Below are 461,373 nucleotides of genomic sequence, written 5' to 3'. Positions count from 1 at the left end.
GCTTCTGATGTTTGCGCAAAATTTTATGCCAAAGACATGCACTCAGGAATGAGAGCCAATATTGAAAAAGAAATTCTAGAAAAAATGAAATTAAATCTTGAAAAACAAGCAGATGGCATTGAGTTAATTGCTGTTTTAATGAAACAGATTCAATTACCACAAGGTCTTGCAAGTTCTGTAGAACGAAAATTACAAGCCGAACAAGATGCTATGAGAATGGAGTTTGTTTTAACACAAGAAAAATTAGAAGCTGAAAGAAAAATCATCAATGCAAAAGGAGAAAGAGATGCTCAAATTATTCTAACTGAAGGTTTAACAGATGGCATTATAAGAATCAAAGCCATTGAAGCATTTAGAGAATTATCAAAATCTATGAATTCAAAAATAATCATTACCGATGGAAAAACTCCATTATTTATTGGTAATGAAGATAAAACATCAAACAAAGAAGTTGATAAGAAAGAAAAAAAATAACTCTAAATCTTATTTCTTTACAAAGAAGCTTACCTAACTTTAATAGGTAAGCTTTTTTAATTTAAAAAAAGAAGTTAAAAAGAGTTATTATTTTTTAAATCAATAAAAAAATAGCGCATTTTAAAGTGCAATGTTAAAGAGAGCGCTATTTTTTGACAATAATTTCGTAAACTTGGCAAACTTTTACAAAACTTACAAATTTTATGAAAAACGTATTGATGCTCGTTAGCTTTTTGTTACTCACTTTTGAAACTACAAAAGCACAAACCAATCAAACAGCTACTAAAAATGCAAAGGAAATTAGCTTGACAGAAATTTGGAATGGCACTTTTTCACCTGAAAGAATGAATGCGCTGAATTCAATGAATGGAAATTTTTATTCGTTATTGAATTACAACCCACAAACCAAAGAATCAACAGTTGATAAATACAGTTATGAAACTTTAGAGAAAGTTGAAACAATTGTTTCTAGCAAAAATATATCTGAAATGAGTTCCTTTTCATCTTATAGTTTTAATGATGATGAAACAAAATTGATTCTGGGCACTGATTTTAATCAAATTTTTAGACGTTCATATAGTGGTACTTTTTATGCGTATGATATTGCATCAAAAAAAGTAACTTTAATTGGAGAAAATATTCAAGAACCTATTTTTTCTCCTGATAATCAAAAAGTTGCTTACGCAAAAGGAAACAATATTTTTATCAAAGATTTTTCAAAAAATACTACTATTCAAGTAACTAATGATGGATTGAAAAACAGTATTATTAACGGAATTACAGATTGGGTGTATGAAGAAGAATTTGGATTTGTAAGAGCTTTTGAATGGAGTGCTGATAGCAAACATTTGGCTTTTTTACGGTTCGATGAAACAGCAGTTCCAACGTTTTCAATGGATATTGTTGGGAATGATTTATACCCAACTCAGCAAGTTTTTAAATATCCAAAAGCGGGTGAAAAAAATGCAATTGTAACCTTACATTTATTCAATGTTTCATCTAGCAAAACTCAAAAAGTTGATTTGGGTGATTATGAATATATCCCAAGAATAAAATGGTCAAATGACGCTAATTTCTTGGTTGCAACTACCTTAAATCGTCATCAAAATGATTTAAAATTACATAAAATAGATGCTCAAAAAAGTAGCTCAACTTTGTTGCTAAATGAAACTGACAAAGCCTATGTTGATATTCATGACAACTTAACTTTTTTAACCGACAATAGTTTTATTTGGACAAGTGAAAAAGATGGATTCAATCATATTTATCATTATGATTTCAATGGAAAATTGATCAATCAAGTAACCAAAGGAAATTGGGAAGTAACCAATTATTATGGTTTTAATGCTGCCAAAAAAACGATTTATTATCAATCTGTAGAAAATGGTTCTATAAATAGAGGTGTTTATTCAATTGGTTTGAATGGAAAAAACAAAAAATTATTGAGTGAAAAAGACGGACAAAATAATGCTGCTTTCAGCAAAAACTTGCAGTTTTTTATCAATACTTATCAATCAGCAACAAATCCTCCTGTATATTCTCTTTTCTCATCTGATGGAAAAAAAATAAAAGTGATTGTAGACAATGCTGATTTGCAATCGAAAATCGCCCAATATAAAATGAGTCCAAAAGAATTTTCTACCATAGAAATCAACGGAAATCAGTTGAATATGTGGATGATAAAACCATTGGATTTTGATGCTACTAAAAAATACCCTCTATTTATGTTTCAATATTCAGGTCCAGGTTCGCAACAAGTTGGTAATTCTTGGAATGCTACCAATGATTATTGGCACAATATGTTATCTCAAAAAGGGATTATTGTGGTTTGTGTTGACGGACGTGGAACAGGCTATAAAGGAGCAGATTTTAAAAAATCAACTTATTTAAATTTAGTGAAATACGAAACAGAAGATCAAATTGCAGCTGCCAAAAAATTGGCTGAATTACCTTTTATAAACAAAGAAAAAATAGGAATTTGGGGTTGGTCTTTTGGAGGACACATGAGTACAAATTCGTTGTTAAAAGGAAGTGACATTTTTTCTATGGCTATTGCAGTTGCTCCAGTTACATCTTGGCGCTTTTACGATTCTGTTTATACAGAGCGTTTTTTAAGAACTCCGCAAGAAAATCCTGCTGGTTATGATGAAAATTCACCCATCAATTATGCTGAAAAATTAAAAGGAAAATTCTTATTGGTTCATGGTACAGGAGATGATAATGTACATGTACAAAATTCATTCAGAATGATCAATGCTTTGATTGAAAAGAACAAACAATTTGATATGTTTATTGTTCCTGACAGAGCACATGGAATTTATGAAGGACGAAATATGCGTTTGAATTTGTACACCAAAATGACAAATTTTATAGAAGCAAACTTGTTAAAATAATTTTAAATCAACTTAAAAAAGAACTATTATGTTAGACAAAGAAGTCACAATTCCATCTCAAGAGCCAGAAATGTTTGGACATCCAAAAGGTTTATTTTACCTGTTTTTTGCTGAATTATGGGAACGTTTCAGTTTCTACGGAATGAGAGCGTTGTTAACGCTTTATATGGTGCAAGAAATATTCAAAGCTATTGCTGAACGAGATGTTGCTACAGCAGTTGTTTATGCTTCTTATGGATCATTAGTATATGCATCAACCGTTATTGGAGGTCAAATTTCTGATAAAATTTTAGGGATGAGAGCCTCTATTTTTTTAGGCGGAATTTTAATGGCTTTGGGGCACTTTGTTTTGGCAATACAAAATGATATTGCCTTCTTTTTAGCCTTAGCTTTTATAGTAGTTGGAAATGGATTTTTTAAACCTAATATTTCAACTTTTGTAGGCTCTTTATACAAAGCTGGAGACGTAAGAAAAGATTCAGGATTTACCATTTTCTACATGGGAATTAATATTGGAGGTTTTGTAGCACCGCTTTTATGTGGATGGTTAGCAGCTGAATATGGATGGCATTATGGTTTTGGTTTGGCTGGAATTGGAATGTTAACAGGTTTACTTTTCTTTTGGAGTGGAATAAAAAATAATGTTTTTGGAGATAGAGGAATGCCTTTAAATAGGGAAGTTTACGAAAAGAAAGTGTTAGGAATTCCACAAAAAACATTAATTCCAATTATTGCATTTTTATCAGCTCCTGGAATTGCATATTTATTAGCTTCTTGGCAACAAAATTACGTAAGTGGAATTTTTAAATTTATAGGTTTTGCAGTCTTAGGATATTTAATTTTTATCATGGCAAAATTAGAATCAGAAGCAAGAAAAAAATTAATAATGGCTGTTCTAATCACTTTTTTTATGACACTTTTTTGGGGTTTTCATGAATTATCAGGAAGTGTAATTACTTTATTCGCATCAAGAAATGTTGCTTTAGATGGCATCATGTCAGCCAGTCAAACCAATGCTTTAAACTCAATGTTTATCATTATTTTGGCAATTCCAATTTCACTACTTTGGGGATTTTTAGCTAAAAAAGGATTGAATCCAAGAACACCTTATAAATTTGGTTTTGGCTTACTTTTAGCGGGTTTGTGTTTCTATATTTTATCAATAAGTGGTGCAAGTGCAGATGAAAATGGCATGGTACCTTTTGCATATTTATTGGTTATGTATTTTATCATTTCTATTGGTGAATTGTTTATGTCTCCTGTTGGATTGTCAAAAATTACAGATTTATCTCCAAAAAATATTGTTTCATTTATGATGGGAGTTTGGTTTTTATCATCGGCTTTTGCATTTCAAATTGTAGGATTTATTGGTGAACAATTAGCTGTTGAAAGTACTGACATCAATGTTGGTGGATTAGAAACGTTATCGATTTACACTGATGGATTTCATTTAATAGCATTATACTCTATGGGTGCAGGAGCTGTTGTTTTATTGATGTCTCCAGTGATGAAAAAATTATTAGGAAACGTACATTAATCTAATTTATAAAACTCAAAACCTCATAAGTGAATTCTTATGAGGTTTTTTTGTGTAAAATATTCTAGAAGAATTTTGAATAGATTAACTACTAAAACTCCCCTAAATTATTAATTAATTGTAAATTTGCAATTGATTTATCGATAATCTGTACATGAAAAAAATCCTCCTCATTTTTGTTTTCTTTTGCACCTCATTTTCAATGAATGCACAAGAAAAAATCAATTGGCTTTCATTTGAAAAAGCTATTGAATTGAACAAAACTAATCCAAAACCTATTTTAATTAATGTTTATACAGATTGGTGTGGATTTTGTAAAAAAATGACCAAAGAAACCTATGAAAATGAAGTAATTGCAAAATATATCAATACACATTTTTATGCCATAAAATTGAATGGAGAGGGCAAAGAAGATATCAAATATAAAGGCCACACTTTCAAATTTAAACAACAAGGAAGAACACAATATCATGAGCTTGCAGTAGCTTTTTTAGATGGAAAATTATCGTATCCAAGCACAATTTTCTTAACCAAAAACGAAGAATTGTTGCAAGTAATTCCAGGGTATTTACCAAAAGAACATTTTGAAAAAGTATTGGCTTTTTTCAATACAGAAGCCTACAATGATATCACTTGGGAAGAGTTTGAAAAGAAATTTAAAAGCAAATTGAATCCTTAATTTTTCATACGAAAAGCGCCTTTTTCTCCTGTATAATAAAATGGAATTTTCATTTTTTGAGAGGTTATTTTCCAACGATTGATATACGATTTAAAATTACTTCCGTCAGCAATAATTATTTTAGGTTGAATTGCTGTAATCATTCGCTCTAAATTTATTTTAGGTGAATTTTGTAAAATAACCACTGAATTTTTTAGATTTTCTAACTGATAAACTCCTAGACTATCAATTATTAATATTGGCTGATTTTCAAACATATATACATTTGAAATCATTTTTTTAAAAGAAACTTCAACATTTTCACCAATTTTATAAGGATTTATGACGGAATTTAGCTGTTGTAAACTATCAACATTATGATGAATTTCAATAGTATTTGAATTTCGAAATCCAATAACGGCTTGTTTGGTTTTATGAAAAACAATAAACTCTTTTGTTTGATGTTTCTCAAATTTTTCAAATAAAATGACACTCTGTAAAACAACAATACTTCCTAAAAATAACAACATTTTTTTGGTTGATGTATTTTGTAAAAAACGAACTCCGAAAAATATCAATACATAACTTGCCAAAAGCAACCAAAAAGAAAGAGAAATATCTTTCCATAAAAAAGCTTCTTGATTTGAAATCCAATTGACAAATCCATTCATCAATGAAATTATAAATCCGTATAAATCAGCTAAAAAAGGTGGCAAAATTTTACAAATTGAAAGAAAAGAAACAACAATTCCCATCATTAAAACAAAACCCAAAACAGGAATAATGACCATGTTTGACAGGAAAAATAATCCTGGAAATTGATGAAAATAATACAAACTTAATGGTAAAACTCCTATTTGAGCGGCAATAGATACTGAGGAAATTTGCCAGAAAAAATCAATAATTTTTGATTTAAATCGAAAAAAATGATACACTTTTTGTTGCATCGTTATGATTCCTAAAACGGCTAAATAACTCAGTTGAAAACCAAAATCAAACAGAAAAAGTGGATTAAAAATGAGCAATATAAACAATGAAGAAAACAATGAAAAAAGGTTGATTCTTTTGCTCCCAAACTGTTGCCCAATTGCTAAAAATGAAAACATAGTTACCGCTCTAACTACTGAAGCTGACAAGCCTGCAATGAAAGCAAACATCCATAAAATTATTAAAATCAAAATTGTTTGAACTATTTTTCCGTTTTTAAAATAGGTTAAAAAACTGAAAATTTTTACCAATAAAATCAAGATAATTCCAACGTGCAAACCTGAAACAGCCAAAATATGAATGGCTCCTGCATTGGAATAATCAGTCAATAACTCTTTAGAAATCTCTTTTCTTTCACCTAATAACAAGGCATTCATAACCACAATTTCATCAACTTTAAAATCATGAGTATTTAAAGAAAATTGAACAAAATTTCGGAATTGCTCAGCCCAACCTTTCAAGGTTCTTGAACCAAATCCAAGGCGTAAAAAATCAGATTTACCGATGAATATTTGTTGACGAATTCCTTGATTTTTTAAATATTTTTGATAATCAAATTGATGTGGATTTAAAGGAGAATTGATCTCACTAAAAGTGGAATTTACAAGAATCAATTCATCCACTTTTAACGTCTTTTGAAAAGAATCTTTTGCTATGTTTAACAGGGCTAAACCTCTGGTTTTTTGATGATCAACTTCTATAACTTTTACTTGATATTTTTGATGAAAACTACTTGGTTTTAAAACTTTATCAACTTTTAAAACTACCCTTGAATCATTATTTGAAAATCTGTCAAAATAATTGGAATAATTGGCATCATCATTAATAAAAACACTGGAAATACCTACAAAGAAAAAATATCCAAAAGTTAAAAAAGTTCGTATTTTTTTATGATGAACTAATCCTAAAATTAGTAGAAAAAGAAAATGAATACTGAAAAAAATATAAAAATCAAATCGCCAAATTTCTAGGTACAATTGGACGTAAATTCCAAAAATTAGGAATACACAAAAGTGAAAGGGTAAAAATCGAAGTAACTTTCTCATAGCGAGTGAAAGTTACTATTTTTTTTGAAGAAATTTTAAAATAATGTAACTGCTTTTACAAAAGTTCTTTGCCAATATTCTTCAGAAAATGAAGAGATAATAACACCTCTTTGAGTAGTAGAGTGAATGAATTGAATTTTGCCGTTTTTGTTCTCTGTAACTAAACCAACATGATCTATGTTTTTTTTCCTATTTCTAGCGGCAAAGAATACTAAATCACCTTTTTTTACACTTTCTAAAGGAATTTCTTTTCCTTCTTTTGACATATCTCCAGAACTTCGTGGTAAGGTAATGTTGGCTTCTTTAAAAGATGTGGTTACCAAGCCTGAACAATCCATTCCTTTGTTTGTTGTTCCTCCATACCTATATTTTACACCTTCGTGTTTCAGTGCAAAATCAACAACATTATTGATTTTTACATTTGAACTTGATTTTATAGAATATATATCTTGTGTTGATGAGCAAGCACTTAAAAGAACTAAAATTACTAGTAGTGAAAAATAAATTTTGCTCATTAACAATTTGTTTTTAAACAATTTACAATAAGATTGGCTGTTTTTTTGGAAGCTCCTTTTCCTCCTAATTTTATTTCTAAATCATAATAGTCCAAAAATAGTTTTTTTCTTTGATTTGACTCTAAAATTTTTGAAAGTTCTTTTATTAAATTCGATTTTGTAAAATCATTTTGGATTAGTTCGGTTACGACTTCTTTATCCATAATTAAATTTACAAGCGAAATAAATTTTAAGGTAATGATTCTTTTTGCAATTTGATACGAAATAAAGCCGCCTTTATAACAAACCACTTGAGGCACTTTAAATAATGCTGTTTCTAAAGTTGCAGTTCCTGAAGCAACCAAAGCAGCATGAGAAACACTTAATAAATCGTAAGTTTTATTATTGATGTAGGCCACATTTTTATCCCCAATAATTTGCTTGTAAAAAGAAAAATCTTGACTTGGAGCGCCTGCAATTACAAATTGATATTCTTTAAAATCATCAATAATTGACAACATTACACTCAACATTTTTGTGATTTCTTGCTTTCTACTTCCGGGTAAAATAGCGATGATTGGTCGTTCATCAAGATTATATTCATTGCGAAAACCCCAAATATCTACTTGATTTCTATCAGCAATTGCATCAATTAATGGATGACCAACAAAAGTAACTTCGTAATTAAATTGTTTGTAAAACTCTTTTTCAAAAGGTAAAATCACAAACATGTTATCAATATCTCTTTTGATGTCTTCAACTCTACCTGCTCTACTTGCCCAAACTTGAGGAGAAATGTAATAGTTGGTTTTAAAGCCTTGCTGTTTCGCCCATTTTGCAATGCGTAAATTGAATCCTGAATTGTCTATAAAAACAATAACATCTGGCTGAAATTTTGCAATATCTTCTTTACAAAATTTGATGAATTGTAGGACTTTCGTTAAGTTTTTAATCACTTCAAAAAAGCCCATAAACGCTCGTTCTTTGTAATGACTTACTAAAGTTCCTCCCACATTTTGCATTAAATCTCCACCCCAAAAACGAATATCAGCTGTTGCATCTTCTTCGAAAAGGGCTTTCATCAAGTTTGATCCATGCAAATCTCCTGAAGCTTCACCTGCAATAATGTAGTATTTCATTTAGAAAAACTTTAAAATTAATGTTGTAAAAGCAATTAAAATAGTGGCTAAAACAACGCCTTTCGCTTTATTATCTTGATTTTTTTTCAGGAAAATAAAAAACACAAAAAGATTCGGAATTGCAGCAATTGATAATACCTTTCCATATAAATTTCCATCGGAAATCATTTGTAAAGTTTCCTCAAAAGAATATTTAGAAAAATATTCAATGTAAAAAAATATACCTCCAAAAGTGGCAAAAAGTGCCACTAAAAATCCTATTAATATGTCTTTTTTTACAGTTCCCAAGAATTTAATTTTTGAATCATATGATGTGCTGTCAAATCAAATTGAACAGGAACCACTGAAATATAATTATTTTCTAAAGCATAAACATCCGTATCTTGACCTTTATCTTTATTAACAAATTCGCCTGAAAGCCAATAATATTCTTTGCCAAATGGACTTTTTCGTTTATCAAAAGTTTCTTTCCAAAAACCCATGGCTTGTCTGCAAATTTTTACGCCTTTTAGTTCTTCTTTTTTAACACTTGGGATGTTTACATTCAACACAATTCCTTCTGGCAAACCATTTAAAAGTGTGTTTAAAGTAATGTTTTTTACAAAATCTTCGCAAGCTCTAAAATCGGCATGCCATTTAAAATCTAATAACGAAAATCCGATGGCAGGAATTCCTTCAATTCCTGCTTCAATTGCTGCACTCATTGTTCCAGAATAAATAACATTAATGGATGAATTTGAACCATGATTGATGCCAGAAACACACAAATCAGGCTTTTTATTTAAAATTTCACTAACTGCCATTTTTACACAATCTGCAGGAGTTCCTGAGCAAGTATATTCTAATTGAGGACCATCATCAATAGTTATTGGATTGCAAGTCAACACATTATCAACTGTAATTGCATGTCCCATTCCACTTTGCGGACTATCAGGAGCAACCACAACAACATCACCAATTGTATTCATTATTTTGATTAATGCTCTGATTCCTGGTGCTGTAATACCATCATCATTTGTAACTAAAATTAAAGGTTTTTCTTGCATAATTGTGATTTTGAATGCAAATGTAATTTATTTTATACGAATTTCTTTTTAACATTTCCTAAAGAGTAAAGCTATATAAAATTATATAATATTGTATTGAAAGTAACTTGTAAGCTATGGACTCATTAAAAACCGAATTAATTATTATAATTTTCATTCTTATTTCATCAATTTTAGTGGCTCAAAATCAAAATGAAGTTCCTTGTTCTGGAGAAAAATATGAACAATTTGATTTTTGGGAAGGAAATTGGAAAGTTTACGACAAAGAAGGAGATTTAGTGGGTACAAACAAAGTAATTAAACTACAAAATGATTGTGTATTGCAAGAAAATTGGGTTTCTAAACTTAGCAAAAATACAGGCACAAGTTACAATTATTACAATCCAAAAGATGACACTTGGAACCAAATTTGGATTGATAATTCTGGATTTATTATGAATCTTAAAGGTCATTTTAAAGATGGAAAAATGATTTTGAAAAGTGATCTTGTTGAAGCAAATCCTAGAAGTTTTGCTAATCAAATAACATGGAAAAAGAATAAAGACAATACAGTTACCCAAATATGGACAACTGTTGATGAAAAAGGAAAAGTAATTTATGAAATTTTCTATGGAATTTATAAAAAACAAGGAAATATTTAATAATTGGTACTATTTTAGTACTTTCAAACAAAGAAATTAAAAACTAATAAGCAGATTTATGAAGTCGAATTTTAAATTGAGTTTTACACTACTTGCATTCCTTTTTTTAATCAAGAGTTCAGGAATAATTGCCAATGAAAAAGTTGCTAAAAATGAAGATCCTGAAAAAGATAAAGTATTGATTTTTGTTTTAAAAAATATTTTAACTCGTGGTCATTATGTTGTTAAAGATTTAAACGATTCTTTTTCAGAACATGTTTTCAAAACTTTTATTGATGGTTTAGATCCTAGTAAAAGGTATTTTACACAAGATGACATTAAAGAGTTTTCTAGATACAAATACCAGATTGACAATCAGTTACTAAAAGATGATTTGAGTTTTTACAATTTAGTTTACAATTGTTTTTTAGAAAGAGTTAAAAAAGCAAAAAGTTATTATGGAGGAATTTTAGACAAACCTTTTGATTACACAAAAGAAGAAACTATCGATTTAGATTATGAAAAACTTCCCTTTGCAAAAAACTACAACGAATTGATTGATTATTGGAGAAAGCAACTAAAATTACAAACCTTAGATAAAATTCAAGAATTAACTGCCCTTGAAAAAGACAAACTAAAAAAAGACAAAAACTATACTGTAAAATCATTTGAAACTCTTGAAAAAGAATCAAGAGCAGAAGTGCTAAAAAGTATGGACGAATTGTACTTACGAATTGAAGAATTAGAACACGAAGATTGGTTTTCAACTTATTTAAATGCAATTGTTAGCGGTTTTGATCCACATACAACCTATATGCAACCCAATGTTAAAGAGGTTTTTGACCAAAATATTTCTGGAAAACTAGAAGGAATTGGTGCTCGTTTGCAAAAAAAAGGAATTTATACACAAATTTTCGAGTTAGTTTCAGGTGGCCCAGCTTGGAAACAAGGTGATTTAGAAGAAGGAGACATCATTTTAAAAGTTGCACAGGGAAATAAAGAACCCTTGGATATTGTTGGAATGCGTTTGGATGATGCCATAAAATTTATCAAAGGTCCAAAAGGAACAGAAGTGCGTTTGACTGTTAAGAAAAAAATTGATGGAACAATTCAAGAAATTTCTATCATTAGAGATGTTGTTGAATTGGGTGAAACTTTTGTGAAATCAAGTATTGTGATGAAAAACAATAAGAAATATGCCATTATTGATTTACCAAGTTTTTACATTGATTTTTCGGATGAAAATTATAGAGATTCAGCCAAAGACATGGAAAAAGAAATTGAACGCTTAAAATCAGAAGGTGTTGAAGGATTGATTATCGATTTAAGAAATAATGGTGGAGGATCTTTAAAAACGGCCATAGAAATCTCAGGATTATTTATTGATGAAGGTCCAATTGTTCAAGTTAAATATCGTGGAGAAAATCCTGTAGTAAAAAGAGATACAGATCCAAAAACACAATGGGACAAAGCAGTTGTAGTGTTGGTAAATGAGTTTTCTGCATCAGCATCTGAAATTTTTGCAGCTGCTATGCAAGATTACAAGCGTGCTGTGATTTTGGGCGGAAATCAAACGTATGGTAAAGGAACCGTTCAAAATATTTTGCCTATCAATCAGTTTTATCCGAAATATGAAAAAGATTTGGGCTTTTTAAAAATGACCATTCAAAAATTTTATAGAATTAATGGAGGTTCTACTCAAAAAGAGGGCGTTTATTCTGATATTGCGATGCCAACAAGATTGAGTTATTTAAAAAATGGTGAAAGAGATTTAGAAGGCGCTTTGAGCTGGGATAAAGTAGTACAAGCAGATTACAAACAAGCAAATTCTTACTCTAATTTTGCTGATGTTGTGTATAACAGCAAGCAAAGAATTGCTTCAAATGAGAAATTTATCAAAATAAATGAATATGCAAAATGGCTAAAAGAAAATCAAGATAACGCCTCATTCTCATTGAATTATGAAAAATTTGTAAAAGAAAATGAAGCAAAAGAAAAAGAAGCTAAAAAATTTACATCTGTTTTTGAATTTAAATCTGATGTTACATTTACATCTCCGAAATACGAAGTAGCTTTGATGAAAGAAAACAAAGATTTAGAATCTAAAAGAGTAGCTTGGCATAAAAATTTAACTAAAGATATTTACATTTCTGAAGCATTAAATGTGTTGAGCGAACTAAAACTTAGCAAAAAAACTGCAATAGTAAAAAACTAATAAAAGTATTATAAACCCTTTAACCTGGTGAAAATTCATCAGGTTTTTTTATTAAGAAAAAAAATGAATTTTCAAGTAACATTTGCCACAAAATGGTCAGATTTTGATCCAAATAGACACATGCGTCACACAGCTTACAACGATTATGCTGCTGAAGTAAGAGTTCGCTATTTTGCAGCTCAGCAGTTTTCAATCGATGATTTTACAAAACACAATATTGGCCCAATTTTGTTTACTGAAGAAACCTCTTTTAGAAAAGAAATATTGATGGGAGAAAATATTACTGTGAATATTAAATTGGCAGGCGTTTCTAAAAACTATGAGCGATGGAAAATTGTGCACGAGGTTTTCAATGAAGCTGGAAAATTAGCAGCAGTCATTAAAGTATATGGAGCTTGGATTGATTTATCGAAAAGAAAATTAACAATTCCACCCAAAGAAACAATCGTGATTTTTTCTAATGCTGAAAAAACGGTTGATTTTGAGGAAATCTCTATTAAAAATGTTTAATTATTGATAACCTATTTTAATAAAACAAAAAAAGCTTCTTTTAAAAGAAGCTTTTTGTACGAGCGGAGAGACTCGAACTCTCACACCTTTCGGCACTAGATCCTAAGTCTAGCGTGTCTACCAATTCCACCACGCTCGCTTTTTTTCAATCTCAATTGCTCGAAATCGGGATGCAAATATAATCAATCATCACAAACTACAAAGCAGATTCCTATAATTTTTCTATTTTTGAATTGAATTAAAACGAACATATGAATAGCATAAAAACATATATCAATGAACATAAAAATAGGTTTGTTGATGAATTAATTGAGTTGTTAAAAATACCTTCTGTAAGTGCAGATTCTGCTTATAAAAATGATGTTTTACAAACTGCAAATTTCGTTTCTGAAAGTTTAAAAAAAGCAGGTTGTGACAAAGTAGAAATTTGTGAAACTCCAGGATATCCTATTGTTTACGGAGAAAAGATTATCGATAAAAATTTACCAACCGTTTTGGTATATGGCCATTATGATGTGCAGCCTGCTGACCCAATCAATTTATGGGAATCTCCTCCATTTAAGCCTGTTGTTAAAAAAACTGAAATCCATCCTGAAGGTGCCATTTTTGCAAGAGGAGCCTGTGATGACAAAGGTCAAATGTTCATGCATATTAAGGCATTAGAATATATGACATCCACTGGAAATTTACCTTGCAATGTAAAATTTATGATTGAGGGTGAAGAAGAAGTTGGTTCTAAAAATTTATCTTGGTTTGTACCTAGAAATAAAGAAAAATTAGCAAATGATGTCATTTTAATTTCGGATACAGGAATGATTGCAAATGATATTCCTTCTATCACAACTGGTTTGCGTGGTTTGAGTTACGTAGAAGTTGAAGTTACTGGACCAAATAGAGATTTACATTCAGGTTTGTATGGTGGTGCAGTTGCAAATCCCATCAATATTTTAACCAAAATGATTGCTTCTTTGCACGATGAAAATAATCGAATTACCATTCCCGGTTTTTACGATGCTGTCGAAGAACTTTCCACATTAGAAAGAACTGAAATGGCTAAAGCACCATTTTCACTAGAAAACTATAAAAATGCGCTAGATATTGATGATGTTCATGGCGAAAAAGGCTACACAACTAACGAAAGAAATTCTATAAGACCAACTTTGGATGTAAATGGAATTTGGGGAGGTTATACAGGTGAAGGAGCAAAAACAGTAATTGCTAGCAAAGCTTTTGCAAAAATTTCAATGCGTTTGGTACCAAATCAAAACTGGGAAAAAATCACAACATTATTCAAAAATCATTTCGAAAGTATCGCTCCAAAATCAGTAAAAGTAAATGTAAAACCACATCATGGTGGTCAAGGTTATGTGACTCCAATTGATACAATTGAGTATCAAGCAGCAAGTAAAGCTTATGAAAAAAGTTTTGGGAAAACTCCAATTCCTCAAAGAAGTGGAGGAAGTATACCTATTGTAGCTCTATTTGAACAAGAATTAAAAAGCAAAACAATTTTGATGGGTTTTGGACTAGATTCTGATGCAATTCACTCGCCAAACGAACATTTTGGAATTTGGAATTACTTAAAAGGCATAGAAACGATTCCGTATTTTTATCAATATTTTACAGAGCTATTTAAAAAGTAAATCCATAAAAATCATTATGATTTTAAAGATTAAAGTTTAAAATTATTGTAAATTCATGAGAGAAATATTGTTAAATTTGTGGCAATTAAAAATAAAGGGGATGAAATTTTTAAAAATTATTTTTTTTGGAGTATTGTTGGTTTCTTTAAATCAAAATACAAATGCACAAGAAGACTATAACAAATGGTCAATTGATTTAGGTGCTGGAATGCATACAATTGGAGTACCTTTAACACCTGGCTTCAGTGCAAGTCCTTTAGGACAAGGTAATTTAGGTGTTCGTTACATGTTAAATAATCGCTTTGGATTGCGTTTTGATTTAGGATTTAGTAAATTTTCAGAAACAAAAGGTACACCTGCTTTTGATGCAAATTATTACAGAGCTTCATTAGAAGGTGTTGTAAATATTGGAAATGTTTTAAATTTCAATTCTTGGTCAAAAAGAATTAATTTATTATTGCATGCAGGTGGAGGTTTTTCTAGTTTAAATACAATTAGTCCGACTGTAAATGGTGGTGATGGTATGGTAAACTTACTTTTAGGATTAACACCGCAATTTAAAATTTCTGATAAAATTTCAGTTTTTGCTGATTTTTCTTCAATCGTCCATTTTGGTCAAGAAAACAGTATTGATGGTGGCTCAAACCCAACTGCAAGAGAGACAAATGTAAGTATGTTTAATACTTCAATAGGTGTAAATATTGCCTTAGGAAACAAAAAACAACATGCAGATTTTACAGTCGAAAAAACTACAGCAAATAATAACAATCTAAATTCTGAATTAGAATCACTAAAAAAGCGTTTAGACAGTGCTGAAGTAGAAATTGCTAATTTAAAAAATAAAGGAGTAGTTGTTACCAATGAGTTAATTATCACTGAATTAGATAATAGATATGTAAAAAGAGGTGAAAAAACATTAGAGGATGGTACTGTTGTTGATTCGAATGTTGATTTTATAAAAGAATTATTAAACAAAGGATATGTTAATGTATTTTTTGATGTAAATAAAGCAGAAATTCAAGATGGTTCTTTAAATTCTGTAAATTATTTAAAACAATTTATGATGGATAATCCTCACATAAAAGCAACAATCATTGGATACGCAGACGAAACAGGAACTGAAAGTCGTAACCAAACTCTTTCAACAAACAGAGCAAAAAATGTATATAGCATGCTTGTTGCGGCAGGAATCGATTCTACAAGAATGACTTATGTTGGAGGTGGAATTGATGCAAGTGTAGGAAAAGATGCTAGACAATTAGCAAGAAAAGTAATTTTTAAAATTCAGTAATCTTACTTTTTATAATAAAAAAACCACTGATTTCTCAGTGGTTTTTTTGTTTACTGTTGTTATTTTAAAATTGTTGCTTTGTAGATAAAGTCAACTTCTGGATAGTTTTTTTTGATGAATTTATTTCCATATTTCTGAATAGAATCTTGGCGAAAACCTAATTTATCTCCGTATTTATCATAAAATTTCAAAACATTTTCTGATCCTTTTATCACTTTTGCTACCACAGGAAAACCTTTCACTCCACTATACTCTAACTCATCCAAACGATTATTATCTTTCAAATTAATAAAAATTTGAGTAGTTCTGGTTTTTACACCACCTCTAGCAAAAGCAATAGTCATAGAGTCGTTTTTAACGATTACAGGTTCATCATCCAACCCAAATTTACTCCATCTATTATTTAGGATTGAATCATTATGAATCCCGAATTGAGCCACAAAATTAGGAACCACTCTAAAAATTGGCATGTCTGTATAAAAACCATTTTTTATCAAAGAATACAACCTATCAACACCTTTTGGAGACCATTCTCTTTTGGCATAAATCTCAAAATTTCCTTTGGTAGTTTCAAAAACTGCTTTGAATTCTGATGGTGCTTTTTCTTTTGTCCATTTTTCATTGAATAATTTTTTACTGCAAGAAAACAAGAGTAAAAACGCAAAAAATAAGGTTATTTTTTTCATTTTGATAAATATTTCTGACAACAAATATAAAGATGAAAAAAGAATAAAATGAAGATAATTTGATTAAAAAGGAACTCTTTAAAACAAAAAAAGCGTCCCAAATTAGGGAAGCTTTCCATTGGCTAACAAAACCAAGACACTTTTTACGAAAGTGCCAAAACAACACAACTTGTTGATTTTTTACAAACAACATGCAAATATAAATTCTTTTTGACTATTTACCAACTTCAAACGTATTTTTAATCCTTTTCTTGATTGTAAATTAGTGCTTTAGATTGTATCTTTGCAACCTTTATAAAACATCAGAAAATTTACAAACCCAATGCAATTATCAGAACAAGAAGTTGTACGTAGAGAAAAGTTAGCAAAATTGCGCACTTTAGGCATCAATCCTTATCCAGCAGATTTATTTCCACTAGATTCAAATTCAAAGGAAATTAAATCTAATTTTTCAGAAGGTAAAAAGGTAGTAATTGCTGGTAGATTAATGTCTAGAAGAATTCAAGGAAATGCTTCATTTGCTGAGCTTCAAGATGGAGAAGGAAGAATACAGGTATATTTTAATCGTGATGAAATTTGTGCTGGCGAAGACAAAACCATGTACAATGAAGTGTATAAAAAATTACTGGATATTGGTGATTTTATAGGAATTACTGGAACTTTATTTACCACAAAAGTGGGTGAAAAAACAGTAATGGTCAAAGAATTTAAATTATTGAGTAAAGCTTTAAAACCTTTGCCTTTACCAAAAACAGATGCTGAAGGAAATACTTATGATGAATTTAATGACCCAGAATTGCGTTACAGACAACGTTATGCTGATTTGGTTGTAAATCCTCATGTAAAAGAAGTGTTTGTAAAACGTACCAAATTATTCAATGCCATGCGTTCTTTTTTCAATGAAGCTGGATATTTTGAAGTAGAAACACCTGTTTTACAACCCATTCCTGGAGGTGCAGCTGCAAGACCTTTTATAACGCATCACAATTCGTTAGACATTCCTTTGTATATGCGAATTGCAAATGAATTGTACTTAAAAAGATTGATTGTTGGCGGTTTTGATGGAGTGTATGAATTCTCGAAAAACTTCAGAAATGAAGGAATGGACAGAACGCACAACCCCGAATTTACAGCGATGGAAATCTACGTTTCATACAAAGATTACAATTGGATGATGGATTTCTGCGAACAATTGTTAGAACAATGTGCAATCGCCGTAAATGGAACAACCAAAGCTACTTTTGGCAATCATGAAATTGATTTTAAAGCGCCTTATGCAAGAGTTACAATGGCTGATTCCATCAAACATTTTACAAGTTTTGATATTGCTGGTAAAACAGAAGATGAAATTAGAATCGCCGCAAAATCAATGGGAATTGCTGTGGATGAAACAATGGGGAAAGGCAAATTGATTGATGAAATTTTTGGTGAAAAATGCGAAGGAAATTATATTCAGCCAACGTTTATTACTGATTATCCAAAAGAAATGTCGCCTTTATGTAAAGAGCACAGAAAAAATCCTGAGTTGACAGAGCGTTTTGAATTGATGGTTTGTGGAAAAGAAATTGCAAACGCATATTCTGAATTGAATGATCCAATTGATCAACGCGAACGCTTTGAACATCAATTAAAATTGGCAGAAAAAGGCGATGATGAAGCTACTCAATTTATTGACTATGATTTTTTACGTTCTTTAGAATACGGAATGCCTCCAACAGCAGGAATGGGAATTGGTATGGACAGATTGATCATGTTTTTAACAAACAACCAATCCATTCAAGAAGTGTTATTTTTCCCTCAAATGCGTCCAGAAAAAAGAGCTATTGCAGTTGAATTGGATGCTGAAGAAAAAGCTGTTTTAGAAATGATAACCAAAGCAACAAAAATTGATTTGAATGATTTAAAAATTCAATCAGGATTATCTAATAAAAAGTGGGACAAAACTTTGAAACATCTTACAAAAAATAAATTAGCTACTGTTACAAAAACTGATGAAGGTTTATTTGTAGAAATCGTATAATTGTATGATTTAAAATACTTTACAAAAGAATCACAGAAATGTGGTTCTTTTTTTTATTTTTGTTTTCATGAACTGTAAAAACTGTCAAGAACCTTTAAATGAAAACTCGCAATTCTGTAATAATTGTGGTGGAAAAGTAGTTGCTCAAAGAATTACGTTTAAAAAACTATTTGTAGACTTTTTTATCAATGTTTTTGGAGTTGATAATAAATTTTTCTTGACATTACGAAAAATACTTACTAATCCAGAAAATGTAATTAATGAATATTTGGATGGAGTTAGAAATCGTTATATAAATCCGTTTGCATTTTTAGCAATTGGTGCTGGTTTGTCTTTGTTAGTTTTTAATTATTTTGCTGATGATTTTATTGAAGTAAATAACGCTATTCAATCAGACCAAATTAATGAACTGAAACAAAAAGCCACATTAGATCTCAGTACTGTAAAAAACATTGACGCAAAACAGTTTCAAAAACTAGAAATAGAAAAGAAAACGGCTCAAATGCAGTTAAAATTTATGAGTGGTTGGATGCAATTTACTTTGCGATATTACAACTTACTAACCTTTGTTTTTCTTTTAATTTATGCAGTTTTGAGTAAATGGACTTATAGAAAGCCACATAATTTTGGAGAACATGTAGTTATAAATGCCTTCATTTATGGATTTCTGACTTATGTTACTCTTTTATTTTTCATTTTTGCTGTCTTTATAAATCCATCTATTTACAGTTATAGTATTGTTGCTTACATACTTTTTTATATGTATGCCTTTGGAAGAATTTATAAGCTTTCTATTGGAAAAAATATTTTAAAATTATTTCGTTTCATATTTGGATTAGTTATTTTTTTCATAAGCCTCATGATAGTTGGAGTTATTGCAGGTATTGCATTAAAATACTTTGATTTAATATAAAAACCATTAAACTTTATATCTCAATCTTGATAAAAACCTTGCAACTGTTACAAAAACTGATGAGAGTTTATTTGTAGGAATTGTATAAAATATTTGGTTTTAAAAGTTTTAATATAGAAACAAGTATGAATTCAACTTTTTTATGAATGCTACAACTGTAGAATTCATCAATAAAATTAAAAGCAAAAACCCATTAAATCTCTGAATTTAATGGGTTTTATTTGTTTTTGTGGAAACTTGCAGAGAGGAAGGGATTCGAACCCTCGATACCGTTTCCAGTATACTACCTTTCCAGGGTAGCCAAATCAACCACTCTTGCACCTCTCTAGTTTTCTTGAACAATTTTCAAGATAAATAAAGTTCAATCAATCCGTTAGGCGTTTGAACTTCGATAGTTTTGTTTGCTCTGTCAACTTTTTTGATAAACTCATCAACCATAGGAATAAAAATTTCTTTTCCATCTCTATCAATCTCAAAAAGTGGCTGAGCCGAAGTTTCGTTAACATTTATAATGATACCAACCTCTCCAAAAGAAGCATCAATTACTTTAAATCCAATAATTTCATGGAAATAAAATTGATTTCCAGAAAGTTTAGGCAATAAAGATAATGGCAAATAAATATCTGATTTTAAAATTGCATCTGCATCAGCTTCAGAATATACATCTTCAAACTGAACTCGAAGTTGATTTCCTTTATGCAAAGAACTTTTTTCAATAAAAAATGGAACCAGATTATTGCCAAAATCGACATAAACGGATTCCATTTCTTGATACAATTCAGGTTCGTCTGTATCTAATTTGATAACAACTTCCCCTTTAAAACTATGCTTTCTAACGATTTTGCCTAAATAAAAACAGTCTTCTTTACGCATTATCGTTGTAAAGTTTTATTCTGCTGAATTTTCTTCAGTAGTTTCTTCGGCAGCTGCTTCAACTTCAGCAACTTCCTCTACTTTTGCAGTTGCTGCAGCAATTCTTGCTTCGTTTACTGCTTTCTCAGCTGCTAAGGCTTTTGCTTTTGCATCTGCTTGAGCTTTAGTCAATCCTTCTGATTTTGAAGTTACTTTAGCTGCTTTTTCCTCTAACCAAGCATTGAATTTTTCAGCCGCTTGCTCTTCTGTTAAGGCACCTTTACGAACTCCACCAGCTAAATGATTTTTCAATAATGCACCTTTGTACGACAAAATTGCTTTTGCAGTATCAGTAGGCTGTGCACCATTTTGTAACCATTTTACAGCTCCATCAACATCTAAATCAATAGTTGCAGGATTTGTGTTTGGATTATACGTTCCTAATTTTTCTAAGTAACGTCCATCTCTTGTTGCACGTGCATCAGCAGCTACAATCCAAAAGAAAGGTTTGTTCTTTTTTCCGTGTCTTTGTAATCTGATTTTTACAGACATAATGTATTGATTTTGTGAGGTTCTCGACCTCGGTTTATACTAATTTTTACCAACTCGTGATAAGTGGGCGCAAATATACAACTATTTTTATTTCTATCAAGGTAAAATTTAGGTTTTCAAATTGAATTGTAAAAAGAAAAATTTGTTGATAAATCCCTAAGAAAGTAGGTGTGTTTTTCTTACATGATTTTGTATTTTTAAAATCCCAAAATCATCAAAAAATCTCAAAAACATGTATTTAATTTTTGACACCGAAACTACTGGATTGCCAAAGAGTTGGAATGCTCCTATTACTGATACCGACAATTGGCCAAGGTGTATACAAATTGCATGGCAATTGCATGATGCTTTTGGAAATCTGATAGAACATCGTGATTTTTTGGTGCAACCTGATGGATTTAACATCCCATTTGATGCAGAGAGAATTCACGGAATTTCAACAGAATTGGCTCAAGAACAAGGAATCTCTTTAGAAGAAGGACTTGCCTTATTTAATGAAGTTTTGAAAAAAACAACTTTTGTAGTAGGACAAAATGTAGGCTTTGATATCAATATCATGGGTTGTGAATTTCACAGGCTTGGTATTGAAAACAATCTTACAAAGCTTCCTATTTTAGATACTTGTACTGAAAAAACAGCTTCTTTGTGCAAACTTCCTGGAGGTCGTGGAGGAAAATTCAAACTTCCAACGTTAACAGAATTACACAAACATCTTTTTACTATAGATTTTGATGAAGCGCATAATGCAACTGCGGATGTTGAAGCAACTACTCGTTGTTTTTTCGAGTTGATTCGAATTGGTGAATTCAGTAAAGAAGAATTGAAAGTTGAAGGAAACTACTTTCAAGAATTCAATGAAAAGAATCCAAAAACCATACAAGTTATTGGTTTACAGCACGTAAACTTAAAAAAAGAAAGTGATAAGATTCGAAAAAAGCTCGAGAAACTCAAAGAAGATGTTACATCAAAAACTACCACTGAAGGGTTACACGAACTAACAAATTTTGCTTTCAGTCATTTACACAACCATACACAATTTTCGGTGTTGCAATCTACCATTCAAATTGATGCTTTGGTAAAAGCGGCTGCAGCTGATAAAATGCCTGCAGTTGCCATGACAGATACCGGAAATATGATGGCAGCTTTTCATTTTGTAAGCGCAATTTTAAATCATAATAAAGTTGCTGAACATCAAATAAAGCCTATTATTGGTTGCGAATTTAATATTTGCGAAGACCATAAAAATAAATCCATCAAAGACAATGGCTTTCAAGTTGTTATGCTTGCAAAAAACAAAAATGGATATCATAATTTGGCAAAAATGTCATCCATCGCATTTATTGATGGATTTTATTATGTACCAAGAATAGACAAAGAAATCGTCAAAAAATATAAGGAAGATATTATTGTATTGTCTGGAAATTTATATGGCGAAATTCCGAATAAAATTTTAAATCTGGGCGAATCACAAGCTGAAGAAGCTTTACTTTGGTGGAAACAAGAATTTCAAGACGATTTTTATTTGGAATTGATGCGTCACAATCAACAAGATGAAAATATTGTAAATGAAACTTTGTTGAAGTTTTCTAAAAAACATGACATCAAAATTGTTGCCACTAACAACACTTTTTATTTAGATAAAAAAGATGCAAATGCGCACGACATTTTATTGTGTGTAAAAGATGGAGAAAAACAAGCCACTCCTATTGGAAAAGGACGTGGTTACAGATATGGTTTGCCAAATCAAGAATATTATTTTAAATCAACTGAAGAAATGAAAAAACTTTTTGCGGATATTCCTGAAGCAATTAGTAATGTACAAGAAGTCGTTGATAAAGTTGAAATTTATTCTTTATCAAGAGAGGTTTTGTTGCCCGCCTTTGATATTCCAAAAGAATTTCACTCTCAAGAAGATTTGATAGATGGAGGAAAAAGAGGTGAAAATAATTATTTGAGACATTTAACTTATCAAGGTGCAAAAAAAAGATATGGCGAATTGACGGATTCACTAAAAGAACGTCTTGATTTTGAGTTAGAAGTTATTGAAAAAACAGGATATCCAGGTTATTTTTTAATTGTTGAAGATTTCATTAGAGAAGCTCGAAATATGGGAGTTGCTGTTGGTCCAGGACGTGGTTCTGCAGCAGGTTCAGTAGTTGCCTATTGTTTATGGATTACCAATATTGATCCTATCAAATACGATTTGCTTTTTGAGCGTTTCTTAAATCCTGAACGTGTTTCGATGCCCGATATTGATATCGATTTTGATGATGAAGGACGCAGCAAAGTCATGGATTACGTGATTCAAAAATATGGTTCTAATCAAGTTGCGCAGATTATTACTTATGGAACAATGGCTGCAAAATCATCCATCAGAGATACTGCAAGAGTGCTGGATTTACCGCTTTTTGAAGCAGACAGAATTGCAAAATTGATTCCAAATGTCATCAAATTACAACATATTTTTAGTGATGACGAACGAAATAAATCAAAAATTGATAGTCTAAGAGCTGAAGATAAACTTTTAGTTGAGGAATTAAGACAACTTTCCGAAGGTGCAAATTTAGCTTCAGAAACTGTAAATAAAGCCACTATTTTAGAGGGTTCTGTAAGAAATACTGGAACGCATGCTTGTGGAGTAATCATTACTCCTGGAGATATTACCAATTATGTTCCTGTGGCTTTAGCGAAAGATTCTGATATGTATGTGACACAATTCGACAATGCTGTTGTGGAATCTGCAGGTTTGTTGAAAATGGATTTTTTAGGATTAAAAACACTAACATTAATTAAAGATACTGTTAAAATTGTCAAAGCCAGACATGGTGTTGATTTGGATCCTGATTCATTTCCTTTGGATGATGAAAAAACCTATGAATTATTCCAAAAAGGAGAAACCGTTGGTATTTTTCAATACGAATCTCCCGGAATGCAAAAACACATGCGTACTTTAAAACCAACAGTTTTTGGAGATTTAATTGCCATGAATGCGCTATACAGACCAGGACCAATGGAATATATTCCTTCATTCATCAACCGTAAACATGGCTATGAAGAAATTCAATATGATTTGCCTGATATGGAAGAGTATTTGGCGGAAACTTACGGAATTACAGTGTATCAAGAGCAAGTGATGTTGCTTTCGCAAAAATTGGCAAATTTCTCGAAAGGTGAAGCTGACGTTTTACGAAAAGCCATGGGAAAAAAACAAGCAGCTGTTTTAGATAAAATGAAACCAAAATTCATTGAACAAGCAGTTGCAAATGGCCATGATGCGCAAAAATTAGAAAAAATTTGGAAAGATTGGGAAGCTTTTGCGAGTTATGCTTTCAACAAAAGTCACTCAACTTGTTATGCTTTTATTGCTTATCAAACTGCTTATTTAAAGGCGCATTATCCTGCTGAATACATGGCTTCTGTGTTGTCAAATAATATGAATGACATCAAACAAGTGTCATTTTTTATGGAAGAATGCAAACGAATGGGATTGCAAGTTTTAGGACCTGATATCAACGAATCGTACTTGAAATTCTCCGTAAACAAACAAGGTGCTGTACGTTTTGGAATGGCAGCCATCAAAGGTGTTGGAGCGCATGCAGTAAAATCGATTATTGATGAACGTAAAGAAAATGGCAATTACTCATCCATTTTCGATTTGGCAAAACGTGCAGATTTGCGAGTTGCCAACAAAAAAGCCTTTGACAGTTTGGTAAAAGCAGGCGCTTTTGATTCGTTTACAGATACTCACAGAGCGCAATATTTTGCGTTAGATGAAAAGGGAATTACCTTTTTAGAGCGTGCCATGAAATACGGTAGTAAATTTCAAGAAAATAAAAATTCAACTCAGGTTTCTTTGTTTGGAGAAGCATCAACCATTCAATTCCCTGAACCTGAAATTCCGAATTGCGAAACTTGGGGAACTATGGAATTATTATCCCAAGAAAAAGAAGTCATTGGCATGTATATTTCTGCACATCCTTTAGATGATTTTAAAAATGAAATGGCTTTTTGCAACACAAATCTGTCTATTTTCAAAGAAGATATCAAAGAATTTGCCGGAAGAAATATATCCTTTGCAGGAATCATTACAGATGTGCAACATCGTGTTTCTAAAACTGGAAATCCTTGGGCTTCTTTTGTTTTGGAGGATTATAATGACAATTATGAATTTAGGATTTTTAAAGAAGATTACTTAAAGTTCAAACATTTTTTGTCTTTGAATAATTTTGTGTATGTCAAAGCAACATTTAAAAAGAATTTTTACAATGATGAAGTAAGTATTTCTTTCAATGATTTTAAACTTTTGACAGAAGTTTTAGACACCTATTGTGAAAAACTTACGATTAATATTCCCATTGAAAACTTAAAAGAAGACACGATTTTAAACTTAGAGAGTATTTTAAAAAATAACCTTGGGAAAAAATCTTTAAAGTTTACAATTTGGGATGAAATCGAAAATATCGAAGTAAATCTACCAAGTAGAAATACAAAAATAAATGTTTCAAGTTCGTTGTTAGATATTTTGCAAAAACAGCAAATCAATTATAAGTTGAATTGATTTTAAGCAAACTAAACTGTTGTTGTTTCTCTAAAAATAGCTTCTAAACTCTTGCCTTTTAGGTTTTTTATAGGTTCATTTAACAGTAAAGTTCCTTTATTGATAATCAACACGCGATCACAAACTGCCTCTACTTCTTGTAAAATATGAGTAGAAAATAATACTGTTTTATCTTTTCTTAATTCTTTAATCAAGGTTCTGATTTCTACTAACTGATTTGGGTCTAAACCTGTTGTTGGTTCGTCTAAAATTAATACTGATGGATTGTGTAAAATAGCAGCAGCTATGCCCACTCTTTGTTGATATCCTTTAGATAATTGATGAATTTTTTTATGAGCCTCAACTTGTAAACCAACTTTCTCTAAACAAGTTTCAATTTGCTCTTTTACAGAACCGTTTTTAAAATCAATAATTTTGTAAATAGTTGCACAAAAATGCAAGTATTCTCTAACATACATATCAGTATACAAAGCATTGTGTTCAGGCAAATACCCTATTGTTTTTTGAGCTTGCAATGGGTTTTTCAAAACATCAATATCATTGATTAAAACTTCGCCTTCATCAGGTTTTAAATAGCCTGTTAAAATTTTCATCATGGTTGATTTTCCTGCACCATTTGGACCTAAAAAACCAATGATTTCTCCATTTTTAGCATCAAATGAAATGTCATTCAACACTTTTTGAGTGCCATATTTTTTTGAAACGGAAGTTACTTTTATAGACATTTATTTGTTTTAATTTGAAGATTGTAATCTGATTTTTCGAATGTTTTTCATGCGTTTCCAAGCCAATTGATGTCGCTTTTTATACAACCAAAGTGTGCCCAAATCTAATAAAAAATAAAAGAAACTGATACCACTTGGCGGATTATAACTGGGTAAAAAATCAAAAATTCCCCAAGCTGTAGTTGGCCAATACCAGCATTTATAATAAGTTCCAACCAATTCTAAAACCACCACAGTAATATACATAGTTAAATAAAAAAGACGCTCTCTAGGTTTGTTTCTTAAAATCAATAAAGTGGCAACTGTCATGACAAATCCAAAAACATCATTTTCAAAAATTAAAAAAACAGTGGCATATATAGATATAAAAATGGTAAAGAATCTTTCTAAAGATAGATGATGCACTTTTATGGAAGCTGCTTTTGAAAAACACAAAACTGCGATATATACAAAAGCATGACCAAAAGGAATATAATGAGGCACGTTTTCCAATCTGTAAGTGTACATTCCCATCAAAATGGAGAATAAATATTCGCCAAAATAAGCAATCAAAACAGCTGCTAACATTTGTTCTTTGAGTCGTTTATTCACTCTAAAAAAAGTGATGATAAACATGATAATCATCAAAGTGTTGGCATAAAGTTGCGCATTTTCAGTAATTTTTACCATGTAAAAACTATCCAAAAACAAGCCAACAATAAAAAATAAATACAACAAACCAAGTGTTTTGTATGTTGTATAGAAAGATGATTTTGAAGCAACTACACTCATGCCACGAAAATAAGGAAACTAAACAAAAATGGCTCAAAAAAATTGAGCCATTTGTTTAAAATTTTTAAAGTGAAATTATAATTGATAACGAAGACTTAGGCTTACAATAATAAAATTTTTTAATATTAAATATTTTTTAATATATTTAGAAAATTAAAAACAAAAAATTATGAAAAGAGTTATTTTATTATTTGGTATTATTTTTATTTGTTCATCTGCAACTTTAAAAAAAGAAGAAGTTATTACACAATCTGTACAGTTAACTGATCCTTATGATTGTTTAATTGAAAAGATGCTTATTAGGAGTTTTTATGATGGAATGATAGAAAGTATTCTTGTCGGAAATTATCCTGGCACGCCACTATTAGTTGCTGAACTTGAACAATTGAAAAGAATTGAGCTAAGTTGGGCATGTCAAAATTAAATATTATAACTAAAAGAGGCTAAATTTAGCCTCTTTTAGTTATAACTGATAACGTATTCTCAAACTTATAAATCTAGGTAAAACAAATGTTTCATTAATACTGAACGAAATTATGTTTTGATTTACATTTACACTTGAGCCAGTAGCTAATAAATTGCTTCCCACCAATTCATATTCCCATTTCGCATCTTTGTCTTTTCTATATGCAAAAGATGCGTTCCAAATTTTATATGAATTTATAAAATTTCCATCTTGTCTAGTTTCGTTATAAGAAAAATCAGTTTTTACAGTTAAAGAATTCCAAATATATGCATCAAAATCTATTGATGGGATATGTCTTACTGTTTTTATATCAGTATTTCTTGAACTATTTTTTTGGTCAGAAAAATTTACATTATAACTCAAATTAACATTTGGAGCTTTTGTGAAATTAGTACCAATTCTTGTATTGAAACCTCTTGAAATATTTTCGTTAGTATTTTCCAAAGAGTTGATGAATTGATAACTTTTGTTGTAATTGAAATTACCTCCTAATCTTCCCGTGATTTTTTTGATGGTTTTACTTACACTTCCAAAAGCTGAAAAGTTTTCATTATCTAGAGGTGAATTGATGGTTGTACTACTAGAAACTACAGATCCTGGTTCAAAAATGGTATTTCTATTTACCTGATTCATTGTTTTTCTGTAGTCCAATCTTGCAAATACGTTACTATTATTAAATAAGTTAAAACTTCTATAATTTAGCGTAAAGTTGTGAAAACTTGCGTTGATCAAATCAGCATTACCAGCAAAAAATGCATTATAACTATTTGCTACAATTCCCCTTGCAATTTGGTTCACATCTGTAAAATTTACTTGTTGTCTATAATTAAAATTCAAACTTTCGCTTCTTTTAAATTGCGCAATAATATTGAATTCCGGTAACACTTGGAAAAATTTATCTTGGAAGAATTCAGTACCATATTGGGTATTTTGCGAATTGTATGAATGAACTGTAAAACCAGGAGTTATGGTGAAAATTCCTTTTTTCAAACGATATCTTACACCTGCATAAATATCTGCAAACTTGTATTCAGTATCATTGGTGGTCTGTGGATCAACGATTCCTGGAATTGTAGGATTTGGTGTTACCTCATTTCCATTATCTAAAATTTGGAAAAAACGTGAATTGTATTTTTGATTGCTCAAAATAGTCCCAGCTACAAAATTCAGATTACTTACCGAATTTAATATGTAGTAATAATCCAATTTTGCATCCAATTGATTGGTTTTTACACGTCTGTCTTGCTCTAAATTGTAAAATTGGTTGCTTCTGTCCAATCCTAATGTTTCTGCTGCATCATCAAAACCATCATTGTTTGCGTCATCATTATTATTTGGATTATTTTCTAAAGATGCAATATAAAACGGATCTTCATCTTGTAATAAGTGTTTGATTTCTATAGCAAAAATACTTTTTTCACTTGCTGTGTGGAAGTAACTTAAATCTTGATTGATAGTAAAAGGTGTTGCATTTTCTCTTTCTGTAATATCACTCAAAACACGTGAATTTATATTGTCAGTTTTAAATTCGTTTGAAAAACGACCTGCAATATTATAATTCATTTGATTGTTGATGTCTTTTTTGTAGATAGACGTAAATCGGAATAATCCAGTATTACTTGTTTGATCTGTAGTATTATCAACAACATCATCAGGAGTATTTGGGTCTACATAATCAATAGTATTGATGTTTCTTTGACCATTGGTATTGCTCGAAAAAATTAAAAATCCACCCAAACTCAACTTTTTATTTGGCGAATAACTAAAGTTGAAAGCAGATAATTTGGTTTCGATTTTATTCGCATTTCTTGCATTTGCTGTTAAAAAACCAATTCCAGCATCTGCAATATTGATATTTGTTCCGTTTGAAGGACTTTGACTTTGAAAATTGGCACCAAAACTTCTTAAATCTCCTCTATCTAACACAACTTCTCCAATATTATTGACATCTCCAATAACGTTAAGCGTATATTTTGGTGTGTAATAAAATAATTTTGGTTGAAAAAGATACAAAGATTCATTGGGAGCATCTCCAATTCCTGCAGTAACATCACCAAACCAAAAGTTCTTTTTCCCTTCTTTTAATTTGATGTTGATGGCAACTCTGTCTTCATTATTTTGAACGCCACTCAATTGACCAACATCAGAAAAGTTTCTTAAAACCTGAATTTTATCAATCGCATTTGATGGAATGTTTTTAGAGGCTAATTTGGTATCACCACTAAAAAAATCTTTTCCGTCAATGGTTATTTTTTCAACTGCCTTCCCTTCTACTTCAATTTGACCAGCTGCATTGATTTCTACTCCTGGTAATTTTTTCAGGACATCTTCTAGCTTTCTCTCTGTTCCATTTTTAAAAGAATCTGCATTGTACGAAATGGTATCTCCACTTATTGTTACTGGCATTTTTGTAACAATGTTGATACCATCCAACATATTGTCTTCTTTCATGGTGAAGTTTTTCACAATATCAGTTGTTGTAGTTTTGATGGCTGTAGAAATTTCTTTAAACCCAATGTAACTTATTTTAACTGTGTAAGACGTATTATTTTTTAAATCGAGTCTGTAAAATCCTTTGGCATCAGAAAAACCATAGGAGGCTATTGCTTTAGAAACATCGTCAATTGCAATTACATTTGCCATTTCTAAAGGCGTTCCAATTGAATCTTTTACAACTCCTGTTAGTTTTACTTGGGCAGTTGAAATATAAGTCACCATAAAAATGGCGATTACTAAAATTTTTTTCATTTGTTTGATTTGATTATTTTTTTTGGGGTTGTTTGCTTAGAATCTTCCTCTTCCACCACCATTTCCTCTTCCTTGAAAACGCTCTTTCAATTCGTCGGTTTTTTCTTTGATGATTTTGTTATATTCTTCTCTTTCAACTTTTGAACCTTTGTTTGGTTTTTGAATTTCGATTTTTTCTTCTGGATTCAACACAATTTCTGTACATAACATCGTTGTTCTTCCAGCGTTCAGTTCTAAAATTAATCCAGGCAAACCCCAATATCTATCAGGACCTGCACTTACTGGAATTTGCGGAGAATACCATGCAACTACATCAATCATTCTTGGCTCATTTTTTTTATCATCATTTTGATTATTGTTTCCTCTTCTACTAAAAATACTTCCAAAATCAATGGTTTTATCTTCTATAGTCATAGTCGCTTTGTACACAGTGTAGTTACCAATTTGTTTGGTTTCAGAGGTCAGTTGCCATTGTGGCTGATCCATTTTTTCAACGATTAAAAAACGCTTGCTAAATTGCTCAACGTCTTCAATCATTTCTTTGTCCTTTAAACTTTTATAAATAGAACCTTGTCCATTGCTTCTTCCCCACATTGGACCATTTGTTCCTGGAGTTTCTAATTTTACATCTTCTTTAAAAGAACTTTCTGTTTTTGTGAATGTAAGCGTATACGTTTTTTCTAGAAAACTTCTCATACGATTCATCATTTGTTGTTTTTGCACTTCAGTCATCTCGTTTCCAAATCTGCTCATATCCATTGTAGTTTTAGACATGTACATGGCTTTTCCTTGAAAATCTTTTTGTGCAAAAGTGGCAACTGAAAAGAACGCTAAAAAGAGAATTGTTATTGATTTCATAATGTTTGATTAATTTTTTATCAAAAGTATTTTAAATACCTCCAATTTAGACTTAAAAAAAACTTAAAAGTTTAATGGGTTCAAAAAATAATTAAACAAAAACGAATATTAACCTCCAATTCTAATTTCTATGCCTTTACCATCTCTGCTTTGAAAACGCTCCATCAATTCTTTATTCTTTTCATCACGAATCTTATCAAACTCTGCCTGAGTTACAATTTTACCTTTGTCAGGTTCAGAAATTGTAATTTTTTCTGACGGATTTAACACAATTTCCGTGCAAACAATCGTGGTTTTTCCGTCATTAATTTCTAAAATCAAACCAGGTAAACCATGATAAATTGTTGGTCCATTACTAATAGGAATTTGAGGTGTGTACCAAGCAGTCGTAATAATGGTTTCTGTTTTTTTGGTTTGCTTTGTTTCTCCATTTTCAACAGTCATCGAAATATTTTCAACTTCTTGTGAAAAAGTTGCTTTATAACATGTGTAATTGCCAATATTTTTTGTTTCTGATGTCAATTGCCATTCATAATTTGGAATGGAATCTTTGATCAAAAAAGTTTTTCCCATGATCTCGGTTTTATTTACGAAACGTTTTTCTTTCAAATTTTTGAAATACAAACTTCCTGAACCTCCACCTCCAAAAACTGATATTACTTGCATTCCTCCCATATTTGCTTTCGGATTTGGTGCATTCAGTTTTTCTTCTTCTTTATAACTAGACGTTGATTTATCAAACTCTAAAATGAAGGTTTTTTGATTCATTTTTTGAAATCTTTCTTCCAATTCTTGTTTTTGAGCTTCTGACAAATTAGAATCTCCTCCTATTTTAAAACCTGTTTTTCTGTTGGTTTTATAAATGGCTTTTCCAGTAAAATCTTGAGCAACTGAGTTCAATATAAAACCCAAAAGTGCGATTGCGATTAGATGTGCTTTCATCATTTTTTATTTTTTTCGTTTAAATTTATGATTAATTGTTTCATTTTTAAGACTCCTTTTTTCAATTGATTTACTAAGCTATCAATTTGTTCAGATTTTCCATTGACACCAATGCTAAAATTGGAGAGAAGATTTTCCTTCTTAATATTCTTAACAGTAACTTTCATAGAAATCATACTTTCAGGTTTGTTTTCTTTAAAGACATCTTTAAAATCATCCCATTTAATAGTGTCAATTTCTTCTAAAGAATCAACTGTAATTTCAATAGATTCAAAATTTGTTTCTAGAGATATTTTTTTCTCTTGAGAAAAAGTAATATTCGCTAAAAGTAATAAAGAAACGATGAGTAATTTTTTCATAATGTTATTTTTTAAATTCTTGACAAAGATCTCTCAAATGAAATTTAGATTGCGTTAATGAGTGTTAACGATTGTTAACAGGCTATTTTTTTAACCGTAAGTAATTATCTTTGAGGCATGAATACCAAAAAATACCAACTTATTTTCTATTTTATTACAGCAACAATTGTGGCTACAATTGCTGTTCAATTCTTTTGGAATTTTAAAAATTACGAAGAAAATAAAGTGCGAGTTACCAATGAAATTCAACTGAGTTTAGACAATGCCATTGAAGAATATTATGCAAAATTGGCAAAAACGGAATATACTACTATTTTGAATTTGAATAACTCATCAAAAAAATCAACTATCAAAAATTTTCCAAAATTTGATACTCTTTTTAAACATTCAAGCGCTTTTAAAAAGTTTAAAAAAGGAATTAAAAAAGATACTGGAAAAATAAAAACAAGTTTTGAAGTTACCAGTATTTCTTTTAAAAGTGATGGTGGTTCTTTTGAGAAAGAAAAAGATTCTATCGTAAAATATTTAAAAGAAATAAATAAACCAATTGATGATATTTCTCCAGAACAAATCAAGGAAATAAAAATTGGAAAAAAGAATGATTTGCAAATTTTTTCTGGTAAAAAAGTGGCTGATAGTTTAAAACTAATCAAAAGTTTACAACCCATTTTTATTTCTTTTTCAACTAATGAAATTGATTATAAACAATTGGATTCTTTACTGAAAAATCAATTGACTTTGAAAAAAATTCCGATTGATTTTACGTTCAATCATTACAAAAAAGACACTATTTTTTATACTACAAAAGACAGTATTTTGAATACTACTTTTGAAAAAAGTGTCTATTCAAAATCGACCTTTTTAAAAGACAACGAAGATTTTGAATTGCAATATAACAACATCGATTTTGAAGCTTTAAAACGCAGTTCTTCAGGCATTTTTTTATCACTTGTTTTGTCATTATTAATCATTTCTTGTTTGTTTTATTTGCTAAAAATCATCAATCAACAAAAAGAATTGGCAAGCATCAAAAACGATTTAATCAGCAATATTACCCACGAATTTAAAACCCCAATTGCAACAATTTCAACTGCCATTGAAGCCATCGAAAATTTTAATGTGTTGAATGACAAAGAAAAAACCAAAAAATACCTTTCCATGTCATCCATTCAATTGAAAAAATTACATCAAATGGTTGAAAAATTACTAGAAACTGCCACGTTAGATAGTGAACAATTGTATTTGAAAAAAGAATCTGTTGATGTTATTGAACTCATCAAAAAGATTGTAGCAAAACATCAATTATTGTGTTCTTCAAAAGAAATTAGTTTTCAATCAAATACTGAAAATATTTTGATGCATGTAGATGCTTTTCATTTTGAAAATGTGATTTCAAATTTGATTGATAACGCTGTAAAATATGGAGGAAATTCTATAGAAATTCAATTAAATACTGATAAAAAAATTACAGAAATTAGCATTTCTGATAATGGTGAAGGCATAGAAAAATCGCATCAAGACAAGATTTTTGAGCAATTCTACAGGGTTCCAAAAGGAAACACACATGATGTAAAAGGATTTGGAATTGGCTTGTATTATTGCAAAAAAATCATTGAAAAACACCAAGGAACGATTGTTGTAAAATCGACCAAAAATCAAACTATTTTTAAAATTCAACTTCCCAATGACTAAAATAAAAATTCTGCTAGCAGAAGACGAAGCAAGTTTAGGAATGATTGTAAAAGAGAGTTTAGAATCGAGAGATTTTACTGTTTTTTTAGCATCAAATGGCGAAGAAGCTTTTAAAATCTATCAAAAAGAAACGCCTGAAATTTTGGTATTGGATGTCATGATGCCCAAAAAAGATGGTTTTACTTTGGCAAAAGAAATTCGACAAGAAAACAAACGAATTCCGATTATTTTTTTAACTGCAAAATCGCAAACTTCAGATGTTTTAGAAGGGTTTCAATTGGGAGGAAATGACTATCTAAAAAAACCTTTTTCCATGGAAGAATTGATTGTTAGAATCAAATCTTTGCTTAACAGAATTGAATTTCAAACCAATTTAGAGGCCATCGAAATTGGAAAATATCACTTTAATTTTACGAAACAAACCTTATCATTCAACGAAAAAACCTTTCAATTGACATCAAGAGAGGCTGAATTGCTTTTTCAATTGTCAGAAAAGAAAAATGAATTGTTAGATAGAACTTTCATCCTGAATAAATTATGGGGGAATGATGATTTTTTCAATGCCAGAAGTATGGATGTTTTTATCAGTAAACTTCGAAAAAAACTACAATACGACCCAACTATTCAAATCATCAATGTTCGTGGTTTCGGGTACAAATTAATTTATTAATCACAATACTATCTTTTTTTATTACTTTAGCAACTCGTTTTTTACTAACATAGAATTTACAATATGCACGTTGCAATTGCAGGAAATATTGGTGCTGGGAAAACCACACTTACCCAACTTTTAGCCAAACATTATAAATGGAAACCACATTTTGAGTCTGTTGATGAAAATCCGTATTTAGACGATTTTTATGGAGAAATGGAACGTTGGTCTTTCAATTTGCAAGTTTATTTTTTAAACAGTCGTTTTCGTCAGATTTTAGAATTGAGAGAATCTGGAAAAAATATCATTCAAGACAGAACCATTTATGAAGATGCGCATATTTTCGCGCCCAACTTACATGCAATGGGTTTGATGACTAACAGAGATTTTCACAATTACAGCTCCTTATTCGAATTGATGGAAAATTTAATTACTCCACCAGATTTATTGATTTATTTGCGAGCCAATATTGCTACATTAGTTGGTCAAATTCACAAACGTGGTAGAGAATATGAAAACAGCATCAGTATTGATTATTTGAGCAGATTGAATGAACGATATGAAGCTTGGATTTCTACATACACCAAAGGAAAATTACTGATTATTGATGTTGACAATCTCGATTTTGTTAGCAATCAAGAAGATTTGGGTTATATAATCGATAGAATTGATGCTCAAATCAATGGGTTATTTTAAAAAATTCTCTTTTATTTTTCTTTGTATTTTTTGTGACTTCTCTGTGACTTTTGTGTAAAAGTTATTCCACAAAGTCACACAAAGTAATCACCTAGTTTCACAAAGAGCTTCATCATTTTTGACGTTTAAAATTTATTTAAAAATATTTTTTACTTTTTTGTAACAAAATGTTGTTTTGATACGTATAATGAATTGTAGTCAAAATTTTACGAACTAAAAATCTATCAAATCATTAGATGAGACAACTTAAAATTACAAAACAGGTTACCAACAGAGAAACTGCATCATTAGACAAATACTTACAAGAAATTGGAAAAGTAGATCTAATTACTGCAGATGAAGAAGTAGAATTAGCGCAGCTAATCAAAGCAGGTGACCAAAGATCCTTAGAAAAATTGACCAAAGCCAATTTAAGATTCGTGGTTTCTGTAGCAAAACAATACCAAAACCAAGGATTGACTTTGCCAGATTTAATCAACGAAGGAAACTTAGGATTGATTAAAGCTGCAAAACGTTTTGATGAAACAAGAGGTTTTAAATTTATTTCCTACGCTGTTTGGTGGATTCGTCAATCAATTTTACAGGCATTGGCTGAGCAATCAAGAATTGTGCGTTTACCATTGAATAAAATTGGTTCGATTAACAAAATCAACAAAATGTATGCGTTTTTAGAGCAAGAAAATGAGCGCCCACCAAGTGCTGAAGAAATTGCTAAAAAACTAGATATGACTGTAAATGATGTAAAAGAATCTATGAAAAATTCTGGACGTCACGTTTCTATGGATGCTCCATTGATTGAAGGTGAAGATTCTAATTTATACGACGTTTTAAACTCTGGTGAATCTCCAAATCCTGATAAAGAATTGATTCACGAATCATTGAGAATCGAAATTAACAGAGCTTTAGAAACATTAACTCCACGTGAGGCAGATGTTGTAAAATTGTATTTTGGTTTGGGAGAACACCAACCAATGACTTTAGAAGAAATTGGAGAAACCTTTGATTTAACTCGCGAACGTGTGCGTCAAATCAAAGAAAAAGCGATTAGACGTTTGAAACATACCTCAAGAAGTAAAATTTTGATGACGTATTTAGGATAAAATTGAAAATAAAAAAGCAAAAACTCTCGAATAATTTTCGGGAGTTTTTTGTTTTAATATGATTATTTTTACAACATCAAAAAAAACTTACAAATGAGTAATTTAATAGCTCCTTCAATCTTAGCTGCTGACTTCGCAAACTTACAACGTGATATAGAAATGGTGAATAATAGTGATGCAGATTGGTTTCACATTGACATTATGGATGGCGTTTTTGTACCCAATATTTCGTTTGGAATGCCTGTTTTGAAATCAATTTCAAAACACGCCAAAAAAACCATTGATGTCCATTTGATGATTGTAGATCCAGACAGATACATCCAAACATTTGCAGATTTGGGTTCGAATATCTTAACAGTTCATTATGAAGCTTGTACGCATTTGCATAGAACAATTCAAGCTATTAAAGCTGCTGGAATGAAAGCTGGAGTTGCGATAAATCCACATACACCAATTGCGGTTTTAGAAGACATCATTATTGATTTGGATTTGGTGTGTTTAATGAGTGTAAATCCTGGTTTTGGCGGACAATCGTTTATTGAAAATACCTACAAAAAAATTCAACAGCTAAAAAACTTGATTGATTTTACGAAGTCTTCTTGTTTGATAGAAATTGATGGAGGCGTTACCAATCAAAATGCCAATAAGTTGATTGAAGTTGGTGCCAATGTTTTAGTTGCTGGAAGTTATGTTTTTAGTGCTAAAAATCCTACAGAAACCATTGCTGAATTAAAGAAATTGATCAATTAATTGTTTTCAGTAGTTGACATAGAAACCACAGGAAATGGCTATAAAGGTCAAAAAATAACCGAGATTTCTATCTTTCTTTTTGATGGAAAACAAGTTATTGATGAGTTTACAACACTCGTAAATCCTGAGCAAAATATTCCTCCTTTTATTACAAATCTGACAGGAATTGACAATGCTATGGTTCGAAATGCGCCAAAGTTTTATGAAATTGCCAAAAAAGTTGCCGAATTTACACAAGACACCATTTTTGTAGCACACAACGTAAATTTCGATTACAACATCATTCAAGATGAATTCAAAAGTTTGGGATTTGACTTCAAGCGAAAAAAATTGTGTACAGTTCGTTTGTCACGAAAAATAATTCCCGGGTTAAAATCTTACAGTTTAGGAGCCATTTGCAGTGCTGAAAACATTCCAATTCACGGACGACACAGAGCCAAAGGCGATGCTGAAGCCACCACAGAATTATTCAGAAGATTGATTGAAAGAGATGATCAATTCATCATCAATAGTTTTTTGAATTCAAAATCCAGACAAGCCACTTTGCCTCCCTTATTGGATAAAATTGTAGTGGATAATTTGCCTGAAACTTTTGGAGTCTATTATTTTAAAAACGCTGCAAAAGAGGTGATTTACGTTGGTAAAGCGAATAATATCAAGCAACGAGTGATTAGTCATTTTTATGACAAAAAGAAAAAAGAGCAAAATATGTGTTTGGAAATCGCAGATATTTCATTCACAATCACTGGTAGTGAATTACTAGCGTTGTTATTAGAATCCTCAGAAATCAAACATATTTATCCAAAATACAACAGAGCGCAAAGAAAAGCGGGAGAAGCTGTAGGATTATTTTCATACGAAGATCAAAAAGGGATTTTGCATTTGGCTTACAATCGATTAAAATTAGTACCCAATCCAATTACCAAATATTACACGGTTTCAGAATGCAGAAGTCATTTAGAATATTTGTGCACAGAGTTTGAATTGTGCCCAAAATATTGTCATTTACAAACCAATGTTTCGAGCTGTTTTCACTATCAAATCAAAGAATGTAAAGGAATTTGTTGTGATGAAGAAAGTGTGGAAAACTACAATTTTAGAGTAAAAGAAGCCATCAAATCTGTTGGAATTGGAGCAAAAAACTTAGTCATTAAAGAAACAGGAAGAACTGAAGATGAAATTGGTTTTGCCTTAATTCTAGACGGAATTTACAAAGGTTTTGGTTTTGTAGAAAGACAACAATCAGTACTTTTAGAAAAGCCTGAAGATTATCAGTTTTTTGTCAATCCACAAAAAGATAATAGAGATATTCAGCGTATTTTAGCATCGTATTTGAGGAAAGAAAAAAAATAATCTGCATTATGGAACATTCTAATTCAAAGGTAAGCACTAACTATTTCAGTGAAAAAATATATGTAAAATGTCCTAAATGTTTGCAATTAGGCATCATAACAGCTTCATTAAAAAACAAAAATTTAGCGATTCCATTAGAATATAAAGCGCAATATAACTGTACAAATTGTCAGTACTCATTAAAAGAAACTAATGTTTGGTTTGGATTGTATGTTGGAAAAATACTGAGAACTTGCAAGTCTTGTGGAAGTAATTTACATTTTTTAACCAAGCCTACAAAAGAAACAAAACAGCAGCTACTTGGAACATGCGAAACTTGTAAAAAAGAGAATGAATATGAAATTACCTGGAAAAAATACTTGAAAAACCATCCAAATGACCCTTATTTTGGGATGGATTTATGGTTACAAACAGCTATAAAATCGAATGTACTTTGGGCTTACAATCTAGAGCATTTAGATTTTTTAAAAGAGTATGTTGGTGCTAAAATTAGAGATGGTAAAAACAGACATAAATATTCTTTGATAACCAATTTGCCAAATTGGATTAAATCTGCAAAAAACAGAGATTTGATTATAAAAAAATTATCTATTTTAGAAAGTGATTTACTTAAAAATTATTCAAATAAATAAGTTACATCAATTTTTATTTACCAATTTTTTGTTCATATACTTGCGGACTATCTCCTAAATATTCATTGTAATTAACTTCGTTTACATACGTAAAATGGGCTGGAATATTTAATTGACTAAAACCATTTAGACAAACTAAAAGGAAGATTAGAATACTATCCTTTTTCATAATTATATTTTTGTTTTAGCATCGTTAATAGCATTGTAGATATATAAAATTGCCGGTGAATTATTTTTTTTCTCACTAAACTTTTTAACAATATTCTCTAAAATTTCATAACCATAAACTCCATCCTTTTGGGAGGAAGCAAATGCTGCCAAATCTTTTTGAATGTAAAAAGTAATTTGAGTTCCTTTTTCTATTTCTTTATTGTCTTGATCAAAAATTAAATAAAAGTGCCCGGTTTTATTTAGCATTATAAGATTTATTAACAACAAAGCATATTTTTCATCGGAAGTATCTCTAATAGAACTTTCTCTTGTTTGATATTTCTTACGATAAAGAGAATAATGCGCAAAAGTTAAACCAGTTTCAAAATTTCCATTAAAAATTGCAGATCTTATTGCCAAATTAATTTCGTCTGGATAATTAGAGGGAGAAATAGAGTTATTCAATATAAATTCTTTTCCTAATTTTTCTGTTAACTCATAATCTTTATTATTATAAGAGTTTCTAATTAAGGTAATTAGATCTTCATTTTTTTTATAATTAGGTAAAATTCTTTTTTCACTAAATTCAGTCAAATATTTTTTATAGAAATTTTCTTCCCTATACTTTAAATACCCTACTAAATCACCAATAACATTTCCTAATTCATATATATTGTCAGTCTTTTTTATCATACTCTTTGCTTCATTTAATATGCTATTATGACTTATTTTATGCTTTGTTTTTACCATGGAATTCCATCCTTCCAAACTCTGGTAACCGTGTGCTAAAACCCTGAAATATGATTGCTGTAGGTTTTTATCAACACTAATATTATTTGATTTAATATTTATTTTATCAAGTTTATTTATATTAAATGATTTTTTTAATCTTTTTTCAAAATTTTCAATATCTACGATAAATTCTTTTGGATAATCTTTCTTAGTATAAGCAGAAATAAGATGAGAGTAGGCTTCAAAATATTCAGGAGAATATATTTTATTTTTTTCGTAATATTCTAGCCCTTTTTTTAAATATGCTTTTGCATAATCTAAATTTCCATTATAATACAATATGTAGCCAAAATTTATGTGATGTCTAAAATTTTCTAGATTTGGTTTATTATAAGATTCTAAAAAATCATTGGAATTTATAATTGCAGAAATATATTCAAAAAGAGCTACTTTAATGTCACCATCTTTAAAAGCTTTTTTTGCTATACTCGTTTTTCTAATTAATATATCGTTAATTCTATCAGACTTGTTTTTTGATTTATTATGAGTAAAAATTTGTTGATATTGTGTAGCTGGATGATATCCATAATGGGATTTTGCATAGAGATAAACTTTCTCTAAATTATTTTTTATCTCTTCTGGAATAAAATTTCGATAATTGTATTTTGAGTATATATTTTGATAACCTTTTGTTTTATTGATAATATCATCTATAAAAATAGACTTATCCAGCACTGGAATATTTGGAGCAATTATTATGTTATCTAAAGTTTGAATAAGTTTATCAAAATACTCTATATTATTTTCTGCTTTTCCAATACTATAAGTTTTATCTACTTTATTGATAAAAGCTAAAACATTGTTATTCCAGTTTGTTAATTGATTATCTAGTCGTGCTTTTTCATTTCTAAGCCAATTATTGAATCTTTTTTCTTCTTCAATTTTAGCAATTCTTTCTCTTTCTTTTTGTTCTTTTATATATTTTTGATAATTAGCTTCTTGAATAGCTGCTTCACGTATTCTTTTTCTTTCTTTTCTTTGTTCTGCTTGCCATTTTCTTTCCTCTTCTAATTGTTCTTTTCTTCTTTGTTCATACAATCGATCTTGTTCTCTTAATTTACGCTGTAAATTAAGCTCATAATTAGATATAGCATAATCAATAGCAGCATTTTGAGTGTTCGTTAATTTAGTATTGTATGTACGTTTAGAATTTGTAGTTGTATTTGTAGTCGTTCTTTTAGGATTACTTTTTTTTGAATAAGTAGTATTATTAGATATATTCGAATTATTTTTTATTGTAGTATCTGAAGTGGTATTATTTTTTTTCTCTTCTATTTTTTTAGTGATATACTCAATTTGTTGCTTTATAGTTTCTGTTGGATGGACCGCATAAACCTCTTTAAATTTGGAAAGAGCCAATTCGAAGTTGTTACTATTTAATAAATTATATGCTTCATTTAATTTTGCTTGTATTTTGTCTTCTTTATCTTTTTTAAGCAGTAAATTATTTGCTTTTTCAATTTCTGCTTTAAGTTTGTCTGATGGTTGCAATTTATAAGCCTCTTCAAACTTAAGTTTTGCATTCTTAAAATTACCTAATGCAATTTGCAAATTCGCATCTTTCTCTAGCTGAAAAACCTTGGCATTAATTTTTTCTTCTTCCTTCTGTTTTTGAAGTAAATTAAGTTTATCATTTATTTTAGGCTCTCTCCATAATCCTATTGCTCTTGCAGCTATAACTTGAATGTTTTGTAAACTTAAATCATTTATATTGTCTTTGTATTCTTTTGATGTTGAGTTTTTTCCAACTTGTTTTAAAACATCATGTGTTTCTCCAAAACAGCCTGCAAAATTTCCTACAATGTAATTTAGTTTAACACTGCCTAAATTTTGGTTTTTAAAATACAAATCTGCTTTCACAGTATTAATTTCAACTTCATTTGGTTTTGGCCACAATTCAGCACCTATTGCTTGTTTATTGTATGATTTTCCATTATACCAATAAGTTGTAAAATTTGCATTTTTAGAGTAGTTAACACCCATTACTACATTACCACCACAATTCACAAATTGATATCCAAATTTAACTCCCGAAAAATCAAATCCATTTTGGTTATTATTGGCTCTATTACCAAAGGAGACAGTAGTACTTTTTTCCACTCCTTTTTGAGCAAATATTGATTGAATTGAAGCAGGTAATAAAAATAAAATAAGCAGAATATGTTTTATAAGTTTCATAAATTATTCAAATATGGTTAAATCTCTATTATTAATTATTATTTTTAATTCTTTAACAAGTTTTCTATCTTCTTTAGCAAAATAAAATTCTATATTATTGTTAGAGTTAGTATCATCTTCTAAGCAACAAAAGGTTAATTTCATTTCTTTGTAATCAATTTTCACAATGTCTAGCTTTTGTTTCCATGAAATTTCTCCATCATTTAGATAAAGTGCATCAGGTTCAACTCGTATATTGGTATATTCTGGAAATAATTTTTGGATTAAATTTTCAACTTTAGTGGCAAACTGATATTTCTTCATTTCTTTAGCATCCATTGCCAACCTAAAACCAACATCTGTTAATTTTAATGATGCATGAATTGCTGAAGTTTTATTTACATTTAAAGAATCTGGGTGCATAGATTCCATATAACTCCCTCCTCTTATAATATTATACTCATTATCTTTTAAGGTAGATGTCCATTCCCAAACATTGCCATTCATGCCAGAAATACCATATTTATTTGGTCTAATAAAATCAACTTCAGCTGGTTGAGAAAGGGATAGTTTTTGTAAATGGTTTTCTTGATTTGCAGCAGCAATGACCCATTCTTCGTTTGTTAATGCTCTAAACTTTACGTTATAAAAATCTGTTAACCAATTGATATAGGCTAAAAAATCATTATATGATATTGAAACCATTGGTAAATTGGTATTATACCAGCCATAATCTGGAGGTGGTTCTGGTAATTTAAGTCCTAAAAAATTGAGATAATCTTGATAATCATGAACGCTAACAGCAGATTTAGATATATAAAAATGATGCTTGTTGCCCAAAGTATCTTTTTTAATTTCAACAAAGTTATTTATGATATTTGATTTTTGTGCTGAACATATATTGATAAAAAAAACAGATGTTATTAAAATTAAACAAGCTAATAATTTACGATTCATAAGATTTTTTTGTTTATTAATTTAATTTATTGATGATGTAATTTTCTGTTTATTGTTTTGTCTGCGAATAAGATGTATGTAAAAACATGAACATAAAAAATAAAAGTAATTTTTTCATTAAATTTGATTTAAAATTAGATGAATAGTAAATAAATAACAAAGGTTTAAATTTAATAAAAAAAAAGAAGTTATGCTATTTGAATATTTTTTTCTTTAAAAAGTAAAAAAATCACAAATGTAATTGCTATAAAGTATCTTTGTAATTCTTATTTATTTTACAATATTTTATGAAAAAATCCGAATATAAAATTCATATTATTGGCGCAGGAATTAGTGGCTTGATTGCCGCAAAAGTATTGGAAGAAAGTGGGTATCACCCTACGATTTTAGAAGCTTCTGACTCAGTTGGCGGTCGTGTAAAATCGGATATTGTTGAAGGGTATTCACTCGATCATGGTTTTCAAGTTTTATTGACTTCTTATCCTGCTGCAAAAAAATACTTGGATTTTAAAACATTAGATTTGCAAGAATTATTGCCTGGAGCGATTATTTTTAAAGATGGAAAATCGCAATCTATTGGTGATCCTCTCAGAAATATATCATTTCTTTTTCCAACAATTTTTTCATCAATAGGAAATATTTCTGATAAAATTAAAATCCTGCAACTAAATTCATCACTACAAAAAAAAGATTTGAAAAAAATCTTTACCTCTACTGAAAAAACAACTTTACAGTATTTGCAAGATTTTGGATTTTCAAATAAAATTATTCAACAGTTTTTCAAACCATTTTTTAGCGGAATTTTCTTAGAACCGAATTTGGAAACATCTTCAAGAATGTTTGAATTTGTGTATAAAATGTTTGGAAACGGTTTTGCTGCCATTCCCAAAAACGGCATGCAAGCAATTCCGAATCAAATATATAATTCTTTAGAAAACACCAAAATTCAGTTCGAAACTCGCGTTAAAGAAGTAAAAAATAATCGTATTATTTTGGTAGATGGAACTGAAATTGAAACCAATTTTACGATTATTGCCACAGAAGCAAGTTCGTTGATTTCCAATCTAAACAACCAAGAAATTGCATGGAAAAGTTGTGATACGTTGTATTTTGAAACTGAAAACCGTATATTAAAAAACCCAATTATTGGTTTGATTGCTGATGAAAACGCATTGATAAATAATATTTTTTATCATACTAGTGTTACAACATCTACTAAAAACAAAAAGGAATTATTATCTGTAACTGTGGTAAAAAAGCATCAGTTATCAGAAGAAAATTTGATTGAAAAAGTTAAAAATGATTTACAAAATTTCTGTGGAATTAAGAATGTAACTTTCTTAAAAAGATATGAAATTAAAAAAGCGTTACCCAAACTTTCAAATCTACAATACAAACTCTCTCATACAGAAACTCAATTGAATTCATCTGTTTTTTTAGCTGGTGATGTTTTGTTGAATGGCTCCTTAAATGCTGCAATGATCGCTGGAGAAAAAGCGGCTTTTGGTGTCATAAAAACCTTGGAAGATGGCTTAATTGTTGAAGAATTAACATCAGAATATCAATAAAAAAGAGGCTGATTTTTAAAAAATTCAGCCTCTTTTTTTTCAAATAATTAATCCATATGCTTTACTAAAAATTTAATCAAATCTGTTGTTGTTACAATGCCAACCAATTCATCATCTTCAACTACAGGCAATGCATGAAATGCTTTTTCTGCCAATAACATTCCGACTTCTTTGATGGTTGAATTTGGTGGTACCATAAACAAATTTTTCGTCATTACCTGCTCTATAGAAAACATATCATATACATAGGTTTCAATATTTTTTTCATCCAAAGTGACATCAGGAAAACTTACTTTTAGAAAATCTACGTAACTCAGCATCCCAATAATTGCTTTTCCAGAAACGATAGGAATATGCCGAATTAATTTTTCTTCAAATATCTTTTTGGCATCACCTAATTGATCATTGATATTGAGGGTAATTAGATTTCTGGTCATAATTTCAGAAACAAAGTATTCTCTTTTCATTATTTAAAATTTTATGAATCTGGTTCAAAGATGATGATAAAAAGTGTTGTATTAAATGATAAATATCACTTTGTAGAAGATTAAAAATTAAAAAGTCCAAAACTAAAATTTTGGACTTTTTTGTGACCCAAACATTCCAAAGTTCAAATATTTTAAATGATTTTAAAATAATTTTGGAATGTAAAATCTCTTTTAAAAGAAGTAATGGTTCAATTATTTTTTAAAAGCAAATCTTAAATAACTTCAATTAAAAAGATTGGATAAAAATAATTACAGCATTTTTATCAATTAATAATTTATTAATCATTCATTAAGATTCAATCCTTTATTTGCAAATAATTTAAACAAAAAAAATGAAGAGACTAATTTTACTAGCAATAGTTATGATTTCTACTGTAACTTTTGGACAAGTTGACAAAGCAGCAGAAAATGTAACCAACAGAATGGCTTCAGCCATGGAATTGAATGATGAAGAAAAATCAGAAGTACTAAAACTAGTTACAGAAAGAAATATACAGAGAAAATCATTAAAAGAAAAGTTCGGTGATGACGAAGCTGGTTTTAAAATCGCTGTAAAAGAAATAGAAGTGGGTTTTAATAAAAAATTAAGAGAATATGTTGGAAACAAAAAAATGAAATTATGGGCTGAATTTAATTCAGCTTCAAAAGAAAAAGAACTACAAAATAATAATCAAGATATTCTTTTAATAAACCTTTCAAATAAAATGCAAGAGGTTATGGGGCTGAATAATGATGAAAAAGAAAAAGCATTTGAATTGTTGAGCAAGAGAAAACAACAAAAAATGGCTCTCAAAAAAGTTTATGAAGATGATGAAAATGGATTAAAAGAAGCAATAAAAAATATTGAGATTAAGTTTAATCAAGATTTAACAGAACTTGTTGGAAAAGAGAGAAGAAAAAAATGGAATGATTACAACAAGGATAAAAACTAATTTTAATTCCCCCAAAAAAGAAAAAAACCATCATCTCGATGGTTTTTTTCGATTTCAGAGAGTTGATTAATTAAAAATTAAGTAAATATTAATAGATGATTTTTTCTTTGCCATCATTAATAATTAATTACAATTACATAGATGAAAAAAATAGTATACCTAGTCCTTTTTCTACTCATAATCAATAAAACATCATCCCAAGAAGATAATACAAAATACATTGATCCCACAATAGGTAATGTAGCACAATTTTTAGTACCTACTTATCCAACATTTCATTTACCAAATGAGATGTTAAGAATGTTCCCTATAAAATCTGATTATTTAAAGGATCAAGTTGATGGTTTTCCATTACAAGTAGTTACACACAGAATTAAGGGCTTGTTACCATTTAAACCTGTAAAAGGCAACTTAAAGAGTAGCTCATGGAAATCATCAGTTACAATTGACCATGATTTAGAAATAATGCATCCTTGGTTTTATAAAACATTTTTGATTGATGATGATATTAGCGTAAGCTTTACGCCAAATAAAAAATCGGCAATTTATAAAATTGATTTTCCAAATGGTTTTGAGAAAAACCTATTATTCACTGGTACATCAAAAATGACATTTACTTCTTTAAAGAATTCATTTACAGCGAGTGATACATACACAAGATCAACTAGAGGAGATTACGCAATTGACAACAATATAACTACTTACTTTTACGCTGAAATCACAGACCAAAATGGTTTACCTATTAAAGATTTAACTTTTGAATTTTTAAAGTCAACCCTTAAAATATCTTCAAAATCATCAGCATCAAAATCAATGATTTTAAAATATGCTGTTTCATACATAAGTTTTGATCAAGCAAAACAAAATTTCGAAAAAGAAATTAAAGGAAAAACTTTTGAAGTAGTTTCTAAAGAAGGAAAGAAAAGTTGGGAAAAAGTTATCAATCAAATTCAAGTTGAAGGAGGAACCATTGCCCAAAAAAGGACTTTTTACACTTCTCTTTATAGAACCTATGAACGTATGATTAATATAAATGAATATGGAAAATATTACAGCGGATATGATAAAAAAGTACATAATAGCAATCGAAATTTTTACACAGACGATTGGGTTTGGGACACCTATTTAGCACAACATCCACTGAGAACTATATTGAATCCTACAATGGAAAGTGACATGTTAAATTCTTATACGCTGATGTTTGAACAAAGTGGATGGATGCCAACATTTCCACAAATTTTTGGAAATCATTTATGCATGAATGCATATCATTCAAGTGCAATCTTCATAGATGGATTTAGGAAAGGAATAAGAAACTACAATATAGAAAGTGCTTATAAAGGAATTAAAAAAAATTTAATGGAAGGAAGTTATATTCCTTGGAGACAAGGAAACCCACGTTCTGTATTAGAAGATTTTTATCATAAAAATGGGTATTTCCCCTCTTTGAAAATTGGTCAAAAAGAAACAATAAGCAATGTAGATGATTTTGAAAAAAGACAACCGGTTGCAGTCTCATTAGGAATAAACTATGATTTTTGGGCATTATCAGAATTGGCAAAAGAATTAAATAAAACGAAAGACTTTCAAGAGTTCTTACCAAAATCAAAAGATTATAAGAAGTTATGGAATCCCAATTATCGACTATTCATGCCAAAAGATGAAGATGGAAATTGGTTGTCAATTAATCCAAAATTAGATGGGGGATTAGGATATAGAGACTACTATGATGAAAATAATGGTTGGACATATGCTTGGTCTGTTCAACACGATATTAATGGTTTGATTGATTTACTTGGAGGGAAAAAAGCAGCAGAGAATAGACTTGATCAATTATTTAGAGAACCCTTAGGAACACAAAAAAATCTTTTTTATGTAAACGGCTCAAATTCAACAGGAATGGTTGGGCAATTTTCTATGGGTAATGAGCCCTCTTTTCATATACCATTTTTATACAACTATTTTGGCGCACCATGGAAAACACAAAAAAGAACACGATTTTTATTAGATGTTTGGTTCAAGGACAATATTTTTGGTATTCCGGGAGATGAAGATGGTGGAGGAATGACTGCTTTCGTAGTTTTTACTTCTATGGGAATTTATCCTGTTACTCCAGGATTACCTTTCTACACCATTACAAGTCCAATTTTTGAAAAAACAAGTATCAAACTTCAAAATGGAAAAACTTTCACAGTAGAAGCTAAAGGTGCTAGTAAAAAAAATAAATACATTCAAAAAGCATTTATTAACGGAAAAGAAATCAACAGTCCATTTATTTCACATGAGCAAATTATGAATGGTGCTACTTTGACATTGAAATTAGTCGAGTTGCCAAATAAAGAATGGGGACTAAATGTACAATTTCCAGAATAAAACAGCGACAAATGAAAATCTTAAAAATTAAAAAAGCACCTCTTTATTTTTTATCAACTTTACTATTATTTGGTTGTAAAACTATTCAAAAAGAAAAGGAGCAACAAAAACCAAACATCCTTTTTATAATGACTGATGATCATGCTTTGGCTGCTATAAGTGCTTATAACGGATTCTTAGCAAAAGTTGCCCCTACTCCAAATATCGATAAACTGGCAAAAGAAGGAATGCTATTTAACAACATGCTTTGTACAAATTCAATATGTGGTCCTTCACGCGCAGCAATCTTAACGGGAAAATATCCACATGTAAATGGATTTTATAAAAATGAAGGTGGAGGAGATTTTGATGAAACTCAACAAACATTTCCAAAAATCTTACAAAATAATGGATATGAAACTGCTGTTTTTGGTAAATGGCATTTAGGCACAGCCCCAACAGGATTTGATTATTATAAAGTGCTATTTAATAAAGAAGGACAAGGCTCTTATTATGACCCAGTATTTGAAGTAACAGGAAATCGTATTGTTGAGGAAAAAGGGAAATATTCTACAAATGTTATTAAAGAAGATGCTATTAATTGGCTTAAAAAAAGGAAAGATAAAAGCAAACCTTTTATGCTAATGTATCAATTTAAAGCACCACACAGACCTTGGGAACCTGGACCTGGATATGAAAATTATTTAAGTGATATAACTATTCCGTACCCAGCTACTTTTAATGATGAATATAAGGGTAGAAAAGCTGCCAAGGATGCTTGGATGCGAATTGATGGTCATATGAATAGAAAAGATGTAAAAATAAGTCCACCACAAGGGTTAACAGAAGAAGAATTAATAGCTTGGAATAGCTTTGGCAATAATGATGGGGAATTTTGGACGCCAAACGAAAAAATGACAGAACAAGAAAGAAAGAATTGGAAATACCAACGTTACATAAAAGACTATTTAAGAGTAGTAAAAGGAGTTGATGATGCTATTGGAGCTATGTTGGCAGCCATAGAAAAAAGTGGACTTGCTGATAATACTATTATTATTTACACTTCTGATCAAGGGTTTTATTTAGGGGAACACGGTTGGTTTGACAAACGATTTATGTATGAAGAATCTTTGCATATGCCATTTATTATAAAATATCCTAAAAAAATTAAACCAGGCTCAGTTGCGAATCAATTGGCATTAAATATTGATTATGCTCCCACACTATTACAATTAGCAGGCATTCCAATTCCTAAAGATATTCAAGGAAATAGTTTTTTACCTGTTTTAGAAAACAAAACTAAAAAGGCTTTTAGAGATGCTGTTTATTATCATTATTATGAGTTTCCCTATTGGCATCATGTACAACCTCATTATGGGATTAGAACAGAAAGGTATAAACTCATACACTACTATTATGATATGGATGAATGGGAATTATTTGATTTAGAAAATGATCCTAATGAACTGAATAACATATACGCAGAGGCAAAAAACAAAGAATTAATTAGCAAATTGAAAACACGATTAAGTGAGCTAAAAAAAGAATATAAAATGGATTTATCTCTAGATGAAATGCGTAAAATGACAGATGTTAGAATAGAAAGACGCTATAGAGTTGAGCCAGCAAACTAACTTTAAAAAACTTACTTCAAAAAAATATGATATATTTTTGTTTTAAAAATTTATAATTTTAATCAATAATAAACCTCTAAAACTTTAGCAAAGCTAGATTTTAGTGAAATATTCTTTAAAGAGGCAGGTAACAAAAGGGTTTCTCCAATTTTTAGAGTATAAATTTCATCAGTATGAATTAAATCTAATGAACCCTCTACACACATAAAAATTACAAAAGAATCAATATTCGCATAGTCTTTTTTGACAGTCGTATTGATTTCTAAGATATTAGTAGTAAAATAGGGAGAATGAACTAACTTACTAGATTGGTTTTTAAGTAATTCGTATGGAGTTTTATAATTGTCATATACTTCATAATCAATTACATCAATCGCTAAATCATTATGTAGCTCTCGTTTTTCTCCTGTTTTAGAATCTACTCTATCATAATCATAAATACGATAAGTGATGTTAGACGTTTGTTGAATTTCTGCTAATAATACTCCTGCTCCAATAGCATGTACTCTTCCTGTTGGAATATAAAAAGTATCTCCTTTTGAGACTTTCTCATGATGCATAACATCTAGTATAGTATTGTTATGTATATGTTTTGTATAAGTTTCTTTGTTTATTTTTTGATCAAAACCTACAATTAATTCAGCCCCTTCATCAGCTTGCATTACATACCACATTTCGTTTTTACCAAAAGAATTGTGTCGTTGTTTTGCAATTTCATCACTTGGATGAACTTGAATTGATAAGGGAGTTTCTGCATCAATAAACTTAATTAAAAGAGGAAACTCCTCACCAAATTTATCATATACAGTATTTCCAACAAAATCTCCTTTAAATTGTTTAATTAAATCCCTGAGTGTTTTACCTTTAAATAAACCCAAGCTTACTTGGGTTTCATCGCCAGAAACATCAGAAATTTCCCAGGACTCACCAATATTCTTTTCATTATAATCTTTTTGCAAAATTGTTTTTAACTTTTCTCCACCCCAAATTCTGTATTTATAAAGTGGTGTAAATTTTAATGGCTGTAAGTTCATTTATAAGTTATATTAGTTTTCTTTTTAAAACACCTTGATAGTGTTTAGAATTATTTTTTTGAAGCCAAAGTAACAAATCATTTTTTAAGTCAGCTACTATGTCTGCATAACGATTTTTATTGGGATTTTTTCCTAACAAATTATTCATTTCAAAAGGGTCATCTTTTAAATTATATAACGCATCTAATACTTTTGAATCTTCAGTATAGGGTATCATCATTTTCCAACCATCTTTAACAATCATGTAATTGGGTGCTGTAGGCCCTCTATAATCCCATTCTGTTACGACATACTTACCATGATTTGTTTCTTTGTTTTCGATTAAATCTCGTAAACTTTGTCCATCAGATTTGTAATTCCCCACCTTTAAATAATCTATGATTGTCGCAAACAGGTCAACATTTGAAACATACCCATCAACTTTAGTATTTCCAGGGATTTCGCTAGGCATTGAAATAAGTAACGGAACATGTGATGATTCTTCATAGAAAACATTTTTTTCGCGCATTCCGTGAGCGCCTAACATTTCTCCATGATCGCTTGTAAAAATGATTAAGGTATTTTCTGTAAGATTAGTTTCTTCTAATTTATCTAAAATTTTACCAACCCAAAAATCAATTTCAGAAATTAATCCGTAATAATTGGCAATCATATATTTGATTTTTTCTTTATCAGCAAATTGGGTTAACTTTTCTCGATTATTTGCATTTTTATATGGTGAGTTTTCCATTTGATCATTAATGCTCTTAGGAACAATCATTTTGTTTGGATTGTACATAGAGTGATATGGTTCTGAAGGAATCATAGGTGCATGCGGGAAGTGAAATGAAGTTGTAATGCTAAAAGGTTTGTCTTTTATTTTCTCAATTGCATCTATTGTTTTTTTTGCATAAAATGCTGTGATAGTGTGTTCTGTTGGGATGGAAGATTTTCCATGATAATTGGGTTGTGATTCAGGTTTTTTATTTTTTAAATCTTTATAGGTTAATCCAAAATTAACATCTATTGGATCTGGCACATATGGCCTGTTTGAAAAATAATCCAATAGTTCACCTCTTTCAAGATTTCTTTTCGGAAAAACACTGTCTAAATAGTCCTGATATAGGTAGTTTTGTCCACCATGATCAAATATATACTTTCCATTTTTTGCATATTTTTTATTGTTTTTATAAACCTTGGCATGATTAGTCAATACGTGCCATTTGCCAAAATAGAATGTATGATACCCTTTTTCAGATAAAATTTCATCAAAAGTTTTCATGGTCATTACAGGCTCAGTATTGTAATAATAGGTTTTATCATTAGTTGTTACACCATTGGTGTTTATAGTTGTCCCTGTTAAAATACTTGCTCTTGCTGGGCCACAAACTGCTACTGGAGTATAAGCGTTTTTAAAATAAGCACCACTTTTTGCCAATCTATCTAAATTGGGTGTTTTTATTATGAAATTACCAGCTATTGTCAACGCATCATACCTTTGTTGGTCTGTAATTATAAATAGTAAGTTTTTTTGTGTTTTGTTTTGAGACACTAAATTTTCAATGGAGTAAAGACAAAGTATCAAAGAAAAACATAAAAATAGCCTTTTCATTTTTAATTTAAGTTTTAGTATAATTAAATGCTCTATATTTTAAATCTCTATCTACAAGATTTATCTCATAAATCATTTTATTATTTTCACGCATGAAAAAGCTTCTAGTTTCACCATTAAAATCACAAAGAATTGTGTCTTGTTCTAAAGAAAATAAAAATTCTTTTACAATATTATTTTTAGAATTTACAAAAGTACCTTTTCCATCTTCATAAAAATTTATTGTAATATTATTTAACTTCCAAGAACCTAAAATATCTACTTGATTGATAGTGTTTTTCTTTGTCATTCCATGTAACTTTTGATTCAAAAGAGATTCTATGGCATTTAAATCAGTGTTTTTTAATTGAAATTCTTCAATAAATAAATTGGCTATTTCCAAAACACTTTTTTTCATTACCTCTGGATAAGACGGATTTAAACAAGTGTGATTAATATTTTCATATAGAATAATTTTTACTTTACCTCCAGAAGTTTTAATTTTATTAGCAAAATTTTCTGTCTGAGAAAAATGGCATAAAGCATCTTCTTTACCATTGAATAATAAAGTAGTTGGTGGCTTTTTTCTTAAATTATAGAATGCAGAAGCTCTTTTGCTTTGTTTTTTTGTAGATAAACCATATAATTCCCTACCTTCTTTATTAGGAAATGATGATTTTTCGGGATCATGATCTACTAAATTATACATCCCTTCCAAACCAACAAAAAGTCTAGAATTTTGGTATTTTTGAGCCATTATTGCTGCTAAAGTTGATCCTGCTGATGCGCCACCAAAACCTATTCTAGTGACATCTGCATTAAACATTTCTGAATTATCCATAAACCATTTTACGGATGCTTTTAAATCATTTATAGCATCTGCAAAAGTTGCAATATTTCCTTTACATCTGTATGCTAAACCAACATAAATAACTCCTAATTGATTTGAAATAAAAGGTGCATCAGATGGAAGAGTTGCTGGAGGAACTTTATCTTGTGTTCCGCCATTCCAACCACCACCGTGAACAAAAAAATATACCGGCATTTTACTTTTTGTCATATTTTTTGGAAGCAAAATTTTTATAGGAATATCAAAAACCCCTGATTTTACAGCTATAGTATCAATTAATTTTTGAGCATTACTATTTGCTACATAGAAAAAAGCAAGCAATAAGAATATCTTAATTTTCATATACATATCTTAATTTATAAATTCACCAAAAGGTCTTTCTTTAAAAGATTTTAAAAACTGAGTTAATACATTTTTCATTTCTTTAGCTTTAGTACTATCTACAGAAAATAAATTTGTTTTTTCATAAGGGTCATTTTCAAGGTTAAATAGTTGATTGGGCTCAAAATAAAGCTCATTATTTTGGGATGCAGAATTCCCTAAATGTCCATTTCTAACATAGTATGGATATTTTAATGAAACGCCTTTCCAACCTTTAAATTCAATACCTTTCTCTATGTTTCTTTGTGTTTGTTGGTCATACCTCACAGCAATATATTTCCAATTCTTGGTCATTACACCACGAGCGAAACCCAATTCAAAAAATAAATATTCGTGAACTGGATGCTTACTTCCATTTAAAACATTTTTAAGACTAACTCCATCAAAATTTAATTCATTTTTAGATTTTTTAAAATTCACTCCTGCTAAATCTAAAAATGTTGGTGCAAAATCAATGTTTTGAACAAGTTCATCATAAGTTTGATTTGGTTTTATGCCATTTGGCCAATGCATCATAAGAGGTATTTTAGTTCCACCCTCATATAATGTAGTTTTACCTCCATTGTAATCTCCATGATCTGAAGCAATAACAATCAATGTATTTTCATAAATTCCTTCATCTTTTAATTTTTTAACAATTGCACCAACTGCATAATCAAACCAACGTAGCCAAGCATGAGCCACATCTTTGTCTAATTTTTTTACTTCTTCCAAAATTTGAGCTCTTGTTGGAAGATAAGAATAAGACATATCTTTATAACCTTCTCCAGTGAATTTAGGATTTGCATCTAAACCAAAAACATACATTCCATCATTTTTAATCCAAGGTGCAGGTCCATGTGGAATGGTTTCACTGTAATAAAGATAAAAGGGACTGTTTTTATTTTTATCAATAAAATCTAGTGCTGCTTTATTTTTCCACTCTACATTATGCACATTTATGGAATCATTATGTAACTCTTTAAGGTTTGCTGCATAAATTGCATTTGCATAATCAAATCCATATTTTTTAATAATTTCTGTCCACTTTTGATGATTAAAAGCCATTGCTTCAGAGACAATTTTATGATTAGGGTCTGCATCTTTATCATATTCTTTAAAACCATTTTTAACCCAGTTTTTTCTTTGATTTACAAGGTCATGTTCAATAACATGAGATTTTCCTACAAAACCTGTTTTATACCCAGCTTTTTGAAGTAATCTTGGTAAATTATCCCTATCCATCTCTAATTCCACATTATTCTCTACACGAGTCATACTTCCAATAGGATGTTGTTTCAAAAATACTTTCCCTTCTGATCTTCCTGCATAACGTCCAGTTAAAGCTGTATATCTACTTGGTGAACAAACAGAGCTAGATACATAAGCTCTTGTAAAAATCATACCGTTTTTAGCTAAATCATCAATTATTGGTGTATGCACTTTTGTTTCACCATTAAAACCAAATGGTCGTGATTGATTTTTTATATCATTCTGCTTTGGTACAATAGGACTGTGATCATCTGTCATTATAAAGATGATATTAGGTTTTGAATTGTTTTGAGCTGATAAATTGTGATATATAAAAAAAAGTAAAACGAAGATTTTACCTAGGATTTTCATTTTTTGTATTTCCATTTTTTAGTTTATTATTGATTTCTTTGAATCCCAAACCTGAAACTTTATTTTTAAAATCATTAAAATAACCTTTTAATATTTCGATGTCTTTTTTATTTTTTGGATCATTGATACCATTTTTAATTTCTAACGGATCTGTAATTCTATCAAAAAACATATCCCCAAAATCCCTATAATCTTGTTTTGGATTGACAAGATTTTCTTGCATGATGCCTAATTTTTTACTTTTAGTAATTACTGTTGATTGAAACCAACTTTCAGATACAATATACTCCCTCTCTATTGATTTCCCTTTTAGAATAAGTTTTTCGAGAGAGAGTCCTTCTAACTTATTATTTAATTTAGGTGTCTTTAAATCTAAAATATCAATCAATGTTGGCATAATATCTGTAAGTGTCACTAGCTCTGCAGTGTGTTTGCCTCGAACTGTTTTTCCAGGAATTCTAATCATTAAAGGGATGTTTAATATATCTTCATAAACATTGTGCCCTGCAGCTGCCTTCTCTACCATTCCATGATTCCCAGCAAAATCTCCATGATCTGTTGTATAAATAATGATGGTTTCTTCTTTTATGTTAGCTTTATCTAAAGCTATTAAAATTTCACCAACATAATAATCAATCTCTGTAATTAATGCATAATATGCTCCAATAAAATCTCTCCAAAGTTGTTCATTTTTAAAAGCTTTATCCATATTCCATACTTTGTTTCCTCCATTTCTTTGAAATTGAAGTAATGGAGGCAAATCTTTGGTTGGTTGATAAAAACTTGCTGGAATTTTAATAGCACTTTTTAATTTAGTTCCTTCACCCCATTTACTTACATCATACATATCCATAAACTTTTTAATTGGATTGTAGGGTTGATGAGGTCTGTAAAAGGAAGAAAAGCAGAAGAATGGTTGATCACTATTTTTTTGTTGATCAATCATTTTAATGGTTTCAAGAGCGGTATATGCTTCCATTGAATACCCAAAAGGTAATTTAGAAATACGAGTACCTAAATCGGCTATAGGTATTTTAACGTTTTCATCTTTACTGCCTTTTGGGCCTCTCCCAAATTCTGCAGCCCAATCATAAGAAAATTCACTCTGATACCCTTGTTCTGTAATCCAACTAAGATAGTTCCCATGATCACCCTCTTCAGCATGTACCTCTTTTCTTATATCCCAACCTTTATCACCACCACCTTTTAAATGTCTCTTGCCAAAAGCAAATGTTTTATATCCATTGTATTGAAAAATACTTGCTAAAGAAGTTGCTTCATCTGTAACAGAAGTTTCTTCATTGTTATCCATTAAACCCAATGTTCTTGGATACAAACCTGTCATTAATGACATTCTAGAGGGTACACAAATACCTCTAGTGGCATAAGCTCTATCAAAAACAATAGACTCTTTTGATAGTTTATCTAAATTTGGAGTGATAACATCTGGATGGTTTTCAAAACCCATTGTTTTTTTATTATGTTGATCAGAAAAAAGAATTAAAACATTAGGTTTCTTTTTAATGTTAGGTATTTCATTTTTATTTGTTGAAACCAACAAGGTCATCATAATAAAAACATAAAATAGTTTATTATATACAAACATAATTTATAATTTAAAGATAAAAGATTTTAATTAAAAGCAATAGATTCATATTTTTTTAAAAACAAAAAGACCATACCATGAAATAAACATAAAACAAACAAATGGTAATATAAATGAGAAATTGACCTCATAAACCCCAAAAATCTGGAGGTCCGCTACGCCATTTCCTCCAGCATCAATAATCATACCTTGCAACTTTGGCATCAAAGCACCACCTACAATAGCCATAACTAGTCCTGCTGAACCTACTTTTGATTGCTCTTCTGAGAGATCATTCAAGGCAATTCCATAAATTGTTGGAAACATTGCTGACATAAAGAATGATATTCCTACGAGGCAATACAAACCAACAATTCCTTGAATAAAAATTGTGCCCAATGCAAAAACTCCAGCAAATAAAGCAAAATACATTAACATTTTTCCTGCGCTCATGAAACGAAGTAAATAAGTACCTATTGCTCTTCCTATTGTAAAAATGATAAATGCTGCCATTTGATAATAACCTGCTGTAACACTATCAATATCTATTGCTTCAGCATATTGGTAAATGTACGTCCAACACATTATTTGGCCACCAACATATAAAATTTGTGCTACCACACCCAGCGTATATTTTGTATTGGATGCTAATACTTTAAATGTATCAATAATATCTGGCATTTCACCATCAGCTTTAGATTGAGGCATTTTACTAATTAAAAAAACTACAAAAACTAACGAAATAAATAAACCTAACATTACATAAGGGTCTCTGATGACCATTAAATCAGAAGTTTTCATCAAAATTTTAGAAGCCTCTTCTAATGAACTAAAATCTTCAACATCATCAGATTTAAGATTTTTTAACACAAATTGTTGTGCAACAAATAATCCTGCAATTAAACCTAAAGGATTAAAAGCTTGGGCTAAATTTAACCTTTGTGTTGCTGTTTCTTTTGGTCCAAGTGCCAATGCATAAGGATTTGCCGCTGTTTCTAAAAAAGCAAGACCGAAAGTTAAAATATACAATCCTAGGCAAAAGAATAAAAAACTTTCTGATTGTGCAGCTGGATAAAATAATAAAGCCCCTGTTGCATACAAAGCTAATCCAATTAAAATTCCTACTTTATAGGAATATTTTCTCATAAACATTGCAGCAGGAAGTGCCATGCAAAAATAACCTCCATAAAAGGCCATTTGAACCCAAGCAGCCTCTGAATTAGAAAGCTCTAAGACTTTTTTAAAAGCTTGTACCATAGGATCTGTTACTGCATTTGCAAATCCCCATAATGCAAAAAGAGACGTAACAAGTATAAAAGGAAGTAATACTTTTTTATCAATTACAGGTGTTTTTGTATTGTTCATCATAAAATAGTTGAATAAATTGATTTTGTTATTTGTGTTACTATGAAATGGTTGTTATTTTGGTAAATTGCCCATAGTAAATTCTAAAACGCCTCCATTTAGAATATCTTCATGTTTGAAAAATGGTTTTTGAAGAACTTTATTATTTAAGGTCATTTTTTGAATGTATTTATTTGTTTTACTATTGTGAATTACTTTTATTGTAAACTTTTTTCCTGACTCAAGATTGATGGTTACTTTGTCAAAAATTGGTCTACCTATGGAATAAGTTGGGTCTCCAGGATTAAAAGAGTAAAATCCCATTGCATTTAAAACGTACCAAGCAGACATTTGACCACAATCTTCATTACCAGCAAGACCATTTGGATTATCGAAATACAATTCAGACATAATTTTGTCTGCTAACTCTTGCGTTTTCCATGGCTGATCAACAAAATTGTAAAAATGAGTTATATGATGGCTTGGTTCATTGCCATGTGCATATTGGCCAATTAATCCTGAAATATCATTTGAAACCTCATCACCAACTAATTCAGAACTAGTTGAAAATAACTCGTCTAATTTTTTAATAAATGCATCTTTTCCGCCAACCAACTTTACTAAACCATCTACATCATGAGGCACAAACCATGACCATTGAAAAGCATTTCCTTCTGTATAATCATCTTTACGATGCCTAGAAAAACGAGGATCAAAAGGCTCTCTCCATTTTCCATCTGAATTTTTTCCTCGCATAAATCCAGTTTCTGAGTCATAGTATTCAACATATTTTTTTGATCGACTCATAAAATAATTATAATCATCAATTTTATCTAGTTGTTTTGCCATTTGTGCAATACACCAATCATTATAAGCATATTCCAATGCTTTTGAAACTGATTCGTTTTCTAAATCTGCAGGAATGTAAGGTTGATTTTGATGATACCATTTTCCTTTTGGCATCAATAACTTTTGAACTTGCTTCGAGGGAAATTTTACATTAATTGTATCGTATTTACTTGCATGAACAATTGCTTGGTATGCTTTCTCTATATCAAATCCTCTAATTCCTTTTTGATAAGCGTCAACAATTACAGGCACTGAATGGTAACCAATCATACACCCTGTATAATTTGCGTGTAATTCCCACATTGGCAAAACGCCTCCTTGATCATATTTAGTGAGTAAAGTACTGATGAACTCACTAGTTCTAGTAGGATCTGTGATTGTTTTTAAAGGATTGAAAGCCCTAAATGTATCCCAAAGTGAAAAAACAGTATACGTGTTTTTTGAGGTAGATTTATAAATTTTTTGATCCATTCCTCTATACCTATTGTCAACATCAGAGAATATATTTGGTGCAATACTTGTGTGATATAGTGATGTGTAAAAAATTTTCTTTTCAGTTTCTGTACCACCACTTACTTCGATTTTAGAGAGCTCTTTTTTCCATTTTTCATGTGCTTCTGTGGTAACTTTATCAAAATTCCAGTGTTTAATTTCTGCATCTAGGTTTTTTTTAGCTCCTTGATAATCTACAGAAGAAATTCCAACTTTCACCAACACTTCCTCATTTGGTTTCGTATCAAAACTTAATACCGCAACTAATTTTTTTGAGTAATAATTTGGTAATTTTTCAATTTTTTTTCCATCCTCATAAAAACTACAAGAAAATGGTTTATTGAATTTTGCATTAAAAAATATATTTTGATTGGTTGCCCATCCACCTGAACCTTTGTAACCTGCAATTTCAGTATCAGAAATTAATTTAAATTCATGTCTTGGTTTATTATCTGGATAAATATTGTGAGAAAGATCGATGATAATTCCCGATTTTCCTCCATCCTTAAAAACATACTTATGGAAACCTGCTCTTGTTGTGGCTGTTAAAGAAGCTTGTATATTGTAATCTTTTAATAAAACACTGTAAAAACCTGGGGAGCATTTTTCGTCTTTATGATAAAATCTAGAACGATAACCACTATCAGGATTTTCTGGTGTTCCTGGATTGATTTTAGCTTCTCCTTTAAAAGGCATGAATAAAAAATCTCCTAAATCACTGATTCCTGTTCCGCTTAAATGTGTGTGAGAAAATCCTAAAATTGAATTATCTGAATAATGATAACCACCACATGCATCCCAACCCAAAGTTCTCGTATCTGGACTTAATTGTACCATTCCATAAGGAGTTGTTGCTCCAGGAAAAGTATGACCATGACCTCCAGTACCAATAAAAGTATTGACGTATTTAGTATTATCAGTGCTTGATTTTAGATCCTTTTCGGTTTTGTACCCAAAGGAATAAATGAGCAATAGACCTAATCCAATTAAAACGATATAACCCTTAATATTCTTCATTTCTTTTTATTTTATATTGAAAACTTTAAAAATTGAGGAATCTTTATTTGCTAACTGTTTATTTGGATATTTTCCCATTTCAAGTGTTATGATCCCTCCATTTATGATATCATTATGTGTAAACCAAAGTCTGTCAATTTCTTTTCCATTTATAAATACTTTTTGAACATACTTGTTTGTTTCACTACAATTTGGTGCGTTTACAATGAATTTCTTACCATTAGGTAAATTAATAGTTACCTTTGAAAACAAGGGACTTCCTATAGTATATGCAGGAATACCTGGCGTAATTGGATAAAAACCCATTGCTGAAAACACGACAAAGGCTGACATCCCTCCACCATCTTCATCACCTGGAATTCCGAAAATATTGTCTTTAAACCAAGTATTTAAAAGCATTCTTATTTTTTTCTGTGTTTTCCATGGAGAGTTTGTAAAATTGTATAAATAAGGGATGTGAAACGAAGGTTCATTACCCATAGAAAACTGACCAACAATACCAGTGAAATCTGGGAAACGTGCATTTAATTCATAGGTAGTTCTTCCTAGATCTTCTCTAAATAATTGATCTAATCTTTCTTCAAAATTTTTTTTACCACCCATTAATTCTTGTAAACCCAAAATATCTTGTTGTACATTCCATAAATAAGTCCATCCATTATTTTCATCATAGTAATCTCTTCCTCCCATTCCTCCATCAAATTTCGGATCAATATCAATCCAAGAACCATCCTCATGTTTAGGCATAAAGAATCCTTTTTCATGCCAATAGAGATTTTTATAGTTTTGAGATTTTTCTAAGAAAAATTTATAATCATCCATTTTGCCTAGTTCTTTCGCAAACTGAGCCAATGCCCAATCGTCATAACTTTGTGCAAGTGTTACTGCTACAGCCTGCCTTTTTTCAAAATCATGCACTTGAAGTTCTGTTTCTTTTTCACCTATTCTTAAAGCAGGAAAATATCCTAATTGATGAGCTTTTTTATCTAAGGGTGCTAAACCACCCATTTTCCATGGAATCATAGTGCCTTCTAATGCATTTTTTTTCATGCCTTCAAATGCTTTTTCTGCATCAAAATTTCTAATTCCTTTTTTGTAAGCATCTAGTAACATGATTGTAGAATGAAAACCATTCATTGGAGGAGCATCTCCATGAATTTGAGGAAACTGAGGTAACCAACCAGATTGTTCATACATTCTTACATAGGAAGCCATCATGTTTGATTGCATTTCAGGATGTAAAATAAATCGCAAGGGATGTAGCGCTAAATAAGTATCCCAAACCCAATCATCTGCATAAAAGTCTTGCTCATCTTCGTGAATTTTTTGGTCGTAATTACTGTAGTATTTGCCATCTTCAGTAATATTTATCATTCTTTCATAAGATCGATATAAAGCAGTATAAAATGTTCTTTTATAAGCATCTGTCCCTCCTTCTACCTCAATTTGATTCATCACTTTTGACCACGCTTGATGTGCTCTACTTTTTAATCCTTCAAAATCAAAATCAGGAATTTCTCTATGTAAATTTTTCTTTGCTTGATCTACACTAATAAAAGACAATCCGTATTTGAAATTTATTTTTTTTGATTTGTTATCGTTCCATGAAATCCAAGAATTTAAGGAATCTCTCTGTATCAAAACTTTAGTTGCATCTGTTAAAGAATCAATTTTTGCATAGACAAAAGCTTCCATTCCTTCAAATACCTCAGATCCTGTCAATGATCCATCAATATGTAAAGTCCAATTTTCACCACTCAAGTTTTTTAAATACAATTTTCTTGATTTATCATTTTGATAATTGAATCTGAAATAACCGGCTTGAGCTGCAGGTGTAAACTCAACAGTAATATCATAATCTTCTAGCCAAGTACTATAATAATATGGATGAGCAATTTCCAATTCTTGATCCCAAGCAGAAATTGGCGCTTCATTTTTTGGCAAGTCTCCTGAAACAGGCATGATATTAAATAGTAAATCTGACCGATGTTTCCTTGTAGTTAAAGGAAAAGATGTTATTTGATCGTCTCTATAATCATCTCTTTCTGGATACATACGAACCATTGAATTAGGAAGATGAATACGTGTTCTTGTTGGTTGTAAAAATGGTGCTACTCCACCAATTTGAGGATCAACAAATTTTACATTATCAACTAAAACAATTGCCTCTTTTTTACAAGATAAAACAGTAATTATTAGAAAAAAAACATAAAAAATGCTCTTTGATGAATGTGAATTCATCATTATAAATTTAATAAAGCTCATTTTGGGGATTTATTTTTTAAAAGGATACAATGGTTTTTCTTCTCTTAAAAGTATTTCTTTCTTTAACATTTTTGAGGCTTGTCCTGTGAGCCATAAATAATAATCTGATGGGAGACCTTCATAGGTTAAAAATTTATTTTCTCCTATAGGAGGATTATCAGTTACTTTAAAAATACAGGTTCCTTCATCCATCTCATCAAACATAGCTACATATATAGTTTTTGCATTAGATGAAATAGCATTGTAATATTGACGCCATAAAAAGTCGCCTTTTAATCTTGGGATATCATCTATTAATGAAGGATCTTGTTTTAAATTACTCCAGCTAAACCCAGGAAAAACAACTGGCATGTACAATAATTTTTGTGCTTCACACCACTCAATATCTTTACTAGTTTTTTGTATTTTATGGTTATCCACTCCCTTTAAATTTTTATATCTTCCTGGAGTCCAAGGATGTACAATATCAGCCATTTTAATTACTTCATGTAATTTAGGATCACTAACTGCATCATTTATGAGTTCTCTCCAATGTGTTGGCACGCCTAAAAGGACAGTACAATTACCATAAATTGGATCATTTTTAAAGAAATTTATAATTGCTATTACATTATCTAAAGTATAGTTTCTATTTTTAAAACCTACTCCCCAAATTGCAACAACTGCTTTTGATTTATAGGTTAATATATTTGGGTTATTGGGGTTATTTAGTTTGTAAGTATCTACCAATTGTTTCCAATCATTTTTGGTGTTTTCAACTACATCTAATTGCTTACTTCCAGATAAATCATACATTACACTTAAAACGCGATCGTTATTTTTTGCGCCATTAAAACAATTATCAAAAACAACATTAAGATTATTTTTTAATTTTTGATTTTTAAAATTAGCTGTAAAGCGTTGTACAAAAACTCCATCAATGCTGTAATCTTTCATCCATTTAAAATGACGATTCACTGTTTTGGGATTGGCAGAACTGAAAAGATATGCTGTATATCCGTCTTTATGAACAAAATCTGTTGCCTCCAATTCATCTTTAGAAAATTCCGAAAGATCTGGCCAAAAATCAATAGAAACATTTCCTGGTTTAAATGAACCTTTATTACCATAATGTTTCCAATCTAACTGGGCTCCATCATTTTTTGTATTGAACCATCCCTGATAACCTGCAATTACTTTTCCAATAATTGTTGTTTTTTTTATCTCAATAGTAGTATTTTCAATCTTTGAAGATTGACCATTTATTGAAGATATTATTGAAAAAACAAAGACTAAAACAAATTTTATTTTACTCATTTTTAAAATTTAATTTGTTTTAAATTCTTCACGGACAATTTTTAAATAATCTTCTCCATAACTTTCTGCTGCTTCAACTTGAGTATCATTATTCCAATTATTAAAAGAATCTAGAATAATTAATTTACTATTACCTGTTGCTCTTCTTGCAATATTGCAGAAATCTCTGAACCATTGTGCATTTTTTTCAATTATAAATGTTGGACTTCCTGGATTTTGAAGACGAATATTTATTGATGGAGAAATTGTTGGCACATATTCAATGTTATACTTATTCCAAGTATTCTTATGGTAGTTAAATGCAATATCTGTGAATTTGTGAAAAGTATTTAAAACATCGTATTGGTTTACATTTATCAAAGCATAGGTTTTATGAGTTACTGCATCAACTGCATTTATAAACCTAAAATCAAACCTTAAAGTTGGGGTCCATTCTTGTTGATCTCCAATAATAAATAATTCAAATCCTTGATTGCTAAGTTCAGCTCTCATTTGTTGATATAAGGCTGCATTATCATCTGAAAATAAATTAAATGCATTGAAGATGTAAACTACTTTTTTACCATTGATACTCATATAATTTGATTTTTGAAAATAAGGTATCATTTTTGTAAAATCATCTATAAATTTGGTAACTAAATTTCTTGCTTCAATCCTATTATTGTTGTTTAGGTTCATATTTGCAAAATTATAGCTAATGGCAAATTTGATGTCGTTTGCATTTGGAGCTGTTAGTAATCCATCTATGAATGAAATATCTTGATTGTACTGAGAAATATTATTTGATGATCTCATTTCAAAAATAAAGAAATCAATTCCTGCTGTCTGCGCTTGTTTTACATGCGCTTCATAAATTAAAGGATCTCCTAAATTTCCATTATAAACCCCTATTGTTGGTGTTTCTACAACAGTACCTAACCTTCCAAAACGAAGATATCTTGAACCAACTATATAATCAGATGTAACAGGAACCTGAGGAATATCATAATCTAATATTGTATTTCCACCCTCTGTGATATCATCTTCTGTGCATGAAAAAATAGATAATATGACTAGTAATGTTAAGAATTTATTTATTAAAGCTTTCATTATTTTCAATTTAAAGTTTAGTATAAGGAATTCCTGCTGCAATTAAGTTATCTTCTGAAGGACCATAAAAATTAGTTGCAAAATCTTGGTTTAATTGTACAATTAAACTTGGATAATTTATTGGAATATATGATTTATTCATTTGTAAAGGACTTGTTAATGAGTTTCCATTTGCAAGTCTTGCTGAGGCAGCTACAAACCCAGCATTATTAAATCCACTTTCAGATAAAGGAGGATAAACCATTCTTTCTGGAACTTCTGACCAATCTAGACCCGTAGAACCATCTGGATTAAAATGAGCGATTATAGGTAATAATCTAGTTCTTTTTTGTAAACACCAAATATCATGACCTTGATTGAAACTAGCTAACCAACGTTGTCTAACAATTTTATCCATAGGATCATCTGAAATACCACTTGTTTTAATTCCAAACAAATCTCTATCACCAATACTAGAACTACCCCATCTAATACCATCTAGCTGTTTGTATTGACTCGAACCAGAAACACCATATTGTTGGAATGAAGCATCAATACCTTGATAATAATATTGTTCTACGGTTTTAGTACCTCCCCAACCTTTCAGCTTAGCTTCAGCTTTTATAAAATTCATTTCTGAATTTGTAATAATATTAAAACCCATATCTTGAGTCATAAAAATTTCTTTTTTAGGTCTGCAAAATCTTTGATTAGCAACACCATTTAAAATATTTAAATTTTGATCAAGGTTCCAGCCTTCAACAATCCCATTGCCACCAAGCAATCTTCCAAAGTAGGGTAATTTGTATCTAACTCTTATTTTTTCAGTAGTAGAACCTGATTTATATACTTCATCTACAATATCAATAGGATTATTTGAAGGTTCTGCAATTGCAAAAAGTCTTGGATCACTATATGTTTTTAAATTTAACATAAAATGAAAATTTATGTTTGGTAAAACATCCAATTGTGGCTCAACAAAAATATATCTACTATAGTTGTATGACCAGTTTTGCTGCTCAGTTCCCCATTTCATGGTTGCGTTTTCTGAGTTTGAGTTTATTAAGTTATTTTCATTTCTCATGACATCAGAGCCATGTTGTTGGGCTAGAGCAGGAAAACCCTCTGAAATTCGTAAAGCAATTTTTAGTCTTAAACTATTTGCAAATTTTATCCATAAATCAATATTCCCATTAAAAATTGGATCTGGCAAAAGTTGATCTCCATTGATATTTAATTTTTCTCCAGCTTCTTTTAACAAATCAAGAATAGCGATATAAATCTCTTCTTCAGTAGAATAATTTGTTGCATTTAACCCTTTTGAAGCTTCTTCGAAAGGCACACCTCCAAAGGTAGAAACGAGAATAGAATATTGATAACTTTTCCATATTTTAGCGATTAAGACCCTATTTTGATAATCTGGATTACCTTCAAACTTGTCAATAATTTCCTGATTATTCTTAATACAATCAACATAAAATTGTCTCCACCAAGTATCTAATGCATTCTCTGTGTAAAAGAAATTACTAAACTGACCTCCTTTACCACCGTAGTAACTAGCATACATCATGAACATTTGATCATTCATAGTTCCTCCCACTAAATCAAGAGTACTTTTTACAGATCCTGCAAATAAATTTTCAGGAGCTATGATATTAAAAGCATTTGGATCAGTATTTAAATCCTCAAAATGTTTCGTACAAGAACTTACTACAGAAATAGTAAAAAGTATGTACATTATTTTTAATATAAATTTACTTTTATTCATTTTTTTTATTTTTAAAAATCAAATTTCAAATTAAGACCAACTGTTCTCGTAGGTAAAAAAGCCCCATATTCAATTCCTTGTCCATTTCCTGAAGTAGTATTTGATTCTGGATCAATTCCTTGAGGTGTATTTCTATATATTGTCCACAAGTCCCTTCCAACAAGGGCAATTTTCATAGATTTAAATGGAGTTTTGCCCAATCTTTTTGGTGGTATTGTGTAAGCAAAAACTACTTCTCTTAATTTTACATACGAGGCATCATAAATCCATCTTGTTTGATCTTGCAAACCATCAAAACCGTATTGCATTGGATCAATCCAAATTGTTTGATAAATGACATCTCCATTTGCATCTCTCTGTGCAATCCAATTTCCGTTTGCATCTTGAACCCCTAATGCAGCATTTTCATAGGCTCTTCCTTTGGCTCTTTCAGTATCAATATAAGGATTTCCAAACAAGCCAATTCCTCTTCTTTCATTATTATTTTCGCCTAAAATTACACTAGATAACAACCAATCTTCTCTTCCTGCTATAGATTCTGAATGAATTCCGTGATTTACTACCTTTGACATTGTTCCAGAATATAGATCACCTCCCATTTTTATATCGATTAAAAAATTCAAACTAAATCCTTTATATGAAAAAGAGTTTCTGATACTTCCAATCCAATCTGCTTGCGCATTTCCAAGATATTGATCTGTTTCCCACATTATTCTTCCATTAGGAGAAAGTAATGTTGCGCCTGATTCAGGATCTTTAGCAGGAGCGTTTCCTCTTATAGTTCCAAAAGGTTGTCCCACTTCTGCATATACTCCAACATTAAACCAATTTCTTAATAAAAATCGATCTACACCGTTAACTAAAGACACTACATTTGATCTATTTTTTGACCAATTGATATCAGTATTCCATTTGAATTTTTTATCAAATAATTTTATAGATGTAAATATTTCCCAACCCTTATTTGATATTTCTCCAGCATTGATAATATTTGATGAAAAACCAGAGGTAGGAGTTACTTGTACTGGAATAATTTGATTATTAGTTGTTGATTGATAATAAGACATGTTCAACGAAACTTTATTATTGAATAGTTTTGTCTCTAATCCAAATTCAGCTGAAGATGTTAGTTCAGGTTTTAAGTTTTCATTATTTTTTTGTGTTTGAATTAGAAACCAAGGAATTCCATTATAATTACCTCCAAACTCATAGGTATTTAAAACTCTAAATGATCTTGTATCATTACCTACTTGAGCATATGATGCTCTTATTTTTCCAAAATTTAAGAGTTTATTTTTTGGAATAAAATCAGAAAATAAAACTGACCCACCAACAGAAGGATAAAAATAGGAGTTGTTTCCTGAAGGAAGTGCTGAAGACCAATCGTTTCTCGCAGTAACATCTAAATAATAGGTGTCTTTATATCCAACAGATAACGATCCAAAAACAGAATTAATTCTTTTATTATCTGCTACATCTCTTATGATTGGAATATCTTCGGTATTAAATAAACTAATAACATCTCTAACAGCTAATGAATTGACTTGATTTATCTGGTTCGAAAATCTTAAATCAAACCTATTTACTCCTGCTAGTGAAACAATTGAAAAATCTCTAAATTTTTTATTATAATTTAAAATTGCTTCATAATTCCAATTTTGTCTATTAGAATTTGTTTTAATAAGCAATCCATCAGGATCAAATGCAGCTCCTTTATTATTAAATTGAAAATCTTGTCTATTATTTATAGCTCCATTAATTTTGGTTGAAAGGCTCAATCCTTTTAAAATGTCCCAGCTTACACTTACATTGGCAACTAAATTATTAGACTCATCTCCATTACTATTTTCATACAAATTCCAGTAAGGATTAGTAAAAGGCCCATTAAAAACGATTGCGTTATTGTTTAAATCTTTATAAGGCAATAAATTTTCTTGAGACATATCAGGTCTCATATACATATAGTTATTTGCAGGATTTCTTTCACTCCCGTTTTGATACATTCTGTTTTCTACTTTTAAATTTGTGTATAAAACAGTCATATTTGTTTTTACTTTTTTGGAGAGATTTTGAGAAATTCTTAGTGAGAAATTATTTCTCAATTGTTTTTCCATACCACTCATTACATGGTCTCCAATAGTGTTGTTAAAAGAAAAACGAACTGAACCCATGTCATTTCCCCTTGATACGGCAATGGTATTTGTACTAACAGACCCAACTCTATATAACTCTTTCACATTGTTTGTATAGGCTTTATAAGTAGTTGGTTCTCCATTATAACCAACCACTTGCTGCCCTAAAAATGGCATTCCATAAGCTCTAGTTTGAAAAGCAATAAAAGGCAATCCTGTGACAGGATCAATACTCCCCGCATTTATTGCAATTTTACCAGAAGCACCACTTCCATAAGCATATTGGTAGTCAGGATACTCTCTATTTGAGATAATAGAATAATTTGAGTTTACATTTATAGTTACTTTACTGTCGTCTGTAACACCCTTTTTTGTAGTAATTAAAACGACTCCATTAGAAGCTCTAGAACCGTACAACGCTGCAGCATTAGCCCCTTTTAAAATTTGAATTGACTCAATATCTTCTGGGTTAATATTTGATAATGGACTTCCATAATCGACATCATTTCCTTCATTCCAAACACTAACACCACCATCACCCTGACCACTATCAAGTGCAACTCCATCAATGATATACAGAGGCTGATTATCTCCACTAATTGAAGTTAAGCCTCTAATTACAACTCTAGTTGATCCTGTTGGTGTTGATGAGTTTACAATTTGAACTCCAGCTGCTTTCCCTGAAAGTGCATTTAAAAAATTTGAAGTTTGCGCTTCTTTAAAATCGTCAGTTTCTATCTTTTGTGTAGAATAGGTTAGCGACTTTTGTTCACGCTTAACACCAAGTGCTGTAATTACAATCTCATCTAGCTGTTCTGAGACAGTTTCAAGAGTTATATTCAAGTCTAAAGTTTTTTCGGTAAATGATATTTCTTTGGTTTGGTATCCCAAATAACTAATTACTAAAACTCCTGATTGATTTGTTTTTACATCTAGCTCAAAGTTACCATCAAAATCAGTATATATTCCGATTTTAGTCTGTTTTAAAATTATTGAAGCAACAGGTATTGCTTCTCCTGTTTTAGCATCAGTAACTTTTCCTTTAATGATTCTTGATTGAGAAAAGACAATAAAAGGAAAGAGTAGTAACAATAAACTCCATTTCTTTTTTTTCATTATTATTTGATTATTATGGTTAATTAAGTTTAAGTTGATTTAAATTTTGTGTAAAAGAAAATTAAGTGATTAATAAATTATTAATTTTATGTTAATTAATACAATTAATTGTAAAAAATAGACTTTTCAGGTTAGCTATTTAATTATTAATTTTAATTTTTTGAACTATTTACAGCTTTGTATTGTATATTTAACGGAACACCGAAAATTGATTCAAGTTCTTTTTTATTTTTTATGTAAAATTTTGAATCTGGTGGCATACTTAGATGATTCCAAAACATCTCGTTATAAGGCAAATTATAATCTCCCATATCTAACTGATTACCTTTTATATTGGATTTTATATTGATATTTTTCCAATCTTTTTCTACACCTAGCACAATAGCTTCATGTCTATATGAGAGGTCAATGGTGTTTGATTTTAATTTTAATAGGTTTTTTAAATGAGGTGTAATTGGTTCCTTTGATTTAAATTCTCGGTTATGATAACTTAAATACAATTTACCTTCTTTATCTTTTTTATAAATATAAGTTGCATTGTTATGAGATTTTTCTAGTTTGTAAATACCAAAAGTTACTACTCCAATATATAACCTTACCCAATTTCCTGGTTTTACTTTTTCATTTCCTTGAACAATTATAATTTCTTCGCCATCATATGAAGAATCTCCAGTAACTTTCCAATTATAATCATTAGCATAAAAATCTCCTCTAAGGGGATTTTGTTTTGCAATCATCTCAGCTGCATGAAAATTTTGTTTAAACTTCACATATCTATAATCTACTGATTTTCTTATTTCTAAAACCGATGCTTCTTGAAATTCATTAATAGTCAAGCTTCTATCTAAAACATGCATATAATGTTCCACTAAAAATCTTGGAGTATTATTTTCGGTAGAGAATCTTCTGTAAAGGATAGTAAGTTGATGTAGTGAGCTTAGGGTAGTATTCTTAATATTTTTAAGCGCTTTTTTTACATAATAATCCGGTTTTATTAGTGTTATTTCACCCAAAGAAACTACTTCCTCCTCTAATACAATTATTTTTTCTGTTTGATTTATGAAATCTTGAACTTTAATTTTAAAAGTTTTATAACCTATACTTGATACTGTTAAAGTATCAGAAAGATTTTCTCTAGTTAACTTTAAAAAGAATTCTCCATCATCATTACTTGATGTTCCCATAGCTTTTGATAAAATACCAATTGCAGCATAAGGAACCGTATTCTTATTAGAATCAATTATTACTCCGTTAAGAGTAATATTAGAATGTTGAGAAAAAAAGTTTATTGTAAATATGAAAAAGAAAAAAAGAAATTTGTTTTCCATGATTATTATTTAATGAATAATTGAGGGATTTTAAAATGTAATTTTAGTAGATAACAAATTTTATTGATGTCCATTTACTCGCAAATTTTACCCTGCATATATATATCCCTTTTTTAAAACTAGCAGCATCTATTACTGAATTGGTTGTGAATTTTTTATTAGAAAATAAATTCATACCCAAAATATTAAAGATTTCAACACTTAATTGTTCATTAGAATTATTAATTAAAGTTATAGTTTTATCATTTGTATTGTAGGTTATTTTAAATATTTCTTTTAAAAAATCTTGGTCATCTGTAGATAACACAAAACCTGAATTCCAAGCACCTACATCATTACCATCACTTCCATAACCTATTGGTGATTGATCTCCTTCTGATACTAAAATATATGCTACTTTTCCTGTTGATTCATTAAAAAATAAACTAGAAGATGTCAAATTAGCGTTTAAAATTGAGTTCATATTTAAATCATTTTGAATAGGGTTATTTATTTGTGGTGACACAACTTTCAATAAACTATGTTTTAAAATTAATGATACATTTGCAGATACTTCTGCTCCATTGGCATGTCCCAAATCAGAAATTTTTGTACTACTGTTCAAAACATCAATCTTATTATTATAGATTAAAGAATTTTCAATTTCAAAATTTCTTCCTCCTTCAATACGAACTCCTCCTGCTCGATCTAGATTGTCAGTCTCAATAGTATTTTCAAAAACGGTAACATTTCTTAATTTTGAATCATTATTTAAACCTGAAAAATAAAGAGCTCCTCCCTGAAAAACAGCATTGTTATTGTAAAAGGTTGAAGTTGTAATTAGTGAAGTTCTTCCGTCTCCAGAAATTGAAATAGCTCCACCATTTCCACTATCAAGTTTTGTAGATGAATTTCCAACAAATAGTGACTCAGAAAGGGTAAAAACCCCTGTACCTGTTCCAAAAATAGCTCCTCCAATTCCATTAGATGTATTGTTTTTAAAAATTGATTGTGTTATTGTCACTGTTCCTTCTGTAAATTGTATGGCTCCTCCATTATTTGTAGAGCCTATTGTGGAATTCCCATCAAAAATTGAATTTGTAATATTCAATATTGAATTTGCATTCATATTGATAACTGCTCCAGATACTGTTGTTTCTTTATTATTTAAAAAGGAAATATCTTTAAACGAAACTGTTAAATTTGGGGCACTAATATGAAACATTCTTGCAGTTCCAAGTCTGTTTTGATTTGGTCTAAGTGTTGCATTTGAAATTCCTTCGAAATGTATATTTTTGGTAATTTGTGTTTGGGAGTTATGAATTACATCTCCAGAAATAATTACTTTATTCCCAGAATCGGCTGCAGTATATCCTTTTTGAACGGTTTTAAATGAGGTTCCTAAATTTGTTCCTGTATTATTATCATCTCCATCTGCTGATACATAATAGGTATTTGGCAATACTAAATTTGGATAAGAAGGTTTGGTTTTCGACAATGGTAATTCGCCTCTTAAAGTTTCTCCTGCTTTGCCTGTCAACCATAAATAATAATCATTAGGTAACCCCTCGTAGTTGGTAAACTGAGTAAGTGAACTTGAGGGTGGGTTATCATCTACTTTAAAAATACACGTGCCTTCATCCATTTCATCAAACATCGCTACATAAATAGTTGATACATTTGATGAAATAGCATTGTAAAATTGTCGCCATAAAAATTCTCCTTTTAAACGTGGAATACTATTCAATGCGGATATTTGTCCTTGGTCCTTTTTTAAATTTTGCCAACTAAAGCCAGGGAAAACCACAGGCATGTATAATAAGTTTTCTGCATCACACCATGCTTTATCTAATGCGATAATATTTTTATGTGTATCTGCTGATGATAAACTGCCATACCTTCCAACTGTCCATGGATGTACAATATCCGCTGATTTTATAACATCATGCAATTGTGTATTTGAAGTTGCATCGTTATTTAAGGTACGCCAACTTGTTGGGACGCCTAATAATACAGCACAACCTCCGTAAACTGGATCATTTTTAAAAAAGTTGATCAGTTCTTGAATATCATTCAAAGTGTAATTGTCCGTTCTATTAAATCCTACTCCCCAAATAGCAACTACAGGTTTATTTTTGTACGTTAATAAATGACTTTGGGTATTGGTGTTTAAACCATGCTCTGTGACCAATTGTTGCCAATAAGTTTTAATATCAGTAACCATGGTGCCTGTTGCGTTGGAATTAGACAAATCGAACATTACACTTACCAATCTATTGTTGTTTGTCTTGGCTGATGCAATGATATTGTCTAATACCAATTTATCATTGGCTTTAAGATTTGGCGTATTTGATCTTAAATTCGAAGCAAATTGCTGAAAAAATACACCATCTATTCCGTAATCATTCATCCACTTAAAATGACGATTGATGGTTTTTGCATTTCTAGATGAAAATACAGTTGCAACAGTACCATCTTTTTTTGTAAAAGATGTTGCATATTTTTCGTCTGCAGCTGCCTCACTCATATCTGGCCAAAAATCAATCGTAGCAAATCCAGGCTCAAATTTTCCATTAGCTGCTCTGTAATGATTCCATCCTCGATTTCCACCATCTGTGGGTGTATTAAACCATCCTTGATAACCTGCTAATACCTTCCCTATGATTGAGGTAGTTTCGTTTGCAGTTCCAGTAACAGTCAAATCAAAACTTGTATTTGTAAATTCTTGATAAGGCCTATTAGTGAAAGTAAGCAACTTTTCTCTCAGTAAATTTCTCATCTCTGTTGACTTTACTGGATGCAGGTCAAATAAATTTTTGGTTTCAAAAGGATCATTTGTTAAATCAAATAACTGATCTTTTTGATGATACAATGGATAAGATGCCGCTCCTAAGCTTCCTAGAGAAACATTTGGAATGTAATACGGCAATGGAACTAGGGTTCCATTTGGTCCGGCAAAAGTTCCCCCATTGGCAATTTTAGTATTTGTTGCGTCGTCGTAACGAACTGTAATATATTTCCAGTCTTTGGTTCTTATTGCTCTAGAATATCCAATTTCAAAGAAAAGGTAGTCATGAATTGGATCATTAGTATTTGTTGTAATTATATTTTTTAAACTTTTCCCATCTAAAGAAACACCAGTTGAAGTAACACCCGCAAAGTCTAAAAAAGTAGGAGTAAAATCGATGTTTTGAACCAATTCACCGTAAGTTCTAGGATGTTTAATTCCATTGGGCCAGTAAACCATCAAAGGAACTTTTATACCTCCTTCGTAGTTAGTTGCTTTCGCATGATTAAAATCTCCGTGATCAGAGGTAATTATAATAATTGTATTGTCTAATTTCCCTTTTGCTTTCAACTTTTCTACAACAGCTCCAACAGCATGATCAAACCAACGTAACCAAGCATGCCTTGGATCCTTACCTGACAATCCATTTATCTCATTTTTAATTTGGTTTCTTGAGGGTAAATACGAATAATCTTGATTCAAAACCCCTTCTGCTGTAAGATTAACATCAGAATCTAAACCTGCATAATATCCATTATTATTTGTCCAATAAGGAGCTGGCCCATGTGGAATGGTTTCACTGTAATAGATAAAAAATGGTTCATCTCCAGTATTTTCTATAAAATCTAAAACTGCTTTATTCTTATACTCAACATTATGAATATTTAAACCATCATTAAATAATTCTCTTAAATTTCCAGGATAAAAGGCATTTACAAAATCAAACCCAAATTCTTTCATGCGATTTGACCATTTTTCATGATTAAATTTTACAGCATTTGACACAGACGTATTATAGGGATCAGCTGTTTTAGAATATGCCATAAAACCATTTTTACCTTGAGTGTATGTCTCCAAAATATCATGATCAATAAGATGAGATTTACCAATAAAAGCCGTTTTATAACCCACAGATTGTAATAATTTGGGAAGATTGGTAATATTTTCTTCCAACTCTATATTATTTGCCACCCTACTTAACTTTCCCAAAGGAAAATTACTCATAAAGCTTTTTCCTTGTGATCTTCCTGCATACTTTCCTGTTAATATTGAATATCTACTTGGGGTACAAATAGATGTCGATACAAATGCATTGTTAAAAACAATCCCTTTTGAAGCCAAATTATCGATAATTGGAGTATAAACTTTAGGATCTCCGTTAAAACCAAAAGGTCTTGATTGGTTTTGATTATCTGATTCTCTTAAAGTAATTGCACTCTGATCGTCCGTTATAATGAATACAATATTGGGACGTTGAGATTGGCTAAATGAAATAACTGAATTTAAAAGAAAAATTAAATAAAGTAATATGGTCTTCATTTTAGTTTTATATGTTTTTGATATGTATATATTATTAAAAAAGGGATTTTTATTAAATCCCTTTTTACGCATATCCAATTCACTCTCCTTTTTCATTAATAAATTACAAACTTCTTAGAAATAGATTTTCCATTAAATTTTGCAACCAATATATAGACTCCATTTCTTAAAGTTGATACATTTATAATGGAATTTTGAGTTTCAATAGGCTTGATATCAATTACTTTACTACCTAAAATTGTATATACCTCAGTTGTAAATGGCTCTGTAAAGGAATTGAATAATTGAATACTTTTTAAGTTACTGTCATAAAATACAGACAATTGGTTATTTAAAAGTATTGAATCTTCTAAAGAAAGTGTATAGCCAGAATTCCATGCACCAGCATCATTGCCATCAGACCCAAAATCAATTGGGCTATCTATACCTGAATCTACTGCATCATAAATAACCTTACCCAAAGTAGCTTCAAAACGTAAATTAGAAGCTGTTAAATCTGCTGCTTTTTCACTTGGATCAACAGTTGCTTTTACAAAAGAAATAAAATTAGATCTTGTATCAACATTGTTACTTATCCACTCACCAATAGAGTAAGTGAACGATTGTGTTCCCGCAGGAGCAGAGCCAAAATCACTAGAAGCTCCGGCTCCACCATTAATTTTATTATTATAAAACAAACTATTAGTTACAGTTACAGAAAAGGTTGTAGATCTAATTGCACCTGCATAATCTATATTATCTCTTGTAATTTTATTTTCAAAAAAAGTACAGTTTGAAATTGAAACTGTTCCATTGGCATTTCCTTCAGCAAAAATAGCTCCTCCTCCATCAGAATTTCCCGTTCCTTGTGCTAAGTTGTTATAAAAAGTAGTTCCTGTGATAGTAACTTGAGGTTGAACTGCAACGCTTGCAAATACACTTATAGCACCTCCACTTCTACCTGCAGTATTATTTTTAAATAAAGAATTTGCAATAGTTACTCTACCACTGCTAATTGAAATTGCACCTCCAGAATAATAGCCTGAAATAGAATTTCCATCAAAAACACACTCTGTAAAAGTAATATCTGAATCACCAGTAACCGAAAAGACTCCTCCATGACTTATGTTTTTATTAATACTTCCTGTAAAAGTTATGTTTGAAAAAGATGCGGTTATTGCAGCAGCATTTACTACATACATTTTTGCAATACCACCATCATCAATACCCGTAATAACTGCATTATTTTGACCAACAAAAGAAACAGATTTAGAAATAGCAACTTGCCCAGATTGGTTAATTGAACCTATTATGATAATTCTATCTCCATCAATTGCTTTATTCATTGCTTCAGAGATTGTTGAAAGCGCATTCTGTTCATCTAAACCTGAATTAGTGTTTAAACCACCAGCCTTTACATAATAATCAGTTGCAAAAATTTGATAATTAATTAGCATTAAAATGCTTACAAATAGAAAAGTAATTTTTTTCATGTATTAAATATTTTAAGTTGATTTTGAAATTTAATGTTATAAAAATAGGAACACAACATTAATTTTTGATTAATTTTTAATTAATAACTATTAAAGGTTTTTTTTAATTTTTAACTTTTATGGTAATTTCCCTTAGCTAGTAGTTACTAACTAAGGGAATATTAATTAAGTTATTAAAATTATCTAAAAGCCATCACCTGGCGCAGTAGGACTTTGTGCCTGTGCCTTTTTAGGATTTAAAATCAAATAGGTGCCTAATGCTGTTAATGCAGCATATTTGCCATAAGTTCCTATTTTTTTGATGGCCTCTTTACGTGTGATTTCTTCTGTGTTTTTATCTTGATTTTTCATGTGATATAGTTTTTTAAGTGATTGAAATTATTCTAAAACGATTTTTTTATTCAATTTACCAGCAGCAGTTTCTAATTGAACAATGTACATTCCTGTTGCTAATTTTGGCAATGAAATTTCTTTCACTCCTGTTGAACTAAAAGAAGTTTGCATCACTTGTTTTCCAAGAATGTTGTACATTTTTACATTCGCATTTCCTGATGGTAAACCAACCACTCTCAAAGTATTGTTGTTGATTGCATAGATACTTGTGTTTTGTAAAACAACCTCATCAGTACTTAATACTCCAGATGATTTTGTGTGTAAATAGAAACGTCCTGTTCCGTTTAAAGCATCGTTTAAAGTTACTTTATATGATGAATTTGCTTCATCTAAACGAGTAATGGTATTTGTCAATCTGTCTTCTAAAAATACTTTGGTATCTCCAGGTAAATTCATAGCATCAGCAGTAAAGGTGATTTCTTTACCAGCAGCAGCTTTTACACCAACAGGAACAATCATAGTTTCCATTTCTGCAATTGGTAATGATTGTACTTGGAATTTTTTACCTTCGTTGTTTTCTACTAAGTTTGTAAATACATCCACTGAATTTTCTATACCTCCAAACGTTTCTCCGTCAAAACCATTGTCAAAATCTTTGGTTGCGTTGTCTAAGTAATACATTTTTACAAATCTATTATTTGAGCCATCGTTCATCATCAATTTTACTTCTGTTCTTGTAGTTGATGATTTTTGGAAAGTTCCACCTGTTAAAGCTTGATAAGATTCAGCAATGTTGATGTTTGTTCCGTTTGATGATCTTACAAAAAATCCTTGAGCTGGAGCTAAAACAAAAGAATCTCGAGTTACATAAGTATCATAACTGCTAGTTGCTTGATTCCAAACCCAAAGAGTTTGTGATACCAAGTTAGCTGAATTATCGCCTAATAAAGAAGCACTATTTACATGTGAAGTAAATGGATTTCCAATCAAGTTAAAACCTGTTCCTGCATTTGAAACAGCTACAGAAACATCAGCTGTGTTGATTGTTCCTGTAAAAGAAAGGTTTCCTGTGCTTCCTAGTTTAGCTGAAAAACCTTTTCCTGCTGCCAATGCATCTGTTGATGCAGTAGTAAAATAACTCCATTGATTTGTAGTTGGCGTATATGATGCAAAACCAATATTTGAACCTGTTCCAGTTGCAAAACTATTATTTGCTCTCATGTCTGTCATGTCTTCACCATTTAATGGAGCAGAAACCAAATACCAGTTTGTAGATGGTAAATTTCTGTTGTAAGTTACATTTCCTGTTGAAGTTCCATTTACAATTAACACACCTCCTGAATTGATGGTCAATGAACTTGAAGCATCTACAGATAAATTGTTAATAGTTGCATTTGTAGAGCCACCTATTACTAATGCAGGAGAATCAGACAATAAGGTTACATTTTCTAAAGAAGTTGGTGCAGCTGTTGATGACCAGTTGCTTCCTGTTGCCCAATCTGAATCTGTTGTTCCTTTGAATAAATTGATTTTTGAATCCCATGAACCTACGTCATTATTATCATTACCAAAATCGATTGGGGTTACATCTGTTATTGAACTTGGATTAATGTAATTAACCTTACCATCTAAATCTTCATAAATCAAGCTAGACGAGAAAAGTGTATTAAGAATATTTATATTTGAACTTGTATTAGTCACATTACCATTAATCCATTGACCAACACAATTAGTAATAGTAGAGCTTAAACTAGCCGCAGAACCCCAGTCGCCAGGCCCACCAGTACCATTATTCACTTTATTTTCATTGAATAACGAATTGTATACTTTTGTTATTCCACCTTCTGTTCTAATTGTTGAATAAGCTTGGTTTGTGTGTCCTATAGTATTTTGAAAAAATGTGCAATTATAGGCATTTACAGTAGGACCATTAGGACTAGCACCAGTAACATACAAAGCAGCTCCACCAAATGCAGTATTTGTATCTGTTGTTTTATTTTTATAAAAAGTACATCTGGTAATTGTTGCAGTAGTTTTAATACCAATATAAATAGCACCACCACTTCGAAGGGCAGTGTTTTCTTTAAAAAGACAATCAGTAATATTTAACGTAGAATTAGTAACCCAAAGAGCGCCACCCCCCGCTGTAGTAGCTAATGCTAAAGAATTTCCATTAAATCTACAATTTTCAAAATTTAAAGTAACACTTGGCTGATTACTATAGAAAACACCACCACCAGCTCCTGTGGAATTTATTGAACCTGTAAAAGTAATGTTTTTAAAAGTTACGTTTTGACCAACAGATGTAGAGCTAATTGTAAACATTCTAGTAGCTGCATCCGTTCCTGTAAGTGTAGACCCGTTGGTATCACCTTCTATAGTATATTGAAAATTTTTGGCACTTAAATTTTGAGATCCAGCAGCTATGGTACCTACAACCCTCAAAACATCACCATTAGAGTTGATATCAGCTAAAGCAGCTGTAAAAGTAGTGTAAGCATCCGCTTCACTTGTACCATCATTAGCACCTGTAGCACTTGCATTAACCCAAACTGTTTGTTGGGCAAATATGCTCCCCAATATAAAGGAAAAGCATAATGTAAAAAAAGTATTTTTTTTCATAATTAATTGTTTTTGTTAGTTTTATAAATTATGCCATAAATCTGCATTTCAATGCTTAATAAATTCTTAATAATATCTTAACAGAATGAATTTTCGAAAAAAAAATTAAAATTTTATTTTTAAACTAATTACCATTCACTTTTTGGGGCATTAAAATTTGGAGAGGAATTTCTTTACGAAGCATTTTTGCACCCAAGCCAGTTAACCATAAATAATGGTCTGAAGGCACACCATCATTATTAACAAAAAAAGCTTTATCGCTATTAGGTGGATTATCAGATACTTTCATAATAGCTGTACCTTCATCTATTTCATCAAACATGGCAACATATATCATTTCACTTCCTGCAAGTATGGCATTTGACATTTGCTCCCAGTAAAATTTACCCCCCAATCTGGGTATGGCTCCATAAGCAGTATATCTATCTGTTTTTTTAGTACTCATAGACAGATTTCTCCAACTAAAACCTGGGGTTACCACAGGTACATAGTCTAGGTTGTTAGTTTTTGTCCAAGCGATATCTGCTATGATGTGATCTCGCAAATGTGAACCAATATTGTGCACTAAAGGTGTAAAACGTTGCACCATCCAAGGCATTAAAATATCTACGGATTTTATAATTTCGTGTAAATATGGATCGGGTAAACAATCCTTATCTAATTCTCTAAAATAAGTTGGTACGCCTAACATAATGGAACATCCTCCATATTCAGGATCGTTTTTTAAAAAATCTATAAGGCGATTAATTCCTATTTTTCGAGTATCATAGGGCCTGTCAGGAAAACCAACTCCCCATATAGCTATTAAGGGTTTGTTGTTATGATATAAATACGGTTGGTTTTCTCCTTGATTAGTTATTTTTAATTGGTTGACAAGCATTTTCCAATCTTCGATAATCGCCGAACAATCTTCATCAGTTGCTTTTAAACCAGACAAATCATACATTACAGCAATAGCTCTGTTATTTTCTTTGGCCGCTTGTAATGCATTTTTTAAAATGATATCTTGTGGTTTATTTGTCTCTATGTGATTCCTAGCTACTCCGAAAAAGCGCTGCATAAAAACACCATCTACGCCATATTGTTTCATCCAAGAAAAATGGAGTTCAGTAGTGCTTTTATCTAGTGAGCTAAAAACTGCTGCATACTCACCATTTGGGTATTTGAATGATGTTTTATAGGTCTTTTTATATTCAGTTACATCAGGCCAAAAATCGATGGTATTGTTTTCATAATCGAATTTTTGACCCACGCCATAATGCCCCCAGCCTTTCTTTGCCCCATCATCTGGAGTTCTAAACCAACCTTGATAACCTGCCATAACCAATCCTTTATAACTAGAAAAGTTACTTGATTTTCCATGCTTTGATTGTGCTTGGAGATTGATATGAGTACAAAAGACTAGTATTAATAGATAAAATTGTTTTCTCATGATATTTATTTTTGAGAAAACAAAGAAAAAAGTAACTATTAATTTAAACTTAAAAAAAGATTAATGGAAATTTAAAATATATAAAATTAGCTTTCTAATATTTTATTAAACCCTAGTGGATAGTCTTGAGCGTATAAATATTTATATTCTTTCTGAAATTTTTTAAAGGTACTCAAAGCCAAACTATGATTGCCTTTATAACTATATGCTTTGCATTTAAATTTAACAGCCTCTTCATTGATAGTATCAAAATTCAATACACAATCTGCTAAATTTAAAATAAAATCAGGGTCGCTTTTGATATCAAAAGATTCAGCAAAAGTCACTAATGTATTTATAATTTTATCTGTAGTTGCTTCTTTAAATGGTTCTAACCAATCAACATTTACATTCAATAAAAATTGTCCTTTTGTTGCTATTTCAATCAATCTTTTTATGCGCTTATAATTGATTTCTTTTTTATTTTCAGTGATTTTGTAAAACTCAAAATAATCGGTTTTTAATAACTCATGATCATGTTCAATTTTCCAGTAACCAGTTTCTTTACTAAGACTACAACCACCTATCTGATTAAGTAACCCTTTTAATTTAGTTAAGTTTACGGATCTATTGTTTTGTGCTCTTCTTGATGATTTATCAAACCATAAAATTTCAATTAATTTTTCTGATGAAATTCCTTTATTATTTTTAAAAGTGTACAACCATATTAACAGAAACATTTCTTTTAATAGTGGTGAAAACTTACTGGTTATATCGACCTGATTTGAATCAAAAACTTGAAATCCTCCAAAGAAAATAATTTGATAATTTGGCTTTTTAGTAGAAGTATTGAATTCAATAACCTCCTCTTCTTCTTCCTCAACATCATTGGTTTTTGTTTCGATAAATGGACTATTTGAGTTTTGACTTTTAGTTTTTCTAATTATTTTGAAATATATAAATGATCCTATTCCAAGAATTCCAATGATTCCAAAAATTGACACATACCAAAATAATAAATTTACGGGTTTTGTGTTGTTTTTTGTTATTGGAATTACAGGGAAAGAAATCGAATAAATAGTAAATTCTGATATTTCCTTTTTATTGAAATAAGAATTATAAACTACCAATTTTTTTGATTTTGGCATATAATACATATTTGAAAAAGACTTAATATCTAAGAATTTGTATGGGATAGAATCACCAACATAGGATGATTCTTTAGAATTTAAATTTCCTTTCAATAATTTTAAGTAGCCTTCAAATTTTATTTTATCGTAAGTTAGTGCGTAGTAGTCTTTATTGTTTTTATTGATCCAAATTCTATTGGCAACTACCATGTCATGAACATGTTTTTTTATTTCAAACTTTATCTTGAAAGCATTGGTTTTTATATTATATGCTACAAAATCAAAATAACTTTTAGGGCTCATTAATTGACTACCTGTTGGACTGCCATATCCACCTAATATGTAAATAGTATCACCTAATATATCACTTCCTGCTAAATATCTTGGTTTAAAAGTACTATCTTTTAATATGCGTTTTTCCCATTTTTGTGTATGTAAATCGAGTTTAAATACATCATCAAAATATTTAAACTGACCATAACCACCGATCATATAAATGGCATTTTCATCTTTAGTAAAAATGCTATTGTGCATGGTATAAATTTTTTTACTAGGTCCAATATCAAAAATACCATCATTAGTCCATTCTCCAGAAATTGGGTCTAAAACTGCCAAAAGTTGTTTTTCACTCAGGTAACAATATATTTTTTGGTCATTGGTATTGTAAACTAATCGATAATCCGAAGTTAAATTTATTGGTTTTTTAAAGAGTATTTTTTTAATTGTCTGGTTTTCTATGGAATATATTAATAAGGAAGTATTATTAACTAAATATAGTAATTCTTCTTTTTCATTGGCAGTAACTAATTGTGTACCATCAGTTTCTGAAGAAAAATCTAAATTCCATTTTTGATGTTTACATAATAACCATTCTGGATTGATAACTTGAGCCTCTCCATTACCTACAATATCAATAGTAGTTTTACTACCACATTGTTTTAGAGGAAAATGATTGTTTAGTTTGTTGTTTTTATAAATTTTAATATCTCTAATTTGCATTTCTGGAACGTCCTTATTTGCAAATTCTTTATAGGTATTAGCACCAAAAAATAATTTAAACTGATCCGTTTTTTTAAAAGAAAGTTTCTTTTGAATAGGGGCTAAATCATCTAACTTAAAAATTATTTTATTTTCAGAAAACAAAAAACTAATCTCTATCTTAGCCCAACTATCATTGGTAAGTTTTGATTTATCAAGAGAAATGAGTGTCTTTATATTGTCAACTAAAAGTGTAAATTCTTTTTTAAAAGGAAAATTACTTAATAGAAGATCAATATTTTTATTGTCTTTACTTATAATTCTAAACACATAACCAAAAGATCCAATATTTTTACTGTTATCAATTTTAATTTCAAATGAAATTTTAAAATTAGTGTTTGGTGTAAAAAAATCGTTTGGTGTTAAATTTAGTTCTGTTCTTTCGTCTAATAAAAAGGATTGCCCCTTAAATTTTAGCCCATATTCTTGAGCAAAAAAAGGAAGTTGAAAAAAAAAGAAAAGAATTAATAAACTAAAGTATTTTTTATTCAATTTAAATGAAAATTAAGCATAATTATTAAATAACTTTTTAAATTTTCAAATAGCTATTTTAAGATAATTTTAGCAAATATATAAAGAAATAGGGTAGCATAAAATATTTAAATTTTGAAAACTAAAGAGAACTTTTAAAAAAAGTATTTATTCAATATTCAAGAGTAAATATATTTTTTGTTTTGTTGCTTCTTTTAATTTTTGAAATTTATATGTTTTATTAATTATGCTTTTAAAGGATAATTTACGCCTTAAATAAGAAATTACATACGTATTTTATATTATCTGTTTTGAGTTTTAGACCTTAATTGAAATAAGATAATTTAAAGACTAAATGGTTTTAATTTTTTGATATTAATTATTAATTAAGGTAAAATTAATAATTGAGTATTTATTTGCTATTTGAAAGGTTAAAAGAATTACTAAACCAATAAAGTTTAATTATATTATAATTTGTAATTTATGAAAAGAGTGAATTATGTAAATACTTTTTCAATTTATTTACTTTTGTTAGTTTCTAATTTAATACAGGCTCAATATGAGTCTTCAATTCTATTTCACAACAATGCGAATCAATTGGTATATGTCTCTGACAAAGACGGCAACCATATTCCTGACTTTAGTTTTGCAGGCTATAAAAATGGGGAAGCAGCATTACCCAATGTAGCAGTTGTTAAACAAATAAGCCCAATTGCTGGCGATAATACAGCGCATATTCAGGCTGCAATTAATGAGGTAGGAGCATTGCCATTAAATGCTAACGGACATAGAGGTACTTTGCTTTTATTACCCGGAGAATATAGGATTAATGGAGTATTAACCATAAATAAAAGTGGAGTGGTTCTTCGTGGTTCTGGAGATGGGCAAGACCCATCATCAAACACAATTCTTATTGGCGTTGGAAATACACCTTCTGAAAGAACATTAATAACCATAGGAACTAATAATAAAAGTGGTTTTAGAGCAGAAGTTGCTGGAACTAGAAAAGATATTACAAGCCCATACATACCTGCAGGAAGTAGAACTTTTGAAGTTACTGACGCATCTGTATTCAATGTTGGAGACAATATCATAATTAAACACCCAAGCACAACAAAATGGTTAGAAGTAATTGAAAATGGGGGAGTTGGTTCAGACAGTCCTTGGATGCCTGGTGAAATAGATTTGGTTTTTAATAGGCATATCACAAAAATTGATGGAAATAAAATTCAAGTAGCAACTCCAATTTATGACGTATTAGATAGATCGCTATCTCAATCTTATGTTTATAAATTTCAAGGAACTAGTCAAATTAAAGAATGTGGAATAGAAAACTTACGAATTTTTGTCGAATCATCAGGAGTTACAAGTAGAAATCATATTAAAATATGCATTAATATGGTAGGTGTAGATAATTCTTGGGTAAAAAATGTTACTGCGCTAAGAATGAGTTTTTCTGGAGTTAAATTTGATGAGGCAACTCGTTGTTCAGTAGTAAATACGAAAGTTTTAGAAGTGCATGGCCCAATTTCTGGAGGGTGGAGATATAATTTTAATGTTGAAGATCACTGTAATAATATTCTTTTTGATAATTGTACAGCATCAGATGGCAGACATTCATTTGTGGCGAATGGAGCAAGTGATGTAAATGGCATCGTTTTTACAAATTGTTCTTCTACAGGAGACTATACTAGTTCTGAGTCTCATAGACGATGGGGTCAAGGAATGCTTTTTGATAATATTTCTTGGAGAAACACAAGAGCCGGTTTTATTTTAGGTTTACACAATAGAGGTGATTATGGAACTGGTCATGGCTGGACATTAACTAATGGTGTTGCTTGGAATATTGATGCACCTGCAAATAAAATTGTAGTTCAAAAACCACCGATTGGACAGAATTATGCTATTGGCTGTATAGCTGCTTATGTAAATGCAAATGGTCCTTTTTTAAAACCTGCAGGCTATATTGAAGGAACTGGAAGAAATTTAAAAATAACCTCTCTCTACAAGGCTCAATTAAACGATAGAAAAACATTTGGCATACTGCCTGATTCTCCTGGGAAATTAGTTGTAAATAATTATAAATTTTCCGAAACAGAAAAATTTGTAGAGCTTACTTGGCATGATATTTCTATTGAAGAAACCAATTACATTTTAGAACGATCATTAGATGGAGTTAATTTTCAAACAATAGCAACACTGCCAGCAAATACTGAAACGTACACAGATACAAATTTGCAACAAGGCAACTATTATTACAGAGTAAAAGCTAAAAATTCAATTGGTACCTCTCCTGCATCAAATACTGTTCAAACAAGCGATTTCAAATTACAAACAACATATTTTGTTAAAGCTACTGGATTAAATACCAATAGTGGATTAAGTGAAGACAATGCTTTTTTCACAATTAGTCATGCAGTAAGTGCTGCATCAGAAGGTGATAAAATTGTAATTATTGGATCCGTTAATCAATATAATGAAGTTATTTTAGACAAATCACTTTCGATAGAAGGAAGAGCTGATGCTGTTCTAAAGCCAGTTGGTATTAAAAGAATGTATAACATTTCAACTAGTGGAAAAACAATTACATTTACCAATATTACATTTAAAGATATAGTGTCTGATATTCAAGGAGCTATTGTAAACGTAACTGTTGATGCTAATTTATTTTTTGATAAATGCAGCTTTTTAAACAATACAACTTCTAATAATGGCGGTGCAATTTATGCTTCTGGTACAGGAGATTTAACCATTATAAATTCCTTGTTTAAAGGAAACAAGGCCACTGAAGGTGGCGCTATTTTCACAACTACAAATGGAAGAAAAATCACACTAAGCCAATCAACTTTTGTAGAAAATTCTGCAACATCAAAAGGTGGTGCTTTATGTTTGCTTGGTAATAATGCAGAAAGTAGCATTACAAATTCAACTTTTTTTAAAAATAGTTTTACAGGAGGAGTTAATCAATCAAAAGGTGGTGGTATTTTAATTGAGGGAACAAGGCCATTAACAATTGAGAATTGTTTAATTTATGGCAATACTGCTACTACTGCAAATTCTGATATAGGGTTATCTGCAAGTGTTGAATTAAATTTAGTAAATTCATTGACAAGAAAAATTGTGCCTTTACTAGGTTCAAATGATACTTTCTCTACATCAAAAATTGAAGCAGATTTAAATGCTTCTAATTTACGTTTCGATAGTTCAATAGGAAAAGTAATTTATGATGTTGTCGAAACAGGTGTTGATAGTCCTATTGATTTTGGCTCAGACGGAAATGACGCAGGCTCTTGGGACTCAGAATATACATTAAATATTCAAGAAATGAATACCAAAGATTTTAAAATTTTTTACGACAAAGCCAATAAAAAATTAAAGATAGATTTTTCTGATTTTGAAAATCTAAATATTGAAATTTATAATATACTAGGAACTAAAGTTATAAATTTAAAAAACTTTCTTAATGGTAATTCAATAAATGTTGATCATCTTTCTCATGGTTTATATATCTTAATTGAAAAATCATCAGGTAAATATTTTTCAAAGAAGTTTCTAATTCATTGATAATACTTAAAAAAAATTACAATACAATATCCTCTTTTAAAATAAAAGCCCGCAACTTTTTAAATTGCGGGCTTTTTTGTGACCCCAGAAGGATTCGAACCTTCAACAGTCAGAGCCGAAATCTGATATTCTATCCAGTTGAACTATGGGGCCAAAATTAATGATTACAATAAGTGCTTTTTAACCAAATCAGCAATCATTTTTCCATCTGCCTGCCCTGCTAATTTTTTGGATACTACACCCATCACTTTACCCATATCTTGCATTCCTGAGGCTCCAAGACTTGTAATTGTTTCTATGACAACAGCTGCTACTTCATCTTCTGAAAGTGCTTTTGGTAAAAATTGCTCTAAAATGGCTATTTCTTGTAATTCAGGAGTAGCTAAATCCTCTCTTCCTTGTTGTAAAAAAATGGCAACACTATCTTTACGTTGTTTTACTTGTTTTTGGATGATTTTTATTTCTTGTTCTTCTGTCAAATCTGATTGAGCTCCTGCCTCTGTTTTCGCCAATAAAAATGCCGATTTTACCGCTCTTAAAGCTTGTAAAGCAACAGTGTCTTTTGCTTTCATTGCTTCTTTCATTTTGTCCATAACTTGTACTTGCAAACTCATATTCAATCGTTTTTATGTTTATTTTTTTTTATTTTTTTTAGATACAACATATTTTTGTTATAGTCTATAAATGCTTTTCCTTGGCGTAAAATATCTGCCCCAATAATTCCGTGAACTTCATTCGCATTGTGTTGTACAAGTGCCGTATTTACATGCGATAAATTGAACAATACCAAATGACAGTTATTGGTTTTCCAATCACCAATTTTTAGGAAATTATTTTTTGATTCTTGTGTTTCCATATCAATAGCTCCTGCTCCAGCAGCTTTGGTATCACTTTGAGTAGCATCCAATTTAAAGAATTCAATAAAATTAACTCCTACACAAGAGTTTGAAGCACCCGTATCTAAAATAAATCGTCCTTTAATATCATTGATTTTCGCCTTCAATTCTAGATGATTGGTAGCGATATTCTTCAATTTTACTTTGATATATTTTTGCTTCTCTAATATTTTTTGAATCTTCTTCATTCTGATGATTTCGAGTTTCAAAAATACAATTTAATCAATTCACAAAAAAATGTAGTGAACTCTTAATTTAATATAATTCTAAATATGATGATTCCAATTTCAAGATTTGATTTTTGAATCGTTTTTAGTAATTTAGAGAAAAATATATAGGAGATGAAAACAACGAAAAGATTAGAGCAAGCACTTATGAAATTATACAATGCATATCATCAAAATTTATTGAATCCTGAGGATTGTAAAGCGTGTGCTGTTGGCAATATTTTAGACAATCATGACAGTTGGAAACATCTTACAAATGGGCATGGTTCCTTACAATTGAGTTATGTTGGTAGAGTTCATGAAAATCTAGGAAGAAAATTTAATGGCTATGCTCCTTCTGAAATCTTACAGATTGAAAAGGTTTTCTTAGAAGCTTGCGGGTTTAAAACGCCTTTGTGTCATTACAATAAAAGACCTTCTAACCCTACTTCAAAAGAGGTTTTGTTTGATGGATTAGTGGCAGTAGTTGCCTTGCTTTGTAAACTTGATAATATTGATAATGTTATGGATTATTCAAAACTTTTTGAACAAGAAAACGGGCAACCTGTGTATCATTTAGATACATTTTTAGCATAAAAAAAGCGGTTTAAGAAATTCTTAAACCGCTTTTTTTAAATATATTTTGGATACATTATTATCCTCCAAAATCGTCGAAACGAATATTTTCATCTGGAATTCCAAAGTCTTCACCCATTTTTTGAACAGCTTTGTTCATCAATGGTGGACCACAGAAATACAATTCAATATCTTCTGGAGAATCGTGTTTACTCAAATAATTGTCAATTACACAATTATGAATAAATCCAACAAATCCATCTCCTTCATCATTAATGTCTTTTTTAACTTTCCAATTATCTTCTGGTAAAGGCTCAGACAACGCTAAATAGAATTTGAAATTTGGAAAATCTCTTTCTAAAGATTTAAAATGGTCTATATAAAACAATTCTCTTTTAGAACGACCTCCATACCAATAAGTTACTTTTCTACCTGTTTTTAAGGTTTTAAATAAATGATATAAATGAGAACGCATTGGAGCCATACCTGCACCACCACCAACGTATAACATTTCAGCATCTGATTCATTAATGAAAAACTCTCCATAAGGTCCTGAGATCGTAACTTTATCGCCTTTCTTTCTTGAAAAAATGTATGATGATGCTACTCCTGGATTTACATCCATCCAACCGTTTTTAGCTCTATCCCAAGGCGGAGTTGCAATACGAACATTCAACATGATTTCTCTTCCTTCAGCAGGGAAAGAAGCCATAGAATAAGCACGTTCTACAGTTTCATTATTTTTCATAACTAATGACCACAAACCAAATTTATCCCATTCTGCTTGGAATTTATCAGGAGTTTCATGCTCTTCTGGGTGTGCAGTAATATCAATATCTGAATATTTTATTTCACATTGTGGAATTTCAATTTGAATGTAACCTCCTGCTTTGTACCCCATATCTTCAGGAATTTCTACCACAAATTCTTTGATGAATGAAGCTACGTTATAATTTCTAACAACAGTTCCTTCCCATTTTTTAATTCCAAATACTTCTTCCGGAATTGAAATGTTCATGTCTTGTTTTACTTTTACTTGACATGCCAAACGTGCTCCTGCTTTCAATTCTTTTTTGGTAAAATGCGGAATCTCAGTAGGCAGAGCTTCACCTCCACCTTCTAAAACGTGGCACTCACATTGAATGCAAGATCCACCTCCACCACAAGCAGATGGTAAAAATATTTTTTCGTTTCCTAAAGTTGTTAAAAGAGTACTTCCTGATGCAACTTCAATTTTTTTCTCACCATTAATGGTTATCGTTACTGGACCTGAAGGTGATAATTTTTGTTTTACAAACAATAACAATGCAATTAAAATCAATGATATGATTAAAAAAGCTGCTACTGTCGCAAAAATAGTTCCTGTGATGCCTGTTGCTAATATCATGCTACTATTCGTTTAAAGTTGTGTTTTTAGCTACGATTTCTTTCGTGTCTTCTTTTTTAATTTCTTGCTTTTTAATAACTGCTTCTACAGCTGGTTTTTCTGCTGGTTTTTCATCACCTCCTGTCAACATTCCTCCAAAACTCATAAAACCGATAGCCATTAATCCAGTTATGATAAATGTAATTCCTAATCCTCGCAAAGCAGGTGGAACACTTGAATATCTTATTTTTTCACGAATAGCTGCAATCGCTAAAATGGCTAAAAACCAACCAATTCCTGAACCAACTCCATACGTCAACGCCAATCCTAAAGTAGGAATTTCACGAGATTGCATGAATAAACTTCCTCCTAAAATGGCACAGTTTACTGCAATTAACGGTAAGAAAATACCTAATGAATTGTATAATGCTGGTGAAAATTTCTCTACAATAATTTCTACCAATTGAACCATGGTTGCAATGGTTGCAATAAACATGATAAATGACAAGAAACTCAAATCATAGCTAGCAAACTCAGGTCCTAACCAAACCAAAGCTCCTTCTTTTAAAATGTACTGATCTAACAACCAGTTTAAAGGAACTGTTACTGCTAATACGAAAATTACAGCAGCTCCTAATCCTACAGCTGTAGATACCTTTTTAGAAACAGCTAGGTATGAACACATTCCTAAGAACGTGGCAAAAACCATGTTGTCTATAAATATCGATTTAAAAAATAATTCTACGTGTTCCATAATTTTTAGTTTTCAGTTTTCGGTTTTCAGTTTTCAGTAAAATGGACTGTAAACTGAAACTGATTACTGTATGTATTATTTAATGTTCTTCAATTAATGCTTTGTTTCTTGAACGTTGAATCCAGATAATTACTCCTAAAACAATTAATGCCATTGGTGATAGCAACATAAATCCGTTGTTTTCATAACCAATTGCATACAATCCTGTTTTTTCGATAGGATCTCCTAAAACTTTAAAACCTAACAACGTTCCAGAGCCTAATAATTCTCTAAAAAATCCAACAATTATAAGGATAACTCCATAACCTGCTGCATTTCCAATTCCGTCTAAAAAAGATCTCCAAGGACTGTTTCCTAAAGCAAAAGCTTCAAAACGTCCCATAATGATACAGTTTGTAATGATCAAACCAACAAATACAGAAAGTGTTTTACTCAATTCGTATGCGAATGCTTTTAGCACCAAATCCACTATAATTACCAAAGCAGCTACTACAACTAATTGTACAATAATTCTGATTTTTGATGGAATGATGTTTCTCATTAAAGAAATCACTACGTTTCCTAGAGCTAATACAAACATTACAGAAACCGCCATTACAATAGATGCTTTTAGTTCTGCTGTAATTGCCAACGCCGAACAAATTCCTAAAACCTGAATGGTAATTGGGTTGTTATCTGCTAATGGATCTGTTAGTAAAGCTGCGTCTTTTTTTGATAAAAGTCCCATAAGTTAATTTTTTAGTGATTGAAAGTAAGGTACATACAATTTTAAATCCGATTTAATCATCGCAGAAACTCCATCTCCTGTAATGGTTGCTCCAGCTATTGCGTCTACTTCATAATCTGATTTTTCTTCGTTTTTTGGATCATTATTTCCTTTGGCAACAGTAACTCCTTTAAATTCTCCTGAATCAGTAAGTAAATGTTCTCCAATAAAATCATCCATAAAAAACCGTTGTTTGATGTTTGCTCCCAAACCTGGAGTTTCACCTTTGTGATCAAAATACGCACCTTGAATAACCATATTTTCATCCATAGCTACATATCCCCAAATGGCATCCCACAATCCTTTTCCGTAAATAGGAGCAACATAAAACGTTTTACCGTCTTTTTCTCCTACAAATAATGGCAATTTGCGTTGTTTTCCTTCTTTTGCCAAAGATTGTTGTTGTTTTACATCAATCAAGTATGCATTTTCATCTTCGGTAATATTATCTCCTTGGATGACCAATTGTTTTTTGATGTACTTGTTAAACTCTTGTCCTGCAACGGCTGTAGAAACAAAATTGGCATTAGTGTCATCATTTTCATTAACACCCATTGCATATAAGATGTTTTGTTGTTTTTCAATTCGCTTGTTTTCGTCGATATTTGGTTTTAAAGACGTAGCAAAATAAGCCAATACTGATCCCACAATGACCACCATTATTACAGCGAAAATTATGGTATATAAATTACTATCTGTTCTCTTACTCATGATTAGGCAGTTTTAACTTTAGCACGTTTCAATCTGTTTTTTACGTTTCCTTGCACTACATAATGATCGATTGTCGGAGCAAAAACGTTCATTAATAAAATGGCTAAGAATACTCCTTCTGGATAAGCTGGGTTAAATACACGAATCATTATTGAAATAAATCCGATTAAAAATCCATAAATCCATTTTCCTTTGTTTGTTTGTGAGGCAGTTACTGGATCAGTTGCCATATAAACGGCTCCAAAAGCCAAACCACCTATCATTAAATGTTCCCACCAAGCAGTGCTCATCAATCCGTAAAATTTACTAGAAGAAGTAATGATATCTGCTGCAACTACTTGATTAAAAATCATACCCATTACTGCAGCTCCTAAAAAGGTAGATACAATAATTCTCCAACTTCCAATTTTTGTGAAAATTAAGAACGCGGCTCCTAAAAGGATTAAAAAAGTTGATGTTTCTCCAACAGAACCAGGAATGAATCCCATGAATTTATCCCAATTAGAGTAGATAACTTCTTGATTTTGAGCATAACTACCCAAGATAGTTTCTCCTGAAATAGCATCTGCAGTTCCTGCTCTATTTACAGCATCATAAACCCAAACTTTATCTCCTGACATCCAAGTTGGATACGCAAAAAACAAAAAGGCTCTAATGGTTAAGGCAGGATTTAAAATGTTCATTCCTGTTCCTCCAAAAACTTCTTTTCCAATTACAACTCCAAATACTACTGCTACTGCTAACATCCAAAGTGGTGTATCAACAGGTACAATTAATGGCACTAACATTCCTGTTACCAAGTATCCTTCTTCAACTTCATGTCCTTTAATGATAGCGAAAATAAATTCCACTCCCAATCCAACTCCGTAAGAAACAATAACTAATGGCAATACTTTGATAATTCCAATCCAAAGATTGTCAAACGTAAAAAAGTTTGCCAATACATTATCTCTTAATGATGGATCTATGGCTGCATAATGTTGGTATCCTGCATTGAACATACCAAATAACAAACACGGAATCAATGAAATAATCACCATATTCATGGTACGTTTTAAATCATCTGCAGCTTTTATATGAGTTCCTCCGTGAGTAACTTCATTCGGCATGTATAAAAACGTGTGAATGGCGTTAAAAGCAGGGGCCATTTTTGTGCCCTTATACTTTTCTTTTAAATTGTGTAAATTTTGTTTTAAGCTCATAATCTTATCCTAATTCTTGTCTCATTAAATCTAAACCTTCACGAATTATTTTTTGATGCGGCTGTTTAGACACACAAATAAATTCGGTCAATGCAAAATCTTCAGGAGCCACTTCATAACCGCCTAAAGCTTCCATTTCATCTAAATCTTTATACATAAATGCTTTTAATAATTGCATTGGATATATATCTAAAGGAAAAACGGCTTCATAAGCACCCGTAACCACGAAGGCTCTGTGCTCTCCATTGGTATTGGTAGTTAAATCGTATTTTTTATTTGGATTTAACCATGAAAACGTAAATGCTCTTGTAGTTGAAACCTTGTCAAAGACTGGTTTATTCCAACCAAAAAACTCATAATCATCTCCTTCTGGAATGGCAGTGATTTGATTGTCATAATATCTTAAAAAACCCGTTTCTTTTATTTTTGTTCCTGATAAAACATTTCCAGAGATGATTCTTGTGTTGTCAGTATTCAAATTACCCGAAGTAAACTGACTCACCTGAGCACCAATAATTGCAGTAACGTATTGAGGTTTCTCAAACCTTGATCCTGTTAAGGCAACTACTCTTGTTGCATTGAATTTACCTGTCAATAACAACTCACCCATAATCACCAAATCTTGCGGAGTTACTACCCAAACAACTTCTCCTTTATTAATTGGATCAATTTTAGCGATTTGAGTTCCTACATTTCCTGAAGGATGTGGTCCTGAAACTTTGTGTAATTCAATTCCTGATAATTTTTCAAAAGGTGAATTACTTTTAGCCCCAACAGAGATGTGTACTTTTCCAGAAGTTAATTTTGATATTGCTGTAATTGCTGCTTGCAATTCCACTTCTTTTCCTGCTAAAGTATAATCTAAATCAGCAGCTAAAGGCGCACTTGCGTATGCAGAAATAAAAATCGCTTTCGGAGCTTGATTTGGATTTGCCACAACATCATAAGGACGCTGTTTGATAAATGGCCAACAACCCGCTGTAAAAAGATGGTTTTTCACTTCTTCTCCAGACATTTTTGAGGCATCTTTTACACCAAAATCTTTATAATCTTGTTGTGTATCTGCAGCAATTTTAACTGTCAATACTTTTCTTCTTTCTCCGCGAATTACCTCAGTTATTGTTCCAGAAACAGGACTTGGAAATAAAATGCGTTCATCACTTTTTGAATGAAAAAGTGCTTCTCCAGCTTTTACTTTTGCGCCTTCTCTGGCAATTAATTTGGGTGTAATTCCGTGAAAATCTTCTGGTTTTATTGCATAAACACTACTTAAAGAAGATTGAGTAGTTGTCTTTTCTGCAACACCAACAAGCTTAATGTCTAAGCCTTTTTTAATACGAATGTCTTTTGACATAGTAAATTGGAATTTTAGTTATCTAAAAAAATCATGCAAATTTAAGGCTTTACACATCATATTTTAAATAATTTATTGCATAAATTTTCTTAAAATTATTATTTATAATAAATCTAAATTAGAGTCTTTTGTGTTTTTTTAATTGTAACAATTTTGGTTCAAAATTTGATATCAATAACTTATGAATCTTATATTTGTGCTATGAAACATACAATCATTGCAAGTTTTTTATTGGCATTTTGCGGAACATTTTTTTCACAAAATATCAAATCCATTCAATTAAGGCCTTTGGGTGAAAACAATTTTTCGGCAATTGTTCCTTTAGGTACTGTATTAGAATTGTCATTTGATGATTTAGATAACGACAACAAAGAGTATCAATATAAAATTCAACACATGACTCATGATTGGCAACCAAGCAGATTGCTTTCTAGTCAATATATTGATGGCTTTGATCAAAATAACATCAATACAATTACCAATTCTTTTAATACGTTTCAAAATTACACGCATTATGCAGTACAAATTCCGAATAGAAATTCAATCATTACCAAAAGCGGCAATTATTTGTTATCGGTTTTAAATGATGATGATGAAGTTGTTTTTACAAGACGATTTGTGTTGTATGAAAATGAAGTTACGGTTGGTGTAAATGTATCAAGAAGTAGAAATGCAAAAGCATTGCAAACGCAGCAAACAGTTGAATTTGTGGTAAGTCATCCAAAGTTACGCATCAACAATCCTTCTCAAGAAGTACATGTGGTCATCCTAAAAAACGAAAATTGGAACGAAACAATTACTGGTTTGCAACCTACTTTTTTTCAACAAAATGTATTGCGCTATTCCTATAATAACAATACGAATTTTTGGGGCGGAAATGAATATTTAAATTTCGACACTAAAATCATCCGAAATAATAGTTTGAATGTGGTGAAAGTTGAAAGAAAAGATATTTTTCATCATTATTTATATCCAAATGATGTAAAAACTTTTAAAACCTACAGGTACAATCCTGATATCAATGGTCAATTTGCGATTAGAACTCTAGAAGGTAGTGATGCAGCAACTGAGGCAGATTATGCCATGATGCACTTTACATTACTGTCCGAAGAACCATTTGCAGATAAAGACATCTATGTTTATGGTGCGTTTAATAATTTTGAAATAGAAGAAGAAAACAAATTATTTTACAATCCGAATACCAATAGTTATGTTGGCAATATCCTTCTAAAACAAGGGTTTTACAATTACTCTTTTGTAACGGTTGACAAAAATAATGTCATTGATAAAAATGAAATTATGGGATCGTTTTTTGAAACTGAAAATGAATACAAAGTGTTGTTTTATTTCAAAGCTTTTGGGGCATTGTATGACAGAGTTGTTGGTGTGGGCATGAGTAGTTTCAGTCAAAACAGGTAACGAAAAAAAACTTGTTTTTTGCGATAAAAAAACTATATTTACTGTTATGGTAGAGCAAATTACAAAAGGAATTAAAATTTCTGTAAGTACCGATTACAATGGTGCTAGTTACAGAAATAACCGCTTGTATTACATTTTTGCTTATCATATAACCATTCAAAATAATTCTACTCAAACTGTTCAACTCAAAGAACGCTATTGGAACATTTATGATTCTTTACAAAAAATTGAAATTGTAACTGGCGAGGGCGTAATTGGTCAAACACCAATTCTAAATCCAGGTGAGTCTTATGCATACAGTTCGGGTTGTTTTTTAGAATCAACAATTGGGGCAATGAATGGTTACTATACCATGATTGATTTACATACACTAGAATTGTTTAAAGTGTATATTCCAACATTTCAACTTATAATTCCAACGTTATCAAACTAGTAAAAAGAAAAAATACGGCAGTAAAAATTCATGATGCTGCTTGTTTAAATTGTGGACATCCATTTAGTGGACACGAAAATTTTTGCCCTGAATGTGGACAGGCGAATAAAGGAACACGAATTACTTTTAAAAGTTTCATTCATGAAATTTTCAATGGATTTTTCAATTTTGATGCTACTTTTTGGAGAACACTCATTCCGCTTTTAACAAGCCCTGGAAAAGTATCAAGAGATTATATTGATGGAAAAAGACAGCGTTACACAAATCCTTTTCGTTTTTATTTAGCGGTCTCCATTATCTTTTTCTTGTTGGTTGGATTGTCTATGACCAAAGCAAAATATGAGGAATTATCAAAAGGAACTTCAACTGAAATTGTTGATTTAACTATTGATGATGAAAAAAACACCAATGAAAATCTTTCAAAAAAAGAAATTGATTCTGTTAAAAAAATAGTGTCTGATAAAATGGACAAAGCAATAATTCCAATTCCCGAAAACACTAAAAAAGAAGTTTTAAATGAAATAGAAAAAAACAAGAATAAACCAACAAATGAAGCTGCGATTAGATTAAATCTTAACGGAATTGAAAAAATTGAAAGGATCAATTTATTTTTAGAAAAACATCCAGATATCAAAATGGATGCTGCTTTAGATTCCTTGAAATTAGAAAAAAATTTCACAAATAGATTTTTATATACTCGTGCAGAAACCTTACTAAAAATAAGTAAAAACAAGGATAGTCAAAGGCAATTTGTAAGTCAATTATTATCTTATGGTTCCATTGCTTTGTTTATCATGTTACCATTTTTCACATTATTCTTGAAGTTTTTTTACATCCGAAGAAGATTTACCTATGTTGATCATTTAATATTTGTCTTTCATTCACAAACAGTTTTCTTCATGATTTTTTCTATTGTTTTTATATTGAAACTATTCAATTTTCAACCTCAAGTATGGATTTTTTTAGTCCTCTTTTTAATCTATTTGTTAATTGCAATGAAAAAATTTTACCAGCAAAGCAATTCCAAAACTTTTCTTAAATTTTTATTGGTAAATCTTTCATTTTCAGTGGTAGCCTCTATAGGAATGGTTATTTTGTCAATAGTGTCATTTGCTTTAGCGTAACTGTATTTTGCAAAAAATCTTCATATAAAATCTCAACATTTTCGGTTGTTTTTTTGATGGAAGTAATACTCACAGTTTCCACAAAAGTTCGTTTCATTTTTATGGCAGTTTCTTTAGTTCCTTTAGATGCATCTTTATGAAATGCCAAAATTTTATCTTGCGAAAAAACCTTGTTTTCTTGTAACCAATCTGCAAACCAAGACTGCCTTTCTAGTTTCATATCTTCATTATACAAAGTAGCTGAAGACCAAATTTTAGGTGTATTTTCTAATTGCTGAAAATGTTTTTCTTCACCATCCCAAACCAATTCATATATTTTTAATCCATTTTTAAAGTCAATTAAAACTAATGTAAAAGGCTCAATATCTATAAAATTAGTTTGCTGAATTTCTGAAACTGCATCTTCAACAGCCAACAATTCTGTAACAATAATTCCCCTACTTTTTCTATAAAATGCTTTTCGTTGGTGTTTTTCAAAAGCACCATTCAAAAGGCAAATCAATCTTTTTTGATTGCTTGCACCAATCCAAGTTCCACCTGCAAAAGCATCTTTTGGATATAATAAAGTTGCATTATTTTCTATATAAAAATCAGGAGCAATTGTTTTTCGCAACGGTGTTTCATCACGATTGGATGTCAAAATAAAATCGTTAGTATCCAAAGGCAAAAAACTTACTGTGCACATAAAATCAATATAATTTGGCTTGGAAAAGTACAAAAATGCTTGATAAAAATTGTACCTTTACCACATCAATATTTGTCGAATAAAACTTAAAAACATACAAAATGACAAGAGGATTTTTTAATGTTCCAAAAGCTGTAAACGAACCTGTAAAAAGCTATGCTCCTGGTTCAAAAGAAAGAGAAGATTTACTAGCTACTTACAAAAAAATGTTTGCAACCACGATTGATGTGCCTATGCATATCAATGGAAAAGAAGTAAGAACAGGAAATACAAAAAAAATAAGACCTCCTCATGATCATCAGCATGTTGTAGGACAATTTCATTTGGCTGAAAAAAGCCATGTTGATGAAGCTATTGCAACAGCTTTGGCTGCAAGACAAGCTTGGTCATCAGTTTCTTGGATGGAGCGCGCTGCTATTTTCTTAAAAGCCGCTGAATTGTTAGCAGGACCTTATAGAAACAAAATGAATGCGGCAACTATGATTGCGCAATCTAAAAATGTACATCAAGCAGAAATTGATGCAGCTTGCGAAATGATTGACTTTTTCCGTTTCAATGTAGAATATATGATTGATATTTTCAAAGATCAACCAGCTTCTGCACCAGGAATTTGGAACCGAGTTGAATACAGACCTTTAGAAGGTTTTGTATATGCAATTACACCTTTTAACTTTACGTCTATTGCTGCAAATTTACCAGCATCAGCAGCCTTGATGGGAAATGTGGTTGTTTGGAAACCTTCTGATCATCAAGCATATTCAGCGCAAGTAATTGTAGATTTATTCAAAGAAGCTGGTTTGCCTGATGGCGTTATCAATGTGATTTATGGTGATCCTGAGATGATTACAGATACTATTTTGGCTTCTCCAGATTTTGCAGGATTGCATTTTACAGGTTCTACAACAGTTTTCAAAAACTTATGGAAACAAATAGGAAACAACATTCATACTTATAAAACCTATCCAAGAATTGTGGGCGAAACTGGAGGAAAAGATTTTATTTGGGCGCATAATTCTGCAAATCCATTGCAAGTGGCAACTGCCATTACAAGAGGTGCTTTTGAATACCAAGGTCAAAAATGTTCTGCTGCATCAAGAGCCTACATTCCAAGTTCTCTTTGGAGTGATGTAAAAAAACACTTGATAGCGCAAACCAACGAATTAAAAATGGGTTCTCCTGAAGATCCATCAAACTTTGTAAATGCGGTAATTCACGAAGGTTCTTTTGATAAAATTGCAAGTTATATTGACGCAGCTAAAACAGCTTCTGATGCTGAAATTATCATTGGTGGAAATTACGACAAATCAAAAGGGTATTTTATTCAACCTACTGTAATTGTTGCAAAATCTCCCACATATCCAACCATGACAACCGAACTTTTTGGACCTGTAATGACTGTTTATATATATGAAGATGCGGAATGGGAGCATTCTTTAAAATTGGTAGATGAATCTACAGAATATGCCTTAACAGGAGCCATTTTTTCAACAGACAGATACATTGTTGAAAAAGCATCCAAAGCATTAGAAAATGCTGCTGGGAATTTTTACATCAATGACAAACCAACAGGTGCTGTTGTAGGCCAACAACCTTTTGGTGGCGCAAGAGCTTCAGGAACCAATGACAAAGCTGGTTCAGCACAAAACTTATTACGTTGGACGTCTGTTAGATTGATCAAAGAAACCTTTGTAACGCCCGAAGATTATAAATATCCATTTTTGGGATAATTGAAATGAACATAAAAAAAGCCTGATAAATAATTTATAAGGCTTTTTTTATGTTTGATTTTGACACTATTCCACCATCAACTTTTTAGTAGTTTGCTTAGTGCCATTTTTAATTATCACCAAATACAATCCTGAGGAAAGATTCTCAAACTGAATATTTTTTGAAAAATAGCTGCTAGCATTTTCAAAACTCTTTTCCCCTATAAATCGTCCTCTAATATCAAATAATTGAATAAATACTTTGTTCGATGCTAAAGCATCAAACTGAACTTGAAATGCGCCTTTTGTAGGATTTGGATATAAATTGAAATTCGAAAATGCCACAACTTGAATAGAAGCTGTATTGTCAACAACCACGGTATAATCCTCAGTTTCTCCCCATTCTGTTAAATGATCAGCATCACAAGCGCCTTCTCCATGACCATCATCTGGATCATCATACTCAATGATTACACGCATTCTTGTTGCTCCAAAACGAGCATCATTTGGCACTGTAATAGATCCTGTTGCTGTACCAATTGCACCAACAATCGTACCTAAAGAATACCTTTCTGTGGCGTTGTCAAACACAAAGTCTTGATTCCAATCTATAAAAACATACACATGGTCTTGAAATCCATCAGGATCTAAGGTTACTGAAATTGGATGTGTATCTCCTCTTTTTACATTAGTAGAAATTGCCGTAAAATTTTCATAACCACCAGAAGTATTATTACCTGAATTGTTGTTGATGGTATTGAAAGTTACATTAGAAATAAATTCTTTTCCTCCAACTTCATCCGTAAAAGTAGAAGTGCAATACGCTGGATTGATGGTAGTAAAAGAAAATGAATTCGAAAAAGTTCCTTCTCCGCAACTATTTTTTGGTTTAATTCTCCAAAAATAAGTTGTTATTCCTGACAAATTTGTGGATGTATACGAATTTGTTGTCACATTTCCTGAAGAAACAATATTAGTAAAAGTAACATCCGTAGCAATTTGTACGTCATAAGAAGTTGCGTTTGTATCTGCAACCCACTGCAATTGTTGACTCAATGGAACTTCAGTAGCATTATTTTGTGGAACACTTAAGGTAGTTTTTCCAAAAATAGCGGAAGTAATTTTAAGAGTTACTTCTAAGGTTTTATTGATGGTATTACTATTTCCTGAAATTGTAATCGTATAATCTTGTGCAGGAACTCCATTTAAATTAGTAACGGTCATCACCAAATTGCCATCTGCATTGATAGTAGTTGGATTAAAACTTACGGTAGAACCTGAAGGTTGACCTGTAGCCGAAAGCGAAACTGTTTCAGAAAATCCATTTACAAAATCAATATTTAGGGTAAAATTCACAGATGGATTTCCAGTATTACAAGCTGATTGGGTTCCATTACCAGCTGTCATTACAAAAGTGGGAACTGTAGATATGATCTCGAAATTTGTAGTATTTATATTATAAAAAATATTATCTGCTGCCTCAACCATAATTCTGGCGGATCTTGTTGCATTGTCTGGGATTGTAATTATTTCTGATCCATCATTAGGAGTGTTTGATTTTAAAACAATAGGGAAAGTCAAACCACCATCAGTAGATAACTTGATATTTACAGTTTGACAATTGATACTTGGTCCATCAGTAGTTCCTTTATTCCAAGTAATTGTTTGATTTGTTCCGGTGTTATAAGACACAAATGCATTTTGAGAAGTTACAGAAAAAGGAGTGGCATCTACAACCGTAACTTTTACATCATCTCTTGCCAAACCAGCTCCACCTGCATTATTATCTCTCACTGTAAATGAAAAATTCAATTCTCTTGCTACAGAGGGAATTCGTTCCCAAGTGCTTCCTGTGCTTCCATTTCCTGCAATTACGGTTGATATGTCTGGGAAAAATCTGATAGGTGAAGTTTTCGATGGCAAAGATCGAAACATAGGCCCAACAGCATTTGTATCTGATGGTGGCATAAAACCAACTTCATTGTCTAATTGCTCCCAATTATAAGTTAGCGATTGCAGTCCGTTTGCATCCGTTGCAATTCCTGTCAATTTAAATGGGGTTGATTTTGGAATGGAATAATCAGCTCCTGCATTTGCTGTGGGTGCAGCATTATTGGTATTGGTTAAAACTGCACAATTACCAGTGGTCGAAATGATATTCCACATTTCTGCAATGCTTACTGCATGAAAATAATCATCACTTTGGTTTTGTACGTTTGGAGCACAAATACCTGCATAACCCATAATGGTTGAGGCACTTCCTGGTTCTACAGAAGCGGAATTAACTCTATTGCAATTGTTATTTTGGGTATGATTAGCCCCAAATTGATGTCCCATTTCATGAATTACAAAATCAATATCATACGCATCTCCAACTGGCGAAGCTCTTCCTGTAACTCCTCTTCCTTTTTGTCCTGTTCTACAAACAACTCCCAATCCAGCCAAACCATCTCCTCCAACACTAAAAATGTGTCCTATGTCATAATTGGCATTTCCAATGATATTATCGCATTTAGTCTGTACTTCATTGATCATGGTATTTGGATTTCCGTCTGTGATTCCATCCGTGTCTTTATCTAAAAAAATAAGTTGATCATTATTGGCTACCAACACCATTTTTACTGATAAATCTTTTTCAAAAATTCCATTAACTCTCGTCATAGAAGTATTCATTGCTGATAAAACTGCTGCTTTTTTAACTTGATCTGTAGCAGTGCTTGGAATATTTTGTTGACTTGCACTCAAATGAAAATCAGCATATTCGCCACTGCAAACCAACGCCAATCTATAGGTTCGTAATTTTCCGTCATTAGGAGTTTTAGCGGATGTAGCATAAGAAAATGGTGTTTTTGAAACCGTTTCTTCTACCAAACATGTAAAATTTTCATCCTCAGGAGATAAGCTGCTTCTTTTGTAAACCAAATACGATTTGTTATCCTTTGTATAAGGATCAATATAAAGGGTTTCTTGTGTTGCTGAGAAAATCACGGCATGAAATCCATCTGTTCCTAAGCTGATTTTAGCTACAGATGTTTTATCATCAATTCCTTGAGCAGAAAACGATTTGATTTCTGGAAATTTTTGTTGCAATGCAGGTTCAAAATTAGAAGTTTCTATAATTGAAAACCGTTTCATTTTTCCAGTTGCATCTGGTAATTCAATAATTTGTTGTGCTGATTTAGCTTTTACACCAATTGATTTTTTAAAAAAATCAATATCAAATTGTACTATTTTATAAGCTTTTGGAAAATTATCTTTTTGATAAACTTGTTGACTACTGGGAACATATTCAAGTTTTTGAAGTGCATTCCAAAATTTTTGGGAATGAATAGAATGTGCAAAAAATAATGTAATTGCAAGGGGAAAATAGGAGTGCTTAAATCTCATAAAAACAAATTAAAATTTTGTAAAACATTTCAAATATAAGGAATTCTTTACCTTTGTAGTCGCAAATTATGAACAGAACTATCAACCTTATTGATCTCGGATTTAAAGACTACCAAGAAGTGTGGGATTTTCAATCAGAGTTGTTGCAAGAAATTGTAAACATAAAGACAGAAAACCGAAAAAATCAACTTCAAAAAAGTACTCAAAATCACTTTTTATTTGTAGAGCATCCTCATGTGTACACCCTTGGAAAAAGTGGTGATATGAGCAATTTGTTGTTAAATGAGCAACAATTGGCAGCAAAAGGAGCTACTTTTTACAAAATAAACAGAGGTGGAGATATTACGTATCATGGTCCTGGACAAATTGTAGGCTATCCTATTTTAGATCTAGAAAATTTTTTTACGGACATTCATAAATACTTGCGTTTGCTAGAAGAAACCATCATTTTAACCATCGCTGAATACGGATTAAAAGGCGAAAGAAGTTCGGGTGAAACCGGAGTTTGGTTGGATGTAGGTACGCCTTTTGCTCGAAAAATTTGCGCCATGGGAATTCGTTCTTCACGTTGGGTAACCATGCATGGTTTTGCCTTGAATGTCAATGTAGATTTAGGCTATTTTGACAATATCATTCCTTGTGGAATTCGCGGAAAAGCAGTTACTTCTATGGAAGCTGAATTGAGAAAAAAAATTGATCAAGAGCAAGTAAAATCAAAAATATTGAAACATTTTAAAAACCTTTTTGAGGTGGAGGAGTTTGTGGCAAAAAAAAACTCAAACAAAATTGTTTGAGTTTTTCAAAACGAACTAAAAAATAAGGTTATTTGTTTAATTATTTTAACCTTATTAAAAATTCAATTCTTCTGTTTTTTTCATAATCTACATTAGTGCATTTTTTTGATAGCAAACAATCATTTATTGGCTTCTCTTCTCCGAATCCTAATGCATTTAATCTATCTTCTGAAATTCCTTTACCTACCAACCATTGCTTTGTTGCATTGGCTCTTTTAATAGATAATTTTTCGTTATAAGAAGATGCTCCTATACTATCTGTGTGCCCTATAATATCAATTTTAATTTCTGGGTACTTAATTAAAATATCAACAACCTTTTGAAGTTCTAGCAAGGCATCTTCTCTAACATTTGATTTATCAAAATCAAAATAAATATTATTTAATTTTAAAATATTTCTTAAATCTAATTGAGCATTCTCTGGTTCCTTTTCTTGTAAGGTAATTGACAATGTACCTGAATCATCAATTTTTAGCGGAAGATGAATTGGTTGATACTGGTCATTAATAATTTGTAGATGATATTTTTTTGATAAATCAACACCTGAAATTGTAACTACATTGTTCAAAGATTTTAGGGTTCCTATTAAGTTGTTATTACCATCAAATACAGAAACAGCAGTACTACCAATCAAATCAGTATTATTACTAGATTTTATAGTTAAATTGTAGTCTGATACTGTTGGTATAGAAAATCCAGTAAATTCATAAATATCATCTGAACTTGCGTTGTCTTGAATTCGGTTAGATGTTAAAAAGCCTTTACCATTAGATTGCTTGTATATCAAGCCAAAATCATCATAAGAACTGTTTATTGGTTTACTAAAAGTATATACTTTTTTAGAATTATCATTTAGATTTACATAATACAAATCCAATCCTCCTAAACCTTTTCTATAATCTGAAGAAAAAATTAATATATTATTAGAGGTTACAAAAGGAAATGTATCTCTCCCTTTGGTATTTATAGTAGAACCTAAATTTTCAGGTTCTCCATAAGTATTGTTTTTAATTGAAACTCTATACAAATCAGAATCACCAAAAGAACCCGGCATATCTGATGAAAAGTACAAATAATCTTCATCTGCACTCAATGCGGGATGAGCACAATTAAACTGATTACTGTTAAAGGGTAATTCCTCAATTTTACCCCATCTTTTCCCATCAAAAGTGGCTTTATAAATCTTTAGTAATACATTTTTTAAAGAGTCTGTTTCAAACTTAGATTTTAATTGATTGTTTCGAGTAAAATACATTGTTCTACCATCTTTAGTAAATACTGCTGATGACTCATTGTAAAGTTTGTTTACACTTCCTTTCAATTTAGTTGAGATCCCAGTTAAACTATCTGATACAAGAGAAGATTCATATAAATTTGTGTATGCCTCGTTATTCCATATTGATTTTATAGAATTAAACTTTTTAGTTTCTTTACTACTTGAAAAAACAATTTTATCATCTCCTAAATAAGATACCTTATAATCAGAATAAGGGGAATTAATATTAGATTTTTTTAAATTAATTGATTCAACAAGCAACACCTCAGGGCTTAAAAAAATAGTGTTTTTTACATTATTTTCAATCTTTTCTTGAGGAAATTTTAGTAACAATTTTGAATACATTATATCAGCTTCTCCATACTTTTTTGTACTTCTTAATACATTGATATATCTATAATATGTAGACAAAGAAACAGCATCTGTTTTCTTAAATAAAGAATCGTAGCTTTCTTTCGCTAACTGATAATTAGATTGTAAATAATATGAGTTGCCTAAGTTTTCAAAAATTTCTGCTGAACCAAGACCATCATTAACCAATCCATTATATAGTTTAATAGCATCAGCATATGACATACTATTATATTTAATGTTAGCTCTTGTTAATTTATCATCTTGACTGTATAAACAACTACTGATTGTTAAAAAACAAACGGCTATGTAATTAAAATGTATTTTCATGATTTAAATTGAGTTTTAATATTTAAAAAAATCTTGGAGATTTAAGTTTATCTGTTCTAAATACTTCATAGCGCAAAAACACTTCATGAGAACCAGAATTGAAACTTGATAAAGAATTTGTATCTAAATCATATCCATAACCCACAAACCAACTAGGATTTAATTGCAAACCTCCAAGAAAGCTAACTGCTGCATCTAAACGATAAGAAGCACCAATAGTAAACTTCTCATAAATTTGAAAATTTGTAGAAAGATCTATCTGTAAGGGTGCACCAGAAACAAACTTTGTTAATAATGCAGGTTTAAATACAATATCTTGGCTTAAGTCGAATAAATATCCAGCTATAAAATGATAGTGTAAACGTTCTTTAGACACTGAACTTACTGATGAATTTAAGTTTCTATTAATATGTCTAGTTTCTAATAAGTTGGGAATTGATAAACCTAAATAACTTTTATCTGAATACCAAAATAAACCAACTCCTATGTTAGGCGAAACTCGATTATTGATGTTATTCTGAGCTAAAACATCATCAGGGTTAAATATATTTAATCTCATAAAATCAACATTCAGCATATGTGCACTCGCCCTTAAACCAAACGCTAATTTGTAATCATAAGAAGTATTTATACTATATGAAATATCTAATGAAACTAGATTTTCTTCAACGGGACCAATAGCATCGTTCATAAAGCTCAAACCAAACCCTAAATTTGTTGAGCCTATTGGCGAATGATAAGAAAGCGCATTGGTGGTTGGTGCTCCTTCCAAACCCACCCACTGTGAACGTTGAGACAAATAGATACTTTTTGTACCTCTTGAACCGGCATATGCTGGATTAAAACTCAACGTGTTATACATATAATTACTAAATTGAGCATCTTGTTGTCCATAACTCAATCCAATAGACGTAAAAATTATGATAATAATTAATATTTTTTTCATTTCTTTTTAATTTAAACTATTGCTTTTATATTGCTAATTTGATGTATTATCTCGTTAAGTATAAATATCCTTTACGATCTTTCCACACACCTGATTCTGATTTATATCGTAAAATATAAAAGTATGTACCTGAAGGTAATAATGATGATCTTCCTACTGTAACTCTTCCATCCGATAATCCAATAAAATATCTTCCACTTTGACCATATCCGTTAACATCATAAACTTTTACTCCCCATCGATTATAAATCTCTAAAGTATTCTCAGGATACAACTCTATGTTTCGAATAACAAAAACATCATTGTCTCCATCTCCATTTGGTGTAAGCAAATTGAATATTTCTAAATCATCTGTAGAATTAGAATGATTATTGAATTCTAAATAATCTGCAATGCCATCTCCATCTGAATCAATTGGATTTATTGGATTTGGTCCAATTTCCTCTCTGTTACTCAAACCATCTCCATCACAATCAGCATCTAAATAATCATTACGAACATCCATTGTTATACTTGTAGGAATTGATGAACATGAATCTTGTGGGTTTGTACCGTCGATCTTTTCTTGAGCATTAGTAACTCCATCTCCATCACAATCTAATTGAGCTGAATCTACAATCACTAACATATTTATGATTGTTTGGTTTCCATGAATATCAGTGAAAGTATAAGTAACAGTGGTTTCACCTTCTTGAAAGAAATCACCACTCTCATGAGTTTTTGTAATACTCGAAATACTACAATTATCTGAAACCACAGGCTCACTCCAAAATACAGTAGCGCCACATTGAATTGTATTACTTATATAATTAATAGTATTAATTGCAGGTATACTCTCAACTACAGGCTTCTCTGTATCATTGATAGTTACTGTAAAACTACTGGTAATTACATTTCCATGAATATCAGTTGCTGTGTAAGTTACTGTTGTAGTACCTACTGGGAAAACGTCTCCTGATTGGTGTGAACTTACAAATGTTGCTATACCTGAATTATCTGTGGCTGTTGGTAACGTCCATGTCACTGTAGCTCCACATACTCCCAAATCATTATTTTGGGTAATATTAGATGGCATACCTGAGATAACTGGCTTCTCTGTATCATTGATAGTTACTGTAAAACTACTAGTAATTACATTACCATGAATATCAGTTGCTGTATAAGTTACTGTTGTAGTACCTACTGGGAAGAAATCTCCCGGTTGATGTGAACTTACAAATGTACTTACTGAACAATTGTCTGTTACTGTTGGTGCAGTCCATGTTACTACAGCTCCATTCAACCCTGCATCATTACTTTGGGTAATGTTCGATGGTGTACCTGAAACTACAGGCTTCTCTGTATCATTGATAGTTACTGTAAAACTACTGGTAATTACATTTCCATGAATATCAGTTGCTGTGTAAGTTACTGTTGTAGTACCTACTGGGAAAACATCTCCTGGTTGGTGTGAACTTACAAATGTTGCTATACCTGAATTATCTGTGGCTGTTGGTAACGTCCATGTCACTGTAGCTCCACATACTCCCAAATCATTATTTTGGGTAATATTAGATGGCATACCTGAGATAACTGGCTTCTCTGTATCATTGATAGTTACTGTAAAACTACTAGTAATTACATTTCCATGAATATCAGTTGCTGTATAAGTTACTGTTGTAGTACCTACTGGGAAGAAATCTCCCGGTTGATGTGAACTTACAAATGTACTTACTGAACAATTGTCTGTTACTGTTGGTGCAGTCCATGTTACTACAGCTCCATTCAACCCTGCATCATTACTTTGGGTAATATTCGATGGTGTACCTGAAACTACAGGCTTCTCTGTATCATTGATAGTTACTGTAAAACTACTGGTAATTACATTTCCATGAATATCAGTTGCTGTGTAAGTTACTGTTGTAGTACCTACTGGGAAAACGTCTCCTGATTGGTGTGAACTTACAAATGTTGCTATACCTGAATTATCTGTGGCTGTTGGTAACGTCCATGTCACTGTAGCTCCACATACTCCCAAATCATTATTTTGGGTAATATTAGATGGCATACCTGAGATAACTGGCTTCTCTGTATCATTGATAGTTACTGTAAAACTACTAGTAATTACATTACCATGAATATCAGTTGCTGTATAAGTTACTGTTGTAGTACCTACTGGGAAGAAATCTCCCGGTTGATGTGAACTTACAAATGTACTTACTGAACAATTGTCTGTTACTGTTGGTGCAGTCCATGTTACTACAGCTCCATTCAACCCTGCATCATTACTTTGGGTAATGTTCGATGGTGTACCTGAAACTACAGGCTTCTCTGTATCATTGATAGTTACTGTAAAACTACTGGTAATTACATTTCCATGAATATCAGTTGCTGTGTAAGTTACTGTTGTAGTACCTACTGGGAAAACATCTCCTGGTTGGTGTGAACTTACAAATGTTGCTATACCTGAATTATCTGTGGCTGTTGGTAACGTCCATGTCACTGTAGCTCCACATACTCCCAAATCATTATTTTGGGTAATATTAGATGGCATACCTGAGATAACTGGCTTCTCTGTATCATTGATAGTTACTGTAAAACTACTAGCAATTACATTTCCATGAATATCAGTTGCTGTATAAGTTACTGTTGTAGTACCTACTGGGAAGAAATCTCCCGGTTGATGTGAACTTACAAATGTACTTACTGAACAATTATCTGTCACTGTTGGTGCAGTCCATGTTACTACAGCTCCATTCAACCCTGCATCATTACTTTGGGTAATGTTCGACGGTGTACCTGAAACTACAGGCTTCTCTGTATCATTGATAGTTACTGTAAAACTACTGGTAATTACATTTCCATGAATATCAGTTGCTGTGTAAGTTACTGTTGTAGTACCTACTGGGAAAACATCTCCTGGTTGGTGTGAACTTACAAATGTTGCTATACCTGAATTATCTGTGGCTGTTGGTAACGTCCATGTCACTGTAGCTCCACATGCTCCCAAATCATTATTTTGGGTAATATTCGATGGCATACCTGAGATAACTGGCTTCTCTGTATCATTGATAGTTACTGTAAAACTACTAGCAATTACATTTCCATGAATATCAGTTGCTGTATAAGTTACTGTTGTAGTACCTACTGGGAAGAAATCTCCCGGTTGATGTGAACTTACAAATGTACTTACTGAACAATTGTCTGTCACTGTTGGTGCAGTCCATGTTACTACAGCTCCATTCAACCCTGCATCATTACTTTGGGTAATATTCGATGGTGTACCTGAAACTACAGGCTTCTCTGTATCATTGATAGTTACTGTAAAACTACTAGTAATTACATTTCCATGAATATCAGTTGCTGTGTAAGTTACTGTTGTAGTACCTACTGGGAAAACGTCTCCTGGTTGGTGTGAACTTACAAATGTTGCTATACCTGAATTATCTGTGGCTGTTGGTAACGTCCATGTCACTGTAGCTCCACATACTCCCAAATCATTATTTTGGGTAATATTCGATGGCATACCTGAGATAACTGGCTTCTCTGTATCATTGATAGTTACTGTAAAACTACTAGTAATTACATTTCCATGAATATCAGTTGCTGTATAAGTTACTGTTGTAGTACCTACTGGGAAGAAATCTCCCGGTTGATGTGAACTTACAAATGTACTTACTGAACAATTGTCCGTTACTGTTGGTGCAGTCCATGTTACTACAGCTCCATTCAACCCTGCATCATTACTTTGGGTAATGTTCGACGGTGTACCTGAAACTACAGGCTTCTCTGTATCATTTACAGTTACATTATAGGAACATTGAATAGTATTTCCAGAGGCATCTGAAACTGTATAAACTATATTTGTAATTCCTACATTTAAAGTTAAAACATTTGGAAAATCATTACCATTCAAAATAGTAGCACCAGATGTTTGATAAGTTACAGAAGATACTGTACAATTATCTCCAGCAGTAGGAGTGATAAGATTTACTAATGTACTGCAAGATCCTGGCTGATTATTAACTGTAATATCAGTTGGACAATTTGTAATGACAGGTAACTGTGTATCAGTTACTACAATAGTAACATTACAAGAAGTTGTATTTCCACTAGAATCTGTAGCCGTAAATGTAACAACTGTAGTACCAACAGGGAAATTACCAAGAATAATATCTCCTAAATTGGTGAGTGCTACATTATTGTTTGCAGATTGTGTTCTACTTACAATCCCTACATTGTCTGACCAAATAGGTTTTGCTATCGAAACTAGTGCCACACATGAACTAGGACCTGCAATAAAGTTATGAACTGAATCACAAGCATAATTATCTACTGAAGGATCGTTTGGAGAATCCGTACTCGAAACTACTGGAAAAATAAGATCTTCAATAGTAACAACTGCATTTGCTGTCGCAATGTTGCCTCCTTTGTCTTCAACTGTTAACACCACAGTATTCAAACCTCCATTTGCCAAGTTAGTACCATTAAAAGTATTAGGTGAAACAGATATTGACTTAATTTCACAATTATCAGTAGATCCGTTATCAATTTGTGAGGGTAAAATGGTAGCAACTCCGTTACCGTCAAGTTGAATGGTAATGTCTTTTGCTAATGCTACCGGAGCTATAATATCAAATACAACCTCAAAAGTAGTAGTCGAAGTTTGATTTAATTCATCTGTCACAGAAATTGTAATTGTAACTGTTCCGGATGAACCTGTAACAGGTGTAAAAGATATATTTTTTGTACCTCCTGTTCCTGTAATATTGATGGAATTATTTGTTACAATATTTTGATTGTTAGATACAGCTGTGATAACTAGATTATCAGCAGTAGTAATGTCATCACTAATTGTAAAACTCACGTTTGAAATAGACTGATCTGCACAAGCAACTATATTTGTTATTGCTGTTATCGTTGGATCTAAATCATTTAAAATGGTAATTGTAAGTGTTTGAGAGGTTGGTGCTCCTTGCTCATCAGTAGCTGTAATAGTAACCTCATATGTATTATTCTCTCCAAATACTGGTGCAGTAATAAAAGTTAAAGCCCCTGTAGATGCATCAATAGAAAATAATGCTTGATTTGCACCACCTGTAATTGACCATGTTACAATTTCATTCGCAGTATAATTATGAACTGAAGTTAAACCTTCAAACATACTTAAAGTTGCAGTTGCACCAGTATTTGATGATGGGCCTGTAATTACAGGAGCCACATTTGTTTGTAATGGTGGTTCATCAGTTCCAACATTACTACTTCCTGTAAAGGTACATCTACCTAGTACAGTACCAGTTTGAGGATCAACAAATTCAAGAGTATAATTCCCTCTACTTGGCAAGTTTACACCATAAAAACAATAGGTTGCTAAGGTACTTTGACCAGAAATGCTATAGGGTGATGCAGGACCAACCTGAGTGTTTGTTGAAAAACCATCAATCCAAACATTACTAATAGCTGGTGGGTTTAATGGCTCAGTACCTGTAGCCCACTTAAAAGTAATATTTCCAGTTTTAGGTGTGGTAGGAATTACTGCATACGGTGTATTCACAAAATTAGGTGCAACAGGATTTCCTCCTACACCCGCACAAACACCTGTATTATTCCCGTTATTTCTATTTTGAATCTCAGCACAAACTAATGGTGCAAACGGAGTAGTAAATGTTCCATCTGAAGTAAGGGTCGTGCCATTAGAATTGGTTGCAAAAGCGTTATAATAATATTGTGTGTTTTGAGCCAAACCGGTGATACTAGCATTCATGATACCAGTAGTCCCAACAACTGTGGTTAAATTGGTTGATGGATTGGGCGATGTACCATAATAAAAACCTCTTGAGGTTACAGTAGCTCCACCATCACTAGTAACATTTGCAGATAAGCTAACAGTAGTTGAAGTTAAATTATTGTGGGTTAATGTGGTAATAGTCGGATTAGAAACATCGGGTACTTGATAGCTAAAAACCGCATCAATGTATTGCTCATCACAATCGTTGGTTACCAATTGCATGGATGATTGATATGTACCTGATTTTGTTGGTATAATATTTAACGTAATTTCTACTGATTGCCCTTGAGGAATATCTATTGGAAATGTTGTATTAGGAATGCTTAAAAATTCCGCGCCAGTTCCAGAAAATGTAGCTCCACTAACTCTTAAGCTATTCAAACCTGTATTTGATATTGTATAACTAAAGGTTGAAGTTGAGCTTTTTGAAATAGTACCTACTTGTTTTGTGGTACCAGAAACAAAATTATTGGATTCATGCACCACTCCAACTTCTGGAGCCGTATCATTTGAAACTACAATAATATCGGAAATAGCACTACACCCAAATAAATCTGTAATTCTAACTTGATAATTACCAACGGTCGTTGGTTTGAAAGTTCTAAGTGTAGCATCTGGTATATCAGTACCATCTTTTATCCACTGATACAACGAAGACTCTGCAGCTTTCAATTCAACAGTACCACTACACAAATAAGCGGTACCATTTGGCAATACTTCAATACTTGGGTTTTCATTTACAGTAACTTGAGTTTCTAACGAAGTTCCAGAACATCCCCCTGAGTTGGTAACCTGAACAGAATATGCACCAGTAACTGAAGCAATATAAACCCTATTAACAGCACCATCAATTGCAATACCGTTTTTAAACCATTGATAACTATCCCCTTCATTAGCATTTAATTCAACAGTACCACCGGAACAAACAGTCGATTGACCTTGGGTTATAATAGCCGCCTGTTTAATAGTTACTATTGCAGTAGCGGTACTTATATTGCCTGCTCTGTCTCTAACTGTTAAGGTAACGGTATTGTCACCCACATCATTACAGGTAAATACCGTTTTATCTAAAACTAGCGTATCTAGACCACAAGCATCACTTGACCCATTGTCTACCATTTGGGGGGTGATAGTTACTGTACCATCAGTTCCTAATCCAACTATGATATCTCTTGTAATTGCATTAGGAGGAGTATTATCAGTGCCTACACTTTTATTCACAAAAATTCTTATACTTCGAGACGAAGTTCCTGAAAGTGCAATGTCTGGTATAAAATCCCCATCCATATCCCCAACAACAATTCCAGAAATTTCTCCACCTCTATTATCCGTATAATCGATTCGATCATCAAACTTTACTGAGTTTTGAACATCCTTACTTCTATTAATATAGACAGAAAATGCAGACGATCCTGAAGATCTAGTAATGATATCTGGATAACCATCACCATTAGCATCTCCAAAACCTATTCTATAATTTGATGCAGGACTTAATTTATTATAAACCAAATCAAAGGAAACATTTCCTGGAACCGAACTGTTTCTCCATACTGCAATAGAAGTATTTCCGTTAAAATTGGGAGAAGCAAAATCCATTTTCCCATCTTTATCGAAATCTGTCATCACCAAACGGTAAGGGTAAGTACCAACTCCTGCCTCGTTTGGATTGTCAGAACCCCAAGTCTCCATTGTTTCAAACTGTGGTGTAGAAGAGCCAGCTGGTGTGATATTACGAAAAGAAACTCCTTGATTTGAATTTCCAACAGAACCAAAAAAATCGGCCTTACCATCACCATCAATATCAGATGCACGAGCACCCGTAACATTTCCTGTTTGATAACCTGTTGTTCCAACTTGCGATGTTGAAATTCCAAAATTTCCAGGACCAGTTGATGTATTCAATCCAACTTTTAAATAATTGGATGAACCAATAATATCAACTTTACCATCTTGATTGATATCTGCTACTGTAATTTGATAACTAGATACTTGAGTATATGTGATACTTGGCCCAAAAGTCAATGTACCTCCAGGGGTGGCTGTGGTATTGGGGTAAATCCTAGTGTTGGTTACAATATCTAAAAATCCATCACCATCCATATCAGCTATTGCAACTGAACTCCCTCCGCCTGCAATATTTAAAGCGGTGAAATTCAAGTTGCCAGGGGTACTATTATTCACAGCTATAGAAACACCTCCAGTACCCATACTAATAACCTCTGCTTTTCCATCTAGATTTAAATCGGCATACTCCATATTATATGCACCATAAGAAATTGGTAATGTATACGGAGTTGAATCTTGATAAGTAGTTGCATCTACAACACTTTCACAGAAAATTCCGTTAAAAGTTTGTTTAGAATATGCAGTAAGATTATTGTCTAAATTTGTAATAGAAATAGGACTGTTTGTTGCGCCCACAGGAACCTTTACTGTAAGTTTACCAAAAGAAGCAGTCATAACTTCTCCTTTAGTTGCCCCAAAAAAGACACTATTTTTTTGCGCATTTTGATTGAAATTTGCACCCGTAATTTCAATAATGTCACCTATGAAAGTTGTTTTAGGATTAAAATCATTAATACTAGGTCTACTCGTTTGACCTAGTATGGATAAAAACATGAAATGTATAGCTATAAAAAATATTTTTTTGCCAACTGTATTCGAATGTATTTTAATTTTCATAATCAAATTTTAATTTAATTGTTTTAGTACTATTATCTCTCGTCCAATCTAAAATTGATGAAGCATTGTATGTTACATTAGAGCAATCAGATATTTGCATTTTACCATACTCATATGACTTTTTGGGAAAATTAAAAACCTCTGATTTTCCATTATTATCGGTAATAGTAATTTGAAAGCTGATTTCTAAATTTTTTCCATCATGATTTTCATTAAATGTAGTTACCAATACAGTAGGAGTTCCTTTACAGTTAACAACTTTAACTGTTACATCAAAGTGTGAAGGATGCTCAAATCCAACTGGAGGATACAGAATTTCATCATTTGCATTGTTTTCTTGAGAATAAATCATTAATGATGATAAGACTAATAATAAAGTAAATACTTGTTTCATTTGTTGTTGTTTAAATAGAGTTTTTAATTGATAATTTTTAATTGTTGAAATTGTTTTAATTTGTTTTTTCACAAAAAAAAACACCTTCTAACGTTACATTCAGAGAGTGTTTTTTTTGAAAATATTTTACGTTTAATACCCGTCTACTGATTTTATTTTTTTAGATGGTGACTTTAAGGTAATCACTTGTTTTAAACTCGTGGGGGAATTATACACTTAAAGTCACACCCCTAAAAAAAAATTTATGAAATACTTGTTAATCGTTTTGGGGAAACTTGAAATAAAATTTAAAATATTATAAATACGTAACTACTAATTTGAATATACCAAAGGTGATCTCTTTGTAATCACATAATTTATTTTGTGAGGCGTAGCTAAAAGAAATAAAATATCGTATTTAGTATCGCAACAAGAACATTTTAATCCAGAGCTAAAAGGAAACATTTTAAAAACGTATTTTTTGTTTTCTATGGATTCTAATATATTTTGATTATCACAAACTAAGCACTTCATAATTTCATTTATTACTGCAATTCAATTAATTCTGCAATTTTATTATGAGACAAAAGTAGACCTAGTTTAAAGTGAAATAGTTTACAAAGTAATAAATGGGCATTTAGAAGGATATTCGAAGAAAAATTGAAATTATGAAGTAATCAATATATATTAAGGATATTTTATATACAAAAAAGCGAAATATTCGTAGGGATAAAACAACTACTAAATTTGTGAAATGTAATAAATGGAAGTTCCTAAAACAAAAATTTTCTGTTTGAAAGCGTATCAATAAAAAGCACTTTACAAAATAACATGAAATTTCCCTACAACAAAACAACTACAATAAATAGTTTCCATTTTTACATTGCATCATTTCAAGGTATTTTTTCTTTAGAAACCGTTAGTATTTCTTAAATTGAAATCACTTAAAATTATCATAATTTCAGATTAAAAAAGAAATCAAAAAAATTCATCACTTAGATAAGTTCAAAATTCTAATGATTATTTTTAAAAGTTATTCGATTCAAGAATAAATGGTAATAAAAGAAGGAAGTAAAGGAGTCATTATAGTAAAGATAAACAAACTATCTATAATAAAAACTTAATAGATAAAGATTGAAAAAAGATTACATTTCGATAATTATAATTATTAGTAAAATAGTAATTATAATTATCGAAATGTTAACTTAATTTAGAATTTTAGTGAAATTTAAATTCTTATTGAAAAATTTAAAGTTTATCAAGTACAAGTATAAATTAAAACAATTTAAACAAAGATATTTTTCACTTAATGGATTCATCTTTTGTTTTAAAGATTTATTTAACTTTATTTGATTTTGGTCTTGACTTTTACAACTAGGACAGCACATATTTTTTTTGTAAAATTGGCTAAAACTCAAACAAAACAAGTACAGGAATAATTAATCGATTGAAATGAATAATAAATGGTAAAATAAAGGAATAAATGATAAAATTGTGATTTAAGTTATGACTTTAAGTAATAAAAAAACAAACCAACATTAAACAACAACTTAAACCAAACCGACTAAAATCTAAAAATAGAAAACTAAAAAACTATTTTTTTTTTGATGGTTCCATTTTCACCAATTCTCCATTAAATTCACATTTTTTAAATTCTTTATAGGTAACCTCTCTCCAGAAACTGACAACCCCTTTAGAATAATCATAATATCCTGGTACAGAAACAAAATATTTACTCTCCTCCATTATTATGCACTCATTGAAACAAACAAATTATATTAAGTATGATGCTGTTAATAGTTTACCTAACACCTCAATCTAAAAACCGATACAATAGAATAAAGATCCGTTAAAAATAAAATTGTAGCTTCAAGAATTTTTATATTTAGAAATGAAAAAAAAACTTAAAGCTACTTTACTAAAAAAATTAATGAAAAAAACGCTACAAATGTATAGGTACCTTGTTACTAAAAATATACTTATAAAATATAATTAGTTGATACATACATTATTTTTAATAAAACTTACTGAAAAAATTATCAAAAGCTATTTTCTAAAACAAAAATAATGAACCAACATGATAAACAGAATTAACAAGTAACAGTAGGTGAATTTTAAGAATAAATGACTTGTAATAAGAATAAGTAAACTAAGTAGAAGTATTTCAAATACTTAGCATTTTTCAATGATTTCATAGAAAAATAAACAAAAGAAAAAAATAGTTAAATAGTCAATAAACAATGTACCAATACAAATGATATGACTAGTTTTTTAAAGCTTCAATTAGAATTATATGTTTTATATAACAATTTAAACATACATACTTATGAGTAAAACGAATCAATTTGTCAATTTTACTCTTATGTATTTTGGTCTTATTAGTAATATCTGATTTACACTTAGCACAATACATATTTTTATTTTAATGATATTTGCGTTTAATGTAATGCTTATATATTACATAAATCAAAACCAATTAATATCTGCTGTTCATATGTAATAAGCGACTGTAAATCAGTATAAATACTTTTATAGCTATCGATTTAATTGAGAAAATTCACTGTTGATAATCTCTCATTATTTTAAGTATAAAAACTTACGCAATTCTTCAATACGTCTTTTAGCAATTGGTAAATTTTTGCCATTTTTAAGAACACAATAATGCCCATCTGTTCTGTATATACTATCTGTCTTACTGATATTTAAAATGTATTTATGGTGAATTCTAAAAAAAATATTTTTGGGTAATAGCAATTCATAGCTACCAATGTTTTTTGATACAACTTTTGAAGTGCCGTCTTCTAAGTGAAATTTAGTATATTTTCCGTCTGCCTCTAAAAACAATATATCGGTAAGTTTCACAATTTCAATAGTTGTCAAACCAGGAATAGCTATAACTTCTCCACTCATATTTTCTTGAGTTTCAATTAATTTAGTTTCTGTCTTAAGCTCAAGCTTTTTCAGCAATTTTAAAATGGTTTTGTGAAGACTTAATATATCTAGAGGTTTTAATAAATAAGAAGTAATTGTATGTTCGTTTAACGCTTTTAAAGCATATTCTTTGCTAGAACTTGTTATGACAACCTCAGCTTGTATATTTTCAAACTCTTTTAAAATATCTAAAGATGTTTTTTCTTCTTCAAGCTCAATATCAAGAAAAATAATATCAGCCATATTTTCGAGAAGTAGTTCAATGAATTGTTCAGTATTCGTAGCCTCTCCAATAATTGAAATATTTGGGAAGTGCTTTGCCAAAAGTTCCTTTAATATTTCAATATTCATCGTATTGTCTTCTACAATATAAGCTTTTAATTTTTGTGTCATGATTTTTTATTTTACTACAATGCTTTCCTAACAGTATTATTTATATGTACAGAATTTATGATTTTAAATGATGTTCTTTCAAAGAGGCACTTACCTCAATTAAAATTTCAATAATTTTTAGAGTATTAGATCTAAACTGCGGCGTAATAGCAGACTCTAAATCAAAGGCAATAATTTCATGAACACTTTTTTCTAGAGAATTTATACCCATTTGAGTGATATTCGGCTTAATTTTGTGTATGATTTTTTTAACTGCAACCACATTGTTATCTTGAAGTGCTTCTTCGAGCAAAGTGACATTGCTTTCTACTAGATCAATAAATAAAGTAATCATTTTTTTTACAAAATCAATATTTGACCTTCCTAACTTCTCAAATTCACTCAAATCGTACAAAGTGCTCTTTGTGATTTTACTTTTATTTTCAAATTCATTTAAAACAGTTTCTATTTTTCTAAAAAAATCTTCTTCATTAAATGGTTTCGTAACAAAATCATTCATGCCATTTTTCAAATACAATTCAATATCATGCTTAAACGCATTGGCTGTCAATGCAATGATAGGTGTTTGATTTTGTAAGTTCTTTCTTATAAATAGGGTAGCTTCTACGCCATCCATTACCGGCATTTGAATATCCATAAGAACAAGATCAAAGTGTTGTTTTTGAATTTGTTTAGTAGCAATCAATCCGTTTTCAGCTTCTACAATATCAAAACCGAGATACTGTAAACTCTGACTTGCAATAAATCTATTCATTTCATTATCTTCAACCAACAACACTTTTTTACCTGTAAAGGCCCCTTTTTCAATTTCTTTAGAATGCGACTGCAAACTATTGAGATCCCCTTTTTGAAAATCAATGACAAAAAGGAAACTAGTCCCTTTATTTTTAATACTTTTTACAGACATTTTACCACCCATAAGTTTTACCAAATCATTTGAAATGGCCATGCCCAATCCACTCCCCTCATAATTCCTGTTGGATGTATTTTGTTCTTGAGAAAATTTATCAAAAATTTTAGAGATAAATTCTTCTGACATTCCAATTCCTGTATCAGAAACTTCAAATAGTAAAGTTTGACTTTCTTCGGCATCTTGAATCAGGCTAATGTTTAGTTGAATACTTCCTTCGTCTGTAAACTTTATAGAATTTCCTAAAAGATTAAATAAAACTTGTTTTAGTCTTGTTTCATCACCAATCAAAACGGGTGCTATCTTCGCGGAGACATCTACTTTAAATTCAATGTTTTTTTCTTTTGCTTGCGAATATAAAATGGAATGCACATTGTATGCCAAAGCACTCAAACTAAATGGTTTGTATTCAAGCTCCATTTCACCCGATTCTATTTTAGCAATATCAAGAATATTATTTAAAATAGTTAACAAATGTTTGGCAGAACTCTCAGACTGAGCTACATAAAATTGTTGATTAACATTCAAATTTTCTTTATTCAATTGTCGAATCATTCCAATAATTACATTCAAAGGGGTCCTTATTTCATGACTCATATTCGCTAAAAAAAGTTCTTTGGCTTTCGAGGCAGATTCTGCAGTGGTAATGGCTTTTGCCAATTGTTTTTCTAGTTGTTTTTGCTTCGTAATATCCAAATGAATACTAATGCGTCCAATCAATTTTCCTTTATCATTATAATTAGGAGCACTGCTTACAAACCACCATTTTTTATTTCCTTGACGATCTTTGATACTAATTTCATAACTATCGGATATACTATGATTATCTCTAAATGAGAGATAAGTTGCTTCAGTTTGATGTAAAAATAGTTCAGCTGCTTTCTCACCCTTTAATTGCTCAAGCTCAAAGCCTGACATGTCACAAAAACTCTGATTTGCAAAAATAATTTCATCGTTCAAATCTACCTCCAACAATCCTAGATTCATATTTGCAATGATATTCTGAAACTTTTCTACCTGAACAAAAAGTTGGTTATTTAATTTTTGCCTATTTCGAATGTTGATAAGCATCATTCCAAAAAGAGACAATAGTTTCATTTCTTTTTCACTGTAATGATGATGTTTTTTAACGGAGTCAAAACCCACAAAACCGATGAGATCTTCGTTATTCAATATGGGAATCGTCAATAAACTTTTAATTCCCTGAGGGTCTAAAATTTCTTTCAAGGCATTTTCGCCAGGATCTTCAATATTTAAAGCAGAAACATCGGGTATGTAAAAGGGCTCTCCTTTTTGATGTTTTTCTATCCATTGAGGTATGTATTCTATGGGCACCTGCTGTAGATTATCTATTTCAGGGGCTATACCCTCTCTACACCATTCATACGTATTAGAAGTCGTATTTACATTAAAATCATAATCAAAAATATAAGCCCTATCAGCTTTTACAAAACGCCCCATTTTCTCTAAAGAACTATTAATGATGCTTTCTAATTCTTTGGGCTCTAGATTGATATAAGTAGTGGCAATATCAATCAATGCATCTTGCAATTTTATTTCATTATCTAAGAATTTTTTAGCCAAATATTCTTCCGTCCTATCGGTAATTACCCCATCCAGTCTTATGGGATTATGGTTTTCATCATAAATATATTTTCCTTTATTACGTATCCATTTAATTTTTCCTGAACGAGTTTTTATACTATATTTAATATTAAAATGCCCATCATTTGCTAAGTTCTCTTTGATTTTATATAGTATTTGTTTTTCATCTTGCTCCACAACTAAATTCCATAAACCAATATGATCCAAATCTTCAGATGCTTCTATTTCATAGATAGTCTTCAAACTAGGCGTTACAAATAAAATTTCTTTTTCTGGTAATTTTATAGAGTAAACAACATCAGTCATTTCATTAAAAATACTCTCTAATTTTTGTGTTGTACTCTCTAATTTTAGTTCTTGTTTTTTTCGCTCACTAATATCTTTAGTGATAGCAATGATAAAATTTTTATCATTATATGAGGTCATTGTCACAGTAACCTCAACAGGTATTTTTTTACCTGTGATTTGATTTACATGCCCCCCCTCCATTACAATTGGACCATTCTTTTTAAGGTCTTCAACATGTTGTTTCCAAGAAGCGGGATTTTCCATAAAGTTTTTCTCAAAATCTGAAACAAAATAATTATTTACCTCATTTTGAGGGATTCCCAATCGCAATGAAGCTTGCTCATTAACATGATACAATCTTCCTGATTCATCGGATATTTGAACAGCATCTGAATGCTTATTAAAAAGCTCACTTAAAATAGTAAATTTTTGTTGTTCTCGCTCTTGGCATAATTCTCTTCCCAACTGATTTACTACTTTTTTAAGCTCAAAAAACATGGTATCAGTAAACCTATTTTTTCTAACCAAAATGAGCGAGCCACAACCATATAAAGGAAAAGAATAAATACATTTATCATCATTCACCTCATAAAAAGCCTCATTGTGTTTCTCTTTTATTTTTTGTGGAAATTGAATGACAATGTCATTCCATTCTTTAGAAAAACGGATTGCTTTTGGAAGTAAATAAGTCCATTTATTTTGGTCATAAATAGCAATAGCAAAACAACTCAGTTTCCGCAAATAAGTATTTAGTATCTTAGGGAGATTTTTTTCAGAATCGTTATTAATTCGTTGATTCAGCAAAATTTCAAGCAATACTTGCCCTTCTAACAGTTCTCTTTCCATTGAGCTACAACAATTGTTTTATTAAACACCTCCAATACTGAATTTCCTAAGTTAGCAATCTCACCAATAGCTAAAACACCATTTATTGGTTGATATGCATTTAAATGAGCTAGTTCTTTGTCAAATTCAGTTTCCATAAACAAAACCCTTGAAATACAATCTACACAAAACTGAGTAAATTCTGAAAAACCTGATTGTGAAGAAATTTCAACAGCATTTTTTGCACTATATAAAAGAGATGAGATATCTCCATGCATAATACTAACATATTCTCCCTCTGGCACTTCATCCAAAATTTGTAATGAATTATTTTTTGCAGCAAAAGGATCTCTAACAATCATTTCACCCTCTAATTTCACCAATCCTAGCGGGTATGATTTTGATATTTCAAAAAAATTATTTTTAGTAAAAAGTTTGTTCGAATGTTTTTCTACATGTGATTTATAAACATCAAAAGCGGGCTTCCAATCTAAAGAAACAATGGTATTTCCGCTTGATGCCGTAACTTTAATTGGATCTGAGATTTTTTTCCAACCATGAGCAACCCCCATAGAAATATCGTTTTTAAAAAAACCAAGCACAGCCGCATTTTCATAAACATGCTGATTGGCAAATACACAGGGAAATGATTCAAAATTCAAAGAGCCTGCACTACCACCAAGATAGGTAACAAACGGTCCCAACTCATTATACAATTCTTGAATGAAAATAGTCTTTTCTCTCCATAAAGAATTTAAAAAACAAAAAACACTCTGAAAGTCTTTAGAAATAGTATTTAATTGTGTTGAAAGTTGATGGCTAACTGTTTCATGATCTTTAGCTTCAACAACCAACACCTCCAATTCTTGAAACAAAGGCACGAGTAAAAATCCACTTTCTTTTCGCTGACCATCTGCAAGAATTTCTGGAAAAATACCCCCAATCAAGGGCTTTGTATTGAATTTTAAAACTTCTTCTATCTCAAAAACATCAGGTCTGTTTTTATCAGCACAAAATAAAAGTATTGCTTTTACAGCAGCTTCTGCTTGCAACTCAACGAGTCCTTTTGTTAAAAATTCTAAATCTTCGTAATACATTAGCAAATTTTTACAACTTAAATAAATTTATACAGAATTCTAAAAATCAAATAATTTCACCCTTAAATTTACAAAAAATCATTCAATTTCTAACCAACAAATCTATTATTTAACTTCTTAGAACCTAGTTAAAAATAGCTAAAAGTAACTAATGTGATTTATTAAGTAATAAATGGCTTATATACCATATAAGTGAATGTTTTTTAAGATATATGACTAAAATATTTTGGTGTAAAATAACAATTCACAAAGTACAAAAGGCAATTTTCAGGTAATAATTGTAAAGTTTATAGTGATATTCGGTAATTTTTTTCAACTTCTGTAATAGTATAAAATAGTTAGGAGTACTAAATATTGCAACCATGAAAAAACAGCTGTATAGTTCATTTAGGAGTATGAAGTATAGTTGTATAACTATAATAGGATTTATGTATTAACCTGTATAGTTATTTTAGGACGGGTCATAATAACTTGTATAGTTATTTTAAGACGAGTCAAAGCCAATCTAAAGCCATATCAAAGTATTAGATCAAAAGAGGTTATAGCGTAGGTATAGCGTACTTATAGCGTACTTTACCAGGGGTTATAGCGTACATTACTCAGTGATACTCCATACATACTGCTGTAATCACTCATGTAAAATACTTTTTAAAACCAAATCAAACAGGAAAATAAGTGATTGGCAATTTAGAATACTTTGATAGCAATATCCTTCAAACAACAGAAACCCTTAAACAATAAAAACTTCAACAATCCAACTCCTACCTCTCCTCATTAAAATACACCTTGTAATATTTCATTTTTTTCTCCTCATCATAGCCTCTTTCTAAATATTCTGAAGCGGCATCAGGAGCATCAACATCCAGTTTGATGATAAAATGGGTATCTAGTTTGATTTCAGTTTTGAGTTTGTTTTTTTCCTTTTTCAACACTACATCCGAAATATTGAAATTGTTTCGAATCAACACATCATTCAACGTTTCGAAATGCTTTTTATATTCTTCAAACAGTTCTTTGTGTTTGTCATCCTGAAAAAGTTCGTCTTTAAATTGTTCATAATCTACTGATTCATGTTCTTTAAAATAATCAACAGTATTGGCTAAAAATGCCCCTTGTTCGTGTTTTCCAAATTCGGGTTTGATAACTTCTTCCGAAAACTCTTTACACAATTCTAAATAATTTTGGGTGTGCGAATTAAAATCATCTGCCAATTTTACACCCAAAAAGTTTTTAATCCAATATTGGGCATCGTAATTATTGTTATCAACAGAAAAAACAATGGTTCCTTGTGCATCTGAAGTATTTAAAATCAAACATCCTTTATCAATCTTTTTGGTTGAAATTCCTTTTTGAACAATTACATCATAACTGTTAGCATCATCCAAATACGTTTGAAAAAAATCGACTTTGTTTTCAATTTTAAAAATTCCGATAGCTTCCGTCAAAACATTATTGAATTCAATGCCTTCAATAAAAGCGACAATTACATCCCCAGTTTTTATTTGAGCAGAATTGGATTGTTCATACAAATGATTCACAATATTTTTAGAAAACTCAACAAATACAGATTCATCTTTAAAAATGGCAGTACTGTAATTGTTCAACTCGTTCAAACGCACATCTGCATGATGCGAAAACCGGTAACTTTGCGTAATGGAACCGAAAGGTTTTAACAAAAAACTTTTCATCAAATCATAGCTTTCTTGGTCAAAACGAATCGTGTTTTCTGAAAAAACATTGTGACCACTATTGAATTTATTCGCTACTTTATGAAGAATGCATTTGGTAATTTCTGCACGTGTTTTTTGAATCATTTTCTGGAAATTTAAGTGCGTAAAAGTACTAGAAGTTTTGTGAATTTGAATAAAAAACATGAGGCATTTCCAGTTGATGATAATTATTTTATTTAACGTGTAGAACAAACAAAAAGTAAAACTTTGTGTATTTTGTGCCTTCTTTGAGCCTTTTGTGAAATAGCTATTACACAGAGTTTCACAAAGAATCCACAGAGCTTCACAAAAAAATTTGTTTTCTAAATAAAGTATTTTAAAAGCAACATAAAAGGCTTGTTATCTTTTCATTTACAATTCCAATTTTAATTGCTCAGGCAATAATGTAAACGTTTTTCTGTGATGCATTGTGGCACCAAATTCACGTATGGCATTTCTGTGATCAACTGTTGGATATCCTTTGTTTTTGCTCCAAAAATAAGCAGGAAACTCTTGATGAATTTTTTCCATATAAGCATCTCTATAAGTTTTTGCCAAAACAGATGCAGCTGCAATACTTTGAAATTTTGAATCGCCTTTTACAATGGTTTGATGCGGAATTTGTTGGTATTTTCGGAATTTATTACCATCAACAATTATAAATTCTGGAGTAATTTTTAACGCATCTATGGCACGATGCATTCCTGTGATAGAAGCTTGCAACACATTGAGTTCATCAACCTCATCTTGCATCACAAAAGAAACACCAAAAGCAATGGCATTTTCTTCAATTATGGGTCGCAATTCGTGTCGCTTTTTTTCTGAAAGTTGCTTGGAATCGTTTAAAAAAGGATGCGAAAAATCAGCAGGCAAAATTACAGCTGCAGCCACAACAGGACCTGCCAAACAGCCTCTTCCAGCTTCGTCTGTACCAACTTCTAAAGTAAATCCGCTAAAATTTGAATGTAACATTTTACAAATTAACCAATTTCGCCATAATTAAACACATTAATTTTCGTTTAATTATTTTACATTTGTCGCTGTTGAATTTCGCCATGAACAAAAAAATAGTTTATCCTTTTTTACTACTTATTTTCACAATACATACCCTGTATTCTCAGCGAAAATTAGGAGGTAATGAAAAGCGTGACAATATCTCAATTGGTATGGATGGTAGAATTGATACCCTATCAAATACAGGTTCTACCAAAGTCATTTTATCAGGAAAAACAAAATATACAGATTACAAAATTTTCTCTCACAAACGAGATACTTCCTACATTGATACTACATTAACCATCAAAAAAGAATATATTTTTAATTATTTGAGAAAAGACAATTTTGAATTGCTACCCTTTCATAACCAAGGGCAAACGTTCAATAATCTAGGCTATAATTTTAGCAATATCAACCATTTTCCTGATATTGGTTTTCGTGCAAAACAAGTAAGTTATCTTGAAATTGAAGATATTAAATATTACGAAGTTCCTACACCAACAACCGAAATCACTTATAAAACTGGAATGCAACAAGGGCAAGTTGTAGATGCTATTTTTACCTTAAATTTTTCGGAAAGATTCAATGTTTCTATGTCTTACAAAGGTTTGCGTTCTTTGGGAGCTTACAGAAGAGCGCTTGTGAGTAATGGAAATTTTAGAGGTGCTTTTCATTACCGAACAAAAGAAAATCAATACGAAATTCGAGGTCATATTGCTTCGCAAGATTTTTTTCATCAAGAAAATGGTGGATTGACAGCAAATGCACTACAAAATTTCATCAATGAAGATCCAAATTTTGAACAACGCCAACGTTTGGATGTGAATTTGAATGATGCTGAAAGTCAGTTTGACGGCTCAAGAGTATATATAAATCATAGCTACAAATTGCTTTCTAGTAAAGACAGCCTAAAAAATAGAGAATTTGGAAATCTGAAAATTGGGCATGTATTAACTAGTGAAAACAAAAGCTATCGTTTTAATCAAGCCACCAATACAACTGCCATTTTTGGGAATGCAAATGCAACAAGTGCAACTAATAATGAGGCTCTAAGTAAAATTACAGACAACGAATTCAATTTAGAATTTAATTCGAAATATGTTTTAGGACAATTCAAAGCCAAGTTGCATCTCACTCAATATGCGTATGGTTATGATACTATTTTAAACGCTGCAAATTCGGTTTCTAATTTTAAATTTGATGGAAGTGCGCTGTCATTTGGTGCAGATTGGAATGCAAAAGTCAAAAATTTCGGATTGTTTGCAGAGGGAAGAATTACTCCAGGAAGTTCAAGAATTTCAGGAAATTTTTTAAGAGGTGTAGCCAACTTTAAAAAAGATAGTCTTTTTTCGATTACAGGAAGTCTTTTGTTAAGTTCAAAATCTCCGAATTTCAATACGATTTTACATCAAAGTAAATACGACAATTACAATTGGGAAAACAATTTTAGCAACGTAAATACCAGAGATCTTGGGTTTGCAATCGATTCAAAATGGTTAAATGCAAGTTTGAATTTTACCAATATTGACAACTTTACCTATTTTGATGAAAACAGCAAAGCCCAACAATTTGATAGTCAAATTACCTATTTGAAAGTAAAAGTAAATCGTGAATTTAAATATTGGAAATTAGCTTTAGACAACACTGTAATGTATCAAAATGTAAGCAGTGGAAGTTCGGTTTTTAGAGTGCCAGAATTCGTTACAAGAAACACTTTTTACTACACAGATTACTGGTTTAAAGGAAAACCCATGTTGGTAAATATTGGGGCTACTTTTAAGTATTTTACCAAATACAACATGAATGCTTACAATCCATTATTAGCCGAATTTACACTTCAAAATGATGAGGAAATTGGTTTTCCAACTGTGGATGTTTTTTTCAATGCGCAAGTACGAAGAACTCGAATTTATTTTAAGATTGATAATGTAACCTCAGGATTTTCATCAAAAAACTACTTTTCAGCACCAAATTATCCATATCGTGACATGACCATTCGTTTTGGATTGGTTTGGAATTGGTTTATTTAGCCCATCCTAAATCCTTCCCAAAGGGAAGGACTTTTAGATTCCTATCGCTTAAAACTGCAAAACTAAACTTTTAAATCTGAAACTTTTAAACCCTTAAACCTTCTTATGATAGAACAACTTAGAAAAAATTGGTCGCTTTTTTTAATCGCAAGTCTAACTTTAGGGTTAGCTCCTTTCAATCCTCCACACATTGTTGGTAAAATACAATGGATTTTAGGCGGAAATGCTTTTTCGGGTGAATTCGCAATGCAATCTCAAGATTGGTTTGATGTTTTGTTGCATGGTTCGCCTTGGGTTTTGCTAATCATTTCTGTTACATTGAATCTTTTTAAGAAAAAATAACCACTATTTAGATTCTTTTTAAGTAATCAGATTACGCTTAAACTTGTATTGAATTCCAACTAATTTCCAAAATTACATAGTTGATTATACTTAAATTTGTAAGTAACAAATTGAGCAAACTATCTTCGGAAAACTAGAAGTAATTTTGTTTAAAAGAATCTCAAATACAAAAATGAGCACATCAAAAAAAATCCCTGAAGTTTCCTTTTTCAAATTTCTGAATCATGCACGTGGAATTTTACACAATCCTTTGCCTTTTCATGCAAAAAACTTTGACACTTTAGGAGATATTTTTCGATTAAACATTGGTTTGGGAAATTCGGTGTTGTTTTGTAGGGATGCAGGATTGTTGCAACATGCGCTTCAAAAAAATCAGAAAAATTACACCAAATCTTACATTCAAACAAAAGATGTAGCAAAATATGTAGGGAAAGGACTGTTAACTGCAGAAGGCGAGCATTGGCAAAAACAGCGAAAGTTTATTCAACCTGCATTTCATAAAAGTCAACTGAAGCTGTTAGTTGATACCATTCAAAAAACCATTTTATCAGAATTAAAAAACATAAAAACTGGAAATCCAATTGATATTTTTCCGGTTTTTAATGATTTGGCTTTTCAAACAGTCATCAAATCTATTTTCAATATCAATATTTCTGATGAAGATGTTGATTCGTTACAACATACTACAGAAGCTACTCAAAAAATGTTGGTGCAAGAACTGAGACAACCTTTTTTGGTTTGGTGGTTCAATCTTTCTGGAAAAACTAAAAAGCACTTAGATTTAACTAAAAACTCGAGAACTATTCTAAAAAGATTGGTCGAAGAACGAAAGCAAAGCAACAGCAAGCATCATGATTTATTAGACATGCTTTTGAGCGCAAGGTATGAAGATGGCACCAATATTGATGAAAATCAATTGGTGGATGAAATCCTGATTTTGTTTGCTGCAGGTCATGAAACTACTTCAAACGCACTTACTTTTACCTGCGAATTATTGGCTAGAAATCCTGAAGCACAATCAAAAATTCATTCTGAAATTAAAAGAATAAAAAGCGAATCTTCAGATTGTATGGATTGGATAAAAAATGCCACCTACACCAAATTGGTTATTGAAGAATCTATGCGTTTGTATCCTCCAGCCTATTTTATTGATCGTGTAAATATTGAAGAAGAAACTTACAACGGATTTAACTTGCCAAAAGGCTCTAATTTATTGTTTTCTGTGTATGAAATTCATCGTCATTCCGATTTCTGGAAACAGCCAAATGAATTTATTCCTGAACGATTTTTAGAGGAAAATATCAAGTTTTCAAAAAATTATTTCCCTTTTGGAGCAGGTCCAAGAATGTGTATCGGAAATAATTTTGCGATGTACGAAATGATTTTAACCATTATTGCTTTGGTAGAACAATTCGAAATTGTTGAAAAGAAAACCCCAATTCAAATAAAACCTTTGATAACTCTAAAACCTCACAATGCCGTTTTAGAGTTTAAGAACAGGAAATAATAGTCAGAAAAATTAACGAATTATTCCTGAGCAAGCCACTCTTCCACCAGCATTTCCTGTAGGTTGTGTTACAAAATCATCAGGATTAGCATGTACAATGATGCTTTTATTTAAGATGTTTTTGGTTTCATCTTCACAACCAATGCACCATTCATCGGTTTTTAAAGTAATGCTTCCTTTGCCATTTTCATCGGCAGTAAAATTGCCAATATCACCTTTGTGGTATTCAGCTTCACCCCATTTTCCATGTTTTTTAAATTCAGGATTCCAATGACCACCTGCAGAAGTTCCATCTGGAGAAGAACAATCTGATTTTTCATGAATATGAATTGCATGAACACCTGGCGTAAGACCAGTAATCATAGCTTCAAAAGTTACTACACCATTTTTTTCTGAAAAAGTTGCAGTTCCAGAAACAGAACTATTGCTTTTTGGTTCTAGATTAATTTTAAGAACCGTTGATTTTGAATCCATGGCAGATTTACAAGCCACTACAATACCAACAGAAAGAGAAAAGAGTAATAAAAATTTTTTCATGGATACTTATTTTTATGTTTTTCAAAGATATGGATAAAAATCTCGCCATTTTTTTCAAGATGTTACTTTAACATTTGATAAACAATTGATAAAATTTAAAATTGAAAATAAATAAACGGTTGAAAATCAGATGAAAATGCCTGATAACAAATCATTCCAATCATAGCTCCCAACATAATTTTTATCAAAACTGGACTTTTAGCATATAGATTTTCAATAAAATTCTTTGTGGTTTTTGGCAACCAATGTGAAATGTAACCTATCAACATCACCCAAAAAACTGCCTGATAATGAGTTATGATTTCTAGGGCTGTTTTCAAATCAAAATGATTCCAAACTTGAAAATACCATTTAGAAATATGCTCCATACTTTCGCCTCTAAAATAAATTCGGGTAAATGTGATAAACAAAAAGGTGATTCCTATTTTCCAAAAGCGCACATACCATTGATTTTTTTGTTCATACGGACTTATTTTTCGCCAGTATTTGTAAACAACAATTCCTAAACCATTCAAACCTCCCCAAATGACGAACTTCCAAGAAGCACCATGCCAAAGACCGCCAATCAACATGGTTAACATCAAATTGATATTGGTATTGATATGATTTTTAATGGATGACTTATAATATCCTGCAATAAAAATTCCAATAGAAACCATCAGAATCAAACCAATCAACAAAAGATTTGATTTAAATGCAATCAGTAAAATCAGTAACATGATTCCTAAAATAATGTAAGAGCCAACCGTTCCTTTTCTATTTCCTCCTAAAGGAATGTATAAATAATCGCGCAACCACGTAGAAAGTGACATATGCCAACGTTTCCAAAAATCGCCTGCATTGGTTGCTTTATAGGGTGAATTGAAATTGACAGGCAATTGAAAACCCATCAATAATGCCAAACCTATGGCAATATCTGTATAGCCCGAAAAATCACCATAAATTTGAAGTGAATAGCCAATCATTGCCATGAAATTTGCAAAACCAGAATACATTTCTGGAGCATCAAAAACACGATCTAAAAAGTGCATGGCAATAAAATCTGCAAAGAGCATTTTTTTTATCAATCCTTTTAAAATCAAATAAGTACCCGCATCAAAATCGGTTTTTGTTAAGATTGTTGGCTTGGATATTTGAGGTACAAAACTTTCTGCTCTTACAATAGGACCAGCCACCAATTGAGGGAAAAAACTTACGTAAAATCCAAAATCTAAAATGGAATCTAAAGGTTTTAATTTACGTCTGTAAATATCTACACTATAACTGATGGTTTGAAAGGTATAAAATGAAATTCCAACAGGAAGAATGATTTTGTCTACTGTAAAATAGTTTTGATCACTAAAACTATTTCCCCATTTTGCAAGCCAATTTACTACTTCGTGATTGGTATTGAACAGTAAATTGAAGGAATCTGTAAAAAAATACGCATATTTAAAATAGCAAAGCACCAATAAATTGATACAAACACTGAGTGTTACTAAAAAATAGCGCTTTTTTTGATGCTCAGTTTTGTAAATTTTTTTCCCGATAATGAAATCTACAAGTGTGCTAAACAATAAAATTCCTACAAATAATCCACTTGTTTTGTAATAAAAAAACAGTGAAATAAAGAATAAATACGAATTTCTAAGCGAGATTTTTTTATAAACAATGGCAAAAATAAAATATATGATTGCGAAGAAAATCCAGAAATTTACTTGGGTAAAAATCAAAGGATATGACTCCGAAAATGAAAATATTTCTTCTAGCCTATTCATATAAATTTTTATAATGATTTAGCAATTTTTCTTTATCTCGATTTGTGGCTTTTGACCAAGCATCAATAAAGGCATTTAACAATAAATCCGCTTTAATTTGATATCCTAAATAAGTAAAATGAACACGATCACGTGGCATTAATTTTCTTTGATACCATTTGTTTGATGAGCCAAAACCGCCCATAATTTTATAAAAATCCCACACTGCCATTTGATATTTTTGAGCTATTTCATAAATGATTTTTTGTTGAGTGGCTGTATTTGGATTTGGAATTTTTCGACGGTAATAACTGTCATTGGGAACCGTTAATAAAATAGCACAATTTGGATTTACACGTTGAATCATTTGAATAAAAGACTCATAATAACTCTTAAATTTTTCGCCATCAAATTGCGATTTTGGCATGTAAGCATCATTGGTTCCTATAGAAATAATGAACAAATCTGGTTTGTATAATTGAAGTTGTTTTTCGAAATAAGCGCTTCTGTTATAAAAGGCAAAACTTGCCCCATTTACGCCAATACTTGTGTATTCAATCCCTGGATTGCTATTCATCAATTCAGCTCCCATAAACAAAAACTCAGGATTCACAATTGTTGAATCTTTCAATTGTATTGCAATAGCAATCGAATCAACTTCTGATGAAAATTGATATTCTTTATAAAAAACATCAGCATTAACAGTATCAGAAATTACTAAAGTGCTGTCTAAAAAACGGATGTCATAATCGTTTTTCCACGTATTGTAAAACAATCGAAACTTATCAAATTTATACGAATTTTTAGTATGATTTTTATGATTTGCTTTGATGTAAATAGTATCCGATTTTTCTCTAAAAGCAGCAGAAATTCCTGATAATCCCCAAGCAACACTATCCGTTACTGAACAACGATAACCTTTCCATTTATCTCTAGTTCCTGATATTTTATAGTTGCTTGGATTGTTGGTTTTTGCTAAATGAAAAGGAAAAATAAAACCACGTTGCGCCATAGAAACATCATTCGTGTTTTGAAGATACGTGCGCAATTTATTTGAATAAATATCGGCTTGTATATGTGAGCCTCCAATATGAAAAATATGAAGTTTGTCTTTTTTACCTTCAAAAATGCTATCCATTCTTTTGAAAAAAGAATTGAAATAAGGAGATTCTAAAGCAAACTGCAGTTGATTTTCTTCTTGGTGAATTACCCTTCCATGAATGGGTAAAATGCTATCTAAAATATAGCGTTGTGCGCTAAAATTTAGTGCCCAAAATAAGGCTATTATCAATAGTTTACTTTTCATCATTCCCGAATCAAATCTAAATACAAAGCCACAAAAAACAGCTCTGAAGCCACCTTTGTTCCACTTGGCGAAAAGTGGGTATAATCACTTGCTGCCAATTTTTGATCAACCCAATGTTTCATGGAATTGATACCTCCCATTGCTTCAAACATACTCCAATAAGCAATGCCGTTTTCAAAGCAAGTATCTTTTAAAACCTTGTTGAGATAAGGCAATAATTTATAGGTTACTAACTCGCCATTATCAGTAGTGGTCATATCAGAAGGACCAATAAAAATTACACTTGCATTGTTTGTTTTACTACGAGTCCAGTTCAAGTGATTTTGCAAATTTGCAGCATAATTTCTAACTGAGGATGAATCTTTTAAATACGGAACTGTATTTCCGCCAAACTGAAAAATTAGCACTTTAGGCTGCAATTGTTGATACATTTGCGCAAAATTTTCGCTATCCATGGCTGCAAAAACAGTTCCTGATGCACCACGCATTGCTACATTATCCATAGAAATTCCTTTGCTACCATCTAATGTCAGGCCATAAAAATCGGGGCTGATTTTAGATTCCATTTCAATTCTTAAATTGCTAGGTGCCACTGAAAGTTTGATGGAGTATTTATGATATTTTCCATCAACAATTAACGAATCACTTTTTATCAATTCACCATCATTATACACCTGAATACTTGTAGGTGAAATTGCATTTCCATAATGCAAACCAATGGAAGTTACGTTTTTTAAAAGTGCATATGAACGTTGAGAAACGCTAATGTCAATGGTTCCTTTACTAACCTCCAAAGTCTCTAAAACTGTACTGTCTTTTTCCAAATCATATACAGGAGTAAAACGAGAAATAGAGGTGTAAGCACCATATTTTTTATGAGAAAACCGTTTGTGGGTTGGATCAAAAGCAGCATAACGTTTCCAGTTGGTTGATGGTGTTACATTAGCACTAATTTGTTGATATGCTTGCACAATTGGAATAAATCCAGGGCCACTTCCGCCATAATATCCTTGCAATCTGTTTCTGATATACGCAGTCATTCTATCGCCTTCAATTTGTGAATCACCATAATGAATAATGCGACATTTGGCACTTTGAAGATTCACTTTCAATTGATTTAAAAATGCTTTACTATCTTTTGGATAATATAAACGCTGAATTTTAGAAGTATCAATATGTGAAAAATCAGGTTTTATTTGCGCCTGAAATTCGTCTTCACCAACAGGAGTTCCCACATTTTCAACAATACTATCTAGAGCTTTGATTTGATTGACATCTTTCTTTTTTTCTGCAAAAAAAGTAGTTGTTTTAGGATATTTAAAAAACCACTTATTGATAAATATTCCTTCTTCTACCTTATTATCTTCTAAATAACGATACTTGCTTCGAAAAGTCATTGCATACATTACCAATAAAGTTGCACAGATGTAAAGGCAAATTTTTAGTGGAGTATATTTCATGAAAAATTAAAGTATGCTTTTTAAAGCCGCAAAAGTAACTATAAATCAAATATATTTTAGAAAATCAAATCAATTTAACAATGAAATTTTGACGAACAAAATTCATTGAAAAACATAATTATTTAACAACCAACTGACGGATTTTAATTTTAAATGCCGCAAAAATCAATGTCATAAATGGACTCAACCAATTGAAAATGGCATACAGTCCAAAATCAAAAACACCAACGCCTAAAACGCCTGAATGATATGCACCACAAGTATTCCAAGGAATTAAAACGGATGTTACAGTTCCTGAATCCTCCAAAGTTCTACTTAAATTTTCAGGTGCTAAACCTTTGTCTTGATATGCTTTTGCATACATTTTACCTGGAACAACAATGGCTAAATATTGATCGGAAGCTGTAAAATTCAATCCAATACATGTGAAAACGGTACTTGCAAATAACCCAAAAACAGAATCAAACAAACTCAACATAAAACTGCTAATTCTTGCCAAAGCGCCAATAGCATCCATAATTCCTCCAAAAACCATGGCACATAAAATCAACCAAATAGTTCCCATCATTTTAGACATTCCTCCTGCTGTGAATAAATCAGCCAAGGCTTTATTTTCAGTTGCGACAGATGTTTCAACTGTGATGGCTTTCATCACACCTTTATAGGCTGAGCTAAAATCAAGTTCTTTAACCTCAGCAATTTGAGCAACCACTTCAGGTTGAAAAATCAATGCAAAAATTGCCGCTAAAATAGTTCCTGCCAACAAAGCAATCAACGGAGATGTTTTTTTAACAATCAATCCAATTACAATAATTGGGACTAAAAATAACCAAGGTGAAATATGAAAAGCCTTCTCAATATCAATCAATAATGCATTCGAATCAACTTCTCCAGAAATATCTTGCGTAAAACCCAAAACTATAAAGAATAATAATGAAATTACAAAAGTAGGCACTGTTGTATACGTCATGTATTTGATATGTGTAAACAAATCTGTTCCTGCCATTGCTGGTGCCAAATTCGTAGTATCAGACATTGGTGACATTTTATCTCCAAAATAAGCGCCTGATAATACTGCTCCTGCAGTCATTCCCATTGAAATTCCGAGTGCATCACCAATACCAATTAATGCAATTCCTACAGTGGCTGAAGTGGTCCAAGAACTTCCTGTAGCGATAGAAATAACCGCACAAATGATCAAACAAGCTGCTAAAAAAATTGTTGGATTCAACACTTGCAATCCATAATAAATCATTGCTGGAATCACACCACTAATCAACCAAGTTCCTGCTAAAGCACCAACCATCAACAAAATAAGAATAGCTCCCGAAGTTGATTTGATGTTTTCTGCGACTTCTTCCATCATCATTCCAAAAGAAATTTTATTTCTAAAACCCACAAAAGCAGCAACTGCACCACCTAACAAAAGAATAAATTGATTGCTGCCACTCAATGCATCATCACCAAAAACAAACACATTATAAGCCAACATCGCAACCAACGCCAAAACAGGAAACAAGGCTTCCCAAATTGACAATTCCTTGTTTTCTATAATTTTTTGATCTTGAATATGAATTTCTGAAGTGTTTTTTTCTTGCTGCATCGTTTGAATTTTAGATTTGTAATGTTACGATTTTACAGAAAAGTATGCAAATCAAAAATTATCTAAAAAAAACAGTAAAAAAATAAGATTTATACCTACAAGGTTTTGAAAACCTTGCAGTCCCGAAATTTCGGGATTGGAAAACTAAAGTAATTATTTTTTTAAAACACCCACTTCAATCATGCAGTTTTTCATGCTGTTGTATGTACGCTCAATGTCATTGTCTAATCCAATTGAAAAACGAATCAACCCTTCAGAAAGTCCCATTGCTATTTGTTCTTCTTTCGGAATTTCTGATGAAGTGGAACTTCCAGGTGCAGAAAATAAGGTTTTGTAAAATCCTAAACTTACTGCCAAATAACCTATTTTTTTAAGTTGCATTAATTCCATCAATTCATTGGCTTTTTCTAATGAACCAACATCAATTGTTAACAATCCTCCAAAACCATAATCAGTATTCATCATCGATTTAAAAATTTCGTGTGATGGATGAGAAACCAATCCCGGATAAACCGTTTTTAATCCATCAGCCTCAAATTTTTCTGCTAAAAATTGAGCATTTTTGCTGTGTTGCGTCATTCTGATATGCAACGTTCTCAGATTTTTAAGGATGGATGCTGCTCGCAAACTATCCATAGTTGAGCCCAATAACATACTTGCGCCATCATTCACATTTCGTAAATTATTGATGAATTCTTGAGTACCACAAACCACTCCACCCAACGTATCAGAAGAACCATTGATGAATTTCGTTAAACTGTGAATCACAACATGAGCACCTAATTTTGCTGGAGAAATTAACAATGGAGAAAAGGTATTATCCACCACTAATTGCAAATTGTATTTTTTTGCCAAATCAGCCAAAGCTTTTATATCAGCCACTTCCAACAAAGGATTGCTCACAGATTCACAATATAAAACTTTGGTATTTTTGGTGATTGCAGCTTCTACAATATCCAATTTTGTGATGTCAACGAAAGTAGTTTCAATATTGAGTTTTGGTGTGAAATTTTTCAAAAATGCATAGGTTCCACCATAAATAGTTCTGCTAGAAACAATGTGATCACCTCCTTTGCACAATTGCAATAACACTTGCGTAATGGCTCCCATTCCTGATGCAGCAACATTGGCAGTTTCTGTTCCTTCTAAAGCAGCTAAAGCTTCTCCTAAATACAAATTAGAAGGCGAAGAATGGCGTGAATATAAATAACAACCATCTGCATTTCCTTCGAAAGTATCGAACATGGTTTTTGCGGATAAAAATGTGTACGTTGAAGAATCTGAGATGGAAGGGTTTACACCTCCAAATTCGCCAAAATATTGTAAGTCTTGAATGTTTTCTGCTGGATTGAATTTCATGATTAGATGGATTATTTGATTTCAAAATAACAACATTTAAGAAAATTTGTCAATTATTATGATATATTATAGATTATTTATCTATTTTTATAATATTATTTAGTTTTAAAAACTATATTAATAAATATCAAACTGATTTAATAGAAAATTTTTTGAATATGATTTTAGATGAAACAGATAAAAAACTACTGAATTTACTACAACAAAATGCCAAACAAACTACAAAACAGTTGTCATTACAACTGAACTTATCTGTAACTGCTGTATATGAACGCATCAAAAAATTAGAGAAAGAACACGTGATTGAAAAGTATGTTTCAATCATCAATAAACAAAAAATAGAGAAAAACTTTTTGGTTTTTTGTCACATTAAATTAATGCAACACACCAAAGAATATGTAACCACTTTTGAAAAAGAAATTTTAAAATTAGAAGAAGTTTCTGAATGTTTTCATGTAAGTGGAGATTATGATTACATCCTAAAGATTTATGTAAAAGACATGGAATCTTTTCGTGATTTTATGTTAACGAAATTGACAGCCATCAAATACATTGGCAGTACACATAGTAGTTTTGCCATTGAACAATTGAAAAATACAACTGCAATTCGTTTGTAATAAAAAACCCAAAACAGTTTGTTTTGGGTTTTTTATTTATTGTTTTACCAATACAACTTTCTCAGCTTCTTTAAGCACTAATTTGCTATAAAAATCTTTCAAAAATTGATAATTATCTGGCAAAATCATCGGTTCATTGAATTCTAAAATAGCTACTGTACTTATCTTATTAGCATTTTGGGTTACTTGATATTTAAAAACACCAATATTATCAGGAAGCGCAATAGCCAATGGCTCAGGAAGTTTTTCAACTGTATAACCTGCAGGAATTTCGATATTTACTCTATGTACATCTCTCCAAGCAGTTGCAAAATCTACAGGATATTTACGCTCTTCTAATTTAAAAGGATTGTTTCTAGCCGTTAAAAATAACAATGGCTCTACATACACTTTATCATTGATTTGCTCCACTAAATCTTCGCTAGAAAACTTTATGGTTCTTGTCAATGCTAAACTTACATCGTCTTTATTTCCAATTTTATACTCTTCAATTTCAATTTTATATGCTTCTTCTAGCTTTGCTTTTAAGTCTTCATCTTTTAAATGATTTTGATTTCTTCGAATTGTTAAGGCATTTAAGTTTTCGTTTTTAGTTCTTAACAAACCTTCGATTGACAAATCATCTGTCATTTTTACCATCATGAAGTTTTCTTCAAGGGCATGTTTAGAAGCGGTTAAATTAACCCAAGCTGATGTTCCGTCTTTTTGTACAATTCTGCCTTGCCAATTTAACGCTCTTACTGGCAATAAATTCGGAGAACTGTAAGGTTCAGTTGCATCTAATAAAACATATGAATTATCTGGAAATTGAACAATTCCAATCACATAATCAAAACCATTTAGCGTTGGAAAAAGCGGAACTCCATTGCCTCTTGAGCTTATCAAAACAGGGTTTGCATTCAGCCCAGCTTCACGCAACATTGCAATTAAAATTAGGTTAATATCTGCTACATTTCCAACGTTTTCTTTGTATGCTTTTCTAACTCCGTTATCAGCATATTTACTGTAAAATCCATTCCATTTCATTTTATTTTTTACGAAATGAAAGATGGCTCCTACCTTTTCTGGATCTGATTTTGCAGTTTCAAGAATTTTACTCAAATCATCACTATAATATCCTGACTTGTTCAATTCAGAACCAAAAGATTCATATTCAAAAATTTGTTTACTTACTTGTTCCCAAGTTCGTGTGTATGACTTGAATTCTCCACCAACACTCATAAAATTGGTTTGGGCAAGTTCAAACATTGCTGCTCCTCTATAATTATCAATATTCGCAACATAAGATTCATTGTTTTTCAATGCAGGAATATTTTCAGCTTCATAGTTATATGTATTGCTAATGTAAGTTGAACTACCCACTAAAAATGTTTTACTTGCTTTTTTTAATGGCACTGTATAATATCCTTTGTTGAGAATATTAAATGCATAAAATTCGGGTATTTCTAATTTAGCTTCCATTTTTTTAACTGGAACTCCTAATTGAAAGCGAACATCATCAATAGACGTTGCGTATGGTGAAGATAAAGTGTATTTGAACTCTATAATACAACCTTCACTAATTTTGGGTAATGTTATTTTAAATACTGCATTGTATTTGTTTTTCTTTTCTTTAAACATGCCGTCTTTAGACAGTTTTTCTTTTTCAACTTTTCCGTTTTCAAGGTAATATGTATAGCCACTTACATTGTAAACTGATTCTGAGTCACCAGAATCAGGACTGTAATAATTGATTGTTTTATTTGCATAATCAAATCCTTCTTTAGTGTAAATTTTTATTCTTTGATGCACCTCAGTTATCAAGTCAAAACCACCTTTGGTTTGATTAAAATCGAAATACGAGCGTCTGTAATTGTATAAATATGCAGCTTCTGCAGTAGAATCAATAGGATGAAATTTTTCTTCTAACTCTTCTTTTGAAACTTTTCCGAATTTATAATCTTGAGAAAATGTGATTGTTTGGATTAACACAACCAGTAAAAAGGCGATTTTTTTAATCATGATTTATTTTTTTATTATGGCGATTCGTAGGTTTTCTAATTTGGCTATACTTCTTCTAAAATTGCGGTATTCTTCATAATCTTCTTTTGGATATACTCCGTCTTTTATGAAAAGTTCTCTCGAATATGAAAATGAAGTTTCATCAATTTGTTGAAATTTTAATTTATACTCACCAAATTTTGTGATTATTTCTGTTGCTGCTGGCAAACTTTCAAATTTGTAATTTGTTGGAATTGTAAAAATATATTCGTCAGTATCTTTGTAGCCTCTTTCAATCTTGAGAGGTAATTTTCTGTCTTTATATTTGTTAGGAACAAAACTGTTTCTATTAAAAACATTTACCCTAAATAAATAATCAGATTCATTTATGGTTGCAAAATTCTGAATAGAAACCTCAACGTCTTCTGTAAATTGAATGGCGTTTTTATCATTATCAAGAACAGCTTTGTTGATTTCAAGATTATTAATATAACTCCAAATGCCTGTTTTATAGCCTTTTATAAGTTCATCTTGCGTTAACCTTTCTAAACCAACACTACTATCGTATTGAATACCTGTAGAAACTTTTTTGATAGTTGCTGTCAAATTTCCACTTTCTAATAATTGAATAGTAGCTTTGGTGGCTTGTAAATTTTGCTCGTTTTTATAAGAAGCTGTGCGCTTGATAAAACCTCCTTCAGGAGTTACAACTAAGACGTCTCTATCATCTGTAAAATCTCCCAAAAATCCAAAAGGCATAGTTTGACTCGTGCATTCTAACCAAATATCTTTGCCGTTATTGGGTATGTTTAAAATAACATGATTTCCTTGTAATGAAGAGAAATCTTTATCAATATCTATTTTATCATCTGCGTAAACTACAGTATAATAAGACGTTACACCTACAGCATCCAACAAAGCTTTGGTATAATTTGTTAAGCCTTTACAATCTCCGTAACCAACATTATCTACTAAATTAGCGGCAATGGGCTCCCAACCTCCAATACCAACTTGAACACTGATATACCTAGTTTTTTGTTGCATGTATTGATATACCAATTTTGCTTTTTCAATAGGATCAGTAACACCTTCAACCATTTTATTTACAATTGCAATGGTTTCAGGACTCAATTCATCTCTACCTTTCAATAACTTTTCATGCATCCATAATCCAAAATCTTTCCAATTTGGATTATTTCCTAAGGTACCTTTTAATGAAAAAGATTCTAAAGCAAAAATAGTTCTTGGAACAAATTCTCGGAAATCAATTGACACATTTTCAGGCTCAAAAGCAGGTTGATTTTGTATTGAATAAGTAATATTATTTTCTAATTCATCAATTTTGATATCGAAATTGGTAAAGTTTAAATTTTTCTTTCTCCAAGGAATGTTGGGTGAATTTACAATAGTGTATTTACTACTTTCCACAGCCACAAAATATCGACTTACAGGAACCCAACTTGGAATAAAACCTGTAGAAGATGTTTTGTATTCTGATTCAAAAACCAAGGTATATGGATAAGTAGTGGGCGTATAATCTAAGTATTTTACACGATCGTCTGAATACAAAGTTCCACCATCAACAGCACTTACATCTAAAAATTTTCCTTTTGAATATTTTTGGATTTCCTTGCCAAAAGCGTCATAAATTACTGCAGAAAGTTTTGTGATTTTTGTATCATTATCATAATGCTCATACATCTCAGCACTAGTATTTCCTGATTTGTTTAAAACTGTTACCGTTCTTTTTTGAGTAACAATCATCTCATCAACTGCTAAAATATTGATATTGATTTGCTCATTTCTAATAACGGCATTGGCATTTTCTTTTAATTCTTTAGGAATAGAAAGTGCAGAAAGTGAGAGATCTTGAGCTTTACAAAAAATACTAAAGAGAAAAATAATTAGGATGAGGGTTGACTTTATCAAAGCAATTTTTTAAAAAACCAAACATATAAAATTAAAAAACCCAAAACAAACTGTTTTGGGTTTTTTTTAAAAAAAAGTATTTTAATTTTTTATGATTTATTTGTTCAAATGCGAACCATCACAATATCCTTCTGAATTTGATGTATTTCCACATCCGCATTTTGGTCTATCTGCTTTCATTTTCTGATGCTTTTATGATTACTGATTATGCTTTTGTTTTTACAACAAACGACATTTCGATAATATCATCAATAAACTTGTCTTTCAAATTGTCAAAAAATGATTTTGAACCATATTTTACATTGAAATCAGCTCTATTTATTTTGAAAACTTCACTTGTAAATACTGTTACACCATTTTCAGTTGATAAAACTGCAGGAATTGTGATGGTTTTAGTAACATCTTTAATTTGTAATTTACCTGTCACATCAATTTTTGCACCATTATTTTTTGTGCTTGTAATGGTAAAAGTAGATGTTGGATATTTTGCTACATCAAAGAAATCTTCTCCTTTTAAATGTCCTTCTAAGTTTGCAGCACCATCTGTACCTGCTAAATCTAAGTTTTTAATAGTATTTAAATCAACCACAAAAACTCCTGATTTAATCTTTCCTTTTACAACTTCTAAATTTCCGCTTTTTAAAGCCACAGTTCCATTGTGAGAACCTGTTGGTTTTGATCCTTTCCATGTCAATACCGATGTTAAGATATCAACATTGTTTTCTACATAATTGTTCACTTCCATTTTTGTCTCTTCGTTTAAAGCCATTGTTTCTTTTTTTTCTGATTTGCATGCAGTAAATACTGATGCTACTATTGCTACTAATACTATTGATTTTTTCATTTTGATTGTTTTTAAATTGATGTTATTTATTTTCCATGGCAAATATATAAATTTATTTTCCATGGAAATTATTTTTTATCATTTTTTAACAAATAATTAATAACATAAGCAGCTGCATGCAACCCAAAAGCTGCTGGCATAAAACTGATAGTACCGTAAAATGACTTTTTATATTGTGCATTTTCTACCAATCGTAAACTTGATTCTTGTTGCATTTCTTCAGAAAAAACAACTTTAATTCCTTTTTGAATTCCTTCTTTTTTTAATCTTCTTCTAATCACTCTTGCCATTGAGCAATTGTTTGTTTTACTGATTTCTGCTACCTTAACTTTTGATACATCCATTTTACCTCCTGCACCCATTGAACTAATTACTTTTACTTTTTTTCGTTTTGCAGCTATCAATAAATTAAGTTTTGGCGAAATGCTATCTATACAGTCCATCACAAAATCAAATTTTTCTGTAACTATTACAAAGGCTTTTTCGGGAGTTAAAAAATCTTGAATGGTTTCAATGTGCATTGTTGGATTGATGTCTAACAATCGTTCTTTTAAAACTAGTGCTTTTGATTTTCCAACGGTTGATTGTAAGGCAGTCAATTGCCTGTTAATGTTTGTTATATCAAAAACATCACCATCAACTAAAGTTACATTTTGTACTCCTGCTCTGGCAATAAATTCGGCAGCAAAAGAGCCAACTCCACCCAAACCAACAATTAAAATATGGGCGTTTTTAAGTGTTTCAATACCTTCTTTTTGTATCAATAATTCTGTGCGTTCTAACCAACTCATGATGTAAAAATATATTTGAAATTTATGTGAATTTGTTCTTTTAGTTTCTCTAATGGAACTTTTTTAATGTTTGAAATTTTCTGATAAATTTCTTGAATTGAAACCTCTGAATTGTCGGTTTCAATAAAAATTTTATCGATTGAAATTGCTGAAATTGCTTCTTGAACTTTTGTACTTTCTAAAACAGCTGCTCCAAATGAAAGTAAAAATCCATTTTCTATCAAAGTAAAAGCCAATTGTTTATCTTTTTGAAAACCATGAATAATCCAAGGTTGTGAAGGTTTTTGTACTTTTTTGATTTCAATAATTTCTTGAAAAGCACGCACACAATGAATGATGATGGGTTTTTGATACTTTTCAGAAAGATGAATTTGTTTGATGAAAATTGCTTTTTGAAAATCGAAATTGGTTTCAATCGCTTTATCCAAGCCACATTCACCAAGTGCAAAACATTTGGAATGTTGCAATTTTTCCTCCAACAAACTTAGTTCTATTTCAGCAGTCTCTTTTTTCAAAAACCAAGGGTGCAATCCTATTGAAAAAGGTCTTGAAAAATCATCCGAAGTTGGATACCTATTTTGAATCGTAAAAACCTGATTTGAGCTTAACGTTGAATGTGTATGAATATCGAAATACAATAAATATGAGTTTTTAGTGCTTAGTTTTCGGTGTTTAGAAATGATAGTTTTTAAGATTCACTTTTGAAAATTCTTAATTCCCAATTCTTAATTATTAATTAAAATTTACTCTTTATTTTTAGAATCCATGATAATAGTTACAGGACCATCATTCAATAATTTCACTTTCATATCTGCACCAAATTCTCCTGTTTGTATCTTTTTTTCGAGTTCATTTTCCAATGAAACTATAAAATTCTCATACAATGGAATGGCAATTTCGGGTTTTGCAGCTTTGATATAACTTGGTCTGTTTCCTTTTTTGGTGGATGCATGCAAGGTAAATTGACTTACCAAAATCAAATCGCCTTTAACATCTTTTAGTGAAAGATTCATTACCTCATTTTCATCATTAAAAATGCGCAAATTGACGATTTTTTTTACTAACCAATTGATGTCTTCTAGAGAATCTTCATCAATAATACCCAACAAAACTAGCAATCCATGTTGAATGTCAGCTACTTTTTGTTGAGCAATTGTAACGCTAGCTTTTGATACTCTTTGAATAACAACTTTCATAGTTTCATATTTTTTTTAATTTAAGAAACCTTTTATTAATGATTATGATGTTAACTTTTACATAATTAAAATCGGAATTTTACAATTCGATTTTCCCCTTTGGGGAAATGTCTGAAAGACAAAGGGGACTTAATCCTCTTCTTCTTCATCCCAATTATCCGTTCTGTAATGCTCACCATCTTCTTCGCCATTAAAAATTTGCAAATAACTTTTGTAACGAGACCAAGAAATTTTATCTTCTTCCAAAGCTTCTTTTACGGCACAATTGGGCTCTTTTAAATGCAAACAATTATTGAATTTACAGTGTTGTTTCAGCTCAAAAAACTCAGGAAAATAATCATTTAATTCGTATTTATCAATATCAACAATGCCAAAACCTTTGATTCCTGGCGTATCTATTATTCGAGCATCAAAACTCAAATCGAACATTTCTGCAAAAGTTGTAGTATGTTGTCCTTGTTTATGTTGCTCAGAAATTTGTTTTGTTTTCAGGTTTAATGTTGGTTCAATCGCATTTACCAAAGTTGATTTTCCAACACCAGAATGCCCAACAAACATGGATGTTTTTTGAAGCATCATGTCTTTTAAAACATCGATGTTTTTACCTTGAGTTGCAGAAACTTCTATACATTGATACCCAATGGCTTCATAAATATCTTTCAGATATAAAACCTCAGCTTTTTGTTCAATTTCGTATGCATCCATCTTATTAAAAACCAATACTGTATCAATTCTGTAAGCTCTTGTGGTTACTAAAAATCGATCAATAAAAGTGGTAAAAGTGGGTGGATTATCAATGGTAATTAATAAAAAAACGACATCAATATTGGCTGCAATAATTTGGGTTTGTTTAGAGAGATTTACTGATTTTCGAGCGATAAAATTTTGACGATCGTGAATGTTTTTGATGATGCCAATTTCTTCATCTCCAATTTTTTCCAAAAAAAAGGAAACCTTGTCACCAACCGCAATTGGATTGGTACTTTTGATACCTTTAATTCTGAATTTTCCCTGAATTCTACATTTATGAAAAGTATTATTTTCGGATTTTACCCAATACCAACTTCCAGTAGATTTATATACAATTCCTGTCATAAAACAAAGATGAGAATAAAAATGATTTTATAAAAATTGCATATAAATAAAACACCCCACTTTCCAATGATTTGGAATTGTGAGGTGTTTTTATAAATAGCTTTATAAAATTTTATCCGTTGATAATTTTTTCTTGATGATTGATAGATTCTTGGTGAATTGCTTTAAACATTCTCAAGATAAACTCTTCACTTAAACCTCTTTGTTCACCTTCTAAAACCATATTTCCTAAAATTTCATTCCAACGTTTTGATTGTAAAACTGCCACGTTTTTCTCTTTTTTCAACAATCCAATTTGATCTGCAACTTTCATACGTTTTCCTAAAATTTCAATCAATTGATCATCAATAACATTGATTTGTGCACGTAAATTTTCTAATGAATCTCTGAATTTTGAATCGTTTTCTGTTTCTTTTCTGATTTTTAAATCTTCCATGATTTGTTTCAATCTGGTTGGTGTAACTTGTTGCGCAGCATCACTCCAAGCATTGTCTGGATCAATATGCGTTTCAATCATTAAACCATCAAAATTCAAATCTAAGGCAGTTTGAGACACATCAAAAATCATATTTCTATTTCCTGTAATGTGTGATGGATCGCAAATCAAAGGCAAATCTGGAAATTTATTTTGAAATTCAATCGCCAATTGCCATTCAGGAATATTACGATATTTTGATTTTTCGTAGGTAGAAAATCCTCTGTGAATGGCTCCTAAATTTTTAATTCCTGCTGTGTACAAACGCTCAATTCCTCCTAACCACAAAGCCAAATCAGGATTTACAGGATTTTTAACCAACACAATTTTGTCTGTTCCTTGCAATGCATCAGCAATTTCTTGCATGATGAAAGGTGAAACTGTAGAACGTGCACCAATCCAAAGTAAATCAACATCATTGTCCATTGCCAACTTTACATGAGCTGCATTTGCCACTTCTGTACAAGTTTTCATGCCAGTTTCTTCTTTTACTTTTTTCAACCAACGCAAACCAATTTCTCCAACACCTTCAAACATTCCTGGTCTTGTTCTTGGTTTCCAAATGCCTGCTCTATAATAATTTACATCAGAATCTTTTAGTTCGTGTGCAATTTTTAGCACTTGCTCTTCAGTTTCTGCGCTACAAGGCCCTGCTATTACTAGTGGATGTGTTAAATTCATTTCATCCAACCATGTTCTTAATGCTGCTGTATTTTTCATTTTTTTGGTGTTTTTGGCGTTTATTTGATGCCGTTTAATATTTGTTTTATGTAATTGGTATTTTCCATTTCGTTGTAAATTTCATCGAAATTTTCTTGCTGCATCAATTCTTTAAAATGCTGCAAATTATGGATATATTCTTCTAATGTTTCAATAACATTTTCCTTATTTTGTTTAAAAATGGGTGTCCACATTGCTGGTGAACTTTTTGCCAAACGTACTGTTGATGCAAATCCTGAACCTGCCATATCAAAAATATCGCGTTCATTCTTTTCTTTTTCCAAGACAGTTTTTCCTAACATGAATGAACTAATGTGCGAAAGATGAGATACATACGCAATGTGTTTGTCGTGCGCAACAGGATCCATATAGCGAATTCGCATGCCTATTGCTGTGAACAATTGCAATGCTTTTTCTTGCAATTTGAACGTTGTTTTTTCTACTTCGCAAATGATGTTGGTTTTACCTACATACAAATTTGGAATGGCTGCTGATGGTCCTGAATTTTCTGTTCCTGCAATGGGATGACAGGCCAAAAAATTTCGTCTTTTGGGATGATTTTCAACCACTTTGCAAATCGCTTCTTTGGTTGAACCTGCATCAATCACTAAAGTATGATCGGCAATATTGTCTAAAATAGTAGGTAATAATTTTACAGTTGCATCTACAGGTATAGAAATAATCACCAAATCAGCATTTTGCAAATCGGCAATTGTGGCTTTTTTATCAATTAAATTCAAAGACAAAGCTTCATCTAAAGTAGTCTCTTTTCTGCTGATTCCATACATAATAGTATCTGAAAAGTGTTTTTTGATGTCAATCGCAAAACTACCTCCTATCAAACCAACTCCTATTAAATATATGTTTTTCATATTCTTGCAATCGCTTCTTTTATAACTTCGGATGAAACACATAATGAAAATCGGATAAATCCTTCTCCCTGAGATCCAAAAACCGTTCCTGGAGTGATAAAAATATCTTTGTCATACAAGATATCATCTGTAACTTCTTCTGATTTTTTTCCTTCTGGAATTTTCGCCCACACAAATAATCCTGTGGAATCTTTTTGACAGGTACACTCTAATTTATCAGCCAATTCCCAAATCAATTTTCGACGTTCTTCATACACTTTATTTTGTGATTCAAACCAATCATTACCTAGTTCTAATGCTTTAATGGCTCCTTTTTGAATGCCATAAAACATGCCTGAATCCATATTGCTTTTTACTTTCAAAACTTCGTTGATATAGCTTGCTTTTCCTAAAACCATTCCAACTCTCCAGCCAGCCATATTGAAAGTTTTGCTAAGAGAATTCAATTCTAAAGCTACCTCTTTTGCACCATCAACTCGTAAAATACTAACCGGATTTTTACTCAAAACAAAACTGTAAGGATTGTCATTGATGATGAGAATTTGATGTTTTTTTCCAAAAGCAACCAACTTTTCTAAGGTTTCAAAAGTGGCATTGGTTCCTGTTGGCATGTGTGGATAATTTACCCACATGATTTTGATATTAGATAAATCCAATTTTTCTAGTTCATCAAAATTGGGTTGCCAATCATTTTGTTCATCCAAATTGTAAAAAACAGGAGTTGCTCCTACCAAATTTGTAACAGAAGTGTACGTTGGATACCCAGGATTTGGAATCAAAACGCCATCACCTTCGTTTAAAAAAGCCATGGAAATGTGCATAATTCCCTCTTTGCTTCCCATCAAAGGCAAGATTTCATTTTCTGGATTTAAATCAACTTGATACTTATTTTTATAAAAATCTGCCATTGCTTTTCGCAACTCTGGCAAACCTTGATATGATTGATATTTATGTGCTCCTGCATCAAACAAACTATTTTGAATTGCTTCTAAAACAGCAGTTGGAGGTTGCAAATCCGGACTTCCAATTCCCATATTGATGATAGGTTTTCCTGCCATTTGCAAATTGCGTACTTCCCTCAATTTTTGTGAGAAATAGTATTCTTGAACAGTATCTAATCTTTTGGCTGCTGCAATCATATAGTTTCTTGTTTTTCTTGAAATGGATTCAAGTTCGGTTGTGGTCTTCCGTTTTTATACACTCCCAATACTTTAAAATTTTCAGCCATAATCGCAATTAAGGAGATGGCTTTTTGATAATCTTTGTAATCTTCAAAAGTAACATCAACAAAAAAAGAATATTTCCACGGAGTTTCAATAACTGGTAAAGACTGAATTTTAGTCAAGTTCATTTTGCAATCGCTCATAGCGTTTAAAATCGCAGCCAAACTTCCTCTTTTATGACTCAATTGAAATTTGATAGACGCTTTATTATGTGATTCATCAACTGGCAATTCATTGGTTTGCACAATCACAAAACGTGTTGCATTGTCTTTAATCGTTTGAATATCATCTGCTAAAACATCCAAACCAAAGATTTCAGCAGCAATTTTTGGTGCAATTGCAGCAATGCCTTTGAGTTGTTTTTGTGCAATTCGTTTGGCAACTTCTGCTGTATCAACATCTTCAATCATCCTGATATTTGGATATTTTTTAAAAAACTCCTTACATTGTAATAATGCCATTGGATGTGACCAAACTTCTTGAATATCATCTATTTGTTGTCCTTTCAAGGCCATCAAATGATGGTGAATATTCAAATATTCTTCACCAACAATATGCAAATTGTTTTTATCAATCAATGCGTAATTCGGAATGATAGAACCTGCAATTGTATTTTCTAAAGCCATGATGCCAATATGAGCAGTTTTATCTAACAAGCTATCCACCAAAATATCAAAAGACATGCATTCCTTTAAAGGAATATCTTCTCCATAAAAGTCCTGTGCAACTTTGTGATGATTGGAACCTTTTGCTCCTTGTATGGCTATAATTTTGTTCATATAAATTCTAAAAAAAAAGCCTCGAAAACTTCGAGACTTTATATTTTATGTATTTTTAGTTTTAACAACACACAAAGTCTCTGCTTTTATTGTAAAAATAAAAGTAAAAGTAGAAACCTGTCCAAGTGTTATGTAACATCTCTTTTCGTTTTTTTGCGCAACAAATCTAACTATTAAATTCAAAATTGCAAATAATAAGCAAAAACTTTCAAAACTTTTATCAAATAGTTACTTTTCATTTATTTGAATACTTAAAAATCAAGAAATGAATTGTTTTATTGCAAATAATTAAATTTTCATTGAAAAAAATATTGCTCAATTTTGTTATTAAATCAAATCTCGCAATCTTTTTGCAGCAATTTCGGCTGTAATATCTCTTTGTGGCGAGCCAAACATCTCATAACCAACCATAAATTTCTTTACAGTAGCACTTCGTAACAAAGGTGGGTAAAAACTCATGTGCCAATGCCAATGTTCATTTTCCTCTCCATTTGTTGGTGCTTGATGAATTCCACTTGAATATGGAAAAGACGTATTGAACAATTTGTCATAAGTACTTGTAATGACAGCTATGGCTTCTGCAAAATTGGTTGCTCCAGAATCTGATAATTGGGTGATATTTTTTTGTGCTTTTTTAGGCGCAATCATTGCTTCAAAAGGCCAAACTGCCCAAAAAGGAATCAATACCACAAATTCATCATTTTCAAAAATGATACGTTCTTTCGCTTCCAATTCTTGCTTCAAATAGGTTTCCAATAAACTTTTTTGATGCGATGCAAAATAAATTCGTTGTTGTATATCTTTCTTTTCAACTTCGTTTGGTAAGGTAGATTGACTCCAAATTTGTCCATGAGGATGAGGATTGCTGCAGCCCATTACAGCGCCTTTGTTTTCAAAAATTTGTACATAATTAATCATTTCGTGAGCTCCTAATTCCACATATTCTTTTTGCCAAGCGTGCACAACTTTTTTGATTTCAGCAACCGACATTTCAGCCAAACTTTTGGAATGATCAGGACTAAAACAAATCACTTTACAAATCCCAGTTTCGCTTTGTGCTTTGAACAATCCATCATTGACTTCAAAAGTGGGAGAATCACTTTGCAAGGCAGCAAAATCATTATCAAAAACAAATACATCTTGATAATCAGGATTTTGTTCGCCATTTGCACGTGTATTTGTTGCGCATAAATAACAACTTGGGTCGTATACAGGTCTTTTTTCCTTAGATATTTCTTCGTTTTGACCTTGCCAAGGTCTTTTGGCTCTGTGAGGCGAAACCAACACCCATTCTCCTGTAAGAATGTTAAGTCTTTTATGAGAGTAATCTTGTAAATGTGTATTTTCCATAATTTTGATGTGATTGATTTTTATTTTACAATATGAGTCCCGTCTGAAAGTGTCACAAAATAGACAGAACATTCTTTGTTAAATTTATTTTTATATGCTTTTGAAGCTATTTCTGCAAAGTTTGTAGCTTCCGATTTTGCCACCAAATTGATGGTACAACCTCCAAAACCTCCACCCATCATTCTTGCTCCCAATACTTTTTTATTCTTTTTTGCTTGTGCAACTAAAAAATCCAACTCCTCACAACTTACTTTGTATTGATGTTGCAATCCGCTGTGAGATGCATAAATCAAAGCCCCTAAAGTTTCCAAATCATTTTTTTCAATGGCTCTTGCAGCTTTTTGAGTACGTTCTATTTCTTGAATCACATACAGTGCTTTTTGGTAATTTTCGGGCGTAATTTTATCCATTACTTTTTCTAAATCTTCTTCTGTTGCTTCACGTAAAGTGTCCACTTTTAATAAGGCTGCTACACTTTCGCAAGCAGAGCGTCTGTCATTATAAGCACTATCAGACAAGCTATGTTTTACGTTGGTGTTGATCAACATCAATTGATGGTCTTTAAAATCAATTTCATAAGGTTTAGATTCAACAGTCCTACAATCTAACAACAAAGCGTTGTTTTGAATACCAAACATACTAGCATATTGATCCATAATACCGCATTTTACACCTACGTAATTGTGTTCTGCTTTTTGGGATATCAGAATCATTTCTTTTTTGGTTAAGCCTAAATCAAACAATTCATTCAAACCAAAAACAACACTGTTTTCTAAAGCTGCTGAAGATGACATGCCTGCTCCTGCTGGAATATTTCCTTTAAAAACGATGTTGAAATCGCCAATTACTTTATTTCTATTCTGAATTTCAGCAACGACTCCAAATACATAATTTTCCCAACTTCCTTCTTTGGATGGTTTTAATTTATCCAACTCAAATTCGATTGTACTGTCTAAATCCAACGCAATTGCAGTAGAATTTCCTGAATTACTTTTTTGAATGGCAGCTGCAATGCCTTTATCAACTGCTGCAGGAAAAACAAATCCGCCATTATAATCAGTATGCTCTCCAATAATATTGATTCTTCCTGGTGAAAAAATTGCAATCGGTTCTGATTTAAAAATCGATTTGAATTTTAAAGTTACTTCATTGATTAATTCCTTACTCATGATGATTATTTTTTAAATGATTGATAAATTCCAAGTGATTTCGTAGGTTTCTGATGGTGCTAAAACCTGTAATCCTATTTGATTGTTAAAACTATTAGAAATCCCAGTCATAGGCTCAATAGCAATCAATGTTTTGTGAGGTGGTGTGTACATTTGTAGATAATTCTGAGCAACATCCGAAGTGATTTTTAGCTGATATTCTGGTGTAATAAATTCAATAGTATCATCATTCATCACAAAACAATCATCTAATTGTTTGTTTTTGATGGTAAAATCTCCTTCGTTTTTAAACGGAATCAATTCTTTCGTAATCAATTTTTCATCAAAAGCCACTTGTTGATGACTATTGAATTTCACAACAGCATCTTGCAAATGATTCGTATAAAAATACGGATGCCAACCAACTGTAAACGGAAATGAAACCTCATCTAAATTGGTTGCTTTGATATGAATTGACAAGCCTTTTTCGGAAAGTGTATAAGTCAATTGTAACTCGTATGTAAAAGGAAATCCTTTTGGTGGATTGTTTTCTTTGTAAGACATTGTTACTGCAGCATTTTCATCAGTAATTTCTTGATTTACAATTGAAAAAGTTTTGTTATAAACCAATCCATGCAAAGCATTAATACCTGCTTGATTGCAATCTAATTGATAATTTTTGCCATCAAATTGATACTTGCCATTTTCAATTCTGCTTACAAAAGGAAATAAAATAGAAGCTGCATACGAATCAGCATATGAAAAATCGTGTACTTCTTTTATGATGGTTTTACCTTCAAAAATTAAGGATGCTATTCTTGCTCCTTCTTGCAAAGAAATGATGACTTTGCTTGTTTTTGAGGCATTTTCTAGAATCAAATGCTCATTATTCTCTACTTTTTGCGAATGAATTGTGTACACGTTAAACTGATTTTCGGATAATTAATTTACTTGGATTTTCTATTTTTTCTTGAGAATTTTCTAAAATCATACTTGCTAATTTTGCGCCCATAAAGCTAAAATCAGTAGAAATAGTAGTGATTCCATCTGCAACTACTTCCTTTAAAAGAGTGTCATTATAAGAAATAATGCCTACATCTTTGGCGATTTCAAGTGATGCTTCTTTGATTTTTTTGATGATTCGAATCAAGTTTTTATCATCCAAAATCACATAGACTTCTCCAATTCTTGGCATGCATTCTTTGAGGCTTGGCAACACAATATAAGACAACTCAAATGCATTGCAAAAAGCCGTAAAACCCTTTAAAATTCCAACTGGCTGACTGTTTTCATCAAACATCAAGACCAATTTCTTATATTTTTTAATGAGAGATAAACCTTCTTGCAAACCTTCATACACATTCTTTTCAAAATTTTGATAAATGGCAGGATATTGCGACAATTGCTCATTGGTTTGATCTAAAATATACACCTTATCAGCTGGCAAACTGCTGATGGCTTTGTGTGTATCATTTAGATTTGCTGGCATTATTACATAATACGTATAATTACCTACATTATTCAAAATCAGATTATTGAACGTATGAATATTAAAATGATGAAAATAAATTTCAACTTGAATATTACTGCTTAATTGCTCTAAAAATGCATTGTACAAATCCTCTTTAAACGAATTTAATTCATCAAACAATACAAAAACTTTTTGCTGAATAAAAACATTTTCGGAAGCCACATAATAGCCTTTTCCTACTACAGAATTGATAATTCCTCTATTTTTCAATTCATTGAAGGCTGTCAAAACTGTATCTCTAGACACGTTGAATCTGTCCTTAATTACATTCAATGAAGGCAATTGATCGTCTTTTTTCAAAGAACCATCTGCAATGGATGATTCTATAGAAGCTACCAATTGTTTGTATTTCGGAATTTTTGATTCGCTATGAAAAGATTGTAAATTCATAAGGCAAATATAAAAATAAATTTGAAATAACCAACTAGTACCCACCAGTTTGTTTTTGATGAAATTTAACTATCCTGTTAAGGATTCATTATTTAACAAAGTCATTGTTTCATTTACAAAGCATTCCTATCTTTACCATCAATGAAAGCAAAATATTCCCAATTTATCAAACAAGAAGCCAAACGTTTGGGTTTTTTAGCTTGCGGAATTGCCAAAGCCGAATTTTTAGAAGCTGAAGCACCTCGTTTGGAAAACTGGTTGCAAAAAGGTTTTCAGGGTGAAATGAAATATATGGAAAATCATTTTGACAAGCGTTTAGACCCACGTTTGTTAGTAGATGATGCAAAATCTGTCATTTCACTTTCCTATAATTACTATCCTGAAAAACAGCAAACTAACGATTCTTATAAAATTGCCAAATATGCATATGGTGAAGATTATCATTTTGTCATCAAAGAAAAATTACGAGAATTGTTAGCAAGCATTCAGCAAGAAATTGGCGAAGTTTCAGGTCGTTGTTTTGTAGATTCAGCCCCAATTTTAGAGCGTGCTTGGGCAGAAAAAGCAGGTTTGGGTTGGAACGGAAAACACAGTTTACTGATTCAAAAACAGCAAGGTTCGTTCTTTTTTTTAGCAGAATTGATTGTTGATTTGGAGTTGGAATACGATCAACCAACCAACACCAATCATTGTGGTTCTTGTACAAAATGTATTGATGCTTGCCCAACTGAGGCTATTTTGCCCAACAATACTATAGATGGCAGTAAATGCATTTCGTACTTTACTATTGAATTGAAAGATAACATTCCAACTGATTTTAAAAATAAAATGGATGATTGGATGTTTGGCTGTGACATTTGCCAAGATGTATGTCCTTGGAATCGATTTTCAACACCACATCAAGAGCCTTTATTTCATCCAAAAGAAGAAATTTTGCAATTCACCAAAAGAGATTGGGAAGAAATTACCGAAGAAACTTTTCAAAAAGTATTTCAAAAATCGGCTGTCAAAAGAACAAAATTTTCAGGTTTGCAGCGAAATATTCAGTTTTTAAAAGATTAATTCTTAGTAGATTCTCTGAGTACTAAATCGGTTTCTAAAATTTCGTCTCTATAAACAATGCTCTTTTTTTCTTTTTTATCTTTTATTTCTTTGTATAAAATTTTAAATGCTTTTTTTCCCATATCAAATCCAGGTTGATTGATGGTTGTAAGTGATGGTGAAATTACTGATGCCATGAACCAATTGCTAAACCCAACTATATTTATTTGCTCAGGAATTTTGATGCCTTGCTTATTGAATTCGGTTATGGCACCAATTGCTACCAAATCAGTGTTGATAAAAATTCCGTCAACATCTTTATGGTCTTGCAACAATTGATTTGCATAAAATTTTCCTTCCTCAAAACTCATGTCATTTAACAAATACACTAAAGAGGAATCATATGAAATATTGTTATCCAACAACGCTTGTTTGTAACCTAAAAAACGGTCAATAGAATTTTGAGGCAATAAAGGCCCTCTAAAATGTGCGATTCTTTTGCAACCGATATCAATCAAATGTTGAGTTGCTTTGTATGCAGCTTTTCGATCATCAATAATTACTTTTGAGCATTTTACCACTTTTGCAATTTTATCAAACATTACCAAAGGCGTATCATTTTCTATAATTTCTGAAAGATGTTTGTAATCTGCAGTGCCATTAGCTAATGAAATTAAGATACCATCCACTCTTTTATTTAAAAGCAATTCTATTTGTTGTTTTTCCAATTCATACGATTCGTTTGATTGCAGCGTAATGACCAAATATCCCTTTTTTTCTGCCTGAGAAATAATACCTTTGATAACGCTCGAAAAAAAATGATGCACAATTTCAGGGATGATTAATCCAATAGTTTTTGATTCTTTTGTTCTTAAATTTACAGCAAATGAATTGGGTTTATAATGCAACATAGAAGCTGTTTCTCTGACTAGTTTTCGAGTTTTTTTACTCACATCAGGATAATCTTTCAATGCTTTTGAAACTGTCGTAATAGAAATATTTAGTTTTTCTGCTATTTGCTTGAGAGTTACCATACTTACCTATAAAATTGAAAATGAATGTGTCCTAAATTATCTGACAAATATAGAAAATTATCTAAATCGAAAACGTTTTCGGCAAATCGAAAACGTTTTCGATTTGACTATTTGTAAAATTAATTATGTTAAAATTTACTTTTACTCAAAATAACACTCAAATAATTATCTAATTTACAATTTAACATGAAAAAACATTTACAAGTAAGGTTTACTGTTTTGATGCTACTACTGCTATCATCAACAGTATTTTTTGCACAATCTACCATCACAGGGATTGTGAAAGACAATAACAATCAGGCAATCCCTGGTGTTAATATTATTTTAAAAGGCACAACTTTGGGAACAACTTCCGATTTTGACGGAAATTACAGCATCCAAAATGTGCCAAATGGCGAGTACACATTGATTGCCTCTTACGTTGGTTATGATAATTTTAAAAAACAAATCAACGTTAACGCAAAAAATATTACAGTTGATATCATCATTAAAGAAAACGCAGAATCTTTGGATGAAATTGTAATTACAGGAGTTGCAAATCCGAAATCAAAAATTGCATCAAGTATTTCTATCACTACAATCAAACCCAGTGTTATTGCGCAATCTGCACCAAGAACTACTGCCGAAATTTTTAGAACTATTCCTGGTATTCGTTCAGAATCATCAGGTGGTGAAGGAAACTCGAACATTGCAGTAAGAGGTGTGCCAGTTTCATCTGGTGGATCAAAATATGTTCAGTTACAAGAAGATGGTTTGCCCGTTTTATTATTTGGTGATATGTCTTTTGCAACTGCCGATATTTTTACAAGATTCGATAATAGTATTGGTCGTATTGAGGCTATTAGAGGTGGTTCTGCTTCTACACTTTCATCAAATTCTCCTGGTGCAATTATCAATTTAATCAGCAAAACTGGAAAACAAGAAGGTGGAACTTTAGGTACTACTTTTGGATTGGATTATGATTCTTTTAGAACTGATTTTGATTATGGAGCTCCTATTGCTGAAGGTTTGTATTTTCATGTTGGTGGTTTTTATAGAGTGGGTGAAGGCATCAGACAAACTGGTTTTACAGCTGACAATGGAGGACAATTTAAATTCAATTTAACCAAAGAATTTAAAAATGGTTATGTAAGATTGTACACGAAATTTTTAAATGACAGAGCAGTTGCGTATTTGCCAATGCCAATTTCAGTTTCTGGCACCAATAGCAATCCCTCTTGGAATAGTTTGCAAAACTTTAGCGCAACAAGAGGTACCTCTCACACACCATTTTTAACTCAAAATGTGGGTCTTGGAGCTAATGGAGCTTTGCGTAGATCAGATGTTTCTGACGGAATGAATCCTATCTCAAAATCGATTGGAATGGAAGCTTCTTTTGATTTGGCTGAAGGATGGAAAATCAATAATAATGGTCGTTTTTCTTTAAATAGCGGAAACTTTGTTTCTCCATTCCCTGCACAAGTTGCAACTGCATCAACCATTGCAAATTCATTTGGAGCGGGTTCTACTTTGCAATTTGCAAATAACGGAGCTGCAGTTTCTGCAAATAGTTTGGTATCAAGAATTCACATGTTTGATGTGGAGTTGAACAACTTCAATAATTTTATGAATGACTTTAAATTGACCAAATCTTTTGATAAAGTTGATCTTACTTTAGGATATTTTAAATCTACACAAAACATTTCTATGTCTTGGTTATGGAATTCTTATTTGCAAGAAGTTAGTGATAGCAATGCACGATTAATCAACGTGTTTGATGCTGCTAACAATCCATTAAGTGAAAACGGATTGTATGCTTATGGCACACCATTTTGGGGGAATTTACATAGAAATTACGACACCAAATACAATGTTTCTGCACCTTATGCAAATGTTTCTATTGAGGCATCAGACAAATTTAATATTGATGCTAGTATTCGTTTTGATAACGGAAAAGTGGATGGTTCGTTTACAGGAGGTTCATCTAGAGAGTTTGATGTAAACAATGATGGCGTAATTTCTGTTCCTGAGCAAAATGTTTTTGCAGTTGACAACGCAAATGTAACTGCTGTAAATTACAATTATAACTATGTTTCTTATTCTTTGGGTTTGAACTATAAATTACAAGACAATCAAGCTATTTTTGGACGTTTGAGTAGAGGTGCTGCTGCAAAAGGAGATCGTATTTTATTCTCAGGATTGGAATACACAAATAGCGACAGAATCAACGCACTCGATTTTATCACACAAGCTGAATTAGGTTACAAAAGAGGTTTCGAAAAAGGAACTTTATATGCTACCTTGTTTTTTGCAAATACCAAAGAAGAAGGTGGTTTTGAAGCAACATCAAACAGTATCATAGAAAATGATTACAAATCTATGGGTGTTGAATTGGAAGGAACATATAAATTTTCTGAAAGATTTGATGTTAGAGGTGGTATAACATACACAAATGCATCAATAGAATCAGGAGCTAACAATGGAAACAAACCAAGAAGACAGCCTGATTTTATCTATAGTTTTATCCCAACTTATGCCTTTGGAAAAACAAATCAAAACACCTTTGGATTGAGTGTAATTGGACAAAGCAAAGCTTTTGCTCAAGACAATAATGAATTGATTATGCCTGGTTTTGCCATCGTAAATAGTTTTGTAAACGTTGGGATTACTAAAAATTTAAACGCAAATCTTTCAATAAACAACTTGTTTGATAGTATTGGAATAACAGAATCTGAAGAAGGAAGCATTGTTGAAAATCAAGTAAACATCATCAGAGCAAGAGCATTGCCTGGACGTTCTATGTCATTAGGTTTAACATACAGTTTTTAAGTAACAAAAAGTCAGTTTTTAAATGTAGTTTTGAATGAAAGTAAGAGTCAGTGAAACTTTTTCACTGACTCACTTTTAAAAAAAACAAAAACTTACAAAACCATGGATACAAAACCAAGACTTTCTTTCTGGCAAATTTTCAACATGAATGTGGGATTCTTGGGAATTCAATTCAGTTTTGGTTTACAGCAAACAGCCATCAATCCTATCTTTTCTTTTTTAGGAGCACATCCTGAAGATTTACCACTATTGAATCTTGCAGGTCCAGTAACAGGATTAATTATTCAACCAATTATTGGTGCCATTTCCGACAAAACTTGGTCACCACGTTTTGGCAGAAGAAAACCGTTCTTTTTGATTGGCGCACTTTTAGGTAGTTTATGCTTATTTGCCTTTCCTTACAGCCCAACTTTATGGTTTGCAGTAGGATTATTATGGATTTTGGATGTTGGAAACAACATGGCAATGGAACCTTATCGTGCATTTGTGGGCGATAAATTACCCAATAACCAATTGAGTTTTGGATATCAAATGCAAAGCTTGTTTGTAGGTGCAGGAATTGTATTGGCAAATGCCTCTATTTTCATTTTTCAAGATTGGTTTTCAACGCCAAATACTATTGATGATTCTCTGAATACCATTCCAACTTGGTTGTATTATTCCTTTTTTTTAGGTGCAATTTTGTCGATTGCAACCATTGCTTGGTCTGTTTTAAAAACTCCAGAAATTCCACCATCAACTGAAGAATTGGAAGAAATCAACCATCATAAATCATTGCCACTTTTTGATCGCATAAAAAAACCTTTTCAAGAAATTACAAAAGCCATCAAAGACATGCCAAAATTTATGTGGAAATTGGCAAGTGTGTATCTTTTTCAATGGTATGCATTGTTTATTTATTGGCAATTTATTTCGCCAATGTTTCAAGAAAGTTTAGGTTTTGACAAATCAGAAGCTTTAAGTCAAGCTGCAAAAATGAATACTACTTATAACATTTCAACCATTTTATTTGCATTGGCTTTGGTTCCTTTAGCACTCAAATGGGGAGGAAAAAAAGTGTACATCATTAGTTTGTTTTTAACAGCTTTTGCTATACTTTCTATTCCTTTTATCAAAGATCCAATCTTAGTTTTAGTGACCATGATTTTATTCGGAATTGGCTGGGCAGCAATGATGGGAATTCCATATTCTATGGTTTCGAAAATTGTTCCTCAAAAAAGAAGAGGCGTTTATATGGGAATTTTAAACATGATGATTGTTATTCCTATGGGAATTCAAACTATAACTTTTGGACCAATTGTAAAAAATATATTAAACAATAGCGCTGTAAATGCCATTTTATTAGGGGGCGTATTTTTCGTAATTGCAGGTCTTTTAGCCTTGCGTTTGAAAGAACCTGTTGCCGAAAATTAAAAAAATAATTACATTGATTAGTACTACAAAACAAATTGACATTCTTTGTGTTGGTGAAATCTTAATCGATTTTATTGGACATCAACAGGATGTTTTGATCAATAACACAAGAGACTATCACCGATATTTAGGTGGTTCACCAACCAATGTTGCCATCAATACTGCCAGACTTGGTTTACATCCAATGCTAATTTCAACCATTGGAAATGATGGTTTTGGTGAATATGTTATCAAAAAACTTAGGGAAGTAAATGTTTCCGTTGACGGAATTAAAAAAATAAACCATCAACCAACAAGTGTAATTTTTGTATCAAAATCAAAAGGAACTCCAGATTTTATTCCTTTTCGTGCAGCAGATTTTTGCATCACAGAAAACCAAATTCCGACTGAAATCCTTCAAAAATCAAAAATATTTCATACTACTTGCTTTGCATTGAGTAAAAAACCTGCACAAACAACCATTCTAAAAAAAGCCAAAGAAGCCTTTGAAATTGGCTGCAAACTGAGCATTGACATCAATTATTCAGAAAAATTATGGGAAAGTCAAGCTGAAGCACTGAGCATTATTGAGTCGTATTGTAAATATAATCCCCTTATTAAAATTAGCGAAGATGATATGTTTCGTTTGTTTGAAAAACAATTGCCACATGAAACTATTTTCAAGTATTTTCATGATTTAAATGTGGAAACTGTTTGTTTAACTTTAGGTCAAAATGGCGTTAAATTATCGCAAAAAAACAAACCAATCATCTCATTACCCGCTATAAAAGTCGAAAAAGTATTAGATACAACTGGTGCAGGTGATGCTTTTTGGTCAGGATTTTTATTTGCTTACATCAACCAAAAACCCATTGAAGAATGTCTTCAAGTTGCTTTAAAATTAGCAGCTTTAAAATTGCAAAATGTAGGGAGATTGCCAGACAATATCAATATTCTTTCAAAACTTTTATAACTATATTTCTAAAATATGATACACCAACATCACATAGAATCCATTCCAAATGGTGTCATGTTCAATGCATATCCTGATAGTATTGGTCATAGATTAAGCGATACTATTAAAATGTTTCAACTGCCAGATTTCAAAGAGGTGTTTTCTTTATTTTACATTTTGCCCACATTTTTTAACAGTGATTTGGATAGGGGTTTTTCAATTATTGATTACAATTTGAATCCTGATTTGGTTTCTGAACAAGATTTAAAAGCCCTGCAAGAACTGAATATCATGCTAAAGTTTGATATTGTTTTAAATCATTTGTCTGTTGCCTCGCCTCAATTTCAAGACTTATTACAAAATGGTGAACACTCTAAATTCAAAGATTTTTTCATCAATTGGAATAGCTTTTGGGAAGGAAAAGGAATTAAAAATGAAGATGGAATTATTGTTCCAGAAGAAAGCTATCTCAAAAAATTATTCATGAGAAAATCGGGTCTTCCCATTTTAAAAGTCCCATTTCCTGATGGATCTGAACAACCATATTGGAATACTTTTTACCAAGAAATTCAATACCAAAAAATTACTATTGACGATTTAAAACATCTTAAAGAATTGGATGTTAAAAATGCAGTATCACTCTGTGTAAAAGTGAATCAACTTATTGAAAATAAGCAAGATATAACTACTTTTGATTTCAACGAATTTAATGATTACAAGACCCAAATTTTACAAATCATTCATCAAAAAAGAACCTTTTTAGGGCAAATGGATGTCAATGCAAAATCCGAATTGGTTTGGGATTTTTACGAAAAAACTTTAGCAAAAGTTGCCAACTTTGGATGCAAAATTTTACGTTTAGATGCTTTTGCTTATTTGCACAAAGAAATAGGACAATCAAACTTTTTCAATAAACCTGGCACTTGGAATTATCTTGAGAGAATAAAAAAGATTGCTGCCAAAAACAATCTGACTGTTTTACCAGAAATTCATGCAGAATATGGATTGAATTTGCATGATGAAGTTGCCAAAGAAGGATATCAAATTTACGATTTCTTTTTACCTGGTTTAATGATTCATACTTTAGAAAAAGGATCAAATAAAGCTCTTTTAAAATGGGCTGCAGAAATTATTGAAAAAGGCTATAAAACAGTAAACATGCTGGGTTGTCATGACGGAATTCCTGTGCTAGATTTAAAAGGAAAAGAGGCAAATGGCAAGTATAATAAGGGTTTGTTGGCAGATGAAGAAATTGAATTTGTAATGGAAACGATCTTACAAAGAGGTGGAAAAGTCAAAAATTTATACGACGCAGCTGGAAATAAAATTTCATATTATCAAATAAATGCTACTTTTTTCAGTGCACTTGGCGAAAATGAAGACAAATTAGTGTTGGCAAGAGCCTTGCAACTCTTTATGCCTGGCATTCCACAAGTCTGGTATTTGGATTTGTTTGCAGGAAAAAACAACTACGAAGCTGCTAATAAAGGCGGATCAAGTTCTCACAAAGAAATTAACAGAACTACACTTAGTTTATCAGAAATTGAAAACGGATTGAAAAGAGAAGTGGTCACAAAACAGCTTCAATTAATGCGATTGCGAAATACTTCCAAAGCGTTTTCAGGAAAAATGACCGTTCATAATTCAAAAGAAAATGAAATTTACATTTCTTGGACAAATGAAAATTGTATTGCAAAACTCCAGGCAAACCTTAGTGATTTTTCATTTAGAATTTCACATTCTGAAAATAATATTTCTACAGAGTTGATTTTTTAAATCTAAAATATTCCTTAATAAAACCCTTTAAAAGAATACCAACTTCGCTTTGCTCTTTCGTTGAAAACCCTATATTTGTAAGCCTAAATAAGCAAACAACGATTTTATGAGCGATTCAAGAAAAAGACACGAAGCGTTATTGTATCATGCAAAACCAAAACCAGGAAAAATTGAAGTAGTTCCTACTAAAAAATATGCTACACAACACGATTTGGCTTTGGCATATTCTCCAGGTGTTGCTGAGCCGTGTTTAGAAATTGCCAAAGACAAAAACAATTCTTACAAATATACTTCCAAAGGAAATTTGGTTGCCGTAATTTCTAATGGTACAGCTGTTTTAGGTTTGGGTGATATTGGTCCTGATGCTTCAAAACCTGTGATGGAAGGAAAAGGAGTTTTATTCAAGATTTTTGCTGACATTGATGTGTTTGATATCGAAGTAAATGAAACTGATGTTGATAAATTTATTCAAATTGTTAAGGCAATTGCACCAACTTTTGGGGGTATCAATTTAGAAGACATCAAAGCACCAGAAGCTTTTGAAATTGAGCGTAGATTGAAAGCAGAATTAGACATTCCTGTGATGCATGATGATCAACACGGAACTGCCATTATCTCAGCAGCAGCTTTAAAGAATGCCATCGAAATTGCCAATAAAGATTTTTCAAAAGTAAAAATTGTAGTAAATGGTGCTGGAGCTGCAGCCATTTCTTGTACACGTTTGTATTTGAGATTGGGAGCAAAAACCGAAAATATTGTAATGTGTGATAGCAAAGGAGTTATCAGAAAAGACCGTGAGAATTTAACTTTAGAAAAAGCAGAATTTGCTACTTCACAAGATTTACATACTTTAGAAGAGGCCATGCAGAATGCCGATGTTTTTATAGGCCTTTCGCAAGGAAATGTAGTGACTCCAGAAATGTTGCTTTCCATGGCAAAAAATCCGATTGTATTTGCAATGGCAAATCCAGTTCCAGAGATTAATTACGATTTGGCGATTGCTACCAGAAAAGACATCATCATGGCTACAGGTCGTTCTGACCATCCTAACCAAGTAAATAATGTATTGGGTTTTCCATTTATTTTTAGAGGTGCTTTGGATGTGAGAGCAACCAAAATCAACGAAGAAATGAAAATGGCAGCTGTGCATGCTTTGGCAGATTTGGCTAAAAAATCGGTTCCAGAGCAAGTAAATATTGTGTATGATGAAGTGAGTTTATCTTTCGGGAAAGAATACATCATTCCAAAACCTTTTGACCCACGTTTGATTTACGAAATTCCACCAGCAATTGCCAAAGCAGCCATTGAATCAGGAGTTGCGTTAGAACCAATTACAGATTGGGAAAAATATCGCGAAGAATTAATGGAACGTTCTGGATCAGGAAGAAAAGAAATCAGAATGATTCACAACCGTGCAAAAAGCAATATCAAACGTATTGTTTTTGCAGAAGCTGATTATTTAGATGTACTAAAAGCTGCGCAAAGAGTTCATGATGAAAAAATTGGATTGCCAATTTTATTAGGAAGAAAAGAAGTGATTTTGGCATTGAAAGAAGAAATTGGTTTTACTGCTGATGTGCCAATTCTAGATCCGAAAACAGATGAAGAAGATGACCGCAGAAATCGTTATGGAGAAGCATATTGGAAAAGTCGTCAACGAAAAGGAAGAACCTTAACAGAAGCTAAAAAATTAATGCGCGAACGCAATTATTTTGCTGCAATGATGGTGAACGAAAACGAAGCTGATGCACTAATTACTGGATATTCAAGACCTTACCCAAGTGTTGTAAGACCCATTTTAGAGTTGATTGAAAAAGACAGAGGTATATCAAGAGTCGCTGCTTGTAATTTGATGATAACCAAACAAGGTCCGTTGTTTTTGGCTGATACAACCATCAACATCAACCCAACTGCGAAAGATTTGATAAAAATTACGCAAATGACATCCAATTTGGTAAAAATGTTTGGTATGAAACCTAATGTTGCTATGGTGTCATTCTCAAACTTTGGTTCTTCGAAATCAGAGAGTTCTCAAAAAATTAGTGAAGCAGTTGCTTACATTCACAGAAATTATCCTAATGCGGTAGTTGACGGTGAAATTCAATCAGATTTTGCATTGAATCCTGAATTATTAGCCAAAGAATTTCCGTTTTCTAAATTGAATGGTAAAAAAGTAAATGTGTTGATTTTTCCAAATTTAGAAGCTGCAAATATTACCTACAAATTGTTCAAAGAAGTGCATGGTGCAGATTCTATTGGACCTGTTATTTTAGGATTGAGCAAACCTGTACACGTTTTACAATTAGGTGCAAGCGTAGATGAAATGGTAAATATGGCAGCTTTAGCAGCTGTTGATGCACAACAACGCGAAAAGAACAAATAATTTACTACATTAGGCGCTGAAAAAGAAAGTATGATAACACAAATTAGGGGACGTTTAGTTGAAAAAAATCCAACAGAAGTAGTGGTGGATTGTAATGGTGTTGGCTATTTGTTACACATTTCGTTGAATACTTTTGCAGCTTTACCTTCAGATGAAAATATAACGCTATATGCGCATTTGGTAGTTAGAGAAGATGCCCATATTTTGTATGGATTTGCTACCAAAACAGAAAGAGAAGTGTTTAAATTATTGATATCTGTTTCTGGTGTAGGACCAAGCATTGCAAGGACTATGTTATCATCAATGACTGCAGATGAAATTCAACATGCTATTGCCTCTGGACAAGTGCAAATCATACAATCTGTAAAAGGAATTGGCGCTAAAACAGCCCAAAGAGTTTTGGTAGATTTGAAAGATAAAATCCTGAAAACCTTTGATATGGATCAAGTTTCTTCCCCTACAAACAATACCAACAAAGATGAAGCGTTATCTGCTTTAGAAGTTTTAGGATTCCAAAGAAAGCAATCCGAAAAAATTGTCAATAGCATTGCAAAAGAACATCCTGATGCAAGCATCGAAAAAATCATTAAACTCGCTTTAAAAAATCTATAATCAATTGATTAAAGTTTTGAAAAAAATATTTTTAACCACTCTTTTTACTTTTTTAGTAAGCAATCTTGCACACGCTCAAACGAGTTCAACTAAGGATTCTACGAATGTTAAAAAAGATACCATTCCATTAAAATACGATTTCAAATACACCCAAAAAGGCGGACTTTTCTTAGATGATTTAGCAAAAAAAGTAGTCATTTTTGACAAAGCATTGGATAAATATGTAATCGTTGAAAAAATAGGAGATTATTATACAAAAACTCCCATTTTCTTAACAAGAAAAGAATACGAACAATATCGCTTAAAACGAGATATGTTGCAGTATTTCAAAGACAAAGTGGGCGCAACAAATAGCAAACGAAAAGGTGCTTTAGAGGCTCAAAAAGATTTATTGCCAGATTATTATGTAAATTCGAAATTCTTTGAAACGATTTTTGGAGGAAATACCATCAAATTTACACCTTCAGGAAACTTGAATTTGAAACTGGGTTTTATCTATCAAAATACCGAAAATCCTCAAATTTCAGAAGAAAACAGACGTAGTTTTACCTTCGATTTTGATCAACAAATCAATGCAAGTTTGCGTGCAAAAGTTGGTGAACGTTTAGAGTTTACAGCCAATTATGACACACAAGCTACGTTTGATTTTCAAAATTTAATCAAATTAGATTACACACCAACTGAAGACGATATCATTCAAGGTATTGAAATCGGAAACGTTTCTATGACTATCAAAAACTCATTGATCAATGGCGCTCAAACCTTGTTTGGAGTAAAAACCAAATTGCAATTTGGAAAAACTACAGTTACTGGTGTTTTTTCTCAACAAAACTCAGAAAGTAGAAATATCATTGCAGAAGCTGGAGCTTCTATTCAACCTTTTGAGTTGAGAGCAACAGATTATGACAACGATCGTCACTTTTTCTTATCGCAGTTTTTTATTGATAATTACGAAAATTCGTTGAAAAATTATCCTTTAGTAAGCAGTCAAGTAAACATCACTCGAATTGAAGTTTGGATTACCAACAGAAATGCTGCCACAGATGATTTTAGAAGTATAGTTGCCTTTGCTGACATGGGTGAATTAAACAATCCAAATTCTAATTACCGAAATTTAGTAGATGATTCAGGCACTGTATTACCTGCAAATGCTGTGAGTATAAATTCAAACGGACAAGTACTTTACATCCCTCAAAACGAAGCAAATAATATTTATGATCCAACAGTTTTAGCAGGCATTAGAGATATTTCTTCTGTTGATAATACGTTGATTTCTAGGTTTCAAATGGATCAAGGAACAGATTATTCCATTTTAGAAAATGCCAGAAGATTGACCGCAAATGAATATACATTGCATCCGCAATTGGGTTATATTTCATTGAACAGACGTTTGAATGATGGTGAAGTTTTAGCAGTTGCTTACGAATATACTGTAGCTGGAAGTGTGAATGGAAGTACAAAAAGATCTTTTAAAGTAGGAGAATTTTCGAATGACGGAATTCAAGCTCCTCAAAATTTAGCAGTAAAATTATTACGTTCAGAAATCTTACAAACCTTTCGCAGAAATACAATTACCAATCAAGATGAATCTTTCCCAACATGGCGTTTGATGATGAAAAATATCTATGCTTTGGGCGCATTTCCGCTGACACAAGATGGCTTCAGATTTGAAATTCAATATAGAGATGATGATACCGGAATTCCGTCAAACACATTGCAAAATGCACAAACAGCAGGCATTCCAAATCTTCCATTAATTCAATTATTAGATTTGGATCAATTAGATCAAAGTCAGTTTAGAACTGCTGACGGATTTTTTGATTATGTTGAAGGAATTACTGTAAATTCACAAAATGGCTACGTGATTTTCCCAACAGCAGAACCTTTTGGAAATGGTTTAGAAAACGATTTGACAAATCCTGCTGATGCTCGATTTTTATTCAAAGAATTGTATTTGAATACCAAAATAAACATCCAAAATAATTTTCAAAATAAGGACAAATATTTCTTAAAAGGATATTTTAAATCAGACAATGCAGGAGGTATTCCAATTGGTGCTTTCAACGTTCCTCAAGGTTCTGTAAAAGTAACTGCTGGTGGAAGGCAATTAGTGGAAGGTGTTGATTTTGTGGTAGATTATCAATTAGGAAGAGTGCAGATTTTAGATCCAGGATTGCAAGCCTCTGGAACACCCATCAACATTTCCACAGAAAATAATGCAGTGTTCAATCAACAACGAAAAACCTTTATGGGAATTGATGTTGAACATCGTTTTTCTGAAAATTTTACTCTTGGAGGAACCATCTTAAATGTGATGGAAAGACCGCTCACACCAAAAATAAATTTTGGTTCAGAACCTATAGACAATACCATGTTTGGTTTGAATGTTGATTTTTCAACAGAAGTTCCGTATTTCACAAAATTGGCAAACAAATTACCTTTTGTAGATACTGATGCGCCATCAAACTTATCTGTAAGAGCAGATTTTGCCTATTTATTGCCTGGATCACCCAAAGGAATTGATGTTACTGGAGCTGCAACAACCTATATTGATGATTTTGAAGCTTCTCAAATTCCTATCAGTTTGATTTCTCCTTTAGATTGGTATGAAGCAAGTACACCTCGTTTTTTTAACGGATTTAATGGCGATCAAAGTGATTTATCTTACAATTACAAACGTGGAAAGTTGGCTTGGTATAGTATTGATCAAATTTTTTATGGAATTGGACAAACACCTGCAAGTGTTGATGCTGACGAACTTTCGAGAGCAGAAACTAGACAAATCAATTTCAGAGAATTATTCCCAAATCAACAGTTAGATATTACTCAAAATGCACAAATCAGAACCTTAGATTTGGCATATTTTCCCGAAGAAAGAGGTTCTTATAACTTTAATCCAAATGCAACTATTGTAAACGGAGTTGCCAAATTGCCAAATCCTGAAACGAATTGGGGTGGAATTATGCGTGCCTTGAACACCAATAATTTTGATCAAGCAAACGTAGAATACATTCAATTTTGGGTGATGGATCCATATCAAAATTATTCTATTACCACTGAAGAAGGTTTACCAGTTGATGTTAATCCGAATGATATTTCAAATCAAGTTGGAGATTTGTATATCAATTTAGGTAATATTTCTGAAGACATTTTAAGAGACAATCGCAAAATGTTTGAGAACGGTTTGCCTGCTGACGGATTGAAAATTGATGGCAACAACATCAACAAAACAACTTGGGGTGATGTGCCAAGAAATCCATCCATCATTTATGCTTTTAACGAAGAAGATATTGCCAGAACAAATCAAGATTTAGGTTTTGACGGATTGAATGACACTGAAGAAAAAGCGTTACCGGGAATTGGCATTTACAGTTCTTTAGACGATCCTGCAGCAGATAATTTTTCATTTTTTAGAGGAACGCAGTTGGATGCTTTGAATGCTTCCATCATCAGACGTTACAAAGATTTTAACAATACACAAGGAAATTCACCAACGTTAAATCAGTCTACTGAACCCTTCCCTACTTCATCAACAACCTATCCTGATGTAGAAGACATCAACAGAGATCAAACCATGAATACTGTTGAAAGTTATTTTGAATACAAAATTTCGATGAACAGAAATGATTTGGTAAAAGGAAGAAATTTTATTGTTGATGAAAAAACAACTTCAGTTACCCTTGAAAATGGAAACAGACAAGAAACAAAATGGTATCAATTTCGAGTGCCAATCAGAAGTGGAACACCTGTAAATGGTATCACTGATTTCAATAGTATTCGATTCATCAGAATGTTCTTAACCAATTTTAAAATGCCTGTTGTATTGCGTTTTGGAGAATTGGATTTGGTTCGTGGTGATTGGAGACGTTATGTTAGAACCCTCAATCCAACCATCAATCCTGATAGAGATTTGAATCAAACAGAATTGGAAGGTTTTGAAGTGGGTGTTGTAAGTATTGAACAAAATAATGGAAGTTACATTCAACCTCCAGGAATTGAAAGAGAACGTTTGCAAGGAACAACTACTGTTCAGTTACAAAACGAACAATCTGTAACGCTAAAAGTTACCAATTTAGAGCCTAACAATACAAGAGCAATTTATAAAAATATCAGTGTTGATTTGCGTCGTTTTAAAAACCTACAAATGTTTATGCACTTGCAAGGTGATGAAGGTTTTGCGGCTGTAATTCGTTTAGGAACAGATTTAGCAGAAAACTTTTATGAACTAGAATTGCCCTTAACTGTCAGTAGTGGAGGCAATAGCCAATTAGATATTTGGCCCGAAGAAAATAATTTAGATGCCTTTTTAGAAACCTTTGGAAAGGTAAAATTAGAAAGAGATGCCATTGGAGCTCCTATAAACGAAGTATATACGTCTTCAACGCAAAGTGCCAATCTTCCCTATAAAATCAGTGTGAAAGGAAATCCGACGTTAGCACAATTAAGAACGATTATGTTGGGTTTAAAAAACACTGGTGTTACTAATAAAACAGGAGAAGTTTGGTTCAACGAATTGCGTTCTTCTGGTTTTGACAACAAAGCAGGTTGGGCTGCAGTCATCAATGCTGATGCAAATTTTGCTGATGTTGCGAATGTTTCTGTATCTGGAAGTATCAAAACAATTGGTTTTGGAAATGTAGAAGATCGCATCAATCAACGAAGTTTAGATGAAACAAAACAATATGATGTTGCAACGACCATCAACCTTGGAAAAGTGTTAACTCCCGAAAAATGGGGCATTCAATTGCCAATGAGTTACAGTGTTGGCGAGCGCTTTATTGATCCAAAATTTGATCCTCAATACCAAGATGTGTTATTAGCTGACGCTATTGACCAAAATCCAAATAGTGAATTTTCGAGAGATTATACCAAAAGAACCAGCATCAGTTTTATCAATGTAAAGAAGAATCGAAATCCGAATTCAACCAAAAAACCAAAGTTTTATGATGTGGAGAATTTGGCAGTTTCATATTCACAAAACAGTGAATTTCACAGAGATTATAATGTGCAAAAATATGTCAATGAAAATGTGGCAGCTTCAGCAGCATATAATTTTAATTTCGATTCAAAACCGATTGAATTTTTCAAAAATAATGACTCCATTTTTAGAAGTAAATATCTAAAGTTTTTGAAAGATTTAAATTTTAATCCAATTCCTAAAACAATTGCTATCAACTCTAGAATCAATAGAAGTTATAACGAACAGCAATCACGAAATTTAGTTCCAGGATTGTCTGAACAACCAGAATTAATCCAACGTAGATTTTTGTTTGATTGGGATTATACCATTGGTTTTGATTTGACAAAATCATTACAATTGAATTTCAATGCGACCAATAATTACATTTACGATGCTTTTGGAAGTGGTGAACAATTGCAAATTTTCGATAATTTCTTCAACACAGGAAGACCAAATCATTATCATCAAAAGTTGAATGCGACTTATAATATTCCTTTAGATAAATTCCCGTTTTTAGATTTTATAAAAGCTGATTATGGCTATTCAGCTGATTTTGATTGGCAAGTTTCTTCGCAAGATCAAACGATTTTAGAACAAGTTGGAAATGTAATTCAAAATGCAAACACGCATAATATCAATACCGATTTTTCATTTGATAAAATATACAAAAGCCTAAACTTTGAAAGATTGTTATTGACAAAAGCGCAACGTAAAAATGCCAAAGACAAAAATATTCGCATCAATCCTCCAAAAAAACTCTCATTCGGAAAACAGTTTTTAAAAGGAACGTTTGATGTGTTAACTTCTGTGAAGAAAGCAACCATCAGTTATACCGAAAATAACGGACAATTTTTACAAGGATATAACCAACCTATAGGATTTTTAGGTGGAGCACCAACAGCATTTGCTTTCGGAAGTCAAGTAGATATTAGAAACAAAGCCCTAGAAAATGGTTGGTTAGTAACTAGAGTTGATGGTGCAGAATATTTTAATAAAACCTACAGCAGAACGCAATACAACAAATTAGATTATACATTCATTGTAAAACCTTTCAATGATTTGGATATTGATGTACGTGGAAATAAAATTCAAACTACAGATATTTCTCAGCAAATCGATTTGATTGAAGGAAGAAATACTTTTGAAGATACGCCAATTTTTGAAAATGGAAATTTCAGCACCAGTTTCTCTATGTTATCAACCGCATTTTCTAATGGAGATGCTCTATTTCAAAGAATGAAAGATTACAGAAGTATCATTGCAAATAGATTGGCATCAGAGACTGGCGCACCAATTGCAGGTTTTGGAGCAAATAGTCAACAAGTAATGCTTCCTGCATTTATTGCAGCGTATTCTGGAAAAAGTCCCACAAAAGTAAACACAGGATTGTTTAAAAATATTCCCATTCCTAATTGGACATTGCGTTACAATGGATTGATGAAAATGAACTGGTTTAAAAAGAATTTTTCATCATTTGTAGTTTCACATGGTTACAAATCCTCTTATACAATTTCAAGTTTTACAAACAATTTACAATTTGATGCAAATAATCCGTATGCAACTACAAACGCTGCAGGAAATTATGAATCACAAAGATTGGTGGCAAGTGCAACTTTGGTTGATGAATTTTCGCCATTGGTAAGAATTGATATGAAAATGAAAAACTCTTTTTCGTTTAGAGGTGAAGTTAAAAGCGACAGAACTTTAACCATGAATTTTAATAATAGTACCCTCACTGATATTGACGGAATTGAATATGTAATAGGATTGGGTTATGTGTTTAAAGACGTTAAAATGAATTCGCGTTTTACAGGGAAAAAAGTAGAAATGAAAGGAGATATCAATGTAAGGGCAGATATTTCTTTGAGAGATAATTTAACCCAAATTCGTTATGTTGATGAAGATAATACACAAATTAGTGGTGGTCAAAGATTATTTTCTATTAAATTTACAGCCGATTACAGACTGAGTGCAAACCTGACTGCTTCATTCTATTACAATCATCAATCTTCAAGATATGCTATCTCAACAACTTTTCCGAGACAAGCTATCAATGCAGGATTTAATATTATTTATAACTTAGGAGGAAATTAAAAATTAATTTAGTTAGTAAAAATGAATATACCAAGTAACTTAAAGTACACAAAAGATCACGAGTGGATTAAAATTGATGGCGAAACTGCAACTGTAGGAATTACTGATTTTGCACAAGGAGAATTAGGAGACATCGTTTATGTTGATGTAGATACCTTAGATGATACCGTTGAAGAAGGTGCCGTTTTTGGATCTGTTGAAGCTGTAAAAACAGTTTCTGATTTATTTATGCCATTAACAGGAGAAGTAATTGAATTTAATGAAGCATTAGAAGACGAGCCAGAATTGGTAAATTCAGACCCATATGGAAAAGGATGGATGATAAAAGTTGCCATTGCTGATAGCTCACAAATAGAAAATTTATTAGATGCTGAGGCGTATCAAAAACTTATTAAAGGATAAATTACTTTTAATTGCAATTGTAATTACAATTGTTGTTTTAGGATTAAGTCTCATAAAAATGCCAGAAACTGGAGTGACAGTTGCAAATATTGATAAAGTATATCATAGTTTTGCATACTTTACATTAACCATAGTTTGGCTACTGAGTTTTTATAAAACTCCACAAAAAAAACACCTAGTTACGCTGAGTTGTATTTTTTTTGGCATTATTATTGAAGTTTTACAAACAGTGTTAACTAATTACAGAACTGGTGATATTTTAGATGTTTTCGCAAATTCACTAGGAAGTTTGTTAGCTCTTTTTGTATTTAGCATGATTTTTAAAAAAAAACAGATTAATTAACAATTGGGCTTGTAATTAACACAATAATTTAATTAAATTAGCAACCTATTAAAAACGTTTAACCATGGAAATCAAAAAAAGTCCAAAATCGAATTTAGAAAATTTCAGCAAAATTTTTATGCAGATTGGTTTGGTGCTGGCATTATTTGTTACCTACGTAGCAATTGAACAAAAAACATATGACAAAGTCTATGGTGATTTAGGGACTGTCAATATGAATGCAGAAATGGAAGAAGAAATTCCAATTACAGAAAGAGTTGAACCAGATCAACCAAAAACTCCACCACCACCAACTCCAGATAAAATCGAAATTGTTGAGGATAAAAAGGAAATTGAAGAAACAGTAATTGAATCAACAGAAACTGATGAGACAAAGAAAGTAGTAGTTTCAGAAATCGTTGAAGTTAAAGAAGTTGAGGAAGTAGTAGAAGACGTAAACTTCATGATTATAGAAGATGTACCTACTTTTCCAGGTTGTTCAGGAAATAACGAAGAAAGAAAAGCTTGTTTTAGCCAAATGGTACAAAAACACTTTGTTAGAAAATTCAATGCTGATTTACCCAATGAGTTAGGTTTATCTCCAGGTAAGAAAAAAGTATTTATTGGATTTAAAATTGACAAAAACGGAAATATTGTTGATATTCAAGTGAAAGCTCCGCATCCAAAAATTAAGGATGAAGTTGATAAAGTAATGGAGCAATTGCCTAAAATGAAACCAGGAAAACAACGTGGAAAACCAGTAGGTGTTAAATATAGTATCCCATTTACTTTGGTTGTAGAATAAAACCTAATTAAAGAAGAAATAAATAAAAACCGTTAAGATTATTTTTAACGGTTTTTTTTAGTAGTATTATTAAGATAATTAGGAAACTTTATAAACTAATGATAAATTGAGTTCTTAATAAATTTAAATTTCTTCTAAAATAAAGCTAATTATTGAAAGTAATTCTCATCAAAAGGAAATCTAATACTGAAAATTAAACACCTCAAAAAATCTATAAAAAAACCTTTTAAATGAAGATTTACACGATCTAATGTTCGTAGTTTTCCTTACAATAAAAAAACTTATTAAATGAAGATAAAGGCAATAAAAAAACCTCTAAGATTTTTACTTAGAGGTTTTTCGAATGCTAGAAAATTTTTTTTAATTATTCTATTACTTATTACTGAAAGCAACTTTAGATTCATTTTTCCAAACATTCACTGATGCAATTGCATTGTCTTGGTAGTTAATTTCTTTAAGAGATTCATCTGCCCAAACAAACCATTTACCTACTTTTTTTCCTTCTTTGTAGTATGCTAACTGAACTTTGTTTCCGGATTTATCGAAACGAACCCACTCTCCAGTTAATTTTTTATCCTTGAAAAAACCTTGTGTTTTAATAGAACCATCTTCGTAATAATAAGTCGCTTTCACTAAGTCTCCTTCAGCACTAAAAGTTGGTTGTTTTTCTTGAGAAAATCCTAAAGTTACCAAACCTAGCATACAAATTGTGATCATTGTTTTCATATCGAATAAATTTAAGATTAACATTACATTTACAAATGTACATAATTTGTAACATTTAAACAACATTTTGATAACATTAAATTAACATTGGAGTAAAATTTAACATACAATATCATTTATCAATTGAACAAATCATCACGAAATAAATAGATAAATGATTTATAATCTGATTTTTATTGTAATAAATCCGTACTTATTTACGAAATTCGCTTTTACAAAAATCAATCAATTTCAACCAACAAATTAAAATTAAAACCATGAATACCTATCATTTTTTATCAATCGGACTTGTTGCCATCATACATTCTTATATTATGCACATAGAAATGGTATTGTGGACAACAGAAAAAGGAATAAAAATATTTGGTTTAAAAAGTAAACAATTTGCTGAAGAAACTAAGGTTTTAGCTGCAAATCAAGGCTTATATAATGGTTTTTTGGCTGTAGGGTTATTTTGGTCTGTGTTACTAAAAAATAAAGAAATTGCACTCTTCTTTTTGAGTTGTGTTTTAATAGCAGGAATTTACGGAGCCTTTTCCACAAAAAAAATCAAAATCTTTTACATTCAGTCTATTCCTGCAATTATTGCAATCTTAATTTGCGTATTTTTATAAATAAAGATTTTATAAAAGTAAAAATTTTAGTAATTTACAAATTCACTGAAAATTATTAAAAATGGTAGATTATTTACAAAAAACAAAAGACTTACTTTTCGAATTTGCACCAAGTGTTATCACTGCATTGTTAATTTTAATTATAGGGTTATTCCTAATAAAATTAGTACTTAATTCGACAAAAAAAGTAATGAAAAAAAGAAATGTGGATGTCACATTGCAAAAATTTTCCTTAAACTTAGTCAGTTGGATATTAAAAATACTTTTATTCATTACTGTCATCTCTAAATTAGGAATTGCTACAACTTCATTTGCAGCAATTATTGCAGCTGCTGGTTTGGCAATAGGCTTAGCATTGCAGGGTTCACTAGGAAATTTTGCAGGAGGAGTTTTAATTATGATTTTTAAACCCTTTAAAATTGGAGATTTGATTGAAGCGCAAGGCGAAATGGGTGTTGTGAAAGAAATAGAAATATTCACCACTAAATTAACTGGACTATCAAATAAAGAAATTATCATTCCAAATGGTTCATTATCCAATGGAAATATTGTCAATTATTCAACAGAAGGCACAAGACGTGTTGATTTGGTTATTGGAGTTTCATATGATGCTGACATTAAAAAAACAAAAGAAATTTTAATGGATGTAGTAACATCACATCCAAAGGTTTTGCAAGATCCTGCGCCATTAGTTGCTGTTTTAGCGTTGGCAGATAGTTCTGTAAATTTTGCTGTAAGGCCTTGGTGCAATTCTGAAGATTATTGGACAGTTTATTTTGATATTACTGAAAAAGCAAAATTAGCGCTAGATGAAGCTGGTATTGAAATTCCATATCCTCACAGAGTGGTTGTCACGAAATAAAATTCTTTTTCTTTTCAGGAATAACAATAAAATCTTTCAGGTAAAAAGGTTCAAAATAAGCGACATTTTCAAAGTCGCTTTTTTGGTATTTTTCAAATGCCAATTTTCCTATCTCTTTTGATGAAGGATCAACAGCATCAATAAAAAAGGCATTTTCATGTTTAATGATTTCTTTACACTTCAAAGCACCATCACCCAAAAAATAAACTTTTTGATGATTTAGATATTCAGAAAAAGAACTTTCATCAATAATTTCAGCACTAATCTCTCTTATTTGTTGATACTTATTATCAAAAATAGCTGCATAAACTTCCATTCTTCTAGCATCTAATAATGGGATAATAATTCCCTCTTCAATCGAAATTGCATGAGCTAATGAAGTTAATGTGTCAACAGCAATTAAAGGTTTTTCTAAAGCAAAACAAAACCCTTTTGCAGCTGAAACTCCAATTCGTAATCCTGTGTAGGAACCTGGACCTTTACTCACTGCTATTGCGTCTAAATCATTTAATCTGATGTTGGCTTCCTTCACAATGTCAATAATAAATGAATGCAATACTTCTGCATGAGAATAATTCCCGTCATTAAATTCTTTTAATGCAATAATTTCTCCGTCTATTGAGATGCTAACAGAGCAGTTTTTAGTTGCTGTTTCAATATTTAATATCGTTGCCAAAAAGTAGTTTTTAGTTTTAAATAAAAAGCAAAGATAGTATTTCAAAAAAAAGAAACCTCAACTAAAAAGAAGAGGTTTCAAAAAATATTTTTAAAAAATAAATTATTAATCTAACGTTAAATCGCCTGAATAAAATTGTAACACTTTTGTTTTAAAAACATAATCGTATTTAGAACGAATTAGAGTTGCCTCAGCATTTACTAAACGTGTTCTAACCTGATCAAAATCAAACAATGTCATTGATCCAAAGTTGTATCTTTCTTGGGCATTTTTAAATGCTTCTTGTTGCGATGCAAGAGAAATTTTTGCAGCTTCATAGGTTTTTAAAGCAGTTTTTACATCCAAAAAGGCTTGTTCAATAGTTTGTTGTAATGCTAATTTTTCACTTTCTAAACGTGTTTCAAAAATTTCTTTATTGATAACAGACTGAGAAACTCTATTTTTAGTTTGAAAACGGTTGAAAATTGGAATATTCATATTAACGCCAAAACCGTATCCAAAGTTATCACCAAGCTGATCTGCTAGTGGTGTGTTTGAAAATCCGGCTGGTAAATTTAAATTAAAACCATAATTGGTTGACAATCCTATTTGAGCAGAAATGGAAGGTAAAAAAGCAGCTTTCGAAATTTCAATAGTTAATGCGGCATTATCTATCGCTAATTTTGCTCTTGCAATTTCGGGCATTCTATCTAAAGATTTCTCATAAACTGAAGTAGAAGTTTTGTAAAGTAACTCAGCAGAAGGTGTGCCAACATCAACTGGAGAAACATCAAACCCTTCAGCAGGAATTTGCAATAATTGAGCTAAATTTAAGAGTGCTAAGTCTAAAGCATTTTCTTGAGCAATTAAGGTTTGTAAATTTGTAGCAGCAGTAGATTCAACATTTAACAAATCTCCTTTAGGAATTACGCCAGATTTAAAACGACTCTCAGCAGCCTCAATTTGAGTTTTACTAATTTCGTACTGCACCTTAGCAACTGTTAAATTCTCTTTTGCAAATAAAACATTTAAGTACCCATTTACAACAAATAGTGAAATATCGTTTTCAATTTTTTGTAAATCTAATTTGCTTGATTCTAATCCTAATTGTGCTTGCTTGTAGGTATTTGTATTTCTAAAACCATTAAAAATGGTAATTCCAGAACTCATATTTATAGAACCTCCAAAGAAACTTGTAGCAACACGAGTATTTGTAACAGGACTAAAACCAGTTCCGAAGTTAAAATTACCACCTGTACTTGCATTTAAATTAGGTAGAAAATTTCCTTTGGCAATATCAACATCTTTTTTGGCAGATTCAAGGTTTAATTTGTTTTGCTGAATAGTGATGTTTTTTTCTAAAGCACGATCTACGCACTCTCTTAATGTCCATAATTTTTGGGAAAATGTAGTTGCTACCGATAAAATAGCAATACAAAAAGTGAGTTTTAATTTCAAAACTTGATATTTTTTTTGGTTGATTAACAGCGTATTTCCAAAATAATTATTTGGAAATGTACAGATAAGACGAACAATTGAAAAAATTGTTACAAAATTTAAGCGTTAATTAAATGCTATTTTTGAAGTTTCTTGTTATATCTATACAATGAATAAAGCAAAACGCCTACTAATAAATACGGAAAAATCATCAAATAAGTAATTCCGTCATTTACTCCTTCTGCCATTTTGTTATCTCCACTTTCCACAACTGCTTTACACATAGCACATTGTGAGTATGAAAATTGAAAATAAAAAAACAATAAAATACTTATTCCTAAATTTTTAGTGAACATAATACGGAGAAATCATAACATAAATAACAACACCTGTAATTGCCACATATAACCATAATGGAAATGTTTTTTTTGCAATTTTCTTATGCCTTTTAAAATCACCCAATTTAGCATACATATAAGTGGTAAGCACCAAAGGAATAATAATGATAGACAACAAAATATGTGATATTAAAATAAAATAATAGACATATTTGATTACACCTTCACCCCCAAATTTTGTAGAATCAGAAGTGATGTGATACGCAATGTACATCAATAAAAAGGCTAGTGAACAAGCAATAGCAAATGTATTTAATTGTTCATGTAATTTTCTATTGCCCTTTTTGATAGCCATAACTGCAGCAATTAATGTGATGGCAGTAATGCCATTTATAGTTGCATAAATAGGTGGTAAAAAAGATAAAGACGCTACATTAAAGCCCAATCTTTTTAAATTGATACTAAACAAAGCAGCAACTGCAATCGGAATTACAATTGATAATGCTGTAATCAGTTTCTTGTATTTTTGTTCTTGTGCTAAATTACTCATTTAATAATTTTTTAATATCTTCTGTTAATTCTTTAATTTGATTCGGAAAACCGTGTTCTTCAAGGGCTCTATAGTACATTAATGGATTGCCAAATTCATCTTTTCTAGAGCGAATAAATCCGTTTTTATCTACTAAAGCAAATAATCCTGAATGTTCAAAACCTCCATGATCTTCTTCTCCTTTTCCGGCGTATAATTTAAACCCATTATTGGATAAAGCATACACCACCTCTTCTGATTTTCCTGTGAGTAAATGCCAATTTTTGTGTGTTATTCCGTTGTTTTTTGCATACTCTTTCAATATTTCTGGAGTATCAATTTCTGGAGTTATAGATATAGATGCAATTCCGAACTCTGGATTTCCAAAAAAAGCATCTTGTAAAACCAACATTTTTTGGTTCATGATTGGACAAATTGTAGGACAAGTAGAAAAGAAAAATTCCACAACATACACTTTTCCATCATAGGTTTTATTGGAAATTGTATTTCCTTCTTGATTGATAAAACTAAAATCGGGTACTTTTCCAAACTTTTCTAAATCCGATTTTTGAAAACGCTGTACAATTTTTGGAATCGCATAAATGCCAAATAATAAAATGATGAATGAAATGCCAATGTAAGAATAGTTTCTTTTACTCATAATCCTACTTCTTTTCTATCCGCTTTATTTTTGTTTTTATCCTTGAAAGCAGCATAATATTCATAATACAACACGTTGATATCGTCTTTCAGTTTGTCTTTCAATTCAGCTACTGCATTCAAATTATACCCAAATAATTTTCCATCAATAGCATCTTTGTCATCCGTTCTTCCTCGTAAATTTCCGTCTTTATCAATGATAAAAGCTTTGTTTGAACCATAATTTTTAAGTGGTTCATTTACAGAAAGACTTTCATAAAAAACAGGAATCAATTCTTTTTGAACGGGAATAAATTTCCAATTTTTCATATCTGTAAATGCGGAAATTTGTTTTTTTAACTCAGCAACTGCTATTTCCTTTTCTGATGGATAGATTGCAATAATTTGAAACTGTTTAAAATCGATAAACTTTTTGTAAATCTTTTCATTTAAGTTTAATAATCCAGATTTACTAGCTTCAACATCATTTCCAATAAAACAAACCACAGAAACATTGCCTTTTAATGTGGTTGTATTGGTGGTATCAATCTCAGAAATTTCGACAATATTTTTTGTCAATACTGGTAATTTTGTGAAGTTATTTTTCCCAGTTGAAAGAATAAGAAAACAAATTAATGGAAAAATAAACAACAAAAACAGTACAACTCTTTTTTTTGTAAGGAATTTCATTTTGTATAAAATGTAATGTTATCAGTAAAAAAAAGGTGGTTTTGAAACCACCTAATTTAATATGTTATTACCATTGAACCAATGGCCCAAGTGTATCAAATAAATAACCACCTTCTATTAAAAGTAAGGTTACTAAATAGCAGATTAAGAAAACTGCTGTCCAAACAATCGATCTTCTAAACCATTTTTTTTCACCTTCCATGTGCATAAAAGCCCAAGTAATTCCGTAAGCTTTTGCCAAAGTTAAAATGATGAAAATCCAGTTTAATGGGCTAGTACCTAAAAAATTAGTTAGGTGAAGAACTGCTGGCTTATATATACCTAAAAAAACTTCAACAATTGTGATAACAGACAATATAAAGAATACATTCCATATTCTTTTTACATTTGATTCGTGTGCGTGTGCCATTTTATGCTATTCTTTTTAAATTATACCAAGTAGAAGAATGTGAATACAAAAACCCAAACTAAATCTACGAAGTGCCAATACAATCCTACTTTTTCAACCATTTCATAACTTCCTCTTTTCTCGTAAGTACCTAAAATTACGTTGAAGAAAATGATAATATTGATTAAGATTCCCGAAAAAACGTGGAATCCGTGGAAACCTGTAATGAAGAAAAAGAAGTTGGCAAAAATCGTATTTCCGTATTCATTAACTTCTAGGTTTGCTCCTTCTACAATTTTAGTACCTTTTAACAATTCTTCTAACCCTTTTTCGCGAGATAAAACTACTTTTTGTTTTTTATCTGCATCAATCAATTCACTTTTAATTTGAACTGATGGATCTGCTTTGTAAGATGCGATAACTTGATTTACAGAATACTCAGGTACTGCTTGTCCACTTACAAACCACAAACCGTTTTTCTTAGTATGAGTTACTCTTTCATCACCTCTATCACCTACTACAAAATCAGCAAAACCTACTTGTTTGCCATCTTTTACAAATTGTAAAATTTTATCATCTGAAGTTTTTATTGCTCCGTAAGTACCATTGATAAAGGTATTCCATTCCCATGCTTGTGATCCAACGAAAATTAAACCTCCAATGATTGTTGCAAATAAATACCAAGTTACTTTATTCTTTTTCATTTGATGACCTGCATCAACAGCCAATACCATTGTTACTGATGAAAAAATCAGTACAAATGTCATAAAAGCTACATAATACATTGGATAATCACCGTGAATAAAAGGAATGTGTGTAAAAACCTCATCAGCAATTGGCCAAGAATCAATAAACTTGAAACGTGTTAAACCGTATGCAGCTAAGAATCCTGAGAATGTCAATGCATCTGAAAGGATAAAAAACCACATCATCATTTTACCATAACTTGCGCCAAATGGTCTAACTCCACCACCACTCCAAGTTTCTTTACTGTCAGAAGGTATAGCAATATTTGCTTCCATAAATTATGAGTCTGTTAATTTTATATTTGATTTTTGTTTGCCAAAATTAAACTTTTTTTGTCATCTAATAAAATAGAAAAACAAAATTAAATAAATCCACAATACATCTACAAAATGCCAAAAGATAGCACCAAGCTCAAAACCTAGTAAATCATTTGGTTTGTATTTGTATTTAAAATGATTATAAATAACAACAAAAAGCACTACAATCCCAGCAAGCAAGTGCAAAACATGCATAAATGTAATACCAATAATGAAAGATGTTGAAACGGTACTTTCTGGACCTGTAAAAAACAACCCAACACTTTTCAGCTCATTAAAGCCAACATATTGCTGCCAAACGAATCCAATTCCTAATAATAATGTTGCTACAGCAAGCATTAAAGACATTTGTCTTTTGTCATTTTTTAAAAAATACTGTGACAACATCAATGATACACTACTCAATACAATCAACAAAGTGCTGATATAAAATGCATTTGGTAAATCAAAAGAAACCCAATCTTCGCGTTTCATACTAATTACATACGCGCTCGTCAATCCAGCAAAAAACATCACCATACTAATCATGGAAATCCACAACATTGGTTTGGCAGATTTCTGTTTTGCTGCTACATACTCATTTTGTAATACTTGTTCTTGAACCATATTTTAATGTAAAAATTTATCTACTACATAAACAACTTGAACCAAAGTGATGTATAAAACACTTGCCAACATCAATTTTCTTGCATCTGAATTTTCTTCAGATTTGTGCAATTTTACGGCATAAAAAAGCATGATAAATCCTAAAAATGCAACAATAATAGCAGTTATTGAATGAATATAAAAAGCACCTGTTAATTTTAAAACCGGAATTACCGAAACCAAAATCATAATGGTTGTGTATAAAATAATTTGTTTTACTGCACCTTTATCTTTGGTATTCATAGGAAGCATATTGAAACCTGCTTTTTTATATTCTTCAAATTGCAACCAACCAATTGCCCAAAAATGTGGGAATTGCCAAAAAAACTGAATCATAAATAACATTCCTGCTTCAATTCCGAAATGATTTGTGGCTGCAACCCAACCCAACATAAAAGGAATAGCTCCAGGAATTGCACCTACAAACACAGATAAAGGTGTTACTGGTTTTAAAGGTGTATAAACACTTGTATATAAAAAAATAGATATCGCTCCAAAAAGTGCCGTTTTTGGATTGATACTGTACAAAATTGCAATTCCGAAAAGTGTAAAAACAATGGCAATTGTCATGGCAACATTTACACTCATTCTTTGTGTTGGAAGTGGTCTGTTTTTAGTACGCTTCATTAACGCATCAGGTTCTTTTTCAATCACTTGATTGAATGCATTAGAAGCACCAACCATAAAATATCCACCCAAAGCAAGCAATAAAACCGTAGGAATATGAACTGTTTCAACTGCTAAAAAATAGCCTGCAATAGAAGAAAAAACGACACTTAAAGACAAACCCATTTTTGTGAGCTGCTTAAGATCTGTTAATAGGGTGTTTTTTATGATTTTAGTTTCTGTTATTACAGTAGAATCCATACGTTTTCAAATCGATTGCAAAGATATTTGATAAATATGAAAATACCATAGATTTTAACCTATAATAATAAAAAAACCCACTCAATAAATTGAGTGGGAAAATTGCTATGAAAAAGAAAAAGTGTGATTTACTTAAAAACCACATGCAAATATACTTATTATTTAAAAAGTAAAACTATCAAAAATCAATTATTTTTTAAAAAGTTTAATTTTTAACATTATTTTAAATATTGTAAATATTTTTAATTTCAATGGTTAGTTTGATCTAAAAACAGGAAGCTTTTGCGATTTTGGAATCAACTTTTGTTGATTTTTATTAAAAAAATATACTGAATCAAAAATCTCTGAGTTTTTTAATGGATGTTTTAGTTTTAAAAATAAAGAATCATTTTTAAAAATGTAATTTCCATTCTGCGTGCACGATTCTGTAGTTATTTTTGTTTTAATAATAAAGGAATTATCATTGTATAAAATGATATTTGCTGCATATTTTGAATTTTTTTTGTGAGAAAATTTATAATCAAGACTTTTAAATGGTTTGTAATCTGGATAATTGATTCCAAAATACAATGCAATAGCAAAAACTACAAAAATCAATAAGGGTCTATAATTGAACAATTCTCTATGGATGGAAATTAAATACAAATTGTAAAATAAAATTGCCAAAAAAGTAACCAAAACAATTATCGACAAAAAAGCAATCAACAAATAGTCAACATCATTGATGCAATAATCATCAAAATGAATGATTTTATAAAATGGTAAAATCGAAAGAATTATTAATAAAATATATCGTTTTCTAATTTTCATATTTATAAGTCTTTTACTAATTTTTCTTTTTGATACAAATCTGCAATTGTTGGATTTTGTTTGCTTGATTGTAACAAATGAAATTCATCACCTGTTTTTACAAAACCAGTTTGAATTACCTTAAAATACACGCCACAAAAAGTAGTATTCCAAAATTGTTTTACAATTTTCATATCATTGAAACGAACGCCTAATTTATAACATGGATTTCTTTGCAAAGTAGCTTCTAAAATGGCTTCTCCAACTTTAAATGTATCACCAACATGAATGGTAGTTTCGTCCAAATCATCAATTGTAAGATTTTCACCAAACATGCCAAATTGCCAATCCAAATCAGGGAATTTTGGTTTGAAAAAATGATAATGTTTTGCTGAATATGCATACACTGCTTGCAAAATTCCTCCATGCCATTTGGTATCACAAATAGCATCATTGGTAACTTTTTCAGCTTCTAAGAAAATAGGAGTTTGTACTGGAAATTTAAAAATTCCTGTCCTTACTTTTTTTTTCTTGTAAATAATTTCTTTGGGTTCACCCAAATTAGTTGCAATGATTTTCATGATTTATGTTTTAGAAAATTTTGCAAAGCATTTTTTGTAAATTCTGACAACACCAATTCTCCTGTAATTGAGGCTCTTTCTGATAATAATTCATTCCAATGATTGGTGTTTTGCCAAAACACTTTTTTGATTTCCTTTAATGAATCTGGATTGTAAGATGCAAATTTTAAAGCTAATAATTGAACCTCATCATCCAACTCTTTGATAGTTTCAAAAACATTCGCATATAAGCCTTTTTCTTTTGCCCAATAAGCATTTTTCCATGAAGTAGCCTCTAAAGTCATTTCAGATAAAGCTGCCAAACCCATTTTTCTTTCAATTGCTGGCGCAATCACAAATGGTCCAATTCCAATACTAATTTCTGATAATTTAATAGCTGCTTGTTCAGTTGCCAAAGCATAATCACAAGCCGCAATTAAGCCAACTCCACCTCCAACAGTTTTTCCTTGAACACGACCAATAATCAACTTTTCGCAAGTTCGCATAGCATTGATGACATTAGCAAAACCTGAGAAAAATTGTTTTCCTTCTTCCAAATTTTTGATAGCCACTAATTCATCAAAAGATGCACCCGCACAAAAGGCTTTTTCTCCTTCTGATTTTAAAATGATGATGGAAACTTCGTCGTTTTTTGAGAGTAAATTTAGTTCATTTGTCAAGCGCACTAACAATTCGCTTGGAAAAGAATTGCTTGCAGGATGTCCAAATTCTACAGTAGCAATCCTATTTTGAATATGAGTGTATAGACTTCCGTTTTGTCTAGTAGTATTCATTGGAGATTAATTTTACCAAAAATAAGTCTTTATTCTTAAAATTTCAGTCAAAAAAATCCTAAAAGAAATAAAAAACCTGCAAATCCAATTCATTTGAAATTTGCAGGTAAAGGTTATTTTTAGTTCAATTGAAAAATTATCCTACGATATTTACAATTTTACCAGGCACAATAATTACTTTTTTAGGTGATTTACCTTCTAATTGTGCTATTGTTTTTTCGTGATTCAAAACGGCTGTTTCAATTTCTGATACGGATAAATCTAACGAAAGTTCGAGTGTAAAACGCATTTTTCCATTGAAAGAAATGGGATAATTTTTTGTGCTTTCTATCAAGTATTTTTCTTCAAAAACTGGAAATTCAGCTGTTGAAATACTATTTTGATGACCTAATTGATGCCATAATTCTTCAGCAATATGCGGTGCATAAGGTGAAATCAAAATCAATAAAGGCTCTAAAATTGCACGTTTGTTGCATTGCAAAGCTGTCAATTCATTTACGGCAATCATAAAAGTTGATACTGAAGTATTGAACGAAAAATTCTCAATATCTTCTGTTACTTTTTTGATGGTTTTGTGAAGCGTTTTCAATTCTTCTGAAGTTGGATTTTCATCAGAAATCACCAACAAATCTTCTTTATAAAACAGTTTCCACAATTTTTTCAAAAACGAATACACTCCCGAAATTCCTGAAGTTTTCCAAGGTTTTGTTTGTTCTAAAGGACCTAAAAACATTTCGAACAAACGCAACGCATCTGCACCATATTCTTCACAAATATCATCAGGATTTACAACATTGTATTTGGATTTGGACATTTTTTCTACTTCGCGTCCAACAATATACTTATGACCTTTATCACATAATCCATGTTGATTTGAAAGAAAAATTCCATTTCTAAAATCAGGTCTCCACTTTTTAAAACCTTCAACATCTAATTCATTTGAAGAATTTATGAGAGATACATCAATATGAATATTTTGAATATTGTCAAAATCAAAATTAATTGATTGTAAAAATTTGTTTTCCAAACCTAAAACTTCAGTTAAAGAAATTAAAATTTGATTTTTTATTTCTTCAAAACCCGCTTTTGTAATCTTCCTAACCTCGTCATCTATCCAAGTTGAGTTTTCAACTTCAATCATTTTCTTTATCCAAGCATATGTTCCATTAGAAATAAAAACTTCCTTTTTGTCAATTCCTTTATTATAAATACAATCAACAATCAACCTATATGCAAAAGCACTCTCCCCCAAAATCATTCCTTGATTGATGAGTTTTTTCGCAAATTCATCCACAGGAACAAATCCTTTGTCAAATAAGAATTTTTGCCAAAAACGTGCATACAATAAATGTCCTGTTGCATGTTCTGAGCCACCAATATATAAATCAACTTCTTTCCAATAATTTAAGGATTCTTTGCTTACAAATTCATTGGCATTTTTAGAATCCATATAACGATTAAAATACCAAGAACTGCCTGCCCAACCTGGCATAGTATTCAGTTCTAAAGGAAAAACAGTTTCATTATCAATCAACTTATTGCTAACAACTGAACAGTTTTTGGTATCCCAAGCCCAAACTTCAGCATTTCCTAAAGGCGGTTTTCCATCTTCTGTTGGTAAATATTTTTCAACTTCTGGCAAAACAATTGGCAGGTGTTTTTTATCAATCATTTGTGGCATTCCATCTTTGTAATACAAAGGAAAAGGTTCGCCCCAATAACGTTGTCTGCTAAAAACTGCATCTCGCAAACGATAATTGACTTTTCCATAGCCAAATCCATTTTCCTCTAAAGCTTCAATCGCTTTTTGCAAAGCTTTTTTATATGGCAAGCCAGATAAAAAATCGGAATTTGCTATGACAGTTCCTTCTTTATCTGCATGAGCAGCTTCTGAAATATCTACGTTTTCAAAAATATTTGGAATTTCAATTCCGAAATGTTTTGCAAAATCATAATCACGTTGATCACCACAAGGAACAGCCATTACAGCTCCAGTTCCATAACCTGCTAAAACGTAATCGCCAATCCAAATTGGAATTGGTTTTTTGGTAAAAGGATGCTCAGCATACGCACCTGTAAATGCCCCAGAAATGGTTTTTACATCTGCCATTCTATCGCGTTCAGAACGTTTTGCAGTACTTTCAATATAAGCTTCAACTACCGCTTTTTGTTCGGGAGTTGTTATTTGTGAAACTAATTCGTGCTCAGGAGCTAAGGTCATAAAACTAACTCCAAAAATGGTATCAGGTCTAGTTGTGAAAACTTGAATCCTATCCCCCAACCCCTTTCCAAAGGAAAGGGGAGCTTGGTTTAGGTTTACTTTGATGGTTTCTACCACTTGGTCAAGATTACCAATAACCTCCTCATTTGTAAAACGAATTACTTTATAACCCAAATTCTCTAAAATTTGAGTTCTTTCAGCAACTTTTTCCTGTTGAAAATAATGAATTTTTCCGTCAACTTCAACAATTAGTTTTTTTGAAAGACAAACAAAATCAACTATAAATTCATCAATCACATGTTGTTGTCTGAATTTATCATCTAAGCTTTTTCCTTTTAATTGTTGCCATAATATTGCTTCAGCTTGAGTTGGATTTGCTCTCATTTCTTTTGCCTTTTCAAGCAGAAGACTCGCATTATTTCCTCCTGTCAAATACCCTTTTGAAGTGTTCTCTTCCCCTTTGGGGAAGGAAAGGATGGGGAATTCAACCATGGCACCTCGACTTCTTCCAATCCAATTGGTTTGTGAATCTTTTAGAGGTTGAGGCCAATCAATAGTTGTTAATCCATCTAATAAACGCTGTGCATAAGCCGAAATTCGCATAGACCATTGTGTCATTTTTTTGCGAATTACAGGATGCCCTCCACGTTCTGATACGCCATTTACAATTTCATCATTTGCTAAAACTGTTCCTAAAGCTGGACACCAATTTACTTCGGTATCTGACAAGTAAGTCAAACGATATTTCAACAAGATTTCTTGTTGTTTTGTTGATGAAAAATGTTTCCAATCTTCGGATGTAAATTCAGGAATTTCTGAATCACAAACTGCGTTTACATTCCCATTTCCTTCTTTTTCAAAAATTGAAATTAAGGTTGAAATGTCTTCAGCTTTATCTGTATTTTTATTGTACCAAGAATTGAATAATTCGATGAAAATCCATTGTGTCCATTTGTAATACTCAGGATTTGAAGTACGCACTTCTCTGTCCCAATCAAAAGAAAATCCGATTTTATCTAACTGCCTTCTATATGTTTTGATATTTTCTTCGGTAGTTTTTGCAGGATGTTGACCAGTTTGAATTGCATATTGTTCAGCAGGCAAACCAAAAGAATCATAACCTTGTGGATGCAACACATTAAAGCCTTTATGACGTTTAAAACGCGCATAAATGTCAGATGCAATATACCCTAAAGGATGTCCCACATGTAAACCAGCTCCAGAAGGATAAGGAAACATGTCTAACACATAATATTTGGGTAAATGAGAAGAATTACTGGCTTTAAAAGTTTGATTTTTCGCCCAATATTCTTGCCATTTTTTTTCTATTTGTTTGTGATTGTATTGCATCTTTTTTACTTTTAAAAGTTGCAAATTTACGTTTAATCTTTGTAAGCAAAAAGAGTATCTATTTTAAATTAAAAAGGCTTTCAAAAAATAGATTTGAAAGCCTTTTTACTAAATTATTTTTTTATTACAAACATTGTTGGAAATTAGACCCTCGTTTGTATAACGTTTTTACTACTGCTCCGTTTTGAGAAAACTCAACAATCGAATTATTACATGAAAAAGTTAGCTCATAAGAATTGATATTTCCAAAATTATAATCTATAGTTATTAGATTTCCTTCAATAGTAAAATTTAAAGCACCTGGAATTGGATTCTCTTCAAAGACATTATTGGTACCATAATAAGTAAATTGTTTACTATCTTTAAAAGTATGCATTACTCGATCTTCAAATCCTTTTAAAAGCCATTGACTTTCCTCTAATAAGGCAACTTTTTGTTGAATGGTAAGTTCTGAAGAGACAACTTCATTTGAGTCTTCACAGTTTGTAAAAGAAATTACAGTTACTAAAAGTAAGAAAAGTCGAAATTTTTTAAAGAAGTTTTTCATTGTTGTTTGATTTTAGTTAATATTAATTTTTCAGCAAATTAAAGGCTAATCATCTTTTTGATTGCTGAAAAATCTTCTTAAAAGGAAAATATGACCTTAAAAGGGAAAAAATCTACTTTAAATAAGTACTGAATTTTAAAAAATTGCACTACTTGTAACAGCAGCTCTATCAATCTTTTTTACCAAACCTTGCAACACATTTCCAGGACCAACTTCAATAAATTCTGTGGCACCATCAGCAATCATTTGTTGCACAGATTGTGTCCATTTTACTGGCGCAGTCAATTGAATCATTAAATTTTTCTTGATTTCAGCAGGATTTGTAATTGCTGTTGCAGTTACGTTTTGATAAACAGGACAACTTGGTGTGCTAAATTGAGTTGCTTCAATTGCAGCAGCCAATTCTTCTCTTGCTGGCTCCATCATTGGCGAATGAAATGCGCCACCAACTGGCAATAATAATGCTCTTTTTGCACCTTTTGCAGTCAAAGCTGCACACGCTTTTTCAACAGCTGAAGTTTCTCCAGAAATAACCAATTGCCCTGGACAATTGTAATTTGCAGCCACTACAACTCCGTCAATTTCAGCACAGGTTTCTTCAACAATTGTATCCTCTAAACCCAACACTGCAGCCATAGTTGATGGTGCAATTTCACAAGCTTTTTGCATTGCCAAAGCACGTTTTGAAACCAATGTTAATCCGTCTTCAAAAGATAAAACTCCGTTTGCAACCAAAGCAGAAAGTTCTCCTAAAGAATGCCCTGCAACCATTTCTGGTTGAAAAGAATCGCCCAAAACTTTTGCTAAAATTACCGAATGTAAAAAAATAGCAGGTTGTGTTACTTTGGTTTCTTTGAGTTGCTCAGCAGTTCCTTGAAACATGATATCTGTAATGGAAAATCCTAGAATGCTATTGGCTTTTTCAAAATATTCTTTTGCTAACGGAGATTTTTCATATAAATCCAATCCCATTCCTGTAAATTGTGCTCCTTGACCCGGAAAAACGTATGCTTTCATGTAAAATTTGTTAGTATTTGAGTGGCAAAAATAAGGAAATTTATGAGATGTAAGGATTTTTAGCCCTGATGGAAGTGGAAAGCCCGTAAAAGAAAAACAGTAAATTTTTGTTGGCTTTTTTGGGCGACTGAAAGAAGCCACAAAAATGACTTACAAAAATGCTGTTTTTGTTGCGGACTTGAAACGAACAGCAGGAAATTGCTATAAATAAACCTACTTTTTTACAAGCGGATACAATTCTTGTTTGATAAAATCTTTGGGAAATTGTTCATCACCTTCAAAACCCAATTCAATGTCTCTTCCTGAATGTGGAATGTAATTGGTTTTGAAAATATAGTCCCAAATGCTTAATGTGATTCCGAAATTTACACCATTTTTTCTGCCTTCAGGCAATTCTTTGGCATGGTGCCAAATATGCATTTTTGGATTATTGAAAATGTATTTTAGGTAGCCATAATCCAAATTGATATTGGCGTGATTGAGGTGCCCAACTGCAATATTAAAAAAGTGAACGATGGCAACATCTTGCGCTGAAAATCCGCCCATAATTGCCAAAGGAATGTATTTCATTGAATTGTACAACACAGGTTCCATCCAATGATAACGAAGATGTGCAGCAAAACCCATTTGTTTTACAGAGTGATGCACTTTGTGGAAATTCCAAAGAAACTCGTATTTGTGGAGTAAGGTGTGTGTGAACCATTGTACAAAATCGATGACAATAAAAAACACCAACAAACGCGCCCAATATGGAAATGTGTTAATATCAAACAACTGAAAATCAGCAATTGAAAGATTGACAATTGCTAAAATATCATTGAAAAAAAGTGCAGCTGTATTGGAAAGTGCAATCAATACAATGAGATTCAATAAAAAGAAATTGAAAAACATATAAAAAGTATCTAACCAAAAATCTTTGCGAATAATTGGTTGATTTTTGCGCCATGGAAACATAATTTCTAAACCCCAAACCACCAATGAAATCAATATCAAACCATAAAAATAGTTTTCCCAATTGAGTTCCATCAACACTGATTTTTGGATGTAATTCCAATAACCAAAATATGAGTTTTTAATAATGTCTAGGTATTTTTCCATGAAGTTGAAAACACATTTTGTTATTGCAAAAATACGTGATTTTAAAGATTTTGAATTTTAAGAAATGTTAATTTATTAGCAATCAACTAAAAGCAAAATATTTTTTTATTAATTACAAAACCTCAATAACTCCCTTAAATAATTCAATCATTTTTGGTTCAGCTTCGCCAGCAATGGCAATAATTTCGGCAATATTTACAGGTTGTAAATTTTTTGGATCACATTCGTCTGTCAATACTGAAATTGCAGCACAAGGTAAATTCAATTGTTTTGCTACAATCACTTCAGGAACTGTACTCATGCCAACTGCATCTGTTTCTAAAATTTGCAACATTCTGTATTCTGCTCTTGTTTCTAATTGAGGGCCTAAAACACTTGCGTAAATTCCTTCGTGCAATAAAATGTTTTTTTCTTTAGCTATTTTTTTGATTTTTTGATTGATTTCTTTTGAATAGGGCTCTAACATATCTGCAAAAATATTTCCAAAAGTATTGGCTCCTGCAAATGCCAAAGGCGATGTTCCTTGCAAATTGATATGATCTTCAATCAACATCAAATCTCCTTTTTTATAGTTCAGATTAATAGCTCCTGCAGCATTTGAAATTAGCAACTGTTGAATTCCTAAAGCGTGCATGGTTCTGATTCCATAGGTAACTTCCCAAGCATTGTAACCTTCGTACAAATGAAATCTGCCTGACATCACTATCACTTTTTTTCCTGATAAGGTTCCATAAATCAATTTCCCTGAATGAAACTCGACAGTTGCTACCGGAAAATTCGGAATTTCTGAATAGGCAATTTCTTTTTCGATATCAATTTCATGAACTAATTTTCCCAAACCTGTACCTAAAACAATGCCAACTTGAGCCCCGAAGTTTCGGGGTGTAATTCCTGCTTTTGTTAAAAAATCGATGGTTTCTTGTAGTTGATTTTGCTTGTCCATGTTTATATGTCTTTTAAAAAATGCTGAAATGCAGGATGATGTTCAATGTCTTCAAAAACATCTACATCATTCAATTCTTCTAACAAAAATACTTCTTTATCTTTTAAATCGGTCAAAGTATCTTTTCTTACGGATTCAGTTCCCCAATTTTTATTTTGAAAAATAGTTTGATGAAGTTTTTTCATTCCCAACAAATAATAACCTCCATCAATTGCGGGCCCAATTACAACATCATTTTTGTCTAATTGCTGAAAAGCTGTTGAAATTATTTCTGGAGTCAAATCATACAAATCACTTCCAATAATGATGACTTTTTCAAATCCTGATTGAAAAGCTTCTGAAAAAGCATGTTGCATTCTACTGCCTAAATCTGTTCCTTTTTGTATAAATTTTTGAAAAGTTTGTGAATTCCAAAGATCGTTTTCATCTATAAAAAAATCATAATAAACTCTTTTTTCAGCCTGAATTTGTTGTGTAACTTGTTTGGTTTTTTCTAGTAAAAAATAATAGATTTCCAACGCTTTTTCATCACCAATGGTTTTTGCCAAACGTGTTTTTACTTTTCCCAATTCAGGATTTCTAGTAAAAATTAGCAAACAGTTTTTATTCATAAACCTTTACTCCTTTTTGCAACCATTTACTCCAACTTTTGTTGAAAGCGTGAACTTTTTCAGTTTCATTTCCAGTAGCATCAACTACTTGAAAATCCTTGTTTTTCCATTCGAAAATGCCTCCATACAAATTAAACACATTTGTATAACCAGCTTGAATTAATTTATGAGCAATGGTTTCTGAACGAATTCCTAAAGAACAATACACCACAATTTTTTCAGTTTTATCTTTGGGAAGTTTTGCAATGGTTTCTTTCAAATCAAAATTATTATAGCCAACACAAATGGCGTTTTTTAAATGACTAACATTGAATTCACTTTCCTCTCTTGCATCCAAAATAATGGTTTTTTCTTTGGTCGTTTTTAGAGTTTCCACTGAAATATAAGGGACATTTCTGGTGTTCCATTTATTCAATAATTTGTCTAATTTTTCTTGTCCGAAAAAAGAAATTGAACTTATTAAAAGAAAAAGTAGCAAATTATATTTCATTGAAAATCAGACTAAAAACTTTTTTTTAACAACAACCTCCACCATCATAATGAAACGTAGAAGGAGAAATAAAAATATCATTTCTTCCCAAGTTTTGCAATGCATTTGCAGTTTTATCACAAATTGCCAATGGCTGATTTTTCATCAAAACATGTCCTGCATTGTCATCAAAATAAGCTTCATCACCATAATAAATAGCTGCTTTTCCTGTAAAAATGCAAGGTCCATCTTTAGGCATTGGATCTTTGATGGCTGCAACTTCAATAGATTCAATATAAATCAATTCGTTTGTTGGATAGTTTTTGGGGTCTAAAATTCGATACGGTTTTCTAGCCCTGATTTCAATGGTTCCAAAACCAGCATCTGTCAAGGCTTTTACATAATTGGCAATTGACAAACTTCCACTCAAACACAAAGCCCGTAAACGCTCATCATTTCTGAGTTCGTCATTCATTTCTTGCTCGCAAGTTGGATCGCTCATTACCAAACGTCCATGTGGTTTTAGCACTCTGTACATTTCTGAAATGGCTTGTTGTAAATCGTCTTCTTTAAAAATATTGAACAAACAATTTTGTGCAGCCACATCAATCGAATTGTCATCAACTGGTAATTTCATGGCATCTCCTTTTCTTAAATCCACAAAATCCGATTCAAACCAAGGATTCAATTTTTCAGCTTCTGTAAAATTTTTGCGAGAAGCTTCCAACATTTCATCAACCACATCAATTCCAATGACACCATTTTTTTGTCGAGAAAAATAGGCGAATTGTAATAATTCCATTCCTCCTCCAACACCAACATATAATATTTTTGGATTGTTGGTTAAATCTCTTGCGTGCACTGTTGAGCCACATCCATAGTTCATTTCTTGCATGATTCTAGGAATTTTTAATCCTGGTAATTCCCAAATTGGATTTGTAGTGCAACACAAACCAACATCTGGCGTTAATGCTGCTTCTTTATATACATTCTTGGTTGTTTCTAAATAACTCATATTTTTAATTTTTAATACCAACAAGGAGCCCTCATTCTTAGGAAACACCTTGCAGAAAACTTACTTTTTTCATCTTACCCAATTTTCCCCTTTGGGGAAATGTCTGAAAGACAATGGGGATTTACGCTACTACTCCTTGACAACTGCTTCCTGCACCTGCTGTGCATCCAAAACAATGTTGATTGATGACAATATTTCTGTTTTGCAATAATTCCTCGTTATAAGCTGAAATATGCTGCACTTTACTCGCAACTTTCAAATTCAACATTTGATTGAAATCGCAATCGTATAAAAATCCATCCCAACTTACAGAAATGGTATTGGTACACATTACATTCGCAACTGCTGATGGATTAAACGCATCCACCAAAGCTGTCATGTAATCTTCATAATTTTCTGATGCGATTAAATAATCTAAAAATCGACTGATGGGTAAATTGGTAATTGCAAATAAATTATGAAAATTGATGTCAAAATCGGCTTTCAACGCTTTTTTAAAATCTTGCTCTAAGGCTTGTTGATTTCCAGGTAAAAATGCGCCTGAAGGATTGTACACCAAATCTAATTTTAAATCAGAATTTGGCATTCCATAACCAACTTCATTTAACGATTTTAATGCTTCAATGGATTTATCAAAAACACCATCACCTCTTTGTTTATCTGTTTTTCCTTTGGTATAATGAGGCAAAGAAGACACTACATGAACTCCGTGTTTTTTGAAAAAATCGGGCAAATCATGGTATTTTTTATTGGCTTTGATAATTGTCAAATTCGATCGCACAATAAAATCTTTGATACCAGCTTTGGATGCTTCCTCTACAAACCATCTAAAATTTGGATTCATTTCTGGTGCTCCACCTGTTAAATCTAACGTATGAGCACCTGTTTTTTTGATGACTTCCAAACATTGATTCATAGTTTCAATCGTCATGATTTCCTTGCGATCTGGACCTGCATCTACATGACAATGATCACAAACTTGGTTGCACATATAGCCCAAATTGATTTGTAAAATCTCTAATTTTTTAGGACGTAATGGAAACTGATTTGTCTCTTTTATTTTTGTAGCAAAAGTGGGCAATTCTCCATTTGCAAAAATTCCGTTTGATAAAATTTCGAGTTGTCTCTGTGTATTTGCGATGTCGTTATTGCGAGCTTTTAATGATTTTGTAGCCATTTATTTTATTTCGAAATCAGCAAAATGTAGGTTAGAAAACCACTGCTGAATCCTATTTTTAAGAATCTAATTTATTAACAATATTCATCATTTGAACACCATGAACCAAAGTTGCGCCACTTTTAATGGCTGCTCCAACATGCACAGCTTCCATCATTTCTTCTTTGGTAATGCCTTTTTGCAAACTGTCTTTTGTGTAAGCGTCAATACAATACGGACATTGTTCAGTATGAGCAACAGCCAACGCAATTAACGATTTTTCGCGAGCAGAAAGTGCACCATCTTCAAAAACTTTTCCATAATAATCGAAAAATTTCGTTCCTAATTCTTCATTCCATTCTATGATTTTTCCGAATTTTCTCAAATCGGCTGCATCGTAATAATTTTTTGACATCTGTAAATTTTTTTATTGTTTGTTGATATTCCAATCATATTCCAAAAACTGAATAGTAGCATTTGGATTGATTTTGACTTTTGAATACTGATTTAAAAAAGCAATTAACGAACTATTTTTGGTAAAATCAGTTTTAAACCAATCAAAAATAGCAGAGATTTTTACAATATCACTTGAAATATTATTTTTTGACGAATCATTAACAAACTCATGCATCAATCTTTCTAATTCTGTCTCAATATTTTGCTCAGTAAATGCCACATTTGATAGTTTCGGACACGAAATGGATGCGCAATTTACACCTACATGAATTCTTGGGTCATCAAATTTTTTTCGTAAAATTTCGTGTTCTAAAAAATCTAAAGTCATTGTTTTTCCTCCAATTTTCACAAATGGAATTTTCCAAACTGATTGATTATTTTGTTTGATTTCAGTAATACTTTTTAAAGGATAATATTCTAAAATCAATGCAATTGTAAACGCATTGTATGCATTGATATAAAACGCTTTTTGTTGATTTGCAGACCAAGAATTATCAAGAGAAGTCTTTTCTAAATAGTTAAGATATTGCTTTAGTTTTGGCAATTCCTTTTTAAAAGCTACATAATCAACCAAACCATCCTCAGAAACATATTTTTGCAATAATTCATTGAAAATGTTTGCTTGTGCAACCATTTGAAAATCAATAAAAAAAACCAAAAAAATCAGTAAAAAATGCTTCATATATGAATTTAAACTCTTTTTATAGACGTAATAATATTTCTAAAATTACACCATCAGTCTAAAATTTCTTCGTTTAATTTTAAATTGAAGCGTTTTCTAAAAGCATATACAAAGAGGTATAAGAATGGCGTATCTAAAATGGCAATAATAATTTTAAATACCACTCCACTAATCATCAATCCCCAAAATTTATCCCAATTGATAATTCCGAATGAACATAACAAAATCAAAACAGTAGCTGTATCAATAAATTGCGATGAAAATGTTGAAAAATTATTTCGCAACCACAGGTGTTTTCCTTGCGTAAAATTTTTCCAAAAATGATAAACTCTAATATCGATAAACTGTGCAAATAAATATGCCATCATTGATGCTAAAACCGCCAAAGGCGCTGCACCAAAAACATTGATAAAAGTACTGTTGTTGACTTGCGACCAAGAAGTAGCAGGCACTTCTTTAGAAACATAAATGATCAAAAGTGAGAAAAAAGAAGCGAAAATTCCGGCAATAACCACTTCATTTGCTTTACGTTTTCCATAGATTTCTGATAAAATATCCGTAATTAAAAACGTCAATGGATAAGGCAACAAACCTACTGAAACTTCAAAAAGTTTTACGCCATAAACTTCCATTTGGAAAGGATACCAATAAAAGAATTTTTGAAAAATTAAGTTTGATGTAACTAATGATGCTATAAAAAGTGCGGCTAAAATCAGATAGATTCTATTGGCTAAAAGTTTGTCTTTTTGATTCATGAAACGAAATTAGTGAATTTTCTTTTTGTTTCAACATTACTTGAAAATATTAAACAGAAAATCCCACTTTTTGAGTGGGATTTTATTTTTTAAAATTTTAATCAATTTTTAATTTTTTCAGACGTTTTATTCAACAAAATAGGTTCGCCAAAACCTAATTCTTTCATGCGTTCCAATTGTGTAGCTGCATCACCCACAATCAACCAAATCATTTTATTTGGATTTACATATTGATTTGCCAATGCTGCAATGCGTTCTTTGGTCATGTTTTTCACCACTTTTTCACGGTCTTTTACATAATCTGGTTTCCATCCAAAGTCGCTGATGTTTGATAACATATTCAGTTTTGCGCCTGCTGTTTCAAAAGCACGAGCGTTACTTTTAATCAAGAAACTTTTGGTGGTTTCTAAATCTGTATCCGAAAAAGTTGTTGGATATTCTTCTAAGATTTTTTTAATCAATTGCGCAGATTCCAAGGTTACATTACTTCTTACTCCACTTGAAATTGTAAAAGGTCCTACTGCTTTTGTACCTGAAAAATTAGAACGAATTCCATACGTATAGCCTTTTCCTTCACGCAATTCTTGCGTTAATCTTGAGGCAAAACCACCTCCACCAAGAATGTAATTCATCACACTTGCAGGATAAAAATCTGCATCAGTTGCTGCCAAAGCAGGTGCTCCAAATTGTAAAACAGATTGTTTAGCATTCGGAATGTCATAAAAATACACCATTGGTTTTGTGGGCATTTTTGGCGTTTCATTCACAGGAATTAGTACTTCTTTGGATGTCCAATCGTCATTCAAATTAGCTAATGAAGTCAACACTTTCTCTTTGGAAATATCTCCAACAACCAACATTTTGGCAACTGAAGGTGACATGTTTTTATTGTAAAATTCTTTTACATCCTCTATTGTAATAGCTTGAACTGATGCAATCGTACCAAGGGTATTTTTAGAACGAATGTTGTCTTTTCCATAAATCAACTCGTTGTAAACATTCGCAGCAACCGAATTTGGATTCGCTTCTTGCTGACGTAAATTGGCAATAGTGGCTTTTTTAAGTAACTCAAATTCAGTTTCATCAAATCTTGGTTGCAATAACATTTCTTTAACCAAAGCAATGGTTTTATCATAATTTTTAGTCAATGTTGTTCCGCTAATAGTAATATTTTCTGTATCAGATCTTACTGAAATATTCGCTCCCAAATCTTGAATTTCTTCCTCTAACTGGGCTACTGTTTTATTTTTTGTGCCCTTATTTAAAAGATTGGCTGTTAAATTTGCCAATCCTAATTTGTCCATAGATTCTAATAATTGTCCTCCATCAATCGTTAAATTAAAACGCACTAAAGGCACTTCATCATTTTCAATTCCGAAGATTTGTAAGCCATTTTGCAAACTATCTTGATAAACTTCTGGTACTGTCAATTCTAACGAATTTCCATAAGGAGGTTCTACACTTCTATTAATTTTTGAAGGAGTTTTTGGATATTCAGCAACGATTTTTGGATCGAAATTTTCTTCAGCACCAATCACAATTTTTTCTTCAACAACATCTGCCAAAATAGAGTTTGAAAGCGCTAAATCAGCACTGTTTTTCGGTACAAAACTAGTAGCAATATAATTTTTATTTTTGATGTATTTGTTATACACATTCATCACATCTTCTTTGGTCACAGCCAAGGTGTTTTTGATATCCTGAGTTACAAAACCTGGATTTCCTGTGTAGGTATTGTAAGAAGCCAATCTTGTTCCTTTACCTAAAACACTAGACAAACTGCTATAAAAATTAGTTTCTTGAGCCGCTTTAATTCTGTTTAAATCTTTATCTGAAATACCTTCCGCTTCAAATTTAGCAAAGGCTTTTTCAATGCCATTTTTTACAGCATCTAGTTTTACACCATTAAAAGCTCTCACAATTACTTGTGTTTGACCTGCTAATTCTGAAATGTAATTGTACATGGTTGTATTAGATGTTAGCTTTAAATCATCAACCAACACTTGATTCATTGGGGCTGATTTTCCGCTGGTTAAATATTCAGCCAAAACTTCTAACGCATACGAATCTGGATGATACAATTCTACAGTTGGCCAAACCATTGTTAATTGTGGCACTCTTGCAAAATTATCTTCATAATACAAGAATTTTGTTTCAGGAACAGTTCCTGGTCTTTTATCTAAAGCCGGAATTTCATTTCCTTTCGGAATTTCATCAAAATATTTATAAACCCATTTTGTAGCTTGCTCAATATCAATATCTCCAGACAAAACCAAAGTTGCATTGTTTGGTACATACCATTTTTTGAAAAACGTTTTTACGTCATCTAAAGTTGCATTTTGCAAATCTTCTAAAGAACCAATTACTTCCCAATTATAAGGATGATTTTTTGGATATAAATTTTTGCCAATTACATATTGATTGTGCCCATAAGGACGATTGTCATAACTTTGTCTTTTTTCATTTTTCACAACCTGCTTTTCTTTCGCCAAAACAGGATCAGTAACAGTATTGATGAACCAACCCAATTTATCAGCTTCTGCCCAAATCATTTTTTCTAGAGCATCTTTTGGAACGGTTTGCAAGTAATTTGTTCTATCTCTTGAAGTTGAGCCATTGGCTCCTGAACCTCCAATTCTGGCAGTCATTTTATCCAAACCACCTTTTCCTAAATTTTCAGATTCTAAAAATAATAAGTGTTCAAACAAATGCGCAAAACCAGTTCTGCCTTCTACTTCTCTTGCTGAACCAACATGTACCATCAATTCAACTGCTACAACAGGATCTGATTTGTCCACATGAAAAATGACGTCTAAGCCATTATCCAAAGTTATTTTTTTATAATTGATGCTTAAATCTGAGGATTTATCAATAGAGGAAGATTTACAGTTTATCAAACTGCTAATTGCTAAAAGTGCTACAAGAAATTTTTTCATTTGATGTTGTTTTTTGAGGGAATAAAGATACATTAAAAGTGACAGAGTTTCAAAGTTGCAAAGAAGCAGAGTTATTGAGAAAGAAATTGTTTTTCAGAAATTTTGGTTAAACTTATTTATTTCTTCCTTTTTCATTAGGATATAAAAAAGGCAAATTTTCACTTTGAAAAATTGCTTTGGTGTCAACGTTAATGGCAGTAATTTTCCCTTTAAATGCAGCTCCTGTATCAATATTCCATAAATTGAAAAAATTCATAGGTAAAGGCTCATTATAATTTGTAGTTGGTGTGTGACCAATAAAAATTTCATGATACAACTGCAATCTTTTTGGAAAAAACGGAGAGGTTTTTTCAAGGTTTTTATCCATGGCTAAAATCATTTCCCACAAAGAACGATCTGTGTTAAAAATGCCTTCATGCAACTCTCTTTGAACACCATATAAAGACGTAAAACCTGCATGAATAAACAATCGGTTCTGATTATCAATATAATACAAAGGCATTTTTTCAAAAAACTGAAGATGTTGAATGCGTTCATTCCTAGAAAAACCTTCATAACTATCCATTGTTTCTTTACCTCCATGCAAATACCAAGACGCATTTACAGTGCCATTTTTTAGCCAATCTTCGCACCAAACATCATGATTTCCTTTTATGAAAATGCAGTTTATTTTTTGAGACAATTGCATCAAAAAATCGATTACTTGCGCTGATTCACTCCAACCATCTACATAATCTCCCATAAAAATGAGGGTATCTTTTTCAGTAATTTCTAGTTGATTGAGTACTTGTAGTAAGGCTTTTAAACCTCCATGAATATCTCCTATTGCAAAAGTTCGCATTCGTTTTTGTGTTTTTACAAAACTACTTTTTTTTGAAAAAAATTGAGCAATTTTAACTTTAAAAAACGAACATCCAATTCATAAAAAAAGGGAATCAAACATTTGAATGATTCCCCTTCACAATAATCTTTCTCGTTTCTTATGAGAAATACAATGAAATTATATTTTAAATGAAATAATGGGTAAAGTAGCATGATTTGTAACATCTTCTGCTACACTTCCTTCAATAAAATGAGCCAAACCTTTTCTTCCATGCGTAATTACAGCAATTAAATCTGCTCCAACAGAATTAGAAAAATCTAAAATACCTTGCATAATTGTTCTTGCACAAACAAAATGAACGTTGATTTTTCTATCAGTATTTCCTTCTAAATTCATCAAAAAATTATCTGCCAAAGTATCCATTTCTGGAGTTGTTTTAAACGAATCGAAAGGTGCGTTTACGTACACAATATGTTTTCTAGCATTCATTGGCTCTAAAGTTTTTAATAATTTTTGAAATGCAGGAATACTTTCTTCAGAAAAATCAGTTGCCACAACAATATCCGTAAAATCAATATTTGTCATTTCATTTTTGATGACTAAAACAGGCACAGATGCATGTCTGATTACTTTTTGAGTGTTTGATCCTACAAAAAATTCTTTAAATCCACTTGCTCCATGAGAACCCATTACAATCAAATCAGCATTCATTTCATCAGCAACAGCATCAACTTCTTTGAACACTTTATAATGTTTGATAATTGGAATCACTTTTACATTTTTCAAAAAATCCTTTTTCAAAAAATCATGAAATCTTTTTTCTGCCAATTTCAAGAAAAAAGCTGTTTTTTCGTGCAAATACACTTCACTTTCAGATAAAGACATTTCTTGCATATCCAACATGTGTAAGGCATAAATGGTTGCGTCATTTTTTTCTGCTAATAAAGCAGCTGTTTTGAGTGCATATGATGAATGATCTGAAAAATCTACTGGAACAATAATTTTCTTCATGATGTTTAGTTTTTGATATTTACACAAAAATAACTGCTTTACCTCATCAAAAACAGAACATTTATCATGTTTTTGAAATAATTAATTGGCGTAATTTTTTTTGAGAATTTTTTCTGCTGGTTTATTTTGAGGCGTAAATCTGTTATTATTTTCACCTCCAACTTTTTCGTGATTGTGAAACCATTTCCAAACAAAACCTCCAGCAAACCAATCTTCTTTCCAAAACTGATTATGAATCGCTTGCAGACCATTTGCTTGAGCTTGTAAATTGACATTTCCCTCAACATCATCAACAATCCAAGGTTGTTTTGCATTGAAATGGACACTTCTGTATCCATATTCTGTAAACAAAATAGGCTTTTGAAATTTTTCCTGAATTTGTTGAATTTCTATTTTATGCGTTTTCCAACCATTTTCGAAATCGGCAACTGTGGGAGTTTGTTTTTCTGATAATGGAAAATACGCATCTACCCCAATAAAATCTAATTGATGCCAAAAAGTGAGTTTTTTATACTCATCCCAATTGGCAGCATAAGTTATTTTGCCTTTATAAACTGCTCTGATTTTTTTGATTAGCTGTTGCCAAAACTGAGGTCTATTCACTACAAATTTTTCCAATTCAGTGCCAATACAAAAAATATCAGCATTTATTTTTGCAGCTGATTTTGCATATGTTAGTATAAAATCGGTATAAGAATCTTCTAAAATTTTCCAATTTTCTTCAGAAGTCATTTCAATTAAACCTGTAAATTGACCTCTCCAAACCCAAATTTGAGGTTTCACCATTACTCTAAGTTGCTTTTTTTGAAACGATTTTGCGTATTGTAAAAGTCCATTTTCAGTCTCGCCAAACCATTGTCTTTGACTATTAAAAGTTATTGTTGGAGAAGCTAAATCACGAATAAATCCAAATGGCATTAAGGCAACATAATTGCTATTCACATCAATAACTGGCTGAATATGTGTTTGATTGATAGCATCTCTGGAAGCTACAAAACTAACTCCATTGATTTTTTTATGTTGGCAACTTGCAAAAAAATGAAAACATAAAAGTGTTCCTAAAAAAAGAATTTTTCTCATAATGTCCACTAAAGTACATTTTAAATCTTACATCTGATTCTATTCATTTTGTTAAAAATAAAATCGAATTTTCTATTTAAAATAATTCTAAATTGAGTTACGCAATTAAGTTCTTATCTTTCGTTTCGACAGAATTGACATCAACCAACAAACTATGGAACACATTGTTATTATTGGAAATGGCATTGCAGGTGTAACTGCAGCAAGACATATCAGAAAAAAATCTGACAAAAAAATCACCATTATTTCAGCAGAACATCCGTATTTTTTTTCAAGAACAGCCTTGATGTATGTGTATATGGGTCATTTAAAATTTGAACATACACAGCCTTACGAAAATTGGTTTTGGAAAAAAAATAAGATTGATTTACATCAAGGATTTGTAACCAATATTGATACTGATAAAAAAGAGCTTATCCTTTCAGATGAAACTACCATTTCTTATGACAAATTAATTATTGCAACTGGTTCAAAACCTAATAAATTCGGATGGAAAGGTGAAGATTTACCAGGAGTTATGGGATTGTATCACAAACAAGATTTAGAAAATTTAGAAAAATTTGCGCCAAATAATGAGGTTTGTAAAAGAGCTGTAATTGTTGGTGGTGGTTTGATTGGCATTGAATTGGCTGAAATGTTGCGAAGCAGAAAAATTCCAGTGACTTTTTTAGTGCGTGAAAACAGTTTTTGGAATGGAGTTTTGCCTGCTCAAGAATCTGAAATGATCAACAAACATATTTTAGAACATCATATTGATTTGCGTTTAAACACCAATTTAAAAGAGATTATTGCTGATGAAAATGGTCGTGTAAAATCAGTTATTATTGATGAAACTGGTGAAGAAATTCCCTGCAATATTGTGGGTTTGACTGCAGGAGTTTCCCCAAATATCGATTTTTTAAAAAATACCAATATCGCTTGTAATAAAGGGGTTTTAGTAAATCGATTTTTAGAAACAAACATTCCTGATATTTATGCAATTGGCGATTGTGCAGAACAACAAATGGCTATTGGAAATCGCCGAAATATTGAAGCAGTTTGGTACACAGGAAGAATGATGGGCGAAACTGTTGCGCAATCAATTTGCGGTAAAAAAACAGAATATAAACCCGGAAATTGGTTCAATTCTGCCAAATTTTTGGATATTGAATATCAAACCTATGGCTGGGTTTTTAGTGAAAAAAATAAAAGTGACAATGAAGTGCATTTTCAATGGCAACATGCTTCAGAAAACAAATGCATTACGATTTCTTTTGATAAAAATTCACATGAATTTTTAGGCATCAATACTTTTGGAATTCGTATGCGTCATGAAATTTTTGATAGATGGCTTTCTGAAAAAAAATCGGTAGCATTTGTATTGGAATTTTTAGCAGACGCCAATTTTGATCCTGAGTTTTACAATGTACATGAAGCCGAAATTGTAGCAAAATTCAATCAAGAAATGGGCACAAACATTCAATTGAAAAAGAAAAGTTGGAAACGAATTTTTAGCAAAGTATAACAGATGAAATTTATAAAATACCTAGGATTAACGCTCTTTTTGATTGGATTCGGAATTTTTAACAGCGCTATTTTTTTTGGAAATTTTCAAGTTTCTCAGCAAGAATTGGAAGCCTATATTTCTGAAAAAGGATACAAAAGCGAGTATTTAAAAAAAGCACTTTCTGATGCTATTGTAACTGACGAGCAACTTTCTATTTTCGAGTTTTCATCAAGAGTTAGAACTGCTTTTGAAACTTCGAACAATTATCATAACAAACTGATATCTAAATACGATTCTGAGAAAAATTGGGATAAAAAAAACGAACAGTTTCAATACACCGTTTTTGGAAAACCTCATTCTTTAAGTTATAATTTGGCAAAAAAAGTCGGTAAAGGCTTTTTAAAAAATCAACCCAATTTAGCTTGGTGGTTGACTTTTGGTTTGGGAATTTTTGGTGCATTATTATTCATCCTTCCAAATGTCATTTTATTGGGAAAACCAGGCATTAAAAATGATGGAATTTATTTAGAATCTGCAACAAATAGAGGTTGGATAGCTTGGTTAGTTCTTGTTTACTTAGTTACTTTTTACTTATTACTCTATTTCATGCCTGATTATGTGGTGAATTGGACCTTTATTTTTGATCCTATTAGCAACTTTTTAAATGGCGGAAATGCGAGTCAATGGTTTGTGTATGGATTTTTGTATTGCGTCATTATGATTGTAATGGGCATCAGAATGTATATCAAATATCGTCATAACAAATACCAAATTGTTAGAACAACATCTGTCTTATTTTTTCAAATTGTATTTGCTTTTTTGATTCCTGAAATCATGACAAGTTTAAACATGCCTGGCTACGATTTTAAAAGTGCTTTTCCTTTAGATTATGATTTTTTCTTTGAATGGAACATCAAAAGTTTACAAAGTAGTGGCGCAATTGGCGTATTTATCTTGGTTTGGGGAATCATTTTAACACTCATTATTGTTCCTGTAATGGTCTACTTTTTTGGAAAACGTTGGTATTGTTCGTGGGTTTGTGGTTGTGGAGGATTAGCAGAAACCTTAGGAGATCCTTACAGACAACATTCTGACAAAAGTTTAAATGCTTGGAAATTAGAAAGATGGCTTATTCACTCAGTGTTACTTTTCTCGTTATTGATGACAGTGGTTACTTTATATTGTTATTTTTCAGGAACTTCATCTTTTATCGGAATCAAATCTCAATGGATAAAAGACGCATATAGTTTTTTAATTGGAGCTTGGTTTGCTGGAGTTATTGGAACTGGATTTTATCCCATTTTTGGTAACAGAGTTTGGTGCAGATTTGGCTGTCCTTTAGCAGCATATTTAGGATTTGTGCAACGTTTCAAATCGAGATTTAGAATCACGACAAATGGTGGGCAATGCATTTCATGCGGTAATTGTTCAACCTATTGTGAACAAGGAATTGATGTGAGAGCTTACGCCCAAAAAGGAGAAAATATTGTTCGCTCAAGTTGTGTTGGTTGCGGAATTTGTAGTGCGGTTTGCCCAAGGGGAGTTTTAAAATTAGAAAATGGCCCTGAAAAAGGAAGAATCAATCCAACTGAAATTTTGTTAGGTAATGATGTTGATTTAATTAAATTACTTAATAATCAATAAGATATTAAGTATCCATCACTTTTCTTTAAAATATTATATTCTAATTTTTAACCAAAAAAATTGTTAAAAAAAGAAAATATAATAGTTAATATTTTGATAAAAATATTTATACTTTTACATCCTAAATTAAAGTAGGATAAAATAACTCTTTGACTGATTTTATTTTTTTAAAATAGGTCGATTTTGATTGAACGAAAACGCTAAAATGAAGTCCTTAATCAAAGTAATAATTCCTGCTTTTAATGAAGAAAAATCTATTGCGAATGTCATTAATGATATCCCAAAAATTGTTGATGAAGTTATAGTAATAGATAATAACTCAACAGATGAAACAGCAAAAAATGCAAAAAATGCTGGAGCAACTGTTTTAAGAGAAGTTAAAAAAGGGTATGGTTTTGCTTGTTTAAAAGGATTAGATTATATTGCAAATCAAACAATCAAACCAACAATAGTTGTTTTTTTAGATGGTGATTATTCAGATTATCCAGAACAATTAACAACAATTGTACAACCAATTATTGAAGAAAATATTGATTTTGTAATTGGTGCCCGTGTGAAAGAATTGCGCGAGCCAGGCGCAATGACACCTCAACAAATCTTTGGAAATTGGTTAGCAACAAATTTAATGAAGGTATTTTTTGGGGCAAAATTTACAGATTTAGGCCCTTTTAGAGCCATAAAATATGAAAAATTAATAGCATTAAAAATGACCGATACAACGTATGGTTGGACAGTTGAAATGCAATTAAAAGTATTGAAACAACAAATGAGTTACTTAGAAATACCTGTAAAATACAGAAACAGAATTGGAACTTCAAAAGTTTCAGGAACTGTAAAAGGTAGTATATTTGCAGGAGTAAAAATTCTAAGTTGGATTTTTAAATATAGTTTTAAATAATGTTTATAGAGTCTTTAATTATCACTATTTATACAATTAGCTTGTTGCTTATTTTTATGTATGCACTTGCGCAATTAAACTTACTTTTTAATTATTTAAAGTATCGAGACAAACCAGATAATTCTCCAAAGTTCGACTTTAATAATCCTGATGAAATTCCATATGTAACTATACAATTACCTGTTTATAACGAATTGTATGTAATGGAGCGTTTGTTAGAAAACATTGCAAAAATTGATTATCCAAAAGATAAATTAGAAATTCAGGTTTTAGATGATTCTACTGATGAATCTGTAGAAACTACAGCCAAACATGTAAAAATTATTCAAGATTTAGGAATTGATATTCAGCATATTAGAAGAGAAAATAGACAAGGTTTTAAAGCAGGTGCTTTAAAAGAAGGTTTAAAAACGGCTAAAGGAGAATTCATAGCAATTTTTGATGCTGATTTTTTACCAAAAGAAGACTGGTTAAAACAAACTATTCCTTATTTTAAAGATCCACAAATTGGTGTTGTTCAAACAAAGTGGAGTCACATCAATAGAAATTATTCTACTTTAACAAAAATTCAGGCATTTGCTTTAGATGCTCATTTTACCCTAGAACAAGTTGGAAGAAATAGTAAAGGACATTTCATCAATTTTAATGGTACTGCAGGTGTTTGGAGAAAAGAATGTATTTATGATGCTGGAAACTGGGAAGGTGATACTTTGACAGAAGATTTAGATTTAAGCTACAGAGCCCAATTTAAAAATTGGAAATTCAAATATTTAGAAAAAGTAGAAACTCCTGCTGAACTTCCAGTGGTAATTAGCGCTGCAAGATCTCAACAATTCAGATGGAATAAAGGTGGTGCAGAGAATTTCCAAAAAATGATTAAAAGCATTCTACGAAATAAAAACACCTCATTCAAAACTAAAGTTCATAGCGTATTGCATTTGCTAAATAGTTCTATGTTTACTTTTATTTTCTTAGTTTCTATATTGAGCGTTCCAATGCTTTACATTAAAAACGAGTACGCGCACTTAAAACCTTATTTTTATGTAATGAGCTTTTTTGTGGTAAGTTCACTCATCTTTTTTGTGTGTTATTGGCACATGTACAAAAATACTTATGGTGGTGGTTTTAAAAATTTCATCATATATATTGGAGCCTTTTTTACATTTTTCTCAATTGCAATGGGATTTTCATTACACAATACAATCGCAGTTTTAGAGGGTCATATTGGTAAGAAAAGTGAATTTGTTAGAACGCCAAAATTCAATATTATTACTCTAAAAGACGGTTGGAAAAACAATAAATACATCAAAAAAAGACCTTCATTTTATGTGATTTTAGAAGGATTATTAGCACTTTATTTTGTTTTTGGAATGTATAGTGCTTTTATTGTAGGTGATCAAGGTGGAGATTTTGGACTTTTCCCTTTCCATTTGATGTTGTTTATTGGATACTTTTACGTGTTTTTTAAATCTATTTTTTCAAAAGCATAGTGGCTTTTTTCAACAAACATAAGATTGAGTTTGTTGTAATTGTAAGTATTTTAAACTACGTTTATGTTGCTTATTTTTTAGAAAGAACCTCTTTTGAAAAGCTACTTTTTTGCTGGATTTTTCTCTTTGGATGTTTTTATTTTTTAGTAAAAAAAAGCAACTTGAGTTTTAAAAAACTAGCAATAATTTCAATTCTTTTCAAATTGATTTTTTTGTTTGCGATTCCTAATTTATCTCAAGATTTTTACAGATTTATTTGGGATGGAAGAATGATTTTTGAGGGTTTCAATCCATATCTCTCCAAACCAGAAACATTCATAAATAGTGGACAATTTCCAATTCATGATGCAAAATCATTGTATGACGGAATGGGAGTTTTAAACGGAAGTCATTTTACCAATTATCCTCCAATTCATCAATTCGGATTTCTGATTGCCGCATTTTTTGCCAATAAATCTATTTTTGGAAGCATCATTGTTTTAAGAATTCTAATCATATTAGCAGATTTTGGAATTCTTTTCATCGGGAAAAAAATATTAGAAAGATTACAACTTCCCAATTACACTATTTTTTGGTATGCTTTGAATCCTTTTATCATTATTGAAATGACAGGAAATTTGCATTTTGAACCTGTCATGTTATTCTTTTTGATGCTTAGTTTCTACAAATTACAGCAACAAAAATGGATTTTAGGTGCTGTTTTTATGGGTTGTGCAATTTCAGTAAAACTAATTCCAATGCTCTTTTTACCTTTATTTTTTAGGTGGTTTTCATCAACAAAATCAGAACCAAATTCAAACAAAACAAGTAATTTTATTTGTTTCATCAAAAAAATAGATAGTAGAAAATTGATCGTATTTTACATGATAATTATAGGTGTAATTGTTTTATTATTTGCGCCTTTTTTATCTCAAAATTTAAAAGCAAACTATACAAATTCTGTTGGTTTATGGTTTACAACTTTCGAGTTCAATGCCAGTTTTTACTATCTTTTCAGAGAAATTGGTTATCTGATTTCAGGCTATAATCAAATTGCAATTATTGGAAAAATAACTGCATTAAGCACTGTCATTTTCATTTTAACACTTGCTTTTTTCAGGAAAAATAACTCACTAGAAAATCTCTTTATTTCCATGCTTTTTGGCATTAGTTTTTATTATTTTTTTTCAAGTACTGTGCATCCTTGGTATGTGGCAACTCCTTTACTTTTATGCATTTTTACCAAGTATAAATTTCCTATTTTTTGGTCGTTTGTTGTCATTTTAAGTTATCATGCTTATTCAAATTCAACTTGGAATGAAAATTTACTTTTAGTAGCTTTTCAATATATTTTGCTATTTTCTTACATAATCTATGAAATTAAAAAACATATCGTAAAAAAAACAATTCGTTAATCTTTAATTGTTAAAAAAATGCATTTATTTTTATATCTTCGTGGTTAAAATTTTTTCTTATGAATAAACTCACAATTAAAGACATTGCAAAGAAATTTAATGTCTCAATTTCCACTGTTTCCAAGGCTTTGAATGACAGTTATGAAATTAGTGACGCAACTAAAGAGAAAATTCAGAAATATGCGAAAGAAAACAATTACAAACCTAATTTTAACGCACTTAGTTTAAAAAACAGAAGTACAAAAACCATTGGAATCATTCTTCCAACCATGTTAAACTACTTTTTTGCTCAGGTTTTTAATGGCATAGAAAAAACAGCGTTAGAGAGAGGTTACAAGGTAATTACCTGTATATCAAACGAATCTTATGACAAAGAGTTAGAAATTATTGAAATGCTTTCTAATGGTAGTATTGATGGATTTATTTTATCAATGTCAAAAGAAACTGAAATCAATGCGAATTTTTCTCATTTTCAAGAAACGATTGAAAACGGGATTCCAATTGTGATGTTTGACAGAGTTGCCTCTGCAATTGAATGCGATAAAATTATAACTGACGATTTTAATGGTGCATTAAATACAGTTGAACATTTGTATAAAAGTGGTCATAGAAAAATTGGTTTTGTATCAACTTTAAGTAATTTACATATTGGTCAACAACGATTTTTAGGATATAAAAAAGGTATAGAAACAGTTGGTTTGCCATTTAATGAAGAATATGTAATTAACATTATTGATACTGATTATAAAAAATACGAAGAAATCTTATCGCCATTTTTGAAAAAAAATAAATTAGATAGTATCATTACAACAGGCGAATCTGCAGCTGTTGCTTCTATGAAAGCAGCTTTAAAATTGGGTTATCAAATTCCGAAAGACATGTCAGTTATTGCATTTTCAAACGGAATTTTAGCAAGACATTCAAGTCCAAAAATGACTACAATTAGTCAACATGGTGAATTGATGGGTGAAACTGCAGCTACAATTTTAATTGACAGATTAGAAAACAAATTAACTGATTTTACAAAAAAAGTCATCAAAACCGATTTAGTAATTAGAGATTCTAGCAAATAATTGATGGATTTTTCCCAAATTAAATTGGTTGTTTCTGATATGGATGGCACGTTGCTCAATTCCAAAGGAAACGTAAGCAGCCAATTCTTTTCTCTTTTTAAAAAACTACAAGAAAAAAACATTCATTTTTGTGCTGCAAGTGGAAGACAACACAATAGTATTGTTTCCAAATTGGATACAATAAAAAATCAAATTTATGTTATTGCCGAAAACGGAGGCATTGTAAAACAAGGAAAAACCACCATCCTTTCACAATTTTTAGATGCGCAAAAAGTACAAGAAATCATTCCGATTTTACGAACTATTGCTGGAGCAAATATGGTGCTTTGTTGCGATAATTCTGCATATATTGAAAGTAAAGACGAACGTTTTATCAACCTTTTTCAAGAATATTATCACAGTTTTCAACAAGTGGAAGATGTCATGGAAATTGCCAAAACAATTCCTGTTTTTAAAATTGCTGTGTATCATTTTGATTCCTCAGAAAAGTTTATTTTTCCTATAGTGCAAGATTTTAAAAACGATGTTTTATTAAAAATTTCTGGACAACATTGGTTGGATATTTCTGACGAAAAAGCCAATAAGGGGAATGCTTTAAAAGCGGTTCAAAATCTTTTGAATGTTACAAAAGAACAAACCTTGGTTTTTGGTGATTATCACAATGATATTGAAATGATGCAAGAATCCAATTTTTCATTCGCAATGAAAAATGCGCATGAAGACATCAAAAAAATTGCAAAATACAGCACTGAATCAAATAACAATTTTGGTGTAGAAATGGTGTTGGAAAAATTGGTAAACTTTTAAAATTTATTCTTCTATTTCTATTGGAATTGGTGGAGGTGGGTTTGGAAATATTCTATCCAAAGGATAATCTAACATAATACCTAATTCAATACTATCTTTAGAAACTATTTCAGTTTTATTGTATGTTTCAAGTATTTTTAATAGATAATTTTTAAGTTTTTTTGAATCTGCATTTGGTTCTAATGACAATTCTATAAAAGCTCTTTTATATGAAAACGGAAGGTCAATTTCCTTATTATTATTTTCATAATGTAATTTTAAAAATTTTGATAAATGGCTAATATGATATGTTTTATCCATTCTAAAAATACTATCATTGATTATCTTCAACATATTTCTCTCACGAATATATCCGCCAGTATTTGCGAATGGAGAAATAATATAGGTTTTATTAAATTCTATAACTTTAATATACAAATTCCTTTTATTATATAATTCATTTCTAATTGAATCAGTAATTTGCTTAAAATTTAAATTGTCGATACTAATTTCAGTAGTTTTATTTTCATCAAAAAACTTTTTTGAAGGGTAATAATAAACTTCCTTTTTACATGAAGAGAAAATAATAAATAAGATGATAATTTTTTTCATATTTAAAATTCAATCGCAACAACCAAACCTTCATTAGCGCGAATATTAAAAACGGTTTCGTCTTCAAAAATCAAATATTGTCCTTTGATGCCAACTAATTTTCCAGAAAATGTTTTTTCTTTTTCTAAAGACAAACTTTTAGGTTTTTCAGGATATTTCAACACCGGAAAATGAATCTGGGTTTCTTGATTGTTTTCAATAAAATAAGGCAAAACCTCATCAGGAATGTATTTTTTAAGCTGATCTCTCCAAACCACTAAATCCTCGTCTTTACAGTCATTTTGCAACATTTTTCGCCAATTGGTTTTATCAGCAACATGTGCTTTTAACGCAACTTCTGTGATTCCTGCTAAATATCTATTGGGCACTTCAACAATTTCTATGGCTTCGTGCGCACCTTGATCAATCCATCTTGTAGGCACTTGTTGCTTTCTGGTAACACCCACTTTTACGTTGCTAGAATTTGCCAAATACACAATATGTGGTTGCAATTGCACCGATTTTTCATATGCTAAATCACGATCTTCAATGCCTAAATGTGCTTTACTCAACTCAGGTTTCATAATCCAATCACCAGCATTTGGGGTTTCAAAAAAACAAGATTTACAAAAACCTTGTCTAAAAATTGGCTTTTCCAATTCACATTGCAAACATTGATATTTTACAAAAGAAATGGAAATTTCGGAATTCAATAGTTGATTTACGTGCAAAAAATCAGATTGCATATCTAAAAAATACTGAATCTCGTCTAAATATTCCGTTTTCATTTTTTTTAACACTCCTTGATAGTTCATGACCAAATTTTAGTATTTTTAACTTTTAACAAAATTACGAAAATCAACTAGCAAACTATGCCATTCTTTTTAGTTAATTCAATCATATCATGGTTTTTAAAAAAACGAATTCACCAAATTGAATTATTTTTAAAATATCCGATTGATGTTCAGGAAGAATTATTATTGAAATTGGTATCAACAGCCAAAAGAACAGCGTTTGGAAATGAACATCATTTTTCGGAAATTGAAAATTATAAGGACTTTGTAAAAAATGTTCCGATTCAAAAATATGAAACCATTGCTCCGTTAATTGAACGTTGCAGAAAAGGAGAACAAAATTTATTTTGGCCAACACCCATCAAATGGTTTGCAAAATCAAGTGGAACCACAAATGCCAAAAGTAAATTTATTCCTGTAAGTAATGAAGCTTTAGAATATTGCCATTTAAAAGCTGGTAAAGACATGTTGTGTTTGTACATTACCAACAACGAAGAAAGTCAGTTATTTACTGGAAAAGGATTGAAATTAGGGGGAAGTTCAGCCATTTACGAAGACAACAATTCTTATTTTGGAGATTTATCTGCAATCATTACTGAGAATTTGCCATTTTGGGCAGATTTTAGTTCAGCTCCCAAACAAGAAACTGCATTATTGGCTGAATGGGAAACCAAATTAGAGGCAATTATTGAAGAAACCATTCACGAAGACATCACAAGTTTGGTGGGTGTTCCTAGTTGGATGCTGGTTTTATTGAATAGAGTTTTAGACAAAACAGGCAAAAATAATATTCTAGAAGTTTGGCCAAATTTGGAAGTATATTTTCATGGAGGTGTCAATTTTAATCCTTACAGAGAGCAGTTTAAAAAACTGATTCCAAAAAAGAGTTTCAAATATTATGAAACCTACAATGCATCTGAAGGATTTTTTGCGATACAAGATCAAAATAATTCGAAAGAATTATTACTGATGTTAGATTATGGAATTTTTTACGAGTTCATTCCTATGACTGAATATAAAGGAGAAAGTTCTAAAGCAATTCCTTTATCCGAAGTTAAAAAAGATGTTGATTATGGATTGATTATCACCACAAATGCAGGATTATGGCGCTACATGATTGGTGATACCATTAAATTTACCTCTTTAGATCCTTACAGAATAAAAATTACTGGAAGAACAAGACATTATATCAATGTTTTTGGCGAAGAATTGAACATTGAAAATGTAGAAGATGCATTGAATTTGGCTTGTAAAAAAACAAACGCAACCATCACAGATTACACTTTGGCTCCAATTTTTATGGAAGGAAAAAATAGTGGAGGACATGAATGGTTGATTGAATTTAAAGACGCACCAGAAAATTTACAATATTTTACGGAGTTGTTAGACAACGCTTTAAAATCAATCAATTCAGATTATGAAGCAAAAAGATACAACAATTTAACGCTGGCTTTTCCAAAAATACAAGTTGCAAAACAAGGTTTGTTTTATGAATGGTTGAAGAAAAAAGGAAAATTGGGTGGGCAACACAAAGTGCCAAGATTGTCTAATAAAAGAGAATTTTTGGAGGAATTATTAAGTTTATAATTTTTAAAATAAAACCTCAAAAAACCATAAAAAGGTATGATTTTTGATAAGTAAAAACTTCAATTATCAATCATAGATTTTATAGATGTTAAAACAACTATTCTTATTTTCAGTTTTCCTTTTTTTTGGTGCGCACGCATATTCTCAAACAGTAACTATCGTAAATAAAGAAACAAATGAGCGTTTAGAACAGGTTACCATTTTTGATCAAAAAACTAAAAACTACGTTACTACAAACGAAAAAGGTCAAGCAGATATTAGTACTTTTAAAAATGCAGAAAAATTAGAAGTCCGTTTTTTAGGTTTTAAATCGAAACTAAAAACCTATGCTGAAATTATAAATAACAAATTTATCATTCAACTAGAACCTAGTATTTTGAGCATGGATGAAATTGTCATTTCAGCTTCAAAATGGAAACAAAAAAAATCAGAACTTGCCACAAAAGTAGCCGTAATTTCAAAGAAAGAAATTCAATTATTAAATCCGCAAACTGCTGCTGATTTATTGACTGTTTCAGGCAAAGTGTTTATGCAAAAAAGCCAACAAGGAGGAGGAAGTCCCATGATTAGAGGCTTCGCAACCAACAGATTGTTGTATACCATTGATGGTGTTCGTATGAATAATGCCATTTTTAGAGCTGGTAATATTCAGAATGTCATTTCTTTAGATCCTTTTTCAATAGAAAAAACAGAAGTTGTTTTTGGGCCTGGCTCCGTAATTTATGGAAGTGATGCTATTGGTGCAGTAATGAGTTTTAAAACCATTACTCCTAAATTTTCTTTTGATGAAAAAGCCCTTATTTCTGGAAATGCTTTTGCACGATTTTCGTCTGCAAATGAAGAAAAAACCGTTCATGCTGATATCAATTTGGGATTTCAAAAATGGGCATTTGTAACGAGTATTTCTCATAACGATTATGGAGATTTAACTATGGGAAGCAATGGACCTGAAGAATATTTACGCAATTTTTATGTAGAAAGAATTAATAATCAAGATGTTGCAATCACGAACGAAAATCCAAAAAAACAAATTCCAACAGGATACACCCAACTCAATTTGATGCAAAAAGTAGGATTTAAATCTGATGACAATTGGGATTTTGAATACGGTTTTCATTTTTCTGAAACATCAAGTTATGATAGATATGATCGCTTAATCATCACAAGAAATGGAAATCCAAGAGATGGTGAATGGAAATATGGCCCTCAAAAATGGTTGATGAATAATCTTGAAATTGATAAAAATATGGCGCATTCATTTTTTGACAATGTAAGTTTACGACTCACGCATCAAAATTTTGAAGAAAGTAGAATTAGCAGAGGTTTCAACAGAAATAGTAGAGAAACAAGAACTGAAAAAGTGGCTGCTTTTTCAACCAATTTGGATTTTTCAAAGGTATTAAGCAAACGAAATAAACTATTTTATGGTGCAGAATATGTGTTTAATGAGGTAACTTCTACAGGAGTTAATACAGATATTTCTACCAATATTTCACAAAAAGGACCAAGCAGATATCCCAATGCAACTTGGTCTTCTTTAGGTTTTTATGTGTCAAATCAAACAGATTTTGCTTCAAAATGGACCTTACAAACAGGTTTGCGTTATAATTTTTATACGTTAGATGCTGTTTTTGATACTACTTTTTATCCATTTCCATTTACAGAAGCAAAAATTGATGATGCAGCATTTTCAGGAAGTATTGGTTTGGTTTTTAGACCCGAAAAAACATGGTTGTTAAGCACCAATTTTTCATCTGCTTTTCGTTCGCCAAATGTAGATGATGTTGGAAAAGTTTTTGATTCTGAACCTGGTTTTGTAGTTGTTCCAAATCCAAATTTGAAAGCAGAATATGCTTATAATACAGATGTTTCTGTAGCAAAAACATTTGGCGATTTTGTAAAAGTTGAGTTGACAGGATTTTATACTTTATTAAAAAATGCCATGGTTCGTAGAAACTTTACATTGAATGGACAATCACAAATCATGTATGATGGAGAAATGAGCCAAGTGCAAGCGATTCAAAATGCTGCTGCAGCAAATGTATATGGATTTCAAACAGGTATAGAAATCGATCTTGGAAAAGGCTTTGGATTTTCTACAGATTTCAATTATCAAAAAGGGGAAGAAGAGTTGGATAATGGAGAAAAAGACCCATTAAGACATGCAACTCCTTGGTTTGGAACAACACGTTTTAGTTATAGTAATGAAAAGTTCAACGCTCAATTTTATGCCAATTACAGTGGTGAAGTTGCTTTTGAAGACATGCCTGAAACCGAAATAGCAAAACCTTTTATATATGCAATTGATCAAAATGGCAATCCGTATTCACCTTCTTGGTTTATTTTAAATATCAAAACGTCGTATAAATTTAAAGAAAAATTGTTGTTTTCATCAGGAATTGAAAACCTAACAGATTTACGTTACAGACCTTATAGCTCAGGAATTGTTTCTCCAGGCAGAAATTTTGTAATTTCTTTGAAAGCGACTATTTAATTTTTAGTACAGTTTTCGCAATAAGTATTTTTTAGATATTTATTTTTTAACAACTGAAAGGTAACACCACCATCATTTGAAGAATCGAATAATTTACAAAATCGTTTTTTGTTAATCTCAATAGCGTTTAACATAATGGTTCTGTAATTTTTTGATGCAACAGTATAGTCATCAATTAATGTAAGGTTTAAGTAATAAAACAATAAATCTTCATCAATCGTTATTTCTTTTACTTTATCTTCTAAAAGATCAATTGCTTCTTCTGTATTTGCATAAAATGTTAGAAACTGAGCTAAACTTACATAATCAAAATTTGAAAGGGTAAAATTATTATATGTTTCTAATATAAAATCAACTGAGTCATCTTTAGCTTCGTATTTTCGCTCTTTCATGTTTTTCTCGGCTTTTACAATATGAAAATTTACCAACATTCTATCAATTAATTGTTGCTTTATGCCAAATTTTTTTAAATCTAAAATTTCAGTTTTAAAATCGTTTTCTTTGATTTCTTCCCAATTATATCTCCAAATAAAAAATTTCATTACCATTAAATTATATTTGATTTGATAATTTTTTGGGTCTAATTTTTCTAGAACCTTCAATTCATCAAAAACAATTTTTGCATAACTTACATTTAAAAGATATTTAAAAACAGTATTTTTTGTGAGAATTAGCATAAATTTTAGCTGCTTTGGAACTGTAAGTTTTGAAAGCAATTCTGGAGAATTTTCTTCTTTCAATTTTTCGAATATTGAGTTTTGAACTACTAAAGCTTCATCAATATTTTCATTTAAAATCAATTGATTAAAGGTATCAACCAATTTTTCTTTTGACATATTTTTATACTTGTCTTTTTTTTCTAATTCTAAAATGATAACCGCTTTTCTATGATTTTTTAAATACTTTTCTAAATCCGAAGAGACATTTCCAACAACTTTTTGTTTTATTTCACTTTTTGAAAGTTCTTTAAAATCTTTATAATTGGTTTTTGAGATATCATTTAAAAATTCAACCCAATTTTCTGAGGTAGAAATTTCTGTAATTATATTAGGTTGTTGAAATGTTTGTAGTGATTTAATGATACTATTAGCTCGTTTTTCTTGCAATTCTAAATTCCTTTCAAGACTTCCTTCAATAGAAGAATACGCTTTGATATTTATCTTTTTTATAGTAAAATCAGTCAATTTTAAACTATCATACAAAGGCTTTATGTCTTCAGAAACATACTCATATTTATTTTTTTGAAAAGGAATGATGAACTTTAATGTTTTGTACTTAGTGACAAATTTATCAGTTGTAGTAATTTTTTTATCCTTATAAGTAAGGGAATCTAAATAAACTCCCATATCTAACAAGTCCCAAGGAAATGACTCAAGGTTATAAATTGTTTGGTATCTGCATAAAGCTTTATTATTTAAAAACAGGATGTTAAACTCTAATTCGTCATTTTGCAATTCTTTTGGAATTGAACCTACTAGGGTTTGAAAATTTCCAGATTTTTCCGATTTTTTAAATCCTCTAAGTAATTGTTGGGCAAAAACAGGTTGTAATAAAGTTCCTTTGATTTGAGAATCTTCAAAATCTTTATTGCAATCATAAATAGATTTAGAAACCACATCAATTGCAACTCCATCTCCTGAATTTTTAAAAACTGCAGCAAACCAATTTTTATCATTGGTACTTAAAAAAAGTTGATTTCCTTCTTTTACAATACTAAATCTAACTTCTTTTGGTTTTTGATGAAATGCATTTGTAAAATAAGAACACTTTTGGTTTCTTTCAGCATCAGAAATTGGAAAATATATTCCTGAATTTGATTGAGAAAAATTAATTTGTGAAAATAATAAGGCTACAATAAATAAGAGGAAGTATTTTTTTTTCATAGTTTGATTTTTTCTTGAAAATCAAATATAAAAAATACTCTTTAAACTGACTAAATTTTACGTTCAACAACGTAATCAATCATAGTTTTTAAGGAATTTTTATAGTCAGAATTTGGATATTGTTCTAAAATAGCAAGTGCTTTATTTTTATACTCATTCATTTTTGAAGTTGTATATTCAATTCCTCCATGATTTTTTACAAAACTGATGACTTCTTTAACACGAACTTTATCTCGATTGTATTTTTTTACAGAATTGATAATCCATGCTTTTTCTTTTGGAGAACAGGTATTTAATGTATAAATCAAAGGCAAAGTCATTTTTTGCTCTTTGATGTCAATGCCTGTTGGTTTTCCAATTTTTTCATCAGTATAATCAAATAAATCATCTTTTATTTGAAAAGCGATGCCAATATACTCACCGAATTTTCGCATTTGCTGTACCGTTTCTTCATTTGCCCCAACTGAAGCTGCTCCAATTCCACAACAAGCCGCAATTAACGTGGCTGTTTTTTGACGAATGATATCAAAATAAATATCTTCGGAAATGTCTAATTTTCGGGCTTTTTCAATTTGTAACAACTCGCCTTCACTCATTTCGCGAACAGCAATTGAAATCAATTTTAGCAAATCAAAATCGCCATTGTCAATCGAAAGTAACAATCCTTTTGACAATAAAAAATCCCCAACTAAAACCGCGATTTTATTTTTCCAAAGGGCATTTATCGAGAAAAAACCACGTCTTCTATTGCTATCATCAACCACATCATCATGCACTAAAGTAGCTGTATGAATCAATTCAACTACTGATGCTCCTCTATACGTTCGTTCGTCAAAACCACCATCAGAAACCATTTTTGCCACCAAAAAAACAAACATAGGTCGCATTTGCTTTCCTTTTCTGCGAATAATGTAATAGGTAATTCTGTTTAAAAGTGGCACATTGGATTGCATGGAATCTTTGAATTTTTTTTCAAAGAGTTCCATTTCATTTTTGATAGGAAGTTTTATAAGTTCTACTGGTTTCATTTATGGTGAACTATTTTACGCTGAATTTATTTCAGTGTTTCAGTATTTAAAAACAAAAATAATCAATAATTAAACCTTTCTCTTCATTTTAAAAAATATATACCCTGTAATAATTGTTAAAATTATTGGCACAATAATTACTAAAATTCCAATTCCATTTTTCATTGCTTGATTTTCTATACCTCCCATTCCAAAAATTGAAAGAAAGATAATGTTACAAATAACGAAGTAAATCATAAGTGATGAAAGAAGAAAGAATAAATTGAAAATTACTTTTAAATATTTATTCATGAATTAAAAAACTTAACTCTTATTTGCCAATTGTCCACAAGCAGCATCAATATCTTTCCCTCTACTTCTTCTTACATTTACGGTGATATCATGCATTTCTAAATTAGAAATGTAATTGTTGATGGCACTAGAACTTGCTTGTTGAAATTGCCCATCATCAATTGGATTGTATTCAATCAAATTCACTTTACAAGGCACATATTTACAGAAATCAATCAATGCTTTTACATCTTCATTTCTGTCATTTATTCCTTCCCAAACTACATATTCATAGGTAATTTTTCGTTTGGTTTTTTCGTACCAATATTCCAAAGATTCACGCAAATCATCCAATGGGAAATGTTCGTTAAATGGCATGATTGAAGTTCGTACTTCTTCAATTGCTGAATGTAAGGAAACAGCTAAATTGAATTTTACTTCATCATCAGCCATTTTTTTAATCATTTTTGGAACACCTGATGTAGAAACTGTAATTCGTTTTGATGACATTCCTAAACCTTCAGGAGAAGTGATTTTTTCAATCGCTTTAATGACATTGTTATAGTTCATTAAAGGCTCTCCCATTCCCATAAAAACAATATTCGTCAATTTTTTTTGATGATATAACTGACTTTGTTGGTCAATTACAACTACTTGATCGTAAATTTCATCTGGATTTAAATTGCGCATTCTTTTTAAACGCGCAGTTGCGCAAAATTTACAATCTAAACTGCAACCAACTTGACTAGAAACACAAGCTGTTGTTCTTTTTTTTGTTGGAATTAAAACAGATTCAACAACCAAACCATCATGCAATTTGATGCCATTTTTAATTGTTCCATCTGCACTTTTTTGCATGGAATCTACTTTGATATGATTGATGACAAAGTGTTTTTCTAACATTTCTCTTGTTTGTTTAGAAATGTTGGTCATGTCGTCAAATGAATGCAAAGACTTATTCCAAAGCCACTCATACACTTGGTTTCCGCGAAAAGCTTTATCGCCATTTTTTTCAAAAAAATCGCGTAATTGTTCTTTGGTAAGTGCTCTAATATCTTTCTTTATGATTTCCATGGTTTGCAAAAATACAAAACCTCACAAGCATTTTTGTGAGGTTTTTAAAATCTAACTTACTTTTTTAAAATTTAAAAAATTAAATAATCAACATGGCATCGCCATAAGAGTAAAATCTGTATTTTTCTTTAACAGCTTCTTTATAAGCTTTCATTAAAAAATCATATCCTGCAAATGCTGCAGTCATCATCATTAATGTTGATTTTGGTGTATGAAAATTCGTAACCATTGCATTTGCTATGCTAAAATCATAAGGAGGAAAAATAAATTTATTCGTCCATCCTTCATAAGGATTTAACAATTGATTTGCTGATACTGAAGATTCTACAGTTCTCATCACTGTTGTACCTACTGCACAAATTCTTCTTTTTTCTTTTTTGGCTTGATTTATTTTTTGAGCTGTACTTGCTGGAATAATGATTTGCTCAGAATCCATTTTGTGTTTCGATAAATCTTCTACTTCAACTGGACTGAAAGTTCCTAAACCAACATGTAAGGTCATTTCTGCGAATTCAATTCCTTTAATTTCTAAACGCTTCATTAAGTGTTTTGAAAAATGCAAACCTGCTGTTGGTGCAGCAACTGCGCCTTCGTGTTTTGCATAAATGGTTTGATAACGCTCTTCATCTTCAGGGCGCAATTCTCTGTTAATGTATTTTGGAAGTGGCGTTTCGCCCAATTCAATCAATTTTTCTCTAAAAGCTTCATAACTTCCATCGAATAAAAAACGTAAAGTTCTTCCTCTAGATGTTGTATTGTCAATTACTTCTGCAACTAAGCTATCATCATCACCAAAAAATAATTTATTTCCAATTCTGATTTTTCTTGCAGGATCAACCAAAACATCCCACAAACGATTTTCAGCATTCAATTCTCTCAATAAAAAAACTTCGATTTTTGCGCCTGTTTTTTCTTTGTTTCCATACATTCTTGCTGGAAAAACTTTGGTATTATTCAACATTAAAACATCACCTTCATCAAAATAATCGATAATGTCTTTAAATAATTTATGCTCAATAGTTTGTGTTTTTCTATTTAAGACCATCAAACGAGATTCGTCTCTGTGCTCAGAAGGATATTCTGCTAATAATTCATCTGGTAATGTAAACTCAAAGTGTGATAATTTCATAAGACTGTTTTAGTAAAGGCGGCAAAGATACAATATCAAAACAGGCGTTGTCAAGTAAATTGGCAACTATTATTTTTTAATAAATAAATAGTTCTATAAAATTAAAATGTGACTTGTGTAAAAACACAAATCACATTGACTTTCCTCTTTTTCAAAAAAGGTATTTGAATAATTTTATAAATCTGTAACTTGTATAAAATTTCCCCTTTTTTATATTGTTATTGATATAAAATCTAATTTCTAATGATGTGATAAAACTATTATTCTTATCGTAATTATAAAATCGAAAACAAAAGTAGTTTGGTTACTTATGCTTAAAATGAAACAGTTTACGTAAAGACGGTTTCAGTTTACAAAACAAGTTTTTATTAATTAAAAAGTATGTTTCGTTAACTTATTGATTTTAAACTTATCTGTATATTTACTTTTGATCTAAAAAGTATTCTTTTGAAGCAATTTATATTATTTCTTCTCTTTTCAACTTCGTTTTTTTTGTTTGGACAAAATCCTAATTATTCTATAATTGATAAAACAAACGGACTTCCATCAAATAGCGTCTATGATATTTTTCAAGATAGTAAAGGCTTTATATGGTTTTCTACTGCAAAAGGTATTTGTAGATTTGACGGGGCAACAATCAAAACATTTTCAAACAAATTACAAACTTCCAAATCTGGCTCAGGTATTTTAGAAGATAAATATGGTAGAATTTGGTACGAAAATTTTGATGGTTATTTGTATTACATAGAAAATGACGAACTAAAACTTTTAAAAAACGCAGAGAGTATTAGTTATTTTCGATTTGGAATTATCAATAATACTCTGTTTGTGTTGCAACAAAATTCCATAAATCTTTATGATTTAAAGTCACTTCAATTAAAAAAGAGAATAGCCATAAATGAATATTATAAATTTAGTGTTTCAAACGACACACACTTTTACGTTCTAGGCAAGAAATTATATGAAATTGATGAAAAAGGAAATAAAAAATCATACAAATTGCCAAAAATATTTGAAAATGATTTTCCATTCAACTTTTTACAGAAGTACAAAAAAGGAATTCTAATCTCATCAAAATTCAATAAAAATTATCTGATTTTTGAAAACGGTACTTTCACCCATAAAAAAATTGATTATTCTATTGATTTTTTCCAAAATATTTCAACTTACCATGATGAATTATGGGTTTGCACCCCAAAAGGTACTTTAAAAATTTCATCAAATGATAAACCAATTCACTTTTTTAAAAACGAAAATATTTCGAACGTTTTTAGAGACAAACAACAAAATTATTGGTTTGCAACATTAAATAAAGGAGTATTCTTTGTAGAAAATTTTGATACAAAGTTTATCGCTTTTGATAAAATTCCGAATACAATTACAAAAACAAATTCCGAAATAATTATTGGCACAGACAAAGCTGAACTATACACATTTGATGTTTTAGAAAATTCATTTTCAGCAATTTATAAAGGACAAAGTAATCATGCAGTCAATCAATTAATGTATGATGAAATTTCGAAAAAGATTTATTTTACATCCTCAAAATTTGGAGTTATATCCAATAACAAATTGATTTTAGAAATAGTTAATGCTGTAAAAGACATCAATAGAGTTGACGAAAAATACATAACCTACGCAGCCACAAATAACTCTGGATTGATCATGACAAATCCGAATCTTAAAAGTGATTGGGATGCTTTGTTTAAAAGCGAAATTGATACAAGTGATACAAAGTTCAACAATGCTTTTTTAATTAGAGGTAAAAATGGGAAATCATCTGTTTTTAATCCTGTTAATAACACAATTTATTATGCAACAAACAAAGGTTTGATTGCTCAAAAAACCAATTCTCAAGAAGAAATTACCTACAATAACAGCACTTGTTATTTTAGCAAACTAAACTTTTTTGATGGAAAAGTATACGCACTTTCAACTAACGAGAAAATTTTTATAATTGACACTCAAAACAATATCTCACTTTTTAAACTTCCTTTTGGTTACGAAAATGAAATTGTTGAATTTATAAAAATTCAAGAGCAATTTTTATATGCTTTTATTGCCGATGAAATTTTAGAATTTGATCTCAAAAATAATACACATAAAAAAATTATTTCAATAAGAAAAGATATCACCATTAGTGATATTACTTTGTTTAAAAACAACATTTACATTGCTTCATCCAAAGGAATTTTAATAAAAAACAGAACGCTTTTACAAAAAAATAGCAATCCAAAATTAATCATTAATAAAACATTGGTCAATGATACTTTTCTTGATGTTTCAGAGGCTAAAACATTGAATTATGATGAAAATAATATTAAAATAGACTTTTCAATTTTGTCATTTTTACCCAATGAAAAAAATACTGTTTTTTATAAAATCAATAATTCTAATTGGTATCAATTAGAATCCAATAGCCGAAATGTAAACTTAATTTCTTTGGCTCCTGGAACTTACGCTGTTACCTTAAAACTAAATGAAAAAGGAAATTTTGAGACGATAAATTTCACCATAAAAAATCCATTTTGGAAAACTCCTTTATTTATTATTCTGCTGATTTTAATCACTTTAAGTTCATTATATTTTTTATATACTAGAAAATTACAACAAATTGATAAGAAAAATCAGCTGAAATTAGATAAAATTAATCTAGAGAAAAACCTAAATCAATCTAAACTAAAGGCTATTAAATCGCAAATGAATCCACATTTTTTCTACAATGCATTGAATACGTTGCAATCGTATATTTTATCGAACGAAAAAAAGGAAGCTGTTGAATATTTATCAAAATTTTCGAATCTAACACGCACTATTTTAGAGGCAACTGAAAAAGATTTTGTGACCATTCATGATGAAATTAAAACCCTTAAATTGTATTTAGAAATTGAAAAAGCTCGTTTTGAAAAAGATTTTATGTTTGAAATTATTGTAGAAAAAAACATAGAAATTGACACTATTAAAATTCCAACTTTATTGATTCAACCTTATGTAGAAAATGCTGTAAAGCACGGTTTATTGCACAAACAAGGACTTAAAAAACTTGAAATTCATTTTGAAAAAATTGAAAATTCACTAAAAATCTCTATTGATGATAATGGAATTGGCAGAAAAAAAAGTTCAGAATTAAATTCCATCAAGAATAAAAATCATATTTCATTTGCAACAAAAGCCATGCAAAACAGAATTGAATTATTAAATCAATTTACCAATACAACCTCAACAATTTCAATTATTGATAAAACAAATCAACAAGGAAAACCAACTGGAACAAAGGTAGTTTTGTCAATTTATATAAACTATTAATGCTATGAATACAATTATTATTGATGACGAAAAAAGAGCAAGGGTTACACTACAATTACTTTTAAAAGAATATTGCCCTAATATTACCATTGTTGCCGATTGCGAAAATTTACCTGAAGGTATCAAAGCTATCAGAAAACACAAACCAACAATAGTTTTTTTAGACATTGAAATGCCAGGTCATAGCGGATTAGAGTTACTCGATTTTTTTGATGAAAATGAAATTGATTTTTCAATCATTTTTACAACTGCTTACAATCAATATGCTATTCAAGCTTTCAAATTCTCGGCAATTGATTATTTATTAAAGCCAATAAATCCAACACAATTGGTTGAAGCGATTAAAAGATTGGAAAAAAACATTCAAAAAATTGAAAATCTTCAAGCTTTAAAAGAAAATATTTTAAAAGAAAATATAACTAAAATTGCTGTACCATCTGGGTCAAGTTTGATTTTCATTGACACTACAAAAATTTCATATATTAAAGGTGAAGGTGCTTATTCAGAAGTTTTTTGCAATAATGGCACAAAGCATTTAGTAAGTAGAAATCTGAAAAATTTTGAAGACATTTTATGTGTAGACAACCGCTTTTTAAGAGTCCACAAATCTTATATTGTGAATTTAGAACAAGTGGTTTCCTTTAATAAATCAGATGGAGGAAGTTTGACTTTAGAAGATAAAAATCAAATTCCTGTTTCACCAGAAAAATCACAAATTTTATTAGAAAAAATAAAAATCATCAAACGCTAAACTAATTCATCTACTTCAATACCAATTAGTTGCATATCATCCCAAAATTTTTGATATGATTTTGTAACAACCTCAGCATCTAATATTTTGATGGGAACTTTCAAAGCCAAAGGCGCAAAAGCCATGGCCATTCTGTGATCATTATAGGTTTTTATTTGAATATTTTTTTTTATTTCAGCCGATTTTTCTAAATGCAAACTCTTGTCAGAAACAGAAATTGTGGCTCCTAATTTTGTCAATTCATCATGCAAAGCTTCCAATCTGTCTGTTTCTTTAATTTTTAGAGTATGTAATCCTGTTAAATTACACGCAATTCCTTCAGCAAAACAAGTAACAGCAATAGTTTGAGCAATATCTGGTGCATTTTTTAAATCGATTTCTAAAAGTTCTTTACTGCTTTCTTTAATCTTTTTTAGTGTAATTGAATTTTCTTGAAAAACGGTTTCCACTCCAAAATGCTGATAAATTGTTGCCAAACAAGAATCTCCTTGTAAACTGTTATTTTTATAAGCTGATAATATAATTTCAGAACCAATTTCCGAAATCGCCACAATTGAATAAAAATAACTAGCTGAAGACCAATCTGATTCTACAACTATTGTTTGATTTTGAACTGATTTTTTTGGAAAAACCTGAATAAAATTTCCCTCGAATTTGGTTTCAATTCCCAATTGATGTAACAAACTTAGCGTCATTTCAATATAAGGAATGGAAGTAATTTCACCCAACAATTCAATCGTCAAACCATTTTCTAATTTTGATGCAACTAACAACAACGAAGAAATGTATTGACTACTAACATTTCCATGAATTTGTACTTTTTCCTTGGTAATTTTTGTACTAGAGATTTTCAGTGGAGGATATCCAATTTTATCTTGATATTCGATTTTTGCTCCCAAATCTTGCAAAGCATCCACCAAAATTTTGATAGGTCTGTTTTGCATTCTTTCAGAACCCGTTAAAATCACATTTCTACCTTCAGTAGTAGCAAAATACGAAGTTAAAAAACGCATTGCTGTACCTGCATGACCAATATCAACCAATTCTTTTTCAGTTGATAATGCGTGTTGCATATGCACAGAATCATCAGAATCTGACAAATTTTCAATCGAAATTTCAGGAAATAATTTTTGTAAAATCAACAATCTGTTAGATTCACTTTTTGAACCAGAAATGGTAATATTCTGTGAAATTTTTTTGTGTTTTAAAACGTATAAAAGTAAGTCCATAATTTCGATGGTATCAAACAGATTTAATTTTCATATTTTTACGATTACAATTTCAAATGTATCAAAATGAAAAAAATCGTATTTTTTGTTATCAGTTTATTTTTTGTAACAGCCGCCAAAGTTAACGCACAAAAAAGTGTTGACAAAGTTTCTGAAGCATATTTTAGTGCTGTTGAATGGAGAAATATTGGTCCTTTTAGAGGCGGAAGAAGTGCAGCTGTGACTGGAGTTGCCAATAAAGCCAATCTATTTTATATGGGTTCAACAGGTGGTGGCGTTTGGAAAACTACGGATGCAGGCAATACTTGGGAAAATATTTCTGACGGATTTTTTGGTGGATCTGTAGGTGCAGTTGCTGTTTCAGAATCCGATAATAATGTGATTTATGTTGGTATGGGCGAAAAAACCGTTCGCGGAAATGTTTCTTCTGGAGATGGCATTTGGAAATCTGAAAATGCTGGAAAAACTTGGAAACATGTTGGCTTATCAACCTCAAGACATATTCCTAGAGTGCGCATTCATCCAAAAAATTCGGATATTGTTTTTGCAGCAGTTTTGGGTGATATCTACAAACCAACGCAAGATAGAGGCGTGTATAAATCAGTTGATGGTGGTGAAACTTGGAAAAAAGTGTTGTTTGCTGATGAAAATTCGGGTGCAATTGACTTGATTATCGATCCAAATAACCCAAGAATTTTATACGCAACAACTTGGGATGTAAGAAGAACTCCATACAGTTTGTCATCAGGAGGAAAAGGTTCAGCAATGTATAAAAGTAATGATGGTGGTGAAACTTGGACAAATATTTCAACAAATAAAGGCTTGCCAAATGGCATTTGGGGGATTAGCGGAATTACAGTTTCTCCAGTAAATTCTGATATAGTTTGGGCGTTGATTGAAAATGAAAAAGGCGGAGTTTACAAATCTACGGATGCTGGAAAAACTTGGAATCTGATAAATTCCGAACGAAAATTACGTCAAAGAGCTTGGTATTACACGCGTTTGTATGCTGATACTCAAGATGAAAATATTTTATACGTTTTAAACGTAAATTATCACAAATCTACAGATGGTGGCAAAACCTACAAAACCTACAATGCGCCTCATGGAGATCATCATGATTTGTGGATTGCTCCTGAAGACAATCAACGAATGATTATTGGGGATGATGGTGGAGCACAAATTTCATTTGATGCAGGTGAAAATTGGAGCACTTATATGAATCAGCCAACAGCTCAGTTTTACAGATTGACAACTGATAATCATTTTCCGTACCGAATTTATTCAGCACAACAAGACAATTCTACCATCAGAATTTCGCACAGAACTTCTGAAAGATTTATCACTGAAAGTGATTGGCAAGAAACTGCTGGTGGCGAAAGTGCGCACATTGCAGTTGATCCTTTAAATGATGATATTGTTTATGGAGGAAGTTATGGCGGATTTTTAACAAGAGTGAACCATAAAACTAATGAAACACGTGCCATCAATGTTTGGCCTGATGATCCTATGGGACATGGAGCTGAAGATTTCAAATACCGTTTTCAATGGAATTTCCCGATTTTCTTTTCACCAAATAATAAAAAAAGACTGTATGCAGCATCCAATCATTTGCATGTAACAGAAGATGAAGGACAATCTTGGCAGTTAATCAGTCCCGATTTAACAAGGAATGACCCAAAAACATTAGGTCCTTCTGGAGGTCCAATCACCAAAGACAATACAGGTGTTGAGTATTATGGAACTATTTTCGCCGCAACAGAATCTGCTTTTGAACCAGGTTTGATTTGGACTGGATCTGATGATGGTTTGGTACACGTTTCAAAAGACAATGGAAAAAATTGGGAAAATGTGACTCCTAAAAAAATGCCAGAATGGATGATGATCAATTGCATTGAAGCAGATCCTTTTACCAAAGGAGGAGCTTATATAGTTGGAACAAAATACAAATCAGGAGATTACAAACCGTATATTTATAAAACAGAAAACTACGGAAAAACTTGGGAATTGATTGTATCTGGAATTGAAGGAGAGAGTTTTACAAGAGCCTTAAGAGCCGATCCAAAAAGAAAAGGTTTGTTGTATGCAGGTACTGAAAAAGGGATGTATATTTCCTTTGATGATGGTAAAAATTGGCAAACATTTCAGCAAAATTTACCCATTGTTCCAATTACAGATTTAGCTATTAAAAACGATAATTTGATTGCAGCAACACAAGGAAGATCTATTTGGATTATTGATGATTTAACACCATTACATCAACTAAATAGTACTATTTATAAAGAAAAAGTGGTTCTATACAAACCAATTGATGCCTATAATTTAAGTGGTGGCAATGGAAGAACTTCAAAAACTGAAGGAACCAATCACGCTGGAGGTGTTTCAGTTAATTTTTATATCGATAAAATAGAGGAAAAAGACATTATTTCTTTGTCATTTTATGATGCAAAAAATACATTGATTAAAACATTTTCCACAAAACCTAATAAGGATAAAAAAGAAGAAAAGCTCACTGTTAAAGACGGAAACAATCTTTTCAATTGGAATATGATGTATGATGGAGCAGAATCTGTTGAAGGAATGATTTTATGGTGGGCATCATTAAGTGGACCAATGGCATTACCTGGAAATTATAAAGTAGAATTGGCTGTAAATGAAATTAAAAAATCTGAAAATTTTTCGATTTTGAGAAATCCAATGTCGGAAGCAACAGAAAATGATATGAAAGCGCAATTTGATTTTATCAATGATATCAACACAAAGGTGACTGAAATTCACAAAGCATTAAAAAATGTTCAAAAAGTAAGATCGCAAGTTGATGTATTGAAAAAATCAATCAAAGACACCAAAACTCACAAAGAATTGTTGGATTTTGCTACGAAATTAGTGAAAGATATAACAGTAATTGAAGAAACTTTGTATCAAACAAAAAGTAAAAGTAGTCAAGATCCGTTGAATTTTCCAATCAGATTGAATAATAAATTGGCACATTTGAACTCTTTGACACGAATTGGAAATTACGCTCCTACTAATCAAGCTATTGAATTTAAAAATGAAATTGTAAAAGAAATTGATATCGAACTTGCAAAATTGTATTCACTGTTTGATAATGGCGTAAAAGAACTGAATCAAAAAGTGAAAGAAAGCATTATTGATTTGATTCAAATTGATTGATTTTCAATAAATTAAATAAAAAAAGCGACTTACAAGTCGCTTTTTTTATTTCATATTTTTATTTGTGATATACAACCCATAAATGGCACTAAACACAATTTTATAACCAAAAAAAGCTTTCCATTTTCCGTTGTTAAAATTTGCTTCTGCTACTTTTGCAAAATCTCCAGCAAAAATATCGCTCCAACTATTGATTGCTAATGAAAAGATAGTAACCAAAACAAAAAAAGGAATGGCTACTTTTAAAAAATTAGGTAAAAATTTAGGTTGTTGTATTTTTTTTAAAAAACTCATGGTTGTAATTTTTGATTATTTTGATGACGATCGTGATCGCGTTTGGTTTTTAAGTCTAATTTTTTTTCAAAAGCCTCTTGCAAATTTACACCCGTTTGATTCGCCAAACACAAAACTACAAAAACAACATCAGCCAATTCTTCGCCTAAATCTTTGTTTTTATCCGACTCTTTTTCACTTTGCTCGCCATAACGTCTTGCAATAATTCTGGCAACTTCGCCTACTTCTTCTGTAAGTTGGGCCATATTTGTTAGTTCGTTAAAATAACGAACTCCGTGATTTTTAATCCATTCATCAACTTGTTGTTGTGCGTTTTGTAAGTTCATTTTTTTAAAAATTGTTTCTAATGTTTAAATGTTTCTTTTGCTTGTTGAATTAAAAATCATAATTCAACTAAATTGGGTTGTAAATTTGCAAATTCATTTGGAATCAATGGATTATCGAGCACAAAAAGTGTTCTTTTATCCATTTGCAATGTATCAACAATATCTGAATAATAGTTATTGAAAATAGCATCCAATTCTCCAGATGCTGTAATTATTTGCAAACCTTCCTCTACTCTTTTTGCCAGTTCAGGCATTGTAGGATTCACATAAAAAACGAGTGGAAATGGATAAAAAATCAATAATTTAGATTCAATTTCCAAGGTTTTTAGTTTTGAAGCTCGATTTTCAAAGACACTCAAAACTTCATTGGCTCCAAATGTAACGTAATCAAAATTTGCTCTGGAAAGTCGTTTAAAAATATCATCAAAATTTCCTTCTTCAGAAACAATAAAGTTGTTGTATCTAAAAATAGCTGCATCACTCCAAGTTTCAGGAATTCCTTGAACGTATTTTTTTAGAATTTCAGCCTCTTTTATTTCACTAAATTTTTTAGCATCCTTAGCATTGATGATTAAAATTCGATAGCCTAATAAATTCTTAGCAATGGGTTTTGAAATGACAATTTTTTCTTCATCAGCAAACTTTTGATTTCCTGCAATTGTTACTAAAAGATGGTGATTTTTTTTACTAAAAGCCTTTGATTCTTCAGTTCCTGAATATTCTGTAAAGGATTCTTTGATGCTAAAATCTCCATATTTTTTAATTGTTGATTTTAAAACAGCCTCCAAAATTTCGCGCTCATACAATTGTCTAATTTCGGATCTATTGCCATTCCAAAAATCAATTTCTGTCATTTTATGTATATTAAATAAGATGAAATGCTAAGAATATAAATTATTCTCCTTTTAAAATTCTATTTCAAAAACCCAAAAACAACCTCATAAAACTGTTCTGGATTCTCTGCATGCAACCAATGACCTGCATTTTTGATAGTTACAATTTGACTTTTTGGAAAATGAACATCAATAATCAAGGCTTCATTTTGATTGATATAATCTGAATTTTCTCCTTTTAAAAACAGAGTTTCTTTTTCAAATTTGGTATTTACAGGTAAAGGTTTACCAACTTCTGGATTATTTTTTGTCAATGCGTCTAAATGAAATCTAAATCCTAAAACGCCTTTGTCTTTCCAATAAATATTTTTCATCAAAAATTGACGAACACCAAACTCAGGAATCAATTTTGACAATTGTTCATCAACCAAATCTCTTGAATTGTGAATGGTAAAATCAACCGAATTTAATCCTGCTAAAATAGCATGATGATGAGGTTTGTATGCTTTTGGCGAAATATCTACAACCACCAATTTATCTACCAAATTTGGGTAAGTAACTGCAAATAACATGGCTGTTTTTCCACCCATAGAATGCCCAATTAAATGAACATTTTCTAGCTGATAATGTTGCATATAATGATGCAAATCTTCTACCATTGATTCATACGAAAATTCATCAGAATGAAAACTACGTCCATGATTTCTTTGGTCAATCAAATGCACTTCAAAGTGTTCAGAAAACTGACTTCCCAATGTTTTCCAATTATCTCCCGATCCAAAATAGCCATGTAAAATGAGCAATGGTTTTCCTTTTCCAATGATTTTTGAGTGAAGTAATTCCATCTTATTGTAATTTGTTCAAATACATATTCACCACATTTTCCAATCCTAAATACAAACTTTCTGAAATCAGTGCATGACCAATAGAAACCTCTGCTAAATTGGGAATATTCTCTTTAAAAAATTGAATGTTTTGGAGACTTAAATCATGCCCTGCATTGATTCCCAAACCTAATTTGTGTGCTAAAATTGCCGCTTCAGTATAGGGTTTTACAGCATTTTTATTGCCTTTTTCAAACTCACTTGCAAAATGTTCTGTGTACAATTCAATTCTGTCAGTTCCAGTTTTTGCAGCAGCTTCCATCAAACGTAAATCAGTATCAATAAAAATAGAAGTTCTAATGCCATTTTGTTGAAATTCTTGAATTACTTCTTTCAAAAAAGAATGATGAGTAATGGTATCCCAACCTGCATTTGAAGTAATTGCATCATCAGCATCAGGAACCAAAGTTACCTGAGTTGGCTTAACTTGCAACACCAAATCCATAAATGATTTTACAGGATTTCCTTCAATATTATATTCGGTTTTTACAATATTTTTTAAATCTCTTGCATCTTGATAACGAATATGACGTTCATCTGGTCTTGGATGAATCGTAATTCCCTGCGCGCCAAAACGTTCAATATCTTGGGCAACTTTCAATAAATTCGGCACATTTCCACCTCTCGAATTGCGCAAAGTTGCAATTTTGTTGATATTTACACTTAACTTTGTCATTGAGTAAAAATTAGTTTGCAAAGATAAATCATTCAAACATTTTATCCTATCTTCGTACAAAATGAACATTACAAATCACATACTAACAGAAATTGAGCCTTTACGCCTTGATAGCAGTATCAAGAGTGCAAAAAAGCTTTTTAAAGAGTATCCTTTGACTCATTTTCCAGTTTTGGAAAACAATAAATTATTGGGTTCTTTTGCTGAAGATGATATCCGAATTATAGAACATGAAAAAGGTGAATTGGTTGCTTACGCTCATTTATTAAGTTCATTTTTTGCGGATGAAAAAGCAACTGTTTTAGAATTGTTAAAAATTTTTGCAGACAATGATACCAACATTATTCCTGTTTTAAATGAAGAAAAAAACTACTTAGGATATTATGATTTGCGTGATGTATTGGATGTTTTTTCAACAAGTCCTTTTATGACTGAAGTGAGTGAAACATTGATCGTAAAAAAAAGTGAAAATGATTTTTCCATGAGCGAAATTGCTCAAATTGTTGAGGTGAATAAAGGCAAATTATTAGGTGCTTACATTTCTGAAAAAAGTGATGATTTTGTGCATATTACATTAAAAATTGTTTCTTTTGATATCAATGAAATGATGTATACTTTCAGAAGATATAATTACGAGATTATTTCAACTCATGAGAATGATATTTATTTAGAAGATTTAAAAAACAGATCAGAATATCTTCAAAAATACCTAGAAATGTAATGAAAAAAGTAGCGATTTATGGTCAATCTTATTCCATTTCTGCTGAAAAGGAAATTCATGCTTTATTAAATATTCTTGAAGAAAAAGGATGTGTTTGCTACATCGAAAAAAAATTTTACGATACTTTAAAAAGAGAAACATCTCTAGAGAAAGAATACAATACATTTGCTGGTTTTGCCGATTTAAATAGCACTTTTGAAGTAATGTTTACCATTGGTGGAGATGGCACAATATTGAGAGCAGTAACTTACATCAGAAATTTAAATATCCCCATTTTAGGAATCAATGCAGGCAGATTGGGTTTTTTAGCAACCATCCATAAAGATGTCATTCAAGAAAATATTGATCTTATTTTTAAAGGTGAATATACCATTCAAGAACGCTCATTATTAACCGTAAAAACTATTCCTGAATTAGAAGGTTTTACAGAACTGAATTTTGCCTTGAACGAAGTAACAATTGCCCGTAAAAATACCACATCAATGATTGGTATAAAAACCAGCATTAATTTTGAATATTTAACCAATTATTGGGCTGATGGTTTAATCATCGCAACTCCAACAGGATCTACAGGATATTCATTAAGTTGTAACGGACCTGTACTTTCTCCAGACTCAAAAAGCCTTGTAATTACGCCAATTGCACCTCACAATTTGAATGCAAGACCCATGGTTATTTCTGATGAAAAAACGATTCAATTGAGCACGAATTCTAGAGAAAAAGATTTTTTAATTTCTTTAGATTCTAGAATTACAACTGTTCCGAAAAACACAGAAGTTTTCATTGAAAAAGCACCTTTTACAATCAAAACAATAGTGCCAAATAATCAATCATTTTTACAGACTTTACGCACTAAATTATTGTGGGGTGAAGACACAAGAAACGAGATAAATTTGTAAGAATCAGCCTACAATAAAAAGCAAAAATAGCTGTTATCCAAAAAAGACTTAATATTAACTTTATAAAGCAACTAGAAATTCCTATATTTGCTCGCTATTTTTTAGAATGAAAAACAGTATATTATTACTCATAGTTATCAATTTTTCTTGTATTTTACGTGCACAAGTGTACGAAGCAGGAATCTTTTTAGGGGGCTCAAATTACATTGGTGATATCGGGAGAACAAACTACATATATCCCAATAAATTTGCAGGCGGTTTGATTTTCAAATATAATTGGAATCCCAGAGTTGCTTTGAGAACAACTTATAGTTATTTGCCAATTGAAGCAAATGATTTAGAAGCAGATACTGATTTTAAAGTTTCAAGAGGATTGCAATTTAAAAATACCATTCACGAATTGGCTATAGGACTAGAATATAATTTTTATGAATACGATTTATCATCAGATGATAAAACTTGGACGCCATATATTCTGTTAGAAGTAGCCGCATTTAATTACAATTATGTGGTGAATGAACCTGTTCCGAATCAATTTACTTACGATACAAAAAATGCGTTTGCGATTCCTTTTGGGTTTGGAATCAAATCAAAATTAATGGGTAAACTTGCCATTGCTTTTGAGACAAAGTTCAGATATACTTTTAACGACGATTTAGATTATACCTCCCCTACAATCCCTAGGTTAAACGTTGGTGGCACCAATAATGATTGGTACGTGTTTTCGGGCGTATCTCTTTTATACACTTTTGGCAGACCCGCCTGTTATTCAAATGGATTATAGGCTTATGGATAAAAAATTACAAATCGATTTACAAAGAGTTCCAAAACACGTTGCCATTATTATGGATGGTAATGGAAGATGGGCAAAAGGTAAAGGGATGGAACGAATTTTTGGCCATAAAAATGCTTTGACTGCAGTAAGAGAATCTATTGAGGGAGCAACAAAAATTGGAGTTTCTGCAATCACATTATACGCTTTTTCTACAGAAAATTGGAATAGACCAAAAGTTGAAATTGATGCTTTAATGAATTTACTCATAAGCTCATTAAAAAAAGAATTACCTACTTTTCAAGAAAATGGTGTAAAAGTAAATGCGATTGGCTCTATAGAAAACTTACCAAAAAAAGCACAAGTTACTCTTCGCAATGTTATTTTAGATACCGAAAAAAATGATGTAATTACTTTAACCCTTGCATTAAGCTACGGTTCTAGAGAAGAAATTGTTAATGCAATGAAAACGATATCTAAAAAAGTTGTTAATAAAGAACTTGATTTAGAAAATATTGATGAAAATACTATAAATAACCATTTATATACATTTAATTTGCCCCATGTCGATTTAATGATAAGAACTAGTGGAGAACAACGCATTAGTAACTTTTTATTATGGCAAATGGCATATGCTGAACTATATTTTACAGATATACTTTGGCCAGATTTTAGAGAAGAACATTTCTATGACGCCATCATAGAATACCAGAATAGAGAACGAAGATTTGGAAAAACAAGCGAACAACTTACAGAATAAATTTTTTATGAAATTATTTTCTGCGTCATTAGTGCTTTCTGCACTATTTTTTACTTTTAATGCAACTGCACAAATAAAGAATGACAGCATTGTCAATATTAAAAATGACAGTATTATCAACACCAAAAAAGATACCATAAACAAAAATCAAAAAGTTGATTATGAAATTGGTAAAGAATATATTTTAGGTGGAATTACAGTTACTGGTTTAAAAAAATTTAGTGAAGAAACTGTAAAAGTTTTTACAGGTCTTGTAAATGGACAATTATTACGTTTGCCCGGTGATAAATTAACAAGTGCCATTAAAAAATTATATGAAAGTAAGCAATTTAGCAATGTTGATGTATATTTGGTAAAAGTAGATGGTGAAACTATTTATCTTGAATTCGATGTGCAAGAATTGCCGCAATTAAACCAAGTAAAAATTAACGGAGTCAAAAAATCAAAAGCGAAAGAATTGATTAAAGAAGCCGAGTTAAAATTGGGAGCAATGGTTACAGACAACTTATTAGTAACTACCAAAAACTACTTCACAAAAAAATATACTGATAAAGGTTTCTTAAAAACAAAAGTAACGCTCGATCTTCAAAAAGATACATCAGACATGAATGTTGTAAACATGAATGTATATATTGATCAGGGTCAAAGAATCAAAATCAAAAAAATTAACTTTACCGGAAACGAAAAATTATCTGACAAAAAATTGCGCAAAGCAATGTCTAAAACCAAACAAAGAATGCTTGGTCGTTTTTGGAAAGGATCAAAATATATTGAAGAAGATTATCAAAAAGATTTAGAGAAAATTTTAGATAAATACAGCAGATTAGGTTTTAGAGATGCACGAATTTTAAGTGAAGGATACACTTGGAATAAAGACAATACAATCAACATAAATATCGAGTTAGAAGAAGGAAAACAATATCGTTTTGCGGACATTGTTTTCGTTGGAAATAAAGAATTTACAGACGAGCAATTACGAGCAATGTTGCGAATTGAAAAAGGAGATGTGTATAATGGAGCCGTTTTAAAAGAGCGAGTAAAAGGTGATGGAACACCTACTTCTGATGATTTATCAACGTTATATCAAGACAATGGTTTCTTATTTTCGCAAGTAAATGCTGTTGAAACCAAGGTAGAAAACGACTCTATTACTGTTGAAATTAGAATTCGTGAAGATGAAAAAGCACGAATTAGAAAAGTAACAGTTAGAGGAAATGACAAAACAAACGACCACGTAATTTTTAGAGAATTGCGTGTAAAACCAGGAGATTTATTCAGTAGAAGTGCCATTATTCGTTCTATTCGCGAAATTGGACAATTAGGTTTCTTTGATCAAAATGTTTCTCCAGATGTTGTTCCAGATTATCAAAATAAAACTGCTGATATTGATTTTACAGTAGTTGAAAAAGGCGGAAGTCAAATAGAATTGCAAGGGGGTTATGGTGGTGGCTCTTTTATTGGAACTTTAGGGTTATCATTCAATAATTTTTCTATCAAAAATATTTTCAACAAAGATGCATATAAACCATTACCAATGGGAGATGGTCAAAGTTTGTCTTTACGTTTGCAATCTAGTAGAACTTTTAATACCTACAGTTTTTCATTTACAGAGCCATGGTTAGGAGGTAGAAAACCACAATCGTTATCATTTTCAGTATATTCATCCAATCAATATCAGTTTAATTTTCAAACAGGTGATGTTGACAGAAGTCAAAGTTTAGGAATTGTAGGAGCTTCTGTAGGTCTTGGAAAACGTTTAAATTGGCCAGATGATTTCTTTCAATTATCCCAAACTGTTAGTTACCAAGCTTTTAATTTAAATAATTATGGTTTTAGAGTTGGAGAAAATATCTTAAGTAATGGAAGTTTAAACAACTTATCATACAGTGCAACCATTGCAAGAAATTCTGCGGGACCAAGTTTAATTTTCCCAACTTACGGATCTGAATTTAGTTTGGGTATCAAAGCAACATTCCCATATTCATTAGTAAATGGAAGAGATTATTCAATTCCAGAAGATGCAACTGATGAAGAAAGAAATAATCTGATTGCAGAAAATTACAAATGGTTAGAATATTACAAAATCAGTGCGAAAGGAAAATGGTACACCTCATTTACAGATAAATTGGTTTTGATGACCAATGCTGAAATGGGATATTTAGGGTATTACAACACAAAAGTGGGGTTATCACCATTTGAAAGATATTACGTTGGTGGAGATGGAATTGCCATTTTTCAATTAGATGGTAGAGAAGTTATTGGTTTAAGAGGTTATGAAAACAATAGACTTTCTTCTGCTGAAGGAGGATCTATTTACAATAAATTTCAATTAGAATTGCGCTATTCAATTACTGATGCGCCTTCAGCTTCCATTTATACACTAGGATTTTTAGAAGCTGGTAATTCTTATGACAATTTTAGGACATTTAATCCGTTTGAGTTAAAACGTTCAGCTGGATTAGGAATCAGGATATTTATGCCTGCATTCGGGTTATTAGGAATCGACTTTGCACATGGGTTTGATCCTTTACCCGGATTTACAGAAAAATCTGGTTGGCAAACACATTTTATTATTGGAAGACAATTCTAAGAAAATTGTACATTTGTAAATGCATCTATTTTTTTGGCATGGTTTTTTCTAAATTCAATTTACAAATGAAAAAAATATTTTTATTCGTCGTTCTTTTAGGTAGTGTATCCAATTCTTGGTCACAAAGAAATCAGTTAATTGCTTATATAGATATGGAATATATTCTAGAAAATGTTCCTGAATATATTAAAGCACAAAACACGTTAGATGCCAAAGTTGCTAAATGGAAATCAAATCTAGACCAACAAGCACGTCATATAGAGGTTATGAAAACCGATTTAGCAAACGAAAAAGCAATTTTAACAAAAGATTTAATTGAAGAAAAAGAAGAGGAAATTACTTTAAAACAAGAAGAATTAAGAAGACTTGAATCGTTATATTTTGGTCCTACTGGCGATTTGTTTTTGATGCGTAAACAATTGGTAAAACCAATTCAAGATCAAGTTTACAATGCAATTCAAAGCATCGCAAATAGAAAAAATTATGATTTTGTTTTTGAAAAATCTAGTGATTTGGTAATGCTATATTCCAATAAAAAATACGATATTAGCGACCTCGTTTTAGCAACAATTGACAGGACAAGATTGTCTGAAGAAAAAAAGGATCAACGAAATAAGAAAAATGAGAAAAATCCTTTAGTAGACAAAGAAATTTCTGAAAAACAACAGGAGTTAATAGATAAAAAAGAAGCGCTAATTACAGAAAAGAAAGACGAGTTAGAGAAAAAAGAAGAAGAAAAAAAGGCCTTAGTTGACGCTAAAAAGAAAGAAATAGAAGACAAAAAAGAGGCATTAGCGAAAAAAAGAGAAGAACAACGAAAAATATTAAGAGAAAAACAAGAAGCGCTAAAAAAGAAAAAAGAAGAAGAAAAAAAGAAAAAAAATCAAGAATAATTATTAAATCAAAACAAGAATGAGAAATTTTAAAACGTTACTATTAATTGCTGTATTTACTTTAGGGTTGGGTGGAGTTGCAAATGCACAAAAATTCGGTCACATCGATTTCGAAAAATTAGTAGCAGAAATGCCATCAACTAATAAATTAAAGTTAGATATGGAGAAATTACAAAAAACCTATCAAGACGAAATTGAAGGAATGGGCAAAAAGTTAGAAGCAAAAGTAAAAAAATACCAAGCTGAACAAAATGCACAAACTAAAGAAATCAATGAATCTAGAGCTTTAGAAGTGCAGCAAGAAAACCAAAGATATGAGCAATTAAGACAAACTGCTGGTCAGGAAATGCAAAAAAAATACGCAGAAGGTTTAAATCCAATCATCGAAAAAGCGCAAAAAGCTATTGAAGATGTTGCTGCTGCAAAAGGTATTGTGTATGTTTTTGATTCATCAATTGGCAAAGGTTTGCTAGTTTCTAAAGGCGAAGATTTATTCAATGCTGTAAAAGCAAAATTAGGATTCTAAGAAATCATATTTTATAAATTCATAAAAACCTGCTTAATTAAGTAGGTTTTTTTATTTTTACAACATGGCGCAATCTGCAAGTTTTCCTATTGGTATTTTTGATTCTGGAGTTGGAGGAACTTCCATCTGGAAAGAGATTGTTACCTTATTGCCTAATGAAAATACAATTTATTTAGCAGATAGTAAAAATGCTCCTTATGGAGAAAAATCAAAAGATGAAATCATTGAGCTTTCTATAAAAAATACTGAGTTTTTACTAAATCAAAACTGTAAAATCATTGTAGTTGCCTGCAATACTGCTACAACAAACGCTATCAAAACTTTACGTAAAAATTATACGATTCCTTTTATTGGTATTGAACCTGCTATAAAACCAGCTGCATTATCTACAAAAACCAATGTCGTTGGAATTTTAGCCACCAAAGGAACTTTAAATAGCGAACTTTTTGAAGCAACATCTAGTATTTTTAAATCGCACATTACAATCAAAGAAATTGTTGGAAAGGGATTGGTTGAGTTGATTGAAGCTGGAAAAATAAATTCTCCTGAAATGACCATGTTATTAGAATCTTATCTTCAACCCATGTTAGCTCAAAACGTAGATTGTTTGGTATTAGGTTGCACTCATTATCCGTATTTGATTCCTCAAATTCGTAGAATTGTGGGAGAAAAAATGCAAATTATTGATTCAGGTTTGGCAGTTGCAAAACAAACAAAAGCTATTTTAGAAAAGAACAACTTACTCCAAACAGCTAATCAACCTGGAAAACATCAATTTTTTTCGAACAGTGATTGTAAGGTTTTAGAGATGCTTGTAGGAAACGAAATTGCTTTTACAGAAATAAAAAGTAGAGACTTTTAAAATCCTCCAAAAGCTGAATTGATATTAGGACATGCAGCTGCTCTTTGTTCTCTAGTCCATAAATTTACACCCACAGAAACTTGATGAAAACCAGAGTTTGTCAAAACAGTTTCGTTCATTTGATTGGTATAAGTGTATGAAAACATCCAATTCTGGTAATTAATTCCTACAATTGGTGATACATAACGTGCATTTTGTATGGCATTCGTATCAAAGCTTTGTCTGTAAGAAAGTGCTGCCCAAAGTTGAGTTTGCGAAAATGTTTTATATGCTTTGATATTTACATCAGCAATTCGCTCTCCTGTTCCTTCTCTGAATTGCATCATGATAGAAGGCTCAAACTGAACAAAAAGTTCTTCACCAAAATAATATCCTGCAGAAAAAATATAATTTCTCAAATCTAATGGTTCTTGAACATTCAGATTATTTTTGGCTGTTAATAATAAATTTTTTACAGTAAAATAAGATGATAAGCCTCCTAAATGATAAGCCACACTAAAATCTGCATTATAGTAACTAGTACTTTCAATGATTGCTGCAATGGCTCTGTCTCCTGTAAAAGTTCGTTGATCTGATTGATTTTGCACAAAAGTAAATGCCAATCCAAAAGACAATTGATTGAATAATCTGCCATCGCTCAAAGGCAAATGATAGGCATAAGTTCCTTGAACTCCTAATTGCGAATGAAATCCATTTTTGTCATTAAACAAAACCAAACCATATCCAGCATTTGAATATTCGTTAAAACGAGTATGAAAACTTACTGTTTGAAGTGCTGGAGCATTTGGAATTCCTGCCCATTGTTGTCTTGCTGTAAATCGCAATTTGCTTGAATTTCCAATACCAGCAGCAGAAGGATGCACTAAAAAAACATTATCTGATAAATAATCTTGGTAAATTGGCAATGTTTCTTGTGAAAAGCTTTTTATCGAAAAAAACGATAAAAAAAAGAAACAGCATGCGTAGTAAGTGAATCTCATTAAAAAACGGTTGTTATAAGTTTTCAAATATATTGCTTTTAAAAGAATAATTATATTTAAAAAGAAGGTTTTAACAGTTTTTATGTAAATCCAAACATAAAACAATTTCACATTATCAATTTAAAAAAATAAATGGCATTTAGAATTAAAAACCCGTCAATTTGTATTTATAGTTTATAACCTCTTTTTAATTGAAATTTAAAAAAAACACATTAAATAATACAAGTTACCAAACGTTTTATTTTCTTTGTAATACTTTATGAAAATACAACGAATCGCCTATTTATCTTTAGGAACTAATCTTGGAGATAAAACTGAAAATTTACAAAATGCTATTGAAGGTATTGCCGAAAAAGTAGGCGATATTCGAAAGATTTCTGGAGTATATCAAACTGCTTCTTGGGGATTTGAAAGTGAGGATTTTTATAATTGTTGTATTGAAGTCTCTACGCATCATGCACCCGAAAAATTATTATCAATATTACTCCAAATTGAGTCAAATTTGGGCAGAAAAAGAGTAGATTCTGATACGTATTTAGATAGAAATATTGATATTGATATATTGCTGTTTGATGACGAAATTATCTTTTCAAAAACACTCACTGTACCTCATCCAAAAATGTTGTTGCGAAAATTTGTATTGGTTCCTATGGCAGAAATTGCGCCTACATTTTTTCACCCAATTGAAAAAAAACAACTTACTTTTTGTTTACAAAATTGCGATGATGAATCTGAAATTTTAAAAACATCCGTTCAATTAAAACGTCCAATTCCGATTGTAGAAAAATACAATTACATTGCGATTGAAGGAAATATTGGCGCAGGAAAAACATCGTTAGCCAAAATGATGTCTGACGAATTCAATGCAAAAATCATTCTAGAACGCTTTGCAGACAACGCATTTCTTCCAAAATTTTACGAAGATAAAGAGCGCTTTGCCTTTCCTTTAGAAATGAGTTTTTTAGCAGATAGATATCAACAATTGAGTGATGATTTGGCGCAACTAGACCTTTTTAAAAACTTAATTGTATCTGATTATTACATTTTTAAATCTTTAATTTTTGCTCAAATCACGCTCCAAAAAGAAGAGTATTTGTTATACAGAAGAATGTTTGATATTATGTATAAAGAAATTACAAAACCTGATTTGTATGTATATCTTTATCAAAATACCACAAGACTTTTAAAAAATATCAAGAAAAGAGGCAGAGATTATGAGCAGAATATTGAAGAAACGTATCTTCAAAAAATCCATGATGGATATAAAAATTTCATCAATACTCAACAAGAGTTAAATGTACTTGTAATTGACGTTTCTGAAATTGATTTTGTAAACGAACCTGATGATTATCAGTCAATTATCAATCAGATAAAAAAAGGATAAAGTTATTTTTTCAACTCTAATTTTTCAGCAAAATACTCACAAAAATCGCGCATTGTTTCGCTCATTTTTAAATCATTTGTAGCGCGTTCATAAGTGTCAGCCATAGAAACCAACGTTTGATGAAAAAACTGTTTCATCTCGTCAACTGGCATATCTTTTGTCCACAAATCCATACGCAACGTATCTTTTTGTTTATGATCCCAAACAGAAATCATTACAGCTTTTGAAGGTTCATTTTCAATTCCACCATCTTTTGCAGTCCAAGAAATATTTTCAGGAATCTTATTTTCATCTAAATGAATGTGAAAAATCACTTCTGAATTGTGTGTAATTGCCATTATTTTTTAGGTTTATATTTTGACTGATTAAATAATTCTGTTTCGTCTTTTTTCAAAAATTCTTGCAAAGATACATCATTATGTTTCAAATACGATTGTACGATTTGCCAACCCAACCAAACACCAATTTTTCCTGGAGATAAATTGTCTTGTTCTCTGTAAAATTTAGAAAAAGGAGCGTCCTCTAAAAATCGTTTATTAAGGTTGGTTTCTGTACTAAAAAGGAGTTTTTCTTCCATAAAATAGGCCCAAATTTGCGCTTCATTTTCAACAGCCCATTGCCATTTTTCTTTAGAATATCCCATTTTTTCAACTTCGGATATTGAAGGTAAATACCAATCTAACAAAGCTATTTTTTTGCCTTCATGAACCATTTTAGCAATAAAACTTCGATTGATTGTTGGCCGAATTTGCTGATTAATAAATGTTTCTGCTATAGTAACTATCAAATGTTCTTTGGTATTGTTTTGTTTGATATAATTGGGGAAATCTGCATAAAATGGATGGTTTTTACCTAAAAAAACATCCAAAGAAATTAATAGTAAACTGTCTGCATAAATGACCCTATTTTCATAATCAATATTCGATTGAATTGTAACTACATCTGGCGCTTTAAAATTTGGGTTATAATACTTTACATGTTTAAAAAATGAAGTCAATTGCTTTTCTATATCTGAAAAATCTTTGTAAACTTTTTGAGTTTCTGCAAACAATTCTTGTTCTTGCTTATCTGCTATTTTTTCCAAAGAAATGCTATCTGAAAATGATTCAGGAAATAAATAAGGATAGGTTACTTTTACATTTGGCAATGTCTCTTTGGTGGCTGTATAAAAATCAATATCAAAACGTTTAATTTCATAATCTATGGATATTTTTGAAACATCAATAGTTGATTTTTTTTGAGTATTACATGAAAAAATTACGCACAAAATCATTAAAAAAGCCCAAGTAAATCTCATATTCTTTGTATCTTAGTCATTCAAAATTTAGAACGGTAAAAATACTAAAATAGTTTGTCAATGAACACAGAAAAAGTAGCTAAACATATTATAGATTGGCTAGCGAATTATGCTAAAAATGGAAAGTTAAATGGTTTTGTAATCGGAGTTTCAGGAGGGATTGACTCAGCAGTTACCTCTACTCTATGTGCCAAAACTGGCTTACCAACTTTGTGTTTAGAAATGCCTATTCACCAAGCAGAAAGTCAAGTAAATAGAGCTAAAAATCATATTGATTGGTTAGAAAAAAATTATAAAAATGTTTCTAGAATTACCGTAAATCTGACTCCTGTTTTTGATAGTTTGATTGCTGCTTTACCAAAAGTTGACAACGAAGAAAGTCGTTTTATGTCTTTGGCAAACACAAGAGCGCGTTTAAGAATGACCACTTTATATTATTTCGCAGCCTTACATGGCTATTTAGTGGCTGGTACAGGAAATAAAGTTGAAGATTTTGGCGTTGGTTTTTATACAAAATACGGAGATGGAGGTGTAGATTTGAGTCCAATTGCTGATTTAATGAAATCGGAAGTGTATGAAATTGCCAAACATTTTGGCATCAACCAAGACATTATACAAGCTGCACCAACAGATGGTTTGTGGGGTGATGACAGAACTGATGAAGACCAAATTGGCGCTTCATATGATGAATTAGAATGGGCAATGAATATGCAAGAACAAGGAAAAACAATAGCTGATTTTAAAGGAAGGGAAAAAGATGTGTATTCAATTTACATTCGATTAAACACCATAAACCAACATAAAATGCAACCGATTCCGGTTTGTGAAATTCCCAAATCAATGAAGTAAACACAAAAAAAAGACCTTTATTTCTAGAAATAAAGGTCTTTTTTTTATAACAAATTCGCAGCAATCATCATTTTTTTTATTCGAATATAAGCACGCCTTTTAGATCCGTTTGATATTTCGAATGGTAAAAAAATAAATAATTGAATAATTTTTAAAATTTGTAGGATTCTTTTCATAACGCAATAAATTCTTTTTCTCAGAGCAAATGTAGTAAAAAAGAAATTATTCATAAAATTTTTTTACAAGGTGAAAAACTAATTTTAATTTTAAAATTAGTTTTTCACAAAAAAATAAAGTCAAAAAATGCAATTTATCCTTTAAAATAAAGGTTTTTCAGCAATTATTTAGAAAGAAAAAATTGTTAATAAAATCTTAAATAAATTTTTAAACAACCCTATTTAATTTCTCGGAAAGTCGAATTCGAAGTGAATTATAATTCATAATTTCTTCTATTTCTTCTTTTGAATATTCTTTTTCTTTAACTGCTTTTTCTTTCAGGAGTTTATCAATCAATATTCTTCTAATATTGTAAATAGAATCTGTTACCGCTTTTGTCAATACCTCTTTTGCACCTGTAACAAAGATATTTTTCCTTTCCCATTGGCTAAGTTGGTATTTTTCTTCATCCATTAAAATTGAAGTTACTGCAGAAGAAATAATTGTATTGGGATGGTTGATTAATTTATCAATTTCAAGTATTTCAGATTGATTGATTTGATAAATTATTTCATTGTAAATTTCTTTAAAAACAGGATTTGTAAACTCGATTTCATCATCATGAAGATGTAAATATATTTCCGCAGAAACTTCGTTTTTATAAGTTTTTTGAGTTTTTATTTCTCTTCCATTTTCATCGAAATGAGTTATTTCATCAATAAAATCAACCTCTTCATTACCATATAGCAATAATAATTTGATAATTTCTTTTTCTAAAATATCAAGTTGATCAACTTCTTTCAATTGTATTTCTTGCCTTTTTACAACTTCAAAAGTCTTTTTTTCTTCTTGATATTTTTTCGATTCTTCGGTATTAGTCTTGGCAATTAATTGTGCTAATTCACTGAACAATATCCGCTCAGAAATTTCCATTATTTGAGAACACTCTTGCACGTAAACTTCCCGTTGAATGGCATCAGGAATTTTAGAAATACTAGTAACAATATCTCTAATCAATCCTGCTTTTTTTACAGGATCATTCTGAGTATCCTCTAACAAAAGTGATACTTTAAAATTGATAAAATCTTGAGCAGCAGTATTTAAAAATTCTTTTAATTCAATATCGGAATGCGATTTCGCAAAACTATCTGGATCTTCACCATCAGGAAATTGAACAACTTTTACGTTCATTCCTTGCTCCAAAATCAAGTCAATTCCACGGATAGAAGCTCTAATTCCTGCTGCATCACCATCAAAAAGTACCGTAATATTTTTGGTCAATCTACTTATTAACCGAATTTGATCAGCAGTTAAAGCTGTCCCTGAAGAAGCCACCACATTTTCAATTCCTGATTGATGAAATGAAATAACATCAGTATAACCTTCTACCAAAAAACAGTTGTCTTGCTTGGCAATTTCTTTTTTTGCTTGGTAAATTCCGTACAAAATTTTACTCTTGTGATAAATATCACTTTCTGGCGAGTTTAGGTATTTTGCTGCTTTTTTATCAGCTGTTAAAATTCGTCCTCCAAAACCCAAAATTCGCCCAGACATAGAGTGAATTGGAAACATCACACGTCCTTTAAATCGGTCAAATTGCTTATTATCTTTTACAATGGTAAGTCCTGTAGATTCTAAATATTTCAATTGATATCCTTTAGAAATTGCAGCATTTGTAAAATGATCCCATTCATCCAAGCAGTAACCTAAATCGAATTTTTTAATGGTTTCATCACGAAAACCACGCTCTTTAAAATAACTCAATCCAATGGCTTTGCCTTGATTGGTATTTAGCATTGTGCTGTGAAAAAAATCTTTGGCAAAATTAGACACCAAAAACATGCTTTCACGTTCGTTTATTTGTTCTTTTTCTTGATTGGATTGAACAGTTTCTTCAATCTCGATATTATATTTTTTTGCTAGCCATTTTAAGGCTTCAGGATAAGTATAATGTTCATGTTCCATTAAAAAAGAAATGGCATTTCCTCCTTTTCCTGTGGAGAAATCTTTCCAGATTTGTTTTACTGGAGAAACCATAAATGAAGGTGATTTTTCGTCAGTAAACGGACTCAATCCTTTAAAATTACTTCCTGCTTTTTTAAGTTGCACAAATTCGCCAACAACTTCTTCTACTCTTGCTGCTTCAAAAACGCGATCTATGGTACTTCTAGAAATCATGAATTGGGTTAACTAAAAACGGAAAACAAATATATGAATTCACAAACTTGTTTTGAGAAATTAAAATGAATTAAAAAACCTCATCAAATGAATTAATGAGGTTTTGAATATTGATTTTTTTAAATTGAATTATTTTATGAAGCTGCTTTTAATTTTTTTAAAGCAGCAATTGATAATTTAGATTCAGCATATTCTTTGCTAACATGAAATTCTTTTTCATCAGAACTTGGTAAATCGAACATAGCATCTGAAAAAATAGCTTCGCATAAAGAACGTAATCCTCTAGCTCCTAGTTTATATGTTACTGCTTTATCAACTATAAAATTTAATGCTTCTTCAGCAATGGTAAAATCAACATCATCCATTGCAAACAATTTTTGATATTGTTTAATGATTGAATTTTTTGGTTCTGTTAAAATAGCACGCAATGTTTTTGCATCTAAAGGATTCATGAAGGTTAAAACTGGTAATCGCCCAATAATTTCAGGAATTAAACCAAACGATTTTAAATCAGAAGGTGTAATGTATTTTAATAAGTTTTCTTGGTCTATACCATCTTCATCTAAAGATGCGCTAAAACCAACAGCTTGCATGTTTAAACGTTTGCTGATGTTTCTTTCAATTCCTGAAAATGCACCTCCTGCAATGAATAAAATATTTTTTGTGTTGACTTCAGTGAACTTTTGTTCTGGATGTTTTCTTCCTCCTTGTGGAGCTACATTTACCACAGTTCCTTCTAATAATTTTAACAAAGCTTGTTGCACTCCTTCACCAGAAACATCTCTGGTGATGGAAGGATTGTCTCCTTTTCTGGCAATTTTATCAATTTCATCTATAAAAACAATGCCTTTTTCTGCTTTTGCAACATCATAATCTGCTGCTTGTAACAATCTGCTTAAAATGCTTTCTACATCTTCACCAACATAACCAGCTTGTGTCAATACAGTTGCATCCACAATCGCAAAAGGAACATTAAGCATTCGTGCAATAGTTTTTGCAACCAATGTTTTTCCTGTTCCTGTTTCACCTACTAAAATGATGTTACTTTTTTCTATTTCCACATCATCATTGGTGTTTTTTTGCAACAATCTTTTATAATGATTGTAAACAGCCACTGACATTGCACGCTTTGTTTCGTCTTGACCAATGATGTATTGATCTAGAAACTGTTTAATTTCTTGTGGTTTTTTTACGGTAAGTGCTTTTGAAAGCTTGCTTTTTTTGGATTGTAAAATTTCTTCTTTTACAATTCCATGAGCTTGTTCAATACACTGATCGCAAATATGGGCATCCATCCCTGCAATTAGTAAATCTGTTTCTGATTTTTTTCGTCCACAAAAAGAGCACTCTAAATTATCGTCTTTTGCCATTCTTTTGCTTTTGGCTATTAGCTATTTATTATTATAATTTTCTTTCTAAAACTTCATCTATCATTCCGTACTCTCTTGCTTCATAAGATTTCATCCAATAATCTCTATCAGAATCTTTCTGAATTTTATCAAAAGGTTGTCCTGAATGGAAAGAAATGATAGAGTATAATTCATCTCTTAATTTGATGGTTTCTTTGATGGTGATTTCCATATCTGAAACTTGACCTTGAGTTCCACTCATTGGTTGATGAATCATTACTCTTGAATGTGGCAACGCTGAACGTTTTCCTTTTGCTCCAGCACACATTAAAACTGCTCCCATTGAAGCTGCCATTCCTGTACAAATTGTAGCAACATCTGGTTTTATAAACTGCATTGTGTCATAAATTCCCAAACCTGCATAAACACCTCCACCTGGAGAATTGATGTAAATAGAAATGTCTTTGCTTGCATCTACACTTTCTAAAAAAAGTAATTGTGCTTGAATAACATTTGCAACCTGATCATTGATTCCTGTCCCTAAAAATATAATTCTGTCCATCATTAAACGTGAAAAAACATCCATTTGAGTGATGTTCATTTGACGTTCTTCCATGATATAAGGAGTTAAACTACTTGTTATTTGCGAGTAAGAAGTACTGCTAATTCCTTTATGTTTGGTAGCGTATTTTTCAAATTCTTTTCCGAAATCCATTGTTATGAAGTATTTTAATTTACTATACAAAGATACTAACTATTCTCCTTATGTGACTAATTTGTATCTCTAAATGCAAAAAAACCTGAATTTATGAATTCAGGTTTTTAAAATTTATTAAGATTTAAAATATTTTAATGATACGCTTCTTTGATAAAATCTTCATAAGAAACTTCTTTAGTATCAAAAGTCATATTTTCTTTATAGAAAGTCAATAATTTTTGACTGATTAACTGAGTCTGTAATTTTTGAGCTTCGTCTTTGTTTTGCAAAATTCTACCTGCAATGTCTTCCAATTCTTTTTCCTCAGGATTTAAGTTTCCAAATTGTGCCATTTGCATGCGAATAAAACCTTTTGTGTAATCAACTAATTCAGCATAATCAATACGAATTTCATTGTCTTTTAAGATTTTCCCTTCAATCAATTGATAACGCAATCCTTTTTCAGATTTATTATATTCTTCAATTGCTTCCTCTAAAGTCAAAGCTTTTTCACCAGCAGTTTGCAACCATTTTTGTAAAAATTCAGCTGGTAAATCGAATTTTGTATTTTCAATTAAAAACTCAATTGCATCGTTCAAAAATTGCTGATCAGCTTGTTGTTGAAATTGTTTTTCAGCATCTTCTTTTATTTTTTCTCTCAACTCAGTAGCTGTTGTTACGCTTCCATCAGCAAATAATTTATCAAACAATTCTTGATCTAAATCTGCTAATTCAGTTTTGGTAATATCATCAATTGTTGTAGAAATTACAATATCTAAACCATGAACTATATCATGAGAAATACCTAATAAATGTTGCAATCTGTGTTCGTCTTCAAATAAATTTTTGCTTTCTAAAGAAACAACATCTCCTAATTTTGCGCCAATCAACAAGTTTTGTTGACTTTTTAATTCACTAATTCTGAAGGTAGATTTTTTATTGATCTCTTTTTCTTCATTCACAAAAGTTGCAGTAACGTTAGCCTCTTCAGTAATTTCATCCAAAGAACTCATTTTTCCATAACGCGCTTGAATATTTTTTACTTCATCATCAATCAAAGATTCTGTCGCAGAAATTTTAAACAATTTTACCTTGTTTTTCGCATTCAAATCGATATCAAATTGTGGTGCTAAACCCAATTCAAACTCAAAAGAAAAAGTAGTTGCATCCCAATTAAAATCATCTTTGATTCTTGGTAAAGGATTTCCTAAAATATCTAATTTTTCTTCAACCAAAAATTTATTCAAAGCACTTTGAAGTAATTTGTTTACTTCATCAATCATTACAGATTTTCCATATTGCTTTTTCACAATTCCCATAGGAACTTGACCTTTTCTAAATCCTGGAATGTTTGCTTTTTTGCGATAATCAGCCAACATTTTGTCTACTTTTTCTTGATAATCTGCTGCTTCAATATCAACTTTTATCACTGCATTTAAAGCATCTAAGTTTTCTTTTGTAATATTCATTTGTTCTGTTTCTCTAGTTCTTAAAAAATCGAGTGCAAAATTAATCAATTTTATTGATGCTACAAAGGTTTAAATAATTCAATTTCAGTTGCATTGATTATTAAAATTATTCTATAAAAAAGCAATGATTTCTGTGAACACACTTTTAGAGATTTAAAAAAAATGATTAATTTTGCGCAACTTTTATCCTTTATTTAAAAAGGATTTATCAAAAAGCAATCAAAAATGCAATACAAAAGAATCCTTTTAAAATTAAGTGGAGAAGCCTTAATGGGCGATCGCAACTACGGAATTGACCCAAAACGTCTTTCAGAATACGCTAAAGAAATTAAAGAAGTTGTTGATAAAGGCATTGAAGTTGCCATTGTTATTGGAGGAGGAAATATTTTTAGAGGTGTAGCAGGTGCAAGTAATGGTATGGATCGTGTACAAGGAGATCACATGGGAATGTTGGCAACTTGTATCAATGGTTTGGCTTTACAAAGCGCCTTAGAGGCAGAAAATGTATTTACAAGATTGCAAACTGCACTCGAAATTAAAGAAGTTGCAGAACCTTATATCCGCAGAAAAGCTATCAGACATTTAGAAAAAGGTCGTGTGGTAATTTTTGGTGCAGGAACTGGAAATCCTTATTTTACAACAGATACGGCCGCTGTTTTAAGAGCCATAGAAATTGATGCTGATGCCATCTTAAAAGGAACAAGAGTTGATGGTGTGTATGATGCAGATCCTGAAAAATTTAAAAATGCTGTTAAGTTTGAAAATATCACCTTTAAAGATGTTATTGAAAAAGGATTGAAAGTGATGGATATGACTGCATTTACATTGAGTGAAGAAAATAATTTACCAATCATCATTTTTGATATGAATAAACAAGGAAACCTATTAAAATTAGTTTCCGGAGAAAAAGTAGGAACATTGATTAATATTTAAAAAATAACTTTTTAAAGTTTTAAAAAATGAACGAAGAAGTCGATTTTATATTAGACACTGCAAAAGAAGCTATGGATAGTGCAATTGCACACTTAGAAAAAGAATTTCGTGCCATTAGAGCCGGAAAAGCAACACCTGCAATGTTAGGTACAGTTTTGGTAGATTATTATGGTTCGCAAACACCATTATCGCAAGTTGCCAATGTTAGCACGCCTGACCCTAGAACACTGACGATTCAGCCTTGGGAAAAAAACATGCTTCAAGTAATTGAAAAAGCAATTCTATTAGCAAATTTAGGATTCAATCCTATGAATAATGGTGATGTTATCATGATTAACGTTCCTCCATTAACTGAAGAACGAAGAATTGGTTTGGCAAAACAAGCGAAAGCTGAAGCTGAACACGCTAAAGTGGGTATTAGAAACGCAAGAAAAGAAGCTAATAACGATATTAAAAAATTAGAAATTTCTGAAGATTTTAAGAAAATAGCTGAAGATGACGTTCAAAAACTAACTGACGCTTACGTAAAAAAGATTGATGATATTTTGGTTGTGAAAGAAAAAGAAATCATGACTGTTTAATAAAAATCTTTATAAACTTAATGTTAAAGAGTGGGTAAGTTCAATTAGTAAATGCAACATTAGATAATTTTTCTCTCTTTTTGAAATGAAGCGTAGCGGAATGAAAAAAGAGAGAAAAATCAACGTCTTTCTCTCTTAGGTTTAAATGTTCGACCTTTGTTTTCGTCTAAAAAAATACAGATGAAGCATTTAACATTAGAACAAAGGTACGTAATAAAAGCATATCTTGAATGTGGTATAACAAAAACCGAAATAGCAATAAAAATAGGTGTTGATAGAAGTACCATACATCGTGAATTAAAGCGAAACAATACAAAACAAGGCCTTTACAACCCAAATTTTGCTCAAGAACTGGCAGAAGAAAGAAAAGAGCATTTTACCACTAATCGCAAGTTTACTACTTGTATGCAAAAGCAAATAGATAAGTGGATAAAAGAAGAACAGTGGTCTCCCGAACAAATTAAAGGCTACTGTAAATGTAATGAAGTAGATATGGTTTCTATTGAGAGAATCTATCAATACATAAGGCAAGACAAAACTAAAGGTGGTAACTTGTACAAGCATCTTCGACATCAGCTCAAACACAGGAAACGACCAGTTTCTGGAAAACACGAGATTATCAAAAACAAAGTTTCTATTGACCAAAGACCTGATTTAATTAACAACAAAGAACGATTTGGTGATTGGGAAATAGATTTAATTGTGGGGAAAAACAATAAAGGAGCTATGGTTACTATTGTAGAGAGAACTACTGCTATGATTATGATAAAAAAACTTGAAAAAGGTAAAAACGCAGAAGCACTCGCTAATACAGTTATCGATATGCTGTTACCTTATAAAAACGCAGTAAAGTCAATAACAAGTGATAATGGAAGTGAGTTTGCACAACATCAAAAAATCGCAAAAAAATTACAAACTGAATTTTATTTTGCACATCCATATGCCTCGTGGGAAAGAGGTTTAAGCGAATATTCTAATAAATTAATTAGGCAATATATTCCTAAACAATCAGAATTTAATAACTTTGACGAAGAATTTATTAAACAAGTACAACATAAAATTAACAGAAGACCAAGGAAAAACTTAAAATTCAAAAGTCCGAAAGAATTATTTTTTAATTGTGTTGTATTTGATTGTTGAATCTACCGTGTTTTTTAACACTCTTTTTTGTTTTTAATCGCAAAGACAATTAGTTACCTTTGCAAAAATTTTTTTTAAATGAATTTCTGGACAAAAGTTGCGGGTATCATTTTAAGAAACCGTTACTTGGTTTTATTAATAATTGCTATCATCACAGGTTTATTAGCTTCGCAAATAAAGTATATGAAATTTTCATATACCGAAGCAAACTTACTTCCTGAAAACCACGAAGTAAATCTTGAATACAATAAGTTTTTAGAGATTTTTGGTGAAGAAGGAAATTTAGTAATTCTAGGGATTAAAGATTCATCTGTTTTTTCTCCTAAAAAATTCAATGCTTGGAATCATTTGATTGATAATTTTGAAGATTTAGAAGAAGTTGATTTTACTCTTTCAATTGCCGATGTTCAAAAACTAAAAGCCGATAGAAGCAAACGAAAATTTGTTTTAGAGCCTTTATTTGATGAAGATCCAAAAACAACAGAAGAAGTCTTAGCCATCAAAAAACAATTGTTTGAGAAATTGCCTTTCTATGATAATTTACTGTTCAATAAAAATACAGGCACTTTACAAACAGCGATTTATATTAAAAAGGAATTGATTAATACGCCTGTTCGTAGAGATTTTATTTTCAATAAATTAATTCCTGTTGTAGAGAAATTTGAAAAAGAAAACAATGTTGATGTTCGAATTTCTGGAATGCCCTATATCCGAACATTGAATTCCCAAAATATTCAAGATGAAATTTTATTATTCGTTTTGGGTGCTTTATTGATTACTGCTGTTATTTTCTTTTTCTTTTTTAGATCATACAGAGCCACATTTATTACGCTTTTAGTAGTATTGATTGGCGTTACCTGGGCTTTTGGTTTTATTGGTTGGTTTCGTTATGAAATCACTGTTTTATCAGCATTAATTCCGCCATTAATCATTGTAATTGGAGTGCCAAATGCTGTTTTCTTGATTAATAAATACCAACAAGAAATTAAAAAACATGGCAATCAAGCAAAATCTTTGCAACGTGTCATTACTAAAATTGGCAACGCAACTTTGATGACAAACATTACAACTGCTGCTGGTTTTGCAACTTTTGTTTTTGTAAAAAGTGATTTATTGCGTGAATTCGGAATTTTAGCATCAATAAATATCATCAGTATTTTTATTTTGGCGCTGTTGCTGATTCCTATTATTTACAGTTTCATGCCACTCCCAAAGAAAAAACATTTGAATCATTTAGAACGTAAATGGATAGAAAATGTGGTTGATTGGATGGAAAAAACGGTAAGAGAGCACAGAATCGGAATTTATTTTACCTCTGTAATTATCATTATCATTGGCATCATTGGCGTGTATCAAATTCGTGTATCAGGTAGTTTGATTGAAGACATGCCTAAAAGTATGGGTTTTTATAAAGACATCAAGTTTTTTGAAAACGAGTTTGGTGGTATTATGCCTTTGGAAATCTTAATTGATACCAAAAAAGAAAAAGGTGTCATGAAATTATCCACCTTAAAAAAGATGGAAAAAATCAATGAAGCAATTGAAACTTTTCCTGAATTATCAAAACCAATTTCGGTGGTAAATTTGGTAAAATATTCTAAACAAGCATATTATCAAGGAAATCCAAAATACTATCAATTGCCCACAAGTCAAGAGCAAAATTACATTTTTGCCTACACCAAAAACTCAAGTAATGACTCTGGAATGTTAAAAAGTTTTGTAGATTCTACAGGTCGTTATGCACGAATTACGACGTTTATGAAAGACATTGGCACTGACAAAATGGATGATATTCAAGAGAGAATTCAAACTGTTATTGACAAAGAATTTGACAAAGAAAAATACACTGTAAGTTTAACAGGAAAAGCCTTGGTTTTTATCAAAGGGACTAATTATTTGATAACCAATTTAGTATTTTCGCTATCACTGGCAATTGTACTTATTTCCATCTTTATGGCTTGGATGTTTCGTTCGCCACAAATGATTTTAATTTCATTAATTCCGAATATTTTACCATTGTTAATTACTGCAGGATTGATGGGCTTTTTTGATATTCCCATAAAACCATCAACTATTCTAGTTTTCAGTATTGCTTTTGGAATTTCAGTAGATGACACCATTCACTTTTTAGCAAAATATCGACAAGAATTAATAGCTCATAACTGGCGTATAAAGCCATCTGTTTTTGCTGCTTTACGCGAAACTGGTGTAAGTATGTTTTATACATCAATCGTATTATTTTTTGGGTTTTTAGTGTTTACATTATCGAGTTTTGGAGGTACTATTGCCTTGGGAGGATTAGTATCCATCACTTTATTATTTGCAATGGTTTCAAACTTATTATTGTTACCTTCATTATTACTAACTTTTGAAAAGAAAATAGCCAATAAAAAGATATTTAAAGAACCCGCAATAGAAATTATTCCTGCGGAGGATGAGAAAATAGAAGATTAAAATTATCTCGATTATTAAAAGTTGAACTATTGTATTCTAAAAGCAAAAAAGTATCTTTACCATTGTTTTCAAAAATATTAAAATCAAGCACTTAAAAAGGAAAAAAATGACAGAAAAGAGCGTTGTTGAAATTTTAAATTCAAGTATTTTATCTCAAGAAATTATACTAAAAGGTTGGGTTAGAACTTTTAGAAGCAATCGTTTTATTGCTTTGAATGATGGTTCAACTATCAAAAATATTCAATGTGTAATTGACTTTGAAACCACTCCTGAAGATACTTTAAAAAGAATCACAACAGGTGCAGCAATTACTGTAAAAGGAGTTGTTGTAGAAAGTCAAGGAAAAGGACAATCTGTTGAAATTCAAGTTTCTGAAATTGAAATTTTAGGAGATTCCAACCCTGAAGAATATCCAATTCAGCCTAAAAAACATAGCTTTGAATTTTTAAGAGAAAATGCTCATTTACGCACACGAACCAATACTTTTGGTGCTGTAATGCGTGTTCGTTCTAAATTGTCTTTTGCAGTTCATACCTATTTCCAAGAAAATGGTTTTAACTATGTAAATACACCCATTATAACTGGGTCAGATGCTGAAGGCGCAGGAGAAATGTTTCGTGTAACTACCCTTCACCCTTCAAAAGCACCATTAACAGAAGATGGAAATATAGATTATTCAAAAGATTTCTTCGGAAAAGAAACGAATTTGACAGTTTCTGGTCAATTAGAAGCAGAAGCCTATGCCATGTCTCTAGGAAAAGCCTATACTTTCGGACCCACTTTTAGAGCTGAAAATTCAAATACAACTAGGCATTTAGCAGAGTTTTGGATGATTGAACCCGAAGTTGCTTTCATGGATTTAGACGGAAACATGGATTTGGCAGAAGATTTTATCAAATCGGTTTTGAAATATATTTTAAAACACTGTCAAGATGATTTAGAATTTTTAAATCAGCGTTTGTTAGATGAAGACAAAACAAAACCAATGAACGATCGCAGTGAAATGAGTTTGTTAGAAAAATTGCGTTTTGTAGTTGACAATAACTTTAAGCGTGTTTCTTACACAGAAGCGATTGATATTTTACGCAATTCTACTCCAAATAAAAAGAAAAAATTTCAATATCCAATCAATGAATGGGGAGCAGATTTACAATCAGAACACGAGCGTTTTTTAGTAGAAACTCATTTCAAATGTCCTGTAATTTTATATGATTATCCTGCAAATATCAAAGCATTTTATATGCGTTTGAACGATGATGGAAAAACAGTAAGAGCTATGGATGTGTTATTTCCTGGCATTGGAGAAATCGTTGGAGGAAGTCAAAGAGAAGAGCGTTTTGATGTTTTAGTAGCAAAAATGAAAACTTTAGGCATTGAAGAAGAAGAATTGTGGTGGTATTTAGATTTACGAAAATTTGGTACTGCAGTGCATTCAGGTTTTGGTCTTGGTTTTGAAAGATTAGTGCAATTTTCAACAGGAATGAGTAATATTCGTGATGTAATTCCATTTCCAAGAACACCTCAAAATGCAGAATTTTAAGCATCAAAAATAACTTTATAAAACAATCGTCATTCCTTAAAGAATGGCGATTTTATTTTTGTCTTAATTCTTATCTTTGTAATTATGTTAAAGCAAAGTTTACAATTCAAACTCTTACAAAAATTATCTCCACAACAAATCCAGTTGATGAAGTTGATTCAATTGCCTACGCAAGCATTTGAAGAACGTTTAAAACAAGAATTAGAGGAAAATCCTGCTCTTGATGACGGAAAAGAGGAAACTGAAAATTATGATGACGATTTGTCAAATGAGTATGATGATGATAATGATTCAGAGATAATAAATGCTGATGACATTAATATTGATGAATATTTAAGTGATGATGAAGTGCCAAGTTATAAAACTCAGGCAAATAATTATTCAGCAGATGATGAAGAAAAAAATGTGCCTTATGAAGCGGGAATTAGTTTTCATCAATCTTTAAAAAATCAATTAAATACGTTTCGTTTAACGGATGATGAGTTTACTATTGCTGAGTATTTAGTGGGTAGTATTGATGATAGTGGTTATATAAGAAGAGAAATTATTGATTTGGTTGATGACCTTGCTTTTTCAGCAAACGTCTTTACAACCGAAGAAAAAGTAATAGAAATATTAACTTCTGTAGTTCATAATTTAGATCCAATTGGTATTGGTGCAAGAGATTTAAAGGAATGTTTAATCATTCAATTAAAATCGAAAGAAACTAATAAAATAAGAACTTTAGCGATTGATATTTTAGAAAATGCCTTTGATCATTTTGTAAAAAAACATTACGAAAAACTACAAGAAAAATACGGAATTACTGAAGAGGAATTAAAGTTAATCAATACCGAAATTTCAAAATTAAACCCAAAACCTGGCAGTTCTTATTCAGGAAACAACAAATTTGCAGAACAAATTGTGCCTGATTTCTCAATTAAAATTATTGATGGAGAATTGGAATTGACATTGAATTCTAGAAATGCTCCAGAATTGCATATTTCAAAGGAATATAGCAATATGATGAGAGGTTATCAAGAAGCTACAACAAAAAGTCAGTCTCAAAAAGATGCTGTGTTTTTCATCAAACAAAAGTTAGATGCAGCAAAATGGTTTATTGATGCAATCAAACAACGCCAACAAACGTTGCTGGTAACCATGAATGCAATTATGCATTATCAATATGATTATTTTTTAACTGGTGATGAACGAAAGCTAAAACCAATGATTTTAAAAGATATTGCTGATCAAATAAACATGGACATTTCTACAGTTTCTAGAGTTGCAAACAGTAAATATGTTGCTACACCTTATGGAACAAAATTGATTAAAGAATTCTTTTCTGAATCAATGAAAAATGACCAAGGTGAAGATGTTTCTACTAAAGAAATTAAGAATATTTTACAAACTGTAATTGCCGAAGAAAACAAAAAAAGACCTTTGACTGACGAAAAATTGGCTGAAATTTTAAAAGAAAAAGGGTACCCAATAGCCAGAAGAACGATTGCAAAATATAGAGAACAATTAGATTTGCCTGTTGCGCGTTTACGAAAAGAAATTTTGTGAAAATTCCTCAATTTATATCTGTACTATTACATCCAATTGTGATTCCAACTGTTGGAGTAATGTTATATTTTTTAGTAACTCCAATTAATTTTGAAAGCAACCAAAAATTAGTTGTTTTAAGTTTGGTATTTATAATTACTTACCTAATTCCATTATTGATTTTAGTACTTTTTAAAAAATTAAAATTGATAGATTCTTATAAAACAGAAACTATCCATGATAGAAAATTACCTATAGCTATCATGTTAGTAGTTTTCTATTTACTTGGAAATACTCTACATCATATCCAACGTTTTAATGATATTGCATTGTTATTTTATGCAACATCTTTAGGATTAGTAATAGTGTATATTTTGTTTCATTTTAAAATTAAAGCAAGTATTCACCTTCTTTCATTCGGAATTTTTACTGGCTTTTTCATGACGTTAAGCGTTATACACAATCAATCATTTTTGTTAATTATAATGATTAATTTATTCCTTTCAGGAATTGTAGCAGCTGCAAGACTTCATTTAAATGCACATTCACCAAAAGAAATTTATGTTGGATTTTTTACAGGTGTAGTTGCGCCAATAATTACTTTTTGTGTTTTATAAAATGTAAAAAATCAGTCCAAACTTCAAAATACTAGTATCAATAGGTTCAGAATTGATAGTTGCATTTTTAAAAATTGGTGTTAAATTATAAAATACGTGAAGATTGATTACATCATAACCTGCTGAAAAAGTTAATCCGTATTGAAAATTGTTATAAGCTGAAACATTTTTATAGGAAAATTGAGTACCATTCTCATCAAATCGGAAAGTATTAGAAAAATTGTATAAAAATTTCACTCCAGTATAAATTCGCCAAAAATCAAATTTCACCGCATTTGATGTTCTCCAACGAAATTCTAGAGGAAACTCAATATTATGAGAAGAAAATATATTTGAATTTATATTAGTATTAGATTCAATGAAGATTGTTGTATTATTAATTTCCTGAACTTTTAAATTGTGATTGAAATAATCATAACCATAACCAACTCCAACTCCAATAGAAATTGTGCCTTGTTTATTTAAAATTATATCTTTTATAAAACCTGTAGATACACCAAATGAAAAACCACTTTTGCTAATTGTGGTAGGTTGTTTAAAAAATTGTGCGTATGATATAGAAGCATAAATCTGATCGTCAGCATATTTATCTCCAATTTGTAAAGAATCCTTCTGAGCAAATGACACAGAAACAAAGAAAATCAAAAAAAGAAAAGATACCAATTTTTTCATATCAAGAATATATATGATGAAATATACGATATTTTTTTAAGGAATATACAAAAAATAAAAAAGGGTAATTCTTTAGAATTACCCTTTTTTAAAACTATTTGTAAAATTAATTACCTGAACCTTTTTGGGTTGAATAACTAACTTTTAAAGCATTTACATCTCTCAATTTCAAACGAATATCAGTGATAGTACCAACATTTGATTCTTTATCAGCTTTTATTGAGGTTGTCATAAAAGGAATTTCAGCTTCTGACACTTTTGTTCTTGCATTGATGATAAAAGCAGGTACTTGATCAGCAGACGCAATTTTATCATTTAATTGAATTTTGTTGTATCCACTACCTTTATTTTCATCCTTTGCTTTACCAACATAGATTGTACAAACCAAACTTTTATGCTCTAACTTTTTAATTTCAGTCGCACTAGGAAGTCTTGGATTTTCAATTCTCAAATCAGTTTCTCTCATAGTTGTTGTAACCATGAAGAAGAATAATAACATGAAAACGATGTCAGGTAATGCTGCAGTATTTACAGCAGGCATTCCTTTCTTCTTTTTTCTAAATTTAGACATATTTGTTAAATTTTAAAATTAATTAAGATGTTGGTTCAGCATCAGAAATAATTTGAGGATAAGCAGTTTTAATAAACTCTACTTTAACTCTTAAATCTTCAACTCTGTCTTTCATACCAGCGTTCTTTTTGGCTTCGTCATAAGCTTTTTCTAGCTCATCAAAAGTCATTTGGTATTTTTGTCTTGACAATCTGTTTCTTAATTCAGTATAAGCTTTTAACAACTCATTTTGAACTTGAATATAAGTACCATATTCAGTACCTCTATCACTTTGAACAGAAATGATTGCTTTATTTGGATGGTCTGAAGAACTTTCGCTTCTATCACCTTGACAATAATCACAAGCTTTTCCTGGAGACCCATCTTCGCCAGCATTTCCAATTCCACCACCATTATCAATGAATTTGATAGCAGCTTCTTTTAAGTCTTTTATGTCCATTCGATCACCTTCTACCAAAAGCTCATTATTTCTGTTGATATTTACCTCAAAAATATTTTTCTCTTTGATAACAGGAGGAACATAATCAGCTGGCGGCTTTTCTGATAACTTCTTAGAAATACCTGAATCTACATTCATTGTTGTGGTAACTAAGAAGAAAATCAATAAAAGAAAAGCAATGTCCGCCATCGAACCTGCATTAATTTCTGGATTTTCTCTTCTTGCCATAGTGTTTTGTTATTTAACCAATCCTTTTACTAAATCCCACACAAAGAACAAACTTGCAATACCACCTAGAATGATACTGTACCAAATTCCTGCTCCTACCCATCTGTTTACTGATGATCCTGCTTCACCTCCTGGCTCAATACCTCCAGCAGCATTATAAACTGCATCGCTATCAGCTAGGAAATAGGATATCATCAATAATGCTGCCAAAACAGCTAATCCTCCTAGAGTTTTCTTTAAATTCTCTGGATTTCTAAACAAACTCAATAATGATAATCCAATAGCTACAACAACAGTTGCAATAAGCAACCAAGTTGAAAAATAAATTAATGGACTAATAACACTATTTTGGATTGCTACATCTGTTTCAATTGCTTCTGTATCTTCCATAAAAATTCTTATGAAAAGGATACCACCTATTAAGGCAATACCAGCAATTAAAAGATTTAATATTTTATTACTCTTCATAATGAATTATTATTTTTTAAACTTTACTAATAAATCTACCAATGAGATAGATGCATCTTCCATGCTATTTACAATACTATCAATTTTTGCAACGATATAATTGTAAAAAATTTGAAGAATAATTGCTACAACAAGACCAAATACTGTAGTTAATAAGGCGATTTTAATACCACCTGCTACAACCGCTGGAGAAATGTCATTTGCAACTGCAATGTCGTTGAAGGCACCAATCATACCAATTACAGTACCCATGAAACCAAGCATTGGTGCAAGAGCAATAAATAATGAAATCCAAGAAACATTTTTCTCTAATTGTCCCATTTGTACACCTCCATAAGCAACAACTGCTTTTTCAGCTTCTTCTACTCCTTCATCTACTCTATCTAAACCTTGGTAAAAAATAGAAGCTACAGGTCCTTTTGTGTTTCTACAAACCTCTTTCGCTGCTTCAACTCCACCAGAACTTAGAGCTTCGTCTACATCTGCTAATAATTTTTTAGTATTGGTTGTAGCCATGTTTAAATAGATAATTCTTTCAATAGCAATTGCTAATCCTAAGATTAACGACACTAATACAATTCCCATAAATCCAGGGCCACCATCAATAAAGTTTTGTTTTAATACTTGGTGAAACGTTTTTGCTTCTGTTACTGCTTCTTGAGCAAAAGTTGATTGTATAGCTCCAAAAAACATGAATCCTGTTACAGATAAGGCATTTACTACTTTTTTCATCTTGGTTATAAATTAATTTTAATAGTTAACGGGTTAAAGATATAAATTTTAAAATCAAAAACAGAAATTCTATAAAACTTTCTAATTCTTTAAAAGTTTATTTAGATAAATACTGGTTTTGGTGGGGCAAGTAACAAAAAATGTCAAGCATAAAAAAATTTTTTTACTCCTATTTATTGACAATTTACAATTTTTTTAAAATTTTATTTAAGAAATATTAATTTAGAGGGATTATGAAAAAAAATTATGAAATTTCTCCACGAATGGATTTCTCGAAATAATAAGTAAACTCTTCTAGAGAAAAATTCTCATTCAAAAGATACATCAATTTAGCGATTGCTGCCTCAGTAGTAATATCTTTTCCACTTACGACACCTATTTTTTTTAAAGCCACGCTTGTATCATAATGACCTTGATTAACATTTCCACCCAAACATTGAGTTACGTTTATAATTCTTATATTACCTGAAATTGCTTTCTTTATCAAATTTATAAACCAAATTTCGTTAGGCGCATTACCAGAACCAAAAGTTTCTAAAATTAGACCTTTCAAATTTTTTATATTCAAGATACTTTCCACTACATTTTTTGTAATTCCGGGAAAAATCTTTAGAATAGCTATATCAGTAATTAATTTTTTTCGAATAATTAAAGGAGCTGATTTTTCAGCATTTTTTAATAAATAATGTTCATTGAACTTTAAATATACCCCACTTTCTGCCAAAGGCGGATAATTCATAGATACAAAAGCTTCAAATTGCTCAGCATTCATTTTGGTAGTTCTGTTTGCTCTGTACAATTTATATTCAAAATACAAACAGACTTCTTGAATTATTGGGAAACCGTTTTTTTGAGCACAAGCAACCTCAATCGAGGTGATTAAATTCTCTTTTGCATCCGTTCTTAAATCACCAATTGGTAATTGCGAACCTGTGAAAATAACAGGTTTTTGCAAATTTTCTAACATAAAACTAGTGGCAGATGAAGTATATGACATCGTATCTGAACCTGAGAGAATGACAAATCCGTCAAATAAATCATAGTTTTTTTCAATAATTTCAACAATATCAACGTAATACTTGGTATTCATGTTTGAGGAATCTATCGGATTTTCAAAAGAAACACTATCAATTTGACAGTTTAATTGTTGTAACTCAGGAATTTTATCCAAAAGCTGCCTAAAATCAAATGCTTTTAATGCATTTGTTTTATAATCTTTCATCATTCCAATAGTTCCTCCTGTATAAATCAATAAAATTTTTGGCTTTTTTGACATTTTGACATAATTTTTTATCCGCATTAAAATTGGAATAATTTATGTTGTAAATTTACCGAACAAATTTGACATAAATAAGTAAACAAATATAGTATGATTGGATTTTATATATTAATAGGTGTAATTTCTTTAGTAAGTTGGATCATCAGCAATACTTTAAAGAAAAAATTTGATAAATATTCGAAAGTTAGCCTTAGAAATGGTATGAGTGGTGCTGAAATTGCCGAAAAAATGTTGGCAGATCATGGCATTTTTGATGTAAAAGTGATTTCAACCCCAGGAAGATTGACAGATCATTATAATCCTGTAGATAAAACTGTAAATTTAAGTGAAGCAGTTTACAATCAAAGAAATGCAGCAGCTGCAGCAGTTGCAGCGCACGAAGTTGGGCACGCTGTACAACATGCACAAGCTTACGAATGGTTAACAATGCGTTCTAAATTAGTACCAATTGTAAGTGTTTCTTCACAATTTTCACAATGGTTGGTAATTGGTGGTTTGATTTTAGGAGCTGGTGCAGGACAAACTGGTTTTGGATTTACCATAGCCGTTATTGGATTGATTTTTATGGCTTTGGCAACCGCATTCAGTTTCATAACATTGCCTGTTGAATATGATGCAAGTAACAGAGCTTTGGCTTGGTTGAAAAATAAAAATATGGTTTCTCAACAAGAATTAGAAGGCTCAACAGATGCTTTAAAATGGGCTGCAAGAACGTATTTAGTTGCCGCAATTGGGTCACTAGCAATGCTTTTATATTGGGCTTTGCAAGTTTTAGGAAATAGAGATTAACAAATGAAATTAATATAACATTGAATCATTGATTTAATGTTAGCAAAAAAAAATCCGAAAGAAAATTTCTTTCGGATTTTTTTATGTTTTTAGACTTTAAATATTAAACTCGAAACCTTAAAGTTAAGTTAGTCATTCAACTTTAATACTGCCATAAATGCTTGCTGTGGAATTTCTACATTCCCCACTTGACGCATTCTTTTCTTTCCTTTTTTCTGCTTTTCTAATAACTTACGTTTACGAGAAATATCTCCACCATAACATTTTGCAGTTACATCTTTTCGTAAAGCTTTTACTGTTTCACGAGCAATAATTTTTGCACCAATTGCTGCTTGAATAGGAATGTCAAATTGTTGGCGAGGAATCAATTCTTTCAACTTTTCACAAATTCTTTTTCCAATTCCATAGGCATTATCAGCGTGTAATAATGCAGAAAGTGCATCAACGGGTTGTGCATTTAAAAGCATATCAACACGAACCAATCTTGATGCTTTCATACCAATTGGATGATAATCAAAAGAGGCATATCCTTTAGAAACTGTTTTTAAACGATCGTAAAAATCGAATACAATTTCGGCTAAAGGCATATCAAAAATCAATTCTACTCTTTCTGGAGTTAAATATGTTTGATTCATGATTTGACCTCTTTTTTCAATACATAAACTCATTACCTGACCAACAAAATCTGATTTTGTAATGATAGAAGCTTTGATAAAAGGCTCTTCAACTCTGTCTAATTTTGATGGATCAGGCAAATCAGAAGGATTGTTTACAATGATAGGTTTTTCAGGTTCTTTTTTGGTAAAAGCGTGATACGAAACGTTTGGTACTGTTGTAATTACAGTCATGTCAAACTCACGCTCTAATCGCTCTTGAATGATTTCCATATGCAACATTCCTAAAAAACCACAACGAAAACCAAAACCTAAAGCGGCTGAACTTTCTGGTTGAAACACCAAAGAAGCATCATTCAATTGTAATTTTTCCATTGAAGAACGCAATTCTTCATATTCTTCTGTATCAACAGGGTAAATTCCAGCAAAAACCATTGGTTTTACATCTTCAAAACCATCAATTCTCTCGGTAGTTGGATTGGCAAAATCGGTAATTGTATCACCAACTTTTACTTCTTTTGCAGTTTTTATGCCTGTAATTAAATAGCCAACATCACCAGTTTTTACTTCATTTTTTACAACTTGTGTCAATTTTAAAGTACCAACTTCATCAGCTCCATAATTTTTGCCTGTTGCCATGAATTTGATTTGCTGATTTTTTTTGATACTGCCATCTATCACTCTAAAATAAGTTTCAATTCCTCTGTAAGAATTGTAAACAGAATCGAAAATCAATGCCTTTAAAGGTGCATCAGGATTTCCTTTTGGAGCTGGAATTTTTTTAATAATCGCTGCCAAAATTGTATCAACTCCAAAACCTGTTTTACCACTTGCGTGAATAACATCTTCAGGATCACAACCTAATAAATCAACAATATCATCTGTAACTTCTTCAGGATTTGCAGAAGGTAAATCAACTTTATTTAAAACCGGAATAATTTCCAAGTCATTTTCTAATGCCAAATATAAGTTTGAAATGGTTTGAGCTTGAATACTTTGTGCAGCATCTACAATTAACAAAGCGCCTTCACAAGCTGCAATGGAACGTGAAACTTCGTAAGAAAAATCTACGTGTCCTGGAGTATCAATTAAATTTAAAATATATTTTTCGCCCTCAAACTCATAATCCATTTGAATTGCATGAGATTTGATGGTAATGCCACGTTCGCGCTCCAAATCCATATTGTCTAACAATTGGTCTTGTTTTTCACGTTCTGTAACAGTTCCAGTAAAATCTAACAATCTGTCTGCTAACGTGCTTTTGCCATGATCAATATGAGCAATAATGCAAAAATTTCTGATGTTCTTCATGCGTTTTTCTATCGGCTTTTAAAGTTGCAAAGATACATAATAGATGGTTTCAAAAATCGAGTAAATTATTTGATGTTTATTTGATTTATTTTCTGAGATTTGTCTCAGCAATTGCTGCTTGAAATTCGTGCCAATCAACCAAACCATCGTTATTTTTATCAAAACTTTGCAACATAAATTCAGCAACCAAACCACGAATTAATACACTTACATCAGCTTCTTGCAACAATTTTTTGAAATCGTTTTTTGTTAAAAATCCATCTTTGTCCTCGTCGTAAAAATCAAACGCATCTTTTGGCTCTGTAAATTTACTTCGCATTAAAGTTTCGATATTTTTAAGAATTTTTTCTTTTGTCCAAGCCAAAATTTTTAATTTTTGAATTTTAAACCTTGAATATCATTAGTCTTGCCATTCAGCAATAAACAAATTGGTATCTCTGCCTCCACCATTGTTTCTGTTTGATGAAAAAATCAGTTTTTTACCATCATTTGAAAACACAGGAAATGCATCAAAAGTTTCGCCATGTGTTACTCTTTCTAGATTTTTACCATCCAAATCAATCATGTATAAATTGAAAGGAAATCCTCTTTCAGCTTCAAAATTGGATGAAAATAAAATCTTTTTTCCTGAAGGATGAAAAAACGGACTCCAATTAGCGTTTCCTAAATCTGTTAATTGACGTAATTCTGAGCCATCTGCATTGCATATAAACAACTCCATATCTGTTGGTTCAACCAAACCTTGAGCTAATAAATCCTTATAAGCTTTTATTTCTTCTTCCGTTTTTGGTCTTGATGCTCTGAAAATTAATTTTGTTCCATCAGGAGAAAAAAACGCACCTCCATCATACCCCAATTCATTGGTAATTTGCTTTACATCAGTTCCATCAATATTCATGGTGAACAATTCTAAATCTCCTGTTCTGGTTGATGTAAAAACAATTTTATCACCTTTTGGAGAAACAGTGGCCTCTGCATCATACCCAATTTCATTGGTCAATTGTTTTACAATATTTCCTTGTAAATCAGCTACAAAAATGTCAAACGAATCATAAATTGGCCATACATATTTTCCGTTTTTACGTAATGGAACTTCAGGACATTCTTTGTCAACCAAATGCGTAGAACCGTAAACAAAATGTTTGTTATCGGGTAAAAAATAAGCGCAAGTTGTACGTCCAAATCCTGTTGAAATCATTGGTGGTTTTTTATCTTTGAAAGTTTCATCAAAATTCATTAAAAACATTTGATCACAGTTTACACCCCAATTTTTATTGTTTGATTGAAAAACAATTTTTTGATCATCAAAGCTCCAATAAGCCTCTGCATTATCACCACCAAAAGTGATTTGTTTTAAACTTTTGAAATGTTTTTCTTCGGGAAAGATTAAAGTTGATTTTTCATTGTTTGTTACTTCTGATGGTTTCTTGTCTTTTTTACATGAAATTACTACACAAATCAGCATTAGGAAATAAAGAATTCTCATTTTCTTTTTTATTAGTTAACTTTGCAAAAATAATAGTAATTACCATGAGAAACATCCTATTTTTTATCTTTTTGGCAAGTTTATTTTCTTGCAAACCAGCAATAAATCAAGAAAACAGAATTGAAGAAGATGTTACTTTTTTAGCTTCTGATGCATTAGAAGGAAGGCAAACAGGTACCAAAGGCGAAAAAGAAGCAGCAAATTATATTGAAAATCGTTTCAAAGAATTGGGATTACAGCCAAAAGGAACTCAAGGTTTTCTGCAACCATTTAAATTTAAACCAAAGACAAATCCGCATGATGAAGTAAAATTTGATGTGAATGGTGATGGTACAATTACAGGAAATAACGTAATTGGTTTTATTGACAACAAAGCTGAAAACACCATTATTATTGGAGCACATTTTGATCATTTGGGTTTTGGAGGTGAAGGTTCGTTGTTTAGAGATACTGAAAAAGCGATTCATAATGGCGCAGATGACAATGCTTCTGGAGTAGCTGTTTTATTGAATTTGGCAGCAAAACTAAAAGATAAAAACACCAAAAATAATTACTTATTCATGGCTTTTTCTGGTGAAGAAATGGGACTTTTAGGTTCTAATTATTTTGTAAAAAATCCAACGATTGATATCAAAAAAGTATCTTATATGATCAATATGGATATGGTTGGACGTATGAAAAACGACAGCACTTTAGCTGTTTATGGAACAGGAACTTCGCCAATTTTTAAACAAGTATTGAAATCTTACAACAATAATTTTAAATTAATTCAACAAGAATCTGGAGTTGGGCCAAGTGATCATACAAGTTTTTATTTGGCAGATATACCTGTATTACATTTTTTTACAGGTCAACACGAAGATTATCACAAGCCAAGTGACGATTCAGAAAAACTGAATTATGAAGGAATGAAATTGATTTCTGAATACATTTTCAACATCATCACTGATTTGGATGATAATGGAAAATTGGCTTTTAGAAAAACTATAAATGAAAGTGAATCTACACCTCGTTTTAAAGTTGGTTTGGGTGTAATTCCTGATTATTTATTTGACGGAAAAGGCTTGAGAGTTGATGGAATTTCTGAAGGAAAAGCAGCTCAAAAAGCAGGTTTATTGAAAGGTGATATTGTAATTAAATTAGGTGATAGCACCATTACAAATATGATGAGTTATATGCGTGCTTTATCCATTTTTAAAGAAGGCGATAAAACATCTGTAATTATTAAAAGAGGAAAAAAAGAAGTAACTAAAGAGATTGAGTTTTGATAAAAATAGGCAACATAGAACTTCCAGATTTTCCATTATTGTTAGCACCAATGGAAGATGTTTCTGATCCACCTTTTCGTCGTTTATGCAAATTGCATGGAGCAGATTTGATGTATTCAGAATTTATATCATCTGAAGGCTTAATTCGTGATGCCGTAAAAAGCAAAATGAAGTTAGATATTTTTGATTATGAACGTCCTGTTGGAATTCAAATATTTGGTGGAGATGAAGAAGCGATGGAAATGTCATCTAGAATTGTAGATGCTGTTCAGCCTGATTTAGTGGATATTAACTTTGGTTGTCCTGTAAAAAAAGTAGTTTGCAAAGGTGCAGGTGCAGGCGTTTTAAAAGATATTGATTTAATGGTTCGATTAACAAAGGCAGTTATCAAAGGAACAAATTTGCCTGTAACCGTAAAAACACGTTTGGGTTGGGACGAAAATTCCATCAATATTGATGAAGTTGCTGAACGCTTACAAGATATTGGTGTGCAAGCACTAACAGTACACGCAAGAACGAGAGCGCAAATGTATAAAGGCCATTCTGATTGGTCGCACATTGCTCGAGTAAAAAACAATCCAAGAATTTCCATGCCCATTTTTGGAAATGGCGATATTGATTCTCCAGAAAAAGCACTAGAATACAAAAATAAATTCGGTTTGGATGGAATGATGATTGGCAGAGCAGCCATTGGTTATCCATGGATTTTTAATGAAATTAAGCATTATTTTGCAACAGGCGAACATTTAGCAAAACCAACAATTCAAGATAGAGTTGAGGCTGCTAAAAATCACTTAACTTGGTCTATGGATTGGAAAGGCGAGCGTTTGGGAATTGTGGAAACTCGCAGACATTACACCAACTATTTTAAAGGAATTCCGAATTTTAAAGAATTTAGAACACAAATGGTAACTGCTAATGATCCAAAAGATGTTTTTGCAACTTTAGAGTTAGTGGAAGAAAAATTTGGAAATATGGTGATTTCAGGTATTTAATTCAATATTCTAAAAGAATTAACCATTTTTTCAACATCTGATATGTGATCATCAAAAAAAATTATATTGCTTGAATAATAAATAGCAAAAGATTTTCTTTTATCATTAATAAGAAAACACATTATTCTTACTTTTCCATTTCTTTCTAATGTTTCATAAACAACCACATGACAGTTATTATAGATTGGATGTTTTATTTTTAAAATTTCATATTGAAAAATTTTGTAATAACTTTTTTTTGTAACTAAAAATTCTTTTAAGAGGTGATTTATGTCTCTACTTCTTCTCTCCTTTCTAATAATTAAACTAGGAGTGTTGGAAAAAGTGCCTATACTATCTTTATAATTCTTTGGAGTGTGTGCAATTAATCCTGGGTCAGTTTTGTGTGAAATCCAATTATCAGGAACATCAATCCTATAATCTTTGTAATAATTTTTTACAATACTTTCATTAACAATTTTATATGCCTCTAATTTTTGGGAATACGTATTATGAGCAAGAAACTGAACTATTACAATGTAAAATGTAAATCTCATAATAAGTTAATTTTTTTCAATAAACTCCTTACTAATTCTACTACTCGCAATTTTTGCCGCAATATATCCTAAAATAGTAATCGTAAATACGACAACCAATAAATTCGTAAATCGAAATTCTACTGGATATGCTAAACTTTCAGTAATCATAAACCATCCATATTTTTTTTGAAGTAACACCAATATCACTCCCAAAAAAAGTCCGAAAATCATTCCAAAAAACGTTAATAAAAATCCTTGAATCACAAATATTTTTTTGATTTCAGCAACTGTTGCTCCCAAACTAAATAAGGTTTTTAGATTGTCTTTTTTATCAATAATCATCATAATGATAGAGCCAATTACGTTGAACAAAGCAATAATGATAATCAAAGTAAAAATCAAATACGACACAAAATTTTCGGTATTTATTACCTTATAAAAAACTTCATTGAGTTGCTCTTTAGTTTGTATTGTAAAATTAGTTCCCAAATCATTTTGAAGTTGTTTTGCAGTTTTATCAGCAATTGATGCATTTTTCAATTTAATTTCAAAAGCTGAAATTTGACTTTTTTGAAATTTTAATAAATCAGCAGCTTGATCAATATCTACAAACACATATTTACTTTCAAACTCTTCAGTACCAGTATATAAACCAATAATTTGAACTTCGGTTTTGTAAAATGCATTTTGAGGGTTTATAAATCCTGTACCTGGTTTTGGCACTAAAATTCGCAATGGTTCTGTAAAATTTCGAACGCCTAAAGAGAGTTTCAATGCAATTGTGCGCCCAATTACAGCTGTATTTACATAATTGGTGTCAATCCAAATTCCTGTGCTGAGAGTGGAATCAATTCTTGTGATTTCAGGATAATTTGATGAAACTCCTTTGATAAAAGCAATTTCGTTTTTGTCTTCATATTCAAGAAAAACGCGTTCTTCAATGACTTTCGCAACTGATTTTATATCAGTATTTTGATATAAAATTTTTGAAATTGAATCAGTAATTAAAAAAGATTTCCCTTTTGTGGCAGTAATTTTTATATCAGGACTTGCACTATCTAACAATCCGTAACTAAAAGTACGCAAACCCGAAAACCCTGAAAGGATTATAAACAAAGCCAATGAACCAACAATAACTCCAAAAGAAGCTATAATGGTGATGATATTGATAGCGTTATTACTGGTTTTAGTAAATAAATATCTTTTGGCTATGTAGGTTGAAAAACGCAAAGAATTGAGATTATCTTTTTTGACGTCTTGGCAATAACTCCGGATTTTTTATTGGATTTTCGTCTTTTCCTTGCAAAGAATTATCAATTTTTTCTAAATAATCTAACGTGTCATCACCAAAAAACAATAACTCTGGCATTCTACGCAATTGATTTTTAGTTCTTTGCGCCATTTCATGACGAATTAAAGGGGTATTTGATTGCACTCCTTTTACAATTTCATCTCTTTTTTCAGAAGGAAAAATACTCAAGTACACTTTTGCCACACCCAAATCTGAAGTAACACTTACTTTAGAAACAGAGATTATGACACCTTTCATTCCATCTTGTGCTGCTTTTTGCAACACATCTACCAAATCTTTTTGCAAAACTCCTGCAATTTTTCGTTGTCTGTTTGTTTCTTCCATGCTGCAAATTTACACAATTTTTAAACAGTGTAAATTTTATTTTTTATGGCATATATTACCAAACCAATTCTGTTTTTTACATTGCATTTAGTAAATAATGCATCTCTGTAACCATCAACAGTTTTCGGACTTAAACACATTTTTTCAGCTATTTCTCTGTAGGTCAACTCAGAACAAGCCAATTTAAGAAATGTTATTTCGTGTTCTTTCAGTGAAATTTCTTCTTCAACCAATCCGTTTAATGATTTCATCAACAAATTTGTTACATTGTTGGTGTGGTAAAATCCATTTTCAACAATTTCTGTGAGTGCTTTTTCTAATACACTTTTTTCAGTGTCTTTTAGTAAATAACCTATTGCACCAGCTTTTAACATTTTTAAAATTGTAGTATCATCATCTTCAACAGAAAGCGCCATAACATGTACTGATGGATAATTTTGAGTTATAATTGCAGTTGTTTCAATGCCATTTAAGATGGGCATATGAACATCCATCAAAATCACATGAGGAATATTATTAGGAGATTTGCCAATTACATCTACTAATTCCTGCCCATTTTTACAGGTGTACAACACTTTAAATTCATTAAAAGTATTTACCATACTTTCAATAGCTTGAGATAATAACGTGTGATCGTCAACAACAACCACTGAATATTTTTTCATAATAAATATTGAATTTTTAAGGAGGTTCCTTTGTCTTTTTCGGAATGAAATTGGATGTTAGCGCCAATGAGTTTTGCTCTATTTTTAATATTGCTTAATCCTATCCCTTCCATTTTTTCATCTGAAGAAAATCCAATGCCATTATCTGAAACCGAAATTTGCAACATTGTTTCTTGATAATCCATTAAAACAGTAAGTTCTGATGCTTTGGCATGTTTGATTGTATTTGAAAAAAATTCTTGTAAAATTCTAAAAATAATAATTCCCGATTTCTCATCAATTTTTTGTTGATTTCCTATAATTTTCAATTCAGATTTGATGAAATTTAATCGATTAAAACGATCTATTTCTAATTGAAGCGCTTCTTGTAAATCGATATTTTTAATGGCTTCAGGATTGATTAATTTAGACAATGCTCTTACTTCTTTCAATCCTTTTGCGATCGTTTCTGAAACCTCTTGTATATTTTCTTTAGTGGTATTTTGTAGTTGAATTTTAGCCAAAGTGAGCAATTGACCAATATTGTCATGCAATTCCCAACTTATATTTCGTAAAGTTTCTTCTCTAATTTCTATTTGGGTTTCAGCAATTTCTCTTTCAAACCGTTTTTTTTCTTCCAATTGTTTCTCAACCAAATCGTTTTTCTTTTTTTGAAAAACTGTGAATAAAATTATTAAAGAAATTACGATAATAAGAATCAGTATTGTAGAAACAACTAATACAAACTTTCCGTTTTCTTGCATGCTAGTAAACCATAAATGAAAATTAATTGAAATATAGTAGCAAGATAATAAATTATAGGAAACATTGCTCTAGTTTCAAATATACTTGAATAATATAAAGACCAAAATGGCACAGAAGTTAAATAAAAAATTAAAAAACTTACTGAAATCCAAAAAGATAAAAGTTTCTTGTAATTTAAAATTTCATCAGAATTTAATAAATCAACAAAAAATAATATTACTATGATACTATTAAAAACACCTTCTAAAGGGATAGTATATAGTATGTAGAAATCAAAATAAAAACTAAGAAAATAGACCGTATTAAATGTTATCATTAAAACTTTTAAGATGACCAATCTGATTTTTTCTTTTATCAATTGATAATAAATCAGCGCAAATAAATTAAACTCAAAAAAGGTGTAGACATTGAAAAACGTAATATTATCTTTCACAAAAATAAAATGCGCTAATAAATCAAAAATTATTATCGTTAGAAGATAGAGAATAAAATATTTATAATAAGTATTTGATTTGTAATTTTTATAAAGCACAAAACATAACGATAGTGTTAAATATGGTAAATATCTTCCAATTATCTTAATTAATAAACCATCATCTGAGATCATATAAATTAATAAGGGGGTGAAGTTATTATTCTATTTGCTGATGAACTTTGTATGGTTGTGGTGTCTGTTGACTTTAAATAACTACTATTTTTTGACATTTTCATTCGTGCTTTTTCTAAAAATTCTGATATTAAAGCAGGTTTTCCAGTTTCTGAGTACAAAGGTTCAAAAGCAACATCATCTTTACCATCAATAGTTGTTGTTGGCGTAAAAATAAGTGTTTGTCTTCCTTTCAATTTTTGATTTACAAAATTTTCAGGATATTCAGAGGGATAAATTCTTAGACCTGTTACAGGAATACCTTTCTCTTTAGAAATTTTTTCAATATAAGCAATATATTGTTTCAAATCTTCTAATTTATACCAACTATAAATCGTTGAAATGGAATCTTTTCCATTAGAAACTTTCTTCAAGTATTTGTCTAACTCTTTTTTAGATCCTGAGTCAAAAGCATCTATCATTGCAGCCATTTCTTCGTAAGAAATAGCCTGCGAAGGCCTACTATCATTTAGATAACAGGTTGATGAGTTTTGTGGTTTCTCATTGCAAGAAACTAACAGGAATAAAAAAAAGGATGCTGTAAAAAATTGAATTTTCATTTTAAATTAGCTTTAGTGGATGAATCAATGAAATATAAATCTAATTTACGTAAAAAATATAGAACAATTTAGGGTGTTTTTCCTGTATAAAAAACAGGATTTTTCCTGTAAATTTTTAACCTAATATAATAGACCTTTGTTGTAGAAAATGACTTTTATAAAGTCGTTAGGGAAAATTGCTTTATAAAAACACCTTTATTAAAAGGTGTTTTTTCTTTTCAATAATTTGAAAAAAAAATCTCAAAACAATAAAGTTTTGAGATTTTTAAATATTGAAATGGCTAAAATTTAATCAGCCAAAATAATCGCTTTATTGTCATTCAGCTCTAAAGTACCTGAATTGATAGTTAAAGTTAGTTTACCATCAGCAGTTTTTGAAAATTTATTTTGATACTTTTCTGCAATAGAGTAATTAGAAGCTTGAATTTTAACTTCTCCAGATTTCAAAACAGAAACAACTGGTGCGTGATTATTCAACATTTGAAATTCTCCATTAACTCCTGGAACAGAAATTGAATCAACTTCTGATGAAAACAAAATAGCCTCTGGTGTTACAATTTCTAAAAACATAATTTAAGTGTTTTTAGTCTTTAGTTTTCAGTTTTAGTTAACACTAAAACTGAAAACTGAAAACTAGATTTAAGCGTCTGCTAACATTTTTTCACCAGCATCAATTGCATCTTGAATTGAACCTCTTAAATTGAATGCTGCCTCTGGGTATTTATCTAACTCACCATCCATAATCATATTAAATCCTTTGATGGTATCTTTAATATCTACTAAAACTCCAGGAATTCCTGTAAATTGTTCAGCAACGTGAAAAGGCTGGGATAAGAAACGTTGAACACGTCTTGCTCTTGAAACTACTAATTTATCCTCTTCAGATAGCTCTTCCATACCTAAAATGGCAATAATATCTTGTAATTCTTTGTATCGTTGTAAAATTGCTTTTACTCTTTGTGCACAGTTATAATGATCGTCTCCTAAAATCTCTGCAGTTAAAATTCTTGAAGTAGAATCTAAAGGATCTACTGCAGGATAAATACCTAACTCAGCGATTTTACGCGATAAAACTGTTGTTGCATCTAAGTGAGCAAATGTTGTTGCTGGCGCTGGATCTGTTAAATCGTCTGCAGGCACATATACTGCTTGTACAGATGTAATTGAACCTTTTTTAGTTGAAGTAATACGCTCTTGCATTGCTCCCATTTCAGTTGCCAATGTTGGTTGATAACCTACAGCTGATGGCATACGACCTAGTAACGCAGAAACCTCAGAACCAGCTTGTGTAAATCTAAAGATATTATCTACGAAGAAAAGAACATCCTTTCCTTGAGATTCACCTGCGCCATCTCTAAAGTATTCAGCAATCGTCAAACCAGATAACGCAACTCTTGCACGCGCTCCTGGTGGCTCATTCATCTGACCAAAAACGAATGTAGCTTTTGAATCTCTCATTCCTGCTTTATCAACTTTTGATAAATCCCATCCTCCTTCTTCCATAGAATGCATAAATGCATCACCATATTTAATGATCCCTGATTCTAACATTTCTCGAAGTAAATCATTTCCTTCACGAGTTCTTTCTCCAACACCCGCAAAAACTGATAGACCACCATGTCCTTTTGCGATATTGTTAATCAACTCTTGGATTAAAACTGTTTTACCAACACCTGCTCCACCAAATAATCCAATTTTACCTCCTTTTGCGTAAGGCTCAATTAAGTCAATTACTTTAATTCCTGTAAATAAAACTTCTGTAGAAACTGATAAGTCTTCAAATTTTGGTGCAGATCTGTGAATTGGCAATCCATTTTCACCTTCTTTTCTAAGGTTTCCTAAACCATCAATTGCATCACCAGTTACATTAAATAAGCGTCCATAAATATCATTACCAATAGGCATTTGAATTGGGCTTCCTGTGGCAATTACTTCAACACCTCTGCTTAATCCATCAGTAGCATCCATTGAAATAGTTCTTACAGTATCTTCACCTATATGTTGTTGAACTTCAAGAACCAAAACAGAACCATCCGCTTTCTTTATTTCTAATGAATCGTAAATTTTTGGAAGTTCGTTGTTTTCTGTATCAAATTCAACGTCAATTACTGGTCCAATTATCTGAGAAACTTTACCTATTGTTGCAGACATTTTATATCTAATTTAATTAATGTTTATTGTTAGAAATTAATCATTTTATTTCAAGGCGCAAAGGTAATTCTTTTGAACGTAATTAAAAAAATAAATTTAAAAATAGTGTAAATAAAAAAGCCTCACCAAAAAGGTGAGGCTTTTCAAATTTATAAAATAATAAATTATTATTTATTTGTAACTTTTACAACAACTCTTCTATTTTGCTCTCTTCCTTCAGCAGTATCATTTGAAGCGATTGGTTGACCTTCACCGAATCCTTGAGCTTCCAAACGTGTTGTATCAACTCCTTTTTTCACTAAATAATCTCTAACTGCCATAGCTCTTGATTTAGAAAGTCTAGCATTTACATTTGCTGAACCTGTACTATCTGTATGACCTTCAATTGTAAACTTAGCATTAGGATATTTGTTCATTACATCAACAATAGCATCTAATTTTTCAGTTACTCCTGGTTTGAAAGATGATTTACCTGTGTTGAATAAAATTGCTTTTGCAAATTCACCTAATGAATCTTCAGCATCTTTAGAAATAACTTCTGGACATCCACCATTTGATGCAGGACCAACTTCTTTTGGACATTTATCATCTTTGTCTAATACACCATCTCCATCTGTATCTGGCCAAGGACATCCACCGTTTGCAACAGGACCTGCTACTGTAGGACATTTATCGTCTTTATCAACTAAACCATCTCCATCTGTATCTGGACAACCTTTGTTTGCTTTTGTACCTTTTTCATTTGGACACATATCATCTTTATCAGCAATACCATCTCCATCTGTATCAGGACAACCATTCATTGAAGCTAAACCAGCAACTTGAGGACAAGCATCATCTGAATCTTTAATACCATCTCCGTCTGAATCTGGACAACCATTAAACTCTTTTAAACCAGCAACTTCTGGACATTGGTCATATTTATCGTAAATTCCATCTCCATCTGAATCTTTCCCTCCAAATTTGATTACAACACCTAAAGAAGATTGGTAATGAGATCTTACTTCATCAGAAAAACCTTTGTTAGTTCCTGTTTGGAAACTTAAACCAAAACTGTCGTTAAACCAAGTGTTGAAACCAAAACCAAGATTTAACATTCCCTCAGAATTAGAATTAAAAGAAACATAGTTACCACCTAAATAAACAAAAGGATCAAACCAACCTGTTTCTCCTACAAGTTTATTCAAATCATACTTTACATTTACACCTAAAGAATAATAAAGTGCATCAACATCTCCTTCTGTAAGTTCGTGAGTAATTTTATTTAAAGAACCTGCAAATTGTAAAGAAAAACCTTTGTCTAAGTATTTTTCAGCAGTGATTCTAGAAATTGATGGTAAAAAATTCCAATCTTTATTACCTAACCAATCTTTCATTTGGTCAGAAAAATTGTTTCCACCGTAAAAGTCTACAATGTTTACACCAAAGCCTATTGCCCATGGGTTGTTTTCATCCTGTGCGCTTACGTTGCTAACTGTTACTAACGTAAACAAAGCTATCACAGCTAATTTTAATTGTTTCATTATCAAATTTTTAAATTAAAAGTTCGTTTTTATTGTACGCAAAAGTAAGTCGTTATTACTAATCTGCAAAGCAAATCTACAAAAAGTTAAACAAATCACAAGTTTTTTTTGTAAATCTAAATGATATTCAATGATTTTCCTACTTTTATAAAAGCTGATATTGCTTTATCTAAATGAATTTTATCGTGAGCAGCTGACAACTGAACTCTGATTCTTGCTTTTTCTTTTGGCACCACAGGATAAAAGAAACCTATAACATAAATCCCTTCTTTCAACAATTCATTTGCCATTGTTTGAGATAGTTTTGCGTCATATAACATAACTGGCACTATAGCAGCATCTGCTCCAACCAAATCGAAACCGGCTTTTTCCATTTCGGTTCTGAAATAATTGGTATTCCATTCTAGTTTATCTCTCAAAGTTGTATCATTTGAGATAAGATCAAATACTTTTAATGAGGCACCTACAATTGTTGGAGCTAATGAATTTGAAAATAAATATGGCCTAGATTTTTGTCTTAAAATTTCAATGATTTCTTTTTTGCCTGTAGTATAGCCACCCATTGCACCTCCTAATGCTTTTCCAAGAGTTCCTGTTATTATATCAACTCTATTCATCACATTTTTTAACTCAACAGTTCCTCTTCCTGTTTTTCCAATAAATCCTGCTGCATGACATTCATCAACCATGACTAATGCATCGTATTTATCTGCCAAATCACAAATTTCATCTAATTTAGCAACAATTCCATCCATTGAAAAAACGCCATCAGTTACGATGATTTTAAATCGATGATTTTTTTTAGTTGCTTCAATTAATTGTTCTTCCAAAGAATTCATATCATTATTTTCATAACGATAACGTGCTGATTTACACAAACGAACTCCATCAATAATTGAGGCATGATTTAAACTATCAGAAATTATAGCATCATCTTGCGTAAATAAAGGCTCAAAAACTCCACCATTTGCATCAAAAGCTGCTGCGTACAAAATGGTATCTTCTGTTGTGTAAAAATCAGCAATTTTTTTCTCTAATTGTTTATGAATATCTTGTGTACCACAAATAAAACGAACTGATGACATTCCAAATCCATGAGAATCTAAGGTGTCTTTTGCTGCTTGAATTACCTCAGGATGATTTGACAATCCTAAGTAATTATTAGCACAAAAATTAATGACTTCTTCGCCTGTTGAAATTTTAATAACAGCATCTTGTGAGGAAGTAATAATTCGTTCGGATTTAAACAATCCATTATTTTTTAAATATTCGATTTCGGCTTGAAGTGTATCTTTAATTTTTCCGTACATGATTTATCTTTTTTGAGAACACAAAGTTACAAAGTTTCACTTTCTTAGTTACACTTTCACAACATCAATTGTCTCTCCTATATATATGAGTAATTTTTCACGAACCTTACAATTCATTTTTTCAAGAACTTTTTGATATTTAAACAACTGTTGTTGATGAGAAACAAGTTGATTTCCTGTTTTATAATCGATGATTACAACTTCGTCATTCACAAAAATCAATCTATCAGGAATGATGATTTTTTGTTCATCATCTACAATTTCACGCTCATTAAATACTATTACATCTTCAGAAAAATAGGTTTTTAATGTTGGATGAAAAACAATATTTTGAATTATTTTTTCGATAATTTTTAGTTCATCTGATGAGATATAGCCTTCATTGAAATAGCTTTTAACAACTTTTTCGATATCATGAAAAGTGAAAATTTGCGCCAACATTTCATGAATTAAATTCCCGAATTCAATGGCTTTTCCTTGAGTTGTATCCCACAATTTTGAAGCACTTGCCAACAACACTAAATTTTGCTCTTTCCACGGAATTGAGATGAATTTCTCATGAACTTCCGAAATTACTTCAACATTTTTTGTAATACTTACTCTTATATTATTACCAAAATTGTATTCAAAAACTGACTCATCCCAATAATTATTTTCCTTCAAAAAAATCTTGAAAAATTCAGAGAAAAACGTGGGATTTTCCTTTTCTTTTTTGGGCAATTTATTTCCTGTAATAATATGCAATTGCTCTACAGCTCTTGTTAAAGCAACGTATAATAAATTAAAATTATCTAATTCTAATTCTTCTCTTTGCTGCTTATAAATAGCTATTCCTCTGTCACTTATTAATTGCAAATCCTTTTTGAAATCTACTAACAATTCAGTAAATGGTTCGTAATTTTTAGGCAATTCATCCAACCAAACTTTGGGTTTTATTTGCTGATAAATATCTACATCGCAAGGAAAAATAACCACTGGAAACTCCAAACCTTTGGCTTTGTGAATGGTCATTATTTGAACAGCATTGGCACTTTCTGGCGCAACAATACTTAAGGTTTCTTTTTTAATTTCCCAACAATCTACAAAGTCTGAAATGTCACTTCCTTTGTTTTGCTGCTCTAAAACAACATCTAAAAAAAACTGAACATAAGCATCAGATGAAGTTACCAAATGAAAACTTCTAATAATTTCTTCTACTTTTTCATAAAGTGGCAATTGCTGAAAATTAGTTTCATCAAAATAAATTTCAAACTCTTTGAGTTTTTTGAAAAGTTGTTGGTTTTCAAACTTTATGAATCGTTCAAAAAATTCGTGTTTTGTAGTTGGTATCTGTAAATGTTCGTGTAAAAAATACAACATTTCAAAACGCGTTTCTTCATCTTCTGGATGATGCATCAATTGTAAAAAATTGACAATAAATATAACTTTTTGATTGTTTTTAAGCAATAAGGTTTCTGAAGAAATAATAGGAATTTCATGCTCCTGCAAATAATTTGCTATGGCAATTCCGTCTTTTTTAGTTCGCGTCAATACACAAATTTCATGTAAAGAAAATTGTTGTTGAATATCAATAATTTTATCAAAAACTTTTTTTGGATACGCAGTTTTTTGAGTTTCATTTTCTGATTCAACTTCATCAACTTCTTCCTCTTTGTCAATAAAAGTAATGGAAACAAAACCTCCTTTTTTCGAATTTTCTAACTGATTGTTTCCTTCAAAAAATAATTTTTGATACGATTCATTGGCAAGAAAATTTGATAAATGAGTAAAAAACGAATTGTTGAAATTGATAATTTCTGCAAAACTTCGATAATTAGTTTCTAAAATATGAAGTGATTTTTGTGTTTGAAATGGATTTTCAGGCGCACTTCCTAAATTGATAAATTGAGCTGCTTTTCCTCCTCTCCATCTATAAATAGCCTGTTTTCCATCACCAACTAACAACAAACTTCCATTTTCTTGTGACAAGACATTGTCAATCAAAGGAATTAAATTTTGCCACTGCAATTCAGAGGTATCTTGCATTTCATCAATAAAATAATTCTGAAAACGTTGTCCAATTCTTTCATAAATAAAAGGTGCAGGCTGCTCTTTAAGTTGGTCAGAAATCAGTAGATTAAACTCGGCGTTTAAACGAATATTATTCTGATTTTTAATGGTTTCTAATTCACTATTTATGTGATTTAAAACAGCTAAAGGAATGATGCTTTTTAAGACCAATTTATTTACATTATAATCCGGAAATAAGCGTTCAAAAAGTTCTTTTGATTGGTAATAATACTTTTGAAATTGTTCTTTATTTTCATCTAAAACTAATTTCGAGGTTTTTGAAGTTTTCGCTGAATAAAGGTCTTTTGAACTTTCAATACTTTTATGCAGTCGCCCCTCAAAATTAAGATTCTCGAAATTTAAGTTTTTTAACTTTTTAAAATGATTTGGATAATCTGAATAACTGAAATCATTGTCTAATAAGTTTTTGGCTTTTATAAATGATAAAACTTCATCTGCAAACTCAATGAACTGATTTTCAATCAAAATTTTTGATTTTTGAAGTCTTTTTTTCAAATCAAAAAAATCATCTAACGTTTTATTTTTTAGATTTTTAAAATGTTTGATATCATCTTCATTTAGCAGAATTTTCGAAAAATCATTGAGCTCTTTTGTAATATCCCAAGAAGTGTCATCATCTGTTTTGTCTAAGGAATAATCAATTAAAATTTCGGTCAATTTTTTGTCTGTCCCAATTTTCGAAATCAACACATCAACAGCCTCATTAAGAAGAGATTGCGCATCCATTTCAACCTCAAAATTGAGTGACAATCCTAAATCATAAGCAAAATTTTTGATGATTTTATGGGTAAAACTATCAATTGTTGTAATTGAAAAAGCCGAATAATTTTGCAAAATTGCGTCTAAAATTTTCTGACTTCTTACTCGAATTATTTCTTTATCAACAGGAATTTCCCGCAGAATTTGTTGTAATAAATCTGTTTCTTTTCCTTCAGAAAAAGCCTCTAAACTAGTCAAAACACGCTCTTTCATTTCGCCAGCAGCTTTGTTAGTAAAAGTGATGGCTAATATTTTTTGAAAAGCAAAAATATTTTCGGTTGAAAGTAAAATTTTTAGATATTCTTTAACAAGTGTGAATGTTTTTCCACTGCCAGCAGAAGCATTGTAAACTTGAAAAGTTGCAGATTGTTGCACAATTTTGATTTATAGGAATTGCACGAATTTACTGAAAATAAATCTAACAATTTATCAATTAAATATTGAATCTTTGAATTCAACTCAAAATTTTGAATCTTAAATTTTGAACTATTTTACCCCAAACCAACATCCAAAGACATCATAACAATAAATCCTCCAATAAATCCTAAAGTAGCAATGTCTGTGTATTTGTCTCTTTGAGTTTCAGGAATTACTTCTTCAACAACTACAAAAATCATAGCTCCTGCTGCAAAAGCCAATGCATAAGGTAAAATTGGCGTGAAAAATGAAACTGCTAAAGCACCTAAAACTGCTGCAATAGGCTCAACAACAGCTGATAATTGTCCGTAAAAAAAACTTTTTCTTCTGCTAATTCCTTGACGTCTTAGTGGCATTGCTACTGCAAATCCTTCAGGGAAATTCTGAATTCCAATTCCAATGGCTAAAGAAATTGCGGCAATTATCATTTCTGTTTGCTCTACTCCTACCAAAGTTGATGCAGCTCCAAATAAAACGCCAACAGCCAAACCTTCAGGAATGTTGTGAAGGGTAATTGCTAAAACCAATAATGTTGTTTTGTGAAAACTTGTTTTTACACCTTCTACTTCGTGTTCTTTAAAATTGATGTGTAAATGGGGTAATAATTTATCCATGCCAAACAATGCTAAAGCACCCAACAAAAATCCAAAAGCCGATGGAAAAACTTTTACAAAACCTTCTCCTGGACTATTTTCTATGGCTGGCGCTAACAAACTCCAAAAACTTGCAGCTACCATTACACCACCTGTAAAACCTAACATTCCGTCTAAAACTGCTCTGTTTAATTTTTTAAAAAAGAATACCAAAGCTGCACCAGCAGCAGTTAAACCCCAAGTAAAAACAGCAGCGTAAAATGCCGCCAAAATAGGATTTTCTTTCGCAAAAGATACTATTTGATCAAATGTACTCATGATTTTTGGATGTATAAATTATTGGCAATTTTTTTTGAAATCGTCATTTTTTGTTGATTTATTTCTATGATTAGCGAATCATCAAAAGCTTCTTTTTCTAAAACTTTGATGTGTTTTCCCAGAGTAATTCCTCTTTTATCTAAAAATTGCAAAAATTCTGACGAAGAGTCATCAACACCAATACAAATACCTGTTTCGTTTTTAAGTAAGGTAGAAAGTAATCGTTTTTCAATTGTTTTTAAATTTCCATCTTGATCAGGAATAGGATCTCCATGTGGATCTTGTGTTGGAAATCCTAAAAAATGATCCAATTGTTGAATCAGTTTTGGCGATTGAATATGTTCTAATTGTTCTGCAACATCATGTACTTCATCCCAAGAAAACTGCAATTTTTCTACTAAAAATACTTCCCACAAACGATGTTTTCGAACAATATTTGCAGCAATTTTTCTTCCTGAATTTGTCAATGTTACTCCATAATATTTTTTATAGCTCACCACTTTTTTATCCGAAAGCTTGCGAATCATATCTGTAACTGATGAAGGTTTTGTGGCTAACTTTTCAGCAATTGCATTGGTACTAATTCCTTTCTTCTCGGCTGTAGTTAAGTGAAAAATGGCTTTTAAATAATTCTCTTCTGATTGACTAAACATTGACATTGATTGAAAACACAAATATATAAATTTTGATACATAAAAAACATTTTTTAGTCTTGTCTAAATTTATATTTATATTTGCAAAAATATTTATTTTGAAAAGACTTTTTTTAATCCTGTTTTTATTGATTTCAAAAGGGAGTTTTTGTCAATCAATTAGTGGTTTTATTTCGGATTCATCTGGAGAAAAAATTCCATTTGCAAATGTGTATTTGAAAAATACAAAAATTGGAATTTCATCAGACAATAATGGTTTTTATGAATTGAAAAACATTCCAAAAGGGAATTATATATTGATTGTTAGTGTGGTTGGATTTCAATCAAAATCCATCAAAATTAACATCAATAATAACCAAAAGTTAACTCAAAATATTGTCTTAAGTGAAGCTGATTCATTGGATGAAATTGTAATTTCTGGAACCTTAAAACCAGTTTCAAAACTAGAAAGTCCTGTGCCTGTAGAGATTTATAGTAATACTTTTTTTAAGAAAAATCCTACCCCATCTGTTTTTGAATCGTTGCAAAATGTCAACGGAATTCGTCCGCAATTGAACTGCAATGTTTGCAATACTGGTGATATTCATATCAATGGTTTAGAGGGTCCATATACGTTTGTGTTGATTGATGGAATGCCCATTGTTAGTGGACTTTCAACGGTTTATGGATTGACAGGAATTCCACAATCTTTGATTGAAAGAGTAGAAATTGTAAAAGGACCTGCATCTACTTTATACGGCTCAGAAGCTGTTGGAGGAATTATCAATATCATCACCAAAAAACCAGGAAATTCTCCAAAATTAACTACGGATTCATTTGCAAGTTCTTGGGGAGAAATCAATACAGATATTGGTTTGCGATATAAAATTTCCAAAAAAACGGAAGCGCTTCTAGGAGTGAATTATTTTAATTTTCAACAAAGAATTGACAATAATAACGACAATTTTACAGATTTGACCTTACAAAACAGAATTTCAGTTTTCAATAAAATCAACTTTGATAGAAAAAGCAACAAACTTTTTACCATTGCAGGAAGATTTGTGTACGAAGACAGATGGGGAGGAGAATTGGATTGGCAAAGAGAATTTAGGGGTTCTAATATCAAATATGGAGAAAGTATTTACACTAAAAGATGGGAAACTTTTGGAACTTATGAGTTACCAACTTTAGAAAATATCAGTTTTCAATTCAGTGCAAATGGTCATTATCAAGATTCATTTTATGGAAAAAGTTCTTATGATGCTTCACAATTTATCGCTTTTGGACAACTTGTGTACAACAAACAATTAGGAGAAAAAAACAATTTATTAGTGGGTTTGGCTTACAGATACACCTTTTATGATGACAATACTTTTGCCACTTTGGATGAAAATGGAATTTCAAATGCTCCCTCAAAAATTCATTTACCTGGAATTTTTCTGCAAGATGAAATCAAATTAAACAATCAAAATACCTTGCTTTTAGGAACAAGATGGGATTATAACAGTGTTCATGGAAACATTTTTTCGCCAAGAATCAACTATAAATGGAACTCAAAAGAGCAAACTGATGTTTTAAGAGTGAGCATTGGAAATGGTTTTAGAGTTGCCAATATTTTCACAGAAGATCATGCAGCATTAACAGGTGCAAGAGAAGTGGTTTTTGAAGGCGAACTAAAACCTGAAACTTCCTGGAATGCAAACGTGAATTATGTAAAAAAAATCAACACGGAAAACAGTTTTATTACCTTGGATGCAAGTGCTTTTTATACGTATTTTGACAATCGAATTTTGCCAGATTATGAAACAGATTCTAACAAAATAATTTATGCAAATTTAGATGGGTTTTCAGTTTCTAAAGGCGTTTCTTTAAATGCAGATGTGCTGTTTACAAATGGTTTGAGCATCAATCTTGGCGCAACTTTGATGGATGTTTCTTTTACAGAAAACAATATAAAAACTAGACAATTATTAACAGAAAGTTTTAGTGGAGTTTGGTCTATTTCTTATAGGTTTTCCAACAATTTTTCAATTGATTACACAGGTAATTTATATGGCCCAATGCGATTGCCTTTGTTGGGTGAAAAAGATGTAAGACCTGAATTTTCTCCTTGGTATAGCATTCAAAACATTCAATTATCAAAGAAATTTGGCGACAATTGGGAATTGTATGGAGGTATCAAAAATTTGCTGAATTTTACGCCTCCTGCAAATAGTATCAATGGCGCAAACAATCCTTTTGATATTGGAGTTGATACTGAAAAAAACCCTGAGTTGGCCTTTGACCCAAGTTATGTATATGCTTCAAATCAGGGAATTAGAGGATTTGTTGGATTGAGATTTACACTTTTTTAAAATCAATTTTGATGAAAAATATTTGCTTGATTTTATTGCTGCACTCATTCTTAAATTTCGCTCAAAAAACAGATAAATTAACTGTATATTCTTTTGAAGAAGTTGAAAAATTACAACAACAAAATCCAAAACCGCTTTTGATTTTTGTTTATACAGATTGGTGTGATATTTGTTTTGGAATGAAAAAAACTACATTTCAAAATGAGGAAATTCGCACAATTTTAAATACCGATTTTTATGTTATTTATTTGAATGCAGAAACTGAAAAAGAAGTTACCTTTTTTGGAAAATCATATAGAAAAACTTCTGGTAAAATTCATGAATTGGCAACAATTTTAGCTAAAAAAAATAAACAAATTGTGTATCCAACAACCGTTATTTTAGATAAAGAATTGAAAATTGAATTGCAAATTCAAGGTTTTATAAAAAGCGCAGACTTGAAACCAATTTTAGAAAAATATTGATGGATATCAACGATTTCTTTCCCAGATTCTTGAAGTAGAACCATTTAAGTTTAAACTGTAAACAATACCTGCAGTGGCAAAAATATGTGATCTTTGAAAATCTCCACCCAAAGCACTTAATTTGTACATCAATTGTCCATTCAAACCAATTCTGTCAGTCACCCATAAAGTACCTCCACCACCGATATTTAAGGTTATTCCTGTTTCAATAAGATTTACGATACTAATGCCGCCCAAAGCATAAATCCTAAGTTTATATTCAGGATTGAAAAGCTCATAATTTAAATTTGCATCCGCTGAAACGTATTTTTGAGTGTCTTGAATAGATTTTGCAAGTCCAAAAGAAACCGTCATTTTGTTGCCAATATATTTGCTTAAACTAATTCCTGGAATAATGCCTATATACCTTCCTCCAACAACAGGCCCATCTTTCTCTGAATAAAGTACTGAGGATGAATTTAATCCAATTGACCAACTTCTTGAACTATCTTGTGCTATTACATTTGCAAATGAAACCAAAAGAAAAGCTAAAAGAAAAAATTTATTTTTTGTCATCACACTGATTTTTTGTGAAATAATAATCTTTACATCAAATTAGATTACATTTTTAACCTTAATCAACTTTCAAATAATAACATAAATTGTCATGTATTATTATGAAGTTCTAAAAATAAATACCAAAATAACTGTGCAAACAAAAATACCAACTCGTAAAAAGTATTCTTTTCAGCCTCATCAAATTACAGGGGATTTATTTTAAAAAATAAAACTGAATCTCGGACAAATATATTGATTTTTTATATTAAAAGATGCTCTACACTATCCAAATTTATAAATTAAGTTAGCTACCTTTGCGCAAAATTTTTTACAGTTGAGTATACAGCATATTGTACATCAATATCAACAAGCTACTTCAGTTTTACAAGTAGTTTCAGCCCTTCAACAAGAGAAAAACCATTTTCAGATTTCGAATTTGGCGGGATCCTCGTTGTCTTTCGTAATTGCAGAAGCATTTAAAAAAAGTGCACATCCTTTTTTATTAATTTTTGATGATAAAGAAGAAGCTGCCTACTATTTAAATGATTTAGAACAATTGTTGGGCGATAAAAATGTGCTTTTTTTTCCAGGATCATACAAAAGGCCTTATCAAATAGAAGAAACTGACAATGCCAATGTTTTATTACGTTCAGAAGTTTTAAACCACATCAACTCCCAAAAAAAATCTGCAATAATTGTGACCTATCCAACTGCTTTATTTGAAAAAGTAGTTACCAAAAAAGAACTTGAAAAAAACACACTTAAAATTGCAGTCGAAGATTCTTTATCACTCGATTTTGTAAACGAAATGTTGTTTGATTACAAGTTTAAAAGAGTAGATTTTGTAACTGAACCTGGCGATTTTTCTGTAAGAGGTGGAATTATTGATGTGTTTTCATTTTCCAATAACGAGCCATACAGAATCGAGTTTTTTGGCGATGAAATTGACAGTATTCGAACTTTTGATGTAGAGACACAATTGTCTAAAGAAAAACTAAAAAAAGTTGCCATCATTCCCAATGTTGAAAACAAAACATTGCAAGAAAACAGAGAAAGTTTTTTAACATATATATCTCCGAAAACAAAAATTTTCGCCAAAAATATCGGTCTAATTTCAGGAAGTTTAGATAAATTTTATGCAACAGCAGAAGAAGCTTTTCTAAAACTTTCTAAAGAAATCAAACATGCAAAACCATCAGAATTGTTTTGTAATGGTGAGTTCATCAAACAGCAAATGAACGATTTTACACTTGTTGAAATGACTTCAAAAATTTCGCAAGATTTAGAAGATATCTCGTTCAAAACTCAACCTCAACCTTCGTTTAACAAACAATTTTCTCTGTTAATTGAAGATTTAAAAGAACATCACAAAGCCGGATTTACAAATTATATTTTTTGTGCCAACGAACAACAAGCAAAACGCTTTCACGATATTTTTGATGATGCCACTGAAAAAGTGCATTATGAAACGGTTGTTTTTCCACTATATGAAGGGTTTGTTGATGTTGAGCAAAAAATAGTTTGTTATACAGATCATCAAATTTTTGAACGTTATCACAAATTCCGACTCAAAAATGGCTATGCCAAAAAGCAAGCAATTACGTTGCAAGAACTCAATAAATTAGAAATTGGTGATTTTGTAACACACATGGATCATGGAATTGGAAAGTTTGCTGGATTGCAAAAAATTGATGTAAATGGTAAAAAACAGGAAGCCATTAAGCTGATTTATGGAGACAGAGATATTTTGTATGTGAGTATTCATTCACTACACAAAATTTCGAAATTCAATGGCAAAGATGGCAAACCTCCTAAAATATACAAATTAGGTTCAGGTTCTTGGAAAAAAATCACTCAAAAAACCAAAGCGCGTGTCAAACATATTGCGTTTAATTTGATTCAATTGTATGCCAAAAGAAAATTAGAAAAAGGATTTGCATTTGGACCTGACACACACATGCAACACGAATTGGAAAGTAGCTTTATTTACGAAGATACTCCTGATCAATTTTCAGCTACACAAGAAGTGAAAAATGACATGGAAAAAGCACAACCTATGGACAGATTGGTTTGTGGTGATGTTGGTTTTGGAAAAACAGAAGTGGCTGTAAGAGCTGCATTTAAAGCAGTTGATAACGGAAAACAAGTCGCAATTTTAGTACCTACAACCATTTTGGCTTTTCAACATTTTCAAACATTTTCTGAACGTTTGAGAGATTTTCCAATCAAAATTGATTATTTGAATCGTTTTAGAACTACCAAAGAAAAATCCGAAGCAATTGAAGGTGTAAATTCGGGAGCTGTTGATATTATTATTGGAACGCATCAATTGACAAATCAAAAATTGAAATTCAAAGATTTGGGATTATTGATTATCGATGAAGAACAAAAATTTGGTGTGGCTGTAAAAGACAAACTGAAAACGCTCAAAGAAAATGTAGATACGTTAACGCTCACAGCAACTCCAATTCCAAGAACATTGCAATTTAGTTTGATGGCTGCCAGAGATTTATCTGTCATAAAAACGCCTCCACCAAACAGACATCCTATAGAAAGTCATGTGATTCGATTTTCTGAAGAAACGATTAGAGATGCCATTTCTTACGAAATTTCAAGAGGTGGTCAAGTATTTTTTATTCATAATAGAATTGAAAATATTCAAGAAGTTGCAGGTTTGTTGCAACGTTTATTACCATCAGCCAAAATCGGAATTGGTCATGGACAAATGGAAGGCAAAAAACTAGAAAATTTGATGTTGTCTTTTATGAATGGTGAATTTGATGTTTTGGTATCTACAACCATCATTGAAAGTGGTTTGGATGTACCAAATGCAAATACGATTTTTATCAATAATGCCAACAATTTTGGATTGTCTGATTTGCATCAAATGCGAGGCAGAGTTGGGCGTTCTAACAAAAAAGCGTTTTGTTATTTCATAACGCCACCTTATCATATGATGACTGATGATGCTCGAAAAAGAATCACAGCTTTAGAGGTTTTTGCGGATTTAGGAAGTGGCATTAACATTGCCATGAAAGACTTAGAAATTCGTGGTGCAGGCGATTTATTGGGTGGTGAACAAAGTGGATTTATCAACGATATTGGTTTTGATACTTATCAAAAAATATTGCAAGAAGCCATTGAAGAATTGAAAGAAAACGAGTTCAAAGACTTGTATCCTGAAGTTGAAAATACGCCAAAAGAGTTTGTAAAAGAGGTTCAAATTGATACCGATTTCGAGATTTTATTTCCTGATGATTATATAAATTCTGTAACAGAAAGATTGAGTTTATACAATAAATTAGGCGAATTAACTACCGAAAACGAACTGCAAGAGTTTGAAAAACAATTGATTGATAGATTTGGAGAACTCCCAACTGAAGTGGATGATTTGCTAGATTCTGTTCGAATAAAATGGTTGGCAAAAAAATTAGGTTTGGAAAAAATCATCCTAAAACAAAAAAGAATGGTTGGGTATTTTGTGGCTGATCAGCAAAGTAATTTTTATCAAACAGAAACTTTTACACGATTTTTAAAATATGTTCAGCAGCATTCTAAAGATTGCGTGATGAAAGAAAAAGAAACCAATAATGGCTTGCGTTTGCTGATTACTTTTATCAAAATTGATACTGTTAAAAAAGCGCTTGAAACGCTAGCCAATATTTGATGGAACAAACTACTTTCAAACAATTTTTAGGGCTTTTGTTAGCAGTACTTTTAATAAGTACTTCTGGTGTTTTAGGAAGATATATTGCATTGCCAACAGAAATCATCATTTGGTTTCGTTCTATTTTAGCGGTGATTTTTTTATATATTTTTTTAAAAATCAAAAAAACATCTCTTAAAGTACAACATCCAAAAGAATACATTCCGTTTTTGATTGGCGGAATTTTAATGGGCGCTCATTGGATTACGTATTTTTATGCTTTAAAACTCTCTAATGTCGCTTTAGGAATGTTGAGTTTATATACATTTCCAGTAATTATAGCTATTTTAGAACCACTGATTTTAAAGGTAAAATTCCAAGCAATTCATCTATTTTTTGGGGTTCTAATTTTAATAGGTTTGTATATTTTAACTCCAAAATTTGATCTAGAAAGTACTCAAGTAAAAGGCATTCTTTTCGGAGTTTTTTCAGCATTTTGTTATGCTTTCAGAATCTTGATTTTAAAAAAACATGCCACAAATTACGATGGAACAGTATTGATGTTTTATCAAGTTGTAATTATTAGTGTATTGCTATTTCCAACGCTGTTTTATATGGATTTGTCAGGTTTGCAAACACAATGGCCTTATGTATTGATCCTCGCTTTTGTAACAACTGCCATCGGTCACAGTATATTATTGCATTCATTAAAGTTTTTTTCAGCTACAACAACAAGTATTATCAGTAGTTTACAACCTGTTTTCGGAATCATCATGGCATTTTTTTTCTTGTCAGAAATTCCTGAAATAAACACTTTTATTGGTGGTTCACTGATTTTAGGAGCAGTTCTTTTTGAGAGTTTTCGAGTTAAAAAATAATGATCTTAAAATAGTTCCATTTTATTTTTGATTTCAATTATATTAATCGTAATATTGCAATCAACAAATCAATGTCATGGGAATTACCAAAACTGAAATTTTTTCAGACGAACAAAACAAAATTGCCTTATTTGCAAAAGTATTAGGACATCCTGCAAGAGTAGCCATTTTACAGCGATTATTTTCAATTGATGCTTGCGTTTGTGGAGATTTAGTCAACGAAATTGGTTTGGCACAACCCACCATTTCTCAACATTTAAAAGAATTAAAACAACTAGGAATCATCAAAGGAACTATTGATGGAACCAGTGTTTGCTATTGTATTGATCAAGAAAATTGGACTGAAATGAAAAAAGTATTACAAGCATTTTTAAATCAAGACATCTCAAAATTTGATTGCTGTTAAAAAAATTTAAAAACATTCATCGTAAAATCGCAATAAACAAATAAAAATGAAATTATCTGAAGTAAAAGAAGTATTAAAGCAATTACAAACTATAGCTTTTCAATTGCCTGACCAAAGTTTGGTTCCCAATCATTTTCACGTAACTGAAGTTGGAGAAATCACCAAACGTTTTATAGATTGTGGAGGAACTGTTAGAAAAGAAACTGTTGTTAATTTTCAATTGTGGAATGCAAACGATTATGACCATAGATTGCATCCAGAAAAATTATTGAAAATCATTGAATTATCTGAAAAAAACTTGGCTATTGACAACAACGAAATTGAAGTAGAATATCAAGGAAATACCATTCAAAAATTCGGATTGGATTTTGACGGAACCCATTTTTTATTGACCACAAAACAAACAGACTGTTTAGCAAAAGACGCTTGTGGCATTCCCGCTGAAAAACCAAAAGTACGTCTTTCAGAAATAACTGCTTCATCTTGTTGCTCACCAAAAAGTGGATGTTGTTAAGAAATTAAAACTAAATTATTCATGAAAAAATCATCTATATTTACTGATATTGAATCAGTTATCAATTCTTTAAACACAGCTTCAATTTCTTCAGAAAGAAAAGAAATCCTACAAAATTTGATAGTTTATATCCAATTAAAAGTTGTTTCAAAAGAGCAAATTCGCATCAATTTTATTTGTACACACAATTCTAGAAGAAGTCATTTATCGCAAGTTTGGGCGCAAACGATGGCAACATATTTCGGAATTGACAATGTGTTTTGCTACTCAGGAGGAACTGAATCTACAGCACTTTTTCCAATGGCAGCAAAAACATTACAAAATTCAGGATTTAAAATTCAGCAACTTTCTGAAGGAAAAAATCCAGTATATGCCATAAAATATGCTGAGAATGAACATCCAATAATTGGATTTTCAAAAAAAATGGATGACGATTTCAATCCTAGAAATCAGTTTGTGGCAATCATGACTTGTGATTCTGCAAATGAAGCTTGTCCTTTTGTACCTGGAGCTGAAAAACGAATTCCAATCATGTTTTTAGATCCAAAAGCGTTTGACAATACACCACAACAGGCTGAAAAATATCAAGAACGCAGTTTGCAAATTGCTACAGAATTGAAATTTGTTTTTGAAAACATCAACCTGTAGTATCAAAAAATATTCTGATGAAAAAGCTTTCGTTTTTAGATAAAAATCTTACACTTTGGATTTTTATTGCCATGATTATTGGGGTAAGTTTGGGATATTTTATTCCAACTTTTCCTGATTTTATCAATTCATTTAATAGTGGAACTACAAATATTCCTATTGCAATTGGATTGATTTTAATGATGTATCCGCCTTTGGCAAAAGTGAATTATGGATTGCTTCCAAAAGTATTTCAAAACACAAAATTTCTTTCTATTTCTCTGATTCTCAATTGGATTGTTGGGCCAGTTTTAATGTTTATATTGGCAATTGCTTTTTTACAAGACTATCCAGAATATATGGTTGGTTTGATTCTAATTGGATTGGCAAGATGTATTGCTATGGTGCTGGTTTGGAATGATTTAGCTGAAGGAAACAGTGAATATGGAGCAGGATTAGTGGCTTTGAATAGTATTTTTCAAGTATTTGCTTACAGCTTTTACGCGTGGCTTTTTATTACCATTTTACCTCCTTATTTCGGATTTGAAGGTGCAATTGTTGATATTTCAATAGTTACAATTGCAGAATCAGTTGCTATCTATTTAGGGATTCCATTTTTATTGGGCATATTGAGTAGATTTTTCATGATAAAACTGAAAGGTGCATCTTGGTACGATGAAAAATTCATCCCAAGTATTTCGCCACTCACATTAGTAGCGTTGCTTTTTACAATTGTAGTGATGTTTTCGCTAAAAGGTGAGTTGATTGTTGAAATTCCAATGGATGTTTTAATCATTGCAGTTCCTTTATTAATCTATTTTGCCTTGATGTTTTTCTTCGGATTTTTCTTCACAAAAGCAATGGGAGGCACTTATGATAAAACTGCAGCTGTTGCTTTTACAGCAGCTGGAAATAATTTTGAATTAGCAATTGCAGTAGCTATTGCCGTTTTTGGACTAAACTCTGGACAAGCTTTTGCGGGTGTTATTGGCCCTTTAGTAGAAGTGCCTGCGTTAATTCTTTTGGTTCGTGTTTCCTTTTGGTTGCGAAAAAAATATTTCAGTTAATTGAAAAAATTATATCAAGGAACATTCATAAAAATCAAATTTTTAAACGATAACGTTTGCGTAGATTTCCTTATTTTAAAGGGTTTTTATGACATTTATCACCTTTTTCATCTAAGAATCATTCCTATTTTTGTAGTCGTATTCTAATCAAACAAAATGAAACGAATTACAAAAATTGGATGTTTCCTTTGGATTCTTTTTCAAAGTTTTCAATCTTTTTCTCAAGAGGATTTTATTTATGAAAATCAGGTTTGGGTAGGTTACATTACAGACACAAAAGTAAGTGACAAAATATCTCTTTGGAACGATGCTCATTATGTCCCTGAAAGTTTTTTGATATTGCGAACTGGAGTAACTTGTCGTTTTAATTTTAGCGAAAAAGTAAAAGGAACTACTACATTAGGCTTTGCTCGTTTGTGGCTATATAGCCGAAATGAAGCGATTCCAACAAAAAACGAATACCGTCCTTGGGGACAAACTACCGCAAGTTTTAAGCTAGATAAATTTACAATTACCAATCGTTTTCGATATGATGCACGTTTTAAACAACGAATGGTAAACAACATTTTATTAGACGAGTTTGAATTCAATTGGCGTTGGCGTTACTTTTTGATGGCTTCGTATCCAATTTCAAAAAATATCGAAAAAAACACAGAGTGGTACGCATACAGCTTTAATGAAATTTTATTTGATAGCGGAAAAAACATCACCAATGGTTTTCGATTGAATCAAAATCGATTTACACTAGGAATTGGTTATAAATTCGACAACATGAAAATACAAGTTGGATATATCAATATGATTAAAAATCCGCCTGTAAGTGGAAATAAAATTATGGCAAACACGGCTATGTTAATGGTTTTTCATAATTTCGACCTTAGAAAATCAAAAAAATAAATTGCTACTATTCTTAAAATCAAGTAACCATGTCAGATTCTAGAACCTATTCTCTTTCGAAATATACCAAAAAAATAGAAAGACAAACGAAAATTATTTTCTTTTTAGCCACACTTTTAGTATCCTTTTTTTTAGTGTATGTATTACGTGATGACGCTTTTACTGCGACACAAGATTATACCATGTTTTTACTTTTTGTCTCTATTGGATTGTGGATTACTGAAGCAATTCCGCCCTTTGCAGTCGGAATTTTAATTATCGGTTTTTTGGTCTTCTCCATGGGACGAACTCCAGAAATTGATGTAAAACAATACGTCCAAACTTGGTCTGATGGCGTTATTTGGCTTTTTTTAGGCGGGTTTTTCCTAGCAGAAAGTATGAAAAAAACAAAGTTGGATGAATCTTTATTAAAATTCATTCTTCCAAAATTAGGAAACGATTCTAAAAATATTCTATTAGGAATCATGATGGTAACCGCAATTTTATCAATGTTGATGAGTAATACTGCAACAACTTCTATGATTTTAGCCTCAATTGCACCACTCATTTTTACCTTAGGAAAAGATTCAACTTTGTCACGTGCTTTGGTAATTGGTGTTCCTGCAGCTGCATCTTTAGGCGGAATGGGAACCATCATTGGTTCTGCTCCAAACGCAATTGCAGTGGGTGCTTTAGAAGGAGTTGGGGTTCAAATTTCATTTATTGAATGGATGATTATTGGAGTTCCTGCAGCAATATTACTAGTATTCTTATTCTTTAAATTATTAGAAAAACGATATCAATTAAAAACGCAACACATTTCTCTAGATTTTTTAAATGCCGAAAAGGAAGAACCGACAAGCGAAGATAAAATCAAAAAAAATATTGTGTTGATTGTGCTAGTTTGTACACTTACATTATGGTTAACTTCTCAATGGACAGGAATTCCTGTTGCTGTAGTTTCTGGTTTGCCAATTGTACTACTAACCATGCTTGGAATTGTTGATTCTGAAGATGTTAGAAAATTACCTTGGGACACTTTGATGTTGGTTGCTGGTGGATTATCACTAGGTTTGGCAATAAAAGAACAGGGAATTGCAGAGTATTTTGTACAGAGTATTCAAAATTTTGAATTGAATTACTACATTCTAATTGCTCTTTTTGGTTATGTTTCAGTGTTATTATCTAACTTTATGAGTAACACTGCTGCTACAACAATTTTAGTGCCAGTTGGAATTTCGTTAGTAAGTTTAATTCCGGGAGCAAACGTAGCATTTTTACCTGTAATTATCGGATTAACAGCTTCTTGTGCGTTACTACTTCCTGTTTCTACTCCACCAAATGCGGTAGCATATAGTTTGGGAATTGTAAATCAAAAAGAATTTTTTCCTGGAGGATTGTTTATAGGATTATTTGGCCCTATCGTTTTGATTTTGTTTACAATTGCAAGTTTCTTCTTATTCGGATTTTGATAAAAAACTCCTGACTAATTAAACCTTCAAACAGTTAAACCTTTAAACCCTTAAACAATTTCATAGAAATTCATACTTTTGTGCTTCAAATTTCAACTGATGATGAAGAACACCTATAAAATAGCAGTTATTCAATTAAACCTTAATAACACTCCAGAGAATAACCTTAAAAAGTGTTTGCAATGGGTAAGAGATGCTGCCGGAAAAGGCGCAGAAGTAATTTCTTTACCAGAATTGTATAGCAGTCATTATTTCTGTCAAAGTGAAGATACAGATAATTTTGCTTATGCTGAGCCTTTGTATAGCATTTCGTTTACTGCTTTTAGCGAATTAGCCAAAGAATTAGGTGTCGTAATCGTTGTGCCTTTTTTTGAAAAACGCATGGCAGGTATTTATCACAACAGTGCTTACATTATTGATACTGATGGAACTGAAGCTGGCTTGTATCGCAAAATGCACATTCCAGATGACCCTCACTTTTACGAAAAATTCTATTTTACTCCTGGTGATTTAGGCTTTAAATCAAACCAAACCAACAAAGGAAAAGTGGGAGTGTTGATTTGCTGGGATCAATGGTATCCTGAAGCTGCAAGACTAACTGCGTTGAAAGGAGCAGAAGTATTGTTTTATCCAACTGCTATTGGTTGGCATCCTAAAGAAAAAGCTCAATATGGTGAAAATCAGTATGGTGCTTGGATGAATGTGATGAAAGGACATGCAGTTGCAAATGGCGTTTATGTAGCAGCAGCAAACAGAATTGGTTTAGAAAAATACATACCAGATACTGATGGATTGGAATTTTGGGGAGCATCCTTTATTGCAGGTCCTCAAGGAGAAATTTTAGCACAAGCATCTCATGACAAAGAAGAAATATTGATTGCTGAAGTAAATTTGGATTTGCAAGAAAATGTACGTCAGAATTGGCCATTTTTTAGAGATAGAAGAATTGATGCTTTTGGTGACATCACAAAAAGAGCGATAGATTGATGAGAAGATTTCCAGCAGAATGGGAAAACCAAGAAGGCATCTTGCTTTGTTTTCCTCACAATGGCAATGATTGGCCAGGAAAATATGGTGCAATTCAATGGGCTTTTGTTGAGTTTATCAAAAAAATTACAGCTGTTGAAACCGTTTTCTTAGTTGTTGCTGATAAAAAACTACAAGAAAAAGTTACTGAAATGTTGCTAATGGCACATGTCCCATTAGAAAAAGTGTCTTTCATCATTCATAAAACCAACAGAAGTTGGATGCGCGATTCAGGACCAATCATCGTTCAAAATGGATCAAAAAGAGAAGCCATCAATTTCAATTTTAATGGATGGGCAAAATATAAAAATTATCAGTTAGATAAATTTGTACCATCAAAAGTGGCAAATCATTTAAATATTCCGCTAACTCAAGCTACCTACAAAGGAAAGCCTGTCATTTTAGAAGGTGGTGCTATTGATGTAAATGGCAAAGGAACTTTATTAACATCTGAAGAATGTTTGTTGCATCCAACAATTCAAGTTCGAAATCCGGGTTTTACCAAAGAAGATTACGAAGCCATTTTTAAAGAATATTTAGGTGTTACCAACGTCATTTGGTTGGGTGATGGCATTATTGGTGATGATACACATGGTCATATTGATGATTTGTGCAGATTTGTTGATGAAAAAACGATCATTACTGTTGTTGAAACAGATATCAAAAGTCCGAATTATGCTGCTTTACAAGATAATTTAGAAAGACTTCAAAAAGCAGTTTTAGAAGATGGATCAAAACCAAGAATTGTTACGTTGCCAATGCCAAAAACGGTTGAGTTTGATGGCTTAGTGATTCCTGCTAGTTACGCTAACTTTTTGATTATCAATAAAATTGTTTTAGTTCCTACATTTAATGATGCTAATGACAGAATTGCGCTCAACATCATTGCCAACTGTTTTCCTGACAGGGAAATTATTGGCATTAGCGCCATAGATTTAATCTGGGGTTTTGGAACGTTGCATTGTTTGAGTCAGCAAATTCCGAGTTAATTTTATACAAATACTATTTTAATAAAAATGAAAAAATCCTGCTAATGCAGGATTTTAATTTTATAAATAAACCTCAATAACTTTCGAGTCTTTTTCAGGAAGGATTTGTAGTTTTTTAACGCTTGCAGGAATCAAAATAGTTTCGCCCATAGCAAGTTGATAAATCTCATTATCTGCAGCTATTTTTACAAAACCCTCTGTACAAATATAAATAACGAAAGAATCAATTTGTGAATAATCCTTAGAAATAACATCCGTTACAATCAACACATTTGATTTGAAATACGGAGTATGAATCAGCTTATTACTTGTGTTTTCTGCGGTTTCGTAAGTAGTTTTATAACTATCTTCTACTTCAAAAGTAATTACATCTAAAGCCAACTCATTGTGCAATTCGCGTTCTTTTCCTGTTTGAGCATCTACACGATTGTAATCATAAATTCGGTAAGTTATATCCGAAGTTTGCTGAATTTCAGCCAACAATACTCCTGCTCCAATGGCATGGACTCTTCCTGTAGGAATGTTGAAAGCATCACCTGCTTTAGTTTTTACGGTGTTTAAAACTTCTAAAATTTGATTGTTTTCTAAGCATTGCAAATAACTTTTTTTATCCAATTCTTTTTTAAAACCCACAATAATTTCTGCATCATTATCCGCATTCATTACATACCACATTTCATTTTTACCAAAAGTGTCGTGTCTCTCTTTGGCAATTTCATCATGAGGATGCACTTGAATAGACAATGGTTTTTCAGCATCAATAAATTTAATTAACAACGGAAATTCATCACCAAAAGCTTTGTAAACCTTGTTTCCTAATAATTTTTCTTTGAATTCTTGTGAAAGTTGCTTGAGAGATTTTCCTGCAAAAAGTCCTTCTGAAACCAACGTTTCATCACCTTTTACATCAGAAATTTCCCAAGATTCTCCATTCATTTCTCCTTCAAACCCTTTATTTAAAAGAGTGTTTAATTTGTTTCCTCCCCAAATTCTGTATTTTGAAATGGGTGTAAATTTTAATGGATGTAATTGCATGTTTATTTTTTTTAGGTTACTTATTTCTTTTCTGTATTTTCAAATAATTCAGCGTTATTTTTTGTTGATCCTGATTGATTTTTTTCGCGCTTCCATTTGATAGTTTTTTGTCTTTTGATTGATAAATCAATTTCATTTTGCATCCAAGAATTTAAAAATGTTGTTTTATGCATATTTTCAAAAGCTGGCAACACATAATCATTGGTTGCTTTCATATGATTTTTTAATTCGTTTTTGAATTCAGCAATCAACTCTTTGTATTTAGGATCATCAATTAAGTTGTTTAATGCATTTGGATCGTTTTCATAATCATAAAATTCTTCTAGCGTTCTGTATTTCCAAAAATTGAATCTTTTGGCAACATCTTCGTCATTTTTACTCAATTCTTGCATGGCTTTGTATGTTGCATCGTAAGAGGCTGCTGACACAAATGGAAACTTTCCAGTTGCCCACGGATTAAAAATATACCCATATTTTTTTGATAAAACTGTTCTTGATGGTCTTGGAACACCTCCTGCATTTTCATCAAATTGAGCAAAAACATAAGCACCTATTTGCTCTTTTTTGCCTGTTAAAACTTCATAAAAAGAGTTTCCAACCATTTCTTTTGGAACTTTTTGTGATGTAATATCTAAAATAGTTGGCGCCAAATCAACCGCAGAAACAATAGATTTTTCTTCAGATTTTGGCTTGAATGCTTTTGGAAACGCGATGATTAAAGGTGTTTTTATTCCATGTAAATAAATGGAAGATTTTGCAAAAGGAAAAGAAGCTCCATGATCTGACAAAATAATGATAATCGTGTTTTCTGCTATGTTTGCTTTTTCTAAAGCAGCAATAATTTCACCTACACAATCATCACCTCTTTTAACGGAATTGTAATAATTCAACACATCATTTTTAATCACATCATTATCAGGTAAAAAATCAGGAATTTTAACATCCTTTAGTTCATAAATTTTAGAAGGATGAATTTCTTTGATATTCTTCGCATTTGGTTTTTCATCGTTGTAAAAAGGTTTGTGAGGATCTGCAACGTTTACCACGCAATAAAAAGGTTTGTTACTGTTTTTTGCTTTTGATAAAAATGTATTTAGGAGTTTTCCATACGATTTTGGATCTCTTTTATCGCCTTTTATATTCATTGCCTCACTCCAATAATGATTAAAATCTGGATGAATATTAGTATCTGTAACTTTGTTTAAAACCCCAGTGAAATAGCCGTTTTCTTTTAAAATTTCGGGCAATGTTTCAAAATTATCTTTGACGAAATAAAAACCACGAGTTCCTGTTTGATGCGGATACAAACCTGTTTGTATTACAGCTCTTGATGGCGAACAATTGGGTGCTTGTACAAACGCATTGTTAAATTGCACACCTTTTTTTGCAATTGCATCAATATTTGGAGTTAAGTCAGGAATAAAACCTCCAAAACTTGCAGGTGAATCCCAATTCATATCATCTAAAGTAATGAGCAAAATGTTTGGCTTTTCGTTTTGAGAAAAACTTGTTGAAATCATCAACCCCAAAAATAGATTTAAAAGTATATACGTTTTTTGCATCTTTTTGTTATTTGTGTGATTCATGACCTCCAAAATTTTTATCAGAAATGGCTCGTAATTCATCAAAAGTCATGTTATTCCCGTAACCTGATTTTAAGTTTGCCAATTCTTTTTTCAACTTTTTGATTACTGAAGTATGCTTTTTAGAATGTATCAAATTAGTCATCTCTGATGGATCATTTTTCAAATCGTACAATTCCCAAACATCAATATTATAGTAAAAATGAATGAGTTTGTATCTCTCTGTTCTGATGCCATAATGTGGTTGTACATGATGCCAAAATGGGTATTCGTAATAATGATAATACATGGATTGACGCCATTTTTTGGATGTTTTTCCTTGTAAATTAGCCATAAAACTTTTTCCTTGAACTTCTTTTGGTACTGCAATTCCCCCTAATTCTAATAAAGTTGGAGCAATATCAATATTAGAAATAACGTCATCAACCACCGTTTTTGGTTGAATCATTTTTGGATAACGAATGATAAAAGGCATCCTCATAGATTCTTCGTACATAAAACGTTTGTCAAACCAACCATGTTCTCCTAAAAAAAATCCTTGGTCAGAAGCATATACAATAATGGTATTTTCATCTAAATTATTGTCTTTTATATATTTTAAAACACGTCCAATATTGTCATCAACAGATTTTATGGTTGCTAAGTAATCTTTAATATATCGTTGAAACTTCCATTCTTTTAAGGCATTTCCTTTCAAATCAGGATTTGGAACTACAATTTCTCCTGGATTGTTTCCATAATCAAACCACTTATTGAGTTCCTTTTTTGACAAAGAATCTGGTGGTGTTAATTTCATGTCTCTTCTGTTGAAAAAATCCATGGTCATGTGTGTGTCACCAGCTGTTTTTTCTCTGCCAACATAGGCATCATAAAAATTTTCAGGCAATGGAAATGTTTCATTTTCATACAGATTTACATATTTTTCATCTGGAGTCCATTCTCTGTGAGGTGCTTTGTATTGTAACAGCAAACAGAAAGCTTTGGTTGTGTCTCTTTCTTGCAACCAATTCAATGCAAAATCAGTAGTAATATTTGTTGCATAGCCTTTTTCTTTTACTTTTTTGCCATTTTCATTGTATGTTGGATCCCAATAAAGCCCTTGTTCACCATGATCTATATGATATTTATAATAGTCAAATCCTTGAGGAGTTGACGCCAAATGCCATTTGCCAACAAGTGCAGTTTCATAACCTCCTGCTTGCAATGCTTTTGGGAAAGTCCATTGTGAACCATCAAAATAACCACCTTGATAATTTTTATAATACTTGTTTACATGACTGTATTTTCCAGTAATGACTGAAGCTCTACTTGGACCACAAATGGCATTTGTACTAAATGCATTTGTTAAAATGGCACCTTCATTTGCTAACAAATCAATATTTGGAGTTGGAGCAATTGCTGCAAATCTTTTGCTGTAAGCTGAGATGGCATTTGTTGCATGATCATCAGAAAAAATGAAAATGATATTTGGTTTTTTTGATGAATCTTTCATTTTTTGAGCACTTAAAAACGGAGAGATTGCAATAAAAAATAATATGCTTATTTTTTTCATGATTTGGTATTTTATTAAATAATGATTTCGCAACAAAGATACCTCTGTAAGTATTTTTTAAAGTTTGATAATAGCGCAAATGTATCTTGAATTTAACCAAAAAGATAAAAACTAACATTAAAATTAGGGTATTTACTGATTTTAAAACATACAGTAAAAGCCCTTGATTTATTAATTATTTTAATAAAAATGATTCATTGACCATATTTTCAAATAGATTGACCTATTTAAAAACCTTCTTTTTAAAATACAAAACTAATATTGCCCAAAGAAAATATTCTGTTAATCAAAGATTTTAAAAAAATGAAACTCAAAAAATTTGAAGGAAATCCAATCTTAGTTCCAAACCCAAAGAATGATTGGGAAAATTTAGTCGTTTGTAATCCTGGTGTTTACTATGACAATGGAAAATTTTATATGCTTTATAGAGCTGCAGGTGATGATGAAGGACACGTAATTCGTTTTGGTTTGGCAACAAGTGAAGATGGGTTTCATTTTGAGAGAGTTTCTGATGAGCCAGTTTTAGGCCCGAGTGAACAAGGTCCTGATATGGGTTGTATTGAAGATGCACGAATTATTAAATTTGATGATTATTATTATGTAACTTATGCTTTTAGACCTTTTCCTCCTGGACAATATTGGAAATTTAGACATGATGAAGTTTTAACTGAAAATCATGGTGATCACGCGCCACATTTTATCAAAAAAAATATGGCAAACTCTGCTTTGGCAATGACTAAAGATTTTAAAAATTGGATAAAATTAGGCAGAATCACTGATTCTAATTTGGATGATAGAGATGTGATTTTATTTCCTGAAAAAATTAATGGAAAATATGCCATGTTACACCGTCCAAAAGAATGGATTAATGGAGATTATGGTGTTACAAAACCTGCAGTATGGTTGCGTTTTAGCGATGATATGTTAGTATGGAAAGAACCTAGTACCATGATTATTGGTGGTATTGATGGTGGATGGGAAGAAAAAGTTGGTGGTAGCACTCCCCCATTAAGAACCGATAAAGGTTGGTTGGTTTTATATCATGGCGTTGAAAATGGTGGCTTAGGATATTACAGAGTTGGTTGTGTGATGTTAGATTTAGAAGATCCAACAAAAGTATTGGGTAGAACCAAAGATTTCATCATGGAACCTGAATTTGATTATGAAATAGAGGGTTATTACAAAGGATGTGTGTTCCCAACAGGAAACATGATTATTGATGATACGCTTTATGTATATTATGGTGGAGCTGATAAATATATTGGCGTGGCAACTTGCAATGTCCATGAATTGATCGATTTTACACTTAATCAATAAAAACCAAAAATACTATGCAAACAAACTTTATTACTGATGGTCCAAGTTGGGTAAATGGTTTATCCTGGGCTGATATATTCATCATTGTTTTATATTTTTTATTCATTGTTTATTTGGGTGTAAAATATAGCAAAAGTGGGGATGAAAAATCCTACTTTTTGGCTGGAAGAGGCATGAGTTGGAGTGTCATTGGTTTTTCGTTGTTTGCAGCAAGTATTTCGAGTTCTACTTTGATAGGTCAAGCTGGAGATGCATACAGCACAGGAATTGCAGTATTCAATTACAACCTAGTTTCTGTATTGGTAATGATCTTTTTTGCTTGGTTTATTTTGCCATTTTACATCAAATCTAAAATTTTTACGATTCCTGAATTTTTAGAAAAACGTTTCAGTGTTGCTTCACGATACTATTTTTCTGCAATCACCATTGTTGTTAATATATTTTTAGATGCAGCTGGTTCTTTGTATGCTGCAGCAATGGTAATGAAAATTGTATTTCCTGAAGCTTCATTATTAACGCTTTCTATTGTTTTTGCGATCGTTGTTGCTGCATATACCATTCCTGGTGGACTTTCAGCAGCCATTAGAGTAGATTTGATGCAAGGAATTTTCTTACTCGTTGGCTCTATTGTTTTGACATTTTATGCTACAAAAAATGGTGGAGTTGAATACGTGAAAGAACTTTTTGCTAGTGGTGATACCATGATGAAACTAGTCAGAGACAATAATGATGCCTCTGTACCTTGGTTGGGTATGCTTTTAGGAATCCCAATTTTAGGAATGTTCTTTTGGGGAAATAACCAGCAATTGGTTCAAAGAGTTTTAACTGCAAAATCTATTGATGAAGGAAGAAAAGGAGTTCTTTTGGTTGGATTTTTAACCATGTTAACCTTGTTTTTAATCATCATTCCTGGAGTAATGGCTATCAAATTATTTCCAAACTTGCCAAAGCCAGATATGGTGTATCCAAAATTAATCATGGAATTATTGCCTAATGTTTTGATTGGATTTATGATTGCTGCCATGGTTGCTGCGTTGACATCTTCATTAAGTGGATTGTTAAATTCGGTAGCTACACTTTTCACGATGGACTTTTACGATAAATTTTATCCTGAAAGCTCCTCAAAAAAGAAAGTTAGAGTAGGAAAAATTGTATCATTAACTGTATTAATTATTGCTGTAATGTGGGCACCTCAAATTGGAAAACAGTTTGGGACACTCCTAAAATATTATCAAGAAATGCTTTCGGTAATGGCTCCACCAATTGTAGCGGCTTTTATGTTGGGAATTTTTTGGAAAAGAACCAATGCAACAGGCGCTTTTGTTGGATTGATTGCAGGGGTTTTGTTAGGTGTAATCAATATTATTTACAAACTGCAAGTAGGCACCTCAATTTTTGGTGAAATGCACTTTTTAATTACAGTGCCATTTTATTTTTCTTGGAGTATTTTAGTGATGGTTGTTGTGAGTTTGTTAACCAAAAAACCGCCTTTGGTTAAAACGGATCAATTAACATTTACGATGAAAGAATTTAATGAAGAAACACTGGCTTTAAAAAGTCAACCATTACTAGCAAACTACCGTTTCTGGTCTTATCTATTAATCGCATTTTGTTTTATAATTTTAATAATTTTCTGGTAAAAAAATAAAAATGAATAAATTAAACATAAAAAATTCGTTTCTTGTTTTATTGATATTGACCTTTTCTACAATTATTGGTCAAGAAAAAAATAAGCAACCCAATTTCTTATTTATTTTAGTAGATGATCAACCTTTTGACGCATTGGAATCAAGTGGAAGATATCCCTTTTTGAAAACTCCAAACTTGCAAAGATTGGAAGATGAAGGGGTAAAATTCACCAATTATTTTGTAACACAATCCATCTGTTCACCATCAAGAGCAAGTTTTTTAACAGGAACGTATCCTCATATTCATGGTGTAAATCAAAACAATCCACATGTTGATCCAGATTGGAAAACATACAAACCTTACAACGAACATCTACAAAATGCTGGATATCAAACAGCTCATGTTGGAAAAATTCACATGGCTCATTATAAAGGAAAAAAACACATCAGACCTGGTTTTGATTATTGGTATAGTTTTATTGGTCAAGGTGAATATTTTGATCCAAAAGTAAATGACAATGGAAAAGAATATCAAGAAAAAGGCTATATGACTGATATTTTGACTGACAAAGCCATAAGTTGGTTAAAAGAGAAAAGAGATCCAAACAAACCTTTCAGTTTAAATTTATGGCACAAAGCGGTTCATGAAGACCACTTACCTGCTCCAAGACACAATAATATGTATGCAAAAGATGATTTGCCTTTACCTCCTTACAATACTCATTTAGAGAATTTTAAAGGAAAACCTGAATGGCAACGCATCAAAACATGGGATTCTGACTGGAAAAACTACATTCCTGCTGATTCTATAGCACCAAAACCTTGGCCTATAAAAGGTGATAAATTCAAAAAATTATTAGAAACCTTAGCTTCCGTTGATGAATCTTTAGGACGTGTTTTAGCAGCTCTTGAAGAATTGGGTGAACTAGACAATACTGTAATAATTTTTAGCAGTGACAATGGTTATTTTATGGGCGAACATGGTTATTGGGACAAAAGAATTGCCTATGAAAATTCAATCCGAATTCCAATGTTGATTCGTTATCCAAAATCAATTCAGAAAAAAACTGTGATTGAAAAAACAGCTTTAAATATCGATTTAGCTCCCACAATTTTAGAATGGGCTGGAGTTAAAAAACCAACATATATGCAAGGAGAATCGTTAATGCCACTGTTTGATAAAAAACAAAAAAACTCCAAATGGAGAGATGCATTTATGTTTGAATATTATGTGGATGATGCGTATCCATATGCAGGACCAAATATGTTAGCATTAAGAACAGAAAAATACAAATTGGTAGATGCTTTTTTAGAAAATGATATTGACGAATTGTATGATTTGGAAAAAGATCCTGGTGAAATGGTAAACCTCATCAACAATCCAGCATATCAAAAAGTAGTAACTCAACTTCGAAAAGAACTTGAAAAACAAAAAATAAAATACAAATACAATACTGACAGAGACTGGTGGCTAAGAACACAAGTTCCTAAGAAGAAATAAAAGTTAGCCCAGTGAAAATTCACTGGGTTTTTTGCTATTTTTGATAACAATTACACAACAAATGAAACACTACAACAATCCTTTTTTTCTGCATTTCATTACTTTATTGTGTGTTTACTTTACAGGTTTTTCTCAATATGTTAAAAGACTTGATACCAAAGAAGGCATAATAAACGGTACTATCAATGTTTTTGAAAAAGACAGCCTTGGGTACCTTTGGATTGGATCAGACAAAGGAATCAATAGATTTTCGGGTGTTGAATTTAAAAAGTATGATTTAGAAACAATTACTTCTTCTGAAAGTACAGGAATTGTTGATATTATAAATTTGAATGGAACCATTTACATGATTAGCCCTAATGGTTACCTCATCAAATATTTATACAAATTTGACTCTTTTGAAAAAGTGTTACACATTGATAAAAAACGATTTTTATCAATTGCAAAACTACAAGATGATAAAATAGTGATTGGTCTGGACACAGGACTTTTGATTTACAATACAACTTCCAAAAAGAAATCTGAAATTTTTTACCCTGAAACCAATTTCAACAGAAAAGTATTGGTAAAAAACAATACCGTTTTTTCTGCTACTGGAAAAGGATGTTTTGTATATAACTATGATACCAAAACAAATAAACTCATTTTTTCTGATAGAATTTTAGAGAAAAATGACATCATCAATATTGCCTTAGATGCTAAAAATAGACTTTGGATTGGAACCGAAGTTGGCGGACTTTTCATCAAAGATAACAATGAGATAAAACCAATTGTAATTGATGAAATTCTGAAAAAAACGTATGCTATCAGAAAAATTAAATTCGATAATCAAAACAATGCTCTTGTTGCTATTGATAGATTGGGTCTTTTTGTGATAGATGAAAATTTGAAAATAACTTCGTCTTTTAGTCATAATGTTGACAATGCCAATAGCATCAGCCAAAACAGTATTTATGAAATTTTTGTAGATAAATTAAATGCCTATTGGATTGGTTTAAGAGAAGGTGGCATCAATATTATTTATCAAAAAGACAATATTTTTCAGCAAATAACGCATGAATTGAACAATCCAAACAGTATCAACAATAATAGTGTGAGAGCTGTTTACGAATCTGAAAATGGTGATTTATGGTTTGGAACGGAAAATGGTATTAGTAAATTTGGTGATAAAAAATGGACAAACTACAACAAAAATCCTAAGTTATACAACACTGCTGTATTGGCTATTAATGAATATCAAAACGAACTTTTGATAGGAACTTATGGCGAAGGAATTTTAAAATTTAATCCGAAAGAAGAAACAGTAAGTTTACCTAATTTAGAACCCAAAGTACCTTTACAATTTATTTTTAACCTCGTTGTTTTTGGTGAAAATTTGTGGGTTTCTGGTAGTGATGGCCCATTAATGCACTATCATCAAAATAAATTAATCAGCAAATATGCCATTGGTTTGGTTAGAGCAATTGTACAAGGTTATGATGATATTTATTATGCAGGCACTAGTAATGGCTTTTTTGAGATTAATGATCGTAACAAAAGTGTTCGAAAACTAAAAGGTGATTTTTTTAACAATATCAATGAAATACAAAGTTTGCATTTTGATCAATTGAATAATGCAATCTGGATTGGAAGTACGAACGGTTTGTACAAATTTAATTTGAGTGATGAAACTATTGAAAACAGTAGTGAAGATTCAAAAAAAGAAATTGGCACTGTTTTTTCCATCAAAAAAGACAATATGCATCGCTTGTTTTTAGGGACCATTTCTGGACTTTGGATGTATCAAATCAAAACCAAATTATTTAGAAAATATAATGATCAAGATGGTTTAATAATTGAAGAATTTGGTTTGGGCGCTTCTACAAAACTAAAAGATGGTCGTTTTGCATTTGGTGGTCCTAATGGCGCTATCATTTTTCAACCCATTGAATTAGAAAAAGATCGCCCAATCAATGATATTTTTCTTGGTAATTTTCAAATCAATGGAAAAAAACCTGATACAATTTCACTCAAAAAAAACATCAATTTTTTAGATGAAATTGAACTTGAATTTGATCAAAACTCCATTTCTTTCAATTTTGAAACCATCAAATTTCATGGCTCTAAAAGAAATAAATTTGAATATCAATTGCATGGATTTGACGAAAAATCAAAAACCATTTATGGCAATGAAAAAATCACCTATTCTAATTTAGCACCTGGTAACTATCGATTATTGGCAAAAGGTTTCAATGCTGAAGGCGTTCAAGGAGACAAAGAATTAGTATTAAAAATCACCGTTAAAAAACCATTTTGGAAAACAGCAGTTGCCATCATCAGCTATTTTATCATCATTTGTTTTTTCATTTATTTGATTTATAGAGTTACTAAAGCAAACATTAGAAAACGGACTGATGAAGATCGCATCAAATTTTTTATTGAAGTTGCACATGATATTAGAACACCAGTTTCACTAATTCAATTATTGGTGAAACAATTGACCAATCAAGAAAACACCAAGAAATCAATTGAATTGATTCAAAGAAACACTGAAAATTTGAATGAATATGTAACTCAATTATTAGATTTTCAAAAAATTGATAGAAATCAGTTGAAACTTTCGGTTACAAAAGTTGATTTGAGCGAATGTTTGGCAAATGTGGTGAAAGATTTTACACCCATTTTACAAGAACGATCTTTGGATATTCAGATGGATGTTAAAAACATTCCTGTTTGGTTTGATAAGGTAAAAATGACTCGAATTTTTTACAACCTGATTTCAAATGCCATAAAATACAGTGAAGATGGAGGTCAAATTGACATAAAAGCGTATGTAAAAAACAACAATTTATCCATTGAATTTATAGATACTGGAATTGGAATTCCCGAAAAACAGCAAGAACTCGTTTTTAAAAGATTTACACGTGGAACTAATGTTTCTAACAAAGGAATTCCTGGAACTGGCATTGGATTGATGCTCTCCAAAAAAATAATTGAATTGCATGGAGGAAAAATATTGTTGGAAAGTAAAGAAAATATTGGATCGAAATTTACCATTGTTTTGCCTTATGGCACTGAGCATTACAAGCAAGGAGAATTAAAAACCGAGATTCAAAAAGCAACTTCAGAAAAATCGGTTGATAATTTAATTCAAGAGGACAAGGTAATTTTATTGATAGAAGATACTGAAGAATTGCGAAAAGCCATCAAAAACGAATTGGATAAACAATATACTGTTTTAGAGGCTTCAAACGGAAAAGAGGGTTTGCTAATTGCACTATCTAAAAATCCTGATTTGATCATTACGGATGTTATGATGCCAGAAATGAATGGCAAAGAATTGTGTAACTTACTGAAAACCAACTTCAAAACAAGCCATATTCCTATAATTATGTTAACGGCATTGGTTGATATTGACGATAAATTAAAAGGATTGGAAACTGGTGCTGATGCGTATGTTGAGAAACCGTTCAATTTAGAAATATTAAAAGTTACCATTCAGAATTTAATCAAATCAAGAGAAAATATTCATCGTCTTTTAGATGATAAAGAAGTAGAAAAACAACTTACGCCTGATGAACGATTTTTATCTGATGTAATTGAAATGATAAAATCTAATTTACACTCCAAAGATTTTTCGATAGACAATTTGAGCGAAAATATGGGATTGAGTAGATCAAATTTATTCAGAAAATTAAAAGGATTGATACAAATGTCACCTTCTGATTTGATTATAAAAATTAAACTAAGCCATGCTGAAGAATTAATGAAAAACAAACCAAATACTCGAATTTCAGACATTGCGTATGAATCTGGCTTTCAAGACCCAAAGTACTTCAGTACAATTTTCAAAAAATATTACGGACAAACTCCCAAAGAATTTATAGACTCACAGTAAAATACTCTTTAGAAAACAATTTTAATTCTAAGTTAAAACTAGCATTTATAAAAATGAGACTTCGTTACTAGATATTTATTAATAATCCTAGACTCATGACTATATTTTAAACCTAGTTGAATGGATTACAAACCTTATTTTTTAAAAAATAATTGAAATTGCGGTCAATTAAAATTTAATTATTTTTTAGAATGAAAAAAATTAACCCATTCTACTTTACCATCATTATGATCGCAATCAGTATTGTTGGTTATTTTTTTATCACCTCATTTAAAAAGGGTGGTAAAAATGTAAAACATCATGTAAACTCTTTTAACTATGTGATTGGGACGCAAACTGTGGGTTCTAAATACAAGTTCACTGATAAATCTATGTTGGTAGAAACTGCCTTAGAAATTCAAAAAATGGGTTCCAATCTCTTAAAATTTTCTATGCATCCAAGATATTCCTCTGAAAATTATGGATTACCACACAATGATCAAATTACTTCTTTAACAAAATTAGCAACGCTAGAGCCCTCAATGAAAGAAGTATTGGACATGGATTTTAAATTTTATCATATTTGGACATATGGATTTTCTCAATACACTCCTGAACCTGAAGGAAAAAAAGACGATACCGCTCAAATTAAATTTATTGATGGATTTTCAGAAAAATATGAAAAAGCATTGTATGATGAATTGTATGAATTTACCTCATATCTTTTAAAAACTTATAATGGAACTGGTAAAATATTTTATTTAGGAAATTGGGAAGGTGATTGGCACTTACGCTCTGATTATGACCGAACAAAACCTGCAAACCCTAAAACATTAGAAGGCATGATCAAATGGGCAAAAATCAGACAAAAAGCCATTGATGATGCAAAAAAAGCGGTTACTCATAATGATATAGAAGTGTATCATTATATTGAAGTAAATCTGGTAAAAAAAGCCTTGGATGAACCAAATGCTCAGGTTGTTGCCAATAGTATTGTAAATGTGGTAAATCCTGATTATGTTTCATATTCTTCTTACGACGCAACAAATCCTTATAAAACTGAAGAAAAATTGAAAAAAAATCTTCAAAAAGCGCTAGATTATTTAGAATCTCAACTTTCTCCAAAAACAGGACTTCCTGAAGGAAAAAGAGTATGGATTGGTGAATACGGAAGTCCAAGTATTTCTAACAGTGATGAATCTCAAAATTTGCGTTCTATTTGGACAATTAAAGCTGCTTTAGAATGGGGAACACCATTTATTTTGTATTGGGAAATGTACAACAATGAAATAAATACCAATGGTGAGCAAGTAGGTTATTGGTTAATCAACGACAAAGGTAAAAAACAACCCATTTGGTACACACACAATTCGTTTTATAAGGAGTCAAAAGCGTTTGTAGAAAAATACGTAAAAGCCAATGGAAAGTCCCCAAGTTTTAATGAATTCAAGAAAAAAGCATTGCAATTTAAAAGTTTAAACCCATAAAATTAATGAAACATTTTTCAATAATACTATTCCTTTTATCAACCACATTTATTGTTGGTCAAGAAATTACTTATGATAAAACAATAGCTTTAGAGGACTATAATTTTGTGTTAGGATTGAATAGTTTTCCAACAAAATATCAATTTACAAAAGATTCAAAACTAATAGAACAAGCCAAACAAACCAGAGCTGTAGGTTCTAATATTTTTAAAACTACAATCACCGATAAAATCTTATCAAATTATGGTTACAATAAAAGTGATGCAAAAAACACATTAGATGTAATAAAGCTAATTCCTGACTTTGACAAAGTATTTCAGATGGATTTTAAGTACTTCTTTTTCTGGGTACATACCGTTACAGGAATTAAATGGAAAAATGGCATCACTAAAGAACAAGAAAAAATTCTTTATAAAGAAATGTATGATTTTACGGCATATCTACTAAAAAAATACAATAACACTGGCAAAACTTTTATGATTGGAAATTGGGAAGGTGATTGGTTGCTACATGGTGAAGGGAAAAAAAATATAGAACCTTCACAACAAACAGTTGAAAACATGACCCAATGGTTCCAAATAAGACAACGAGCAATTGCTGATGCCAAAGAAAAAACTCCTCACAAAAATGTTTCTGTGTACAATTATATCGAAGTGAACTTGGCTGTAAAAGGGATGGAAGGTAAAATCTCTATCACAAGCCATATTTTACCAAATGTTGATGTTGATTTTGTATCATATTCTAGCTACGAATCTAGCAAGAAAAAAGATTACGAGGCAAATAAAGAATCGATGACAAAAGTGATGAATTATATAGAAAGTCAGTTAAAACCTAAAGAAGGATTGCCTTTTAAAAGAAGAGTTTTTATTGGCGAATATGGTGGGCATGCAATGGATGATAAGCCTGAAACACTCCTTAAACAATTTGACAATGCAAAAGACATCATGCAGATTTCTTTAGAAGAAGACTACCCTTTTGCACTGTATTGGCAATTGTATAACAACGAATATACAGAAACTGGTAAATCTAAAAACATGTCTTTAATCAATGAAAAAGGTGAAAAAAGGACCATGTACTACCTACATCAAAATTATTACAAAAAAATTAATGAGTATTTAAAAGATTATAAAGAACAACATAAAGTATATCCTACTCAAGAAGTTTTTAAAATTGAAGCATTAAAAGTGCTGAATGAAGTTTATAATGAATTGAGAGTAGAAGTTATAAATATTGTAAATTCAAAAAAATGATACAGCTATTGAACAATAAACAAGCTGCATCATTTGTAGTTTTGTTTTTTACTTTCTTTACTTCGCTTGCGCAATTATCAATTGTTAGCAATCAAAATATCGATTTTTCAAACGCTGTAACAACAACCAAAAGTGGTAATTGGAGTGATGCAACAGTTTGGAGTAATGGACAAGTGCCTACTGCAAATACAGATGTCATCATCAATGATAATCATACAGTTTATATTGATATTCAAGGAACAAGTTCAGGAGTTGTGGTAGATTTATGCAAAAACCTAAACGTAAAACCCAAAGCTGTTTTACGAATGGGACACAATCAAGCTAGTTTCGAAAAAGATTTACGCATCAATGGAAATATTTTATGTGATGGTACTTTTTCTTCAGGAAGAAATCTTCCAGGAAGTTCAGGTGATGGAAGTTTGTATTCTTTAAACAGTCGTATTTTTTTAAATCTAACTAGCAATGTAACCTACATTTCTGGCTCAGGATATTTCAATCCAAGAGTGCTAAGTATTGCAAGCGCTGATGGTGAAAAAAATGTCATCATTGATTTATACAACATGACACTTGATGATAATTTTGTAATTAGATCTAATCACAAAGTCAATGTTTCTATCGAACATTTTGCTTACGTAAGAATAAAAAAAGTGTTGGGTTTAACAGGAAGTACACACGAATTTAGTTCAACTACCGCAAAATCAAGCCTTACCATCAAAGGAATTGTAGTTACCAATGATGTGAGTCTGTTTACAAGAAACACCAATGTTGGTGAAACAACTTCACTTACTATCGAAAATCAAGGTGTTTTGTATACACAACTCATCAACAACAATGTGACTAGAGCTGCTGCTGTTGCAGGATTTAATTTCACCATAAATTCAGGCGGATTATTTCGTTTAGGAGAGAATACAACTATAGAAAGTGTCACATCAAACAACCCAAATTTTACTTTCGTGAATAATGGAGAGGTTAGAAAACACTACCTAGCAACACAATCAAGTAAAGAAACAATCACTGCAAAAATTGACGAGTTTGACCCAAGTAAAGGGGCTTCTGTTCCTCAAATCAAAGATATTTTTGGAGCAAGTCACATTGCTGGATGGTATAATTTTACTGACAGACCTTATTTGTTAGAAGGTTTGGATGTATATAAAGATTTTGGAGCAACCTCTTTTAAAACTACCCTAACTGCCCAAAATGGAAATATGGAATCTGCCTATCATTTTAATCATACTTGGCCGAATTTTAATAATCTAAAAGATGTTGCTCAACATCAACATGTAGATTCTTTATTCAAAAGAACTCACATCAAAAGACATACTTTTTGGACAACCACCAAAAACCAATCGTTTTATCAAGATGGTCCTGATTTAAATCACGATAGATATTTAGATCAAGAACAACAATTCTATGATTTAACAAAACATCTTCTTGAAACTTATGGATCAATGGACAAAACCTTTGTATACCAAAACTGGGAAGGTGACTGGATGTTGAGAGGTCAAGGTGTTTTATGGGAAAATGATGTGAACTTAATTCCTGATGATGTTGATTGGAAAATAGAAGGAATGGCTCGTTTGTTCAGAGCCAGACAAAGAGGTGTAGAACGTGCCAGAAGTGAGCATACCAATGCCAGTGCAAAAGTTTTTCATGCTATAGAATTCAATAAACTTTGGATGTTAAAAAATGGTGTAAGAATGACCATGATGCAAAACAACACGCCTAGTGTTTTAGGAAATGTCATACCTGCAACAAGAATTGATTTATCTTCTTGGTCAGCCTATGATGGTGGATGGTTTGATAGCAATAATCCTCTTGGGCATGCCATGTGGAAAGGTTTAGAAGTGGCTCGTTATTACACCAATGAAACCAAAGAAATGAATACCAATTTCCCTGTGCAAATTGGTGAATTTGGGATCAATGAAAATCCTTCATTTTATGAGGGAATTCAAAATCCTACAGGAATTACAAACAGATACACAAGATATATTGGTGTGGCTTTAGGACTTGGAATTCCGAACTTTTATGTTTGGAATTTGTATGGAAATGACAAAGCAGGTCCTGATGGTTTTACTTGGGAAAAAAACACACAATACAATAGAGATTTCCTCAATCAATGGTTGGTAGGTAAATGGATGAAAAAACCTGATGGAAATTGGGGAGTTGCTGCCAACTTTTTAAGACAACAATGGGCAAATTCATTATCTATCTCTGATATTTCTAAGAATGATGAGAGCTTTGTATTATATCCAAATCCAAATAATGGAATTTTTAAAATAAATCAATTAGAAAACAACGAACGTGTTTCCATTATTGATATTACAGGGAAAACAGTGAAAACATTTATAAATGTACAAAACGAACAAGAACTCAATGTAAATCAATTAACAAAAGGCTTGTATTTGGTGCTCATCAAAAATAAAAATCAATCAATCGTAACAAGAAAAATAATAATCAACTAATTTTTATGAAAACAAAAATCATCTATTTACTATTACTTTTTTTACCTTTTGTGGTGCTTTCGCAAGAAATTACCATCAAAGGAAAAGTGTATGACAAAGAAACTAGCGAAACTTTACCTGGAGTATCAATTCTTGTAAAAGGCACAAAAGTAGGAACCTACACAGATTTTGATGGAAATTTTGAAATTAAAACTTCCAAAGATAAAATACTCGTTTTTTCATTTATCGGAATGAAAACAATGGAGTTAAAAGCAACTGAAGTTCCAATGGTGGTTTATTTACAAACCGATTTAAATCAATTGGATGAAGTTGTCGTTAGTGTTGGTTATTTTGATGTAAATAAAAAAGATTTATCTGGATCAATTGCTCAAATTAAAGCCAAAGACTTAGAAAAAGTAAGAACAAATACAGTTGAGCAATTGATACAAGGTCAAGTTGCAGGTGTTGTAGTTACCAATAGCGGTGAACCTGGAGGAGGAATTGCAATTTCAATTCGAGGAACAAACTCAATTTTAGGCGGTACACAACCTTTGTATGTGATTGATGGTGTTCCTTTAGATCCAATGACTGATGCTGAAGGAAATGGAGGTTCAGGACAATCTCAAAATTCGTTGAGTTTTATCAATCCAAATGATATCGAAAAAATTGAAGTATTAAAAGATGCTGCTGCAACTGCGGTTTATGGTGCCAGAGGTGCAAATGGAGTAGTTTTAATTACTACAAAAAGCGGCGCAACTGAAGGAGGAAAAGACGCAATAACAGTAACTATTGATAATTTTATTACGAACGTTTCCAACGAAATTGACGTGATGAATGGCCCTCAATTTGAAGAATTTATGAATCAACGCGCCATCAATCAATTTTATATCAATGCAACAAATCCTTTAAGAGTTGGAGGTCCATTTGATGGTACACAAGCATTAAATACAACGAATTTTCCTGAATTAGCAAATTTTTCAATTCCTTTTCCAACAACAACAGGAGTTGACAATAATTGGCAAAAACTAACTTATAGACAAGCCATTTCTAACAACTATAATTTATCTTATAGAAGTGGTGATGAAAGAAAAAATATTTTAATGAGCTTAGGTATGCAAGATACTGAAGGTGTTATTTTAAATACAGGAAATAAAAGAATTACTTTCAATTTAAATGCTCGTACTAAAGCTTTTAATAATAAAATTGATGTGATTTCGAGAACCAATTTTGCACATAACAAAGGCAATGCAACTTCTGTTGGTAATGGCGAAATTTTCTTACAAAGAGGTATTGTTTCTCAAACACTCCAATTCCAACCAATTTTTGGATTGTTAAATCCTGGTGAAGATGATGATATTTATGCCGATTTAAATGAAGGAAATGTCATTTCAAATCCATTTACATTGGCAACTCAGGTAATAGATTTGAAAGAATCCTACAATTTTGTTCAAAATTTATCATTGTCAGCAAAACTTTCCCCAAAATTAACTGCTATGGTAAAAGGTGCTTTCAACTTTCAAAGAAGTAATAGAGATAGTTACTATCCAACAACTACTACAAGAGGTAGAAGAAACAATGGCGAAGCAACCCAAGCTTACATTGAAAATGAAAAAATTTATGCAGAAACTAGTTTGCGATATAGAAATAATTTTAATGGACACAAAATTGATGCAATTATTGTAGGTACCTTAGAAAAAAACAGCATTCGATCTTTATTTAACAAAGCCTTTGGTTTTGGTTCTGATGCTACTAAATTTTACGATTTTCAAGCTGCAACAGATATCTTAGTTCCTGTATCACAATTTAGAGATTTTGGTTTGTTATCAGGACTTGCCAGAGTTGGGTATTCTTATAAAAACAAATATTTTGTTGATGTAAATGCAAGAATTGATGCTTCATCTAAGTTTGCTGAAAACAACAAAAGCGCAATTTTTCCTTCACTTGCTCTCTCTTGGACAGTATCAAAAGAAAAATTCTTAAAAGATTCTAAAACAATTTCTGATATGAAATTAAGGATGTCATATGGTAGAACAGGTAGTAATCCTATCGCGCCTTATCAATCATTGGCTTTGTTAGATCCTATTAGGTATAATTTTAACAATCAGTTAGTTACAGGTTATTTTGAATCAAATTTAGCAAACGACGATTTAACTTGGGAAAAAACAGATCAATTCAATGCAGGTTTAGATATCAGTCTTTTTAAATCAAAAGTGAACATCACAATTGATACCTATTTGAAAAGAACCAAAGATTTATTACAGTTTGTAACCTTACCAGCATCCAACGGATTTGCCTCTATTGTAGATAATTTTGGAGAAGTAGAAAACAAAGGATTTGAATTAGCCATCAATACAGCAATTTTTGAAGAAAAAGATTTTAGCTGGGACATTTCTGGTAATTTTTCTTTGAATAGAAATAAATTGATAAGCTTAAATTCAAATCTAGAATTTCAATTAGGTCCAAATGTTGGTTTTGCACAAACTAATCCAATCATGTTTATGGAAGGAATGCCACTAGGTATTTTTTGGGGAGCTCAAACTGATGGAATTTATCGTGATTGGGAAGAGGCTAATAATAGCGGAATTAGTGGAGCAACTCCTGGAGAAATTAAATACATAAATAATAACACCAATACTATTGATGGTGATGGTAAACAAGTAATCAATTTTGATGATTATGTTCAAATTGGGGATCCAAATCCAGACTTTAACATCGCAATTACAAACAATTTTAAATATAAAAATTGGGATGCAAGCTTTTTAGTTACAGCTCAAAAAGGAGGTGATTTATTTTGGGTAGATTCTTGGCAACTTTTATCAAATACTGGAGCGAGAAACGGTTTATTATCTGCATTTCAAGACTCTTGGAAAGCTCCTTTAGAACTCAATAGAGCTACTGGCGAACTTACTTATAATCCTGCTATTGGAAATACAACAGGTGTTGGAAATCCTGCTGCTTTGGTTGAAGGTTCAGGACCTAGAGCTATCGTTTCTGACAGACAAATCTATGATGGCTCATTCGTAAGATTAAAAAACTTAAACATTGGTTATACCTTAAATTTTAAAGGTTCAAGCAGTTTAAGATTGTATGCTGCAGGTCAAAATTTACTAACCTGGACAAAATATCCTGGTTATGACCCAGAAGCAACATCATTCAGCAAAGATCCTCAAAGAAGAGGTGTTGATTTTGGAGGATATCCTGGCGTAAAAACTTATACTTTCGGTTTACAATTTAATTATTAATAATATTATGAAAACAACTTTCAACTTTAAAAAGCTTTTATTTTTAGGATTTACAATCTTATTTCTTAGCTGTGATAGTATTTTAGAAGAACAACCACTAAATCAAATAGGAACAGATTTTTTCTATAAAAATGAAACAGATGCATTAGCCGCTTTAACGGCTGTATATGCCGATTTAAAAAAAGGGAATGGTTACTATAGACAATTATTTTTATCAAACCTTTTTGGAGCTTCTGATCAAGGAACACCAAATGCAGGAAGACATGGTAGCTTTAGAAGAGGTACTATAGAATCTACTGATCCTAATTTACCTGCTGTTTGGACCGAAATTTATGTGGGAATTAAAGATGCAAACAATGTTATTGCTCGTGTTCCGGATATTGTTGATATGGACGAACAATTGAAAAAAAGAGTTCTTGGTGAAGCAAAGTTTTTAAGAGCCTTAAACTATTTCAATTTGGTTAGATGTTTTGGTGAAGTTCCTTTAAGAACTACTCCTGTTAAACCAGGAGAAGGTGGTTTGCCAAAATCTCCAATTCAAGATATTTATGAAGTAATTATAAGCGATTTACAATACGCAACTGAAAACTGCTGGGGTTTTAACGAAACTAGAAACGGATATACTAACAATATTGGGCGCGTTACTAAGGCTTCAGCTCACGCTATGTTAGCAAAAGTATACTTACAAATTGCTTCATCAAAAAGAACTGCAACTGAAGGAAATTTAGGTAATGCACGTTACTTAGGAATTGTAAATTCTGCACAATCGTATTATCAAATGGCTAAAGAACAGTGTGATTTAGTTTTGGCTGAAAGTGGTTATCAATTAGTTTCTAATTTAACTGACTGGATCAATATTTTTGATGCAAAAAACGGTAATAATCCAGAGATGCTTTTTGATATTCAAGGGTCATCAATCGTTGAACAAGGAACTGCTTTGTCTAATTTATTTACGCCAAGAAATGCCGGTTTAAGTGGAGGTGGATTTGGAGGCACAAACGCAATGATTCCGAATTTTATCAATAGAAATATTGATAAAAATGACATTCGTTTTCAAAATTCTATCATTCGTGAATATCAAGATGAAACCTTTTACCATGTTTTAAACCCAACTAGCACAGGGTACTTAAGAACCAACCTTTCAACAAACGCTTCTGTTGGTGCTTTATTTAGAGTTTTTACATCAAAATATATTGATAGAGATGCCACTACAGAATATACTAGTCAACAAAATTGGCATGTAATTCGTTTAGCAGATGTGTATTTAATGAGAGCTGAAGCATTGGCTGAAATTAATCAAAACCCAATAACTGCTGAGGCAGATATCAATATTTTAAGAGCAAGAGTTGGTATGCCAAATTTTTCTGGCTTTGGAATGAATATGGATGCTTTCAGGACAGCATTGTTACGTGAGCGTGCAGCTGAATTATCGGTAGAAGGTCATCGCTTTTTTGACATTACAAGAATGGGGGTTTATGATGAAATGTGTAGAGCAGCTTATGGCAACATTGATGGTGCTAGACAAGCAGAAGATTATACTTGGCCAATTCCGTTAATCGAAGTTTCGGCCAACGATAATATCGATTAAATGAAAAGATTTTTTTTGTTATTCATCAGTTCTTTTTGTAACAATTATTGTTGGTCAGGAAAATAAAACAAGAAAACCAAATGTTGTTTTTATCATTTCTGACCAATATAAATTAGAAGCAATAGGCGCTTATGGTAGCAAAATAGTCATTAAACCAAACATTGATAAGTTAGTAAAAACTAGAGTAATTTTTAACAATTGTTACACACATGGTATGAAGATGCTGTAAATGTGCCATTTATCATTTCATATCCTAAATTATTCAAACAAAATGTTATCAATAATTCCAACGTAAGTTTTTAGATCTCATACCTACTTTGACTGAATTGATTGTTGGAAAAACTCCTACAACTGAACAAGGAATCTCATTAGTAAATGTCTTAAAAAACAATATCGAAATAAAAGACAGAGTAGTTTTTTCTGTATTTAGAGGAGAGGATTATACCCTTTTACCAAAAGAAAAAAATGTGCCATCAAGAATGATGAAAAAAGGATATTATAAATTTATTTATACTCATGGTGTTATACATCAATTGTATGATGTAAAAAACGACCCAAATAAATTGAATAATTTGATTTTTTGTAAAGAACACCAAAATATATTTAAAGAAATGTATTTTCAAACCTTGGCTGAATGGCGTTTTCAAGAATACAGTCCAATCATTACAACTTTAAAAAAGAATGAAATCATTTTAGATGCTTCTTCTAACTTTAAAGAATATGCCTTATTTTACTAAAAGATGCAATTCTTGGAGATAAAATTCCTGTTGCAGTTCAAAAATATTCAAAAATTCTTCCTATTTCACATCAAATAATTTTTAAATGAAATGACAAAAATAAATTCTGCAAAACCAATTTTAATAACATTTATATTTTTCATGATGTTGATCATGCCAAATTTTATAAATGCTCAAAATGAGTTACTAAGTGAAAAAATAATGATCCTTAAGAAATATGATAGCAATCATTTACATCGAATTGCAATGCCTATTGGCGGAATTGGCACAGGAACTGTCTCTTTAGGAGGAATAGGAGAATTTAGAGACTGGGAAATTATGAACATTCCTGGTAAAAATTACAGTACTGTAACCACAGGCAATGACGCTCCTTTTTTTGCCATTTACACAAAGAAAAGAAATGAAGCTCCCATTTCAAAAGCGCTTTTAGGCCCAATAAATCACGCTGATTATCAGCATTATGAAGGTAGATCTGTAGATCATCATGGATTGCCTCGTTTTAGAAACGCTTCATTTGAATCTACTTACCCATTTGGTATTGTAAACTTGTCGGATACTAAAATGCCTGTTAAGATTAAAATGATTGGATACAATCCATTTATCCCTGGAAATGCTGATGCCTCAGGCATACCAATAGCCATCATTAAATATGAAGTTGAAAACATTAGCAATACAGAAATAGATGTTTCTATATCTGGAAACATAAGAAATTTTATTGGTAAAGATGGTAGTGAACACACCTCTGATTGGAAAGGAGATTATATTCCAATAGGCGCAAAGAAAAACAAAAATGAATACCGATCTGAAAATCAATTTTCAGGGATTTATATGTATTCTGATGAAGTAAATAAAACATCTCCTGCATGGGGTACAATGGCACTTACAACTCCAAATGAAAAAAATACCAAAATTAGTTATCGAACAAGTTCTGCACAAAATGAATGGGGTAATGGATTGCTTGATTTTTGGGATGATTTTAGTAAAGATGGTGAGCTAACTGAAAAAGAAAAGTTAATTGATGATGATCCAATGGCTTCACTATCAGTTTCTAAAGTTCTTAAACCAGGAGAGAAAAAAACATTTACTTTTTATTTCACTTGGCATTATCCAAATCGCTTTGCTTGGTCCAATTCAAAAGTTGGAAATTATTACACCACTCAATATCCTGATGCCTGGAATGTAATAAAAAATAAATTTGATGAACTACCAAGATTAACTCAAAAAACTCTTGATTTTGTAAATTCATTTATGGGCAGTACGTATCCTGAAACAATAAAAGAAGCTGCACTATTTAATCTAAGTACATTACGCTCACAAACTGTTTTTCGTATTGAAGATGGAAAAATGTTTGGTTGGGAAGGAATTATGGACAGATTTGGCTCCTGCAAAGGTTCCTGCACTCATGTTTGGAATTACGAACAAGCTACACCTTTTCTTTTTAATGATTTAGCCAAAACAATGCGTGAAGTTGAATTTGCTTATGCAATGAAAGAAAATGGACATATGGGCTTTAGAGCTAACCTCCCATTAATACCATCAGGTTCAGGAATTAATGTTGCTGCTGCAGATGGACAAATGGGAACCATTATGAAATTTTACAGAGAATGGCAACTGTCAGGAGATGATGTTTTTCTAAAAAAACATTGGTCGCAAGTCAAAACTGCACTTTCATTTGCATGGGTTGAAAATGGATGGGATGCAAATCAAGATGGTGTGATGGAAGGCGTTCAACACAATACAATGGATGTTGAATATTTTGGACCTAATCCTCAAATGCAATTATGGTATCTTGGAGCATTAAGAGCTGCTGAAGAAATGGCAACATATTTGAAAGACACTACTTTTGCAAAAAAAAGCAGAAAACTTTTTGAAATGGGATCAAAGTGGACAGATGAAAACCTCTTTAATGGAGAATATTACATCCAAAAAATAGAAGTTCCTGTCAATAAATCAAAAATAGCTAAAGGACTTATGGCAGGAATGGGTAGTAAAAACATTGAAAATCCTGATTATCAATTAGCAACAGGTTGTTTAGTTGATCAATTAGTTGGACAATACATGTCTCATATTTTAGGCTTGGGATATCTTGTAAAGAAAGAAAATATTAAAACTACCTTACAAAGCATTTTAAAGTATAATAAAAATGAAAGCATGTTTGAGCATTTCAACAACATGCGCTCTTTTGCAATGGGAGATGAAAAAGGCTTGTTGATGGCAAGCTGGCCAAAAGGTGGGCGCCCACTAATACCCTTTCCTTATTGGTCTGAAGTGATGACAGGTTTTGAATATACTGCTGCTATTGGTATGTTATATGAAGGTATGAATGAGGAAGGACTTGATGTTATAGGAAATATTAGAAATAGATATGATGGACAAAAAAGAAATCCTTTTGATGAAGCAGAATGTGGACATCATTATGCGCGAGCAATGGCATCATGGGCCGCAATTATTCAGCAAAGTGGTTTCCAATATTCGGCTGTAGAAAAAACAATAAAGTTCACAAATAAAGCAGGAAATTACTTTTGGTCTAATGGAAGTGCTTGGGGTATTTGTGAAATTTCAGAAAGCAAAAAAGGGTATCAAGTAAACCTCTCTGTAAAATATGGTTCAATTGAACTGAAAAAATTTGTCTTAGAAAATCAAAAAATGAAAACTTTTAAAAAAGCTATTATTCTAAAGGAAAATGAAAATTTAACTATTGAATTAGTCAATTAAATAAATTCGATATCAATGAAATTATAAATAAACTTTTAAAAGTTTATTTATAATCAAATGAAAATTCATCAAAGAATTCAAAAATGAAAAAGTGGCATTTAAAATTTGTATTGATTGTTTTTTTTATGTGTTCATCGCTTTTTTCACAAGAAAAAGTAGTGTACAAACAAATTGACTCTATTGCTTTGAGTATGTTTATTTATTCTCCAGAGAATATTGATACATCAAAAAAACATCCAGCCATCGTTTTCTTTTTTGGTGGAGGTTGGAATGAAGGCTCAGTAAAACAATTTGAACCCCATGCCAAATATTTTGCTCAAAGAGGTTTGGTTTGTTTTTTAGTTGATTACAGAGTTAAAAAAAAACATCAAACAACTCCCTTTGAATCGTTGAAAGATGCCAAATCAGCCATAAGATTTATTAGGGAAAATGCAAAAAATTATCATATAGATTCTGAAAAAATTGTAGCTTCAGGTGGTTCTGCAGGAGGGCAATTAGCAGCTGCAACTGCTTTAATTGATGGCTATAACGAAACCTCTGACAATACGTTTATTAGCTGTAAACCAAATGCTTTAATCCTCTTCAATCCAGCTATTGATAATGGTCCAGGAGGTGTGGGTTTTGATCGCGTAAAGGATGATTACAAAAACTTTTCGCCCATTCATAACATCAAAAAAAGAACACCTCCTACTATCATATTTTTAGGAACAAAAGATGCATTAATTCCAGTTGAAACAGTAAAAAAATATCAAAAATTGATGAATAAAGCTGGTAGCAACTGCGAAGTGCATTTATACGAAGGAAAAACACACGGCTTTTTTAATTACAATAAGTTTGATAACTATAAAAGCACACTCTTAAAAGCGGATGCTTTTTTAAAATCTTTAGGATATCTAGAAGAAAAACCAAAAATTGAAGTTGAATAAAATCAATTTTAAAAAAGATTAATCTTTTTTCATTTTATTAAGGAAAAATCCGATTTCTTCTTGAAAACGTATCAATCAACTACTTTTAAAATTTAAAAAACTTAGTCAATCCATTTTCCAAAAAAATAAAATTACAATAGAGTAATTTTATTTAAAATATCCCATAAATCAATTAAAAATACTAGGAAATACACCTTATTTTTTAGCCTGGTTAGTTTTTAAACCTTTCTGAATCATATCTAAACTCATTTCGAATTTTATTGATTTACTATTGTTAGCGAATTAAAATTTACTTTTTTAACTACTTAACAAATACAATAAAAATGAAAACACTAAAAACACTCTTTTTACTCATTTTTTTAGCTGCTTTTACACAAGTGAATGCACAAAATCCTGAGAAACAAGCAAAGAAATTTACAGACAGAATTACTGAAGCTTTATCGTTAACAAAAGAAGAATCTGATAGCGTCTATAAAATTCAATTGGCACGATTTAAAGACAGCGAATCAATCAAAAAAGAATTTGAAGATGATGAAGAAACGAGAAAAGAAAAATTAAAAGAATTAGGCAATAAAGTTTTCAATGAGATGAAAAATTTATTAGGAAAAGAAAAAATGAAACAATGGAACGAATTTAGAACCAATAAAAACAACTAATTATGAAACTAAAAATTACTCTATTATTATTTGCTTTTATTAGCATTTTAAACATCAATGCACAAACAGTTAAAATTGGTGCAACTACATACGGAACAATTACTGAAGCGATTACAGCTGCAGCTGATGGAGATATTATTGAAATTACAGGTATTCATACAGAGCCTATTTCCATTTCTAAAAGTATCACACTAAGAGGAACAGACCCAACAACTGATATTATTCAGGCAGCTGCAACTGAAATAAAAGATGGTTCTGGCGCAAGAGTAATTTCGCTAGCTCCTACAGTAAATACAGATATTTTAACCATAACAATCGAGAATTTAGGAATCAGACATGGAAACTTTAACGCAAATGGTGGAGGAATCAATGCTGATAAAATAATGGGACTTTTAACACTTAACAACCTTATCTTCAAAAATAATTACACGACAACAAATGGTGGAGCACTAGGAATAGCAGGATCAAATGTTAACATTACCAATTGTACTTTCCAAAATAACACGGCTACTTTTGATGGAGGGGCAATTATTGCAGCACCAAACAATAACGGTGGAAACGGAATTGATAGTGCCATAAACATAAAACAATCTTTAATCGATAGTAATAACGGTAGAAATGGTGGAGGTATCTATATAAATGGAAATAAAACTTTTGGTGACGCTTATAAAATTAATATTTCTATTGAAAACAGTACAATATCGAATAATAATGCAACAAGCGCATCAAGTGCAACTGGTGGTGGAGCAATTTGGTCGAAAGGTTCAACTTGGACAGGAGATAGTAATAATACCGGAAATGTTACTTTAAGTTTGGTACATACAACTGTTTATAATAACACTCATGTTGCCTTAATAAAATCTGGAATAAACTTTACAGCAGATCCTGCTGGATCAAAAACCAATTTTAGCGCATACAATTCAATCATTGTTGCTGCTGATGATTTAACAAGAAAAGTATTTTTAAATTTTAGTAATACAAATACTACAGATGTTAAAAATTCAATTATTGGTGGAATTGACGGAGCAATTCCAACTGTAATCTCAGATGCGGCAAATAATAACATAACTGGTAAAGAAGCAACCTATGCTGGTTTAACAGGTGCTTTAACAAGCGAGGGAGGAAAAACTCAAGTACTAGCCATAACAGAAGGAAGTAGTGGAGATGATTTTTGTACAGCAACAGTGCCTTTTTCATTACCAAATGTAGACCAAAGAGGTGCAACTAGAGAAGGCACACCAGATGCTGGAGCTTTTGAAGTTGGGGGAGTTTTAAGTACTATAAAAAATGACTTTGTTAATATGGTTGTATATCCTAATCCAGCAAAAAATGTGGTTTCGGTGAAAGGAGTTTCTAATTTACAATCACTTGAATTGTTCTCAATTTTAGGTAAAAAAATAAAATCTGTTAAAAACTCAAATACCTTACAATTAGAAGGACTTTCAAAAGGAATTTACATGCTTACCATTAAAAACGATGTCAGTTCTTTAACTAAAAAAATTATAATTGAATAAGTAAAACATAACAAGTTCACTTTATGTATTAGTGTTTTACTATTTCAAAATCAAAAATTAACTAAAATCATTACTTATGAAACTAAAGCTTACATTACTAATTTTTTTCCTTACACAAGGATTTCTTTTTTCACAGACAGTAAATATTGCAGGAAACCCTTATGGAGGAAATCCATATGCAACAATTGCAGATGCAATTTCAGCTTCAAATGATGGAGATGTCATTTTAATCTCAGGAATTCATACAGAATCTATTACTATTGCAAAGAGTATTACACTAAAAGGCTCAAATCCTTTAACGGATATTATACAAGCGAATGCAGCACCCAATACTGCAACAACTAGAGTTGTTACTTTATCATCTGGTAGTTATAATATAACAATAGAAAATTTAGGCATTAGACATGGAAATGCTGATTCCTCAAATAATGGTGGTGGAATTTTTGGGGATAAAGTAACTGGATTAATTACACTAAATAATTTAATTATCAATAATAACAAGACAGCTAGAAATGGTGGTGGATTATCATTTGATGGGTCAAACGTAAATATCACAGATTGTACGATCAGCAATAACACTGCTACCCTTGAAGGTGGAGGAATTATGGCATCTCCAAATACTGCTGCTGCAATCAATTGCAATGTAAATATTAAACAATCACTTATAAATGCAAATACTGGAAGAAATGGTGGTGGAATGTGGATAAATGGAAATAATTCTGCATCATATAAAATAGATGTAATAATTGAAAATAGCACAATTTCAAATAATATTACAACCAGCGCATCAAGTGGTTTGGGAGGTGGAGCAATATATACAACCTCACCAACTGGTGGTGGTGTTACTTTAAGTTTTATTCATGTTACAACTTACAATAATTCTCATGCTGCATTAACTAAATCGGGTTTACAATTTGCAGGTACAAACCCAACTTTGTTTAGTATATATAATTCAATTATTGTAAACACAGGTGATATAACAAGAAAGTCATTAAATCTCGCTAATGTTACAATTTCAAACTCAATTAATACAATTTTTGGAGGATTAGAAGGTGTTGTACCAGCAATTATTACTGATAGTGGTAATAATAATTTAACTGGCCAAACTGCAACTCAAGCAGGTATTTCTGGAGGGTTAATTGATAATGGTGGTAAAACACAAGTGTTAACTATGGATAAAGACATTGCTTTCAAAAATTACTGTTCAGTATCTTTACCAATTTCAATTTCAAACATAGATCAAAGAGGATTTTTAAGAGATGCTACTCCAGATGCAGGGGCATTTGAATATTACAATATTTGGAATGGAACAAACAATGACTTTACAGACGCAAACAATTGGTCTGATGGTAATCCTGTTAGTGGTGGTTTAGTTCACATTAAATCTTCTGCATTCATGCCAACTGCAGCAACTATTGATGTTAGTAATATTGTAATGGATTCAGGGACTTCTTTTATAACAACTTCAACTTATGCTGGAAATTTAGTTTATAACAGAAATCTTGCTACTACCAATTGGTATTTAATTGGTTCGCCAGTAACAAACCAAGATGAAGATGATTTTATTTCAGATGCTAATTTTGCTTATGGAACAGGAAGTAATAGAGGTTTTGCATCGTACAATACGTTAAATGATAATTGGACTTATTACACTGGCACACCAAGTGCAAATGTTTTAACATCTGGAATTGGATATTCAGTGAAAAAAATGACTGCTGAAAATATTTCATTTTCAGGAAGTATGTTGACAAATGATTTAACTCCAATAACTTTAACAACAACAGGAAACGGATTCAATTTGGTTTCAAATCCTTACCCTTCTTTTATAAATAGTGAAACGATGCTTGATTTAACTTCAAATTCTGAATCATTAGCATCAAAAACAATTTGGGTTTGGGATCAATCAACAGGTGTTTATGATACAAAGGTTTCTACTGAAGCATTTAAAATTGCACCAACACAAGGGTTTTTTGTAAAATCAGATGGAGCTGCTGGTACCTTATCAATAAATGAAGCTTTCCAAAGTCATGAAGCAGATACTTTCTCAAAATCAGAAGAAAAAACTTCAATATTATTGCAACTATCTTCTGGGAATGATATCAGAAAAGCGCGATTGTATTATGTTGATGGAGCAACCAAAGGTTTTGATAACGGTTTTGATGGAGCACTATTCAAAGGAGTTCAAAATCCTTTCGCAATCTACAGTCATTTGGCTTCAACAGAAGTTGGGGTAGATTTACAAGTTCAATCTGTACCAAAAACTGATTTAGAAAATACAATAATTCCAATTGGAATTAATGCAATTGCAGGAAAACAAATCACTATTGAAGCAACTATCACAAATTTGCCTGAAGGTTTAAAAGTATTCTTAGAAGATAGAGCAACAAATACCATTACTCGTTTAGACGAAGCAAATTCATCATACAAAGTAACTTTGAACGATGCTTTAAATGGAACAGGACGTTTCTTTTTACACACAAAAGCATCAGGTGTATTGAGCACTGATGAGGTTGTTTTACAAAACACAAGCATCTATGCCATCAACAACAATACCTTGAGAGTAGTTGGATTGCCTTCAGGAAATGCGAATGTAAAAATGTACAGCATTTTAGGAAAACAAGTGATGCAAACTTCTTTTAGTTCAACTGGAATGAAAGAGATTTCATTGCCAAAATTGTCAACAGGAATGTACATTGTTCAAGTAGAAACTGCTGCTGGCAAATTGAACAAAAAAATCGTTTTAGAATAATTAATCCCATTTTAAAAAAGAAGACATCATGAAAAATCAAGATAAAAACTCAGAAGAAATCACAAGAAAAGAAGCTATCAAAAAAATAGGAACTTACGGTAAATATGCTGCATTAACAGCTTTAGGTACCTATTTGATTTTAAATCCTAAAAAAGCGCAGGCTCAAAGTCCTGCTGAACCAGGACAAGGATTTTAATTAAAAAGCTATTTAAATAAAAAATAATTTAAAGTGTTTATTAAAAAAGCGGAATTTCAAAAATTTGAGATTCCGCTTTTTCGATAATTAATCTTTCGTGATTGTAATAATTTACCCTAATTGAAAAAGGTTAAAAAATTCTATTAAAAATCTTTTTTGAACTTGAAAAAAGAACTTCAGTATAAATTAAAAAATACAGACTTATATAAGTCTGTATTTTAATTCTATTAATGGAAAATACCCCAATATTTTGATGATTTCAGTGAATACCTTTTCAATAATAAAACAAATAATCAGTAAAACAAAAAAAGACAAACTTTAATTAAGTTTGTCTTTTAGCCTAGTAGCGGGAACTGGACTCGAACCAGTGACCTTTGGGTTATGAGCCCAACGAGCTACCTACTGCTCTATCCCGCGATCTGGATTGCAAAGATACAACACATCACAACTAAACTCCAAACTTTATTTGTAATTTTTTAGTGTAAAAATTTTATTGTGTTTGATGCTTGAAAAACAAACGCGAAATAGGAATCAATAAAAAGCCCGCAATAACAAAGACAAAAAATGCTTTTTGCAAACCAAAAGCATGCGCTAAATACCCAATTAATGGAGGTCCAACAAACATTCCAACAATTCCATACGTAGAAATGATAGAAATTGCCATTCCTGGCGAATATTTTTTGGATGTCCCTGCCAAAGCAAATGTCATCGGAAAAATAGCAGCCGTTCCAAATCCAACTAGACAAAATCCGAGCAAAGCTGTCCAAAATGTTGGAAATAAAATTGCTGTTAATATGCCAATTTTTATAGTTACAGCACTAAAAACATAGGTTTTTTTTGCGCCAAAATGCAAAATCAATTTATCTGAAAAAAATCTTGAAAGTGCCATACATGCCATAAATGATAAGTATCCTAGCGTAAAAACTTCTTCATTTATAACTTCTTTAAAATAAACACCACTCCAATCAAACATACCTCCTTCACAAATGGCTGCTAAAAAAATGATCAATCCTAAGGTCAAAATAAAAGGATCTGGCTTTCCTAAAATTAATTTATTTCCTGAGGGAGATCTGTCATTTTTCAATGTATAAAAATAGGAAATCACAATGAGTACACTTGTAAAAATTGATATTCCTGTCAAATGATTTCCCATTGAAACATCAAATTTCACCATCAATGTAGAAAAAGCAACACCGACCAAACCACCCAAACTCCACAATCCATGAAATGAGCCTACAATGGGTTTTTGATAACTTTTTTGCAAGACAATGGATTGTGTATTGATAGATATATTTAAAATTCGCATAAAAAACGCAAACATTGAAATTCCTACAAGCAATGACATTATAGAAGTTGCAAATCCAATAAAAATCAAAGAAATATTAAATAACAAAAAAGATATTAATAGTGGTTTTCTACTATCAAATTTTGCCACTAACCATCCTGAAATTGGCACACCAACTAACGAACTTATTGGCATGGCTAAAAGCAAAGAACCCAATTCAGCCTCATTCAATTGAAAAAATGATTTGATTGTCGGAATTCGGGAAGCCCAAGTAGCAAATGTTAATCCTGATAAGAAAAAAAAGCTGCTGAGTGCAATTCTTTGTGTAACTTTTACATCCATAGTGATGGGAACAATTATCGCGTGCAAACTTACAAAAATTGAGGAATCTTACTGATTTTTAATCCATCCTAAATTCAAAAAAAAATCATTGCAATTTATCGTTCATTCGCATTTTAAAACTACCTATCTTTGCAACTATGATGCACAAAGCTGGTTTTGTAAATATTATTGGAAATCCAAATGTTGGAAAATCAACTTTGATGAATGCTTTGGTGGGTGAAAAACTCTCCATAATTACTCCAAAAGCACAAACTACAAGACATCGTATTTTAGGCATTGTCAATCACGAAGAATATCAAATCGTTTTTTCTGATACTCCAGGAATCATAAAACCTGCTTACGAATTGCAAGCATCAATGATGGATTTTGTTAAATCAGCCTTGGATGACGCAGACATTTTGATTTATATGGTTGAAGTGGGTGAAACTGCTCAAAAAAACGAAGCTTTTTTCAATAAAATTATCAATAGTAAAATTCCAGTAATTTTATTATTGAATAAGATTGATAAATCTTCTCAAGATGAAGTTGCTGAAAAAATTGCCTATTGGCGAGAAAAAGTGCCTAATTCATTTGTTTACATCATTTCTGCGTTAGAAAAATTCAATGTAGATACCGTTTTTTACAAAATCATTGAATTATTACCAGAAGGACCTCCTTATTATCCAAAAGACCAATTAACAGATAAACCTGAACGTTTTTTTGTGAATGAAAAAATTCGCGAAAAAATATTGATGCACTACAAAAAAGAAATTCCATATTCAGTAGAAGTTGAAACCGAAAGTTTTATTGAAGAGGAAACAATTGTGAGAATTCGATCTGTAATTATGGTTGAAAGAGACACTCAAAAAGGCATCATTATCGGTCATAAAGGGACTGCAATTAAAAGAGTTGGCGCTGAAGCTCGCAAAGATTTAGAACGCTTTTTCATGAAAAAAGTTTTCATTGAATTGTATGTAAAAGTCAATAAAGATTGGCGAAATGACAAAAATCAATTAAAAAGATTTGGATACGATCAAAGTTGATTGGTTATAATTTGAATCATTACATCGTGTAAATATTTAATTTGCGGTTTGCCAGTGTCTTTACCAATAGTTCCCAAAAAATAGAGCATTATCCAAATAATTGGCAAAACAATTACCATCATTAAAGGAAAAGTAAAAGGTTCTTTTAAAGATATTTTAGAGTAAAGCATTGTTGCCGATATTAAAAACAATCCACCAACTACAAAATGAATGAACATAAAAAACGTCCAAACTTGAGGTTTAGGACCAAATAAACCCTTCATTTCTGTAGTATTATTTTCTTTCGAAATAAATTCCAAATGTAATTGAGGAGACCAAAAATGTTCGTCTTTTTTGGGAACACTCATAAAAATATGCTGATCTACAAGAACACCTCTACAATCCGTTTTTTTGTTTTTAAAAATATCAGAAAAACGTTGAATTACAACATCCGAAGTTTCATCTAAATCAATAGAAAAACGTGGACGTAAAAAAAGTTCTGCATTCCTTTTTTCAATTAAAAGCTTGGTAACATTGTCCATAAAATGGATTCATTTAAGTCAGTTGAAATTTACGATAAATAATCGTATTGTAAATTGTACCTTTGCAAAAAATTATCCGTAAAAAATGAATAGTATTGTTGCCATTGTAGGAAGACCCAATGTAGGAAAATCAACACTTTTTAACAGGTTGGTTCAAAGAAGAGATGCCATCGTCGATTCTGTAAGTGGGGTAACAAGAGACCGTCATTACGGAAAATCTGATTGGAATGGAAAGCAATTTTCAGTAATTGATACAGGTGGTTATGTCATTGGATCTGATGATATTTTTGAAGAAGAAATTCGAAAACAAGTAGCTTTGGCGATTGATGAAGCTGACATCATCATTTTTGTAGTGGATGTTGAAGAGGGCATTACACCTATGGATGCTGAAGTTGCCAAATTGTTACACAAGGTAAAAAAACCCATTTTTACTGTAGTAAATAAGGTGGATAATTCCATGCGCGAAACAGATGCATTGGAATTTTACAACTTAGGTTTGGGCGATTATCATACGATTTCTTCCATGAATGGAAGTGGAACTGGTGATTTATTAGACGCAATTACCGCTAAAATGCCTGAACCAGAAGCCATAAATCCTGATGAAGAAGAATTGCCAAGATTTGCAGTTGTTGGACGACCTAATGCTGGAAAATCATCTTTTATCAATGCTTTGATTGGTGAAGAACGCAATATTGTTACTGACATTGCAGGTACAACTAGAGATGCCATTGACACGAAATACAATCGTTTTGGATTTGATTTCAATTTGGTGGATACTGCTGGAATTAGAAAAAAATCGAAAGTAAAAGACGATTTAGAGTTTTATTCAGTAATGCGTGCAGTTCGTACAATTGAATATGCAGATGTGATTATTTTAATTGTTGATGCAACTCGTGGTTTTGAAGGACAAGATCAAAACATTTTTTGGTTGGCAGAAAAAAACAGAAAAGGGATTGTGATTCTCATTAACAAATGGGATTTAATGGAAAAAGAAACCAATACTTTGCGAGATTTTGAGGCTAAAATAAGAACTCAAATTGCACCATTTACTGATGTGCCAATTATTTTTATTTCAACATTGACAAAGCAACGTATTTTCAAAGCTATTGAAACTGCTGTAGAAGTTTTTCAAAATCGTAAGAATAAAATTCCTACTAGTAAATTCAATGAAACGATGTTAGAATTGGTTAAAACGTTTCCACCTCCTGCAATTAAAGGAAAATATGTAAAAATTAAATATTGTATGCAGTTACCTACACCAACACCTCAGTTTGTGTTTTTCTGTAACTTGCCACAATATGTAAAAGATCCTTACAAACGATTTGTTGAAAACAAATTGCGTGAAATTTACAATTTTTCGGGTGTGCCAATTACCATTTATTTTAGGCAGAAATAATTAATTTATAGAGTATCTGTATCTTAATTCAATTACATCCAAATTCATTGGGAGATTTCCATCTATTAGACTTCTTTCGTATCTGTAATTGATGCCAAATTCTCCGAAATTTTTCCATTTGTACTTTGTTCCAAAGGTCAATCTATACTTTGTAAATTGGTTTTTTTCATCCTTTGAAACACGTCTAAAAATTTCGGCATCAAACTCAGGGTCTAAAGGCCACTTTTTAAAATTATAATCAACACCTGTTCTAAAACGAATGTTGGCATTTGGAATATCTCCTTCAAGTTCTGAAACAGCTACTTCATTTTTATTTTGATAGCGAAATCTGTGATTTATTGAAAGTTTATTGAACTTGTATTTGTACGAAAGATCAAATTGATATCTGAAATGTTTTCGAATGCCTTGTCTATTTCCTTGCGTATCATTTTCATCAATAAAACGAACTGAACCACCTAATTCAAACTTTTTATAAATCTTATACTCTGCCCCAATTTCAGTAAATCTTTCTTCTAAAACTTTGGCATTTTCTTTAAAACGCATGTTGTATTCAAGATTCAGTTTTAGTTTCTTTTTTATGGTATAATCAACTCCAATTGAGTTCCAAGAACCAAAATCTGTTTCATCTTGAGCAAATAACGAACTGTTTATCAGCAAAAAAGCAAAAAATAATTTACTGAAGTTTATAAGTTGTGTTTTCATTTTTTTCTTTTTTCTGGTTGAAGATTATAGTAAATAGTGAGTGTTGCACAATCTTTGACAAAGTCGATATCATCAATTGTTACTTTATTGATTGGAATTCCCGTTCGTTCTTCTAAATCGGCAATAAGAAATTCATAATTTTCAGATTTGATATTTTCTATCTTTTCATAAATTATTTTCTTAGTAATTTCGTGCTTTACATGCCATACTTTTTCAATAAACCCAACTGCCCAAGTAATGGCAACATTTGAAAACAAAATTTCAGTATAACTCAATTTACTGTTCACAACCGCATTCATCAATGAAATTCCAATTACAATAAACAAATAAGTCATTTCTCTGATTGGAATGGATTCTGTTCTGTACCTAATAATTCCAAAAACAGCAAAAAGTCCGATTGCCAAACCAATATTTAAATTGAATTTTTTTAAAGTAAATGAGATAAAAAACAATACAATACTGATCATGAAAAAAGTAAACAAATAGTCTTTTCTTCCTGTTGATCCGTAATAAAACCAACGAATTATGATGGTAATAAAAAACAGATTTAAGAAAAACAACAATGCCATTGAATAAAAATCTTGATCAAATATTGGGAAATTCAATAAGTCCATAATTACAGGGATAATTTATTAATTTTTAATAGTTTAGGTTTGATAAGATTGTTTTTTAAATCTTGATATAAATTGGTTGCGCCCACACAATATTTGCTAATACTATAAGGATTGCATTGAATACTTTTTAATAATTTAACAACTTCGGATGTTCTATCAAATTTAGCTTGTTTTAGTTCTATAACAACTAATTTGCTATATACTTTTTGTTTTGCATCAATTGAAAAACTCAGGTTTAAATCGATTGTAACCCGCTCTTTACTCTCTAAATTTACCAAAGTAATTCTCTTAAAATTGTTCCACAAACTTGGCTGTAAATCTAAATTGTTGTTTGTGATTTTAAAAATAAAATCTTTTGATTTTTGGGATAATTCTGTCTCAAAATCAGCAATTTGCTTTCTAAATTTATCTGTTTCTCCTTTGCCATTTTTCTTTTTAATTTCGATAAAGGTTAGATTAGAGTCCACATATTTTCGTTGCCTAATTTTAGTTCTATTAATTCGTCCATTATGATGATCATGGTAAAATTTAAAATCGGGCGTATCAAGATATAAAGAAGAATAATTCATAATTCTTTTCCCATCAATCTCTAAAACTTTATAGGAGTTTTTAAGAGCTTCTAAAATTTCAGGTAAATAGGAAATATTGATGATGAATTTAGTGTCTTTCCTTTTCAACAAAGCCACTGAATTCATTTCATCTAACGTAATTTTTTTGAATTGTTTTAGATTATTTTTAAGATCTACAATTGATGTTTCAACAATCATATTTTATATTTCTTTCGATTTATCACCCATTATTTTTTTATAATTTTTTTAATGATGGAGGAATTTTCGGAGGAAATTTTTACCAAATACATGCCTCTAGCGTATTGACTTAAATCGATTGTTACATTCGCAGAATCGTATTTTTTGGTAAATAATGATTGGCCAAATAGATTGTAAATAGCAACTTGATTGATTGGTTTTTCAGATACAATTTTAAGGTTATCTGTTGTTGGATTTGGATAAACTGACAAGCGATTTAAAACAAAATCATCTGAAGAAAGTACGGCAGTATCAATACCATTAATAGCGATATTATTTAACATAACTCTTTTTCCTTCATCTGCTGTCATGTTTGTTCCATCAAAACGAATGCGAACTTTAAAATTAGCATTATTATTGGCAAGTGCGACATTTGTAAAGTCGAATTCTTTTAAATCAAAAGCTAAATTTAATGCTGATGATGTTCCAGAAATCCCAGTAGAAACCCAATTTGTTCCATTCCAATATTCAACAATGAGCGTTTGTGCTGCACCATCAGTAGCAACAGCAAAAGACAATTTAATTTCTTTATAATTTACTGTTGAAAAAGCAAGTTCTAAACTGTTTTCTAATCCACTAGATTTAAAAGGTTGCCTTACTTGCAAACCTCTCATTATTATAGGATTGTATTCAATTTCATTGTTAGCAATTGGTTGGTAATTGATTGGCGTTGGTTGGTTGATTCTTTCTAAAGAAGCTTTTCTCCAATTAGGATCTGTGCTCTTGAAAGGATAACCATTCAAAGAAGAATTAAAATTTAAAGCCGCATTTGTGTTGCTTCTAGAGTAGGTTGCATTTACGTTTTGTAAAGGAGTGTCATTAGGTATATTTTCATCAAACAACCAAAAATGCATTAAGTGAGAATAATTTTCAATCGCTTTAAAATTTGCTTGTACTTGAAAATCAGCTATTGGTGTTACTAAAACTTTAGGATTTGTACTATTTAAATCTCCTGACCAATGTGAAAATTCGAATCCTGGAAAAGCAATTGCTTCAATAGAAACAGGAATCGTTTTAAAATAAGTACCATTCCAAGGATATGGATTTTCATCAACTCCTGGTGTAGTTCCTTTGACATCAATCGTATTTATTTTTATATACCCTTCTTTTGTGTCAGAAACATTCAAATCAACCTCAAAAGTTTCAGCAATATTAAATTGATTTTTTATAATATCAATTTGTTCTTGAGGTCTATTAGTTGCCCAATTAAGTAGGTTTTGTTTTTCCTCTGACTTATAAAAATTCTCTCTTGGATAACGATTTACATCTTCAGATAGGTATGGGGCAACTTCATCAAAAGTTTCATTAATAACTCCCGTAAAATAAGAAGTTTTAAATACGGTATTTAATACATCTGCAAACCTAGTAATAAATTGGGCTTTAAATTTTCCATTCGCTAATAGTTTAGCAAAAATAAGATTATTAGGAACTCCATTTAAATCTGCTAAATAGGCCAACCAATCAGTATTTGTAGAGAGTGAAGCTTCAAAATCTTGCACGCTCAATCTCCATCTTCCATCTCCATATTCATCATTTTCTATATTTCTTGCCTTCCAATATTTTCGTTCGTAACTATTGTTAGAGGCAAAAGACATCATGATTACATTCTCAATCATCGAATTCATATCGAGCATTTGAGAGGCTTGATTAAAAATCTGATTATCAGACATATCATTATTAATAATAAAATCTCTCATTGTAATATAAGATTGAAAATCAGCATCTAAACCTTCATCTAATTCACATTGCGATCCATTACAACTAACTTGAACAAAATTATCTTCAGAAACTCCGAAATTTAACTCATAATGAAAACGATCAAAACGATCACGAAAAGCAGTCAATCCCCAAAATTCTCCATTGATAAAATGAACTGCAGGTTCAATACGCGTAACTCCATTAAAAACTGCTTGCAATGCTTTACTAAATGCCACATCATAAGCAATTGGACCTCCAGCACCATCACCTCTTAACAAAATTCTTCTAAAATCTTTATTGTATGGATTTACAGCATCTGGAATATTTTGTTTAAAAAAATTATGCCTGAATTCGTTCTTTGTATCATAATCATTTCTTGCATAAAGTCTCAAATTTTTGATATTTTGAACACGAGAATTATTACCATGAATTCTAAAACCAGCATTTATATTTTGGACACTTGTGAGGGAAGAAGGTTGAAAAAATTCAACATTTACAGGATATTCCCATTCATCACCACTTCTTGAAAAATTACTAATTTCAGGTCTCCAAGATTGATTATTTGATGGGTTTTGTATTCTCCAAGTATCAAAATCTTTTCCAGCAGTGTAAATTCCTTCTTCATAATCAAAAAGTAAATTTTCTTGAATTTGTAAAGAAACTACAGGAATGTTGTATGGGTTTCCTCCATTGAAAACAAAAAATGTTTTAGAAATAGTTTTTGATTGCGCTCCATTCAAATAAGTTTTTGCTCTTATAACAGTAGCTTTTCTAACGGGAGTTGGTGGAATATAGTGCGCAAATTGTGTTGTATTTTTATTTGCCAATTCATCTGGTTGACTTGATCTATCTGAAATCGAAATTGTGTTTGAATACGTATTTGATTTATAAGAATCATTTAAAAAAGCCCCAAAAGGATCTCCTGGTAAAAGAGGATAATCATTTTTAAATTGATACGTTTTCCCTGATAAATTATTAATGTCTGGCTCAGAACCATCTAAAGTGTAAATGATAGTAGCTCCCTGATTTTGGGCGGTTAAAGTCAAATCAAATCCACTTGAATACAATCCAGATTCGTGAGAAAATGAGGGTGGATACAAAGGAGTTGTTGTTCCAGGATTTGCATTTGAAGCTAATGGAGTTGGAGTATTAAAATACAACCAAGAACCTGTGCCATCTGGTTGTCTTCCATAAGAAACATCAACTCCTAAATCAATGGATGGCGAACCACTAACCAAAACACCTGAAAGATTGGTTAAAAAAATATTTTCACCAGTGGCAGAAATTCCAAAATTTGTATGCAAATTGTTGGCAGTTTTTCGATCTTTTCCAGAAGCCCATATCAACAAAAATTGTCCTGGAGAAATACTAACTGATGGAAAAACCCATTTAAAAGGCAACTCTTCATCATCAGACAACCCAAAACCAGTTAAGTTTACAGTTGTTTGCCCGTAATTATAAAGCTCAATCCAATCTTGGTAAGTTCCGTCTTCATCAGCAATTATTTTTCCATTAGAAGACATAAATTCATTGATGGCAATTTTTTCAGAAACTACGTTAGATGCTGTTGAATTACTAGCATTGGGTGTTGGTGTTTCAAAAAAATTCCAATCTCCTGTTCCATCTGGTTTTCTTCCATATGATTTATCAGTGGGAATTGCTACTGCAGGAGATTCATCAATTTTTGTACCTGACAAACTGGTTAAAACAATGGTTTCTCCTCCAGATTTTAGTTTAAAATTTGTGTGAAGTTGACCCGAAACATTTGCGCGATTTTTATCTGATGCCCAAACAATCAAATATTGATTTGGCGCTAAATTTCTTGATGGAAATTTCCATTTATAAGGATTGTCAACTTCATCAGACAAACCATAACCAGCCAAATTGATGGTTGTGGTATCATAATTGTAAATTTCTATCCAATCTTCAAAATCACCATTTTCATCTTTTATGATTTTGGTATTTGAAGACATAATCTCATTTATAGAAATTTGCTGGGAAAAGTATTCTGAAGAACACAAAACGCTAAATAGAAATGAAATAATTAGACTGTAATTTTTAAACATAGCGTTTTATAAAATAAAGGGTATTGACAAAAAAAAGAAATAACCTAAAATTAACTACAAATATAATGAAATCTTAAAAATAATTTATGATGAACTGTTATTCAATGTAATATAAAATTTAAGATTTCATGCATTAGATACAATTTTGCAACCTACTCACTAAATTTTCTCTAGTGCACTAAAGTAAGAATCTATGACATAAAGCGACAAACTGCATATAATTGACTAAATTTGTTACTCATTTTTAAGAATGCTTATGTTCGCGCCAGGAATCCTCTCACAATCTTCTTTGCCTTTGCAACTGCATATTTCGTTTGAAAAAGTATTTCAGGCTTATCAAAAATATGCTGATACTGAATTTGAAAAGCATCCTCTGCACACAATTGCACTAGAGATGAAGAAAGTTGTAAACAAAAACCCTGCTTTGATAGAAGGTTTTACAGATACAACATCCATAGAAAAATTTAAAGAGTCAATCAATATATTGCTAGAGCCTTTGTTTCCTGAGGCATTACTTTTAAATGAAATTAAAGCAGCAAGTATTCCTTTTTCATTTACCACTTTCAAATTTTCATCTCGATTTAAAAATATTGTTGAAAATGCTGGAGAGAATTTTGAACTAACGGTTCGAAATTTTGAGGATGATGGCATGTATATCATGGCTTGCACCTTTATTTTAGGTGCCGTTTATGGTTATAAAATTGATATGAAAAGGCCATTTTATTTTGACATTCCTGATGAAACCACAGGAACTATGAAATACTATAGAGCTGCATTTAATGCTGATTTTTCTGAAATAATTCCAACCGAAAAAGCCCCAAAACTTACTGAAGAAGATTTTAAAACATTATTAAAAAACTACCACGATATTTCTATCTGGAAAGAAAAATTCCCACCAAATAGTTATATTTTCAAAGGATTTGGACTCATCAATTTGTTTGATGTAACTGCCGAAGAAAGTATTTCATCTATCAAAGCAAATTTACTTTCCGGAAAAGAAGGAATCATTTTCAATCTTCAAAGTAATTTTAGAGATTTTTATGGATTGAAAGATTTGCTTTTAGGATTCTCTATTTTCGACAAAAAGAACGGTAAAATTTGTGAAACTGTAGTTAAAACATCCAACAGTTTATTGCTAAAAAACAAAGAAGAAATAAAATGTGACAGCAATTATTTTTGCAAAGGCATCATGGAAAAAGTGTTTCAAAAGCACGAAACTTTTATCATTTCTGATGTTGAAGCTTATGGCAGCAAAACAAATCACAATTTATTTTATCAAAATATACATCAACTTGGCATTGGAAGCATCATTTTAATTCCGATTCCTGCTACTAAAAAAGGAGATTTAGCATTATTAGAAATTGCAAGTCCAAGAGCTTACGATTTAAATTCAGTAAATATCAATAAGCTAAAAGACATCATTCCTGTTTTTGAAACGGCAGTTAAAAGGATGTCAGAAGAGCGTCAAAATATGCTTGAAGCAACCATTCAAGAAAATTATACAGCCATTCATCCTGCTGTAAAATGGCGTTTTTATGATGCTGCAGAGAAATTTTTTGCTGAATCGCAAATCAGCGAAAATGCCAAATTAGATGAAATTATTTTTGAAGATGTGTATCCTTTATTTGGTCAAAGTGACATTAAAGGTTCATCAGAAGCTAGAAATATCGCTATCAAAAAAGATTTAAGTAAACAACTTCAAGTGGCTATTGAGGTTTTAAAAAATGCGCTTGATTTTGAAAAATTACCTATTTACGAAGAATTGATGTTTCGTGTTTCATCTTATCTAAATGAAGTTGAAAGTGAATTAAAAGCGGGAGATGAAATCAGCATTTTAGAATTTTTAAAGAAAGATATTTATCCAGTTTTTAATCATCTTGAGCTGTTAAATGAACAGCTAACAGCTAAAGTTCAGCAATATAAACAACTATTAAATCCAGATTTAGGTGTCATTTACGATCAAAGAAAAGCCTATGAAGATAGTGTCAATTTGTTAAATAACCGATTGGCAAAATTTTTAGATGCTAAACAAAAAGAAGCGCAACAAATGTATCCTCATTATTTTGAAAGATACAAAACTGATGGCGTTGAATTTAATATGTACATCGGAAAATCCATCAATAAAGATACCTCTTTCAACGAAATTTATCTCTACAACTTACGATTGTGGCAATTGCAAACCATGGTTGAAATGGAAAATATTGCCTTTGAAGAACGTAAAAAGATGACACACGATTTGCAAGTTGCCTCCTTAATTTTGGTGCATAGCAACCCCATGTCCATAAAATTTAGAATGGATGAAAAACAGTTTGATGTTGATGGCGCTTACAATATCCGTTACGAAATCATCAAAAAACGCATTGATAAAGTGAACATCAAAGGCAATCTTGAAAGATTGACAACACCAGGAAAAATTGCAATTGTATATTCGCAAGAAAAAGACGCTTTAGAGTATGTAAAATACATTAACTACTTGCAATCTAAAAAACAATTAGGAAACATCGAGTTTCTTGAATTGGAGGATTTACAAGGTGTTGCTGGATTGAAAGCATTGAGAGTTGAAGTTTTATATCAAAAAGATTTTAATGAAAAAAAGACCATCACTTTTAATGATTTATTGAAAGAAATTGCAAATTAAATTGGTTTTTTTTAGTGTTTTTAGGCTTTTAGGTTACTTTTTTAAAGCACAAAAGCCAATCCAAAAGCAATGACACTTACTATTATTCCAATCATAAAAACGGTGTACGTAGTTCGCAACAATCCGTATTTACGGTTCAAAACCAATCCTAAAAAATACAAATCTTTAGTTAACGAACCATATAAATAGTCTTTATCATGCATCATTTCTGAAATCCCCCATTCAAAATCCTCTAATTTCATTTGATGAAAATTTCCAAAAAACAACAAATTAACTTTTTTGTTGGCTACGTCTTCTTTCGAAAATTTTCCTTGAGTAACATTGGGTCTTGTTGCCAAAATCGATAAAATCATGCTCGCAACTGTAAACAAAATAAAAATTACAGAAGGAACAATTAAAAAACTATTATGAGGATTGTCTAATTTAGGAATCAAAGTTGAAAATGACATTGAAATTATGATAGCATTTACAGATAATAAAATATTGGCTTTCGTATCTGCAATGTCACTCAACGTAATGTGGTTTCGCAAAGCCACTCTAAACATGGTTTCAACCCCACGTTCAGGAACAGCTCCTTTGTTTTTTTTAATTTTGATAACTTCTTGTTTTTGGTTGAATTTTAGAGAACTTTCTTGTAATTCTTGTTGATTTTTAATCAATTTCGCAAAGTTTTTCGATTTGTTTTTTGTCCATTCTTTCAAAGCAAAAGTGCTGTAAAATCGATGTTGTTCAGCAAAAAAAGCAATATTTTGATTTGTCCATTCCAAATCAGAAAGTTTTTTTGATGAAGTAAGTTCCCATTCTTTTCGCAATAAATTGGCAAAATCTTCGTAATTTTTGGAAGCCAAATGCGCACAATCTGCATCTATAATTATTTTTTCAAGTTCATTTTTAGGTTGATGTCCTAATTTGGTTGCTAGTATAATGGCTGAAATTGTTGCCATTTGATCTTCAGAAATGCCTTTCTCTTTTAAAAAATCAGTTGCAATTTTTACACTTTCTTCCTCATGATTTTTGGCTCCTTTTACAAAACCTGTGTCGTGAAACCAAGCAGCAATAATTACGTTTTCGGCTTCATTTTCGCCTAATTGAGATGCTTCAACAAGTTCTTTAACCACAGTTACAATGCGTTGTGTATGTGCCAAATTATGATATACATACATTGCATCTAACTGAGTACCCAAAAGGGTTGTTACATAATTTTCAATTTCAGAAAGCAAGGTGCTCATAATCACAAAAATTTTATAAAAACAAATGTAAGCAAATAAAACGGCTATTGTAAGTGAGGGTTTTGTCGTAAATTTACTCTTTCTTATACAACATCTTAAAATTATTAAAAAACATGCTTACTTGGAAAGACATACTTCATTTTGCCACCAAAGGAAATCCAACTCCTACTAAAAGAGTTGAAAAAACAGATGCTGAATGGCGCGAAATATTAACTCCAGAACAATTTAGAATTGCGAGACAAAAAGGAACTGAAAGGCCTTTTTCTGGAGAATTATGTTCGATTTATGAAGCAGGAAAATATCATTGCATTTGTTGTAATGCACCTCTTTTTGATTCCACAATCAAATTTGATTCTAGTTCAGGATGGCCAAGTTTTACACAACCTATTACCGAAAATGCTATTCAATATCATAAAGATATTTCATTTGGAATGGTGCGTGTTGAAGTGCTTTGTAATTCGTGTGATGCACATTTAGGGCACGTTTTTCCTGATGGACCACCACCAAGTGGACTGCGCTATTGTATCAATTCTGTGTCTATGCAACTTGAAAAATCAGAAAAATAATGAGTAAAAATATTCAAGTAACTACTATTGGTGGAGGATGTTTTTGGTGTACAGAAGCTGTTTTTCAAAAAGTAAAAGGAGTAGAAAAGGTGGTTTCTGGTTATGCTGGTGGAAATGCTCCTGGAAAACCAACGTATCGTGAAATTTGCTCAGGATTGACTGGTCATGCAGAAGTAGTCCAAATTACTTTTGATGCAAATTTGATTTCTTTTGAAGACATTTTAGTGATTTTTTTAACCACACACAATCCAACAACATTAAACAGACAAGGAGCTGATGTAGGCACACAATATCGTTCTGTGATATTTTATCACAATGAATTGCAACAAGAAATTGCGTTGAAAACCATCCAAAAAGTACAAGGATATTATGCAGATAAAATTGTAACAGAACTAAGTCCTTTGCCAATTTTTTATGAAGCTGAAGACTATCATCAAAATTATTATCAAAACAATAAAACTCAAGGTTATTGCGAATATGTAATCACTCCAAAATTGGCGACTTTGCGAAAATTACACGCTGACAAACTCAAATGAAATTAAATATTACAGAAACTTTCACCAAAGAATTACCTGCTGATTCAACACTTGAAAATTCAAGACGACAAGTTTTTGAAGCGGCATTTTCGTATGTAAATCCAAAAAAAACAGCTGCTCCAAAATTGATTCATGTTTCTGAAGAAATGCTTGCAACTCTTGGAATTTCAAAAGCAGATTCAACATCAGAATTTTTTAAAAATATATTTACAGGAAATGAAATTTATCCAAACACAAAACCTTTTGCCATGTGTTATGGAGGGCATCAATTTGGTTCTTGGGCTGGACAATTGGGTGATGGAAGAGCGATTAATTTGTTTGAAATTAAAAATCAAAACAAACAATGGAAATTGCAATTGAAAGGTGCAGGCGAAACTCCTTATTCAAGAAATGCTGATGGTTTGGCTGTTTTGCGTTCATCAATCAGAGAATATTTGTGCAGTGAAGCCATGTTTCATCTCGGAATTCCAACTACAAGAGCATTATCACTAAGCCTTTCTGGAGACAACGTATTGCGTGATATTATGTATGATGGAAATCCTGCGTATGAAAAAGGCGCAATTGTTTGCAGAGTTGCTGAATCATTTTTGCGTTTTGGAAATTACGAAATTTTTGCAGCGAGAAATGATGTAAAAAATCTAAAAATTTTGGTGGATTATACCTTGAGGCATCATTTTCCACATTTAAAAAATTCATCCAAAGAAACCTATATTCAATTTTTTAAAGAAGTTGCTGAACGAACTTTATCAATGATTATTCATTGGCAACTTGTTGGTTTTGTGCATGGTGTTATGAACACAGATAACATGTCGATTTTAGGGTTGACGATTGATTATGGACCTTATGGTTGGTTAGAAGGCTTTGATTTTGGCTGGACACCAAACACTACAGATCGCCAACACAAACGTTATCGTTATGGAAATCAGCCAAATATAGGTTTATGGAATTTATATCAATTGGCAAATGCACTTTTCCCATTGATTGAAGAAGCTGCTCCTTTAGAATCTATTTTAAAAGACTATAAAACCAATTTTGAAAGTCAATCTTTACAAATGATGAAATCAAAATTAGGATTGTTTTCTTCGGATAAAAATGATGCAAAACTCATCCAAAATTTAGAAGATACTTTGCAATTATCAGAAACTGACATGACCATTTTTTTCAGGTTATTAAGTGATTTTACCTCAGAAAAGAATGGTTTTGAAATGATAAAAGAGGCTTTTTATGACATTGAAAACGTTAGCGAAACTATCAAAAGCAAATGGCAAAATTGGTTTGGAATGTATGCAAATCGTTTACAACAAGAATCTTTATCTGCTATTGAACGAAAACTAAAAATGAATGCAGTAAACCCAAAATATGTATTGCGAAATTACATGGCGCAATTGGCAATTGATGCAGCAAATTTAGAGGATTATTCTTTGATTGATGAGCTATTTCAGTTGCTAAAAAAACCCTATGATGAACAACCAAATCATCAAAAATGGTTTGCAAAAAGACCTGATTGGGCTCGTGACAAAGTAGGTTGTTCTATGTTGAGTTGTAGTTCCTAAAAAAATGTATCTTTAAGCAACCAAATTTATCATGATTCACGAACTCAAAGAAATCATTCAGCAAGCCGTTATCAATCAACAAAAAGGATTGAAAAATGTGTTGGCGTCTGTCGTTTTTTTAGAGGGATCTTCTTACAGAAAACCGGGAGTTCGCATGTTAATTGCCGAAGATTTGTCAACTATTGGAGCTGTAAGTGGTGGTTGTGTTGAAAAAGAAATTATTCAGAGATCAAAAAGTGTTTTTTTAGATAATAAAGCAAAAATAATCACGTATGATGGCAGATACAGATTGGGTTGTGAAGGAATATTGTATATTTTAATAGAACCATTTTACATTGAAAATAAGTTTTTACATCGTTTTTCTGAAGCTATAAAAAATCGTGAATCAATAGAAATCAATAGTTTTTTCATCAAAGAAGATGAAGCTTATGGCAATTTTAGTTCTCAAATTATTTTTCCAACCCAAGAAACTTTTTCATTCCAAAAAAACAGTTTGTTTCAAGAGAAAAATGATTGTGAAGTTTTTACTCAAATTTTAAAATCTGCATTCAAACTTTTAATTATTGGTGGTGAGCATGATGCTGTAAAATTGTGCAAAATAGCATCTAATTTAGGTTGGGAAATTGATGTGATTACCTCAGCAAAAGATCCAAAAAGTTTGACCGATTTTCCAGGAGCAAATTCTGTTATTGGCGAAAGCCCTGAAACCATTCAATTTGAAAATCTTGAAGAAAACACAGCCATTGTAATTATGAATCATAGCTATGTGCAAGATTTAAAATATGTTATGCAATTATCTAATTATCAACCAAAATATATCGGGATTTTAGGCGCTCCAAAAAGAGGAGAACGTTTATTTAACGAACTTTTTGAACTAAAACCTGATTTGAATCCCGAATTTTTAGATGCCATTTACACTCCTGCAGGATTGCATTTAGGCGCACAAACTCCCGAAGAAATTGCCGTTTCAATCATTGCTGAAATCATGAGTGTTTTCAATAAAAAAGAACCTTTTTCATTGCGAAATTTGAAAGGAAAAATTCATCAATAATCCATGAAATCGCCATCAAGAAAGAGTTTGCGTAAGCAAACACCAATGAATAAAAATGCGATTGCATATGTGACCGCTTAAAAAAATATTTACACATATGAAAAATATCCCTGTTTTAGTTTTGGCTGCTGGAAAATCTTCCAGAATGCACACTACAAAACAGTTGTTAAAAATTGGCAATCAGTCACTTTTAGAAATTGTTTTAGAAAAAGCTTTAGCAATTTCATCTTCACCCATTTACTGTGTTTTAGGTGCAAATGCGGCAACAATTCAACAAGAAATTGCTACTAAAAATGTTGATTTTATCTTCAATGAAAATTTTAATGAAGGATTAAGTACAAGCATCGTTTTTGGAATTAATTATTTGGAAAAAAATCATCCAAATTTAGAGGGTGTATTTATTTTATTAGCTGATCAACCAGCCATTGAAATTGCCTATTTGAAAAACTTAATTGAATTATTTGCTGAACATAAAAACAAGATTATTGCCTCTAATTATCAGAGAAGAAATGGCGTTCCAGCAATTTTTCCAAAAGAATTTTTCAAAGAATTGAAATTATTAAAAGGCGATTTTGGAGCTAGAGACTTTTTAGAAAAAAATAAAAATGCAACAATTGTTAGTTCTTTAGATGTTTGTTTGATAGATTTAGATACGAAAATCGACTATGAAAATTATAAAAATCTGATAAAATCAGACGCTACAAAATGAAATTATTAAAAATTACATTCTATACATTTCTTTTGTTTTTAATGTACGCATGTGCAACAAAAAAAATACAAGTAACTGTATTTCAAGAAAATAAAATTGAAAAAGACACTTCAAAAATATTGCACTCTTTTTATTTGATTGGTGATGCAGGAAATTCTGAGTTGAATAAAAAAGATCCTGCATTGGCCTATCTAGAAAAAGAAATTGCAAAGGCATCTAAAAACGCAACCTTACTTTTTTTGGGAGACAATGTTTATGAAGTCGGAATTCCGAAGAAAAAAAAGAAGAAAAAATACAAACTTGCCAAACATCGTTTAGAAGTTCAAACAGATATTGCCAAACAATTTCCGGGAAAAACTTATTTTATTCCAGGAAATCATGATTGGTACAGTGGTTTAAATGGCCTAAAAGAACAACAAGAATTGGTTGAAAATGCGTTAGGGAAAAATTCATTTTTACCCAAAAATGGCTGTCCAATTGAAAGAGTTAACATCAATGAAAACATCAGTTTGATCATTGTTGATACACATTGGTATGTTACCAATTGGAACAAACATCCAAAAATTAACGAAGAATGTGACATTAAAACGAGAGCCAAATTTTTAGATGAATTAGAAAGTGAAATCAAAAAATCACAAGGGAAAACAACACTAATTGCGCTACATCATCCAATGTTTACAAATGGACCTCATGGTGGATATTACGATTTTAAAAGTCATTTACAACCTTTTCCATTTCTAGGAACTGTAAAAAATATATTACGAAAAACTACAGGAATTAGCAATGCAGACCAACAAAACACAAAGTATAACGAACTACGAAAACGCATCATTACACTTGCACAAGAAAACGAGAAAGTTCTCTTTGTTTCAGGTCATGAACACAGTTTACAGTACATTGTTAGAGATAATGTTCCTCAAATTGTAAGTGGATCTGGCTCTAAAACTTCTTCTGTAAAACACACAAATGGGAGTGTTTTTTCATACGGAGAAAATGGTTTTGCAAGATTGGATGTGTATGAAGATGGATCCTCAAAAGTGCATTTTTATACAGTGAAAGATGAAAAAATAGTGTTTGAAACCACTGTTTTTGAAGCTGATAAAAAACTGATTTTCAAATCTTTCCAAAACACGAATTTGACTGGAAAAGCTACTTCTGTTTATTCAAATGAAGAAATTATAAAAACCAATTTCCATAAATTTTTATGGGGTGAAAGATATCGTAAATATTTCGGCACCAAAGTTTTAGCTCCTTTAGTTTCTTTAGATACTTTGTATGGGGGACTTACGCCGATTAGAAAAGGTGGAGGTCATCAGTCAAAATCTTTGCGACTAAAAGATGTTAAAGGAAGAGAATATGTAATGCGCGCTTTGCGAAAAAATGCAGTGCAATATTTACAAGCTGTAATTTTTAAAGACCAATATGTTGATGGTCAATTAGATAAAACATTGACAGAAAGTTTACTGATGGATATTTTTACAGGATCTCATCCCTATGCGCCATTTACGATTGATAAATTAGCAGAAGCTATTGACATTTATCACACAAAACCCGTTTTATATTTTGTGCCAAAACAACAAACTTTAGGTGAATTTAATGAAGATTTTGGAGATGAATTGTACATGATTGAAGAGCGCACGGATGAAGGTCATGGAGATAAAAAAAACTTCGGATTTTCAAATGAATTGATAAGCACTGACGATTTACGGACGAATTTAGTAAAAGATAAAAAATATGGTATAGATGAAGAAACCTACATTCGAGCGCGGCTTTTTGATATGTTGATTGGTGATTGGGATAGACATCAAGATCAATGGAGATGGGCTGCATTTGAAGAAGGTAAAAAAGTAATTTACAAACCTGTACCAAGAGATCGTGATCAGGCTTTTTCGGTTTTTGGAGATGGGTTTTTACTAAATTTTTTAACAAATACTTTGCCAGCTATAAAAGGAATGCGTTCATATGATGAAGCATTGAAAAACCCAAAATGGTTTAATTATTCCGCGTATCCATTGGATATGGCGCTAATCAATCAATCCAATAAAAAAGTATGGGATACACAAGTTGCGCGAATTCAAACTCAAATTACAGATGAAGTTATTGATGAAGCTTTTAAAAAATTTCCTAAAGAAGTTCAAGGTGAAACGATTGCTGAAATCAAACAAAAATTACAAGGAAGAAGAAAAAACTTGCAAAAAATATCAGACAACTATTTTAAATATCTCAATGAATTTCAAGTAATTACAGGAACAAATAAGGATGATTGGTTTGAAATTGAACGCTTTTCAAATGGAGAAACCAAAATAACCGTTTACAACATTAAAGACGGAGAAAAAGGCGCAATTATTCATCAAAGAACCTACAATAGCGACATTACCAAAGAAATTTGGTTGTTTGGTTTGGATGATGCTGATCGCTTTACATCAAAAGGTTTTAATGGAAATGGTAATATTAAAATCAAAATTATTGGTGGATTAAGCAATGATTTATACGATTTAAAATCAGAAAAAAATATCAAAGTTTTTGATTATAAATCAACCAAAAACACCTTTATAACTGAGAAAATTAGCAGAAAACTTACAGATGATTACGACATCAATAATTACGATTTTACAAAACTCAAAAATACGGCTAATTTGGTTTCTCCAAGTTTGGGTTTCAATCCTGATGATGGCATCAAAATTGGTGTTAAAAATACTTTTTTAGAAAATGGTTTGGTTCGCAATCCGTTTTCTAAACGTCATATAATTTCTGGTTACTATTATTTTGCTACACAAGGGTATGAATTGAATTATGAGGGTGAATTTGCCAATGTTTTTGGCAATTGGAATTTGGGTGTTTTAGGGAGATTTACAAGTCCGAATTTTGCAAGAAATTTCTTCGGATTTGGCAACAATTCTTCAAATCCTGAGGCAAAAAAAGACGAAGAGAACAATGATTTTAATAGAGTTCGAATTGAACAATTCATAGCAGGGACTTTTTTAAAATGGCGTGGATATTTAGGCGCTGAATTTAAAATTGGAGCACAATTTCAGCGATTTGAAGTAGAAAGAACACCAGGTAGATTTTTAGAAACCCAATTTGCAGCATCAAACAGCATTTTTTCAGATCAAGAATTTGTAAATGTCGAGGCAAGTTATCTTTATTCGCATTCAGATAATAAAGCTTTTACTACTTTAGGAATGGAATTTGAAACTAAAAACGGATTTACAACCAATGTAAATACCCAAAGAAACTTTTTTTACAACAATACTTCATTGTCAATTACACACAAAATAAATCCAAATGGAAGTTTGGTTTTAGCATCAAAAGTAAAAGGACATTTTATTTTTGGTAAAAATTTCGAGTTTTATCAAGCTGCAAATATTGGTGCGAATGAAGGTTTACGTGCTTTTAGAAACGAGCGTTTTAATGGTAAAAATTCGTTTTACCATTCAACAGATATTCGTTGGAATGTGCGCAAATACAAAACAAATTTATTGCCATTAAACATTGGTTTTTATGGAGGTTTTGATTATGGAATGGTTTGGGGTACTCCAAATTTATTAACAGTAATTCCTAATTCCGATTCAAAATTACATACCTCAACAGGTGGAGGTCTTTTTTTCAATGCAGCTGATTTATTTTTGGGAAGTGTAGGATTATTTTATGGAGCTGATGGTTCGCGATTTAACTTTAGTATTGGTTTTGATTTTTAAAAAAGAATAATTCAACTAAAAAAGCGAAGTAAAAACTTCGCTTTTTTAGTTATGAATAAAATACTTTATCTCGTTTTTTTCAAATTGGTATTGTTGTCCAGATTTACATCTGCCATCAAACCACTTTTATCAATCATTACCGATTTTACAGGTTTTTTTACATCTAATGTATAAATTGGATTTGCCCAAGCCCAATCTTTTAAAACTGTGGCTGATGTTGGTTTTGAACCTCTCATCATTTCTATTGGAATGTTGAATTCTTGTTTGCTACCATCTGTATAAACAACTTCAATATCAATTGGCATTGGCATTTGACCAATTCTTTCTAATGTTATTATAGAACCATCTACCGATTTTACGCCATAATCAATAGTGTGAGTTGTTTGTGTCCATTCATTTAAATACCAATCTAAATGTATTCCAGAAACTTTTTCCATGGAACGTTTGATATCATTTGGTGTTGGATGTTTAAAACTGAAATCTGCAAAGTATTTTTTAATTCCATTTGCTACATTTTCAGCTCCAATTACATATTCTAATTGCGACAAAAATATGTTTCCTTTAGAGTAACTCGCAGTTCCATATGCCCAATTTGTTTCATATCTATCAGAATGTGTAGAAAGAGATTCTTCATAACCTCTTGCTACTATTCCTCTATAACCTCTGTAAGAACCTGAATGCGGATTTTCTTTTCCTTCTTTTAAAATCTCGTTCTCTGCTTTGTTTGAAATGTAAGATGTAAAACCTTCATCCATCCAAGGATGTAAACTTTCGTTAGTTGCTAACAAAAACTGAAACCAAGTATGTGCCATTTCGTGAGCTGTTACGCCAAATAAACTTCCAAAGTTACGCTGACCAGTTACTAATGTTGACATGGCATATTCCATTCCTCCATCTCCACCTTGAATTACAGAATATTGTTTGTATGGATATTGCCCAACATTGGTACTAAAATAGGTCATTAATTCAGCTGTTTTTGGTTGCAATTCTTTCCAGTTTTTTAAGAATTTTTCTTCTAAGGTTTTCTTGTAGAAAAAGTGCAAATCAATGCCATTTTCCATTTTATAAGTATCGTGAATATACTCAGGATCTGCAGCCCACATAAAATCGTGTACTCTTGGCGCTTTAAATTTCCAAGTCAATTTATCGCCTTTTGGCAATTTCAAAGCCTTTGATTTGTCTTCATAACCGTGACCGACTTCTTGCGGATTTTGTAAATAGCCTGTGCCACCAATGGTGTAATTTTTATCTATATGAATGGTTACATCAAAATTTCCCCAAACTCCATGAAATTCTCTAGCAATATATGGAGGTGTATGCCATCCTTCAAAATCATATTCTGCCATTTTTGGATACCATTGTGCCATAGACAATGCTACATTTTCTGCACTATTTCTACCTGATCTACGAATTTGAACAGGAACTTGTGCTTCAAAAAGCATATCAAAAGTTACAGTTTCACCAGATTTGATAGGCTTGTTTAACGTAACTTCTAAGATGGTTCCAACAGTTTCATAACTTACAGCAGCGCCATTTTGTTTCAATGAATTTACCTTGATGTAGCCAATTTCATTAGGTTTTAATTTACTAATTCTGTCTCCAACTCTTTGATCTGGATCTTTGATCGTTAAAGAACGAATATCCATTTGCGAACCTGGCTGAAATGCATTAAAATACAAATGATAAAAAACTTTGTTTAATTCATCAGGAGAATTATTGGTATAAACTAGCTTCTGAATTCCTTTGTATTGATAGTTATTTACATCCATATCAATATCCATAGTATAATCCGCATGTTGCTGCCAATAATATTGATTTTTCGACTTTTTTTGTTTGTAAGTCGTTTCTTTAGTTTGTGCACAAGCAATCATCACAAGCATTGAAAGTGATATAAAAAGTGTTTTTTTCATGGTTTGATATTAAAATTATATTTAAAAAATTTAAACGCAAAGTTCGCTAAGTAAGCAAAGTTTCTTTGCGCTCTTTGCGTAAACTTTGCGTTTAGACTACTGTTTTTTTCTTGATAAATAATCAGCCAATTGCAACGCGTTATACGCATTTACCAAACGCCCTGAAACTGATAAATCTGCAAAAGGAACCAAATCTCCTGCTGGATTTTCTTCAGTTTGAGAACCTGGTTTGATGACTTTAAAATCAATTTTTACACCTGAATTCATCAAAATATATTTTACTTCTTTTGCAGTCAAATTTGGATAATACGATCGAATTAAAGCTGCAACTCCTGATGTTGATGGTGCTGCCATAGAAGTACCACTTAAAGGTTCGTATTCGTTTTTTGGAACTGTTGAATAAATATCAACTCCAGGTGCAAAAACATCTACATTTATTTTACCGTAATTGGAAAAATCAGCAACCAATTCTTCATTGTAAAACAAACTACTTGCGCCAATCGTAATCACGTTATCTGCAAACTCGGTTTTTAAATCTTTAGAATCATTTGGATATGTTTCACGAATATCAATATCTTTTCCATCATTGCCAGCTGCATTCACAATCAACACATCGTTTTTTGCAGCATAGGTAATGGCATCAAAAACCCATTCTTTATTAGGTGAAAAACGTTTTCCAAAACTTGTATTGATGATTTTTGCACCATTATCAACTGCATATCTGATACCTAAAGCAACATCTTTGTCATGTTCATCTCCATCAGGAACAACTCGTACTGTCATAATTTTTACAGTATTCGCAACTCCTTTTGCACCTTTATTATTATCTCTTGATGCAGCAACAATCCCGGCAACATGTGTTCCGTGATTTTCCAAGTCTTTATCACCAATTACATTGTTATTCCCGTAAAACTTATCATTGATATCATATAAATTATCTCCTAAATTAGCACGATCATTAAGATCTAAATCATAGCCTTTCATGGCTTTTACTAATTCCGTTTTATACTCTTTAACATCATTTAAATATTTTATCAAATCGTCTTCTGTAGCGCCATTTTCTAAAATCTTTTTTAGAGTTTCTATTTGTGTAATCATTAGCAAACTCGTTGGTTTTAAACTATCTAAATCACTAACTCTCAGTTTTTCCTTACCTGCAAATTTTCTAACATCTTCAAAAACAGCTTTCAAACGTTCTAAATTATTTTGTGTTTGTTCCATATCTTGAATTTCAAATTCTTTTTGACTGATGGTTAAACGATATTCTTCTTCTAATTTTTGATAGGCTTCAAAAGCAGCTTTGTCATTTTCAGAGATGTCTTCAGCTTTTTTATCGCCAAATTTCTCACGGCCTTTTTTTACCAATCGTGTAATTTCTAATTGATCAGCATTGATGATTTTCCCTGCAGCATTTCCTAAAAAATTCCAACCATGAATGTCATCTATATAACCATTTTTATCATCATCTAAGTTATTTCCTTTGATTTCTTTAGGGTTTGTCCACAATACATCTTTTAAATCTTCGTGTTCTATATCTACTCCAGAATCTGCAATTGCTACAATAACAGGTGTTGCTTTTTTGCCTTCTAAAAATTGATAAGCTTTTGCCAAACTCATACCTGCAACGGAATCTTTCATTAAATCTGCATGCGACCAAAACTTTTCTTCTTCTTCTGTTAACGCTTGTTTTTTAGGAGTGATGCTAACAGGAGCATCAAAATTTGGTAAGGTCAAAACTTTTTGAGTTGATGAACAACTAGCTAAAAAAAGCGCAACAAAGGCACTTAAAAAAAGTGATTTTAGGATTCTCATTTCTGTAAAATTCTTAATTAAATATTTCTGAAAATTGGTGAGTTGTATTTAGTCTGATGCCTTTTTCTGTGTGATTTACAGTACATAATTCATTGTAAGCATCATGTTCTAAAAACAGGTAAAATTGATGGTCAGCAGCCTGTTTTAAAAAAGCCGCTTTTTCTTTGATAGTCAATAAAGGTCTTGTGTCATAACCCATTACATAGGGTAATGGAATATGGCCAACTGTGGGTAACAAATCTGCCATAAAAACGATGGTTTTTCCTTGATATTGAATGATTGGCAACATTTGCTTTTCTGTATGTCCGTCAACAAAAAGTACATCAAAACCCATTTGATCTTTCGCATTTCTATGGATAAAATTCAATTGTCCATTTTCTTGAATTGGTAAAATATTTTCTGATAAAAATGACGCCTTTTCACGAGCATTTGGTTCTGTTGCCCATTTCCAATGTTTGTCATTAGACCATACTTTGGCATTTTTAAATGCAGGAATTAATAACCCATTGTTGTCTTTTTCTATGACACCTCCACAATGATCAAAATGCAAATGTGTTAAAAAAACATCGGTAATATCATCTTTGTGAAATCCTAATTTTTTCAAAGAAGCATCTAAAGAAAAATCTCCATAAAGAGCATAATAACTAAAAAACTTTTCTGATTGTTTATTTCCTAAACCAGTATCAATCAAAATTAATCGATTTCCGTCTTCAATTAACAAGCAACGCATGCTCATTTCAATCAAATTATTGGCATCAGCAGGATTGGTTTTTTGCCAAATAGATTTTGGAACAACGCCAAACATGGCTCCTCCATCTAATTTAAAATTTCCTGTTTCAATAGGATATATTTTCATTTTAAAATAGGTTCTTCACGAAATAGGTTATAAAAATAATCATTTCAAAATGGTTGCAAATCTTTTTTACCTTTTTTATGATTTTGTAAACACAAAAAATTCTTTTTCAATAAAATAAATTCACTATTTAATGATGATTGTTTGCCGAATTTCTGAACCAAAATTGTCAGTTACAGAAATCGTATGTAATCCAACTTTTGGTACAATTGCCATTTGATGCAACTCGTTAGTTGTACCTAAAAAAGTACTATTCAAATACCAAAACAGTGTAGCATTTTTGTTAGAATGTGCCACTTTTAAAATCAATTCGTTGGTTTTTCCTTCAAAATCTTTGGGTAAAAAAATGGTGGTTTTTTCTGATGGATATAAAAATTTCATAGCGTTATTTTCATCAGAAATGCAATCTTTCCGAAAATCTGGCAAAGATTTGTAGAACGGATTTTTTTCTTTGTAATAATAAGCCATCAAAGGTGGCAACACAAACCACGATTTTTGTTTGATATTCGCAAAAGATTCACACGAAGTATTTACTTGATATTGTTCAGAAACGTCCAAATTTACCAGCACATGAAATGGACAAGGTGCTGTTTTTAAACCACTATTTTGAATGAAAATTGACTTTTTTTCTTCACAAATTTGGGTTGCTCTAAAACCACTTTTGGTGCAAATTTCCACTTCTGTCATTTCATCAAAAGGTTTTTCAAACCAAGCTGAATTTGGGAGTTTATCAAAAACGTCAAATAAAATGGGTGCTGCAGTTTGTACGCCAACCAAACCAGGCCTTCCTTCACCATCAGCATTGCCAACCCAAACTCCTACTACAAAATCTTTGGTTGCGCCAATTGCCCAAGCATCTCTAAAGCCAAAACTGGTGCCTGTTTTCCATGCAATTTGTTTGGAGGAATCAAAAAAATCCCAATTTTCTTCAGCATCAGGTCTGTTTACTTCTTTCAAACTTTCGAAAGTGAGATAGCAAGAAGCTGCATCAAAAATGGTTTTTTGGGAAGTTTTTGTCCCGAAATCTACTTTTTTTTCAGCATAAAAAGTGGGTTCGCAAAACTCATTTGTAAAATATCGACTCGAATTTTCTGAATAATGATTTATGGTTGAAGCCATGGAAGCATAGGTTTTTGACAAATCCCATAAGTTGCTTTCTGCACCTCCTAAAGCCAATGTCAATCCATAATGATTCGCACTTTTTTTGATGTCTTTTAACTGTAATTGCTGTAAATAATGATGAAATTTTTCCAAACCAAATTGCTGCAACATGCTTACTGTTGGTACATTTAAAGACTTTGACAACGCTAATTTTGCAGAGACTGCGCCTGCATAGGTTTTATCGAAATTTTCAGGATGATAACTACCAAAATTGGTTGGAACATCAGCAACTAAGGCATTTGGTAATAATTCGCCATTATCTAACATGGCTGCGTATAAAAATGGTTTTAAAATGCTCCCTGTACTTCTAGGTTTGTCAATAACATCAACATCTTTTTGGTTTTTTTTGGATGTTGGAGAATTGCCAACATACGCCAATACCTTTCGTGTTTTTACATTTAAAACCAAAACTGCCAAGTTGTGAATGCCATTTTTAGAAAGTTGATTGTAATGCTGTTGCACAATATCATTGGCTTGTTGTTGTAGATTTTTATCAATGGTTGTTTGAACGAATTGTCCTTTTTTTTGTTGATTTACCTTTTGTAATAAATGAGGTGCAATTTGTGGCAAAGGATATGGTTTGTCAGGAATTTTCTCTAAAATTGACAATTGATACGTGAGCGAATCAATCTTTTTTTCAAGTAATAATTTTTTCAATAATCGATTTCTTTTTCGCAATAATTGTTGCTTATTTTTTCCAGGATATATCAAATTGGGTGCGTTTGGCAAAACTGCTAACGTGGCTGCTTCTGCCCAAGAAAGTTCTGTTGCTTTTCTATTAAAATAGCGCCAAGAAGCCGCATTTAGTCCAACAACATTTCCACCAAAAGGTGCATTTGATGTCCAAAAAGCCAAAATTTCGTCCTTAGAATGCCTGATTTCCAAACGTGTTGCTAAAATGATTTCAATGATTTTTTCAAAATACGTTCTGGATTGATTATTTCTACTCAAACGAATTACTTGTTGCGTAATGGTGCTTCCTCCTCTTTGAACTTTACCCGCTTCAATATTTTGAGAAACTGCTTTGAAAATAGAAATTGGATTGAAGCCAGGATGTTTGTAAAAATAAGCATCTTCAAATTGAACTACACAGGTTTTAAATTTTTCAGGAACTTTATTTTCATGCGGAAAACGCCATTGACCATCATCTGCAATCAATGCCCCTAACAACTCGTTTTTTTCGCTTACAATTACAGTTGATGTTGGTTTTGTAAACAACTTTTTGGGCAAACAAAACACATATAACAAGACTAAAATTGAAATAAAAATTGATTTTAAAACAAAGGGTTTAGCATATTTCTGAAACCCTTTGCCTTTATAAATTATTCCACCACTTTTATCCAACTTCCTTTGGTTTTTACAAAATAATCATTGTCGTACATTGCTTCAACTTGAATTCCTGGTAAATAATAATTGCCTAAATATGCAGCATTTAACAAAACAGTAAAGGTTTTTGTTTCTGGTTTTGCGGCTTGTTTTTTCAAATCGATATAAAAATGAACACGATCATCTTTTACATCTGTATAGCGTGCTTCACTTTTGATGTTAGTTCCAAAATCAGTAAAACGTGTATTTACAATTTCCCATCCTGATGGAAAAATTTGAGTGATGGCAATATCATTTACAGTTGTGTTTTTTGGGTTATTTACTGTAATTGTTGCCACAAAATCTTGTCCTTGTTTCAACTGATTAACTGCAATTGGAGCGCCTTTCAAATCTTTGTATTTTAATGAAACACTCAAACCTCTACTTTCAGAAATTTCATTTCCAAGAGCTGGTTTTCCAAAATTCAGAATTCTTACATACACCAAATTATTTTCGTTATTTTTAATTCGGATGGAATTTTTTCCATTCTTAACCACTAAATTTCGTTGAATTAACGAAGATTTTGTGTCGATTTTCTCGGATTTTTCGCCATTTGTAAGGGTAATTTTAAGCGATTTTCCTCCGTTTTTTTCTACCATTTTTCCAATTGCTAACAAACTAAAAGCAGTGGTTTGTGTACTCATCCATTGATTGCTAGACAGATCTTTTGCAATGGAAGTTGCCAATTCTTTAGTGTTTTTATTATTTGTCAATAACATTGTTTCTAGAGCCATTGCAGCATTTCTGGTATTGGAGCCATAATTGTAATAATCACTTTCAGAAAAATCGAATTTGGCGTTTTTCAAAATAGCATCACTTGCTTCTTTTTGTCCAACCAACACATAAGCAGCTGCCAAACGCCATTTTGCATCATTAGACAATGCTGTAAATTCGCGCAAACGATTCATGGCAGATAAATCAGGATTGTTTGCCAAAGCCAATGTATATAATCTATAAGCTTGTTCTAAATCACCCAAATATGTATTGTAACTTGGTCTCCAATTTCGGGCAACTTGTTTTTGATAGGCAATAAAATTCGTCTTAAATGTTAATGGCAACACAAATCCTTTTTTCTCAGCTTCTAACATAAAATGACCTGCATACGAAGTTCCCCAATCACTAATTTCATCTTCTCCTAACCAATAACTCAAGCCACCATTTGGTTTTTGAAAATTGCCAATTTTTCGAATTCCTTGCGTGATATTCTCCTGAATTTCTTGTTTTTTAGCTGATGAAATATCAAAAATGGAAGGCATATACAACTGTGGAAAAACACTTGAGGTAGTTTGCTCCAAACATCCATGAGGATATTGAATCAAATATGCCAATCTTGACGTAAAATTAATTGCAGGAATTGTAGACAATTCAAGCATTGCAGCATTAGAGTCTTGAACTCCAAATGTTTCAAAATCAATAATTTTCTCAGAATTTGGTTGCAACTCTGTTTCTATTAATTTTGAGGCAATTGGATTTGGATTTACAACTTCTAAAGTCACTTTGTATGAAGAAGTTTGACCATTTGCAGTTCCTAAAATTTCAACAGTTTGAATTCCTGTTAAAGGTAAAACATCCAAATCAACAAAACACATTTTTTCATCCGATTTTGAAAAACTGATGGTTTGTGAATTGTTTCCATTTACTTTCAATCCTTTGCTAGTATTGACTTTGATAGTTACATTTTTAATTTTATCATCCATAGTAAAAATACTGATGGGCAAACGAACTTTTTCTTTAGGCGATAATTTTCTTGGCAATGTTGCTAAAATCATCAAAGGTTTTTTTACAGGAACTGTTTTTTCTGCACTTCCATAAGCTTCTTCTTTTACATTTCCTGCAACAACCATAGCTCTAATTGAACCAATATAATTTGGCAATTTGATTTTATGTGATTTTTTTGCCCCTTTTTCTAAATAAAAAGGCCCTAAATATTTGACAACAGGTTCAAATCTATTGACTTTTGGATTTTTTCCTTTTTCTAAATTTCCATCTCCACCAATTGCAAAAACTTGATCAACACTTCCTGAATACGCGCCAATCACATCATCAAAAATATCCCAAGTTTTGATTCCCAAAGCTTCTCTTGCAAAGAAATTTTCGAAGGCATTTGGCGTTTTAAAACGTGTTAAATCCAACAATCCATCTTCAACAATGGCAACAGAATAGGTCATTGCTTTGTTGTTTTTTTCGGAAACTGTGAGTGAAAATTCCTTTTCTGGCTGCAATTCATTTGGCATCGAAATTTGAGGTTCTAATTTGGTGGATGTATCTTCTACCAACAACGGAATTGTTCCAAAAAGTCTTATTGGCAAATCGTTTTCCGAAATTTGATGAGGTTGTAATAATGAAATACTTGCATATACATTTGGCGCCATGTTTTTGGTAATTGGAATTTCGACTGTGGTCATTCCTTTTTGCACTGCAACCCATTTTGTTTCTAAAATTTTGGTGCCATTTTCAATACTTATCAACGCATTTCCTGATGAGCCAGAAGGAAAGGTAATTTTTGCAGTTTCGCCAACAGTATATTTTTCTTTGTCAGATGAAAAAATCAACATTTTTGCAGCTTCTTTGTCTCCTGAAGTAGCATTTTCCCACCAATTTTTGTAAAAGTAAACTACTTCTCCTGTGGCATGTCCACTTTTTTTATCAATAACTCTCACTAAAAAACGGCCTCTTTCAGCTTCAGGAATGTTCAATTTAAAAGTGCCTTCACCTTTTGCGTTTGTTTTGATATTTAACGTTTTATATGGTTTGTGATAACTGCTTGCAGTGTATTTTGATAAATTATCATAACTAGCACTCCACCACCAACGCCAAGCAATTTGATAAATCACAACTTCAACATCAGTATTTTGAATTGGAATTCCTTTTTCGTTGACAGAAACTATTGAAAATTGTTGATTTTCATCGGTATTTAAAGCCGTATTTTTATCCTGATTTGGTGTTTTCAATCCCACAAAAGAAGTATAAGGAGCATAGTTTTTGGTGAATGCATCAATGGAAAAATCACCTCCATTTTCAAAAGCTCTTACCAAAAATTGAACTCGCAACATGCCAGGCGCATTTTCTCCAATTTTGATATTTTTATTGATTTTCGAAATGCCATTTTCATTCAAATTTCCATCAAAAAAGGTAATTTCTTCAGTTTCAAAACTTCTAGAAGGGTCAGAAAATAAGTATTTTTGGTAATTTTTAAAACTGAAATTTGCTGCTGAAATTTTTGCAGTAATCGTTATTTTTAAATTTTTTGCAGGTGTTCCATGCAACCATTTTACGTCAACAGTTCCGTTAATTGGTTTTTGACTTGTTAATGTTTCGTCTTCAAAATCAACTTTGATTTTTAAACGATTTGGTTTTACCGTTTCAACTTTTAAATTTTTATAGAATCTGACACCACCAACAGAAACCATGGCTTCGTAATTTCCAGTTTTTGCTTCGGCAGCAGTTTGTACATTGAAAGTGTAAAAATTATTGACGTTTTCTGAAGTTACTTTTTTGTAGATCAATTTTCCTTGTGGATCTGTAATTTCTAATTTTACAGGATGATTTTTGGGCAATGGATTTTCAATATCATTCAATAAAAATGTCAAATACATAGCATCTCCAGGTCTCCAAACACCGCGTTCGCCATATAAATATCCTTTGATTCCTTTTTGAGTTTGTGTTCCTGCAACATCAAAATTACTTACAGACAAAGTATTACCATCTTCTAACTTGATATATCCTTTATTTTTACCTTTTGTAACGACAGCAAAAGCAGCATTTTTTTCACTTGTAATGGTTGCAATTCCATCTAAAGTAGTGTTTTTGGTAGCTATTTCTTGTTGTTGGTAATTGAACAATTGCACTTTTGCATTGCCTTCAGGTTTGGAAGTTACAATATTTGTAATTGCAAAAAAGTACTCATTATTCGTTCCTTTTTTGGCAGTAATTCCAAGATTTGAAGCCAATAAATTTTGAGCAATAAAACGCTCACCACTTTTATAATACGCTTTGTTACAAGGATTATTTCGCTCATTCCAGTCATAATCATAATCGCGATAATCATACAATTGATTGTCCCAATACAATTCTTCATTTTCTTCTTTATCTGAATTATCATCTTCAGTTATCTCTTTAGAAATGGTATTTTCATCGCATTTATACAAACTTTGATGTTGTCCAAAACTAATTTCAATTCTATAAATAGCACCTGGTTCAGTGGCTACCATTTTGGAAATATCAACACTGTAAGCTCTCCAATTTTGACTATAATTTTTGGGGTCAGCAACCAACGTAATGGTTTTTTTTGCCACTCTTCTTCCCACTCTTTTTAGTTGATATTCATCAGTGCTATTGAGGTTATTTTCTTGCAAAAACTGCAATACATTTTTTTCATAAATTTTGATGATTTTTACATCAACAGCTTTCAAATTGATAGCTTCAAAATTATACACCAAATTGCTCGAATTTGGTAAAATTACGCCACTTGAAATCGCTCTGATTTCAGGTTTTTGTTGCTCAAAAGTGATGGTTTCTGAAAAATATTTTTTGATTGAAAAATCATCAGAACTTTTAACTCCCTCAAAAACAGACACTTTGATATTTCCAGAAAATTTTACTTCTGAAAATACTTTTAACTCATTTCCATTGATGATAAAACGAGGATTTTTTTCATTTTCAATAGTAACCAAACCATCAAAATTTTGTTGTTTTTGCAAAGGATCAGAAAAATTGATGGAAATGTATTGTTCATTGGCATCTATTGGTTTAATGCTCAATACTTTAAAACTGTCTTTTCCTGGAATTGCAATGTCATTTTCGCCTTTTGTAATGGCTTCAATTGGTTTTCCATCCCAAGAAACCGAAACAACAGATTGTGTTTCAAAACGCTGAACACTGTCTATTTTAAACTCAAAAAATCGTTCTTTTTGATAGGATTCATTCCACACTATTTTTTTAGATTTCCCTTTTTGTGAGGCTTGAATTAACATTTTTACTTGCTTCAAATCGATAATATCTGCAGATTGTAACATTCCTTCAATGTATTGATAATCTCTAGAATACGACTGAATAGTACCCATTTTGATGCTAAAACTTGGCGTAATTGTTTTGAATTGAAACGTATATGTTTCAAATTTTTTGGGCGTATTTTTATACAATTCACCCAATTTTACAGTAACTGTATATGCTGTATTTGGAGCTAAATTTTCATCAGGAATAAATTCAAAAGCATGATTGTTAAGTACTTTAATTTTACCATTCACAAAAGGTTTTACAGCAATAATTTCGGCTGAAATTTCTTGATTTGGCTCCCAACCTTCTACATCTTTGGCGAGATTCACTGTAATTTTTTCTGCAACAGATACAATTCCTGAGGTTGTAAACTTGATATACTCTTTAAATTTAAAAATATTGTTGGGTTGAATGTTATCTTTTTTACAAGAAAAAATCAGTAAAAAAGTGCTCAAAAGCACAAGGAAATGTCTCGTTTTCATATGTGTGGAATTTGTTTTTTTAAGGTCACATACGTAATCGCCTTATTTTCTTTAGTTATTTGCTTAGGAAAACCTGTTTTTAATGGCGATTTCATAGAAGTTGGTTGTGTAGATTGTCTTTCAAAAATAAGAAATTTGCAACAAGAAAAGTGCCAGAATTGATAAAATTTCTAGGCAATTTTTAGAGTTTTATAAAAAATAAACTTAAATTAATGATTTTTTAAAAAAATATCAAATTGAAATTTCGTAATTTTAAAGTTTATTTGACATTCAACTTTTGTAAATTTTTAAACAATTTATTATGAAAAAATTATACAAACTAACATTAGTTTTTGCTCTTTCTTTAATTTGTTTTCAAATGAATTCACAAGAATACATGATTGGCGCAGATTTATCATTCGCAAAAGAAGCTGAGGACAATGGATATGCTTTTAAAGAAAATAAGAAATCAAAAAAAGTAGTTGAAATTTTTAGAGAGCATGGCTACAATTGGATACGATTACGATTATTTCATAGTCCTACTGAACTTCCAAACAACCTTACATATACTATCAATTTAGCCAAAGAGGCCAAACAACGAGGATTTAAATTTTTACTAGATTATCATTACTCAGATACTTGGGCTGACCCTGCCAAACAACATGTACCAAAAGCATGGGAAGGAAAGACTCAAAAAGAAATCGAAAATTTAGTTTACGAGTACACCAAAGAAACTTTAGAAGCTTTTAGAAAAGCAAATGTATCTCCAGATATGGTTCAGATTGGCAATGAAATAAGTACTGGCATGCTTTGGCCTTATGGTAAATTACCAGAAAATTGGGACAATTTTGCAGCATTACTAAAAGCAGGAATCAATGGAGTTTATGCAAGTGTTGCTAATAACTCCGTTCCCAAAATTATGATTCATATTGATAAAGGGGGAAACAAAGAATTTACCAAGTATTTTTTTGATAAACTCAATACATATAACATACAATTTGATGTTATTGGTCAGTCTTACTATCCTTGGTGGCATGGCAGCTTGCTAGACCTAAAAGATTGTTTGCATTATACAGCCTTAAGATATGATAAAGATATTGTTTTGGTAGAAACAGCCTATAATTATGCCCAAGCAGAATATAGTAGTAAGCCTGCTCCCTTTCCTGAAACACCTCAAGGCCAAAAAGATTTTTTAGAAGAGGTACATAAAATAATTTTAGGAATTCCAAACAATAAAGGTAAAGGGATTTTTTGGTGGGAACCTGCTGCTCCTAACAAAAGCTTTTCTAACAGAACTTATTTTGATAAAGACGGCAATGTTTTACCTGTAATAACTGTATTTGATAAATATGTAAGATATTAAAAAAAACTTGAAATGTTTCAGAAATTTCAGATAATAAAAGCCATTTTGTTCTGTTTTGTTTTTTATAATAAAACTCTTTTCTCACAATCCATAGAAATTACCTCCTTTAATGAAAACCCACTTGAGGTAAGTCCTTTATTAGGAGCTACTTTAACAATTAACTTCAACTATTCAAGTGAAGTTGGTTCTATTGGAAATCACATTTATATTGGTTTAGAAATCCTAGATGGAAATAATCAATTTGTTAAAACCATCGCAGAAAGCACTTTACAAAATCAACAAACCGGAACAAATATTCAAAATTCAGTTAATTTTTTTATTGGAAGTGTTCACAAATTGTCAACAAATTTGCCAAATGGACATTATTACCAGGTAAAAGCAATTTTATACAAAACAAATTGGATAGCAAATGCTTGGGCTGGCTATTGGAACACGCCTGCATTGATTTTACAAAATACACAAGGATATGAGTTTAGCAAAAATCGCATCAATAATGGTGCTGACATTAGCTGGATGACAGAAATGGAAAACAGTGGTTTTTCATGGAAAGATAACAATGGTAATTCAAAAGAATTGATGCCTTTATTAAAAGAATATGATTTAGATGCTGTAAGATTAAGAGTATGGGTAAATCCTGATGTTTCATCAGCAAATGGTTGGTGTGATATTGATGATTTAGTTGTCAAAGCTGAACTCGCAAAAAACGCTGGTTTAGAGGTTATGATTTCCATTCATTACAGTGATTGGTGGGCAGATCCTGGTCAACAAACAAAACCTGTAGCTTGGATAAATTTCTCAATTTCTCAATTAGAAACAGCGGTTTATAATCATACAACTGATATTTTAAACGCATTGAATACAAAAGGAATTACACCAAAATGGGTTCAAATTGGCAATGAAACAAGTGATGGAATGTTGTGGAATTCAGGAAAAGCATCAACAGGAGGTTTTGGAAATTATGCAAAATTCATAAATGCAGGAACAAATGCTGTAAAAGCATTCAACAATTCTATCAAAACAATTTTACACCTTCCTAATGGAAACTACAATCCTTTATTTCGTTGGAATATTGATGGATTGATAAACAATGGATTGATTTCAAGCAGATTAGATATTATAGGAATGTCTTTATATCCTGAGGAAAACAACTGGGTTTCAATGGTAAATGACACCTATAATAATATGATTGATGTAAAAACGAGATATAATAAAGACGTAATGATGGCAGAAGTTGGTTTTGCAAGCAATAGACCAGATATTTCAAATCAATTCTTAACTTATATTATTGAAAAAACAAAACAAGCAAACGGTTTAGGTGTATTTTATTGGGAACCAATTGCTCATAAAAATTGGAATTCATACTCAAAAGGCGCTTGGGATGAAGATGGAAGTCCTTCAATAGCTATGGATGCTTTTTTAATTAAAGAAACTTTATCAACTACTGATAATTCAATAATAGAAGAGATTTCTTACCAAATTTTTCCAAATCCAACTAATGATATTTTACACGTAAAATCTATTAAAAAAGAATTAAAATCTATTAAAATATTTGATGTCAATGGTCGTTTGATTTTAGAAAAAAATAGCGGTAAGCTAACTGAATTTTTAAAAATAAATCAGTTATCAAAAGGCATGTATATTTTAAAAATTAATAAAGAAAAGTCGATTAAATTCATCATAAATTAAGAAATTACCAATCACTTTTTAAAAATAAAAAAATCGCAACAAATAATTGTTGCGATTTTTTTGAGGTGTCGAGCGGATTCGAACCGCTGTAGATGGTGTTGCAGACCATAGCCTAGCCACTCGGCCACGACACCTTATTTGAATTAAGGAGTGCAAATTTACGCAATTTTACAATTACTGCAAGATTTTTTTATGCTTATCGCTTTTTTGTCAAAACAATGACCACTTCTTCCACATTTCCTCCAATTGGTGGATTTATTTTTGAAACACCCACTGTTGCTTTTTGTATCATTGGGATTTCATCAAAAAAACGATCCAAAATTCTTTGCGCTACTTCTTCTAATAATTTAGATCGAATTGCCATTTCTTCCTTAACAATTAAGTTCAAATGCACATAATCTACTGTATCTTTTAATTCGTCTGTTTTGGCAGATTTTTTTAAATCAGCTTTCACCTTAACATCTACTCTGTATGGAGAACCAATAGCAGCTTCTTCATCCAAACATCCATGAAATGCATACAATTTGATATTTTTAACTTTGATAATTCCCATTTTATTTAGTTTGTTGCATCAACTTTTTCCCACATTTTATCTGAGTTCAATCTAAAAGAACCTATGTGTTCAAAATTACACTGATTTGGATGAATGATTGATAAAAAATTTTGCTGATTTTTTCCTTTATACAAATGATATTCTTCACCAATATTGGGTTCAAAGCTAAAATTAGCATTGTAAACCAAATCGTTGTAATGAAATTTTTCTAACAATTTTTCATACTGTTTTTTAACCTCATCAAACTCCGATTTTATTTTTTTATTAACTCTTTGTACACCGTCATTTCTCCAAGTTGCTGTATTTAATGGTTTAATTGTAGGTGCACTTGCTGAAGTTCCATATGGTTTTAAAGCAGCATCATATTGCTTCGTTTCTTCATTAAAAACAACTAAATCGGGTTTTTTTGATTCGTTTTTCATACAACGCAAATTTACTATAAAAAAGAGTTTTTGATTTTGTTTATGAAAAATTTAACGCCTTAAAATCATTCATTTTAACCTGTAAAAAAATCAAATACATTGCTAATTGAACTTGTTTTTGTTCGATAAAACTCAGTATATGTGCATCTTTCACAAGTAACACTGGTAAATTTTTCAGTCTGAATATCAAACATTTTTTAAGAAAACACCCCCAGTAGCGCGCATTTGTCCTAATTTATATGTTTTACAAGAACATTTTGGACAGGTATAATTTCGTATTTGATCACTCATGATTTTAAGATTTTAAATTAAAGGTACAATTTACAAATTTGTCAACTATACTCAATGTCAATCAAGTATTTTATGTAATTTTACAACGAAATTTTTTGCATATAAACATGTCTGAAGAGAAAAAATCGCTCAATTTCTTAGAGCAAATTATTGAAGAGGATTTAGCAAACGGAATGCCTAAAGAAAACTTGCGTTTTCGTTTCCCACCAGAACCAAATGGTTATTTACATATTGGCCATACTAAAGCCATTGGCATTAGTTTTGGTTTGGGCATTAAATACAATGCACCTGTAAATTTGCGTTTTGACGACACAAATCCAGCAAAAGAAGAACAAGAATATGTTGATGCAATTAAAAATGATATTTCTTGGCTAGGCTATACTTGGGCAAATGAATGTTATTCATCTGATTATTTTCAAGAAATGTATGATTGGGCAATTTTACTCATCAAAGATGGTAAAGCCTATGTAGATTCTCAAACATCAGAAGAAATGAGAATTCAAAAAGGAACTCCAACTGAGCCAGGAACAAATAGTCCTTATAGAAATCGTTCTGTAGATGAAAATTTATCCTTATTTCAAGGAATGAAAGATGGAAAATTTAAAGAAGGGGAGCATGTTTTACGTGCAAAAATCGATATGAGTTCTCCAAATATGTTAATGCGTGATCCTTTGATGTATCGAATTTTACATAAAGCACATCATAGAACAGGAAATCAATGGTGCATTTATCCTATGTATGATTGGGCTCATGGCGAAAGTGATTATATTGAACAAATTTCACATTCTTTGTGTTCATTAGAATTTAAACCTCACAGAGAATTGTATGATTGGTTTAAAGATAATGTTTATGGTTACAGCAAAGAAACTTATCCTTTAGTGCCAAAACAACGAGAATTTTCGAGATTAAATTTAAGTTACACCATTATGAGTAAACGAAAATTACTAAAATTGGTGGAAGAAAAAATTGTTTCTGGTTGGGATGATCCAAGAATGCCCACCATTTCAGGTTTGCGAAGACGAGGATACACACCTGCATCTATTAGAAGTTTTATTGAAACTGTAGGGGTTTCAAAACGTGAAAATGTGATTGATGTCGCTTTATTAGAATTTAAAATTAGAGAAGATTTAAACAAAACTGCCAATAGAGTAATGGCTGTTTTAGATCCAATCAAACTAGTGATTACCAATTATCCTGAGGGGAAAGAAGAATGGTTGCAAGCTGAAAACAATCAAGAAGATGAAGCTGCTGGTTATAGAGAAGTCCCTTTTTCTAGAGAAATTTTTATCGAAAAAGAAGATTTTAGAGAAGAAGCCAATAAAAAGTTTTTCCGCTTAAAATTAGGTGGAGAAGTTCGATTAAAAAACGCATACATCATTAAAGCAGAAAGTTGTACAAAAGATGAAAACGGAAATATCATTGAAATTCAATGTACTTATGATGAGCTTAGCAAATCTGGCAGTGGCACAGAAGAAAGTTTACGAAAAGTAAAAGGAACTTTACATTGGGTTTCTATGAAGCATGCTGTAAAAGCCGAAGTAAGAGTTTATGATCGATTGTTTTTACACGAAGCTCCTGATGCTCAAAAAGATAAAGATTTTATGGATTATTTAAATCCGAATTCACTTGAAATTGTTAATGCTTTTGTTGAACCGAGCTTGCAAAATGCCAAAATTGGAGAACGCTTCCAGTTTCAACGTTTAGGTTATTTTTGTGTAGATAACGATTCTACAGATAACCAACTAGTATTTAATAAGACAGTTGGTTTGCGAGATTCTTGGGGAGGAAATTAGTTTTTTAGATGGTGATTTTTAGACTTTAGACCTTAGTAATTTGATTACTAATTCAAAATTTTTAACTACTATTATCTTACAAATCGATAGGTAAATTTCAACAAAAAAGTATTTTCTTTTTGAGTACTCAACACTTGATTTCTAAGCGAAGTTGACAAATTCGCATCTGGATTTTCATTTCCAACGACACCTTGTGCCCAAACTAAAAAGATTTCAGAACCAGGAATGTATTCCCACCTTGCAACTAAATTTGAGCGGAATTGCACAAACGAAAAATCAGGTTTATGAAACTGATAATCAATAATGTTATCTCTATTTTCATCAATTGTATAAAAATCATTTCCATTGATATTTATAGCTGAAATTTGATTTTCATCATATAAATTTACACGATCTGTAAAACGATCTGCTGCTGCAATATTTACATAATTGAATTCGGAATAACGTCCTCTCGATATAAATGGTTGCCCGTAAAACTGAATAGACATATTTGGATTGATACTATAGGTAAAACGCAAAGTTGTAGAAAACTCATCGTTTTTAATATTCCCCAAAATGTATCTTTTATCGTTTCCAAAATTTAAAGTGGTAACATATTGAGCTCTATCTTTTGTATTAACCAACTGATTTTCCAGAGAAATGTTCAAAGCGTCAAATGGTTGGTAATTGAATCCAAAGATAAAATTACTCGATTCGAAAACATCCTCATCAGCATTTACGTAACTGAAGTTGAAAAAATAGCTGAATTTTTTACTTCTATCAGAACCAAAAGAACCCCAGAAATACCTATTATCAGCAGTTCTCCATCTTGGACCACCTCGTAAAAATGCGTTTGAATATCCACGAATACTAGTACCAAAACCTAAATTTGATGTAGCATTATTTGCCCAATTGATATTTCCTTCACCTTCAAATCGGATTCTATTTAAATTTTCTTGAAAATCATATTCTGTTACTTGAGATGCAAAAACAGAAGCATTTCTAAAAGTTTTTGTAGGAACTTGCCACAAATATCTAACGTTTCCAAACTGAATTATTTCATCTGTTCTTCTTAAAAAACCAACATCATTCAATTCTAATTCTGGAGATCTCCAAATAAATCCGCCATTGTAACGCCAATTTCCACCTCCAGCTTTTCCGAGCTCTATTCTTCCTCCAGTTCCTGTTAAAGAGGTTTTTGTGGGATCAACAGAAACGTGTGTTGCATCTGTTCTTTGAAATAAACGAGTGATAGAACGTTGCGTATTTTCAATAGCTTCAGGACTACCCAAAACGTGACTCATGATGATATTTCCGTCTAAAAAATAATCACGATTTTTCCAGTTATGTTGAAAATCGATTCCTGCTGTATAGGCTGCTTTGTGAAGTTCGTTAAAATTACCGTTTAAATTTCGATTTGTTGCAGTAAAAATTCCACCAATAAATGAATTTCGTTCGTTAAAATCTTTTTGAACTCTTGATATAAAATAATTGGTTAAAGGCTCTACAATCTCTTTTCTCGTGGTTCCGTTTACTTGTTTTACAGTGGCAAATTCGTTAGCAGTTACACTTTCTAAAACACCAACAGACCATCCGTTTTTAGTTTTTCCTGAGAATTTTGCTGCGCCCAAAATCGTTGAATTTTGGGGAGTATCTGCAAATTCTCCATCTGAAAGATTGGCATTTCTGTGTGGATTTCTTCCAATTCTTCTGCTGTAAAAAAGGTTGTCACTTCCGTTGGCAAATTGAAAATCAAAAATGTTTTTATTTTCAACAAAAAATGGTCTTTGCTCTCTAAAAAAGAGTTGAAAACCATCCAAAGCAATCGCTCCTGGATCAGCTTCAACTTGTCCAAAATCAGGATTAATGGTTACATCCAAAGTTAAATCATTAGTAACTCCAATTTTAGCATCCAAACCTGCATTGATGCCAAAATCGTTGCCATCTCTGTAAGGATTGTTTGCTTCTTTTGGATAAGAATCGTATTGCAATACTGTAAAAGGCTGAATTTCTAATTGTTTTTGAGGAGACAGATCAACCAAACCATGCAACTCACCAGATTCACTTATAAAACCTGCTTGATTATTTGGAATTCTTTGCCAAAGCGAACGCTCGTTCAATCTGAAAATATTTCGAATCATGTTAAAACCCCAAACTTGCTCTTTTGCATCCCCAAAACGCAACTGACTAAAAGGGATTTTCATTTCTGCTGTCCAACCAAATTCATCAACTTTTGCATCTGTAAACCAAACAGGATTCCAACTTTCATCCCAACTTTGTCCATTTTGAGAGGCAATTTCTTCACCTTTTACACCAGCTGCAGTTATGGTAAAAACGAATGCTGTTCTTTTGTCATGATAACTATCAATAATCACATTGACTCTATCCCCAGCAAAACCATCTCTTCTACTTAAACGCTGTTGAATCAATTCAGGTTGCTCATCCAAGGCTTTGATAGCAATGTATAAATATTTGGAATCATACATAATTTTAAATAACGTTTGATACGTTGGTGGCGTTCCTTCATCAGGTTCTCTCTCTGTAAAATCTGTACTCCATTCAACCTCATTCCAAGCCTCATCAGAAACATCACCATCAATAACTGGGGTAATTTTTAATTTTTTTGTGGTGTAAATTCTTTTAACAACTGAAGGATTAATGACTTCTTGTGCTTTTATTGTTGAAATAAAAAAAAAGCATATGAAATAGAAATTTACATAAAATTTCATTGGTGATTTTGATTTTTTGGATGAAGAGAGTAATAAAATTACTCAAAATTATAGCACAAAAGTAATTTTCTCTTTTCTTAACTTTTTGTTAATTATTTTTTACAGCAAAAAACATCAAAAAATTAAAGTAACGTGTTATTTGTCAATCAAATAAAAAGCTGTACATTTGCACTCCTTTTTCAAGGAAAATAAATATTATTAATTGAACAAAAACTAAAAGTGTAATTATGAACACATTAAGTTACAAAACAGTATCAGCAAACAGCGCTACCGTTAATAAGGAGTGGGTTTTGGTTGATGCGGACGGTCAATCGTTGGGTCGTCTTGCTTCTAAAGTAGCAAAGCTAATTAGAGGTAAATATAAGCCAAATTATACTCCTCACGTAGATTGTGGAGACAATGTGGTGGTTATCAACGCAGAAAAAATTAATTTAACAGGTAAAAAGTGGGCTGATAAAACCTACATTCACCACACTGGTTATCCTGGAGGACAAAGATCGTTAACTGCAACAGAAATGTTTGACAAAGATCCATCAAGATTGATTGAAAAAGCAGTAAAAGGGATGTTACCAAAAAACAAATTAGGTGCAGCTTTGTACAGAAACTTGTATGTATATGCAGGAACTGAGCACAAACAAGCAGGTCAAACACCTAGAGCTATTAACCTTAACGATTACAAATAATGGAAACTGTACACAAGATAGGTAGAAGAAAAACAGCTGTAGCGCGTGTTTATCTTTCAGAGGGTGATGGTACAATTACCATCAATAAAAGAGAATTTAAAAATTATTTTACAACAGCTTCTTTACAATATAAAGTACAACAGCCTTTAATGCTTACTGAAAATGTAACTTCTTACAATATCAAAGTAAGTGTTTATGGTGGTGGAGTTACTGGTCAAGCTGAAGCAATTCGCTTGGCAATTACAAGAGCTTTAGTAGCAATTAATGTTGAAAACAAAGCAGTTTTAAAACCAGAAGGCTTATTAACTCGAGATCCAAGAATGGTAGAGCGTAAGAAATTTGGTCAGAAAAAAGCTCGTAAAAGATTCCAGTTCTCTAAACGTTAATTATTTGCTGAGCTTGTTTCAGCATCTTTTTAAGTTTATGAGACTGTTATCAAAAAATAACAGTTTAGTATCTAAATATATAAGACTCGAAAAGACTACTTATATATTGATTTAAAAAAACAGAAAGTAAACACATTTATAAAAATGGCAAAAGTAAACATTCAAGAATTATTAGATAGTGGTGTACATTTTGGACACCTTACTAGAAAATGGAACCCAAACATGGCTCCATACATTTATACAGAAAGAAATGGTGTACACATCATAGATTTGTATAAAACGGCTGCTAAAATAGAAGAAACTTCAGAAGCTTTGAAAAAAATTGCAAACTCTGGACGTAAAGTTTTATTCGTAGCTACTAAAAAACAAGCAAAAGACGTTGTTGCTGAAAAAGCAAAAGCAGTTGGCATGCCTTACATCACTGAAAGATGGCCAGGTGGAATGTTAACTAATTTTGTAACTATCAGAAAAGCTGTTAAAAAAATGGCTTCTATTGATAGAATGAAAACAGACGGATCTTTTGATGCTTTGTCTAAAAGAGAAAAATTACAAATCAACCGTCAAAGAGAAAAATTAGAAAAAAACTTAGGTTCTATTGCTGATATGACTCGTTTGCCAGGTGCAATTTTTGTAGTTGATATCAAAAAAGAACACATCGCAGTTGCAGAAGCTCAAAATTTAAATATTCCAATTTTTGCAATGGTTGATACAAACTCTGACCCTAGATTGGTTGATTTTGTAATTCCATCTAACGACGATGCTTCTAAATCTATTGACAAAGTATTAACATACATCACTGATGCAATTGCAGAAGGTTTATCAGAAAGAAAAGCTGATAAAAATAAAGCAAATGATGATCAAGAAGAAGAAATTGAAGAAGTTGTAACTAGAAAAGTTATTGAAATTTCTGACGAAGACTAAATATAATTTAATTCTAAAAAAAACATAACATGGAAACAGTAAATGTAAGTGCTGCTGATGTTAAAAATTTAAGAGAAGCTACTGGAGCTGGAATGATGGACTGTAAAAAGGCATTAGTAGAAGCTGGTGGTGACTTCGACAAAGCAATTGATATTTTACGTAAAAAAGGTCAAAAAATTGCTGCAAACAGAGCAGATAGAGAATCTACTGAAGGTGTTGCAGTAACTAAAATCAACGATGATAAAACTGTAGGTGTTGCAATCGTATTGGCTTGTGAAACTGATTTTGTTGGAAAAAACGACAAATTCGTAGCATTGGCTGAAGAATTTGCTGCAATCGCAATCAATCATGATAGCAAAGAATCTTTCTTAGCTGCTGATTTTGGCGGAATTACAGTTGCTGATAAATTAGTTGAACAAACTGGAGTTATTGGTGAAAAATTAGACATCACTGCTTTCGAAAAAATTGAAGCTGCTTATGTAGGTGCTTATACACACATTGGAAAAATTGCTGCTTTGGTTGGATTGTCTGCTCCTGTAAAAAATGCTGAAATTTTAGCGAAAGATGTAGCAATGCAAGTTGCTTCTATGGGCGCTAAAACTTTGTCTTACAAAGACTTTGATCCTGCATTCGTTGCTGCTGAAACAGAAGCTAGAATCGCTGTTATCGAAAAAGATAATATCGAATTGGCTAGATTGGGTAAAACATTGAAAAATGTTCCTAAATACATTTCAATGGCCCAATTGACTCCTGAAATTTTAGCTCAAGCTGAAGCTGATGCAAAAGCTGAGTTAGCTGCTGAAGGAAAACCAGAGAAAATTTGGGATAAAATTTTACCAGGTAAATTAGAGCGTTTTATCTCTGACAACACAACGTTAGATTTAGAATTGTGTTTATTAGACCAAGCATTTATTAAAGATGATAAGAAAAATGTTGCTTCATATGTTAAAACTTATGGAGATGTTGAAGTAACAGGATTCAAAAGAGTAACTTTAGGATAATATTTCTATCCATAAATCATAAAAACCTCACTTGTATAAGTGAGGTTTTTTTATTGGAATTTTCTCAACAAATTTAAAAACTCACGATTTTCAATTTCTTTTGCACCTAAGCTCGCCAAATGATCATTATAAACTTGGCAATCTATCAATTGATAGTTCATCTTTGTCACCAGATAAATAAAAGCCAATTTCGAAGCATTAGTAACTTTACTGAACATACTTTCTCCACAGAATATATTGTTCATTTCAATACCATACAAACCGCCTACTAGAATATCATTTTCCCAAACTTCTATGGATTTTGCAACACCTTGTTTATGAAGGGCAATATAAGCTTGCTCCATCTCATCCGTAATCCAAGTTCCTAAGCCATCAACTCTTTTAATATTTTTACAATTGTAAATTACGTCTTCAAACACTTTATTTTCAGTAATTTGAAATTCATTTTTTTGAATAATTTTTCGCATTGATTTAGAAATTTTCAACTCATCTGGAAATAATACCATTCGCTTTTTTGGAAAATACCATACAATTGGATCCCCTTTAGAATACCATGGGAAAATTCCATTTTGATAGGCAAAAATCAATCGCTCAGAAGACAAATCTCCACCAAGCGCAATAATTCCATCTTTATTTGCAAATTCATAAGGAGGAAATTCAATTTTTTCTGTCAACCAAATCATAATATCAAAGGTATAAATTAATAAAATTTAAAAAACAACTCCATTAAATATTACGATAATTTAAAAAAGAGTTAATGTTTTAAAAACTTGTAAATCGAGCTAAAAATGTGAGTACTTTTGTAATCCTTTTTAAAATTGATTTTAATTCGTTTATGAAACCTCAAAAAAAGAAAAAAACAAACTCACACCGTGCAAAATTAATGCATCATTACTTTTCGAGGACAGGTTTTTATCTTTTTGTTTGGACGAGCTTAAAAAAAGCTTTCTTTCCAATATTAGGTGTTGTGATGCTTGTTTTTTTAGTCAATGAATATGTTTTCAACATCAATGAGGGTTTGCAACATATGACCGAAACTTTTTCGAGAATTGGCATTTTAATCTTCTTTTTTATTTCAGAAACGTTTTTGGGATTGATTCCTCCAGAAATTTTTATTGCCTGGACAAAAAAAACAGATGCGCCATTATTCAACCTATTTTTATTATCAACAGTATCTTATTTAGGTGGTTTACTATCTTATTTTTTAGGAAAATTGACACTAAAAATTGATTCTTTACGAGATTATTTAGAAGTAAAAATGGAAAAAAACCTAAAAAATTCCAGAAAATGGGGAGGTATTTTAATTTTGGTTGGAGCCTTATTGCCCTTACCATTTTCTATAGCTTGTATCACAGCAGGAATGATAAAATATCCTTTTAAAAATGTAGCCTTTTTTGGATTATTTCGTTTTGCTCGTTTTGCTATTTATGCTTGGGCAATTTTTCAGGTTGTTCACTAAAAAATTGTATTTTTGACACTATGGGATTATCAAATAACGATATTTTTAAAAAACTAAGAGTAGCACATAAATTGCGAGATTCTGATATTATAGACATTTGCGCTTTGGTCGATTTTAAAGTAACTAAAGGCGAAATTGGTGCTATTTTCAGAAATGAAGATCATCCAAAATATGTGGAATGTGGTGACCAATTTTTGCGTAATTTTTTGAATGGATTGATTATTCATTTACGAGGTCCAATGCCTGAAAAAGAGAAAAAATAAAAATTTTTAGAAATAATTTTACAATAAAAAAAAGAAATCACTATTGATTTCTCTTTTTTATATCTAATAATCTAACTTGTCTAATTAAAAAGGCAAATCATCTGGCTCTTCTTCAGTAAAATTAGTTGCTGCTTGAAATTGATCAACTGGAGGTAAATTTGAAGCATTTGGTGCAGATTGTGACAAACTTTCTATTCTCCAACCTGTAATTGAATTGAAATATTTTGCTTCACCTTGTGGATTGATCCATTCTCTACCACGTAAATTGATAGAAACTTTTACATCTTGACCAACTTTATAATTGTTCAATAAATCCACTTTATCTTGCAAAAATTCAATCATAATCATTTGTGGATATTGCTCATCAGTAGTTACTACCAATTCTCTTTTTCTAAATCCACTTGATCCAAACGTTTGTACTTCTCCAATCAATTTTACTTTTCCAATAACTTCCATGGTATGTTTTAGTTTAATAAAAGTACTTTCCAAGCACTTTCAATGTCATTATTTTTTAAATACTCTTTCGCAAAAATATGTTTTTTTGTGGTTTCTAACCCCATAAACTGAGGATGTTCTTTTCCAAAGTTATCAACAGTTTCTTTTGATGGCAATTCTGAGACATTTCCTAGCATTCCTAAATCATTTCCTGTCAAAATTTGGCTGTTTTTTATTTCTGATGGAATTTGGTCAATTCCAATTCCGAGTGAAGAAAGTGGCTTTGGAATTTCAAAAAAACCATCTTTGGCTCTTGAATAATAATTGCCTCCTGCTCTAGCAACCAAATCAATTTTATGTTGATCTATTTCGCCATTTTCGTCTAAAACATCCTCTGAAATATGCATTTTTACAACTTCACAAATGATTAAATTTCCTGCTCCACCTTCATTGCCTGTAAAAATTACATCTTTCACAACACATTCAAATTGAACTGGAGATTCTGCTACTCTAAATGGTTTTATTTCTTCGGATTTTAGCATGGTAAATCCTGCTTTTACAAACTCATTTACGCCTTTTGGATATTCAGTACTACTCAATGACATTTGTTGCACCATATCATAATTTACCACATTTATAACAACTTCTTTGGTTGCTAAAACATTATCTAAAGTATGTTTTGTAGTATTTCCTCTCACTCTTCTTGCAGGTGAAAAAATCAATGTTGGTGGATTGGAACCAAATACATTGAAAAAACTAAAAGGTGATAAATTCGGATTTCCTTCAACATCAATAGTACTTGCAAAAGCAATAGGTCTTGGCGCAATGGCACCTAATAAATACGAGTGAAATTGTCCTGTAGAAATTTCATTGGGAATAATGGTACGCATGAATATTTTTTTATGCCCTAAAGATACTATCAAATCTTTAAATGAGTTATATTCAAAAAACTTTATATTTGTTTTGATGAATATTTTCAACCAACCACTTTTATTTAAGCGGATTAGCATTGTTGTTTCGTTTGTGATTGTTTCCTTAATTTTATGGAATACCTACACTTTTTTTCAAAAATTCAAACAAGAAGAGCGTATTAAAATGGAGATTTTGGCAGAAGCTCAAAAAGAATTATCAACAGCTGATTTGAATTCGAATATTGCTTTATCAGACAAAATTATTACGACCAATAATAGCATTCCAATGATTTTGGTAGATGATAAAGACGAAATAATTTATGCCAATAATTTAGATTCTATAAAGTCTCTAAATCCTGAGTATTTACAAGAACAATTGGCAATTATGAAAAAAGAAAACAAGCCAATTGAAATTAGTTATGACGGAAAAAATAAGCAATATATTTACTATCGAGATTCCGATTTACTGAAAAAACTAACGTACTATCCTTTAGCATTAATCTTAATTTTGGTGTTGTTTTTATCTGTAATTTATCTTTTTTACAGTTCCAATAAAGCTGCAGAAACCAATAAATTATGGACTGGAATGGCAAAAGAAACAGCACATCAAATTGGTACGCCATTGTCATCTTTATTAGGTTGGATTGCCATTTTAAAAGCCGAAAAAGTGGATGAAACCTATATTGATGAAATTGAAAAAGACGTTCATAGATTGAATACAATTGCGAATCGTTTTTCAAAAATTGGTTCAATTCCCGAATTGAAAAAAAGAGATGTCGTTTTGATCACTAAACAAGCGTTTGATTATTTAAAATTTAGGAGTTCTACTCAAATTTCCTTTTCATTTACTTCATCAGACAAAGAAATTCAAACACTTATCAATGAAGAACTTTTTGGTTGGGTGATTGAAAATATCATCAAAAATGCCATTGATGCCATGCTTGGGAAAGGTGAAGTTTCCTTAAAAATTGAAAGTTCAGAAAAAAAAGTTCGGATTTTAATTTCAGATACTGGAAAAGGAATGCCCAAAAAATTATTCAAACAGATTTTTAAACCCGGTTATACCACTAAAAAAAGAGGTTGGGGTTTAGGTTTATCTCTTTCTAAAAGAATTGTAGAAGATTATCACAAAGGCAAAATTTTTGTACAAAAATCAGAAATTGGAAAAGGAACTACTTTTGAAATTATTTTAGATAAAATTTCCTGAAATTCGTTTCGCTAAATCTTCAAACTCTTCTTTTGATAAACTAATTTTTCGTTGAAATTGCATATCTGCCATTTCATTAATTGGAATCAAATGAACATGAACGTGAGGCACTTCCAAACCAATAACAGTCATTCCAATTCTTTTACATGGAACTGTTTTTTCCAGTGCTTTTGCAACTCTATAAGAGAAATCCATCAAAGAACTGTATTCCTCTTTTGACAAATCAAACAGTTTGTTTTCCCCTTTTTTTGGAACCACCAAAGCATGTCCAACAGCATTTGGATTGATATCTAAAAAAGAAATAAAATCAGTATTTTCAGCAATTTTATAACACGGAATTTCACCATTGATAATTTTTGTAAATATGCTCATGTATTTAGACTGACGTTTGACGAGTGATTTTTAATAAATTTTGAACCTAAAATTTTGAACTCTTGTTACCTTGAAATCTCTAAAATTTCAAATTTCATAATGCCATTTGGTACTTTAATTTCGGCAATTTCTCCTACTTCTTTTCCTAACAATCCTTGACCAATTGGCGATTTTACAGAAAGTTTTCCATTACGAACATCTGTTTCAGAATCTGCAACAAGTGTATATGTAAACTCCATTTTATTGGCAATATTTTTAATTTTCACTTTAGAGTGAATCAATATTTTTGAAGTATCTAATTGACTTTCATCTAAAATGCGTGCATTCGAAATTACGTTTTTCAATTTCGCAATTTTTGTTTCTAAATGTGATTGTTCTTCTTTTGCGGCATGATATTCCGCATTTTCACTCAAATCCCCTTTATCTCTTGCATCTGCAATTTCTTGGGTAACTCTTGGACGCTCTACTTGCTCTAAATGAAGCAATTCATCTTTCAATTTCTTTAATCCTTCTGGCGAATAATAAGATATGTTACTCATAGTTTCTAAAATTTAAAAATCTCATTGCCTTGAAAGGAATGAGATTGTGAAACAAATATACAAAATATTTGTAACTTGGCATCGTTTTGTAACTACAGTCTTTAAAAGATGATTCGAAAACTAACTTTTATATTTGGGTTTTGTTTATTTGTAAATTGCTCAGATACAGCAAATTTGCAAAACTGTATTCGAACTTTACCATTAAATATTTTAAGAGATTTAAACAATCCTGAACTCATTAATGTGCAAACTCCAGGTGGTTTTGCAGAAATTGTAGGAGGAAATAAAGGGATTTTAATTTTTAATAAAAACGGAACTGAGTTTGTTGCTTTTGATAAATTATGTCCTGCAAACGATTGCAATCAACCCATGATTTTTGAAAATCGAATTCTGAAATGTTCTTGTGATAACAGCAGATATAGTGTTGATTTTGGGGGCGCACCTCAAACAAATGGATTTGAATGTCCTGCCATAGAATATCGCGTTGTAAAAAATGGCACCACGCTTCAAATCAGTAGTTTTAACTAGTTTCTTAACAGCAAGATGTTTATTTTTGCGGAAACAAAATAGGTTATCCATTGAAAAATTATTTCTCATCCAACTTTACTTTAGGCGTTTTAGGAGGTGGACAATTGGGAAGAATGTTACTTTCTGAGACTCAAAAATTTGATATTTACACCGCTATTTTAGACAATGATAAAAATGCGCCTTGTAGCGAAATTTGCAATCGATTTGAAGTTGGTAATTTATTGGATTATGAGGCTGTTTACAACTTCGGAAAAACAGTTGATTTGTTAACCATCGAAATTGAAAATGTAAATATTGATGCTTTAGAGCAGCTTGAAAAAGAAGGATTGCCTATTTTTCCAAAGCCGCAAAATCTTAGAATCATTCAAAGTAAAGCACGCCAAAAACATTTTTATATTGATCATCAAATTCCAACAGCACCATTTTCACATTTTGCCTATTTAGAAGAATTGAAACACGCCATTGAAAATTCAGCTCTTCAATTTCCATTTGTTTGGAAAGCTGCACGCTTTGGCTATGATGGAAATGGCGTAAAAATCGTTCGGAATTTTTCTGACCTAGAGAATTTACCTAATGTAGAATGCATCACAGAAAAACTAATTCCTTTTAAAAACGAATTGGCGGTTATTGTTGCCAGAAATTTAAACGGAGAAATGAAAACCTATCCTGTCGTGGAAATGGAATTTCATCCTGAAGCAAACCAGGTAGAATATGTTATTTGTCCTGCAAGAATTGATGAAAAAGTGGCTCAAAAAGCACAAGAAATCGCTTTAAAAGTAGTTCATTCTTTAGATTTTGTAGGCTTATTAGCGGTTGAAATGTTTCAAACTATTGATGATGAAATTTTGGTAAATGAAGTAGCCCCAAGGCCACACAATTCGGGTCACTATTCTATTGAAGCGAGTTATACCAATCAATTTGAACAACATTTGCGCTCCATTTTAAATCTTCCCTTAGGAAATACTGAAAGTAAAGTAGCAGGAATAATGGTGAATTTGGTTGGCGAAGAGGGATTTTCGGGCAATGTTTTTTATGAAAATATTGAAGAAATGTTGCGAATTGACGGAGTAACTCCTCATATTTATGGTAAAAAAGAAACACGTCCTTTTCGTAAAATGGGTCATGTAACTATCGTTAACAAAGACATTGATAAAGCTAGAGAAATTGCGCAAAAGGTGAAAGAAACGATTAGAGTGATTTCGAAATGAATAAAATAATTTCATTTAAATCTGCCCAAAATGAAAATAATTTTGAAGTCTTATTAGATGAAGGAAAACAAACTTTTTGGGCAACAGAACAACAAATTGCTTCTCTATTTAATAGAGACAGAACTGTAATTTCAAAGCATTTAAAAAATATTTTTAAAGAGCAAGAACTTATTCAAGATTCAGTATGTGCAAAATTTGCACATACTGCAAATGATGGAAAAACTTATGAGGTAAGTCATTATAATTTAGATGTTATTATTTCTGTTGGTTATAGAGTAAAATCTAAAATTGCAACAGAATTCAGAATTTGGGCAACAAATATTATAAAAGAACATCTTACAAAAGGATATTCAATCAATGAAAAGCGTTTAGAACAGCTTCAACAAACTATTCAACTTGTAAAAAGAACATCAAAACTTACAAGCGATACTGAAGGTTTACTTGATATTTTAGCTGATTATTCTAACGCTCTTGATATTTTAGATAAATTTGACCATCAAACATTGTCAAAAAATAATGTTAACAATGTTATTTCATATAAAATTGAATACAAAGAAGCAAAAGATGCCATTGAAAAATTAAAAGTAAAATTTGGAGGTTCTGATTTATTTGGAAACGAAAAAGATCAATCATTCAAAAGTTCCATTGCAACTATTGATCAAACTTTTGATGGTAAAGAATTGTATCCAAGTATCGAGGAAAAAGCTGCAAATCTATTGTATTTTGTAGTGAAAAATCACTCTTTTAGTGATGGAAATAAACGAATTGCAGCTTGGTTATTTGTTTGGTATTTAGATAAAAACAACTATCTATATAAAAAAGATCAATCAAAAAGAATAGAAAATAATACTTTAGTTGCATTAACTTTACTAATTGCAGAAAGCAATCCTGCTGAAAAAGAAATGATGATAAACGTAATTATCAACCTAATAAATTAACAAATGATAGGAATAATAATGGGAAGTGATTCTGATCTTCCAGTAATGCAAGAAACCATTGATATTTTAGAAAGTTTTGATATTCAAATTGAAGTAGATATTGTTTCTGCTCACAGAACTCCTGAAAAACTATTTGATTACGCAAAAAATGCACATTTACGTGGCATCAAAGTAATTATTGCTGGTGCAGGAGGTGCTGCTCATTTACCAGGAATGGTGGCAAGTATGAGCCCTTTGCCTGTTATTGGAGTTCCTGTAAAAAGTAGCAATTCTATTGATGGATGGGATTCTGTTTTGTCAATTTTGCAAATGCCTGGAGGTGTTCCTGTAGCAACTGTTGCTTTGAATGGCGCGAAAAATGCGGGAATTTTAGCCGCACAAATTATTGGAGCTTCAGACAAATGTGTCTTGGATAAAGTCATCGCTTACAAAGAAGGATTGAAAATAAAAGTAGAACAAGCCTCAAATAAGGTTCGAAATTCATAGTTCAATATTCAAAATCTTGAACCAAAAACTTTAAACTTTGAACTAAAAACATGAATCCACTTTTACAAGATTTTAATACTGCGCCATTTTCAAAAATAGAATCGCATCATTATCAACCAGCAATTGAAAATGCGATTGAATTGGCAAAAGCCGAAATTGATGCTATTGTCTCAAATTCTGAAAAACCAACTTTTGAAAACACCACAGTTGCTCTTGATTTTGCTGGCGAAAAACTAAACAGAATTACCAGTATTTTTTTCAATTTGAATGCCGCAGAAACCAATGACGAAATTCAAAAAATAGCCCAAAAAGTTTCGCCATTATTGAGTGAATTCAGAAATGATATCACTTTAAATGAAGGATTATTTACCAGAGTAAAAGCGGTTTTTGAATCAAAAGATAGTTTGCAATTATCACCAGAGCAAACCATGTTGTTAGAAAAACAATACAAAGGTTTTGCAAGAAATGGCGCGAATTTATCCGAAGAAAATAAAATCAAATTACGAAAAATAGACGCTGAATTGTCTAAACTCTCATTGCAATTTGGAGAAAATGTGTTGGCAGAAACCAATGCTTTTGAAATGCACATATTAGATGAAAAAGAGTTGGCTGGTTTGCCAGAATCTGCCAAAGAAGCTGCTCAAGAAATCGCAAAAGAAAAAGGCAAAGAAGGGTTCGTTTTTACCCTAGATTTTCCAAGTTATATTCCATTTGTAACCTATGTTGAAAACAGAGAATTGCGTAAAAAAATGGCAATTGCTGCTGGCAAAAAAGGGTTTCAAAACAACGAATTCAACAATGAAAATATCGTTTTAAACATTGTAAAATTACGTCATGAACGCGCCAATTTATTGGGATATAAAAGTCATGCGCATTTTGTGTTGGAAGAACGAATGGCTGAAACTCCTGAAAAAGTAATGGAGTTTTCCAATGAATTGCTTCAAAAAGCAAAACCTGCAGCTTTGCGTGAATTCAATAATTTAGCACAATTTGCTAAAAAATTAGACGGAATTGAGCAACTCGAAAAATGGGATGGTGCCTATTATGCTGAAAAATTGAAAAAAGAATTGTTTGATTTAGATCAAGAACAATTGAAACCTTATTTTCAATTAGAAAATGTGATTGAAGGTGTTTTTACCATCGCAGAGAAATTATACGACTTGCAATTTATAGAGGTTTTCAACATCGACAAATACCATCAAGATGTAAAAACTTACGAGGTTTTTGATACACAAAACAATTTTATTTCCATTTTTTATGCAGATTTTCATCCACGAAAAGGCAAAAGAAATGGCGCTTGGATGACTTCTTACAAATCGCAATTCATTCAAAATCAAATAAATGAGCGTCCACATGTTTCTATTGTGTGCAATTTTACCAAACCAACTGCTACAAAGCCATCTTTATTAACATTCAATGAAGTAACCACGTTGTTTCATGAATTTGGACACGCTTTGCACGGAATGTTAGCCAACACAACCTACACAAGTTTATCTGGAACATCCGTTTCTTGGGATTTTGTAGAATTGCCAAGTCAGATTTTTGAAAACTGGTGTTACGAACCTGAAGCTTTGGCTTTGTTCGCAAAACATTACAAAACTGGCGAAACAATTCCGATGAAATACATCGAAAAAATTAAAGAATCAGCCAGTTTTCATGAAGGCATGCAAACCTTGCGTCAATTGAGTTTTGGTATTTTAGATATGAAATGGCACAGTGAAAATCCATCAGAAATTACATCAATCAAAGATTTTGAATTGGCAGCTTTTAAAGACACAAAATTGTATCCTGATGTTGCTGAAAATTGCATGAGTACATCTTTTTCACATATTTTTCAAGGAGGATATTCAGCAGGATACTACTCATACAAATGGGCAGAAGTGTTAGATGCAGATGCGTTTGAATACTTTTTGGAAAAAGGAATTTTTAATAAAGAAGTGGCAACTAAGTTCAAAGAAAACATCCTTTCCAAAGGAGGAACACAAAAACCCATGGAATTATACAAACGTTTTCGAGGCAAAGAACCAAAACCTGATGCTTTGCTAAAACGTGCTGGGTTACTTAAAAATCATTAACACTAATTAACAAACTTTTTTCTTAAATCGGTTTTTCATTTTCTATTTTTAGACAATGAAAAAACGGTTCTTTTTTATTTTACTTTTAATTCAGTTTTCAGTATTTGCACAAATTACTATTAGTGGAATTGTTGCTGATAAAAATGGCCCTTTAGAGGGAGCAGCTGTATATTTTAATAATACCATGCTTGGCACAACTACTGATGTTCAGGGAAAATTTTCAATAAAAGTTAGAGAAGGTATTTATGATTTGGTGGTATCATATTTAGGTTATAAGAAAATTATCTATTCTTTAAACACTTCAAATTATAAAAAATCCTTAGTTTTTAAATTAGAAGAAGAACAAAATACGTTAGATGAAGTCATCATTTCTAAAACGGTTTACAATGACGAATGGAAATACAATCTAGAAGTTTTCAAGAGAGAATTTATTGGTAGAACTGAAATCGCAGCAGGGTGTAAGATGTTAAATCCTGAAGTTTTGCTCTTTAATTTTGATGCCAAAAACAATGTTTTAACCGCAATCGCAAAAAAACCTTTAGAAATAAAACATGAAAGTTTGGGATATAAAATTATTTATGAATTAGAGGATTTTACAATCAATAAAAATATGGTTTCATATCTTGGATATTCAAGGTATGAAAATTTAAAAGGTTCTAAAAGAAAACAACTTCAATGGACAAAAAATAGATTAACTGCCTATAATGGATCTTACACACATTTTTATCAAACATTATTGAAAAATACAACGTATCAAGAAGGTTTTATTATTCATCAATTTAGAAGAGTTCCAAACCCACAAAGACCAAGTGAAGAAGCCATTAAAAAAGCACGAGAATTTGTTAAACTTTCTAAAAATCCAATTGATTTTTCAAAAAAAATAGAAGACCCAAAAACAACTTTAGACTCATCAATCGTGATTTTAAGAAAGGTGAATTTACCAAAATCAATTGATTATTTATACAAATCTAGTATTCCTTCAGACTCAATTATATCTGTAAAAAACGGTGTTATATCCCTAGATTTTGAAAATAATTTGAGCATTGTTTATACCAAAGAAATTGAAGAAAAAGGTTATATTCTTAGAAATCCCTTTAGTAAAATGAGAGCACCTTTAGCACAAACATCCTCAATAATTCCCATTAAAATTCCAACAATTTTAGATAAAAATGGATTTATGACAAACCCATTAGATGTTTTTTACGAAGGATATTGGTCTTACGAAAAGTTTGGAAATTCTTTGCCAATGGATTATGATCCTTTGGAATAACTCTATTTTCAACTTTAAAAACTCAACCATTCTTTGCCTCAATCCATTTGCTCAAATATTTTGAAGCTTGCAAACTATGATGCTGCAACAAATTTCCTATAAAATTTTGAGCTCTGTGATTTGCTAAATTTTGTCGAATTTTAAAAATATGATTGATAAATGGTTTTGTGAATTTTTGTTTGTCATATATACTATTGATGATATTCACGCCATTTTTTTGAGTTGTTTTCCAAATATTTTTATCTGAATATAACAAAACAGCTTTTTCAACAAATTCAGAAAAATCATCCGCAACAAAACCATTCCAAGGTAAATTTTGATGCATTCCTTCTGCACCAATTGTGGTTGTTACGCTTGGTGTTCCATTCAACATGGCTTCAGAAAGTTTTCCTTTAATGCCTGCCCCAAATCGCAAAGGCGCTAAAACAACTTTCGAATTTTCAACGATTTCTTGAGCATTTTCCGCAAATCCTTTAATAATAAATCCTTCTTTTGGATTGTGTAATTGTTGAATTTGTTGTGTTACAAAAGCACCATAAATATGCATTTCTGCTTTTGGAAGTTGTTTTTTGATATTTCCCCAAATCTCGTTTTTCAGCGTAATTACAGCATCAACATTGGGTTTATGGAAAAAATTTCCGATAAAAACAAAATGTTCTCTTTCTTCAAAAGACTTCCATTTTTCAATTTGACTTTCAGAAATTACATCTAACAAAAATGGTAAATAATACAAAAGTGAAGCATCAATCTTAAAATCATTTATCAGTAATTCCATCTCAAAATTGGAAATGATTAGAGAAATATCACATCGTAAAATGGAGGCAATTTCGCGCTTGGTAATGTCTTGTTTTTTGAGTTCGTCAATTGAAAAATCAAGCTGTTTTTGAACACAAATTTCTCTTGTTTTTCTTAAACAATGCAAGTCTTCTGTATCTAAAATTGTGAGTGCATTTGGGCACTGTTCGCGAATGCGCCATCCAAATTGTTCTTCTGTCAAAAAGCGATCAAAAATTACTATTTCAGGATTCAATTTTCGAACAAAATCATCAAAAGAAGTATCATTCAACTGAACTTCAACTTCTTCAATTCCGAGAGTTTCTAAAGAAAAAATAGGTGCCGATTTTTTTGCTGCACACGCAAAAGTAATGTGAAAATTTTGTTGCAAAAAAACTTCTATCAATTGCAACATTCTACTGCCTGCTGCAGATGCATTGGGTGCTACCCAAACTGTTCCAATGATTAAAATTGATGGTTTTGACAATTATTCTACACTCATTTGTTGCTTGTAATCTGCTTGCACTTTTTTGCCCCAAGAAACAACTGCTTCAATTTGTTCAGGTGTTAATCTTGCATCTGCATGTGTCCAAGTGTAGGAATTTAAAGGCATTTCTCCTTTGGCAACTTCTTCGTGCAATTCATCCATTTTGTGCTCTTTTCTCTTCAAATTATAAGAATTCCAATTCGAAAAATCCAAATGCTTTTTTCCGTCTTTGACGTGATCTGCCAACCAGAAATTAACGGGAGTAATATTGCTATACCAAGGATATCTAGTATTGCTAGAATGACAATCAAAACAGGTATTTTTCAAAATTTCTTGTACCTCTTTTGGAGGATTTGTCTCAGCAATAAAAGCATTTATAGATGTTACATCTCCTTCGTTTTTTTCTGGTCGAAAAAACTGTGCAATTGCAAAAATCACAAGTAATACAATGGCTACTTTTTTGAATATTTTCATGGTAAAAAAATTAAAATCTATGAGATAGTAAAACTACACAATTCTGATAATATTCTCTAAAAAAAGCTGTAATTTTGTAACCCAAAATAATTTTAGCATGAAATACGATATTATTGTTATTGGTTCTGGTCCTGGAGGATATATTGCTGCAGTGAGAGCCTCTCAATTAGGAAAAAAAGTGGCTATCATCGAAAAATATAGCACTCTTGGAGGTACTTGTTTAAACGTTGGTTGCATTCCTTCAAAAGCTTTGTTAGATTCTTCTCATCATTATTATGATGCTGTATATCACTTTGAAGAACATGGAATTTCGGTATCAAAACCATCGTTTGATTTTTCAAAAATGATTGAACGCAAAGCCAATGTTGTAGAAACTACCACAGGTGGAATCAAATATTTGATGGATAAAAATAAGATTGATGTTTTTGAAGGTTTGGGTTCTTTTGAAGATGCAACACATGTAAAAATTACCAAAAATGATGGTTCATCAGAAGTGATTGAAGGCACAAATATCATCATTGCAACTGGTTCAAAACCTGCTAGTTTACCTTTTATAAAGTTAGATAAAGAACGAATTATAACTTCCACAGAAGCTTTAAAACTTTCGGAAGTTCCAAAAAATTTAATCGTAATTGGTGGTGGAGTTATTGGGTTAGAATTAGGTTCTGTGTATGCACGTTTAGGAGCGGATGTTAAAGTCATTGAATACGCACCAAAAATTACACCAACTATGGATGGTGAAATTTCAAAAGAATTACAAAAAGTTCTGAAAAAACAAGGAATGGACTTTTTTGTAAGTCATGGAGTTAAATCTGTTGAAAGAAATGGCAACGAAATTACTGTAAAAGCAACCAATAAAAAGGGAGAAGAAGTAACATTTACAGGTGATTATTGCTTGGTTTCTGTTGGTAGAAAACCATATACAGAAGGTTTAGGTTTGGAAAAAGTGGGTGTAAAAGTCAATGAAAAAGGACAAATCGAAATTAACAATCATTTGCAAACTAATATTTCGAATATTTATGCAATTGGTGATGTTGTAAAAGGTGCCATGTTGGCTCACAAAGCAGAAGAAGAAGGTGTTGTTGTAGCAGAATTTATTGCAGGCGAAAAACCACATATCGATTACAATTTGATTCCTGGAATTGTTTATACTTGGCCAGAAGTTGGAGCTGTTGGTAAAACTGAAGAAGAATTAATCGCATCAAAAATCGATTATAAAGCTGGTAAATTTTCAATGCGTGCTTTAGGAAGATCTAGAGCAAGTGGCGATGTTGATGGATTTGTAAAAGTATTGGCTGATAAAAAAACAGACGAAATTTTAGGTGTTCATATGGTGGGTGCAAGAGTTGCTGATTTGATTATGGAAGCTGCTGTGGCAATGGAATTTAGAGCTTCTGCTGAAGATTTAGCAAGAATTTGTCATGGTCATCCAACGTATTCAGAGGCTGTAAAAGAAGCAGCAAAAGCGGCTTGGGATGGCAAACCTTTGAATTCATAAAAACAATAAAATATAAACTAAACCTCACAATCCCGGAATTTCGAGACTGTGAGGTTTTTTGCTTACAAAATGCAAAGAACTATTTCGCAATTTTTTATTGATGACGTTGCCAAATTCAAACAACAATTGTTGGTTTGGTCTCAACAATTTGAAACTGTAATTTGGTTAGATTCTAACAACTATCAACAACAATACTCAAGCTTTGATATTGCTTTGGCTGTAGAAGAATTTACAGCTATTAAAACAGATGATCACAATGCTTTTGAAAAATTACAAGAATATCAATCTAACACCAAAGACTATATTTTTGGATATATTTCTTACGATGTAAAAAATGACGTGGAAGAACTTTCTTCCTCAAATTTTGATGGTTTGGAATTCCCAGAATTGTATTTTTTTCAGCCTAAAAAACTGATTTTCATCAATCAAAATTGTGTTGAATTTCAGTATTTAAAAATGGTTGATGATGAAATTGAAAGCGATTTTGAAGAAATCAAACAAGTTTATCATACAAAAATCCAACAATCAAATTCAGATATTAAAATAAAATTACGTGTCCACAAAGAGGAATATCATGAAAAAGTAACTGCAATTTTGCAACACATTCACAGAGGTGATATTTATGAAGCCAATTTTTGTCAGGAGTTTTATGCTGAAAACGCAAGTATAAATCCGTTAAAAGTATATCAAGATTTAAACAGCATTTCTGAACCTCCTTTTGCGGTTTTTTTGAAGTTGAATCATCTATTTTTACTGTCTGCTTCACCTGAAAGATATATCAGAAAAGAAGGTCAAAGAATCATTTCTCAACCTATCAAAGGAACTGCAAAACGTTTGAGAAGTAAAATTGATGATGAAAAAATTGCTTTTGATTTGTCAAGAGACAGTAAGGAACGTTCTGAAAATGTGATGATTGTAGATTTGGTTAGAAACGATTTATCAAAATCAGCCATCAAAGGAAGTGTCAAAGTAGAAGAATTATGTAAGGTTTATGCTTTCAAACAAGTGCATCAAATGATCTCAACTGTTGTTTGTGAAATTGATGAAAAAACAACGCCAATTCAAGTGTTAAAAGACACTTTTCCAATGGGAAGTATGACTGGTGCACCCAAAGTTTCTGCCATGAAAATCATCGAAAAATACGAAACTACCAAACGCGGATTGTATTCTGGTGCAGTTGGTTATTTTACCCCAAATGGAAATTTTGATTTCAATGTGGTCATCAGAAGTATTTTGTATAATGCTGATAAAGAGTACGTTTCTTACTCTGTAGGAAGTGCCATCACAGCAAAATCAATTCCTGAAAAAGAATATGAAGAATGTTTGTTGAAAGCGAAAGCAATGAAACAAGTGTTGCTAAATTCCATCTAGGTTTTTTATATTTACGAAATGATTTATAACAAAGAGGAAAAATTTCAGCATATTTTTGAAAGCTTAAAAGATCAAAAAACAGCGCAAAGTATGTTTAACAAATTTTTGGAAACTTATCCTGAAGATTGGAAACTATTAAAAACTACGTTCTCAAAATTTAAAAGAAGCAAACAATTTGGCAATTCAATTCCACTCTCACAACCAGAACAGGCTTTAAAAAAAGAGTTGCTAATTTGGTTACAACATAAAAAATGATGATACACCAAGAATTTAATTTCAACTATTGCAATACCGAATTTTACGGACAATATTGGCAAGCAAATACCACAAAAGCTGTTGTTGTTTTGGTGCATGGAATGGGAGAACATTCAGGACGTTTTGCTCATGTGGCTCAAAAATTGACAGAAAATGATTTTTCTGTAGTTGCTTTTGATCATTTTGGACATGGAAAAACAGAGGGAAAAAGAGGACATAATCCAAATTTTGATGCAGTTTTGGAAAGCATCCAAAAAACGATTGAAAAAGCTGAAAATTTGTTCCCAGAAAAAACTATTTTTTTATATGGACATTCTATGGGAGGCAATGCTGTTATCAATTTTGTATTGCGAAAAAATCATTCTTTGAAAGGTGCCATTGCTACAAGTCCATTTTTGAAATTGGCTTTTGAACCGCCAAAAATCAAACTTTTTGTTGGTAAAATCTTACAAAAAATCGCGCCTTCCATTACCTTAGGAAATGAATTGAATCCCAATGATATTTCAAGAGATCCAAAAGCAGTTGAAGACTATAAAAATGATGTGTTGGTTCATGATCAAATCAGTCCCAATTTTTCATTAACGTTCATTGAATCCGGAAAATGGGCAATTGAAAATGCGTCAAAATTGTCCATTCCTATGTGGATTGCACATGGAACTGAAGACAAAATTATCGATTATAAAGGCAGTCAAGCATTTGTAAATAATTCAAAAAAAGCAAGCCTCAAATTGTTTGAAGGTGGTTATCATGAATTGCAACATGATTTGTGTAAAGATGAATTGCTACAAGATGTGGTTGATTGGTTGAACTCACAACTCTAAAAAACGTACTTTTGACTTGAAATGCTCCAAAAATTTATACAACATATAAATACAAATTTTCCTTTTTTAAAGGATGTAAAATTATTATTGGCAATTTCTGGAGGATTGGATTCTGTAGTTTTAATGCACTTGTGCAATCAACTAAACTTACAAATTTCTTTGGCGCATTGCAATTTTAAATTACGAAATGAAGAAAGTGATTTGGATGAAGAATTTGTAAAAAAAATAGGTCAAATATCGTCTAATCAGATTTTTACAACTTATTTTGAAACTGAAAAAATTGCAAAAAACAAGCAAATTTCTATTCAAATTGCTGCAAGAGAATTGCGCTATAACTGGTTTCAAGAATTGGTTCTAGAGCATCAATTTGAGTTTGTTTTAACAGCACATCATTTAGACGATTCTTTGGAAACTTTTTTAATTCACCTCACTCGTGGTTCAGGTTTGGATGGTTTTACAGGAATTCCTGCAAAAAGTGGAAATATCATTCGTCCTTTATTGGCTTTTTCAAGAGCTGAAATTTTGGAGTATGCCATTGAAAATCAGTTGGAATGGCGTGAAGATAGTTCAAATGCAACCACAAAATATCTCAGAAATAACATCAGACATCAAGTAATTCCGATTTTGAAAGAAATCAATCCAAGTTTGTTGGATTCATTTGCAAATACAATTCAGAATTTACAAGATGCACAACAAATTATTGATGATAAAATCGAAGAGATTTCTGCAAATAGTAGTTTTGAAAAAGACGGAATGGTATTTTTTGATGTTTCAAAAATCAAACAATTGTCAAAACCGAAAGCATATTTGTATCAATTATTGAAAAAATATCAGTTTACAGAATGGAATAATGTACTTGATTTGCTTACTTCTCAAACTGGAAAACAGGTTTTTTCTAAAACACATGTGTTGTTAAAAGACAGAGATTTTTTGATTTTATCTGAAATTCCCATTAAAAAAAAAGATTCAGCATATGTTGAAATATTAGAAACTCAATCTACAATTTCAACGCCTATTTTTTTAAATTTTGAAGAAAATCCTTCAAAAAAAATTGCTTCAAAAAATAGCATTTCAGTAGCTAAAAATCTGTTAAAGTATCCATTAATCCTAAGAAAATGGCAAAATGGAGACTATTTTTGTCCTTCAGGAATGCAAGGCAAAAAGAAACTGAGCAAGTATTTTAAAGATGAAAAAATTTCGCTCATCGAAAAAGAGAAAATTTGGTTGCTTTGTACTGCTGAAAACGAAATTATTTGGGTCATCAATCATAGACAAGACAGGCGATTTTTAGCAAACTCTGCAAGCGAAAATAGTTTACAAATCATTTACAAATCATGAAGCAATTCTTTATTATACTATCCTTTTTAAGTGTTTTTTTATCAAAAGCACAAACTGCTGATAATCCTATTATACTTTCTACAGAAGTTCAAAAAATCTCTGAAACTGAATATGATATCATTTTCAAAGCCAAGCTTTTTAATGGTTGGTATTTGTATTCTCAATACAATCCTGATGGCGCTTCTTTGCCTTTAGAAATCACGATTCAAGAAGGTGAAACTGGCTATGAATTGGTAGGAAAAGCCAAAGAGGAAACTACTTTTAAAAAATATTCGGATGTTTGGGAAAAAGAGGAAATCGTCTTTAAAGAAAGCGCAAAAATTACGCAAAGAATTCAACTTACAAACAAAAAAATCACTCAGATAAAACTCAATTTTTTTGGACAAGTCTGCGAAACTGCCTGTATCAATATTAATGAAAATTTCACGATTTCATTGATAGGAAATACTATTTCAGAGAGTATTTCAATTGATGAAAAAAGCAAAAAGTTATCTCAAGAATTACAATTAGATTTAAAAAATACGGAGCTTTTAGCGCTTTCAGATTCATCAACTTCCGAAAAATCAACTGGATTAGTGAGTATTTTTTTATTAGGATTTGTAGGTGGATTGTTGGCTTTGTTAACGCCATGTGTATTTCCAATGATTCCTTTAACTGTCTCCTTTTTTACCAAACAATCTAAAAACAAGAAAAAAGGAATTTTAAATGCAACCATTTACGGATTTTTTATTGTTTTGATTTACATACTATTAAGTGCTCCATTTCATTTTTTAGACAATGTAAATCCTGAAATTTTAAACACCATTTCTACCAATATTTGGTTGAATACTTTCTTTTTTGTCATTTTGGTTTTTTTCGCATTTTCTTTCTTCGGATTTTACGAAATCACCTTACCAAGTTCTTGGGGAGACAAAATGGATTCTGCCTCTTCAGTTGGTGGATTTATCGGAATTTTCTTCATGGCATTAACGTTGGCAATTGTGTCATTTTCGTGTACAGGACCCATTTTAGGTTCGTTGTTAGCAGGCTCATTAACTTCTGATGGAGGTGCAACTCAACTAACTGCAGGAATGACCGGTTTTGGATTGGCTTTGGCTTTGCCATTTGCGCTATTTGCGTTGTTTCCTAATTGGTTGAATTCTTTACCAAAATCTGGTGGATGGTTAAACACTACCAAAGTAATTTTGGGATTTATTGAACTTGCTTTTGCATTCAAATTTTTATCAAATGCTGATTTGGTTGGACATTGGAGAATTTTAAAAAGAGAAATTTTTATCGGAATTTGGATCTTGATTTTTATCCTTTTAGCCTTGTATGTTTTTGCAAAAATCAAATTTCCACATGATTCACCAGTTAAGAAATTGTCATTTTCGCGCATTTCTTTTGGAGTTTTATTAATCGCTTTTGTGGTGTATTTATCTCCTGGAGTTCTAAAAAATCCGACTTGGAATTTGAGTTTGTTGAGTGGTTTTCCTCCACCACAATTTTACAGTATTTACGAACAAGAAAGTGATTGTCCTTTAGGATTGGATTGTTACAAAGACTTTGACAAAGGTTTGGCTGCTGCAAAACTCCAAAACAAACCAATTTTACTAGATTTTACAGGTTGGGCTTGTGTAAATTGCAGAAAAATGGAAGAAAATGTTTGGAGCGATCCAAAGATTTATCAACTTTTAAAAAACGATTTTATATTGATTTCTTTGTATGTAGATGATAACGAAAAGCAACTACCAAAAGACCAACAATTTACCTTTTTAAAAGCCAATGGAAAAACGAAAGAAATAAAAACGGTTGGTGATAAATGGGCAACTTTTCAAGTGATTAATTTTAAAAATGCTTCTCAGCCTTATTATATTTTAATGACTCCTGAATTGGAAATTTTAAATTCTCCACAACAATATTCAGATGTGGAAACCTATCAAAAATGGCTGGAAACAGGTTTGAAAAGCTTTAAACAATATTGAAAAATTCAACTATCTGACTTTGAAATTTTGGATTTTGAATCTTAAATTTTGAACACATTTTACGGGTTTTGTTTAAAAAATAAACTTTTCACAATTTAATGTGGAAATTTATATCGTTTTCGTAATTTTTTTGCACATTATTTAGAGAAAGCTACCCTCTTTATTTTAGGTTTTTTGTAATTTCACAGCTTAAAACTCTAAGAAAATGACTGCGATACCTAAATTGGCAAGATTCAATAATAACGTATTGTCTAAATATCAAATTTACAACAGCATATTTATTACACTTCCGTTTGATACCATAAACAACACAGGTGTTTTATTGCCTCTTTTTCATACAATTTGTGAAAAAGGGTTTCAAGATGGGAAAAATCCTACAGAAATCATCGCAACATTTTTTAATAAATATCAAGAAAATCCATCTGAGGATGAAAAAAATGATTTGCTATTTCGTTTTATCCAATACATTGAACGTCAAGTAGTTTTGTTTGATGCTATTGAAGATGCCGCTTTTCCAATTATCAATAATATGGACGGAATTGGAACGCTCAGAAATTCGAAAGAAACTGCATTTTTAAATGATAAAAAAGAAGATTTAAAAAGGCATTTAGAAGAATTTAAGGTACGTGTTGTACTTACAGCTCATCCAACTCAATTTTATCCAGGAAGTGTTTTAGGAATCATCACAGATTTAGACAAAGCCATCAGAAATGATGATTTATTATTGATTAAAAAATTATTAGCCCAATTAGGAAAAACTCCTTTTTATAAAAAGAAAAAACCTACGCCATTTGACGAAGCTGTTAGCTTAATTTGGTACTTAGAAAATGTATTTTATCACTCTGTAAGTAAAATTTACAACTATATTCAAGATAATATTTACGACGGAAAACCAATTGACAATGAAATTATTGATCTTGGTTTTTGGCCTGGAGGTGACAGAGATGGAAATCCGTTTGTTACAACTCAAATTACCCTTGATGTTGCTGAGCGTTTACGTCAAACAATTTTAAGAAATTATTACAGAGATGTTAGACGTTTAAAAAGACGTTTTACTTTTGATGGTGTGCAAGAAATTTTAACAAGAGTTGAAAAACGTTTGTACAAACACGTAATTCGTAGTTATGAAAAAATCAATTTTTCACAAAAAATTTTGTTAGAAGAATTGTATGAAGCAAGAACGATAATCGAAAAAGAACATCAATCGCTGTTCATAGAAGAATTGAACGATTTTATCAATAAAGTACGCATTTTTGGTTTTCATTTTGCCACATTAGATATCAGGCAAGACAGTAGAGTGCATCACAAAGCATTTACACAAATAGTAACTGATTTACTAACAACTGGCGATACTACTTTTCCAAAAAATTACCACTCACTTTCTGAAGAAGAACAAATTGAAGTTTTATCCTTAGTAAAAGGAAATATTGACCCAAGTATTTTATCAGATGAAATGTCTGTGAGTACTATTGAATCAATTTATGCTTTAAAAACTATTCAACAACGAAATGGCGAACGTGGTGCAAATAGGTATATCATAAGTAATAATCAATCTGCATTGAATGTGATGCAAACCTTTGCAATGTTGAATTTGTGTGGGTTTGAAAACGAATTGCCTGTAGATATAATTCCGCTTTTTGAAACAGTTGATGATTTGGAAAATGCAAGTAATGTGATGCGAATTTTATACTCAAATCATGCCTATAGATATCATTTAACCAAAAGAAAAAACAAACAAACTGTGATGTTAGGTTTTTCTGATGGGACGAAAGATGGTGGCTATTTAATGGCAAATTGGGGAATTTTCAAAGCTAAAGAAGCGCTTACCAAAATCTCAAGAGAATTTGATGTAGAAGTTATTTTCTTTGACGGACGTGGAGGACCACCTGCAAGAGGAGGAGGAAAAACACATCAATTTTATGCTTCTTTAGGACCTACTATTGAAGACAAAGAAATTCAGTTAACCATTCAAGGTCAAACAATTAGTTCTAATTTTGGAACAGAAGAATCCTCACAATTCAATTTAGAACAATTGCTAAGTTCAGGTATCAAAAATGAAATGTTCACCAAAGATCAATTGAACGAACATCATAGAAAATTGATGGAAGATATGGCTGCAACCAGCTATAAAACCTATATTGACTTTAAAAATCATCCACAGTTTTTGCCGTATTTAGAGCAAATGAGTACCTTAAAATACTATGCAAAAACCAATATTGGCAGTAGACCAAGCAAACGCTCTACTTCAGATTCACTTGATTTTGCATCGTTAAGAGCCATTCCTTTTGTAGGAAGTTGGAGTCAATTAAAGCAAAATGTACCTGGATTTTTTGGCGTAGGAACTGCCTTGAAAAAATATGAAGATGCAGGTCGTTTTGACGAAATTGTAGAGTTTTATAACGCTTCTGACTTTTTCAAAACATTGCTTGAAAACAGTATGATGAGTTTGAAAAAATCGTTTTTTGGATTGACACAATACATGGCTGATGATCCTGTTTTTGGTGAATTTTGGAAATTGATTTACGAAGAATATAAGACCACAAAACGATTGCTACTAAAATTAGCAGGCTATCAAGAATTAATGGAAGATTTTCCTGTTGGAAAAGCATCCATAGAAATTAGAGAAAAAATTGTATTGCCTTTGCTAACCATTCAGCAATATGCATTGAAACAAATTCAAGAATTACAAAAAACCGATCCAGATTCAAAAGAAATTGAAGTCTTTGAAAAAATGGTGATGCGTTCGCTGTTTGGAAATATCAATGCAAGTAGAAATTCGGCTTAAATAAAAAAGGTGGTTGCAAATTGCAACCACCTTTTTTATTTTATTTTGATATTATTTGTCTTTGATTTTAAAATCTTTCTTCTCAAAATCAGAATCGTTAATCCATCCTGTATTTACTTTCTCCCCATTCATATATTTTTCATATAAATTTGCTCCGTTATTTGGAGGATAACTATCAAAAATAGCTCCATTTCCAAACATTCTTGGATCTCCTTGTTTCTTTAAATTTGATTCTAAGAGTTTTCTCAACTCATTTTTAATTTTTTGGAATTGCTTTTTATCAGCCAAATTATTCATGCAATCTTCATCAATAGTAATTTGATATAGCTCTTCTTTTGGATGTTTTCCAAAATTGATTTTCCAAAATTCATGATTTTCACCACTTCTATTCAAATTAAGAATCTCTGTTTTGGTTGGACTTCCATCAGTATTTGTGTAGCCAGTTTCAGGATTTCCAGCTGGCCAACGATCATTTTCATAATTTTTCAAGTACAAAAATCCGTCTTTTACAATACCTCTAATTGGATAACCAACCGTTTTAGGTCTGCCAGCATCATGTCTTTCTTGACCTAATAAAACATAGTTTTCTTTGGTTGGAGTGAGTTTTGTTTTATCAGAATTGAAATAAGGAACCAAACTTTTTCCTTGAATGGACTGCATTTTTAGCGATTTTGAATCAACACCTGCAACCTCCATAAAAGTTGGTGCAAAATCAATAAAACTAACGTAATCTTCTATGATTCTCCCAGGATTTTTGATGCCATTTTTCCACATGATTGCTAATGGCATGTGATTGGAATGCTCATAACTTTGACCTTTTACTCTTGGAAATGGCATGCCGTTATCGGAAGTTACTACAATAATCGTATTCTCTAATTCGCCATTTTCTTCTAAAACTTTTAAAATTCCGCCTAATTGTTGGTCAAAATATTCCAACTCAAAAGCATAATCTAACATATCATTTTTAACTGTTTCTGATTGTGGCCAGTATGAAAAAACGGAATCAATTTGAGATAACTTTTTCTTTCCAACACTTACGCCAGTTCCGTATTCATAAAAACGATGAGGTTCATGGCCTCCATACCAAAAACAAAATGGAGTATCTGATTTTTTATCTTTTAAAAAAGACCTGAAATTAGCTACATAATCAACAGCATTAATTCCCTTTGTAGGTGTTTCTTTTTTGATTTTATTGTAAGGTTTTACCAATAATTCTCTTTTTGTGCCATCAGCATTTAAAGCTGTTCCTGGTGCCCAACCTTTTCCTGTAAAGCCAACTTGATACCCATTTTCAGCAAGTGCTTCTGGATATGTTTTAAATTTTTGAGGAAAAAAAGCTAAATGATTTCCAGCTTCTTCTAACTGCCACGTATTTCTTCCTGTTAAAACAATTGCTCTTGACGGACCACATTTGGCATTAGGTGTATATGCATTTTGAAAAAGCAATCCTTCGTTTGCAATTCTATCAAAGGCAGGTGTATTTACCCATTTAGAGCCATAAGCGCTCAAATGTTTCCAAGTAGCATCATCAGCAATACAAAACAAAATATTTGGTTTTTTTTCAGTTTCTTTTTTTTTGAAATTAAAGAAAAAAATACTGCTAATTCCTATCAATAAAAAAATGCTGGCTGTATAAATAAATTTTGTTTTCATCCTTTTTTATTTGATTCCTGAATATGATGAAACATCCATTTCTTTTTCCCATTGAACCAATTTTGCTACCATTTGTTTCACTTTTTCAGGATGATTTTTAGAGATTTCGTCTTTTTCTGATGCATCTTTTGCGATGTTAAAAAGTTCTAGCTTGCCACTTCTGTATGCCAACAATTTCCAATCTCCTTCTCTGACTGAAACATATAAATCTTCGTAAGCTCTGTATCCAAAAATGGGTTCACGTTTCAAATGATCATTCTTTTTGATGGTTGTCAATAAAGAAATTCCGTCTAATTCTTTGTATTTTGAAACTTTACCACCTGCAATTTCAACCAATGTTGGAAAAATATCTGTAGACTGCACTACTGAATTATTGGTTGAATTGGATTTTGTAACTCCAGGCCAATGCACAAAAAATGGTACTCTTGCTCCGCCTTCAAATAAAGTTTCTGACATTTTTCCACCTCTCAATGGTGAATTCTCAAAATATCCTCCTTGATCTGATAAGAAAATGATGATGGTTTCTTTTTCAATGCCTTTTTCTTTAACTGCTTTTAAAACTTTTCCTACAGATTCATCCATCGTTGAAACCATAGCAGCATAATTTGCATACTTATCATCTAAACCTTTTTGTTGGTAATGGGTTACCCAATCTTTTCTCCCAATGTGAGGACTGTGCACAGAATAATAGGAAAAAGTCAACATAAATGGAGAATCACTTTTATAATCCGAAATAAAATCAACAGCTTCATTGGTTAATTTATCTGTGAGATACGTGTTCTTTGTATCCGAAAAAATAGTGTCCTGCTTAAAATAGGGTGGATAATAAGATTTTGGATGCCCAAAATTGGATGTGCCTATTTGTTTTTGAAATCCTTGTTTTATAGGATGAAATTTTTCGTGACCTAAATGCCATTTGCCAACGAATAAATTGTAGTAACCTAACTCAGCTAAAGCTTCTGCATAAGTGGTGTTTTCTAGAGGCAACCAATTTCTTGAAGGAAATTGAGCAGGATCTGTGGGTAATTTATGAAATTCGATATCCGTTCTATCAAATTGATCAAAACCAAAATTTTTACCAGCAGGAATATGACGCACCATTTTTAATCTTGCAGGATGTTGCCCTGTTAAAAGCGTGGCTCTACTTGGACTACAAGTCGGACTTGCAATGTAAGCTTGATTGAAATTAATTCCGGCTTTTGCCAAAGCATCAATATTGGGAGTTTTAAAAACAGGATTTCTAAAACCCAAATCTGACCAACCTAAATCATCCACAAAAAACAAAATGATATTTGGTTTTGATGACGTTGCTACTGTTTTATTTGGATGTATAGTTTTATTAAAACTCGAAAAAATGAATAGTAAGACTATAAATGTGAAAATAGCATACCTTAACTTCATATAAGTGTTTTTTTTTTATTTATTTTCGAAAATTAGATTGGTATTGTTATTTTCAAAAATAAGTTCACTCTGTTTTGATAAGTCTTTTGAATTTTTAATAAACATATTCGATTTTATAACCGCATTTACTGTAGACTCTATAGACAAGGCTTTTTTATTATATGAAAAAGTATTGTTTGTTATCGTTATGTTTTCTAGTGCTTGCCAATTTGCAGTTGTTACTCCATACCATTTTCCGTTAGGAACTTTATTTTTTAACTTTTTAACACTCATTTTTATGGTAGCTGCATCATAATCTGACAAGTAAGCAGAATCGTATCCGCAGTTATTAAAAATATTTTGGTTGATAACTATATTATTCGCTGTAAATCCTTCACCCCAATCAACCCCATTGTAAATCGTAATGGCAGATTGGCTTAAATTTTCAAAAATATTGCGCTCTATTAAGCCATTTGTGGCTTGAATTAATATGCCATATCTACGGGCATTTCTAAATGTGTTGTTTCTAATTACAAATGATTCGTTTGATTGCGAATCAACATAAGCTACATCATCATTGGTTTCTTCACCCACTTGTAATTGAACAGTTATTGGTTTATCAAGCGTAATTTTTACATTAGGTAAACCATCTGGTTTTGCTTCTAAAATTTTATAAGTTCCAATTAACTCACCATCTCTTGGATTAAAAATTTTGATTACTTCATTAACCTCTAAGGTATGTTTGATAACAATTTCTGTTGGTGATAGTTGTTTTATGATACTTCTTTTTGCATACTTTAAATTGACAGCGTCATCACTATATCCTTCAAAATATCCATTTTCTATCCAAGGACCAAATTTACCCCCATTTACGTGAAAACTATCAGCATTTGCACTATGTAACCTGCCAGGTTTTAATTTTATTTTACAGTTAATTACATTCCACTCTTCCATATTGTGCGCTTGATAGGTGCCTGCAGGACTTGAATAACTTGTTACATCTAAATAGGTAATATTTTTACTAAACGATGTCGAAAAAATAGATTTACCATTAAAACGAGCTATATGAACATAAGAATCACCAACTTCCATAGCCTTTAGTAAATTAATGGCATTTATTTTCACTTTAAAAAGTCCTTTTTCAATTTCTTCAAATTGCTTAGAAGCAAATAAATTGGGAGCGCCATCTTTTAATTTCCCTGGAATTTTAGGATCCATTAACATGCCCCAAACTTGATTCGATTCTTGAAACATGGTATGATTTAAATATGGAAAACCTTCATCAATTTTTAGCTCAAATGTTTTGTCTTCTAAATTTATAGCCGTTATTTTTCCTTGTGTAAAAGGAAGTGGGTCATAGTCTATGTATAAGTTTTTTACGATGATATTGTTGCATTTAAAAATTGACATGAAACCTTTTAAAGGATCATGAATGGTAATTTCTGCGCCATTACCATCAATAATTACATTTTTTAGGTTTTTTACTTCAATTAAATGGTTGTTGTTTTTATTTGTAAATAAATCATACTTCCCTTTAGCAAAAACGATTCTAACATTAGAACCAAATAAACTTAATTTTCTAGCATATTCTAATGATTTAAAAATTGCCTCTGTATCGTCTTTACCATCATTTGGTATGGCACCAAAATCAGTTAATATGGCATCAACACTTGTAGGAAAATCAATAAGAGGTAACTCTCTTTTTGTTCTAAAATGTTCGGGTAATTTAAATTGATATTGGGCATTTATTGCAATGCTCAAAAGAAATATGATAAAAGAAATTTTTTTCATTTGTTACTTCTTTAAAATTTTAACCATTTGATTTTGATTGATGTGTAAGATGTAAACACCAGAGGATAAATGTGATAAATCCAATTCTGAAAGATTGACTTTCGATTTTGAAACAAAAGTTTTTCCTAACATATTGATCACTTTTACTGATTGAATAGGTTTGCTGAAAAATACAGATGATGTTACTAAAGTTGGATAAACTTTTAGCGTTTCATCAATTGGGTTTTCATCAATTGACAACGTATTTCTTCTATCATTAAACACACTTTCTACTTCACTACTGCACAATTTATAATCAAAATAACGGATATCACTGGCTAAACCTTTATATCTTGGAAAAAAATTAATTCCGTTAGTGGCAGTATTAATCAGTGGATTTGAGCCTGAATAGGTTTCTGTTGATGCAACTCCATTTTTGTAAAATTGGATACTATTCAGCGTATTGTTTGTAGGCACTGTGATGACAACATGATTCCAGCTACCAATATTTAAAGGCATATCTGACATTCTAACAAAATTTTGATTGTTATCTGTAACTCTTACCACTCCACTATCTTCCATTTGAATGGTAAAGACTTCGCCATCTGTTGGACCTCCACTATACATAAAGGTTTGAAAAATGGCTTCTTCTGGTTTTACCCAAAAGGCAAATGATCTTGCAGCACCTTGTGTTGCAGGGGAATATGATGAATTGTCGTTTGCATTTATCAGGTTTAGCGAACCATTATTAGTCGTATTTATTTTGTAAGCATTGCCAATTTCTGAATCAAAAAATCCTTTAGTTATCTCACCTCCACCTTGTGTGTTAATTTGTAAAGAAACTGTTGTATTAGACCCAGTATTAGCAATATTTTGTGAGCTTTGTTCATTTAACAAAAAATGCAAATTTGCAGTTGGTGTAGATAAATTATACCCTTCAATATTTTGGTTACCTGTGTTAAAAATGGTTTGCTCAATTGGGTCTTGATTGTTTGTTAAAGTGATATCTTCATCTCTATGGCAAATAAAATTGTTTTTAAGTGTTAAACCATTGATGTTTTTAAGATATAATCCTCTTTTGTTATATGAAATTGTATTGTCTAAAATTCGGATGTTGCTATGCGCTTGCCAAGTTGCACTAGTTGTTCCACACCAAGTTGTATTTATTGAACATGGAGTGCTCAATTTTGCAAAATCAATTGAAATTGCGGCGGAGTTACTTTCTTCAATATAGCCAGTATCGTAACCACAGTTTTCTATTCTATTATTTTTGATTTCAATATTATCAGCTCTAAAACCTTCACCCCAATCAACACCATTTTCAATTCTAATAGCTGCCCCACTTAAATTTTGAAACAAATTATTTTCAATCAACGCATATTTACTTTGTATTAAAATACCATATCTTCTTGAATTTCGAATAATATTGTTTCTAAAAATAAAAGATTCATTAGAGCTACTTTCTACATAAGCTTTATCTGTTGATTGATGATCTATTTCATTTACAGAAGTGATATTAATTGCATTAGATAAGGTGATTTTAAAAAGATTACTACCTAAATTTTGCACGTTAGTTATAGTTGCAGTACCTAAATAAATGCCATCTCTTGGATTGTAAAATTCTAATACTTCACCAACTTTTGTAGTAAATTGAACGGTTATTTGAGTGGGACTATGAACTTCTTTTATTATTTTTTTGGTGTACTTTAAATTCATACCATCATCAGAAAACCCTTCAAAAAGACAACCTTCAACCCATGGCCCAAATTTACTGCCATTGATGTGCATAGCATCCGCATTTGTAGTATGCACACGACCTTCTTTTAGTTTTAATTGGCAATTGATCACATTCCACTCTTCTGAATCTCTTGAATTAAAACCTCCTGAAGGACTTGCGTGAACAACTACATTGATATATGTAAGATTTTTACCTCCAGAATTTAAAATTGCTGTTGCACCATTATATCTAGCAATATGCACAAAATAATCTCCAACTTCAGCGTTAATTAAACTGTTTTCACTTTGGCCACCATATCTATATTTTCTTGAACCTATTGGTTCAAAAAATCGATTGTGAGAAATTAAATTACGCGTACCTTCTTTAATACCTCCTTTAGCGTTTTTAAACATTCCCCAACGTTGAGGAGAATCAATAAAATGCTGTTCTACAGGTAATGGAAAACCATCATCAACCACAAATTCAAAAAATCCATTGGCTGCATCAACCTTGGTAACTTTGCCTTGTGAAAAAGGCAATGTTGCATAATCAATCGTAAAGTCTTTGATAATTGTATTGGCACATCTTAAGGTTGACATAAAACCCAAAACAGGATTATGAATCAAAAAAAGCGCACCATTACCATCAAAAAGGACGCCTTTCGCATCAATCATACTCAGTAAATGTGAATCTCTTGCAGCAGAAGTAGCTTTAATATCATACGTACCACTATCAAACAATAATCTTACAGGATTTTGTAGCGTTCCTGAGCTTACTGCAGCATTGATGGCACTTTGTATAGCAGCAGTATCATCTATACCATCGTTAACAACAGCACCATAACTTGAAACAAGAATGGTGCTAGTTGTAGTAAGTTCTACCAAAGGCATTTGTCTTTGGGTTCTAAAAAAACTTGGTTGGGGTGCAAATTGAGCAAAAATACCCAAGCTAGAAATCAAAAATAAAAATACCCAATTGGTTTTCATGAAACTGTTGATTTTTTAATAGCTATTGTTTAATTATTTTTTCAACTTTTTTATTGTCAAACATAACAAAATAAAGACCTCTTGGTAATGAAGAAACCGTTAAAACTGTTTGATTTTTAGCTGTATTGTGTAAAATAACTCTACCATTTACATCAAACACTTTTACATTATTTTGCGCTTCCTTAAAGTTGATTATATCAGAAGAAATTGTTGGATATGCAATTGGATTGATGGTATTTTCTTCAAAATCGTTTACAGATGCTGTTGCTGCATCAATCAAATAACCTTCGCTATCCAATGCAAAAGCAGTGATACCAGTTGCTTTGATTTGAGATAATTGTTGTGCTGTTAGTCCAGTATTGTCTGTTCCAAAACGGATCACACCATTTTTAAACCCTGTGATGTTTACAGTTCCTGTTAACCAAGGATTCGCTGAATTATTCGCAAAAGATAAATTTGTTACAGCATTATCAACTACCAAATTTAACGTTCCACCACCTTGAAAAATGATGTTCGTCATGGCACTTTGATTTTTATTTACGTTGAATGTATATGTATTTGTTCCACCAACTGTAATTCCACTTTTAAAAACATTTTCGCCATTTAAAGTAGCTGAAGAATTGTTTCCATTTACTTGTATTTTTAATCCGTCATAAAAAACAACATCATCAGCAGTGTTTACAATAATAGAGGAATTCAATAACTGAACCAACTCACCTGTATAACCTGTATTTGATACTGTGTTTCCAAATGTAGAAGTTGTGTTGGCACCAAATCGTAAATTAGCAGTTCCTTCAATTTTTCCATTAAAGAAAAAGTCGTTACTTGACCCTTCAGAAGGCTGAAAACCAGTTGAAATTTTAAGTGTTGAGCCAGTTGCAAATTCAATGGAATTTCCTGTTCCATTACTATTTCTCATATTTGAAAAACCTGCAGAATTATTGATAGTTACTTTTCCATTAAAAATTAATTTGATATCATTATTAGAGGCATTATCAATAGCAACTGCATTGGCAACTGCAACATTAATAGTTACGGTATTAGTTCCGCCAACAGGAACATCTCCTGAAGTTCCAAAGGGTACAAGAATTTGTTTGATTGTAAAATCTGCATCTACTAATGATTCAACAATCAATGGTAATCGAACTATGCTTGCTGAACTTGGAACACCATTCGGAGTCCAGTTTGTTGCAGTTGACCAAAGTTTATCTCCCGTTCCAGCATTGTTAGTGAAATCAATATTTTGAGAAAATAATACTGTATTAATCAATAATAGTAATAATAAAAGGTAATTTTTTTTCATAATTTTAAGTTTTAGTTAAATGAAAGTTGAAATAATTTGATAATAATCAGTTACAAAATTATGAAAGCATTGACTCTATGGATTTTTGATATGTAACCATGTGTTTTGCTTTTGTAACATTCTTTGTAACTGATTATCATTTTTGGTAAAAAAATAGATTTTTTTAATATCCTTGATTTGGAACTAAGTTTTTATTTAAATCTATTTGAATGATTGGTATAGGGAACCAAACACGCTCTGGTCTCCAGTTAGTTTGAATAATTGGCACAGTTACTCTGTTGTAAAAACCTTCTGTGGTTGATAATCCATTAATGGTTTGATCAAATTTATTGAAACGTGCTAAATCAATTCTTCTCCAATTTTCAAAACACAATTCGCGTGAGCGCTCCTCTAACAGCTCATCCACAAAATTGGCTTTTCTATAAGCGTCATTTAATGCAGTTACTGTTGTTCCAGCTGTTACTGCTCTTTGTCTAATAGTTGATAATGTAGTTCTTGCACCTGCTTCATTACCCGTAAAATATTGCGCTTCTGCATGCATCAATAAAACGTCAGCAAATCTTAAAATTGGTAAATTCATGGTAGAAGCCCATTTTGGCAACAGTTTTAAAGCTGGGTCAATCATTCGATATTTTCCTATACTATAATATCCTTGATTGGTATTTGGAAGGGTTCTTGGCACAAAATATTTCACTCCTTCAATCATTTCAAAATTATTAACTGAATTCAAATTTCCGGTCAAATTATGATCTCTTCTAAAATCACCTACCACATATTTTTTGTGCAATTCATCTGTTGGACGAAACCATCCAAAACCTCCTCCAGTCACGTTTTGATTTCCTTGAGGTAAAAATGTATTGGCTAATAAGTGAATGGCATCGCGAGTGGCACTTGTACTAGCTTCCGCTGCTAATAGTGTTTCTTGATATTGATGTTGCTTGGTAGATTCTCTAAACAAATAATCATATCTAGGAATCAACACATATCCACTATTTGAAACAATCGCTTGTGTGTACGTTAAAGCTTCTCTATAATGTTGGTCACTATCTACCCAATCAAAACTATTGATATCAATAAAACCATTCAATCCAGAGTTTTTTGCACTTGCCAAATAGGTATGTGCTTTTGCTAAAAATCCTGCAGCAGTCCATTTATTCGCTCTTCCTTGGACTTGAGCTCTGTCTTGTAATGTTTCGTAGGCAAATTTATAATCCGCCAAAATTAAATCATACACTTCTTGAATGGTGCTTCTAGGTTTGGTGATGTCTTGACCTACACCATCATACACAGGAATACCACCATGCATCATTGATAAAATCATGTGATAAAATCCTCTCATGAATCTAGCTTCAGCAATGATTTCATTTTTTCTATTGCCTGTAAAGCCTTCAATAGCCTCAATTCTGTCAATCAAATAATTGGCTCTACTGATTCCAGAATATAAAAATACCCAAGTTTCATTTACAAAGTTACTTTGTGCTGTAAATGTACCATTTCCCCAAACTCTGTGTTCAGGTTCGAATTGGTTGTTTACTGCTAGCACTTCGTCTGTAGCACCATTAAGCATCACCATCAAACTTCTTGAGAAGGTTGAATTGTTACCAAAATTTTGAACAGCAGTTGCAGAAAGGATATGGTAAACTCCTGTCAATGCAATTTCTGCCTCTTCTGGAGTTTTATAATAGCTATCTGTTGTAACCATAGATAGCGGTGGTGAATCTAAAATATCTTCATCACAAGAAATGATAAATACAGATAGAAACAGTACTGTAAAATAAAATTTAAAATTTTTCATAAGATTATAATTTAATAGTTAAACCTAAAGTGATTGTTCTTGCTCTTGGATAAGAGAATCTTTCAAATCCTGGCAACAATTGATTGTTTGAACTTACCTCTGGATCAAATCCAGTGTAGTCTGTAATTGTAAATAAATTATTCGCTGATAAAAACAATGAAATTCCGCTGATCGCACGATTCTGGAATATTTCTTTTGGAACATCATACGAGAAATTTACGGTTTTTAGTCGTAAAAATGATGCATCTTCTACAAAATAACTTGAAGGAACTTGATCAACTCTACCAAAAGCTGGTGCGATATTTGACTGATTTTCTGGTGTCCAAGCATTTTCATAATAATCTCTTGTTATGTTCATAAAAGGCTGCAAACCGTTTGTTCTAAGTTTTGCTGCATTGAATACTTCGTTTCCATAACTCCATTGAAAGAAAAAGGAGAATGTAAAGTTTTTATATGAAAAAGAGTTGTTTAAACCTCCTATATGCAATGGATTTGAATCTCCAATGATAGTTCTATCATTCGCATCATCAATCAAACCATCTCCATTTAAATCCCTGTATTTCATGGTTCCGGGCACAGCGCCTTCTGCATTTCCTTCTTGATGAATGCCGTCAAAAACATATCCATACATGGTTCCAATTGGTTGACCAACAATTACTCTTCCTGGATTGGTAATCCATCCCCCAGGAATTACTGTAGGAATAAATTCAACATTCCCTAAATCCTTTATTTTATTTCTATTGAAACTGATGTTGAAATCGGTTGTCCATCTAAAATTAGACTTACTGATGTTTACAGTACTTAAAGTAAACTCAAAACCTTTATTTTCTATTGCGCCCAAATTTTGCCATTGCGCATTGAATCCAGATTGAGCAGGGACAAGTGCTCTGATCAACATATCAGTAGTTTGCTTGTTATAATAATCTGCAGTAATATGAATTCTATCTTTAAAAAGACCGATATCCAACCCTGCATCAAACTGAGTGGTTGTCTCCCATTTTAACGCTGTATTTTCAAGTGAACTTGGCGCCAATCCAAAATTTAACTGGTCATTACTTGCGTAATACGCGTTTTCCATTCCACCAAAACGTGCCGCTTGAGGTATTCTCTCATTTCCTGTTTGCCCATAACTAGCACGCAATTTTAACTGATTGATTTGAGGGATGTCTTTAATAAACTTTTCTTTATGAGCATTCCATGCAAATGCAGCTCCTGGGAAAAATCCCCATCTGTTTTTTGCTCCAAAACGATCAGAAGCATCTGCTCTAAAATTGGCTGTAAATAAATATTTCCCTTTTAAAGTATAATTGACATTTGAGAAATACGAAATTCTATTAGAAGGAAGTCTCTCAGTACCAAAATCATTAAACACTTGACCAATACCAATATTATTGAATCCTAAAGATTGATTTTCGAAACCTGTAACATCATTGAAAAAGGCTTCATACATATACCTTGCTACCTCTGCACCAGCAAGAGCAAACACGTAGTGCTTTTTATTGATTGTTTTTGAAAATTGAAAGGTATGAGATAAGTTGTAAGAATTTGTTTCTACTTGTCTTATTACTGCTCTACCGTTCCAACGGAAACCAAATAAACTATTCGAACTATGGAATTCTTGTAATTTTGACCCTGTGAAAGTAGTTCCTATTTGAGTTCGCATTTTTAAGTGTTTGGAAAAAGCATATTCACTAAATAGTGAACCAAATGTTCTTGTAAAACGAATTTTCTTTTCAGCTTCATTGATTAAAGACAATGGTGAAATAAAGTTTGTGTTTCCAAACTGATCTTGATCTGACAAATCTGGTAATTCCCAAGGATTAGAAATAACCATAAACTGCACAACTCCATTGAATTCATCTCCACCACCACCACTATTGGCAACACCTGTTAACTCAGTAAAAGCAGAATTCATAGTGAATCCTAATTTTAATTTTTCCGTTTGTTGATGTGTGATTTTAACACTCGCATTGTATTTACGATAATTGTTCTTATCGATAATTCCTTCTTGATCAACCAACCCTAAACTGGCAGCATAGTCTGATTTATCACTTGCTCCTCTTACAGAGATAAAATGATTTTGAGTAGCAGCTGTTCTTAATGCTTCATTTTGCCAATTTCTGCTGCTAATATTTGAAAAATCTCTTGGAGTTCCATCTGCTAAAGTGGTAAAGTCATTGCCAGGATCTCTTAAATTTCTGTAGATCAAATACTCTTCCGGATTGATAACATTTATTCTGTTGGCTGCCTCGGAAAAACCTAGAGAAGTCGTGTACTCTAAATTTAATTTTCCTTTTTTTCCACCTTTTGTGGTAATGATGATCACACCATTCGCACCTCTTGAACCGTAAATTGCGGTAGCAGAGGCGTCTTTCAAAACTTCCATAGATTCGATATCCATTGGATTGATGGTAGCTAAGGGGTCCATTCTTGCTGATGAACCAACACCTGAACTTGCCACTTCACTTTCGTTCACGTCTATTTGAACACCGTCAATGATGAATAATGGAGAACCTGCACTGAAAACGGAATTGGAACCTCGAACATTGAAATTAACCCCAGCTCCTGGTTCACCTGATTGAGATACGATGTTTACACCCGCAATTCTTCCTTGAATAGCATCGAATAAATTGGGAGTTTTTGAAACACCGATCAAACTATCATTGATAGAACTGATAGAACCTGTAATGTCCTCTTTTTTTACAGCACTATATCCTACAATGACAATTTCATTCAATCTACTTGCCTCTTCTTCTAAAACAACATTTAAAGTAGGCTGACCAATGTATTTAAACTCTCTAGTTGTCATTCCTAAATAACTGAATACAATAAAAACATCATCATTTGGAACTGTTAAACTATATTCTCCATCAAAATTAGTAATGGCACCAATACTTGTGCCTTTGATTTGAATTGAAACTCCTGGAAGTGCGTACCCACTGTTGTCTGTTACTTTTCCAGAAATCGATTTTTGGGCATTTGCTAGTTGAAAACTAAATGCACATAGCAGAAAAATTAATAATCTTTTATTCATTGTGTTAAATTTAAATAGTTAAAAGTAGATTTGTTCATTAATTTAAATGGTTAATATTTATTTTTTAGATGATTTTTTACTAAAAGCATCTCCTTTGACAACTTTCACATTCGTTGATTTTTGATCGATTGTTATCGTTGTTTGTTTTCCGTCTATTTTTCGATAGGTGTTTCCTTTTATCAGAACATTGTTACAATTTATAATTTGCACATTCTCTGCATCAGGAAAAATAGGTTTAAAAGTGTCCGTTTGAATAATTTGATTGTTTTCAAAAGTCAAACCATCTACAGACATCGCCACTAAAATGGAGCTATCAAAAGTTTTAATGATGTTATTTCTAATGGTAATATTTTTGCTGTATTTTCCTTCAAAATTTTTCTTGTCCACATATTGTGGGTCAATTAAAAAAATAGCTTGCGCGCCATTTCCTCCATACACACAGTTTTCTATTACATTGTTTTCTATTAGCAAATCATTGCTTGGACTTGATTCATTCCACAAACCCAAATCGCCTGTGATTCTAAAACTTGCCATTTGTGATGACAAATGATTGTTGCGAACCACCACTTTTTTACGAGTTTTCAAAATCATGCTTCGCGCCCTGTTATTGCGAATTACATTGTTTTCAATAACAGCTGTTGGTTGCCAAGAAATATTTTCAATTCCGTCATAAATTTCCACTTTTCCAGTAATTGGTTTGTCAAAAGTGAGGTAGGAGATTTTCTCATTTATTCGTTTCACTTTTTTCAAAATCATGGGCTCACTCGTAATCTGTAGATTTTTTTGATCTAAAATTTGGACCAAATCGCCTTCTTCACCAAATAAAAAACCATTTTGATGTGGATGATAGGTTTCTACAGCTAAGGTATATTCATCGATTATTTTATTCACACGAACATAGGTTCCATGAATGTTTGTACCATCATCCAACATATTTTCGAACGTACAGTTTTTGATGGTGATGTTTCCTTTTACATTGCAAAAATGCGTAGCATCAGCTGTTGAAGTAATCATTCTTCCAGAACCCTTTTTGAGCACCACATTAAAACCATCCAACGTAATATTTTCGGATCTTTCAGCAATCAACCCCATAGAACCAGCATGATGCACATTCACATCTTTGAAGGTTAGATTTTTTGATGTTACAATTCGGACAGCAGGACTTGTTCTGTTTTGCAGATAATCTCCTTTGGAAACAAAAATGGACCCAATTGGAGGTAATTTCTTCATTTCGGCTTTCAATCGTATCAACCCTTTTTTCAATTCTTCTGCTTTCACGCCTCTTTCATGCGTATCATATTGATTTGTATGATACATTGGCGCCATTGTTTTTGGATCCCAAAGAATGCTTTCCGCAATTTCTAAATTGTCATGTTCCCACATGGCAAATCGTTTTCCAAATTTGCGCTCATAAGGAGAGTCTTCTCTTTCTAATGACAAATACAAGCGTTCGAATTCAACCACATAAGGCGTTTTTACTTCGATATCAAAAGTGTTTTTTTCTGAATCATTGGCAACAACCAACCCTTCCAACGTAAATGGAACTTCCCAATCAATGCTTAGATTTGTGATTTTGATATTCGAACTTTTTTCAATGATAAAAGGAATCATCTTGCCATGAAATATGAAATCAGATCCATTTCCATCTACAACAAAATCATGAAAATCGATGAGCGGAAAAGCGGTTCTTTTCAATCCATTGTCGTTATTTACGATTTCACAGAAAAATTCAGGAGCAAAAGTTGGGTAAAAATGATAGGTTCCTTTTGGGAAAATCAAGGTACTGATTCCTTCTTCTTTGCATTTTTCTAAAGCTTTCACAACAATTGGAGTAACGTCTTTAATGCCTTCAATGTTGAAATCTTTCATATTCAATACTTTTTGACCATAACTCGTCATTACTGAAAAAAAGGCTATGAATGCTATGACTATTTTGATAGGTTTCATCAATGATGTTTTTGTATATCGTTTTGTTTTATGAGTTTTTTGCATCGAAAACTGTTACTTTTTAGAGGTTGATTTCATCTTTTTTGAAGCAATACTGAATGCATCTCCTTTATCAATTTTGACATTCGATGATTTTTCATCAATACTAATGGTCACTTCTTTTCCATCAATTTTTTTATAGGTATTTCCTTTAAAAACCACATTAGTACAATTTTCAATACTGATATTTTTTGCATTCGGAAAAATAGGTGCATAGGTATCTGTTTGGAAGATTTGATTGTTTTCAAAAGTCAATCCATCAATAGAAGCAGCCACAAGAATAGAGCTATCAAAAGTTTTGATGATATTATTTCTGATGGTGATATTTTTGCTGTATATCCCTTCCTTATTTTTCTTTTCAGGGTATTGAGGCTCTATAAAGAAAATTGCTTGCGCGCCATTTCCTCCAAAAACTGAATTGTCAATAACATTATTTTCAATCAACAAATCAACAATTGGACCTGATTCATTCCACAATCCTAAATCTCCAGTAATACTGAAAGTCGCCATTTGAGAGGACAATTGATTGTTGCGAACCACCACTTTTCTAGGGGTCGTAATTAAAAAACTTCGAGCTCTGTTATTGCGAACAATATTGTTTTCTATGATTGCAGCTGCATGCCATGAAATATTTTCAACTCCATCATAAATTTCCACTTTTCCTGTAATAGGTTTGTCAAAAGTGATGAAGGAAATTTTTTCGTTCACACGTTTCACTTTTTTCAAAATCAAAGCTTCTGTAGTGTATTGTAAATTTTTTTGACTAACCACTTTTACGGAATCTCCTTCTTCTCCAAACAAATAACCATTTTGATGTGGATGGTAGGTTTCTACAGCCAAGGTATAGTCATCAACTATTTTATTTACACGCAAATAAGTTCCATGAACATTGGTAGCATCATCCAACATATTTTCGAAAATCGAATTTTTGATGACAACAGTGCCTTTTACATTGCAAAAGTGAGTGGCATCAGCAGTGGTCGTTACCATTCTTCCTGAACCTTTTCTCAACACCACATTAAAACCATCCAAGGTAATATCTTCTGACCTTTCTGCAATCAAGCCCATAGCGCCAGCATGGTATACATTGACATTTTTAAATTCTAAATTTTTTGATTTGAAAACGCGAAATGCTGGACTCGTTCTGTTTTGCAAATAATCGCCTTTGGAAACAAATATGGAACCAATTGGGGGTAATTTTTTCATTTTGGCAGAAAGACGAACAACTCCTTTTTTGATTTCTTCCGCTTTTACACCTCTTTCTGGCAAATGATATAATTGAGTGTTATACAATGGCGCCATGGTTTTTGGGTCCCAGAAAATATTTTCAGCAATTTCCAAATTGTAATGTTCCCACATCGCAAATCGTTTTCCATATTTGCGCTCATAAGGAGAATCTTCTCTTTCCAAAGACAAATACAAACGTTCAAATTCAACCACGTAAGGTGTTTTTATCTCAATATCAAAAGTGTTTTTTGTTTCATCATTGGCAACAACCAATCCTTCAAGTGTGAATGGCACTTCCCAATCTATATTGATATTGGTCACTTTTACATTGCTGCTTTCCTCGATGATAAACGGAATTATTTTACCATGATAAATGAAATCAGATCCATTTCCATCCACTACAAAATCACGAAAACCTATTAATGGAAAAGACGTTCTTTTCAATCCGTTATCGTTGTTGGTAATTTCAGAGAAAAATTCAGGAGCAAAAGTTGGGTAAAAATGATACGTCCCTTTGGGAAATACCAACGAGCTGTAGCCTTCTTTTTTACATTTTTCAAGCGCTTCAACAACAATTGGTGTAACATCTTTTACACCTTCAATGTTGAAATCTTTCATGTTCAACACTTTTTGTCCATAACTTCCAAGTACTGCAAATGCTGCTAAAATGGTAATGAATTTTCTGATAGATTTTGTAAACATATTCACTTTGGGTTCTTTTATATTTTCGACTTCTTATTTTTTACTAGTTATTTTCTTAGATGAATTTTTACTAAACGCATCTTTTGTGTCCACTTTTACGTTCGTTGATTTTTCATCAATAAAAACTGTTGCCTCTTTTCCATCCAGTTTTTTATAGGTATTTCCTTTGATGGATACATTATTACAGTTCGTAATATGTAGATTTTCTGCATTTGGAAAAATAGGTTTATAGGCATCAGTTTGGATGATTTGATTGTTTTCAAAAATCAATCCGTCCACAGAAATGGCTACCAAAATGGAGCTATCAAAAGTCTTGATGATATTATTTCTGATGGTAATATTTTTACTGAATTTGCCCTCAATATTTTTCTTGTCAGAATATTCTGGGTCTATTAAAAAAACTGCTTGAACACCTGCACCACCATACACAGAATTTTCAATGACGTTGTTTTCGATTAATAAATCCACATTTGGACCTGATTCATTCCACAAGTTCAAATCTCCCGTAATTCTGAAATTTGCCATTTGTGATGACAAATGATTGTTGCGAACTACTACTTTTCTAGGTGTAGAAATTAGAAAACTTCGCGCTCTGTTATTGCGAACAACATTGTTTTCTATGATTGCGGCTGCGTGCCAAGAAATATTTTCAACTCCATCATAAATGTCCACTTTTCCTGTAATTGGTTTGTCAAAAGTGATGTAGGAAATTTTTTCATTCACACGTTTCACCTTTTTCAAAGCCAAAGATTCAGTGGTATATTGTAAATTTTTTTGACTAACCACTTTTACGGAATCTCCTTCTTCTCCAAATAAATAGCCATTTTGATGCGGATGAAAGGTTTCTACAGCCAAGGTATACGCATCAATAATTTTGTTTACTCGCACATAGGTTCCATGAATATTGGTGGCATCATCCAACATATTTTCGAACGTGCAATTTTTGATAATTACAGTGCCTTTTACATTGCAAAAGTGAGTCGCGTCAGCAGTGGTGGTTACCATTCTTCCAGAACCTTTTTTGAGCACTACATTAAAACCATCCAAGGTAATATTTTCTGATCTTTCTGCAATCAACCCCATAGCTCCTGCATGATGTACATTGACATTTTTAAATTCTAAATCTTTAGATTTAAAAACTCGAAATGCAGGACTTGTTCTGTTTTGTAAGTATTCTCCTTTAGAAACCAACACAGAACCAATTGGAGGTAATTTTTTGATTTTGGTGGAGATTCGAATCAATCCTTTTTTCAACTCTACTGCTTTGTTTCCTTTTTCAGGAATATTGTAAAGTTGGGTATTGTATAAAGGAGCCATCGTTTTGGAATCCCAAAAAATATTTTGACCCACTTCAATATTATAATGTTCCCAAGTTGCAAAACGTTTTCCATATTTACGTTCGTAAGGAGAATCTTCTCTTTCTAAGCATAAATACAAACGCTCGTTTTCAACCATATAAGGCGTTTTTACTTCAATATCAAAAGTGTGTTTTGCTGGATTGTTGGCAACAACCAATCCTTCTAAAGCAAATGGCACTTCCCAATCAATACTTAGATTTGTGATCGTAACATTACTACTTTCCTCAATGATAAACGGAATCATTTTACCATGAAAAATAAAATCAGCTCCATTTCCATCTACGACAAAATCACGAAAACCAATCAATGGAAAGGACGTTCTTTTCAATCCATTATCGTTATTCGTGATTTCGCAATATCTTTCAGGTGCAAAAGTTGGGTAAAAATGATAGGTTCCTTTTGGAAATACTAACGAACTATAGCCTTCTTTTTTACATTTTTCTAACGCTTCCACAACGATTGGAGTAACATCTTTTACACCTTCTATGTTGAAATCTTTTAGATTCAATACTTTTTGTCCATGACTACTTAGTATGGTAAAAAAAGTAAGTGCAAAAAAATATTTAGTTAGAATTTTAAAATGCATTATTAGTATTGATGTTTATTTAAAAATTTGTGAACTAATTAATTTAGCTTCATAATTTATAGATTTATCTTGTGATAAATTCACTCAGCAAACCTATTAAAAGATGCTTTTAACCCTATTTTGATATGTAACAAAGTGTTTTGGAAATGTAACAACCCCCTATTTTTGCCTAATTTGCACCCATACCAATTCATTTTTTTTTAATTACTTTGAAGTATCTTACAGCACTAGCATAAAACCATGAAAAAACAATTGTTGTTTTTATATCTTCTGAGTTTTGTCATTTTATCCGTAAAATCACAACAACTACAATTCAATTCACTGACGGTAAAAGACGGTTTGTCTCAGCATGATGTGAGTAGCATTTTGCAAGATTCTGAGGGTTTTATGTGGATTGGCACCTATGATGGTTTGAATCGATTTGATGGGTATAAAGTAGAGAATTTTTTTCATGACGATACTCCTTCAAGTTTATCCAGCAACCGTATTTTAAGTTTGTTTGAAGATTCGAAAAAACGAATTTGGATTGGTACAGATGGCTATGGTTTGAATTATTATTCCTTAAAAAAAGGGACGATCACAAGAGTACCTGTTCCGAATAATTATGAAATCATCAATCATATCAAACAACTTGCTGATGGAACATTTTTAATCGCTACAACTGTTGGTTTGTTTAAAATTACAGAAAAGGAGAACGAGTTTTCTTATGAAATTATGCAATCTCCACTAACAGGTTTGAACATCAAACAAATCGAAATTTTAAAAAACGGCACCATCCTTTTTGCTACTGATAAAGGAGTTTGGAAAAAACAGCAGGATACATTTTCTTTAATCAAAGGTTCTGATTATTTATTTTTTAGAACCATCCAAGAAACTAAGAAAGGCGAAATTTGGGTTGGAGGCACTAGTGGTTTGTTTCAAATAATTGAGAATACACTCATTTCAAAACAAGAAATCATCAATAGCAATTTATTTTCAATCGTTGAAGGCACCAATAACAATTTATGGGTTGGAACTTTTGATGATGGACTTTTAAGAATCAATCTTACCAATATGACAGTAACAAAAATTGATGCATCCAATGACATAAATCAATTTACACTGTACAACAATCCCTTAAATACTATTTTTAAAGATGCTTCAAACACCTTGTGGGTCTCTAACAAAAACGGACTCTTATACACAAATTTAGATGCCAAAAATTTTAAAAGTTTACCCATCCAAAGAAAAGGACATATCAGAACGCTTTTTGTAAAAGATGAATTGGTCTACTACGGATTTCAAGCAGACAAATTTTACAGCTACTCGTTTGAAACGAATAGCAACGAAATGATCAAATTGCCAGAAAAAGCGAAGCCTATTAAGGTTGATACGTTGCATGGCATTGTTCATTTAGCTACAACCAATGGTTTGTACAGAGAAAAAACAGGTAAAATAAATGAATTTGAATCGGTACCCATTTTCAATGAACCCGAAAAAAATGAAGATCTCATCATCACCAGTTTTTGCAAGGATATGTTTGGAAATCAATACTTTGGAACATTTAAAGGATTGATTTTTAAAACAAAAAACGAAACCGTTTGGATTCAAGAAAAACTAGAAAAATTAGAATTTTTTCGAAATGTACGCGTTTTTTCTTTGAAAGTGGATTACCAAAAAAGATGCGTTTGGGTGGGTACCATTTCAAACGGACTTTTCAAAATAAATCTAGACAAATTAGGAAAAATAATTTCTGTAGAACAGTTTAGTGAGCAAATGACAGGTTCTTATAAAATACCAAATAATTCCGTTTGGTCATTTTTTCAAGCAAAAAATGGGGCATTTTATATAGGAACTGATACGGGTTTGCTGGTAAAAAAATCCAATGAAACTCAGTTTCAACCAATTGTAGCAGACGACGTAAAAAACAAGAAAATAATGGGCATCGTTGAAGATGAATTTTCCAATTTATGGCTGAGCAATTCTCAGGGAATCATTAAATATTCTCCGAAAACGGGTGAATCAAGAAGATACAATTATTTTGATGGTTTGCTTACAAATACTTTTACGGAAGGTGTTGCAAAAAATAGCAAAAACGAATTGTTTTTTAGCAGTATTTCAGGCATAAATTATTTCAAATCTGGTGAATTGCGCAATAATTTATTTTCTTCAAAAATTTCTTTTACAGCGCTTTTGATAAACAATACCAAAGTAGATGTTGATGAAAATTTATTGGGTTCTGTAGTGCTTTCTAACACCATCAATAATGCTACAAATTTAGTATTGAACCATCATCAAAATAATTTTACCATTGAGTTTACAAGCACTAATTATGCCAATGTAAAGGTGAATAAATACCGGTATAAACTGGAAAATTATGACGAAAAATGGACGGTGGTTGACAATGCAAAACGCTTTGCGGGTTATTCAAATATTCCTAGTGGAAACTATACACTTTTAGTAGAAGCCACAAATCCTGATGGACAATGGTCTAAAAAAATCAGAACGCTTGATATCAAAATAAAACCTGCGCCTTGGAATACTTGGTGGGCGTATGCAAGTTACTTCATCATAATTGCTGGCATTGGAGTTACCATTTTTATTTTTTGGTGGAACAGAGAAAAATTAAGAACTCAAATCAAACTTTCAGATTTGAAAAATGAACAAGAAAAAGAAATCAACGAAATGAAATTGATTTTTTTTACAGATGTTGCACACGAATTTAAAACGCCTCTTTCTCTGATTATTGGCCCTTTAAAAGACATTATTAGAGGAGATATTTCCAAAGAACACAAAGAATTTTGTTACAACATTCTATCAAGAAATACCAATCGAATGATGAATTTGGTCAATCAGTTATTGGATTTTAGAAAAGTAAATTCGGGTGTAAATATCTTAAAAGTTTCAAGAAATGACTTATGTGAATTCATCAGAGAGATTTCAAAATCTTTCCATTGGCAAGCAAAAAATAATGAAATCACCTTCAATATCATTTCTCCTGAAAGTTATTTTTGCCATTTTGATAGAGATATAGTTGAAAAAGTCATTTTCAATGTACTTTCAAATGCTTTTAAATATACTCCCAATAAAGGAACTATTGAAATCGAAATAAAACCAACTTGGAGAGAAGAAATCGAATATTTTATTATTTTGATAAAAGATAGTGGCAAAGGAATCTCGCAGTTGGATAAAAAGAAAATTTTTCAAAGGCATTTTCATGGCAAAGACCGTTCATCTTCAGGAATTGGGTTGCATTTGGCATCTACATTGATCAAAGCACACAAAGGAGAAATCAATGTACTCAATAGCTCTTTGGGTGGAACAGAATTTATGATTACGTTGCCTGTTTCGTCAAAATCCTTTTCGGAAGAGGAGTTTTTATCCAAAGATGATATTCCAATCAATCTTCCAGAGGATTATGTTCCGGGCGAAATTCCTGAGATTGTCAATGATGAAGAATCTGTAAAGGAAAAAATATTGGTGGTTGAAGACGATTATGATTTACGGAAATATTTAAAATATATTTTAACGAATGATTATTTGGTTTATGAAGCTGCAAATGGCGAAGAAGGTTTAGAAATTGCGCAGAAAAAAATTCCTGATATCATTATTACAGATGTCATGATGCCTGAAATGAATGGGATTGATATGTGTAAAAAAATCAAGAAAAACACTTTGATTTCACACATCCCTGTGTTGATGTTAACCGCAAAAACCGGAGATGAATTTTATAATAAAGGACTGAAAGTGGGTGCTTGGGATTATATTGCAAAACCTTTTAATAGTCAACAATTGCTTCAAAAAATCACTAATATTGTTGAAACACGCAATAATTTTAGGCAACATTTGGCAAAAGGAACCTCAAATGAAATACAAAATCACTATGTTTCTTATGATCAAAAATTTGTGAAAAATGCGATTGAAATCATTCAGAAAAAAATGGCTGAACCCAATTTTACAGTCGAAGATTTATCTGAAGAATTAGGTTTAAGTAGAATGCAATTGCACAGAAAACTAAAAGCATTAACGGGTCAAAGTGCCACCAAATTTATAAATTCTATGAAAATAGAAAAGGCGGTAAAAATGTTTGATAACGGCTGTGATCGCGTTCAAGAAGCAATGGATTCAGTGGGTATCAATAGTTACGCACACTTTATCAGTTTATTTAAAGATGAAAAAGGAATGACACCAAGTAAATATATTGAAGAATTAAAAAAAGTATCAGAAAAAAAATAATACCAAAACGCAAAATCAAATGAAAAAAATAACAATACTATTCATGACATTATTTTTGATTGCTTGCAACCAATCAAAACAAAAACCCACAAAAGAGACTGAAAATAAGACTTCTAAACCCAATATTGTCATTATTTATTTGGATGATTTAGGCTATGGGGATTTAAGTGCTTATGGTGCAACTGAACTAAAAACACCCAATATTGATGCGCTTGCCAATGGCGGAATTAAATTCACCAATGGCTATGCAACTTCTGCAACTTGTACGCCAAGTAGGTATGGAATGCTCACAGGAATGTATCCTTGGAGAAATAAAAATGCTAAAATTTTACCAGGAACTGCACCTTTGTTAATCAGCACAACACAACAAACCTTACCCAAATTGCTTAAAAATAATGGTTATCAAACAGCTATTGTGGGTAAATGGCATTTGGGTTTAGGAACTGGAGTGGTTGATTGGAACCAACATATTTCTCCTGGACCTAATGAAGTAGGTTTTGATGAGTCTTACATTTTGGCTGCAACTCAAGACAGAGTGCCAACAGTTTATATCAACAATGGAAATGTAGTGGGTTTGGACAAAAACGATCCTATACAAGTTAATTATTTCGAGAATTTTGATGGAGAACCAACTGCCATTTCAAATCCTGAAAAACTTACTATGAAATGGCATCATGGCCACAATAATAGCATCGTAAATGGTATTCCAAGAATTGGTTTTATGAAAGGGGGAGAATCCGCTAAATGGAGTGATACAGATATGGCTGATCATTTTTTAGGAAAAGCCCAAGAATATGTAAAAACACACAAAGACAAACCCTTCTTTTTGTATTATGCCCTGCAACAACCTCATGTGCCTAGAACTCCACATCCAAGATTTGTAGGAACATCAGGAATGGGCCCTAGAGGTGATGTAATTTTAGAAGCTGATTGGATTGTGGGTGAATTTATGAAAACCTTAAAAGAACAGGGCATTTTAGAAAATACCTTAGTGATTTTTTCAAGTGATAATGGCGCGGTTTTAAACGATGGTTATTATGATGATGCTGTTGAAAAAATTGGCAACCATAAACAAAATGGCGTTTTAAGAGGTGGTAAATACAGTATTTTTGAGGCAGGACCAAGAGTGCCTTTCATGACTTATTGGAAAGGAACAATTACTCCTCAAACATCTGATGCTATTGTTTGTCAGATGGATTTATTAGCCTCAATTGCAAAATTAATCGGTACTGAAGAATCAACCACAGATAGTGAAAACATCTTGGATGCTTTTTTAGGAAAATCTAAAAAAGGACGTAATCAATTGATTATTGAAGCTACTGGAAAAACGGCTTTACGAAGTGGTGATTGGTTATACATTCCTGCGTATGAAGGTAAAAACTTCCGTGAAGAAGTTGGAATTGAAGTGGGGAATTTTCCTTTTGAACAATTGTACAATCTAGCTAAAGACAAAAGTCAACAAAACAATTTAGCGAATTCCAATCCCGAAAAAAGAAACGAAATGAAAACTTTGTTCTTAAAATTAAGAGGGAAAGATTATACTACTGGCGTTAAAGAAGTGAAATTTGAATAACTTAAATAAAAATACATTTGTTTTGATAAAATAAGAAACTGTGGTATTTATTCACAATTTTTCAATATTTTTATCGAAAACAAAAAAAGATGCTAGTAAAAGTTTATGGATCAGCCGTTTTTGGTATTGAGGCAACTACCATTACTGTTGAAGTAAATATTGATAAAGGAATTGGATATCATTTAGTTGGTTTGCCAGACAAAGCTGTGAGCGAAAGTTCTTACCGAATTTCAGCAGCTTTAAACAACAATCAATACAATCTTCCAGGAAAAAAAATCATCATCAATATGGCACCTGCTGATATCAGAAAAGAAGGTGCTGCTTATGATTTAACCTTAGCTGTTGGCATTTTAGCAGCTTCTCATCAAATAAAATCAGAAGCGATTGAAGAATATATTATCATGGGCGAATTGTCTTTGGATGGAAGTTTACAACCCATAAAAGGCGCTTTGCCGATTGCAATAAAAGCTAGAGAAGAAGGTTTTAAATATTTTATTTTACCCAAACAAAATGCGAAAGAAGCCGCAATTGTCAATGATATTCAAATTTTAGGTGCAGACACCATTCAAGAAGTCATCAATCATTTTAATGGAGAGCAACTTATTGAACCCACAATTATTGATACAAGAGCCGAATTTTATAAAAATGTTGATTTTCCTGAACATGATTTTGCGGATGTAAAAGGACAAGAATCCATCAAACGTTGTATGGAAATTGCAGCTGCTGGTGGTCATAATATTATTTTGATTGGACCTCCAGGTTCTGGTAAAACCATGTTAGCCAAACGTTTACCCTCTATTCTACCACCAATGACATTGCAAGAAGCGTTAGAAACCACCAAAATTCACTCGGTTGTTGGTAAAGTAAAAAACGCAGGTTTAATGTATCAACGACCTTTTCGAAGTCCACATCACACAATTTCAAACATTGCATTAATTGGGGGTGGAAATAATTTACCTCAACCTGGCGAAATTTCATTATCGCACAATGGTGTCTTATTTTTAGATGAATTACCCGAATTTCAACGTTCAGTTTTGGAAGTAATGCGTCAGCCATTAGAAGATCGTGAAGTTTCTATTTCAAGAGCCAAATTTACAGTGACGTATCCAAGTAGTTTTATGTTGGTTGCAAGTATGAATCCGAGTCCAAGTGGCTATTTCAACGACCCAAATTCGCCCATGACTTCTTCTCCGCATGAAATGCAGCGTTATTTAAGCAAAATTTCTGGGCCATTGTTAGACAGAATTGACATACATATTGAAGTAACTCCTGTGCCTTTTGAAAAATTATCTGATGAACGAAAAGGAGAGTCATCTGTAGAAATTAGAAAACGCGTTACTGCTGCAAGAGAAATTCAATCTGAGCGATTTAAAGAAACAGAAAACTTGCATTACAATGCGCAAATGAATGTTAAACACATTCGCAAATACTGTGAATTATCTGAACAAAGCAAGCAACTCATTAAAACAGCCATGGAAAAACTGAATCTTTCTGCAAGAGCTTACGACCGAATTTTAAAAGTATCTAGAACGATTGCAGATTTGGCAAATTCCGAAAACATAAATCCAGAGCATATTGCAGAAGCCATTCAATATCGCAGTCTGGATAGAGATGGTTGGTTGGGGTGAAATCGTTTGTATTTCAACTCTTCTTTCCAATCGTCAACAATTCATCCCATTGTGTAGTAAATCTGGGACTTCTGTGTTCTTTAACAAGTGCCCACTCTTTTTCACGATTGCCAACAGTTGCCAGTTTTACTTTGTTTTTACCATATTTGCTGTTGATTGCATCCATCACTTTTGATAAATTGACATTTTCTATTTTATGCTCTTGATGAAATAAACTCATTTGCACTTCATTTTCGGGAATCAAGTGATGCAAATGAACGCCCACTTTTTTGTAGCGAAAACCTGGTTTGTAAATCGCTTTTAATCCTTTGATGGCTTCTTTGGTAAGTGTTATGGTATTGTTTGTAGGCGTATCTAAAGTGATAAAAATATTTTTAAAGTATTGATGTTCGCTTTTACTAAAGTGATTCGTTTGTAAAAAAACCTCCAAACAACGAGCTGCAGATCCTTGCTGACGCAATAAATCTGCTACTTCAGCCACATAAAAACTAGTGGCTTCTTCAATCAAATGATAATCTGTTAATTTTTGTCCAAAAGATTTTGCGGTGCCAATTCCTTTTTTGATATCTGGCAATATCGTCATTTCTAAACACGGCTGATTGTTGAGCTCACGCCACAAACGTTCGCCCACAACTGTCATTTCTTTACGCACCCAAGCAACAGAAAGATTTGCAAAATCCAAGGCATTTTTAGCGCCTGTTTTTTCTACACGAATGGCATGCTTTCGTCCAATTCCCCAAACATTTTTCAACGAAGTTATCGTTAATAAATGTGTTCGCTTTTCTTCAGAATCTACTACATAAACGCCCTTATTTTCTGGAAGCTTTTTGGCAAATTTATTCGCGATTTTCGCCAAAGATTTTGTTTTGGCAATGCCCACTCCTACAGGAATTCCGGTGTTTTTAAAAACCGTTTCTTTGATTCTTATAGCAATTTGATGCAACTCATTTTGAGGGTAGTGAGAAACATCAACAAAACTTTCGTCAATACTATATTCTTCTACAATTGGCGAAAATGTGCGTAAGGTTTCCATGACACGTTGAGACATATCAGCATACAACGTATAATTTGATGAAAAACAAGTAACATCATTTGCTTCTAAAATATGTTTGATTTTAAAGACAGGTTCAAACATTGGCATTTGTACTAAAGCTTTTGCTTCTTTATTTGCTGCAATCACACAACCATCATTATTGCTCAAAACAACCACAGGTTTTCCTTGCAAATCAGGTCTAAAAACTTGTTCGCACGAAGCATAAAAACTGTTGCAATCTACCAACGCAATCATAACGTGTGTTTGATGATGTAGGTAATTACACCCCACAATTGGATTTCCTGTTTGGAATCAGAATTAATTCTGATGATATTGAAATTACCATCTTGAATGACCACAGCCAATTGATTGTTTTTAGGTGTAAGCGATTTGTCAATAATCAAAACATCTTTTTCAAAAATGGCGAGTTCACTAAAACTGTTGTCAATAACTCGAACGTAAAAAGTAGCTGAAGGATTGGCAACCAACACATCGTTTAAATCGATTCTTGGTTCAGTATAATGCGTAGCAGGACTAGCAAAGCCTGTCTGAGTTGAACGCACAACTCGAAAGCTTTTTTTTGATTTTTCTACTAATTTTACTTCGCCAAATTCCATGCTTAAAATTACTAGAAAAAGAAATACGGTATTGTTAAAATTCAAAAAAAGTATGAACAAAAACTACTCCTGTCCTTTTTTTACTTTCCAATATTGTAGGTTTGCTTTGCTGACTCTTTCCAGAGTTTCTCTGTCTGTAGCGCGTTTTCCTGATTTCATCAAATCGAAAATATCTTTGATCAAATTGCTTGTAGTTGCAAAATAGGAGTGACTTAAAAAACTTGAATCTTGACCAGAAGCATCAATCGTTTCAATACCTTTTAAAACCACAATTTGCGATCCAGCTTCTCCTGCTCTATAACTTCCATGTACTTTTTTGGAAGCCAATAACGCCAAATCATCAGAAGAAACATACAACGTAATTGGTTTGCCTATTTTTGAAATCATTTTCGGGCCAATATCTCTTTTAAAAACATCAGCATCAATATCTGGAGCTGCTAAAATGATTTCTGTGATTTTGTTTTTCAACTCAGGATTTTCATTCATCAACTCAATCAAGGCTTTTGTCAAGCCACGATTTCCCATACTATGAGCTACTAAATAGATGTTTTTAGCATCCGTTTTTGTTAAATAATCTTTCAGAAAATTCTTCATATTATAAGTTGACCATTCAATATTGGCTTCATCAACGGTATAACTTGTGGTAGAAGCTTGTGATGGCCAACTGTAAAAAACAGATTCTCCTGAAAATCGTAAATCGAAGGTAATTTGTGCTGTTCTAAAAGCAGCATCAGCAAAAGAAACGTTGTAACCATGCACAAAAAGGAACGTACTTTTGCCATTTTTAGCAATGCGTTCTTTCATCTGCTTGAAAAAATCATCTTTGTTTTGTTTTTTCAACGATTGCATCATGATGTGTTTGCTTGGGTCTTCAGAAAACTCTAATCGCCAATAAGAAGGTCTTTCAATTTCGCCTAAAGTATGTGTGTAGGGAATGCTTACTACGATTCTACCATATTGCAATTCACTTCTTTTTCCGCCAAAACGTTCGTTTAAATCACTATTTTTTGTGTCATTTCTATCGGTTGCAAAAGAAATAGGAATTTCAATAAATTCTTTTTTGGTATTGCCTGAAGAAACCATCATTTTTTCTACTGCTTCTTGTTGCAAACAAACTTTGATGACTTGTGTTTGTGTTTGTTGATTTTGCAAGGTAACATCAATCGTAAAAGTGATGGAGGTATAGTTCTGAAAAGCGTTGTTTCCATTGAGCAAACCTATCAATTGTGTTTGTTTAAATTGATTGTAATCTGTAAAAGTGAGGTTGAAATTATCATCTAAAAAAACCAGAATTTTAAAAGATTGAATCATGGATTCAGTTCCTTCTGTAATTTTTAGTTGAAGCGTAGCATCATCTACAAGATTGTTTAAACAATTGTTTAGATTGTAGGTTTTGGAGTTGTCAGAAAGTTCAAAAACAACCTGATTTTTTTGTGCTTGAGTAAGAGAACAAAAAATAAAAAAAAGAAGTAGAAAACCGGTTTTCATAATGTATCATTTTTTTATTGATGGCATAAAGATACAATTTATTAGAAAACAAAAATACCCTTACATTTTGATAATAGGGGTATTTGATTGAGGAAACCTACAAGGTTTTTAAAACCTTGCAGGTTGTTGAAGTTAAAATTATTCTTAAAAATTAATATCTGTAATACTCTGGTTTGAAAGGACCTTTTGTAGTAACACCAATATAATCAGCTTGCTCTTGACGCAATTCTGTTAATTCTACACCGATTTTTTCTAAGTGTAATCTTGCCACTTTTTCATCCAAATGTTTTGGCAACATGTATACTTCATTTTTATAAGCATCTTTGTTTGTCCACAATTCAATTTGCGCCAATATTTGGTTGGTAAATGAATTCGACATTACAAAACTTGGATGACCTGTTGCGCAACCTAAATTTACCAAACGACCTTCTGCTAATAAAATAATGTCTTTTCCATCAATTGTATATTTATCAACTTGAGGTTTGATTTCGATTTTTGGACTGTTCGCATTTAACCAAGCAACATCAATTTCGTTATCAAAATGACCAATATTGCATACAATTGTTTTGTCTTTCATCATTTTAAAATGCTCAGCACGCACAATATCTCTGTTTCCTGTTGTGGTAATTACAATATCAGCTGTGCGAATTACGGTTTCTAAACGCTTCACTTCAAAACCATCCATAGCAGCTTGCAATGCGCAAATTGGGTCGATTTCAGTAACAGTTACAATAGAACCTGCGCCTTTAAATGAAGCTGCTGTTCCTTTACCAACATCACCATAACCACAAACCACTACTCTTTTTCCTGCTAACATGGTGTCTGTTGCTCTGCGAATTGCATCAACTGCAGATTCTTTACAACCGTATTTATTATCAAATTTTGATTTGGTTACAGAGTCATTTACGTTGATTGCTGGCATTGGCAACGTTCCGTTTTTCATACGCTCATACAATCTGTGAACTCCTGTTGTAGTTTCTTCAGACAAACCATTGATGCCTGCAGCCAATTCTGGATATCTGTCCAAAACCATGTTTGTTAAATCTCCTCCATCATCTAAAATCATGTTTAATGGTTTGCGATCTTCACCGAAAAATAAGGTTTGTTCTATACACCAATCAAATTCTACTTCGTTCATTCCTTTCCACGCATACACAGCAGTTCCTTTTGCAGCAATTGCAGCAGCAGCTTGGTCTTGTGTTGAAAAAATGTTACAAGAACTCCAAGTAACCTCAGCTCCTAAAGCTTGTAAAGTTTCAATTAAAACCGCAGTTTGAATGGTCATGTGTAAACAACCTGCAATTCTAGCTCCTTTTAAAGGTTGTGTTTCTTTGTATTCTTCTCTTAATGCCATCAAGCCTGGCATCTCTGCTTCTGCCAATTCTATTTCTTTTCTACCCCAATCTGCTAATGAAATATCTTTCACTTTATAAGGGATATATGCCGTTTTTGTACTCATAATCTGTATATTTATGCTCTATTTTTGCGAGTGCAAAGTTACGAACTCCATTTTAAAAATATGCCACTTTACAAAACATTAACGATTAACGAAAAAACAAAAGTTGTTATTTGGAAAATTGAAGAAACAATTGATGATTTACAGCAAGGTATTTTGCTATCCAAAAACAGTGAAAACCGATTGCATTCTATGAAATCGGAAATCCATCAAAAAGGGTTTTTAAGCATCAGACATTTATTGAAAGAATTCAACTTACAAGATACTGATTTACAATATGATGAATTTGGAAAACCGCATTTAAAAGATGGACGTTTTATTTCCATGACACATTCTTTTCAATTTACAGGAGTGATCGTTTCTGAAGAAAAAAGCGTTGGAATTGACATTGAAAAACAGCGTGAAAAAATTCTAAAAATTGCGCACAAATTCACACCAATTGAGGAATATAAAACCATAGCAAATGTGAGTGCTTTGATTGCCAAACTAACGATTGTTTGGGGTGCAAAAGAGAGTTTATACAAGATTTTTGGTAAGAAAAAATTGCTTTTTTTACATCATATTTATATTGAAGATTTCGATTTTGAAGACGAAAAAACTACAGGAATCATTCGTTTTGAAGGAAAAGAAGCCACTTATGATATTGAATTTTTAGAATTCGAAGACTTTACGTGCGTGTATGCTTACTAGAAATCCGTATTTTTACGCACTATAATTCACAATGACTGCAATTTTCGATTTCTTTTTTGGTCAATACAAAACCTATTCAACTACTGAAACTGTTCTAGAAATTATTGCGGTTATTTTTGGCTTTTTATCTGTTTGGTATTCCAAACAAAATAAAATTTGGGTATTTCCAACAGGAATGATTAGCACTGCAATTTTTGTGTATTTGCTTTTTCAATGGGGTTTATTGGGTGATATGATGATCAATGCATATTACTTCATCATGAGTGTTTTTGGATGGTATGTTTGGACAAGGAAAGTAGATGAAACTCACGAAACTCCAATATCCATTATGAATTCAAAAGATAAAAAAATTGCGATTTTACTATTTTTTGCAACTTTGATTTTTGTCTATGTTGTATATTCTTATTTCGAAAAATGGACGAATTGGGTAGCATATATTGACACATTTACAACAGCGATTTTTTTTGTGGGCATGTGGCTCATGGCAAAACGCAAAATCGAAAATTGGATTTTTTGGATTATTGGCAACATCATTTCAATTCCACTGTATTTTTACAAAGGATTTACATTCACTAGTTTCCAATATTTTGGATTCACATTTATAGCAATTGCTGGTTATTTCGCATGGAAAAAAAGCTTCAACAACAACCCATCAACATTGTAAAAGTCGTGTTATTTGGTCCAGAATCTTCTGGTAAAACAACACTTTCACAACAATTAGCTCGTTATTACAACACAGTTTGGGTACCTGAATTTGCGCGTGATTATTTGCAAGAAAAATGGAATAACGAACGTAAAACCTGCGAAATGTCCGATTTTATTCCGATTGCAATTGGACAAATGAAACTGGAAAATAAACTCGCTTTAAAAGCTGATAAAGTATTGATTTGCGATACAGATTTGTTAGAAACCAAAGTATATTCTGAGGAATTTTACAACGGATTTGTAGATTCTTTATTGGAAAAAGCGGCTTTAGAAAACTCATACGATTTGTATTTATTAACCCATATTGATACACCTTGGGAAAAAGACGATTTACGAGATAGACCTGAACAACGTTTGGAAATGTTTACCGCTTTTGAAAATGCGTTGATAAAACACAATCGTCCTTATATTTTATTGAAAGGAGACAAAAAAACACGACTTGCATTGGCTACAGCAGCCATCAATAAAATAATTGCTGACCGAGAAAATTTACATTCTTTTTCTAATAAAATTGCAAAAGAATGAACAAAGAACAAATTGTAAAAGAACTCAATTTTAAAGCCATCAGAAGTTCTGGTGCAGGTGGTCAACACGTGAATAAAGTTTCGTCAAAAATTGAATTGACGTTTGATTTGGAGCATTCTGAAGCTTTGACTGATGAGGAAAAAATGCTTTTAAAAACCAAACTCTCCTCCAAATTAACAACTGAAAACGTACTGATTTTAACTGTTGAAGAAACTCGTTCTCAGCATAAAAACAAAGAATTGGCAATTAAAAAATTTATTTCTTTAATTGAAACAAATCTAAAAAAGCCAAAAAAAAGGACGCCTACGAAACCTAGCAAAGCTGTCATTAAAAAAAGATTGGAAACCAAAGAAAAAACTTCTGTCAAAAAAGCGTTGCGTAAAAAACCGAAACTAGAATAATTTTTTTCTGTTTTTAATTTTCTATATCACTTTTCGTACTTACTTTTGCATCGTTCTCACAAAGGGGTGCTGATTTAGTTGTCAGTTTACAGTTTCTAGTTTACAGTAATGTTGAATTTTGAACTTAAAATTTTGAACTAAAAAGGCTGAGATCATACCCAATGAACCTGAGCAAGTAATGTTGCTAAGGGATTGCGAGCGTAAAGAAAACATCTTGTAGATGTTTTTAGTGAGTAGCAAAAAAGCTATGCTTTTTCTCCTAATCATCGCTCAAAAAATTAATTATTCAACAATAACCACAAGAATAATTACCTCTTTTTATTCGTTTTAATTTTTTTTAAAATGAAAAAAATATCCATTTTTTTATTCTTGTTTGTAAGCCTACTTACAAACGCACAAATGTTCAACATCTCAGGAAAAGTAGTAGATGAAAACAACGAAAATTTACCAAATGCCAGTATTTTAATTCCGAAAATCAACAAAGGAATTGCCACAAATGCTGATGGAACTTTCTCCTTAAAATTGCCAAAAGGAAGTTATGTATTTCAAATTTCATTTTTGGGTTATAAATCCATCAATCAGGAAGTTATCATCAATAAAGATGAGGAATTTACCTTTGTTTTAAAACCCAATCAAACCTTATTAGATGAAGTTTTGGTTTCTGCAGTTCGTGTAAATGCGGATATTCCTGTAACGTTTTCAAACCTATCTAAAAAGGAAATTGCCAAACGAAATTTGGGTCAAGACATTCCGATTTTATTAAATTATTTGCCAAATGTAGTTTCATCTTCTGATGCTGGAGCAGGAATTGGTTACACCTATATGAGCGTGCGTGGTTCGAATAACGAACGAATTAATGTCACTGTAAACGGAATTCCTTATAACGATGCAGAAAGTCATGGAACTTTTTGGGTGAATTTGGGCGATTTTGCTTCTTCCACTGAAAATTTGCAATTACAACGTGGCGTTGGAACATCAACCAATGGTTCAGGCGCTTTTGGTGCGAGTTTAAATATCTTGACAGATGCCATTGCTGAAGAAGCTTTTGGTGAAATTTCCAATTCATTTGGATCTTTCAATACGCGAAAACATACCGTAAAATTCGGAACAGGAAAACTGAATAACAACCTCGAAATCTCAGGAAGATTGTCTAATATTTATTCTGATGGATATGTTGACAGAGCTTTTGCTGATTTAAAATCCTATTTTTTACAAGCAAGTTTTGTGGATGAAAATACGTTGATCAAAGCCATCACTTTTGGTGGAAATGAACAAACCTATCAATCTTGGTTTGGTTTAACTGCTGATGAATTAGCAGAAAATCGCAGACAAAATCCATATACGTATGAAAACGAAACAGACAACTATCAGCAAGATCATTATCAATTGCATTGGAACGAACAATGGAACAAAAATTGGTCAACAAATTTGGGGTTGAATTACACCAAAGGTTCAGGTTATTTTGAGCAATTTAAGGAACAAGAAGATGCAGCTGCACTCAATAATTTGATTGTTGATGGCACAGATGCTATTGTGAGACGTTGGTTGGATAATGATTTTTATGTAGTCAATTTCAACACGAATTATAAAACTGACAAGTTGAATTTTATCAGCGGAATTTCGTATTCCAATTATACAGGTGATCATTTTGGAGAAGTCATTTGGGGTGAGAATTTAGCGCCAAATACCAAAATTAGAGATCGTTACTATTTTTCTGATGCTACCAAAAATGATTTTTCAATCTTTGCAAAAGCCAATTTTAGTGTATCAGAAAAACTATCTATGTATGCAGATTTGCAAGGGAGATTTGTTTCTTATCAAACTCAAGGAATTACCAATGATATTGTTCCTATAGATGTAAATACGAATTTTAATTTTTTCAATCCGAAGTTCGGATTTACTTATAAAATGAATGATGCAAACAACTTGTACACCTCATTTGCAGTTGCCAATAGAGAGCCCAATAGAAACGATTTTGAAAATGGCATCAATTCGCACGAAACACTTTTTGACTATGAATTGGGTTGGCGTTTGAACAAAGAAAATGTAAAAATCAACACCAATATTTATTATATGGATTACAAAAATCAATTGGTGTTGACAGGAGCAATTGATGGAGTTGGCGCGCCAATTAGAGCAACTTCTGGAAATAGTTACAGACTTGGTTTAGAAATTGATGCAGATATCCGTTTAAGCGACAAATTTTCTGTAAAACCAAATGCGGCTTTTAGCTCTAATAAAAACCGAGATTTTGTTTCGGAAATTGATGGAGTTTTGCAAAATTTAGGGAACACAAACTTGTCATTTTCACCAAATGTTGTGATGGGAAATATATTGACTTATCAGCCAAAAGAAAATGTTCAAATTTCCTTTTTATCAAAATATGTTGGGCAACAATTTATGAGTAATTTGAGTAGCAAAATATCTGAAAATGATATTCTACAATCGTTTTTTACAAGCGATTTGAATGTGGTGTATCAGCTAAAAACGACTAAAATTTTTAAAACAGTAACCTTTACAGCCTTGATTAACAATATTTTTAATTCAGAATTTGTTGACAGAGGGTATTATTTTACCTATGATGACACTTGGTCGAATCCAAATGTGATTACTACTTTAGATGGCGCAGGATATTATCCACAAGCAACTAGAAATTTTTTAGTGGGAGTTACGCTGAATTTTTAGATTTTTCTTAAATATTCTTAATTTTTGATGTAAAAAGTACATTTATAAGCCGTTTTTGCTAAAAAACGGCTTATTTTTCGTAACTTCGCAAAACATGAAAATTTCCACAATTTACCAAAAAAGAAATTTGAGAGTTTATAGTTTTGATTTTAACGTCTTTAGAAATCAATCTGATAAATTCATTCCTCCTACTTTTTAGGTAAAAACTCCATAAAATTTATTACCATTTTATTTAATCAAAAAATGCATTTTTTCAATGCGTTTTAAAAACTATTTATATGAAACTTATCCGAATTAAAAGAAAAACAAGACAACAAAAATATTATTCATCTGCTATGGGAATGTTGAATTCTAGAGTGACTTTTGTCAAAAAATACCTGTTTGGCATTCCAATAAAAACCATCCATAAATACAGAGAAACGTATTATGGCGAAATTAAAAATTGCGATGATTGTAATTTATTTATCTAAAAAAATTAAAAATAATATATGAGGCAACTTAAAATCACAAAACAAGTAACAAATCGAGATGCGAAATCTTTGGAAAAATACTTTCAAGAAATTAGTAAAATCGAATTGATTACGGCTGATGAAGAAGTAGAATTGGCAATAAAAATTAAAAAAGGCGATAAAAGAGCATTGGATTTATTGGTAAAATCGAACTTACGATTCGTGGTTTCTGTTGCCAAACAATATCAAAATCAAGGTTTAAAATTATCTGATTTAATTAATGAAGGCAATTTAGGATTGGTAAAAGCTGCCAAAAGATTTGATGAAACAAGAGGTTTTAAATTTATTTCGTATGCAGTTTGGTGGATTCGTCAATCAATTTTACAAGCGTTGGCTGAACAATCAAGAATTGTGCGTTTGCCGTTAAATAAAATTGGAAGCATCAATAAAATTAATAAAGTATATGCAAAATTAGAGCAGCAAAACGAACGAGTTCCTTCGTATGTTGAAATCGCCAATGAATTGGATTTGACCGAGCAAAATATTGCACAAAGCATGAAAAATTCTGGCAGACATTTGTCTATGGATGCTCCTTTTAGAGAAGGTGAAGATGCTAATTTTTACTCTATTTTAGGTTCAGAAGATTCTCCAAAACCTGATAATTCTTTGATGAAAAAATCCTTAGAAATTGAAATTAGCAGAGCATTAAATACACTTCCTGAAAAAGAAGCTGCAATTATTCAAATGTATTATGGGTTGAATAATAAAAACACCACTTACAGTTTGACAGAAATTGGTGAGACTTTTAATATCACAAGAGAACGTGTTCGTCAAGTAAAACAACGCGCTTTGAATAAATTAAAATCAAAATCTAGGGCTACTGTTTTAAGAACGTATCTTTGATAAATTAAATTTTCAACTTAAAAATCCCTCAATTAAATTTTTAGGATGTGTGGTTTTTGGAATGGGAAAATCGAACCAATTTTGCAGATTTTCTTGATAACCTGCATTATTCAAATAATTATGCAATGCCAAGTTTAATCCTTTGGTATATTTTGGATGATCTGCGCCTTTTGGGTCTTTGTGATACAAATCATTTTGAGCAAATCCTTCAAAAGTAGGACCAATAATCTCAATGCTAAATTCATCCGGATTTTGTCCAACAGGACTATGAGCAGTTGCTGTAAATTGATGCCAAAATGCAGATTGAATGCAATTTTTCTCAAATAATTGCCTTACAACTTCCAAAGAATCTATAGTTTCTTGTTCTGTTTCTGTAGGAAAACCATACATCAAATAGGCATGAACCAAAATATTATTTTGCGAAAAATTGTGAGTAACTCTCGTAACTTGCGCAATATCTACACCTTTTTTCATTTTTGCCAATAATCTGTCTGAAGCAACTTCTAAACCACCAGTTACAGCAATGCAACCTGATTTTGCCATGAGTTGACACAACTCAAAATCGAAGGTTTTTTCGAAACGAATGTTTGTCCACCAAGTAATTTTTACATCTCTTTCTATCAATTTCAAAGAAAGTGCTTTGAGCATTTTTGGAGGTGCAGCTTCATCTACAAAATGAAAACCTGTAATGCCAGTATCTTGCATAATTTGCTCAATTTTATTGACCAAATCATCTGCAGTAGTATTTTGATAATTACCAATATAATCTAACGTAACATCGCAAAAAGAACATTGCTTCCAATAACATCCATGAGAAATCGTGAGTTTATTCCATCTTGCATCTGTCCACATTCTGTGCATTGGATTTACTACATCCAAAAAAGACACATATTTATGAAAAGGCAAACCTGCGTAACTTGGCGCAGGCAAATTTTTGTGATGATAAATGGTATTGGGCGTTTTATTTTTATAAACAACCTTGTTTTTTTCTAAAATATACGTTCTTTCTAGTTGATTGATATCAATTTTACCCTCTAAAAAATGAACAATTTTAAGTAAAGGTCCTTCACCATCATCCAACGAAATAAAATCTACATACTCAAAAATTCTTGGGTCACTTAATGAACGTAGTTCAGTATTGCAATAACCACCACCAATTGCGATAGAAATCTTCGGAAAAAACTGTTTAATGAATTGAGAACAACGCAAAGCCGCAAATAAATTTCCAGGAAAAGGAATCGTAAAACAAACCAAATTTGGGGAATGTTCTAAAATTTGCGTTTCTAAAAGGTCGAACATTTTGTCTTCAATCAAAGAATGTTGACTGTTTAAAAATTCATCAATTTGATTAAAATTGCTTGCTGCTGTTGCAATTTGTTCAGCGTATTTTGTAAATGCAAAAAATTCATCAACATTTGCCTGAATAAAATCGCCAATTTCTTCAATAAAAAGTGTGGAATAATGTTTTGCTTTGTCAATAATTCCTGATTCACCATTTTCCCATTTGATAGCTTTATTTACATGAATCAACCTGTGACCTTTTGGCAAAAAATTGGTTTCCAAAATTTTATTAGCACTTTCAATATCTTGTTTTTGAAGAAAAGCAATTACAAAATCAACTCTTGAAATGTAAATTTCCTTCAACTTTCGAACTTTTGGAAAATCAAAATTTTTTAAATCATCTGCTTCTTTAAAAATTTCTTGTAAAAAATCGCTTGTAAAAATGGCTGTAAAAAGCTCAATACTTAAATCACAGTGCGCAAAAGAAACCTCATTTTTTTCTAAAAACCCTTTTAAATAAGCACTTGCAGGATATGCTGTATTTAATTGCGTAAATGGTGGCGTAATAAAAAGGAGATTGGTTTGCATGACGCAATTTACTGGACTTTTTTCATTTGAAGACGATTATGAATCCATTTTTCCAACAGCACAACTCACAAACGATTTTGCTTTGTGAAGTACTGTGTTTTTATCTCCCACTTCTGGATATCCTAATTTGGAAAGTTTTTCTTTGATTTCAACCAGGTTTGCGTTTTCTGAATCAATAGTTACTATTGAATTTTCTACATCAACTGCAACATCATTCACACCATTTATCGATGAAATTCCTTTTTTGATGGTAGCTGCACAACCACCACATTTTAAGTTTTCTATTTGAATATTTGTAGTCATTTTGTTTAATTTTTTGATTTCCAAGATGAATAACCACCCTCTAAAATGATGATTTTAAATCCGTTTTCTTTTAAAATTTTTGAGGCTGATTTACTTCTGTTTGATGTGTTGCAATACACATATACAGGTTTTGATTTGTCTAATTTTAAACTTGCTTTTTGATAAAAATTGGGATCAAAAAGATTGACAAATTGAGCCGTTTTAATACTTCCTTGAGCAATTTCTTCAGGAGTTCTAACGTCTAACAATTGTATTTTCTCTTTTGAAAGTAACGTTTTCAAATCTGATACAGAAATAAATGTTGTTTCTTGCGAGTTTCCACAAGTGACAAAAAACAGACTTACAAACAGAACTAAATACCTCATTTTCAAAAATATATTATAACGTTGAAGGACATACATATGCCGATTTTTCAATGGATGAATTTTTAATAGCATCAAATCCACCTAAAATATCAATCACATTGTGAAAACCACGTGCTTTTAAAATTGAAGCCGCAATTACTGAACGATATCCACCTGCACAATGCACATAAAATGGTTTCTTGTCAGGAAATTGGCTGATGTGATCATTCAAATAATCCAAAGGAGTATTTTCTGCAATCAAGGCATGTTCACTTAAATATTCTCCAGGTTTTCTAACGTCAAAAATTAATGGATTTTCAGCAATTTTTTCTTCTAAAGCTGCCACAGAAATGGCATTTAAAACATCGATTTCTTTTCCAGATTTTTTCCATGTTTCAAAACTTCCGTCTAAATATCCAATCACATTATCAAAACCAACTCTTGATAAACGAGTAATGGTACTTTCTTCTTCACCAATTGGAGTCACTAATAAAATTTCTTGTTTGATATCTTTAATCAACGCACCAACCCAGGGTGCAAATGTACCTCCCAAACCTATAAAAATAGATTGAGGAATGAATCCTTTCGAAAATTCTGATTGATGACGAACGTCTAAAATAACAGCATCCGTTTCATTGGCTAGCAATTCAAATTCTTCAGCAGACAAAGGTTTTGCACTATTTTTGATAACATTATCAATATTTTCATATCCTTCTTTATTCAACTTTACATTCAATGGAAAATAGGCTGGAGGAGGCAACAAACCATCTGTAACTTCTTTTATAAATTCTTCTTTGGTCATATTGGCTCTCAAAGCATAATTGGTTTCTTTTTGATTTCCAATTGTACCAACAGTTTCTTTGCTAAGGTTTTTTCCACAAGCTGAGCCAGCTCCATGTGCAGGATAAACAATGACATCATCTGCTAAAGTCATGACTTTTGTTCTTAAACTATCGTATAAAAATCCGGCTAAATCTTTTTCAGTAATGTTTCCTTTCTGAGCCAAATCTGGTCTTCCAACGTCACCCAAAAACAACGTATCTCCACTAAAAAGAGCGTGATCTTTTCCGTTTTCATCTTTCAATAAATAACAAGTGCTTTCCATGGTATGACCAGGCGTATGAAGCGCAGTTATGGTAATATTTCCAATTGTAAAAACTTGATTATCCTCAGCAATCAACGCATCAAAATTAGTTTGTGCTGTTGGTCCAAAAACAATTTTAGCCCCTGTTTTTTCTGCTAATGTTACATGGCCACTTACAAAATCTGCATGAAAATGCGTTTCAAAAATATATTTAATTTTGGCATTGTCTTTTTCGGCTCTGTCAATATAATCTTGTACTTCTCTTAAAGGATCAATAATGGCAACTTCGCCATTACTTTCAATATAATAGGCTCCTTGCGCTAAACATCCTGTATAAATTTGTGCTATTTTCATGGATAAATTATTTTTAAGCAACATCAAATTTACGATTGATATTGCAATGATTTCCTGATTTTTATCAAATTTTTTTATTTATTTATAGGCTTGATGAATGTATTTTGCATACTTTTCTTGCCTTTTTCTATCTCCAGTTCTAAAAAACTTAACAGCATCATTGGCTCTCATAAAAAAATGATTGACATCAATGATTTCTAAAAGTCCGCCTTTGAATAAAGCGTCTCTCAAAGGTCCTTTTGCTCCTGCAAAATAAAATAAAACGCCTTTTTTCTGATAATATTTAATGCGTTCTTTGAGCATTTCAACTCCTGTGCTATCTATTCTATTGATACTTTCAGAATCTAAAACTATCAATTTTAATGCCTTTCCTTTTTTATCTGTCATTTCGTCCATTTTATCTCTAAAATAACTTGAATTTGCATAAAATAATTGGGCATCAAAACGAAAAACGAGAATATCGTCCTCAATAATTACTTCTTCAAAGCGTTCTTTATTTCTGTAAAAATTGGCATCAGGAACTTTTCCTAATTCTACTACATAAGGTCTTGATGTTCTAAAAATGAGCACAACTAGCGACAATCCTACACCTACTGTAATTCCGTATTCAATTCCAAAAAATAAGGTTGCAATAAAAGTAGAAATCAATAACCAAAAATCTAAATTATTGGCGCGCCACAAAAATGCAGCTTCTTTGACATTGACCAGAGCAAAAACAGCCACAATAATGATAGCTGCCAAAATTGTTTTAGGTAAAAAATAAAATAATGGCGTTAAAAAAAGTAAAGTAATCATTACCATCACTACCGAAATTAACGCTGCCATTCCTGTTTTTGCGCCACTTTCTTGATTGATTGCAGAGCGAGAAAAACTAGAAGCTGAGGGATATGCTTTAAAAAAAGAACCAAAAATATTACTCAATCCTAAAGCTATCAACTCTTGATTTGGACGAATTTTATACACATCTTGTTTTGCTTCTAACGATTTTCCAATAGAAATGGTTTCTAAATAACCAACCATTACTAAGGTTAATGCAATTGGAAAAAGTTCTCTAATTTGCTCAAAATCAATAGTTGGAATTCCGAAAGTTGGCAATCCTGAAGGAATATTTTTAACGATGGCAACTTCTGTCAAATTCTTGCCAAAAAACTTCATGATTACAATTCCTAAAACAACAACAATTAGTGCACTTGGAATTCTTTTGTCAATTTTTCTTAAAATAAAAATGATGCTGACAGCAATCAAACCAATGATAGTTGTTGGCAAATTGTAAAATGAAATTTGCATCAAAATATCTTCTAAAAGTACGTGAATTTGATCACTTTGAATAAAATCAACTCCCAATAAATTTCTAAATTGATTGATGCCAATAATCAAGGCAACTGCAGATGTAAATCCCGTAATTACAGGTCTTGACAAGAAATTTACAATAAATCCTAAGCTGAAAATACCCAAAACAAATTGAATTGTTCCAACCATTAAAGCTAATAAAATGGCAATTTCAATATAACTATCTGATCCTGCCAAAGCTAATGTAGAAACTCCAGTTGCAACAATTAACGAATCCATGGCAACAGGACCAATAGCTACCTGTCTTGAAGAACCGAAAATAGCATACATTACTTGGGGTACTAAGGCACAATACAATCCGTAAATAGGTGGTAAACCTGCAATTAAAGCATACGCAATTCCTTGCGGAATCAAAATAATTCCGACTGTAATTCCCGCAATCAAATCGCCTTTGAACAAGGATTTTTGATAATTGGGTAACCAATCAACAATAGGAACAATCTTTTTGATATTCATTTTTTAAAACAATTCTCCTTGGGTACTTCCTTTTATTCTGTCTAAGTGTTTGTATGCCAATGCTGTTACTTCTCTTCCTCTTGGTGTTCTTGCAATAAACCCTTGTTGAATTAAAAATGGTTCATACACCTCTTCAATGGTTTCTACATTTTCGCCAACTGCAGTTGCAATAGTGCTGATTCCTACAGGACCACCTTTAAATTTATCAATAATAGTTGTGAGAATTTTATTGTCCATTTCGTCCAAACCATAAGTGTCTACATTCAATGCTTTTAAAGCAAATTGAGCAATTTCGATGGTGATTTTTCCATTTCCTTTAATTTGAGCAAAATCACGAACTCTCCGTAACAATGCATTTGCAATTCTTGGAGTTCCTCTACTTCTGCCAGCAATTTCAATAGCAGCTTCCATAGAAATGGGAACTTTTAATATTTGTGCACTTCTTTGGATAATGGTTGTTAGCAGTTCTTTAGAGTAGTATTGCAATCTACTACTGATGCCAAAACGTGCTCTCATTGGCGCTGTTAACAAGCCTGAGCGAGTTGTTGCGCCAATTAATGTGAAAGGCTCTAAATTGATTTGAACTGTACGTGCATTTGGTCCAGATTCAATCATAATGTCGATTTTGTAATCTTCCATGGCTGAGTATAAATACTCTTCTACAACCGGACTTAATCTGTGAATTTCATCAATAAAAAGTACATCACGCTCATCTAAATTTGTTAGTAAACCTGCTAAATCTCCAGGTTTATCTAAAACTGGTCCTGAAGTTACTTTGATTCCAACTTTCAATTCATTTGCCAAAATATGAGCTAATGTTGTTTTTCCTAAACCTGGAGGTCCATGAAACAAAGTATGATCTAAAGCTTCACCTCTTTTATTAGCTGCTTGTACAAAAACTTTTAGGTTTTCTAATGCTTGATCTTGACCTGTAAAATCGTCAAAAGAAAGAGGACGTAGTTTTTTTTCAACTTCTAATTCTTCATTAGAAAAGTTTGAATTCTCAGGATTTAGATTTTCGTTCATATACACAAAGATACTAGATTTTGCATTTTATACCTACACCGTTTTGAAAACCTTGCAGGAAAATAAAACGAAAAAACCTTTCCAAATTGGAAAGGTTTTTTAGAAAAATTTATGTGTTTTAAGATGGTTCTTCTCCTTCTAATAAAGGTGTGATTTGCGAAACGAAATCTTTTCCATGTAAATAATCACTATTGTCATCATTTGGATCTACACGTTTACTGTAATCATAAGGCCATCTGTGAACTTCAGGAATTTTTCCTGGCCAGTTTCCATGAATATGTTCTACTGGAGTTGTCCACTCTAATGTATTTGAATTCCAAGGATTTTGTGATGATTTTTCTCCTCTATAAATCGAGATGAAAAAGTTTGCTAAGAAAATAATCTGAGCGATTCCACCTACAATTGCAAAAATGGTAATCACAACGTTGATATCAGCAATGTCGTCAAACATTGGGAAATTTGTGTTGGTATAATATCTTCTTGGTAAACCTGCTAATCCAATAAAATGCATTGGCCAGAAAACTCCATAGGCACAAATGATAGTAATCCAGAAATGCCAATATCCTAAAGTTTTATTCATTAAACGACCATACATTTTTGGGAACCAATGATAAATACCTGCATACATTCCAAAAATTGCAGAAACACCCATTACCAAATGGAAGTGAGCAACTACGAAATACGTATCATGAATATTGATATCTAAAGCTGAATCTCCTAAAACCAATCCTGTTAAACCTCCTGTTACGAAAGTAGAAACCAATCCAATTGAAAATAGCATTGCCGGATTTAGTTGTAGATTTCCTTTCCAAAGAGTGGTTACATAATTGAATGCTTTTACAGCTGAAGGAATAGCAATTAATAAAGTTGTGAATGTAAATACCGATCCTAAAAATGGATTCATTCCAGAAATAAACATGTGGTGTCCCCAAACAATTGTAGATAAGAAAGCGATTGCAATGATAGACATTACCATGGCTCTATAACCAAAAATTGGTTTTCTAGCATTTGTTGAAATAATTTCAGAGGTAATTCCAAGTGCAGGAAGCAATACAATATAAACTTCAGGGTGTCCTAAAAACCAGAATAAATGTTCAAATAAAACGGGTGATCCACCTTGGTAATGCAATACTTCACCTGAAATAAAAATATCAGAAAGATAGAAAGATGTTCCAAAACTTCTATCAAAAATCAGTAATAACGCTGCAGATAATAATACAGGGAATGAAACTACACCAATCATAGCTGTGATGAAAAATGCCCAAATTGTTAATGGCATTCTTGTCATTTTCATTCCTTTTGTTCTTAGGTTTAAAACTGTAACGATATAATTTAAAGCTCCAATCAATGAAGAAGCAATAAAAATTGCCATAGAAACCAACCATAAAGTCATTCCTGCTCCAGAACCTGGTATTGCTTGTGGCAAAGCACTTAATGGAGGATAAATTGTCCATCCTGCTGATGCTGGACCTGCTTCAACAAAAAGTGAAATTACCATTACTATACTAGACAAGAAAAATAACCAATATGAAATCATGTTTAAAAAACCTGATGCCATATCTCTTGCACCTAATTGCAATGGAATTAAAAGGTTAGAAAATGTACCACTTAATCCTGCAGTTAAAACAAAGAATACCATGATAGTCCCGTGAATAGTTACCAAAGCTAGGTAAATATCTGGATTCATGATTCCATCAGTTTGATGTGGACCTAGAAAAGCTTCGATAATTGTAAACGATTTATCGGGCCAAGCAAGTTGTAAACGGAAAAGCATTGACATTAAAAGTGCAATAACTCCCATAAAAATACCAGTCACCAAAAATTGTTTTGAGATCATTTTGTGATCTTGACTGAAAATATATTTTGTTACAAATGTTTCTTTATGATGATGTTCTGACATGATCTTATTTATTTGTAGTGTCTTAAAATTATTGATTTATAACTGTTGATAATGTTGGTTGTTCGGCAATCCATTTATCATATTCTTCTTGCTCAACAACGGTAATTTTCATTTGCATATTATAGTGAGAAGCACCACAAATTTTATTACATAATAATAAGTAATCAAATTCATAAGGGTCTTCACCTTTTGCTTTTCTAATTTTATTGATTTCACGAGTTTTATCAACCACTTCTGATTGTTGTCTCATCTCTTCAGTTGTATATTTTGGTGTAAAACCAAATTCTGTTACCATTCCAGGAACGCAATTCATTTGTGCTCTAAAGTGAGGCATGTAAGCAGAATGTAAAACATCTTGAGAACGGAATTTGAAGTGAATTTTACGTCCTTTAGGCAAATATAATTCTGTTACTTGTTTATCATCTAGTGAATTTTTATCAGACATGTCAACACCCATTGTATTAACACCTTTGATAAAGTTTACATTACCATAACCCAAAGTGTTGTCTTCACCTGCATAACGTGCATCCCATCTAAATTGTTGAGAATAAACTTCAATTACGATCGCGTCTTTTTCATCAGACAAATCCATTACATTGTTCCATTGCCACAATCCATAACCAATTAATACAACCAAAACAACTGCAGGAGTAATTGTCCAAATCGCTTCCAATTTGTGACTATCAGCATAAAATTTTGCTTTGTTATTTTTGTTTCCTCTATATTTAAAAGTAAAGTAGAAAATCAAAAATTGCATTGCAAATTGAACGATTCCAATCAACCAAAAAGTAATATTGAATAAATTATCATCGTGTTCACCTTCAATAGATGCTGATTCAGGAAGCATTATAACATTCATAGCTATCAAGCAATAAATCATCATTGCGTATAAAAAAGCCATAAATAATAATGCATATTTACCTTGTTTTGAATTGTCATTATCATTTGCAACAGATTCTCTTAAATTTAAAATTCTTGTAATCTGCCAAAAACTTACTCCAATTGCAACACCTATAAAAATATAAAATAGAGCTAGCATAAATATCTTTTCTTTATTGTATTAAAACTTTATTAATGATGATGATTGTCTGCACTTTCACCTCTGTGTTCAATGTTATAATAATGGAAATGCTCACTTTCGTGCAAGAATGGATTTCCTTTAGGTATAGGATTTGCTTTTGCAAAAGCACTAAATACAGTGTAAATAAAAATTCCTAAAAAGAATAACAATGCACTGATTTCTGGGATTCCAAATGACCATTGGTCACCTACAGTTGCAGGCATAATCATCACGTAAAAATCAACATAATGACCTGTTAAAATAACAATTCCACCCAAAACTACAAACCAAGGAATGCTCTTGAAATCACTGTTGATTAATAGTAAAATTGGGAAAACAAAATTCATAACTACCATTGATAAGAAAGGCAATTTGTATTCATTAAATCTTGCTACGAAATAGGTAGTTTCTTCAGGAATATCAGCATACCAAATTAACAAAAACTGAGAAAACCACAAATATGTCCAGAATACTGAAAAACCAAACATGAATTTCGCTAAATCATGAATGTGACTGTCATTTACACTTGGTAAAACTCCTTTAGATCGTAAATAAATTGTTACAAAAGCAATCACAGTTAATGCACTTACAAGTAAACTTGCCAATACATACCAACCAAATAACGTTGAAAACCAGTGTGGGTCTAATCCCATAATCCAATCCCAAGACATCATTGATTCTGTTAACATGAATATTACTAAAAATATCACTGATGCATGATAGTTTTTCTTGTAGGTTTTATTACCATCATTGGCAGTATCTTCAGCAATAGAATTTTTTCTGATAAAAAATCGATATGCATTCCAAAGCACTAAATAAATAATCCCTCTAATTGTCCAACCTGTAGTGTTCATCCACCAAGATTTTCCATCAACAATGGCATCATATTTTTCGCTTGATGGATCAAAAGTTCCTTCTGCCATCCAAGAAAATAAATGATTGTAATGGAAAAGTGATGCTGATAAAATAACCAACAACATAATGATTGATGTAGGCACTAAATTTGCAGTAATGGCTTCCATCACTCTAAACAAAACTATTGACCAGCCAGATTGTGCTACTCTTTGAGCTGCATAAAATGCCAATACTAACAAAGAAATTCCTAAAAAGAAAATCAACGAAACATATAAAGCAGACCAAGGTTTGTTTTGCAATTGATGAAACACATGTTCATCATGTGCAGCATCATGATGTTCGTCATGACTATTTGTGGTGGTTGCATGATCAGTTCCATGAGTATTTCCATGAGAAGATTGAGCTGCAATCATTTCTTTAGATTCCTCTATTGTACTTGGAGCAGACATAAAACTGAATCCAATTCCTAAAGCACCTACTATGATAAGTGCTAAAGAGAGTATTTTTAATTTACCTGAGAATTGATACATATCTTTCGTATTCTATCTTTTTGTAATTATTTTAATAAATCAGCACGCAACTGTTCCACATAATGGATAATCTGCCAACGTTCTGTATAAGTTAATTGAGATGAATGAGAACCCATTAAATTTTTACCATGCATAATTACATGATAAATAGTTCCTGCATTGATATCTCTGTCTTTATAATTTGGAATTCCTTCGAACTTACCATTTTGTACTAAAGCACCATTTCCATCTCCTTTTTCACCATGACAAGAAGTACAATAAATTGTATACAACTGTTTTCCTTTTTCTAAGTTTTTCTCAGAAGCTTCAATAGGATTTGTTACTTCTACTCTTGCTCTCTCATAACCTTCTGGAGTATCAGGAATATCGTATGCTGGAAAACCTCCTCTTGGAATAGTTCCAGCAACTGGTGGTCTATTCACTGGTTTGTTATTCAATCCTTTTTCAGCATCAGTGTCATAAGGAATAGACTCATACATGTCTGGCATGTATTGAACCTGAGGCGTTCTTTTGTTATTGCAAGAAATAAAACTTACAAAAACAACTAAAGCGATAAGTATTTTTAAATTTTTCATTACCTATTAATTAGTGCTTTTCTACTACATTAATTTCTACAGCGCCTGTTTTTGCCAACAAAGCTGTTAATTCTTCTTCATTATTATGAACAGGAATTTCCATCAAAAAATGATCGTCTGTTGTTCTTGGATCAGGATTTTCTGCTTTTCTAAATGGCCAAATTTTACTTCTCATATAAAACGTAATTACCATTAAATGCGCTGCAAAGAACACTGTTAACTCGAATATGATAGGCACAAAAGCTGGCATATTTTCAAACCATGAAAAACTTGGTTTTCCACCAATATCTTGTGGCCAATCTTGAATCATCATATAATTTGTCATCCAAATAGCTACAGATAAACCTGTAATTCCATACATGAAAGCAGCAATTGCGATTCTTGTTGGAGCTAATCCCATAGCTTTATCTAAACCATGCACTGGAAAAGGACAAAATACTTCTTCAATATGATGATGAGCTGCTTTTACAGTTTTCACTGCATCAAGCAAAACTTCGTCATCATTATAAAATGCGTGAATAACTTTTGATGAACCCATTATTCTGTATCTTTTTTATCTGATTTATCACTTTTTTTCTCACTTCCTAACACAACAATTGCTGGTTTTGTAGGAATTCCTTGCTCACTTCTTTTTTTGTAAAACTCTCCTGATGATTTCAAAATTGTTTTTACTTCTGCTTGAGCGATTACTGGGAAAGTTCTTGCATATAATAAGAACAATACAAAGAAGAATCCAATAGTACCAATAAAGATACCAACATCTACAAACGTTGGCTCAAAACGCCACCAAGTTGATGGTAAATGACCTTTACTTAATACAATTGCGATGATGTCAAAACGCTCAAACCACATCCCAATATTGATTGCAATTGAGATAATGAATGATGCTATGAAACTTCTTCTAATCTTTTTGAACCATAATAACTGAGGAATTGCAATGTTAAAAATCAACAATGAATAAAATGCCCAAGCATAAGGACCTGTTGCAGCACCTACTGATAAGTATGTGTAGTATTCATAAGGTGAGCCTGTGTACCAAGCAATGAAAAACTCTGTTGCATAAGCTACAGCAACAATTCCACCTGTAAGGATGATTACAATATTCATGTATTCCACGTGAAGTCTTGTAATATACTCTTCCATATTGGTTACTTTACGCATGATTCCCAATAATGTTTGTACCATTGCAAACCCTGAGAAAATTGCTCCAGCAACGAAATAAGGAGGGAAAATAGTTGAGTGCCAACCTGGGTTGATAGACGTAGCAAAGTCCATAGATACGATTGTATGTACAGAAAGTACTAATGGTGTTGCCAAACCTGCTAAAACCAAAGACACTTCTTCAAAACGTTGCCAATCTTTTGCTCTTCCTGACCAACCAAAACTCAATAATGAATAGATTTTCTTTTGGAAAGGTTTTACAGCTCTATCACGAATCATTGCAAAATCTGGTAATAAACCTGTCCACCAGAAAACTAAGGATACAGATAAATAAGTAGAAATTGCAAATACGTCCCACAATAATGGTGAGTTAAAGTTTACCCACAATGATCCAAATTGGTTTGGAATTGGCAATACCCAAAATGCATTCCAAGGACGACCCATGTGAATGATTGGAAACAATCCTGCTTGAAAAACGGCAAAAATTGTCATGGCTTCTGCAGAACGGTTGATGGCCATTCTCCATTTTTGACGGAATAATAAAAGTACAGCAGAAATCAAAGTCCCTGCGTGACCTATACCTACCCACCAAACAAAATTGGTGATATCCCAAGCCCAACCAATGTTTTTGCTTAGACCCCAAACTCCAATACCTGTTCCAACTGTGTAAAAGATACATCCAAATCCCCAAAGCATTGCTGCTAAAGAAATGTAAAATGCCATGTACCAATTCTTATTTGCTTTACCTTCAATAGGTTTAGCAATGTCTTCGGTAATATCGTGATAAGATTTATCACCTAGTATTAACGGTTCCCTGATGGGTGCTTCGTAATGAGACATATGTATATCCTAAATTTAATTACGCTTCGTTTGTATTTTTAATTTTCACTTGATAGATTACGTTTGGTTTCGTTTGCAAGTAATCTAACACGTTGTATGCTCTTTTATCTTTTGCTAAAGCAGTTACTTTATCTTGTTTGTTGTTCACATCTCCAAAAACCAAAGCCCCTGTTGTACAAGCTGATGAACAAGCAGTTTCAAACTCATCTGTGTTTACTGCACGTCCTTCTTTTTTAGCTTTTAAAATAGTAGCTTGAGTCATTTGGATACACATTGAGCATTTTTCCATAACCCCTCTTGAACGTACAACCACATCTGGATTCAATACCATTTTTCCATATTCATTGTTCATGTTGAAATCAAACTCGTTATTATTTGCATAATTGAACCAGTTGAAACGACGAACTCTATAAGGACAGTTGTTTGCACAATATCTTGTTCCAACACATCTGTTGTAAGTCATTTGGTTTTGTCCTTGACGTCCGTGAGTTGTTGCAGCAACAGGACAAACAGTTTCACAAGGAGCATGATTACAATGTTGACACATCATTGGCTGGAAAGTAACTTCAGGATTTTCAGCCTCAGTTTCTAATCCTTCGTACATTTTAGCTCTACTTAATCCAAGTTCTTTTGCATCTTCTCTGCTTTCAACTTCAGATGAATAGTATCTATCAATACGCAACCAGTGCATATCTCTACCAACTCTTACTTCTCTTTTTCCAACTACTGGAACGTTGTTTTCTGCATGACATGCAACCACACATGCTCCACAACCTGTACAAGAAGTTAAATCAATTGATAAATTAAAATGATGACCCAATTCTCTGTTGTGCTCATCCCATAAATCAATAGTATTTGCTTCTACTTCTTTGTGGTCATATGATACATATGATGGTTTATTCCATCCATGGTGATGATCTTTTGGATCAACTGTTTTATACTCTTTTAAAGAAGCTACTTTTAAAATGTCATGACGGCCAGCAATTGTTTTTTGTACTTGAGTACAAGCAAATTGGTGTGTTCCTGATACTTTTTCGATGGTAACCCCAAATTGAATGTTGTTAGCATTTACATACAAAGGATATGCATTTACACCCACTTGCATTTCTTCTTTCAAACCAAAAGTACGTCCAAATCCTAATGACAAACCAACAGAACCTTTTGCTTGTCCTGGTTGAATCATGACTGGTACAATTACTTCTTTTCCATTCACAGAAACTTTTGCATAATCACCATCGATTGCGCCATTGTCTTTTACAGGATTTGTAAAACCTAACTGTTTAGCATCTGCAATTGACATGGTTAAGTAATTATCCCAAGAAACTCTTGTAATTGGATCAGGGAACTCTTGCAACCAAGGATTGTTTGCTTGTTTTCCATCACCTAAACCAGTTTTTGTGTACAATTGCAACTCAAACCCTGATGCTTTTTTTGCTGTATTTGATAACTGCATTGCTGCTGCTGTAACCGAAATTTCAGAGGCAATTGTAGCAGTTGTAATTTCTCTTGTAAAGAAACCATTGTGTAAAGCAGTATTCCAAGAACTACCATTTAAAATAGTTGTTGAAGCAAATG

At 31.4% G+C, this 461,373-nt stretch carries 350 protein-coding genes, 5 tRNA genes and 3 pseudogenes (2 of these 358 only partly in view); 150 read left to right on the top strand and 208 right to left on the bottom strand.

Translation table 11 applies throughout. From position 1 onward, the window contains the following. The 4 genes from WHA43_RS11190 to WHA43_RS11175 all read left to right on the top strand — a co-directional run. On the top strand, window positions 1-474 hold the 3' portion of the coding sequence (locus WHA43_RS11190; RefSeq protein WP_105047124.1) for a prohibitin family protein. It extends 345 nt beyond the left edge of the window; the window shows 474 of its 819 coding nt (coding positions 346-819); its start codon lies off the left edge, out of view; it ends in the stop codon at window positions 472-474. A 203-nt stretch (window positions 475-677) separates the two neighbouring features. Beyond that, window positions 678-2,867, top strand: coding sequence for a S9 family peptidase (locus tag WHA43_RS11185; RefSeq protein ID WP_105047123.1), 2,190 nt, complete (start codon window positions 678-680; stop codon window positions 2,865-2,867). 28 nt (window positions 2,868-2,895) lie between these two features. After that, window positions 2,896-4,404, top strand: a complete 1,509-nt coding sequence (locus WHA43_RS11180; protein WP_105047122.1) for a peptide MFS transporter — start codon at window positions 2,896-2,898, stop codon at window positions 4,402-4,404. A 154-nt stretch (window positions 4,405-4,558) separates the two neighbouring features. After that, window positions 4,559-5,083: a thioredoxin family protein gene (locus tag WHA43_RS11175; protein WP_105047121.1), complete on the top strand. Its 525-nt coding sequence runs from the start codon at window positions 4,559-4,561 to the stop codon at window positions 5,081-5,083. Here the strand turns inward: WHA43_RS11175 and WHA43_RS11170 are convergent. The 5 genes from WHA43_RS11170 to surE form a co-directional block, all read right to left on the bottom strand. Further along, window positions 5,080-7,026, bottom strand: a complete 1,947-nt coding sequence (locus tag WHA43_RS11170; protein WP_226742897.1) for a ComEC/Rec2 family competence protein — start codon at window positions 7,024-7,026, stop codon at window positions 5,080-5,082. The two genes, WHA43_RS11175 and WHA43_RS11170, sit on opposite strands and share 4 nt — an antisense overlap. Before the next feature lie 104 nt (window positions 7,027-7,130). Continuing rightward, window positions 7,131-7,610: a C40 family peptidase gene (locus tag WHA43_RS11165; RefSeq protein WP_105047387.1), complete on the bottom strand. Its 480-nt coding sequence runs from the start codon at window positions 7,608-7,610 to the stop codon at window positions 7,131-7,133. After that, window positions 7,610-8,728: a lipid-A-disaccharide synthase gene (gene lpxB, locus WHA43_RS11160; protein ID WP_105047119.1), complete on the bottom strand. Its 1,119-nt coding sequence runs from the start codon at window positions 8,726-8,728 to the stop codon at window positions 7,610-7,612. Before lpxB ends, WHA43_RS11165 begins: the two co-directional genes overlap by 1 nt. Continuing rightward, window positions 8,729-9,016 (bottom strand): hypothetical protein, encoded by a 288-nt coding sequence (locus WHA43_RS11155; RefSeq protein WP_105047118.1) that lies wholly within the window; start codon window positions 9,014-9,016, stop codon window positions 8,729-8,731. Next, window positions 9,004-9,774 (bottom strand): 5'/3'-nucleotidase SurE, encoded by a 771-nt coding sequence (gene surE, locus WHA43_RS11150; RefSeq protein ID WP_105047117.1) that lies wholly within the window; start codon window positions 9,772-9,774, stop codon window positions 9,004-9,006. Before surE ends, WHA43_RS11155 begins: the two co-directional genes overlap by 13 nt. A 116-nt stretch (window positions 9,775-9,890) precedes the next feature. On the opposite strand from surE, the gene WHA43_RS11145 reads away from it, so the two are divergent. From WHA43_RS11145 to WHA43_RS11135, 3 genes are all read left to right on the top strand, one after another. Continuing rightward, window positions 9,891-10,415 (top strand): hypothetical protein, encoded by a 525-nt coding sequence (locus WHA43_RS11145; protein ID WP_105047116.1) that lies wholly within the window; start codon window positions 9,891-9,893, stop codon window positions 10,413-10,415. Window positions 10,416-10,473: 58 nt separating this feature from the next. After that, on the top strand, window positions 10,474-12,609 hold the full coding sequence (locus tag WHA43_RS11140) for a carboxy terminal-processing peptidase (RefSeq protein ID WP_105047115.1): 2,136 nt from the start codon (window positions 10,474-10,476) through the stop codon (window positions 12,607-12,609). Window positions 12,610-12,672: 63 nt separating this feature from the next. Continuing rightward, window positions 12,673-13,119 carry an acyl-CoA thioesterase gene (locus WHA43_RS11135; protein ID WP_105047114.1) on the top strand — a complete coding sequence of 149 codons (447 nt, stop codon included), beginning with the start codon at window positions 12,673-12,675 and terminating at the stop codon, window positions 13,117-13,119. A gap of 57 nt (window positions 13,120-13,176) precedes the next feature. On the opposite strand, the gene WHA43_RS11130 is transcribed toward WHA43_RS11135, so the two are convergent. Beyond that, a tRNA-Leu gene (locus WHA43_RS11130) sits at window positions 13,177-13,258 on the bottom strand. A 112-nt stretch (window positions 13,259-13,370) separates the two neighbouring features. Between WHA43_RS11130 and WHA43_RS11125 the strand changes: the two genes are divergently transcribed. After that, window positions 13,371-14,762 carry a dipeptidase gene (locus tag WHA43_RS11125; RefSeq protein ID WP_105047113.1) on the top strand — a complete coding sequence of 464 codons (1,392 nt, stop codon included), beginning with the start codon at window positions 13,371-13,373 and terminating at the stop codon, window positions 14,760-14,762. Between the two features lie 100 nt (window positions 14,763-14,862). After that, window positions 14,863-16,053, top strand: a complete 1,191-nt coding sequence (locus WHA43_RS11120; protein ID WP_105047112.1) for an OmpA family protein — start codon at window positions 14,863-14,865, stop codon at window positions 16,051-16,053. A gap of 59 nt (window positions 16,054-16,112) precedes the next feature. On the opposite strand, the gene WHA43_RS11115 is transcribed toward WHA43_RS11120, so the two are convergent. Continuing rightward, window positions 16,113-16,739 carry a peptidylprolyl isomerase gene (locus WHA43_RS11115; RefSeq protein WP_105047111.1) on the bottom strand — a complete coding sequence of 209 codons (627 nt, stop codon included), beginning with the start codon at window positions 16,737-16,739 and terminating at the stop codon, window positions 16,113-16,115. A gap of 322 nt (window positions 16,740-17,061) precedes the next feature. Between WHA43_RS11115 and lysS the strand changes: the two genes are divergently transcribed. Continuing rightward, window positions 17,062-18,759 carry a lysine--tRNA ligase gene (gene lysS / locus WHA43_RS11110; RefSeq protein WP_105047110.1) on the top strand — a complete coding sequence of 566 codons (1,698 nt, stop codon included), beginning with the start codon at window positions 17,062-17,064 and terminating at the stop codon, window positions 18,757-18,759. A 67-nt stretch (window positions 18,760-18,826) separates the two neighbouring features. Continuing rightward, the gene (locus tag WHA43_RS11105) at window positions 18,827-19,672 is read left to right on the top strand and encodes a DUF3667 domain-containing protein (protein ID WP_105047109.1); all 846 of its coding nucleotides are present in this window, start codon (window positions 18,827-18,829) and stop codon (window positions 19,670-19,672) included. 240 nt (window positions 19,673-19,912) lie between these two features. Here WHA43_RS11105 and WHA43_RS11100 read toward each other — a convergent pair. The 3 genes from WHA43_RS11100 to WHA43_RS11090 all read right to left on the bottom strand — a co-directional run bounded on the left by WHA43_RS11100 (window position 19,913) and on the right by WHA43_RS11090 (window position 21,076). Then, window positions 19,913-19,999: transfer RNA gene (locus WHA43_RS11100), tRNA-Ser, on the bottom strand. An 18-nt stretch (window positions 20,000-20,017) separates the two neighbouring features. Further along, complete coding sequence (gene rimM, locus WHA43_RS11095) at window positions 20,018-20,545, bottom strand: ribosome maturation factor RimM (protein ID WP_105047108.1); 528 nt, start codon at window positions 20,543-20,545, stop codon at window positions 20,018-20,020. A 15-nt stretch (window positions 20,546-20,560) separates the two neighbouring features. Beyond that, window positions 20,561-21,076, bottom strand: a complete 516-nt coding sequence (locus WHA43_RS11090; RefSeq protein WP_105047107.1) for a 30S ribosomal protein S16 — start codon at window positions 21,074-21,076, stop codon at window positions 20,561-20,563. A 232-nt stretch (window positions 21,077-21,308) separates the two neighbouring features. On the opposite strand from WHA43_RS11090, the gene dnaE reads away from it, so the two are divergent. Beyond that, window positions 21,309-25,634: a DNA polymerase III subunit alpha gene (gene dnaE / locus WHA43_RS11085; protein WP_105047106.1), complete on the top strand. Its 4,326-nt coding sequence runs from the start codon at window positions 21,309-21,311 to the stop codon at window positions 25,632-25,634. Between the two features lie 35 nt (window positions 25,635-25,669). Here the strand turns inward: dnaE and WHA43_RS11080 are convergent. Together WHA43_RS11080 and WHA43_RS11075 are read right to left on the bottom strand one after the other, a co-directional pair. Then, window positions 25,670-26,359 (bottom strand): annotated as a pseudogene (locus WHA43_RS11080) (ATP-binding cassette domain-containing protein); the annotation flags it as partial. 9 nt (window positions 26,360-26,368) lie between these two features. Beyond that, window positions 26,369-27,130 carry a hypothetical protein gene (locus WHA43_RS11075; protein ID WP_105047104.1) on the bottom strand — a complete coding sequence of 254 codons (762 nt, stop codon included), beginning with the start codon at window positions 27,128-27,130 and terminating at the stop codon, window positions 26,369-26,371. Window positions 27,131-27,299: 169 nt separating this feature from the next. Between WHA43_RS11075 and WHA43_RS11070 the strand changes: the two genes are divergently transcribed. Further along, window positions 27,300-27,554 carry a hypothetical protein gene (locus tag WHA43_RS11070; protein ID WP_105047103.1) on the top strand — a complete coding sequence of 85 codons (255 nt, stop codon included), beginning with the start codon at window positions 27,300-27,302 and terminating at the stop codon, window positions 27,552-27,554. A gap of 39 nt (window positions 27,555-27,593) precedes the next feature. Here the strand turns inward: WHA43_RS11070 and WHA43_RS11065 are convergent, their stop codons facing one another. The 4 genes from WHA43_RS11065 to WHA43_RS11050 form a co-directional block, all read right to left on the bottom strand. Next, window positions 27,594-30,344, bottom strand: a complete 2,751-nt coding sequence (locus tag WHA43_RS11065) for a TonB-dependent receptor (RefSeq protein ID WP_105047102.1) — start codon at window positions 30,342-30,344, stop codon at window positions 27,594-27,596. Window positions 30,345-30,380: 36 nt separating this feature from the next. Next, the gene (locus WHA43_RS11060) at window positions 30,381-31,202 is read right to left on the bottom strand and encodes a GLPGLI family protein (RefSeq protein ID WP_105047101.1); all 822 of its coding nucleotides are present in this window, start codon (window positions 31,200-31,202) and stop codon (window positions 30,381-30,383) included. A 108-nt stretch (window positions 31,203-31,310) separates the two neighbouring features. Beyond that, entirely contained in the window at window positions 31,311-32,147 is an 837-nt protein-coding gene (locus WHA43_RS11055; RefSeq protein ID WP_226742896.1) for a GLPGLI family protein, read from the bottom strand. After that, window positions 32,144-32,503, bottom strand: a complete 360-nt coding sequence (locus WHA43_RS11050; RefSeq protein WP_105047099.1) for a hypothetical protein — start codon at window positions 32,501-32,503, stop codon at window positions 32,144-32,146. The genes WHA43_RS11055 and WHA43_RS11050 overlap by 4 nt, the downstream gene beginning before the upstream one ends. A gap of 117 nt (window positions 32,504-32,620) precedes the next feature. Between WHA43_RS11050 and WHA43_RS11045 the strand changes: the two genes are divergently transcribed. The 7 genes from WHA43_RS11045 (at window position 32,621) to WHA43_RS11015 (ending at window position 39,378) form a co-directional block, all read left to right on the top strand. Beyond that, a complete protein-coding gene (locus tag WHA43_RS11045; RefSeq protein ID WP_105047098.1) occupies window positions 32,621-34,195 on the top strand; it encodes a sensor histidine kinase in 1,575 nt (524 codons plus the stop codon). Then, window positions 34,188-34,865: a response regulator transcription factor gene (locus WHA43_RS11040; RefSeq protein WP_105047097.1), complete on the top strand. Its 678-nt coding sequence runs from the start codon at window positions 34,188-34,190 to the stop codon at window positions 34,863-34,865. The genes WHA43_RS11045 and WHA43_RS11040 overlap by 8 nt, the downstream gene beginning before the upstream one ends. A 63-nt stretch (window positions 34,866-34,928) precedes the next feature. Then, window positions 34,929-35,543, top strand: a complete 615-nt coding sequence (locus tag WHA43_RS11035) for a deoxynucleoside kinase (RefSeq protein WP_105047096.1) — start codon at window positions 34,929-34,931, stop codon at window positions 35,541-35,543. A gap of 236 nt (window positions 35,544-35,779) precedes the next feature. Further along, window positions 35,780-36,643 (top strand): sigma-70 family RNA polymerase sigma factor, encoded by an 864-nt coding sequence (locus tag WHA43_RS11030; RefSeq protein WP_105047095.1) that lies wholly within the window; start codon window positions 35,780-35,782, stop codon window positions 36,641-36,643. 93 nt (window positions 36,644-36,736) lie between these two features. Further along, on the top strand, window positions 36,737-37,393 hold the full coding sequence (rpe, locus tag WHA43_RS11025; protein ID WP_105047094.1) for a ribulose-phosphate 3-epimerase: 657 nt from the start codon (window positions 36,737-36,739) through the stop codon (window positions 37,391-37,393). Beyond that, window positions 37,394-38,746 carry an exonuclease domain-containing protein gene (locus WHA43_RS11020; protein WP_105047093.1) on the top strand — a complete coding sequence of 451 codons (1,353 nt, stop codon included), beginning with the start codon at window positions 37,394-37,396 and terminating at the stop codon, window positions 38,744-38,746. 8 nt (window positions 38,747-38,754) lie between these two features. Next, entirely contained in the window at window positions 38,755-39,378 is a 624-nt protein-coding gene (locus tag WHA43_RS11015) for a hypothetical protein (protein WP_105047092.1), read from the top strand. Between the two features lie 171 nt (window positions 39,379-39,549). On the opposite strand, the gene WHA43_RS11010 is transcribed toward WHA43_RS11015, so the two are convergent. After that, window positions 39,550-42,498, bottom strand: a complete 2,949-nt coding sequence (locus WHA43_RS11010) for an MAP7 domain-containing protein (RefSeq protein WP_105047091.1) — start codon at window positions 42,496-42,498, stop codon at window positions 39,550-39,552. A gap of 3 nt (window positions 42,499-42,501) precedes the next feature. Then, complete coding sequence (locus WHA43_RS11005; RefSeq protein ID WP_105047090.1) at window positions 42,502-43,434, bottom strand: formylglycine-generating enzyme family protein; 933 nt, start codon at window positions 43,432-43,434, stop codon at window positions 42,502-42,504. 287 nt (window positions 43,435-43,721) lie between these two features. On the opposite strand from WHA43_RS11005, the gene WHA43_RS11000 reads away from it, so the two are divergent. Further along, window positions 43,722-45,002, top strand: coding sequence for an FAD-dependent oxidoreductase (locus WHA43_RS11000; protein ID WP_105047089.1), 1,281 nt, complete (start codon window positions 43,722-43,724; stop codon window positions 45,000-45,002). 47 nt (window positions 45,003-45,049) lie between these two features. Here the strand turns inward: WHA43_RS11000 and WHA43_RS10995 are convergent, their stop codons facing one another. Further along, window positions 45,050-45,469 (bottom strand): CBS domain-containing protein, encoded by a 420-nt coding sequence (locus WHA43_RS10995; RefSeq protein ID WP_105047088.1) that lies wholly within the window; start codon window positions 45,467-45,469, stop codon window positions 45,050-45,052. Between the two features lie 353 nt (window positions 45,470-45,822). Here WHA43_RS10995 and WHA43_RS10990 point away from each other — a divergent pair, with 353 nt between their 5' ends. From WHA43_RS10990 to WHA43_RS10980, 3 genes are all read left to right on the top strand, one after another. Further along, the gene (locus WHA43_RS10990) at window positions 45,823-46,422 is read left to right on the top strand and encodes a hypothetical protein (RefSeq protein WP_105047087.1); all 600 of its coding nucleotides are present in this window, start codon (window positions 45,823-45,825) and stop codon (window positions 46,420-46,422) included. Window positions 46,423-46,563: 141 nt separating this feature from the next. Beyond that, window positions 46,564-48,795 carry a GH92 family glycosyl hydrolase gene (locus WHA43_RS10985; protein ID WP_105047086.1) on the top strand — a complete coding sequence of 744 codons (2,232 nt, stop codon included), beginning with the start codon at window positions 46,564-46,566 and terminating at the stop codon, window positions 48,793-48,795. Between the two features lie 11 nt (window positions 48,796-48,806). After that, complete coding sequence (locus WHA43_RS10980) at window positions 48,807-50,408, top strand: sulfatase family protein (RefSeq protein WP_105047386.1); 1,602 nt, start codon at window positions 48,807-48,809, stop codon at window positions 50,406-50,408. A 62-nt stretch (window positions 50,409-50,470) separates the two neighbouring features. Here WHA43_RS10980 and WHA43_RS10975 read toward each other — a convergent pair whose 3' ends face one another. The 19 genes from WHA43_RS10975 to WHA43_RS10885 all read right to left on the bottom strand — a co-directional run bounded on the left by WHA43_RS10975 (window position 50,471) and on the right by WHA43_RS10885 (window position 84,909). Beyond that, entirely contained in the window at window positions 50,471-51,442 is a 972-nt protein-coding gene (locus WHA43_RS10975) for a type I phosphomannose isomerase catalytic subunit (protein ID WP_105047085.1), read from the bottom strand. Between the two features lie 7 nt (window positions 51,443-51,449). Continuing rightward, window positions 51,450-53,033 (bottom strand): sulfatase-like hydrolase/transferase, encoded by a 1,584-nt coding sequence (locus WHA43_RS10970; protein ID WP_105047084.1) that lies wholly within the window; start codon window positions 53,031-53,033, stop codon window positions 51,450-51,452. Between the two features lie 7 nt (window positions 53,034-53,040). Continuing rightward, on the bottom strand, window positions 53,041-54,204 hold the full coding sequence (locus WHA43_RS10965) for an alpha/beta hydrolase (RefSeq protein ID WP_170039613.1): 1,164 nt from the start codon (window positions 54,202-54,204) through the stop codon (window positions 53,041-53,043). Window positions 54,205-54,213: 9 nt separating this feature from the next. Then, complete coding sequence (locus tag WHA43_RS10960; protein ID WP_105047082.1) at window positions 54,214-55,860, bottom strand: sulfatase family protein; 1,647 nt, start codon at window positions 55,858-55,860, stop codon at window positions 54,214-54,216. After that, entirely contained in the window at window positions 55,829-57,451 is a 1,623-nt protein-coding gene (locus WHA43_RS10955) for a sulfatase-like hydrolase/transferase (RefSeq protein ID WP_105047081.1), read from the bottom strand. Before WHA43_RS10955 ends, WHA43_RS10960 begins: the two co-directional genes overlap by 32 nt. 45 nt (window positions 57,452-57,496) lie before the next feature. After that, window positions 57,497-58,798 (bottom strand): L-fucose:H+ symporter permease, encoded by a 1,302-nt coding sequence (fucP, locus tag WHA43_RS10950; protein ID WP_394372828.1) that lies wholly within the window; start codon window positions 58,796-58,798, stop codon window positions 57,497-57,499. A gap of 51 nt (window positions 58,799-58,849) precedes the next feature. Then, entirely contained in the window at window positions 58,850-61,132 is a 2,283-nt protein-coding gene (locus tag WHA43_RS10945) for a GH92 family glycosyl hydrolase (RefSeq protein ID WP_105047079.1), read from the bottom strand. 6 nt (window positions 61,133-61,138) lie between these two features. After that, window positions 61,139-63,397, bottom strand: coding sequence for a GH92 family glycosyl hydrolase (locus WHA43_RS10940; RefSeq protein WP_226742895.1), 2,259 nt, complete (start codon window positions 63,395-63,397; stop codon window positions 61,139-61,141). A gap of 9 nt (window positions 63,398-63,406) precedes the next feature. Then, window positions 63,407-64,693: a glycoside hydrolase family 71/99-like protein gene (locus WHA43_RS10935; RefSeq protein ID WP_105047077.1), complete on the bottom strand. Its 1,287-nt coding sequence runs from the start codon at window positions 64,691-64,693 to the stop codon at window positions 63,407-63,409. A 9-nt stretch (window positions 64,694-64,702) separates the two neighbouring features. Then, window positions 64,703-65,782, bottom strand: coding sequence for a glycoside hydrolase family 99-like domain-containing protein (locus tag WHA43_RS10930; RefSeq protein WP_146104921.1), 1,080 nt, complete (start codon window positions 65,780-65,782; stop codon window positions 64,703-64,705). 10 nt (window positions 65,783-65,792) lie between these two features. Then, entirely contained in the window at window positions 65,793-67,499 is a 1,707-nt protein-coding gene (locus WHA43_RS10925; RefSeq protein WP_170039608.1) for a SusD/RagB family nutrient-binding outer membrane lipoprotein, read from the bottom strand. 41 nt (window positions 67,500-67,540) lie between these two features. Beyond that, window positions 67,541-70,777, bottom strand: a complete 3,237-nt coding sequence (locus WHA43_RS10920) for a SusC/RagA family TonB-linked outer membrane protein (protein ID WP_105047074.1) — start codon at window positions 70,775-70,777, stop codon at window positions 67,541-67,543. Between the two features lie 152 nt (window positions 70,778-70,929). Further along, window positions 70,930-72,105: a carboxypeptidase-like regulatory domain-containing protein gene (locus tag WHA43_RS10915; protein WP_105047073.1), complete on the bottom strand. Its 1,176-nt coding sequence runs from the start codon at window positions 72,103-72,105 to the stop codon at window positions 70,930-70,932. Window positions 72,106-72,148: 43 nt separating this feature from the next. Further along, a complete protein-coding gene (locus WHA43_RS10910; protein ID WP_170039605.1) occupies window positions 72,149-76,411 on the bottom strand; it encodes a sulfatase-like hydrolase/transferase in 4,263 nt (1,420 codons plus the stop codon). Window positions 76,412-76,506: 95 nt separating this feature from the next. Beyond that, window positions 76,507-77,883 (bottom strand): T9SS type A sorting domain-containing protein, encoded by a 1,377-nt coding sequence (locus WHA43_RS10905; protein WP_105047071.1) that lies wholly within the window; start codon window positions 77,881-77,883, stop codon window positions 76,507-76,509. 183 nt (window positions 77,884-78,066) lie between these two features. After that, window positions 78,067-78,234 carry a hypothetical protein gene (locus WHA43_RS10900; RefSeq protein WP_170039602.1) on the bottom strand — a complete coding sequence of 56 codons (168 nt, stop codon included), beginning with the start codon at window positions 78,232-78,234 and terminating at the stop codon, window positions 78,067-78,069. Window positions 78,235-78,261: 27 nt separating this feature from the next. Then, window positions 78,262-80,838 (bottom strand): T9SS type A sorting domain-containing protein, encoded by a 2,577-nt coding sequence (locus WHA43_RS10895; protein ID WP_105047070.1) that lies wholly within the window; start codon window positions 80,836-80,838, stop codon window positions 78,262-78,264. Window positions 80,839-80,962: 124 nt separating this feature from the next. Further along, entirely contained in the window at window positions 80,963-82,270 is a 1,308-nt protein-coding gene (locus tag WHA43_RS10890; protein ID WP_105047069.1) for a glycoside hydrolase family 71/99-like protein, read from the bottom strand. 86 nt (window positions 82,271-82,356) lie between these two features. Then, the gene (locus tag WHA43_RS10885; RefSeq protein WP_226742894.1) at window positions 82,357-84,909 is read right to left on the bottom strand and encodes a hypothetical protein; all 2,553 of its coding nucleotides are present in this window, start codon (window positions 84,907-84,909) and stop codon (window positions 82,357-82,359) included. A 462-nt stretch (window positions 84,910-85,371) separates the two neighbouring features. On the opposite strand from WHA43_RS10885, the gene WHA43_RS10880 reads away from it, so the two are divergent. Then, a complete protein-coding gene (locus WHA43_RS10880) occupies window positions 85,372-88,452 on the top strand; it encodes a T9SS type A sorting domain-containing protein (RefSeq protein ID WP_105047068.1) in 3,081 nt (1,026 codons plus the stop codon). Between the two features lie 79 nt (window positions 88,453-88,531). Here the strand turns inward: WHA43_RS10880 and WHA43_RS10875 are convergent. From WHA43_RS10875 to WHA43_RS10865, 3 genes are all read right to left on the bottom strand, one after another. Next, window positions 88,532-88,605 (bottom strand) — tRNA-Arg (locus WHA43_RS10875). A gap of 11 nt (window positions 88,606-88,616) precedes the next feature. Beyond that, window positions 88,617-89,066 (bottom strand): GatB/YqeY domain-containing protein, encoded by a 450-nt coding sequence (locus WHA43_RS10870; RefSeq protein WP_105047067.1) that lies wholly within the window; start codon window positions 89,064-89,066, stop codon window positions 88,617-88,619. Between the two features lie 2 nt (window positions 89,067-89,068). Continuing rightward, window positions 89,069-89,536: a retropepsin-like aspartic protease gene (locus tag WHA43_RS10865; protein ID WP_105047066.1), complete on the bottom strand. Its 468-nt coding sequence runs from the start codon at window positions 89,534-89,536 to the stop codon at window positions 89,069-89,071. A gap of 153 nt (window positions 89,537-89,689) precedes the next feature. Here WHA43_RS10865 and WHA43_RS10860 point away from each other — a divergent pair, with 153 nt between their 5' ends. Continuing rightward, window positions 89,690-90,151 (top strand): Na(+)-translocating NADH-quinone reductase subunit F, encoded by a 462-nt coding sequence (locus WHA43_RS10860; RefSeq protein ID WP_105047065.1) that lies wholly within the window; start codon window positions 89,690-89,692, stop codon window positions 90,149-90,151. Window positions 90,152-90,209: 58 nt separating this feature from the next. Here WHA43_RS10860 and nqrF read toward each other — a convergent pair whose 3' ends face one another. The 6 genes from nqrF to WHA43_RS10830 all read right to left on the bottom strand — a co-directional run bounded on the left by nqrF (window position 90,210) and on the right by WHA43_RS10830 (window position 96,283). Then, complete coding sequence (gene nqrF, locus WHA43_RS10855) at window positions 90,210-91,517, bottom strand: NADH:ubiquinone reductase (Na(+)-transporting) subunit F (protein WP_105047064.1); 1,308 nt, start codon at window positions 91,515-91,517, stop codon at window positions 90,210-90,212. Between the two features lie 4 nt (window positions 91,518-91,521). Continuing rightward, window positions 91,522-92,250 carry an NADH:ubiquinone reductase (Na(+)-transporting) subunit E gene (gene nqrE / locus WHA43_RS10850; protein ID WP_105047063.1) on the bottom strand — a complete coding sequence of 243 codons (729 nt, stop codon included), beginning with the start codon at window positions 92,248-92,250 and terminating at the stop codon, window positions 91,522-91,524. A 79-nt stretch (window positions 92,251-92,329) separates the two neighbouring features. Beyond that, complete coding sequence (locus WHA43_RS10845; protein WP_105047062.1) at window positions 92,330-92,977, bottom strand: NADH:ubiquinone reductase (Na(+)-transporting) subunit D; 648 nt, start codon at window positions 92,975-92,977, stop codon at window positions 92,330-92,332. A gap of 3 nt (window positions 92,978-92,980) precedes the next feature. Next, window positions 92,981-93,727: a Na(+)-translocating NADH-quinone reductase subunit C gene (locus WHA43_RS10840; protein WP_105047061.1), complete on the bottom strand. Its 747-nt coding sequence runs from the start codon at window positions 93,725-93,727 to the stop codon at window positions 92,981-92,983. 2 nt (window positions 93,728-93,729) lie between these two features. After that, window positions 93,730-94,929, bottom strand: coding sequence for an NADH:ubiquinone reductase (Na(+)-transporting) subunit B (locus WHA43_RS10835; RefSeq protein ID WP_105047060.1), 1,200 nt, complete (start codon window positions 94,927-94,929; stop codon window positions 93,730-93,732). 4 nt (window positions 94,930-94,933) lie between these two features. Further along, window positions 94,934-96,283 (bottom strand): Na(+)-translocating NADH-quinone reductase subunit A, encoded by a 1,350-nt coding sequence (locus tag WHA43_RS10830; protein WP_105047059.1) that lies wholly within the window; start codon window positions 96,281-96,283, stop codon window positions 94,934-94,936. A 201-nt stretch (window positions 96,284-96,484) separates the two neighbouring features. On the opposite strand from WHA43_RS10830, the gene WHA43_RS10825 reads away from it, so the two are divergent. The 4 genes and pseudogenes from WHA43_RS10825 to WHA43_RS10815 all read left to right on the top strand — a co-directional run bounded on the left by WHA43_RS10825 (window position 96,485) and on the right by WHA43_RS10815 (window position 99,259). After that, window positions 96,485-97,702 carry a DUF5103 domain-containing protein gene (locus tag WHA43_RS10825; protein WP_105047058.1) on the top strand — a complete coding sequence of 406 codons (1,218 nt, stop codon included), beginning with the start codon at window positions 96,485-96,487 and terminating at the stop codon, window positions 97,700-97,702. A gap of 46 nt (window positions 97,703-97,748) precedes the next feature. After that, a complete protein-coding gene (apaG, locus tag WHA43_RS10820; RefSeq protein ID WP_105047057.1) occupies window positions 97,749-98,135 on the top strand; it encodes a Co2+/Mg2+ efflux protein ApaG in 387 nt (128 codons plus the stop codon). After that, window positions 98,102-98,428: pseudogene (locus tag WHA43_RS12960) on the top strand (DUF3667 domain-containing protein); the annotation flags it as partial. The gene apaG and the pseudogene WHA43_RS12960, both read left to right, overlap by 34 nt. Window positions 98,429-98,458: 30 nt before the next feature. Beyond that, a complete protein-coding gene (locus WHA43_RS10815; protein WP_226742893.1) occupies window positions 98,459-99,259 on the top strand; it encodes a hypothetical protein in 801 nt (266 codons plus the stop codon). Here the strand turns inward: WHA43_RS10815 and WHA43_RS10810 are convergent. Continuing rightward, entirely contained in the window at window positions 99,225-99,944 is a 720-nt protein-coding gene (locus tag WHA43_RS10810) for an NRDE family protein (RefSeq protein ID WP_105047056.1), read from the bottom strand. The genes WHA43_RS10815 and WHA43_RS10810 overlap by 35 nt on opposite strands. A 101-nt stretch (window positions 99,945-100,045) precedes the next feature. Here WHA43_RS10810 and pruA point away from each other — a divergent pair, with 101 nt between their 5' ends. Then, window positions 100,046-101,671, top strand: coding sequence for an L-glutamate gamma-semialdehyde dehydrogenase (gene pruA / locus WHA43_RS10805; protein ID WP_105047055.1), 1,626 nt, complete (start codon window positions 100,046-100,048; stop codon window positions 101,669-101,671). Window positions 101,672-101,737: 66 nt separating this feature from the next. Here pruA and WHA43_RS10800 read toward each other — a convergent pair whose 3' ends face one another. Next, window positions 101,738-105,037 carry a reprolysin-like metallopeptidase gene (locus WHA43_RS10800; protein WP_105047054.1) on the bottom strand — a complete coding sequence of 1,100 codons (3,300 nt, stop codon included), beginning with the start codon at window positions 105,035-105,037 and terminating at the stop codon, window positions 101,738-101,740. A 68-nt stretch (window positions 105,038-105,105) separates the two neighbouring features. On the opposite strand from WHA43_RS10800, the gene lipB reads away from it, so the two are divergent. Beyond that, a complete protein-coding gene (lipB, locus tag WHA43_RS10795) occupies window positions 105,106-105,831 on the top strand; it encodes a lipoyl(octanoyl) transferase LipB (protein ID WP_105047053.1) in 726 nt (241 codons plus the stop codon). 40 nt (window positions 105,832-105,871) lie between these two features. On the opposite strand, the gene WHA43_RS10790 is transcribed toward lipB, so the two are convergent. The 10 genes from WHA43_RS10790 to WHA43_RS10745 form a co-directional block, all read right to left on the bottom strand. Continuing rightward, window positions 105,872-107,788: an OmpA family protein gene (locus WHA43_RS10790; RefSeq protein WP_105047052.1), complete on the bottom strand. Its 1,917-nt coding sequence runs from the start codon at window positions 107,786-107,788 to the stop codon at window positions 105,872-105,874. A gap of 22 nt (window positions 107,789-107,810) precedes the next feature. Beyond that, on the bottom strand, window positions 107,811-108,734 hold the full coding sequence (locus tag WHA43_RS10785; RefSeq protein ID WP_105047051.1) for a PorP/SprF family type IX secretion system membrane protein: 924 nt from the start codon (window positions 108,732-108,734) through the stop codon (window positions 107,811-107,813). Window positions 108,735-108,780: 46 nt separating this feature from the next. After that, window positions 108,781-117,183: an HYR domain-containing protein gene (locus tag WHA43_RS10780; RefSeq protein ID WP_340828301.1), complete on the bottom strand. Its 8,403-nt coding sequence runs from the start codon at window positions 117,181-117,183 to the stop codon at window positions 108,781-108,783. Next, the gene (locus WHA43_RS10775) at window positions 117,173-117,577 is read right to left on the bottom strand and encodes a hypothetical protein (protein WP_146104919.1); all 405 of its coding nucleotides are present in this window, start codon (window positions 117,575-117,577) and stop codon (window positions 117,173-117,175) included. Before WHA43_RS10775 ends, WHA43_RS10780 begins: the two co-directional genes overlap by 11 nt. Window positions 117,578-119,149: 1,572 nt before the next feature. Then, window positions 119,150-119,302, bottom strand: coding sequence for a hypothetical protein (locus WHA43_RS10770; RefSeq protein ID WP_170039590.1), 153 nt, complete (start codon window positions 119,300-119,302; stop codon window positions 119,150-119,152). Between the two features lie 831 nt (window positions 119,303-120,133). After that, window positions 120,134-120,880 carry a LytR/AlgR family response regulator transcription factor gene (locus tag WHA43_RS10765; protein WP_105047049.1) on the bottom strand — a complete coding sequence of 249 codons (747 nt, stop codon included), beginning with the start codon at window positions 120,878-120,880 and terminating at the stop codon, window positions 120,134-120,136. 55 nt (window positions 120,881-120,935) lie between these two features. After that, the gene (locus WHA43_RS10760; RefSeq protein ID WP_105047048.1) at window positions 120,936-124,529 is read right to left on the bottom strand and encodes an ATP-binding protein; all 3,594 of its coding nucleotides are present in this window, start codon (window positions 124,527-124,529) and stop codon (window positions 120,936-120,938) included. Continuing rightward, entirely contained in the window at window positions 124,511-125,605 is a 1,095-nt protein-coding gene (locus tag WHA43_RS10755; protein ID WP_105047047.1) for an FIST signal transduction protein, read from the bottom strand. Before WHA43_RS10755 ends, WHA43_RS10760 begins: the two co-directional genes overlap by 19 nt. Before the next feature lie 761 nt (window positions 125,606-126,366). Further along, window positions 126,367-127,419 carry a nucleoid-associated protein gene (locus WHA43_RS10750; RefSeq protein WP_105047046.1) on the bottom strand — a complete coding sequence of 351 codons (1,053 nt, stop codon included), beginning with the start codon at window positions 127,417-127,419 and terminating at the stop codon, window positions 126,367-126,369. Window positions 127,420-127,686: 267 nt separating this feature from the next. Continuing rightward, the gene (locus WHA43_RS10745) at window positions 127,687-128,286 is read right to left on the bottom strand and encodes a ribonuclease HII (RefSeq protein ID WP_105047045.1); all 600 of its coding nucleotides are present in this window, start codon (window positions 128,284-128,286) and stop codon (window positions 127,687-127,689) included. A gap of 83 nt (window positions 128,287-128,369) precedes the next feature. On the opposite strand from WHA43_RS10745, the gene WHA43_RS10740 reads away from it, so the two are divergent. The 3 genes from WHA43_RS10740 to WHA43_RS10730 all read left to right on the top strand — a co-directional run bounded on the left by WHA43_RS10740 (window position 128,370) and on the right by WHA43_RS10730 (window position 132,189). Further along, on the top strand, window positions 128,370-130,340 hold the full coding sequence (locus tag WHA43_RS10740; RefSeq protein ID WP_105047044.1) for a putative porin: 1,971 nt from the start codon (window positions 128,370-128,372) through the stop codon (window positions 130,338-130,340). Window positions 130,341-130,445: 105 nt separating this feature from the next. Next, a complete protein-coding gene (locus WHA43_RS10735; protein WP_105047043.1) occupies window positions 130,446-130,682 on the top strand; it encodes a hypothetical protein in 237 nt (78 codons plus the stop codon). Window positions 130,683-130,854: 172 nt separating this feature from the next. Continuing rightward, a complete protein-coding gene (locus WHA43_RS10730; protein ID WP_105047042.1) occupies window positions 130,855-132,189 on the top strand; it encodes a cytochrome P450 in 1,335 nt (444 codons plus the stop codon). 12 nt (window positions 132,190-132,201) lie between these two features. Here WHA43_RS10730 and WHA43_RS10725 read toward each other — a convergent pair whose 3' ends face one another. The 6 genes from WHA43_RS10725 to WHA43_RS10700 form a co-directional block, all read right to left on the bottom strand. Next, a complete protein-coding gene (locus tag WHA43_RS10725) occupies window positions 132,202-132,726 on the bottom strand; it encodes a superoxide dismutase family protein (protein ID WP_105047041.1) in 525 nt (174 codons plus the stop codon). A 95-nt stretch (window positions 132,727-132,821) separates the two neighbouring features. Then, a complete protein-coding gene (locus tag WHA43_RS10720) occupies window positions 132,822-134,483 on the bottom strand; it encodes an MBOAT family O-acyltransferase (RefSeq protein WP_105047040.1) in 1,662 nt (553 codons plus the stop codon). Continuing rightward, window positions 134,476-135,771 (bottom strand): GDSL-type esterase/lipase family protein, encoded by a 1,296-nt coding sequence (locus WHA43_RS10715; RefSeq protein ID WP_105047039.1) that lies wholly within the window; start codon window positions 135,769-135,771, stop codon window positions 134,476-134,478. Before WHA43_RS10715 ends, WHA43_RS10720 begins: the two co-directional genes overlap by 8 nt. Beyond that, window positions 135,768-137,228 (bottom strand): lipase, encoded by a 1,461-nt coding sequence (locus WHA43_RS10710; protein ID WP_105047038.1) that lies wholly within the window; start codon window positions 137,226-137,228, stop codon window positions 135,768-135,770. The genes WHA43_RS10715 and WHA43_RS10710 overlap by 4 nt, the downstream gene beginning before the upstream one ends. Before the next feature lie 118 nt (window positions 137,229-137,346). Continuing rightward, window positions 137,347-138,831, bottom strand: coding sequence for a Na+/H+ antiporter NhaC (nhaC, locus tag WHA43_RS10705; protein WP_105047037.1), 1,485 nt, complete (start codon window positions 138,829-138,831; stop codon window positions 137,347-137,349). A gap of 153 nt (window positions 138,832-138,984) precedes the next feature. Next, on the bottom strand, window positions 138,985-140,190 hold the full coding sequence (locus WHA43_RS10700; protein WP_105047036.1) for an aminotransferase class I/II-fold pyridoxal phosphate-dependent enzyme: 1,206 nt from the start codon (window positions 140,188-140,190) through the stop codon (window positions 138,985-138,987). A gap of 158 nt (window positions 140,191-140,348) precedes the next feature. Here WHA43_RS10700 and WHA43_RS10695 point away from each other — a divergent pair, with 158 nt between their 5' ends. Next, on the top strand, window positions 140,349-140,807 hold the full coding sequence (locus WHA43_RS10695; RefSeq protein WP_211290331.1) for an Lrp/AsnC family transcriptional regulator: 459 nt from the start codon (window positions 140,349-140,351) through the stop codon (window positions 140,805-140,807). Window positions 140,808-140,843: 36 nt separating this feature from the next. Here the strand turns inward: WHA43_RS10695 and WHA43_RS10690 are convergent, their stop codons facing one another. The 15 genes from WHA43_RS10690 to WHA43_RS10620 all read right to left on the bottom strand — a co-directional run bounded on the left by WHA43_RS10690 (window position 140,844) and on the right by WHA43_RS10620 (window position 157,130). Next, window positions 140,844-142,808, bottom strand: a complete 1,965-nt coding sequence (locus tag WHA43_RS10690) for a transglutaminase domain-containing protein (protein ID WP_105047035.1) — start codon at window positions 142,806-142,808, stop codon at window positions 140,844-140,846. 3 nt (window positions 142,809-142,811) lie between these two features. Next, window positions 142,812-144,716, bottom strand: coding sequence for a DUF3857 domain-containing protein (locus WHA43_RS10685; protein ID WP_226742891.1), 1,905 nt, complete (start codon window positions 144,714-144,716; stop codon window positions 142,812-142,814). A 205-nt stretch (window positions 144,717-144,921) separates the two neighbouring features. Continuing rightward, entirely contained in the window at window positions 144,922-145,560 is a 639-nt protein-coding gene (locus WHA43_RS10680; RefSeq protein WP_105047382.1) for a YceI family protein, read from the bottom strand. Window positions 145,561-145,628: 68 nt separating this feature from the next. Further along, a complete protein-coding gene (locus WHA43_RS10675; protein ID WP_105047034.1) occupies window positions 145,629-146,351 on the bottom strand; it encodes a tRNA threonylcarbamoyladenosine dehydratase in 723 nt (240 codons plus the stop codon). Continuing rightward, window positions 146,348-146,989 carry a TatD family hydrolase gene (locus WHA43_RS10670; RefSeq protein ID WP_170039587.1) on the bottom strand — a complete coding sequence of 214 codons (642 nt, stop codon included), beginning with the start codon at window positions 146,987-146,989 and terminating at the stop codon, window positions 146,348-146,350. The genes WHA43_RS10675 and WHA43_RS10670 overlap by 4 nt, the downstream gene beginning before the upstream one ends. A gap of 105 nt (window positions 146,990-147,094) precedes the next feature. Further along, on the bottom strand, window positions 147,095-147,547 hold the full coding sequence (gene dtd, locus WHA43_RS10665) for a D-aminoacyl-tRNA deacylase (RefSeq protein WP_105047032.1): 453 nt from the start codon (window positions 147,545-147,547) through the stop codon (window positions 147,095-147,097). A 129-nt stretch (window positions 147,548-147,676) separates the two neighbouring features. After that, a complete protein-coding gene (gene rsgA / locus WHA43_RS10660; protein WP_105047031.1) occupies window positions 147,677-148,642 on the bottom strand; it encodes a ribosome small subunit-dependent GTPase A in 966 nt (321 codons plus the stop codon). 112 nt (window positions 148,643-148,754) lie between these two features. Then, complete coding sequence (locus WHA43_RS10655) at window positions 148,755-149,837, bottom strand: bifunctional 3-deoxy-7-phosphoheptulonate synthase/chorismate mutase type II (protein WP_105047030.1); 1,083 nt, start codon at window positions 149,835-149,837, stop codon at window positions 148,755-148,757. Window positions 149,838-149,857: 20 nt separating this feature from the next. Continuing rightward, the gene (locus WHA43_RS10650) at window positions 149,858-150,709 is read right to left on the bottom strand and encodes a prephenate dehydrogenase (RefSeq protein ID WP_105047029.1); all 852 of its coding nucleotides are present in this window, start codon (window positions 150,707-150,709) and stop codon (window positions 149,858-149,860) included. Next, entirely contained in the window at window positions 150,706-151,848 is a 1,143-nt protein-coding gene (locus WHA43_RS10645) for a pyridoxal phosphate-dependent aminotransferase (protein WP_105047028.1), read from the bottom strand. The genes WHA43_RS10650 and WHA43_RS10645 overlap by 4 nt, the downstream gene beginning before the upstream one ends. After that, complete coding sequence (locus WHA43_RS10640) at window positions 151,845-152,711, bottom strand: prephenate dehydratase (protein ID WP_105047027.1); 867 nt, start codon at window positions 152,709-152,711, stop codon at window positions 151,845-151,847. Before WHA43_RS10640 ends, WHA43_RS10645 begins: the two co-directional genes overlap by 4 nt. Window positions 152,712-153,038: 327 nt before the next feature. After that, entirely contained in the window at window positions 153,039-154,061 is a 1,023-nt protein-coding gene (locus WHA43_RS10635) for a UDP-glucose--hexose-1-phosphate uridylyltransferase (protein WP_105047026.1), read from the bottom strand. 20 nt (window positions 154,062-154,081) lie between these two features. Further along, window positions 154,082-155,230: a galactokinase gene (gene galK / locus WHA43_RS10630; RefSeq protein ID WP_105047025.1), complete on the bottom strand. Its 1,149-nt coding sequence runs from the start codon at window positions 155,228-155,230 to the stop codon at window positions 154,082-154,084. 12 nt (window positions 155,231-155,242) lie between these two features. After that, on the bottom strand, window positions 155,243-156,130 hold the full coding sequence (locus WHA43_RS10625) for an aldose 1-epimerase (RefSeq protein ID WP_105047024.1): 888 nt from the start codon (window positions 156,128-156,130) through the stop codon (window positions 155,243-155,245). A 1-nt stretch (window position 156,131) separates the two neighbouring features. Next, window positions 156,132-157,130 carry a GntR family transcriptional regulator gene (locus tag WHA43_RS10620; protein WP_105047023.1) on the bottom strand — a complete coding sequence of 333 codons (999 nt, stop codon included), beginning with the start codon at window positions 157,128-157,130 and terminating at the stop codon, window positions 156,132-156,134. Window positions 157,131-157,271: 141 nt separating this feature from the next. Here WHA43_RS10620 and queG point away from each other — a divergent pair, with 141 nt between their 5' ends. After that, on the top strand, window positions 157,272-158,192 hold the full coding sequence (gene queG / locus WHA43_RS10615) for a tRNA epoxyqueuosine(34) reductase QueG (protein WP_105047022.1): 921 nt from the start codon (window positions 157,272-157,274) through the stop codon (window positions 158,190-158,192). Here the strand turns inward: queG and WHA43_RS10610 are convergent. Next, window positions 158,189-159,205, bottom strand: coding sequence for a LacI family DNA-binding transcriptional regulator (locus WHA43_RS10610; protein ID WP_105047021.1), 1,017 nt, complete (start codon window positions 159,203-159,205; stop codon window positions 158,189-158,191). The genes queG and WHA43_RS10610 overlap by 4 nt on opposite strands. A gap of 186 nt (window positions 159,206-159,391) precedes the next feature. Between WHA43_RS10610 and WHA43_RS10605 the strand changes: the two genes are divergently transcribed. The 10 genes from WHA43_RS10605 (at window position 159,392) to WHA43_RS10560 (ending at window position 177,714) form a co-directional block, all read left to right on the top strand. Beyond that, window positions 159,392-162,013: a TonB-dependent receptor gene (locus WHA43_RS10605; RefSeq protein ID WP_105047020.1), complete on the top strand. Its 2,622-nt coding sequence runs from the start codon at window positions 159,392-159,394 to the stop codon at window positions 162,011-162,013. A 102-nt stretch (window positions 162,014-162,115) separates the two neighbouring features. Then, window positions 162,116-163,426 carry an MFS transporter gene (locus tag WHA43_RS10600; protein ID WP_226742890.1) on the top strand — a complete coding sequence of 437 codons (1,311 nt, stop codon included), beginning with the start codon at window positions 162,116-162,118 and terminating at the stop codon, window positions 163,424-163,426. A gap of 13 nt (window positions 163,427-163,439) precedes the next feature. After that, window positions 163,440-164,378, top strand: a complete 939-nt coding sequence (locus tag WHA43_RS10595; RefSeq protein ID WP_226742889.1) for a carbohydrate kinase family protein — start codon at window positions 163,440-163,442, stop codon at window positions 164,376-164,378. 15 nt (window positions 164,379-164,393) lie between these two features. Further along, window positions 164,394-166,136 carry a glycosidase gene (locus tag WHA43_RS10590; RefSeq protein ID WP_105047019.1) on the top strand — a complete coding sequence of 581 codons (1,743 nt, stop codon included), beginning with the start codon at window positions 164,394-164,396 and terminating at the stop codon, window positions 166,134-166,136. A 106-nt stretch (window positions 166,137-166,242) separates the two neighbouring features. Beyond that, window positions 166,243-168,519 carry an NADP-dependent malic enzyme gene (locus WHA43_RS10585; protein WP_105047018.1) on the top strand — a complete coding sequence of 759 codons (2,277 nt, stop codon included), beginning with the start codon at window positions 166,243-166,245 and terminating at the stop codon, window positions 168,517-168,519. Between the two features lie 30 nt (window positions 168,520-168,549). Continuing rightward, window positions 168,550-169,131 carry a Holliday junction branch migration protein RuvA gene (ruvA, locus tag WHA43_RS10580; protein WP_105047017.1) on the top strand — a complete coding sequence of 194 codons (582 nt, stop codon included), beginning with the start codon at window positions 168,550-168,552 and terminating at the stop codon, window positions 169,129-169,131. Between the two features lie 7 nt (window positions 169,132-169,138). Further along, window positions 169,139-176,185, top strand: a complete 7,047-nt coding sequence (gene sprA, locus WHA43_RS10575) for a cell surface protein SprA (RefSeq protein WP_394372830.1) — start codon at window positions 169,139-169,141, stop codon at window positions 176,183-176,185. Window positions 176,186-176,206: 21 nt separating this feature from the next. Next, the gene (gene gcvH, locus WHA43_RS10570; protein WP_105047015.1) at window positions 176,207-176,587 is read left to right on the top strand and encodes a glycine cleavage system protein GcvH; all 381 of its coding nucleotides are present in this window, start codon (window positions 176,207-176,209) and stop codon (window positions 176,585-176,587) included. Beyond that, window positions 176,553-176,930, top strand: a complete 378-nt coding sequence (locus WHA43_RS10565) for a VanZ family protein (protein WP_211290330.1) — start codon at window positions 176,553-176,555, stop codon at window positions 176,928-176,930. Before gcvH ends, WHA43_RS10565 begins: the two co-directional genes overlap by 35 nt. A gap of 64 nt (window positions 176,931-176,994) precedes the next feature. Further along, window positions 176,995-177,714, top strand: a complete 720-nt coding sequence (locus tag WHA43_RS10560; protein ID WP_105047014.1) for an energy transducer TonB — start codon at window positions 176,995-176,997, stop codon at window positions 177,712-177,714. Window positions 177,715-178,086: 372 nt separating this feature from the next. Here the strand turns inward: WHA43_RS10560 and WHA43_RS10555 are convergent, their stop codons facing one another. After that, window positions 178,087-178,440, bottom strand: coding sequence for a toxin-antitoxin system YwqK family antitoxin (locus tag WHA43_RS10555; RefSeq protein WP_105047013.1), 354 nt, complete (start codon window positions 178,438-178,440; stop codon window positions 178,087-178,089). Between the two features lie 257 nt (window positions 178,441-178,697). Here WHA43_RS10555 and WHA43_RS10550 point away from each other — a divergent pair, with 257 nt between their 5' ends. Continuing rightward, complete coding sequence (locus WHA43_RS10550) at window positions 178,698-179,054, top strand: DUF1304 domain-containing protein (protein ID WP_105047012.1); 357 nt, start codon at window positions 178,698-178,700, stop codon at window positions 179,052-179,054. 61 nt (window positions 179,055-179,115) lie between these two features. Further along, window positions 179,116-179,916: a mechanosensitive ion channel family protein gene (locus tag WHA43_RS10545; protein ID WP_105047011.1), complete on the top strand. Its 801-nt coding sequence runs from the start codon at window positions 179,116-179,118 to the stop codon at window positions 179,914-179,916. Here WHA43_RS10545 and tsaB read toward each other — a convergent pair. The 29 genes from tsaB to WHA43_RS10400 all read right to left on the bottom strand — a co-directional run bounded on the left by tsaB (window position 179,906) and on the right by WHA43_RS10400 (window position 207,481). Further along, on the bottom strand, window positions 179,906-180,592 hold the full coding sequence (gene tsaB / locus WHA43_RS10540; protein ID WP_105047010.1) for a tRNA (adenosine(37)-N6)-threonylcarbamoyltransferase complex dimerization subunit type 1 TsaB: 687 nt from the start codon (window positions 180,590-180,592) through the stop codon (window positions 179,906-179,908). The two genes, WHA43_RS10545 and tsaB, sit on opposite strands and share 11 nt — an antisense overlap. A 105-nt stretch (window positions 180,593-180,697) precedes the next feature. Then, window positions 180,698-182,029 carry a TolC family protein gene (locus tag WHA43_RS10535; RefSeq protein ID WP_105047009.1) on the bottom strand — a complete coding sequence of 444 codons (1,332 nt, stop codon included), beginning with the start codon at window positions 182,027-182,029 and terminating at the stop codon, window positions 180,698-180,700. Window positions 182,030-182,145: 116 nt separating this feature from the next. Further along, entirely contained in the window at window positions 182,146-182,292 is a 147-nt protein-coding gene (locus tag WHA43_RS10530; protein ID WP_317193380.1) for a hypothetical protein, read from the bottom strand. Between the two features lie 61 nt (window positions 182,293-182,353). Continuing rightward, window positions 182,354-182,896 (bottom strand): DUF420 domain-containing protein, encoded by a 543-nt coding sequence (locus WHA43_RS10525; protein WP_105047007.1) that lies wholly within the window; start codon window positions 182,894-182,896, stop codon window positions 182,354-182,356. After that, window positions 182,889-183,536 (bottom strand): SCO family protein, encoded by a 648-nt coding sequence (locus tag WHA43_RS10520; protein WP_105047006.1) that lies wholly within the window; start codon window positions 183,534-183,536, stop codon window positions 182,889-182,891. The genes WHA43_RS10525 and WHA43_RS10520 overlap by 8 nt, the downstream gene beginning before the upstream one ends. Further along, the gene (locus WHA43_RS10515) at window positions 183,533-184,093 is read right to left on the bottom strand and encodes a hypothetical protein (RefSeq protein ID WP_226742887.1); all 561 of its coding nucleotides are present in this window, start codon (window positions 184,091-184,093) and stop codon (window positions 183,533-183,535) included. The genes WHA43_RS10520 and WHA43_RS10515 overlap by 4 nt, the downstream gene beginning before the upstream one ends. Before the next feature lie 178 nt (window positions 184,094-184,271). Next, a complete protein-coding gene (locus WHA43_RS10510; RefSeq protein WP_105047004.1) occupies window positions 184,272-184,613 on the bottom strand; it encodes a cytochrome C oxidase subunit IV family protein in 342 nt (113 codons plus the stop codon). 20 nt (window positions 184,614-184,633) lie between these two features. After that, on the bottom strand, window positions 184,634-185,614 hold the full coding sequence (locus WHA43_RS10505; protein ID WP_105047003.1) for a cytochrome c oxidase subunit 3: 981 nt from the start codon (window positions 185,612-185,614) through the stop codon (window positions 184,634-184,636). Between the two features lie 60 nt (window positions 185,615-185,674). Further along, the gene (locus tag WHA43_RS10500) at window positions 185,675-186,262 is read right to left on the bottom strand and encodes a cytochrome c oxidase subunit 3 (protein ID WP_105047002.1); all 588 of its coding nucleotides are present in this window, start codon (window positions 186,260-186,262) and stop codon (window positions 185,675-185,677) included. Between the two features lie 3 nt (window positions 186,263-186,265). Further along, window positions 186,266-187,168 (bottom strand): heme o synthase, encoded by a 903-nt coding sequence (cyoE, locus tag WHA43_RS10495; RefSeq protein ID WP_105047001.1) that lies wholly within the window; start codon window positions 187,166-187,168, stop codon window positions 186,266-186,268. Window positions 187,169-187,423: 255 nt separating this feature from the next. Beyond that, a complete protein-coding gene (locus WHA43_RS10490) occupies window positions 187,424-187,978 on the bottom strand; it encodes a hypothetical protein (RefSeq protein ID WP_105047000.1) in 555 nt (184 codons plus the stop codon). 2 nt (window positions 187,979-187,980) lie between these two features. Continuing rightward, window positions 187,981-188,538 (bottom strand): MOSC domain-containing protein, encoded by a 558-nt coding sequence (locus WHA43_RS10485; protein ID WP_105046999.1) that lies wholly within the window; start codon window positions 188,536-188,538, stop codon window positions 187,981-187,983. Then, window positions 188,535-189,311, bottom strand: coding sequence for an enoyl-CoA hydratase/isomerase family protein (locus WHA43_RS10480; RefSeq protein ID WP_105046998.1), 777 nt, complete (start codon window positions 189,309-189,311; stop codon window positions 188,535-188,537). Before WHA43_RS10480 ends, WHA43_RS10485 begins: the two co-directional genes overlap by 4 nt. Window positions 189,312-189,447: 136 nt before the next feature. Continuing rightward, window positions 189,448-192,882 carry a leucine--tRNA ligase gene (locus tag WHA43_RS10475; RefSeq protein ID WP_105046997.1) on the bottom strand — a complete coding sequence of 1,145 codons (3,435 nt, stop codon included), beginning with the start codon at window positions 192,880-192,882 and terminating at the stop codon, window positions 189,448-189,450. Between the two features lie 124 nt (window positions 192,883-193,006). Continuing rightward, a complete protein-coding gene (locus WHA43_RS10470; protein WP_105046996.1) occupies window positions 193,007-193,429 on the bottom strand; it encodes a hypothetical protein in 423 nt (140 codons plus the stop codon). Between the two features lie 135 nt (window positions 193,430-193,564). Then, window positions 193,565-194,446, bottom strand: coding sequence for an ACP S-malonyltransferase (gene fabD, locus WHA43_RS10465; RefSeq protein ID WP_105046995.1), 882 nt, complete (start codon window positions 194,444-194,446; stop codon window positions 193,565-193,567). 213 nt (window positions 194,447-194,659) lie between these two features. Further along, window positions 194,660-195,544 (bottom strand): sterol desaturase family protein, encoded by an 885-nt coding sequence (locus WHA43_RS10460; protein WP_105046994.1) that lies wholly within the window; start codon window positions 195,542-195,544, stop codon window positions 194,660-194,662. Window positions 195,545-195,656: 112 nt separating this feature from the next. Then, entirely contained in the window at window positions 195,657-196,487 is an 831-nt protein-coding gene (locus WHA43_RS10455) for a purine-nucleoside phosphorylase (protein WP_105046993.1), read from the bottom strand. Between the two features lie 2 nt (window positions 196,488-196,489). Next, on the bottom strand, window positions 196,490-197,098 hold the full coding sequence (locus WHA43_RS10450; RefSeq protein WP_105046992.1) for a TIGR04282 family arsenosugar biosynthesis glycosyltransferase: 609 nt from the start codon (window positions 197,096-197,098) through the stop codon (window positions 196,490-196,492). Next, window positions 197,091-197,588 (bottom strand): rhodanese-like domain-containing protein, encoded by a 498-nt coding sequence (locus WHA43_RS10445; protein WP_105046991.1) that lies wholly within the window; start codon window positions 197,586-197,588, stop codon window positions 197,091-197,093. Before WHA43_RS10445 ends, WHA43_RS10450 begins: the two co-directional genes overlap by 8 nt. A 25-nt stretch (window positions 197,589-197,613) precedes the next feature. After that, complete coding sequence (gene arsM / locus WHA43_RS10440) at window positions 197,614-198,582, bottom strand: arsenosugar biosynthesis arsenite methyltransferase ArsM (protein ID WP_105047378.1); 969 nt, start codon at window positions 198,580-198,582, stop codon at window positions 197,614-197,616. A 121-nt stretch (window positions 198,583-198,703) separates the two neighbouring features. Further along, window positions 198,704-199,759: an arsenosugar biosynthesis radical SAM (seleno)protein ArsS gene (gene arsS, locus WHA43_RS10435; protein ID WP_105046990.1), complete on the bottom strand. Its 1,056-nt coding sequence runs from the start codon at window positions 199,757-199,759 to the stop codon at window positions 198,704-198,706. Window positions 199,760-199,817: 58 nt separating this feature from the next. Next, window positions 199,818-200,153 (bottom strand): arsenosugar biosynthesis-associated peroxidase-like protein, encoded by a 336-nt coding sequence (locus WHA43_RS10430; RefSeq protein ID WP_105046989.1) that lies wholly within the window; start codon window positions 200,151-200,153, stop codon window positions 199,818-199,820. A 12-nt stretch (window positions 200,154-200,165) separates the two neighbouring features. Then, a complete protein-coding gene (locus tag WHA43_RS10425; RefSeq protein WP_105046988.1) occupies window positions 200,166-200,876 on the bottom strand; it encodes a DUF547 domain-containing protein in 711 nt (236 codons plus the stop codon). Between the two features lie 53 nt (window positions 200,877-200,929). Further along, window positions 200,930-201,631, bottom strand: a complete 702-nt coding sequence (locus tag WHA43_RS10420) for a queuosine precursor transporter (RefSeq protein WP_105046987.1) — start codon at window positions 201,629-201,631, stop codon at window positions 200,930-200,932. A 101-nt stretch (window positions 201,632-201,732) separates the two neighbouring features. Beyond that, complete coding sequence (locus tag WHA43_RS10415; protein ID WP_105047377.1) at window positions 201,733-204,567, bottom strand: M16 family metallopeptidase; 2,835 nt, start codon at window positions 204,565-204,567, stop codon at window positions 201,733-201,735. A 112-nt stretch (window positions 204,568-204,679) separates the two neighbouring features. Then, on the bottom strand, window positions 204,680-205,408 hold the full coding sequence (locus WHA43_RS10410) for a metallophosphoesterase family protein (RefSeq protein WP_105046986.1): 729 nt from the start codon (window positions 205,406-205,408) through the stop codon (window positions 204,680-204,682). Between the two features lie 159 nt (window positions 205,409-205,567). Beyond that, on the bottom strand, window positions 205,568-206,401 hold the full coding sequence (locus WHA43_RS10405) for a universal stress protein (protein ID WP_105046985.1): 834 nt from the start codon (window positions 206,399-206,401) through the stop codon (window positions 205,568-205,570). A gap of 81 nt (window positions 206,402-206,482) precedes the next feature. Continuing rightward, window positions 206,483-207,481, bottom strand: a complete 999-nt coding sequence (locus WHA43_RS10400) for a glycoside hydrolase family 113 (RefSeq protein WP_105046984.1) — start codon at window positions 207,479-207,481, stop codon at window positions 206,483-206,485. A gap of 154 nt (window positions 207,482-207,635) precedes the next feature. On the opposite strand from WHA43_RS10400, the gene WHA43_RS10395 reads away from it, so the two are divergent. From WHA43_RS10395 to WHA43_RS10365, 7 genes are all read left to right on the top strand, one after another. Next, window positions 207,636-208,985: an NAD(P)/FAD-dependent oxidoreductase gene (locus tag WHA43_RS10395; protein WP_105046983.1), complete on the top strand. Its 1,350-nt coding sequence runs from the start codon at window positions 207,636-207,638 to the stop codon at window positions 208,983-208,985. A gap of 3 nt (window positions 208,986-208,988) precedes the next feature. Then, the gene (locus WHA43_RS10390) at window positions 208,989-210,611 is read left to right on the top strand and encodes a 4Fe-4S binding protein (RefSeq protein ID WP_105046982.1); all 1,623 of its coding nucleotides are present in this window, start codon (window positions 208,989-208,991) and stop codon (window positions 210,609-210,611) included. 205 nt (window positions 210,612-210,816) lie between these two features. Beyond that, window positions 210,817-211,509 carry a glycosyltransferase family 2 protein gene (locus WHA43_RS10385; protein WP_105047376.1) on the top strand — a complete coding sequence of 231 codons (693 nt, stop codon included), beginning with the start codon at window positions 210,817-210,819 and terminating at the stop codon, window positions 211,507-211,509. Then, the gene (locus WHA43_RS10380; RefSeq protein WP_105046981.1) at window positions 211,509-212,999 is read left to right on the top strand and encodes a cellulose synthase family protein; all 1,491 of its coding nucleotides are present in this window, start codon (window positions 211,509-211,511) and stop codon (window positions 212,997-212,999) included. Before WHA43_RS10385 ends, WHA43_RS10380 begins: the two co-directional genes overlap by 1 nt. 161 nt (window positions 213,000-213,160) lie before the next feature. Beyond that, on the top strand, window positions 213,161-214,393 hold the full coding sequence (locus WHA43_RS10375) for a mannosyltransferase (protein ID WP_262903987.1): 1,233 nt from the start codon (window positions 213,161-213,163) through the stop codon (window positions 214,391-214,393). 59 nt (window positions 214,394-214,452) lie between these two features. Continuing rightward, window positions 214,453-215,466 (top strand): LacI family DNA-binding transcriptional regulator, encoded by a 1,014-nt coding sequence (locus WHA43_RS10370; RefSeq protein WP_105046979.1) that lies wholly within the window; start codon window positions 214,453-214,455, stop codon window positions 215,464-215,466. A 3-nt stretch (window positions 215,467-215,469) separates the two neighbouring features. Further along, complete coding sequence (locus WHA43_RS10365) at window positions 215,470-216,273, top strand: HAD family hydrolase (protein ID WP_146104918.1); 804 nt, start codon at window positions 215,470-215,472, stop codon at window positions 216,271-216,273. A gap of 3 nt (window positions 216,274-216,276) precedes the next feature. On the opposite strand, the gene WHA43_RS10360 is transcribed toward WHA43_RS10365, so the two are convergent. Together WHA43_RS10360 and WHA43_RS10355 are read right to left on the bottom strand one after the other, a co-directional pair. After that, on the bottom strand, window positions 216,277-216,864 hold the full coding sequence (locus WHA43_RS10360) for a hypothetical protein (protein ID WP_105046978.1): 588 nt from the start codon (window positions 216,862-216,864) through the stop codon (window positions 216,277-216,279). A gap of 2 nt (window positions 216,865-216,866) precedes the next feature. Beyond that, on the bottom strand, window positions 216,867-217,658 hold the full coding sequence (locus tag WHA43_RS10355) for a DUF2797 domain-containing protein (protein ID WP_105046977.1): 792 nt from the start codon (window positions 217,656-217,658) through the stop codon (window positions 216,867-216,869). A gap of 57 nt (window positions 217,659-217,715) precedes the next feature. On the opposite strand from WHA43_RS10355, the gene WHA43_RS10350 reads away from it, so the two are divergent. After that, window positions 217,716-219,224: a GH3 auxin-responsive promoter family protein gene (locus WHA43_RS10350; protein ID WP_105046976.1), complete on the top strand. Its 1,509-nt coding sequence runs from the start codon at window positions 217,716-217,718 to the stop codon at window positions 219,222-219,224. A gap of 85 nt (window positions 219,225-219,309) precedes the next feature. Then, window positions 219,310-221,718 carry a TonB-dependent receptor gene (locus WHA43_RS10345; RefSeq protein WP_105046975.1) on the top strand — a complete coding sequence of 803 codons (2,409 nt, stop codon included), beginning with the start codon at window positions 219,310-219,312 and terminating at the stop codon, window positions 221,716-221,718. Here the strand turns inward: WHA43_RS10345 and WHA43_RS10340 are convergent. The 4 genes from WHA43_RS10340 to queA form a co-directional block, all read right to left on the bottom strand. Beyond that, entirely contained in the window at window positions 221,715-223,601 is a 1,887-nt protein-coding gene (locus tag WHA43_RS10340; RefSeq protein ID WP_105046974.1) for a hypothetical protein, read from the bottom strand. The two genes, WHA43_RS10345 and WHA43_RS10340, sit on opposite strands and share 4 nt — an antisense overlap. Window positions 223,602-223,651: 50 nt before the next feature. After that, the gene (locus WHA43_RS10335) at window positions 223,652-224,629 is read right to left on the bottom strand and encodes a polyprenyl synthetase family protein (protein WP_105046973.1); all 978 of its coding nucleotides are present in this window, start codon (window positions 224,627-224,629) and stop codon (window positions 223,652-223,654) included. A gap of 303 nt (window positions 224,630-224,932) precedes the next feature. Next, window positions 224,933-225,973, bottom strand: coding sequence for a 23S rRNA (adenine(2503)-C(2))-methyltransferase RlmN (rlmN, locus tag WHA43_RS10330; RefSeq protein WP_105046972.1), 1,041 nt, complete (start codon window positions 225,971-225,973; stop codon window positions 224,933-224,935). A 79-nt stretch (window positions 225,974-226,052) separates the two neighbouring features. Continuing rightward, entirely contained in the window at window positions 226,053-227,102 is a 1,050-nt protein-coding gene (gene queA / locus WHA43_RS10325) for a tRNA preQ1(34) S-adenosylmethionine ribosyltransferase-isomerase QueA (protein ID WP_105046971.1), read from the bottom strand. A 447-nt stretch (window positions 227,103-227,549) separates the two neighbouring features. Here queA and WHA43_RS10320 point away from each other — a divergent pair, with 447 nt between their 5' ends. Together WHA43_RS10320 and WHA43_RS10315 are read left to right on the top strand one after the other, a co-directional pair. After that, window positions 227,550-230,408, top strand: coding sequence for a sensor histidine kinase (locus WHA43_RS10320; protein ID WP_105046970.1), 2,859 nt, complete (start codon window positions 227,550-227,552; stop codon window positions 230,406-230,408). Window positions 230,409-230,412: 4 nt separating this feature from the next. Then, on the top strand, window positions 230,413-231,159 hold the full coding sequence (locus WHA43_RS10315) for a LytR/AlgR family response regulator transcription factor (protein ID WP_105046969.1): 747 nt from the start codon (window positions 230,413-230,415) through the stop codon (window positions 231,157-231,159). On the opposite strand, the gene WHA43_RS10310 is transcribed toward WHA43_RS10315, so the two are convergent. After that, on the bottom strand, window positions 231,156-232,388 hold the full coding sequence (locus tag WHA43_RS10310) for a 3-phosphoshikimate 1-carboxyvinyltransferase (RefSeq protein WP_105046968.1): 1,233 nt from the start codon (window positions 232,386-232,388) through the stop codon (window positions 231,156-231,158). The two genes, WHA43_RS10315 and WHA43_RS10310, sit on opposite strands and share 4 nt — an antisense overlap. Before the next feature lie 66 nt (window positions 232,389-232,454). Between WHA43_RS10310 and WHA43_RS10305 the strand changes: the two genes are divergently transcribed. Continuing rightward, window positions 232,455-235,562 (top strand): WD40/YVTN/BNR-like repeat-containing protein, encoded by a 3,108-nt coding sequence (locus WHA43_RS10305; RefSeq protein WP_105046967.1) that lies wholly within the window; start codon window positions 232,455-232,457, stop codon window positions 235,560-235,562. 45 nt (window positions 235,563-235,607) lie between these two features. Here the strand turns inward: WHA43_RS10305 and WHA43_RS10300 are convergent, their stop codons facing one another. The 5 genes from WHA43_RS10300 to WHA43_RS10280 are packed head-to-tail and all read right to left on the bottom strand — an operon-like array spanning window position 235,608 to window position 238,575. Further along, window positions 235,608-235,856: a hypothetical protein gene (locus tag WHA43_RS10300; RefSeq protein ID WP_105046966.1), complete on the bottom strand. Its 249-nt coding sequence runs from the start codon at window positions 235,854-235,856 to the stop codon at window positions 235,608-235,610. Continuing rightward, window positions 235,853-236,182: a nucleotide pyrophosphohydrolase gene (locus tag WHA43_RS10295; RefSeq protein ID WP_105046965.1), complete on the bottom strand. Its 330-nt coding sequence runs from the start codon at window positions 236,180-236,182 to the stop codon at window positions 235,853-235,855. Before WHA43_RS10295 ends, WHA43_RS10300 begins: the two co-directional genes overlap by 4 nt. Window positions 236,183-236,238: 56 nt before the next feature. After that, entirely contained in the window at window positions 236,239-237,036 is a 798-nt protein-coding gene (locus WHA43_RS10290; RefSeq protein ID WP_226742886.1) for a hypothetical protein, read from the bottom strand. Between the two features lie 59 nt (window positions 237,037-237,095). Continuing rightward, window positions 237,096-237,860, bottom strand: a complete 765-nt coding sequence (locus WHA43_RS10285; RefSeq protein WP_105046964.1) for an alpha/beta fold hydrolase — start codon at window positions 237,858-237,860, stop codon at window positions 237,096-237,098. A 1-nt stretch (window position 237,861) separates the two neighbouring features. Next, a complete protein-coding gene (locus WHA43_RS10280; protein ID WP_105047373.1) occupies window positions 237,862-238,575 on the bottom strand; it encodes a pyridoxine 5'-phosphate synthase in 714 nt (237 codons plus the stop codon). Between the two features lie 61 nt (window positions 238,576-238,636). On the opposite strand from WHA43_RS10280, the gene WHA43_RS10275 reads away from it, so the two are divergent. The 8 genes from WHA43_RS10275 to murI all read left to right on the top strand — a co-directional run bounded on the left by WHA43_RS10275 (window position 238,637) and on the right by murI (window position 246,598). Further along, window positions 238,637-239,296, top strand: a complete 660-nt coding sequence (locus tag WHA43_RS10275) for a CBS domain-containing protein (RefSeq protein ID WP_105046963.1) — start codon at window positions 238,637-238,639, stop codon at window positions 239,294-239,296. Beyond that, complete coding sequence (locus tag WHA43_RS10270) at window positions 239,296-240,195, top strand: NAD kinase (protein ID WP_105046962.1); 900 nt, start codon at window positions 239,296-239,298, stop codon at window positions 240,193-240,195. Before WHA43_RS10275 ends, WHA43_RS10270 begins: the two co-directional genes overlap by 1 nt. A 106-nt stretch (window positions 240,196-240,301) precedes the next feature. Then, window positions 240,302-240,979, top strand: coding sequence for a DUF6089 family protein (locus WHA43_RS10265; protein WP_105046961.1), 678 nt, complete (start codon window positions 240,302-240,304; stop codon window positions 240,977-240,979). A 4-nt stretch (window positions 240,980-240,983) separates the two neighbouring features. Then, window positions 240,984-241,727 carry an isoprenyl transferase gene (locus WHA43_RS10260; protein ID WP_105046960.1) on the top strand — a complete coding sequence of 248 codons (744 nt, stop codon included), beginning with the start codon at window positions 240,984-240,986 and terminating at the stop codon, window positions 241,725-241,727. Window positions 241,728-241,734: 7 nt separating this feature from the next. Continuing rightward, the gene (gene bamA, locus WHA43_RS10255; protein WP_105046959.1) at window positions 241,735-244,317 is read left to right on the top strand and encodes an outer membrane protein assembly factor BamA; all 2,583 of its coding nucleotides are present in this window, start codon (window positions 241,735-241,737) and stop codon (window positions 244,315-244,317) included. A 65-nt stretch (window positions 244,318-244,382) separates the two neighbouring features. After that, window positions 244,383-245,210: an OmpH family outer membrane protein gene (locus tag WHA43_RS10250; RefSeq protein ID WP_105047372.1), complete on the top strand. Its 828-nt coding sequence runs from the start codon at window positions 244,383-244,385 to the stop codon at window positions 245,208-245,210. Window positions 245,211-245,229: 19 nt separating this feature from the next. Continuing rightward, window positions 245,230-245,736 (top strand): OmpH family outer membrane protein, encoded by a 507-nt coding sequence (locus WHA43_RS10245; RefSeq protein WP_105046958.1) that lies wholly within the window; start codon window positions 245,230-245,232, stop codon window positions 245,734-245,736. A gap of 64 nt (window positions 245,737-245,800) precedes the next feature. Then, window positions 245,801-246,598, top strand: a complete 798-nt coding sequence (murI, locus tag WHA43_RS10240) for a glutamate racemase (protein ID WP_105046957.1) — start codon at window positions 245,801-245,803, stop codon at window positions 246,596-246,598. Here the strand turns inward: murI and WHA43_RS10235 are convergent. Next, on the bottom strand, window positions 246,595-247,578 hold the full coding sequence (locus tag WHA43_RS10235) for a PorP/SprF family type IX secretion system membrane protein (protein ID WP_105046956.1): 984 nt from the start codon (window positions 247,576-247,578) through the stop codon (window positions 246,595-246,597). The genes murI and WHA43_RS10235 overlap by 4 nt on opposite strands. A 259-nt stretch (window positions 247,579-247,837) precedes the next feature. Between WHA43_RS10235 and folK the strand changes: the two genes are divergently transcribed. Further along, window positions 247,838-248,962, top strand: a complete 1,125-nt coding sequence (gene folK, locus WHA43_RS10230; protein ID WP_105046955.1) for a 2-amino-4-hydroxy-6-hydroxymethyldihydropteridine diphosphokinase — start codon at window positions 247,838-247,840, stop codon at window positions 248,960-248,962. A 2-nt stretch (window positions 248,963-248,964) separates the two neighbouring features. Here folK and gldC read toward each other — a convergent pair whose 3' ends face one another. Both gldC and gldB read right to left on the bottom strand, forming a co-directional pair. Then, window positions 248,965-249,300, bottom strand: a complete 336-nt coding sequence (gldC, locus tag WHA43_RS10225) for a gliding motility protein GldC (RefSeq protein ID WP_105046954.1) — start codon at window positions 249,298-249,300, stop codon at window positions 248,965-248,967. After that, window positions 249,300-250,259, bottom strand: coding sequence for a gliding motility lipoprotein GldB (gene gldB, locus WHA43_RS10220; protein WP_105046953.1), 960 nt, complete (start codon window positions 250,257-250,259; stop codon window positions 249,300-249,302). The genes gldC and gldB overlap by 1 nt, the downstream gene beginning before the upstream one ends. Before the next feature lie 60 nt (window positions 250,260-250,319). Here gldB and nadE point away from each other — a divergent pair, with 60 nt between their 5' ends. Continuing rightward, window positions 250,320-251,108, top strand: a complete 789-nt coding sequence (gene nadE / locus WHA43_RS10215) for an NAD(+) synthase (protein WP_105046952.1) — start codon at window positions 250,320-250,322, stop codon at window positions 251,106-251,108. 384 nt (window positions 251,109-251,492) lie between these two features. Here the strand turns inward: nadE and dnaG are convergent, their stop codons facing one another. The 4 genes from dnaG to tig all read right to left on the bottom strand — a co-directional run bounded on the left by dnaG (window position 251,493) and on the right by tig (window position 256,957). Then, the gene (gene dnaG / locus WHA43_RS10210) at window positions 251,493-253,442 is read right to left on the bottom strand and encodes a DNA primase (RefSeq protein ID WP_105046950.1); all 1,950 of its coding nucleotides are present in this window, start codon (window positions 253,440-253,442) and stop codon (window positions 251,493-251,495) included. A gap of 134 nt (window positions 253,443-253,576) precedes the next feature. After that, complete coding sequence (gene clpX / locus WHA43_RS10205; protein ID WP_105046949.1) at window positions 253,577-254,812, bottom strand: ATP-dependent Clp protease ATP-binding subunit ClpX; 1,236 nt, start codon at window positions 254,810-254,812, stop codon at window positions 253,577-253,579. A gap of 31 nt (window positions 254,813-254,843) precedes the next feature. Next, window positions 254,844-255,506 carry an ATP-dependent Clp endopeptidase proteolytic subunit ClpP gene (gene clpP, locus WHA43_RS10200; RefSeq protein WP_105046948.1) on the bottom strand — a complete coding sequence of 221 codons (663 nt, stop codon included), beginning with the start codon at window positions 255,504-255,506 and terminating at the stop codon, window positions 254,844-254,846. Between the two features lie 134 nt (window positions 255,507-255,640). Next, window positions 255,641-256,957, bottom strand: a complete 1,317-nt coding sequence (tig, locus tag WHA43_RS10195; protein ID WP_105047371.1) for a trigger factor — start codon at window positions 256,955-256,957, stop codon at window positions 255,641-255,643. A gap of 225 nt (window positions 256,958-257,182) precedes the next feature. Between tig and pyrH the strand changes: the two genes are divergently transcribed. The 7 genes from pyrH to WHA43_RS10160 all read left to right on the top strand — a co-directional run bounded on the left by pyrH (window position 257,183) and on the right by WHA43_RS10160 (window position 265,749). Next, window positions 257,183-257,890: a UMP kinase gene (pyrH, locus tag WHA43_RS10190; protein WP_105046947.1), complete on the top strand. Its 708-nt coding sequence runs from the start codon at window positions 257,183-257,185 to the stop codon at window positions 257,888-257,890. Window positions 257,891-257,916: 26 nt separating this feature from the next. Next, window positions 257,917-258,471 carry a ribosome recycling factor gene (gene frr, locus WHA43_RS10185; protein WP_105046946.1) on the top strand — a complete coding sequence of 185 codons (555 nt, stop codon included), beginning with the start codon at window positions 257,917-257,919 and terminating at the stop codon, window positions 258,469-258,471. A gap of 180 nt (window positions 258,472-258,651) precedes the next feature. Continuing rightward, window positions 258,652-259,611, top strand: coding sequence for an IS30 family transposase (locus WHA43_RS10180; protein WP_105046945.1), 960 nt, complete (start codon window positions 258,652-258,654; stop codon window positions 259,609-259,611). Window positions 259,612-259,689: 78 nt separating this feature from the next. Beyond that, a complete protein-coding gene (locus WHA43_RS10175) occupies window positions 259,690-262,065 on the top strand; it encodes an efflux RND transporter permease subunit (RefSeq protein WP_105046944.1) in 2,376 nt (791 codons plus the stop codon). A 106-nt stretch (window positions 262,066-262,171) separates the two neighbouring features. After that, window positions 262,172-263,605 carry an asparagine--tRNA ligase gene (asnS, locus tag WHA43_RS10170; protein ID WP_105046943.1) on the top strand — a complete coding sequence of 478 codons (1,434 nt, stop codon included), beginning with the start codon at window positions 262,172-262,174 and terminating at the stop codon, window positions 263,603-263,605. An 84-nt stretch (window positions 263,606-263,689) separates the two neighbouring features. Continuing rightward, window positions 263,690-265,153, top strand: a complete 1,464-nt coding sequence (gene rpoN / locus WHA43_RS10165; protein WP_105046942.1) for an RNA polymerase factor sigma-54 — start codon at window positions 263,690-263,692, stop codon at window positions 265,151-265,153. Further along, on the top strand, window positions 265,150-265,749 hold the full coding sequence (locus WHA43_RS10160; RefSeq protein ID WP_226742885.1) for a hypothetical protein: 600 nt from the start codon (window positions 265,150-265,152) through the stop codon (window positions 265,747-265,749). The genes rpoN and WHA43_RS10160 overlap by 4 nt, the downstream gene beginning before the upstream one ends. Here WHA43_RS10160 and WHA43_RS10155 read toward each other — a convergent pair. The 6 genes from WHA43_RS10155 to WHA43_RS10130 all read right to left on the bottom strand — a co-directional run bounded on the left by WHA43_RS10155 (window position 265,744) and on the right by WHA43_RS10130 (window position 270,135). Further along, entirely contained in the window at window positions 265,744-266,421 is a 678-nt protein-coding gene (locus WHA43_RS10155) for a porin family protein (protein WP_105046941.1), read from the bottom strand. The genes WHA43_RS10160 and WHA43_RS10155 overlap by 6 nt on opposite strands. 106 nt (window positions 266,422-266,527) lie before the next feature. Next, on the bottom strand, window positions 266,528-266,992 hold the full coding sequence (locus WHA43_RS10150) for an ExbD/TolR family protein (RefSeq protein WP_105046940.1): 465 nt from the start codon (window positions 266,990-266,992) through the stop codon (window positions 266,528-266,530). A 22-nt stretch (window positions 266,993-267,014) separates the two neighbouring features. Next, complete coding sequence (locus tag WHA43_RS10145) at window positions 267,015-267,659, bottom strand: ExbD/TolR family protein (RefSeq protein ID WP_105046939.1); 645 nt, start codon at window positions 267,657-267,659, stop codon at window positions 267,015-267,017. 9 nt (window positions 267,660-267,668) lie between these two features. Continuing rightward, the gene (locus WHA43_RS10140; RefSeq protein WP_105046938.1) at window positions 267,669-268,127 is read right to left on the bottom strand and encodes a hypothetical protein; all 459 of its coding nucleotides are present in this window, start codon (window positions 268,125-268,127) and stop codon (window positions 267,669-267,671) included. A gap of 9 nt (window positions 268,128-268,136) precedes the next feature. Next, window positions 268,137-268,859, bottom strand: coding sequence for a MotA/TolQ/ExbB proton channel family protein (locus WHA43_RS10135; protein ID WP_105046937.1), 723 nt, complete (start codon window positions 268,857-268,859; stop codon window positions 268,137-268,139). A gap of 244 nt (window positions 268,860-269,103) precedes the next feature. After that, window positions 269,104-270,135, bottom strand: coding sequence for an asparaginase (locus WHA43_RS10130; RefSeq protein WP_105046936.1), 1,032 nt, complete (start codon window positions 270,133-270,135; stop codon window positions 269,104-269,106). Between the two features lie 93 nt (window positions 270,136-270,228). Between WHA43_RS10130 and WHA43_RS10125 the strand changes: the two genes are divergently transcribed. Next, entirely contained in the window at window positions 270,229-270,927 is a 699-nt protein-coding gene (locus tag WHA43_RS10125) for a zinc metallopeptidase (protein WP_105046935.1), read from the top strand. A gap of 128 nt (window positions 270,928-271,055) precedes the next feature. Here WHA43_RS10125 and lepA read toward each other — a convergent pair whose 3' ends face one another. From lepA to WHA43_RS10110, 3 genes are all read right to left on the bottom strand, one after another. Beyond that, window positions 271,056-272,852 carry a translation elongation factor 4 gene (gene lepA / locus WHA43_RS10120; protein WP_105046934.1) on the bottom strand — a complete coding sequence of 599 codons (1,797 nt, stop codon included), beginning with the start codon at window positions 272,850-272,852 and terminating at the stop codon, window positions 271,056-271,058. A gap of 85 nt (window positions 272,853-272,937) precedes the next feature. After that, window positions 272,938-273,216 carry an EF-hand domain-containing protein gene (locus WHA43_RS10115; RefSeq protein ID WP_105046933.1) on the bottom strand — a complete coding sequence of 93 codons (279 nt, stop codon included), beginning with the start codon at window positions 273,214-273,216 and terminating at the stop codon, window positions 272,938-272,940. Window positions 273,217-273,252: 36 nt separating this feature from the next. Continuing rightward, window positions 273,253-274,338: a TolB family protein gene (locus tag WHA43_RS10110; protein ID WP_105046932.1), complete on the bottom strand. Its 1,086-nt coding sequence runs from the start codon at window positions 274,336-274,338 to the stop codon at window positions 273,253-273,255. A gap of 44 nt (window positions 274,339-274,382) precedes the next feature. Here WHA43_RS10110 and WHA43_RS10105 point away from each other — a divergent pair, with 44 nt between their 5' ends. Continuing rightward, complete coding sequence (locus WHA43_RS10105) at window positions 274,383-275,606, top strand: M20/M25/M40 family metallo-hydrolase (protein ID WP_105046931.1); 1,224 nt, start codon at window positions 274,383-274,385, stop codon at window positions 275,604-275,606. Beyond that, window positions 275,603-276,601, top strand: a complete 999-nt coding sequence (gene dusB / locus WHA43_RS10100; RefSeq protein WP_105046930.1) for a tRNA dihydrouridine synthase DusB — start codon at window positions 275,603-275,605, stop codon at window positions 276,599-276,601. Before WHA43_RS10105 ends, dusB begins: the two co-directional genes overlap by 4 nt. On the opposite strand, the gene WHA43_RS10095 is transcribed toward dusB, so the two are convergent. The 13 genes from WHA43_RS10095 to WHA43_RS10035 all read right to left on the bottom strand — a co-directional run bounded on the left by WHA43_RS10095 (window position 276,598) and on the right by WHA43_RS10035 (window position 291,164). Continuing rightward, a complete protein-coding gene (locus tag WHA43_RS10095) occupies window positions 276,598-277,137 on the bottom strand; it encodes a hypothetical protein (protein ID WP_105046929.1) in 540 nt (179 codons plus the stop codon). The two genes, dusB and WHA43_RS10095, sit on opposite strands and share 4 nt — an antisense overlap. A 6-nt stretch (window positions 277,138-277,143) precedes the next feature. Further along, a complete protein-coding gene (locus WHA43_RS10090) occupies window positions 277,144-278,349 on the bottom strand; it encodes an ABC transporter permease (RefSeq protein WP_105046928.1) in 1,206 nt (401 codons plus the stop codon). A gap of 10 nt (window positions 278,350-278,359) precedes the next feature. After that, window positions 278,360-278,755: a 30S ribosome-binding factor RbfA gene (gene rbfA, locus WHA43_RS10085; RefSeq protein WP_105046927.1), complete on the bottom strand. Its 396-nt coding sequence runs from the start codon at window positions 278,753-278,755 to the stop codon at window positions 278,360-278,362. Window positions 278,756-278,775: 20 nt separating this feature from the next. Beyond that, window positions 278,776-279,420: a response regulator transcription factor gene (locus WHA43_RS10080; RefSeq protein WP_105046926.1), complete on the bottom strand. Its 645-nt coding sequence runs from the start codon at window positions 279,418-279,420 to the stop codon at window positions 278,776-278,778. Further along, on the bottom strand, window positions 279,417-280,163 hold the full coding sequence (locus WHA43_RS10075; RefSeq protein ID WP_105046925.1) for a sensor histidine kinase: 747 nt from the start codon (window positions 280,161-280,163) through the stop codon (window positions 279,417-279,419). The genes WHA43_RS10080 and WHA43_RS10075 overlap by 4 nt, the downstream gene beginning before the upstream one ends. Window positions 280,164-280,776: 613 nt before the next feature. Next, the gene (locus WHA43_RS10070) at window positions 280,777-281,370 is read right to left on the bottom strand and encodes a hypothetical protein (protein WP_105046923.1); all 594 of its coding nucleotides are present in this window, start codon (window positions 281,368-281,370) and stop codon (window positions 280,777-280,779) included. 288 nt (window positions 281,371-281,658) lie between these two features. Next, complete coding sequence (locus WHA43_RS10065; RefSeq protein ID WP_105046922.1) at window positions 281,659-281,940, bottom strand: FoF1 ATP synthase subunit delta/epsilon; 282 nt, start codon at window positions 281,938-281,940, stop codon at window positions 281,659-281,661. Window positions 281,941-282,009: 69 nt separating this feature from the next. After that, window positions 282,010-283,521 carry a F0F1 ATP synthase subunit beta gene (gene atpD / locus WHA43_RS10060; RefSeq protein ID WP_105046921.1) on the bottom strand — a complete coding sequence of 504 codons (1,512 nt, stop codon included), beginning with the start codon at window positions 283,519-283,521 and terminating at the stop codon, window positions 282,010-282,012. A 167-nt stretch (window positions 283,522-283,688) separates the two neighbouring features. Continuing rightward, the gene (locus WHA43_RS10055; RefSeq protein WP_105046920.1) at window positions 283,689-285,044 is read right to left on the bottom strand and encodes an OmpA family protein; all 1,356 of its coding nucleotides are present in this window, start codon (window positions 285,042-285,044) and stop codon (window positions 283,689-283,691) included. 116 nt (window positions 285,045-285,160) lie between these two features. Continuing rightward, window positions 285,161-286,354, bottom strand: coding sequence for a glycine C-acetyltransferase (gene kbl, locus WHA43_RS10050; protein ID WP_105046919.1), 1,194 nt, complete (start codon window positions 286,352-286,354; stop codon window positions 285,161-285,163). A 48-nt stretch (window positions 286,355-286,402) separates the two neighbouring features. Then, window positions 286,403-289,558 carry a UvrD-helicase domain-containing protein gene (locus WHA43_RS10045; RefSeq protein ID WP_105046918.1) on the bottom strand — a complete coding sequence of 1,052 codons (3,156 nt, stop codon included), beginning with the start codon at window positions 289,556-289,558 and terminating at the stop codon, window positions 286,403-286,405. A gap of 116 nt (window positions 289,559-289,674) precedes the next feature. Continuing rightward, window positions 289,675-290,511, bottom strand: a complete 837-nt coding sequence (locus WHA43_RS10040; RefSeq protein ID WP_105046917.1) for a ZIP family metal transporter — start codon at window positions 290,509-290,511, stop codon at window positions 289,675-289,677. Then, window positions 290,508-291,164, bottom strand: a complete 657-nt coding sequence (locus WHA43_RS10035) for a metal-dependent transcriptional regulator (RefSeq protein ID WP_105046916.1) — start codon at window positions 291,162-291,164, stop codon at window positions 290,508-290,510. The genes WHA43_RS10040 and WHA43_RS10035 overlap by 4 nt, the downstream gene beginning before the upstream one ends. Window positions 291,165-291,262: 98 nt before the next feature. Here WHA43_RS10035 and WHA43_RS10030 point away from each other — a divergent pair, with 98 nt between their 5' ends. Together WHA43_RS10030 and WHA43_RS10025 are read left to right on the top strand one after the other, a co-directional pair. Beyond that, on the top strand, window positions 291,263-293,497 hold the full coding sequence (locus tag WHA43_RS10030) for a TonB-dependent receptor (protein WP_105046915.1): 2,235 nt from the start codon (window positions 291,263-291,265) through the stop codon (window positions 293,495-293,497). Between the two features lie 11 nt (window positions 293,498-293,508). Then, a complete protein-coding gene (locus WHA43_RS10025; protein WP_105046914.1) occupies window positions 293,509-293,961 on the top strand; it encodes a thioredoxin family protein in 453 nt (150 codons plus the stop codon). Window positions 293,962-293,967: 6 nt separating this feature from the next. On the opposite strand, the gene WHA43_RS10020 is transcribed toward WHA43_RS10025, so the two are convergent. Next, on the bottom strand, window positions 293,968-294,516 hold the full coding sequence (locus tag WHA43_RS10020; RefSeq protein WP_105046913.1) for a hypothetical protein: 549 nt from the start codon (window positions 294,514-294,516) through the stop codon (window positions 293,968-293,970). A 316-nt stretch (window positions 294,517-294,832) separates the two neighbouring features. On the opposite strand from WHA43_RS10020, the gene mfd reads away from it, so the two are divergent. The 10 genes from mfd (at window position 294,833) to WHA43_RS09970 (ending at window position 305,999) form a co-directional block, all read left to right on the top strand. Then, entirely contained in the window at window positions 294,833-298,165 is a 3,333-nt protein-coding gene (gene mfd / locus WHA43_RS10015) for a transcription-repair coupling factor (protein WP_105046912.1), read from the top strand. Continuing rightward, on the top strand, window positions 298,165-299,022 hold the full coding sequence (locus WHA43_RS10010; protein WP_105046911.1) for a DMT family transporter: 858 nt from the start codon (window positions 298,165-298,167) through the stop codon (window positions 299,020-299,022). Before mfd ends, WHA43_RS10010 begins: the two co-directional genes overlap by 1 nt. Before the next feature lie 76 nt (window positions 299,023-299,098). Next, window positions 299,099-299,428 (top strand): ArsR/SmtB family transcription factor, encoded by a 330-nt coding sequence (locus WHA43_RS10005; protein WP_105046910.1) that lies wholly within the window; start codon window positions 299,099-299,101, stop codon window positions 299,426-299,428. A 46-nt stretch (window positions 299,429-299,474) separates the two neighbouring features. After that, window positions 299,475-299,942, top strand: coding sequence for a DUF6428 family protein (locus tag WHA43_RS10000; RefSeq protein WP_105046909.1), 468 nt, complete (start codon window positions 299,475-299,477; stop codon window positions 299,940-299,942). Window positions 299,943-299,963: 21 nt separating this feature from the next. After that, window positions 299,964-300,590, top strand: coding sequence for a low molecular weight phosphatase family protein (locus tag WHA43_RS09995; protein ID WP_105046908.1), 627 nt, complete (start codon window positions 299,964-299,966; stop codon window positions 300,588-300,590). An 11-nt stretch (window positions 300,591-300,601) separates the two neighbouring features. After that, window positions 300,602-301,636, top strand: a complete 1,035-nt coding sequence (gene arsB, locus WHA43_RS09990) for an ACR3 family arsenite efflux transporter (RefSeq protein ID WP_105046907.1) — start codon at window positions 300,602-300,604, stop codon at window positions 301,634-301,636. Between the two features lie 156 nt (window positions 301,637-301,792). Then, window positions 301,793-302,533, top strand: a complete 741-nt coding sequence (locus tag WHA43_RS09985; RefSeq protein WP_105046906.1) for a DUF2490 domain-containing protein — start codon at window positions 301,793-301,795, stop codon at window positions 302,531-302,533. Between the two features lie 29 nt (window positions 302,534-302,562). Then, a complete protein-coding gene (locus WHA43_RS09980) occupies window positions 302,563-303,984 on the top strand; it encodes an SLC13 family permease (RefSeq protein ID WP_105046905.1) in 1,422 nt (473 codons plus the stop codon). A 99-nt stretch (window positions 303,985-304,083) separates the two neighbouring features. Beyond that, a complete protein-coding gene (locus WHA43_RS09975; RefSeq protein WP_105046904.1) occupies window positions 304,084-304,971 on the top strand; it encodes a carbon-nitrogen hydrolase in 888 nt (295 codons plus the stop codon). Then, window positions 304,971-305,999, top strand: a complete 1,029-nt coding sequence (locus WHA43_RS09970) for an agmatine deiminase family protein (protein ID WP_105046903.1) — start codon at window positions 304,971-304,973, stop codon at window positions 305,997-305,999. The genes WHA43_RS09975 and WHA43_RS09970 overlap by 1 nt, the downstream gene beginning before the upstream one ends. A 60-nt stretch (window positions 306,000-306,059) precedes the next feature. Here WHA43_RS09970 and WHA43_RS09965 read toward each other — a convergent pair whose 3' ends face one another. The 3 genes from WHA43_RS09965 to WHA43_RS09955 are packed head-to-tail and all read right to left on the bottom strand — an operon-like array spanning window position 306,060 to window position 310,169. Beyond that, window positions 306,060-307,034, bottom strand: a complete 975-nt coding sequence (locus WHA43_RS09965; RefSeq protein ID WP_105046902.1) for a type I phosphomannose isomerase catalytic subunit — start codon at window positions 307,032-307,034, stop codon at window positions 306,060-306,062. Window positions 307,035-307,054: 20 nt separating this feature from the next. After that, the gene (locus WHA43_RS09960) at window positions 307,055-308,620 is read right to left on the bottom strand and encodes a sulfatase family protein (protein WP_170039585.1); all 1,566 of its coding nucleotides are present in this window, start codon (window positions 308,618-308,620) and stop codon (window positions 307,055-307,057) included. Beyond that, on the bottom strand, window positions 308,604-310,169 hold the full coding sequence (locus WHA43_RS09955) for a sulfatase family protein (protein ID WP_226742884.1): 1,566 nt from the start codon (window positions 310,167-310,169) through the stop codon (window positions 308,604-308,606). Before WHA43_RS09955 ends, WHA43_RS09960 begins: the two co-directional genes overlap by 17 nt. Window positions 310,170-310,472: 303 nt before the next feature. Between WHA43_RS09955 and WHA43_RS09950 the strand changes: the two genes are divergently transcribed. The 16 genes from WHA43_RS09950 (at window position 310,473) to WHA43_RS09875 (ending at window position 337,972) form a co-directional block, all read left to right on the top strand. Then, on the top strand, window positions 310,473-311,486 hold the full coding sequence (locus WHA43_RS09950; protein ID WP_105047368.1) for a glycosidase: 1,014 nt from the start codon (window positions 310,473-310,475) through the stop codon (window positions 311,484-311,486). 14 nt (window positions 311,487-311,500) lie between these two features. After that, window positions 311,501-313,126, top strand: a complete 1,626-nt coding sequence (locus WHA43_RS09945; RefSeq protein WP_105046900.1) for a sodium:solute symporter — start codon at window positions 311,501-311,503, stop codon at window positions 313,124-313,126. A 10-nt stretch (window positions 313,127-313,136) separates the two neighbouring features. Beyond that, complete coding sequence (locus WHA43_RS09940; RefSeq protein ID WP_105046899.1) at window positions 313,137-314,615, top strand: sulfatase family protein; 1,479 nt, start codon at window positions 313,137-313,139, stop codon at window positions 314,613-314,615. 61 nt (window positions 314,616-314,676) lie between these two features. Beyond that, window positions 314,677-318,492, top strand: coding sequence for an ATP-binding protein (locus WHA43_RS09935; RefSeq protein WP_105046898.1), 3,816 nt, complete (start codon window positions 314,677-314,679; stop codon window positions 318,490-318,492). A 191-nt stretch (window positions 318,493-318,683) separates the two neighbouring features. Beyond that, window positions 318,684-319,958, top strand: coding sequence for a hypothetical protein (locus WHA43_RS09930; protein ID WP_105046897.1), 1,275 nt, complete (start codon window positions 318,684-318,686; stop codon window positions 319,956-319,958). Between the two features lie 5 nt (window positions 319,959-319,963). Next, entirely contained in the window at window positions 319,964-321,208 is a 1,245-nt protein-coding gene (locus WHA43_RS09925; protein WP_105046896.1) for a hypothetical protein, read from the top strand. Further along, a complete protein-coding gene (locus WHA43_RS09920) occupies window positions 321,205-323,670 on the top strand; it encodes a T9SS type A sorting domain-containing protein (RefSeq protein WP_105046895.1) in 2,466 nt (821 codons plus the stop codon). Before WHA43_RS09925 ends, WHA43_RS09920 begins: the two co-directional genes overlap by 4 nt. A 5-nt stretch (window positions 323,671-323,675) precedes the next feature. Then, on the top strand, window positions 323,676-326,891 hold the full coding sequence (locus WHA43_RS09915) for a SusC/RagA family TonB-linked outer membrane protein (protein ID WP_105046894.1): 3,216 nt from the start codon (window positions 323,676-323,678) through the stop codon (window positions 326,889-326,891). 7 nt (window positions 326,892-326,898) lie between these two features. Then, on the top strand, window positions 326,899-328,479 hold the full coding sequence (locus WHA43_RS09910; protein WP_105046893.1) for a RagB/SusD family nutrient uptake outer membrane protein: 1,581 nt from the start codon (window positions 326,899-326,901) through the stop codon (window positions 328,477-328,479). Window positions 328,480-328,787: 308 nt separating this feature from the next. Further along, window positions 328,788-329,216, top strand: coding sequence for a sulfatase/phosphatase domain-containing protein (locus WHA43_RS09905; RefSeq protein ID WP_340828694.1), 429 nt, complete (start codon window positions 328,788-328,790; stop codon window positions 329,214-329,216). A 90-nt stretch (window positions 329,217-329,306) separates the two neighbouring features. After that, on the top strand, window positions 329,307-331,931 hold the full coding sequence (locus tag WHA43_RS09900; protein WP_211290328.1) for a GH116 family glycosyl-hydrolase: 2,625 nt from the start codon (window positions 329,307-329,309) through the stop codon (window positions 331,929-331,931). Window positions 331,932-332,014: 83 nt separating this feature from the next. Beyond that, on the top strand, window positions 332,015-332,857 hold the full coding sequence (locus WHA43_RS09895) for an alpha/beta hydrolase (RefSeq protein WP_105046890.1): 843 nt from the start codon (window positions 332,015-332,017) through the stop codon (window positions 332,855-332,857). A gap of 323 nt (window positions 332,858-333,180) precedes the next feature. Further along, the gene (locus WHA43_RS09890; RefSeq protein WP_105046889.1) at window positions 333,181-333,513 is read left to right on the top strand and encodes a hypothetical protein; all 333 of its coding nucleotides are present in this window, start codon (window positions 333,181-333,183) and stop codon (window positions 333,511-333,513) included. A gap of 2 nt (window positions 333,514-333,515) precedes the next feature. Beyond that, window positions 333,516-335,027 carry a T9SS type A sorting domain-containing protein gene (locus tag WHA43_RS09885; RefSeq protein WP_105046888.1) on the top strand — a complete coding sequence of 504 codons (1,512 nt, stop codon included), beginning with the start codon at window positions 333,516-333,518 and terminating at the stop codon, window positions 335,025-335,027. 76 nt (window positions 335,028-335,103) lie between these two features. Then, window positions 335,104-337,776, top strand: coding sequence for a T9SS type A sorting domain-containing protein (locus WHA43_RS09880; RefSeq protein WP_105046887.1), 2,673 nt, complete (start codon window positions 335,104-335,106; stop codon window positions 337,774-337,776). Between the two features lie 28 nt (window positions 337,777-337,804). Then, entirely contained in the window at window positions 337,805-337,972 is a 168-nt protein-coding gene (locus WHA43_RS09875; RefSeq protein ID WP_170039582.1) for a hypothetical protein, read from the top strand. Between the two features lie 344 nt (window positions 337,973-338,316). Here the strand turns inward: WHA43_RS09875 and WHA43_RS09870 are convergent. Together WHA43_RS09870 and WHA43_RS09865 are read right to left on the bottom strand one after the other, a co-directional pair. Then, a tRNA-Met gene (locus WHA43_RS09870) sits at window positions 338,317-338,389 on the bottom strand. A gap of 73 nt (window positions 338,390-338,462) precedes the next feature. Beyond that, window positions 338,463-339,626, bottom strand: coding sequence for an MFS transporter (locus tag WHA43_RS09865; RefSeq protein ID WP_226742883.1), 1,164 nt, complete (start codon window positions 339,624-339,626; stop codon window positions 338,463-338,465). Between the two features lie 110 nt (window positions 339,627-339,736). Here WHA43_RS09865 and era point away from each other — a divergent pair, with 110 nt between their 5' ends. Then, entirely contained in the window at window positions 339,737-340,621 is an 885-nt protein-coding gene (era, locus tag WHA43_RS09860) for a GTPase Era (protein WP_105046885.1), read from the top strand. Here era and WHA43_RS09855 read toward each other — a convergent pair. Continuing rightward, on the bottom strand, window positions 340,612-341,142 hold the full coding sequence (locus tag WHA43_RS09855) for a GTP-binding protein (RefSeq protein WP_105046884.1): 531 nt from the start codon (window positions 341,140-341,142) through the stop codon (window positions 340,612-340,614). The genes era and WHA43_RS09855 overlap by 10 nt on opposite strands. 85 nt (window positions 341,143-341,227) lie before the next feature. On the opposite strand from WHA43_RS09855, the gene der reads away from it, so the two are divergent. Then, window positions 341,228-342,538 carry a ribosome biogenesis GTPase Der gene (gene der / locus WHA43_RS09850; protein ID WP_105046883.1) on the top strand — a complete coding sequence of 437 codons (1,311 nt, stop codon included), beginning with the start codon at window positions 341,228-341,230 and terminating at the stop codon, window positions 342,536-342,538. Here the strand turns inward: der and WHA43_RS09845 are convergent, their stop codons facing one another. Genes WHA43_RS09845 through WHA43_RS09830 form a run of 4 tightly spaced genes read right to left on the bottom strand, consistent with a single transcriptional unit; the run spans window position 342,539 to window position 348,424 of the window. Next, window positions 342,539-343,240, bottom strand: coding sequence for a DUF2490 domain-containing protein (locus tag WHA43_RS09845; RefSeq protein ID WP_105046882.1), 702 nt, complete (start codon window positions 343,238-343,240; stop codon window positions 342,539-342,541). Beyond that, complete coding sequence (locus WHA43_RS09840; RefSeq protein ID WP_105046881.1) at window positions 343,237-343,854, bottom strand: DUF4956 domain-containing protein; 618 nt, start codon at window positions 343,852-343,854, stop codon at window positions 343,237-343,239. Before WHA43_RS09840 ends, WHA43_RS09845 begins: the two co-directional genes overlap by 4 nt. A gap of 2 nt (window positions 343,855-343,856) precedes the next feature. Continuing rightward, window positions 343,857-344,621 (bottom strand): polyphosphate polymerase domain-containing protein, encoded by a 765-nt coding sequence (locus WHA43_RS09835; protein ID WP_105046880.1) that lies wholly within the window; start codon window positions 344,619-344,621, stop codon window positions 343,857-343,859. A 29-nt stretch (window positions 344,622-344,650) separates the two neighbouring features. Beyond that, window positions 344,651-348,424 (bottom strand): lamin tail domain-containing protein, encoded by a 3,774-nt coding sequence (locus WHA43_RS09830; protein ID WP_105046879.1) that lies wholly within the window; start codon window positions 348,422-348,424, stop codon window positions 344,651-344,653. 250 nt (window positions 348,425-348,674) lie between these two features. Here WHA43_RS09830 and WHA43_RS09825 point away from each other — a divergent pair, with 250 nt between their 5' ends. Beyond that, window positions 348,675-351,062 (top strand): GAF domain-containing protein, encoded by a 2,388-nt coding sequence (locus tag WHA43_RS09825; protein ID WP_105046878.1) that lies wholly within the window; start codon window positions 348,675-348,677, stop codon window positions 351,060-351,062. Between the two features lie 41 nt (window positions 351,063-351,103). On the opposite strand, the gene WHA43_RS09820 is transcribed toward WHA43_RS09825, so the two are convergent. Continuing rightward, complete coding sequence (locus tag WHA43_RS09820; protein ID WP_105046877.1) at window positions 351,104-352,291, bottom strand: Pycsar system effector family protein; 1,188 nt, start codon at window positions 352,289-352,291, stop codon at window positions 351,104-351,106. A gap of 113 nt (window positions 352,292-352,404) precedes the next feature. On the opposite strand from WHA43_RS09820, the gene msrB reads away from it, so the two are divergent. The 6 genes from msrB to WHA43_RS09790 all read left to right on the top strand — a co-directional run bounded on the left by msrB (window position 352,405) and on the right by WHA43_RS09790 (window position 360,404). After that, the gene (msrB, locus tag WHA43_RS09815; protein WP_105046876.1) at window positions 352,405-352,857 is read left to right on the top strand and encodes a peptide-methionine (R)-S-oxide reductase MsrB; all 453 of its coding nucleotides are present in this window, start codon (window positions 352,405-352,407) and stop codon (window positions 352,855-352,857) included. Further along, on the top strand, window positions 352,857-353,393 hold the full coding sequence (msrA, locus tag WHA43_RS09810) for a peptide-methionine (S)-S-oxide reductase MsrA (protein WP_105046875.1): 537 nt from the start codon (window positions 352,857-352,859) through the stop codon (window positions 353,391-353,393). Before msrB ends, msrA begins: the two co-directional genes overlap by 1 nt. After that, a complete protein-coding gene (locus WHA43_RS09805) occupies window positions 353,390-354,946 on the top strand; it encodes a protein adenylyltransferase SelO (RefSeq protein ID WP_105046874.1) in 1,557 nt (518 codons plus the stop codon). The genes msrA and WHA43_RS09805 overlap by 4 nt, the downstream gene beginning before the upstream one ends. 31 nt (window positions 354,947-354,977) lie before the next feature. After that, on the top strand, window positions 354,978-355,997 hold the full coding sequence (locus tag WHA43_RS09800) for an XdhC family protein (protein ID WP_105046873.1): 1,020 nt from the start codon (window positions 354,978-354,980) through the stop codon (window positions 355,995-355,997). A 97-nt stretch (window positions 355,998-356,094) separates the two neighbouring features. Next, the gene (locus tag WHA43_RS09795; protein WP_105046872.1) at window positions 356,095-356,706 is read left to right on the top strand and encodes a nucleotidyltransferase family protein; all 612 of its coding nucleotides are present in this window, start codon (window positions 356,095-356,097) and stop codon (window positions 356,704-356,706) included. Beyond that, on the top strand, window positions 356,703-360,404 hold the full coding sequence (locus WHA43_RS09790; protein WP_105046871.1) for a metallophosphoesterase: 3,702 nt from the start codon (window positions 356,703-356,705) through the stop codon (window positions 360,402-360,404). Before WHA43_RS09795 ends, WHA43_RS09790 begins: the two co-directional genes overlap by 4 nt. Before the next feature lie 65 nt (window positions 360,405-360,469). Here the strand turns inward: WHA43_RS09790 and WHA43_RS09785 are convergent, their stop codons facing one another. The 5 genes from WHA43_RS09785 to WHA43_RS09765 all read right to left on the bottom strand — a co-directional run bounded on the left by WHA43_RS09785 (window position 360,470) and on the right by WHA43_RS09765 (window position 372,982). Next, window positions 360,470-362,314, bottom strand: a complete 1,845-nt coding sequence (locus WHA43_RS09785) for a M1 family metallopeptidase (RefSeq protein WP_105046870.1) — start codon at window positions 362,312-362,314, stop codon at window positions 360,470-360,472. A 96-nt stretch (window positions 362,315-362,410) separates the two neighbouring features. Next, window positions 362,411-364,126, bottom strand: a complete 1,716-nt coding sequence (locus WHA43_RS09780) for a S8 family peptidase (protein ID WP_105046869.1) — start codon at window positions 364,124-364,126, stop codon at window positions 362,411-362,413. A 13-nt stretch (window positions 364,127-364,139) separates the two neighbouring features. Further along, window positions 364,140-364,982, bottom strand: coding sequence for an MBL fold metallo-hydrolase (locus tag WHA43_RS09775; protein ID WP_105046868.1), 843 nt, complete (start codon window positions 364,980-364,982; stop codon window positions 364,140-364,142). A 123-nt stretch (window positions 364,983-365,105) separates the two neighbouring features. Further along, on the bottom strand, window positions 365,106-367,358 hold the full coding sequence (pbpC, locus tag WHA43_RS09770) for a penicillin-binding protein 1C (protein ID WP_340828281.1): 2,253 nt from the start codon (window positions 367,356-367,358) through the stop codon (window positions 365,106-365,108). Window positions 367,359-367,462: 104 nt separating this feature from the next. After that, window positions 367,463-372,982, bottom strand: coding sequence for an Ig-like domain-containing alpha-2-macroglobulin family protein (locus WHA43_RS09765; RefSeq protein ID WP_105046867.1), 5,520 nt, complete (start codon window positions 372,980-372,982; stop codon window positions 367,463-367,465). 301 nt (window positions 372,983-373,283) lie between these two features. Here WHA43_RS09765 and WHA43_RS09760 point away from each other — a divergent pair, with 301 nt between their 5' ends. Continuing rightward, window positions 373,284-374,324, top strand: a complete 1,041-nt coding sequence (locus WHA43_RS09760) for a glycoside hydrolase family 53 protein (RefSeq protein WP_105046866.1) — start codon at window positions 373,284-373,286, stop codon at window positions 374,322-374,324. 12 nt (window positions 374,325-374,336) lie between these two features. Continuing rightward, window positions 374,337-376,010 carry a glycosyl hydrolase 53 family protein gene (locus WHA43_RS09755; RefSeq protein ID WP_105046865.1) on the top strand — a complete coding sequence of 558 codons (1,674 nt, stop codon included), beginning with the start codon at window positions 374,337-374,339 and terminating at the stop codon, window positions 376,008-376,010. Between the two features lie 63 nt (window positions 376,011-376,073). Here WHA43_RS09755 and WHA43_RS09750 read toward each other — a convergent pair. The 4 genes and pseudogenes from WHA43_RS09750 to WHA43_RS09735 all read right to left on the bottom strand — a co-directional run bounded on the left by WHA43_RS09750 (window position 376,074) and on the right by WHA43_RS09735 (window position 377,276). After that, window positions 376,074-376,144, bottom strand: a tRNA-Cys gene (locus tag WHA43_RS09750). Window positions 376,145-376,206: 62 nt separating this feature from the next. Then, window positions 376,207-376,563, bottom strand: a complete 357-nt coding sequence (folB, locus tag WHA43_RS09745; RefSeq protein WP_105046864.1) for a dihydroneopterin aldolase — start codon at window positions 376,561-376,563, stop codon at window positions 376,207-376,209. 5 nt (window positions 376,564-376,568) lie between these two features. Then, on the bottom strand, window positions 376,569-376,985 hold the full coding sequence (locus tag WHA43_RS09740) for a DUF2452 domain-containing protein (protein WP_105046863.1): 417 nt from the start codon (window positions 376,983-376,985) through the stop codon (window positions 376,569-376,571). A 74-nt stretch (window positions 376,986-377,059) separates the two neighbouring features. Then, a pseudogene (locus WHA43_RS09735) lies at window positions 377,060-377,276 on the bottom strand (zinc ribbon domain-containing protein). Between the two features lie 107 nt (window positions 377,277-377,383). On the opposite strand from WHA43_RS09735, the gene WHA43_RS09730 reads away from it, so the two are divergent. Beyond that, window positions 377,384-379,069: a glutamine--tRNA ligase/YqeY domain fusion protein gene (locus WHA43_RS09730; protein WP_105046862.1), complete on the top strand. Its 1,686-nt coding sequence runs from the start codon at window positions 377,384-377,386 to the stop codon at window positions 379,067-379,069. A 71-nt stretch (window positions 379,070-379,140) separates the two neighbouring features. Here WHA43_RS09730 and WHA43_RS09725 read toward each other — a convergent pair whose 3' ends face one another. Next, window positions 379,141-381,777, bottom strand: coding sequence for a DUF5916 domain-containing protein (locus WHA43_RS09725; RefSeq protein ID WP_105046861.1), 2,637 nt, complete (start codon window positions 381,775-381,777; stop codon window positions 379,141-379,143). Window positions 381,778-382,004: 227 nt separating this feature from the next. Here WHA43_RS09725 and rplM point away from each other — a divergent pair, with 227 nt between their 5' ends. The 4 genes from rplM (at window position 382,005) to tsf (ending at window position 384,768) form a co-directional block, all read left to right on the top strand. Next, a complete protein-coding gene (gene rplM, locus WHA43_RS09720; RefSeq protein WP_105046860.1) occupies window positions 382,005-382,460 on the top strand; it encodes a 50S ribosomal protein L13 in 456 nt (151 codons plus the stop codon). Next, window positions 382,460-382,846, top strand: coding sequence for a 30S ribosomal protein S9 (rpsI, locus tag WHA43_RS09715; protein WP_105046859.1), 387 nt, complete (start codon window positions 382,460-382,462; stop codon window positions 382,844-382,846). Before rplM ends, rpsI begins: the two co-directional genes overlap by 1 nt. Window positions 382,847-382,990: 144 nt before the next feature. Further along, window positions 382,991-383,767 (top strand): 30S ribosomal protein S2, encoded by a 777-nt coding sequence (rpsB, locus tag WHA43_RS09710; protein WP_105046858.1) that lies wholly within the window; start codon window positions 382,991-382,993, stop codon window positions 383,765-383,767. 29 nt (window positions 383,768-383,796) lie between these two features. After that, a complete protein-coding gene (gene tsf, locus WHA43_RS09705; RefSeq protein ID WP_105046857.1) occupies window positions 383,797-384,768 on the top strand; it encodes a translation elongation factor Ts in 972 nt (323 codons plus the stop codon). Window positions 384,769-384,818: 50 nt separating this feature from the next. Here tsf and aat read toward each other — a convergent pair whose 3' ends face one another. Beyond that, the gene (aat, locus tag WHA43_RS09700; protein WP_105046856.1) at window positions 384,819-385,451 is read right to left on the bottom strand and encodes a leucyl/phenylalanyl-tRNA--protein transferase; all 633 of its coding nucleotides are present in this window, start codon (window positions 385,449-385,451) and stop codon (window positions 384,819-384,821) included. 287 nt (window positions 385,452-385,738) lie between these two features. Between aat and WHA43_RS09695 the strand changes: the two genes are divergently transcribed. Continuing rightward, window positions 385,739-386,227 (top strand): YqaA family protein, encoded by a 489-nt coding sequence (locus WHA43_RS09695; RefSeq protein WP_317197477.1) that lies wholly within the window; start codon window positions 385,739-385,741, stop codon window positions 386,225-386,227. A gap of 20 nt (window positions 386,228-386,247) precedes the next feature. Continuing rightward, window positions 386,248-386,490, top strand: coding sequence for a DUF1456 family protein (locus WHA43_RS09690; RefSeq protein ID WP_105046854.1), 243 nt, complete (start codon window positions 386,248-386,250; stop codon window positions 386,488-386,490). Between the two features lie 84 nt (window positions 386,491-386,574). On the opposite strand, the gene WHA43_RS09685 is transcribed toward WHA43_RS09690, so the two are convergent. Both WHA43_RS09685 and WHA43_RS09680 read right to left on the bottom strand, forming a co-directional pair. After that, window positions 386,575-386,946: a DUF3127 domain-containing protein gene (locus WHA43_RS09685; protein WP_105047366.1), complete on the bottom strand. Its 372-nt coding sequence runs from the start codon at window positions 386,944-386,946 to the stop codon at window positions 386,575-386,577. Window positions 386,947-386,954: 8 nt separating this feature from the next. Continuing rightward, window positions 386,955-387,815: a flavin reductase family protein gene (locus WHA43_RS09680; protein ID WP_105046853.1), complete on the bottom strand. Its 861-nt coding sequence runs from the start codon at window positions 387,813-387,815 to the stop codon at window positions 386,955-386,957. A 76-nt stretch (window positions 387,816-387,891) separates the two neighbouring features. Here WHA43_RS09680 and WHA43_RS09675 point away from each other — a divergent pair, with 76 nt between their 5' ends. Further along, entirely contained in the window at window positions 387,892-389,043 is a 1,152-nt protein-coding gene (locus WHA43_RS09675) for a sensor histidine kinase (RefSeq protein WP_105047365.1), read from the top strand. On the opposite strand, the gene WHA43_RS09670 is transcribed toward WHA43_RS09675, so the two are convergent. Both WHA43_RS09670 and greA read right to left on the bottom strand, forming a co-directional pair. After that, window positions 389,026-389,415 carry an HIT family protein gene (locus WHA43_RS09670; RefSeq protein WP_105046852.1) on the bottom strand — a complete coding sequence of 130 codons (390 nt, stop codon included), beginning with the start codon at window positions 389,413-389,415 and terminating at the stop codon, window positions 389,026-389,028. The genes WHA43_RS09675 and WHA43_RS09670 overlap by 18 nt on opposite strands. 65 nt (window positions 389,416-389,480) lie before the next feature. Continuing rightward, complete coding sequence (gene greA, locus WHA43_RS09665) at window positions 389,481-389,954, bottom strand: transcription elongation factor GreA (RefSeq protein ID WP_105046851.1); 474 nt, start codon at window positions 389,952-389,954, stop codon at window positions 389,481-389,483. A 108-nt stretch (window positions 389,955-390,062) separates the two neighbouring features. Between greA and WHA43_RS09660 the strand changes: the two genes are divergently transcribed. From WHA43_RS09660 to WHA43_RS09635, 6 genes are read left to right on the top strand one after another with little or no spacing between them, the layout of a single operon-like run. Next, on the top strand, window positions 390,063-390,482 hold the full coding sequence (locus WHA43_RS09660) for a phosphoribosylaminoimidazole carboxylase (protein ID WP_105046850.1): 420 nt from the start codon (window positions 390,063-390,065) through the stop codon (window positions 390,480-390,482). A gap of 50 nt (window positions 390,483-390,532) precedes the next feature. After that, a complete protein-coding gene (locus WHA43_RS09655; RefSeq protein ID WP_105046849.1) occupies window positions 390,533-391,690 on the top strand; it encodes a 5-(carboxyamino)imidazole ribonucleotide synthase in 1,158 nt (385 codons plus the stop codon). After that, window positions 391,687-392,628 carry a virulence protein RhuM/Fic/DOC family protein gene (rhuM, locus tag WHA43_RS09650; protein ID WP_105046848.1) on the top strand — a complete coding sequence of 314 codons (942 nt, stop codon included), beginning with the start codon at window positions 391,687-391,689 and terminating at the stop codon, window positions 392,626-392,628. Before WHA43_RS09655 ends, rhuM begins: the two co-directional genes overlap by 4 nt. A 3-nt stretch (window positions 392,629-392,631) precedes the next feature. Then, complete coding sequence (purE, locus tag WHA43_RS09645) at window positions 392,632-393,114, top strand: 5-(carboxyamino)imidazole ribonucleotide mutase (protein WP_105046847.1); 483 nt, start codon at window positions 392,632-392,634, stop codon at window positions 393,112-393,114. 50 nt (window positions 393,115-393,164) lie between these two features. Next, window positions 393,165-395,189 (top strand): M3 family metallopeptidase, encoded by a 2,025-nt coding sequence (locus WHA43_RS09640; RefSeq protein WP_105046846.1) that lies wholly within the window; start codon window positions 393,165-393,167, stop codon window positions 395,187-395,189. 55 nt (window positions 395,190-395,244) lie between these two features. Next, entirely contained in the window at window positions 395,245-396,459 is a 1,215-nt protein-coding gene (locus WHA43_RS09635; RefSeq protein WP_105046845.1) for a carboxypeptidase-like regulatory domain-containing protein, read from the top strand. A 22-nt stretch (window positions 396,460-396,481) separates the two neighbouring features. Here WHA43_RS09635 and WHA43_RS09630 read toward each other — a convergent pair whose 3' ends face one another. Both WHA43_RS09630 and WHA43_RS09625 read right to left on the bottom strand, forming a co-directional pair. Beyond that, complete coding sequence (locus WHA43_RS09630) at window positions 396,482-397,720, bottom strand: glycosyltransferase (protein WP_105046844.1); 1,239 nt, start codon at window positions 397,718-397,720, stop codon at window positions 396,482-396,484. After that, the gene (locus WHA43_RS09625) at window positions 397,721-398,194 is read right to left on the bottom strand and encodes a heme-binding domain-containing protein (RefSeq protein WP_105046843.1); all 474 of its coding nucleotides are present in this window, start codon (window positions 398,192-398,194) and stop codon (window positions 397,721-397,723) included. Between the two features lie 97 nt (window positions 398,195-398,291). On the opposite strand from WHA43_RS09625, the gene lpdA reads away from it, so the two are divergent. The 6 genes from lpdA (at window position 398,292) to WHA43_RS09595 (ending at window position 408,226) form a co-directional block, all read left to right on the top strand. Beyond that, window positions 398,292-399,692: a dihydrolipoyl dehydrogenase gene (lpdA, locus tag WHA43_RS09620; RefSeq protein ID WP_105046842.1), complete on the top strand. Its 1,401-nt coding sequence runs from the start codon at window positions 398,292-398,294 to the stop codon at window positions 399,690-399,692. A 69-nt stretch (window positions 399,693-399,761) separates the two neighbouring features. Continuing rightward, window positions 399,762-401,063, top strand: a complete 1,302-nt coding sequence (locus WHA43_RS09615; RefSeq protein WP_105046841.1) for an anthranilate synthase component I family protein — start codon at window positions 399,762-399,764, stop codon at window positions 401,061-401,063. A 251-nt stretch (window positions 401,064-401,314) separates the two neighbouring features. Continuing rightward, window positions 401,315-402,139 (top strand): alpha/beta hydrolase, encoded by an 825-nt coding sequence (locus tag WHA43_RS09610; protein ID WP_226742881.1) that lies wholly within the window; start codon window positions 401,315-401,317, stop codon window positions 402,137-402,139. Window positions 402,140-402,160: 21 nt separating this feature from the next. Then, the gene (tilS, locus tag WHA43_RS09605; RefSeq protein ID WP_105046838.1) at window positions 402,161-403,477 is read left to right on the top strand and encodes a tRNA lysidine(34) synthetase TilS; all 1,317 of its coding nucleotides are present in this window, start codon (window positions 402,161-402,163) and stop codon (window positions 403,475-403,477) included. Next, window positions 403,474-405,441, top strand: a complete 1,968-nt coding sequence (locus tag WHA43_RS09600) for a cytochrome c biogenesis protein CcdA (RefSeq protein ID WP_105046837.1) — start codon at window positions 403,474-403,476, stop codon at window positions 405,439-405,441. The genes tilS and WHA43_RS09600 overlap by 4 nt, the downstream gene beginning before the upstream one ends. 205 nt (window positions 405,442-405,646) lie before the next feature. After that, the gene (locus WHA43_RS09595) at window positions 405,647-408,226 is read left to right on the top strand and encodes a phosphoenolpyruvate carboxylase (RefSeq protein ID WP_105046836.1); all 2,580 of its coding nucleotides are present in this window, start codon (window positions 405,647-405,649) and stop codon (window positions 408,224-408,226) included. A 51-nt stretch (window positions 408,227-408,277) separates the two neighbouring features. Here WHA43_RS09595 and WHA43_RS09590 read toward each other — a convergent pair whose 3' ends face one another. The 10 genes from WHA43_RS09590 to WHA43_RS09545 all read right to left on the bottom strand — a co-directional run bounded on the left by WHA43_RS09590 (window position 408,278) and on the right by WHA43_RS09545 (window position 427,723). Beyond that, complete coding sequence (locus WHA43_RS09590) at window positions 408,278-409,879, bottom strand: sulfatase family protein (protein ID WP_105046835.1); 1,602 nt, start codon at window positions 409,877-409,879, stop codon at window positions 408,278-408,280. A gap of 6 nt (window positions 409,880-409,885) precedes the next feature. After that, window positions 409,886-411,280, bottom strand: coding sequence for a sulfatase (locus WHA43_RS09585; RefSeq protein WP_105046834.1), 1,395 nt, complete (start codon window positions 411,278-411,280; stop codon window positions 409,886-409,888). 15 nt (window positions 411,281-411,295) lie between these two features. After that, window positions 411,296-413,050: a right-handed parallel beta-helix repeat-containing protein gene (locus WHA43_RS09580; RefSeq protein WP_105046833.1), complete on the bottom strand. Its 1,755-nt coding sequence runs from the start codon at window positions 413,048-413,050 to the stop codon at window positions 411,296-411,298. A gap of 3 nt (window positions 413,051-413,053) precedes the next feature. Further along, the gene (locus WHA43_RS09575; protein ID WP_105046832.1) at window positions 413,054-415,732 is read right to left on the bottom strand and encodes a LamG-like jellyroll fold domain-containing protein; all 2,679 of its coding nucleotides are present in this window, start codon (window positions 415,730-415,732) and stop codon (window positions 413,054-413,056) included. A 22-nt stretch (window positions 415,733-415,754) separates the two neighbouring features. Then, the gene (locus WHA43_RS09570) at window positions 415,755-417,035 is read right to left on the bottom strand and encodes a T9SS type A sorting domain-containing protein (RefSeq protein ID WP_105046831.1); all 1,281 of its coding nucleotides are present in this window, start codon (window positions 417,033-417,035) and stop codon (window positions 415,755-415,757) included. Window positions 417,036-417,198: 163 nt separating this feature from the next. Continuing rightward, on the bottom strand, window positions 417,199-418,830 hold the full coding sequence (locus WHA43_RS09565; RefSeq protein ID WP_105046830.1) for a RagB/SusD family nutrient uptake outer membrane protein: 1,632 nt from the start codon (window positions 418,828-418,830) through the stop codon (window positions 417,199-417,201). A 4-nt stretch (window positions 418,831-418,834) separates the two neighbouring features. Further along, window positions 418,835-421,864, bottom strand: a complete 3,030-nt coding sequence (locus WHA43_RS09560) for a SusC/RagA family TonB-linked outer membrane protein (RefSeq protein ID WP_105046829.1) — start codon at window positions 421,862-421,864, stop codon at window positions 418,835-418,837. A gap of 57 nt (window positions 421,865-421,921) precedes the next feature. Next, entirely contained in the window at window positions 421,922-423,811 is a 1,890-nt protein-coding gene (locus tag WHA43_RS09555; protein ID WP_146104916.1) for an alpha-1,3-galactosidase-related protein, read from the bottom strand. 54 nt (window positions 423,812-423,865) lie between these two features. After that, window positions 423,866-425,779: an alpha-1,3-galactosidase-related protein gene (locus tag WHA43_RS09550; protein ID WP_105046827.1), complete on the bottom strand. Its 1,914-nt coding sequence runs from the start codon at window positions 425,777-425,779 to the stop codon at window positions 423,866-423,868. Window positions 425,780-425,812: 33 nt separating this feature from the next. Continuing rightward, window positions 425,813-427,723: an alpha-1,3-galactosidase-related protein gene (locus WHA43_RS09545; protein ID WP_105046826.1), complete on the bottom strand. Its 1,911-nt coding sequence runs from the start codon at window positions 427,721-427,723 to the stop codon at window positions 425,813-425,815. A 240-nt stretch (window positions 427,724-427,963) separates the two neighbouring features. Between WHA43_RS09545 and WHA43_RS09540 the strand changes: the two genes are divergently transcribed. The 3 genes from WHA43_RS09540 (at window position 427,964) to WHA43_RS09530 (ending at window position 435,139) form a co-directional block, all read left to right on the top strand. Continuing rightward, on the top strand, window positions 427,964-431,938 hold the full coding sequence (locus WHA43_RS09540) for a hybrid sensor histidine kinase/response regulator transcription factor (RefSeq protein ID WP_105046825.1): 3,975 nt from the start codon (window positions 427,964-427,966) through the stop codon (window positions 431,936-431,938). A gap of 19 nt (window positions 431,939-431,957) precedes the next feature. Then, complete coding sequence (locus tag WHA43_RS09535; protein ID WP_105046824.1) at window positions 431,958-433,511, top strand: sulfatase family protein; 1,554 nt, start codon at window positions 431,958-431,960, stop codon at window positions 433,509-433,511. An 89-nt stretch (window positions 433,512-433,600) separates the two neighbouring features. Next, the gene (locus WHA43_RS09530) at window positions 433,601-435,139 is read left to right on the top strand and encodes a YifB family Mg chelatase-like AAA ATPase (RefSeq protein ID WP_105046823.1); all 1,539 of its coding nucleotides are present in this window, start codon (window positions 433,601-433,603) and stop codon (window positions 435,137-435,139) included. 13 nt (window positions 435,140-435,152) lie between these two features. Here WHA43_RS09530 and WHA43_RS09525 read toward each other — a convergent pair whose 3' ends face one another. From WHA43_RS09525 to ahcY, 4 genes are all read right to left on the bottom strand, one after another. Next, window positions 435,153-436,427 (bottom strand): Y-family DNA polymerase, encoded by a 1,275-nt coding sequence (locus WHA43_RS09525; protein ID WP_105046822.1) that lies wholly within the window; start codon window positions 436,425-436,427, stop codon window positions 435,153-435,155. Beyond that, window positions 436,424-436,789 (bottom strand): S24 family peptidase, encoded by a 366-nt coding sequence (locus tag WHA43_RS09520; protein WP_105046821.1) that lies wholly within the window; start codon window positions 436,787-436,789, stop codon window positions 436,424-436,426. The genes WHA43_RS09525 and WHA43_RS09520 overlap by 4 nt, the downstream gene beginning before the upstream one ends. Before the next feature lie 63 nt (window positions 436,790-436,852). Next, window positions 436,853-438,277: an alpha/beta hydrolase gene (locus WHA43_RS09515; protein WP_105046820.1), complete on the bottom strand. Its 1,425-nt coding sequence runs from the start codon at window positions 438,275-438,277 to the stop codon at window positions 436,853-436,855. 151 nt (window positions 438,278-438,428) lie between these two features. After that, window positions 438,429-439,736 carry an adenosylhomocysteinase gene (gene ahcY, locus WHA43_RS09510; RefSeq protein WP_105046819.1) on the bottom strand — a complete coding sequence of 436 codons (1,308 nt, stop codon included), beginning with the start codon at window positions 439,734-439,736 and terminating at the stop codon, window positions 438,429-438,431. A 60-nt stretch (window positions 439,737-439,796) separates the two neighbouring features. Here ahcY and WHA43_RS09505 point away from each other — a divergent pair, with 60 nt between their 5' ends. From WHA43_RS09505 to WHA43_RS09475, 7 genes are all read left to right on the top strand, one after another. Beyond that, window positions 439,797-440,423 (top strand): 4'-phosphopantetheinyl transferase family protein, encoded by a 627-nt coding sequence (locus WHA43_RS09505; protein ID WP_105046818.1) that lies wholly within the window; start codon window positions 439,797-439,799, stop codon window positions 440,421-440,423. 31 nt (window positions 440,424-440,454) lie between these two features. Further along, the gene (pnuC, locus tag WHA43_RS09500) at window positions 440,455-441,087 is read left to right on the top strand and encodes a nicotinamide riboside transporter PnuC (protein ID WP_105046817.1); all 633 of its coding nucleotides are present in this window, start codon (window positions 440,455-440,457) and stop codon (window positions 441,085-441,087) included. Beyond that, entirely contained in the window at window positions 441,048-441,653 is a 606-nt protein-coding gene (locus WHA43_RS09495) for an AAA family ATPase (RefSeq protein ID WP_105046816.1), read from the top strand. Before pnuC ends, WHA43_RS09495 begins: the two co-directional genes overlap by 40 nt. Beyond that, complete coding sequence (arfB, locus tag WHA43_RS09490; RefSeq protein WP_105046815.1) at window positions 441,650-442,054, top strand: alternative ribosome rescue aminoacyl-tRNA hydrolase ArfB; 405 nt, start codon at window positions 441,650-441,652, stop codon at window positions 442,052-442,054. The genes WHA43_RS09495 and arfB overlap by 4 nt, the downstream gene beginning before the upstream one ends. Before the next feature lie 342 nt (window positions 442,055-442,396). Continuing rightward, window positions 442,397-444,739 carry a TonB-dependent receptor gene (locus WHA43_RS09485; protein ID WP_105046814.1) on the top strand — a complete coding sequence of 781 codons (2,343 nt, stop codon included), beginning with the start codon at window positions 442,397-442,399 and terminating at the stop codon, window positions 444,737-444,739. Window positions 444,740-445,017: 278 nt separating this feature from the next. Next, window positions 445,018-445,209, top strand: a complete 192-nt coding sequence (locus tag WHA43_RS09480; protein ID WP_105046813.1) for a hypothetical protein — start codon at window positions 445,018-445,020, stop codon at window positions 445,207-445,209. Window positions 445,210-445,227: 18 nt separating this feature from the next. Continuing rightward, on the top strand, window positions 445,228-446,091 hold the full coding sequence (locus WHA43_RS09475; RefSeq protein ID WP_105046812.1) for a sigma-70 family RNA polymerase sigma factor: 864 nt from the start codon (window positions 445,228-445,230) through the stop codon (window positions 446,089-446,091). Window positions 446,092-446,103: 12 nt separating this feature from the next. Here the strand turns inward: WHA43_RS09475 and WHA43_RS09470 are convergent, their stop codons facing one another. The 13 genes from WHA43_RS09470 to WHA43_RS09410 all read right to left on the bottom strand — a co-directional run. After that, complete coding sequence (locus WHA43_RS09470) at window positions 446,104-447,960, bottom strand: B12-binding domain-containing radical SAM protein (RefSeq protein ID WP_105046811.1); 1,857 nt, start codon at window positions 447,958-447,960, stop codon at window positions 446,104-446,106. 36 nt (window positions 447,961-447,996) lie between these two features. Continuing rightward, complete coding sequence (locus WHA43_RS09465) at window positions 447,997-448,263, bottom strand: heavy-metal-associated domain-containing protein (RefSeq protein ID WP_105047364.1); 267 nt, start codon at window positions 448,261-448,263, stop codon at window positions 447,997-447,999. Between the two features lie 5 nt (window positions 448,264-448,268). After that, on the bottom strand, window positions 448,269-448,628 hold the full coding sequence (locus tag WHA43_RS09460) for a rhodanese-like domain-containing protein (RefSeq protein ID WP_105046810.1): 360 nt from the start codon (window positions 448,626-448,628) through the stop codon (window positions 448,269-448,271). A 13-nt stretch (window positions 448,629-448,641) separates the two neighbouring features. Then, a complete protein-coding gene (locus WHA43_RS09455; RefSeq protein ID WP_105047363.1) occupies window positions 448,642-450,045 on the bottom strand; it encodes an MBL fold metallo-hydrolase in 1,404 nt (467 codons plus the stop codon). Window positions 450,046-450,123: 78 nt separating this feature from the next. Then, complete coding sequence (locus tag WHA43_RS09450; protein WP_105046809.1) at window positions 450,124-451,851, bottom strand: SulP family inorganic anion transporter; 1,728 nt, start codon at window positions 451,849-451,851, stop codon at window positions 450,124-450,126. Window positions 451,852-451,854: 3 nt separating this feature from the next. Beyond that, on the bottom strand, window positions 451,855-452,877 hold the full coding sequence (gene ruvB, locus WHA43_RS09445; RefSeq protein WP_105046808.1) for a Holliday junction branch migration DNA helicase RuvB: 1,023 nt from the start codon (window positions 452,875-452,877) through the stop codon (window positions 451,855-451,857). 118 nt (window positions 452,878-452,995) lie between these two features. Continuing rightward, window positions 452,996-454,777: a cytochrome c oxidase subunit I gene (locus tag WHA43_RS09440; protein WP_105046807.1), complete on the bottom strand. Its 1,782-nt coding sequence runs from the start codon at window positions 454,775-454,777 to the stop codon at window positions 452,996-452,998. 28 nt (window positions 454,778-454,805) lie between these two features. After that, entirely contained in the window at window positions 454,806-455,816 is a 1,011-nt protein-coding gene (locus tag WHA43_RS09435; RefSeq protein ID WP_105046806.1) for a cytochrome c oxidase subunit II, read from the bottom strand. A 32-nt stretch (window positions 455,817-455,848) separates the two neighbouring features. Then, window positions 455,849-457,222: a quinol:cytochrome C oxidoreductase gene (locus WHA43_RS09430; protein WP_105046805.1), complete on the bottom strand. Its 1,374-nt coding sequence runs from the start codon at window positions 457,220-457,222 to the stop codon at window positions 455,849-455,851. 26 nt (window positions 457,223-457,248) lie between these two features. Then, window positions 457,249-457,797: a c-type cytochrome gene (locus WHA43_RS09425; RefSeq protein WP_211290327.1), complete on the bottom strand. Its 549-nt coding sequence runs from the start codon at window positions 457,795-457,797 to the stop codon at window positions 457,249-457,251. Between the two features lie 10 nt (window positions 457,798-457,807). Continuing rightward, window positions 457,808-458,335, bottom strand: a complete 528-nt coding sequence (locus tag WHA43_RS09420) for a DUF3341 domain-containing protein (RefSeq protein ID WP_105046803.1) — start codon at window positions 458,333-458,335, stop codon at window positions 457,808-457,810. Further along, entirely contained in the window at window positions 458,335-459,798 is a 1,464-nt protein-coding gene (gene nrfD / locus WHA43_RS09415) for an NrfD/PsrC family molybdoenzyme membrane anchor subunit (protein ID WP_105046802.1), read from the bottom strand. Before nrfD ends, WHA43_RS09420 begins: the two co-directional genes overlap by 1 nt. 19 nt (window positions 459,799-459,817) lie before the next feature. Beyond that, window positions 459,818-461,373, bottom strand: the 3' portion of a protein-coding gene (locus WHA43_RS09410; protein ID WP_105046801.1) for a TAT-variant-translocated molybdopterin oxidoreductase. The gene runs 1,501 nt beyond the window's last position; the window shows 1,556 of its 3,057 coding nt (coding positions 1,502-3,057); its start codon lies off the right edge, out of view — the gene reads right to left on this strand; it ends in the stop codon at window positions 459,818-459,820.

Source organism: Polaribacter gangjinensis, from assembly GCF_038024125.1.
Lineage (GTDB): Bacteria > Bacteroidota > Bacteroidia > Flavobacteriales > Flavobacteriaceae > Polaribacter > Polaribacter gangjinensis.
Note: the sequence above shows the minus strand (reverse complement) of the source record. Positions and strands in the feature narration are given on the sequence as shown.

Coding starts and splice junctions, on each gene's coding strand:
- WHA43_RS10415 (WP_105047377.1), bottom strand. CDS start 204,567: ATGAAAAAATTTCTTGTAGCACTTTTAGCAATTAGCAGTTTGATAAAC.
- WHA43_RS09945 (WP_105046900.1), top strand. CDS start 311,501: ATGCAAACAAACTTTATTACTGATGGTCCAAGTTGGGTAAATGGTTTA.
- arsM (WP_105047378.1), bottom strand. CDS start 198,582: ATGAGTTATTTAGAAACAACCAAGAATGTATATAAAGAAGCAGCATTA.
- ahcY (WP_105046819.1), bottom strand. CDS start 439,736: ATGAGTACAAAAACGGCATATATCCCTTATAAAGTGAAAGATATTTCA.
- WHA43_RS10800 (WP_105047054.1), bottom strand. CDS start 105,037: ATGAGATTTAAGCACTCCTATTTTCCCCTTGCAATTACATTATTTTTT.
- WHA43_RS10460 (WP_105046994.1), bottom strand. CDS start 195,544: ATGGAAAAATACCTAGACATTATTAAAAACTCATATTTTGGTTATTGG.
- WHA43_RS10035 (WP_105046916.1), bottom strand. CDS start 291,164: ATGTTTAGTCAATCAGAAGAGAATTATTTAAAAGCCATTTTTCACTTA.
- lpxB (WP_105047119.1), bottom strand. CDS start 8,728: ATGAAATACTACATTATTGCAGGTGAAGCTTCAGGAGATTTGCATGGA.
- WHA43_RS10955 (WP_105047081.1), bottom strand. CDS start 57,451: ATGTTTGTATATAATAAACTATTTTATGTTTTTATTATGATGACCTTG.
- rhuM (WP_105046848.1), top strand. CDS start 391,687: ATGAATAAAATAATTTCATTTAAATCTGCCCAAAATGAAAATAATTTT.
- WHA43_RS11060 (WP_105047101.1), bottom strand. CDS start 31,202: ATGAAATCAATAACAATTCTCTTTTTAGCGTTCTTTTCAGTTGCCACT.
- WHA43_RS10600 (WP_226742890.1), top strand. CDS start 162,116: ATGGATACAAAACCAAGACTTTCTTTCTGGCAAATTTTCAACATGAAT.
- WHA43_RS09795 (WP_105046872.1), top strand. CDS start 356,095: ATGAAAAATATCCCTGTTTTAGTTTTGGCTGCTGGAAAATCTTCCAGA.
- WHA43_RS09940 (WP_105046899.1), top strand. CDS start 313,137: ATGAATAAATTAAACATAAAAAATTCGTTTCTTGTTTTATTGATATTG.
- WHA43_RS10640 (WP_105047027.1), bottom strand. CDS start 152,711: ATGAACAAAATTATAGCCATACAAGGAGCAAAAGGTTCCAATCATCAC.
- WHA43_RS10315 (WP_105046969.1), top strand. CDS start 230,413: ATGAATACAATTATTATTGATGACGAAAAAAGAGCAAGGGTTACACTA.
- WHA43_RS11165 (WP_105047387.1), bottom strand. CDS start 7,610: ATGAGCAAAATTTATTTTTCACTACTAGTAATTTTAGTTCTTTTAAGT.
- nqrE (WP_105047063.1), bottom strand. CDS start 92,250: ATGGAACACGTAGAATTATTTTTTAAATCGATATTTATAGACAACATG.
- WHA43_RS10480 (WP_105046998.1), bottom strand. CDS start 189,311: ATGAATACTACTAGACAAAACGGAAGTCTATACACTCATATTCAAAAT.
- WHA43_RS10695 (WP_211290331.1), top strand. CDS start 140,349: ATGATTTTAGATGAAACAGATAAAAAACTACTGAATTTACTACAACAA.
- WHA43_RS10385 (WP_105047376.1), top strand. CDS start 210,817: ATGAAGTCCTTAATCAAAGTAATAATTCCTGCTTTTAATGAAGAAAAA.
- nqrF (WP_105047064.1), bottom strand. CDS start 91,517: ATGATATTAGCAACAGGCATCACAGGAACTATTTTTGCGACAGTAGCA.
- WHA43_RS10450 (WP_105046992.1), bottom strand. CDS start 197,098: ATGAATAAAAACTGTTTGCTAATTTTTACTAGAAATCCTGAATTGGGA.
- WHA43_RS10360 (WP_105046978.1), bottom strand. CDS start 216,864: ATGAAAAAAATTATCATCTTATTTATTATTTTCTCTTCATGTAAAAAG.
- WHA43_RS09885 (WP_105046888.1), top strand. CDS start 333,516: ATGAAACTAAAAATTACTCTATTATTATTTGCTTTTATTAGCATTTTA.
- WHA43_RS10365 (WP_146104918.1), top strand. CDS start 215,470: ATGGATTTTTCCCAAATTAAATTGGTTGTTTCTGATATGGATGGCACG.
- WHA43_RS11075 (WP_105047104.1), bottom strand. CDS start 27,130: ATGAGTGTAGTTGCTTCAAAATCATCTTTCTATACAACATACAAAACA.
- nadE (WP_105046952.1), top strand. CDS start 250,320: ATGAACACAGAAAAAGTAGCTAAACATATTATAGATTGGCTAGCGAAT.
- WHA43_RS10500 (WP_105047002.1), bottom strand. CDS start 186,262: ATGGTTCAAGAACAAGTATTACAAAATGAGTATGTAGCAGCAAAACAG.
- WHA43_RS09775 (WP_105046868.1), bottom strand. CDS start 364,982: ATGAAAATATATCCTATTGAAACAGGAAATTTTAAATTAGATGGAGGA.
- WHA43_RS09475 (WP_105046812.1), top strand. CDS start 445,228: ATGAGGCAACTTAAAATCACAAAACAAGTAACAAATCGAGATGCGAAA.
- rplM (WP_105046860.1), top strand. CDS start 382,005: ATGAACACATTAAGTTACAAAACAGTATCAGCAAACAGCGCTACCGTT.
- rpoN (WP_105046942.1), top strand. CDS start 263,690: ATGTTAAAGCAAAGTTTACAATTCAAACTCTTACAAAAATTATCTCCA.
- WHA43_RS10750 (WP_105047046.1), bottom strand. CDS start 127,419: ATGATTCAAAAAACACGTGCAGAAATTACCAAATGCATTCTTCATAAA.
- WHA43_RS11005 (WP_105047090.1), bottom strand. CDS start 43,434: ATGAATCGTAAATTATTAGCTTGTTTAATTTTAATAACATCTGTTTTT.
- WHA43_RS10620 (WP_105047023.1), bottom strand. CDS start 157,130: ATGAATTTACAATCTTTTCATAGCGAATCAAAAATTCCGAAATACAAA.
- WHA43_RS09570 (WP_105046831.1), bottom strand. CDS start 417,035: ATGAAAAAAAATTACCTTTTATTATTACTATTATTGATTAATACAGTA.
- WHA43_RS10390 (WP_105046982.1), top strand. CDS start 208,989: ATGAAATTTATAAAATACCTAGGATTAACGCTCTTTTTGATTGGATTC.
- WHA43_RS10765 (WP_105047049.1), bottom strand. CDS start 120,880: ATGACACAAAAATTAAAAGCTTATATTGTAGAAGACAATACGATGAAT.
- WHA43_RS09925 (WP_105046896.1), top strand. CDS start 319,964: ATGAAACATTTTTCAATAATACTATTCCTTTTATCAACCACATTTATT.
- WHA43_RS10525 (WP_105047007.1), bottom strand. CDS start 182,896: ATGAGTAATTTAGCACAAGAACAAAAATACAAGAAACTGATTACAGCA.
- WHA43_RS10895 (WP_105047070.1), bottom strand. CDS start 80,838: ATGAAAAAAAATACTTTTTTTACATTATGCTTTTCCTTTATATTGGGG.
- WHA43_RS09670 (WP_105046852.1), bottom strand. CDS start 389,415: ATGAGCATATTTACAAAAATTATCAATGGTGAAATTCCGTGTTATAAA.
- WHA43_RS10055 (WP_105046920.1), bottom strand. CDS start 285,044: ATGAAACAATTAAAATTAGCTGTGATAGCTTTGTTTACGTTAGTAACA.
- WHA43_RS10140 (WP_105046938.1), bottom strand. CDS start 268,127: ATGAAGAGTAATAAAATATTAAATCTTTTAATTGCTGGTATTGCCTTA.
- WHA43_RS09455 (WP_105047363.1), bottom strand. CDS start 450,045: ATGAAAATAGCACAAATTTATACAGGATGTTTAGCGCAAGGAGCCTAT.
- dnaG (WP_105046950.1), bottom strand. CDS start 253,442: ATGATTTCTAGAAGTACCATAGATCGCGTTTTTGAAGCAGCAAGAGTA.
- WHA43_RS10485 (WP_105046999.1), bottom strand. CDS start 188,538: ATGAAAATCATTGCAACTAATTTGGGTGAACCCAAAGAAATTATTTAC.
- WHA43_RS11045 (WP_105047098.1), top strand. CDS start 32,621: ATGAATACCAAAAAATACCAACTTATTTTCTATTTTATTACAGCAACA.
- WHA43_RS10080 (WP_105046926.1), bottom strand. CDS start 279,420: ATGAAAAAATATTCAGTGGTTGTTGTTGACGATCACACGTTATTATCT.
- rpsI (WP_105046859.1), top strand. CDS start 382,460: ATGGAAACTGTACACAAGATAGGTAGAAGAAAAACAGCTGTAGCGCGT.
- WHA43_RS10870 (WP_105047067.1), bottom strand. CDS start 89,066: ATGAGTTTGCAAGTACAAGTTATGGACAAAATGAAAGAAGCAATGAAA.
- WHA43_RS09935 (WP_105046898.1), top strand. CDS start 314,677: ATGAAACACTACAACAATCCTTTTTTTCTGCATTTCATTACTTTATTG.
- WHA43_RS10235 (WP_105046956.1), bottom strand. CDS start 247,578: ATGAGATTCACTTACTACGCATGCTGTTTCTTTTTTTTATCGTTTTTT.
- queG (WP_105047022.1), top strand. CDS start 157,272: ATGAAAGCAAAATATTCCCAATTTATCAAACAAGAAGCCAAACGTTTG.
- nrfD (WP_105046802.1), bottom strand. CDS start 459,798: ATGTCTCATTACGAAGCACCCATCAGGGAACCGTTAATACTAGGTGAT.
- WHA43_RS09600 (WP_105046837.1), top strand. CDS start 403,474: ATGAAGCAATTCTTTATTATACTATCCTTTTTAAGTGTTTTTTTATCA.
- WHA43_RS11180 (WP_105047122.1), top strand. CDS start 2,896: ATGTTAGACAAAGAAGTCACAATTCCATCTCAAGAGCCAGAAATGTTT.
- WHA43_RS09530 (WP_105046823.1), top strand. CDS start 433,601: ATGCTAGTAAAAGTTTATGGATCAGCCGTTTTTGGTATTGAGGCAACT.
- rimM (WP_105047108.1), bottom strand. CDS start 20,545: ATGCGTAAAGAAGACTGTTTTTATTTAGGCAAAATCGTTAGAAAGCAT.
- arfB (WP_105046815.1), top strand. CDS start 441,650: ATGAACAAAGAACAAATTGTAAAAGAACTCAATTTTAAAGCCATCAGA.
- WHA43_RS10470 (WP_105046996.1), bottom strand. CDS start 193,429: ATGAAAAACTTCTTTAAAAAATTTCGACTTTTCTTACTTTTAGTAACT.
- WHA43_RS09910 (WP_105046893.1), top strand. CDS start 326,899: ATGAAAACAACTTTCAACTTTAAAAAGCTTTTATTTTTAGGATTTACA.
- tilS (WP_105046838.1), top strand. CDS start 402,161: ATGCTCCAAAAATTTATACAACATATAAATACAAATTTTCCTTTTTTA.
- WHA43_RS10290 (WP_226742886.1), bottom strand. CDS start 237,036: ATGACAGAAATTGATTTTTGGAATGGCAATAGATCCGAAATTAGACAA.
- WHA43_RS10310 (WP_105046968.1), bottom strand. CDS start 232,388: ATGGACTTACTTTTATACGTTTTAAAACACAAAAAAATTTCACAGAAT.
- cyoE (WP_105047001.1), bottom strand. CDS start 187,168: ATGGATTCTACTGTAATAACAGAAACTAAAATCATAAAAAACACCCTA.
- frr (WP_105046946.1), top strand. CDS start 257,917: ATGAACGAAGAAGTCGATTTTATATTAGACACTGCAAAAGAAGCTATG.
- WHA43_RS09695 (WP_317197477.1), top strand. CDS start 385,739: ATGCTTGTTTTTTTAGTCAATGAATATGTTTTCAACATCAATGAGGGT.
- WHA43_RS09970 (WP_105046903.1), top strand. CDS start 304,971: ATGAGAAGATTTCCAGCAGAATGGGAAAACCAAGAAGGCATCTTGCTT.
- WHA43_RS10405 (WP_105046985.1), bottom strand. CDS start 206,401: ATGAAGAAAATTATTGTTCCAGTAGATTTTTCAGATCATTCATCATAT.
- WHA43_RS10020 (WP_105046913.1), bottom strand. CDS start 294,516: ATGACAAAAAATAAATTTTTTCTTTTAGCTTTTCTTTTGGTTTCATTT.
- WHA43_RS10840 (WP_105047061.1), bottom strand. CDS start 93,727: ATGAGTAAGAGAACAGATAGTAATTTATATACCATAATTTTCGCTGTA.
- gldC (WP_105046954.1), bottom strand. CDS start 249,300: ATGGCAATTACACACAATTCAGAAGTGATTTTTCACATTCATTTAGAT.
- WHA43_RS10280 (WP_105047373.1), bottom strand. CDS start 238,575: ATGACAAAGTTAAGTGTAAATATCAACAAAATTGCAACTTTGCGCAAT.
- WHA43_RS09855 (WP_105046884.1), bottom strand. CDS start 341,142: ATGGACAATGTTACCAAGCTTTTAATTGAAAAAAGGAATGCAGAACTT.
- WHA43_RS10785 (WP_105047051.1), bottom strand. CDS start 108,734: ATGAAAAAAATATTAATTATTATCATAATTTTTACGTCTATTGGATTG.
- WHA43_RS10475 (WP_105046997.1), bottom strand. CDS start 192,882: ATGCAATACAATCACAAACAAATAGAAAAAAAATGGCAAGAATATTGG.
- WHA43_RS09760 (WP_105046866.1), top strand. CDS start 373,284: ATGAAAAAATTATACAAACTAACATTAGTTTTTGCTCTTTCTTTAATT.
- WHA43_RS11055 (WP_226742896.1), bottom strand. CDS start 32,147: ATGATGAAAGCACATCTAATCGCAATCGCACTTTTGGGTTTTATATTG.
- WHA43_RS10005 (WP_105046910.1), top strand. CDS start 299,099: ATGGGAATTACCAAAACTGAAATTTTTTCAGACGAACAAAACAAAATT.
- WHA43_RS10370 (WP_105046979.1), top strand. CDS start 214,453: ATGAATAAACTCACAATTAAAGACATTGCAAAGAAATTTAATGTCTCA.
- WHA43_RS10420 (WP_105046987.1), bottom strand. CDS start 201,631: ATGAATCAAAAAGACAAACTTTTAGCCAATAGAATCTATCTGATTTTA.
- WHA43_RS11015 (WP_105047092.1), top strand. CDS start 38,755: ATGGAACATTCTAATTCAAAGGTAAGCACTAACTATTTCAGTGAAAAA.
- tig (WP_105047371.1), bottom strand. CDS start 256,957: ATGAATATTACAAAAGAAAACTTAGATGCTTTAAATGCAGTGATAAAA.
- WHA43_RS09950 (WP_105047368.1), top strand. CDS start 310,473: ATGAAACTCAAAAAATTTGAAGGAAATCCAATCTTAGTTCCAAACCCA.
- WHA43_RS09920 (WP_105046895.1), top strand. CDS start 321,205: ATGATACAGCTATTGAACAATAAACAAGCTGCATCATTTGTAGTTTTG.
- WHA43_RS09875 (WP_170039582.1), top strand. CDS start 337,805: ATGAAAAATCAAGATAAAAACTCAGAAGAAATCACAAGAAAAGAAGCT.
- era (WP_105046885.1), top strand. CDS start 339,737: ATGATGCACAAAGCTGGTTTTGTAAATATTATTGGAAATCCAAATGTT.
- fucP (WP_394372828.1), bottom strand. CDS start 58,798: ATGATGAACAATACAAAAACACCTGTAATTGATAAAAAAGTATTACTT.
- surE (WP_105047117.1), bottom strand. CDS start 9,774: ATGCAAGAAAAACCTTTAATTTTAGTTACAAATGATGATGGTATTACA.
- WHA43_RS09450 (WP_105046809.1), bottom strand. CDS start 451,851: ATGAATATCAAAAAGATTGTTCCTATTGTTGATTGGTTACCCAATTAT.
- WHA43_RS11115 (WP_105047111.1), bottom strand. CDS start 16,739: ATGAAAAAAATAACCTTATTTTTTGCGTTTTTACTCTTGTTTTCTTGC.
- dtd (WP_105047032.1), bottom strand. CDS start 147,547: ATGAAAGTTGTTATTCAAAGAGTATCAAAAGCTAGCGTTACAATTGCT.
- WHA43_RS10340 (WP_105046974.1), bottom strand. CDS start 223,601: ATGAAAAAAAAATACTTCCTCTTATTTATTGTAGCCTTATTATTTTCA.
- WHA43_RS10635 (WP_105047026.1), bottom strand. CDS start 154,061: ATGGAAAATACACATTTACAAGATTACTCTCATAAAAGACTTAACATT.
- purE (WP_105046847.1), top strand. CDS start 392,632: ATGATAGGAATAATAATGGGAAGTGATTCTGATCTTCCAGTAATGCAA.
- lepA (WP_105046934.1), bottom strand. CDS start 272,852: ATGAAGAACATCAGAAATTTTTGCATTATTGCTCATATTGATCATGGC.
- WHA43_RS10395 (WP_105046983.1), top strand. CDS start 207,636: ATGGAACACATTGTTATTATTGGAAATGGCATTGCAGGTGTAACTGCA.
- WHA43_RS10835 (WP_105047060.1), bottom strand. CDS start 94,929: ATGAGCTTAAAACAAAATTTACACAATTTAAAAGAAAAGTATAAGGGC.
- WHA43_RS09615 (WP_105046841.1), top strand. CDS start 399,762: ATGCAAAGAACTATTTCGCAATTTTTTATTGATGACGTTGCCAAATTC.
- WHA43_RS10355 (WP_105046977.1), bottom strand. CDS start 217,658: ATGAACTATCAAGGAGTGTTAAAAAAAATGAAAACGGAATATTTAGAC.
- WHA43_RS10345 (WP_105046975.1), top strand. CDS start 219,310: ATGTTAAAACAACTATTCTTATTTTCAGTTTTCCTTTTTTTTGGTGCG.
- WHA43_RS09540 (WP_105046825.1), top strand. CDS start 427,964: ATGAAAAAACAATTGTTGTTTTTATATCTTCTGAGTTTTGTCATTTTA.
- WHA43_RS10675 (WP_105047034.1), bottom strand. CDS start 146,351: ATGAGTTGGTTAGAACGCACAGAATTATTGATACAAAAAGAAGGTATT.
- WHA43_RS10645 (WP_105047028.1), bottom strand. CDS start 151,848: ATGATTGCAGCAGCCAAAAGATTAGATACTGTTCAAGAATACTATTTC.
- WHA43_RS10690 (WP_105047035.1), bottom strand. CDS start 142,808: ATGATTAAAAAAATCGCCTTTTTACTGGTTGTGTTAATCCAAACAATC.
- WHA43_RS09575 (WP_105046832.1), bottom strand. CDS start 415,732: ATGAAAACCAATTGGGTATTTTTATTTTTGATTTCTAGCTTGGGTATT.
- WHA43_RS10590 (WP_105047019.1), top strand. CDS start 164,394: ATGATACACCAACATCACATAGAATCCATTCCAAATGGTGTCATGTTC.
- WHA43_RS11010 (WP_105047091.1), bottom strand. CDS start 42,498: ATGAAACTTATAAAACATATTCTGCTTATTTTATTTTTATTACCTGCT.
- folK (WP_105046955.1), top strand. CDS start 247,838: ATGAAAATACAACGAATCGCCTATTTATCTTTAGGAACTAATCTTGGA.
- WHA43_RS09890 (WP_105046889.1), top strand. CDS start 333,181: ATGAAAACACTAAAAACACTCTTTTTACTCATTTTTTTAGCTGCTTTT.
- WHA43_RS10965 (WP_170039613.1), bottom strand. CDS start 54,204: ATGAAAATTAAGATATTCTTATTGCTTGCTTTTTTCTATGTAGCAAAT.
- WHA43_RS10270 (WP_105046962.1), top strand. CDS start 239,296: ATGAAAAAAGTAGCGATTTATGGTCAATCTTATTCCATTTCTGCTGAA.
- WHA43_RS09425 (WP_211290327.1), bottom strand. CDS start 457,797: ATGAAAAATTTAAAAATACTTATCGCTTTAGTTGTTTTTGTAAGTTTT.
- WHA43_RS11070 (WP_105047103.1), top strand. CDS start 27,300: ATGAAAAGAGTTATTTTATTATTTGGTATTATTTTTATTTGTTCATCT.
- WHA43_RS09915 (WP_105046894.1), top strand. CDS start 323,676: ATGAAAACAAAAATCATCTATTTACTATTACTTTTTTTACCTTTTGTG.
- WHA43_RS10380 (WP_105046981.1), top strand. CDS start 211,509: ATGTTTATAGAGTCTTTAATTATCACTATTTATACAATTAGCTTGTTG.
- asnS (WP_105046943.1), top strand. CDS start 262,172: ATGACAGAAAAGAGCGTTGTTGAAATTTTAAATTCAAGTATTTTATCT.
- WHA43_RS09980 (WP_105046905.1), top strand. CDS start 302,563: ATGTCAGATTCTAGAACCTATTCTCTTTCGAAATATACCAAAAAAATA.
- WHA43_RS10710 (WP_105047038.1), bottom strand. CDS start 137,228: ATGAAATATACTCCACTAAAAATTTGCCTTTACATCTGTGCAACTTTA.
- WHA43_RS10155 (WP_105046941.1), bottom strand. CDS start 266,421: ATGAAAAAATTGGTATCTTTTCTTTTTTTGATTTTCTTTGTTTCTGTG.
- WHA43_RS10770 (WP_170039590.1), bottom strand. CDS start 119,302: ATGGAGGAGAGTAAATATTTTGTTTCTGTACCAGGATATTATGATTAT.
- WHA43_RS10700 (WP_105047036.1), bottom strand. CDS start 140,190: ATGAAATTCAATCCAGCAGAAAACATTCAAGACTTACAATATTTTGGC.
- WHA43_RS09465 (WP_105047364.1), bottom strand. CDS start 448,263: ATGACTACAAATATTCAAATAGAAAACTTAAAATGTGGTGGTTGTGCA.
- WHA43_RS10550 (WP_105047012.1), top strand. CDS start 178,698: ATGAATACCTATCATTTTTTATCAATCGGACTTGTTGCCATCATACAT.
- WHA43_RS09730 (WP_105046862.1), top strand. CDS start 377,384: ATGTCTGAAGAGAAAAAATCGCTCAATTTCTTAGAGCAAATTATTGAA.
- WHA43_RS11140 (WP_105047115.1), top strand. CDS start 10,474: ATGAAGTCGAATTTTAAATTGAGTTTTACACTACTTGCATTCCTTTTT.
- WHA43_RS10175 (WP_105046944.1), top strand. CDS start 259,690: ATGAATTTCTGGACAAAAGTTGCGGGTATCATTTTAAGAAACCGTTAC.
- WHA43_RS09680 (WP_105046853.1), bottom strand. CDS start 387,815: ATGCGTACCATTATTCCCAATGAAATTTCTACAGGACAATTTCACTCG.
- WHA43_RS09535 (WP_105046824.1), top strand. CDS start 431,958: ATGAAAAAAATAACAATACTATTCATGACATTATTTTTGATTGCTTGC.
- WHA43_RS09590 (WP_105046835.1), bottom strand. CDS start 409,879: ATGAAAACAAAATTTATTTATACAGCCAGCATTTTTTTATTGATAGGA.
- WHA43_RS10890 (WP_105047069.1), bottom strand. CDS start 82,270: ATGAGAAAACAATTTTATCTATTAATACTAGTCTTTTGTACTCATATC.
- WHA43_RS10245 (WP_105046958.1), top strand. CDS start 245,230: ATGAGAAATTTTAAAACGTTACTATTAATTGCTGTATTTACTTTAGGG.
- WHA43_RS09545 (WP_105046826.1), bottom strand. CDS start 427,723: ATGCATTTTAAAATTCTAACTAAATATTTTTTTGCACTTACTTTTTTT.
- WHA43_RS10860 (WP_105047065.1), top strand. CDS start 89,690: ATGAAAACAACGAAAAGATTAGAGCAAGCACTTATGAAATTATACAAT.
- WHA43_RS09800 (WP_105046873.1), top strand. CDS start 354,978: ATGATTCACGAACTCAAAGAAATCATTCAGCAAGCCGTTATCAATCAA.
- bamA (WP_105046959.1), top strand. CDS start 241,735: ATGAAATTATTTTCTGCGTCATTAGTGCTTTCTGCACTATTTTTTACT.
- WHA43_RS10110 (WP_105046932.1), bottom strand. CDS start 274,338: ATGAGAATTCTTTATTTCCTAATGCTGATTTGTGTAGTAATTTCATGT.
- pruA (WP_105047055.1), top strand. CDS start 100,046: ATGACAAGAGGATTTTTTAATGTTCCAAAAGCTGTAAACGAACCTGTA.
- WHA43_RS09585 (WP_105046834.1), bottom strand. CDS start 411,280: ATGAAGTTAAGGTATGCTATTTTCACATTTATAGTCTTACTATTCATT.
- WHA43_RS09930 (WP_105046897.1), top strand. CDS start 318,684: ATGAAAAAAATTAACCCATTCTACTTTACCATCATTATGATCGCAATC.
- clpX (WP_105046949.1), bottom strand. CDS start 254,812: ATGGCAAAAGACGATAATTTAGAGTGCTCTTTTTGTGGACGAAAAAAA.
- WHA43_RS09685 (WP_105047366.1), bottom strand. CDS start 386,946: ATGGAAGTTATTGGAAAAGTAAAATTGATTGGAGAAGTACAAACGTTT.
- WHA43_RS11065 (WP_105047102.1), bottom strand. CDS start 30,344: ATGAAAAAAATTTTAGTAATCGCCATTTTTATGGTGACTTATATTTCA.
- WHA43_RS10910 (WP_170039605.1), bottom strand. CDS start 76,411: ATGAAGACCATATTACTTTATTTAATTTTTCTTTTAAATTCAGTTATT.
- WHA43_RS10680 (WP_105047382.1), bottom strand. CDS start 145,560: ATGAAAAAATCAATAGTATTAGTAGCAATAGTAGCATCAGTATTTACT.
- rlmN (WP_105046972.1), bottom strand. CDS start 225,973: ATGGAAATCATAAAGAAAGATATTAGAGCACTTACCAAAGAACAATTA.
- WHA43_RS09900 (WP_211290328.1), top strand. CDS start 329,307: ATGACAAAAATAAATTCTGCAAAACCAATTTTAATAACATTTATATTT.
- WHA43_RS10040 (WP_105046917.1), bottom strand. CDS start 290,511: ATGAGTACATTTGATCAAATAGTATCTTTTGCGAAAGAAAATCCTATT.
- WHA43_RS09470 (WP_105046811.1), bottom strand. CDS start 447,960: ATGCAAACCAATCTCCTTTTTATTACGCCACCATTTACGCAATTAAAT.
- WHA43_RS10930 (WP_146104921.1), bottom strand. CDS start 65,782: ATGAAAGCTTTAATAAATAAATTCTTAACATTACTAGTCATATTATCT.
- arsS (WP_105046990.1), bottom strand. CDS start 199,759: ATGGCTACAAAATCATTAAAAGCTCGCAATAACGACATCGCAAATACA.
- WHA43_RS10730 (WP_105047042.1), top strand. CDS start 130,855: ATGAGCACATCAAAAAAAATCCCTGAAGTTTCCTTTTTCAAATTTCTG.
- WHA43_RS10295 (WP_105046965.1), bottom strand. CDS start 236,182: ATGAACTTACAAAACGCACAACAACAAGTTGATGAATGGATTAAAAAT.
- WHA43_RS10025 (WP_105046914.1), top strand. CDS start 293,509: ATGAAAAATATTTGCTTGATTTTATTGCTGCACTCATTCTTAAATTTC.
- kbl (WP_105046919.1), bottom strand. CDS start 286,354: ATGTACGGAAAAATTAAAGATACACTTCAAGCCGAAATCGAATATTTA.
- WHA43_RS10490 (WP_105047000.1), bottom strand. CDS start 187,978: ATGAAAATTAGAAAACGATATATTTTATTAATAATTCTTTCGATTTTA.
- WHA43_RS10745 (WP_105047045.1), bottom strand. CDS start 128,286: ATGTTACATTCAAATTTTAGCGGATTTACTTTAGAAGTTGGTACAGAC.
- WHA43_RS10285 (WP_105046964.1), bottom strand. CDS start 237,860: ATGGAATTACTTCACTCAAAAATCATTGGAAAAGGAAAACCATTGCTC.
- WHA43_RS10610 (WP_105047021.1), bottom strand. CDS start 159,205: ATGGTAACTCTCAAGCAAATAGCAGAAAAACTAAATATTTCTATTACG.
- WHA43_RS09580 (WP_105046833.1), bottom strand. CDS start 413,050: ATGAAAAAAATTTCTTTTATCATATTTCTTTTGAGCATTGCAATAAAT.
- WHA43_RS10925 (WP_170039608.1), bottom strand. CDS start 67,499: ATGTACATACTTTTTACTATTTCTGTAGTAAGTTCTTGTACGAAACAT.
- WHA43_RS10790 (WP_105047052.1), bottom strand. CDS start 107,788: ATGAAAATACATTTTAATTACATAGCCGTTTGTTTTTTAACAATCAGT.
- WHA43_RS09505 (WP_105046818.1), top strand. CDS start 439,797: ATGCCACTTTACAAAACATTAACGATTAACGAAAAAACAAAAGTTGTT.
- pyrH (WP_105046947.1), top strand. CDS start 257,183: ATGCAATACAAAAGAATCCTTTTAAAATTAAGTGGAGAAGCCTTAATG.
- WHA43_RS11000 (WP_105047089.1), top strand. CDS start 43,722: ATGAAAAAATCCGAATATAAAATTCATATTATTGGCGCAGGAATTAGT.
- WHA43_RS10530 (WP_317193380.1), bottom strand. CDS start 182,292: ATGTGTAAAGCAGTTGTGGAAAGTGGAGATAACAAAATGGCAGAAGGA.
- WHA43_RS10775 (WP_146104919.1), bottom strand. CDS start 117,577: ATGAAACAAGTATTTACTTTATTATTAGTCTTATCATCATTAATGATT.
- WHA43_RS11185 (WP_105047123.1), top strand. CDS start 678: ATGAAAAACGTATTGATGCTCGTTAGCTTTTTGTTACTCACTTTTGAA.
- WHA43_RS09515 (WP_105046820.1), bottom strand. CDS start 438,277: ATGAAAACCGGTTTTCTACTTCTTTTTTTTATTTTTTGTTCTCTTACT.
- WHA43_RS11145 (WP_105047116.1), top strand. CDS start 9,891: ATGGACTCATTAAAAACCGAATTAATTATTATAATTTTCATTCTTATT.
- ruvA (WP_105047017.1), top strand. CDS start 168,550: ATGATAACACAAATTAGGGGACGTTTAGTTGAAAAAAATCCAACAGAA.
- queA (WP_105046971.1), bottom strand. CDS start 227,102: ATGAAATTATCACACTTTGAGTTTACATTACCAGATGAATTATTAGCA.
- WHA43_RS10740 (WP_105047044.1), top strand. CDS start 128,370: ATGAACAAAAAAATAGTTTATCCTTTTTTACTACTTATTTTCACAATA.
- WHA43_RS09755 (WP_105046865.1), top strand. CDS start 374,337: ATGTTTCAGAAATTTCAGATAATAAAAGCCATTTTGTTCTGTTTTGTT.
- WHA43_RS10505 (WP_105047003.1), bottom strand. CDS start 185,614: ATGGAAGCAAATATTGCTATACCTTCTGACAGTAAAGAAACTTGGAGT.
- WHA43_RS10180 (WP_105046945.1), top strand. CDS start 258,652: ATGAAGCATTTAACATTAGAACAAAGGTACGTAATAAAAGCATATCTT.
- tsf (WP_105046857.1), top strand. CDS start 383,797: ATGGAAACAGTAAATGTAAGTGCTGCTGATGTTAAAAATTTAAGAGAA.
- WHA43_RS10780 (WP_340828301.1), bottom strand. CDS start 117,183: ATGAAAATTAAAATACATTCGAATACAGTTGGCAAAAAAATATTTTTT.
- gcvH (WP_105047015.1), top strand. CDS start 176,207: ATGAATATACCAAGTAACTTAAAGTACACAAAAGATCACGAGTGGATT.
- WHA43_RS09880 (WP_105046887.1), top strand. CDS start 335,104: ATGAAACTAAAGCTTACATTACTAATTTTTTTCCTTACACAAGGATTT.
- WHA43_RS10135 (WP_105046937.1), bottom strand. CDS start 268,859: ATGAAAAAAGTAGTAAATGCCTTATCTGTAACAGGATTCATGTTTTTT.
- WHA43_RS10445 (WP_105046991.1), bottom strand. CDS start 197,588: ATGAAATATAATTTGCTACTTTTTCTTTTAATAAGTTCAATTTCTTTT.
- WHA43_RS09805 (WP_105046874.1), top strand. CDS start 353,390: ATGAAATTAAATATTACAGAAACTTTCACCAAAGAATTACCTGCTGAT.
- WHA43_RS09955 (WP_226742884.1), bottom strand. CDS start 310,169: ATGAAAAAAATAAGCATATTATTTTTTATTGCAATCTCTCCGTTTTTA.
- WHA43_RS10300 (WP_105046966.1), bottom strand. CDS start 235,856: ATGAGTTTTTTAAAAAAAATACAACAACCTAAATTTTTACCTAATTTT.
- WHA43_RS10760 (WP_105047048.1), bottom strand. CDS start 124,529: ATGGAAAGAGAACTGTTAGAAGGGCAAGTATTGCTTGAAATTTTGCTG.
- murI (WP_105046957.1), top strand. CDS start 245,801: ATGGCGCAATCTGCAAGTTTTCCTATTGGTATTTTTGATTCTGGAGTT.
- WHA43_RS09845 (WP_105046882.1), bottom strand. CDS start 343,240: ATGAAAACACAACTTATAAACTTCAGTAAATTATTTTTTGCTTTTTTG.
- greA (WP_105046851.1), bottom strand. CDS start 389,954: ATGAGTAACATATCTTATTATTCGCCAGAAGGATTAAAGAAATTGAAA.
- WHA43_RS10900 (WP_170039602.1), bottom strand. CDS start 78,234: ATGAAAAATCAAGATAAAAACACAGAAGAAATCACACGTAAAGAGGCC.
- WHA43_RS09725 (WP_105046861.1), bottom strand. CDS start 381,777: ATGAAATTTTATGTAAATTTCTATTTCATATGCTTTTTTTTTATTTCA.
- WHA43_RS09740 (WP_105046863.1), bottom strand. CDS start 376,985: ATGAAAAACGAATCAAAAAAACCCGATTTAGTTGTTTTTAATGAAGAA.
- WHA43_RS09420 (WP_105046803.1), bottom strand. CDS start 458,335: ATGGGTTCATCAAAAGTTATTCACGCATTTTATAATGATGACGAAGTT.
- WHA43_RS09595 (WP_105046836.1), top strand. CDS start 405,647: ATGACTGCGATACCTAAATTGGCAAGATTCAATAATAACGTATTGTCT.
- lysS (WP_105047110.1), top strand. CDS start 17,062: ATGCAATTATCAGAACAAGAAGTTGTACGTAGAGAAAAGTTAGCAAAA.
- WHA43_RS10960 (WP_105047082.1), bottom strand. CDS start 55,860: ATGGAAATACAAAAAATGAAAATCCTAGGTAAAATCTTCGTTTTACTT.
- WHA43_RS10410 (WP_105046986.1), bottom strand. CDS start 205,408: ATGCGAACTTTTGCAATAGGAGATATTCATGGAGGTTTAAAAGCCTTA.
- WHA43_RS09565 (WP_105046830.1), bottom strand. CDS start 418,830: ATGAAAAATTTTAAATTTTATTTTACAGTACTGTTTCTATCTGTATTT.
- WHA43_RS10605 (WP_105047020.1), top strand. CDS start 159,392: ATGAAAAAACATTTACAAGTAAGGTTTACTGTTTTGATGCTACTACTG.
- WHA43_RS10510 (WP_105047004.1), bottom strand. CDS start 184,613: ATGGCACACGCACACGAATCAAATGTAAAAAGAATATGGAATGTATTC.
- WHA43_RS09525 (WP_105046822.1), bottom strand. CDS start 436,427: ATGATTGCGTTGGTAGATTGCAACAGTTTTTATGCTTCGTGCGAACAA.
- WHA43_RS10880 (WP_105047068.1), top strand. CDS start 85,372: ATGAAAAGAGTGAATTATGTAAATACTTTTTCAATTTATTTACTTTTG.
- WHA43_RS09660 (WP_105046850.1), top strand. CDS start 390,063: ATGATTCGAAAACTAACTTTTATATTTGGGTTTTGTTTATTTGTAAAT.
- WHA43_RS10825 (WP_105047058.1), top strand. CDS start 96,485: ATGAAACATACAATCATTGCAAGTTTTTTATTGGCATTTTGCGGAACA.
- nhaC (WP_105047037.1), bottom strand. CDS start 138,831: ATGCAGCAAGAAAAAAACACTTCAGAAATTCATATTCAAGATCAAAAA.
- WHA43_RS10990 (WP_105047087.1), top strand. CDS start 45,823: ATGAAGAGACTAATTTTACTAGCAATAGTTATGATTTCTACTGTAACT.
- WHA43_RS10650 (WP_105047029.1), bottom strand. CDS start 150,709: ATGAAAAACATATATTTAATAGGAGTTGGTTTGATAGGAGGTAGTTTT.
- ruvB (WP_105046808.1), bottom strand. CDS start 452,877: ATGAACGAAAATCTAAATCCTGAGAATTCAAACTTTTCTAATGAAGAA.
- WHA43_RS10095 (WP_105046929.1), bottom strand. CDS start 277,137: ATGAGATTTACATTTTACATTGTAATAGTTCAGTTTCTTGCTCATAAT.
- WHA43_RS10915 (WP_105047073.1), bottom strand. CDS start 72,105: ATGGAAAACAAATTTCTTTTTTTCTTTTTCATATTTACAATAAACTTT.
- WHA43_RS10980 (WP_105047386.1), top strand. CDS start 48,807: ATGAAAATCTTAAAAATTAAAAAAGCACCTCTTTATTTTTTATCAACT.
- rpe (WP_105047094.1), top strand. CDS start 36,737: ATGAGTAATTTAATAGCTCCTTCAATCTTAGCTGCTGACTTCGCAAAC.
- WHA43_RS09440 (WP_105046807.1), bottom strand. CDS start 454,777: ATGTCAGAACATCATCATAAAGAAACATTTGTAACAAAATATATTTTC.
- WHA43_RS11030 (WP_105047095.1), top strand. CDS start 35,780: ATGAGACAACTTAAAATTACAAAACAGGTTACCAACAGAGAAACTGCA.
- WHA43_RS09435 (WP_105046806.1), bottom strand. CDS start 455,816: ATGCTAGCTCTATTTTATATTTTTATAGGTGTTGCAATTGGAGTAAGT.
- WHA43_RS10970 (WP_105047084.1), bottom strand. CDS start 53,033: ATGAAAAGGCTATTTTTATGTTTTTCTTTGATACTTTGTCTTTACTCC.
- WHA43_RS09835 (WP_105046880.1), bottom strand. CDS start 344,621: ATGATTGTTGAAACATCAATTGTAGATCTTAAAAATAATCTAAAACAA.
- WHA43_RS10975 (WP_105047085.1), bottom strand. CDS start 51,442: ATGAACTTACAGCCATTAAAATTTACACCACTTTATAAATACAGAATT.
- WHA43_RS09840 (WP_105046881.1), bottom strand. CDS start 343,854: ATGGACTTATTGAATTTCCCAATATTTGATCAAGATTTTTATTCAATG.
- WHA43_RS10995 (WP_105047088.1), bottom strand. CDS start 45,469: ATGAAAAGAGAATACTTTGTTTCTGAAATTATGACCAGAAATCTAATT.
- fabD (WP_105046995.1), bottom strand. CDS start 194,446: ATGAAAGCATACGTTTTTCCGGGTCAAGGAGCACAATTTACAGGAATG.
- WHA43_RS09785 (WP_105046870.1), bottom strand. CDS start 362,314: ATGAAAAAAACACTTTTTATATCACTTTCAATGCTTGTGATGATTGCT.
- WHA43_RS09640 (WP_105046846.1), top strand. CDS start 393,165: ATGAATCCACTTTTACAAGATTTTAATACTGCGCCATTTTCAAAAATA.
- WHA43_RS09965 (WP_105046902.1), bottom strand. CDS start 307,034: ATGCAATTACATCCATTAAAATTTACACCCATTTCAAAATACAGAATT.
- folB (WP_105046864.1), bottom strand. CDS start 376,563: ATGGGAATTATCAAAGTTAAAAATATCAAATTGTATGCATTTCATGGA.
- WHA43_RS10905 (WP_105047071.1), bottom strand. CDS start 77,883: ATGAAAAAAATTACTTTTCTATTTGTAAGCATTTTAATGCTAATTAAT.
- WHA43_RS09995 (WP_105046908.1), top strand. CDS start 299,964: ATGAAAAAATCATCTATATTTACTGATATTGAATCAGTTATCAATTCT.
- WHA43_RS09460 (WP_105046810.1), bottom strand. CDS start 448,628: ATGAGGTATTTAGTTCTGTTTGTAAGTCTGTTTTTTGTCACTTGTGGA.
- apaG (WP_105047057.1), top strand. CDS start 97,749: ATGGTAGAGCAAATTACAAAAGGAATTAAAATTTCTGTAAGTACCGAT.
- WHA43_RS11040 (WP_105047097.1), top strand. CDS start 34,188: ATGACTAAAATAAAAATTCTGCTAGCAGAAGACGAAGCAAGTTTAGGA.
- WHA43_RS09625 (WP_105046843.1), bottom strand. CDS start 398,194: ATGAAAATATTCAAAAAAGTAGCCATTGTATTACTTGTGATTTTTGCA.
- dnaE (WP_105047106.1), top strand. CDS start 21,309: ATGTATTTAATTTTTGACACCGAAACTACTGGATTGCCAAAGAGTTGG.
- atpD (WP_105046921.1), bottom strand. CDS start 283,521: ATGTCTGCAACAATAGGTAAAGTTTCTCAGATAATTGGACCAGTAATT.
- WHA43_RS11090 (WP_105047107.1), bottom strand. CDS start 21,076: ATGTCTGTAAAAATCAGATTACAAAGACACGGAAAAAAGAACAAACCT.
- WHA43_RS10945 (WP_105047079.1), bottom strand. CDS start 61,132: ATGAAGAATATTAAGGGTTATATCGTTTTAATTGGATTAGGTCTATTG.
- WHA43_RS11135 (WP_105047114.1), top strand. CDS start 12,673: ATGAATTTTCAAGTAACATTTGCCACAAAATGGTCAGATTTTGATCCA.
- WHA43_RS09560 (WP_105046829.1), bottom strand. CDS start 421,864: ATGAATAAAAGATTATTAATTTTTCTGCTATGTGCATTTAGTTTTCAA.
- WHA43_RS09975 (WP_105046904.1), top strand. CDS start 304,084: ATGATGAAGAACACCTATAAAATAGCAGTTATTCAATTAAACCTTAAT.
- WHA43_RS09635 (WP_105046845.1), top strand. CDS start 395,245: ATGAAAAAACGGTTCTTTTTTATTTTACTTTTAATTCAGTTTTCAGTA.
- WHA43_RS10250 (WP_105047372.1), top strand. CDS start 244,383: ATGAAAAAAATATTTTTATTCGTCGTTCTTTTAGGTAGTGTATCCAAT.
- der (WP_105046883.1), top strand. CDS start 341,228: ATGAATAGTATTGTTGCCATTGTAGGAAGACCCAATGTAGGAAAATCA.
- WHA43_RS10845 (WP_105047062.1), bottom strand. CDS start 92,977: ATGGGACTTTTATCAAAAAAAGACGCAGCTTTACTAACAGATCCATTA.
- WHA43_RS09790 (WP_105046871.1), top strand. CDS start 356,703: ATGAAATTATTAAAAATTACATTCTATACATTTCTTTTGTTTTTAATG.
- rbfA (WP_105046927.1), bottom strand. CDS start 278,755: ATGGAAGAAACAAACAGACAACGAAAAATTGCAGGAGTTTTGCAAAAA.
- WHA43_RS11175 (WP_105047121.1), top strand. CDS start 4,559: ATGAAAAAAATCCTCCTCATTTTTGTTTTCTTTTGCACCTCATTTTCA.
- WHA43_RS11120 (WP_105047112.1), top strand. CDS start 14,863: ATGAAATTTTTAAAAATTATTTTTTTTGGAGTATTGTTGGTTTCTTTA.
- WHA43_RS10400 (WP_105046984.1), bottom strand. CDS start 207,481: ATGAGAAAAATTCTTTTTTTAGGAACACTTTTATGTTTTCATTTTTTT.
- WHA43_RS10275 (WP_105046963.1), top strand. CDS start 238,637: ATGAACATTACAAATCACATACTAACAGAAATTGAGCCTTTACGCCTT.
- WHA43_RS10940 (WP_226742895.1), bottom strand. CDS start 63,397: ATGAGCTTTATTAAATTTATAATGATGAATTCACATTCATCAAAGAGC.
- clpP (WP_105046948.1), bottom strand. CDS start 255,506: ATGGATTTCGGAAAAGAATTTGAAAAATACGCTACCAAACATAAAGGA.
- WHA43_RS09520 (WP_105046821.1), bottom strand. CDS start 436,789: ATGGAATTTGGCGAAGTAAAATTAGTAGAAAAATCAAAAAAAAGCTTT.
- WHA43_RS10305 (WP_105046967.1), top strand. CDS start 232,455: ATGAAAAAAATCGTATTTTTTGTTATCAGTTTATTTTTTGTAACAGCC.
- WHA43_RS10720 (WP_105047040.1), bottom strand. CDS start 134,483: ATGAATAGGCTAGAAGAAATATTTTCATTTTCGGAGTCATATCCTTTG.
- WHA43_RS10920 (WP_105047074.1), bottom strand. CDS start 70,777: ATGAAAAAAAAGAAATGGAGTTTATTGTTACTACTCTTTCCTTTTATT.
- msrA (WP_105046875.1), top strand. CDS start 352,857: ATGAGTAAAAATATTCAAGTAACTACTATTGGTGGAGGATGTTTTTGG.
- WHA43_RS10555 (WP_105047013.1), bottom strand. CDS start 178,440: ATGAAAACAATGATCACAATTTGTATGCTAGGTTTGGTAACTTTAGGA.
- rpsB (WP_105046858.1), top strand. CDS start 382,991: ATGGCAAAAGTAAACATTCAAGAATTATTAGATAGTGGTGTACATTTT.
- WHA43_RS10350 (WP_105046976.1), top strand. CDS start 217,716: ATGCCATTCTTTTTAGTTAATTCAATCATATCATGGTTTTTAAAAAAA.
- WHA43_RS10935 (WP_105047077.1), bottom strand. CDS start 64,693: ATGAGTAAAATAAAATTTGTTTTAGTCTTTGTTTTTTCAATAATATCT.
- gldB (WP_105046953.1), bottom strand. CDS start 250,259: ATGAGATTTACTTGGGCTTTTTTAATGATTTTGTGCGTAATTTTTTCA.
- WHA43_RS10260 (WP_105046960.1), top strand. CDS start 240,984: ATGGATAAAAAATTACAAATCGATTTACAAAGAGTTCCAAAACACGTT.
- WHA43_RS10725 (WP_105047041.1), bottom strand. CDS start 132,726: ATGAAAAAATTTTTATTACTCTTTTCTCTTTCTGTTGGTATTGTAGTG.
- WHA43_RS09610 (WP_226742881.1), top strand. CDS start 401,315: ATGATGATACACCAAGAATTTAATTTCAACTATTGCAATACCGAATTT.
- WHA43_RS10145 (WP_105046939.1), bottom strand. CDS start 267,659: ATGGCAAGAAGAGAAAATCCAGAAATTAATGCAGGTTCGATGGCGGAC.
- WHA43_RS10815 (WP_226742893.1), top strand. CDS start 98,459: ATGACCAAAGCAAAATATGAGGAATTATCAAAAGGAACTTCAACTGAA.
- WHA43_RS09985 (WP_105046906.1), top strand. CDS start 301,793: ATGAAACGAATTACAAAAATTGGATGTTTCCTTTGGATTCTTTTTCAA.
- WHA43_RS09830 (WP_105046879.1), bottom strand. CDS start 348,424: ATGTTTAAAAATTACAGTCTAATTATTTCATTTCTATTTAGCGTTTTG.
- WHA43_RS10130 (WP_105046936.1), bottom strand. CDS start 270,135: ATGTCAAAAAAGCCAAAAATTTTATTGATTTATACAGGAGGAACTATT.
- msrB (WP_105046876.1), top strand. CDS start 352,405: ATGCTTACTTGGAAAGACATACTTCATTTTGCCACCAAAGGAAATCCA.
- WHA43_RS10865 (WP_105047066.1), bottom strand. CDS start 89,536: ATGAAGAAGATTCAAAAAATATTAGAGAAGCAAAAATATATCAAAGTA.
- lpdA (WP_105046842.1), top strand. CDS start 398,292: ATGAAATACGATATTATTGTTATTGGTTCTGGTCCTGGAGGATATATT.
- WHA43_RS09820 (WP_105046877.1), bottom strand. CDS start 352,291: ATGAGCACCTTGCTTTCTGAAATTGAAAATTATGTAACAACCCTTTTG.
- WHA43_RS10150 (WP_105046940.1), bottom strand. CDS start 266,992: ATGTCTAAATTTAGAAAAAAGAAGAAAGGAATGCCTGCTGTAAATACT.
- WHA43_RS09550 (WP_105046827.1), bottom strand. CDS start 425,779: ATGTTTACAAAATCTATCAGAAAATTCATTACCATTTTAGCAGCATTT.
- WHA43_RS10545 (WP_105047011.1), top strand. CDS start 179,116: ATGGTAGATTATTTACAAAAAACAAAAGACTTACTTTTCGAATTTGCA.
- WHA43_RS09895 (WP_105046890.1), top strand. CDS start 332,015: ATGAAAAAGTGGCATTTAAAATTTGTATTGATTGTTTTTTTTATGTGT.
- WHA43_RS10585 (WP_105047018.1), top strand. CDS start 166,243: ATGAGCGATTCAAGAAAAAGACACGAAGCGTTATTGTATCATGCAAAA.
- WHA43_RS10430 (WP_105046989.1), bottom strand. CDS start 200,153: ATGTCAAAAAATTATTACGATGCAGCCGATTTGAGAAAATTCGGAAAA.
- WHA43_RS10455 (WP_105046993.1), bottom strand. CDS start 196,487: ATGGACAAGCAAAATCAACTACAAGAAACCATCGATTTTTTAACAAAA.
- WHA43_RS09780 (WP_105046869.1), bottom strand. CDS start 364,126: ATGAGAATCCTAAAATCACTTTTTTTAAGTGCCTTTGTTGCGCTTTTT.
- WHA43_RS09960 (WP_170039585.1), bottom strand. CDS start 308,620: ATGAATCACACAAATAACAAAAAGATGCAAAAAACGTATATACTTTTA.
- WHA43_RS10810 (WP_105047056.1), bottom strand. CDS start 99,944: ATGTGCACAGTAAGTTTTTTGCCTTTGGATACTAACGATTTTATTTTG.
- WHA43_RS10075 (WP_105046925.1), bottom strand. CDS start 280,163: ATGCAAGAAAACGGAAAGTTTGTATTAGTTGTTTCTACAATACTGATT.
- WHA43_RS10655 (WP_105047030.1), bottom strand. CDS start 149,837: ATGAAAAATACAGCAGCATTAAGAACATGGTTGGATGAAATGAATTTA.
- pnuC (WP_105046817.1), top strand. CDS start 440,455: ATGACTGCAATTTTCGATTTCTTTTTTGGTCAATACAAAACCTATTCA.
- WHA43_RS10560 (WP_105047014.1), top strand. CDS start 176,995: ATGGAAATCAAAAAAAGTCCAAAATCGAATTTAGAAAATTTCAGCAAA.
- WHA43_RS10830 (WP_105047059.1), bottom strand. CDS start 96,283: ATGTCAAAAGACATTCGTATTAAAAAAGGCTTAGACATTAAGCTTGTT.
- WHA43_RS10715 (WP_105047039.1), bottom strand. CDS start 135,771: ATGATGAAAAGTAAACTATTGATAATAGCCTTATTTTGGGCACTAAAT.
- WHA43_RS09765 (WP_105046867.1), bottom strand. CDS start 372,982: ATGAAAACGAGACATTTCCTTGTGCTTTTGAGCACTTTTTTACTGATT.
- WHA43_RS09495 (WP_105046816.1), top strand. CDS start 441,048: ATGGAAAAAAAGCTTCAACAACAACCCATCAACATTGTAAAAGTCGTG.
- aat (WP_105046856.1), bottom strand. CDS start 385,451: ATGATTTGGTTGACAGAAAAAATTGAATTTCCTCCTTATGAATTTGCA.
- WHA43_RS09825 (WP_105046878.1), top strand. CDS start 348,675: ATGCTTATGTTCGCGCCAGGAATCCTCTCACAATCTTCTTTGCCTTTG.
- WHA43_RS09485 (WP_105046814.1), top strand. CDS start 442,397: ATGAAAAAAATATCCATTTTTTTATTCTTGTTTGTAAGCCTACTTACA.
- WHA43_RS10755 (WP_105047047.1), bottom strand. CDS start 125,605: ATGTATTACGAAGATTTAGAATTTTTAACAAAAGGACTCGTTGAGTTG.
- lipB (WP_105047053.1), top strand. CDS start 105,106: ATGAACAGAACTATCAACCTTATTGATCTCGGATTTAAAGACTACCAA.
- WHA43_RS09430 (WP_105046805.1), bottom strand. CDS start 457,222: ATGTATCAATTCTCAGGTAAATTAAAAATACTCTCTTTAGCACTTATC.
- WHA43_RS10265 (WP_105046961.1), top strand. CDS start 240,302: ATGAAAAACAGTATATTATTACTCATAGTTATCAATTTTTCTTGTATT.
- WHA43_RS10735 (WP_105047043.1), top strand. CDS start 130,446: ATGATAGAACAACTTAGAAAAAATTGGTCGCTTTTTTTAATCGCAAGT.
- WHA43_RS11050 (WP_105047099.1), bottom strand. CDS start 32,503: ATGAAAAAATTACTCATCGTTTCTTTATTACTTTTAGCGAATATTACT.
- WHA43_RS09690 (WP_105046854.1), top strand. CDS start 386,248: ATGGGATTATCAAATAACGATATTTTTAAAAAACTAAGAGTAGCACAT.
- WHA43_RS10065 (WP_105046922.1), bottom strand. CDS start 281,940: ATGTTTTTAGAAATTGTAACACCAGAGGCTATTTTGTTTTCATCAGAA.
- WHA43_RS10565 (WP_211290330.1), top strand. CDS start 176,553: ATGCTGAGGCGTATCAAAAACTTATTAAAGGATAAATTACTTTTAATT.
- WHA43_RS10105 (WP_105046931.1), top strand. CDS start 274,383: ATGAGAAACATCCTATTTTTTATCTTTTTGGCAAGTTTATTTTCTTGC.
- rsgA (WP_105047031.1), bottom strand. CDS start 148,642: ATGACAGGAATTGTATATAAATCTACTGGAAGTTGGTATTGGGTAAAA.
- WHA43_RS11105 (WP_105047109.1), top strand. CDS start 18,827: ATGAACTGTAAAAACTGTCAAGAACCTTTAAATGAAAACTCGCAATTC.
- WHA43_RS10000 (WP_105046909.1), top strand. CDS start 299,475: ATGAAATTATCTGAAGTAAAAGAAGTATTAAAGCAATTACAAACTATA.
- WHA43_RS11035 (WP_105047096.1), top strand. CDS start 34,929: ATGCACGTTGCAATTGCAGGAAATATTGGTGCTGGGAAAACCACACTT.
- WHA43_RS10985 (WP_105047086.1), top strand. CDS start 46,564: ATGAAAAAAATAGTATACCTAGTCCTTTTTCTACTCATAATCAATAAA.
- WHA43_RS09480 (WP_105046813.1), top strand. CDS start 445,018: ATGAAACTTATCCGAATTAAAAGAAAAACAAGACAACAAAAATATTAT.
- WHA43_RS10070 (WP_105046923.1), bottom strand. CDS start 281,370: ATGAAAATTCAATTTTTTACAGCATCCTTTTTTTTATTCCTGTTAGTT.
- WHA43_RS11125 (WP_105047113.1), top strand. CDS start 13,371: ATGAATAGCATAAAAACATATATCAATGAACATAAAAATAGGTTTGTT.
- WHA43_RS10335 (WP_105046973.1), bottom strand. CDS start 224,629: ATGAAACCAGTAGAACTTATAAAACTTCCTATCAAAAATGAAATGGAA.
- WHA43_RS10125 (WP_105046935.1), top strand. CDS start 270,229: ATGATTGGATTTTATATATTAATAGGTGTAATTTCTTTAGTAAGTTGG.
- galK (WP_105047025.1), bottom strand. CDS start 155,230: ATGAGTAAGGAATTAATCAATGAAGTAACTTTAAAATTCAAATCGATT.
- WHA43_RS09675 (WP_105047365.1), top strand. CDS start 387,892: ATGAATATTTTCAACCAACCACTTTTATTTAAGCGGATTAGCATTGTT.
- WHA43_RS10520 (WP_105047006.1), bottom strand. CDS start 183,536: ATGAGTAAAAGAAACTATTCTTACATTGGCATTTCATTCATCATTTTA.
- WHA43_RS10010 (WP_105046911.1), top strand. CDS start 298,165: ATGGAACAAACTACTTTCAAACAATTTTTAGGGCTTTTGTTAGCAGTA.
- WHA43_RS10425 (WP_105046988.1), bottom strand. CDS start 200,876: ATGAAGCATTTTTTACTGATTTTTTTGGTTTTTTTTATTGATTTTCAA.
- WHA43_RS09555 (WP_146104916.1), bottom strand. CDS start 423,811: ATGAAACCTATCAAAATAGTCATAGCATTCATAGCCTTTTTTTCAGTA.